The organism is Streptomyces sp. NBC_00354 (assembly GCF_036106915.1).
Taxonomy (GTDB): Bacteria; Actinomycetota; Actinomycetes; order Streptomycetales; family Streptomycetaceae; genus Streptomyces.
Genome location: NZ_CP107983.1, coordinates 6098533 through 6551484, shown reverse-complemented (window position 1 = coordinate 6551484; position 452952 = coordinate 6098533). Strand labels below are relative to the sequence as shown.

The window sequence follows — 452952 nt, the reverse complement described above, 5'->3', positions numbered from 1 at the left end:
AGGAGGTGGGCGACGCGAAGGCCCTTCTGGTTGTGCTCGAGGAAGGCCTTGATGGCCATCTTCTTCGCACGGTCCACGATGTTCTGGATCATGGCGCCGGAGTTGAAGTCCTTGAAGTAGAGGACTTCCTTGTCGCCGTTGGCGTACGTGACCTCGAGGAAGCGGTTTTCCTCGGTTTCGGCGTACATCTGCTCGACGACGGTCTGGATCATGCTGTGGACGGCGACCTCGGGCGAGCCGGAGTGCTCGGAGAGGTCGTCGCTGTGGAGCGGCAGCGAGGCCTTGAGGTACTTGGCGAAGATGTCCCGGGCCGCTTCGGCGTCGGGGCGCTCGATCTTGATCTTCACGTCGAGCCGGCCGGGGCGCAGGATGGCCGGGTCGATCATGTCCTCGCGGTTGGAGGCGCCGATGACGATGACGTTCTCCAGGCCTTCCACGCCGTCGATCTCGGCGAGCAGCTGGGGGACGATGGTGTTCTCCACGTCCGAGCTGACTCCGGATCCGCGGGTGCGGAAGAGGGATTCCATCTCGTCGAAGAAGACGATGACGGGGGTGCCCTCGCTGGCCTTTTCGCGGGCACGCTGGAAGACGAGGCGGATGTGCCGCTCGGTCTCGCCGACGTACTTGTTGAGGAGTTCGGGGCCCTTGATGTTCAGGAAGTAGGACTTCCCGGCGGGCTGGCCGGTCACCTCGGCGACCTTCTTGGCAAGGGAGTTGGCCACGGCCTTGGCGATGAGTGTCTTGCCGCAGCCGGGGGGGCCGTAGAGCAGGATGCCCTTGGGGGGCCGCAGTTCGTGCTCTTTGAACAGGTCGGGGTAGAGGTACGGGAGCTCGACCGCGTCGCGGATCAGCTCGATCTGGTCGCCCAGGCCGCCGATCTTGCTGTAGTCGATGTCGGGGACCTCTTCGAGGACGAGTTCTTCGACCTCGCTCTTGGGGACGACCTCGTAGACGTAGCCGGAGCGGGGTTCGAGCAGGAGGGCGTCGCCGGGGCGGATGGTGATGTCCAGGAGCGGCTCGGCGAGCCTCACCACCCTTTCCTCGTCGGTGTGCCCGACCACCAGGGCTCGCTCGCCGTCCTCGAGGATTTCCTTGAGGGTGACGATGTCCCCGGCCCGTTCGAACTCCATGGCCTCGACCACGTTGAGGGCCTCGTTGAGCATGACCTCCTGGCCGCGCCGGAGGTCTTCCGGTTCGACGCTGGGGCTGACGTTCACGCGGAGCTTTCGGCCGCCGGTGAAGATGTCGACGGTGCCGTCTTCGTTCGCCTGAAGGAAGACACCGAAGCCGGCCGGCGGCTGTGCGAGCCGGTCGACTTCCTCCTTGAGTGCGATGATCTGGTCGCGGGCCTCACGGAGCGTATTTGCCAGTCGCTCGTTTTGTGCGGAGACGCCGGCCAGGTTTGTCTGGAGCTCGACGATCCGCTCTTCGAGAATCCTCGTGTGTCGCGGAGAGTCGGCGAGCTTACGTCGCAGGACGGCGATTTCCTGCTCGAGATAGGCAACCTGGCCGGCGGGGTCCTCAGACCCTCGCCCCGGCCGGATGCCGCGGTTGTTGTCGTCGTCGTGGGCTGCCACGGTCCTCACCTCCTCCAAGGGGAGCTGGACGCTTCCTGACCCTACCTGGGCTGGTGGTGATTGAAACCCCTAGATCACAAAGACGGTAGGGGTGTGTCCGATCTTCACCCTTGCGTACTCCCTCACGCCAAGGAAATACCCACCCATCAACATCGGAAAGCGGCCGGTTGTAAGGTCGAACCGTTCAACACCCGTCAGGGCTCGCGCGACTTGCCGCGGGCTTGTGGCGGAAACGGATCACTGAGCGCAGGGAACGGCAGGAGATATGACCGTGCAGCAGGAGGCTTCCGCGGGCGGCGGCGGGCAGGCCGGCGAGCCGCTGGAGGTCTGGATCGACCAGGACCTCTGCACCGGTGACGGGATCTGCGTCCAGTACGCGCCGGAGGTGTTCGAGCTGGACATCGATGGTCTGGCGTACGTGAAGGGCCCGGAGGACGAGCTGCTGGTGGACGCGGGGGCGACCACTCCGGTTCCGTTGACGCTGTTGCAGGACGTGGTGGACTCGGCGAAGGAGTGCCCGGGTGACTGCATCCACGTGAGGCGGGTTTCGGACAGGGTCGAGGTGTACGGCCCCGACGCGGAGTGACGGTTCAAACACTCCTGGCGTCTGAGTTCGTCAGCTCCTGGCGGAATTTTCCGCCGCTCCAGCGCCACTTGGCGAGCTGTTTCACGTCGGGGCTGTAGCGCGGTACCTCGGGTGAGGAGTAGCCGAGGAGAGTGGCGGTGACGACTCCGTCGCGGATGGTGAGGTCGGTGGCGGTCTGTCGTTTTCCGGCCTCGAGGAGGGTGGCGACGACCCTGGGTGCGGCGCCGGGGGTCTTGTCCTGCGTGAGTACGTAGATCGCGTGGGGCGGGGTGCCGGAGCCGGCATCGCAGCGGACGGCGGCGACGGTTTCGGGGTGGCCGTCGCCGTCGAGGTCGCCCTGGGCGGTGGCCGTGACGGCCACGGGGAGGCCCTTGCAGTCCAGGGGGTAGCCGACCCCGGCCGGGTCGGGGGCGGCGGCCTGGGGGGCCTGGGGGCCGTTTGCGGGGGCCGTGGAGTGGCCGGTGGCGGCCGCGTCCGGCTGGACGAGTCCCGCGGCGGCGATGACGGCGGCCATGGCGGTGGCCGTGGCGAGCCAGTGGAGGGGCCCGGCGCTGCTGTGCGCGAGGGTTTCCAGTGTCGGCGTCAGCTCGGAGGGGCGGTGCGGCACGCGGGGTGTCTCCTGTGCGAACGGTGACGGGGAGCCAGCATCGTGCCACACCTCACACGGGGGTGGAACGGCCGGGTCCGCGTCGGCTGGGGCCGGTGTGGAGGACAACGAAAAGGCGCTGTGGCGCAGTTCCCGGTTCGTTCGGGGAACTGCGCCACAGCGCCTTGGTGTTGGGTGGGGCCGGGTGGCCTCGGTCGCCGGTGTCTAGTGCTGTGACCGGAAAGGTTCACCGGCCCGCGGCGCCCGGCACGGCACCTCGCCGCGTTGTCGGACCACGCAAGTACGTCCAGTACGAGTCGTGGCCCTCCGCCTTGCGATGCACCGCACCGGACGCCGCGGGCCACCGGCAAACCTTTCCGGTCACAGCACTAGGCGGACCGGTCGCTGCCGGGTCCGTCGTAGTCCTCGCCGTAGGCGCCCTTGGCGGGGCGGCGGCGGCGCATCGGGGGCTCGACGCCGTCCGCGAGGCGGCGGGCGGTGACGAGGAAGCCGGTGTGGCCGATCATCCGGTGGTCCGGGCGGACGGCGAGGCCTTCCACGTGCCAGTTGCGGATCATCGATTCCCAGGGCTGCGGTTCGGCGAAGCAGCCGATCTCGCGGATGGACTCGACGGTCTTGGACAGCTGGGTGGTGGTGGCCACGTAGCAGCAGAGGATGCCGCCGGGGACGAGGGCCTTGGAGACGGCCTCCAGGCATTCCCAGGGGGCGAGCATGTCGAGGATCACGCGGTCGACGTCGGTGTCGGACAGGTTGTCCTGGAGGTCGCCGACGGTCAGCTGCCACGCGGGGTGGGGGCCGCCGAAGTAGCGCTCGACGTTGGCGGTGGCGATCTCGGCGAAGTCCGCGCGGCGCTCGTAGCTGTGGAGCATGCCCTGGTCGCCGATGGCGCGCAGCAGGAAGCTGCTCAGGGAGCCGGAGCCGACGCCTGCTTCCACGACGCGGGCGCCGGGGAAGATGTCGGCGAAGGCCAGGATCTGGCCTGCGTCCTTGGGGTAGACCACGGCGGCACCGCGGGGCATGGACAGGACATAGTCGGGGAGCAGGGGGCGCAGCGCGAGGTACGCGACGTTCCCCGTGGTACGGACAACACTGCCCTCGGGAGCACCGATCAGCTCGTCGTGCGGGAAGGAACCCTTGTGGGTGTGGAAATTCTTCCCTGCTTCGAGCGTGAACGTGTAGTGGCGGCCCTTGGGGTCGGTGAGCTGAACCTGGTCCCCGACCTCGAAGGGCCCGCGTCGGCGGGCGGCACCGGTCGGTTCGGACATGTGACCAGTGTATTGGCTTCAGGACTGGGGCCGCGCCATGGCCTTCACGAAGGCCCTTTCGACGTCGAGGGTGGAGAGGACGCCGTAGATCGCGCCGCCGGGTTCGACGACGAGGTATTCGGTGGCGGGGGTGGCGCGGAGGTGGTCGAGGAGTTCTTCGCCGGAGAGTTCCGCGGAAACCTTCATTCCGTCGGTGAGTTCTTGCGCGAGGGTGCTGACGTCGACCCAGGGGCGGCGGTGTTCGGGGACGGAGGCGATGGCGGTCTCGCGGACGATGGAGAGGGGGTCTCCGTGGCCGTCGACGATGACGATGGCGCGGGCGCCTGCTTCGACGGCGCGGCGCAGGGCTTCGGAGAGGGGGGTGGTGTTCTCGACGGGGACGGCGCGGCGGGTGAGGGTGCGGGCGCGGAGTTCGGGGAGGTGTTCGCGCAGGCGGGCCATGCGCAGGCTGTTTCCGGCGCCGGTCCAGATGATGGCGGCGAGGATCGCGGCGAGCAGGGCGTCCATGACGGTGTTCATTCCGCCGATGTCGTCTGTGCCCGGGCCGAGGACGCCGGTGTGGGTGAGCATCGGCAGGCCGAGGAGGACGGCGACGGCGAGGACGCGGCCGACCCAGGCGGCGGCGATGGTGCCGGTCATGGGTTTGCCGGTGATGCCCCAGATGACGGCGCGGAGCATGCGGCCGCCGTCGAGGGGGAGGCCGGGGAGCAGGTTGAAGGCGGCGACGAGCAGGTTGGAGATCATCAGGCCGGCGAGGAGGACGCCGGGGACGCTGGCGGGGTCGACGAGTTCCATGCCGAGGTAGAAGGCGCCGGCGAGGAGGAGGGAGAGGAGGGGGCCGACGAAGGCGAGGACGAATTCGCGGCCGGGGGTCTCGGATTCCTTCTCGATCTCGGAGACTCCGCCGAAGAACTGGAGCTGGATGCGTCGCACGGGGAGTTTGTAGCGGAGGGCGGCGACGGTGTGGGCGAGTTCGTGGACGAGGACGGAGGCGTAGAAGGCGACGGCGAAGAAGAGGGAGACGAGGTAGCGGGCGGGGCCGAGGTCGGGCAGGACGCGGTCGAGCTGGTCGCCGAAGACCCAGGTGATGAGGGCGGCGACGAGGAACCAGCTGGGCGAGACGTAGACGGGGACGCCGAAGGGGCGGCCCATGAGGATGCCGCCGCCCGGTCCGGGGCGCTTGGCTGCGCGCTCGCCGGTTTCGTCGGTGTCTGCCACGGGTGTCCTTCGTTCGGTGCTGTCCGGCGGGGTGCGGCCGGCGGTGCTTTCAGTGTGGTTCAGGCGCACGGTCGGTGCGGGGCGGGGTGCGTGGTGGCGCGGTGTGATGCTCCGATCATGCAGTGCGAGGGGGCTCGGCGTCGATGGTATGCGCGCGCTGTCGGTGGCGGGTCGTAGGGTTTTGTCCATGACGACGAGCCCCGGTCCGGTTCCTGGCGCAGCCGATGCCGATGCAGCGCCGAGCGCTGTGGCGCCTACTTCGCTGTCCCCTTCGCGGGCGAGCGATTTCATGCAGTGCCCGCTGCTGTACCGGTTCCGGGTGATCGACAAGCTGCCGGAGAAGCCGAGTGCTGCGGCGACGCGGGGCACGCTGGTGCATGCGGTGCTGGAGCGGTTGTTCGATCATCCGGCGCAGGAGCGGACGGCGCCGCGGGCGAAGGCGCTGGTTCCGGGGCAATGGGACCGGTTGCTGGAGTCGAAGCCGGAGCTGGTGGAGCTGTTCCCGGAGGGGGACGAGGGGGCGGGGCTGGCGCGCTGGCTGACGGAGGCCGAGGCGCTGGTCGAGCGGTGGTTCACGCTGGAGGACCCGACGCGGCTGGAGCCGGTGGAGCGGGAGTTCTTCGTGGAGACGGAGCTGGAGTCGGGGCTGCGGCTGCGCGGGATCATCGACCGGGTGGATGTGGCTCCGTCGGGTGAGGTGCGGATCGTCGACTACAAGACGGGCAAGGCGCCGCGGCCGGAGTACGCGGAGGGTGCGCTGTTCCAGATGAAGTTCTATGCGCTGGTGGTGTGGCGGCTGAAGCAGGTGGTGCCGCGGCGGCTCCAGCTGGTGTATCTGGGCAGTGGGGACGTGCTGACGTACGACCCGGTGATCGCGGATCTGGAGCGGGTGGAGCGCAAGCTGCTGGCGCTGTGGGAGGCGATCAAGGAGGCGACGGAGACGGGCGAGTGGCGGCCGCGGCCGACGAAGCTGTGCGGCTGGTGCGATCACCGGGCGGTGTGTCCGGAGTTCGGGGGAACTCCCCCGGCCTATCCTCTGATGATCATCCCGAGGCCGGGGGCGGAGGCGGGGGCGGGCCGCCCCGAGGAATCCTGACGGGCCGGTCGGGGCAGAATGGGCGGCGTCCGTCGTTGCCGCCGTACGAATACGAGGTACCCCCTGTGGCGATCCGCGTCCTACTGGTCGACGACCAGCCGCTGCTGCGCACCGGCTTCCGGATGATCCTGGAGGCCGAACAGGACCTGGCGGTCGTCGGGGAGGCCGGGGACGGTCTGCAGGCGCTGGACCAGGTGCGGGCGCTGCAGCCCGATGTGGTGCTGATGGACATCCGGATGCCCCGGATGGACGGGGTGGAGGCGACGCGGCAGATCACCGGTCCGGGCCGGGACGGGCCGGCGAAGGTGCTCGTGCTGACCACGTTCGATCTGGACGAGTACGTGGTGGAGGCCCTGCGGGCGGGGGCGAGCGGGTTCCTGCTGAAGGATGCGCCGGCCGTCGAGCTGGTGCAGGCGATCCGGGTGGTTGCGGGCGGCGAGGCGATGCTGGCGCCGAGCATCACGCGGCGGCTGCTGGACAAGTACGCGGGCCACTTGCCGTCGGGCGACGACAGCGTGCCGGACACCTTGGGGACGCTGACCGAGCGGGAGGTCGAGGTGCTGAAGCTGGTGGCGCGGGGCCTGTCGAACGCGGAGATCGCGGCGGACCTGTTCGTGAGCGAGACGACGGTGAAGACGCATGTGGGGCACGTGCTGACGAAGCTGGGCCTGCGCGACCGGGTCCAGGCGGCGGTGTACGCGTACGAGAGCGGTCTGGTGCGGCCGGGCGCGGGGCAGTAGCGCGCCGGGCAGGACCGGGCCGGGAGCGGCCGAAGGGGCCGGCAGCCGCACGATGCGGCTGCCGGCCCCTTCGCCGTACCGGGTACGGGTCAGCCCTTGCTGATCTCCCAGAAGCGGAAGACGGTGGAGGCGTCGAGCGACCACTGCAGGCCCGTCACGTTCTGGCGGGTGACGGCGTACTGCTTGCCCTGCCAGAGCGGGAGGATCGGGACCTCGTCGGCGACGATGTCCTGGAGGCGGTTGTAGTCGACGGTGGCCGCGGTGCGGTCGGACTTCGTGGAGGTCGACGGGATGATGGTCCCGGTGATCTCCTTGTTGTCGTAGTTGTTGCGCAGGACGTTGTCCGGGCCGAAGAACGGCTGCGTGAAGTTGTCGGCGTCCGGGTAGTCGGGGACCCAGCCCTTCACGTACACGCCGTACTTGCCGTCCTGGATGTCCTTCTCGTACTGCCCGAACTCGACGGACTTGACGTCGGCCTCGAAGAGCCCGCTGTCGTTGAGCTGCTTGGCGATGAGCTGGAATTCCTGGTCCGTGGACGGGCCGTAGCGGGTGGGCGTCGAGTACAGGGTGATCTTCACCTTGTCCTTGATGCCGGCGGCGCGCAGGACGGCTTCGGCCTTCTTCGGCTGCGGGCTGCCGCCGTAGCGGTCGAAGAAGGCGGTGTTGTGGGAGCCGATGCCGGCCGGGACGATCGAGTACAGCGCGGTCGCGGTGCCGTCGTAGACGTCCTTGACGAGCGCTTCGCGGTCTACGAGGTAGGCGATGGCCTTGCGGATGGGGAGCTTTCCGGCGACCGGGTCGTTCATGTTGAAGACGAGGTGCTCGACTTCGGCGCCGGTGCCCTGGACGACCTCGACCTTGTGGTCCCCGGTCTTGGTGGAGGACAGGCTCGCGATGTCCTTGGCGGCGAGGCCGCGGAAGGCGAAGTCGACCTCGCCGCTTTCCAGGACCCTCTTGAGGGCGGCCTGGTCCTCGTTGAAGAACTTGAGGGTGACGCCGGTGTTCTTGGCCTTGGCCTTGCCGCTGTAGGAGTCGTTGACGGAGAAGCTTGCGCTCTTCTCGTTCATCGAGTCCAGCTTGTAGACGCCGGAGCCGACGGCCTTGCCGTCGGCGCGGAGCTTGTCGGCCGGGTACTCGCTGTGGTCGACGATGGAGCCCGCGCCCGATGCGATCTTGCTGGGGAAGGTCGCGTCGGACGTCTTGAGGCGGAAGACGACGGTCTTGTCGTCGGGGGTGTCGATGCCGGCGATCGACGACAGCATCACGGAGGGGCCGTTGGCGTCATTGATCTTCAGCGTGCGCTCGAAGGAGAACTTGACGTCCTTGGAGGTGAGGGCGTGGCCGTTGCTGAACTTCAGGCCGGTGCGCAGGGTGCACTTGTAGAGCTTGCTGTCGCCGCCTTCGAAGTTGCAGGCCTGGGCGGCGTCGGGCTCGGGGGTGGTGCCGCCCTTGGGGAAGCTCAGCAGGGACTGGAAGACGTTGTTGAAGAGCAGCCAGGACCCCGGGTCGTAACCCGATGCGGGGTCGGTGGACTTCACCTTGTCGGATATGCCCATGACCACACCCTTGCCGCCGCCGGCGGTGGGGCTGCCGGTCGAACCGCAACCGCTGAGCAGCGCGGCGGCGGTGGCTGCGCCGAGCGGGGCCGCCAACCACTGGTTACGTCGATTCACGCGAACGTCCTTCACAGTCTCACTGTTTCGTTCCGCCGGCCTGCGACACCCGCCGCCGGTTGCTGCCGGTTGCTGCCGGTCTCAGCCGCTGACACCGCGGCCGAGTTCCCACAGCTGGAGGTCGGAGATGGCGTTGACCGACCACTCCACTCCGGTGATCCCGTCGCGTGCGGCGACGTACTGCTTGCCCTGCCACAGCGGCAGGACGGGCACGTCCTCGGCGACGATGTCCTGCATCTCCGTGATCGCGGGGACGGCGACGTTGCGGTCGACGGCGCGCCGGGAGTCGGGGATGAGCTTGGTGCGCACCGCGGCGTTGGCGTACGGCGTGCCCAGGAAGTTGTCCTGCTCGAGGAAGGGAGCGAGGAAGTTGTCGGCGTCGGGGTAGTCGGGGAACCAGCCGAGCCCGTAGGCGGCGTAGTCGCCCTTCTTCTGCGCGGGCCGGAAGTCGGACCAGTCGGAGCCCTGGACGGTGACGTCGAACAGCTGGGTGGAGTTCAGCTGGTTCTTCAGGGTCTCGAACTCGGTGGCCGTGCCGTCGCCGTAGTGGTCCTTGGTGTAGTTCAGCGTCAGCTTGACCGGGGTCTTGATCCCGGCGCTCTTCAGCAGGTCGGCGGCCTTCGCGGTGTTGGCTTCGCCGTACTTGTTGAAGAAGGAGTTGACGTGGCCCGTCAGGGTGGTGGGGACCAGCGAGTACAGGGGCTGCGCGGACTTGCCGTAGACCTTGTCGATGATCGCGTTGCGGTCGACGGCGGCGGCGAGGGCCTGGCGTACGGCCTTGTCCTTGACGGCCGGGGCCTCGGTGTTGAAGCCGATGTAGCGGATCTCCAGGCCGGGCATCGGGACCAGCTTGACGCCCTTGGGCGGCTTGGCGGCGAACTCGGTGATCTGGGCGGGCGACAGGGTGCGGGAGACCATCTGGATGGATCCGGCGGTGAGTGCCTTGCCCATGGCCGCGGAGTCGTTGAAGGTGCGCAGTTCGACCTTGTCGTTCTGCAGCTTGAGGTCGCCCTTGTAGTGCGGGTTCTTGCTGAAGACGGCGCGGACGAGGTGGTCGTCCTTGACCTCGGCCTTCATCGTGTACGGGCCGGAGCCGTCGACGGAGAAGCCCTCGCGGAGCTTCTTGGCGTCGTAGTTCTTCTCGCTGACGATGCCGGCGGCGGGGGTGGAGAGCTTCTGCGGGAAGGTCGCGTCGGGGGTCTTCAGGTGGAAGACGACGGTGTCGGCGGCCTTCACCTCGACGGTGTCGACGGTGGAGAGCAGCGAGGAGGGGCCGTTCTCGTCCTTGATGGCGAGGACGCGCTCGATGGAGAACTTGACGTCCTTGGCGGTGAGCGGCTGGCCGTCGGCGAACGTGAGGTCGGGCCGCAGGGTGCAGCGGTAGCTCTCGTTGCCGGTGTCGGTGAAGCGGCAGTCGGAGGCTGCTTCGGGGACGGGCTGGCCGCCGCCGCGGGGGGTGTGCATCAGCGTCTGGACGGTCTGCCGCAGGACGTTCCAGGCGCCGGCGTCGTAGGCGTAGGCCGGGTCGAACGGTGCGGGAGCGTAGTCGGCTGCCTCGAACCGGTCGGTGGTGCCGACGACGATCGCTCCGGATCCTGCTCCGCCTCCGCTCGTGCTGCCGCATGCGGCGAGCGCGGGGGTGAGCAGTCCGGCCGCAGCCGTCAGCACCAGGGTCTTGCGGTTCATGCTGGAAGTACTCCCTTGACCGGCACTTGCTCAAAGCGGCGTAAAGGGCACTTCGCGGCGGTCGCCCGTTCAGGGCGGAACGATCGGGCCGGTGTTGTGACGATCGGTCCACGCGGTCCGGGCACATGGGTGTGCGTCCGGGTCAGCAGAGGTGCGGCGTAGTGCCCGCGTCGACATTAGTGGCCTGGGACGGGATGGCTTGAACTGGCAGGACTTGGGGCGTAATCGCACGGTGATGGGTGCGGACTGCCTGTCCATGTGGGAGTCACCGCAGATTCGGTCAGGAGCTGATCAATCCGGACACAAGGGAAGCTTTCCATGCCCCTGGACAGGTCCGTAGGGGGCTTGGCGCGTGACAAAGGTCACCCAGGACAACCGCCAGGGAAAGGATGGAATTTCAGCCTCCGGGCCATGGAACGGAAAATCCTTCCGCGGGACCTCGGTCGGGCGGGCGTTCCGTTCGGCACTGAGCGTGTGCGATCAGTTCATCGGAGTGATGAGGGAGCGCAGGAACGGAAGGTCGACGTCCTCCAGCGAGCGCACGACGGTGCGGCCCGGGGCGGGCGCGATGACGCCGACCGAGGGGACGGCCACGACCCGGCAGCCGGCCGCCTCGGCGGAGGCGACGCCGGTCGCGGTGTCCTCGATGACCGCGCAGCGCGAGGGGTGCGCGCCGAGGGTGCGGGCGGCCAGCAGGTACGGGTCGGGGTGCGGCTTGGTACGGGCCACCTCGTCGCCGGCCACGCTCAGCGCGAACCGCTCGGGGCCCAGCGAGCGCAGCACCCGGTCGATGACGCGGCGGTGCGAGGCGGAGACGAGGGCGGTGGGCACGTTGTGCCGGGCCAGCTCGGCCAGCAGCCGCTCGGCGCCCGGCATCAGCGGGACCTGGTCGGCGATCCGCGCCTCGAAGCGCTCGTTGAGCAGGACGCTCAGCTCCGAAAGGGTGATGGCGGCGCCGGTGGACTCGATGAGGAAGGCGGCGCTGCGGGTCATGGGCCCGCCGACGACGATGTCGCGCCAGGCCTCGTCGAGCCGGTGACCGAGCTCGCCGAAGACGTCCACCTCGATCTCCCACCAGAAACCCTCGGTGTCGACGAGGGTGCCGTCCATGTCGAGCAGCACCGCCTGCAGGGCATGCCCGTCGGCCGTACGGGCGACGGGCGCGGGAACGGTGCTGGTCATCCGGCACACCTCTTTCAGGGGACGAGAAGGCCGGTCACCTCTTCCCCATGGGGCATCCCCCGGGGGAACAGGCGACCGGCCTGTATGGGACCGACAAGTGTACGTCGGTCCGCGTCAGCGTGCGTTGAAATACTTCGCTTCGGGGTGGTGGATGACGATCGCGTCGGTGGACTGCTCCGGGTGGAGCTGGAACTCCTCGGAGAGGTGGACGCCGATCCGCTCCGGCTGGAGGAGGTCGGCGATCTTGGCGCGGTCCTCCAGGTCGGGGCAGGCGCCGTAGCCGAGCGAGAAACGGGCGCCGCGGTACTTCAGGTCGAACATGTCCTCGACCGCGGCCGGGTCCTCGCCGCCGAAGCCCAGCTCGGCGCGGACGCGGGCGTGCCAGTACTCGGCCATGGCCTCGGCGAGCTGCACCGACAGGCCGTGCAGCTCCAGGTACTCGCGGTAGGAGTCGGACTCGAACAGCTTGGCCGTGGCCTCACCGATCTTCGACCCGACGGTGACGACCTGGAGGCCGACGACGTCCGTCTCGCCGGACTCCTCCGGGCGGAAGAAGTCGGCGAGGCACAGGCGGCGGCCGCGGCGCTGGCGCGGGAAGGTGAAGCGGGTCCGCTCGTTGCCGTCGTCGTCGAGGATGATCAGGTCCTCGCCCTTGGACACGCAGGGGAAGTACCCGTAGACCACCGCGGCCTCGAGCAGGTTCTCGGTGTGCAGCTTGTCGAGGAGGCCGCGCAGCCGCGGCCGGCCCTCGCTCTCGACGAGCTCCTCGTACGTGGCCCCGCCTGCGCGGGCCTGCTTGAGGCCCCACTGGCCCTTGAAGAGGGCGCCCTCGTCCAGCCAGGAGGCGTAGTCCTTGAGCGGGATGCCCTTGACCACGCGGGTGCCCCAGAACGGCGGCGTCGGGACCGGGTTGTCGATCGCGACGTCGGAGCGGCCGCCGGGCTCCTCGGGCTCCTCCGCCTGGAGGACCGGAGTGTCCCGCTTGGCCACCCGGCGCTGCTTCAGCTCGGGCAGGGAGGCGCCAGGCACGCCGCGCTTGACGGCGATCAGGGCGTCCATCAGGCGCAGGCCCTCGAAGGCGTCGCGGGCGTAGCGGACCTCGCCCTCGTAGATCTCGTGGAGGTCCTGTTCGACGTAGGCGCGGGTCAGGGCGGCGCCGCCGAGGATGACCGGGTAGTCGGCCGCCAGCTTGCGCTGGTTGAGCTCCTCCAGGTTCTCCTTCATGATCACGGTCGACTTCACGAGCAGCCCGGACATGCCGATCACGTCGGCCCTGTGCTCCTGCGCGGCCTCCAGGATCGCGGAGACGGGCTGCTTGATGCCGATGTTGACGACGTTGTAGCCATTGTTGGTGAGGATGATGTCGACGAGGTTCTTGCCGATGTCGTGGACGTCTCCGCGGACGGTGGCGAGGACGATGGTGCCCTTGCCCTCGTCGTCGGTCTTCTCCATGTGCGGCTCGAGGTACGCGACGGCCGTCTTCATGACCTCGGCGGACTGCAGGACGAACGGCAGCTGCATCTGGCCGGAGCCGAACAGCTCACCGACGACCTTCATGCCCTCCAGCAGGGTGTCGTTGACGATGTCCAGGGCCGGACGGGTCTGCAGGGCCTCGTCGAGGTCGGCCTCCAGGCCGTTCTTCTCCCCGTCGATGATGCGGCGCTGGAGCCGCTCGTCCAGGGGCAGCGCCATGAGCTCCTCGGCGCGGCCGGCCTTCAGCGACTTGGTGTTGACGCCCTCGAAGAGGGCCATCAGCTTCTGCAGCGGGTCGTAGCCCTCGGCGCGGCGGTCGTAGATCAGGTCGAGGGCGGTGCCGACCTGCTCGTCGTCGAACCGGGCGATGGGCAGGATCTTCGACGCGTGGACGATCGCCGAGTCCAGGCCCGCCTTGACGCACTCGTCGAGGAAGACCGAGTTCAGCAGCACACGGGCGGCCGGGTTCAGGCCGAAGGAGATGTTCGACAGGCCGAGCGTGGTCTGGACGTCCGGGTGGCGGCGCTTGAGCTCGCGGATCGCCTCGATCGTGGCGATGCCGTCGCCCCGGGACTCCTCCTGACCGGTGCAGATCGTGAAGGTCAGGGTGTCGATGAGGATGTCCGACTCGTCGATGCCCCAATTGCCGGTCAGGTCGTCGATCAGCCGTTCGGCGATGGCGACCTTGTGCTCGGCGGTGCGGGCCTGGCCCTCCTCGTCGATGGTCAGCGCGATCAGCGCGGCGCCGTGCTCCTGCGCCAGCCGGGTGACCTTGGCGAAACGCGACTCCGGGCCGTCACCGTCCTCGTAGTTGACGGAGTTGATGACGGCGCGCCCGCCGAGCTTCTCCAGGCCGGCCCGGATGACGGGAACCTCGGTGGAGTCCAGGACGATCGGCAGCGTCGAGGCCGTCGCGAACCGGCCGGCGAGCTCCTTCATGTCGGCGACGCCGTCGCGGCCCACGTAGTCCACGCACAGGTCGAGCATGTGCGCGCCCTCGCGGATCTGGTCGCGGGCCATCTCGACGCAGTCGTCCCAGCGGGCCTCCAGCATCGCCTCGCGGAACTTCTTCGACCCGTTCGCGTTCGTCCGCTCGCCGATCGCCATGTACGAGGTGTCCTGGCGGAACGGGACAGTCTGGTAGAGCGAGGACGCGCCGGGCTCCGGCCGGGGCTCGCGGGCGGCCGGGCTCAGGGCGCGGACCCGCTCGACGACCTGGCGCAGGTGTTCCGGGGTCGTACCGCAGCAGCCGCCGACGAGGGAGAGCCCGTACTCGCGGACGAAGGTCTCCTGGGCGTCGGCGAGCTCGGGGGCGGACAGCGGGTAGTGCGCGCCGTTCTTGCCGAGGACGGGCAGGCCGGCGTTCGGCATGCAGGAGAGCGGGATGCGCGAATGCCGCGCCAGGTAGCGCAGGTGTTCGCTCATCTCGGCGGGGCCGGTGGCGCAGTTCAGGCCGATCATGTCGATGCCGAGCGGCTCCAGCGCGGTGAGCGCGGCGCCGATCTCGGAGCCCAGCAGCATGGTGCCGGTGGTCTCGACGGTCACGGAGCAGATCAGCGGGACGGAGACGCCGAGCGCCTCCATCGCGCGCCGGGCGCCGATGACGGAGGACTTGGTCTGGAGGAGGTCCTGGGTGGTCTCGACGAGCAGGGCGTCAGCCCCGCCGGAGATCAGGCCCTCGGCGTTGACCTGGTAGGCGTCGCGGATCGTCGCGTAGTCGATGTGGCCGAGGGTGGGCAGCTTGGTGCCGGGGCCCATGGATCCGAGGACCCAGCGCTGCTGTCCGCTCTTCGCGGTGTACTCGTCGGCGACCTCGCGGGCGATCCGGGCGCCGGACTCCGACAGCTCGAAGTTGCGTTCGGGGATGTCGTACTCGGCGAGTGCCGCGAAGTTCGCACCGAAGGTGTTGGTCTCGACGCAGTCCACGCCCACCGCGAAGTACGCGTCGTGCACCGTGCGCACGATGTCGGGGCGGGTGGCGTTCAGGACCTCGTTGCAGCCCTCCAGCTGCTGGAAGTCCTCCATCGAAGGGTCCTGCGCCTGGAGCATCGTTCCCATGGCTCCGTCGGCGACGACCACGCGGGTCGCGAGTGCCTCTCGGAGGGCGTCGGCCCTGGTCTGGGTGTCAGCGGGCGGGTTCGGCAACGAGGCCATGGTTGAGCTCCCTGGGATGCGACGGCTGTCGGCTTTGCACCCTTGCTGTGTCAAGGGTGCACGCGGTCAGGGTAACCGCGCGGCACCAACCCCGGTGGGGGTGTCCCACGTGGCGGACTGCATTCTGTGCGCGGGGGTCTGCCAGGGGTGTCCTGGTCGACGGGCGCCTGAACAGTTGCCCAATATGCACAAGGTCGACATCGACCGATACTGTTCAGCATTGTCGAACTACGTCAGCAGGAGGCTGCGCGATGGCACGGAACATCCAGTCGCTCGAACGAGCCGCTGCGATGCTGCGACTCCTGGCAGGCGGCGAGCGCCGGCTGGGCCTTTCGGACGTGGCCAGCTCCCTGGGCCTGGCCAAGGGCACGGCGCACGGGATCCTGCGCACGCTGCAGGCCGAGGGCTTCGTGGAGCAGGACCCCGCCTCGGGCCGGTACCAGCTGGGCGCGGAGCTGCTGCGCCTGGGCAACAGCTATCTGGACGTGCACGAGCTGCGGGCCCGTGCGCTGGTCTGGACGGATGATCTGGCCCGGGCGAGCGGCGAGAGCGTCTACGTGGGCGTGCTCCACAAGAGTGGGGTGCTGATCATGCACCACGTGTTCCGTCCGGACGACAGCCGTCAGGTGCTGGAGGTGGGCGCCATGCAGCCGCTGCACTCGACGGCCCTCGGCAAGGTCCTGTCGGCGTACGACCCGGTCGCCCATACGGAGGCACTGGAGGCGGAGCGCGAGGCGTTCACGCCCCGGACGGTCACGGACGGCGCGGGTTTCGAGGAGGTCCTCGACCTGACCCGGGCGCGCGGCTGGGCCGCAGACGTCGAGGAGACCTGGGACGGTATCGCCTCGGTGGCGGCGCCGATCCACGACCGGCGCCGGATGCCGGTGGGTGCGGTGGCGGTCGCGGGGGCCGTGGAGCGGGTGTGCGCTGAGTCGGGGGAGCCCCGGGCGAGCCTCGTGGCGTCCGTACGGGACTGTGCGCGCGCTGTTTCACGCGACCTCGGCGCGGGCCGGTTCTAGGCCCCTTCCAGCGACTTTCAGCCACAGCCTGGCCGCTTTCTGTCCTCTTTTCGTCATATCCCGGCCATCTGATGGCCGGGTTTGGCTGATCGCACCTAGTGGTAACGATCCGACACTTTGGCCTGGCCGACCCTTGACGCGTTCTTCACTTGAGCGGAAAACTGCCGTTCATCGGTCGGCATTGTCGAACACCTACCGGCAATACGCGTTAGGGTGTGGCAAGGCCAAGGACCGGTGAACCACTCACCGAGTGCGCGGACCACCGGACGGGACCCGGTGTCCGCCCACCCCTGCAAGGCAAAGGAGTCGCGGGTGTCCACCTCCGACATCTTCATCGGCGAGACCATCGGTACCGCCCTGCTCACACTGCTCGGCGGTGGCGTCTGCGCCGCCGTGACACTCAAGAGCTCCAAGGCCCGGAACGCAGGCTGGCTCTCCATCACGTTCGGCTGGGGTTTCGCCGTTCTGATCGCCGCCTACGTGTCCGCCCCGCTCTCCGGTGCACACCTCAACCCGGCGGTCACCGTCGGCCTGGCCATCAAGAACAGCGACTGGAGCGACGTTCCGGTCTACTTCGCCGGACAGCTCCTCGGCGCCATGCTCGGCGCGGTCCTGATGTGGGTCACGTACTACGGACAGTTCCGGGTGCACCTCTCGGACCCGGAGCACATCCGTGACGCCACGCTCGGCCCGGAGGACCCGCACCCGCACGACCAGGCCGGCCCGGTCCTCGGTGTCTTCTCCACCGGCCCCGAGATCCGCAACATCGTCCAGAACCTGACGACCGAGATCATCGGTACGTTCGTCCTGGTCATCGCGATCCTGACCCAGGGCCTGCAGGACGACGGCAAGGGCCTCGGCGTCATCGGCGTCCTGATCACCTCCTTCGTCGTCGTCGGCATCGGCCTCTCGCTCGGCGGCCCGACCGGCTACGCCATCAACCCGGTCCGCGACCTCGGTCCGCGCATCGTCCACGCCCTGCTGCCGCTTCCCAACAAGGGCGGCTCCGACTGGGGATACTCCTGGATCCCGGTGGTCGGCCCGCTCGTCGGTGCCGCCCTCGCCGGTGGTCTGTACAACATCGCGTTCGCCTGATCAGCATCGGCACGTATCGCAAGATCCGCACTGCCCACCTGATTCCGCCTACATAGACCTGCCAGGAGCAGCCACATGACCAGCAGCACCGGCCCCTTCATCGCCGCGATCGACCAGGGCACCACCTCTTCCCGCTGCATCGTCTTCGACCGCGACGGCCGCATCGTCGCCGTCGACCAGAAGGAGCACGAGCAGATCTTCCCGAAGCCGGGCTGGGTCGAGCACGACGCCACCGAGATCTGGACCAACGTCCAGGAGGTCGTCGCCGGGGCCATCTCCAAGGCCGCCCAGGACATTCCGGGCTTCACCGTCGCGGACGTCAAGGCCGTCGGCATCACCAACCAGCGTGAGACCACCGTCCTGTGGGACAAGAACACCGGCGAGCCGGTGCACAACGCGCTGGTCTGGCAGGACACCCGCACCGACGCCCTCTGCAAGGAGCTCGGCCGCAACGTCGGCCAGGACCGCTTCCGCCGTGAGACCGGCCTCCCGCTGGCGAGCTACTTCGCCGGTCCGAAGGCCCGCTGGCTGCTCGACAACGTCGCCGGCCTGCGCGAGCGCGCCCAGGCCGGCGACATCCTCTTCGGCACCATGGACTCGTGGGTCATCTGGAACCTCACCGGTGGCGCCCAGGGCGGTGTGCACGTCACGGACGTCACCAACGCCTCGCGCACCATGCTGATGAACCTGCACACCCTCGCCTGGGACGAGAAGATCGCGGAGTCGATGGAGGTGCCGCTCGACATCCTCCCCGAGATCAAGTCCTCCGCCGAGGTCTACGGCCACGTCAAGGACGGCGTCCTCGCCGGTGTCCCGGTCGCCTCGGCGCTCGGTGACCAGCAGGCCGCGCTCTTCGGCCAGACCTGTTTCTCCGAGGGCGAGGCCAAGTCCACGTACGGCACCGGCACGTTCATGCTGATGAACACCGGCGACAAGGTCATCAACTCCTACAGCGGCCTGCTGACCACGGTCGGCTACAAGATCGGCGACCAGAAGCCGGTCTACGCCCTGGAGGGCTCCATCGCCGTCACCGGCTCGCTCGTCCAGTGGATGCGCGACCAGATGGGCATGATCAAGACCGCGGCCGAGATCGAGACCCTCGCGCTCTCGGTCGACGACAACGGCGGTGCGTACTTCGTGCCGGCCTTCTCCGGCCTGTTCGCCCCGTACTGGCGCTCCGACGCCCGCGGTGTGATCGCCGGCCTCACCCGATACGTCACCAAGGCGCACATCGCCCGTGCCGTCCTGGAGGCCACCGCCTGGCAGACCCGCGAGATCACCGACGCCATGACCAAGGACTCGGGCGTCGAGCTCGCGGCCCTCAAGGTCGACGGCGGCATGACCTCCAACAACCTGCTGATGCAGACCCTCTCCGACTTCGTGGACGCCCCCGTGGTCCGTCCCATGGTCGCGGAGACCACCTGCCTCGGCGCCGCCTACGCCGCCGGCCTGGCCGTCGGCTTCTGGCCCGACACCGACGCCCTGCGCGCCAACTGGCGCCGCGCGGCGGAGTGGACCCCGCGGATGCCCGCCGAGCAGCGGGACCGCGAGTACAAGAGCTGGCTCAAGGCCGTGGAGCGGTCCATGGGCTGGGTCGACGACGAAGACGCCAGCTGACCGCACTCAGCTGAGTCAATCGACGAGGAGCTAAGAGAGATATGAGCATCCCGCAGAGCGTGACCGCACTGGGCACGCACCCGACCGCCGGCTCGAACCCGAGCCGCGCCGAAACCCGTGAGCAGCTGGCGAAGGCCACGTACGACCTGCTCGTCATCGGCGGTGGCATCCTGGGCACCTCCGTGGCCTGGCACGCCGCGCAGTCGGGTCTGCGGGTCGCCATGGTGGACGCCGGCGACTTCGCCGGCGCCACCTCCTCGGCCTCCTCCAAGCTCGTCCACGGCGGTCTGCGCTACCTGCAGACCGGCGCGGTCAAGCTGGTCGCCGAGAACCACCACGAGCGCCGGGTGCTGGCCAAGGACGTGGCCCCGCACCTGGTCAACCCGCTCACCTTCTACCTGCCGGTCTACAAGGGCGGACCGGTGGGTGCGGCCAAGCTGGGCGCGGGCGTCTTCGCCTACTCCGCCCTCTCGGCCTTCGGCGACGGCATGGGCAAGGTCATATCCCCCGCCCGTGCCGCCGCCGACAACCCCGGCCTGAAGACGGACAACCTCAAGGCCGTCGCGGTCTACTACGACCACCAGATGAACGACTCCCGCGTCGCCGTCATGACGGTCCGCGCGGCCGTCGAGTCGGGCGCCGTCGTCCTCAACCACGCCGAGGTCACCGGCCTGCGCATGACGCGCGGCCGGGTCACCGGTGCCGAGCTCAAGGACCGCCTCGACGGCACCGAGTTCGGCGTCGACGCACGCGTCGTGCTCAACGCCACCGGCCCGTGGGTGGACCACCTGCGGCGCATGGAAGACAAGCACTCGATGCCGTCGATCCGCCTCTCCAAGGGCGCGCACATCGTCATGAAGCGCAAGTCGCCGTGGAAGGCCGCCATGGCCACCCCGATCGACAAGTACCGCATCACCTTCGCCCTCCCGTGGGAGGACCAGCTGCTGCTCGGCACCACCGACGAGGTGTACGAGGGCGACCCGGCGGACGTGCGCGCCACCGAGTCCGACATCCAGCAGATCCTGGACGAGGCCGCATTCTCGGTGAAGGACGCGGACCTCGACCGCTCGCTGATGACGTACGCCTTCGCCGGCCTGCGGGTGCTGCCCGGCGGCCCCGGCGGCGTCGAGAAGGCCAAGCGCGAGACGGTCGTCTCCGAGGGCGCGGGCGGCATGCTGTCGGTGGCCGGCGGCAAGTGGACGACGTACCGGCACATCGGCCGCGTGGTCATGGACAAGCTGGCCAAGCTGCCCGGCAGCCCGCTCACCGACGACATGGAGCCGGTGAAGTCGCTCGTACGCCGGATCGCGCTGCCCGGTGTCGCCAACCCGAACGCCGTCGCGCACCGCCTGCTGGTGGACCGCGAGCCCGGCACGCGGATGGACCCGCTGACCGCCCGCCACCTGGCCTCCCACTACGGCTCGCTGGCCTTCGACATCGCGCGCATCGCGAACGAGGACCCGGCGCTGGCCGAGCGGATCCACCCGGACGGCCCGGAGATCTGGGCGCAGGTCGCCTACGCCCGGGACAACGAGTGGGCCGAGACGGTCGACGACGTGCTGCGCCGCCGCACCACGGTGACGGTCCGCGGCCTGGACGACGACTCCGTGCGCGCGCGGGTCGAGGAGATGCTGAGCCGCAAGGCATAGCTCGTACGCAGGTGGGGAAGAGGGGCGGTTCCGAGGGGAACCGCCCCTCTGTCGTGGGCTGTGGCTGGTGTCGTCCCAAGGCTTAGGCTGACCCACGTACGCAAGGGAACTTCGGAAGGAGACCTGGGTGATCGAGCTTGAGCGCGTGCCCGAGCTGATCGACCCGGTCATGGTGGCCGCGTTCGAGGGCTGGAACGACGCGGGTGACGCGGCCTCCGGTGCGGTCGCGCACCTGGACCGGGAGTGGAAGGGCGAGGTCTTCGCGGCGCTGGACGCCGAGGACTACTACGACTTCCAGGTCAACCGGCCGACGGTGTGGCTGGACAACGGGGTACGGAAGATCACGTGGCCGACGACGAGGCTGTCGGTGGTCCGGATCGGCGGCGCGAAGCCGCGTGACCTCGTGCTCGTACGGGGTATCGAACCGTCCATGCGGTGGCGGTCGTTCTGCAACGAGATCCTGGGCTTCGCCCACGAACTGGGCGTGGAGATGGTGGTGATCCTGGGGGCGCTCCTCGGGGACACCCCGCACACGCGGCCGGTGCCGGTCAGCGGGGTCACCTCTGACCCGGACCTGGCGCGCACGATGGACCTGGAGGAGACCAAGTACGAGGGCCCGACGGGGATCGTGGGCATCCTCCAGGAGGCCTGCACCCACGCCGGGGTGCCCACGGTGTCCCTGTGGGCGGCGGTCCCGCACTACGTCTCCCAGCCGCCGAACCCGAAGGCGACGCTGGCCCTGCTGAACCGGCTGGAGGATCTGATCGACATCCGGATCCCGCTGGGCGAACTCCCGGAGGACGCGCGGGCGTGGCAGCTCGGCGTGGACCAACTGGCGGCGGAGGACAGCGAGGTGGCGGAGTACGTCCAGACGCTGGAGGAGGCGCGGGACACGGCGGATCTGCCGGAGGCGTCGGGCGACGCCATCGCCCGGGAGTTCGAGCGGTACCTGCGGCGCCGCGACCCGGCGGCGCCCTCGGCCGAACCGGGCGACGGCTCGTACCTCCGCGACACGAGCAGCGGCCTGACCCGCCCCCCGAAGCGCAAGCCGGACCCCGAGCCGGGTACGGACCCGGAACCCCCGTCCCCCGACGAGGGCGACACCCCGGACGCGTAGCCGGTCCTCGAACGCCGGACGGGCTGTCCGTGGCCCCGCCGGCGTTCGGGGCGCGGGGTCCGGGGCGGAGCCCCCGGGGGCGCCTCCCAGCGGTGGCCGGGGCAGGAACGGCCCCGCGGGCCGGACATGGCGATGCCCCCGCCCGGGAGGGCAGGGGCATCGGCAGTGCGTTTGCGGGGCTAGAGGGCCACGCCCAGGAGGGCGTCGACCGTCCGGGAGACCAGACCCGGCGCCGACTCGTCATCCCCGTCGGAGGCGTTCTGCGCGTCGACCCAGCGGTCCACGGCCGCAAGCGCAGCCGGCGCGTCCAGGTCGTTCGCCAGCGCCTCGCGGACCTCCTCGACGAGCGCGTCCGCCGGCAGGCCGTCCGGCCGGGACACGGCCGCGCGCCAGCGCTCCAGGCGGGCCACCGCCTGCTCGAGGACCTCGTCCGTCCACTCCCAGTCGGCCCGGTAGTGGTGCGAGAGCAGGGCGAGGCGGATCGCCGCCGGGTCCACCCCGGCGCGCCGCAGCGCGGAGACGAAGACCAGGTTGCCCTTCGACTTCGACATCTTCTCGCCGTGCAGCGCGACCATGCCCGCGTGCACGTACGCCTTGGCCATCGGGAACTCGCCCGTCAGCACCTGTGCGTGCGAGGCGCCCATCTCGTGGTGCGGGAACGCCAGGTCGGAGCCGCCGCCCTGGATGTCGAAGCCCATGCCCAGGTGGTCCAGGGCGATGGCGACGCACTCGATGTGCCAGCCGGGCCGGCCGCGGCCCAGGGAGGCGCCTTCCCAGCTCGGCTCGCCCGGACGCGCCGCCATCCACAGCATCGGGTCCAGCGGGTTCTTCTTCCCCGGGCGCTCCGGGTCGCCGCCGCGCTCCGCGGACAGCAGCCGCATCGCCTCGGCGTCCAGGTTGGAGACCTTGCCGAAGTTCGCGTCGGACTCGACCGAGAAGTAGATGTCGCCGTCCAGCTCGTACGCCGCGCCGGCGTCCCGCAGCCGCTCCACCAGCGGCACGATGCCCGGTATGGCCTCGACGGCGCCGATGTACTGCTGCGGGGGCAGCATCCGCAGAGCGGTCATGTCCTCGCGGAAGAGGGCCGTCTCGCGCTCCGCGAGCTCGGTCCAGTCCAGGTTGTCGCGCAGCGCCCGCTCCAGCAGCGGATCGTCCACGTCCGTCACGTTCTGGACGTAGTGAACCTGCCGCTTGGTGTCGAGCCACACGCGTTGCACGAGGTCGAACGCGTTGTAGGTCGCCGCGTGACCGATGTGGGTCGCGTCGTACGGAGTGATGCCGCAGACGTAGATACGGGCGACGGGACCGGGGGCGGGGGTGATCGTCCCCTGGGTCGCGGTGTCGTGGATCTGGAGGTCGCGGCCCTTGCCAGGCAGGGCGGGGACCTCAGAAGCGGGCCAGGCATGCATGTCTCGAGCCTAACCGGACGCGTGTTCCGAAAACGAACCGGACCTGCACTGTTGGCTTGATCAGCACTCTTGCGATCTGGCCGATTCTGTGCGTGCCCGGGCCGGCCGGTTCAGACCGGCGGCCAGGGGATCGCGGGCCACTGCCCGGACGGCTGCGGATGCACCCCGGTACGCAGCAGATGGGCCACCCGGGCCCGTACGGCGGCCAGCTCGACCGGTGTGATCAGTTCGGCCAGCCGGGTGGCGAGCGGCTCCCCGTCGGCCAGCCGGGCGGCCAGGGAGGCCAGCGCCTCGCGCGCCTCGCCGGTCAGCGGTTCGCCCGCCCAGCCCCACAGCAGGGTCCGCAGCTTGTCCTCGCGGTGGAAGGTCACTCCGTGGTCGATGCCGTAGAGCCGCCCGTCGGGCGCGGGCAGCAGGTGGCCGCCCTTGCGGTCGCCGTTGTTGATCACGGCGTCGAGGACGGCGAGCCGGCGCAGCCGCGGGTCGTCGGCGTGCACGAGCAGCGCGGTGCGGCCCTCCCCGACATCGGCGAGGGCGACCGGCTTCCAGCCCTCCCCCGCCTCCTCGCCCTCGACGAGGGCCAGCAGGCCGCTCCCGTCCGACTCCGCGGCGTCTTCCGGCCCGTCCTCGGTGGGCGCGGACTCGATCCACTGCTGGACCATGCCCTCGCCGTACGGACCGTCGCGCAGCACGGTCGGCGGCACCAGGCCCCATCCCATGGCCTCGGAGACCAGGTAGGCGGCGACCTCCCGCTGCGCGAGGTTCCCGTCCGGGAAGTCCCACAGCGGGCGCTCCCCCTTGACCGGCTTGTACACGCAGTCGGCGCTGGCGTCCCCGTACGTCACCGTGCACACCAGCACGGCGTTGGACGCCTCGCGGATCCGCCCGACGACGGTGAGCTCGCCCTTGGCGAGCAGCTCCTCAAGTTCCCCCGTGGCGGTCACGCCTGGCGCCGGTAGCCGTTCTGGCGCGGGCACACGTGGCCCTCGGGATCCAGCGGCAGGCTGCACAGCGGGCACGGCGGCCGGCCGGCGTTGACCACGTCCAGGGCCCGCTTGGCGAAGGCCCGGGCCTGGGCGCCGGTGAGGCGGACCCGCAGCATCGGCGGGCCGTTCTCCTCGTCCTGGAGCAGCCGCTCCTCCGCCTCGGCGAGATCCTCCTCCGAGTCGGCGTCGAGTTCCACCAGAGCCTGCGCCTCGACGATCATCCGCTGTTCCTCGCCGTCCCAGGCCAGGGCCATGGTGCCGACGCGGAACTCCTCGTCGACCGGAACGTCCAGCGGCGCGGTGTCGGTGGCCTCGGCGGGGGCGACGGCCGGTACCGGGGCATTGCCGCCGGTGCGCCGTACGACCTCGTCCAGCAGCTCGTCCATCCGCTCGGCCAGCGCCGCGACCTGGGTCTTCTCCAGGGAGACGCTGGTGACGCGGGGGCCGGACGACGCCTGCAGGAAGAACGTACGGCGTCCCGGAAGGCCGACCGTGCCGGCCACGAAGCGGTCCGGCGGATCGTAGAGGAACACCTGACGGGGCACGTCCAGTCTCCAAGTCTCGGCGGCAGGGGCAGGGCTGCGTTTATTTGGGCCAGTCCACCCTACTGCGCCGTTCGATCACGCCGCGCCCGCGCCGCCCCCCACGACGGCGTTCCCGCCGTCTTCGGTCGCGCTTTCGAAGGTCTCCGTTTCCGCCGCGGCCGCGTCCGGTGCACGGGCCGGGCGCGGGGCGAGCGAGCCGAAGTCCCCGGTGTCGCCGAGCCGGAGCAGGAACGGGCGTGTCGGCGTGTAGCGGACGGCCGTGACCGAGCAGGGGTCCACGTGGACGCGCTGGAAGAGGTCCAGGTGCATGCCCAGGGCGTCCGCGACAAGGGACTTGATGATGTCGCCGTGCGAGCACATGAGGAAGACGGCGTCGCTCCCGTGCTCCTCCTCGATCCGTGCGTTCCACTCCTGTACGGCGTCCACGGCACGCGCCTGCATGGCGCGCAGGGACTCCCCGCCCGGGAAGGCGGCGGCCGAGGGGTGCTGTTGGACGATCTTCATCAGCGGTTCATCGTTGAGCTCCGAGAGTTTGCGGTTCGACCAGTCGCCGTAGTGGCATTCGCCGATCCGTTCGTCGGTGTGCAGCGCCAGCTCCGGGCGCGCGGCGAGCAGCGGGGCGAGGGTCTCCCGGCAGCGCTGCAGCGGGCTGCTGACGGCTGCGGCGAGCGGCACCGCGGCGAGCCGCCCGGGCAGCGCCGCCGCCTGCTCGGCGCCGCGCTCGTCGAGGGCCACTCCCGGGGTCCATCCGGCGAGCAGCCCTGCGGTGTTGGCGGTGGACCGCCCGTGTCGTACGAGGATCAGCGTGGCCATACCGCAAAGCCTAAGGGCTGCCGGAAACAGGGGGGCGCGGTGCCCGTCGGGTGCGGGCCGGGCGCGGGCAGGGGAGAATGCCCCTCGTGATTGTCGACTGCGCCATGTACCGGGACGGCCGCCGCTCCCCTGCGCCCGAGGACCTCTCGGACGCCCTCGACGAGGCGCGGGCGAGCGGCGACGCCTTCCTCTGGATCGGGATGTACGAGCCGACGGAGGAGGAATTCGAGCACGTCAGCCACGAGTTCCGGCTCCACAAGCTGGCGGTGGAGGACGCGCTGACCGCCCACCAGCGCCCCAAGCTCGAGGTGTACGACGACTCGCTGTTCGTCGTCCTCAAGCCGGTGACGTACGACGACGACGCCGACACGGTGACCGCGGGCGAGCTGATGCTCTTCATCGGCGACTCCTTCGTGGTCACGGTCCGGCACGGCGAGGGGGCCGCGCTGGCCGCCGTACGCCGGCGGCTGGAGCAGGAGCCTGAGGTCCTGCGGCACGGTCCGACGGCAGTGCTGTACGCGGTGTCCGACGCGGTGGTCGACCACTACATCGAGGTCGCGGCCGAGCTCCAGGCCGACCTGGAGGAGGTGGAGGCCGATGTCTTCTCGCCGCAGGCCACGGACACGAAGAACACCGCCGCCCGGATCTACGGCTTCAAGCGGCAGGTGCTGGAGTTCCGCCGGGCGACGAGCCCGCTGCTCCAGCCGATGGACCGCCTCGCCTTCGGGAACGTGCCCTTCGTGCACGAGCACGCGCAGCCGTTCTTCCGCGACGTCGCCGACCACCTGACCAAGGCGAGCGAGTACATCGAGGGCCTGGACCGGCTGCTGTCGGACGCGCTGGCCGCGCACCTGGCACAGATGGGCGTCCGGCAGAACGACGACATGCGCAAGATCTCGGCCTGGGCCGCGATGGCGGCCGTCCCGACGATGGTGGCGGGGATCTACGGGATGAACTTCGACCACATGTGGGAGCTGCGGCAGCCCTGGGGCTATCCGGTGGTCGTCCTGGTGATGGTGGGCGTCTGTCTGGGCCTGCACCGCATGTTCAAGACCCGCGGCTGGCTGTAGCGCAAGCGCCTCCTACGCGTATTCGGGCGCGGTCACCGGTACGCCGCCCAGCGCGTTGCGCCGCTCCGGCAGGGTCAGGCTGATCATCCGGTGCCAGCCGGCGAACCGCTCGTACGCGTACATGCCGCGGATCCCGGCGGCCAGCGCGGCGGCCTTGGGCGCGGGCCAGTGCAGCAGCCGGCCCATGTGGCCCATGACGGCGAGGCTCACGTCCCGGTAGACGGAGATCTCGACGAGGGCGCTCTCGCGCAGCACCTGCTGGATGGTCCGGCCGTGCCCCTCGCGGACGAGGCGGAGCAGCTCCTCGTGGCAGTAGGCGAGGTGGTTGTCCTCGTCGTGGCTGATCATGCGGATCGCCTTGCCGACCTCGGGGTGGTCCCCGAACTGACGCAGGAGCATGACCATCTGGTCGGCGGCGCGCTGTTCGGTGACGCGGCTGTGCGAGAGGTAGACGACGATGTCCCGCTCGGTCAGCGGTTCGGCCCGGCGCAGCTTCTCGTGCGCGAGGCCGATGCCGCGCCGCTCCAGCAGCATCGTGTAGTCGGTCTCGGGCGGCACGGGGACGGGCGGCAGGCCGCGCTTGCGGAGCAGGGCCTGGAAGATCCGGCCGTGCTTGTCCTCGTCGGCGCCGTGCCGGATGATCTTGGGCGCCAGCTCGCGCATGCCGTCGGGCACCAGGGCCGCGATCCGTGCGTTCTCCCAGCCGCCCTGGGACTCCCCGCTGGCGGCGATGGAGCAGAACAGCTGGAACGAGTCGTCGTTGTCGACGATCTCCTGGAACAGGCTGCGCGCAGAGAGCATGCATCGAGTCAACGGCCGATCCGGGGGCCGGGCAACCGAGGGGTCGCACGGATCGGCCGAATGAACGATGTGAAGGGGTGAATGCGCGGGCGTAACCCGGAGGGTGCCGCCCGCGTTGTTGACTGTGACGGCCGTGGCGGGGAAGACCCCCGAGCCCCCACCACGGCCGCAGGGCCTGTGCTCGATGCCTTATGCCAGGCCGGCGCGCTCCATGGCCTCCGTACCCGCCCGCAGGGCGGTGATCCGCTCGTCCAGGGTGAACCCGGCCGGGGCGAGTGTGAGGGTGCTGACCCCGGCCTCGGCGTAGGCCCGCATCCCGTCCGCGATCCGCTCGACGGAGCCGAGCAGGGTCGTGGAGTCGATCAGCGAGTGCGGGACGGCCGCCGCGGCGCCCGTCTTGTCGCCCGCCAGGTACTTGTCCTGGATCTCGGCGGCTTCCTTCTCGTAGCCCATGCGCTGGGCGAGCTGGTTGTAGAAGTTCTGCTTCCGGCTGCCCATGCCGCCGACGTACAGGGCCGTGTACGGGCGGAACATGTCGGCGAGGGCGGTCACGTCGTCACCGACGGCCAGCGGCACGGTCGGGCAGACGTCGAAGCCCTCCATGGTCAGCCCGGCCTTCTCGCGGCCCGCCCGGATGTGGGTGAGCGCGGTGGCCTCGAGGTGCTCGGCGGCGGGGAAGATGAGCAGGGCGCCGTCGGCGATCTCGCCGGTCTGCTCCAGGTTCTTCGGCCCGATGGCGGCGATGTAGAGCGGGATGTGCTCGCGCTCCGGGTGCACGGTGAGCTTGATCGGCTTGCCGGGGCCGCCGGGCAGCGGCAGCGTCCAGTGCTCGCCCTCGTAGCTGAGGCGCTCGCGGGTCATCGCCTTGCGGACGATCTCCACGTACTCCCGGGTGCGGGCGAGCGGCTTGTCGAACTTGACGCCGTACCAGCCCTCGGAGACCTGGGGGCCGGAGACGCCGAGGCCGAGCCGGAAGCGGCCCTTGGTGAGGGAGTCGAGGGTGGCGGCCGTCATGGCGGTCATCGCGGGCTGGCGGGCCGGGATCTGCATGATCGCGGAGCCGACGTCGATGCGCTCGGTCTGGGCGGCGACCCAGGCGAGCACGGTCGGGGCGTCGGAGCCGTAGGCCTCCGCGGCCCAGCAGACGTCGTAGCCGAGGCGGTCCGCCTCCTGGGCCACGGCGAGGTTGTCGGCGTCCATGCCAGCGCCCCAGTAGCCGAGATTGATGCCGAGCCGCATGTGTCGTCCCCTTACCGGTTTACCGATCAGTAACGTAGGTCTGCGGGGGACTGTAGCGCGCCAGGGCTCCCCGCGTCAGTGCCCCAGTAGTCTCAGCGCTCATGGAGCAGAGGCATCTCGGCCGCACGGGACTGCGCGTGTCCCGGATCGGCCTCGGCACCCTGACCTGGGGCCGTTCCGCGGAGGGACCGGACGAGTCGGGCGCTGCCGAGCAGTTGAAGACGTTCTGGGAGGCGGGCGGCACGCTCGTCGACACCGCCGACGTGTACGGGGGTGGTGAGGCGGAGTACCTCCTGGGGCAGCTGGTGGGCGGGCTGGTCCCCCGCCAGGACCTGGTGATCGCCACCAAGTCGGGCTCCGTACGGGACCCGGACCGCCGGTTCAACGGCTCGCGCGGCCATCTCCTGTCGGCGCTGGACGACTCGCTGGCCCGCCTGGGCACCGACTACGTGGACCTCTGGCAGGTCCACGCCTTCGACCCGGGGACCCCGCTGGAGGAGACCCTCCAGGCGCTGGACCTGGCGGTGAGCAGCGGCCGGGTCCGGTATGCGGGGGTGTCGGGCTTCAGCGGCTGGCAGCTGGCGAAGGCGGCGACCTGGCAGCTCGCCGCCCCGGGGGTGCGCACGCGACTGGCGTCGACGCAGATGGAGTACTCCCTCCTCCAGCGGGGCGTGGAGCGCGAGGTCCTCCCGGCGGCGCTGGACCTGGGCGTCGGGCTGCTCCCGTCCTCCCCGCTGGGCCGCGGCGTCCTGACGGGCAAGTACCGGGACGGCACGCCGGCGGACTCGCGGGGGGCCTCGCCGACCATGGCCGGCTTCGTGGACCCGTACCTGGACGACGCGGCGAGCGGCATCGTGGACGCGGTGGCGACGGCGGCCCAGGGCCTGGCCGTGACCCCGCTCCAGGTCGCCCTGGCATGGATCCGGGACCGGCCGGGGGTGGTCGCGCCGATCGTCGGCGCGCGGACGTCCGCGCAGCTCGGCGAGGCGTTGTCGGTGGAGCCCCTTACCCTTCCCGAGGAGATCTGCCGGGCGCTGGACGATGTGTCGGCGCCCGTGCACCGCTACCCCGACCACGACTGGAGCACGCTGTGAGTACGGACCGCCGACCCGCATCCGCGGAGGACCCGGCCACCCCCGGCCCCCGGGCCGAGGCGGCCACCCCCACCGAGCCGCCGCCCCAGCCCGCCGACGAGGCGACCGGCTCCGGCGAAGCAGGGAGCGAGGAAGCGGCCGACGGGGCAGCCGGCTCCGGCGAGGCCGGGAGCGAGGCCGGGGGTCCGGGGGCGGAGCCCACGGTTTCGGGAAGGCGCGGGGTGGGGGAAAGCCCCGCAGGGACCACCTCCGGCGAAGTCCACAGCGACCAGCCCCCCGCAGCCGAGCCCGAGCCCGATGCCGATCAGCCGGACCAGCCGGACCAGGACGACTCGGCGGAGCCGGGGGGCGGCGCCGCCGAGAAGGGCGAGGCCGCGCCCGCGCTCAGCGAGGCCGAGGCCGAGTTGGCCGCGCAGAAGATCGAGCGGGAGCGCATCGCCCGCCGCAAGGCGGAACGGCAGGGCCCGGTCGACGCCGGAGCCAAGCTCAGCGGGAAGGCCGCCGATCTGCTGGCCGCCGTACGGGCCGTGGAGAGCGGGGACAAGCCCTCCCCGGTGTACTTCGACGAGGCCCCGACCGCGCCCCGCAAGCCCGCGGCCCCCGCCGCGCAACCGGCCCCCCGCCCCACGCCCCCGGCCCCCACCGCCGCCGGCATCGAGGGCGTGCGCTCCGTACTGGCTCGCGGCGGCGCCCCCGAGGCGCTGGCCGGACCCGCCGCCACCGCCCTCGGCGAAGACGCCGCGGAGCAGCTCGCCCACGACCCCTGGCGGCTCCTCGCCGTGGCCGGCGTCCGTCCCACCCAGGCCGACGGCTTCGCCCGGGCCCTGCTCGGCCCCGAGGCCGGTCCCGGCGACGAGCGGCGTGCCGCCGCCCTCGTGGGCTGGCTGCTGGAGCAGGCCGCGCTGAAGGGGCACACCGCCCTGGAGGCCCCCACCCTGGAATCCGCCCTCGCCCAGTACGGCGTCCCGGATCCCGCCGCGTCCCTGGAGCAGGCCATCGGCGAGGGCACCGTCCTCGTCTTCCACGAACCGCTCGGCCCGCCCGTCGCCGAAGGCGAGGAGCAGCCCGTGCGCGTCCTCGTCGGCCTCGACGGGTACGCGCTCGCCGAGGAGAGCCTGGCCGACGGCCTGGCCCGGCTGGCCAACACGTTCAACGACCCGGCGGACTGGGAGAAGGCCGCCACCGGCCCCGGCGCCGACCTGATCCGCGCCGTCTCCGGCCACGGCCTGGTCACCCACACCGGCGGCGAGGCTGCCCGCGCCGAGCCGATGGCCCTGCTGGCGGCCGCCCGCGACCTGGGCCTGCGCGTCTGCCTGGCCGCGCACACCCCCGCGCAGGACGCCGTCACCGTGGCCGGGCTGCTCGCCGGCACGGAGGGGTCCGGGCGGGACGCGGACGGGCAGTTCGCGCTGGACCTGCTCGTGGTCCTCGACGCCCCGCAGCTGGACGTGGAGACCGCCGCCGCGCTCGTCGAGTCCGTCCCCGACGGGGCCCGGCTGGTCCTCTCCGGGGACCCCGGGGTGCTCGGATCCGCCGGGCCCGGGAGGGTGTTCGGCGATGTGCTGGCGGCCCGCGCCTGCCCGCAGCTGGTCTCCCGCACCCCCGACCCGGGCCCGATCGGCGAGCTGGTCTCCGGGGTCGGGATCGGCGAGCTGAACCAGGTCGACGCCCCCGGCCGGGAGGTCGTCATCGTCCCGGTGCGCGACGCCGGGGAGGCCGTGCACCGCGCCGTGCAGCTGGTGGCCGAGTCGGTACCGCGCGCCTTCGGGATCCCGGCGGACGCCGTCCAGGTGATCACCCCGGGCCACGGCGGCCCGGCGGGCACGCGGGCGCTGAACGCGGCCCTCAAGGAGCGGCTGAACCCGGGCCCCGGCCGGTTCGGCGGCTTCGACCCCGGCGACCGCATCGTGCACGTGCCCTCGCCCGGACGGGCCGTGCCGGCCAGGGTGGTGTCGGCCGATGCGCAGGGGCTGCACCTGGACGCCGCGGGCGCGCGGATCGTCGTACCGAAGGAACACGTGGAGTCGCAGGTGCGGCACGGCTGGGCGGTGACGGCGCACCAGGCCGTCGGCGCCCGCTGGCCGGCCGTGGTCGTCGTCCTGCCCGGTGACGCGGCCCAGGCCCTCTCCCGGGACTGGGTGTACACGGCGTTCGGGCGGGCGGAGCGGCATCTGTCCGTGGTGCACGGCGTGGACCAGGCGCTGCCGCGCGCGGTCGCGGAGGTACTGCCGAAGCCGCGTACGACCCGGCTGACCGGCCTCCTGCGTGCCCTCGCGGCCGCGGCTCAGGACCAGCCGGAGTAACCCGCATACGACACCGCGGCCCCCGCCCTGTTCGGGACGGGGGCCGCGGTGTCGTGTGCGCGGGGCCCGGATCAGGCGGGCGTCAGGCCGGGCTGCGCCGCCTGGCCGCCCGCTTCCTCCGCTTCGTCCGCGTCTTCCTCGTCCTCGTCCTCGTCGAAATCGTCGGCTTCCTCGTCGAAGACGGAGCTGACGTCGAACCGGTGCAGTACGTCCTGGGGATCGGTGTGCCCGAAGGGCGAGCCCAGCCACTCCCCCGGTTCCGCGACCTCCTCCGAAGCCGCGATCCAGAGCGTGGAGTCCCCCTCCTCCAGGCCGAACTCCTTGTAGCGGGAGGCGATCTCGTCGGGCTCGTACTCCCCGAAGAGCACACCCAGTGCACCTGCCGTGCCGCCGTCGAAGGCGAGCTCGGCTTCCCGGTCGTGCGCGGCGACCCGCTCGGCCTGGGCGATCAGCCTCGGCGGTTCGACGACGGCGTAGTCGCGGCGGATGAGCACGCTGAAGGCGGCGGGCTCGGCGGGCCCGGTGTACGGGACACCGTCCTCGGGCGTGGGGATCTCGAAGGGGGTGACCTCGTCGTACCGGTCGTAGAGGAGTTCGTCGTACTCCTCCGCAGCGGCGGCGAGTTCGTTGAAAGCGGCGTAGACGGCCGGGTCCTCGTCCCCGATCCTGCTCTCGACCGCGGCGAGGTGACGGTCGAGCGCGGCCTTGACCGCCTCGGCGGCGGCGCGTACCTCGGCAACACTGGGCAGAGCGGCATCAGACATAGTGCAGACGCTATCCGTAGCAGGGCTCTGCCCGCACAATAGATGCGATGCCGGAATACGAATTTGTCGACGTGTACGTGCCCCGCGGTGTGCCCCGCAAGGAGGCGACCCGCCTGCTCACCGACCATGCCGAGTACGGGAACTGGGAACTCGACCGGCTCACCCTGCATCGGGACGGCAGCCGTCGTGTGCGGCTGCGCCGCCGGATCATCCGTCAGGTCCGCGCGACCTGGTGACGCGGGCCCCGGGTCGGGGCCCGCGTCGTGAGGGCGCCTGTCAGGCCGCGCTGCGGGCGCGCCGGTAGAGCACGGCACCGGCCAGCAGCGTGCCGGCGGCGAGCGGCAGGCCCACGCCGAGGACGTCTCCTGCGCCGGTGGCTGCCAGACCCGCTTGCTGAGCGGGCGCGATCCCGGTCCCGGTCCCCTGGCCGGGGTGCGTCACGGGAGTGACACTGCCCGCACCGGGGCCGGTGGAGCCACCGGGCGTGCCAGGCGTACCCGGAGTGCCGGGCTGACCGTGGTTGCCGGGCGTGCCCGGGTTACCGGGCTGGCCAGGAGTTCCGGGGTTGCCGGGCTGGCCGGGATTGCCGGGCGTACCCGGGTTGCCGGGCTGGCCGGGATTGCCGGGCGTACCCGGGTGGTTACCGGGCTGGCCGGGGGTCCCGGGGTTGCCAGGGTGACCCGGCGTGCCGGGGTTACCCGGGTGGCCCGGGTGACCCGGCTCGTCCTCGTCGCACGGCTCGTCCGGCTCCTCGGGCTCGCCCGGGTGGCCGGGATTGCCCGGGTGTCCCGGATGACCGGGGTGGTGGTCCGGCGTGGCCGAGTGGTTCGAACAGCGGTTCCCGAAGGCCGGGTTCAGCAGCCCCACGACCGAGACGGTGTTGCCGCAGACGTTCACCGGAGCATCCACGGGTGCCTGGACGGTGTTCCCGGACAGCAAGCCCGGAGAGTTCGCGGCATGGCCGGACGCGCCGGAGTCCGCGTGTGCGTAACCCCCACCCAGCGCGAGCACACCCCCTGCGGCCGCCATGGTGATCAGGACTTTGCGTCGCATGTGTTGTCATCCCCCTGCTGTGTACGAACAGCCGGGCCCTGAAGCCCGGCGGCCCCGGAGCGCTGGAATGCGCTCCGGGGCCCAAGACTTCAGACGCGTCAGGCGTTGACGCAGGCGTTGCCGAAAGCCGGGTTCAGCAGGCCCACGATGTTGACCGTGTTACCGCAGACGTTCACGGGCACGTGGACCGGGACCTGGACGACGTTGCCGGACAGGACACCGGGGGACCCGATGGCCGCACCCTGGGCCTCCGCGTCGGCGTGGGCCAGGCCCGCACCCGCGAGAACCAGACCACCGGTGGCAGCCGCAGCGGCGACAACCTTCTTGAACATTGTTCCTCCTAGTTGGCAATGCGGTCCCAGCCGCGGACCGCACCACCTGTAACGAGGAGGCATCACCAGGGCTACGAGCGTATGAGCGCATTCACTCTTCTCAGTGGAAAACGCACACCTTCCCGATTCTCAGCAGTTGTCAATGAATCGGTCGAGCACGCGCACCCCGAACTTGAGCCCGTCCACCGGCACGCGCTCGTCGACCCCGTGGAACATCCCGGCGAAGTCCAGCTCCGGCGGCAGCTGCAGCGGGGCGAAGCCGAAGCAGCGGATGCCGAGGTCGTCGAAGGACTTGGCGTCCGTGCCGCCCGACAGCATGTACGGGACCGCCCGCGCGATCGGGTCCTCGGCCTTGAGGGCGCCCTGCATGGCGTCGACGAGCTTCCCGTCGAAGTCCGTCTCGAGGGCCTTGTCCCCGTGCACGTCCTCGCGCTTCACGCGCGGGCCGAGGATCCGGTCGAGGTCGGCGAAGAACTCGTCCTCGTAGCCGGGCAGGAAGCGGCCGTCGACGTGCGCGGTGGCCTGGCCGGGGATGACGTTCACCTTGTAGCCGGCGCCGAGCATGGTCGGGGCGGCCGAGTTCCGCAGCGTCGCACCGACCATCTTGGCGATGCCGCCGAGCTTGGCCAGGGTCGCGTCCATGTCGTCCGGGTCGAGCGGGGTTCCGAGCGCGTCCGAGAGCTCGTCCAGGAAGTGTCGAACGGTCTTGGTGACGCGCACCGGCCACTGGTGGCGGCCGAGCCGGCCCACCGCCTCGCAGAGCTCCGTGATGGCGTTGTCGTTGTTGGTCATGGAGCCGTGGCCCGCGGTGCCGTCCACCGTGAGCCGCATCCAGTGCATGCCCTTCTGGGCGGTCTCCACCAGGTACAGCCGCAGGTTCTCGTTGACGGTGAAGGAGAAGCCGCCGACCTCGCCGATGGCCTCCGTGACGCCCTCGAACAGCGCCGGGTGCTTGTCGACGAGGTGCCGGGCGCCGTAGGTACCGCCCGCCTCCTCGTCGGCGAGGAAGGCCAGCACGATGTCCCGCGGGGGCTTGCGGCCGCTGCGCAGCCGGTCGCGTACGACGGCCAGCGTCATCGCGTCCATGTCCTTCATGTCGACGGCGCCGCGGCCCCACACGCAGCCGTCGGCGATCTCGCCCGCGAAGGGGTCGTACGTCCAGTCGGCGGCGTTCGCCGGCACGACGTCGGTGTGCCCGTGGATCAGCAGCGCCGGCCTCGACGGGTCCTCCCCCTCGATGCGCGCGACGGTCGAGGCGCGCCCCTTGTGGGATTCGAAGATCTGCGGCTCCAGCCCGACCTCGGCGAGCTTCTCCGCGACCCACTCGGCCGCCTTGCGCTCGCCGGGGCCGGAGTGGTCTCCGTAGTTGCTGGTGTCGATCCGGATGAGGTCCCGGCAGAGGTCGACGACCTCGTCCTCGCCGGAAACGGTCCTGCTCGCGCTCGACTCGCTCACGCTGCTTCCTCCCACTGATCGGTGCCGACTGCCTCCCCATCCTCGCGCGTGGGACGGCTCTCCCCAAGGGCGATCCCCGGCCGTCGGGGGGTGTGATCGAGGGCCCCGGAATGTTTGGTAATGTTTTCCACGTCGGAACGGCCCGCGAGGGACGCGAGACAGACACCTTGTCCGGGTGGCGGAATGGCAGACGCGCTAGCTTGAGGTGCTAGTGCCCTTTATCGGGCGTGGGGGTTCAAGTCCCCCCTCGGACACACAGAGCGAGAACCCCACTTCGGTGGGGTTCTTCGCGTTTGCGGCGTTTCTCTGCGTTTGTTCGGCCCGTTCCGGGTCGGGCTACCCTGAAGGCGTGATCGAGAACCTTCCCCCTTGCCCGAAATGCTCCTGTGAGTACACCTATGAGATGAATGCCCTCGTGGTGTGCCCCGAGTGCGGCCACGAATGGGTTCCCGCCGAGGGCGGTGCGCAGGACGGGGCCGGTTCCGGGGAGCGGGTCGTCAAGGACGCCGTCGGAAATGTGCTGAGCGACGGCGACAGCGTGACCGTCGTGAAGGCGCTCAAGGTCAAGGGCAGCCCGTCCGGGATCAAGGCGGGCACGAAGGTGCGCAACATCCGGCTCATCGACGGCGTGGACGGCCACGACATCGACTGCCGGATCGAGGGCTTCGGTGCCATGCAGCTGAAGTCCAGTGTGGTCAAGAAGGCCTGATCGGCAGCCCTCGTCACGACGGGCCTCGCAACGACAAGAAGGACCCCGCCTCGGGCGGGGTCCTTCTTCGTTCACGGCTGGGCCGTCAGCGGTTCGCGGCGAGCTCCGCCACGCGGCGGCGGACCAGGAACCAGCCGCCGACGAGGGCGGCCCCGATGACGGGGACGCACAGGACCGTGGTGCGGCCGACGCCGCCGTCGCACCACATCAGGACCAGCACGGTGGCGAGGAACACCAGCGTGACGATCTGCGTGTACGGGGCCCAGGGCAGGCGGTAGGACGGGCGCTCGAGGGTGCCCTCCTGCGTGCGCCGCCAGAAGAACAGCGAGCAGAGCATGACCATGGCCCAGGTGCCGAGGATGCCCAGCGAGGCGAAGTTCAGGACCAGCTCGAAGGCGTCCTTCGGCATCAGGTAGTTCAGGCCGACGCCGGCGAGGCCGAAGGCGGCGGTGAAGAGCACGCCGCCGTAGGGGACCTTGCCCTTGTTCATGCGGGCGGTGAACTTCGGCGCGGAGCCGGACATGGCCATCGAGCGCAGGATGCGGCCGGTGGAGTAGAGGCCGGAGTTCAGGCTGGAGAGCGCCGCGGTCAGGACGACCAGGTTCATGATGCCGGCGGTGCCGGGGATGCCGAGCTTGTCGAAGACGGTGACGAAGGGGCTCTGGTCGCCGGAGTACGCGGTGTACGGCAGGAGCATCGCGAGCAGGACGACGGAGCCGACGTAGAAGAGGCCGACGCGCCACATGATCGAGTTGATCGCCTTCGGCATGATCTTCTCGGGGTTCTCGGTCTCGCCCGCGGCGACGCCGCACAGCTCGACGGAGGCGTACGCGAAGACGACGCCCTGGACCACCAGGAGCATCGGCAGGACGCCGGAGGGGAAGATGCCGCCGTTGTCGGTGATGGTGGACAGGCCCGGGGTGTAGCCGCCGATGTCGTGGCTGGTGGCGACGAGGTAGATCGCGACGACCAGGAAGATCGCCAGGGCGGCGACCTTGACGAGGGAGAACCAGAACTCCATCTCGCCGAAGTACTTCACCGAGATCAGGTTCGCGGTGAGGACCACGGCGAGGGCGATCAGGGCGAGGACCCACTGCGGGACGCTGGTGAACATGGACCAGAAGTGCGCGTAGGTCGCGGCGGCGGTGATGTCGGCCACGGTGGTCGTGGACCAGTTGAGGAAGTACAGCCAGCCGGCCGTGTAGGCGCCCTTCTCCCCCATGAACTCGCGCGCGTACGAGACGAACGCGCCGGAGGAGGGCCGGTAGAGCACGAGCTCGCCCAGGGCGCGGACGACGAAGAAGGCGAAGATGCCGCACACCGCGTAGGCGATCGCGAGGGAGGGGCCCGCGTTGGCGAGCCGGCCGCCGGCGCCGAGGAACAGGCCGGTGCCTATCGCCCCGCCGATCGCGATCATGTTGATGTGGCGGGACTTGAGGTCCTTGCTGTAGCCCTCGTCACCGGCGTCGACGTGGCGGGAGGACGCCGGGGCCGGGGCCTCGGTCAAGGTGCGGTCACTCATGTAGGACTTCGCCTTCGTGGGTAGGACAGGCAGGTCCGGGCCGCCGCGCAGGGGAGCTGGGTGGTGGTCACCTGTGCGAGGTCGGATGGTTTTGTCGACACAGGAGACCATGAGCCCGGGCCATGACCAAAACCCGCCCTCCTCGCGCAGAAGCCCCCGGCGACCATGGAAACGGGTGCCGGGGGCTTCGTACGAGCTCGAAAGCGAGGCGGTGGGGTCAGTCGCGGGGGTCGGCTTCCGCGGCCTGGTCGAGGCGGAAGGCCTCGTTCCCGAGGCCGATGCGGGCGTGCACCTCGGGGCGGCTGCGCCGCAGGACGACCCCGTACAGCAGTCCGCCCACGACGGCGGCGCCGATGATCCCGGGCAGGAGCCAGCTGAGCGCGGAGCCCTCCTCGGCGCCGACCAGGACGCCGAAGTCCTTCACCGTGTACCCGGCGATGCCGAGCAGGGCGACTCCGGCGGCGCCGGCCGCGACGAGCCGCCAGACCTGGGCGCCGGCGGTGCCGCGGCGGACGAAGAAGGCGATGACGGCGAAGGAGGCGGCGGCCATGAGAAGGGTCACGCCGAGGGCGCCGACGCTGCCCATCCAGGTGAACAGGTGCAGGACGGGCGCGGTGGGGTCGCCGGCGGGCTTGTCGTCGGTGAAGGCGAAGGCGAGGACCACGAGGGTGGAGATGACGGTCTGCAGGAGGGAGCCGGTGGCGGGGGCACCGGTGCCCGCGCTGGTCCGGCCGAAGGCGGCCGGGAGCAGTCCCTCGCGGCCCATGGCGAAGGCATAGCGGGCGACCACGTTGTGGAAGCTGAGCATGGCCGCGAACATGCCGGTCACGAAGAGGACGTGCAGGACGTCGGTGAAGGTGGTGCCGAGGCGGCCCTCGGTGAGCTGGAAGAGCAGGCCGGGGCCGGCTTCGGCGGAGGTCTTGACGACCTCGGAGGGGCCGGTGGCGACGGTGAGGGCCCAGGCGCTGAAGGCGAAGAAGAGGGCGACGAAGCCGACGGCGAGGAACATCACGCGGGAGACGACGATGTGGGGCTTGCTGGTCTCCTCGGCGTAGACCGGGGACTGCTCGAAGCCGACGAAGGCCGCGATGCAGAAGCAGAGGGCCGTGCCGAGTCCGGCGCCGCCGAGGGTCCCGGGGTCGAAAGCGTGCAGCGAGAGGCCTTCGGGGCCGGGGTCGCCGAGGGCGGCGATGTCGAAGACGACGACGAGGGCGCACTCGATGAGGAGGAGGACGCCGAGGACGCGGGCGTTGAGGTCGATCTTGAGCCAGCCGAGCGCGCCGGTGAGGGCGACGGCGGCCAGGGCCGGTATCCACCAGGCGACGTCGATGTGGAGGTAGGTGGCGAAGAGGCCGGAGATCTCGAAGCCGAGGATGCCGTAGACGCCGACCTGCATGGCGCTGTACGCGACGAGGGCGACGAGCGAGGCGCCGGCGCCCGCGGTGGGGCCGAGGCCGCGGGCGATGTACGCGTAGAAGGCGCCGGCGTTGTGGACGTGCCGGCTCATCTCGGCGTAGCCGATGCTGAAGAGCGCGAGGACGATGCCGAGGATCACGAACAGCAGCGGCTGGCCGACGACGCCCATGACGCCGAAGGTGGTGGGCATGACGCCCGCGACCACCATCAGGGGTGCACTGGCGGCCAGTACGGAGAGCAGCAGGCCGGCGGTGCCGAGGCGGTCGGCGCGCAGGGCTCGGTCCTGGCCCTTGTAGGTGCGGATCTCGGGCGCGGTGCTGAGCGTGGTGGATCTGCCCGTCGCCATGGCGGGGTGTCCTTTCGGGGGAGGGTAGAGCGGAGCGGGGTGCTGTGGAGCGGGGGTGCAGTGGAGCAGCGTTCGGTCGAGCGGGGGTGCGGTCGAGCGGCTGGCTGTGGAGCGGGGGGTGCGCGTCAGGCCGTGCCGAGTGCGGCGCTGCGGGCGGCGAGGAAGGCCTTGTGCGGGTCGAGGTCCGGATAGGACCAGGGGGCGGGCGTGGCGTGGCTGCCGATGCGGTGGAAGAGGGCCGCGGCCTCGGCCGGGCGGCCCTCGCAGAGCTTGGCGTGGGCCAGGAAGTTGAGGTCGACCCGGTTGCGGGGGTGGTCCTCGCGTTCCCATTCGAGCCACCAGTCGAAGGCGGAGCGCAGCACCTGGCGGGCGCGGCGGTTCGACCAGTGGGCGGCGGCCCCGTCGGGGGTGCGGCCCTCGGTGGCGGCGAGCACGCGGTAGCGCTCGGCGTGGGCGATGACCGGGAGGACGGCGAGCGGGGAGTCGGCCGGGGACTCCTCGGCGGCCCAGGCGGCGAAGTCGTAGACCTCGTGGAGCGGGTCGGGGCCGGCTCCGGGGGTGTGCTCGGCCAGCCTGGCGACCATCAGGTGGTGGGCGTGGTGGTGCTCGCGGTGGCGGGCCCGGACCTGGTCGAAGTGGCGGCTGAACTCCTCCTCGGTGCCGAAGGCACGGGAGAGCATGAGCAGCCCCAGCCAGGGGGTGGGGTCGGCGGGGAGCAGGGCGGCGGCCCGGCGGCAGGCCTGCTCGGCGGCCTCGGGCGTGCCCTTGCGGCGCAGGGCGGAGAAGACGGCGGCGCAGGCGAGCAGGGTGGCGGCGTCGGGGCTGTCGGGTTCGGCGAGCAGCCATTCGCGGGCCCAGGCGGTGGCCGCCGGGGTCTCGGCGAGTACGACGACGCGGTGGCCGCGGCGGTCCCAGTCGTCGCCGGTGCCGACGAGGAGCGAGCGGGCCTTGGCCCACCGGCCCTGGGTGAACTGGGTGCGTACGTCGACCAGTTCGGTGTCGCAGAGGGCCGGGTCGAAGAGCTGGGCGTCCCGCTTGCGGGCGCGGCCGAGGGGCGGCGGAGGCGGGGACATCCGCGGGATTCCCTCCAGGGCACGGGCGCGGGCGGACGGTTGGCTGGATGATCACGCACAGCAAAGCGGTAGGCACAGCTCCGCGTCAAGGTCCAGTCCACTGCGTGGCGCGTTTCAACTGGTATGTACATGACGCCAGTTGGGGCCTGTCAACCTGATCGCGGCCGCCGTGGGCCCGGCCGTAGGGTGGCCTCATGACGACGTACGACGATCTCCCGCCCGCCCTGTTCGCCTTCCCCGGGCCGCTGCGCGAGCGCCTGGTGGCAGCGGTGCTGAGCGGCGCGAAGACCACGACGACCGGGTTGCTGGCCGATTACGCGGCCACGGGCGACCCCTTGCCGGTGGTGGGCGGGCGGATGGCGGTCATGGACTCCGCGGAGCGTCCGGTGGCCGTCCTGGAAGTGACGGACGTACGCGTTCTACCGCTCGCGGAGGTGGACCTCCGGCATGCCTTGGACGAGGGCGAGGGGTACACGTCCGTGGCCGAATGGCGCGTTTCCCATGAGCGGTTCTGGCACGGGCCGGAGATCCGGGAGGTGCTCGGCGACCCGGAGTTCACGGTGGCCGACGACACGCTGGTCGTCACGGAACGCTTCCAGGTCGTCGAACGCCTGCGGACGACCTAGTGCCGCACTAGTGGGCCGCGCGGCAGGCCCCGCTCGCAACGTTCGCGGGGATGCCGGCCTCCTGCAGGCTCGCGGCGCAGCTGGTCTGATTGCCGATCGTGCCCTCGTAACAGGCCTGCCCGACGGCGTCCGTGACCTGCTTGCCGTGCTGCACGATGTAGTTCTCGCAGTCCTGGATGCTGGTGGGGGCGGCGGTGGCGGCCGGGGCGGCGATGAGGGCGCCGCCGGTGGCGAGGACCAGGCCGGCCAGGATGCCGGGGATACGGGCCGACGGACGCATACGGATGCACCTGCTCTCTCGGTCGGTCACGCGATCCGCGAGTGCGCCGGACCACGGGCGGGGGCGGCGCGGAGCGGGCACTCCGGGGGGCGACCGGCTCGCGCAACGGTCACCCTCGCCCTTCCGACGCTAGAGCACGCCACCGGCACCCGCACCTGCGCCCGCACCCCGACCGACGGGAGCCGCGGACCGGGCCGGGGCCCGGGCCGGTGTCCGCTTCAGCCCACCGCCCGGGCCGCGGCGCGACCCGCCGCGCGGCCCGAGAAGATGCAGCCGCCGAGGAAGGTGCCCTCCAGGGCGCGGTAGCCGTGGACCCCGCCGCCGCCGAACCCGGCCGCCTCGCCGGCCGCGTACAGGCCCGGCAGCGGGTCGCCGGATGCGGTGAGGACCCGGGAGGACAGGTCGGTCTCCAGGCCGCCCAGGGACTTGCGGGTCAGGATGGAGAGCCGTACGGCGATCAGCGGGCCCGCCTTGGGGTCCAGGATCCGGTGCGGGGCGGCGGTCCGGATCAGCTTGTCGCCGAGGTACCTGCGGGCGCCGTGGATGGCCGTCACCTGGAGGTCCTTGGTGAACGGGTTGGCGATCTCCCGGTCCCGGGCCACGACCTCCCGGCGGACGGTCTCCTCGTCGAGCAGGTCCTCCCTGGTGACCGCGTTCATGCCGCGCACCAGCGAGCCGAGGTCGCGTTCGACGACGAAGTCCGCGCCGTTGTCCATGAAGGCCTGCACCGGTCCCGGTACGGCCTGCCGTGCCCGGTCGATGACGTCGCGGACGGACTTGCCCGTCAGGTCCGGGTTCTGCTCGGAGCCCGAGAGGCCGAACTCCTTGCCGATGATGCGCTGGTTGAGCACGAACCAGGTGTGGTCGTGGCCGGTCTTCATGATGTGGTCGAGGGTGCCGAGGGTGTCGAACCCGGGGAAGAGCGGTACGGGCAGCCGCTTGCCGGTGCCGTCCAGCCAGAGCGAGGACGGGCCGGGCAGGATGCGGATGCCGTGCTTGGCCCAGATCGGGTTCCAGTTCTCGATGCCCTCGGTGTAGTGCCACATGCGGTCCTTGTTGATGTGGCTGGCGCCGGCCTCCTCGGCGATGCCCAGCATCAGGCCGTCCACGTGCGCCGGGACCCCGGAGAGCATCCGCTGCGGCGGGGTGCCGAGCCGGTCCGGCCACTGCTTGCGTACGAGGTCGTGGTTGCCGCCGATCCCGCCGCTGGTCACGATCACCGCCTGGGCCCGGAGGGAGAAGGCCCCGGTGCTCTCGCGGCCGCTCGCGGTGCCCCGTACGGCGCCGGAGGGCTCCAGGATCTCGCCCGTGACGGTGTCGAGGACGCCGGCCGTCCGGGCGAGCCCGGTGACGCGGTGGCGGAACCGGAGCCGGACCAGGCCGCGGGCCGCCCCGGCGCGGACCCGCCGCTCGAAGGGTTCGACCAGGCCGGGCCCGGTGCCCCAGGTGATGTGGAAGCGGGGGACGGAGTTGCCGTGCCCGTTCGCGTCGTAGCCGCCGCGTTCGGCCCAGCCGACCACCGGGAAGAAGCGGACGCCCTGGGCGTGCAGCCAGGGCCGCTTCTCTCCGGCCGCGAAGTCGACGTAGGCCTCGGCCCAGCGGCGCGGCCAGGCGTCCTCCTCGCGGTCGAAGCCCGCAGTGCCCTGCCAGTCCTGCAGGGCGAGCTCGCGGCTGTCCTTGATCCGCATCCGCCGCTGTTCGGGCGAGTCGACGAAGAACAGCCCGCCGAAGGACCAGTGCGCCTGGCCGCCGATCGACTGCTCGGGCTCCTGGTCGAGCAGGATGACCTTGCGGCCCGCGTCGACGAGCTCGGCGGTGGCCGCCAGGCCCGCGAGCCCGGCCCCGATCACGATCACGTCTGCGTCGTACGTCATTGCGAACCCGTCCTCCGGTCGGTGGTGGGCCAGATCCTTGGCTACGGAGCGGTAACCAGTCAACAGCGGTGGTTGGATGAGCCGTGTGAGTGCTGCTGATGAAGTACTGGACGTGGTGGACCGGGAAGACCGGGTGACGGGCCAGGCGCCGCGGGGCGAGGTGTACGCGGGCGGGCTGCTCCACCGGTGTGTGTTCGTGCAGGCCAGGGATGCGCAGGGGCGGATCTTCGTGCACCGGCGGACGGCCTCGAAGCTGGTCTTCCCGTCCGCCTACGACATGTTCGTGGGCGGGGTGCTGGGCGCCGGCGAGAGCTACGCGCAGGCCGCCCTGCGGGAGGCCGAGGAGGAGCTGGGCGTGCAGGGGCTGGCGCAGCCCGTGCCGCTGTTCAAGTTCCTGTACGAGGGGCCGGGCGGGGCCTGGTGGTCGTACGTGCACGAGGTGCGCTGCGATCTGCCGGTGCGGCCGCAGGAGTCGGAGGTGGCCTGGCACGCATGGCTGCCCGAGGAGGAGCTGGCCGAGCGGGTCGCGGACGGCGAGTGGGAGTGGGTGCCCGACGGGCTGGAGGCGTACCGGCGACTGCGCGCGCACCGGAAGTCCGCCCAGTAGATTGATCAGGTGATCGACTTCGTCAAGGACGTGCGCCTCTGGTTCGCGCCGCAGCGGCTGAGGGACGAGGGCGAGACCCCCGACTACCGCTTCTCGCTGGCCAACGAGCGGACCTTCCTGGCCTGGATCCGGACCGCCCTCGCCCTGGTGGGCGGCGGTTTCGCGGTGGACCAGTTCCTGCCCGACCTGCGCTGGGGGGTGCGGGTCGGGATGTCCCTCGCGCTGCTCGCAGTGGGTGCGGCCTGCGCGCTGCGGGCGGTGAACCACTGGGTGCGCTGCGAGCGGGCGATGCGGCTCGGCGAGGACCTGCCGCTGTCCCGGTTCCCGGTGGTGCTGAGCCTGGGGGTGGGGCTGGTCGCGGTGTCGATGGTGCTGGTGGTGCTGCTGGGCTGGACGAGCGGGCAGTGACGTCCTCCGGTACGGCGGGGCGCGACGCGGGGCTGCAGCCCGAGCGGACCCGTCTCGCGTGGCGGCGTACGACGCTGGCGTGCTCGGTGACGGCGGTGCTGGCGCTGCGGCAGGCGCTGCGCGGGTCGGGTTCGCCGGTGGAGGTGCTCGGGGCGGCGGTGATCGTACTGATCTGGCTGGCGTTCCTGGGGGTCGCGCACGTGCGGATGCGGCAGCTGGCGGCGACCCGGCCGCCGGGGCTCGCACCGCGGTCGGCGCTGGCGGCGGTGGCGTGCACGGTGGCGCTGTCGGTCTTCGCGGTGGCGGTCATCTTCTGAGCGGCTGGTCGGATGATCCGGCTTGTCCGCGCCACTTGGGACACAACAGGCGATAAGGGGCGTTCCGCATTAGCCTCGGCGCCATGACGACCATGCACCAGGAACACCCCACCCACGAGCACACCCACGGCCCCGGCTGCGGCCACACCGAGGTGTCCCACGGCGACCACGTCGACTACGCGCACGACGGCCATCTGCACCGCGAGCACTCCGGGCACTGGGACGAGTGCGAGGCCGCGGGGCACAACGCCCACGAGGCCCACGACCACGCCCACGGACCGGCCTGCGGGCACGAGGCCGTGCAGCACGGCGACCACGTGGACTACGTGCACGACGGGCACCGGCACGCCGAGCACGACGGCCACTACGACGACCACTGACGGGCTGCTGACGGGCCGCTGAAGCCGCTGAAAACCGGCCGGACCGGCAGGCCCCCGCTCTCCCCCGGCGCCGCCGCGACTGGCAGGATGCTGACCGCTTGTCAGAGCGACCCAGGGGAGAGCAGATGACCGCCGAAGAGCCGTACCTCGTCCAGCCCGCGAGCGGGGTCTACGCCTACGTCCAGCCGGACGGCGGCTGGTGCCTCAACAACGCCGGCTTCGTGAGCGACGGCGGCCGGACCCTGCTCATCGACACCGCGGCCACCGAGCGGCGGGCGCTGGCCCTGCGCGAGGCGGTCGTGGCGGCCGGGGTGCCGTTGCCGCGCACGGTGGTCAACACCCACCACCACGGCGACCACACGTACGGCAACGGCGTCTTCGCCCCCGAGGCCCTGATCCTCGGGCACGACAACGCGCGCACCGAGCAGCTCGCCGCCGGGCACCAGCTGGAGATGATCTGGCCGACGACCGACTTCGGCGCGATCGAGATCACCCCGCCCGACCTCACGTACAACGACCGGACGACCCTCCACCTCGGCGGGACGGAGGTCCAGGTCATCCACCCGGGCGTCGCGCACACCACCGGGGACTCGATCGTGTGGCTGCCCCGGCAGCGGACCGTGTTCACCGGCGACCTGGTCTTCGCCGAGGGCACGCCGTTCCTGGCGATGGGCTCGCTGGCCGGTTCGCTGCGGGCGCTGGAGCTGCTGCGCTCGCTGGGCGCGGAGACCGTCGTACCGGGCCACGGGCCGCTGACGGACCCGTCCGCCTACGAGGCCACCGAGCGCTACCTGCAGTACGTGGCCGAACTCGCCCGGGAGGGCAGGGCGAAGGAGCTGAGCCCGCTGGAGGTGGCGCGCGAGGCCGATCTCGGCGAGTTCGGGACGTGGCGGGAGAGCGAGCGGCTGGTGGCGAACCTGCACCGGGCGTACGCGGAGCTGGCCGGCGAGCCGGAAGGGGCGCCGCTGAACATACTGGCGGTGCTCCAGGACATGACCGTGATGAACGGCGGCACGCCGATCCTCTGCCACGCGTGACACGCGCGGCGCCGGCGTTCTGACCCGCTGTTCCGACCCGCTGTTCCGAGCCGTGGACGGGCCGGAGGATCCCCTCCGGCCCGTACTCGTGGGCCCTGCGCACTGGACGACATACCGACTGGTCGGCATGATGTCTCTCGTTCGCTCGTCCTCGTCCACTCCGCACGGAGGTGCGCACCATGACCTCAGCGTCTGCGTCCGCTTCAGCCGGCCCCCGGGGCCTCGATCTGGAGCGGCTGCGCGGTCATCTCGACCGGGCGCGGCCGGGGCTCGCGGCCGGGGCGCTGCGCGGCCGGCTGATCGAAGGCGGCCGCTCGAACCTCACGTACGAGATCACCGACGGGACCGCCCGCTGGGTGGTGCGCCGCCCGCCGCTCGGTCACGTCCTGGCCACGGCGCACGACATGCGGCGCGAGCACCGGGTGATCCGGGCGCTGCACGGTACGGCCGTGCCGGTGCCCGAGCCGCTGCTGCTGTGCGAGGACGAGTCGGTCCTCGGGGCGCCGTTCTACGTCATGGAGTACGTGGACGGGGTGCCGTACCGGACGGCCGGACAGCTGGCCGCGATCGGCCCCGAGCGCACCCGGCGGGCGGTCCTGGGCCTGGTCGACACGCTGGTCGACCTGCACGCGGTGGACCCGGAGGCGGTGGGCCTGGGCGACTTCGGCCGGCCCGAGGGCTTCCTCGACCGGCAGCTGCGCCGCTGGGGCAAGCAGCTCGCGGCCTCCCGGGGGCGCGAGCTCGCGGGCATCGACGAGCTGCACGGCGCGCTCGGCCGCGCCCTGCCCGACTCCCCCGCCCCGACCGTCGTGCACGGCGACTTCCGGCTGGACAACGTACTGATCGGCGGTCCGGACGACACGATCCGGGCGGTGCTGGACTGGGAGATGTCCACGCTCGGCGATCCGCTGACCGACCTCGGACTGCTGGTGATGTACAGCTCGGACCTGGGGCTGACCGACTCCCCGGTCAGTACGACGAGCGGCGCGCCCGGACATCCGGCGCCGGCCGAGCTGATCGAGCGGTACGCCGCCCGCTCCGGCCGGGACACCGGCGCGATCGCCTGGTACACGGCCTTCGCCTGGTTCAAGCTCGCGGTGATCCTCGAGGGCATCCACTACCGGTACACGCTCGGGCAGACGGTGGGCGCGGGCTTCGACCGGATCGGCGAGCTGGTCCCGGTCTTCATCGAGCACGGTCTGACCACCCTCCAAGGCCTCCATCCATTCGAAAACGGCCAGAAAGGCTGAGGCACACCCATGGACTTCGCATTCGACGCCCGGACCGAGGAACTCCGCGAGCGGCTGCTCGCGTTCATGGACGAGTACGTGTACCCGGCGGAGCCCGTCGCCGCCGAGCAGCGCGCGCGGCTGGCCTCGCCCTGGGACACCCCGGCCGTCTTCGGTGAGCTGAAGGCCGAAGCGCGCCGTCAGGGCCTGTGGAATCTCTTCCTTCCCGATGCCGAGCACGGCGCCGGGCTGACCAACCTCCAATACGCCCCGCTCGCCGAGATCACCGGCCGCAGCCCGCACCTGGCGCCGATGGCGACCAACTGCGCGGCCCCGGACACCGGGAACATGGAGCTGCTCGCGCAGTTCGGCAACGAGGAGCAGAAGAAGCAGTGGCTCGAGCCGCTGCTGGCCGGCGAGATCCGGTCCGCCTTCGCGATGACCGAGCCCGAGGTGGCCTCCTCGGACGCGACGAACATCGAGACGCGGATCGAGCGCTCGGCGAGCGGTGACGAGTATGTGGTCACGGGACGCAAGTGGTTCATCTCCGGGGCCATGAACCCGGACTGCAAGATCTTCATCGTCATGGGCAAGACGGACCCGGAAGGCGCCGATCCGCGCCGCCAGCAGTCGATGATCCTGGTCCCGCGCGACACCCCTGGGGTCGAGGTGCGCCGGGCGATGACCGTGTACGGGTACGAGGACCACGACCACGGCGGCCACGCCGAGGTGGTCTTCGACGGGGCCCGGGTCCCGGCCGCGAACCTGATCGGTGAGGAGGGCACCGGCTTTGCGATCGCCCAGGCCCGGCTCGGCCCGGGCCGGATCCACCACTGCATGCGCCTGATCGGCATGGCGGAGCGGGCCATCGAGCTGATGTGCCGGCGCGCGGTGGGCCGTACGGCCTTCGGCAAGGAGCTGGCCGCGCAGGGCGTCGTACAGAACTGGATCGCGGACGCCCGGGTCACGGTGGAGCAGCTGCGTCTGCTGGTCCTGAAGACGGCCTGGCTGATGGACACGGTCGGCAACCGGGGTGCGCACACCGAGATCCAGGCCATCAAGATCGCGACCCCGCGGGCGGTGGTGCGGATCCTGGACGACGCGGTGCAGCTGCACGGCGCGGGCGGGGTGAGCCAGGACTTCCCGCTGGCCGAACTGTGGGCGGCGGCACGGACGTTGCGGCTGGCGGACGGTCCGGACGAGGTGCACCAGCGTTCACTGGCGCACCGGGAGCTGAAGAAGTACGCGGGCCGTTCGTGAACGTGTGGGAATCGTGCGGGAGTTCGTGTGAACTCATGTGCGAAGTGAAGGCGATGCGGGAGGTCTTTTAAGAAACCTTGTTGAACAACCCCGCCACGCCGAGGCGTTCTTGATTTGCGCCTGTCAATCGGATCAGGGTTCTCCAGAAGGTTTGACGCCCCACACGTCAACATGAGGAGAACCCTCCAGATGGCAACTCACAAGCGTTCGCGCGGTTTCCGGTACGCAGCAGTCGGCGCGGGAGCCGCCACAGCGGCCGCCGTGACCCTGCTCGCCACCCCCTTCGCAGGGGCGGCGTCACCGGCCGAGGGCACGGTCTACGGACTGGGCGCGCCCGGCGCGATCAGCGGAAGCTACGTCGTCATACTTGACGCATCCGCGAACAAGGAACAGCTGGCCAAGAAGTACGGAGGCGAGCTCAAGCGTTCCTACAGCTCCGGGGTCAACGGCTTCTCGGCCGCGGGCCTGAGCGAGACCGAGGCCAAGCGGCTCGCCGCGGACCCGGCCGTCGGCAAGGTCGTGCAGAACAAGAAGTTCACCATCAACGCCACTCAGGACAACCCGCCTTCATGGGGTCTGGACCGGATCGACCAGACGGCCAAGGCGGGCGACAAGAAGTACAGCTACCCCGACAGCGCCGGTGAGGGCGTGACGGCGTACGTCATCGACACCGGCATACGCACGACGCACAAGGACTTCGGCGGCCGCGCGACGTCCGGCTTCGACGCGGTGGACAACGACGACAGCGCCGACGACGGCAACGGCCACGGCACGCACGTGGCGGGCACCATCGCGGGGACCGCGCACGGCGTCGCCAAGAAGGCGAAGCTGGTCGCGGTGCGGGTGCTGGACGACAACGGCTCCGGCACCACCGAGCAGGTCGTCGCCGGCATCGACTGGGTCACCCAGCACCACTCGGGGCCCTCGGTGGCCAACATGAGCCTGGGCGGCGGCGCGGACGAGGCGCTGGACGAGGCCGTGCGCCGGGCCATCGCCTCGGGTGTCACCTTCGCCGTGGCGGCGGGCAACGAATCGGCCGACGCCGCAAAGGGCTCCCCCGCGCGGGTTCCGGAGGCGATCACCGTGGCGTCGAGCACCATCGACGACGAACAGTCCTCGTTCTCGAACTTCGGTTCCGTGGTGGACCTGTACGCGCCGGGTTCGGACATCACCTCCGACTGGAAGGACAGCGACACCGGCACCAAGACCATCTCGGGCACCTCCATGGCCACCCCGCACGTTGCGGGCGCCGCGGCGGTCTACCTGGCCGGGCACCCGTCCGCGACCCCGGCGCAGACGGCCGCGGCACTGACGGCCGCGGCCACGGCGGGCGCGGTGAGCAACCCGTCGCCGGGCACGGCGAACAAGCTGCTGAAGGTGGCCCCGTAACGGGTGACCTGACGCCCTGACCGCTCTCCTACGGTCGCAGCGCGCGCAGCAGCAGGTCGGCGAGGTGATCGGCGACCTGCTGCGGCGTGAGCGGGCCGTCCGTGCGGTACCAGGTGGACAGGTGGTGGACGGAGCCGAAGTGGTAGTCCACCACCAGGTCCGCGGGCGTGGCGGTGGAGAACACTCCGGTCCGCTGGCCTTCCTCGACCAGCGCCCGGAAGCGCTCGTGGTAGCGCCGGCGCTCCGCCCGCACCTGCTTGAACTTCTCCGGGCTGAGCTGGTGCATCGACCGGAAGAAGATCGCCGCGTCGTCGAGGTTCTCGATGGTGGTGACCACCACGTCGGCGGCCGCGGCGCGCAGCCGCTCCTCGACCGGGGCATCGGAATCGGCCACCGCGTCCAGGCGCTGCTGCTGGAGGCGCAGCATCCGCGAGTACACCTCGTGCAGCAGGTCGTCCTTGGATCCGAAGTAGTGGTAGAGCGCACCCTTGGTGACCCCGGCCGCCTCGACGATCTCCTGTACGGAGGTGCGGTCGTAGCCGCGCTCGGCGAACAACCGGGTGGCGACGGCCAGCAGCCGCTGCGGCACCGGGGCTTCGTTCGTGCCTTCGGGCTCCGTGGTCCTGGCAGCCATGGCGCTGACCTTCCCTTCCCTGTTCTCTGGTCGTACGACCAGCCGTACGGACCGGCCGTACGCACCAGCCGTACGACCGGCTGTACGACCGTACGACTGTTTTCAGCCGCGGTCGCGCAGTTCCCGTCGCAGGATCTTGCCACTCGTCGTCTTCGGCAGGACAGGCAGGATCTCCACTTGCCGCGGGTATTTGTACGCGGCGATGCGCGCGGCGCAGTACGCGGACAGCTCCTCCGGCAGCGCCGAGGTGCCGGGACGCAGGCTCACGTACGCCTTCACGCTCTCCCCGCGGTACGGGTCCGGGACGCCGACCACGGCCGCCTCGCGCACGGCGGGGTGGGTGTAGAGCACGTCCTCGACCTCGCGCGGCCAGACCTTGAACCCGGAGGCGTTGATCATGTCCTTCTTGCGGTCGACGACGTAGAGCCAGCCGTCCGCGTCCATGAACCCGACGTCGCCGGTACGCAGTTCGCCGTTTGGGAAGGCCTTGGCGGTGTCCGCCGGCAGCCCCCAGTAGCCGGGGACGACCTGGGGCCCCCGGACGGCTATCTCGCCGGCCTCGCCGAAGGGCACCTCGCCGCCCTGCTCGTCCAGGATCCGTACGAGCGTGTCCGCGCCGGGCAGGCCCACGGAGAGGGTGCCGGAGGCGGGGTCCACCGGGGCTTCGAGGTGCACGGGCACGGAGGCGCAGGGCGCGGTGCACTCGGTGAGACCGTAGCCGTTGCGGAGGTAGAAGCCGAAGGCGGCGCGGAGGCGTTCGACGAGGGCGGGCGGGAGCGGGGCGCCGCCGGAGGAGATCACCTGGAACGAGGCGAAGTGGTCCGGGGCGGCCTCGGGGTGGGCGGCGAGGGCCATGAAGGCGGTGGCCGGACCGACGGTGTAGGCGGGGCGGTGCTCGAGGAAGGCGTCGAGGACGACGCCGGCGTCGAAGCGGTGGGCGAGGACGAGGGTGCCGGCGTTGGCGAAGCAGGCGCCGAGCTCGCAGACCATGCCGGTGATGTGGAACAGGGGCGCGAGGGCGAAGTACACGGCGCCCTCGGGGAGCGGGTGCCCGGTGACCTGCCGGACGGCGTTGTGGGTGAGCGCGCCGTGCGGGTTCATGGCGCCCTTGGGGGTGCCGCTGGTGCCGGAGGTGTAGCTGATGAGCGCGGTGTCGGCGGCGGTGAGGCCGGGGTCCGGCGGGGCGGGGTGGCCCTGGCGGGCCACGGCGGTGAGGTCGGCCGGGGCCACCCCGCGGGCCGGTGCCGGGATGCCGGGGCGTTCGGCGTCGGGGCGGGCGGGTCCGGGCTGCACGGGTCCTGCCTTGGAGGGTCCTGCCTTGGAGGGTCCGGCCTGCGGGTGTCGCTGCTGCGGGACCAGTCCGGCGGCGCCTGCCGACGGCGGGGCAGAGCCCGGCGCGGTCGGGTCCGGCGCGGCGGCGGAGCCCGGCTCGGCGGAGCCCGGCTCGGCGGAGCCCGGCTCGGCGGAGCCCGGTTCCGCCGGGGCGAAGACGCGCGGGTCGTTCCGGGTCTGGAAGTCCCGGTCCGAGGCGGTCAGGGCGACCCGTACGGCCGTGCCGCGGACGGCCTCGGCCACGTACGCCGACCACGCGCGGCCGTCGCACACCAGCGCGGAAGCCCCCGAGTCCCGCAGGATGTGCCCGATCTCGCCCGCTTTGTACATGGGGTTGAGCGGGACGACCACCGCCCCGGCCTTCCATGCGCCCAGGACGGCGAGCACGAAGTGCGGGGTGTTCTGCAGCATGACGGCGACCCGGTCCCCGCGGCGGATGCCGTGCACGGCGAGGTGGCCGGCGACGGAGTCGGAGAGCGCGTCGGTCTCCGCGTAGCCGATGCGGCCGTCGAAGTAGGCCAGCGCGGTGCGCTCCGGGGCCCGGGCGACGGCGTCACGGAAGGCGTGCAGCAGGCTGGGCGGCGGGGAGAGGGGGGCGCGCTGGGCCGGGCTGAGCAGCCCGAGCCACGGCTTGGCGGCATAGCCCGAGGGCCGGGTCACCTGGTCTCCCACTTCTGCTGGAGGTGGTTCATGCTGCCGAGCCAGCGGTCCGGTTCGGTGGCGCGGGCGGCGTAGTAGTCCGCGACCTCGGGGTGCGGGAGGATCAAGAACCGGCCCTTCTCCATGCCGTCGAACAGTGCGTCCGCAACCGCTTCCGGCTCGATCGCGGTCGGCGCGAGGACGAGTTCGCCCGCCGAGCCCGCGGCCGTCAGCATGTCGGTGCGCACCCCCTGCGGGCAGATGGCATGGACCTGCACGCCGCGGTGGCGGTAGGTCAGCGAGAGCCACTCCGCGAAGGCGAGCGCACCGTGCTTGGTGACACTGTACGGCGCCGCCCCGATCATGGTCAGCAGCCCTGCGGCCGAGACGGTGGACACGAAGCGCCCGCTTCCGCGCTCCAGCCAGTCGGGCAGCAGCAGCCGGGCAGCGCGGACGTGCGCCATGACGTTGGTGTCCCAGGCCGCCTCCCACACGGCCTCGTCGGCGAACGCGTCGCCGCCCGAGGCGAGTCCGGCGTTCGCGCAGTAGACGTCCACCCGTCCGCCGAGCGTCTCGCGGGCCTGCGCCACGACGGCCGACGCGTCGCCCGGGACCGCGATCGCCCGGGCACCGATCTCGCCCGCCACGGCGGCGGCCTTGGCGGCGTCGAGGTCGTTGACCACGACCGTGGCCCCCTCGGCGGCGAAGCGGTGGGCGAGGGCGGCGCCGATGCCGCCGCCCGCGCCGGTGACGACGACTCGCTGGTCCTGGTACGCGCTCACGGGGATCACCTTTCATGGCCGGATGCCGGGCAGACTAACCGGTCGGTATGTCGGGGTGGAAGAGGGCAGGCGCATAGCGTGGCCGGATGACGCTGTCACGACGGGGGCTGTTGGGGCTGGCGGGGACGACGGGGGCCTTGGGGACTCTCGGGGCGGTGGGCGCGGGGCCCGGCCGGGCCCCGGACCAGCCGGCGGAAGCCGCCGGCCGGGTGCGCACGGGCTTCGATCAGCTCGTCGCCGACGGCTACGCGGTGCTCGCCGGGCAGCGGGTCGGGGTGGTCACCAACCCCACCGGGATCACCGCCGACGCCCGCCACCTGGTCGACGTACTGCATGCGGACGCAAGGGTGAACCTGGTGGCGGTGTTCGGGCCGGAGCACGGGTTCCGCGGGACGGCGCAGGCGGGCGATTCGGAGGCGGCCGGGCGCGATCCGGCGACCGGGCTGCCGGTGTACGACACGTACGGCAAGAGCGGGCAGAAGCTCGCGGACGTGTTCACGGCGGCCGGGATCGACACCGTCGTCTTCGACATCCAGGACGTCGGGGCGCGCTTCTACACCTACATCTGGACCCTGTACGACTGCATGCGCGCGGCCGCACTGGCCGGCAAGGCGGTGGTCGTACTGGACCGGCCGAACCCGGTGGGCGGCCGGTCGGCCGCCGGGCCCGTACTGGAGCGCGCGTACGCGAGCGGCGTGGGCCGGGAGCCGATCGCGCTCGCGCACGGGATGACGGTGGCCGAGCTGGCCCTGCTGTTCAACGGGGAGTTCCTGGCCGCGCAGCCGGTCAGGCTGAGCACGGTACGGATGACCGGGTGGCGGCGGGACTCCTTCTTCGGGGCGACCGGACTGCCCTGGGTGCCGCCGAGCCCGAACGTGCCGACGCCGGACACGGCCCTCGCGTACGCCGGCACCTGCCTGTTCGAGGGCACCAACCTGTCGGAGGGGCGCGGTACGACCACGCCCTTCGAGGTGGTCGGCGCGGAGGGCCTGGACCGGCGGTGGGCGGAGGCGGCCCAGGCGCTGGAACTGCCCGGGGTGTGGTTCCGGGAGGCCTACTTCACGCCGACGTTCTCCAAGTTCGCCGGGAAGGTGTGCGGCGGGGTCCGGCTGATCGTGCACGACCGGGCGGCCTTCGATCCGGTACGGGCCGGGGTCGGGCTGCTGGTGACCGCGAAGCGGACGTGGTCCGGTTTCGCGTGGCGCACGGACCACTGGATCGACCAGCTGACCGGCTCGGACCGGGTCCGGAAGATGGTGGACGCGGGGGCAGGGGTCGAGGAGATCGCGGCCGACTGGGCGACGGGGCTGGAGCGGTTCGCGGCCGTGCGGGGGCGGTACCTGCTGTACCCGTGAACCCGCGTGAATCCGCGTGAATCCGTGGGTGGCAGGGGTCTGGCCGGGTAGGGGCGGCAGCAGGATGCTGGACGGCACCGGAGAGACGGCGCGGAGGGGGACCTCATGTCGGATGCAACGGCGTCGAGTGGCGGGATCGGGGTCGGTCCGTACGCGGAGCTGACCTTCGACTCCGACGGGGACGTGGACCGGAGCACGCAGGATGCGGTGGCTGCGCTGGAGGCCACCGATCTACTGGTCTTCGCGCACGGCTGGAACAGCGACCGGTCGACGTCGACCCGGCTCTTCGACCGCTTCTACGCCCCCTTCCCGGGACTGGTGGGGCCGGGCGTGCGGCTGGGGTACGTGGGCGTCGTCTGGCCCTCGATCCGGTTCTCGGACGAGCCGATTCCGGACTTCGACCCCCACGCCACGCTCGCCGAGCCGAGCCACGGGACGGCGCTGGACCCCGCCACGCTGCGGGCGCTCGCGGAGTTCTGGCCGGGGCGGGTGGCGGAGCTGGACCGGGTCGCCGAACTGCTGGAGGACCGGCCGGAGTCGGCGGCCGCGTTCACCGAATTCGGCGCGCTGGTACGGGAGCTGGCGGGGGTGGATGCGGTGGACGTGGCCGATCCGGCGGAGGCGTCCGACGCGACCGCCTCGGGTGTCGCGGGTGTCGCAGCCGTCACGGCCGTCGCGGTCCCCGCCGTGCGGGACGTGCCCGCCATCTTCACGCACGACGTGCTGGAGGTGTGCCGTGCCTTCACCGAAGGGCTGATCGCGTCGGGCGCCCTGCCCGGAGGCGCCGCCGAGCCCGGATTCTCCGTCGGCGGCGGCCTGCGCGCGCTGTGGAACGGCGCCAAGGAGCTGCTGCGACAGGCCACGTACTACCAGATGAAGAAGCGGGCCGGGGTCGTCGGCGAGCGCGGCCTCGGCCCGGTACTGGCCGAACTGGCGGGCCACCGCCCGGCCCTGCGGATCCATCTGATCGGCCACAGCTTCGGGGCCCGGGTGGTGTCCTTCGCGCTGCGCGCGGTGCCGGACGGGACCCGGTACGTGAAATCGGCGACCCTGCTCCAAGGGGCCTTCTCCCACTACGCCTTCGCCGACCGGCTCCCCCACGACAAGGGCAGCGGCGGGGCGCTGCGCGGGATGCAGCGCCGGGTCGACGGCCCGGTGCTCGCCTGCCACTCCTCGTACGATTCGGCCCTCAAGGTCTTCTATCCGCTGGCCTCCCGGATGGCAGGGGATTCGGCCGGTCTGCTCGGTTTCGACGAGCGGTGGGGCGCGATCGGTCACGACGGGGTGCAGGCGGTGCCGGGCGCGCCGCGGATCAGCCTCGACACGGCCTTGCGTGAGGGGGTCCCGGAGGCCGGTTGCGTCAGTGTGGACACCGGGTCCGTGGTGCGGCGCGGCGGTCCGCCCTCGGGGGCGCACAGCGACATCTGCCACGAGGAGCTGGCCCGGCTCGTGGTTGCTGCGGGGCGCATGGGGCGCTGAGTTCCGGCCATGTGCCACCCGCACGCCTCGACCGCCCCCGCATGCGCCCGCAGCTGACCGGGCATGTTGGGCACATCTCACGGTGCGTCGTCGTTCGACGTAATACGACGCCCCCCGGTGCGGGCGTGGGCGCGACGGAGGTGAAGGTGTCATGGCGGGATTCCGAAGTCTGGCGTACCAGGTGCGGGACGCACGCAATGACCGTGCCCTGCGGCGCCATTCGCTGCGCCGCTGCCTGGAGCGGTTCGCTCCGTACGGGCACCGGGCGACGTGGTGGCATCTGTGCGACCGGCACGGGATCGCCCCCGAGGACCGGGGGGCCGATCCGCTGCGGCTGGTCGCGGCCTTGGAGGAGCTGGAGGAGGCGCGGGCGGTCTGGCTGGAGTACGAGCGCCAGTTCGCGGAGCGGCGCCGGCGGGAGAAGTACCACGGGCTGCGCCGCCCGGAGTGGGCGTGGGGCGGCAGTGGGGACGCGGTGGTGCGGTGCGCCGATCCGGGGGTGCGGCCCGACGGGACGCTGGGCGAGGTGCTGCGGCGGCTGGTCACGGCGCTGGAGTCGGAGCCGGGGACGGGGTGCCCGGTCTGCGGGGAGCAGGAGCTGCGCTGGCCCGCGCACATGCCGGGGCAGAGACGGGGGCCCCGCGCGGGGCATGGCAACTGGGAGGGGGCGTGGGCCTGGGACGGACCGGTGTGCGCGGGCTGCGGGATCGTCGTGCCGCGGCCGGCGCTGGCGGACTCGGCCACGGATCCGGCTTCGGCGGGGGCGGCATGAGCCTGCGGGGGCTTCGGGTGTCGGCGCCGGTGGCGGTGTCGCTATCGGTGTCGGTGTCGCTGAACGGCGGGCGCGCTGCCGCCGACGGCGGGGCCGTGCCCCTGTCCCCGCCGGACGTGGTGGAGTCGGCCCTGGGGGCGGTCGCCGCCGGGGCCGGGGAGGTGCTGGTCCATCCGCGGACCCCGTGCGGCCGGGAGAGCCTGTCGCCCCGGGTCGTCGGGCCGCTGCTGGAGGCGGTGCGGGGCGCGGGGGTCTCCGTACCGCTTTCGGTGTCCGCGGGCATCGGGGCCGAGCCGGATCCGGCGGGGCGGCTGGAGCGGGTCCGGTCGTGGACGGTGCTGCCGGACCGGGCGGTGGTGCATTTCGCGGAGCCGGGGGCCGAGGAGCTGGCCGAGGCCCTGCTGGCGCGGGGCGTGGCGGTGGACGCGATGGTTCCGCTGGGCGGGGAGGGCGCCGGGCCGGGGGCTGAGGCAGGGGCGGTGGAGCCGGCGCCGGGTGCGCTCGCGCGGTTCCTGGCCTGGCCGGTGCGGGACCCTGGACGGATCCGGCTGGCGGTGGAGCTGGCGGTGGCCGATCCGGCGCTGGTGGCGGGGCTGCGGTGGCTGCCGCCGGTGCCGCTGCTGCTGTTCGGGCGGGAGGCCGCCGCCTGGCCGGTGCTGCGGCTGGCCGCGCGGTGCGGTGCGGGCGCACGGATCGGCGTGGGCGACGTACTGCACCTGCCGGACGGGCGGCCGGCGCGCTCGAATGCCGAGCTGGTGTCGGCGGCCCTCGAGGCGGCCGGTACGGAGACCGCCGCTACAACCTCGAGCCGGTGAGCTGGTCGCCGAACTTGTCGTCCGGGTTGGACAGGGCGCAGTTCTTCAGCGAGAGGCAGCCGCAGCCGATGCAGTCGGACAAGTGGTCGCGCAGGCGCATCAGCCGGGTGATCCGCTGGTCGAGCTCGGCGCTCCAGGCCTCCGAAAGCCGTGCCCAGTCCTCGCGGTTGGGGGTGCGCTCCTCGGGGAGCTGGGCGAGTGCGTCGCGGATGGCGGCGAGCGGGATGCCGACGCGCTGGGCGGCGCGTACGAAGGCCACCCGGCGCAGTGCGTCGCGGCTGTAGCGTCGCTGGTTGCCGGCGGTGCGACGGCTGCTGATCAGGCCCTTGGTCTCGTAGAAGTGCAGCGCGGAGACGGCCGCCCCGCTGCGGGCGGACAGCTGGCCGACGGTGAGCTCGTGGATTTTCTCGGGAATCTTCGGCACGACGCCGAGGGTAGTCGGCCGGGCCGACATTCGTTGACAGACGTGTCGTTGACAGATACATGCGGCCCCAGCATGCTGAGCAGCGCTGAGCAAGCGCTTGTTCGCCAGGGAGAGGGAGACGCATGGCCGAGCCGAGGATCTTCACGTCCGCCGAGGAGCTGCACGCAGGGATCGGGGAAACGCTCGGTCCGAGCGGGTGGCTGGAGGTGGACCAGAAGCGGATCGACCTGTTCGCCGATGCCACCGGTGACCACCAGTGGATCCACGTGGACCCGGAGCGGGCCGCGGGCGGACCCTTCGGCTCCACCATCGCCCACGGCTATCTCACCCTGTCGCTGCTGCCGAGCCTGGTGCCGCAGGTCATGCGGGTCGAGGGCATGAAGATGGGCATCAACTACGGCACGAACAAGGTGCGTTTCCCGGCGCCGGTGCCGGTCGGCTCGCGGCTGCGCGCCACCGTCGTGATCACGGAGGTCACGCAGGCGGGCGGCGGCGTCCAGGTCGCGGCGACGGTCACGGTCGAGCGCGAGGACGGCGACAAGCCGGTGTGCGTGGCGGAGTCGGTGTCCCGCTACTACTTCTGAGGCGCTGCGAAGGCGGGTGCGTCAGGGGTCGCGCCCACCATGCGCAGGACGAGGTCGGCGTAGAGCGCGCCGACCTCGTCGGGCGTACGGTGGCCGGCCGTGCTGAACCAGCGGGCCACGTCGATGCACAGGGACAGGACGGCGAGGGTGGTGCCGGGGACGTCCGGCACGTCGAACTCCCCGGCCGCGACCCCGTCGGCGAGGATGCGGCGCACGGCGGCATCGCTCTGCCGGCGCAGTGCCACGATCTCGGAGCGGTGCTCCGGAGCGAGGGCGTCGAGCTCGTACTGGACCACGCGCGCGGTGGTGTGGTGCGCGGCGTGCCACAGCACGAAGGACCGTACGGCGGCGTCGAGCCGTTCGGCGGCCGAGCCCGGGCCGCAAGCGGCGGTCTCCAGGATCTCGAGCGCCTTGTCGTGGCCGATCCGGCTGATCCGGTGGAGCAGCTCTTCCTTGGTCTTGTAGTGGATGTAGAGCGCGGCCGGGCTCATCCCGGCCCGCCCTGCGATGTCACGCGTGGTGGTGGCGTGGTACCCGCGCTCCGCGAACGCTTCGACGGCGGCGACGAGCAGCCGCCGCGCGGCGTCGGGGGTGACCTCCGACCACGGCCGGTAGCCGCCGGTCGTCTCCTCCGCGCTGTCCATCGCTCGCTCACCCTCTTCGTCCTGTGAAAGGAACACCCTACCGGAGGGTGAGCAAGCGCTTAGCGGACTTCGGCGACAGAGCGGCCCGCGATCAGACCTTCGGCTGGAAGGGGTCGTAGTCGGCCATGATCTTCTCCATCCGGGCCTGGTCGACCCGGCTGACGATCTGGGTGAGCTCCTGGCGGTCGCGGATCACCTTGGCGAGGGTGAAGGCCGAGGTGGTGAGGTAGAGGACGGCGATGCCGAGGAAGGCGCGGACCCAGCCGTCCACCTGGAGGTTGTAGATCCCCAGGGCCACGGCGCAGATCGCGACGCCGAAGGACGCGACGGCCTGGCCGTAGTACGCCGTCGAGTTGCGCTGCTTGACCGGTGTCTCGTTCATGGACCCAGCATCGGGCGGCGTGACCGGAGCCACATCCGCACACGTACTCAGATGCGTACTCAGAACGCATGACGCAGGAGTCAGAAGGCGGAGACGCCGGTGCGGGCGCGGCCGATGAGCAGCTTCTGGATCTGGCTCGTGCCCTCGTACAGGGTCATCACCCGGGCGTCGCGCAGCAGCTTGCCGGCCGGGTACTCGTCGATGTAGCCGTAACCGCCGTGCACCTGGAGGGCGTTGCTCGCGGCGCGCACGGCGGCCTCGGAGGCGAAGAGCTTGGCGGTGGAGGACTCGGTGGCGAAGGGCTGCCCGCGGTCGACGAGGTCGGCCACCCGCCAGGTCAGCAGCCGGGCCGCGTCCACGTCGACCGAGATGTCGGCGATCAGCTCCTGGACCAGCTGGTGGTGGGCGATCGGCTTGCCGAACTGCTCGCGCTGGGCGGCGTACGAGACGGCGGCGTCCAGCGCCGCCTGCGCGATGCCGACACACCCGGCGGCGACCGACATACGGCCCTTGGCGAGGGCCGACATGGCCACGGAGAAGCCCTTGCCCTCGGGGCCGACCATCGCGGAGGCGGGGACGCGGACGCCGTCGAGGGCGAGTTCCGCGGTGGCCTGGCCGCGCAGGCCGAGCTTGCCGTGTATCTCGCGCCGGGTCAGGCCGGGGGTGTCGGTGGGGACGAGGAACGCGGAGATCCCGCGGTGGCCGGGCTCGTCGCCGGTGCGGGCGAAGAGGAGGACCACGTCCGCCCAGGTGCCGTTGGTGATGAACATCTTGCTGCCGCTGATGACGTACGCGTCCCCCTCGCGCACGGCGCGGGTGGTGAGGCTGCCGGCGTCGGAGCCGGTGCCGGGCTCGGTCAGCCCGAAGCAGCCGAGCGCGTCGCCCGAGCAGAGGCGGGGCAGCCAGGAACGTTTCTGCTCCTCGGTCCCCCAGGCGGCGAGGGTCTTGGCGACCAGGCCGAGGGAGACGGAGACGATGCCGCGCACGGCCGAGTCGCCGCGGCCGAGCTCCTCGGTGACGAGGACGTAGGCGAGGTGGTCGCCGCCGGAGCCGCCGTACTCCTCGGGGACGGTCAGCCCGAGGAAGCCGAGGCCGCCGAGCTTCTTCACGATGGCCCGGTCCACGCTCTCGGCGCGGTCCCACTCGGCGGCGTACGGGACGATCTCGCGCTCGGTGAACTCGCGGGCGAGCCGGCGTACGGCCTCCTGCTCCTCGCTCAGCTCCAGGTTCACCGGGCACCTCCGGGTGTGGCGGCGTGGACCGGCACGCTTAACTAGCACCGGTAGTTTATGGCGGGCAGGCCCTACTATGTGGCGCATGGCCAGACCGCGCAAGCCCCTCCTCAGCCGAGACCGCATCGTGGAGGCGGCGGGCGCGCTGGTGGACGCGGAGGGGCTGGAGGCGGTGTCGACGCGGCGGCTGGCGGCCGCGCTGGGGGTCAGCGGACCCTCCCTCTACAACCACTTCCGCACGAAGGACGAGATCCTGGACGCGGTAGCGGACGCAGTGAGCGCGCGGGTCGACTTGTCGATGTTCGAGCCGGGGGCGGGCCGGGACTGGCAGACCGCCCTGCGCGACTGGGCGCACTCGTACCGGGACGCGCTGTCCGACCATCCGAACATCGTGCCGGTGCTGGCGCGCGGCCCGGGCCGGCGCCCGGCCGGACTGCGGCTGGCGGACGCCGTGTTCGGCGCGATGACGGCCGCAGGATGGCCCCCGGCGCAGGCGACCCGGATCGGCGCGCTGATGCGGTACTTCATCCTGGGCTCGGCGGTGGGCTCCTTCGCCCGGGGTTTCGTGGACGACGAGGCGGCGTACGACCCCTTGGACTACCCCCACCTGGGCCAGGCCCACCTGCTGGCCGAGCGTCAGCGCGAGGTGGACGAGGGCGCGTTCGAGACGGGCCTGGCCGCGCTGTTGGACGGGTTGGCCCTCCAGTACGAGGCGCTGCCCGAGACCTGAACGGCCCACCGCCGGGCGCACCGGCGGTGGGCCGGTGAGCCGGCGGTGAGCGTGCGGTGAGCCGCCACCGCGACTGTTGCCCCATCGCCGGATCCACCGAGGACCGGCCGCCGAGCGAGGGACAGGGCCATGGGGACGGACACGGGCATGGGCACGGGCGCACTGAACGGCAAGACGGCGCTGGTGACGGGCGGTTCGCGCGGGATCGGCCGGGCGGTCGCGCTGCGGCTCGCTGCCGAGGGCGCGCTGGTCGCCGTCCACTACGGCGGCAACGAGGCAGCGGCCGAGGAGACCGTGGCACAGATCGAGGCGGCGGGCGGCCGGGCGTTCGCCATCCGGGCCCGGTTCGGCGAGGACGGCGCCGTGGACCGGCTGTTCGAGGGCCTGACCGCGGGGCTGGCGGGGCGCGGGCTGGACATCCTGGTCAACAACGCGGGCATCATCTCCGGCAATCCGATCGCGCACGTCACCCCCGAGGAGCTCGACCGGCTGCTCGCCGTCAACGTCAGCACGCCGTTCTTCGTGGTCCAGCGGGCGCTGCCGCTGCTGAACGACGGCGGCCGCATCGTCAACATGGGTTCGACGGCCAGCCGGTTCGCCGTCTCCACACAGATCGGCTACACCATCAGCAAGGCGGCGCTGGAGTCGATGACGCCGTCGCTGGCCAACGAGCTCGGCAGCCGGGGCATCACGGTGAACACCGTCGCACCCGGCGCGGTGCGGACCGACATGACCGCCGGCTACACCGCCGTCCCCGAGGCGGTCGCCGCACTGGAATCCATCACCGCGCTCGGCCGGCTCGGCGAGCCCGAGGACGTCGCCGATGTCGTCGGTTTCCTGGCGGGCCCGCAGGGCCGGTGGGTGACCGGCCAGACGATCGACGTCTCGGGCGGGACCTATCTCGGCCCGATCGCCCACGTCTGATCGACCGATCAGCGGATCAACTGATCGACTCCGGTGGATAATCACCGGCATGCTGTTCGGAATCCTCGGTGAGACCCGGGCGTGGCACGACGACGGGGCCGAGGTTCCGCTGGGCGGACCGGCCCGCCGCGCCCTGCTGGCCCTGCTGCTGACCCACCCGGGAGAGGCCGTGTCGGCGGACCGGCTGGCCGATGGCGTCGACCCGGACGGGACGCTCTCTGCGCACGCCCTCCAGTCCCAGGTGTCCCGACTGCGCAAGGCCCTCGGCCCGGGGGCCGCGATCGAGCAGGCCGGGGCCGGGTACCGGATCGTGGTTCCTCAGGAGGACGTGGACGCCTGCCGGTTCGAGCGGCTGGCCCAGGAGGGACGGGCCGCGCTGCGCGCCGGCGACGCCGAGCGGGCCGTCACGCTGCTGCGCGAGGCGCTGGGGCTGTGGCGGGGCCCGGCGCTGGCCGGCCTCGCCGAGAGCGAGAGCGCCCGGCCTGCCGCCGTACGTCTGGAAGAGCGCCGGCTCGGGGCGCTCGAAGACCGGATCGAGGCCGAGTGCCTGCTCGGCGGGCAGGCCGGCGCCGTACCCGAGCTGCGCGAGCTGGTCGGCCGCCATCCGCTGCGGGAACGGCTCGCGGGGCTGCTGATCCGGGCACTGTTCGCCGAGGGAGGCCCGGCCGCCGCGCTGGTGGCGTACGAGGAGACCCGGCGGCATCTGGCCGATGAGCTGGGCACCGACCCCTCCCCCGAACTCACTGCGCTGTACCGGGAGTTGCTGAGCGCCGATGCGGGACCGGCACCCACGGCGCCGCCCGCGCAGCTGACGGCGTTCGTCGGGCGCGCCGGCGAGGTGGCCGAGGTCGCGGGTCTGCTGCGGGTGGCCCGGCTGGTCACGCTGACCGGGCCCGGCGGCGTCGGCAAGACGCGGCTGTCCGTGGAGGTCGCGGGGGCCGCCGGCACCGGGGCCGGGGCGGACGAGGTGTGCTTCGTGGAGCTGGCCCCACTGCGCGACGGCGCCGGTCTGCCGCAGGCGCTGCTGAGCGCGCTCGGCCTGCGCGCCACCGGGCTGAGCGTGGGCGACAGCGGGCAGACGCCGGTCGACCGCCTGATCGCAGCGCTCTCGGACCGGATGCTCCTGCTCGTCCTGGACAACTGCGAGCACGTCGTGGACGAGATCGCGGCGCTGGCGGCGCGGCTGCTGGCGGCCTGCCCGCGGCTGCGGGTCCTGGCGACGAGCCGGGAGCCGCTCGGCATCATCGGCGAGAGCCTCTGGCCCGTGCGGCCGCTCGACGGTGACGCGGCGGTACGGCTCTTCAGCGAGCGGGCGGGCGCCGTACGGCCCGGTTTCACCGCCGACCCCGAGGTCGTCCGGCGGATCTGCGCGGCCCTCGACGATCTGCCCCTGGCCATCGAGCTCGCGGCGGCGCGCATCCGGACGCTGGACGCCGACGAACTCGCGGGACGGCTGGACGACCGGCTCGGGGTCGCGGCCCGCGGCAGCCGAGGCTCCGACGAGCGCCACCGGACGCTGCGCTCGGTCGTCGCGTGGAGCTGGGAGCTGCTCTCCGCGCCGGAGCAGCGGGCCGCACGGCGGTTCACGGTCTTCGCGGGCGGCGCTACGGCCGAGTCCGCGATACGGGTGTGCGACACCGACGGCGAGACGCTCGAAGCTCTGGTCGACAAATCGCTTCTGGAGTTCGCGGGCGGCCGCTACCGGATGCTGGAGACGATCGGCGCCTACGGCGGAGAACGGCTCGACGCGGCGGGCGAACGCGATGCGGTACGGCGCGCCCACGCCCGGCGGTTCCTGGAGCTGGCGCGGACCGCCGACCCGCATCTGCGGCGGGCCGAGCAACTGGAGTGGCTGCCCCGCCTCACCGTCGAGCACGGGAACCTCCTGGCGGCGCTGCACTGGGCGGTCCGGTCGCCGGATGTGCGCACGGGCCTCGAACTGCTCGCCGCTGCCTCGCACTACCTGTGGATCCGGGGCATCTCGGCCTCGGTGGCACCGCAGGCGATCACGCTCCTCGACGCGATGGGCGCGACGGGCTCGGTGCCGGGCGAGGCGGAAGGCGAAGCGATCGGCGGCGGGACGGGTGAGGCGGCGCCGTGGGCCGGGCTCGGCGAGGAGTACGTCCTGTGCGTGCTGCTGGCGGCTTCGGGCGCGGCCGGGCGGCCGGTGTGGCAACGGCACCGGGCGGCGGCCGAGCAGGCGCTGGCCGCCGCGTGGTCGGGTGCCCGCACGGGCCGCTACCCCGTCGGCCTGTTTCTGTGGATGATGCGGAACGCGGGCGAGGCCGACGCGCGGAGCGCCTTCGCACTCGTCTCGGCCCAGCGCGACTGCCCCGAACCGTGGGCGCGGGCCACAGCCCGGTACGTGTCGGGCTTCGGGCCCCTCGGTGAGGGGGACACCGCCCTGGCCGAGGAGACCTTCGGCGCCGCCGCCCAAGGGTTCCGCGAGCTCGGTGACCGCTGGGGCACCGCCCTGGCCCTGGACACCCTCGCCGGCATGGCGGGCGGGCGCGGTGACCACGTACGGGCCGTCGCGCTCACCGACGAGGCCCTCGCGCTCACCGAGCAGCTCGGCGCCCTGGAGGACAGCGCCGACCTGCTCGTCAACCGGGCCGACCAGCGCGTCGGCGAGAACCCGGCGTCGGCCCGCGCCGACTATAAGGAGGCCGCCGCGCTCGCCCGCCGCGCCGGCAGCCCCACCGGGCTGGCGGCGGCGCTGCGCGGACTGGCCGACATGGCCCTGCTGGACGGGGACCCGGCCGACGCGGAGCGGCTGTACGAGGAGGCTCTGGAGCGTGCCGACCCGCACTGGGTCAAGAGCGTCGGCACCCGGGTCCGTACGCTCGTCGGCCTCGGCCGCATCGCCGAGGCGCGCGGCGACCGTGCAGCGGCCCGGACCCGCTACCGGGAGGCCGCCGAGGCAGCGCTGAGGACGGGGGCCGACACCCCGGAAGCGCTCCGCCTGCTGGGCCTGCCCGCGGACGTCGCGGAACGCGTCGTCGAGGCGGTGAGCACGCGGTGAGCCCGCGGTGAGCCCTGCCGTGGAAGCTCACCGGCATGGACACCACAGAGACGAAGAAGCTCGGCGTACTGATCTCCGGCGCCTCCGTCGCCGGCCCCGCGCTCGCCCACTGGCTCCACCGGTACGGCTTCACCACCACGATCGTGGAACGCGCGCCCGCCCTCCGCGACGGGGGCTACGCCGTCGACTTCCGCGGCGAGGCCCATCTGTCGGTCCTCCGTGGCATGGGCATCCTGGACGCCGTCGAACGGGCCCGGACCGGCATGGGCTCCATGGCGTACGTCAACAGCGCGGGCAGGCCGCAAGCGCAGCTGCCCGCCGACCTGTTCGCCGGAGACGTCGAGATCCTGCGCGGCGACCTGGCGCGGATCCTCTATGAAGCGACCGCGGCGCACACCGAGTACGTCTTCGGGGACTCCGTCACCTCGCTCACCGAGGACGCCGAGGGCGTGACCGTCACCTTCGGGCGCGGCGCGCCGCGCCGGTTCGACCTGGTGATCGGCGCGGACGGGCTGCACTCCACCACCCGCCGCCTGGCGTTCGGCCCGGAGGAGCAGTTCGTACGGCACCTCGGTGTCCACTGCGCGATCTTCACCACGGCCAACCGGCTCGGGCTCGACCACACCGGACACGCCTACCGCACGGCGGGCAGGCTCGTCGCGATGTACAGCGCCCGGCACAACACCGAGGCCAAGGCCGTCTTCTACTTCGCCTCCCCGCTCCTGGACCTCGACCGGCGCGAGGTCGCCCGGCAGCAGGCCGTCCTCGCCGAGCAGTTCGCGGGCAACGGGTGGGAGAGCGACCGGCTGCTGGAGGACATGCGGTACGCGCCCGACTTCTACTTCGACTCGGTCGGGCAGGTCCGCATGGACTCCTGGAGCCGCGGCCGGATCGCCCTGCTCGGCGACGCCGCCCACTGCCCCTCGTCCCTGTCCGGCATGGGTACGGGACTCGCCCTGGTCGGCGCGTACGTGCTGGCCGGCGAGCTGGCCGCGGCACGCGGAGACCACCGTGTCGCGTTCGCCCGCTACGAGGACGAACTGCGGAAGTACGCGGCGGGCTGCCAGAAGATGGGCGACGGCGTCGCCAGGCTCATGGTTCCCGGGAGCCGTCTGACGGCCACGCTCCTCAACCGTTACTACAAGGTCATGCCGTATCTGCCGGGGAAGGACATGGCGGCAAGGATCGCCCGCAGGACCGCAGAGGACATCACGCTGCGGGACTACAGCGAGTGGGACCGGCTCGGGCCGCGGAACCCCGCCCTCCCGAAGGCGGGCGGGTGAGAGTTCCGCGGCGACGCTGCGCGGTGTCCTACGGCTGGAAGCGGTGTCCTACGGCTGGAAGACGACCAGCGAGCGGCCGCCCTTGCCGGCGAGCATCGCGTCGAAGGCTGCCGGTATGCCGTCGAGGGTGATGCGGTCGGTGACCAGAGAGGCGAGGTCGAAGCGGCCCGCGCGGACGTGGTCCGCGATCACCGGGAGATCGCGGGCGGGGTCGCTGTTCCCGTAGACACAGCCGGTGAGGGTGCGGGCGAAGTGGAAGATCTCCAGGGCGTGGAAGGAGACCTGCTGCTCCTTGCCGCCGATGCCGACGACCGTGGTGCGGCCGCCGCGGCGGGTGGAGTCCCAGGCTCCGCGGATGGACTCCGCCCGGCCGACGCACTCGACGGCGACGTCGGCGCCCTGGCCGCCGGTGAGGGCCCGGATCTGCTTGGCGGTGGTGTCGGAGGCGAGGACGAAGTGGGTGGCCCCGGCCGCGCGGGCCAGCTCCTCCTTGGCCGGAGAGACGTCGACGGCCACGATCGGGCCCGCTTCGGCGATCCGCGCGGCCTGGAGGGCCGCCAGGCCGACGCCGCCGACGCCGAAGACGGCGACGGACTCACCGGGGCGGACCCGGGCGCTGTTGCGGACGGCGCCGTAGCCGGTGAGCACCGCGCAGCCGAGCAGGGCGGCCTCGGCGAGCGGGATCCCGGCGGGCGCGGGCAGCACGCAGTTGGCCGCGACGACCGTCTCCTCGGCGAACGCGGCCACGTTCAGCCCCGGGTGCAGCGGCGTGCCCGCGGCGTCGTGGGCGTAGACCGCGCCGACCCCGGTGAGCGCGTTGGCGCAGAGCCAGACCTCGCCGATCGAGCAGTGGTGGCACTCCCCGCAGGACGGGGACCAGTTGAGCACCACGCCGTCGCCGGGGGCGACGTGCGAGACGCCCTCACCGACGGCGAGGACCGTGCCCGAGCCCTCGTGGCCGAGGACGGCGGGGACGGGCACCCTCATGGTGCCGTCGGTGAGGGAGAGATCGGAGTGGCAGACACCGGCTGCGGCGAGCCGCACCCGGACCTGACCGGGGCCGGGATCGGGCAGGACTATCTCCCGTATCTCCAGCGGGGCTCCGACGGCGGGCAGGATGGCGGCACGGACCATGGTCGATTCCGTCTCTCGGGGCTCAGAACTGCAAGGACTTGGTCTGGAGGTACTCGGCCAGGCCGTGCGGGCCGAGCTCGCGGCCGACGCCCGACTGCTTGTAGCCGCCGAAGGGCGCGACCGGGTTGAAGCGGCCGCCGTTGATGTCCACCTGACCCGTGTCCATGCGCCGGGCGAAGGCGACGGCGGTCTCCTCGTCCGCCGCCCAGACCGCGCCGCCCAGCCCGTACACGGTGCCGTTGGCGATGCGCAGGGCCTCGTCCTGGTCCTCGTACGGGAGGATCGACAGCACCGGGCCGAAGATCTCCTCCTGCGCGATCGTCATCTCGGGCGTGACGTCGGCGAACACGGTCGGGGCGATGAAGTACCCGTGCTCGTGCGGCGCGTCGGGGCCGCCGGCGACGAGGCGCGCACCCTCCTCGACACCCTTGGCGATGTATCCGCGCACGCGGTCGCGCTGCTTGGCGTTGACGACCGGGCCGAGGCGGGTGCCCGGGTCGCGGGGGTCGCCGGAGGGGTACGAGGCGACGGCGGTGGCCGCGAGCGAGACGGCCTCCTCGTACTGGTCGCGGTGGACGAGCATCCGCGTGAGCGCGTTACAGCTCTGGCCGGAGTTGTTCATGACGTGGCCCACGCCCGTCGCGACGGCCTTGGCGAGGTCGGCCCCGGGCAGGATGACATTGGCCGATTTTCCGCCGAGCTCGAGGGCGACGCGCTTGACGGCGGCGCCGGCCGTGGCGCCGATCTGCTTGCCGACCGCGGTGGAGCCGGTGAAGGAGACGAGGTCGACCCCTTCGTGCGCGGCCAGCGCCTGGCCGGCGACCGGGCCGGTCCCGGTCACCAGGTTGAACACCCCGGCCGGGATGCCCGCCTCGTGCACGGCCTCGGCGAAGAGCTGTGCGGTCAGCGGGGTGTCCTCGGCCGGCTTGAGGACGATGGTGCAGCCGGCGGCGAGAGCGGGCGCCACCTTGGCAACGATCTGGTGCAGCGGGTAGTTCCAGGGCGTGATGGCGCCGACGACACCGACCGGCTCCAGCAGCACGGTGGAGTTGCCGATCCGCTCCTCGAAGGCGTACGAGGCCCCCAGCTCGGCGAACGACGAGGACACCGCGATCGGCGCCCCCACCTGGACCATCTCCGAGAAGCCCCGCGGAGAGCCGAGTTCGGCGGTGATGGTCTCGGCGAACTCGCTCTTGCGGGCGATCAGCACGTCACGCAGCGCCGCGATCAGTGCGGCCCGCTCGGCGGGAGCCGTGGCCGCCCAGCCGGGGAACGCGGCACGTGCCGCCTGTACGGCCGCGTCCACGTCTTCGGCGTTGCCGGCCGGAACCCGGCCGATGATCTGCTCATCGGCCGGGTTGACCACCTCGATCCGGTCGCGTCCGGCGGCGGGCCGCCACTCGCCGCCGATGTACATCCCGTCGTGGGTCTTCATGGCTTTCCTCCCGAGCACGCACGAGCGCGCAGAGACCTGACCTCGTTCGACCACCCTACAAACTAGCAGCGGTAGTTTTCGGCGCGCCGGGGGTGTCGGGGTCAGATGATGCCGAAAAGCATCCCTGCCCCGAGGACGACGAGGGAGGTGAGGACCGCCCACTTCACGGTGAACCGGGTGTGGTCGCCGAACTCGACCTTGGCCATGCCGACGAGGACGTAGACGGCGGGAACCAGCGGGCTGGACATGTGCAGGGCCTGGCCGACCAGCGAGGCGCGGGCGATCTCGAGCGGGGAGACCCCGTGCGCGGCGCCGGCCTCGGCCAGGACCGGCAGGACGCCGAAGTAGAAGCCGTCGTTGGACATGAAGTAGGTGAGCGGCAGGCTGAGCAGGCCGGTGACCAGGGCCATGTGCGGACCCATGCCCTCCGGGATGGCGCCGACGAGCCAGTCGGCCATGTGCTTGACCATGCCGGTGCCGCTGAGGACTCCGGTGAAGACGGCGGCGGCGAAGACCATGCCGGCGACGTTGAGGACGTTGTCGGCGTGGGCGGCGATCCGGGCCTTCTGGTCGGGCATGTGCGGGAAGTTGACGGTGAGGGCGAGGGCCGCGCCGAGGAGGAAGAGCACGGGGATGGGCAGCAGCTCCATGATCATCGCGGTGAGGAGGGCCACGGTGAGGCCTGCGTTGAACCAGTAGAGCCGTTGGCGGAGGGTCGCACGGCGGGGATCGAGGCCCTGGAAACCGTCCTCCGGCGCGGCGGAGCCGGAAGGCGAGGCGGGGACGGGATCCGATCCGGAGTCGGAATCGGACCCGGACCCGGTGCCCGTGCCAGCGGAGGCGGAGGCGGAGATGGAGGCGGCGGACGGCTTGGCCGGGGCCGTGGTCCCGCTCTCGGCGGACCCGGCGGCGGCGACGAGCAGCCGCTCCCCGGCGGGCTCGGCAGGCTGCCCGGACACCTGCCCGGACACCTGCTCCACGTCGCCGGGGAGGACCAGCGTGCCGATCCGGCGGCGTTCCTTGAGCCCGAGGACGTACGCGAGGATGAACACGAACACCAGGCCGACCGCGAGAGCGGGGATCATCGGGACGAAGATGTCGGAGGCGTCGAGCTTGAGGGCGGTGGCGGCACGGGCCGTGGGGCCGCCCCAGGGCAGCGTGTTCATGACGCCGTTGGCGGTCGCGGCGACGCCCGTCATGACCACCAGACTGAGGCCGAGCCGCTTGTAGAGCGGGTACATGGCCGAGACGGTGATCATGAAGGTGGTCGAGCCGTCGCCGTCGAGGGAGACGATCGCGGCGAGGACCGCGGTGCCGACCACGACCCGCACCGGGTCCGCCTTGCAGAAGCGCAGGATGCCACGCACGATCGGGTCGAACAGGCCGACGTCGATCATCACGCCGAAGTAGACGATGGCGAACATCAGCATCGCGGCGGTCGGCGCGAGTTTGCCGACTCCGTCGATGACGTAGTCGCCGAGGTGGGCGCCCTTTCCTGCGAACACGCAGAACAGCGCGGGGATGAGGACGAGCGCCGCGATGGGCGACATTTTCTTCATCATGATCAGGACCAGGAAGGTGGCGATCATGGCGAAGCCGAGGAAGGTCAGCATGCAGGGAACGTAGGTGCCTCCTCCTTATGCCAACAAGACGTCGACGCGTGAGCAATACGAGCAAAACCCCAGCTCAGGGCAGGGGTGTCAGTTCGACGGGGAAGCCGTTGAGCACCGCCGTGCCGGACAGCGGGTCGAGCCGGGAGCCGTCGAGGAGCTGGTTGACGTTGACGCCGGGCGCGGCGGAGGCGACGGAGAGCCGGGCCCCGTCGCGGTCGTGGCCCCAGCCGTGCGGGAGGCTCACCACGCCGGTGCGGACGGCGTCTGTGACCTCGACGGGGACCTCCAGGCTGCCGCCGTCGGCGGTGATCCGGGCCATGCCGCCCGTGGTGAGCCCGAGCCGGCCGGCGTCCTCCGGATGCACCTGGAGGGTGCAGCGGTTGGAACCTCCGGTGAGGGCCGGGACGTTGTGCAACCAGCTGTTGTTGGACCGCAGATGGCGGCGGCCCACGAGCACCAGGGCGGCAGGGCGGTCGGCGAGCGCCGCGTGCAGCCTGGGGAGCTCGGCCGTGATCGGGTCCGGGAGCAGCTCGATCCTGCCGCTGCGCGTCCTCAGCACGCCCGGGAGCCGGGGCCGCAGCGGGCCCAGGTCGATGCCGTGCGGGTGCGCGAGCAGCCGCTCGAGGCTGAGCCCCTCGCTCGCGCCTGCGCCCGCTCCCGCTCCCGCGTCGGGGGCGGAGTCGGCGCCGAACTGGTCTCCGTACGGCCCGAGTCGGAGCATCAGGTCGAGCCGCCGCTCGGGACCGCTCTCCCCGGTGAGCAGGCCGGCCAGGCGCGCCGGGTCCTGCCCGTGCAGCGGGGAGCGCGGGTCGGCGGTCTCCTTGGCGAGGGCGCCCTGGATGACCATGTCGTCTACGGCGCTCGGGGCGGCGGACCCGTGCATGCCGGAGACGGCCAGGACGAGGCGGGCATGGATCTCGCACTCGTCGAGCCGGCCTGCTTCGAGCGGGACGGCAGGCCGGGTGTAGCGCGCCTGGTTGCGGATGGCGAACCCGTTGAAGGCGAAGTCGTGGTGCGCGCTCTGCGAGGGCGGCGGCGGAGGCAGCACGACGTGGGCGTGGCGGGAGGTCTCGTTGAGGTAGGGATCGATGCTCACCATGAAGTCGAGCCCGGCCAGGGCCGCGTCGAGGCGCCGCCCGTCGGGGGCGGACAGCACCGGGTTGGCGGCGATGGCGACCAGGGCGCGGATCCGCCCCTCCCCCGGCGTCTCGATCTCCTCGGCCAGGGCGGCGATGGGCAGTTCGGCCTTGGCCTCGGGGTGGCCGCTGACCCGGCTGTGCCAGCGGCCGAGGGTGAAGCCCTTGCCGGGCCCGGCAGGGCGCGGCCGCGGGCCGGCGGCCGCGAGCGGGAAGAGGACTCCCCCGGGCCGGTCGAGGTTGCCGGTGAGGATGTTCAGTACGTCGACCAGCCAGCTGGCGAGCGTGCCGTACTCGACGGTGCAGCTGCCGATCCGCCCGTAGACGGCGGCGGTGGGCGCGGCCGCGAGGTCGCGGGCGAGGTCGCGGATCTCGGCGGCCGTGAGGTCGCAGGCGGGGGCCACGGCCTCAGGAGTGAAACTACCGAGCGCCTCGGCGAGTTCCCCGAGGCCGTCGGTCCATTCCTCCAGCGTGCCGGGGGCGGCGAGTTTCTCCGCGAGGAGGGTGTGCGCGAGGGCGGCCAGCAGCAGGGCGTCGCTGCCGGGGCGCGGCGCGAGGTGCCGGTCGGCGAGCTTGGCCGTGCGGGTGCGGCGCGGGTCGACGACGACCAGGGTGCCGCCGCGGGCGCGCAGCGCCTTGAGCCGGCCCGGGAAGTCGGGGGCGGTGCACAGGGAGCCGTTGGACTCGACGGGGTTGGCACCGAGGAGGAGCAGGAAGTCGGTGCGGTCGAGGTCGGGGACCGGGATGGCGAAGGGGTCGCCGAAGAGGAGCCCGCTGGAGACGTGCTTGGGCATCTGGTCGAGGGTGCTGGCGGTGAAGAGGTTGCGGGTGCCGAGGGCCTTGAGCAGCAGCGGCGGGTAGAGGGCGCCCGCCATGGTGTGCACGTTCGGGTTGCCGAGGACCACGCCTACGGACTGGGCTCCGTACCTCTGCACGAGGGCCGGGATCGCGGCGGCAATGACGTCGTACGCCTCCTCCCAGGTGGCCTCCTGGAGCCGTCCGTCGCGGCGGACGAGCGGGGTGTGCAGCCGGTCGGGGTCGGCGTCGAGCGCGCCGAAAGCCGCGCCCTTCGGGCAGATGAAGCCACGGCTGAAGACGTCTTCGCGGTCGCCGCGGGCTCCGGTGACGGTGGTGCCCTCGATGGTGAGGGTGAGGCCGCAGGTGGCTTCGCAGAGGGGGCAGATGCGCAGGGCGGTGCGGGGCATGGTCCCTCCAGGGACGGCAGGCTGCGGCACGAACACGCGGGCACCCCGAGCATACCGACCGGTAGGCATGGTGGGGAGGGGTGCGGCGGACGGAGCGGGGCTTCGCGGTCACGGACGTCGAACGGGTGAGGAAGGGGCGGCAGGGGTGCGGTCCCGCGAGGGCAGGGCCGCCGGGGACCGCTGCGCCGGCTCATGGGAGCGCGTCACGTCCGGTGCCCGGGCGGCGCACCGACGGGTGCAGGGCCGCGGGCGCCGATGGGGGCGGGGCGGGCGGCGGGGCGGGTCAGTCCAGGGCGTGGGCGAGGTAGGCGTGCATCATCGTCCGGGTCTCGGCCACGATGCCGGGGTCGCCGGCCGGGTCGGCACGGAAGGCCAGCTTCGTCAGCGCGTCCGTGGCCTCGACGGCGACCAGGACCGCGCGCTCCAGGGTGGCGTCCGGGGTCAGGCCGAGGTGCGCGCCGAGCAGTTCGGTCAGACGTACGGCGACCAGCCGGTTGGGGTCGGCGGCCGGACCTTCGGCGGGCGGGGCGGGCACGCCGAAGTCGACGAGCGCGAAACCGGGGACGGTGCGCTTCATGGCCAGGTACTCGTCGAGGACGGCGTCCACGACGGGCCGCCAGTCGCCGGCCGGGAGGGCGGCGAGGCGGTCCGCGATGCCTTCGGTGTACCGGTCCAGGTTCCGGTGCGCGAGGGCGATGGCCATGGCGCGCTTGTTGCCGAAGAAGCGGTAGACCGAACCGATGGGCACGCCGGCGCGCAGGGCGACGGCCCGGGTGCTGAGGTTCTCGTACCCGGTCTCGTCCAGGAGTTCGGCGCAGGCGTCGAGGATCCGGGCGAGCCGGTCGGCGCTGCGCTGCTGGATCGGCGTACGGCGCAAGGGGTGGGCGGGGGGCACGGGGTCCATCATGCCGCTCCTGGCTTCTCGGTACACCGGCGGTCTCAGTTCAGCAGGAGGCCGATCCCCCCGATCGTGTAAGTGATCATGAGCGCGAGCAGCGGCAGCTGGCCGGCGACGGCCCTGGCGGGCGGGAAGAGGCGCACGGAGCGGTCGTGGGCCGCGATCACACCGAGCACGTGGCCGGTGACGACCGCGAGGACCTGGAGGGCGGCGAGACCCCCGGGGCCCAGTGGTGGCAAGGGTTCCGGGGCGTTGTCAGTGCCGAGTGCCATGCTTACTGTGCGTGGTCCTTCGGTTACGAGGAGGGAGAAGTAGTGGGCGACGAGATAGCCGAGTGCGATCGGTACGAGTGAGTGCGCGAAGGCGGTCAGCGGGCCCGGGTGCGGGCCGCAGACGAGGCGGGTGGCCGCTGCGCAGAGGCAGTACAGGGTGGCGACGAGGGCGATGGAAGCGAGCAGTCCGAGCGTGGCCGTAGGGGTGCGGCCGAGGGGGGAGGTCTGGAGGGTGTTGATCCAGGACGGGTTGTCGGAGTAGCCGTCGTAGGCGGTGGAGCCGAGCAGGACGCAGACGGTGGCGACGAGTCCGGGCCGCTCGGGTGTCGCGTCGAGTCCGTGGAAGGGGTTGCGGAGCACCAGGCGGCCGTCGCTGCGGCGGCCGAGGGGAGAGAGCCGGGCCAGGAGGGCGGAGTACGCCTCGAAGGCGTCCGCGTCGGCGAACCAGCGTTCTCCGAAGCGGGCGGCGAGCGCGAGGTGGGCGGCGGTGTAGCCGGCGAGGGCGGTCAGGAGGGTGGTGGTGGATGCAGGATCCGGAGCGGCGAGTTCGAGCCAGGTGAAGGCGAACAGCCCGGCGGCGGCGGGCCATTGGCCGAGCCGGGCGGGGAGGGGGGCATGTGCCTGACGCCGGGCGCGGGGCAGCAGGCGGTACAGGGTGCGGAGCGGGTTGAGCAGGCGCCAGACGGGGCCGAGGAGGAGGGAGGCGGGGACGAGTCCGACCCAGAGGAGGACGTAGACGGCGCCGGGGGCGGGGTTGTGCGCGGGGTCGTCGGGACCGAGGAGGAGGGAGAGGAGGACGGCGAGCGCGGCGGCGAGGCCGAGTCCGCGCAGTGCGGTACGGGTGGCCGGCGCGTCGGCCACCCGCTCGAGGACGGCGGGCAGGGCGAGGCCCGAGCGGTCGCCACGGAAACGGGAGGAGGACCAGAGCAGACCGAGCGCGAGGAAGGAGACGAACAGCGCGGTGAAGGCACCGGCGAATGCGTAGAAGGGAGAGATCGGCAGATCGTGCTGGGACCCGATCCCGTGCGCGAGCACGGTGAGCGGATCGGCCGGGTGAAGGACCACGCCCTGGCCCCCGCCACCGCCGCCCGCGGCGGGTACGGCACCCGGCCCGACCGGGGTCACCGCGGGCCGCCCGCGCGGCCTTGTTCCCCGCCGCGGAAGGGGAACCTGGCCGGGTGTGTTCCGCTCGGGGTGGGCGCGGGCGAGGTGCGCGCCGGCCGGGTGCGCGCGGGCGGGGTGGGCGCGGGCCGGGTCACCGGACGAGGAGCTGGGTCAGGACGAGGCGGGACTCGTGGGTCTCGACCTCGAAGAGGCCCGTACGGTCGGCCGTCAGGACCAGGGTGGCCTCCTGGCCTGCCGGCAGGGCGAGTTCCTTGTCGTAGCCGTGGACGTGCAGGGTGTCCGCGCGGTCGCTGGTGACGCGCAGGGCGATGCGTTCGCCGCGCCGCAGTTCGGTGCGGCCGGGGGCGGGGGTGACCTTGCCGTCCCGGACGGTGAGGGTGACCGTGCGGTCGGCCTGCGCTTCCGGCGACGGCGACGACGGCGGCGATGGCGACGGCTGCGCAGACGGCGGGGTGTGGCTGTGGCCTGCCTGGCCGGGGGCCGCGGCGGTGAGCTGGGCGGTGCCCTCGATCGGCTTGCCGGTGACGGCCCAGGCGGTGTGGTCGTCCGCGTAGAGGCGGACGGTCAGGGTGTGCGCGCCCTCGGGGACCTGCGCGGCGGGCAGGTGGAACCAGGGGCCGTATAGCCGGGCCAGCTTCTGCCCGTCGAGCTCCAGGTGCGCGTGACCGGCGCCCGGGAGGGCGGCGCCGCCGGTGCTGTCGGGGGTGAAGCGGAAGTTCTTCACCGTCAGCTGGAGGTTCCAGCCGTCCTCGGAGTCGGGGCGGGCGGCGAGCTGCACCTCCGGCGCGCCCTCGGCCGGGACCTCGCGGAGCCGGTGGCCGGTGGGGTCCTGGGCGTCGAGCAGGGTGCCGACGCTGCCGGTGGCCTGCTCGTGGCTGGTGCCGGGCTTGTGGTGGGTGGTGGCCCGCCCGCCGCAGCCCGTCGCCGCGCCGCCGACGAGCAGGAGTACCAGCGTCAGCAGGGCTGCGGTTCGGGCACGCCGCCGGGTCCGCGCCCCGACGGGCGGCACCCCGCAGCCATCGCACCTGATGGCACCGCCGGTCCGGTCGTCGCTCACTGCACTCCTCCTTCGGTCATGCCATGCCCGCCGACCCGCCCGCACCGCCCACTCCGCCCCACCGCCCGGGCCTGCCGGGCCGCCCGGGCCGGCCGGGGCCCTGCTCCGGCGCGCCAGCCGGCCGGGCACGGCCCGCTGCGGCGCCCGGCTGCGCCTTGGCGCACGGGGCCAGGGGTTGAGCGGGTGGCGTCTGGGGTCACGCTGCGTCCGGGGTGGGTTCGGTGTGAAGGGCTGGGCCTGACGGGGCCGGGGGGCGGTCGGTTGTGGGGGTGGGGGCTGGGCGGGATGCGGCGATCGTGGCCCAGAGGGCCCAGGGGATCGTGAGGAGGGCGCGGAGCCAGGAGGGGCCGAGGGGGATCCAGGGGATCATCAGGACGGCCTTGTCGAAGGCGTCGAGCAGGGTGAGGGCCGCCAGCAGCAGGGTCAGCCGCGCCAGCCAGGGGCGGCCGGGGCGCAGCGCCATGCCCGCGCCCGTCCACCACAGGCCCAGCAGGAGCAGGGCCAGGGCCGGTACGAAGGTGCCCACGAGGGGCATCGTGGAGCCGGCCACGTCCAGGGCCAGCCCGGCCAGGCCGAGCAGCGAGGCCGCCGTGCCCAGGCGGGATCCGCGCAGGCGACGCCACCACAGCACCCCGCCCACGAGCAGCAGGACCGCGGCCACGGCCAGCGCGATCTGGGTCTCCACCCGCTCCAGGCCGCGCGCCCCGTACCAGTCGCAGCCGGCCGGCAGCTTGCGCGCCTGCACGCTGTAGTCGGCGCAGACGAGGAGTTGGGCGAGTTTTACCGGTTCGCCGACCAGGCGGGAGGACGCGCCCGACACCGCGCCGCGGCGGTCGCCGCAGTGCGGGAGCGTGCCCGGGGTGGAGCCGTCCGGTCCGGACTGCCAGCAGTTCCCGCTGCCCTGGCCGTCCCACCACACGTCCATGCCGTTGGGGCGGGACGTCCCCGCCTTGTCCTTGCCGAGGATGTTGGCGGCGTAGCGGTTGTGGTGGGAGGTGTCGGCCTGCTTCGACCATTCCTCCTCGCCGCGGATGAATGCGGGGACGGCCGAGAGGAAGAAGCCCGCGCGCCGGTGCCCGTACACCCAGTTGTTCTCGTAGACGTTCCAGTTGCCGCCCGCGGTGATGATGCCGGTGCCCGGCGGCATGGAGATCTGCGGGCAGACCACCCCCTGCTCGTAGCCGCGCTCGATCGGCGGCTTGGCGCAGGTGCCGTCGGCGACGTACCCGTAGTAGTCGGCGTTGTTGTCGTGGATCAGGTTCCGTTCGAACTTGGCGTGGTTCTGCGGGAGTCCGGGGTGCCCGGGGAAGGCGCTGTCCATCGAGGCGCCGCCCATGTTCTGGTCGAACTCGTTGTCATGGACCCAGACGGAATCGCCCGCCGTGCCGGAGTATCCGACCATGTTGTGATGGCTGTGGCAGCCGGTGATCTCGATGGAGTAGCGCGGGACGTCGTAGCCGCGCCCGTCGTTGATGTTCGAGGCGCTGCCCGGGTAGATGCCGGAGTCGCCGTTCCCGTACGACTCGCAGTTCTTGTAGAGCCCGTGGTCGCTGGCGAAGGTCAGGAAGCCGTACTCGTCGTTCCACCGGGTCAGCACGTCGTCGATGACGAACCCGTCGCCCGCGAGGACGTACAGCGAATTGAAGGTGGTGCGCTGCGCGGTGAAGTTGCGGAAGTAGATGCCGTTCGACTTGTCGGCGCGGATGGCGTTCAGCTTCTGGTACTTGGCGTCGATGACGACATCCAGGCGTGAAGCGCCCGTGCCTTCGATCTGCAGGTCCGTCTTGCCGAGGATCGCGACGAGGTTCTGGTTGTGGCGGCACTGCGCCTGCTGCTCGTACGTCAGGATCTGGTAGCCGAGCGAGGAATTCGGGGCCTTGAGCGCGGCGCACTCCTCCGTGGGTTTCGGCAGCGAGGGCTCCTCCTCGTACAGGCCGGGGAGGATCGCGATGTTCATGCCGGGCCGGTCCACGGCGTCGACGGCTTCCTGGAGGTGCCGGTAGCCGCTCTTCTCGCACCGCTCGTACAGGGCGAGGTTGCGCTGCTTCAGCTCCTCGGGGAAGGCGGATGTCCGGCGTTCGAAGGCGGCCCGGTCGGTCTTGCAGACCAGCAGGTCGGGCTCGGCCTTGCGGTACTCCGGCACGGACCCGGAGCCGTCCGGGAGGGCCACAGGGCGCTCCTCGTGCGCGCTGGCGGCGGGCGCGGCGGCGAGGAGGGACAGGAAGGCGAGGAGGGCGGCGAGGAGCGCCGCCGGCACGGCAGGGAACCTGCGGGTCCACGACATGCGCGTGAGAGTAGAGCAATGTTCATCTTTTTGGATCCCCCGCGGCATCGCGAATCGACACGCCGAGTCGACATCTCGTGTCAGACATCGCGAATCGGCGTCCCGCATCACCCGCCGCCGCCATCCCACCCGCCCGATCCGGCCATGCACCCGGGAAGCCATTGACGCGCGGGCCACGGAATCCTACTGTCGACCATAGGATTCCTTCGACAGTGACAGCGACAGAGCGGGAGCACCCATGAGCGAGCAGGCCGAGCAGGCCGAGCAGGCCAGGAAGACGGCGGAGGCACTGGAGTACCTCACCGGCTTCGGCAACGAGCACAGCTCGGAGGCCGTCCCCGGCGCCCTGCCGCCCGGCCGCAACTCGCCCCAGCGCGCCCCCCTCGGCCTGTACGCGGAGCAGCTCAGCGGCAGCGCCTTCACCGAGCCCCGCAACCACAACCGCCGCTCCTGGCTCTACCGGATCCGCCCCTCGGCGGCCCACCCGCCCTTCGCCCGGATCGACAACGGCGCCCTGCGCTCCGCACCGTTCACCGAGGCCCCGGCGGACCCCAACCGGCTCCGCTGGAACCCGCTCCCCGACCCGGCGCCCGGCACCGACTTCCTGGCGGGCCTGTGGACCCTCGGCGGCAACGGCGACGCCACCCAGCGCGCCGGTATGGCCATCCACCTCTACTCCGCCAACGCCTCCATGACCGACCGGGTCTTCAGCGACTCCGACGGCGAGCTGCTGATCGTCCCCGAGCGCGGCGGCCTGCTGCTGCGCACCGAGCTCGGCCTGCTCAGCGCCGGCCCCGGCGAGGTCGCCCTGATCCCGCGCGGCGTGCGCTTCCGCGTCGAGCTCCTGGACGACGATGCCCGCGGGTACGTCTGCGAGAACTACGGCCGCCCCTTCGAGCTGCCGGACCTGGGCCCGATCGGGGCCAACGGCCTCGCCGCCGCACGCGACTTCCGGGCCCCGGTGGCCGCGTACGAGGACAGCGAGCGCCCGACCGAGGTGGTCAACAAGTTCTGCGGCAACCTCTGGGCCGCCACCTACGACCACTCCCCGCTCGACGTGGTCGCCTGGTACGGGACGCACACCCCGTACGTGTACGACCTGCGCCGCTTCAACGTCCTGGGCTCCATCAGCTACGACCACCCCGACCCGTCGATCTTCACCGTGCTGACCTCGCCGTCCGACACCCCGGGGCTCGCGGGCGTGGACTTCGTCGTCTTCGCCCCGCGCTGGCTGGTCGGCGAGGACACCTTCCGCCCGCCGTACTTCCACCGGAACGTCATGAGCGAGTACATGGGCCTGATCGAGGGCGCCTACGACGCCAAGGCGGAAGGCTTCGTCCCCGGCGGCGGCTCGCTGCACAACATGATGTCCGCGCACGGACCGGACCGGGAGACCTTCGACAAGGCGAGCGCCGCCGAGCTGAAGCCGCAGAAGATCGACGACGGTCTGGCCTTCATGTTCGAGACCCGCTGGCCGATCACCGCCACCACCCAGGCGGCCGGCGCCGACCACCTCCAGCGCGGATACGACGACGTCTGGCAGGGGCTCCAGCGCCACTTCCGCGCCTAGTATCACCAGGGAGTGTCCGGCGGATCAGGGTCGGGGAGACCCGGGCCCGGCCATGATCCGCCGGACACCCCCCAAGCGCCCCACGCCCCGTCCTAACGGAGAACCACCCGTGACCGCCTTCGCCCCCGACTCGCTGGTACTCAACCGGAAGCTGCCGCTCTGGTACCAGGTGTCACAGTCGCTGCGCGCCTCGATACTGGGGCGCACCCCGGACGCCTCGCTGCGCCTGCCCACCGAGGAGCAGCTGGCCGAGCACTACGGGGTGAGCGTGCTGACCATGCGCCAGGCGCTCAAGGAGCTGGAGGGCGAGGGGCTGATCAGCCGGCACCGGCGGCGTGGCACGTTCATCGAGCCGGGTGCGCGGCGCGGGGCTCCGGTGCGGCTGCTGGGTTCGGTCGACGCGATCGTGGCGCAGCAGTCGGGCGACCGTACGACGATTCTCGGCCTCGAGCGGACGCCGGTGTCCGGGGAGCTGCTGGAGCACTTCCCGGACACGGCCGAGGTGGTCACGTACCGCCGGCTGCGCCACGACGGCGAGAGCGGCGAACCGACCAACTGGGTGGAGAACGCGGTCCGCCCCGAGGTCGCCGAGGCGGTGGACCTGGCCGATCTGGCGCGCTGGCCGATGACCAAGGTGCTGCGTGACGTGGTGGGCGTGCGGATCAGCCGGATCACGGACACGGTCGAGGCGCGGCTGGCCGACCCGGAGACGGCCGAGCTGCTCCAGGTGCCGCTGCTCAGCCCGATCCTGCACTACACGGGCGTGACGTACGACGAGGACGGCCGGGTCGTGGACGTGGCGCGGATCCGGTACCGGGGCGACCGGTTCTCGTTCACGGTGACCGTCGACGCCACCTGACCCGCGCCCGACCTCTGCCCGGCCCCTGCCTGACCGCTGCGCCCTACCCGCAGGGGGCTACTTCTCCTCGTCGTCCTTGTTGCGCTCGCCCTCCGCCTGCGACGGCGTGGTCCGCATCGTCTGCGGGTGGTGCCGCTGCATCTTCTCCTTCTCGTCCATGTCCTCGTCGAGCCGCTCACCCTCGGCCTGCGACGGAGTCGAGTATTCGTCGTACTGACTCATGACCGCCTCCTCGACATCGGAACATATCCGTACATAGGGAGCGTAGCTCTTCGGCCTGGACACAGCCCGGCCGCGCCCCTGCCCGCACCCCTGCCCACCCCTGCCCGCACCCCGGCCGCACCCCCGGCCGCCGCCTGCCGTCGCTACCATCTGCCGGGTGAGCGAAGACGTACCGCTGCTGGACGATCTGATGCCCTGGGCCGTGGGCGGCCTGCGCCTGGGCCGGGCCTGGGTGGCGGCCCCCGACCCTGCGGCCCTGCGCGCCCGCTGGGCGGCCCTGACCGGCGCCGAAGGGGCCGAGCGGGACCGGCTGTTCCGCCCGACCCGGACCCGTACGCCCACCACCGGCGCGGCTGCACTGCCCGGCCGACGCTCACCGTCGACCGCCCGCTTCGCCGATGCGCCGGGCCCCTGCCCCGATCCCGTACGCGTGCTGCGCGACCCCTTCGACGAGCAGTGGCTGCTGCCCGACCAGCGGCTCATCGACGTGGCCCGCCCGGAGCTCTGGCGGGTCCTGGACGAGCACCAGCTCTTCGCCGTCGAGACCCCGGAGCTGCTGGTCACCGCACACCTCCCGGCCGGCCGCCTGGGCCGGATCCGCCCGCTGCACCGGCGCCCCGGCGGCGCCGAGCCCAATCTCACGCCGGGCCTGCTCGCGCTGCTCGGCGAGCACTACGGCGGCCGGGTCACCCCGCAGGACGTGCTGTGCTGGATCCTCGCGGCGGGCCGCCCCGGGCCCCGGGGGTACGAGGTCCCGCTGACCGGCGACCCCGGACGCTGGCGGGCCGGGCTGGAGCTGGGGCGCCGGCTGCTCAGCGTCCAGCTGCGCGGCGGGCCCGGCGCCGAGCCGCCCCGGCTGCCCGGCGGGCGGCGCCCGTACGTCCGCTCGGCGGTCCAGGCCTGGCCGGACGGGCTCGCCTACGACCCGGAGACCGAGACGCTGAGCCTCGGGGCCGGGACGGTCTCCCCCGTGCCGCCGAGCGCCTGGGAGTACGAGCAGGGCGGTACGCGGGTGCTGGAGGCCTGGTTCGCCGCCCGGACCGCCCACCGGGATCCACAGGCCGACGGACTGGAGGCGCTCGGGCCGGCCGAGTGGCCGCAGGCCTGGACCTCGGAGCTGCTGGCGCTGGTGACCACCCTGGCACTGCTGGCCGATCTGGCCCCGGAGCGGGCGGCGTTCACCCCCGGGCCGCTGCTGCCGGCCGCCGGGCCGGCGGCTGCGGGCGTGCTGCCGCCGCCGCGCTGGGCCCGGCGCCCGGCCTCCGTACTGGACCACCACGAGGAGGGCCCGGGCGGGCAGTTCGCCCTGCTCTGACGGAGCCGACCGGCCGCGTCAGCCCTCGGCCGCCCCCCAGGCCCCCAGCAGCCGGGACACCGAGCGGTCGAAGACCGCGCCCAGGTCGGAGGCCGCCTCCGTCACCGGGTGCCCGCCGGACAGCGCGCCCGCCAGCAGCGGATACTGCCCGGTCGCCAGCCTCGAGCCCAGCCAGGCCGTCCGTACGCCCTCCTCGGCGGCCTCGCTCCACGGCAGCGACCGGGCCCGCTCGGCCAGGGCCAGCTCGCTCGCCACGAACGTGGCCACCGTGCCGTTGACCGCGGCGACGAGCTCCAGCTTCTCCGCGCCGGAGACCTCCAGCGGGACCAGGCAGTCCAGGCTGTGCTCCAGGTAGCGCAGGGCGTTCGGGCTGAAGCCGTAGACCGGGGACAGCAGCCGGGGCAGCCACGGGTGGCGGTGCATCAGCTCCCGCGCCTGGCGGGCGAGCCCGAGCAGGTCGGCCCGCCAGTCCCCGGTCGGCGGGGTCAGCGCGTACTCCCCGCTCACCGCGTCGACCATCAGCTCGTACAGGTCCTCCTTGCGCGGCACGTAGTTGTACAGGGACATCGTCCCGGCGCCGATCCCGGCGGCCACGCGCCGCATGGAGACGGCCTCGATCCCCTCCTCGTCCGCGATCCGCACGGCCTCGGCCGCGATCGACTCGCGGGTGTGCGCGGGCCGGGGTCCGCGGCCGGCGCGCCCCGGGCGGGCCCAGATCACTTCGGGTTGGGCGGGTCGCCCGCTGGCTGCCATTACTCATCACCTCGCCCTCATCCTAGTTACGTACAGCGTACGTAGTGAGGTAGGGTCCACCACATGACAACTACGTACGCTGTACTTAGTGAAGCTTTGGAGAAGCGATTCGGCGAGGTCCATGCCCTGCGCGGCCTCGACCTGGCCGTGCCGGAGGGCACGGTCTGCGGCCTCCTCGGCCCCAACGGCGCGGGCAAGACCACCGCCGTACGGATCCTCACCACGCTGACCCGGCCCACCGGCGGCCGCGCCCTCGTCGCCGGCCACGACGTCACCCGCGATCCGGCCGCCGTCCGCCGCGCCATCGGGGTCACCGGCCAGTACGCCTCGGTCGACGGGGATCTGACGGGCCGCGAGAACCTGCGGCTCTTCGCCCGCCTCGCCGGACTGCGCGGGGCGGCCGGTCGGGCCCGCGCCGACGAGCTGCTGGAGCGCTTCGGCCTGGGCGAGGCCTCGGACCGGGTGTCCGCCACCTGGTCCGGCGGGATGCGCAGGCGCCTCGACCTGGCCGCCGGGCTCATCACCCGCCCCCGGGTGCTCTTCCTCGACGAGCCCACCACGGGCCTCGATCCGGCGGCCCGCGAGCAGATCTGGACCTCGGTTCGAGAACTCGTCGACAAAAGCGCGGAGGGCACGACGGTCCTGCTCACCACCCAGTACCTCGAGGAGGCCGACCGCCTCGCCGACGACGTCGTGGTCGTCGACCGCGGCCGGGCGCTCGCCACGGGCACCCCGGCCGAACTCAAGTCCCGGATCGGCGCGTACGCCGAGGTGACCGTCACCGAGGCCGAGGCGCTCCCCGGCGCGGCCGTCGTACTCGACCAGCTGACCGGCGGCCGGCCCGTACTCGACCGCGAGCGCCTCACCGCCGGGGCGACCGTCCTGGACCGGGGGCTCACCCTGCCCCGGATCATCCGCGCGCTCGACCACGCCGGGGTCCCGGTCACCGACGCGAGCCTGCGCCCGCCCACCCTCGACGAGGTGTTCCTGCGCATCACCCGTGGCCCGCTGACAGAGCCGGCGGAGACGGCAGAGACGGAGCACGCGGCATGAACACCCTGCTGTCGGACGGCGGCGCCGTCCTCACCCGCCAGCTGCAGAAGGCCCGGCACGCGCCCGCGCTGCTGATCCTCACCCAGACCATGCCGATCACGATGCTGCTCTTCTTCGGCTACGTCTTCGGCAGCGCGCTCGCCATGCCGGGTGCGGAGTACCGCGAGTTCCTGGTGCCCGGGCTGCTCGCCGCCACCGCCGCGAACGGCCTGATGACCGGCATGTTCACGGCCGCGCAGGACGCCCACCGCGGCGTGACGGACCGTTTCCGCACCCTGCCGATGAGCCGCGCGGCCGTACCGCTCGGGCAGACCGCCGCCGACCTGCTGACCACGGCGGCGTCCATGGTGCCGGTGATGCTGGTGGGGCTCGCGATGGGCTGGCGGATCGAGAACGGGCTCCCGGGCGCGCTGGGGGCGCTCGGCGTGCTGCTGCTGTTCCGCTTCGCCACGGCGTGGGTGGGGACGTACCTCGGCCTGCTGAGCCGGAGCGAGGAGGCGGCGGGCCAGCTCGGCAGCGCCACCTTCGTGCTGCCGATGCTGTCCAGCGCGTACCTGCCGACCGCCGGACTGCCCGGGTGGCTGCGCGCGGTCGCCGAGTGGAACCCGATCAGCGCCGTCGCCACGGCGGTGCGCGCCCTCTGCGGCAACGCGGGTGGCGAGGCCGCGGCGGGCGCAGCCTGGCCGGCGGCGCACCCGGTCGCGGGGGCCGTCGCCTGGTCGCTGCTCCTGCTGGTCCTCTTCGCGCCGTCGGCCACCCGCAGGTTCGCGGGCGGCCGGGACTGAGACGGGCGCCACAGGCGGACGAACCGCACACAGCGTGCGATGTCGACCGCCTGTGTGGTGACAGGCCGGGGTCCCAACCGGTAGGCAGGCTGTCATGACAGCCGACTCGCCCGCGCCCGAGCGCCCTGCGGAACCCCGCCTCGTTAAACCCCGCCCCGCGGAACCCCTGCCCCTCGACGGCGTCACCGTCGTCGCCGTCGAACAGGCCGTCTCGGCCCCCTTCGCCACCCGCCAGCTCGCCGACCTCGGAGCGCGGGTGATCAAGGTCGAGCGGCCCGACGGCGGCGACTTCGCGCGCGCCTACGACACCGCCGCGCAAGGGCTGGCCTCGCATTTCGTCTGGGCCAACCGCGGCAAGGAGTCGATCGCGCTCGACCTGAAGGACCCGCGCGGCCGGGAGGTCCTGCACGGGCTGCTGGACGGGGCGGACGTCTTCGTCCAGAACCTCGCCCAGGGCGCCGCCGCCCGGCTCGGGCTCGACTCGGCCTCGCTGTGCGCGCGGTACCCGCGGCTGGTCGCCGTCGACATCTCCGGGTACGGGGCCGAGGGCCCGTACGCCCACAAGCGCGCCTACGACATGCTCGTGCAGTGCGAGGCGGGGCTGGTCTCGGTGACCGGCACCCCGGAGCAGCCCGTCAAGGCGGGCATCCCGGCCGCGGACATCGCGGCGGCCATGTACGCCTTCTCCGGGGTCCTCGCGGCCCTGCTGCGCCGCGGGACCACCGGGCGCGGGGGCCGGGTGGAGGTCTCGATGCTCGACGCGCTGGCCGAGTGGATGGGCCATCCGCTGCACCACACGATGCACGGCGGGGAGCAGCCCGTGCGCACGGGCCTCGCGCACGCCGTCATCGCCCCGTACGACGCCTACCCGACCGCGGACGGGGACCGGGTCCTGCTGTCGGTGCAGAACGACCGCGAATGGCGGCGGCTCGCCGAACAGGTGCTGGAGCGGCCCGAGTTGGCCGAGGATCCGGCGTACGCGACGAATGCGGCGCGCACCCAGGGCCGGGAGAAGACCGACGCCGTGGTCGCCGAGGCGCTGGGCCGGCTGGGCGCGGACGAGGCGGTCGGGCGGCTGGAGGCGGCGGGCATCGCCTGCGCGCGGCTGAACTCGGTGGCCCAGCTCGCGGGACACCCGCAGCTGGCGGCACGGGACCGCTGGCGAGAGGTGGAGTCACCGGCCGGTCCGCTGCGGGCACTGCTGCCGCCGATCGGACTGCCGGGAGGCGCGGCACCGCACATGGGTGCGGTGCCTGCGCTCGGCGAACACACCGAGGCCCTGCTGCGCGCCCTGGGGATGACGGGCGCACAGATCGCGACACTGCGCCGGGATGGTGTGGTTGCGTAGGGCCGGGGGCGAAACCAGAAGGGGTCGGGGACGGTTGTTACGAGCGGCGGCTGCCGAAGAGCGTGCGACGCAGACGACGCAGCGGCGCGAAGAGCGAGACGCGCGCGCTCCGGCTCCGCAGGCGGTGCGTGTGGTCGCGCGAAGTGAGTTCGCGCATCAGCAGGGTCGCCTCGGCCGCCTCGCGGTGCGGGACGGCGGGTCCGCCCAGCACGGCGAGGTGGCGGTCGAGGCGCGAGCTGGTCGCGCTGCTGCCGCAGGTGATGGCAGGCACGCGTGGCGGCCTGCTGCGCATTGCTATCTGTTCCATGTTCTCTCCCCACCCGTACGAGGGCACCCGGCCCGGGCAGGTTAACCCTATCGCCCCCGCGTCGTGCTCGGGTATCCCGGTGGTGTGAATTACCCCTATGGCGACGGGGAGTTGACGGTTACTCAGTGGAGTCGGCCGTCACTCTCCGCAGGGGAGGCGGCCGTTTCAAGGGTCCCTGCGCGAGTCCCGCGCGGACCGGGGCCACATCGCGCGCACTGCGCTAACTTGGAGTGATCGCCCGCCGACACACGGACACACCTGGGGGCTCGCGTGAGTGACAACATCGGTGGGGCGGGCGGGGAATCCGCCGCCGGCCGTGTCATCTCGGGCCGTTACCGGCTGCTCGACCTGCTGGGCCGGGGCGGCATGGGCATCGTGTGGCGGGCCCGCGACGAGGTCCTGGGCCGCGAGGTGGCCGTCAAGGAGGTACGCCCCCCGGCCGGGCTGGACGGCGCCGAGATCGGGCGGATGTACCGGCGACTCGAGCGCGAGGCCTGGGCGGCGGCCCGGGTCTCGCACCGCGGGGTCGTCACCGTCTACGACGTGGCCACCGAGGACGGCCGGCCGTGGATCGTGATGGAGCTGGTGCGCGGGCTCTCGCTGGCCGACGTACTCGAGGCCGAGGGGCCGCTCACCCCGCAGCGGGCCGCGCACCTCGGGGAGCAGGTGCTGGCAGCGCTGCGCGCCGCCCACGAGGCGGGGGTGCTGCACCGGGACGTCAAGCCCTCCAACGTGCTGATCGCCAACGACGGCCGGATGGTGCTGAGCGACTTCGGGATCGCCAGCCTGGAGGGCTCGTCGGCGATCACCATGACGGGCGAGGTGGTGGGCTCCCCCGAGTTCCTCGCGCCGGAGCGGGCGCTGGGGCGCGATCCGGGGCCCGCTTCGGACCTGTGGTCGCTCGGGGTGATGCTGTACTCCGCCGTCGAGGGGGTCTCGCCGTTCCGGCAGGACACCCCGCTGTCCACGCTGCGGGCGGTGGTGGACGAGGAGCTGCCGCCGCCGCGCCGGGCCGGTCCGCTGACGCCGGTGCTGGAGGGGCTGCTGCGCAAGGACCCGGCGGAGCGGCTGCCCTCGGCGGAGGCGACCCGGATGCTGCGGATCATCGGGGCGGGCGGGATCGTACGGGACTCCGGCGGGGCGGTGTCGGGCCCGGACTCGCCGACGGCCACGGCGCACCACCGGCACGGCCCCCCGGACACGCAGGGCCGCCCCGACGGGCCCACCCCGCCGATGCCGGTGCCGATGCCCGCGCCGGTGCCGGGTCCCGCCCCGGCGGGGGCTGCGGGCCACGGGGCGCCGCCGCACGAGGGACGGGCCGGGCTGGTGCTGACCGCCGGGATCGTGGTGCTGCTGCTGGCGGTGGTCGCTCTGGCGTGGCTGCTGATCAAGGAACGCGAGGAGCCGGGCGGAAACGGCACCGGGCCGACGGGCCCGGCGACCTCGGCCGCGGCGTCCGCGAGTTCGTCCGGGTCGGGGTCGCCTTCCGCGTCCCCTTCGGCGTCGCCGTCGCCGTCCGCTTCACCGTCGGCCACGCCCGCACCGCACTTCGCCGTGTCGGTGCGCGCCGTACGGACGGACTACCGCGGGGCCTGCCCGCCGCCTGCCGAGCAGGCGCCCGCCTTCACGGCGACGGTCGATGCGGACCGTACGCCCGCCGTACTGGAGTACCGCTGGGCGACGCGCAGCGGGGTCACCTCCGGCCCCGGCTGGCAGTCCGTCACGTACCCGGCGGACGGCCCCCGGAGCCGGCAGCTGGACCACACCGAGCTCACGTACTACCCGAGCGCGACCTTCGACGACGCGGTCCGGCTGGAGGTGCGGGGGCCGGACCCGACGGCCTCGGAGTGGGTGGAGATCTCCGTGACGTGCGAGGAGGGGGAGACCCCGACGGGCGGGACCTCCCCCTCCCCCGGTCCGAGCGGTACGCCGGCCCCGGTGACGGCGGGGCCCGTACCGGCGGGACCGGCGACGCCGGACGCCGTCGAGCCCGAAGCCACGGACCCGGAGCCTGCTCCGGAGCCCGAAGCCGCCGCTACGTAGCTGCCTTGGGGGCGTCAGGCGGCGTTGGTGAGGACGGGCAGGTAGCCGCCGGACTGTCCGGCGGCGGTGGGGTGGTACGACTCGCCGATGTTGAGCCAGTTGACGCTGTGGAGCCACGCGTCGCCGGAGCAGATCTCGTGGCCGGTGAAGGCGCTGGCGACCGAGGCGAAGGTGAACCCATGGTTGGCGGCGCGTTTGGCGATGGCGGCGTTCAGGTACTCGGCCGCTCCGTTGATGGCGGAGCGCTCGCCCTCCGTCAGCCCGGCGGCGCAGGTGCCGTTGAGCTTGTAGAAGCGGGGATAGCCGAGGACGACGACGTGGGCGGCGGGCGCCCGGCCGTGGATGGCGGTGTAGACCTGGTCGAGCTGGCCGGGAAGGGTGGAGTCGACGTACGCCTTGGCCTGGTTGACGCGGTTGATGCAGGTGGACTCGGACTGCAGCACACAGGTCGTCATGACGTCGGAGAATCCGGCGTCGTTGCCGCCGATGGTGATGCTGACCAGGTCGGTGCCGGAGTTCAGCGGGCCGAGCTGGCCGGAGAGCACATCACCCGTACGGGCGCCCGAGCAGGCGGTGAAGGAGAAGGTCTGCGGGGAATGGGCGGCGGCCCACAGGGCCGGGTAGGCGCGGGAGGTGCGCTTGCAGTTGCCGCTCCCGCTGTCGTAGTTGCCGGCGCCGACGCCGGAGGAGTACGAGTCGCCGAGGGCGACGTAGCCGAAATCGGCCGTGGCGGCGGCCGCCTGTCCCGCGCCGAACAGGGCGGCGCCTGCGGCGAGTAACAGGGAGGAGGTCAGGGCGGCGAAGCGCGACATCTTCATGCTCATGTGTGCGGCTCCTTGTGGGGGTTACTCCTGAGTCCGTGGTACTGGGAGCCGGGGCTGGCTGGAAGTGTCCATGCCAAGAATTTTTGGCGCGGAGTTGCGGCCCGAATCTTCACCACCGGTGCGTTTGAAGAGGGAACTTGGGCACCCGATCCGGCGAAACACGGGTGCACGGGGACACTTCGTGCCGGATCATGGGCGCCATGCCAGCCAACCCGCATGACGCGCTGCCGATCCGGCTCAACGTCGACGACAGCGATTCACCGTCGGATGTCGTGGACGCGCTGTTCCTCGGCCGGTTCGCGTCCGGCGAGCAGCCGTACTCGCACAGCGTGACCATCGAGCGGGTGAAGGCGGAGGCGACCCTGCTGCCGCCCGAGGCCACCGTGCTGCGCTCGGCCCGCGACTCCGACCGCAGCGCCACCCTCGCGGAGGGCGAGGGCTGGACGATGCTCGTCTCGCGCTGGAGCCGGGGCGCGGACGTGACGGTGACGGCAGTCAGCGACGAACTCGCCTCCAGCGTGCTCGGCGAGGCCACGGAGGGGGTGCAGGACGAGCCCGAACCGCAGCCGGAGAACGTCACGATGGGCTTCTGGTACGTCTCCCCGCGCCGCGGCCCGTACCGGACGACCCGCCAGATCGCGGCCGGGACCTGGGCGGAGGTGCGGCCCAACTACACGGCGCCGGTGGCCGGGGCGATGGACCGGCTGATGAAGGTGACCCCGGACGACATCGCAGGGCGGCTGCTCCTGCTGCACGGCCCGCCCGGTACGGGCAAGACCTCGGCGCTGCGGACGCTGGCCCGGTCGTGGCGGGACTGGTGCCAGGTGGACTGCGTCCTGGACCCGGAGCGGCTGTTCAACGACGTGGGTTACCTGATGGACATCGCGATCGGCGAGGACGAGGGCACGGCGAAGGGCCGGTGGCGGCTGCTGCTGCTGGAGGACTGCGACGAGCTGATCCGCGGCGAGGCCCGGCACACGGCGGGCCAGGCGCTGTCACGGCTGCTGAACCTGACGGACGGTCTGCTGGGGCAGGGCCGCAACGTGCTGGTCGGCGTGACCACGAACGAGGACCTGGAACGGCTCCACCCGGCGGTGGTCCGGCCGGGCCGCTGCCTGGCGCGGATCGAGGTGGACCGTCTGACGTACGGCGAGGCGGTGGACTGGCTGGGCACGGACGAGGGGGTTCCGCGCGAGGGCGCCACGCTGGCCGAACTGTTCGCGCTGCGCCGGGGCACGGGCCCCTCGGCGCTGCTGCCGCCGCAGGGCGGGCACGGTTCGGAAGCGGGCCTGTACCTGTAACCGGTCCCGCACGCCCACAACTGGACGACTCGTAAAGGTCTAGGCGCCGTACCGGGCGCGCAGGGCGTCGAGGGCGGCCGACGTCGCCTCGTCGAAGGTCAGGCCCAGCCGCTTCGCGCGCTCCGCATAGGCCTGCGCGGCGGTGGCCGCCTCCCGGGCGGCGCCGTCGCCGGCCGCCGCGATGAACGTCCCGTTCCGGCCGCGGGTCTCGATCACCCCGTCGCCCTCGAGCGCCCGGTAGGCCTTCGCGACCGTGTTCGCCGCCAGACCCAGCTCCTCCGCGAGCCCGCGCACCGTCGGCAGCTTGTACCCGACCGGCAGGTCTCCCGCCCGCGCCGCCTCCGCGATCTGGGCGCGCAGCTGCTCGTACGGGGCGGCCGAGCCGGCCGAGCCGTCGATCCGGATCTTCAGGTTCGTCGAGGTCACGCGGCGATTCTCCCCCATCCCCGGGGAAATTCGGAGGCATCCGCCCCCGCCCTGCGCCTACGGTCGACGGCATGACCGTTTCGATCCGCGACCTCCGCCCGGGTGATCCCTCGGACGCGGAGTCCGTCGTACAGGTGCGCCGCGCCGCGCTGCCCTTCCTGATCGCCACCGCCGACGGCGTTGCCTTCGAGCTGTCCTGCGCCGCTCCGGCCAAGCGCCATCGCCTCCTCGTCGCCGAGACCGCGGACGGCCTCGTCGTCGGCACCGCCGAGGCCGGCCTCGCGTACGACAGCCCGGAGCCCGGCCGGTCGTTCGTCAACGTGTACGTCGACCCCGCGCACCGCGGCGGCGGCGCGGGCACGGCCCTGCTGCGGACGGCCGAGGAGCACCTGGCCGCGGAGGGCGCCGCGAGCACGTACTCCTGGGTGCTGGACGAGCCCGCCCACCGCGCTTTCGCCGAGCGGCGCGGATACCGCCCGAGCCGTTCCGCGCACTTCCAGCGCCTCGACCTGGCCTCCGCCGCCCTGCCTCCGTACCCGGACGCGCTGCCCGCCGGCGTCGAGCTGCGCCCCGGCAGCGCTTTCGCCGCCGACCCGCGACCGCTGTACGAGGCCGACGCGGAGGCCTCCGGCGACGAACCGGGCGACGTACCGACGGAGCCGGCCGGCTACGAGGACTGGCTCGCCACGGTCTGGCACCACCCCGACCTCGACAAGGAGCTGACCACGGTCGTCCTGGTCGACGGGGTCGTGGCCGCGTTCTGCGCCGCCCGGACGGACGGCGCCACCCGCTACGGCTCGGCGATGACCGGCACCCTGCGCGCCTTCCGCGGCCGCGGCCTGGCCAAGCTCGCCAAGACGGACTCCCTGCACCGGGCCCGCGCCGCCGGCTGCACGGAGGCCTTCACCGGAAACGACACCGGGAACGAGCCGATGCTCGCCATCAACAAGTGGTTCGGATACGAGATCTGCGCGACCGAGACGCGCTACGCGAAGCAACTGAAGGGACCCCAGCAGTCATGAGCAGCACCGGGTTGACCGTCGCCCTCACCAAGGCGGGCCGCACCAAGATCCGCTACCCCGCCGCCCTGGTCGCGGACACGGGCGACCGGATCTCCGTACGCGCCCCCTGGGCGGCCGACGGCGTGCGGGACTTCGGCTTCGTGCGCTTCGAACCGGGCGACGTGTTCACCGAGTACTTCTGGCGGACGCGCTGGTACGCGGTCAAGGAGGTGCGGACGGGCGACGGCGTCCTCAAGGGCTGGTACTGCGACGTCACGCGCCCGGCGGTGGTGCAGGACGGTGAGATCCTCGTCGAGGACCTGGACCTGGACCTGTGGGTGTCGGCGGACGGCTCCGAGGTCCTGCGGCTGGACGAGGACGAGTTCGCCGCGAGCGGGCTCACGGAGACCGACCCGCAAGCGGCGGCCGAGGCCGTCCGCGCCCTCGACACCTTGGCCGCCCAGGCCCTCGAGCCGGCCGGTCTGACCGCCCTCCTCACCTGAGCGCGGCTGCTCCCGGCCCTCTGTCTGTAGGCCCGCTTAGCGGTTCCTTGAGCCTTGAGTACGTCACCCAGGTTCGAGCCGTCCGGAGGGGCGCTCTGCTCCGCATTGCCGCTGAGCCAGTGCGGCGAGGTCTCGGCCGCTGCGGTCTTCGATGGGTTACCGGGGGCGCCGGGGCCGATCGCGCAGTGGCAAGGGCTGCACACGAGATGGTCTAGGCCCGTCGGTACGAGTTCGCTACTGCATCAAAACGCCCGCCACGCACAGTGCGGCGCGCGGCCCGTCGCTCGGGCCTGCGCTCCTGTCTCCGGCCTGCTCCAGCCCGGCCGCCGGACAATGCGTGTTCGGTGAGGCAACGCCACCAGGCCAGCTGCCCCCCCAACTCCGCGGTTCACCGCGCTCCGCCTGGGGGTCCGAGCTGAGTAAATCCCAGCAACCCGCAGCCGCCTTCTTGCGACGTGGGGGCACTCTTTGGTGGTCAGTGAGCCGTGAATGCTGGGGAAAGCTTCTTTCCTGACCAGGAGCGATCAGTGGCGCACCCTGAAGTCCTGCGGAAAGGGTTGCTGTGGAGGCGGGGGGCATGAGCTGCGACCGTACTCGACCATCAATGGCCACCGATAACCGCACACCCAGCGCCCCTGACCGCGATGAACTTACGGCCGACAGTTGGCATTCAGAGGCCAAATTCCGGGCGTCCCCTGGCGGGCCCGGAACGCTACTGACCGGCAAGAGCCCTTAATCCGTTTCCCTCCGGTAGTAGCCTGGAGATTTACTGGAGGAGTGAAACTTGGGCAGATCGTCGCGAAAAAAGAAGATTTGCCGTTGCCCTGCACCGTGAATTTCATCGACGGCTTTCTTTGAAAGAACCAGGCAGAATTTCTTGATCAAAGGAATGCGATTCCCTGACCGGCTCAACTGAAGCGTTCCTTCGTACTGGCCAGGCTGGAAGGTCCAGTTGTCGACCCAGAAATTTAGCGTGGGCTGCTGGGGTTTGTCCTGGCTGACGATGAACGGGGCGGGATCGCTGCTCCAGTGATAGTTGACCTGGTCTGAAGTGAAATCGTATACGTAGGCTCCGGTTTCATGCCAGTAGAAAATCGGCAGCTTTGATGACGAGATCGAGCCGACGGGAGTAAGTTGCAGATGTGCATCACGAATAACCTCGACATCCTGGGCCTTGAACCTGGTGGAAACCGTGGGCTGAATCTGGAAAGCGGTTCCGTTGTCTACCGGTCCAGTGCGCAACAAGTGAGGAAGGGCCACATCGATTCTGGGCTTTTGTTGAATTTCAGCGAAGTTGTAAGTCGAGAAAGCAAGCGCAACAACAGCGGCTAGTGTGGCCGCCCACTTGTGCACACTGTCCAATCGTGCTCGTCGAGACTCTGTCGCCCTCTCATCTGTGCCGTTCACGCCTCCACTCTCTCTGAGATCAGAGTCGTCGGCCCGATGTGTTGCTCCATTTGGCGAGCACAAATAGCACCTGGACCCGGCGAACCGCTCAACTCTCGCACTCGCCGATTCCTGAAACGATCCGATTGTGCGGCGAACCTCGGAAGGTCCTAACACGATCACGCTCGGGTCCTTTTGTGGCGTCTCCGGCAGATGAGGCCGCAGGCGCCAACGGAGCCACGTGCCCGCCCTGGGCCGTCCCTGAGCCGTCCGAGGGTGGCCCAGGGGGCCGGCAATGACCAATGACAACCACCCCCCATGCTGGTCAGGGCGGTGCTGGATGGGTCGCCTCAGGTCGCGGGGCTGCGCTGTAAGTTCCAACGACGATGAGGGCCGTTGGACGCGTCGGGGCAGGGGTGGAGGGTGATCTGCCTGATGGGCTGAGGGGGGCATGACTTGCTGCGCAACACGGAGCAGGTGGCCGGCACGGGGAGCCAGATGGGGAGCCACCGGGGCGACACGGGGCGGATTCGTCTGGACTGACATGGACGGTGGGGAGCCAAGGCCCTTGGGGTGGAAGGGCCCCGCGGGCCCGCTTCCTGAGGTCCTTCTTACCTCGACCTTAAGCGGAGCCTAAGGATCTTCGGGAGGGCCTCCAAAGGGGTGGAACTGCTGGTGCGGAGGGCTAGCTTGGCGGGGCCAGGGAGGCCTGAGGCGGCGCCGGACCCGACGGGGGGCGGCGCCGCCCAGCCCGGTTCCCGGCGCTCCCGGCGCATCCACGACCGTGGTGCCCGCATCGCCGCTCCGAAGGAGATCCACCCATGCCCGCACGCCGCCGCACCGTGACCCGTATCGCCGCAGTCGGTCTCGCCCCGCTCGCGGTGGCCGCGTACGCCGTCGCGCCGGCTGCCGCCCACGGCTCGATGACGGACCCGGTCAGCCGGGTGGCGGCCTGCTACGCGGAGGGACCGGAGTCGCCGAAGTCGGCGGCCTGCAAGGCCGCGGTGGCGGCGAGCGGCGCGCAGGCCTTCTACGACTGGAACGCGGTCAACATCGCCAACGCGGCCGGCAACCACCGGGCGTTGATCCCGAACGGCCAGCTCTGCTCCGCCGGCAACGACAAGTACCGGGGCCTGGACCTGGCCCGCGCCGACTGGCCGGCCGGCCCGATGTCCGCGGGCGAGCACACCTTCCGGTACAAGGGGACCGCCCCGCACAAGGGCTCCTTCGAGCTGTACATCACGAAGGACGGCTACGACCCGACGAAGCCGCTGAAGTGGTCCGACCTGGAGCCGGCGCCGTTCGCGAAGGCCACCGACCCGGGGATGCAGAACGGGGACTACGTCTTCTCCGGCAGCGTGCCGAACAAGTCCGGGCGGCACCTGATCTACAGCATCTGGCAGCGCTCGGACAGCCCGGAGGCCTTCTACACCTGCTCGGACGTGGTGTTCGGCAAGGACAACGGAGGGAACGGCGGGAACGGCGGGGGGAGCGGCGCGAGCGGAGGCACCGGCGGCAGCACCGGCACCACCCCGAGCGCGAAGCCCAGTACGAAGCCGAGCGCCAAGCCTTCCGCCGACCGCCCCTCGGACGCGCCCAAGGCCCCGACGGACCAGCAGATCGCCGACGGCGAGAGCAAGTCCACGGTGGAGCACAACGGCCACGGCGACAACGACCCGAGGACGAACGGCAGCACCGACCTCGCCCCCGTCCCGTCGGAGTCCCCCGCGGGCACCACCAACCTGGCCGAGACGGGTGGCAGCGGCGCCACCCCGGCGATCGCGATCGCCGGGGCCGGCGTGCTGGCCGTCGGTGCGGCCGTGCTGTTCGGCGTGGCCCGACGCCGTGCGACGGCGCCGGGCCGGCACGGCCGCTAGGGGGCGTCGTCCGACCGGTTCACCGGGACTGCCTGTGCGTCGGTGTCTTCACTCGAAGACCGACGCGCAGGTGGTCCGGGAGGCGTGTGCCGGGTCGAGGGCGTTGACCGCCTCGTGCCAGGCGATCCGGTCGGTGAGCCCGATGGCGACGTGCTCGGAGAGGTCCAGGGGGCACAGGTCCTGGAGCACGACGTTCCGTACGTTGGAGCCCGTCCCCTGGAGGAAGGCGCTCCGGTAGGGCGTGACGACCTCGTCGTACTTGGTCGCGATGACCGTGTACTGGACCCCGGGGACGGTGTCCCCGCCCGCGTTCAGCTTGGTGACGAAGGGGGATCCGGCGATCTGGTCGGCCAGCCCCGGGGTCGCGGAACTGATCAGGTCCTCGGCGCCGGGGAAGTACGGGAGCAGCTGGGTGAGCCCGCTCAGGGTGGTTCCGTGGTTGTCGGGGGCGAGCCCGACCAGGGCGCCCACCTTGGGGGCGCCGCCGAGGAACTTGAGGTAGTAGTTCGGCATCATGCCGCCCTGCGAGTGGCCGACGATGTCGGTCTTCGCGGCTCCGGTGGAGGCCAGCACCTTGTCGACGAAGACGTCGAGCTGTCCGGCCGACTTGTCGATGGGGCCGAGCCCGTTGAAGAACGGCACGCCGGGCAGTTGCCCGTAGTCGAGCGAGTAGACGCAGTAGCCGCGGTGGACGAGGTAGGGGGCGAATCCGAGCCAGTTGTCGACGGAGTTCCCGAACGTGCCGTGGACGAGGACGACGGGGCGGGGATGGGCGGCGGAGGGTTTGCAGGACCAGTTGTTCCAGCCGCTGCTGGGTGCGGACGCGGCCTGCGCGGCGCCGGTGGGGGCGACGAGGGCGGCAGCGGCGAGGGTGAGGACGGCCAGCGGGCGGAGCAGGCGTCGCCAGGGCAGCATCGAGTGATCTCCTTGCTGGGTCAGGGAAAGACGTGGGGGTTCGTCCCGTGATCCGGATCACAAGGGGGTGCTGCTTCGGCCAAATTACGGGCGAGTAGCAAAACTTGGAAGTTACGCGTCAGTAAAAAATGCGTGTCGGCCCCCGCCTCCGCACGCCCTCGGGACAATGGAGTCCCCTACTCCGCGTGAGGTGAGTGATCGGATGCAGTGGGCTCCCGGTGCGGGCACGGCCTTGGCCACCCCGCCCGACCTGGCCGCCGACCCGCTCGTTTCCGCGGTCACCGAGGTCGCCGTGGGCACGCTGGGGCCCGTCGCGGAGGAGACCGCGCAGGAGGGCGTGCCGCGTTCGCACCTCGACGCCCTCGCCCGCTGCGGTGCGTACGGGGCCCTCGGCCACACGCCCCGCCCCGGGAGCGGGCTGACCACGCGCCAAGTGGTCCGCGAGGTGAACGAGTTGCTGTCGGCGGCGGATCCGTCCACCTGGTTCGTGCACACCCAGCACTTCGCCCTCGTGAAGGCGCTGCAGGCGGCCACCGGGTCGGAGGCGGCCGCGCTGCGCGAGCAGTGGGCGCCCGCCCTCGCCTCCGGAGCCAGGCGCGGCACGGCCGGTTTCGCCTTCTTGCGGCACGCCCGGCCGCCCGTCACCGCCGAACCGGTCGCCGACGGGTGGCGGCTGCGCGGCCGGGTGCCCTGGATGACCGGCTGGGGCCTCACCGACGTGGTGTACCTGGGCGCCCTTGCCCCGGACGACCGGGTGCTGTCCGCCGCGGTGGCCTGCGGGCCGGACGGCGACCCCGGGCTGGTCGCGGCCGGATCCGCGCCGCTGTGGGCGATGAACGGCACCCGCACGGTGGCGGTGGAGGTACGCGATGTCCTCGTCCCGCGGAGCGCGGTGATCTCCGTACAGCCCCGGGCGGAGTGGACCCGTGCATACGACCTCGAGAACGCGAACGCCCACCCCGCCGTGTTCGGCCATGTGCGCGCCGCGGCCGATTTCCTTCTGCGGTCGGCCCCCGCCGCCGGCAGCGCGTACGAGGAGCTCGGCCACCGGGTGGCGCAGGAGGCGGCCCGGCTGCGTGCGGAGGCCTACGCCCTGCGCGACGAACTCCCGCCGGAGGAGCGGGTCGAGGACCGGCTGGCGCTCCGGGCGGCCGTCCTGGAGCTCGGCGTACGGGCGGCCACCGCCTGTGTCGCCGCGACGGGCGGCCGGGCGATGTCGTACGGGAACACCGCCGGCCGTCTCGCCCGCGAGGCCCAGTTCCACCTGATCCAGGCCCAGACCTCCCGGCTCCGCACCGAAATGGCCCGGCGGCTGCTGGCCGGGCTACCGGGGGCGGACGCTTAAGGGCTGTCCCGTAGTCCCTGGTGGATCAGCGCGCGGCGTCGGATGCGGTGCATCGCAAGGCGGAGGAGCGTCCTCATACTGGGCGTATGCGGGCGTTCCGACAACGCGGCGAGGCGCCGTAGCCGACGTCGTGCGCCCGCCAGGGATTACGGGACAGCCCTTAGGCGGCCTTGTGGAAGGTCGCGGCCGGGCGGACCGTGCCCGGGCCGAAGCGGGCGTTCGCACGGTCGACGGCCGCCTCCACCGTCAGGCGGGCCTCGCGGACCGGGTCCAGCGAGATCTGCCGGGACACCCGCTCGGCGCCCGTGAGGTCCTCGGCGCGCAGCACCATGCCGGTCAGCCGGGCCCGTTGCAGCCCGGCCGCGTCCAGCAGGCGGTACGCCGCCGCCCGCAGGTCCTCGTCGTGCGCGGACGCCTCCGTGAGCCGCCGGGTCCGCTCCCAGCGGGTGCCGCCGGCGAACTGCAGGGTCAGCGACAGGGACCGGGCGGCCTGGCGGCGGCCCCGCAGCACCGCGCCCAGCCGGACCACCAGGCCGAGGAGCACGGCCCGGGTGTGCGGGCCGTCGAGCTCGTGCCGGGTGAAGCCGCTGCGGACGGCGGCCGATGCGGGCAGGTCCTTCGGGGTGACGGGGCGCGGGTCGATCCCGCGGGCGCGCTCCGCGGCCAGCCGGCCCGCCCGCTGCCCCAGGATCCGTTCGACGGTGCCCGGGGAGACGGCCGCGACCGCGCCGACCGTGTGCAGTCCGTACCCGCGCAGCGCCTCCGCCTGCTTGGGGCCGATGCCGTGCAGGGCCTCCACCGGCAGCGGCCCGAGGAAGCCGTCCACCGCGCCCTCGGGCACGGCCAGGACGCCGCCGGGCCCGGGCACCCGGGCGGAGGCCGTCGCCGCCACCGCCCAGGTCCCGGCGACCCCGATCCGTACGTCCGTGCCCAGCCGGGCGACCGCGCGCAGCCGTACCAGCTCGGCGATCCGGCAGGCGTCCGCGCCGAAGTACCGCCGGGCGCCGCGTACGTGCACCAGCGCCGCCCGGGGCGGCAGGGCCTGCACCGTCGGGGAGAACTCCCGCAGGAGTTCCAGGACTTCGCGGTACCCCTCCTCGGACACCGCCGGAGCGCACCGTACGTGCAGGACGCCGTTCGCCGGGGTCATCCCGCGCTCCCCGGGCTGGAGTGCCACAGCTTGCGGCCGGTCGCGGCGCGGTCGCCGGCCGGCTGGAGGTCGGCCCACGGGTTCATCTCGTACCCGGTGGGCAGGTGGATGCGGCGCCCGGAGTCGGCGGAGCCGGCCGGGTCCGCGGCACCGGGCAGCGGCTCGGCCAGGCGGGCCGCGACCGCGTCCAGGCCGCCCGTCGCCCGCAGTTCCACCAGTTCGGCCAGGTCCCAGGCCGCCGCGCCGACCACGCTCAGGCTCTGCGGTCCGCGCCGCTGTACGACACCCCGTACCAGCAGCAGGAACGAGTGGAAGACGGTGTGCGCGCACGCCTCGTGGCTGTCGTCGAAGAAGGCCAGGTCGACCAGGCCCGTCCCGTCGTCCAGCGTGGTGAAGACGACCCGCTTCCCGGACCGGATCGGCGGGGTCTGGGTGGCCGCCTTGGCCCCCGCGACCAGTACCGTGCGGCCGTGCTCGACCTCGCGGAGCCTGCCGGCCGGGACCGCCCCCAGCTCCGCCAGGAAGGCGTGGTGGTCCTCCATCAGGTGCCGGGAGGCGTCCATCCCGAGCACGCCCAGCTCCGCGCTGAGCCGCTCCGCCTCGTTCAGGTCGGGCAGGCCGGCCGGGGCCGTCGACCGCCCGCCGCCCAGCGGGAGCTGGACGCTGCCCGGCCGGGCCCCCGCCGAGCGCTGTGCGCCGTGCAGCTCGGCCACGTGCAGCAGCAGGTCGCGCCGGTTGGCGCCGAAGGCGTCCAACGCCCCGACCTGGGCGAGCCTTTGGGCGACCGGCCGGCCCGGGTGCGCCCGGTCCCAGAAGTCGCGCAGCGATCCGTACGGCTGCCCGTCCTCGATCCGGAGCGCCTCCGCCTCGCTGATGCCGTGGACGTCGGCCAGGGCCAGCCGGAGCCCCCACACCGGGGGCGCCCCGGCATCGGACACCAGTTCGATGTGATGGGCGACCGCCGACCGGTTCACGTCCAGCGGCAGCACCAGCACGCCCCGGCGCCGCGCATCCGCCAGCAGCAGCCGCTTCGGGTACATCCCCGGGTCGTGCGTGAGCAGTCCGGCGTAGAACGCGGCCGGGTGGTGCGCCTTCAGCCATGCCGACTGGTACGTCGGCACGGCGAAGGCCACCGCGTGCGCCTTGCAGAAGCCGTAACTGCCGAACGCCTCGACGATCTCCCAGGTCCGGCCGATCACCTCGGCCGAGTAGCCCCGTTCGCCCGCCTTCGCCGCGAACCACACCTTGATCCGCGCCTGCGACTCCGGGTCGGAGAGCCCGCGCCGCACCCGGTCCGCCTCGTCGCGCCCGCAGCCGGTCATGACGTGGACGATCTCGATGATCTGCTCGTGGAAGACCACCACCCCGTACGTCTCGCGCAGCGCCTCCGCCAGGTGCTCGTGCGGGAAGCGGACCGGGGCCCGCCCGTGCCGCGCCTCGATGAACGGCCGCACCATGTCGGCGGCGACCGGGCCGGGCCGGAACAGCGAGATGTCGACGACCAGGTCGTGGAAGGTGGACGGCTGGAGCCGCCCCACCAGGTCGCGCTGGCCCGGCGACTCGATCTGGAAGCAGCCCAGCGTCTCGGCCGAGCGGATGAGCTCGTACGTCGCCTCGTCGCCCGGCGGGACCTGCGCCGGGTCGTCCAGGTCGAGCTCCTCCCCCGTACCGCGCCGGATCTCCGCGACGGCGTGCGCCATCGCGGACTGCATCCGCACGCCCAGCACGTCGAGCTTGAGCAGCCCGAGGTCCTCCACGTCCTCCTTGTCGAACTGGGACATCGGGAACCCCTCGCCGCTGGTCGGCACCACGGGGGTGCGGGCGAGCAGCGAGGCGTCGGAGAGCAGCACCCCGCACGGGTGCATGGCGATCCCGCGCGGCAGCGCGTCCAGCGCCTCGACGAGCTCCCACAGCCGGCCGTGCTCCTCGCCGCGTACGTCGCGCAGTTCCGGCAGTTCGGCCAGGGCCGTGCGGGCGTCGCGGGCCCGGATGTGCGGGAAGGCCTTTGCGAGCCGGTCGACGGTGGCCGGGTCCATGGACAGGGCGGCGCCGACGTCGCGGATCGCATGCCGGACCCGGTAGGTCTCGGGCATGGAGACGGTGGCCACGCGCTCGGTGCCGAAGCGGTCGATGATCCGCCGGTAGACCTCCAGCCGGCGGGCGGACTCCACGTCGATGTCGATGTCGGGCAGGACGCGGCGGCGCTTGGACAGGAAGCGCTCCATCAGCAGGCCGTGGGCGACGGGGTCGGCGTGGGCGATGCCGAGGAGGTGGTTGACGAGGGAGCCGGCGCCGGAGCCGCGGGCGGCCACCCGGATGCCCATCGCGCGTACGTCGTCCACGACTTGAGCGACCGTCAGGAAGTACGAGGCGTACCCGTGGTAGGCGATGATGTCCAGCTCGTGGTGCATCCGCTCCCAGTACTCGCGGTCGTCGGCGTAGCCGCGCAGCACCATGCCGGCGGAGGCCCGGGAGGCCAGGACCCGCTGGGCGGTGCGGTGGGCCGCGCCGACGAGGTGGGCCTCGGGGAAGTGCACGGAGCCCATGCCGAGGTCGTCCTCGGGGTCCACCGAGCAGGCCTCGGCGGTACGCCGGGTCTCCGCGAGCAGCCGTCGCGCGTCGGCGGGGCGCAGGCCCGCGGCCCGGGCGATCCGGTCGGCGGCCTCGGCCATGGCGACGGGGTCCTTGAGCCAGCGTTCGCCGCTGTCGAGGGGGCCGCGGGGGTCGACGGGGACGAGACGGCGGGCCGAGTCGAGGATGTCGGCGACCGGGCCCTGGCCGGGGTCGGCGTACCGGACGGCGTTGGTGAGCACGGCCGGGACGCCCTGCTCGGCGGCGAAGCCGACCGTACGGGCGGCCAGGCGCAGCGAGCCGGGGCCGGTGCCGGTGCGGCCGTGGTGGACGGCCTCCAGGCGCAGGGAGTCCCCGTAGACCTCCCGCCAGGGTGCGAGGAGCCGGGCGGCCCGGTCCGGCCGCCCGGCGGCCAGCGCCCGCCCCACCTCGGACCCGGGCCCGAGCAGGACGTACACCCCGATGCCGCGCAGTTCCGCCCAGGGGACGACGGGCCGGTCGGCGCCGCCGGCGCCCGCATGGGCCGCCGTGACCATCCGGCACAGTTCGGCCCAGCCGGTGGCGCCGTCGCGGGCCAGGAAGGTGACCCGGGGTGCGGACTCGTCGACGAAGGCGCCGCCCGCGACGGGGGTCCGCCGCCGGGAGGACGCCTCTCCGGAGCCGCCGTGCCCGGATCCGCCCGGTCCGCCCGGTCCGCTCGAGCCAGCCGATCCGCTCGAGCCGGCCGGGCCCGCCGCAGGCGCAGGGGCGTGCGACACGGCCAGGTCGGCCCCGAACAGGGGCCGGATCCCGGCCTTCGCGCAGGCCTTCGCGAACCGCACCGCACCCGCGAGGGTGTCGCGGTCGGTCAGGGCGAGGGCGTCCATGCCCCGCTCGACGGCACGCTCCGCCAGCCGATCGGGGTGGGAGCCTCCGTAGCGCATGGAGAACCCCGAAACGGTGTGCAGATGCGTAAAACCAGGCACCCGCGGCCTCCTGCTTCGCTCGAACGTGAACACCACCCCCGTCTCCACCATAGAGCAATTCGAATATTCGTGCGAAACATTCGTTCGATAGTCCGGCCGCCGCCTGCCCGCGCTGGACACGACCTAGGGGGTGCCGAGCCGGCCCACCCGGTGGACGACCTCGCCCGCGACCACCACCGTCTCCGCCACCGTGCCGGGGATCCGTTCCGGGGCCACGGCGAGGATGTCCCGGGACAGCACCACGAAGTCCGCCGCCTTGCCCACCGTCAGCGAACCCCGGTCCGCCTCCAGGAAGTTGGCGTACGCCGAGCCCATCGTGTAGCCGTACACCGCCGTCGCCACGTCCACCGTCTCGGCCGGCTGCCACGGGGCGCCGCCGTCCAGCGGGCGGCGGGTGACCGCCGTGTAGATCCCGATCATCGGGTCCATCTCGGCCACGTTCCAGTCGCTGGAGAAGGCCAGCACCGCGTCCGCCTCGGCCAGACTCCGCATCGGCCACGCCTTGTGCCAGCGGTCCTCGCCCACGTTCTCCGCCCAGTCCTGGCCCGGCCCGGCGATCTCCGGCGCGCAGTGCCTCGGCTGCATGCATGCCACCACGCCGAGCGCGGCGAAACGCGGCACGTCCGCCGGGTCCAGGCATTCCACGTGCACCACCTGGTGGCGGGCGTCCCGCGGCCCGTTGACCGTACGGGCGTGCTCGACGGCGTCCAGGACCGTACGGATCCCCCGGTCGCCGGTGGCGTGCACGAAGCACTGGAAGCCGCGGGCGTCCAGCCGCGCCAGCAGCTCCGCGAACTCCTCGGCCGGGTAGAAGGTCTCACCCCGGTGCGCCCCGCACCCGGTGTACGGCTCCAGCAGCGCGGCCGTGCGCGGCTCCACCACGTCGTCGATGTACAGCTTGAGCGGCCCGACCCGCAGCCGGTCCCCCGCGTACGTCCGCGCCGCCGCCGCGAAGGCGTCGAGTTCCTCCTCGGTCGTACCGCGCGGGTGGAACAGCGCCGCCACGATCCGCGAGCGCAGCCGGCCCTCGGCGCGGGCCCGCTCGTACAGCTCCAGGTCGTCCAGGGAGTTCTGCGGTTCCACGACCGTGGTGATGCCGAAGCCGATCGCGTCGTCCAGGCTCTTGGCGAGGCGGCCGTACTGGCGGTCCGGCGAGGCCCACGGCACGCCGAGCTCGCGCAGTGCCCGGTGGCCGTCCCGGGAGAGCCCCTTGATCGCGAAGTCCTTGACGAAGCCGGTGGGCTCGCCGGTCTCCGGGTCGACGGCCGCGGTGCCGAACGGCAGGTCGGTACGGTCCTTCGCGACCCCGAGCCGGCGCATCGCCGCCGTGTTCAGCCAGGCCGTGTGCACGTCGTACGAGAGCACGATCGCGGGGGTGTCCCCGGTGACCGGGTCCAGGTCGGCGGCGGCGGGCATCCGGCCGCCCGGGATCGCGGAGTAGTCGAAGGCCTCGGCCTCGATCCACTCGGCGTCGGGGTGGGCCTCCCGCCAGGCCCCGATCCGGTCGAGGATCGCCTCCGGGGTGCGCACCCCGGCGAGCTGGACGCAGGCGTCGTCGGAGCCGAGCCGGACGTGGTTGTGGGCGTCGACGAAGCCGGGCAGCACCAGCCGGCCGCCCGCGTCGATCCGCTCGGTGTCCGGGCCCGCCCAGGCGGCGGCCTCCGCGTCCGGGCCGAGCCAGACGATCCGGCCGTCGGACACGGCCAGGGCCTCGGCCTCGGGCAGCTCCGGGTCGACGGTGTGGATCCGGGCTCCGGTGAGCAGCAGGTCGGCGGGGACGGGGTGCGGCATGGGTGGTGCTCCTGTGCAGAGGGGGCAGAGGTGGCGGATATGGCGGATATGGCGGTGCGGGAGGGGACCGGGGGGGTCAGGCGGCCGGGGCGTACGCGGGCACCCGGCGGGCGGCGAGGGCCCAGTACGTGAGCGCGGAGACGACCGAACCGAGCAGGGTCAGGTCGGCGCCTCCGAGAGGGGCCACGAGCGGGCCGGTCCACAGCTCGGAATCACAGGTCAGCGCGGCGAAGGCCATGCCGGCGAGGAGTGCGGCCATGCCGGCGGGGTGGTAGCCGGCCCGGTACCAGTAGGCGCCCGCGCTGCCGGCGTGCAGTGCGTCGGAGTCGTAGCGGCAGCGGCGCAGCAGCATGTCGGCGAGGAAGACCCCGCCCCAGGGCGCGAACACGATGATCAGCAGGGAGAGGAAGGAGAGCAGCGAGGTGGTGAAGTCGGTCAGGAAGAGCGCGGCGAGCGATCCGGCGGCGGTGACCGCGGCGCTGATCACGATGGCGCGGGCGCGGCTCCACGGGATGCCGAGGACCTGGAGGTTCAGGCTGGAGGAGTAGAGGGTGATGATCGAGTTGGTGACGGAGCCGCCGAGGACGAGGGCCAGGAACACCGGCTTGAACCAGCCCGGGAGCAGGCTCTCGGCCCCCGCGACGGCGTCGGTCATGTCGGTCCGGGTGGCGGCGGCGACCCCGGCGACGCCGAGGGCGACGGAGGAGACGAACCCGCCGAGCGCGCCCATCCAGGTGATCGACTTCAGCGAGGTGGTCCGGGGCAGGTAGCGGGTGTAGTCGGCGGGCATCGGCAGGTACGAGAAGGGCCCGGCCAGCATCACGACGAAGGCCAGGCTCCAGCCGGACAGGCCCGGGGCGGCGGCGCCGGCCGGGGCGGCGGTCTCGGCGCCGGGCAGGAGGAAGACGAGCAGCGCGCCGAAGCCGAGGGCGAGGACGTAGGCCATCCAGCGCTCGGCGAACTGCACGGTGGCGTGGCCCCACATCGCGACGGCGAAGGTGAGCGCGAGGGTGGTCCCGAGGGCGAGGGCCCGTACCGCCACGCCTTCGCCGAGGCCGACCTCGGCGAAGAACACCTCCAGGGCGAGCGTGCCGACCACGGTGTTGACGATGGTGTAGCCGATGCTCACCACCCAGTTCAGGACGCCGGCCGGGAAGTTCCCGCGGACCCCGAAGGCGGCCCGGGAGATGACGAGGGTGGCGGTGCCGGTGCGGATGCCGCTGAGCCCGGCGGCGCTGACCGCGAAGAAGGACAGTCCGCTGATCACGACGACGGCGGTGGCCTGCCAGAAGGAGAGGCCGAAGGCCACGGCGAGGGCGCCGTTGATCACGTAGGTGAAGGTGAGGTTGGAGCCGAACCAGAGCCAGAACAGGTCCCGGGCGCCGCCGTGCCGCTCGGCGTCGGGGATGGGGTCGATGCCGTGGGTCTCGACCCGGAACACCTCGTCGACGTCGGCCGTCGTCTCCTGCTGCGTCATGCGCCGTACCCCTGACTGTGGACCCGCTGAACCTTGAATGACGTTCTAAGTTCTTGAATGGCATTCAAGATGCGCCGCCGATCGGGACCTCGTCAAGACCTGTCCGGGATAAGGTCGGGCCACGAAGATCGGGAAGGCGGCACGGGTGGCGGGAGCGGCAGGAGCAGCGGGGTCGGCGCGGCGGCGCGACGGGCGGATCGCCCAGGAGCGGATGCTGGAAGAGGCCATGGCCGCGATCGCCGAGGGCGGGCTGGCGGAGCTCACCATGTCCGCGCTCGCCGAGCGGCTCGGCACCAGCGGCGGCCACATCCTCTACTACTTCGGCAGCAAGGACCGGCTGCTGCTGACCGCACTGCGCTGGAGCGAGGACCGACTCGCCGCCGAGCGGGCGCAGTTGCTGGCCCGCCGGGTCACCGCGCACCGCAAGCTCGCGCTGTTCCTCGAGCTCTACCTGCCGCGCGGCCCCCGCGATCCGCGCTGGACCCTGTGGATCGAGCTGTGGGCCCGCACCCCCGCCAACGAGGACCTGCGCGCCGCCCAGCAGGAGATCGACGACGGCTGGCAGCGGGACCTGGAGACCCTGCTCGCCAAGGGCGTGGACCAGGGCCGCTTCGCCGCCGCCCTGGACGTGCCCGCCCGCGCCTCGGAGCTGCTCGCACTACTGGACGGGCTGAGCACCCGTGTGGTGCTCGGGCAGCGCGGCGCCGACCGGGCCGCTTCCCTGGACCGGGCCCGCTCGGCGGCAGCCCTGCTGATCCCCCACCTCTAGCGGGCCCCACGCCCGCATTCCCTCGTTTCCAGCTCTCCTCCGAGCGGGCCGTGCTTCCATCGCAGGAGCCGGGCGGGGGCATCGGAGCGGGAGGGGAGCGGGATGCGCATCGAGGTGAGCCGGGGCGACGGGCGGAAGTTGATCGTGCAGGAGTGGGGGGCTCCCGACGGCTCACCGGTCCTGCTGCACCACGGCATGCCGGGCAGCCGCCTCGGCGTGGCACTCGACGACGCCCCAGAGCGCCATCCGCACGTCCGCTTCTTCGCCTACGACCGGCCCGGCTACGGGGAGTCCGACCGGGCACCGGGGCGGCGCGTGGCCGACGCGGCCGCCGACTCCGCAGCCGTCGCGGACGCCCTGGGCATCGGCCGCTTCGCGGTCGTCGGCCGCTCCGGGGGTGGTCCGCACGCACTCGCCTGCGCGGCCCTGCTCCCCGACCGGGTGACGGCGGCGGCCTGCCTGGTCGGCCTCGCGCCCCGCGACGGCGCCGGACTCGACTGGTACGCCGGGATGACCCCGTACAACGTGGAGCACTACACCCTCGCGGACCGCGACCCGGCGGCTCTGGAGCTGCGCCTCATCCCCCAGGCCGAGGTGATCCGCCGCGATCCGGGCCGGCTGATCGAGGACCTGCGCGCGGACCTCCCCGACGTGGACCTCGCGGTCCTGGCCGACGACCGGGTACGCCGGTCCGTCCTGGACAACTTCCGCGAGGCGCTGCGGACTTCCGCGTACGGCTGGCTGGACGACTCCCTCGCGTTCTGCGGGCCCTGGGGGTTCGAGCCGGGTGGGATCACCGGCCGGGTCATGCTCTGGCACGGCGCCGAGGACGTGTTCTCGCCGGTGGGCCATTTCCACTGGCTGGCGCAGCGCATCGGGCACAGCACGGCGGTGCTCGCGCCCGGAGCCGGCCATCTCGCGGCCCAGTACGCCCTCTCGGAGGCACTGGACTGGCTCCGCTGAGGTCAGGCCGGGGTCATTCGGCGGGCGTCCCGGTCCGCGGTACGGGCACGGGCGGGGTCACGCGGGGCCGCTCCACGGGCGCGGCCACCGACTCCCGGGCTCCCTTGAGGCAGTCGATGATCCGCTCGTGCATGTCCCCGACGCTGTCCACGACCTGGATGCGCAGGTGGAACGCCCGCACCTCGTCGATGAACCGCTTCGAGAACACCCCCACCCGTATGGTTTCGTACGTACCGGTCGCCACCAGCGGGAATCCCGCCCCGAGCGTGATGAGGCCGAAGTCCGCCGCAGGCCGCAGCCCCACCGCGCCCAGCCGCTCACCGGCCTCGCGCAGGCTCATCCACGCCTCCTCGGGAATCGGCCCGTCGTGCGGATCGCCGTCCATCACCAGGAAGTAGTCGGCGCGGTGCAGCCCCGCGTTGTGCTGGCCGCCGTTGAGGATGCCCGTGACCCATGCCTTCGACTCGCCCGGCAGCTCCCCCGCCACGTACTCGGAGCGCCACCCCAGCACCGGCCGTACCGTACGGGCGTACTGGGCGCGGGCGAGCACGGCGCCGGCTGCCACGGCCAGCAGGCTGGCCAGGGGTTCCTCGGGCATCAGCTGGAGCCGCCAGGGCCAGTGGGTGCGGGCCGCCTCGGACAGGTTGCCGCGGACGACCTCCCAGACGAGGACGGCGACGAGCAGGCACAGCAGCACCAGAGGCGCGGTGAACAGCCAGGGATTGCGCCGGATGCGTCGCTGCGCGTCGGAAACGGGACCGCCCCGGCCGGATGGTGCACTGCTCATGAGCGCCGCCTCACTCCCTCAATCACGGACCCCCGCCCGGCAGTTCGGGCGGGGGCTCATGATTGTGCCGGGTCCGGGCGGGCTGCACCCGCCCACCGTCAGTACACGCTCACGCCATAGGCGTTGAGGGCCTCGACGACGGGCTGGAAGAAGGTGGTTCCGCCCGAGGAGCAGTCGCCGCTGCCGCCCGAGGTGAGGCCGATCGCGCGGGTGCCGGAGTAGAGCGGGCCGCCGCTGTCGCCGGGTTCGGCGCAGACGTTGGTGCGGATCATGCCGTAGACGATGTCGCCGCCGCCGTAGTTGACGGTGGCGTTGAGGCCGGTCACCGAGCCGCCGTGGGTGCCGGTGGTGGAGCCGCGCCGGGTCACGGACATCCCGACGGTGGCGTTGGCGGCGCTGGTGATGTCCTGGCTGCCGACGGTGCCCGAGTGGGCCAGGGCGGTGTTGTCGTAGCGGACGAGGCCGTAGTCGTTGTTCGGGAAGCTCGAGCCCACGGTCGCGCCGATCGTGGTGGTGTGCGAGGAGTTGGTCCACCAGGTGCCGGCGCCGTCGGTGCAGTGCCCGGCGGTCAGCACGTAGTACGTGTTCCCGCTGCGCACGTTGAAGCCGAGCGAGCAGCGCCAACCGGAGGTGTAGATGGCGTCGCCGCCGGAGGTCAGCTTGCGCAGCTTGCCGGGGGTCCGCTCGATGCGCAGGGCCGCGGCGTCGGCTCCGGCCTCGGTACGGATCCTGGCGAGGTCCGCGGCGGTGACGGTGGAGTCGGCGGTGACCACGAGGGTCCCGCTGGCGGGGTCGGTGTACCAGGCGGTGCCGGCGACGTCGGCGCGCTGGACGGAGGCGCCGGCCGCAGCGAGCCGTGCTGCGCTGAAGCCGCTGTCCGCGCTCGCCGCGGTGGGGGCGGCGAGCCCGGCGACGGCTGCCAGGCCTGCGGCCACGGCGAGCAGCCGGGTACGGGTGATGCTCTTGATCCTCACTTCTCGTCCTCCCGGGAGGGATCGGGGGCCCGGCGGACAGTGGGGGGCGCCGGAGCCCGTGAGGCGCAGCCGGGGGTACGGCGGGCGCACAGGATTTCGTCGTGCCCCTGACAAGCCCCCGGAAGGCGCTGTCGGGAGTGTCTCGGCGTCAGATTCGGGCGGCAAGGGCATCTTTCAGCCTCCGCTCGCCGGCCGCGACCTCGAAGGGCAGGGTGTTCCCAGGTGGCGGGAACGGGCAGATGAAGTGGTCCGCGAAGGCGCAGGGCGGCAGCACGGTCCGGTTGAAGTCGACGGTGATCGAGCCGTCCACCGGGTCCGGAACTCCCGGCCTGAGGAAGCGGAAGCGGTAGCTGGAGCTCCCCCTGGTGGCATCGCCGATCACGGCCCAGAGGCTGCCGTCGTCCTCGTCGACGGCGACCTGGAGGGTGCGTTCGGCGCCCCGGTACGCGAAGCTCAGCTCACCGCCGAGGCCGAACCCGCGCGCCCGCCCGTCGGCGTTCGCCACCTGGACGATCCGGTCCTCGCCGTACGGCCGGAAGCGCCCCGGCAGCACGAAGTCCGGGTCGTACGCGGTGGCCTCGATACCGGCGAAGGCCCGGCGTGCCGCGGAGGCGGGGTCGAAGACCCGTACCGCCCACTCCCCCTCGCGCCGGATCACCGTGATCCGGACGTCCCGGGCAGCGGCGATCCGGGAGTGCGCGGGCGGGGCCTCGTCGGCGGCCAGGACCGCGTCACCGTTGAAGGGCTCGCCGTCGAGGCTGAGACCGTCCTCGGCGGAGGCGGTCAGCGCCACCCCGCCCTCGGTGGCGCGCCAGCGCCCCGGAACGGCCGGAATTCGACCTTCCGGGTGATCGGAGAGCCAGTGGGTGCCGATGAGGGAGAGGGGGCCGTAGGGGGCGGACACGGAAGCCACCCGATGCTCGTGCCATTTCCGCCAGGCTGTCTTCGGATCATCTGCGTCATCGCTCATGCCGCTCACCCCTTCCACACGGGCCCGGACGGGAACCTCCCTGTACGCCGTCCGGCCCCGTGCGCGGCTGACGGGGGCTCAGCAGTCGCAGCCGCAGTCACAGCTGCAGCAGTCGCAGCACCCGCTGCAGTCGGGGCAGCCGTCACAGCCGTCACAGCCGTCGCACCACGCGTCCCGCTTCTTGCGGGACCACGGACCCTCGTGGTCGGTGCAGCACAGCTGGCAGGTGCAGAACAGCCCGAGGGCCACCGCGCAGCCGGCGAGCAGCCCGCGGCGCGGCTTCTGCGGGGGCAGGCCGCCGCCGGGACCCATGGGCGGTCCGGGCATCCAGGGGCCGCCGGGGCCGCCCGCGCCGCCGCCGTACGGATTCCCGCCGTACGGATTCCCGCCCTGTCCGCCCTGGCCGCCCTGGCCGCCGTACGGGGTGCCGCCGTACGGGGCGCCCTGGCCCGGGCCGTGGCCCTGCGGCGGCGCCCCGTACCCGCCCTGCCCCGCGGCGTTCATCCCCACGTGTCCGCAGCCCGTGACCCCGAAGGCCCGGTCCACCGAGGTCTTCAGCTCGTGCACGAGCAGCCGGTGGGCCAGCCCGGCGTCCGCGAACTCGACCTCGCGCAGCGCCAGCCTGATGCCGTGCAGCGCGTCGTCGGCCAGCCGCCGGGCCTCTGTGAGGGAGGTCCCGGTGGCCGTCAGCGGGTTCCAGGCGCCCGCCGCGGCGTCCGCGGCCTGGTCCTCGACGGCGTCCAACAGGTGCGCGAGGCGCCCGAAGTAGCGGCCCGCCTCGGCGAGCGCGGGCGCGTTGCCCGGCCGTCCGGCGAGCTGCGCGGTATGGGCGAAGGCGGCGGCCGTCGCGGTCTCCGTGGGCTCGGTCACCACGAGCACCGGCGTGCCGGGGCCGGCCAGCGTCTCGATGCCGGCCTGCCGGTCCACGGCGTCGACGAGGACCGCAGTGTCGAAGCCGAGCGAGGCCCCGGTGCGGGCGCCGGCCCGGTCCCAGCCGCGGGCCACCCTGCGCGCCGCGGCGGCAATGGGCGCGCGGGCCAACAGCCCGTCCCGGTCCGCCACGTGGTCCCGTACCTTCGCCGAGGCGAGCACGAGCGAGACGGCGGCCGCGAGCCGCGCACCCTCACCGTTGGCCACCGCGGCGGTGCGCATCCCGCGCAGCGGACAGGGGCCGGCGGTGCGCCGCGAGCCGGGCGCCGGTCCGGACTGAGCCTCCGTCAGAACGGAGACGAGCAGCCCGTCGTAGTTGGTCACGATCCGGGCGAACTGTCCGTGGTCCCCGCGAAGTGCCAGGCACAGCCCGCAGAGATGGGCCATCCACTCGGTCTTGAAGCGCTCCCCCAGCCGGTGCGTGCAGGGTCTGACTATGCCGAACAAACCGGTCCCCCGTGTGTCATACGCGTGCGTGATGCGCATCGTATCGAGCCGGATCGTTCACTCGTACGCCCCCATCGATCACCCACACGGCGGCAGCAGTCGTATTTTCACTCAGTCAGCAGTGGTACCCGCCAGGAACCTTGACGGTGCAACGGATGTTCTGCACCAGTACCGTCACGAAACCCCTGCGCGGCGGCTATCCACTTGGCGCGTTGTCAGCATCATGGACGACCATAGGGGCAGCGGAGAGAAGACAACCGACTGCGGTGAAAGGAGGCGTCCATGGGTTCGGTACGCAAGGCGAGTGCCTGGTTGGGTCTCGTGGAGGACAGCGACGACGAGCGTTACTACGACGACGACTACGCGGAGGCCGCGCAGGGTTCCGTCTCGGGCCCCGGCGACCAGTGGGTCACCGACCCCCGGGTCAAGGTCGCGTCGGAGTCGGCCGTCGAGCACGGCCGGCGCATCGCGACGGTCACCCCGGACGGCTTCCGTGACGCGCGCGGCATCGGCGAACTGTTCCGCGAGGGCGTCCCGGTGATCGTGAACCTGTCGTCCATGGACCCGGCCGACGCCAAGCGCGTGGTCGACTTCGCGGCCGGCCTGACCTTCGGCCTGCGCGGTTCGATCGAGCGGGTGGCGACCAGGGTCTTCCTGCTGACCCCGGCCGACACCCAGGTCGTGAGCGGCGAGAGCGCCGGCCGCTCGCGCGACTTCTTCAACCAGAGCTGAGCAGGGCCCTCACCGGAAGGCGTCGAGCCCGGTGAGCGCCTTGCCCAGCACCAACTGGTGCATCTCGACGGTGCCCTCGTAGGTGAGCACCGACTCGAGGTTCGTGGCGTGCCGCATGACGGGGTATTCGAGCGAGATCCCGTTGGCACCGAGGATGGTCCGCGCGGTGCGGCAGATCTCGATGGCCTCGCGGACGTTGTTGAGCTTCCCGAAACTGATCTGCTCCGGCCGCAGGGTGCCCGCGTCCATACGCCGTCCCAGGTGGTGGGCGAGCAGGATGCCCTTGTGGAGTTCCAGCGCCATGTCGGCGAGCTTCGCCTGGGTGAGCTGGAAGCCGCCGATGGGCTTGCCGAACTGCTCCCGCGTCCGCGCGTAGTCGAGCGCGGCCTCGAAGCTGGCGCGCGCCGCGCCCATGGCCCCCCAGATGATCCCGTACCGCGCGTGGCTGAGGCAGCCCAGCGGCCCCTTGAGCCCGGTGACCCCCGGAAGCACCGCATCGGCAGGCAGCCGCACGTCGTCCATCACGAGTTCGCTCGTCACGGATGCCCGGAGCGACCACTTGTGCTTGATCTCGGGCGCGGAGAAGCCGGCCGAGTCGGTGGGGACGGCGAACCCGCGGATCCCCCCATCGGTCTGCGCCCACACGACGGCCACGGCCGCGACGCTGCCGTTGGTGATCCACATCTTGCGCCCGTTGAGCACCCAGTCGGTGCCGTCGCGCTTGGCGTACGTCCGCATGGCGGCCGGATCGGAGCCGACGTCGGGCTCGGTCAGCCCGAAGCAGCCGATCAGCTCGCCCGCGGCCATGCCGGGGAGCCAGCGCTGCTTCTGCTCCTCGGAGCCGTACTTCCAGATCGCATACATGGCGAGCGAACCCTGCACCGAGACGAGGGACCGGATCCCGGAGTCGGCGGCCTCCAGCTCGAGGCAGGCGAGCCCGTACTGCACGGCGGAGGCCCCGGCGCAGCCGTACCCCTCGAGCGACATCCCGAGCGCCCCGAGCGCGCCGAGCTCTTTCGCCAGCTCCCGGATCCCGGGCAGCTCGCCGCTCTCGTACCAGTCGGCGATGTGCGGGAGCACGCGGTCGGCGGCCCAGCCGCGGACGGTGTCGCGGATGGCGAGGTCCTCGGGCGCGAGGAGCTCGTCGAGCCCGAGCGGATCGGTGGGTACGAAGGGCACGGCGCCTCCTGGTGCGGACCTGCGGTTCGAAACCTAGCGGTGCAAGTTTGTCCGCACGGCCGCCCGCGGTCCACCCCCGACCGGTCCTGCAGGCCGCAGGGCTGCCGCTGCGCGGGAGTCAGGCGGGGCGGACGGCCGGGTCGCGGTCCGTCGCCGGGGCGGCGATGCGCTGGGCATCGGGGCCCGCCTGGGCGGGGAGGCGCACGGGCTCGGCGTCGCACTCGGCAGAGTCCGCGCACTCCATGGCCCGCGGCAGCTTCAGCGCCATCACGGCCCCGGCCAGCAGCAGCCCCGCGCTGACGACGAGCGTGACGTGCAACCCGTGCACGAACGAGTGCCGCGCCGCCGCGTACAGCGACTCACCCGCGACGCCCCCGAGGGCCCCCGCGATCTGATAGGCCTCGCCCAGAGAATTCGCCGCCCCCGCCGCATCCGAGGCCGACACCCCCGGCACGTGCAGCAGCCTCGGCGCATAGGCCGCGTTCATGACACTGCCGAGCAGCGCGATGCCCATCCCCGCGCCCAGCTGGTACGAGGTCTCGCCTATGGAGGCCGCCCCGCCGGCCGTGGCCGCGGGCGCCTCGCTCAGCATCGACTCGTACGCCGCGAACAGCGTGGTCTGCAGCCCGAAGCCGAGCAGGATGAACCCGATCGTGAGGAGCACCGGCCGGTCGTGCTGCCCCATGAACGTCAGCAGCAGCACGGCGAACGCCGTCAGCACGAAGCCGAGCGACACCATCGTGCGCGGCCCGATCCGGGCCAGCGTGTACGACCCGGTGGCGCCTGCGGCCATCGCGGCGAAGGTGAGCGGCAGCAGCCGCAGCCCCGTCTGCAGCGGGCTGAGCTCCAGCACCAGCTGGAGGTACTGGACCGCGATCAGCTCCAGCCCGACCAGCGCCAGCATGGCGAGCACGATGCACCCGACGGACGTCGAGAAGGCGGCGCGCGAGAACATCCGCATGTCGATGAGCGGGTGCGTACGCCGCTTCTGCCGCCGTACGAACAGGATCAGCAGGACCGCACCCAGCAGCAGCGGCACCATCGCCTCGGCGTCCAGGAGCCGGCGCTCCGCGCCGATCCGCTTGACCCCGAGGACCACGCCGAGCACACCGCCGGCGGCCATCAGCGCACCGAGCACGTCCCAGGGCCCGTCGCAGGACCCCTTGGACTCGGGCAGCAGCCAGCGGCCGAGCGGCAGGATGAGGGCCATCAGCGGGATGTTGATCAGGAAGACCGAGCCCCACCAGAAGTGCTGGACCAGGAAGCCGCCGAGCACCGGCCCGCTGGCCGCGCCGATGGCGGCGACGGCGGTCCAGATGCCGATGGCGAGGGCCCGCTCGCGCCGGTCGGGGAAGACCTGCCGCAGGATCGACAGGGTGGCGGGCATGATCATCGCGCCGCCGACGCCGAGCAGGGCGCGGGCGGCGATCAGGACCTGGGCGTTGTCGGCGAGGGCCGCCAGGGCGGAGGCCGCACCGAAGAGCCCGTAGCCGAGCAGGAGTATCCGGCGGCGGCCGACCCGGTCGCCGAGGGTGCCGAAGAGGATCAGCAGGGCGGCGCAGACCAGCGGGTAGGCATCGACGATCCACAGGAGCTCGACCGCGCCGGGGCGCAGGTCCTCGGTGACGGAGGGGACGGCGACGTGCAGGATCGTCGCGTCGAGCGCGACGAGGACCAGGCTGACGCAGAGGACCGCGAGAACGAGCCAGCGGTTGGTCCCGCCGGAGGCGGCGTGCAGCCGCAGCCGGAAGGCGGCCGCGTTCGTCCCCGACATGCATGTACCTCCCAGATGATCGCTCGCACTCGGCGGACCAGCGCTTTGCGGAGCCACGGTGGTGGTGGGCACTGTGCGGCGTCCTACGGGGTCCGGCATCGACACGCGAGTGAAGCGTCAGCGTACGCGAGTTCGCTTGCCCGACACGTGGTCAAGCTCTCATAGCGGAGGAGCCCGCGGTGTGGTGTGCGCCACTCGGATCACCCCGCCCTCCCCCTCCTCCCCCGGTCCATCGCCGGGAGGTGCCCTCACCGCGTACACGCGCGGTCACGACCTGTGGTTCTGCGCCGACGGCATGCACCGGCGCCACCGATAATCATGCCCGTGGAAGATCTTGGATTTCGCCGGGCCGCGCCCGCCCTGGCCGTCTTCGCGGCGGTCCGGCTCCTCGGGCTGGCCGTGCTCGCGGCCTGGGGCGCGGCCGTCGGCAGCAGTCCGCACACGCTGCTGTCGGCGCGCTGGGACTCGCTCTGGTACGCCCGTATCGCCGCCGAGGGGTACGGGTACGAGGTGATGCTCCCGAACGGGGACGTGCACTCGAACCTGGCCTTCTTCCCGCTGCTTCCCTGGCTGGAGCGGCTGGTCGCGGCGCCGACCGGGCTGTCGTACGGCTCCGCGGGCCTGGTGGTCTCGGTGGTGGCCGGGCTCGCGGCGGCCTGGGGGGTCTTCGCGGTCGCGGACCTCCTCCACGGCCGCCGGGCCGGGGTGTACGCCGCCGGGGTCTGGGCCGCGCTGCCCGTGGGCGTCGTCCAGTCGATGGCGTACAGCGAGTCGCTGTTCACGGCACTGGCCGCCTGGGCGCTGTACGGCGCCCTGCGCGGCCGGTGGCTGACCGCCGGCCTCCTCGCGGCCGGGGCGGGGCTGACCCGCCCGGTCGGCGCCGCGGTGGTGGCGGCGGTGTGGGTGGCGGCCGTACTGGCCCATCGGCGCGGGGAGCGGTCCTGGCGGATGGCGGCCGGGATGCTGCTGGCCCCGATGGGGGCGGCCGCGTACGTGCTGTGGGTCGGGGCGCGCACCGGCGACGGGCTGCTCGGCTACCTGGACGTGCAGGGCGGCTGGGGCAACGGCTTCGACGGCGGCTGGGCCTTCGCCCGGTTCGTCGGGGCGAAGCTGGCCTCGTCCGCGTTCCTCGCCGGGGTCGGGCTGATCGCGGGCGTCGTGCTGGTGCTGTGGCTGTATGCCCTGTGCGTGCGGCAGCGCCAGCCGGCCGCGCTCCTCGTCTACTGCGGGATCGTCGTCGCGCTGGCGCTGTGCGCGTCGGGGTACTTCGGCTCCAAGCCCCGGCTGCTGCTGCCCGCGTTCCCGCTGCTGTTGCCGGCGGCGGTGGCACTGGCCCGGTGGCGGACCGGGCGGGCGGTCGCGGTGCTCGGCGCGGTGGCGCTGGCCTCGGCCGTGTACGGGGCCTTCTGGCTGAACGGCTCGGGACCCCCGTAGGGGCTCGGGCCGTTCCGGCCCCGTAGGGCCCGCGCGGTGCTCGCGGAGGGCCCGCATCACGGAATGGATCATTCCGATCCATCTTTGAGCAAAGTAATTGAGCGGCACCGATAAACCCCGGCTAAGTGTGCGAAACAATGGCCAGGCCAATGGATCGACGCGGCTCCAACTAATGCCTAAATCCGAGGAATTAAGCCGCGCGTGAGACCAACTCCACATCACATGGTCATCACAAAGCCTGCGATTCGACCGGGCCGCCCATCGGCGCGCGGTAACGTCGATTGAGTGCGTACCGACCAAATCCTGACCCGTCTGGAGCGGGTGTTCGCCCGGCTGGACCGGGAACCAGAGCGACCGGCTCATCTGCAAACACCGCAGATGAGCCGGCACCGCGTCGTGCTCCTCGGATCGACCCTCGCGTTCTACCTCGCGATCGTGGTGGCCGTCCTGACCACGTCCTGGCTCGTCCGCCTGGACTGGCAGGTCATGTTCTTCCGGCCCTACGAGCAGTGGCCGCAGCTGCACGCCTTCCTCGACTACCTCGTGGTCCTGGGCCAGCGCGGACCCACCGCGGTCATGGTCGCCGCATGGCTCGGCTGGCGCTCCTGGCGGCAGCACACCCTGCGCCCGCTGATCACCCTCGGCGTGGCGCTGCTCCTGCTCAACATCACCGTCGGCGCCGTCAAGCTCGGCCTCGGCCGGCTCGGGCCGCACTACGCCACGCAGATCGGGTCCGCCGAGCTCTTCGCCGGCGGCGATATATTTCCTTCCGGCCACACCGCCAATGCCGTCGTGACCTGGGGAATCCTGGCCTACCTGGCCTCGACGACGGTCACCCGGCGGGTGCTGTCCGTGGTGTCCGCGGTCGTCTCGCTGAGCGTCGGCGCCACCACCGTGTACCTCGGCACCCACTGGGTCAGCGACGTGCTGCTCGGCTGGTCCGCAGGTCTGCTGATCATGCTGGCGCTGCCCTGGTTCGAGCCGCTGATCGCCGGGGCCGAGGCCCGCGTCTTCGCGCTGCGGGAACGGCTGCGCCGCCGGCTGGAGACCGGCAGCGTGCCCGTACCGGTCGCCACCGTGCTCACCCCGATGCTCTCCGCGGGCGGCAAGTGGCAGCTCCGGCTCGCCACCGATGCCGTCGGCCCGCAGGAGCCCGCCACCGCGTCCGCCCCCGCGACCGTGCAGGCGGCGGCCGGCCAGGCGCACGCCCCGGCGCCCCGGCCCGCCGCGCACGTCTCCGGCCGGCCGCACCTGATCCGGTCCGAGCGGACCCCGGTCACGCCGGCCGGCAGCCGCCGCCCGGCGCACACCGAGCGGCCCGCCGCGGGACGCGCCGCGGCCCGTCCGGCCACCGGCGGCTGAGCCACCCCCGTACGGGACTTCGCGGGACGGTACGCACCACCTCACCCCGCACCACTTCACCCCGCACCACCGAGGCGGGCCGGGTCATCACCCGGCCCGCCTCGGCCATTCCGGTGGTCCGCGCCGTACGGATGACCGGAACGTCAGCTCCGCGCCCGGACGTTCGTCCGTACCGGGTCACGCTTGTGTCACGGAATGTCGACAGTCCTTTGACGGGGGCGGCTTCATCCGGAGAGCGGCGGAAGAGAGCGCGCGCCATTCTTTTTCCGGTGCGCGAGATGCCCTCCGCACATCCTGTTTCGCATTCCGCCCGAGAGCCCCGGAATTCCCCCGGAGATTGCCGCGGTGCACCCTGCGCGGCCATGTGAACACCCCTCAGTTTCCTTACATCTTCTCCACGGCTCGCCCGAGAAGGTCCCGGGCCGCTCTGATGCGGTCCGTCAGCTCCGGCGGCTCGAGCACCTCGAACTCACAGCCGAGCAGCATGACGTGAATGACGAGTACGTCGAGGCTCACGGCCCCGGTGCGCAGCAGGCAGCTCTCGGCGTCGACCGGCTCCAGGACCCCGTCGCTCGGCCCGACGATCCGGGCCGCCGCCTCCGCCGGCATCTTCAGCCGCAGCACCGCCCTGGCCGCGTACGCAGCCTGCGCCACGCCGCGCGACACGTACGCGGCGAGATCCTCGGCGGGGGCCGGGCGCGGGGTGAAACGCGGTCCGTGCGGCGGTCTGGGCTCGATCCGGTCGGCGCGGAAGGTCCGCCAGGCCTCCCGGTCCACGTCCCAGGCGACCAGGTACCAGCGCCGCTCGGTGCACACCAGCCGGTGCGGCTCCACCACGCGGCGGCTGACGTTGCCCTCGTGGTCGCGGTACCCGAAGCGCAGCCGCTCGCTGTCCCGGCACGCGGCGGCGAGATCGGTCAGCACGGAGGGGTCGACGGTGGCCCGGGCCGGCCCGCGCAGCATCGGCACGGTGAACTCGTTGAGCGCCGACACCCGCCGCCGCAGCCGCCCCGGCAGCACCTGCTCGAGCTTGGCGAGCGCCCGTACGGAGGCCTCCCCGATCCCCTCGACGCCGTTCCCCGCGGCCGTCCGCAGGCCCACCGCGACGGCGACGGCCTCGTCGTCGTCGAGCAGCAGCGGCGGCAGCTCGGCCCCGGCGCCCAGCTGGTAGCCGCCGCCGGTGCCGGGGCTGGCGTTCACCGGATAGCCGAGCTCCCGGAGCCGGTCCACATCGCGCCGCACCGTCCTCGGGGTCACGCCGAGGCGCTGCGCGAGATCGGCGCCGGTCCATTCGCGGTGGGCCTGCAACAGGGACAGCAGGCGCAGCAGTCGTGCGGAGGTCTCCAGCATGCCGAGCAGTCTGCCGGTAGCCCGGCCGGCTTCCGAATCGCCCCCGCGGGCCGCCGGGCCGAAACCCCGTCAGGGAGCGGGTACGGCCGCCGGAGCCGGCGTACGCGTCGGGCCGGGGGTCGGTGTCGGCGCGGGGGCGGCCGGCTTGGCCACCGGAACAGCCGGTGGCTTCGGTACCACTGACGGCGCCGGGGTCGGGACCGGCACCGGGGTCGGGGTCGGGACCGGCGCCGGGACCGGGGCTGCCGGCGTCGTCGGGACCGGGACCGGGGCTGCCGGGGGCGAAGGCGGCAGCGCCAGCAGCGTGCCGGCCAACAGCGCCCGCGGCTTCGGCCCGATCACCGCCCGGTTCGCCTCGTACAGCGCCTTCCAGCCGCCCTTCACCCGGTACCGCCGGGCGATCCCGTCCAGCGTGTCCCCGGTCCGGACCGCGTGCATACGCCCCGCCAGCCCGTACCGCTTCGAGCACACCGGCCACGCGTCCCACCCCTGGGAGCCCAGCACGTCCTCCGCCACCCGGATCTGCTGCTCCCGGCTCGCCAGATCGGCCCGCGCCGCGAACGCGAGCCCCCCGTGGTCCTCCCACGTCGGCTGCCAGAACTGCAGGCCCCCGTAGAAGCCGTTGCCGGTGTTGACCGCCCAGCGCCCGCTGCTCTCGCAGTCGGCCACGCAGTCCCAGGGCCATTGCCCACCCGGCCCGCAGTCCCCCGGCCCGTTCCCGATGATCCCGGGCGAGCCGGGGTAGGCCGCCCCCGCGGGCCCGGGCGCAGGGGGCGGCGGGGCCGCGCCGGCCTCCGTCGGGAGTACAAGGACGAGAGCCAGCGCGGCGGCGGCAGCGGCCGATGCGGCCCGCCGGATCCGGAGGTCGGGCATCGCGTCACGCTACGCAGCGCCGCGCCGCCCGCCCGGGCCCGCCACGCGGCCCGTCCCGCGCCCCACCCGGTCGGCCGATCCGCCACCCCCTCCCGAAACGGCCAGGACCGGCCATCAACTGCGCACACCCAGACAACAGTTGGCAGGAAAACAAAGCCCCGGTCCGACCGTTCACCCCTCCGGGGGCCAGGTTCGATTCCGTTCCCTCCAACGGCGTGACCCCGGCAGCCGCTCGGCCGTTGAGCCCGGCGAGCCGGGAACCGCCCGGCCCCCGCTCGCCTAGTCCGAGGAGCCAGCCGTGCCCCGCATGCTCGACGTCAGTGATGAGGTACGTGCCGAGATCGGTGACGAAGAAGCCGAGAGGCTGCTCACCGGCGACGACGCACCGCGCAGCTACGACTGCACCTCCTGCCGCACTCCCGGGGACCCCGAGACCGACCGCACCAGCACGGTGCTGTTCGTCGGCGAGGAGACGGCCGTCCTCGCGTTCGCCCACGCGGGCTGCATCCCCTCGCAGGTGGTCACCGTCTCCGAGGAGCAGCTGCAGGGCGCGGTCCGCAGCATCACCGGCGACAGCCCCGCCTCCGGTGGATCCGCCGACGCAGGACCGCAGAACGTGCCCGGCGGCCAGGCCGTCCTCGGCATCACCAGCGGCCTGGTGCTGATCGGCGGCGAGCTGCACCCCGCCCTCGTGGTCGAGCCGACCGCCCCGATCGCCCGCCCCGGCACCACCGGCCCCGGCGACGACTTCCTGCCGCTCCTCATCGAGCAGGGGTTCATCCCGGTCACCGACACCGCCGAGGTGCCCTCCCCGCTCGCCGGCTGGTCGGTGCTGCTCGCCGCGGGCCTGCTGCACGCCGTGCTCCAGCCCGGCGCCGAGGGCGGCGGCCAGGTCGCCTGGTGGCAGGCGCACCAGCCGCTGTCGGTCACCGACGGCTGGCGGGCCGCCGTCAACAAGACCCAGCGCGTCCTCATCTACGCCGCCCCGGTCGGCTCCATCGGCCAGCAGCCCCGCGAGGACCTGCTCCGCGACGCGCTGGACAAGGCCGCCGCCGGCGGCAAGCTCGTGGCGGCCTCGATGCCGCTGGCAGGCACCCCCGGCGCCTGACGCCGGAAGGGATCCCGGAACGGCTGCGCCGCCCCTCCCACCAGGGGCGGCGCAGCCGCGTGCCGGTGGGGACACCCCCACCGGCCATCTGCGTTTTCTGCCCCCTCGCCCGCATCCGCAGGGCCCCGGGTTCGTTGGCTGATACGTGCATTCATACGACCCCTCCCGCGCCCCTGCCCACGCGAGCACCGTCTCCCCGATGCGCCACGCAAGGGACCGGGACAGCGCTCCGGCCGCCCTCTCGCACACCCCGATCTACGACACGCTGTACTCGGAGTACCTGCGTGCCTTCCGGGCCCTGCCGGGCGACCGCACGGGCGAGGAGGACCTCGGGTTCACGGCGTTCTCGTACGGCGGCTCGTACATGGGCGGTGGCAGCGCGTACAGCACCGCCGTCAGCGTCACCGCCGGCGGCAGTGGCTCCGCGTACGGGGGCGGCTCGTACGCAAGCGGCTGGAACGGTTCCGCATGGCAGACGGACCCGTGGCCGGCCGCGTACGCCCAGGCGCCGCAGCCCTCGTACGCGTACGCCGGGTCCTCCGCGGCCGACGGCAGCGACCACGGCGGCTCCTCCGGCACCGGCTCCGCATACAGCGGCGGGCGGCAGCACCAGACCGGAATGCACCACATCCCGGCGGCCCTGCCGCCCGCTCCGCGCCGGGGCTACTGACCCCGGACCGCCGCTGCTACTTCTTCTTGTACTGCGCGCCGCGCTTCTCGCGCACGCGCACGGAGATGTGGATCGGCGTCCCCTCGAAGCCGAACTCCTCGCGCAGGCGGCGCTCGATGAAGCGCCGGTAGCCGTGCTCCAGGAAGCCGGAGGCGAAGAGGACGAACCGCGGCGGCTTGCTCCCCGCCTGGGTGCCGAACAGGATGCGGGGCTGCTTGCCGCCGCGGATCGGGTGCGGGTGGGCCGCGACGACCTCGCCGAGGAAGGCGTTCAGCCGGCCGGTCGGGACGCGCGTCTCCCAGCCCGCGAGGGCCGTCTCGATCGCGGGGACCAGCTTCTCCATGTGGCGGCCGGTGAGCGCCGAGACGTTGACGCGGGGCGCCCAGGCGACCTGCTGCATCTCGGTCTCGATCTCGCGCTCGAGGTAGTAGCGGCGCTCCTCGTCGAGCTCGTCCCACTTGTTGTACGCGATCACGATGGCGCGCCCGGAGTCGACGGCCATGGTGATGATGCGCTGGTCCTGGACGCTGATCGTCTCGGTGGTGTCGATCAGGATGACCGCGACCTCCGCCTTCTCGACGGCGGCGGCCGTGCGCAGCGAGGCGTAGTAGTCGGCGCCCTGCTGGAGGTGCACCTTCTTGCGGATGCCCGCGGTGTCCACGAACTTCCAGGTGACGCCGCCGAGCTGGATCAGCTCGTCGACCGGGTCGCGGGTGGTGCCGGCCAGCTCGTTGACGACGACCCGGTCCTCCTTCGCGACCTTGTTGAGCAGCGAGGACTTGCCGACGTTCGGGCGCCCGATGAGCGCGATGCGCCGGGGCCCGCCCACCGGGGCGCCGCCGAAGGTCTGCTCGGGCGCCTCGGGCAGGGCCTCGAGGACGGCGTCGAGCATGTCGCCCGTACCGCGGCCGTGCAGCGAGGAGACGGGGTGCGGCTGGCCGAGGCCCAGGGACCACAGGGAGGCCGCGTCGGACTCGCCGCTCTGGCCGTCGACCTTGTTCGCGCACAGGACGACGGGCTTGCCGGCCCGGCGCAGCAGCTTGACGACGGCCTCGTCGCTGTCGGTGGCGCCGACCTTGGCGTCGACGACGAAGACGACCGCGTCGGCGGTCTCGATGGCGTACTCGGCCTGGGCGGCGACGGCGGCGTCGATGCCGAGGACGTCCTGCTCCCAGCCGCCGGTGTCGACGACCTTGAACCGGCGGCCGGCCCACTCGGCCTCGTACGTGACGCGGTCGCGGGTGACGCCCGGCTTGTCCTCGACGACCGCCTCGCGGCGGCCGATGATGCGGTTCACCAGGGTCGACTTGCCGACATTGGGGCGGCCGACGACGGCGAGCACGGGCAGCGGCCCGTGGCCGGCCTCCGCGATCGCGCCCTCGACGTCCTCTACGTCGAAGCCTTCCTCCGCGGCGAGCTCCATGAACTCCGCGTACTCGGCATCGCCGAGCGCTCCGTGGTCGTGCTGGTCGTTCATGAAGTCCGTTCCTCGTCGTTCGTGGTGGTCGGTGGTGCCCGCGCAGCGCGGTTCCACTACTAGGTCAAGTCTCGCTCAGCGCCCGGTGAGGCGCTTGGCATCGGCCAGGTGGGCGCTCAGCCTGCTCTGGATGCGTACGGTGGCCTCGTCCAGGGCCGTACGGGTACGGCGGCCGGTGCCGTCGCCCGCGTCGAAGGCGGAGCCGAAGACGACGTCGACCCGGCTCTTGAACGGCGGCAGTCCGCGGACCAGCCGCCCTTGGCGCTCGGTGCTCCCCAGCACGGCCACGGGCACGACGGGCGCGCCGCTGCGGACGGCGAAGTACGCGAGCCCGGCGCGCAGCGAGGCGAAGTCGCCCTCGCCGCGGGTGCCCTCGGGGAAGATCCCCAGGGCGCCGCCGTTCTCGAGCACCGCGAGCGCTTTGGTGATCGCGCCCCGGTCCGCGCCCGTACGGTCGACCTTGACCTGGCCGATCCCGTCCAGGAACGGGCCGAGCGGGCCGATGTACGCCTCCTTCTTGATGAGGAAGTGCAGCGGCCGCGGGGCGGTGCCCATGACCATGGGCCCGTCGAGGTTGTGCGCGTGATTCACGGCAAGGATGACAGGGCCCGAGGCGGGCACGCGCCAGGCGCCCAGTACGCGCGGCTTCCACAGCCCGTACATGAGGCCGATGCCGATCCGCCGACCGAGCGCCGCACCCTTGAGGGAGGGCGTTCCGCTCACGTGCGCGCCGCCCGCTTCTCCTCCACCAGCGTCACGACGCACTCGATCACCTGGTCGAGCGTGAGCTCGGTGGTGTCGACCTCGACGGCGTCGCCGGCCTTGGCCAGCGGGGAGGTCTTGCGACCCGAGTCGGCGGCGTCGCGCTTGATCAGTGCTTCCTTGGTGGCCGCGAGGTCCGAGGCCTCCTTGCCGCGCAGCTCACCGCTGCGGCGCGCGGCGCGGGCCTCGGGGGACGCGGTCAGGAAGATCTTGAGGTCGGCGTCGGGCAGGACGGTGGTGCCGATGTCCCGCCCCTCGACGACGATCCCGCCCTCGGCCGAGGCCGCGATGCTGCGCTGGAGCTCGGTGATCAGGGTGCGCACCTCGGGGACGGCGCTGACGGCGCTGACCTTGGAGGTGACTTCCTTCGTGCGGATCGGTCCGGAGGCGTCCAGGCCGTCGACCGTGATGGTCGGCGCGGCCGGGTCCGTACCGGAGACGATGCCGGGCTTGCCGGCGGCCACGGCGATGGCGTGCGGATCGTCGGTGTCGATCCCGTTGGTGATCATCCACCAGGTGATGGCCCGGTACTGGGCACCGGTGTCCAGGTAGCGCAGCCCGAGCTTGGCGGCCACGGCCTTGGAGGTGCTGGACTTGCCCGTGCCGGAGGGACCGTCGATGGCGACGATCACGGCGGACGGAGCTGCGGTTTCCACGGTGCGGGCACCTTCCTGGTTGCGCGTACGTGTCCGGGCGCGCCAAAGCGCCCCTCACCAAGGTTACCGGCCCCCGGCACCGGCGCCGCCCAGTACCGGGGAGGCGGCCCGCGGGACTACTGCTGGCGCAGGGCCCAGCCCCGTTCCCGCAGCTCCGCGGTGAGGGCGGCGGCGGCCCTCGGGTCGACCATCAGCTGTACGAGACCGGCCTGCTGGCCCGTGGCGTGCTCGATCCGCACGTCCTCGATGTTGACCCCGGCCCGCCCGGCGTCGGCGAAGATCCGCGCGAGCTCGCCCGGCTGGTCGCTGATCAGTACGGCGACCGTCTCGTACGCGATGGGCGCCGCGCCGTGCTTGCCCGGCACCCGCACCCGGCCCGCGTTGCCCCGCTTCAGGACGTCCTCGATGCCGGCGGCGCCGCCGCGGCGCTTCTCGACGTCCGCCGACTGGAGCCCGCGCAGCGCGTCGACCGTCGCCTCCAGGTCGGACGCGATCCCGGCGAGGACGTCGGCCACCGGGCCCGGGTTCGCCGAGAGGATCTCCACCCACATCCGCGGATCGGAGGCGGCGATCCGCGTCACGTCCCGGATCCCCTGCCCGCACAGCCGTACCGCCGTCTCGTCGGCCTCCTCGAGGCGCGCCGCGACCATGCTGGACACCAGCTGCGGGGTGTGCGAGACGAGCGCCACCGCCCGGTCGTGCGCGTCGGCGTCCATGACCACCGGTACGGCCTTGCACAGGGCCACCAGCTCGAGTGCCAGGTTGAGCACCTCGTGGTCGGTGTCCCGGGTCGGGGTCAGCACCCAGGGCCGGCCCTCGAAGAGGTCGGCCGTCGCGGCCAGCGGCCCCGACTGCTCCTTGCCCGCCATCGGGTGGGTCCCGATGTACGCGGTGACGTCCACGCCCAGGGCAGCCAGCTCCCGGCGCGGCCCGCCCTTGACGCTGGCCACGTCCACGTAGGCGCGGGCCACACCGCGGCCGATCGCCTCGGCCAGGGTCGCGGCCACGTGGGCCGGCGGTACGGCGACGATCGCGAGGTCGACCTGGCCGTCGGGGGCCTCGTCGGTGCCGGCGCCGAGCGCGGCGGCCGTACGGGCCTGGGCCGGATCGTGGTCGGCGAGGTGGACGGTGATGCCGCGGGCGGCCAGGGCGAGCGCCGCGGAGGTGCCGATCAGTCCGGTTCCGATGACGACGGCGGTTCTCACGGGGCGCTCCAGGGATGCGGGTGCGGGTGCGTAGCGGGTAACGGGTAACGGGTAACGGCAAGTCAGGGCCAGCGTAGCCAGCGCACACGGCACGAGGGCCCGGCAGCCCGTCATGTGGGACGGCGGCCGGGCCTCGGCGCTGATGTCACCCGATCCGTCCCAATACGCCACTCGGTGCAAGCAGCCGGCCAGCGCTGCGGTAGAACCGTCGGCATGATCTTCCACATCGTTCCGCTCGCCGACTGGACCGCCGCGCCCGAGCTTCCGTACGCCCCCTCCTCGCTCGACTCGGAGGGCTTCGTGCACTGCTCGGCGGACCGCCCCACGGTGCTCGAGATCGCGGACGCGCACTACCGCGAGGTACCGGGTCCACTGCTTGCCGTCGAGCTCGACGAGCGGGCCCTGACCTCGGAGGTCCGCCGCGAGGGTGAATCCGGTGGCCGCTACCCGCACGTCCACGGCCCGCTGGACCGGGCGGCCGTGGTCCGCGTCTGGGAGGTCGTCCGTACGCCGGGCGGCCCGGCGGAACTGACCCCGTGGGGGCAGGGCTCCTAGGCGGTCTCTTCCGGATCAGGCCCGACCCGGCGGCGCGGGGGCTTCTCCTGCGGCGCGGGACGCGCCAGGATGCTGCTCGCCATCCCCCCATCCCGGACCGGATCGAGGAGCAACCCCATGAGCGACCCCACGCCGACAGCCCGCCGCACGGTACTGGCGGCAGGAGCCGCCGCGCTGGCCGGCGGCACGCTCACCGCGTGCGGCGGCGAGGAGAAGAACCCGAAGAGCGAGCCGGGCAGCGCCTCCACCCCTCAGGCGGCGCAGTCCCCCTCGTCCGGGACGGGTGCGGGCAAGGCCCTGCTGAAGTCCTCTGCCGTGCCGGTGGGCGGCGGCACGATCCTCAAGGAGGAGAAGCTGGTCGTCACCCAGCCCACGGCCGGGTCCTTCCGCTGCTTCACGGCGGTGTGCACGCACCAGGGCTGCATCGTGAACAAGGTGGAGGCCGGAACCATCGACTGCCCCTGCCACGGCAGCAAGTTCGAGATCGCGGACGGCGCCGTGGCCCACGGCCCGGCCACCCGCCCCCTGGCGGAGAAGAAGATCACGGTGGCCCCGGACGGCAATATCTCGCTCGCGTAGCGCGGCCGCGCCCGCCTACGCTCCCCGGATGAACGAGCCGACGACGCCCGCGGAAGCCCTGAACCTCACCCTGGTACGCGACCACACGGTCTACGCGTGCGTCATGGGCTCCAGGGCGTTCGGCCTGGCGACGGAGGCGAGCGACACCGACCGGCGCGGCGTCTACCTGGCGCCGACCCCCCTCTTCTGGCGCTTCGAGAAGCCACCGACGCATGTGGAGGGCCCGCGGGAGGAGGAGTTCTCCTGGGAGCTGGAACGCTTCTGCGAACTCGCCCTGCGCGCCAACCCGAACATCCTGGAGTGCCTGCACTCCCCGCTGGTGGAACGGCTGACCCCGGTGGGCGAGGAACTCCTCTCCCTCCGGGAGGCGTTCCTCTCCCGCCGGGCCCACACCACGTTCACCCGGTACGCGGCGTCCCAGCACGCCAAACTCGTCGCGGACGTCCGCATCCATGGCGCCCCGCGCTGGAAGCACGCCATGCACCTGCTGCGCCTGCTCCTGTCCTGCCGCGACCTCCTGCGCACGGGCCGCCTGACGATCGACGCCACCGAGCACCGCGACCGCCTCCTGGCGGTCAAACGCGGCGAACTCACCTGGCCCGAGGTCGACACGTGGATGACCCGCCTGACGACGGAGTCGGAAACGGCCCTTCGCACGACCCCCCTCCCCGAAGCCCCGGACCTGGCCCGAGTGGAGGATTTCCTGGTCCGCACCCGCCGGATGTCAGCCGTCTAGCCTCCGGCGCCGGATGACGAGGTCGCCGAGCGCGTCGTACGCCGACACCTGCGTCGGCAGTGCGGACGCGCCCTGCGCCGCCTCCAGGACAGCGTGCAACGCCTCGAAGTCCTGCCGGACGCGGGATCCGTCCGTGCCGGCGGCCGGGCCGTGCTCGGCCGCGACCTTGGCCTCGATCAGGTCGGTCAGGTACGCCGGGGACTCTCGTACGTCGCCCAGCAGGGTCGGCAGATGAGCCTGGATCTCGCCGGCGCGCATCAGGTGGATGCCGGTCAGCAGCGCGCGGAAGGCATAGAGCAGCGGCTTGAGTTCACCGGTCTTCCCGAAGAGGCTCCACTGGGTGTTCGCGAAGCCCCGGTAGTGGTGGGCGTGGTGGGAGGTCAGCACGCCCGGGGCCAGTGCGATCAGTTCCTCGTGCGCCGGTGTCGTGTGGACCACCAGCGGGGACAGCAGCTGCTCCAGGACGTAGCCGTTGCGGTTCAGCATCAGCCGGACGAACTTGCGCAGGTCGTGTGTGACGAGGTCCATCTCCACGTCGTCCCGGTCCCACATCCGGGTCCGGGTCTCCTCCGGCTCGCGCAGGCCGAGCAGGGCCGGCGCCGGCAGGAGGTGGGCACCGCGCAGGTCGATGTCCGAGTCCCGGGAGGGGAAGCCGTACAGGTGGGCGCCCGAGACCGTGGCGAAGAGCAGCGGGTCGGGCTGCTCCGCCACCACGGGGGTCAGGTCGATACTCAGTGCATCCAGCATGGATCAAGCATCCCAGAGGGCGCCGAAGGCCAGGAGTTCGTCCCGGTATTCGATGCGGGACTCCCAGTCCGACGGCCAGACGTCCGGGCCCAGGTGGGCGCCGGCGAAGGCGCCGGCCAGGCAGGCGATCGAGTCCGAGTCGCCCCTCGTGCAGGCTGCGCGGCGCAGGGCCGTCAGGGGGGCCTCCGGGAAGAGGAGGAAGCACTGGAGGGCCGTGGCCAGGGCTTCTTCCGCGATCCAGCCGTCGCCCGTCGTCAGGCACGGGTCCGTTTCCGGGGACGGGGTGCGCAGGGCCGCCGTCAGGCGGTCCAGGACCGACATGCACTCGTCCCAGCCGCGGGCGATGAAGGATTCCGGCGTCGCGTCCGAGGCCGTGCGCATCCACAAGTCGCCCAGCCAGCGCTCGTGGTAGTGCGTGCGCTGGTCCAGGGCGTACGAGCGGAGTTGGCCGACCAGGCCCGTCACCTCGGCGCCCTGCGCGAGGAGGTACACCGCCCGGGCCGTGAGGTCCGAGGCAGCCAGGGCCGTGGGGTGGCCGTGGGTCAGGGCCGACTGGAGCTGGGCGGCGCCGGCCCGCTCCTCCTCCGTCCAGCCGGGGACCAGGCCCACCGGGACCACCCGCATGTTCGCCCCGCAGCCCTTCGAGCCGGTCTGGCTCGCGTCCCGCCAGTCCCGGGAAGGGTCGTTCAGCAGATTGCACGCCCGCAGGCAGGTGTTGCCGGGCGCCCTGTTGTTCTCCGGGGAGAGGTACCAGTCGACGAACTCCTCCCGGACCGGGCGGGCCAGGCGGAGCGGGCCCACCCGGCCGCGCTCCCCCGCCGTCCGTATGCCGCGCGCCAGGGCCAGCGTCATCTGGGTGTCGTCCGTGACGATCGCCGGGCTCGGCAGCCGCATCTCGCGCCACGGACCGGTCTTCGCCAGGATCGACGGGACGTCGTTGAACTCCGTCGGGAAGCCCAGCGCATCGCCGAGGGCGAGGCCGATCAGAGCCCCCGTCGCCGGCCGCTTCTTCGAAGTCGGAGTCGGAGTCAGACTCATTTCTGGTGTCCTTCCGTGGGGCGGAGCAGCGGCGGATGCAAGGCGGTCGCCCGGCCCGCCCGGTACAGCGCGGCCGGTTTGCCGCGGCCTCCGGTCAGCCGGGCGGCTCCCGGCACGGCCTCGACGAAGCCGGGCGTCGCCAGGACCTTGCGGCGGAAATTGGGGCGGTCCAGGGTGGTGCCCCAGACGGTTTCGTAGACGGACTGGAGCTCCCCGAGGGTGAATTCGGGCGGGCAGAACCCCGTGGCCAGGCAGGTGTACTCGAGCTTCGCGCCGACCCGGGACCGGGCGTCCGCCAGGATCAGCGCGTGGTCGAAGGCCAGGTGCTCCCCAGCCTCCCCAGCCTCCCCGGCCTCCCCCACCGGCACCCAGCGAGCCTGCGCCGCATCCCCGCCGCCCTCCGCCGCCGGCTCCGGCATGTCCGGGACCAGGGCGGTGAAGGCCACCGAGACCACCCGCATCCGGGGATCGCGGTCCGGATCGCTGTACGTGCGCAGCTGCTCCAGGTGCAGCGCGCCGACGACCGCCTCAGGCAGGCCGGTCTCCTCGGCCAGTTCCCGGCGGGCCGCCGTCTCCGCGGACTCCCTCGGCAGGACAAAGCCGCCGGGGAGCGCCCAGGCCCCCTCGTACGGCTCCTGCCCGCGCCGGATCAGCAGGACGTGCAGCGCCCCGCCCCGTACCGTGAACACCGCCAGGTCCACCGTCACCGCGAACGGCTCGAATGCGTGCGGGTCGTAGGCCGCCGTCGTCATCGGTGCTCCGGCAGGGGGTCCGCGAACTGCCATCCCCCGGCCAGCAGTGCGTCGACCGCCGCCACGGCCGTCGCCAGTCGCGCCTCGCGGTCCCCGCTCACGGTCAGGAAACGCCTGCCCGTGCGCGTGAGTTCCTCGCGGAAGCGGTCCGTCATCCACGGCCTCAGGTGCTCGCCGTCGCGCAGCCCGTCGTCCTCGAACGGCACGTCCGCGTGGTCCGTGAGGAGGTACAGGTCCCGGTGCGTCAGCGCGGCGATCTGCTCGACCTCCTCGTTCCGGCCGCCCATGTACCGCTCGTGCCAGATGCCGGTCGCGAAGGAGTCGGTGTCGCAGATCAGCACCGGCGAGCCCGTCCGGGCCGCCCGCTCCTCCTCCGCGTCCTGCCGCCGCGCGATCACCGGGAACTCCGCGGCGGTGAACGACACGTCCTCCCAGGTCGCCGCCGGGTCCGCCGTACGCGCCGCCGCCAGCTTCTCCTCGCTGTACGTGCGCCCGTACTCCGCGACCCAGCCCGTCCAGGCCCAGACCCCGCCGCGCGCCCGGTAGTGGGCCGCGAGCGCCCGCGACAGGGTCGTCGTACCGGTCGACTCGGCGCCGAGTACGACGATCCGCCGGGTCAGGGCGGCCCGTACGCCCGGCCCCAGGAACTCCCAGTTCCCGACCGGGTCCGCCCGTACCGCCGTGCCGGAGACGGGGAAGCGGGTGCGCCCCGGGTCCACGCAGACCTCCTCGGCGCCGAACCGCCGGGCGAGCTCGCTCCCGTACTCCTCCGAGGTGAAGACGGCGTCGACCGGCCGGGGCACCGCGCCACGGAAGACCGCCATGTGCGCCTCCCAGACCGCCGGGTCGTGCAGGTCGACCGGGATGTCGTCGACCGCGCCGACGACCTCCGCCCCCGGGTGCGCCTCGCGCATCCAGGCCACCCGGTCGGCGAGCGGGACCGACTCCACCGAGGCGGCGCACACCAGCACGGTCAGCCGCTCGCACTGCTCCTGGGCGGTGCGCACGAGGTGGTGGTGACCGGCGTGCGGCGGGTAGAACTTGCCCAGCACCAGCCCGTGCCCGAAGCGCTTCGTCCCGTTCGCGCCGCTCATGCCGCCGCCTCCGCCGCCGTACGGGCGCCCCGCGCCGGCAGCGTGCGGCGCCAGCCGAGCAGGCCGACCACGCAGAGCGCGAGGAAGCCGACGTACAGGGCCGAGGTCAGGTACAGCCCCTTGTAGGCGTAGAGCGGGATGTACACGAGGTCGGCGGCGATCCACAGCCACCACGACTCGACGAGCTTGCGGCACTGGCCGTACGTGGCCATGAGCGAGAGCCCGGTGGTCAGCGCGTCCCAGAACGGGACGGTGGAGTCGGTGACCCGGCTGAGCAGGAGCGTGAGCCCGAGCACCCCCACCGCCCCCGCCGCGGCCAGTACGGCCCATTCGGTGCGCGTGGTGCGGCGCACCGGCAGGGCCTCTGCGGATCCTGGTCCACCCCCGTGGGTCCAGGACCACCAGCCGTACGCGGCGAGGGCGATGAAGACGATCTGGAGCCCGGCGTCGGCGTACAGGCCGGACCGGGCGAAGAGCACGATGAAGAAGACGTTGTTGGCGATGCCGATGGGCCAGTTCGCGACGTGCTGCCGGGCGACGAGCCAGACGCACAGGGCCCCGGTGGCGAACCCCAGGATTTCGGTCCAGCTCATGACGGCCGACCCCCTCGTTCTTTAATAGTCATATTGACTATAAACACGGGGGGTGGTTCCTGACAAGCGAAAAGCCCGCAGTGCCACGGGGCACTGCGGGCTTTCGTGTCTCAGGCGCGGAGGGCTACAGACCGACCTCGCGCATGAGCATGCCGACCTCGGTGTTCGTCAGGCGGCGCAGCCAGCCGGACTTCTGGTCGCCCAGTTCGATCGGGCCGAAGGAGGTCCGTACGAGCTTCTCGACCGGGAAACCGGCTTCCGCCATCATGCGGCGGACGATGTGCTTGCGGCCCTCGTGGAGGGTCACCTCGACCAGGTAGTTCTTGCCGAGCTGGTCGACGACGCGGAAGTGGTCGGCGCGGGCGTACCCGTCCTCCAGCTCGATGCCGTCCTTGAGCCGTTTGCCGATCTCACGCGGCAGCGGCCCGGTGATGGCGGCGACGTAGGTCTTCTTCACGCCGTACTTCGGGTGCGTGAGGCGGTGGGCCAGCTCACCGTGGTTGGTGAGGAGGATGATGCCCTCGGTCTCGGTGTCGAGCCGGCCGACGTGGAAGAGCCGGGTCTCGCGGTTGGTGACGTAGTCGCCCAGGCACTGGCGGCCGTCCGGGTCCTCCATGGTGGAGACGACACCGGCGGGCTTGTTCAGCGCGAAGAACAGGTACGACTGGGTGGCGACGGTCAGGCCGTCCACCTTGATCTCGTCCGAGGGCTTCACGCGCTTGCCCTGCTCCAGCACGATCTCGCCGTTGACCTCGACGCGCGCCTGCTCGATGAGCTCCTCGCACGCACGGCGCGAACCCATGCCGGCGCGGGCGAGCACCTTCTGCAGACGCTCACCCTCCTCCTCGGCACCCGGGAAGGTCTTCGGGGTCTTGATCACGGGCTTGTCGGCGTACCGGTCGCGCACGCGCTCCTCGATCCGCGCCTCCAGCTCGCGCGGCTTGGACTGGCCGCTGCGGCTGCCGGGGCCGATGCGCGGGCCGCCCGCGCCGCCGATGCCGGGGGTCCTGGAGGTCTTGGGGCCGCCCTTGGCGCCGCCACGGGCCGCCGCGCCGCGCGCACCGCCACCGCGGTTGCCGTCGGCCGCGCCGCGGGCACCGCCGCCGCCGGCCTTGGCGCCGCCGCGGCCGTTGCGCTCGCCCTCGGGGCCTACGTCGTAGCGACGCTCCTCGGGGCGGGGGTTGCGGATGCGGGGGGCCTGCTCGCGGTCGCGGTCACGCGAGTCGGAGCCGCCGCCCTGGTAACCGCCACCGGAGCTGCCGCCGCTGCGGTAGCCGCCGCCGGAGCTGCCGCCGCGAGAGCCGCCGCCCTGGTAGCCACCACCGGAGCTGCCGCCACGCGAGCCGCCACCCTGGTAACCGCCACCGGAGCTGCCGCCACGCGAGCCGCCGCCCTGGTAACCGCCACCGGAGCTGCCGCCACGCGAGCCACCGCCCGAGCTGCCGCCGCGGGAGCCACCGCCCGAGCCGCTGCCGCCGCCGGAGCCGCTACCGCGGTAGCCACCACCGCCGCCGCTGGAGCTGCCGCCGCGGGAGCCACCGCGCGCGCCGCCACCACCGCCGCCGCTGTTCCTGTTGCCGCCACCGTTGCCGTTGCCGCTGCTTCGCATCAAAGTTCCGTCGTCTTGTCGTCTTCATCGGTATCCGGTGCATCCGGATCGAACGACGGAACACCCTCTTGCGTCTCAGCTTCGATCGCGTCCGCCTCGGGGAGGAAGGGCGCGAGCTCCGGGAGCTCGTCCAGGCCTCGCAGGCCCATCCGCTCCAGAAAGTAGTTCGTCGTCCTGTACAGGATCGCACCTGTTTCGGGTTCCGTGCCCGCCTCGGCCACCAGACCGCGCTGGAGCAGGGTCCGCATGACCCCGTCGCAGTTCACTCCGCGGACCGCCGAGACCCGCGAGCGGCTCACCGGCTGGCGGTACGCGACGACCGCCAGGGTCTCCAGTGCGGCCTGTGTCAGCCGGGCCTGCTGGCCGTCCAGCACGAAGCGCTCGACGGCGTCGGAGTACTCCGCCCGGGTGTAGAAACGCCAGCCGCCGGCGACGAGCCGCAGCTCGAAGCCGCGCCCCTGGACGGTGTACTCGTCCGCCAGCTCGCGCAGGGCGTCCGCGACCTCGCGCGGGGTGCGGTCCAGCACCTTGGCGAGGTGGGCCTCGGTCGCGGGCTCGTCCACGACCATGAGGACGGCCTCCAGGGCCGGCTTCAGCGCGAGCGCCTGCAGAGGTGTCTGCGGCGGAGTGGTTCCGGTCCCGGTCATTCCTTGGCCTCCACGATCCGGTCGAACTCGTCGGTGACGGTCGGCATGCCGTCGCCGTCCCCGCCGCTCCAGCGGACGGTGAGCGTCCGCAGGGCCTCTTCCTGGTCGAGGACCACCGCCTTCTCGCGGTAGAGCTCCAGGAGGGCCAGGAAGCGCGCGACGACGGTGAGTGTGTCGTCCGCGTCCTCGGTGAGCTCCTGGAAGGTGGCCTCGCCGCGCGCCTTGAGCAGCGCGACCACCACGGCGGCCTGCTCGCGCACGCTGACGAGCGGTGCGTGGATGTGGTCGACGTAGACCTGGGGCTTGGCCCTGGGCTGCATGGCCTTGACCGCGAGCCGGGCGAACCCCTCGGCGCCGATGCTGATGACGACCTCGGGGAGGAGCTCGGCGTGGTGGTCCTCGAGGCCGACGGTACGGGGGTAGCGGCGGCCCTCGGCCTCGGACCGCTGCTCGAAGATCTCGGCGATCCGTTTGTACGCGCGGTACTGGAGCAGGCGGGCGAAGAGCAGGTCGCGGGCCTCGAGCAGGGCGAGGTCGGCCTCGTCCTCGACCTCGGCGGCGGGCAGCAGGCGGGCGGCCTTCAGGTCGAGCAGGGTGGCGGCGACCACGAGGAACTCGGTGGTCTGGTCGAGGTCCCAGTCGGGGCCCATGGCGCGGATGTGCGCCATGAACTCGTCGGTGACCTTGGAGAGGGCGACCTCGGTGACGTCGAGCTTGTGCCGGGAGATCAGCTGGAGCAGCAGATCGAAGGGCCCCTCGAAGTTGGCGAGCCGCAAGGTGAACCGCCCGTCGATGCCTGCGGACGCTCCCGCTCCACCCTCCGCGGGCTCCTGCGGGGCCCCTGCGGGGGCGTCAGCGGTCGCGGGGGGCCGCACGGGATCCTCGCCCGGCCCGGACGCCACGGGCCCCTCAGGGGGCACGTGAGCGTCTCGCGGCTCGGACACGGCCGGGGCACCCGGCCCTCGACCCAGACTGCGGCGGGCGGGGCGGCCGGGATCGGCGGGAAGGGGCATCACGGTCCAAGGCGGTACGGAGGGGGTCTGCGGCCACCCCCAAGGCTGCCACGCTCCCCCCGCCCCCCTCCCCCGAACCCGCCCGGGGACCGGAAGCCGCGGCGGCGGGACGCGCAGCGCATCCGGAGGACGGGGCGGCAGCCGGGCGGCCGGGAGCGCGAAATCCCCACCGGGGGTGCAGTCAGGGCAGGCCCGGCGGCCCGCCCTCCCCGCCTTCCGAACGCCCGTCACGGGCCCTCCTGCCGACCGGGGCACCGGTCACCACGGATGGGGGGACCCACCGGCATCGCACCGTCACCAGACCGGCATCAGCCACGGTCACGACGAGCCGGACGACTCACCGGCCCCCGCACGGAGCGATCACCGCGGGTGGGAGGAGAGAAGAAGACCGCCAGGTCGACGTCGGCCACGGTCACGACCTGCGGACAGCACCCGGTGGTCGGATGGTGCGGGTACGTGGGGCGGGACAACGGTGGGGGCGTCTTGAGGTGCAGGAAAAGACGAGCCGCAGGCCGCAGACGGCAGCAGGCCCGGCGGGCAGGGGCGGCTGCGGGCCTGCCCGCGGGGCCGTGCCCCGCACTCCACCGACACCGCCCCGCCAAAACCACCGCCACCGCCACCACCGGGCAACATCGCGGGCCACCGGCCGGGCAACGCCCGCCGCCCAGCCACCCGCGCACCGTGTGCAGGCCCCGCCGGGGACAGCGCCCGCCGGTCAGGCGGTCAGCGGCCGCGGAGTCTGCGGACCAGGATGCTCGCGTCGCCGCGGGACTCCAGGTCCGCCAGGACGACCGCCACCGCCTCGCGGACGATGCGGCCGCGGTCGACCGCCAGGCCGTGCTCCCCGCGCAGCACCAGCCGCGCGTGCTCCAGGTCCATGAGCTCCTCGGCGGAGACGTAGACCGTGATCTTCTCGTCGTGCCGCTCACGCCCGCTGGGCCGGCGGTTCGCCCCGCGGCCCTGGCCCTTGCCCCGCCGGGGTTCCGGACTGACAGAACCTTCCTGCGGGCGCCGGGGTGCAGCCACCACCGGCTCCGTACCGGCCGCGGCCTCCCGGCTGCGGCCCTCCCCCGCCGTGCCCTCCGCCGAAGCCGCCGCGTGCTCCCCGGCGGATGTCTCCTCCGGGCCCCGCCTCGGAGAGGAGGACTGCAGCGCCATCCCCCCGGTCGTACGGAACAGTTCGTCGGCTCCGGGCAGACTCACTCGGCGTGACACCGGGCGAGCACCTCCCTGGCCAGCTGGCGATAGGCGGCGGCCCCGACGGAGTTGGAGGCGTACGTGGTGATCGGCTCGCCGGCGACCGTGGTCTCCGGGAAGCGCACCGTCCGGCCGATGACCGTGTGGTAGACGTGGTCGTCGAAGGCCTCGACGACGCGCGCCAGCACCTCGCGGCTGTGCACCGTACGGGAGTCGTACATCGTGGCGAGGATGCCGTCGAGCTCCAGGTCCGGGTTGAGCCGCTCCTGCACCTTCTCGATGGTCTCGGTCAGCAGCGCCACGCCGCGCAGCGCGAAGAACTCGCACTCCAGCGGGACGATGACCTTGTGAGCCGCCGTCAGGGCGTTCACGGTCAGCAGACCGAGCGAGGGCTGACAGTCGATCACGATGTAGTCGTAGTCGGCCAGCAGGGGCTTCAGCGCCCGCTGCAGCGTCGACTCTCTCGCGACCTCGCTGACCAACTGCACCTCTGCAGCGGACAGGTCGATGTTGCTCGGCAGCAGGTCCATGTTGGGGACCGCCGTCTTGAGCAGCACCTCGTCGGCCGACATGCCCCGCTCCATGAGCAGGTTGTAGACCGTCAGGTCGAGTTCCATCGGGTTCACGCCGAGACCCACGGACAGTGCGCCCTGCGGGTCGAAGTCGACGAGCAGCACGCGGCGCCCGTACTCGGCGAGCGCGGCACCCAGGTTGATGGTCGACGTGGTCTTGCCCACGCCGCCCTTCTGGTTGCACATCGCGATGATCGTCGCCGGACCGTGGTCGGTCAGCGGACCCGGGATCGGGAAGTACGGCAGCGGCCGTCCGGTCGGGCCGATCCGCTCACGGCGCTGGCGGGCAGCGTCGGGGGCGAGGGTGGCCGCGTACTCGGGGTCGGGCTCGTACTCCGCGTCCGGGTCGTAGAAGTGCCCCTCGGGCACATTTTCATAGTCGGCGAAACCCACGGGCTTTTCGCCGCTCAGGTCGCCGGCCCTGGAGTTCACGTCTAGGCCGTCCATGCTCTTTTGGGGCGTCGTCATGTGCTGGTGGGTTGCGAAGGTGCGGACCGCGACGGAGCCGACCGCTTCGAGTCCGGCAGGTCCTTGGCCCCGGTCCGGGGGTACCTCCGCGCCTGCAGGGCGCTGAGGGCGCGTCCCTGCTCGACCACCTCCGGGAGCAAATGTCGACTCATTCACAAGTCGTCTTACCTCCTCGGACGTGACCAGGACACTTATCGATAGGTCAGCGTGGCACCATGCCGACGGTTGGCGACTCTATGGCGTGTCACCACTCAGCGGCAACACAATCCGTCGGACCGGCAACGATGTGTCGGCAACCGAACACCACTCTGTCAAGGGCGTCCGGGCTGTCGCTGCGAAGTTTCGCGGGTGTGCGAAAGGGTTAAAGGGTTACGTTCGAGGCGAGTTGAACCGCACCCGTTCACCCCTCGCAAACGCGTCCGGCCGAACCTTGCGGGCAAGGTCCGGCCGGATACGTGAGATTGACGTCAGTCGTTGACGGGGTCTGACCGATCAGCCGAGCAGCGTGCTCAGCTCAAGGGTCTCGAGGCCGTGGGCCTCGGCGACCGGGCCGTAAACGACCTGGCCGTCATGGGTGTTGAGGCCCAGCGCGAGCGCGGGGTCACGACGCAGCGCCTCGACCCAGCCGAGGTTCGCGAGCTGCACGATGTAGGGCAGCGTGGCGTTGGTCAGCGCGTAGGTGGAGGTGTTCGGCACCGCGCCCGGCATGTTGGCGACGCAGTAGAAGACCGAGTTGTGGACCTGGAAGGTCGGCTCGGCGTGGGTGGTCGGACGGGAGTCCTCGAAGCAGCCGCCCTGGTCGATCGCAATGTCGACAAGGACACTTCCGGGCTTCATCTTGGCGACGAGCTCATTGGTGACCAGCTTGGGGGCCTTCGCACCCGGGATCAGGACGGCACCGATGACGAGGTCGGCCTCGACGACGGCCTTCTCCAGCTCGTAGGCGTTGGAGACGATCGTCTTGATCTTCGTGCCGAAGATCTTGTCGGCCTCGCGGAGCTTGTTGATGTCGCGGTCGAGCAGGGTCACGTGGAAGCCCATGCCGATGGCGATCTGCGCGGCGTTCCAGCCGGAGACGCCGCCGCCGATGACCACGCACTCGCCGGCGTGGGTGCCGGGGACACCGCCGGGGAGCACGCCGCGGCCGCCGGCCGAGCGCATCAGGTGGTAGGCGCCGACCTGCGGGGCCAGGCGGCCCGCGACCTCGGACATCGGGGCGAGCAGCGGGAGCGCGCGGTTGGCGAGCTCGACCGTCTCGTACGCGATGGCGGTGGTGCCGGACTCCAGGAGGGCGTCCGTGCACTCGCGGGAGGCCGCGAGGTGCAGGTAGGTGAAGAGGGTCTGGTCCTTGCGGAGGCGGTGGTACTCCTCGGCGATGGGCTCCTTGACCTTCAGCAGCAGGTCGGCGCTGGCCCAGACCTCGTCGGCGGTGCCGAGGATCTCGGCGCCGGCGGCGACGTACTCCGCGTCCGTGATCGAGGAGCCGACACCGGCGTTCTGCTCGATGACGACCTGGTGGCCGTTACGGACCAGCTCATGCACGCCGGCGGGCGTGATGGCGACCCGGAACTCGTTGTTCTTGACCTCGCGGGGGATGCCGACCTTCATCGTCGATCACGGTCCTTGGCTCAGGGGATTTTTCGGGGTACTTCCATACATACCCGCCCACAAGAACGCGCAACGGGATGCACCACGGGATGTCGTGGTGAAGCCAGTCTAATGAAGGACGACGCGCTGTCTAGCCTTGCAAACCAATAATCTCAGTCGGAACCACTACGGATTTCGCAGGCTGCGGGGTCGTCTCCCAGCAATCTGTCGGCCGCCGAGCGGTGCAGCCTTGCGGCGGCCGGGTCGCCCAGCCGGTCGAGGGTGTCGGCGAGGCGCACCTGGAGCGCGGCCTGAAGCCGCAGGTCTCCGGCCCGGCGCGCGAGCTCCACCGCCTCGCGGCAGGTGTGCAGCGATTCCTCGGGCCGTCCCGCGTACTCCTGGATTCGCGCCATCTCGCTCAACGCCTTTGCCTGGCCCGGCACATCGGCCAGTTTTCGGTACCCCGCGGCGGCGGTCCGCCAGCTGCGCAGCGCATCCCCGTAGCGGCCCGCGTACGTGTGTACGTTGCCGAGCCGTCCGTACAGCCGGGCCTCGTCCGCCCGCTCCCCGCGCGCGAGGGCCTGGGACAGGGCCCGGCCGAACCAGTCGGCGGCCCGGTGCCAGTCCGCGAGTTCCTGGTAGGCGCCGCCTACGGATTCCATCGCGCGGCCGGTCGCGTACGGGTCGCTCGCCGCCCGTCCTGCGTCCAGCGCGGCCCGGTATCGCTCCAGCGCCTCCTGGGTGCGGCCCGTCTCGGCGTCCAGGTCGGCCAGGTTCAGCAGGGCCGCGGCCTGCTCCCGGTGCAGGTTGCGGCGCTCGGCCACGTCCAGGACCAGGCGGTGCAGCCCGTACAGCTCGGGGGCGGCCGCGGCGGTGCCGCGGTGCTCCGCGAGGGCCCGTACGAGGGCTGCGACCAGCCGGCGGGCCAGGGTGTCCAGCCCGCCGTCGGCCACGGCCACGGCGGCGGCCGCGGACAGCGCGGGCAGCCGGGTGTCGAGCCAGGTGGCGGCGGCCCGCCGGTCGGGGAACCGCAGGGCGCGCGGCAGCCCGTCCAGCTTCTCCGGTCCATGGAAGTGGGGACCCTCGGCGGTCTCGGCCATGATCCGGCAGGAGTGCAGCAGGCGTACGGTGCGCTCCAGCATCCGGGCCCGGGCCAGCTCGACCTCGGCGGCGCGCTCCTTGGTCTTCAGCAGGGCCTGGAGCAGCGGTGCGAGGCAGCCGGGCAGCAGGAAGAGCCCGTTGGCGGAATGGCGGACGAGGCCCAGCCCGGCGAAGTCCTCCAGGGTGGACTGGGCGGCGGCCACGGAGCAGCCGGCGAGCGCGGAGGCGATGTGCGAGTCGACGATGCCGGCGGGGGCGAGCGGCAACAACCGGAGGGTCCGCTGGGCGGGCTGCGGCAGGGACTCGTAGACGAGCCGGAAGCCGCGGCCGAGCGGGCCGCTGGTGCCGGGGGGCATGTCGTGCAGCTGCTTGGCCACGTCGGAGACGGCGGCCTTGGGGTGCGCGGCGAGCCAGCCGCCGACCAGCGCCAGCGCGGCGGGCTGGCCCCCGCACTCCTCGGCGAGGGCCTCGGCGGCGCGGGGGTCGACGGCGATCCGGGTGTCCCCGATGCGCTGGGCGAGCATCTGGACCCCGGAGGGGGTGTCCAGCCCGCCGAGGGTGCAGGGGCGGACATCCGGAATGCCGGTGAGGGGCCCTTCGGCGGTGATGACGACGAGGCATTCGGGGGTGTCCGGCAGCAGGGCGTCGACCTGGTACGGGTCGGCGGCGTCGTCGACGAGGAGGATCATCCGCCGCCCGGCGAGTGCGGTGCGCAGGGTGGAGCTGAGCTCGTCCTCGGCGGCGCCGGGGGGTGTGGCCTCCCCCAGCCCCTCCAGCAGGGTCCGGATCGCCCGCTCGGTGGCCACGGTCTCCCCGCCGGGGGCGGTGAGGCGTACCTTGATCACCCCGTCGGGGTAGTCGTCGGCGACCTCGCGGACGAACGCCTCGGCAAGGGCGGTGCGGCCCGACCCCGGGCGGCCGGCGACGAGCAGCACGCGCGCCCGGGGCGACTTGGCCTTGCGGCCCGAGAGGGTGTCGAGCCCGGTCCGTGCGATGTCCTCGCGCAGCTCCTTGAGCTCACGCCGCCGCCCGACGAAATCCGTCACGGATCCGCTCCTCTCCCTGCCTTCGGGTTGCGAGCGTAGTTCACGCAGAGCGACGACCCGTGTGGAGCGCGGCGGACACATCGCCCAATCGGATCAACAGATGGTCACACCACGCCCGAGAGGCGGCGGCCCGTTACGGCTACGCCTCGTAGGGGCGGGACGGCCAGGGGGTCTGGGGCGGGCGGAGGGCGTCGAGGCCGCCCGGTGCGGCGAGCGCAGCGGACAGCGCCAGGGCACCGGTCACCAGGCCCGGGTTGCCCAGCCGGCCTTCCAGGATCCCGCGGACCAGGTCGGCGAGCGGGACGCGGGCGATCTCCATGTCCGCCTCCTCCTCCGAGACCTCGTACCGCTCCCCCTCCGCCTCGGAGAGCCCACGGGCCAGGAAGATCCGGATCGCCTCGTCCGACCCGCCGGGGGACGCGAAGAAGTCCGCGAGCACCCGCCAGTCCTCCGCCTTGACGTGCGCCTCCTCGTACAGCTCCCGCTGTGCCGCGTGGAGCGGGTTCTCACCGGGTACGTCGAGCAGCCCGGCGGGGAGCTCCCACAGCTTGTGCCGTACGGGGTGCCGGTACTGGCGCAGGACCAGTACGCCGCCCTCGTCGTCCAGTGCCAGGACGCACACCGATCCCGGATGCACCTGGTAGTCCCGGCGCACCACCGACCCGTCCGGCATGCTCACCTGCTCCGAGCGGACCGCCGTCTTCGCGCCTTCGAACGGGGTCCGCGAGGCGATGACCTCCCACGACTCCCCCGCGTCTGCGATGCCCATGGCCATGATCCGTACCCCGTACCCTTCCGAAAACGCGACAGCCGGGGCACGTTCCGTGCCCCGGCTGTCTACGTTATGCGGTCAGGCTGCTCTGAGCCGTCACTTGGCCTTTGCGGCCTGCTGGCGCTCCACCGCCGCCTTGACCAGGCCCGCGAACAGCGGGTGCGGCCGCGTCGGGCGCGAGCGCAGCTCCGGGTGGGCCTGGGTGGCCACCAGGTAGGGGTGCACCTCGCGCGGGTACTCGACGTACTCGACGAGCTTGTTGTCCGGGGAGGTGCCGGAGAAGACGATGCCCGCCTTCTTCTCCAGCTCACCGCGGTACGCGTTGTTGACCTCGTAGCGGTGGCGGTGGCGCTCGTCCACGTACGCCTGGTCGCCGTAGACCTCGCGCACGATCGAACCCTCGGCGAGCTTCGCCGGGTACATGCCCAGGCGCATCGTTCCGCCCAGGTCGCCCGCGCCCTCGACGAAGGCCAGCTGCTCCTCCATCGTGGAGATCACCGGGTGCGGCGTGGAGGCGTCGAACTCGGTGGAGTTGGCATCCGCGATGCCGGCCAGGTTCCGCGCGGCCTCGATGACCACGCACTGCAGACCCAGGCACAGGCCGAGCAGCGGGATCTTGTTCTCGCGGGCGTAGGTGATGGCGCCGACCTTGCCGTTGACACCGCGGTCGCCGAAGCCGCCGGGCACGCAGATCGCGTCCACGTCGCCGAGCACCTCGGCGGCGCCGGCCGGGGTCTTGCAGTCGTCGGAGGTGACCCACTTGATCTGGACGCGGGCCTTGTTGGCGAACCCGCCGGCGCGCAGCGCCTCGGTCACCGACAGGTAGGCGTCGGGCAGGTCGATGTACTTGCCGACGAGCGCGACCTTGACCTCGTGGTCGGGGTTGTGGACCCGGTCCAGCAGGTCCTCCCACACCGTCCAGTCGACGTCGCGGAAGGGCAGGTCGAGCTTGCGCACGACGTACGCGTCGAGGCCCTCGGTGTGCAGCACCTTCGGGATGTCGTAGATCGACTTGGCGTCGATGGCGGCGACCACGGCCGCCTCGTCGACGTCGCACATCAGCGAGATCTTGCGCTTGATCGAGGTCGGGACCTCACGGTCGGCGCGCAGCACGATCGCGTCGGGCTGGATGCCGATGTTGCGCAGGGCCGCGACGGAGTGCTGGGTCGGCTTGGTCTTCAGCTCACCGGAGGGGCCGATGTAGGGCAGCAGCGAGATGTGCACGACGAAGACGTTGTCGCGGCCGACCTCGTGGCGGACCTGACGGACGGTCTCCAGGAAGGGCAGCGACTCGATGTCGCCGACGGTGCCGCCGACTTCGGTGATGACGACGTCGACGTCCTCGGTCGCCATGCGCCGGATGCGGTGCTTGATCTCGTTGGTGATGTGCGGGATGACCTGCACGGTGTCACCGAGGTACTCGCCGCGCCGCTCCTTGGCGATGACCTGCGAGTAGACCTGGCCGGTGGTGACGTTGGCCGAGCCGTCGAGGTCGACGTCGAGGAAGCGCTCGTAGTGGCCGATGTCCAGGTCGGTCTCGGCGCCGTCGTTGGTGACGAACACCTCGCCGTGCTGGAACGGGTTCATCGTGCCCGGGTCGACGTTCAGGTACGGGTCGAGCTTCTGCATCGTGACCCGCAGGCCGCGCGCCTTGAGCAGCGCACCCAGGCTGGAGGCCGTCAGACCCTTGCCGAGGGACGAAGCGACACCCCCGGTGACGAAGATGTGCTTGGTCGTCATTGATTTGGGCGGCATCGCCAAGAGGGGGCTCCCGTGGTCGCGAAGTGAGGTGCGTCCGGCGCCGGCCACCATCGAACCGGAGGCTCTCAGGGGGCGCCGAAGCTGCGGTTTCGGGGCTCCTGATTCGCACAGGCAGACCACCGGTCCACGGGGTACCAGCCTATCAGCGCCCGGGGCCGTCCGCCTCCGGCCACGCGCCGCTACGGGTGCTCGACCGAGCGCCACCGCCCGGCCCCGGCCGGTCCCGCGGCCGGTCACGCCGCCGTTCGCGCTGGTCACCCGCCGGGTCACCCATTTGGTCGAGTCACATTGTCCCCCGGCTTCAGGAGATCACTAGGGTGCCGTCATATCCTGCTCGGATATCGCTTCACATCGCCGCCGAGCAGTCCGGCAAACGGCGTCACCCGGCCGCATCCGGAATCATGAGCTCAGTGCGGGGATCCACACCCACGGGATCGCGCAACCGCGCAATGCAAGCGCCCTTCGGGGCGGACGTGGCCGTTCGACTGGAGATCTACGTGTCCGGGCGCATCGAGGATTACGCACTGATCGGGGACATGCAGACCGCCGCGCTGGTCTGCCGGGACGGCTCGGTGGACTGGCTGTGTCTGCCACGTTTCGACTCCCATGCCGTCTTCGCGGGCCTTCTCGGCACCGAGGACCACGGCTTCTGGCGGATCGGCCCGGCGTTCCCGGGGGGCGCCGCGGCCCCTGCCGCGACGCGCCGCCGCTACCAGGGCGATTCGCTGATCCTGGAATCGGAGTGGGACACGCCGCGCGGCACGGTCCGCGTGACCGACTTCATGCCGCCCCGCGAGGACCACGCGCCGCAGCTGGTGCGCATCGTGGAGGGCGTCAGCGGGCGCGTCCCGATGCGCTCGGCGCTGCGCATGCGGTTCAGCTACGGGCGCGTCGTGCCCTGGGTGCACAAGGTCGACGGGCGCACCGTCGCCGTCGCCGGCCCCGACTCGGTCTGGCTGGACACCGACGCGCAGACGTACGGCAAGGACCTGACGACGTACTCCGACTTCACCGTCGGCCCCGGCGACCGGAAGGCCTTCTGCATCAGCTGGCAGCCCTCCCACAAGGGCGCCCCGGAGACCCCCGACGCGCAGGAGGCCCTGGCGACGACCGCCGCGTTCTGGCGCGAGTGGGTCGACCACTGCACGTACCACGGCCCCTACCGCGAGGCCGTGATCCGCTCCCTGATCACCCTCAAGGCGCTCACGTACGGCCCCACCGGCGGCATCGTCGCCGCGCCCACCACCTCCCTCCCGGAGGAGATCGGCGGCGTCCGCAACTGGGACTACCGCTACACGTGGCTGCGCGACGCCGCCATCACCCTCTCCTCGCTGCTGCGCACCGGCTACCGCGAGGAGGCCCAGGCCTGGCGCGAGTGGCTGCTCCGCGCAGTCGCCGGCGACCCGGAGAACCTGCAGATCATGTACGGGATCGCGGGCGAGCGGGAACTCGGCGAGACCGAGCTGGACTGGCTGCCCGGGTACGAGAACTCCCGCCCGGTCCGGGTCGGCAACGGCGCCGCGCACCAGCTCCAGCTGGACGTGTACGGCGAGGTCACCGAGGCCCTGCACCTGGGCCACATGACGGGCCTGGCGCGCAACGACTACGCCTCGGTGCTCCAGTTGAAGCTGATCCGCTACCTGGAGGCCCACTGGGACCAGCCGGACGAGGGCATCTGGGAGGTGCGCGGCCCGCGCCGCCACTTCGTGCACTCGAAGGTGATGGCCTGGGTGGCCGTGGACCGCACGATCAAGCTGATCGAGAGCGGGGACGCGGACGGCCCGCTGGACCGGTGGCGCGAACTGCGCGACGAGATCCACGAGGACGTGTGCGAGAAGGGCTACGACAAGGAGCGCAACACCTTCACCCAGTCGTACGGGTCGAAGGAGCTGGACGCCTCCCTGCTGCTGATCCCGCAGATGGGCTTCCTGCCGCCGGACGACAAGCGGGTCATCGGCACCATCGAAGCGATCCAGCGCGAACTGTCCACGCCCGACGGGTTCATCCTGCGCTACCCGACGACCGGCGAGGAGGCCGGCGTGGACGGGCTCGAGGGCGACGAGGGGGCCTTCCTGGCGTGCTCGTTCTGGATGGCGGACGACCTGGCGATGATCGGCCGCGTCGACGAGGCCCGCCACCTCTTCGAACGGCTGCTGGCGCTCCGCAACGACCTGGGGCTGCTGGCGGAGGAGTGGGACCCGCGTCTCCAGCGCCAAGTCGGCAACTTCCCGCAGGCGTTCAGCCACGTCCCCCTGATCGACACGGCCCTCCGCCTGACGGCGAGCGGGGCGTACGGGGGCTGACGCCCGATCCGGCGCCGCAGCAGCCAGCCGGCGTGGCGTCGGCCGATCCGGCGCCGCCCGGCAGAGTCCGGCCCCGCCGGCGTTCGAGGCGCTGGGGGCCCGGGGGCAGTGCCCCCGGGCACCGGCGCCACACGGCCGCGCCCGGCTCCGCCGCGCCCGGCAGCGGGCCCCCGCCTACGCTGGATGGGTCCTATGCCTCCTCCGGAAGGAGGGCCGCAGCCATGGCTCCCCAGTCAAAGGCCGGCCAGGCCCTGGCCGCGCTCCGCGAGGATCTGGCCGGTGAGGTCTTCGCCCCCGGCGATCCCGGGTACGACGAGGCCCGGACGATCTTCAACGCGATGATCGACCGCAGGCCGGCCGTGATCGCCCGCTGCGAGGGCGAGGCGGACGTGGTCACCACCGTCCGTTTCGCCCGCGAGCTGGACCTGCCCGTGGCAGTGCGCGGCGGCGGCCACAGCGTCGCCGGGATGTCCCTCAACGATGGCGGCGTGGTCGTCGACATGCGCCGGATGCAGGAGGTCACCGTCCATCCCGCGGCGAAGGCCGTACGCGTCGGGGGCGGTGCGGTGATGAGCGTGCTGGACCGTGCCTGCCAGCCGTACGGGCTCGCCACGACCGGCGGCCGGGTCTCCACCACCGGAGCCACCGGTTTCGTGCTCGGCGGCGGCTCGGGCTGGCTGGACCGGAAGTTCGGGCTGGCCGTCGACAACCTGCTCGGCGTGGACCTGGTCACCGCCGACGGCAGCACTCTGACGGCGACCGCCGAGGACAATCCCGAGCTGTTCTGGGCCCTGCACGGCGGCGGCGGGAACTTCGGGGTCGCCACCTCGATCACGCTGCGCCTGCACGAGCTGCCGGAGTTCGCGATCTGCATGCTGCTGTACCCGCCCGAGGCCGGGCCCGAGGTGCTGCGCACCTACCGCGATGTCGTCGAGAACGGCCCCGACGAGGTGGGCGGCGGCATGATCTACCTGACCGCCCCGCCGGAGCCCTTCGTACCGGACCACCTCGTCGGAACCGTGATGGCGGGCGCGCTGCTCACGTACGCGGGCGGCGAGGAGGCGCTGCGCAAGCTCGCCGGTCCGCTGCTCGCGCTGCCGCACGAGGTGGAGGTGCTCACCGCTCTCCCGTACGCGGACTTCCAGTGCATGCTGGACGACCCGCCGGGCCTGCGGAACTACTGGTCCGCGGAGTACCTGACCGGCCTGCCGGACGAGCTCGTCAGCGTCTTCTGCGCCCTCGGCGACGTGATGCCGATCGGCGGGACCCAGCACGCGGTGTTCCCGCTGGGCGGGGCCATCGCGGACGGACCTTCGGAGTTCCCCGTTCCGTACCGGGACTCGCCGTGGGCCGTGCACCCCTTCGGCATCTGGGAGGACCCGGCCGAGGACGAGCGCGCCGTCTCGTGGGTCAAGGACGTCCGGGCCCACGTGCAGCCGTGGAGCACCGGCGCGGTCTACCTCAACTTCACCGGCGACGAGGGTTCCGAGCGCGTGGTGGCGGGTCTCGGCGCGGAGAATCTGGCCAGGCTGGGCGCGGTGAAGCGGGCGTACGACCCGGACAACGTGTTCCGCTTCAACCACAACATCAAGCCGGCCTGACCCCCTGATAGCGTCCCGCGACATGGACAACCAGGGCGGGATCACCGTTCAGCGGGCACTGGAGCTGCCCGGGCTGCGCAGCGGGCTGCCGGAGGTGGTGGCCTGCGCCGACCGCCTCGGCCGGACCGTCCGCTGGGTGCACGCGGGCGAGGTGCCGAACATCGCGTCCCTGCTCAAGGGCGGGGAGCTGCTGCTGACCACGGGGCTGGGCCTCGGCACCCGGCCCGCCGAGCAGCGTGCCTTCGTACGCCGCCTCGCGGACCGGGGGATCGCCGCGCTGGTCGTCGAACTGGGCCCGCGCTTCACCCGGCTCCCGGCGACGCTGGTCGAGACGGCGCGGACGGCCGGGCTCCCGCTCGTGCAGCTCCACCGTGAGGTCCCCTTCGTGGCGGTGACCGAAGAGATCCACACCGAGATCGTCAACCACCACTACGCCCTGCTCCAGCGGGCCGAGGAGGTCCACCGGCGCTGCACGGAGGCCCTGCTCAGCGGTGGTGGTATCCCCCAAGTCCTGCACATCCTGGCCGACTTCACGGGTAACCCGGTGTTCCTGGAGACCACCGACGGCCAACTCCTGTACGCGGCGGGCCCGGTCTCCGGGGAGGCCGCGGCGGACCCGCTCCAGGTCTGGGAGGGCCTGCGGGGCCAGCGCGAGGCGGAGCCGTCGGCCAACGCGGTGCTGATCGACGTCCCCGGCGGCGGCCACGGCACGGGCTCGGTCCGCGCACGGGTGGTCCTGCTCGGCGTCTCGGCGCCGCTGCTGCCCGTCCACCGGATGGCGGCGGAACGGACGGCGGGCGTACTGGCCGTCGTCCTGATGCAGGCCCGCCAGGAGGACGAACTGGCCGCGCGCGGCCGCGGCGACTTCCTGACGGACCTGGCGGAGGGCCGCATCTCGGCGGAGGACGCCCCGGCGCAGGCCCGCGTACTGGGCTTCAAACCAGGGGCCGGTCCGCTCCTCCCCGTGGTGATGCGCCTGTCCTCGGACCTGGGCCCGTCGGGCAACTGGGCCGTCCTGGCCAGGGCGGTCCTGGAGGAACTGTCGTCAGTCGGTGTCCCGGTGCTCCTGGGCGTCCGCCCGGTGGAAGGCCGAGTGCCCCTGCTGGTCTCTCTCCGGTCCGAGTCGGAACGCACGACGGTGGCGGACCGGGTCGCGGCGGCGCTGCGGGCCGGCGTGGAACGGGCCGGCCTGGACCGCGCGGCGGCCCCGCCGGCGGTGGTCGTGGGCGTGGCGGGCGGCTGGGCGGCGGCCTCCTCGGGCCTGCGCCATGCGGCGGAAACGGCAACGGCGGCCCACGGCCTGCCCGCGCGCCCCTGGTACGACGCACGCCGCCTGGACATCGACCTGCTCCTCTGGCGGCTCCGTGAACACCCCGACCTGGCGGCGTTCGTGGACCGCGCGATCGGAGCACTCCGCACCCACGACACGGCGTCCCGCCCCCCGCTCCTCCCCACCCTGGAGACGTACCTGGCCCACGCGGGCCGCAAGGCGGAGACGGCGCGCGAGCTGCACCTCAACCGCCAGACGCTGTACAACCGCCTGGCCCGCATCTCGGAGCTCCTGGGCACCGACCTGGACGACCCGGAGACGGTCCTCTCCCTGAGCCTGGCCCTCCGCGCCCGCCGCCACGTTCCCACTCCTACGCCTTCCTGAGGCCCGGGCGGAGCCCGGGGGCGCTTGCGCGGCGGCGCCACAGCCGAACAGCCGGGCCCCGTGGGTCAGGCGCGGCGGCGGTCCATCAGTTCGTCGTAGACCGACAGGATCTGGGCCACCGTGTCATCCTCCGACGGCCATGTCGCCGCCTGGGCTCGGCCCGCCGCCGCCAGTGCCGCGCGTCGGGGCGGGTCCGACAGGAGGTCCGTCACCGTCGAGGCCAGTGCGGCCGCATCCCCGTACGGCACCAACACCCCCGCGTCCCCGACCAGCTCCGGCACGCCGCCGACCGCCGTCGCGACCAGCGGTACGCCCGCCCGCAGGGCCTCCTGCGCCAGCAGGGACCGCGCCTCCCACCGGCTCGGCAGCACCGCCAGGTCCGCCGCCGCCAGCAGCTGCGCCGCGTCCCGGCGCCGCCCCAGCAGCCGTACCGGCAGTCCCTCGGCCTCGATCCGCCGGGCCAGCTCGGCCCGCTGCGGGCCCTCCCCGGCGATCACCACCAGCGGCAGCGGCTCCAGCACCCGCCATGCCCGTGCCGCGTCCAGCAGTACGGAGTACCCCCGGCGCTCCACCAGGCTGCCGACGGCGATCAGCAACGGCCGCTCCACCGCCCCCAGTTCCGCCCGCACCTTGCCCGGGTCCGCCCCGGCGTCCGGGCCCGCCGGGCCCATCGGAACGGCCACCGGCGCCAGCCGCGCGTCCCGCGCGCCCCGCGCCCGGGCCAGGTCCACCTGGTCCGAGGAGGCGCCCAGCACCACCGCCGCGGCCCGCGCCACATGCCGCTCCAGCACCCGGCCCAGCCGCCCGAAGGGCCCCTCGGCCGCAGGCCCGCCGCTGTGCCAGGTCACCACCAGCGGAACCCGGTGCCCGCGCAGTGCCAGCGCGGCCCGCATCCCGGCCCGCACTCCGTGCGCGTGCACCACGTCCGCCCCGGCGCACACGGCCCGCAGCGCACTCACCGCGTCCGGGGTGAACTGCGCCCCGGCGCCGGTGAAGTCGTACTCCCCCTCCGCCTCCACGGGCGCGCACACCGTGACCCGGACCCCGCGCGCGGCGAGTCCGGTCGTGAGCGACCGTACGTGCGCGCTGCTGCCCGCGCCCGCGCCGCCGAGCACTTGGACGGTGCGGAGCGGTGGCCGCCCGTACGGCTGTGCGGGGACCGGGATCGAGACCGGGGAGCTGCTCACGGGCCGAAGCTCCAAGGTGAGGGAGGCAGAGACGTCGCCAAGGATGCCAGTCCGCACGCGCGTTCCGGGACCATACGGGTACGGATCCCGCAGGAGATACCGCGACACACCCCCGAGGCTCACCCACACGGCGTAGCGCCCGTCACCCCCGAGCACGTGCACAGGGCCCGGGACGCATCCGTCCCGGGCCCTCACGAGCAACAGCAACAGCAGAAGCGCCGCAACCGCTACGCGTCCGCGCGCGCCGCCGCCAGCAGTTCCTCGGCGTGCGCCCGCGCGGACACCGAGTCCTCGTGCCCCGCCAGCATGCGCGAGAGCTCGCGGACGCGGTCCTCGCCCTCCAGGACCTTGACCCCGCTCCGCGTCACCGACCCGTCGTTGGTCTTCTCGACCAGCAGCTGCCGGTCCGCAAAGGCCGCCACCTGCGGCAGGTGCGTGACGACCACGACCTGCGCCGACTTGGCCAGCTTCGCGAGCCGCCGCCCGACCTCGACGGCCGCCTTGCCGCCGACGCCCGCGTCGACCTCATCGAAGAGATACGTCGGCACCGGGTCGGAGCCCGCGAACACGACCTCCACCGCGAGCATCACGCGCGACAGCTCACCGCCCGAGGCACCCTTGGCGATCGGCCGCGGCTGGGCACCCGGGTGCGGGGCCAGCAGCAGCTCGACCTCGTCCGTGCCCGAGGGCCCGTACGCGACGGGGCGGCCGTCGACCTCCACCCCCTCGGGGTCCTCCACCTGCCGGATGTCGATCGTCACCCGCGCGTGCGGCATCGCCAGCGACGCCAGCTCCTCCGTGACGGCCGACGCGAACCGCATCGCCGCCTCCACCCGCGCATCCGTCAGCGCCTGCGCCAGCAGCGACAGTTCGGCCCGCAGCCCGTCCCGCTCGGCAGTCAGCTCCGTGATCCGCTCGTCGTCGCCGTCCAGCTCCAGGAGCCGCGCAGAACCCCGCTCGGCCCACTCCAGTACGGAGTCGATCGAGTCGCCGTACTTGCGCGTCAGCTGGGTCAGGGCCGCCCGCCGTTCCTCCACCGCGGCCAGCCGCAGCGGATCGGCGTCCAGGTCGTCGGCGTAGCCCGCCAGCTCCCCGGCCACGTCGGCCAGCAGGATCCCGAGCTCCCCGATCCGCTCCGCGAGCGCGCCGAGCGCCGCGTCGTGCGACCGTACGGCGTCCAGGGCCCGGTGGGCGCCCGCGACGAGCGTGTTCGCGTCGACGCCCTCCGGGTCCTCGACATTGCCGGCCAGCGCCGCGTGCGCGATCTGCGCCGCCGAGGCCAGCGATTCGGCGTGGCCGAGCCGTTCGGCCTCCGCCGCCAGCTCGACGTCCTCGCCGGCCAGCGGCTCCACGGCCGCGATCTCCTCCAGGCCGAAGCGCAGCAGGTCGGCCTCCTGGGCCCGTTCCCGGGCCCGGGTGGTGATCTCGTCGAGTTCGACGGCCACCGCGCGCAGCCGCCGGTAGGCGGCCCCGTACTTCTCGAGCGGGACGGCGACGGCGTCGCCCGCGTACCGGTCGAGGGCCTGGCGCTGCCGGGCCGGCCGCAGCAGGCCCTGCTGGTCGGTCTGCCCGTGTACGGCGACCAGGTCGTCCGCGAGCTCGCCGAGCAGGCCGACGGGCACGGAGCGGCCGCCGACGTGGGCGCGCGAACGCCCCTCGGCGGACACGGTCCGGCTGATCAGCAGGGTGCCGTCCTCGAGCTCGGCCCCGGCCTCCTCCGCGCGTACGGCGGCGGGCGCGCCGGGGCGCAGGACGATGCGGCCCTCCACGACCGCCGCCTTGGCCCCGATCCGTACCAGGGCCGGGTCGGCGCGGCCGCCGAGCAGCAGGCCGAGGCTGGTGACGACCATCGTCTTGCCCGCGCCGGTCTCACCGGTCACCGCGGTGAAACCGGGCGACAGCTCGACCACCGCGTCGTCGATGACCCCGAGCGACCGTATCCGCATCTCCTCAAGCACGGGACGACGATACCGAGGTTTCACCCGTGCCATGTGACGTCACCCGTCGAGAATTTCCCGAACGCATGTGCTATTGGGCAGCTCCTAGTGGGGCGCCCCACGCCAGCCCGACACCGGCAGCGCGAACTTCGCGACCAGCCGGTCCGTGAACGAAGCGTGGTGCAGCCGGGCGAGCCGCACCGGCACCGCCCCCCGCCGGACCTCCACCCGGGCCCCGGCCGGCAGCTCCAGCATCCGGCGGCCGTCGCACCACAGCACCCCGTGCGGAACCCCCTGCTGCACCTCCACCGCCAGCACCGAGTCCGGCGAGGTCACCAGCGGCTTCGCGAACAGCGCGTGGGCGCTGATCGGCACCATCAGCAGCGCCTCCACCTCCGGCCAGACCACCGGCCCGCCCGCGGAGAAGGCGTACGCCGTCGAACCCGTCGGCGTCGCGCAGACGATCCCGTCACAGCCGAAGCCGGACACCGGGCGCCCGTCGATCTCCAGGACCACCTCCAGCATCCGCTCGGGGGACACCTTCTGGACCGCAGCCTCGTTCAGCGCCCAGTCCCGGTGGACGACGTCGCCGTTCGTCCGTACGAGCACGTCGAGCGTCATCCGCTCCTCGACCTCGTACGCACGCGTCACGACCCGGTCCACGACCTTGTCCAGGTCGTCCCGCTCGGCCTCCGCGAGGAAGCCCACCCGGCCCAGGTTCACGCCCAGCATCGGCACCCCGGAGCCGCGCGCGAACTCCGCGCCGCGCAGCAGCGTCCCGTCGCCGCCCAGCACGATCAGCAGCTCACAGCCCTCGAGCACCGCGGGGGTGCATTCGGAGACCAGCTCCACTTCGGGCGGCAGCGGCAGGTCTCTCGCCTCGTACTCCACGACCCGTACGCCCAGCCCGCTCTTCAGCAGGCCCTGCACGACCAGCTCGGCGCTGCGGATGGCCGCCGGCCGCCCCGTGTGCGCGAGCAGGAAGACGGTCCGTCCCGCCGTCGAACCAACCGTCTCCGATGTACCCGGTGTATCCGCTGAATCAGTCACTGCGGCCCCTCCGCCACTGCACGGTCAACATCCGCCGGGTCGAGTGCCGGTGCCCCCGCCCGCAGCCACAGAAAGTACTCGACGTTCCCCGACGGACCCGGCAGCGGACTCGCGGTCACCCCGAGAACGCCGAGCCCCAGCTTCGCCGCCTGGGCCGCCACCTCGCGCACGGCCTCCGCCCGCAGCTCCGGGCTGCGCACGACGCCGCCGCTGCCGAGCCGGTCCTTGCCGACCTCGAACTGCGGTTTGACCATCAGCACCAGGTCCGCGTCCGGGGCGCAGCAGCGCACCAGCGCCGGAAGCACCAGGCCGATGGAGATGAAGGACAGGTCGCCGACGACGAGGTCGACGGGGAGCCCGTCGAGCTGCTCGACCGTCAGCTCGCGGACGTTCGTACGGTCCTTGACGGTGACGCGGTCGTCGCTCTGCAGCGACCAGGCGAGCTGCCCGTAGCCGACGTCGACGGCCATGACGTGGGCCACGCCCGAGCGCAGGAGCACGTCGGTGAAGCCACCGGTGGAGGCGCCGGCGTCCAGCGCCCGGCGGCCCTCGACGGCCAGCCCCTGCGGCTGGAAGGCCGCCAGGGCGCCGGCCAGCTTGTGGCCGCCCCGGGAGACGTAGTCGGGGTCGCTGTCGTCCTTGAGGACCACCAGGGCCGCGCTGGTCTCGACCTGGGTGGCCGCCTTGGTCGCGGTGGCGCCGCCGACGGTCACCCGGCCCGCGGCGATCAGCTGGGCGGCGTGCTCGCGCGAGCGGGCCATGCTGCGGCGTACCAGTTCGGCGTCCAGGCGGCGGCGTGCCACTCCTGCCACGTTCGGTTCAGCTCCTGTTTTCGTACGGTCCGGGGACGGGCGGTGCGTCCAGCGCGGTCAGCGCGTCGCGCAACGCCCTGTGCACATCCTCGTACACCGCGACGTGTCCGTCCGCCGTGAGGTGATCGGCGTCGGCCAGCCGCTCCAGGTGCGCGTCCACCCCGGCGTGGCCGGTGGGCGTGCGGACGAGGCCGAGGGGCTCGGGCCCGGCGGGCCCGAGCGCAGGCTCGGGAGCCGTTTCCCCGGATACGCCGGGCGCATCGGATGCACCCGTTCCATCCGGAACATCCGATACGTCCCGTACGCTCGCCACCGCGTCGGCCAAGTCGTCGGTCATGCCCCGACGCTACCCCGAAGCACCCGGGCGGCCGCGCACGGCTCTGCGGTACGGTCGAGATCACGATGGCTACGATCGATGAGTGCCGAGTCGCACTCGACCAACTCTCCGGCAACCTCGCACAGGCCGACGGCAACGTGCGCGGCGCTGCCGCGCTGGACCGCTCCCTGAGCTGCCACATCACCGACCTGGACCAGACCTTCACCGGCCGCCTCGACGGCGGCCGGATCCGGGTGGACGCGGTCTCCCCCGGCCCGCCCGCCGCCAAGGCCGAGATCCGGCTTGCGATGACCGGCGACGACCTGGTCGCGATGGTCGCGGGCGAACTGAAGTTCGCCAAGGCCTGGGCCTCCGGACGAGTCCGCCTGGAAGCCGGCTTCCGCGACCTGCTCCGCCTCAAGAACCTGCTGTAGTACCCGTCAACCGCGTGGCCAGTGGCTTCGGCTTGCGTGCAGCCGGGATCACCAGCGGCGTGCCCGTCTCCGGGTCGTCGATGATCTGGCAGCGCAGCCCGAAGACCTCCTCCACCAGCTCCGCCGTGACCACCTCGGCCGGCGGCCCCTCCGCGACGACCTTGCCGCCCCGCATCGCGATCAGGTGCGTGGCGTACCGGGCCGCATGGTTCAGATCGTGCAGCACCGCCACCAGCGTCCGCCCCTGCGTCTCGTGCAGCTCCGCGCACAGGTCCAGCACGTCGATCTGGTGCTGGATGTCCAGGTACGTGGTCGGCTCGTCGAGCAGCAGCAGCGGCGTCTGCTGCGCCAGCGCCATCGCGATCCACACGCGCTGCCGCTGCCCGCCCGACAGCTCGTCCACCGACCGGTCCGCGAGCTCGGCGACCCCGGTCGAGGCCATCGACTCCAGGACGATCCGCTCGTCCTGCGGCGACCACTGCCGCAGCAGCCCCTGGTGCGGGTACCGGCCCCGCGAGACCAGGTCGGCGACGGTGATCCCGTCCGGTGCGATCGAGGACTGCGGCAGCAGGCCCAGCGTCTTGGCGACCTTCTTGGCCGGCATCGACCCGATGGCCTGCCCGTCCAGCAGCACCTGCCCGGCGGACGGCTTGAGCATCCGCGACAGGGCCCGCAGCAGCGTGGACTTGCCGCAGGCGTTGGGGCCGACGATCACCGTGAAGGAGTGGTCGGGGATCTCCACCGACAGGTTCTCGGCGATGACCCGCTGCTCGTAGCCGAGGGTCACGTTCTGCGCGGTCAGCCGCTGCACTTGGTCACTCCTGAGGTTCATATACGTCCTGCCTTGCGCTCGGTGACGAGCAGCCAGAGCAGATAGACACCGCCGACCAGCCCGGTCACCACACCCACCGGCAGCTGGTCGGCGCCGAAGGCGCGCTGCGAGGCCCAGTCGGACACGAGCAGCAGGACGGAGCCCATCAGCGCGCCGGTGAGCAGGTTCGACCCGGGCGAGCGGGTCAGGCGCCGGGCCAGCTGAGGCGCGGCCAGGGCGACGAACGAGATGGGCCCGGCGGCCGCGGCGGCCGCGGTGGTCAGCAGGACCGCCGCCAGCATCAGCAGCATCCGCGTACGTTCCACCCGTACCCCGAGCGCGTACGCGGCGTCGTCGCCCATCTCCATCATCCGCAGGGCCCGGCCCTGCCCGAGGACCAGCGGGAACAGCACCGCGCAGGTCCCCAGCAGGGGCCAGACCTGGCTCCAGTCCCGGCCTGCGAGCGAGCCGGTCAGCCAGACCATCGCGCGGGTGGCCTCGACGAGCTGGGCCTTGGTCAGCAGGTAGTTGATGACGGCTACGAGCATCGCGGAGGTGCCGATGCCGACCAGCACCAGCCGGTAGCCGTGGATGCCGCGCTTGTACGACAGCAGGTAGACGAGGACGCCGGTGAGCAGCCCGCCCACCAGCGCGCCCGCCGCCACGGCAGTCGCGTCGCCCTTGAACAGGACGATCACGGTGAGCGCGCCGACCGCCGAGCCGTAGCTGAAGCCGAGCAGGTCCGGGGAGCCGAGCGGGTTGCGGGAGACGGACTGGAAGACCGAGCCGGCCATGCCGAGGGCGGCACCGACCAGCAGGGCGACCAGCACCCGCGGCAGCCGCAGGTCGTTGACGATGAAGTCGTGCGCCGGCGTGCCGTTGCCCAGCAGGGTCTGTACGACGTCCCACGGCGCGATCTCGAAGTCGCCGGTGCCGATGAGCACGACGCCCATCGCCAGCGCGGCCACGGTGAGCAGCAGCCCGACCGCCAGCGCACGCGGCTCCATCCGCAGGGACAGCCCTCCGGGGCCGCGCAGGGGACGGGATCCGGGCTTGTCCGCCCGAAGGTCGACGGTCACAGCTGGGCCATCCTCTTGCGCCGGACGAGGTAGATGAAGACGGGTCCGCCGATCAGCGCGGTGACGATGCCGACCTGGAGCTCGGCGGGCCGGGTGACGACCCGGCCGACGACGTCCGCGCCCAGCAGCAGTACCGGCGAGAGGACCGCCGAGTAGGCGAGCACCCACCGCATGTCGGGCCCGGTGATGATCCGCACCAGGTGCGGGACCATCAGCCCGATGAAGACGATCGGCCCGCAGGCGGCGGTCGCCGCCCCGCACAGCAGCGTGATGGCCACCATGGCGCCGATCCGGGTCCGCGTCAGGTGGGCACCGAGGGCCCGCGCGGTGTCGTCGCCCATGGCCATCGCGTTCAGCGGCCGCCCCAGCGACAGCGCGATCACCGCGCCCACCAGCAGGAAGGGGGCGACCTGGCGGACGGTGTCCATGTTCGCGGAGGCCAGCGAGCCCACGGTCCAGAAGCGCAGCTTGTCCAGCGCCTTGCTGTCCATCAGCTGCACGGCGTTGATGTAGCCGACCAGGGCCGCGCTGGCCGCCGTACCGGCGAGCGCGAGGCGCACCGGCGTCGCGCTGCGGCTGCCGCCGAGCACGTAGACCACGACGGAGACGACGGCGGCGCCGAGGAAGGCCCACCACACGAACTCGCTGAGCGATGAGGCCCCGAGGAAGGTGATCGCCGAGACCACGGCGGCCGCGGCGCCCGCGTTGACGCCGAGGATGCCCGGCTCGGCCAGCGGATTGCGGGTCAGCGCCTGCATCACCGCACCGGACAGGCCGAGCCCGAGCCCGACCATCAGCCCGAGGAGGGTCCGCGGGACCCGCAGATCGCGCACCACCACGTCGGAGGGCGTCCCCGCGTAGTGGAACAGGCCGTGCCAGACCTGGTCGAGGGGCATCTGCTTGGCGCCCACGGCGATGCTCGCCACCGCGATCAACGCCAGCACCGCAAGGGCGCCGAGCAGACCGGCGGCGCGAGCCGCATGCCGCGGGCGGATGGCGGCGACCGGCGCCGCGCTCTGTTCAGGGGGACTCTCGACCAACACGGAGGTTAGGTTAGCCTACCCTGCACCCGATCTCCGATCTGCCTACAGCCCGATCCGGGCCAGCGCCTTCCCCGCGTCCAGCGCGCACGAGCCGTCCCCCGCCTGCGTCCAGGCCGCCGCGCACAGCGCCCGCAACCCGTCGACGGAACCGTCCGGATCGCCCTCGCCCCGCAGCTCCAGTACGCCCGCCGCCGCCACCGCGGTCCAGCCCCCGCAGCGGAAGCCCGCCCCGGCCGCCACGACCTCCGGCTGGCCCGCCAGCAGCCCGCGCAGATCCCGGTCCACGTACGTCGGCCGGTGCCGCGGCTCGGCCCGCAGCAGCTGCGCCGCGTCCGTCACCCCGGTCAGCACCAGCAGCGAGTCCACCTCCCCGTTGAAGGCCCCCTCGATGTCCGTGTCCAGCCGGTCCCCGACCACCAGCGGCTGCTCCGCCCCGGTCCGCAGCACCGTCTCCCGGTGCATCGGGGGCAGCGGCTTCCCCGCCACCTGCGGCTCCGCGCCCGTGGCGATCCGCACGACCTCCACCGCGGCCCCGTTCCCGGGCCCGATCCCGCGCGCCCCCGGAATCGTCAGATCGGTGTTCGACGCGTACCACGGCACCCCGCGGTGGATCGCGTACGAGGCCTCCGCGAACCGCGACCACGGCAGATCCGGGCCCCCGTACCCCTGGACGACCGCCGCGAGGCCCTCCTCGTCGGCGGACTCCACCGGCACCAGCCCCCGCTCGCGCAGCGCAACCCGCAGCCCCTCGCCACCGATCACCAGCACCTTCGACCCCGGCTCCACCTGCTCCGAGATCAGCCGGGCCACGGCCTGCGCCGAGGTGATCACCTCGCCGGCCTCGGTCGGGATCCCCAGCTCGCCCAGGTGCTCGGCCACCGCATCGGGAGTGCGCAGCGCGTTGTTCGTGACGTACGCGAGGTGCATCCCGCCGGCCCGGGCCGCGGCGAGGGACTCCGCCGCGTACGCGATGGCCTCGCCGCCCGCGTACACGACGCCGTCCAGGTCCAGCAGGGCCGTGTCGTACGCCTGGTGCAGGCTGCGTTCGCTGCCCGCCGGACTCGTCCTGCTCTGCCGGGTCATCCTGTCGGCTCCCTGTGGGTTCGGTCCTCGATCGACCTCGTTGCATTTGCGCCGAGGTCTTCCTCACCCGATCATCCCGCATCGCGAGACGCGTCTTACCATGCACCAATGACCACATCTGGTACCGCGGACGACGGGCTGCGCCTGATCCCCTTCCATGGACTGCGCTACGTCCCGGAGCGTGTCGGCAGCCTGGCCGCCGTCACCTCACCGCCGTACGACGTGGTCGTACGCCCCGACGGCGTCGACCACCTCGAGTCCGCCGACCCGCACAACATCGTCCGCCTGATCCTTCCGCAGGCCGACACCCCTGCCGCGCGCAACGAACAGGCCGCGCGCACCCTGCACGACTGGCTCGCCAAGGGCATCCTCAGCACCGACCCCGAGCCGGCGCTCTACGTCTACGAGCAGCGCAAGGGCGGCCTGCTCCAGCGCGGCGTCATCGGCGCCCTCGCGCTCACGCAGCCCGACGCGGGCATCGTGCTCCCGCACGAGGACGTCATGCCGGACGTGGTCACCGACCGGGCCGGCCTGATGCGTGCTGCGTCGGCCAATCTCGAGCCCCTCCTCCTCACCTACCGCGGCGACGATCCCGCGGCCGGGGCGGCGGAGGTCGTCGAGCGGACCGCCGGGGGCCCGCCCCTGCTGGCCACCACCACCGAGGACGGCTTCCGCCACCGGCTCTGGGCCATCACCGACCCCGCCGACCTGGCCACCGTCACCGCCGACCTGGGCCACCGCCAGGCCCTCATCGCCGACGGACACCACCGCTGGGCGACGTACCTGCGCCTCCAGGAGGAGCACCAGTCCCCCACCGCATGGGACTTCGGCCTGGTCCTCCTCGTCGACACGGCCCGCTACCCCCTCCAGGTCCGCGCCATCCACCGGATGCTGCGCCGTCTCCCGCTCGCGGACGCCCTGGCCGCCGTCGAGGGCCGCTTCCGGGTCCGCCCGGTCGAGGGCCCGCTGCCGCTCGCGCTGGAGGCCCTCGCCGACGCCGCGGAGCGGGGCAACGCCTTCCTCCTGACCGGCGACGGGACCTTCCACCTGGTCACCGACCCGGACCTGGACCTCCTCGAGCGCACCGTACGCCGCGACCGCCCCGAGGCCTGGCGCCGGCTGGACGCGACCGTCCTGCACGCGACGCTGCTCGACGCCCTGTGGCAGATCCCCGACACCCCGGACCAGATCACGTACATCCACGACGCGGCGGCCACCGTCGCCATGGCCGAGCGCCACGGCGGCACCGCGGTCCTGCTGCACCCCGTACGGGAGGAAGTCGTCCGGGACCTGGCCCGCCAGGGCGTGACGATGCCCCGCAAGTCCACCTCCTTCGGCCCGAAGCCGGCCACCGGCCTGGTGCTGCGCAGCCTGGACTGACCGCGGACGCGAAAAAGGGCGGTACCCCCGGAGGGGTACCGCCCTTTCTCAATCGAGCCGATTCAGCGCTCAGCCCTTGTCGCGGGCCTGGTCCTGCTCGTCGTCCCGGTCCTCGTCCTCGACGACGACGATCTCGTCGGTGACGTCGACGTCGGCGTCGGCCTCGGGCCGCTCGAGGGGCTCGTACTCCTCGTCGTCCTCGTCGTAGTACTCGGCCTGGTCGGACGCGCGCTCGGCAGCAGCCACCTCGGCGTCGTCCTGCTCGTCGTCCTCGTCGTCCTCGTCGACGATCTCGTCCGGCTCATCGCCGACGAGCGCGTCGACGAACTCGACCCCGTCCAGCTCGGCGAGCCGGTCGGAGGCGTCCATCGAGCCGTCCTTGTCCGCCTCGACCGTCTTGGCGAACCACTCGCGCGCCTCGTCCTCACGGCCGGCCGCCAGCAGGGCGTCGGCGTAGGCGTAGCGCAGACGCGCGGTCCACGGCTGGATGGAGTGGGAGGCCAGCTCCGGGCTCTGCAGGGTCACGATGGCGGCTTCGAGCTGCCCCATGTCCCGCCGCGCACCGGCGGCGACCAGGCGCATCTCGACCTGGCCGGCCTTGTCCAGCTTCTGCACCTCGGGCTCGCCGGCCATGGCCAGCGCGCGCTCGGGGCGGCCGAGACCGCGCTCGCAGTCGGCCATGACGGGCCACAGCTCGACGGATCCGGTCATGCGCTTGGCGGCGCGGAACTCCGCGAGCGCCTCGCTGTACTTCTGCGTGGCGTACGCGGCGAAACCGGCGGCCTCGCGCACGGCGGCGACACGGGAGGCCAGGCGCAGGGCGATGCGCGAGTACGCGTACGCCTGCTCCGGGTCCTCGTCGATCAGCCGGGCGACCATGACGAGGTTCTTGGAAACCTCTTCGGCCAGGCCCTTGGGCAGGCTCAGGAGCTCCTGGCGGACATCGGCGTCGATCTCGAGACCGGTGACGTCCTCGTCGATCGGAAGCCGCTTGACCGGGTCCCGGTCGCGGTCCGCACGGTAGTCGCGGTCGCCGCCGCGGTCGTCACGGCCGCCACGGTAGCCACCGCGGTCGCCACCACGGTCATCGCGGCCGCGGAACCCGCCACGGTCGCCACCGCGGTCGTCACGGCGCGGGTACGACGGACGGTCGCCGCCACGGTCGTCACGACCACCGCGGAAACCACCGCGGTCGTCATCGCGACGCGGGTACGAGGGACGCCCACCGCGGTCGTCATCACGACGCGGGTAGGACGGACGATCGCCACCGCGGTCGTCACGGCGGAAGCCGCCGCCACCACCGGCGGGACGCTCGCCACGGTCGTCACGACGGGGGTACGACGGACGGTCGCCACCGCGGTCATCACGGCGCGGGTACGACGGACGGTCGCCGCCACGGTCGTCACGACCACCGCGGAAACCACCACGGTCGTCATCACGACGCGGGTACGAGGGACGCTCGCCGCGGTCGTCACGGCGGAAGCCGCCGCCACCACCGGCGGGACGCTCGCCACGGTCGTCACGGCGCGGGTACGACGGACGGTCGCCACCGCGGTCGTCACGGCGCGGGTAGGACGGACGGTCGCCGCCACGGTCGTCACGACCGCCACGGAACCCACCACGGTCGTCATCACGACGCGGGTAGGACGGGCGGTCGCCACCGCGGTCGTCGCGACGGAAGCCGCCGCCACCACCGGCGGGACGCTCGCCACGGTCGTCACGGCGCGGGTACGACGGGCGGTCGCCGCCACGGTCGTCGCGACGCGGGTAGGACGGACGGTCCTCGCGGGCGCGGAAACCGCCGCCGGTCGGACGGTCGCCCCGGTCGTCACGGCGGAAGCCGCCGCCACCACCGGCGGGACGCTCGCCACGGTCATCGCGGCGCGGGTACGACGGACGGTCGCCGCCACGGTCGTCACGGCGGAAACCGCCGCCACCACCGGCGCCACCGGTCGGCCGGCCGCCGCGGTCGTCATCGCGACGCGGGTACGAGGGACGCCCACCGCGGTCGTCATCACGACGCGGGAAGCTCGGACGATCGCCACCGCGGTCGTCACGGCGGAAGCCGCCGCCGCCACCGGCGGGACGCTCGCCACGGTCGTCACGGCGCGGGTACGACGGGCGGTCGCCGCCACGGTCGTCACGGCGGAAACCGCCGCCACCACCGGCGCCACCGGTCGGCCGGCCACCGCGGTCGTCATCGCGACGCGGGTACGAGGGACGCCCACCACGGTCGTCATCACGACGCGGGTAGGACGGGCGGTCGCCACCGCGGTCGTCGCGACGGAAACCGCCGCCACCACCGCCACCGGCGGGACGTCCACCGCGGTCGTCACGGCGGAAGCCGCCGCCACCGCCGCCACCGCTGGCGCCACCGGTCGGCCGGCCACCGCGGTCGTCGCGGCGGAAGCCACCACGGTCACCGCCACGGTCGTCACGGCCCCCGCGGTAGCCGCCCCTGTCACCGCCGTCGTTGCGACGAGGCTCGCGCTCCGGACGATCGTCGGGAGAGTTGGACATGGGTGTGACTCCTGTCTTCGGGGTACCGCTAGTCATTCTCGCGCAACCAACCCATGGCCGCGCTTCGGCGTAAAGAGGTGAAAAACAAAAAAGGACCCTTGGTCCAGCGTTGAACGCTGGACCAAGGGTCCTTTGAAAGATTGTTCGGCGGCGTCCTACTCTCCCACAGGGTCCCCCCTGCAGTACCATCGGCGCTGAAAGGCTTAGCTTCCGGGTTCGGAATGTAACCGGGCGTTTCCCTAACGCTATGACCACCGAAACCCTATCGGTTTCGAGCGAACAAGCACACTTTGTAGTTGTGTTCCAGCTCTAGAAACCAGCAACTGTTCGTTGCTTCAGAACTAACACAGTGGACGCGAGCAACTGAGGACAAGCCCTCGGCCTATTAGTACCAGTCAGCTCCACCCGTTACCGGGCTTCCACATCTGGCCTATCAACCCAGTCGTCTACTGGGAGCCTTACCCTCTCAAGGAGGTGGGAATACTCATCTTGAAGCAGGCTTCCCGCTTAGATGCTTTCAGCGGTTATCCCTCCCGAACGTAGCCAACCAGCCATGCCCTTGGCAGGACAACTGGCACACCAGAGGTTCGTCCGTCCCGGTCCTCTCGTACTAGGGACAGCCCTTCTCAATATTCCTACGCGCACAGCGGATAGGGACCGAACTGTCTCACGACGTTCTAAACCCAGCTCGCGTACCGCTTTAATGGGCGAACAGCCCAACCCTTGGGACCGACTCCAGCCCCAGGATGCGACGAGCCGACATCGAGGTGCCAAACCATCCCGTCGATATGGACTCTTGGGGAAGATCAGCCTGTTATCCCCGGGGTACCTTTTATCCGTTGAGCGACGGCGCTTCCACAAGCCACCGCCGGATCACTAGTCCCGACTTTCGTCCCTGCTCGACCCGTCGGTCTCACAGTCAAGCTCCCTTGTGCACTTACACTCAACACCTGATTGCCAACCAGGCTGAGGGAACCTTTGGGCGCCTCCGTTACTCTTTGGGAGGCAACCGCCCCAGTTAAACTACCCATCAGACACTGTCCCTGATCCGGATCACGGACCGAGGTTAGACATCCAGCACGACCAGAGTGGTATTTCAACGGCGACTCCACCCCAACTGGCGTTGGGGTTTCAAAGTCTCCCACCTATCCTACACAAGCCGAACCGAACACCAATATCAAACTATAGTAAAGGTCCCGGGGTCTTTCCGTCCTGCTGCGCGAAACGAGCATCTTTACTCGTAGTGCAATTTCACCGGGCCTATGGTTGAGACAGTCGAGAAGTCGTTACGCCATTCGTGCAGGTCGGAACTTACCCGACAAGGAATTTCGCTACCTTAGGATGGTTATAGTTACCACCGCCGTTTACTGGCGCTTAAGTTCTCAGCTTCGCACGCCCGAAAGCGCACTAACCGGTCCCCTTAACGTTCCAGCACCGGGCAGGCGTCAGTCCGTATACATCGCCTTACGGCTTCGCACGGACCTGTGTTTTTAGTAAACAGTCGCTTCTCGCTGGTCTCTGCGGCCACCCCCAGCTCACGGAGTAAATCCGATCACCAGTGATGGCCCCCCTTCTCCCGAAGTTACGGGGGCATTTTGCCGAGTTCCTTAACCATAGTTCACCCGAACGCCTCGGTATTCTCTACCTGACCACCTGAGTCGGTTTAGGGTACGGGCCGCCATGAAACTCGCTAGAGGCTTTTCTCGACAGCATAGGATCATCCACTTCACCACAATCGGCTCGGCATCAGGTCTCAGCCTTATATGAGGGACGGATTTGCCTACCCCTCGGCCTACACCCTTACCCCGGGACTACCACCGCCCGGGCTGGACTACCTTCCTGCGTCACCCCATCGCTTACCTACTACAAGTCTGGTTCGTCGGCTCCACCACTTTCCTTTCCCCGAAGGGTCCGGAACGGCTTCACGGACTTAGCATCGCCTGATTCGATATTGGGCGTTTCAAAGCGGGTACCGGAATATCAACCGGTTGTCCATCGACTACGCCTGTCGGCCTCGCCTTAGGTCCCGACTTACCCTGGGCAGATCAGCTTGACCCAGGAACCCTTAGTCAATCGGCGCACACGTTTCTCACGTGTGTATCGCTACTCATGCCTGCATTCTCACTCGTGAACCGTCCACAACTAGCTTCCGCTGCTGCTTCACCCGGCACACGACGCTCCCCTACCCATCACAGCGGGCGTTGGCCCTATTGCTGCAATGACACGACTTCGGCGGTACGCTTGAGCCCCGCTACATTGTCGGCGCGGAATCACTTGACCAGTGAGCTATTACGCACTCTTTCAAGGGTGGCTGCTTCTAAGCCAACCTCCTGGTTGTCTCTGCGACTCCACATCCTTTCCCACTTAGCGTACGCTTAGGGGCCTTAGTCGATGCTCTGGGCTGTTTCCCTCTCGACCATGGAGCTTATCCCCCACAGTCTCACTGCCGTGCTCTCACTTACCGGCATTCGGAGTTTGGCTAAGGTCAGTAACCCGGTAGGGCCCATCGCCTATCCAGTGCTCTACCTCCGGCAAGAAACACACGACGCTGCACCTAAATGCATTTCGGGGAGAACCAGCTATCACGGAGTTTGATTGGCCTTTCACCCCTAACCACAGGTCATCCCCCAGGTTTTCAACCCTGGTGGGTTCGGTCCTCCACGAAGTCTTACCTCCGCTTCAACCTGCCCATGGCTAGATCACTCCGCTTCGGGTCTAGAGCGTGCAACTCAATCGCCCTATTCGGACTCGCTTTCGCTACGGCTTCCCCACACGGGTTAACCTCGCTACACACCGCTAACTCGCAGGCTCATTCTTCAAAAGGCACGCAGTCACGACCGTCATTCCGAAGAATAACGGCGACGCTCCCACGGCTTGTAGGCACACGGTTTCAGGTACTATTTCACTCCGCTCCCGCGGTACTTTTCACCATTCCCTCACGGTACTATCCGCTATCGGTCACCAGGGAATATTTAGGCTTAGCGGGTGGTCCCGCCAGATTCACACGGGATTTCTCGGGCCCCGTGCTACTTGGGAGATGAGCAAGCAAGCCGCTGATGTTTCGTCTACGGGGGTCTTACCCTCTACGCCGGACCTTTCGCATGTCCTTCGACTACATCAACGGTTTCTGACTCGCCGACCGGCCGGCAGACCGATCAAGCTCATTCCCACAACCCCGCATGCGCAACCCCTGCCGGGTATCACACGCATACGGTTTGGCCTCATCCGGTTTCGCTCGCCACTACTCCCGGAATCACGGTTGTTTTCTCTTCCTGAGGGTACTGAGATGTTTCACTTCCCCTCGTTCCCTCCACACTGCCTATGTGTTCAGCAGTGGGTGACAGCCCATGACGACTGCCGGGTTTCCCCATTCGGACACCCCCGGATCAAAGCTCAGTTGGCAGCTCCCCGGGGCCTATCGCGGCCTCTCACGTCCTTCATCGGTTCCTGGTGCCAAGGCATCCACCGTGCGCCCTTAAAAACTTGGCCACAGATGCTCGCGTCCACTGTGTAGTTCTCAAACAACGACCAGCCACCCATCACCCTGCCCTCACAAGGAGAACAAGTTCACTGGGGCCGGCACTGAAGACATGACCTCACGGCCGTACCTTCAGGACCCAACAACGTGCCAGGCACGATCCCCTCCACTTCACTGTGTTCCACGCCGAAGCAGTACTTACAGAGAGTTTTGGAAACCGTGCCAACTAATCAACGTTCCACCCATGAGCTGACCGTGCAGAACGTTTGTCTGCAATCGGTACTGTGCTCCTTAGAAAGGAGGTGATCCAGCCGCACCTTCCGGTACGGCTACCTTGTTACGACTTCGTCCCAATCGCCAGTCCCACCTTCGACAGCTCCCTCCCTTACGGGTTGGGCCACCGGCTTCGGGTGTTACCGACTTTCGTGACGTGACGGGCGGTGTGTACAAGGCCCGGGAACGTATTCACCGCAGCAATGCTGATCTGCGATTACTAGCGACTCCGACTTCATGGGGTCGAGTTGCAGACCCCAATCCGAACTGAGACCGGCTTTTTGAGATTCGCTCCACCTCACGGTATCGCAGCTCATTGTACCGGCCATTGTAGCACGTGTGCAGCCCAAGACATAAGGGGCATGATGACTTGACGTCGTCCCCACCTTCCTCCGAGTTGACCCCGGCGGTCTCCTGTGAGTCCCCATCACCCCGAAGGGCATGCTGGCAACACAGGACAAGGGTTGCGCTCGTTGCGGGACTTAACCCAACATCTCACGACACGAGCTGACGACAGCCATGCACCACCTGTATACCGACCACAAGGGGGGCACTATCTCTAATGCTTTCCGGTATATGTCAAGCCTTGGTAAGGTTCTTCGCGTTGCGTCGAATTAAGCCACATGCTCCGCCGCTTGTGCGGGCCCCCGTCAATTCCTTTGAGTTTTAGCCTTGCGGCCGTACTCCCCAGGCGGGGAACTTAATGCGTTAGCTGCGGCACCGACGACGTGGAATGTCGCCAACACCTAGTTCCCAACGTTTACGGCGTGGACTACCAGGGTATCTAATCCTGTTCGCTCCCCACGCTTTCGCTCCTCAGCGTCAGTAATGGCCCAGAGATCCGCCTTCGCCACCGGTGTTCCTCCTGATATCTGCGCATTTCACCGCTACACCAGGAATTCCGATCTCCCCTACCACACTCTAGCTAGCCCGTATCGAATGCAGACCCGAGGTTAAGCCTCGGGCTTTCACATCCGACGTGACAAGCCGCCTACGAGCTCTTTACGCCCAATAATTCCGGACAACGCTTGCGCCCTACGTATTACCGCGGCTGCTGGCACGTAGTTAGCCGGCGCTTCTTCTGCAGGTACCGTCACTTTCGCTTCTTCCCTGCTGAAAGAGGTTTACAACCCGAAGGCCGTCATCCCTCACGCGGCGTCGCTGCATCAGGCTTTCGCCCATTGTGCAATATTCCCCACTGCTGCCTCCCGTAGGAGTCTGGGCCGTGTCTCAGTCCCAGTGTGGCCGGTCGCCCTCTCAGGCCGGCTACCCGTCGTCGCCTTGGTGGGCCATTACCCCACCAACAAGCTGATAGGCCGCGGGCTCATCCTTCACCGCCGGAGCTTTCAACCCCTGCCCATGCAGGCAGGAGTATTATCCGGTATTAGACCCCGTTTCCAGGGCTTGTCCCAGAGTGAAGGGCAGATTGCCCACGTGTTACTCACCCGTTCGCCACTAATCCACCCCGAAGGGCTTCATCGTTCGACTTGCATGTGTTAAGCACGCCGCCAGCGTTCGTCCTGAGCCAGGATCAAACTCTCCATGAATGTTTACCGGTAATCCGGTGCACACACACGTTGAGCGGGCCAGTCATGGTCGGAATATGACCGACTGACCACTGCGTCCTCGCTGTGTAATTGCCTGCAAGCATCACGGCGAACCGCGACCTCACAGGTCTTTTTCAAAGGAACCTCATCCACCGAAGTGGACGGGGTATCAACTTCTGGCGTTGATTTTTGGCACGCTGTTGAGTTCTCAAGGAACGGACGCTTCCTTTGTACTCACCCTCAGTAACACTTACTGGGGCTTTCCTCCGGGCTTCGTTCTTCGTTTCCAACTCTACCAGATCATTTCCGTTGTCGTTTCCGACTTGGATTTGAATTCCGGTGGCCGTTGGGGGCCTTTGCCTTTCGGCGTTCCACCACTTTAGCGCTTATCCCTTGCGACTCATAATCGAGCCACCGGATTCGAATTCGGGCATGCCGAAATCGACCCCGCCAGGGGTACGTCGTAGGTAGTGGGTTGGCCGCTCCGGGGGTCTGCTGACAGCAGTGCCCCGTTCAAGCGGCTCGGGCTACGTTAGGCGTCCGCCAAGGGCGAGTCAAGTTGAGCGGCGGCGTGGCGCGTGGGCGCGATACGGGCTCACCGTCGGGTCGTGGGTGATCCAGTAGCGGTACGGGTGGCCCGCGCCGGCGCCCCCGACCCCCGTGCGGGGACCGTTGCTCACCAGGTCGGGTGAGGTGGCGGTACCCGTCAGGAGTGCCAGGGGGGATTCCGGACCGGCACAGAGGTCGGCGCCGTCCAGGGACCGGTCCACCGCCAGGGCCGTGGCCAGGCGGGCCGGGCCTTTGGCCAGTTCCTTGTCGCTTCTGGCTGAAATGCGACGTTTGCGGGCCAGGTCCGCGCCCACGGTGATCTCGCCCGCGCGCAGCAGGACCCCGCTCGCGTGGTCGGGTGGGCCGCACACCAGGTTGAGGCTGAACCACATGCCGTAGATGAAGTAGACGTACGCGTGTCCGGGCGGACCGAACATCGATGCGTTCCGCCGGGTGCGGCCCCGGTAGGCGTGGGAGCCCGGGTCGGCCTCGCCCTCGTACGCCTCCACCTCCGTGATACGGAGCTCGAGGGGGCCTTCGGGTGTACGTCGGACCAGGATGCGGCCGAGGAGATCCGGGGCCACCGAGAGGACCGGCCGGTCGAAGAAGGACCGGGCCAGGGGCGTACGGTCGGGGCGCGCGCTCATCCGGTCGAGCGTAGTGGAACGCGCGCACCTGCAACCGGGGCCTAAGGTTCCGCGTTTGTCAGTGTGTACTCGTAAGCGGTAGTCGCACGAGCCTTCAAGGGGAGTCAGAGCATGGGGTTCAAGAAGCTGTTCGCGGCGCTGGGTGCCGGCGGTGCTTCGGTGGACACGATCATCACCGAGCCGAACGTGGTGCCGGGCGGGATCGTCCAGGGCGAGGTCCGCATCCAGGGCGGTTCCGTGGAGCAGCAGATCGAGGGCCTGTCCGTCGGTCTCCAGGCGCGGGTCGAGGTGGAGGGGAACGACCAGGAGTACAAGCAGGACATCGTCTTCACCAAGCAGCGCCTCGGCGGTGCCTTCCAGGTACAGGCGGGCGCCCTGCACGTGGTGCCGTTCGGGCTGGAGATCCCGTGGGAGACGCCGATCACCCACTTCGGGGGTCAGCACCTGCACGGGATGAACATCGGGGTCAGCACCGAGCTGGAGATCGCGCGTGCGGTGGACGCCGGCGACCTCGACCCGATCAACGTGCACCCGGTGCCGGCGCAGCAGGCGATCCTGGATGCCTTCCGTCAGCTCGGCTTCGGCTTCCGCAGTGCGGACATGGAGCGCGGGCACATCCGCGGGACGCGCCAGACGCTGCCGTTCTACCAGGAGATCGAGTTCCTGCCGCCGTCGCAGTACCGCGGGCTGAACCAGGTCGAGCTGACCTTCATCTCGGACGGCCGTGAGATGGACGTCGTCCTGGAGATGGACAAGAAGTCCGGGCTGTTCTCCGAGGGCAGTGACACGTACCGCTGCTTCCAGGTGGGTCTGCAGTCGTACCAGGAGACCGACTGGGCGGCTTACCTCAACCAGTGGATCGCGTCCGTGGGTTCGCAGCGCAACTGGTTCTAGGCTCGGGCCCGGTACTGGTTCGGTACTGGTTCGCGATCAGGAGGTTCAGCAGTGGCCGAGCAGAACAGGGCACCTCTTCCGCACGACTTCCACCCTCAGGTGCACGCGTTCTCCGTGGAGAGTGTGGATCTGGAGCCCGGTGCGGACCTGGGTGACGCCCAGGTCCTGCGGGGCGGGAACGTCTCGCCGCAGCTGCGGTGGGAGGGGTTCCCGGAGGGGACGAAGAGTTTCGCGGTGACGTGCTTCGACCCGGACGCCCCGACAGGCAGCGGGTTCTGGCACTGGGTGCTCTTCGATCTGCCTGCGTCGGTCACCGAGCTGCCGGCCGGGGCGGGGAGCGGGAAGTTCGAAGGGCTGCCCGCCGGGGCCGTGCACGTGCGGAACGACTACGGCACGAAGGACTTCGGCGGGGCTGCTCCGCCGGCCGGGGAGCGGCACCGGTACGTGTTCACCGTGTACGCGGTGGACCAGGAGAAGCTGGGCCCCGGTGCGGACGTCTCGCCGGCGGTCGTCGGATTCAACCTGCGGTTCCACTCGTTGGGTCGGGCGCAGCTGATCGGTGAGTACGAGGGCCCCAAGGGCTGATCGTTCGCCGTGCGTTTGCCCGGTCCTGGTCTAAAGGCGGCCAGGACCGGGCATTTTTATTGCGTTGTCCCGCGTGGCGCGCGCGGCCAGAGTGGTTGCGGGCTCTGCCGCCGGTGTGGTTGCGGGCCTGCACACGGGAGGTGGGCGAGATGCGGGACACGCTGGTGCTGAATGCGAGCTTCGAGCCGCTGTCGACGGTGACGCTGAACCGGGCTGTGGTCCTGGTGCTCCAGGACAAGGCCGTCGTCGAGCAGTCGCATCCGGAACTGCGTGTGCGCGGTGCCTCCATGGATCTTCCGCTGCCCCGGGTGATCAGGTTGTGCCGGTACGTTCGGGTGCCGTTCCGAAGACATGCCCCCTGGTCACGGAGGGGGGTGCTGGTCCGGGACCAGCACCGGTGCGCGTACTGCGGGAAGCGCGCGACGACCGTGGACCACGTACTGCCCCGGGCCCAGGGCGGTGGCGACACGTGGTTGAACACGGTGGCCTCCTGCGCCGAGGACAATCACCGCAAGGCGGCCCGGACTCCGGAGGAGGCGGGGATGCCGCTCCTCCGGAAGCCCTTCGTACCGTCTCCGGCGGACGCCATGCTGCTGGCCCTGGGGGTGGGGGGCCGCGATGTGCTGCCTGACTGGCTGGAGCGTTCCGCCTAGTCCGGCTGGTCCGGCTCGTCCGGCCGCATGATCGCCGGTGCGCTGGGCGACGTAGTTCCGCTACGTCGCTCAGTGCAGCAGCAGCTGCACGATCGCGATGACGCCGACCGTCACGATGACCGCGCGGAGCACGGTCGGCGACAGGCGGCGGCCGACCTTGGCGCCGATCTGGCCGCCGAGGGTGGAGCCGACGGCGATCAGGAGCACGGCCGTCCAGTCGAACTCTGCGACGAACAGGAAGAAGACGGCCGCGATGCCGTTCACGAGGGCGGCGATGACGTTCTTGACGGCGTTGATGCGCTGCAGCTCCTCGTGGAGGAGCAGGCCCATCAGGCCGAGGTAGAGCACGCCCTGGGCGGCGCCGAAGTAGCCCCCGTATGCGCTGGAGAGCAGCATTCCGGTGAGCAGGGCGGGACCGCCGTCGGGGTGTCCGGTGTCTCCTCCGGCGGCTTCCTGGCGTTTGCGCAGGGCCGCGGCGAGCCGGGGCTGGAGGATGACGAGCACGAGGGCGAGTCCGATGAGGACGGGCACGATCGTGTCGAAGGAGTCCGACGGCAGGGTGAGGAGCAGGACGGCGCCCGCGAGTCCCCCGACGAGGGAGACGGCGCCGAGCCGGATGATGCGTCGGCGCTGGCCCTGGAGCTCCTTGCGGTAGCCGATGGCCCCGCTGATGGAACCGGGCACCAGGCCGAGGGTGTTGGACACGTTGGCGGTGACCGGCGGGAGTCCGGTGGCGAGCAGCACCGGGAAGGTGATGAGCGTGCCGGAGCCGACGATGGTGTTGATGGTGCCGGCGCCGACGCCGGCGGCGAACACCGCTACTGATTCCCAGATGGACATGGACTGGGCCATCCCCTTTGCATGAGTGAGTCGCCTCCCCGCCATGAAGGTCGAGGGGCCTCACTGATCATGCAGGAGGGGATGCCGGTCCGGGGCGTGCGGGGGGTCAGTCGATCGGGGGCTGCTCGCGCCGGTCCGTGCCGTTCGCGCCGTTGCCGGCGCCGTTCCCGTCGGCTCCTGCGGACTTGCCGGAGTTCTGCGGGTTGAAGCCCGAACCGCCGCCCATGGGGCCGAAGTTGCCCATGGCTCCCGAGAGGCCCTTGAGCGCGTCCCCGATCTCGCTGGGCACGATCCAGAGCTTGTTGGCGTCGCCTTCGGCGATCTTCGGGAGCATCTGGAGGTACTGGTAGGCGAGGAGCTTCTGGTCGGCGTCGCCGGCGTGGATGGACTCGAAGACCGTACGGATGGCCTGCGCCTCGCCCTCGGCGCGCAGGGCCGCGGCCTTGGCCTCACCCTCGGCGCGCAGGATGGAGGACTGCTTCTCGCCCTCGGCGCGCAGGATCTCGGACTGCCGGACGCCTTCGGCCTGGAGGATCGCGGCGCGCTTGTCGCGGTCGGCGCGCATCTGCTTCTCCATCGAGTCCTGGATGGAGGTCGGCGGCTCGATCGCCTTGAGCTCGACGCGGTTGACGCGGATGCCCCACTTGCCGGTGGCCTCGTCGAGGACTCCGCGCAGGGCCGCGTTGATCTCCTCGCGGGAGGTCAGGGTCCGCTCGAGGTCCATGCCGCCGATGATGTTGCGCAGGGTGGTGACGGTGAGCTGCTCGATGGCCTGGATGTAGCTGGCGACCTCGTACGTCGCGGCCCGGGCGTCGGTCACCTGGTAGTAGATGACCGTGTCGATGTTGACGACCAGGTTGTCCTGGGTGATGACCGGCTGCGGGGGGAACGGCACGACCTGCTCGCGCAGGTCGATGCGGTTGCGGATCGAGTCGATGAACGGGACGACGATGTTGAGGCCTGCGTTGAGGGTGCGCGTGTAGCGGCCGAAGCGTTCGACGATGGCGGCGCTGGCCTGCGGGATCACCTGGATCGTCTTGACCAGTGCGATGAAGACCAGAACCACCAGAATGATCAGGACGATGATGATCGATGACATGTGGTTCCCCGTGCCCTTCCGGCTGTCTGTGCTGCCCCGTTGGGCGAGTCTCGCAGACCTCGCCGCCGCGGGTCGGCTCCTTGGCTCACAAGCTCACATCACGACCGCGGTGGCTCCGTCGATCTCCACGACGTCCACCTGCTGGCCCGGTTCGAAGCTGCTGTCCGCGTCGAGGGTGCGCGCGGACCAGATCTCGCCGGCGAGTTTGATCCGGCCTCCGCTGCCGTCGACGCGTTCGAGGACGAGCGCGCTTCTGCCCTTCAACGCGTCGATTCCGGTGCGGTGTTGGGGCCGCTGCTCGCGGTGGTGGTTGGCGATCGAGCGCACGACGGCGACGAGCGCCACCGACACGATGACGAAGACCAGGACCTGGGCGACGATTCCCCCGCCGAACGCCGCCGTGACGGCGGCCGCGACCGCGCCGACGGCGAACATGCCGAACTCCGGCATCGCCGTCAGGACGAGCGGGATGCCCAGTCCGACCGCGCCGATGAGCCACCACAGCCACGCGTCGATGTTCACATGGTCATGGTAGGTCCGGCGGGCGCGGTCGGGACAGGGTGCGACGGCGCCCGTACCGGCGGTGTCTGCCCGGTACCGGGCGCACTAGCGCAGCGGGAGGCCCTGGGCGGTCCAGCGGTCGTGGTCGTTGCGCTCGACGACGAGCGGGAGGCCGAAGCAGAGCGAGAGGTTGCGGGAGGTCAGCTCGAGCTCGATGGGGCCCGCGGTGACGACCTTGCCCTGGCGGATCATCAGGACGTGGGTGAAGCCGGGGGCGATCTCCTCGACGTGGTGCGTGACCATCGCCATGGACGGCGCGAGCGGGTCGCGGGCGAGACGGCCGAGGCGGCGTACGAGGTCCTCGCGGCCGCCGAGGTCGAGGCCGGCGGCGGGCTCGTCGAGGAGGAGCAGCTCGGGGTCGGTCATCAGGGCGCGGGCGATCAGGGTGCGCTTGCGCTCGCCCTCGGAGAGGGTGCCGAACTTCCGGTCGAGGTAGTCCGTCATGCCGAGGCGGTCGAGGAAGGCGCGGGCGCGCTGCTCGTCGATCTCCTCGTACTCCTCCTGCCAGGTCGCCGTCATGCCGTACGCGGCGGTGAGGACGGTCTGCAGGACGGTCTGGCGCTTGGGGAGCTTGTCGGCGAGCGCGATGCCGGCGACGCCGATGCGCGGGCGCAGCTCGAAGACGTCGCTGCCGGGCTTGCCGAGGGTGCTGCCGAGGATGGTGGCGGAGCCCTTGGTGGGGAAGAGGTAGCTGGAGGCGAGGTTCAGCAGCGTGGTCTTGCCGGCGCCGTTGGGGCCGAGGATCACCCAGCGCTCGCCCTCCTTCACCGACCAGGAGACCTGGTCCACCAGAGCCCGGCCCTCGCGGACCACGGATACGTCCACCAGCTCCAGAACATCGCTCATGAGCGTGTTGTCTCCCCTTGCAGTCTCGGTTTCGTCTGTGCACCGGTAGGCGCAGCCCCAGGGGAAAACCTACGCCACTCGGCGAGGGGTCCGGGCGCCAGGTGGGCCGGGGGACCGGATCCGGGGTGATCCGTAAAGTGGGGGAATGCTTTTCGAACCACGTTCAGGGCGGTTGGCCGCCTGGGGGAACGCACTGCTGGCCGGACTGGTCTCGCCCGACGAGGCCGTGTTGTCGATCGTGGGCGAGGACGCCGTGCACCGGGTGGAGGGGCTGCCGGGCGAGCCCGGTCCGGTGGGCCTCACGCTCGCGCTCGGGCGGATGCGGGCGCTGGGGGTGACCGGGCTGCGGGTGGCGCTGCCGGCGCCGGGGCATCCGCTGGGGCTGAGCGGGCCGGCGGAGTTCAATGCGCGGGCGCTGGATGCCGAGGAGGCGGTGGTCGCGGTGGGCGCGGCGATGGGTCTGGTGCCGGAGGTGGCCGAGGCCGGGCCGGAGGGGGACGTGCACGTCTCGGTGACCTGGCGCTGCCTGCCGGTACGGGAGGCCCCGCCGGCGGACGTGCCGTCGCTCGGTGAGGCGGAGCGGGAGCTGGCGGAGGCGCTGCGCGAGGCGACGGTGATGCTGACCCGGCTGGACGTGGCGGGGTCGGGGCCGGTGGCGGAGGCCGCGCTGTCGGCGTACCGGGCGCGGGCGGAGGCCGGGCGGGAGGTGCTGGCGCCGGGGTATCCGGCGCGGGCGGTGCGGGTGCTGTCGCTGGCGCAGCGGGTGGATCTGCTGGTGTCGCTGGCGTACGAGCACGGGCCGGGCGGTGCGGTGGCCGCCTCGGAGATGGCGGCGAGGGCGGAGGCGCTGCGGCCGGTGGAACGGGTGGCCCGTCGGGCGCTGGTAGCGGCGTACAACTCGGCGGTGGAGGAGCGCGAGCGGGGCCGCTAGCCTCCGGTTCGGTTGGCGGGTACGGTGCGGGGCCGCCGGGCTGAATCGGGGCGGAGTCCCAGCCCCTGGGGCTCCGCCCCGGACCCCGCCGCAGTCGCCGACGGGGCTGATCCGTGCCCGGGTGGCGCCGGAAGGCGGGCGCCGTTCGTGCCGGCGCGGGAATGACGGCGGCCCCGCTTCCAGGGGAGAGGGTGGAAGCGGGGCCGCGGGTCAGGCCGGGGTCAGGCGTTCACACCCGTGTTGCCGAAGGCCGGGTTGAGCAGGCCGATCACGGTGACCGAGTTGCCGACCACGTTCACGGGGACGTCCACCGGGACCTGGAGCAGGTTCCCGGAGGCCACGCCGGGCGAGTTCAGGGCCTCGCCCTCCGCCGACGCACCGCCGTGCGCCGAGGAGACACCGGCGCCGGCGGCGATGAGGCCGCCCGCGATCATGGTGACGGCTGCGGCCTTCTTGAAGTTCTTCACGTTCTCGTCCTCCAGTACGTCTGCCGCGACCAGCCGTCGCGACACGCCATGGAGAACGGTCACCCGGCGATCGGGATACGCCATGTGGGCTACATACACCCGACCGTATGAATCTCAGTCCGGAAGGGTACGGTCCGGTTCACGCCGTTCATTCGGCCAGTCCGTGCCTGACCGCCCACAACGCGGCCTGCGTCCGGTCGGACAGGTCCAGCTTCATGAGGATGTTCGAGACGTGCGTCTTGACCGTCTTCTCCGACAGCACCAGCGCGCGGGCGATCTCCCGGTTCGAGCGGCCGTCCGCGATGAGGGACAGGACCTCCCGCTCCCGCTCGGTCAGGGAGCCGCCCCGGCTCGACGAGGGCTGTTCTTCCTGGGAGAGCAGGGCCTCCGCCACCTCCGGCTGGAGCAGCACGTGCCCGGCGTGGACGGAGCGGATCGCTCCGGCCAGGGCGTCGGGGTCGATGTCCTTGTAGACGTATCCCGCGGCGCCGCCCCGCAGGGCCGGCACGACCGTCCGCTGCTCGGTGAAGCTGGTGACGATCAGCACCCGCGCCGGGTTCGCCAGCGCGCGCAGCCGGCGCAGCGCCTCGATGCCGTCGGTGCCCGGCATCTTGATGTCCATGAGGATCACGTCGGGCCGCAGCTCCTCGGCGCGGGCCACGCCCTCCTCGCCGTCGGCGGCCTCCCCGACCACCTCGATGTCGTCCTGGACCTCCAGGAACGTGCGCAGGCCGCGGCGGACCACCTGGTGGTCGTCCACGAGCAGAACGCGGATGGGCGTGTCAGCCACCGGGGACCTCCATCTCGATCGTGGTGCCCGTACCGGGCTCCGAGTGCACGGTGAGGCGGCCGCCGGCGCCGCTCGCCCGGTCCCGCATGGAGACCAGGCCGAGGTGGCGCCCGGCCGCGCGGATCGAGGAGGGGGAGAAGCCGCTTCCGTTGTCCGTGACGGTCAGGACGGCTCCCGCGTCCCGGCGGGCGAGGGTGACCTCGACGCGGTCGCCGCCCGAGTGCCGCAGGGCGTTGTGGAGGGCCTCCTGGGCCACCCGGAGCAGCGCCTCCTCCTGGGTCGCCGGGAGGGCCCGTACGCCGTCACAGGTGAAGGTGACGTGCGCGGTGTGGGCGCGGTCGAGTACGTGGACCTGGTCGCGGAGGGTGGCGACGAGGCCGTCCTCGTCGAGGGCGGCCGGGCGCAGCTCGGTCACGGCGGCGCGCAGCTCGTCGGCGGCCTCCGCGGCGAGGGCGGCGACCTGCTGGAGCTCGCCCTTGGCGCGGGCCGGGTCGCGGTCCACGAGGGCGGCGGCGGCCTGGGCGGTCAGGCGGAGCGAGAAGAGTTTCTGCGCCACGGCGTCGTGCAGCTCGTGGGCGAGGCGGGAGCGCTCCTCGGCGATGGTGAGCTCGCGGCTGCGCTCGTAGAGCCGGGCGTTGGTGAGGGCGATCGCCGCGTGCTGGGCGAGGAGGGCGAGGAGCTCCTCGTCCTCCTCGGTGAAGCCGCCGGGTCTGCGTTTGTTCGCGAGGAAGAGGGCGGCGAGGGTCTCCTCGCCGTCGCGGACGGGCTGTCCGAGGAAGTCGGACATCTCGGGGTGGGCGGCGGGCCAGCCTTCGAAGCGGGGGTCCTTGCGTACGTCGGCCAGCCGCTCGGGGCCGTCCTGGTGGAGCATCGCGGCGAGGATGCCGTGCTGGCGGGGCAGCGGGCCGATCCGGCGCCACTGCTCCTCGGTGATGCCGTCCACGACGAACTGGGCGAAGCCGCCGTGGTCGTCCGGGACGCCCAGGGCCGCGTACTCGGCGTCCAGCAGCTCGCGGGCCGAGACGACGATCGTGCGCAGGACGTCGCGGACCTCCAGCCGGCGGCTCATGGCGAGCAGCGCGGTACTCACGGCGGCGAGGCCGCCGCGGGGTCCTCCGAAGACGGGACTACCGGTCATGGGCTCACCGTACTAGCGGCTCTGACCTGCGGGATCGGGCTCGAGGCCTAGGGCTGGGGGCGGTGTCTCCTCCTCCTTGGGGAGGGGGCCGCGGGGGTCTTCTCTGCCTTGGGGATGACGGCCTGCGCGGGTTTGTGGTCCTCAGGGTGGAGAATTCCGTTACAGATTGCATTGCTCCAGCAACGGATGGTGAGACCGTTACGTGGCCGATGTGAGCCCGCACATAGGACCCACGTCACTTACGAAGGCGCCTAGTGGACGTGTAAAGACGGTGTCAGCACTGCTGCGCCTAGCGGCTGGCCCGGAATTCCGGGATCGTCGGCGCCCCCTGATCCACTAAGCGGCATCGTACGTCACACCTTTGCCACAAGATTTTGCCGCCGCTAAGAATTGCTCCCGTCGCACAGCACCGCGGATCCCGGATCCAACGGCGCTTTCCTGCGGCTCCCGCTATTCGAAGAGGTTGCTACGCATGTCCAAGACCAGCACCCCCGGCCAGATTCGTCGTCTGACGAAGGCGCACAAGATGTCCTTCGCCGCCGTTGCCACCATCGGCGCCGCCGCCCTGGCCGCCACCCTCGTCCCCGCCGGCACCGCCGACGCCGGTACGACCGTGGCCGCCGCCCCCGTGGCGTGGACCCAGGCTGTCGAGGGTGTCCAGGCCAAGACCGTGCAGCACCTCTCCGCGCAGACCAAGCTGGCCACGGACGCCGCGAAGCTCGAGGCCGCGGTGAAGGCCAAGGCCGCCGCCGCGAAGGCGAAGGCTGACGCCGCGAAGGCGAAGGCCGACGCCGCAGCCAAGGCGAAGAAGGACCGCGAGGCGAAGGCGGCCGCCAGCCGCTCCACCGTCCGCAAGCCGATCTACGCGAACAACCTTGACGGCTGGATCAAGGAGTCGCTGGCGATCATGAAGGCGCACAAGATCCCGGGCACGTACAACGGCCTGTACAAGAACATCATGCGCGAGTCGAGCGGCAACCCGCGGGCGATCAACAACTGGGACATCAACGCCCAGAACGGCATCCCCTCGAAGGGCCTGCTCCAGGTCATCAAGCCGACCTTCCTCGCGTACCACGTCCCCGGCACCCCGCTGGACCAGTACCACCCGGTCGCCAACATCGTCGCCGCGGCCAACTACGCCGCCGACCGTTACGGCTCGATCGACAACGTCAACAGCGCCTACTAAGGGCCACTGGCGTAGCAGCCCCCCATGCGCCTCAGGGCGGCACCCGGTATCCGGGTGCCGCCCTGAGGCGTTTGTGCGGGGGGGTGCTCGGCGGCGCCGGGCTAGTTGCGCATGACCTCGGGCTCGTGGCGGCGCAGCAGCTTCTGCACCGCGAAGCCGCAGGCCACACCGATGAGCAGCAGGATCGTGATGTTCACGCCCCACTGCGCGACGGAGTGCTCCCACAGCGGGTCGGTGTTGGTCGGGTTCTGCTGGTCCCACGGCGGCATGAGCTTGCCGAGGTCGAGCGTGGTGCCCGCGGCGGCGACCGCCCAGCGCGAGGGCATCAGCCAGGCGAACTGCTCCAGGCCGGGCGAGTCGTACACCTGGAAGAGGATGCCGGTGAACACGACCTGGACGATCGCGAACATGACCAGCAGCGGCATGGTCTTCTCGGCGGTCTTCACCAGCGCGGAGATCACGAGGCCGAACATCATCGACGTGAAGCCGAGCGCGGTGACCGACAGGCACAGCTCGACGGCCGGCGGCATGAGCAGGCCCTCGGTGGGCAGGTCGCGCGGGGCGAAGCCGATGGCGCAGATGACCGCGCCCTGGATGGCCGTGATGAAGCCGAGGACGATCACCTTCGACATGAGGTACGCCGACCGGGACAGGCCGGTGGCGCGCTCGCGCTCGTAGATGACCCGTTCCTTGATCAGCTCACGGACCGAGTTCGCTGCGCCCGAGAAGCACATGCCGACGCAGAGGATCAGCATGATCGTGCCGGCGTCGCCGTTGAAGCGGGACGGCGGCTTCGGCGGCGCGAGGCCGAAGGTCGCGGGGATGACCGTCGAGACCACACCCAGGACCGCGGGCAGGATCAGCATCAGGGCCATGAAGCCCTTGTCGGAGGCGATCACCGAGACGTAGCGGCGGATCAGGGTCCACAGCTGGTCGCCCCAGCCCTGCGCCTTCGGCGGCATCAGCTGCTGGATCGGCGCCATGGCGACCTGCTGCGGGGCGACCGAGTCGAGGTCGGCGGCGTACAGCTGGTAGTGCTGCGAGCCCTTCCAGCGGCCGGCCCAGTCGTAGTCGCGGTAGTTCTCGAAGGCCGAGAAGACGTCCGCCCACGTGGTGTAGCCGAAGAAGTTCAGCGCCTCGTCCGGCGGGCCGAAGTACGCGACCGAACCGCCCGGGGCCATGACCAGCAGCTTGTCGCACAGGGCCAGCTCGGCGACGGAGTGGGTGACGACGAGGACCGTGCGGCCGTCGTCGGCGAGGCCGCGCAGCAGCTGCATGACGTCGCGGTCCATGCCCGGGTCGAGGCCGGAGGTCGGCTCGTCCAGGAAGATCAGCGACGGCTTGGTGAGCAGCTCCAGGGCCACGGACACGCGCTTGCGCTGACCACCCGAGAGCGAGGTGATCTTCTTGTCCTTGTGGATGTCGAGCTTGAGCTCGCGCAGGACCTCGTCGATGCGGGCGGCGCGCTCGGACTCGGCGGTGTCGCCGGGGAAGCGGAGCTTGGCCGCGTACTTGAGGGCCGTGCTGACCTTCAGCTCCTTGTGCAGGATGTCGTCCTGCGGGACCAGGCCGATGCGCTGGCGGAGCTCCGCGAACTGCTTGTACAGGTTGCGGTTGTCGTAGAGGACGTCGCCCTCGTTGGCGGGCCGGTAGCCGGTCAGCGCCTTGAGCAGCGTCGACTTTCCGGAGCCGGAGGGGCCGATGACACCGATGAGCGACTTCTCCGGGACGCCGAAGGTGACGTCCTTGAGGATCTGCTTGCCGCCGTCGACCGTCACCGTGAGGTGGCGGGCCGAGAAGGAGACGTCACCGGTGTCGACGAACTCCTCGAGCCGGTCGCCGACGATCCGGAACGTCGAGTGGCCGACGCCGACGATGTCGTTCGGGCCGAGCAGCGCGGTGCCGGACTTGGGCAGCGGCTGACCGTTGACGTAGGTGCCGTTGTGGCTGCCGAGGTCGTGGATCTCGAAGCGGCCGTTCGCCGAGCGGAACTCGGCGTGGAGGCGCGAGACCTGGAGGTCCGAGACGACCAGCTCGTTCTCCAGTGCACGGCCGATCCGCATGACGCGGCCGACGGCGATCTGGTGGAACGTCGTCGGGCTGCGGTCACCGCCGTAGACGGGAGCGGCACCCTGTGCCGGCACGCCGGCGCCGCCGCCCTGCTGCTGCTGCTGCGGGAAGTGCGGCTGCTGCGGCTGCTGGTGGGCGGCGGCCTGCTGCGGCTGCTGCTGCCAGGCCTGCTGCTGCGGCTGCTGCGCCTGGGCAGGGGCCTGGTACGCAGGGGCGGCCTGCTGGGCCGGGGCCTGGTAGGCGGGCGCCGGGGCCTGATAGGCCGGCGCGGCCTGCTGCGGTACGGCCTGCTGCGGCGCGGCGGCGGCGCTCAGATTGAGCCGCGGGCCGTCGGTGGCGTTGCCCAGGTGGACCGGCGTGCCGGGCACGAGCTCGGTCTGCTGGACCCGCGCGCCGTGCACGTAGGTGCCGTTGGTGCTGCCGTGGTCCTCGATGCCCCAACCCCGGCCGTTCCAGGCGATGGTGGCGTGCCGCCACGACACCCGGGCGTCGTCGATCACTACGTCTCCCTGGGGGTCGCGCCCCAGCGAGTACGACCTGGACGGATCGAGCGTCCAGGTCCTTCCATTCAATTCCAGTACGAGTTCCGGCACTCCAGCCCCACTTAGGTCCCCCGAGAATCCCCCTGACGTCAGGGAGTCCGACGTCAGGGAGTCTAGGGATGGCGAACATCCGGGGGAACTATTTCAGGCCTGGGGCCACATGTGGAATCGGGGCCTTCCCAGGGCGTCTACGCCTGCCCGTTGACGGGGTCGAAAGTCACCCGGAGAGTGAGATACGGGACTTCTCGCCCTGGCCGGACCCGTCCCGCCCGGCACGCACACCCGTCACACCCACCGCACACGCTCGGCACGCATCGGGGGCACGCATGCGCCGCATTCGCTGGGGAGACGTGGTCCTGTCGGCCATCGCCGCCACCGGCTGGGCCCTCGTCGTGATGGCCGGGGTCGCCGCGCTGGGGCTCCACCTGCTGGGCGCCGACGCCGCGGGGGGCTCGCTCGGGGCGATGACGGCCGCCGTGGTGGTCCTCGCGATCGGCGGCACGGTCACCCCGTCGGGGGACGTGTCGGTCCTCGGGGTCACCGGGCCGGGTGCGCAGACCTCACTGGACGTCATGCCGCTCGGGGTGGGGCTGGCCGGGGCGCTGGTCCTGGCCCGGATCTTCCTGCGGTCGGTGCGGACCGGGGCCGGGCCGGGGGAACTTGCCGCCCGGGCGGTCTCGGTGGCGGTGCTGCTCGTCGCCGCGGCGGGCGGGCTGGCCCGGGCCGGGCACGACGTGGTCACCCTGGACGGGCCGCGGCTGCCGAGCACCCCGCCGAAGGTGGTGGTCCCCGGGATCGGGGACATCGGCGGGCTGCTCCCGGACCGCATCGGCGACCTGATCGACACCGAGGCCCGGGTGGGGTTCTCGGTGGAGTTCGGGCCGACGCTGCTGGGCGCGGCGCTGTGGGTGCTGGCCGTGCTGGCGGTGGCACTGCTGGCTTCGCGGCGCGGCCCGGCGGCGTTCGCGCGGCTGCGGCCCGCGGTGTCGGCGCTGGTGGTGGCGCTGCTGGTGGCGGTGGCGGCCGGGCTGGCGGCGGCGGTGTGGGCGGCGCTGGGGGACGACCATCCGCGGCGGGTGCTGGGCGCCGCGCTGCTGGGGGCGCCGAACGGGGCCTGGACGGGGATGCTGCTGGGGTTGTTCGTACCGTTCGACGGGCAGGCCACGGGCACACTGGGCCGGCTGCTGCCGGATCCGCTGGACGATCTGCTGGGGATGCCGGCCCGCGAGCCGGTGACGGTGGCCCGGCTCGCGGGGTACGACGGGCGGGTCTGGCTGCTGGTCGCGGGGGTGGGGATGCTGCTGCTCTGTGCCGGTGTGCTGGCCGCCGTACGGACCCCGGGGCGCGGGATCCTCGGGTGCGCGGTGCGCCTGTCGGCCGTGACCGGGATGGTGCTGGCGGGACTGGTGTGGCTGACGGGGGTGTCCGTCGACGGCTCGCTGTCGGTACTCGGCGTCGACGCGGTGGACGCCGGGGTGGAGCTGCGGGGCGACGCGCCGTACGCGCTGCTGCTCGGGGCGGCCTGGGGTGCGGCGGCGGGCGGTGCGGGGGCGCTGCTGGCCCGGCGCCGCCGCCCGCCGCGGCCGGTCCCGGCGCCGCCGGGGGCTGCGCCCGATGCGCCGACGGCCCCGTACCGGCCCCCGCCTGGACGGCCGTACCCGTACCCGAACCCCGGGCCGAACCCGTACCCCGACCCGTACCCCGACCCGTACGCCGAGCCCGACGGCTCCTGGGACGTCACGATCACGCGGCTGCCCCGGAGGCCCTCCGGGCGCCCGGCTCCGCCCCACCGCCCGCCGTTCACCCCGCCCCCGCCGCCTCCCCCGCCGCCGCCGCTCGGGCCCCCGGGCTGAGCCGTCAGGAAAGGGGCGGGGCGTATCAAATCGAACACGGTCGGCCGCCCGCCCGCCCCGAGGGCCCCTGACACCTTCCCGTCGGCCCCTGTTCACCCCGCCGCCGTCCCCCGGGTGCCTGCACCGGGCAGCGGTGGGGAGCACTCAGCCGGAGAATGGTTCCGGCAGGTGGGACGGGGGTCCAAGCACGGAGGGCGGGAAGATACGGTGAGGGCACCATGAGCGCTTCGCAGACCTCCGACGTCCCCACCCTCCTCGTCAAGATCTTCGGCAAGGACCGTCCCGGGATCACCGCCGGGCTGTTCGACACCCTCGCCGCCTACTCCGTCGACGTCGTCGACATCGAGCAGGTCGTCACCCGTGGCCGCATCGTCCTGTGCGCCCTCGTCACCAAGCCCGCCGGCGGCGCCGAGGGCGAGCTGCGGGCCACCGTCCACAGCTGGGCCGAGTCGCTCAGGATGCAGGCCGAGATCCTCTCCGGTACCGGCGACAACCGGCCGCGCGGCAGCGGCCGTTCCCACGTCACCGTGCTCGGGCACCCGCTGACCGCCGAGTCCACGGCCGCCATAGCCTCCCGGATCACCGCGACCGGCGGCAATATCGACCGTATCTTCCGGCTCGCCAAGTACCCCGTGACGGCTGTCGAGTTCGCCGTGTCCGGCTGCGAGACCGAGCCGCTGCGCACGGCTCTGGCCACCGCCGCCGCGCACATCGGCGTCGACGTGGCCGTGGTCTCGGCCGGCCTGCACCGCCGGGCCCAGCGCCTGGTCGTCATGGACGTGGACTCGACCCTCATCCAGGACGAGGTCATCGAGCTGTTCGCCGCGCACGCCGGCTGCGAGACCGAGGTCGCCGAGGTGACCGAGCGGGCCATGCGCGGTGAGCTGGACTTCGAGCAGTCGCTGCACGCCCGCGTGAAGCTGCTGGCCGGGCTGGACGCCTCCGTCGTGGACAAGGTCCGCTCCGAAGTGCGGCTCACGCCGGGCGCCCGGACCCTGATCCGCACCCTCAAGCAGCTCGGCTACCAGGTCGGCGTGGTCTCGGGCGGATTCACCCAGGTGACGGACGATCTGCAGGAGCGGCTGGGGCTGGACTTCGCCTCGGCCAACACCCTCGAGATCGTGGACGGGAAGCTGACCGGCCGGGTCACCGGCGAGATCGTGGACCGGGCGGGCAAGGCCCGGCTGCTGCGCCGCTTCGCCGCGGAGGCCGGCGTACCGCTGGCCCAGACGGTGGCCATCGGCGACGGCGCCAACGACCTGGACATGCTGAACGCGGCCGGGCTGGGCGTGGCCTTCAACGCCAAGCCGGTGGTCCGCGAGGCCGCGCACACGGCGGTGAACGTGCCGTTCCTGGACGCGGTGCTGTACCTGCTCGGGATCACCCGTGAAGAGGTCGAGGCCGCCGGCCTGACCTGACCCGCCCGCCTACGAGGACGGGCCCCGGCGCGGATCGATCCGCGCCGGGGCCCGTCCTCGTATCCGTGCTCAGTGGTCCTTGGGGGTCCAGTAGTCCAGCAGCGTGCCCACGCCGTGTTCCACGGACTTCCAGGAGCCGGTGAAGGAGACGACGGCGAACGCGGCGGTCGGGAACCCGGTACGGGTCATCCGGGCCAGGGTGTCGCCCTCCGCGCGCCCGGCGAGGGCGTCGGCGAGGGCGTGCATGCCCGGGTTGTGGCCGATGACGAGGAGGTCCTTGACCTCGTCGGACGTCTCGTTCAGCAGGGCGATGAGCTCGCCCGGCGAGGCGTCGTACAGCCGTTCCTCGTACGAGGTCCGCGGCCGGTGCGGCATCTCCTGGACGGCGAGCTTCCAGGTCTCACGGGTGCGGGCGGCGGTGGAGCAGAGGGCCAGGTCGAAGGCGATGCCGGTCTCGGCCAGCTTCAGCCCGGCGGCCGGTGCGTCCTTGCGGCCTCGCTCCGCCAGCGGGCGCTCGTGGTCGGACACCTCGGGCCAGTCGGCCTTGGCGTGCCGGAGGAGGACGATCCTGCGGGGTGTGTCGGCGCTCATGGCTCCCAGCTTCGCACGGATCGGGCCGTGGGGCGCAGGGTGTTGGGGGGCTGCGCCGCGGGTGGGGGCGGCTCCCGGCGCACGCCGACGCGGGCGGTCGGGGCGTACCCCGGTCAGCCGACGAAGCGCAGGAGCTGTTCGGTGAAGTGGAGGAGCGCGGAGGCCTCGCCGGAGGCGGCATGGGCCTCGGCGGAGCCGGCGAGGAGCAGCAGCAGGAGGCTGAAGGCGAGCGCCGGCAGGGCCAGCGCCCACCAGTGCAGCCGGGCGCTCGCGCCGTGGACTCGGGAACCGGGGCCGGGGATGTGCGGGGAAGTCGTGGGGGCCGACATGGGCCGCCTCCGTGGGTGCGCGGGGTGGGACTGGCTCGCTCTCCTCGAATCTATGGATCCGAAGGCGCGGGGCCCATCCGGGGCACACCCCACTCGACCCTGAACCTGTCCCCCTAAGGGTTGGTGGGGTTACCCCCACCAACGGCCCCTGTCAGGGGGAGACGACGGTCGCGAGGACGGAGATGATCACGGTCACGACGAGCATGGCGCCGAGCACCATGCCGAGTTTCTTGTGGCTGTTCTGCGGGTTCGGTTCGAGTACGGGCGACATGCCGCTCAGTCTCGCATGCCGCATTCGTCCTCGATCGTGCGGTCCCGGCCGGCCAGGACGCCCAGTGCGATCTGCGGGATCAGCAGGCCCGCCATGAGGGTGAGGGGCAGGTCCCAGCCACCGCTGTGCTGGTAGAGGGCGCCGATGAGGAGCGGTCCGGGGATGGAGATGAGGTAGCCGACGCTCTGGGCGAAGGCGGACAGCTTGACGACGCCGGCCGGGGACTTGGCGCGCAGCCCGATCAGCGTGATGACGAGGGGGAAGGCGCAGTTGGAGACGCCGAGCAGGAGCGCCCAGGCCCAGGCGCCGGCGGCCGGGGCGAAGTGGAGGCCGGTGTATCCGACGAGGCCGAAGACGCCGAGGGTGACGGCGATGGCCCCCTGGTTCTTCATCCGGCCGGCCAGGTTGGGGATGACGAAGGCGAGCGGGACGCCCATGACCATGGTGACGGCGAGCAGGACACCGGCGGTGGACGCGGAGACCCCGGCGTCGCGGAAGATCTGCGGGAGCCAGCCCATGGTGATGTACGCGCCGGTGGCCTGGAGGCCGAAGTAGCAGGCCAGGGCCCAGGCGGTGCGGCTGCGGACGATCTTCGGGCCCGTGTCCGCCCGTACGGTCGAGGCGGCCTTGGAGGCGGCGGCCCGCTTCTCCCGCCGGGCGGCCGCCGCGACGGGCAGCCAGGGCAGCACGGCGACCACCGCGAGCACGGCCCAGACCAGCAGGCCCGTACGCCAGCTGCCGCCGAGGGCGGAGGTCATGGGGACGGTCGCGGCGGCGGCGAGCGAGGTGCCGAGGGCCAGGGCCATGGAGTACAGGCCGGTCATGGTGCCGACGCGGTCCGGGAACCAGCGCTTGACGATGACGGGGAGCAGCACGTTGGTCAGGGCTATGCCCGCAAGGGACAGGGCGCTGGCGGCGAGGAAGCCGGCGGCGTTGTGGGTGAAGGGCCGGATCAGCAGGCCCGCCGCGACGGCGGCCATGCCGGCACAGACGACGGCGGCCGGGCCGAAACGGCGGGAGAGCCGGGGCGCGGTGACGCCGAAGACGGCGAAGCAGAGGGCGGGGACGGAGGTGATCAGTCCGGCGACGGTACCGCTCATGCCGAGGCCCGTGCGGACCTCCTCGAAGAGGGCGCCGAGGCTGGTGATGGCGGGCCGCAGGTTGAGGGCGGCCAGCACGATGCCGACGATGAGGACCGGGCCGAGCCAGGTTGGCCGGGGGCGCGCGGGAGCGGCGGGACGGGCCTGTGGGGGTACCGTGCGCGCGGCCTGGGGCCGGTCGATGGTCTGGATTTCTTCGTCGGGCATTACACCATCATAGAATCATGGGATGATTGGTTGTCCACCTCCAGACTGGACCTCCGAGAGGACCCCGCCCGCATGCCGCTGACCTCGCCCCGGCGATCCGCACTGGTCGACCAGGTGATCGCCCAGCTCAGGAACCAGATCACGTCCGGCGAATGGCCCGTCGGATCCCGCATCCCCACCGAGCCGGAGCTGGTGGAGCTGCTGGGCGTCGCCCGCAACACCGTGCGGGAGGCCGTCCGCGCCCTCGCGCACAACGGGCTCCTGGACATCCGGCAGGGCTCGGGTACGTACGTCATCGCCACCAGCGAGCTCGCCGGGGTGATGCACCGCCGCTTCGCGGGCGCCGACCCGCGGCACATCGCAGAGCTCCGCTCGACGCTCGAGTCCTCCGCGGCCCGGCTGGCGGCGGAGCGGCGGACCGAGCGGGATCTCGTACAGCTGGACGCGCTGCTGGCGCGGCGCGAGGAGGCCTGGGCGAGCGGGGAGGCGGAGCGGTTCGTGGCGGCGGACGTGGCGCTGCACATGGCGGTGGTGGCGGCCTCGCACAACGAGGTGCTCATCGAGCTGTACGCGGACCTCGGCGACCTGGTGGCGGACTGGCTGCGCACGGACGTCGGCACGGAGCTGGATCCCGCGTCGCACCTGGACCACGCCCGGCTGATCGAGGCGATCCGGCTCGGCGACGGGGACGCGGCGGCCTCGGAGGCGGCGGGCTATCCGTTCGTGTGCCTCGGCAGGAAGTAGCGCGGGGTTCGCGAGCGAGCCGGCCGGGTCACGGCCGCTGGTGGGTGACCCAGGCCGAGCGGACTTCCTTCCAGCAGCGGCCGGTGAGCTCGACCCGGCCGGCCGGTCCGACGGCCACGGCGGCGCTGTCCGCGTCCAGGTCCCACCAGCGGTCGCATTCCACGTGCAGGCGGACCAGATCGGTCTCCGGATAGCCGTTGTGGCAGGTCGCCGTCACGTGCGAGCCCTCGATCAGGGTGTCGCAGTCGGCGCCGAACAGCTCCCGGGCGGCGGGCGGCTCGGGCCGCAGGGGCGGCTCCGCGGGGATCTGGTCGAGGTCCACGACGGCGGGGGCCGCCGCCTCGGGCCCGAGGGCCGGGTCTCCCCCCTCGGGCTGCGCGACGGCGCCCGGGACCACGAGGCCCGTCAGGACCATTGAGGTGACCAGCAGCGATACCGCTCGGCTCCGCCTCCCGCGCACGGCCGCACCTCCTCCCCGCCGGAGCCGGGAAGATCCCGGCCCGGTCAGTTTGCAGGCATCTGTCCCGGTTTACGACTCGGGAAGATCCGGTCGCAGGGCGAAAATCTGATCGAGCGCCCGGCCGGAATCCCGCCCCCACCGGCACGTACGGCGGCGGCCGCGCCTCCCGGAAGGGAGACGCGGCCGCCGCCGTACGGACGTACAAGTGCCTCGCTCAGGCACCCATCGCGTGCAGGCCGCCGTCCACGTGGACGATCTCGCCGGTGGTCTTCGGGAACCAGTCCGACAGCAGGGCCACGACGCCCTTGCCCGCCGGCTCCGGGTCGCTCATGTCCCACTCCAGCATGGAGCGGGAGTTCCAGACGTCGGCCAGCTCCGAGAAGCCCGGGATGGACTTCGCGGCCATCGAGCCGATCGGACCGGCCGAGACCAGGTTGCAGCGGATCTTCTCCTTGCCCAGGTCCCGGGCGAGGTAGCGGCTGGTGGCCTCCAGCGCGGCCTTGGCCGGGCCCATCCAGTCGTACTGCGGCCACGCGTACTGCGCGTCGAAGGTGAGGCCGACGACGGCCGCGCCCTCCGCCGGGAACAGCGGCTTGCACGCCATGGTCAGCGACTTCAGCGAGAACGCCGAGACGTGCATGGCGGTCGCGACCGACTCGAACGGGGTGTTGAGGAAGTTGCCGCCCAGGGCGTCCTGCGGCGCGAAGCCGATGGAGTGCACGACCCCGTCGAGGCCGCCGAGCTCGTCGCGGACGAGGCCCTCCAGGCGGGCCAGGTGCTCGTCGTTGGTGACGTCGAGCTCGATCACCTTGACCGGCTTGGGCAGCTTCTTGGCGATGCGCTCGGTCAGCGTCGGGCGCGGCCACGCGGTGAGGATGACCTCGGCGCCCTGCTCCTGGGCCAGCCGGGCGGCGTGGAAGGCGATGGACGACTCCATCAGCACCCCGGTGATGAGGATGCGCTTGCCGTCGAGAATTCCGCTCATGGTGATCAGTGACCCATGCCCAATCCGCCGTCAACGGGAATGACGGCTCCTGTGATGTACGCGGCGTCGTCGGACGCCAGGAAGCTCACGGCTGCCGCGATCTCCTCGGGCTGCGCGTAGCGGCCCAGGGGCACCTGCCCCACGATGCCCGCGCGCTGCTCGTCGGTGAGCACCTTGGTCATGTCGGTGTCCACGAAACCGGGGGCCACGACGTTGAAGGTGATGTTGCGGGAGCCGAGCTCACGGGCGAGCGAGCGGGCGAAGCCGACCAGCGCGGCCTTGGAGGCTGCGTAGTTGGCCTGTCCGGCCGAGCCCAGCAGCCCGACGACCGAGGAGATCAGGACGACGCGGCCCTTCTTGGCACGCAGCATGCCACGGTTCGCGCGCTTGACCACCCGGAAGGTGCCGGTGAGGTTGGTGTCGACGACGGACGCGAAGTCCTCCTCGGACATGCGCATGAGCAGCGTGTCCTTGGTGATGCCGGCGTTGGCCACCAGCACCTCGACCGCGCCGTGCGCGTCCTCGATCTGCTTGTAGGCCTGCTCCACCTGCTCGGAGTCGGTGATGTCGCAGCGGACCGCCAGGACGCCGAGCGCGGTGAGCTCCTGCGGCGGCTCACCCGACCGGTACGTGATCGCGACCTTGTCGCCGGCCTGCGCGAAGGCTCGGGCGATGGCGAGGCCGATGCCCCGGTTTCCTCCGGTGACGAGAACCGAGCGGCTCAACGGATCACCCTTTCGACTAGCGGTCTGATTACCAAAAACCTATAGGCCGGGCCCCCCGAGCGGAGAATCGATCTCCCACAGGGCCTCGGTACGGGCTCTGTCGAGTCCCTACAGAAAGATGTAGGCACAAGCGCCCCGAGCGCGACATGATCGAGGCGACCGGCCCCGACCCCGGGAGGACTTCCGTGCCCCATTCCATCGACGCGGCCTTCACCGCGCTGCCCCTGCGGGCGCTCGCCGACGCGGCGCTCGCCCGGGCCCGCGCGCTGGGCTGCGACCATGCCGACTTCCGGCTCGAGCGGATCCGCAGCGCCTCCTGGCGGCTGCGGGACGCCAAGCCCGCCGGCGGCTCCGACACCACTGACCTCGGGTACGCGGTCCGCGTGGTGCACGGCGGCAGCTGGGGGTTCGCCTCCGGTGTGGACCTGACCATGGACGGCGCCGCCAAGGTGGCCTCGCAGGCCGTGGCCATGGCGAAGCTGTCCGCCCAGGTCATCAAGGCCGCCGGTTCCGAGGAGCGGGTCGAGCTCGCCGACGAGCCGGTGCACGCCGACAAGACGTGGATCTCCGCGTACGACGTGAACCCGTTCGAGGTGCCGGACGCCGAGAAGGCGGCCCTGCTCGCCGACTGGAGCGCCCGGCTGCTGGCCGCCGACGGGGTGGCGCACGTGGACGCCTCGCTGCTCGCCGTGCACGAGAACAAGTTCTACGCCGACACCGCCGGCACCATGACCACGCAGCAGCGCGTGCGCATCCACCCGCAGCTCACCGCGGTCGCCGTGGACTCCGGCACCGGAGAGTTCGACTCGATGCGCACCATCGCCCCGCCGGCCGGGCGCGGCTGGGAGTACCTGACCGGCACCGGCTGGGACTGGGACGCCGAACTCGAGCAGATCCCCGTACTGCTCGCCGAGAAGATGCGGGCGCCGAGCGTCGAGGCCGGGCGCTACGACCTGGTCGTGGACCCGTCCAACCTGTGGCTCACCATCCACGAGTCCATCGGCCACGCCACCGAGCTCGACCGGGCGCTGGGCTACGAGGCGGCGTACGCGGGGACGTCCTTCGCCACCTTCGACCAGCTCGGCAAGCTCAAGTACGGCTCCTCGATCATGAACGTGACCGGTGACCGCACCGCCGAGCACGGGCTCGCCACCGTCGGTTTCGACGACGAGGGCGTCCAGGCGCAGAGCTGGGACCTGGTCAAGGACGGCACGCTGGTCGGCTACCAGCTGGACCGGCGGATCGCGAAGCTCACCGACCTGGGCCGCTCCAACGGCTGCGCCTTCGCCGACTCCCCCGGGCACGTGCCCGTCCAGCGGATGGCGAACGTCTCGCTCCGGCCGGATCCGGGCGGGCTGTCCACCGAGGACCTGATCGGCGGGGTGGAGCGCGGCATCTACGTCGTCGGCGACCGCTCCTGGTCGATCGACATGCAGCGCTACAACTTCCAGTTCACCGGGCAGCGGTTCTTCCGGATCGAGAACGGCAAGCTGGCCGGGCAGCTGCGCGACGTCGCCTACCAGGCCACGACCACCGATTTCTGGGGCTCGATGGAGAAGGTCGGCGGGCCGCAGACCTACGTGCTGGGCGGCGCGTTCAACTGCGGCAAGGCCCAGCCGGGCCAGGTCGCGGCGGTCTCGCACGGCTGCCCGTCCGCGCTGTTCCGCGACGTGAACATCTTGAACACCACGCAGGAGGCGGGACGCTGATGTCGACGAATCGCACGAATCCACACGAGATCGTCGAGCGCGCGCTGGAGCTGTCCACCGCCGACGGCTGTGTCGTCATCGCCGACGAGGAGTCGACGGCCAATCTGCGCTGGGCGGGCAACACGCTCACCACCAACGGCGTCACCCGCGGCCGGACCCTGACGGTCATCGCCACGGTCGACGGCAAGGAGGGCACGGCCTCGGGGGTCGTGTCGCGCTCCGCCGTGACCACCGCGGACCTGGAGCCGCTGGTCCGGGCCGCCGAGGCCGCCGCACGCGGCGCAAGCCCGGCGGAGGACGCCCAGCCGCTGGTCACCGGCACCCCGTCCTCGCCGGACTTCACCGACGCCCCCGCCGAGACCTCATCGGCGGTCTTCGCGGACTTCGCGCCGGCCCTCGGCGAGGCCTTCGCCCGGGCCCGCGCCGGCGGCCGGGAGCTGTACGGCTTCGCCAACCACGAGCTGGTCTCCACGTACGTCGGCACCTCGACCGGGCTGCGGCTGCGCCACGACCAGCCGAACGGCACCCTGGAACTCAACGCGAAGTCCCCCGACCGGCAGCGCTCGGCCTGGGCCGGCCGCTCCACCCGGGACTTCAAGGACGTGGACCCGACCGTGCTGGACGCGGAGCTGGCCGTGCGGCTGGGCTGGGCCGAGCGGAAGATCGACCTGCCCGCCGGCCGGTACGAGACCCTGCTGCCGCCGACGGCCGTGGCCGACCTGCTCATCTACCAGATGTGGTCCGCGGCGGCCCGGGACGCGGTGGAGGGCCGGACGGTCTTCTCCAAGCCCGGCGGCGGCACCCGGCTCGGCGAGAAGCTGTCCGGGCTGCCGCTGACCCTGCGCAGCGACCCGAACGCGCCGGGCCTGGAGTCCGCGCCGTTCGTGATCGCGCACAGCTCGGGCGACGACGCCTCGGTCTTCGACAACGGCCTGCCGGTCCCGGCGACCGAGTGGATCCGGGACGGCCGGCTGGCCCGGCTGACCACGACCCGGCACAGCGCGGCGATGACCGGGATGCCGGTCTCGCCCGGCTTCGGGAACCTGCTCCTGGACGGCGGCGGCGACAAGTCGCTGGAGGAGATGGTGGCCGCCACCGAGCGGGGCCTGCTGCTGACCTGCCTCTGGTACATCCGCGAGGTCGACCCGGCGACGCTGCTGCTCACGGGCCTGACCCGGGACGGCGTGTACCTGGTGGAGAACGGCCAGGTCGTGGGCGAGGTGAACAACTTCCGGTTCAACGAATCGCCGGTGGACCTGCTGTCGCGGGCCTCGGAGGCGGGCCGGACCGAGAAGACCCTGCCGCGCGAGTGGAGCGACTGGTTCACCCGGGCCGCGATGCCCGCACTGCGGATCCCGGACTTCAACATGAGCTCGGTCAGCAAGGGCGTCTGATCCACCTAGACTGAATCCTTGGCGCGACGCACACCATCCGAAGGAGTCGAGAAACCGTGACGGACATCGTCGACGAGTTGAAGTGGCGCGGGCTCTTCGCCCAGTCCACCGACGAAGAAGCGCTCCGCAAGGCGTTCGCGGACGGTCCGGTCACCTTCTATTGCGGCTTCGACCCGACGGCCGCGTCGCTGCACGTGGGACACCTCGTACAGGTGCTGACCGTACGCCGGCTCCAGCAGGCCGGGCACCGGCCGCTGGCGCTGGTCGGCGGGGCCACCGGGCAGATCGGTGACCCGCGGCCGACCGCCGAGCGGACCCTGAACGACCCGGAGACCATCGCGAACTGGGTGACCCGGCTGCGCACCCAGATCGAACCGTTCCTGTCCTTCGAGGGCGAGAACGCGGCGCTCATGGTGAACAACCTGGACTGGACGGCGGGCATGTCGGCCATCGAGTTCCTGCGGGACATCGGCAAGCACTTCCGGGTCAACAAGATGCTGACGAAGGACTCGGTCGCCAAGCGGCTCGACTCCGACCAGGGCATCAGCTACACCGAGTTCAGCTACCAGCTGCTCCAGGGAATGGACTTCCTGGAGCTGTACCGGCGCTACGGCTGCGTGCTCCAGCAGGGCGGCTCCGACCAGTGGGGCAACCTGACGGCCGGGCTCGACCTGATCCACCGGGTCGAGCCGGGCGCGGTCGTGCACGCGCTGGCGACCCCGCTGATGGTCAAGGCGGACGGCACCAAGTTCGGCAAGTCCGAGAGCGGGGCCGTGTGGCTCGACCCGGAGATGACCACGCCGTACGCGTTCTACCAGTTCTGGCTGAACGTGGACGACCGGGACATCTCCACCTACATGCGGATCCTCTCCTTCAAGTCCCGCGAGGAGCTGGAGGAGCTGGAGGCGCAGACCGCCGAGCGGCCGCAGGCGCGCGCCGCCCAGCGGGCGCTGGCGGAGGAGCTGACCACGCTGGTGCACGGCGCCGATCAGTGCGCGGCCGTGATCGCCGCGTCGAAGGCGCTGTTCGGCCAGGGCGAGCTGGCGGACCTGGACGAGGCCACGCTGGCCGCCGCCCTGTCCGAGCTGCCGCACGCCCGGGTCGGCGAGCTCGGCCTGGTGGTGGACCTGCTCGCGGAGACCGGGCTGGTGGCGAGCAAGTCGGCCGGCCGCCGGACCGTGAAGGAGGGCGGCGCCTACGTGAACAACGCGAAGGTGACCGCCGAGGACGCGGTCCCCGCCAAGGAGGACCTGCTGCACGGGCGCTGGCTGGTGCTGCGCCGCGGCAAGAAGAACCTGGCGGCGGTCGAGGTCACGGGCTGACGCCCGGAGCCTGACACCTGAGCGCGGCGGAGGGGCCGGTCCGGACACCACGTCCGGCCGGCCCCTCCGTCGTGCCGCCCTCAGGTCATCTGCTTGCTGCCGCCCCTGAGCGACTTGTAGGCCATCTCACCGAGAGCCACGATCAGCACTGCTCCGGCAAGTTGCAGCAAGTGCCTGGTCCAGTCGATGCCCCTGGTTTCCCCGACGCCGATCCATACCGCGACGGCGTTGCCGAGGATGCCGCCGGCGATGCCGAACAGGGTGGTCAGCCAGAGGGGCTGATGCTGCTTGCCCGGCAGGACGGCCCGGGCTATGAGGCCCAGCACGAAACCGACGATGATCGCCCACAACCATGACATGTCGAGCCTCCTCGTGGCGCGTTGTGCGCATGTGGGCCCAGTTTCGACCCGTCCGGCGTACTGCGCATTTCGGACAGCCCCGTTCGGGGGACACCCCCTCTCCTCGCCACGGGTGCGGCGGCGTACGGTGGGAGGATCCGGACCGGGGAGTGTCCGGCAGGCGGATCGGGCGGTGGAGCGTGGAGCGGAAGAAGCGGAACGGGGCCGAGGTCTTCCGGATCACCGGAGCCCGGATGGGCCTCGACGAGGACGTGCGGGGAAGGCAGCGCCGGTACGTCATCTCGATGTCGATCAGGACGCTGTCGGTCCTGGCGACGGTGATCCTGTGGAACGTGGAACGTCATGTGGCGATCGTGACGCTCATCGCGGGCGCGCTGCTGCCGTACGTGGCCGTGGTCATCGCCAACGCGGGACGCGAGTCGACCCCCTCGCTGCCCTCTCACTTCATCCCGTCACCTGTGCGTCCGGCACTGAACACGGGAAACCTCAATAAAAGCTCAGATCAATCATGAAGTTCCGGTGCACTGCACCGGGTCCTGCGTGACATACTGCCTACGCGCTCCGCATCCCCCGTCGGAGCGACGGACCGACGCCGGGCAGCTCCCCCCGTGGCTGCTCGGCGTCGCCCTTCCGTGACAGGGGTTTGTAGGGTTGAGGCGTGAACTCCCCTGACTCCCCCGACTCCGCTCGCTCCACCGCTTCCGTGGACGCGCCCACCTGCTCGGCCAAGGGCTGCCGCGACGCGGCCGTCTGGGTCCTGGCGTGGAACAACCCGAAGCTGCACACCCCGGAGCGCCGCAAGACCTGGCTGGCGTGCGGGGAACACCGCGAACACCTCTCCCAGTTCCTGGGGGTCCGCGGTTTCCTCAAGGACGTCGTGAAGCTCGACGAATGGGTCCAGCCGGAGGGCTCGGAACGCCTCTAGGCCCTGTCGTCAAAGTGGCGCCTGGCCCGCGACGCTCCCCCAGCTACCGCTGGGAGGTACCCCCAGGCACCGCACCTCGCCGCGTTGTCGGAGCGCCCGAGTACGTCCAGTACGCGGGCGCCCCTCCGCCTTGCGATGCACGGCGCCGGACGCCACGGGCCTGACCGGCGCCACTTTGACGACAGGACCTAGCCGCCCCGGCCCGCGCCGGACGCCACGGGCCTGACCGGCGCCACTTTGACGACAGGACCTAGCCGCCCCGGCCGGTGCCCTCAGCCGCCGATCGCGGACATCGGGCGGTCGGGCTGCAGGAAGGACGGGTCGTCGAGACCGGACCCGGCCTTCTTGCCCCACATCGCCACCTTCCACAGGCGGGCGATCTCCTCGTCCGGGGCGCCGGAGCGCAGGGCTCCGCGCAGGTCCGACTCCTCCGTGGCGAACAGGCACGTACGGACCTGCCCGTCGGCGGTGAGCCGGGTGCGGTCGCAGGCGCTGCAGAAGGGCCTGGTCACCGAGGCGATCACGCCGACCGTGGCCGGGCCGTCGTCGACCGTCCAGCGCTCGGCCGGGGCGGATCCGCGCTCCGTGGCGCCTTCCTCGGTGAGCGTGAAGCGGGTGCGCAGCGACGCGAGGATGTCCCCGGCGGTGATCATGCCGTCGCGCTTCCAGCCGTGCTGGGCATCGAGGGGCATCTGCTCGATGAAGCGGAGCTCGTACTCGTTCTCCACGGCCCAGGCGAGCAGGTCGGGGGCCTCGTCGTCGTTCAGGCCCGGCATCAGGACGGCGTTGACCTTGACGGGGGTCAGGCCGGCCTCGCGGGCGGCGGCCATGCCGTCGATGACGTCGCGGTGCCGGTCACGCCGGGTGAGGGTCTTGAAGACCTCGGGCCGCAGGGTGTCCAGCGAAACGTTTACTCGGTCCAGTCCGGCGGCCTTGAGCGCCTGTGCGGTGCGCTTGAGGCCGATGCCGTTGGTGGTGAGGGACATCTTGGGGCGGGGCTCCAGCGCCGCGCACTGCTCGACGATCCCGACCAGGCCGGGGCGGAGCAGCGGCTCGCCGCCGGTGAAGCGGACCTCGGTGATCCCGAGCTGCGTGACGGCGATCCGGATCAGCCGGACGATCTCCTCGTCACTCAGCAGATCTGATTTCCCGAGCCACTGCAGACCCTCCTCGGGCATGCAGTACGTACAGCGCAGGTTGCACCGGTCGGTGAGCGAGACACGCAGGTCAGTGGCCACGCGGCCATAGGTGTCGAGAAGCATTTCAGGCCCCCTCCCCTGTCCGGTTCGTAGAGGTTCGCGCCACCTCGGAGAAACGCCTGGCGCCGTAATCGAGCCTACGCGACGCATATGAGGCGTAGGGATGCCGGAATGAACGAGACGCGACGTGGCCGCGTCGTAGGGAAGTACGACGCGGCCACGCTGTGTGTTCGGCCCATGTCACATGAGCACAGTCTCAGTGCGCGCCGGTTCCCGTAAGGGAGCGGACCTCGAGTTCCGCGAACTTCCGGGGGTCGGCCTTCTCCTTCGACAGGACGGTTCCCAGCCAGCCCAGCAGGAAGCCGAGCGGGATCGAGACGATGCCCGGGTTCTCCAGGGGGAACCAGTAGAAGTCGGCGTCCTTGAACATCGAGGTGGGCTTCCCGGAGACGACCGGCGAGAAGAGCACCAGGACGACCGCGGAGACGAGGCCGCCGTAGGTCGACCACAGCGCACCCTGGGTGCTGAACCGCTTCCAGAAGAGGCTGTAGAGGATGGTCGGCAGGTTGGCGGAGGCGGCGACGGCGAAGGCGAGGGCGACGAGGCCGGCGACGTTGAGGTCGCGGGCGAGGGCCCCGAGGCCGATGGCGACGGCGCCGATCACGACCGTGGACCAGCGGGCCGCCCGGACCTCCTCCTGCTCGGTGGCGTTGCCCTTGCGGATCACGTTCACGTACAGGTCGTGGGCGAACGACGAGGAGGAGGCGAGGGTGAGTCCGGCCACCACCGCGAGGATGGTGGCGAAGGCGACCGCGGAGATCACGGCGAGCAGGACGGCGCCGCCCGTAGAGCCCGCGCCGCCGCCGAGTTCCTGGGCGACCAGCGGGGCCGCGGTGTTGCCGGCCTTGTTGGAGGCGATGATGTCGGTGCGCTTGAGCAGGGCCGCGGCGCCGAATCCGAGGGCGATGGTCATCAGGTAGAAGGCGCCGATGATGCCGATGGCCCAGTTCACGGACTTGCGGGCGGCCTTGGCCGTGGGAACCGTGTAGAAGCGGATCAGGATGTGCGGCAGGCCGGCGGTGCCGAGGACCAGGGCGATGCCGAGCGAGATGAAGTCCAGCTTCGTCGTCGCGTCCTTGCCGTACTTGAGACCGGGCTCCAGGAACTTGGTGCCCTGGCCGCTGTTCTCGGCCGCCTTGCCCAGCAGGTCGGAGATGTTGAAGTTGAACTTCAGCAGCACCAGGAAGGTGATGAGCAGAGCGCCCGCGATGAGCAGGACGGCCTTGATCATCTGGACCCAGGTGGTGCCCTTCATACCGCCGATGGTGACGTAGAGGATCATCAGCAGGCCGACCAGCGCGACGACCGCGACCTTGCCGCCGTCGCTGGTGATGCCGAGGAGCAGCGAGACGAGCACGCCGGCGCCGGCCATCTGGGCGAGCAGGTAGAAGATCGAGACGACGATGGTCGAGGTGCCGGCGGCGGTACGGACGGGCCGCTGGCGCATCCGGAACGCGAGGACGTCGCCCATCGTGTAGCGGCCGGAGTTGCGCAGCGGCTCGGCGACGAGCAGCAGGGCGACCAGCCAGGCCACGAGGAAGCCGATGGAGTAGAGGAAGCCGTCGTAGCCGAAGAGCGCGATGGCGCCGGCGATGCCGAGGAACGACGCGGCGGACATGTAGTCGCCGGAGATGGCGAGGCCGTTCTGGAAGCCGGTGAACTGGCGGCCGCCCGCGTAGAAGTCGGCGGCGTCCTTGGTCTGGCGGCCGGCCCAGATCGTGATGATGAGGGTGGCGACGACGAACAGCCCGAACAGCGTGATGATCAGCGGCCGGTGCTCGGTGGCGCCCGCGGCCACGTTCGTCGCGAGGTGGAGGGTGCCGCTCATTCGCCGGCCTCCATCCGCGCCTTGATCGCCGCGCCCTTGGGGTCGAGCTTCGCGGCGGCGTGCCGGGAGTACAGCCAGGCGATGAGGAAGGTCGTCGCGAACTGGGCGAGGCCGAACACGAGGGCGACGTTGATGTTGCCGAAGAGCTTGGTCCCCATGAAGCCGCCGGCGTAATTGGACAGCAGGACGTAGAGCAGGTACCAGGCGATGAAGGCCACGGTGAGCGGGAAGGCGAAGGAGCGGTAGGAACTGCGCAGTTCGGCGAATTCGGCGCTCTGCTGAACGGCTGTGAACTCTTCGGCCGTGGGGCTCGCCGTGGATGTTCCCGCGCTGCCGTGCGGCGGCGCTGCTTCGGTGGTCACGGGGGGTTCTCCTTGTGACGCGGGTGCGGTGGGGACGACGGACAAAACAACCTCCGTGTGGGGGGACGGTGGCGCTGAGTCCCCCTGCCCAACGGCACGGCCGGCGCGGCGGGACGGTTCAACACCTGTGGATTCTTCGGAAACTGATTTCTCGAACTCATGGCGGAAAGGCGAACGGCGGCACTAGGTTCACCTGTCATGAACCCGTCGTCCTGCGCGACCACGCGCGGGCGGCTTCTTTCACGGATGATGTGGAGAACCCATGGCTCAGCTGGGGTCACGATCCCCTAAGAGGCACGGTCGTCTTGCCGTACCGGTCGGCCTGGCGCTCACCGCCTCGCTCGCCTTCCTGCCCTCGGTCGCGGCCTCCGCCGCCCCGCTGGGCAACACGGCGGGTACGGCGGCCGCGGCGAAGCCCGACACCACCGGCCCCAAGCTCTCGTACGTCGCGAACCTGAACACGTACGCCACGGTGAAGGCCGCGAAGAAGGCCATCGAGCGGGCCGGCGGAACGGTGGTGACGTCCTATGAGCAGATCGGGGTCGTCGTCGCACACTCCCAGAACCCGGACTTCGCCAAGCAGCTGCGCGCACAGCGCGGCCTGTTCGTGTCGGTCGGCGCCACCCGGACGGCCCCCCTCCAGCCGGTGCAGACCACCGAGGAGGGCACGACGCAGAAGCTGAGCGCGGCGGACGCCGCCAAGGCGGCATCGGCCGCCGCGGACGGCCAGGAGCCGCTGGAGCCGAACCAGTGGGACCTGCGGGCGATCAAGGCCGATCAGGCGCACAAGATCAACGATGGCAGCCGGGACGTCACGGTGGGCGTCATCGACACGGGTGTCGACGACACCCACCCGGATCTCGCGGCGAACTTCTCCAAGGGCCAGTCGGCCAACTGCGTCGGCGGCGTCGCGGACACCACCGAGGGCGCGTGGCGCCCGTACGCCGACGGCAGCGACCACGGCACGCACGTGGCCGGCACCATCGCGGCCGCGCGCAACGGCATCGGCATCTCGGGCGTCGCGCCCGGCGTGCAGGTCGCCGCGATCAAGGTGAGCGAGCCGGGCACCAGCCTGTTCTTCACCGAGGCGGTCGTCTGCGGCTTCATGTTCGCCGCCGAGAAGGGGATCGAGGTGACCAACAACAGCTACTACGTCGACCCCTGGCTCTACAACTGCAAGGCGGACGACGACCAGAAGGCGCTGGTGGAGGCTCTCGGCCGGGCGACCAAGTACGCCGAGCGCAAGGGTGTGCTCAGCGTGGCCTCGGCCGGCAACTCGAACCACGACCTGGCGTCGAACGCGATCGTCGACGACACGAGCCCGGACGACGGCACCCCGGTCCCGCGCACGATCGACCCGCACGTCTGCCTGGACCTGCCCACCCAGCTGCCGGGTGTGGTCACGGTGAGCGCGACCGGCGACCAGGGCTTCAAGTCGTACTACTCCAGCTTCGGCCTGGGCGTCGTCGACGTCGCCGCCCCCGGCGGCGACAAGTGGCAGGTCCCGGCCACGCCGGACGCCAACGGCCGCGTGCTGTCGACCCTGCCGGGCGGCGGCTACGGCTACAAGCAGGGCACCTCGATGGCCGGACCGCACGTCGCGGGCGTGGCGGCGCTCCTCAAGAGCGCGCACCCGTCGGCCACGCCGTCGCAGCTCCAGGCCATGCTGAAGGCCCAGGCCACCAAGGCGGCCTGCCCCGAGAAGGTCTACGACGGCACGGGCGCGCTGGTCGACGCCACCACCTGCCAGAGCAAGTGGGGCCAGACCGGCTACTACGGCTACGGCGTGGTGGACGCGCTGAAGGCCGTGAAGTAGGCGCTTCGCTTGAACACCTGAACGCTTGAACAGGCGGAGGGGCCGGGCTTCGGGGGAATTCCCCCGAAGCCCGGCCCCTCCTGTCGTCACTCAGGCCGTCAGGGCTTGATGAGCACCTTCAGCGCGCTGCGGTCGTCCATCGCGCGGTAGCCGTCCGGGACCTCGTCCAGGGACACGGCCCGGTCGAAGACGGGCGCCGGGTCGATCGCGCCGCTCAGCACGTCCTCCAGCAGCTCCGGTATGTACGCGCGCACCGGGGCGACGCCGCCGCGCAGGGTGATGTTGCGGTCGAACATCACGCCGAGGTCGAGGCCGGTGCCGCTGCCGTGCGGGACGCCGACGTAGCCGATGGCCCCGCCGTCGCGGGTGATGTTCACGGCGGTGCGCATGGACTGCTCGGTGCCGACCGCCTCGATGACCGCGTGCGCGCCCTGGCCGCGGGTGAGCTCGCGGACGGCCGCCTCGGCGGCCTCCCCGCGCTCGGCGACGACGTCGGTGGCCCCGAAGAGCTTGGCGATGTCCGTACGGACGGTGTGGCGGCCCAGAGCGATGATCCGCTCGGCGCCCAGGCGCTTGGCGGCGAGGACCCCGCACAGGCCGACCGCGCCGTCACCGACGACGGCCACGGTGGAGCCCTTGCGCACGCCCGCGCCCAGCGCGGCGTGGTGCCCGGTGCCCATGACGTCGGAGAGCGCGAGCAGCCCGGTCAGCAGGTGGTCGTCGGAGACGGCCTCGCCGGGCAGCTTCACGAGGGTGCCGTCGGCGTGCGGCACACGGACGGCCTCGCCCTGGCCTCCGTCGTGGCCGACCGAGCCCCAGAAGCCGCCGTACACGCAGGAGGTGTACAGGCTCTCGGAGCAGTAGTGGCAGGTGCCGTCGGACCACATGAAGGGGGAGACGACGAGGTCCCCGGCCTTCAGACCGGACACGGCGGAGCCGGTCTCCTCGACGACGCCGAGGAACTCGTGGCCGATGCGCTGGCCGGGCTGGCGCGCGGCCTCTCCGCGGTAGGCCCACAGGTCGCTGCCGCAGATACAGGCACGCAGGACGCGGACGACGGCGTCCTCGGGGCGCTGGATCGCAGCGTCGGGCACCTCCTCCACGCGGATGTCGTGCGGGGCGTGGATGACGGTGGCGCGCATGGTGGTGCAGTCCTCCGGTTCAGGATCGTTCAGTCTTGTACGACTGTGGAACCGTCCTACCGTACGCCTGCTTCCCGGGAGGTCGCGCCAGTGGCCAGCAGGTACTGGGCGGCGACGTAGGTGGCCATGATCCAGAAGTCGGGGCGCGGCAGCTGTGGCCAGTCGGCGACCCCGGTGGCGATCAGGGTGTCGGAGAGCAGGAACAGGGCGCCGCCGAGGCCGGCGCGCAGGCCGAGGGCGCTGGAGCGGTAGGCCATGGCGGTGAGCAGCAGGCTGTACCCGGCGACCGGGATGCGCAGGTCGGCCGGCAGGTCGCCCCAGAGCAGGCCGACGGTCCCGAGGAGGGCGACGGCGTACGCGCCCCCGAGCGCGGGATGCATCCTGCCCCGGCCGAAGAGCACGAGGTAGCAGACGTGCCCGGCGGCGAAGGAGCCCATGCCGACGAGGAACGCGGGGTCGGCGTCGAAGAGGAGGGCCAGGTCCCCGCCCCACCCGAAGAGCAGGGCGGCGATCAGCAGGCGGGGCGCCCGCCTGCTGATCACGTACGCGACGAGCAGCGGCATCAGCAGCGGCTTGGCGAGGACGTGCCCGAGGTGCCAGCCGGCCAGCAGCGAGCCGAGGTCGGCTGCGGTGGCGGCGGCGAAGGCGCCGAGCAGGATCCGGCCGCGCGCCCCGTCGGCGGCGGCCGCTGCGGGCCGGGCCCAGGAGGGCGTACGGGACTCGGTGTCGCTCACGCGGCGTGCTCCGAGGCCTTCGCGGGGGCGGCGGACTCGGTGGTGGGCTCGGCGGCGGACGCGGCGGCGGCGCTCTCGGCCGCCACCGGGGCGGCGGGCTGCCAGCCGGGGCCGCGGAAGACGCGTCCGGCGCGCTCGCGCCAGCTGCCGGCGGCGCGGACGTCGCGGGCGATGGCGGCGTACTCGTGGGTGGCGACCCGCAGCGGGTTGTAGGTGCTGATGTTCTTGGTGAGCCCGTAGACGGGCTTGTCGGTCTCGCCCACCCAGGAGCCGAACATCCGGTCCCAGACGATCAGGATCCCGCCGAAGTTGCGGTCCAGGTAGCCGCCCTGGGAGGCGTGGTGGACGCGGTGGTGGGAGGGGGTGTTGAAGACGTACTCGTAGGCCCGCGGCAGCTTGCCGATGCGCTCGGTGTGGACCCAGAACTGGTAGAGGAGGTTGATCCCGTAGCAGAACGGGATCGCGGCCGGGTGCACGCCGAGGGCGACCATCGGCAGGTAGAACCACCAGGTGGTCGCGCTGGTCCACGGCTGGCGCAGGGCCGTGGTGAGGTTGAAGTTCCGGCTGCTGTGGTGGACGACGTGGCAGGCCCACAGGATCCGGATGACGTGGTGCCCGCGGTGCTGCCAGTAGTAGAGGAAGTCCTGGGCGAGCAGCATCAGCAGGGCGGTCCACCACAGGAACGGCACGCGCAGCGGGGTCAGTTCGTAGACCGCGGTGAAGACGGCGACGACCGGGAGCTTCCACAGCAGGTCGAAGCCGATGCTGCCGAGCCCCATGGCGACGCTCGTGGCCGCGTCCTTGGTGTCGTAGCCGGCGGCATCCTCGTCGGGATGGAGCCGGTAGCTCACCACCTCGATGACGGTGAGCAGTACAAAGGCGGGTATGGACCACAGCACGACATCGGGCAGGTTCGGCATGCCCGCACCATAGAGCGGGTTCGGGGGCTTCGCTAGGGGTTGTTACCGATCGGTATCCATCGGGGTTACCGGCGGTTCACGCGATGATGTCCGAGCCAAGGGGAGGGCAGGGGATGACGGGCTTCGAGACGGTTCTCTTACGGGTGGCGGGTACGGCGGCGGGGGCACTGGTGAAGTCCCTGCTGAGCCGGTCCCCGGGGGCCGGGCTGGCGGTGGATCCGGCCGCCCCGGTCCCGCGGTGGCGCCGGCCGGCGGAGCTGGGGGCGGCGGAGGTGCGCCGCCTCGCCGAGACCCTGGCGGCCAGACTGGGCGAGGCCACGCGCGGCCTCCCGGAGCACGAGCGCCTGGCGGCCCTCGACGCGGTGGGCGACGCCTTCGCGGCGCTGGGCCCGCTGAATGCGGAGTCCCTCTTCGCCGCGGACCTGGACCCGCATGCACTGGCAGCGGCGCTGCCACCACCATCCGGTGCGGGCCTGAGCCGGCCGGCCGAGGCCGTCTACCGCGACCTGGTCCGGCTGTGCTGCGTCCACGCGGTGGAGTACCTGACGACCCTGCCGGGCTTCGGGGCCCGGGCGGATGTGGAACTGGTCCGCCGGACGGGCGAGCTGGCGCGCGCGGTGGACCGGCTGGGCGACCGCTCGAGCGGTACCGCCCACGCCTTCGAGGAGCAGTACGCGCGCTACGTCGCCGAAACCCACAGCCGCCTCCAGCTGTTCGGCCTGACCCTCAGCCACGCCCGCCAGGAGTGGCCGCTGGACCTGGCGTACATCAGCCTGGCGGTGACGGGCGAGCAGCTGCTGGAGGAGCCGGGCCGCCACTCGGCGATGAAGACCGAGCTGGCGCTGAGCACGTCCGAGCGTGTACTGCTGCGCGGCCCGGCGGGTTCGGGCAAGAGCACCCTGGTGCAGTGGCTGGCCCTGAATGCGGCGAGACGGAGCTTCAAGCTCGGCCTGCGCCACTGGAACACGCTCGTCCCCTTCGTCCTGCGGCTGCGCTCGTTCAACTCGCCCGAGGGCCTGCCGATGCCGGAGAACTGGCTGCGCGCCTCGGGCGTGCCGCTGCGGGCCCCGGAGGGATGGGTCGAGAACCTGCTGTCCGAAGGGCGGGCACTCGTCCTGGTCGACGGCGTCGACGAGGTGCCGTCCAAGCTCCGCAGCCGCACGGAGGAGTGGCTCAGATCCCTGCTCGCGGCCTATCCCCGGGCCCGCTACGTGGTGACCACCCGCCCGTCGGCGGTCCCGGAGGACTGGCTGACCGGGCAGGCCTTCTCCCTCCTCTCCCTGCTGCCGATGGAGCGCGCCGACGTGAGCGCGTTCATCACGCACTGGCACGACTCCGCCCGCGCCGAGTGCGGCTCCGAGGAGGAGCGGGACAGCCTGGACCGGTACGAGAAATCGCTGATCCAGTCCGTCGGTTCCCGCCGGGACCTGGGATGGCTGGCCTCGAACCCCCTCATGTGCGCCCTGCTGTGCGCCCTGAACCGGGACCGCCACATGCACCTGCCGAGGGCGCGCAAGGAGCTGTACGACGCCGCCCTGGACATGCTCCTCGTACGCCGGGACACCGAGCGGGACATCTCCGGTGTCGAGGGCGTGTACCTCAGCAGGGACGAGCAGACCCTGCTGCTCCAGCGGCTCGCGTACTGGCTCATCCGCAACGGCCAGGTGGAGGCCTCCTGCACGGAGGCCGAGGAGATGGTGGGCGAGTGGCTCGGCGCCATGCCCCAGGTACGGGCGCAGGCCGGCGCCGAGCAGGTGTTCCGGCACCTGCTGATCCGCAGCGGGCTGCTGCGGGAGCCGGTACCCGGATCGGTCCACTTCGTGCACCGCACCTTCCAGGACTACCTGGGGGCCAAGGCGGCCGTGGAGGCACGGGACTTCGGCGTGCTGGTGGGCAACGCCCACGAGGACGCGTGGGAGGACGTGGTCCGCATGGCGGTGGGGCACGCCCGCCCCGACGAGCGCGCACGCCTGCTCCGGCAGCTGCTGCGGCGGGCCGACAAGGTCAAGCGGGACCACAGCCGGCTGGTGCTGCTGGCTGCGGCCTGCCTGGAGCACGCCCCGGAACTGGACCCCGAGGTCTGGCACGAGGTGGAGGCGCGTACGGCGCACCTGCTGCCGCCGCACTCGGTGGGGCAGGCCGAGGAGCTGGCCAAGGCGGGCGAGCTGGTCCTGGAGCTCCTGCCGGGCCCGAAGGGCCTGGACGAGCAGCAGGCCGCCGCCGTCATCCGTACGGCCGCACTGGTCGGCGGGGAGCGGGCGCTCCAGGTCATCGCCGGCTTCCGGAGGGACGACCGCTACGACGTGGTCCATGAACTGTCCGACTCCTGGGGGCGGTTCCCCACCGATACGTACGCGGACGCGGTCCTGGCCGACGCCCCCGTGCGCGTCGGACACCTGCACGTCCGCACGCCGGAGCAGCTGGCCGTGCTCGGCCGGATGCCCCACATACGGCGGGTCCACCTCACCTGGAACGGCGCCGTCCCGACGGACATATCCGGGCGGCGGGACCTGGAGTGGCTGGTCATCCACCGCAATCCGAGCCTGACCGATCTCGCACCGCTGGCCGGGCATCCGACGCTGCGGCACCTCGGCGTGCTGGACTGCCCGGAGGTCACGGGCATCGAGGCGGTCGCCGAGCTGTCGGCGGACAGCCTCGCCTTCGGCTACCTCCGGGAGGGTCTCTCGCTGGCCCCGCTGGCGGCAGTCGACGGGCTCAAGTCCCTGGTCATCGGTTTCGAGCCGGCGCAGCGGTGGATCGGGGACGTCCCTGCGGCCGAGGGGCTGACCTCCCTGGCCCTGTGGCAGGGCGTCCGCAGGATGACCCTCGACGGGATCGAGCGGTGGCCGGGGGTGAAGGACCTGACGATCGCGGGCAGCCTGCAGTACCGGCAGCTGATCCGCTCGCTCCCGCTCCCGGGGCTCGGCTCCCTGCAGATCCGGCACGCCGCACCCGTGTCGGTCGCGGCTCTCCTGCCGTATCAGCGCCTGACCGAACTCGTGCTGATCAGGTGCGTGTTCGAGGGGACGCTGGAGCCGCTGACCGAGCTGCCCGGGCTGCGGCTGCTCGTCCTGCGCGAATGCCTCGGAACGGTGGACCTCTCGCCCTTCGCGGAGGTGGACGGGCTGGTCATCGAGGTGGACCGGCGCACCAGCGTGATCGGCACCGAGAGCATCCCGCCGGAGCGGCTCGTGTACAAGAACTGAGCCGCCCGGCGGGAGCCGGTCACCGGTTCACCAGACGCGGACCGAGCCTCCCCGGGCGAAGGCCGGGCTCGTGGCCTCGGGGGGGATCTCGGTCAGCGGCTCGGCGATCTCCGAGACCAAGGGGCCGTGCTTCGCGGCCACCGCGTCCAGCAGGGGCAGGTCGAAGCCGTACACGCGGGCCGCGTTGCCGCCGACCATCGCGGCGACCTCCTCCCTCGGGAGGCCTGCGTACGCGATGCGCAGGCCCTCGCGGGAGAACGGGGTGGTGCCCTCGTCGTGGGGGTAGTCGCTGCCCCACATGATCTTGTCGAGGCCGATCCGCTCCCGCAGCGGGACCTCGTGGGGGCGCATGAAGCTCGCCCCCACGAAGCAGTTGTCCCGCCAGACCTCGCTCGGGCCCTTGCCCATGGACTCCGCCAGGCCCGCCCCGAACTTGGCCTCCGCCGTGGCCGACGCCGCGACCAGGCGGCCGTGGTAGTAGTCCAGCATCTCCACGACCCCAGGGATCCAGCCGGAACCCTGCTCCGTCAGGACCAGCTTCAGGCCGGGGTGGCGGCGGAAGGCGCCGCCGAAGATGAGGTGCCACAGGGCGCGGTGCGAGAACCAGGTCGTCTCGACCATGAAGACGGCCCGGGCGGCCGGTTCGTCGCCGAGCGGCGGGGACGCCGAGCCGCCGTGGTGGTTGACCGGGACGTCCAGCTCGTCGCACACCGCCCAGATCGGGTCGTACGCGGCCGAGTACAGCTCGGGGACCGACGAGCCGGGCGGGACGCCGGGCAGCAGGATGCCACCCGTCAGGCCCGCCTCCCTCGTGCGGCGGATCTCCTTCACCGCCGCGTCCACGTCGTTGAGGAGGATCTGCACCACCCCGGCCCTCCGGCCCGGTGCGTCCGCGCAGAAGTCCGCCAGCCAGCGGTTGTGGGCCTGGAGCCCCGCCCAGCGCAGCGTGTACTCCCCGGCCGTCGGAGGCTGGGCCATCAGCGAGGCCTTGGGAAAGAACGGCGGGATGGTGTTGGGGAAGAGGACCTCGGCCACGATGCCGTCCGCCTCGAGCTCGGACAGCCGGCGCGCGGAGTTCCAGTTGCGGTCCGCGGTGTCCGCGAGGAGGTCCTCGTACGGATTCACGTACGTGGCGGCCCAGGCGTCGAACTCGTCGTGGTGCCGCTTCTCCAGGTACGGCTTGTAGTCCAGCAGGTCCGCGCCCGCGTGGCAGTCCGCCGAGACGACCGTGTAACGGTCCGCCATCAGGACACCCCCAGGACCGGGAAGTCGTGGCCCGTCAGCCAGTGGCGGCCCGTCTCCCGCGAGCGGGCCCACGAGGACTCCACGGAATCCTGGTCGGCCGGCTGGCCCAGCTCCGCCGGGGTCGGGCCGATCCGGCGGGCGACCGGGGCCAGCTTCTGCGTGTCGAAGCCGAAGACGTCCGCCGCGGCCAGGCCCAGCATCCGGCGGGTCTCGCCGACCGGGATGTCGTGGAAGGTGTTCTTCAGCCAGGTCCGGGTGTCCGGCCAGGTGCCTTCGGGGTGCGGGAAGTCCGAGCCCCACAGGATGTTGTCCACTCCGATCTCGTAGCGCTGCGCGAGTTCGCGCCGCTTGGTGTTCGTCGCGCAGATGAACACCTGGCGGTCCAGGTACTCGCTCGGCGGGCGCTTGAGCTCCTCGAACGGCGACAGCTTCTTGCCGCCGTGCGCACCCAGGTACAGCCGGTCCATGAACCACAGCTGGTTCGGCAGCCACCAGCAGCCCGATTCGGCGACGCCGAACTTCAGGCCCGGGTGCCGCTCGAAGACCCCGGACCAGAGCAGGAACCACAGTGGGCGGGCCGGCCACCAGGTGACCTCGGAGACGAAGATGCCCAGGTGGTCGCCGTACTCGTGGCGGGGCGAGGAGCCCGAGTGGGTGACGATCGGCATCTGCGTCTCGGCCGCGGCGGCCCAGACGGGGTCGTAGCGGCGGTCGTGGTACGGCGCCTTGTCCACCCACATCGCGGGGATCATCAACGCGCCGAGCCCCGACTCCTTGGCCCGGTGGACCTCGGCGACGACCTTCGAGGGCTCGCCCGTGATGGGCAGCAGGGCGACCCCGCAGTGCCGCTCGGGGGTCCCGGAGACGAACTCCGCCAGCCAGCGGTTGTGCGCCTGCGCGCCCGCCATGCCGAGCTCGGGGTCCTGGTCTCCGGAGAGCCCGAGGCCCACGCCGAAGGGGGCGGCGGTCTGGCTGTCCACGGCGTCGGCGTCCGGGAAGACGACCTCGGCGGCCACCCCGTCGCCGTCGAGTTCCTTCAGGCGCTGCGCCGTGTCCCAGCCGCCCTTGAGGCCTTCCTCGTGGTCGTGGAACCACTTCTCGGCGAAGGCCTCGTTGCGGACGCCGAGGCGGGTGGCCTCGGCGCGGCGGGCGCCCTGCTGGCCGAGGAACTCGTCGAACCGGCGGTGGAATCGGGAGTCGAGGTACGGGCGGTACTGCTCGGTGGGCAGGCCCGCGTGGCAGTCGGAGGAGATGATCAGGTACGGGTCTTCGTACGTGCTGTCGCTCACGGTCTCACTCACTGCAAACGCTCCTCAGTCGAGGATGAAGCTCTCCAGGTAGGCGGGGTCGGCGCGGTCGAGCATCGACTGCGACCGGGCGCGGATCTGCCGGTCGCTGTGCTCGCTCGCCGGGAGCATCCAGAAGCGGTCGGCGCGGATGCCGTCGACGACGTGCTCGGCGACCTCCTCGACCGGGGTGAAGTCCACCTCGTGGCCGGCCTTCTTCATCGCGGCCTCGTACTGGTCGAGGCTGCGGTAAGGGGACTTGCGCGGCCGCTCCTTCGCGTACCGCTCGGGCCGGTTGCGGTGCGACTCCCACAGTCCGGTGCGCAGCATGTGCGGGCCGGGGAAGAGGACGGAGGCGCCGACGGCCGCGCCCTCCGCCTTGAGGTGGGCGTACAGCGACTCGGTCATGGTGACCACGGCCGCCTTGGTGACGGCGTAGACGGAGGCGGTGGGCAGCGGGGCGATGCCGCCGTCGCCGGAGGAGGTGTTGACGACGTGGCCGGGGCCGCCGGCCGCGATCATGCGGGGGACGAAGGCCTGGATGCCGTGGAAGACGCCCCAGACGTTGACGGAGAAGGCCCACTTCCAGTCGTTGGGCTCGTGCTCCCACATCCGGCCCTCGGCGCCGGAGCCGACGCCCGCGTTGTTGCAGAGCACGTGCACGGCGCCGAAGGTGTCGTACGCGGCGTCGGCCAGCGCGATCACGGACTCGCGGTCGCTGACGTCGACGAGCCGGGCCAGTACCTGGGCTCCGTCGGCGGCCAGCTCGTCGGCGGCCTTGCGCAGGGCGCCCTCCTCCACGTCGGCGAGGACGACCTTCAGCCCCTCGGTGGCGAAGCGGCGGGCCATGGCCAGGCCGATACCGCCGGCGGCGCCGGTGACGACGGCCACCTGTCCCGGCTCGAGCCGCATCAGACGCTCCCCTCGGGCGGGCCGTCGAGGATCTGCATCGGGTCGTCGTAGCGCTGGTGGATGTACGGGAGGAGGGCCTGGGCGCTGACCCGCTCGACGACGCGGCCCTTCTGGTCGGTGGTCTTCTCGCCGATGGTGATCTCCACGATCCGGCGTACGGGGAGGTCGGCGACGGGGTCGAACATCGACTCGCGCAGCACCACGTCACCGGTGATGTGCTCCAGCTTGCGGACCTTCTCGTTGCGGGTGACGTGGACGAGCACCGGGTCGGCGTCGAAGCCCGAACCGTCCACCGCCGGAAGGAACTTGAAGTAGAAGTCGGTCTTGGCGGCGGGCTCGGGCAGCGGCAGCGCGCGGTCCACCGCCCCGCGCACCTCCACGAAGGCGATCCCGTGCCGGGCCAGGGAGGCCCGTACGACGAGGCCGTCGCGCTCGACGCCGACCTCGCCCAGCTTCTTCGGCTCGCCGAAGACCTCCCGGCCGCCGATCAGGGCCCGCTCGTGGGTCATCGGCATGACCAGCGGGTACCAGCCCTCGACCCCGGCGTGCTGGGCGGCGACGGCCACCGAGCCGGCGCCGAGGGGGTAGCCGGGCAGGTCGACCTTGCTGATGTTGGCCCGTACGAGGGGCCGCTCGGCGGGCTTGAGCGGCGGCGGCAGGACCGCCGCCACCACGTCCGGGTCGCTCTCCCAGACCGCCACCACACCGGTGGACCAGATGTCGGGGAGCTTGGCGCTCTTCTCGCGCGACGCCGTGATCTCGGCCTCGGTGCGCGCTCCGTACCGTACGCGTGCCATGTCTCGCACCATCCCTCGTCTTGAGCGGATCGGTTCTGTAACACAGTTACACCGCCACCGATGAAGGGTAAAGACCCCTGCACGGACCAGAACTGACGATCCGACAGATTGGCGGGACGGCCATGGCCAGAACCACGCTCACCCGCGACGAGGTACTGGAGGCGGCCGCCCGCCTGGTCAAGCAGCACGGCCCGGCCGCCCTCACCATGCGCAAACTCGCCGCCGAGCTGGGCACCGCGGTCACGTCCATCTACTGGCACGTCGGCAACCGCGAATCACTGCTCGACGCCCTCGTGGAGCGGACCGTCCAGGACATGGGCGCGATCCGGCCGGCCGGCCGCACCCCCACCGAGCGGATCCTCTCCGTGGCGCGGATCCTGCGCCGCGAACTGCGCGAGCGGCCGCACCTGATCGCGATGGTCCACGAACGCGGGCTCACCGAGCGGATGTTCCTGCCCGCCCAGCAGGCCCTGGTCCACGAGGTGCACGCGGCCGGGCTGCGCGGGGCCCGGGCCGCCGACGCGGTGCGCGCGGTCCAGTTCCAGATCGTCGGCTTCCTGCTCGTGGAGCGCAACCGCGAGCGCTCCCCCGCCCAGTCCCCCGCCGAGAGCGACCTCTGGGACCCCACCGCCGCCCCCGACGACCCGGAACTCGCCCGCGCCCTGGCCCGCCCGGCGGATCCGGAAAGGCTGTTCCTGCTGTCCGTACGGGCCCTTGTCCACACCCTCCTGGCCCGGGGCGCGGCTTGTTGACGCCTGCGGGCTCGAACAGCTCGCGGCGGGCGGCCTCGGCACGGCGCCGGGGGGAGGGGCGGACGGCGACCGCTGACAGCCCATCGGGCCACGGGTGTCAGTCCGTGCCGATATCCTCTGTGACCATGCTCGACGACCGTACGACCGCAGAGACGACGTGGCCGACCGCGTACCCCGAGGGGTACGCGGTCGTCGACGTGGAGACGACCGGGCTCGCTCGCGACGACCGGATAATCTCCGCCGCCGTCTACCGGCTCGACGCGCAGGGCAATGTGGAGGACCACTGGTACACCCTGGTCAACCCCCTGCGGGACCCGGGGCCGGTCTGGATCCACGGGCTCACCAGCGACATGCTCCAGGACGCGCCGCTCTTCAAGGACATCGCCGAGGAGTTCGCGGGCCGGCTCGCGGACCGGGTGCTGGTCGCGCACAACGCCATCTTCGACTGGCAGATGATCGCCCGCGAGTACGCGCGGGCCGCCGGGACCGCACCGGTCCGTCAGCGGCTGTGCACCATCGCCCTGTCGAAAGAGCTGAACCTCCCGCTGCCCAACCACAAGCTGGAGTCGCTCGCCGCGCACTTCGGCGTGGTCCAGCAGCGCGCCCACCACGCGCTCGACGACGCCCGCGTGCTCGCGGAGGCGTTCCGCCCGTCGCTGCACGCCGCCGCGCGGGACGGCGTACGGCTGCCCCTGCTGGAATGCCGGCCGCTGACGGAATGGTCGGACTCCCCCGTCACCCCGCGGATCGGGCAGCAGGCCTCGTACGGGAGCGGCAGCTGGCGGCCCTCGCGCAAGCGGCCGCCGTGCCCGCACCCGAACCCGGGGCGCTTCGAGGACGGCAAACCGCTGAAGCAGGGCATGCGGATCGCCTTCTCGGGTGACACCTCGGTGGACCGGGAGCTGCTGGAGGACCGGGCGATCGAGGCGGGTCTGCACGTCGCGACGAGTGTGTCGCGGCTCACGAGCCTGCTCGTGACGAACGACCCCGACTCGGCCACCTCCAAGACGGTCAAGGCGAAGTCCTTCGGTACGCCGGTGGTCGACGAGGCGGCCTTCACCCAACTGCTGCGGGACGTGGCTGCGGCAGACGGGTGAGCGTCGGGCGACTCGCCCGGCACCCGCTTCCGCGTTCGCCCGTCCGGTCCCACCCTGTGGCGCATGGCACGTTGTGAGGTCTGCGGAAACGATTACGGCATGTCCTTCGAAGTGCACGCGCAGGGCAGCGTGCACGTCTTCGACTGCTTCTCCTGCGCCATCCACCGCATGGCGCCCATCTGCGAACACTGCCGTGTGCAGATCATCGGGCAGGGCGTCGAGGTCGAGGGCCAGTGGTTCTGCGGGGCGCACTGCGCCCGCGCGGAAGGGAAGGTGGGCATCGTCGACCGCGTGTGACCCTCCGGCCGTCCGGTCATCCGACCCTCCGTGTGACGCTCCCCCGGTTTCCCTCCCCCGTTCCCCTTCCCGACCCCGGACGGCCACCCGGCCACCGGGGTCTTCCCGGCTGGGGGTACCGTCGTGGGCGTGTACCGCTTTGTGCTGACCCGGCAATGGGTGTGCCTCACCCTCGTCGCCCTCGCCCTCATCCCCGCGATGATCAAGCTGGGGTTCTGGCAGTACCACCGCCACGAGCACCGGGTCGCCCAGAACGAGCTGATCGCGTCGAACCTGTCCGCGAAGCCGGTTGCGATGACCGAGGTGACCTCCCCCGGCCACCGGGTCCCGCGGGCCGACTTCTGGCGTGCCGTCACCGCCACCGGGACGTACGACACCGCGCACGAGGTCGTCGTACGGATGCGCACCGACAACGACGACAAGGTCGGCTTCCACGTCCTGACCCCGCTGGTGCTGGCCGACGGCCGGGTGGTGCTGGTCAACCGCGGCTGGGTGGCCGGCGGCGACGACCCGCGCGCGTACCCGCCGGTGCCGGCCGCGCCCGCGGGCGAGGTCACGCTCACCGGGCGGCTGAAGGCCGACGAGACGAGCGGCGGCAGCGGCATCAAGGACCGCAAGGGCCTGCCGGACCGCCAGGTGATGCTGATCAACAGCGCCCAGCAGGCGGAGTACCTGGGCAAGCCCGTCCTCGGCGGCTACCTGGAGCTCACCGCCCCGGCCCCGGCGGGCGGCAGCCCGGAGATGGTCGCCGATCCCGACCACGACTCGATCGGCCCGCACATGGCGTACGCCGTGCAGTGGTGGCTGTTCGCCGCGTCGGTGCCGGTGGGCTGGCTGGTCCTCGTACGGCGCGAGAAGCGCGACCGCGCGGCGGCTGCGGCGGCCGGCGCCACCCCCGAGCGGGAGCCGGCGCCGACGGCGTAGCGTGTCGGGCATGGATCTTGGACTGAAAGACCGCGTCTACGTCGTCACCGGAGCCACCCGTGGCCTGGGCTTCGCCTCCGCGCGCGAACTGGCGGCGGACGGCGCGAAGGTGATCGTGACGGGCCGCGACGCGGCGCGCGCCGCCGAAGCGGCGGCCTCGCTGGGTCCGAACGCGGTGGGGGTCGCCGCGGACAACGCCGACCCGGAGGCGGCGGCCGCGCTCGTCGCCACCGCGAAGGAACGCTTCGGCCGCTTCGACGGCATCCTCATCAGCGTCGGCGGCCCCGCCCCCGGTTCGGCGGCGAGCAACACCGACGAGCAGTGGGCCGCGGCGTTCGAAGCGGTCTTCCTGGGCGCCGTGCGCCTGGCCCGCGCGGCGGCGGCCGAGCTGGGCGAGGGCGGGGTCATCGGCTTCGTCCTGTCGGGCTCGGTCCACGAGCCGATCCCGGGCCTGACCATCTCCAACGGCCTGCGGCCGGGGCTGGCGGGCTTCGCCAAGTCCCTGTCGGTGGAGCTCGGGCCGCGCGGCATCCGCGTGGTCGGGCTGCTGCCGGCCCGGATCGACACCGACCGCGTCCGCGAGCTCGACGCACTGTCGGGCGACGCCGAGGCGGCCCGCGCGGCCAATGAATCCGGCATTCCGCTGCGGCGCTACGGCACCCCGGAGGAGTTCGGCCGCTCGGCGGCGTTCCTGCTGTCGCCCGCGGCCTCGTACCTGACGGGCATCATGCTCCCGGTCGACGGCGGCTTCCGGCGCGGCTTCTGAGTCCCCCGGGCCCGCCGTCAGGTGACGCGGCGGGCCCGGTGCGAGGTGATCCGGAAGCGGGCCTCCGCGAGGAGTCCGGGGAGACCCGCCGACCCGCGGGCGTGGTTCAGCACCGGCCCGGCCAGCGCGGCCAGTGCATCGGCCGGGACGGCATGCGGCTCCAGCTCCAGTTCCACCTGCAGCCTGGGCGCACCGCGCCGGCCGCGTCTCCCCTGCCGCCCGCCCAGTGCGACGCTGCACCGGGCAACCCCGTCCAGCGCCCCCGCCTCGGCGGCCACCGCCTCCTCCAGCGCCCGCCCCCGCAGCACCGCGAACGCCCCGTCCCCGGTGTCCACCACCAGCGCGCCCAGCCGCGGACGCCGCAGCTGGGCCAGCAGCCACCACAGCGCGAGCACCACGCAGACCCCGAGCCCGGCGAGCACCGCCCACCACCACCAGCCCTCGGCATGCCAGTACTGCTGCCGGGTCTCCGATGTCAGCAGCGGCTCGTGGCGGCCGCCGAGCGGCCGGAACGCCGTCAGCAGCGCCGCCCCGGCCGCCAGCAGCACGAGGCCGATGATCCCGAGCAGGATCCGGTTCACCGTCCCGAGCATCCCCTCACCTCTTCCCGACGGCGGCCCGGGTGACCCGTACCCGCGGCTGCGGCGGGTGTGCGAGGCCCAGTTCCCGGATGCCGACCGCGAGCACCGCCTCCAGGTCGGCCCTTACCTCGTCCAGCTCGCGGAAGTGCGACGCGGCCCGGACCGCGACGTGGGACCGGCGCACAGCGACCCGCGCCGACTGCACCCCGGACACCTCCATGGCCCGGTCCCGCAGCACCTGCGCGGCGGCCTTCCGCCCGAGCCCGGCCCGTACCCCGGCGTCCGGGTCCGCCGGCCGCATCGGCAGGATCCCGCGGAGCCCGGGAGCCAGCGCGAGGAACAGGAGCACCGCCCCGGCCAGGGCGAGGGCCCCGGCGCACACGAGCACCCACGGGTCCGCGGGGGTGTGCCGCTCCAGCTGGCGGGCGAGTTCGCGGCGCCACTCCATCCCGGGACGGCCGGCCCGTACGGCGGCGAGGTCGTAGAGGAACAGGCCCGCCACCCCGAGCACGGCCAGTGCGGTCAGCGCGGCCGGAACCCGCCGGGCCGACCGGAACCGGGCGACGTGGGCCCGTCCGGAATCCGGGTCCGGGACCGGGGCCCGGCCGGGAGCGGGCGCCGTCACCGCAGCTTCCGGTCCCGTACGGCGGAGCCGGGGGTGTGCGCGGTGTGCAGGTGCTCGATGTCGATGTCCACCTCGGGTACGGACATGGCGGTGCACTCCTCGATACGGAGGACGACCTGGCGGCGCACGGCCGCGCACTGGGCGGCGAGGTCGGAGGGGTAGTCGAGCTCGAGGCTCACCCGCACCCGGGCGATGTCGTGGTGCACGGTGACGGTGGCGTGCGGGGCGGCCGGCCCGGCGGACCCGGCGGTGCGCGTCGCCGGGCCCGCGGCCGTCGGCGGCCCGCCCGGCGGCGCGGCGAGCGCCTCCCGGGCGGCCTGGGCCGCGATCTTGGCGACGACCCGGTCGGCGATCCGGGTGGCCCCCCGGTCGGCAGGCGGCACCCGCGGCGGGGTCGCCCGTGGCGTGCTCATCAGGACCTCCTCACCTGTCGCGATCGCGGGGGCGGAAGAAGTCGCCGGGGTCCAGGTCACCCTCCAGGAACCGGCCCACGACGAAGCCGATGGCACCGAGCGCCGCCACCAGCAGGAAGGCCCCGAAACCGCCGAAGTATCCGGCGAAGGCCAGCGCCATGCCGGCGAAGAGGCCGACGACTGCCATCCTCATGCGGGCTCCCTCACTGGAGTCGGGACTCCGGCTCTTCGTCGGGCTCGTCGGGGAGCTTGACGTCGCTGACCGCGATGTTGACCTCGACGACTTCCAGGCTCGTCATCCGCTCGACCGCCGAGATGACGTTCTCACGGACGGCCCGGGCCACGTCGCGGATCGACACGCCGTAGTCGACGACGATCTCCAGGTCGAGGGCCGTCTGCACCTCGCCGACCTCGGCCTTGACCCCGCGGGTGACGGACGACTTCGCCCCGCCGGGGACGCGGTCGCGGACGGCGCCGAAGGTGCGGGCGAGGCCGCTGCCGCTGCCCATGGCATGGACACCGACCACCTCGCGGGCGGCGAGTCCGGCGATCTTCTCGACCACCCCGTCGGAGATGGTGGTGCGGCCGCGGTCGGCCGGGTTGCGGGAGGCGCCCCCGGATGCGGATTCGGTCATCGCGTGTCCCTTCGCGCGGATTGGACTCACTCCTCACCACGGTAAGCGGGCGGCCGCGGCGGCGCGCCGGGACTACGCCGGTCGGCCGGGACCGGATTCCTGCCGCCGCTTGACCTCAACCACGGTCGAGGTCCGAGAGTGGGGTGAGTGATCAAGGCCGAAAGGCCATGGCGCGTTCCGAATGTCGAATGCCGAATGCGAATGTCGAACGAGGGGGATGTCATGCGGGCGATACGGGTGGACGGGTACGGCGGTCCGGAGGTCCTGGTGCCGGTCGAGCTGGCGGACCCGGTCCCGGGGGCGGGCGAGGTGGTGGTCAGGGCCGAGGCCGTGGACACGATCTACGTGGAGACCCAGATCCGCGGGGGCTGGGGCGAGTCCTTCGGCATCCACCCGCCGTACGTGCCGGGCGGCGCGGCTGCCGGGACGGTCGTCGCGGTGGGCGAGGGGGTGGACCCGGACTGGCAGGGCCGCCGGGTGGTGGCCGCACCGGGTACGAAGGGGACGTACGCGGAACTGGTCCGGGTCCCGGTGGAACTGCTGGTCCCGGTCCCGGAAGAGCTGGAATCGGCGGAGGCTGCGGCGCTGGCGCACGATGGGGTGACCGGCTCGGGCATCGTCCTGGGCGTCGGGATCAAGCCGGGCGACCGGGTGCTGATCCTGGGCGCGGCCGGCGGGATGGGGACGCTGCTGGTGCAGATGGCGGTGGCGGCGGGGGCGTACGTGGTGGGGGCGGCGCGGGGCGAACAGAAGCTGGCGCTGGTCCGGGAGCTGGGCGCCGACCGGGCGGTGGACTACACGGAACCGGGCTGGACCGAGGCGGTCGGCGGTCCGGTGGACGTCCTGCTCGACGGGGTCGGCGGTGAGCTGGGCCTGGCCGGCTTCGGGCTGGTCCGGGACGGCGGGAGGGTCTCGGCGCACGGCGCCCCCAGTGGCGGCTTCACGGAGCTGGACCCGGCGGAGGTGGAGCGGCGCGGGATCGCCCTGCGGGGGATCGCGGAGGTCCAGTTCCCGCCGGCGGAGATCACCCGCCTGGCGGGCCATGCCCTGGCCGAGGCGGCGGCGGGGCGGCTCCGCCCGGTGATCGCGCGGAGGTTCCCCCTGGCGGAGGCTGCGGAGGCGCACCGCGCCATCGAAGCCCGCCGGATCCCGGGCAAGGCTCTCCTGATCCCCTGACGCATCAGCCCCGCCTGCGTGTGCGGCGCGGCTCCGGGGGCGGAGCCCCGGCAACCGCGCCGCGCACGCAGGTCAGTCCGAGAGGCCGGCCAGGTCGCGGAGGCGGCGGGCCTGGGCGGCGCGTTCCGCCGAGCGCTGGTCGTCGTACGGGCGGGACACCGCCTCGCGGAGCAGCGCTTTCGTCTCGATCACGGCATCCCGCGGCGGAGCCAGCAGCGCCGTCGTGAGGTCCTGCACCGCCGCGTCGAGCTCATCGGCGGGCACGACCAGGTTGGCCAGCCCGACCCGCTCCGCCTCCTCGGCATGCACGAAGCGGCCCGTCGCGCAGATCTCCAGCGCGCGGGCGTAGCCCACCAGGGAGGTCAGCGGCTGCGTGCCCGCCAGGTCCGGCACGAGGCCGAGGCTGGTCTCGCGCATGGCGAACTGCACGTCGTCCGCGACCACCCGAAGGTCACAGGCCAGCGCGAGCTGGAAGCCGGCGCCGATCGCATGCCCTTGCACGGCGGCGATGGAGACGATGTCGTTGCGCCGCCACCAGGTGAAAGCCTCCTGGTACTCGGCGATGGTCGAGTCGAGCAGTTCGTCCGAACCGCGCGCCAGATCGAGGAAGGACGGCTCACCCTCGAAACCTTCGGGGGTGAACGCCTGCCGGTCGAGTCCGGCGGAGAAGGACGTGCCCTCACCGCGCAGCACCACGACCCGGACGGTGCCCGGCAGCGACCTTCCGGCCTCCGTCAACGCCCGCCAGAGCGCGGGGGACTGAGCGTTTCGCTTGGCCGGATTGGTCAGTGTCACCGTGGCGACCGAGTCGTCCACGGTGAGCCGTACGCCGTCCTTGTCGAGCAGAGCCATCTGGTGCCTCCGGTGTGCAGTCGGCCGCAATCCCGGCCTAAGTGACTGCACAGTAACCACCCGATCGACCACACGGCCGACCGGGGGTCACCGAAGGAACCGCGGTGTGGACAGGCAAGCGTCTTCCACCCCGGCCCCGGGCCTGACGGCCAGGGTTCCGGGTCAGGCCGAAGCCGCCTTCTTGCCACGCGTCGCGCCACCGCGTCCACGCAGCACGACTCCGGACTCGCTGAGCATCCGGTGGACGAATCCGTAGGACCGGCCGGTTTCCTCGGCCAGCGCCCGGATACTCGCACCGGAGTCGTACTTCTTCTTCAGGTCTGCCGCGAGCTTGTCGCGCGCGGCGCCGGTTACCCGGCTGCCCTTCTTCAGAGTCTCGGCCACCCGTGCCTCCTCATGGGAAGTGCGCTCTGGACTTCTCATGATCACCCCTCCCCGGCTTCCTGGCCACCCATTCAGCAAGGTCGGTACGACGGCATTTCCCGACCGGTGGACACATCAGCAGAACGGAATCTTCTCTTCCGCTGCATGACGTCCGTCACACTTCTCCACCCTCACCGGGAATCGCCAGGTCAGGGGCCGGACGCCGAAAAAAGACGACCCCGGCCGCGCGCCCGGACGGGCACGGCCGGGGCCGTCGTACAGAGCGCAGAGGTACGAGACCGTCTCACTCAGATGATGGATCACGCCTGAGCCGAATGATCCATAAGGAACTGGATCAACCCGCCGGGCAGCCGCCGGGCACCCCCGGTGAACCTCAGGCGAGGGAGACGAGGTCCCGGTAGTCCGGGCCCCACAGGTCCTCGACGCCGTCCGGGAGCAGGATGATCCGCTCCGGCTCCAGCGCCTCGACCGCCCCCTCGTCGTGCGTGACGAGGATGACCGCACCCTTGTACGTGCGCAGCGCGCCCAGGATCTCCTCGCGGCTGGCCGGGTCGAGGTTGTTGGTGGGCTCGTCGAGCAGCAGCACGTTCGCCGAGGAAACGACCAGCGTGGCCAGGGCGAGACGGGTCTTCTCGCCACCGGAGAGGACCCCGGCCGGCTTGTCCACGTCGTCCCCGGAGAAGAGGAAGGAGCCGAGCGTCTTGCGTACGGCGACCAGGTCCAGGTCGGGCGCGGCGGAGCGCATGTTCTCGAGGACCGTGCGCTCCGGGTCCAGGGTCTCGTGCTCCTGGGCGTAGTAGCCGAGCTTGAGGCCGTGGCCCGGGGTGACCTCGCCGGTGTCCGGCTTCTCGGTGCCCGAGAGCAGGCGCAGCAGGGTGGTCTTGCCGGCGCCGTTGAGGCCGAGGATGACGACGCGGGAGCCCTTGTCGATGGCCAGGTCGACGTCGGTGAAGATCTCCAGGGAGCCGTACGACTTCGACAGGCCCTCGGCGGTCAGCGGGGTCTTGCCGCAGGGCGCCGGGTCCGGGAAGCGGAGCTTGGCGACCTTGTCGGAGGCGCGGACGGCCTCCAGGCCTGCGAGCAGCCGGTCGGCGCGCTTGGCCATGTTCTGCGCGGCGACGGTCTTGGTGGCCTTGGCGCGCATCTTGTCGGCCTGCGAGTTCAGGGCCGCGGCCTTCTTCTCGGCGTTCTGGCGCTCGCGCTTGCGGCGCTTCTCGTCGGCCTCGCGCTGCTGCTGGTAGAGCTTCCAGCCCATGTTGTAGACGTCGATCTGGGAGCGGTTGGCATCCAGGTAGAAGACCTTGTTGACGACGGTCTCGACCAGGTCGACGTCGTGGGAGATCACGACGAAGCCGCCGCGGTAGTTCTTCAGGTAGTCGCGCAGCCAGACGATGGAGTCGGCGTCCAGGTGGTTCGTCGGCTCGTCGAGCAGCAGGGTGTCGGCGTCCGAGAAGAGGATCCGGGCGAGCTCGACGCGGCGGCGCTGGCCGCCGGAGAGGGTGTGCAGCGGCTGGCCGAGGACCCGGTCGGGGAGGCTGAGGGCGGCCGAGATGGTCGCGGCCTCGGACTCGGCGGCGTACCCGCCCTTGGTGAGGAACTCGGTCTCCTGGCGCTCGTACTGCTTGAGCGCCTTCTCACGGGTGGCGCCGGCGCCGGTTGCGATGCGCTCCTCGTTCATCCGCATCTTCTTGATGAGGACGTCGAGGCCGCGGGCGGACAGGATCCGGTCGCGGGCGAGCACGTCCAGGTCGCCGGTGCGCGGGTCCTGCGGGAGGTAGCCGACCTCGCCCGAGCGGGTGATGGACCCGGCGGCGGGCTGACCCTCGCCGGCGAGGCACTTGGTGAGGGTGGTCTTGCCCGCTCCGTTGCGGCCGACCAGGCCGATACGGTCGCCCTTGGCGATACGGAACGAGGCGGACTCGATGAGGACGCGGGCGCCGGCGCGCAGCTCGACGCCGGTGGCGGTGATCACGGAAATACTCCAGGGCGGGGGGACGGCGGAAGGGGGGCAGGACGCGATGCTTCGACGCCGCTAATCCGCGAGGAGATTTGCCATGGGATTCATTCTACCGGGGGTGTGCAACTGGTTATGGGGGCGTCCGGCCCTTGACGCACGCCCCGTCCCTCCCCCTTCCGCTCCCCCGCCCGCCCCTCTTCCGGTCCCCCGTTCGGTCCACGGATCGCCCCGGTGGGCCGGGGCGCGTATCAGGATGGACCGGGTGATATTCGCCGCAGTGCGGCCACGTGGAATCGAGGGCGGTGCGGGATGCAGTTCGACGACGACGCCGATCTGGACACTTCCGAGGTCAAGGACGTGCGTGGCAACCGCATCCCGGGCGGGCGGGCGACGATCGGCGGCGGTATCGCGGGCCTCATCGCGCTGGTACTCGGGCTGCTCTTCGGCGTGGGCCCGGACGAACTGGGGCTGTCCTCGGGGAACCGGGAGCCGGCGGTGACCTCGTCGTCCGTCAGTCAGGTGGAGCAGTCCTGCAAGAAGGGGCGGGACGCGAACGCGCGGGAGGACTGCCGGCTGGTCGCGGTCGTCAACAGCACCCAGGACTTCTGGAGGGAAGAGTTCACCCGGCGCGGCGGCCGGTACACCCCGGCGTCGACGGTCTTCTTCACCGGCCGGGTGAACACCGCCTGCGGGGCCGCCACCTCGGCGGTCGGCCCCTTCTACTGCCCGGCCGACCGGCGGGTCTACCTGGACCTCGGCTTCTTCGACGACCTGAGGACGAAGTTCGGCGCGAGCGGCGGCCCGTTCGGCCAGGCCTATGTCGTCGCCCACGAGTACGGGCACCACGTCCAGAACCTGACCGGAACGCTGCAGAAGGCCCAGGGCGGACAGCCGGGCGCGAACAGCAACGCGGTCAAGGTCGAACTGCAGGCCGACTGCTACGCCGGGGTGTGGGCGCACAACGCGACGAGGACCCCGGACGAGTCCACGGGCCGACCGCTGATCACGAGCCTCACCGACCAGGACATCAAGGACGGCCTGGACGCGGCGGCCGCGGTCGGCGACGACCGGATCCAGGAGAAGTTCCAGGGCCGCGTGACCCCGGAGTCCTGGACGCACGGCTCGGCCCAGCAGCGCCAGCAGTGGTTCTACCAGGGGTACCACACGGGCGACATGGCCCGGTGCAACACGTTCCGCTGACCGTCGGTGGCGCCTGCCATGCTGTGACGTAGGTCACCGTCACGAGAGGGAGTGGTCGTCATGTCAGGCGTTCCGTCCATCTGTCCCACGCTGCGTTTTCGCGACGCGAAGGCGGCCATCAAGCTGCTGACCGAGGCCTTCGGCTTCAGCCAGGTCGCGGTGTACGAGGGCGAGGACGGCTCGGTGATGCATGCGGAACTGGCCTACGGCAGCGGCCTGGTGATGCTGGGCAGCAAGGGCACCGGCAGCGTCTTCGACAAGGCCATGGAGGGCGGCGGTCCCGTGGGGGTCTATGTGGTGGTCGACGATGTGGACGCCCACCACCGGCGGGCCGCGGAGCACGGCGTGGAGATCCTGATGGAGCCCACCGACCAGGACTACGGGTCCCGCGACTACATGGCCAGGGACGCCGAGGGCAACATCTGGAGCTTCGGGACGTACGCGCCGCAGGTCTGAGACCCGCGGCGCGTTCCTGCGTACCTTCCCCTACGGGCGCTACGCGCCGCCGGTGTGGACCTGGAACGCGGCCCGGCGGACCGCTTTGGCCAGGGCCGGGTCCGGGTGGGCGGCGGCCAGGGCGACCAGGACCTGGACGGTGCGCGGATGGCCGACCGCGCGGACCTCGTCCAGCAGCCGCGGGACGGTGGTGCGGACGGCCGAGTCGAGGTGGCGTGCCAGCAGGTCGGCCTCGCCGTGGTCGGCGATGGCGGCCGCGGTGTCCACCCAGAGCCAGGTCGACTCCTCGGCGGTGAGCACGTCCTGGGCCTCGTCCGGATCCACCCCGTCGTGCTCGGCGAGCCAGAGCAGGGCGTAGGGCCGCAGGGCGGCGTCGCGGACGGCGGCGCGCACCTCGGGTTCGGCCGGGGCTCCGACCACGCGCAGGGCCTCGAAGGCCAGGCCGCGCAGCAGGGCATCCTCGCCGCGGGCGGCGTGCAGCAGCTCGCTGACGGCGTGGCCGACGGGCCGGGCGGCGAGCCAGGCCTGGTACTCGGCGCGGGCCGGTCCCGGGGTGAGCCGGGCGCAGCCGTGCAGCATCGCGGCGGCGGACTGCTCGATGTTCCCGGCGGGGCTCTGCGCAGCGACGCAGATCTGTTCGAGCTTGACCCAGACGGCCCAGCTGCCGAGCGGGGTGAGCGCGGCCTGCGCGGGACCGAGGGTGACGGCGTCGACGGCGGCGAGTCCGCCGAGCGCCCAGCGCAGCAGCCGGGCGAGCGGGACGGGCGCCGCGTGGGAGGTGGCGGCCTCCGCGACCGCGACGGCCGCCACGGGGCCGGCCGCCTCGGCGTCGGCGGTGGCTGCCGTCCCGTCAGACGGCGAAGTCTCGCGCGCCGGGGTGTCGTAGGGGACCTCGCACCGCTCGTCGCGCAGTTCGGTGACCCGCTGGCCGAGCAGGTCCAGCAGATCCGGCACGGTCACGGGACCGGCGGACAGCTGGAGCAGGGACAGCAGTTGGGGCATGGCCTCGACCACCTCGGCGACGACCGCGGGCGCGATGTCGGCGGGGGCCGGGTGAACCAGCGACCAGGCGTCGAACAGGGCGACCCAGCCGCGCAGTACGGCGGTGTCGTCGCGGTCCCAGGCGCGCAGCCGCCAGCCGGGCCGGGCATGGCCGCCGTGCACTTCCACGAGGCCGGCGAGCCGGGCGCGGTCCCAGCCGACCCGGATCTGCCCGTGTGTCAGGTTCAGTTCAGCGGCGGCCCGTTCCACATCGGAGGCGGGCAGCGCTCCCGCCGGGGCGGGTCGGCCTCCGCCGCCGGCCCCGAGGTTGAGCTCGGCCCAGCGGGCGAGCCGTACGGCATCGGCGAGCGAGGCCCGGGCCCGGTTCGCGAGTTCGGCCGTGGCCGGGGTACCCGCCGGGGGCCGGGAGGCGGTACGGGCGCGTCGGTCGGTCACCGCCTTGCGGGCCGCGGCGACGGAACGCGGGGAGACGAGTCGGAGTCTGGAGTCGCGAGCCAACTGCTCATCAGGCTTTCGGGACGTCACGGAAGCAGTCTCGCCCGTCACCGGCCGAAAGCCCAAACGGAACCAGCCATTATCGGCGGCGGCCAGGGGGACATACAGGGAGAATGCACCCTCCCTGTCCCGTCCGGCACACGGCCTTCACATAAGAGGGGTGAGAAAGCGCCTCAGGGCTTCCTCGTATCCGGCCGGGTCGGCGTTCCACATCGCCCCGTGCGGGGCTTCGCGGACGGTCTTCAGGGTGACCAGGTCGGGGCGGGCGGCGGCGAGCCTGCGGGAGGGCTCCCAGGGGGCGAGCGAATCGTCCGGGCCGTGGAAGATCAGGACGGGGACGCGCAGCGCCGCGGGGTCCGCACCGGGTCCCGGGCGGTCGGCGCGCAGCCCGGCGCTCCCCTCGGCGGCCCGCACCGCGAGCGGCACCAGCGGGGCCGGGGTGCGGCGGGCGGCGACGAGCGCGCGCAGGGTGGTGTGCCAGTCGAGCACCGGCGAGTCCAGCACGAGCCCGGAGATCCGGTCGGCGAGGGCCGAGCGCTCCGCGGCGTACAGGGCCATGGCGGCGCCGGTGGACCAGCCGTGCAGGACGACCCGGCGGGCGCCGTAGCGCAGGGCGTAGCGGATCGCGGCGTCCACGTCCCGCCATTCCGACTCGCCGAGGTGGCCGAGACCGTCCGGTGAGGCGGGGGCGCCGAGGTCGCCGCGGTAGGCGAGGTCGAGGACGGGCATCCGCTGGCGGTGCAGGAAGGGCATGATCACCATCGGGTGCTCGCGGCCGGCGCCGAGCCCGTGCACGGTGATCACCCAGGTGTCGCGGGCGGCGGGCACGAACCAGGCGGGCAGCCCGCCGAGCTCGCCGGGGATGTCCACGTCGGCATGGTCGAGCCCGAGGGCGGTGCCGGGGTTGCCCGCGTGGACCTGGGGGGTGAGGGTGACCCGGATGCCGGGCTCGAGGCTGCCGTGGGTGACGGCGAGGAGCCGGCGTACGACGGTGTCCGGGCCGGGCGCGGCTCCCTCGAGGACGGGCCCGACCACGGCGTGCACCCCGGGGGCGGTGAGTCCGTACGTACCGGGGCGCAGGGAGGCCAGCGAGCGGGTCAGAACGACCCGCCCGGAGCCGGCGGAGTGGACGCTGAGCCGCGCCTCGCCGGGCAGGGGGCGGCCGGGCTCGTGCCGCAGGGCGGCGTCGGCGGCGTACCGGCCGGCCGCGACCGCGGCTGCACCGGCACCGACGAGGGAGGTGGCGACGACCGCGGCCGTCGCTGTGGCGGTACGCACGGCTCCAGTGTCAAGGCGCGAGCCCGGGCGGGCCACCTGAGCGGAATGTTCCGCATACCGCCGGGCGGGGCCGGGAAGGGATCACGCAGCGGCGCAGCGGGTCGGCCGGAGGAGTGATCTAGATCTCTTCCAGGACCCCTCGAGGGCGGGTCCAGGGGCCTCTGATCGCCTGCGGATCCTTTCGTTCACCCGGCTTTGACGTGCATTAATCGCGGTATCAGCGGGAAAATCAGGACGAAGGTCCCGATGACACGACGGGCCAGTACACCGCTCCGCCCGCGCCAGTTCATCTTCCGTTCACTCAGGTTGCCTACGGTCGCCGAGCCACTGACGTCAAACAGAAGCCTGGGTAAATGGAGCACATAACGCTTCTCCTCGGGATCGTGATCATCACCGCTCTCGTGTTCGACTTCACGAACGGTTTCCACGACACAGCCAACGCGATGGCCACCACCATCTCGACCGGCGCCCTCAAACCCAAGACGGCGGTGGCCATGTCCGCCGTGCTCAACCTCGTCGGCGCGTTCATGTCCGTGGAGGTCGCCAAGACGATCTCCAAGGGCCTGGTCAACGAGGAGGGCATCCAGCCAGAAGTGATCTTCGCCGCCCTGGTCGGCGCGATCCTCTGGAATCTCGTCACCTGGCTGGTCGGACTCCCCTCCAGCTCCTCCCACGCCCTGATGGGCGGCCTGGTCGGCGCGGCCGTCGCCTCCGCCGGCCTCGGCGCCGTCAACGGCGGCACGCTCGTCAGCAAGGTGCTGCTCCCCGCGGTCGCCGCGCCGATCGTGGCCGGTGTGGCCTCGATGCTGGCCGCCAAGGTCACGTACAAGCTCGGCGGCAAGGTCGGCGGCAAGACCGCCACCAAGGGCTACCGCGCCGGGCAGATCGCCTCGGCCGGTCTCGTCTCCCTCGCGCACGGCACCAACGACGCGCAGAAGACGATGGGCATCATCACCCTGGCGCTCATCGCCGGCGGCGCCCTGGACTCCGGCGCCAACCCGCCGGTCTGGGTCATCGTCTCCGCCGGCATGGCCATCGCCCTGGGCACCTCCCTGGGCGGCTGGCGCATCATCCGCACCATGGGCAGCGGCCTGACCGACCTCCAGCCGCAGCAGGGCTTCGCCGCCCAGACCTCGGCCGCGAGCGTCATCCTGGCCTCCTCCACCCTCGGCTTCTCCCTCTCCACCACCCACGCGTGCTCCGGCGCCGTCATGGGTGCGGGCCTGGGCCGCAAGGGCGGTGTGGTCCGCTGGTCCACCGCCACCCGCATGTTCATCGCGTGGGGCCTGACCCTGCCGGCCGCGGCCGTCGTCGCCTCCGGTGCCGAGCTGGTCATGCGTACCGGTGACCTCGGCGTCGCCGCCGTCGCGCTCTTCCTGATCGCCTCCTGCGTCGCCATCTGGGTCATCTCCCGCCGCCAGGTCGTCGACCACAGCAACGTCAACGACGTGCAGCCGGCCGCGGCCGAGGAGCCGGGTGTCGTCACCACGGCCATGGCCGCCGTCACCGTCCCGCCGACCGTGGCCGCCGCCGGTACGACCGCCGCGGTCACCGACGAGGACCTGAAGGCCACCATCCCGGCGGCTGCCCCGACCCCTGCGGCCCCGGCCGCCGCGGTCTGACCCCGAGAACGACAGAGGAATCCGCAGTATGAAGATCGACTGGGCAGCACTCGGCTCCGTCTTCGGGGTCAGCCTCTCCGCCACCGTCGCGCTCGTGGCCCTGTTCACCCTGGGCCTGGTGGGCCTCTCCAAGCACGAGACCGCCACCGAGCAGGGCGGCACCGCCACCCTGGCCCGCAGCGGCGCGTACGCCTGCTTCGCGCTCGTCACGGCGGCCGTCGCGTACGGCATCTACCTGATCGTCAGCTGACCGATTCGGGCACGGTGCACGAAAGCTCCCTCCGGGCTTCCCGGGGGGAGCTTTCCCGTACCCGAGGCCCGGCGTGGTGACCTGCCCCGCCGCAGGTCAACGGCGAGTTGACGGGCCTTCGCGGTGCGTGGTGGACTGCCCGAGCCAATACGGCGGCATGGAGAGGAAGTCCGGTGCGAATCCGGCGCGGTCCCGCCACTGTCACCGGGGAGCACGCGACGCGTGCGCCCCGGGAGCCAGGAACTCCCACCGCCGGACACGTCGAACCAGGGCGCGGACCCTGAGTGAGGACATACCTGCCACCATGCGTGCCGATCGCGTCTTCGCGTACGGCGCCACGGCGGGCCTGATCGGCGACCGGATCCTCGGTGATCCGCGCCGAGGGCACCCCGTGGCCGCCTTCGGACGAGCAGCCGCCGCTGTCGAAGGCGCCCTGTGGCGCGACGACCGCGCCCGGGGCCTCCTCCACACCCTCGTGTGCGCCGGGGGCGCGGCCGCCGTCGGCGCGCTGGGCGCCCGCGCCGTGCGCTCCCGGCCCGCAGCCGCCCGTATCGCCCTGACCGCAGCGGCCACCTGGGCCGTAGTCGGCGGCACCTCCCTGGGCCGTGAGGCCCGCGCCATCGGCGGCGCGCTCGCCGCCGGGGACGCCGAGGTCGCCCGGGAGCGGCTGCCGCACCTGTGCGGGCGGGACCCGCAGGCCCTGGACGAGCAGCAGATGGCCCGCGCCGTCGTGGAGTCGGTCGCCGAGAACACCTCCGACGCGGTGGTCGGGGCCCTCGTGTGGGGCGCCGCCGCCGGTATCCCCGGGCTGCTGGCCTTCCGCGCCGTGAACACCCTGGACGCGATGGTGGGCCACAGGTCGCCGCGCTACCTGCGCTACGGCTGGGCCTCGGCCCGGCTCGACGACCTCGCGGGCTGGCCGGGCGCCCGGCTGACCGCGCTGGCCGCCGTACTGGCCGGACCCGACCGGCGGGGAGCCGTACGGGCCTGGCGTGCCGACGCCGCGAAGCACCCGAGCCCGAACGCCGGCCCGGTGGAGGCCTCGTTCGCCGGGGCGCTCGGCGTACGGCTGGGAGGAACCCTGGCGTACGCGGGGCGGGTCGAGCACCGGGCCGTGCTGAACGGCGGGGCGGGGCGGCCGGTGCAGGTCGCGGACATCGAACGGGCTGTGCGGCTGTCACGGCAGGTGACGTGGCTGGCGCTGGGGGCGTGTGTGGCACTGCGCTGTGCGGTGTCACGTGTGGCTGGGAGGGGACGCCCGTGAGCGGCGGAAAGCTGGGCGGGGGACTCCTCGTCGCCGGTACGACATCGGACGCGGGCAAGAGCGTGGTCACGGCGGGCATCTGCCGCTGGCTGGCCCGGCAGGGCGTGAAGGTGGCGCCGTTCAAGGCGCAGAACATGTCGCTGAACTCGTTCGTGACGCGCGAGGGCGCCGAGATCGGGCGGGCGCAGGCGATGCAGGCGCAGGCGGCGTGCGTGGAGCCGACGGCGCTGATGAACCCGGTGCTGCTCAAGCCCGGCAGCGACCGCAGCAGCCAGGTGGTGCTGCTGGGCAAGCCGGTGGGCGAGATGAGTGCCCGGGGCTACCACGGGGGCAGGCAGGAGCAGCTTCTCGGGGTCGTCACGGACTGCCTGGAGCAGCTGCGGGGCACGTATGACGCCGTGATCTGCGAGGGGGCGGGCAGTCCGGCCGAGATCAACCTGCGCCGGACCGACATCGTGAACATGGGCATCGCGCGGGCCGCGCGGTTCCCGGTGGTCGTGGTCGGGGACATCGACCGGGGCGGGGTCTTCGCCTCGTTCTTCGGGACGACGGCGCTGCTGTCGCCGCAGGACCAGTCGTTGATCGCCGGATACATGGTGAACAAGTTCCGCGGCGACGTGTCGCTGCTGGAACCGGGCATGGAGATGCTGCGTTCCCTGACCGGCCGGGCGACGTACGGCGTGCTGCCGTTCCAGCACGGGCTGGGCATCGACGAGGAGGACGGGCTCCGGGTCTCGCTGCGGGGCGCGGTACGCGAGTCGGTCGTGGCGCCGCCGGTCGGCGAGGACGTCCTGCGGGTCGCGGTGTGCGCGGTGCCGCTGATGTCGAACTTCACGGACGTCGACGCGCTCGCGGCGGAACCGGGGGTCGTGGTGCGGTTCGTGGACCGGGCCGAGGAGCTGGTCGACGCGGACCTGGTGGTGGTTCCGGGTACCCGCGGCACGGTGAAGGCCCTGGAGTGGCTGCGCGAGCGCGGCCTCGCCGATGCGCTGGCGCGGCGGGCCGCGGAGGGCCGGCCGGTACTGGGCATCTGCGGCGGCTTCCAGGTGCTCGGCGAGCACATCGAGGACGACGTCGAGTCCAGGGCCGGCTCGGTGGACGGGCTGGGGCTGCTGCCGGTGCGGATCCGCTTCGAGCGCGAGAAGACCCTGGAGCGGCCTTCCGGGACCGCGCTCGGCGAGCCGGTCGACGGGTACGAGATCCACCACGGGGTGGCCGAGGTCCTGGGCGGGGAGGCGTTCCTCGACGGCTGCCGCGTCGGTTCGGTGTGGGGCACCCACTGGCACGGCTCGCTGGAGTCGGACGGCTTCCGGCGGGCGTTCCTGCGGGAGGTGGCGCTGGCGTCGGGCCGCCGCTTCGTTCCGGCGCCCGACACCTCCTTCGGCGCCCTGCGGGAGGAGCAGCTGGACCTGCTGGGCGACCTGATCGCCGAGCACGCGGACACGGATGCCCTGCTCCGCCTGATCGAGACGGGGGCCCCGGCCGGCCTCCCGTTCCTCCCCCCGGGGGCCCCGTGATGGCGGCAGCCCCCGGCAGACCCGCACATCGCACCCGGCCCGCGGCCACCACCCCGCACGACCACACCGGCCCGCGCACGCGTACTCGTACCCGCACAAGGAGAGGCACCGCATGAGCACGCCCTACCCGTTCACCGCAGTGGTCGGCCAGACCGACCTGCGGCTGGCGCTCCTGCTCAACGCCGTGAGCCCAGCGGTCGGCGGTGTGCTGGTCCGCGGCGAGAAGGGGACCGCCAAGTCCACCGCCGTCCGCGCGCTGTCCGCGCTGCTGCCGCAGGTGGACGTCATTCCCGGCTGCCGGTTCTCCTGCGCTCCCGCCGCCCCCGACCCGGCCTGCCCCGACGGCCCGCACAAGCCCGGCCCGGGCCACGACCGGCCCGCGCGCATGGTCGAGCTGCCCGTCGGCGCCTCCGAGGACCGCCTCGTCGGCGCCCTCGACATCGAGCGGGCCCTCGCCGAAGGCGTGAAGGCCTTCGAGCCCGGCCTGCTGGCCGACGCGCACCGCGGCATCCTGTACGTCGACGAGGTCAACCTCCTTCACGACCACCTGATCGACCTGCTCCTCGACGCCGCCGCGATGGGCGCCTCGTACGTGGAGCGCGAGGGCGTCTCCGTACGCCACGCCGCCCGCTTCCTGCTCGTCGGCACCATGAACCCCGAGGAGGGCGAGCTCCGCCCGCAGCTCCTCGACCGGTTCGGGCTGACCGTCCAGGTGGCGGCCTCCCGCGAGCCCGCCCAGCGCGTCGAGGTGGTGCGCCGCCGGCTCGCGTACGAGGACGACCCCGCCGGGTTCGCCACCCGCTGGTCCGGCGACGAGCAGGACATCCGCGCCCGCGTCGTGGCCGCCCGGGCCCTGCTCCCGAAGGTCCGCCTCGGCGACGCCTCGCTGCTGCAGATCGCGGCGACCTGCGCCGGCTTCGAGGTCGACGGCATGCGCGCCGACATCGTGATGGCCCGTACGGCGACCGCGCTGGCCGCCTGGGCCGGGCGGACCGACGTACGCAAGGAGGACGTACGGCAGGCCGCGCTGCTGGCGCTCCCCCACCGGCGGCGCCGCAACCCCTTCGACGCGCCCGGCCTCGACGAGGACAAGCTCGACGAGATCCTGGACCGGTTCCCCGACGAGGAGCCGGAGAACGAGACCGACCCGGACCCGGAGCCCGAGCCCGAGCCCGAGGGCCCGGACGACGGCGGTCCGGAAGACGGCGGCCCCGACGGCGGAGGCGGCGGGGTCCCCCCGCAGAGCGGGCCGGACGCACCCGAGCCCGAAGCCCCCGAAGTCCCCGAGGCGCAGGACGACACGGCCCCGCCGCCCCCGGACGCCCCGGAGTCCCCCGAGCCGCAGCCCACCTCCCGGGACGGCGCCGCACCGGAGCAGGCCGCCGTACGGGCCGCCGAGCCGTTCCGGACCAAGATGCTCAGCGTGCCGGGCCTCGGCGAGGGCGCGTCCGGGCGGCGTTCGCGCGCCCGTACCGCGCACGGCCGGACCACCGGCGCCCAGCGCCCCCGGGGCCACCTGACGAAGCTGCACCTCGCGGCGACCATCCAGGCCGCCGCCCCGCACCAGAAGGCGCGCGGGCGCAGCGGGCGCGGGCTCGTCGTCCGCAAGGACGATCTGCGCCAGGCCACCCGGGAGGGCCGCGAGGGCAACCTGGTCCTCTTCGTCGTCGACGCCTCCGGCTCGATGGCCGCCCGGCAGCGCATGGGCGCGGTCAAGGGGGCGGTGCTCTCGCTGCTGCTGGACGCCTACCAGCGCCGGGACAAGGTCGGCCTGATCACCTTCCGCGGCGCCGCCGCCGAGCTGGCGCTGCCGCCCACCTCCTCGGTGGACGCGGCCGCGGCCCGGCTCGAGCAGCTGCCGACGGGCGGGCGGACCCCGCTCGCCGCGGGCCTGCTCAAGGCCCACGAGGTGCTGCGCATCGAGCGGTTGCGGGATCCGAGCCGCCGTCCGCTGCTCGTGGTCGTCACCGACGGGCGGGCCACCTCGGCCGGTTCCGTCGGCGGGGACCCGCGCGAGCTCTCGGGCCGCAGCGCCCGGCTGCTCCAGGCGGAGGGCGTCGCGTCGGTGGTCGTGGACTGCGAGTCGGGGCCGGTCCGGCTGGGGCTGGCCGGTGTACTGGCCGCCGACCTCGGCGGGCCCGCCGTCACGCTCGACGGGCTGCGGGCCGACTCGCTGGCCGGGCTCGTGAAGAACGTACGCACCGCAGTGACTTCACCGTCTCACCACACCACCAGGAGGGCCGCGTAATGCCGCAGGGACAGCCGACCGTCGTTCCGGACGACGGACTCACGACGCGCCAGCGCCGCAACCGCCCGCTCGTCTTCGTCCACACCGGCCCGGGCAAGGGCAAGTCGACGGCGGCCTTCGGGCTGGCGCTGCGCGCCTGGAACCAGGGCTGGTCGATCGGGGTGTTCCAGTTCGTCAAGTCGGCGAAGTGGAAGGTCGGCGAGGAGAACGCGCTCAAGGTGCTCGGTGCCTCCGGCGAGGGCGGCCCGGTCGTCTGGCACAAGATGGGCGAGGGCTGGTCCTGGGTCCAGCGCGACGCGCAGCTCGACAACGAGCAGGCGGCCAAGGAAGGCTGGGAGCAGGTCAAGCGCGACCTGGCCGCCGAGACGCACAAGCTGTACGTGCTGGACGAGTTCGCGTACCCGATGCACTGGGGCTGGATCGACGTCGACGAGGTCATCGAGGTGCTGCGCAACCGGCCCGGTACGCAGCACGTGGTGATCACGGGGCGCAACGCGCCGGAGAAGCTGCTGGAGTTCGCGGACCTGGTCACGGAGATGACCAAGGTCAAGCACCCGATGGACGCCGGCCAGAAGGGCCAGAAGGGCATCGAGTGGTGACATCTCTGCACGTTCCGCGCCTGGTCATTGCCGCGCCGTCGTCCGGCAGCGGCAAGACCACGGTCGCGACGGGCCTGATGGCGGCCTTCTCGGAGCGCGGCCTCGCCGTGTCCCCGCACAAGGCCGGGCCCGACTACATCGACCCCGGCTACCACGCGCTGGCCACGGGCCGGCCGGGGCGCAACCTGGACGCGTTCATGTGCGGGCCGGAGCTGGTCGCTCCGCTGTTCGCGCACGGGGCTGCGGGGTGCGATCTCGCCATCGTCGAGGGCGTGATGGGGCTGTACGACGGAGCCGCGGGGCGGGGTGAGCTGGCGTCGACGGCGCAGGTCGCGAAGCTGCTGCGGGCGCCGGTGGTGCTGGTGGTCGACGCGTCGTCGCAGTCGCGGTCGGTGGCGGCGCTGGTGCACGGCTTCGCGTCGTTCGACCCGCAGGTGCGGCTGGGGGGCGTGATCCTGAACAAGGTCGGGTCCGACCGGCACGAGGTGATGCTGCGGGAGGCGCTGGAGGAGGCCGGCATGCCGGTGCTCGGCGTGCTGCGGCGGGCTCCGCAGGTGGCGGCGCCGTCGCGGCACCTGGGTCTGGTGCCGGTCGCCGAGCGGCGGTCGGACGCGCTGTCCTCGGTCGCGGCCCTGGCCGGCCAGGTCCGGGCGGGCTGCGACCTGGAGGCCCTCATGGCCCTGGCCCGCACGGCCCCGCCGCTGGCCTGCGAGCCGTGGTCGCCTGCCGCTGCGCCGGAGGGTGTCCGGGGCGCTGCCCCCGACAACGGCGCCGCGCCGAACGGACGGCCCGTCATCGCCGTCGCAGGCGGCCCCGCGTTCACGTTCTCCTACGCCGAGCACGCCGAGCTGCTCACCGCCGCCGGGGCGGAGGTCGTCACCTTCGACCCGCTCCGGGACGAGGCCCTGCCCGGCGGAACCACCGGCCTGGTGATCGGCGGCGGGTTCCCCGAGGTGTACGCCCCCGAGCTCGCCGCCAACGAGCCGCTGCGCAAGGCCGTCGCGGCCTTCGCCGCGGACGGCGGGCCCGTCGCCGCCGAGTGCGCCGGGCTGCTGTACCTCGCCCGCTCCCTGGACGGCAAGTCCATGTGCGGGGTCCTGGACGCCGACGCGCGGATGTCGGAGCGGCTGACCCTCGGCTACCGCGAGGCCGTCGCGGTGTCGGACAGCGCCCTCGCAGCCACCGGAACCCGGCTGCGCGGTCACGAGTTCCACCGCACGGTGATCGAGCCCGGCGCCGGCGCCGCCCCCGCCTGGGGGTTCACGCACCCCGAACGCCGGGTCGAGGGCTTCGTACAGCAGGGTGTGCACGCCAGCTACCTGCACACGCACTGGGCGGCGGAGCCCTCCGTGGCCCTTCGGTTCGCGGAAGCCGCGGCGCGGGCCAGGTGAGTTCAGTCCGCGAGGCCCACCACCAGCCAGATCCCGGCCACCCCGCCCACCGTGCACATCAGCGTGGACAGGGCGGGGTGCTTGTGGTGCGCCTCGGGCAGGATCTCGGCGGCCGCCAGGTACAGCAGGGCTCCGCCGAAGAAGCCGAGGTACGCCCCGAGCGGTTCCTCCGGAAGGGTGAACAGCAAAGTGGACGCCGCGCCCAGTACCGGGGCCACCGCGTCCGCGAAGAGCATCATCACGGCCTTGCGGCGGGCGTTCCCGTACAGCCGGGTGAGCGTGTACGTGTTGAACCCGTCGGCGAAGTCGTGCGTGACGACGGCCAGCGACACGGCCACGCCCATCCCGCCGCCGACCTGGAAGGCCGCGCCCAGGGCCACTCCGTCGGCGAAGCTGTGGCCGACCATCGCCGCGGCCGCCGTCAGCCCGACCTCGGGGACGCGGCCCCCGTTCTCGGCCCCGTGCGCGGCCTGCCGTACCGCCAGCAGGCGTTCCACGACGTGCGCGATCAGGAACCCGGCCACGAAGAGCAGCAGCGCGAGCGGGACGCCGAACACCTCGCGGCCCGCCGCGCGCAGCGATTCCGGCAGCAGGTCGAGGCCCACGACGCCGAGCATCAGCCCGCCGGCGAGGCCCAGCACGAGGTGGCGGCGGTCGGTGACGCGCTGCGCCGTCCATCCGCCCGCCAGGGTCATCAGGAACGCGCCCAACGCCACGATCACGGCCATGTGCCCCTGAATACCGACTCCTCGCCCCGTGCGCACGTGTGCGCGCGGGCGGCGGGTCACGAACCATTGACGACTACGGAGGGGGCATGATCCCGGTGGGCGAGTACGCGACGCAGCTGGTGGTCGGGGTCGGCGGACGGGCGGGGGTGTCCGTGGCGGAGGTCTGCGCCCTGGTCGAGGAGACGCTGCGGGGGGCGGGGCTGGCCGCCGGGGCGGTGAAGGCGCTGGCCACAGTGGAGTCGAAGGCGGGCGAGGCGGGGATCACGGGCGCGGCGGAACGTTTCGGCGTGCCGCTGCTCAGCTATCCCGCCGAGAAGCTCGCGGGTATCTGCGTACCGCACCCCTCCGACGCGGTGCGCGACGCCGCCGGGACCTCCTCGGTGGCGGAGGCAGCAGCGCTCGCGGGCGGCGGCGAGCTGCTCGTGCCGAAGCGCCGCTCGGTCGCGGCGACCTGCGCCGTGGCCACCGCGCAGGCCCATGACCTGCGCCATCACGGGGACGCGGAGGTGCGCGGCGACGGCGGCGCGCTGGTGGACCTCGCAGTGAACGTACGGGCGCACACCCCGCCGGAGTGGCTCAAGCAGCGCATCGCGGCTTCGCTCGACGTTCTCTCCGCATACCCCGACGGGCGGTCGGCCCGCGCGGCGGTGGCGGCTCGGCACGGGCTGCCGGCCGATCGGGTGCTGTTGACGGCGGGGGCCGCGGAGGCGTTCGTGCTGATCGCGCGGGCCCTGGGCGCGCAGCGACCGGTCGTCGTGCACCCGCAGTTCACGGAGCCGGAGGCGGCCCTGCGCGACGCGGGGCACACGGTGGAGCGGGTGGTGCTGCGGGCGGCGGACGGGTTCCGGCTGGACCCGGCGGCGGTGCCCGAGGACGCGGACCTGGTGGTGGTGGGCAACCCGACGAACCCGACGTCCGTCCTGCACCCGGCGGCGGTGCTGATCGCGCTGGCCCGGCCGGGCCGGATCCTGGTCGTGGACGAGGCGTTCCTGGACGCGGTCCCGGGTGAGCGGGAGGCGCTGGCCGGGCGGACGGACGTGCCGGGTCTGGTGGTGCTGCGGAGCCTGACCAAGACGTGGGGGCTGGCGGGGCTGCGGATCGGCTACGTGCTGGCCGAGCCGCACGTGATCGCGAAGCTGGCGGCGGCGCAGCCGCTGTGGCCGGTGTCCTCGCCGGCGCTGGTGGCGGCGGAGGCCTGTATGGCTCCGGCGGCGCTGGCGGAGGCGGAGGCCGCGGCCCGGCAGATCGCGGTGGACCGGGCGCATCTGCTGGCGGGGCTCGCGGAGTTCGAGGAGATCACGGTCTCGGGGGTGGCGGAGGGGCCGTTCGTCCTGATCCAGGTGGCGGGCGCCATGGAGGTCCGCACCCGGCTGCGCGCCCTGGGCTTCGCGGTCCGCCGCGGGGACACCTTCCCGGGCCTGGACCACTCCTGGCTCCGGCTGGCGGTCCGGGACCGCGCCACGACGGGCCGCCTCCTCCAGGCCCTCGACCACGCCTTGGCCCTGACCGCCCGCTGACCTGCACCTCCGGGCGCAGGGCCGGTCACCCGAGCGGCCCGCGCCGCGTAGCCGATGCCTCTGACCTGCGGCGCCTCGGATATCCGGACGGTCCGGCTCCGTTGGCGGGGCGGGCGGAGGTAGGCGATGATCTCGGCATCAGCAGGGAACCCCGGGGGGCCGGAATGAAGACAAATGCAAAAACAGGCTTGGCACTGACCGCGGTGGCGGCCGTCGCCGGCGGGATCCTCGCCCTGCCGACCCTGCTCGACCGCCTCGACGCCGACGGGGGACGGGGCAACGCCGGCGAGCAGCGGCTCGGGGCCAAGCCCGGCCAGGGCAAGTCGAGCCCGGGCAAGGCGAGTCCCACGACGCCCGCCGGCGCCAAGCCCTTCACGCTCGTCGCGACGGGCGACATCATCCCGTACCCGTCGATCATCCAGCGGGCCGCGGACGATGCGCAGGGCAGCGGCCAGAGCCACGACTTCCGGAAGATACTCGCGGGGGTCAAGCCCCTGGTGGCCGCCGCCGACCTGGCGATATGCCACCACGAGATACCGTACGGCCGGCCCGGCGGCCCCTACACCGGATATCCCGCGTTCAAGGCCCCGCACCAGCTGGCCGACGCTCTGAAGGACGCCGGGTACGACAGCTGCTCGACCGGCTCGAACCACACCCTGGACGACGGCTACGACGGACTCGTCCGCACCCTGGAGCACCTGGACCGGGTCGGCATCAAGCACGTCGGCTCGGCCCGCAGCGCCGACGAGGCCAAGGCCCCGGCGGTCCTCTCCGCCGGCGGCGCCAAGGTCGCCCAGCTGGACTACACGTACGGGACGAACGGCATCCCCGTCCCGGCCGGCAAGCCCTGGTCCGTCAACCTGCTCGACCAGAACCGGGTCGTCGCCGACGCCCGCGCCGCCCGGGCGGCCGGCGCGAACGTCGTCGTCCTCAGCGTCCACTGGGGCACCGAGTGGCAGACGGCCCCCGACCAGCAGCAGCGCGATCTGGCGCAGGCGCTGACCGCCTCGCGCGGCCCGGACGGGCTCCCCGACATCGATCTGATCATCGGCACGCACAACCACGTGCCGCAGCCGTACGAGAAGATCAACGGCACCTGGGTCGTCTTCGGCATGGGCGACCAGGTCGCCAGCTTCTACGAGGCAGACAAGGCCCGCGGCAACATGTCCTCGATCCCGCGCTTCACCTTCGCCCCGGCGGCCGCCCACCCCGGCCGCTGGGAGGTGACCAAGGCCGAGTACCTCACGCAGTACTCGGACATGAACCCGCCGTTCCGCGTCGTCTGCACCTCCTGCGCCCCCGCCGACTCCGGGCTCGGCGCGGCCAGGCAGTCCGCGTACGCCGCCGTCGACAAGCAGGTCAGCGAGGCCGTGCTGTCGCGCGGAGCCGACAAGCAGGGCCTGGTGCACGCCACCCGCTGAACTGCGGACTCCGTTGCGAGGTCATGTGGTCACGAGATCACGTCGTCACGAGATCACGTCGTCACGAGCTGCGGCCGCGCCGGGTCACGACCAGCGCGGTCACGCCGATGCCGAGCAGGGCCAGTGCACCGCCCGCGACGTACGGGGTCACCGAACCGCCGCCGGTCTCGGCCAGGTTGGCGTCGGTGGTGAGGGCGGATCCGGTCCCGGAGGCAGCTGCCTGCGCCTTGACGTCGGGCTTCGCGGACGGCTCCGGGGCCGGCCCGGCCGGGGTTTCGCAGTGCGCCTCGGCGAGCACGACCTCGCCCTCGACCTGCGCCACGTTGAGGTCCAGCGGGTTCACGGACACCTTCAGCCGAAGGGCGGCCGCGGCGGCCGTGGTGGAGGTGGTCTCGGTACCGGAGAGCTCCATGCTGACCAGGCCCACCTTGGGGACCTCGACCTTGGTCGGGCCGCCCGCCGAGAGCGTGACCTTCTTGCCGAGCGCGGTCACCGTGCCCAGTACGTTCGAGCTGGCCACGGGCTTCTTGCCGGCCTCGCACACGGCCTTGGAGGTGACCTTCTCCACCTGGATGAGGGAGAGCACCGGCAGCCCCGGCACGTGCACCTTGGCGTTGGCCAGGTTGGCCTCCGCCTCGGCGCGGTTCTTGTCCGCGGTCGCCTTGGAGGTGGCCACGTCGGCACGCAGCACGCTCACCGGCTGCCCTCCCTCGACCCCGTCCAGGGTCACGGAGAGGGCGGTCTTCTGTGCCGTCGCGGGGGCGCTGACCTCGTTGAGGGTGGTCTTCAGCGGCACGTGGACGGCCTTGTTGAGCAGGCCCACGTCCAGTCCGGCGCGCAGGACGACCGCGCCGGCCTTGCCCTCGCCGCCGCCCGTGGAGCCGCCGCCTCCGGTGGCGAAGGCGGGCGGGGCGGTGAGCAGGGCGACGGCTCCCGTGGCGAGCAGGACGGCTGCGGGCATGCGGAAGGTGTTGCTGTTCAAGGTGGTGGAACCCCCGGGGAGATGGGAGCCGTCGCGCCGCCAATGGGGGACATCGCGCGCCGACGGCCTCTAACCCTCGGAATCTTTACGCACGGAGAGTGAACGGGCGGCAACCCGAGGTGAGTTCACCCCAAAGGGTGGTTTCCATGCATGTATTCGATTAACTACGCATCCCAAGGAACGGGAGTTCTTTTCCGCCACAGGGCGGAAGGGAATGCGCCGACGCCGGTGCCCCGGGCGGTCGTTCACAACGACCGCCGGGGCACCGGCGTCACGCACGCGTCAACTCTGCCCTCAGGCCCGGACCTTGCCGCTCGCAACCACGCGCCGCGGCTGCGCCAGCGCCCGCACGTCGGCCCGCGGGTCGGCGTCGTAGACCACGAGGTCCGCCGGCGCCCCCTCGGTCAGGCCTGGCCTGCCGAGCCACTCGCGTGCCGCCCAGGTCGTCGCCGAGAGGGCTTCCAGCGCCGGGATCCCGGCCCGCACCAGCTCCGAGACCTCCGCCGCGACCAGGCCGTGCGGCAGGGAACCCCCCGCGTCGGTGCCGACGTACACGCCGATGCCCGCGTCGTAAGCGGCTCGTACGGTGTCATACCGGCGCTCGTGCAACCGCCTCATGTGCGCCGACCAGCGCGGGAACTTGGCCTCGCCGCCCGCCGCCATCTTCGGGAACGTCGCGATGTTCACGAGCGTGGGGACGATCGCCACGCCGCGCTCCGCGAACAGCGGGATGGTGTCCTCGGTGAGCCCGGTGGCGTGCTCGATGCAGTCGATGCCCGCCTCGACCAGGTCGCGCAGCGAGTCCTCCGCGAAGCAGTGCGCGGTGACGCGGGCGCCCAGCCGGTGCGCCTCGGCGATGGCCGCCTCGACCTCGGCCCGCGGCCAGCAGGGCGCCAGGTCCCCGACCTCGCGGTCGATCCAGTCCCCCACCAGCTTCACCCAGCCGTCGCCGCGCTGCGCCTCGCGGCCCACGTACGCGACGAGATCGGCCGGCTCGATCTCGTGGGCGAAGTTGCGGATGTAGCGGCGCGGGCGGGCGATGTGCCGACCGGCGCGGATGATCTTCGGAAGGTCCTCGCGGTCGTCGATCCATCGGGTGTCGGAGGGGGATCCGGCGTCGCGAATGAGCAGGGTGCCGGCGTCGCGGTCGGTCAGGGCCTGCCGTTCGGCGGTCTCCGCGTCGACCGGGCCGTGGGCGTCCAGCCCCACGTGGCAGTGTGCGTCGACCAGGCCGGGCAGGGCCCAGCCGGACACCGTGGTGATCTCGCGGGCCCCGTGCGGGCGTTCGTACGAGATCCGGCCGCCGACCACCCAGAGCTCGTCGCGAGCATCGTCGGGCCCGACGAGCACACGCCCCTTCACATGCAGCACGTCATCGGTCATGTTCCGCACTGTACGTGCGTGCTGGGTACGCTCTTGCGGTAGCCCCGGACGAAGAGAGCAGCCGTGAACCACCCCCTCCTGGACCTCCCGCCGCTCACGGCGGAGCGCTTCGCGTCGATCGAGCAGGGAGTCGCGGACCTCCTCTCCACCGGGCAGGACGTGGTGATCACGCAGGGCGAGGCGCTGCTGCCGCTGGAGGGGTGCATCCGCTCGGGGGCGCGGCCCGGCTCGACGGCGCTGAACGTCGTGACCGGCCCGTACGGGACCACCTTCGGCAACTGGCTGCGCGGCTGCGGGGCGAACGTGGTGGACCTGGCGGTCCCCTTCGACACGGCGGTGACGGCCGACCAGGTGGCGCGCGCCCTGGCCGGCCACCCGGAGATCGACTTCGTGTCCCTGGTCCACGCGGAGGCGGCGACAGGCAACACGAACCCGGTCGCGGAGATCGGCGAGGCCGTACGGGCCCACGGCGCGCTGTTCATGCTGGACGCGGTGGCATCGGTGGGCGCGGAGGCGCTGCTTCCGGACGTGTGGGGCGTGGACCTGTGCGTGATCGGCGCCCAGAAGGCGATGGGCGGCCCGGCGGGTGTCTCGGCGGTGTCGGTCTCGGAGCGGGCCTGGGCTCGCTTCGCGGACAACCCGGCCGCTCCGAGGCGCTCGTACCTCTCCCTCCTGGACTGGAAGGAGCGCTGGATCGACGCGGGCCGAACGGCGCTCCCCCACGCCCCGGCGCAGCTGGAGATGCTGGCGCTGGAGGCCTGCCTGGACCGGATCGCGGCCGAGGGCCTGCCGGCGGTGACGGCCCGCCACGCGGCCGCCGCGACGGCGACCCGGGCGGGCGCGATGGCGCTGGGCCTCGCCCCGTACGTCGGCCGGGACTCGGAGGCGGCTCCGGTGGCCACCACGCTGCGGGTGCCGGACGCCTCGCTGGTGGTGGCCAAGGCCCTCGCCGCCGACCCGGCGGCCCCGCTCGCGGCGGGCGGCGGCGCGCTGGCCCGGGAGATGGTCCGGGTGAACCACTACGGCCGGGCCGCATCGCTGCCGACGGTCCTGGCCTCCCTGACGGCTCTGTCCACCGCCCTCTCGACGGACCCGTCCGAGGCGGTGGCGGCCGCCGAAGCAGCCTGGGCAGAAACCCTGCACTGACCCGTCCGGCCTCCCGGCGCCGGCCGGGGCTCGGGGGCCGCCGGTCAGGTCCGGCCCCGGTCACCTGGGCCAAGCCGGCCGGCGGCCGGCACGCGGGCACGACCGCGTCAGGCCGGGGCCGGGACGGCAGGGCCGGGGACCGGTCAGGTCTGCGGGACGGCGCAGGCGCCTTCCGGGTCGCAGGCGTCGGCCGTGGCGGCCGGCTCGGTGAGCTCGCGGCCCGCCCACGCCTGCTCCAGCGCCTGCGTGAACACCTCTGCGGGCTGCCCGCCGGAGATCCCGTAGCGGCGGTCGAGGACGAAGAACGGCACGGCGTTGGCGCCGAGTTCCGCTGCCTCGCGCTCGTCCGCCCGTACCTCCGCCGCATACGCGGAGCCGTCCGCGAGGACAGCGCGGGCCTCCGCCTCGTCCAGCCCCGCCTCGACCGCGAGAGCGACGAGCACCTCGGAGTCGAACACCGACCGCTCCTCCGCGAAGTTCGCCCGGTAGGCGAGGTCGAGCAGCTCTTCCTGGCGGCCGCGGGCGGCAGCCAGGTGCAGCAGGCGGTGGATGTCGAACGTGTTGCCGTGGTCGCGGCCGTCGGTGCGGTACGTCAGCCCCTCGGCGCGGGCGCTGGCGGCGACGTGCTCCTCCATGCCGCGCGCCTCGTCGAGGGTGCGGCCGTACTTCTTGGCGAGCATCTCCAGGACCGGCGCCGTGCTGCCCTTCGGGCTGTTCGGGTCGAGCTCGAAGGACCGGAAGACGACCTCCACCTCGTCGCGGTGCGCGAACTCGGCCAGCCCCTTGGTGAAACGGGCCTTGCCGATGTAGCACCAGGGGCAGGCGATGTCGCTCCAGATCTCGACGCGCATGATCCTTCTTCTCTCCGGGTTCATTGGGGCGCCACGGCTGCGAGCCGCGGCGGTTTCCTGTTCAACCAACTGGCGGAGCGTCTCATTCCCCGGACGCGGCCTGCGGGCCGACGCTGAGCCAGAGCGTGAGGTGGGAGCCGGACCGCGCGGCCCCGGCCGGATCCGGGCGCCAGCCGTGGCGGGCGTAGAAGGCCTGGGCCCGGAGGTTGTGCCCGTAGACCTCCAGCCGGGCCCGCTCGACACCGGCCCGCCGCCAGGCGTCGAGGCAGGCGGCGTGCAGGGCGGCGCCGGTGCCCCGGCGCCAGTGGACCGGGTCGACGTGCAGCTGGGTGAGGGTGGTCTCGCCGTCCGCGGTACGGAAGGCGGCGACCCCGGTGACCTCGCCGTCCTGCTCTGCGCAGAGCACCCCGCCGTCGGCGGCGGCCCGTGCGACGGCCCGGGACCAGCCCTCGCGGGTCCGCGCGAGTTCGGCTGCGCCTGCGTAGGCCTGCTCGGGGACGCGGCCGCGGTAATAGGTGGCCCGGGCCCGGCTGTGGAGGGCGGCTATGGCGTCGAGGTCTGCGGGTTGCGCGGTCCTGATCATGGGAAAGGAAACGCGCCGGGAACCGTGTCGGTTCCCGGCGCGCCCTGCGGCGACCGGCGCTGCTACTTCTTCAGCCACGCCGCCATCATCTTCTGGGCGATGGGGGCGGCGAGCTTGCCCCCGCCGATCTCGGAGCGGTCGGTGTCCGAGTTCTCGATCACCACGGCAACCGCGATCTGCTTGCCGCCCTGCTTGCCGTACGAGGTGAACCAGGCCAGCGGCGGCAGGCTGTTGTTCACGCCGCGCTGCGCGGTGCCGGTCTTGCCGCCCACCTCGGCTCCCGCCACCTGGGCGGGCTTGCCGCCGCCCTCGGTCGCGACCGTCCGCATGGCGTCCTGCAGCATCGACGCGGTCCTGGCGCTCATGACCTGCTCGGACTTCGGGTTCTTGAAGCTCTCGAGCACGTTGCCGTTCGCGTCGGTGACCTCGGAGACCGAGTGCGGGGCGACGAGCTTGCCGCCGTTCTCGATCGCGGCGGTCACCATCGCCATCTGGAGCGGGGTGGCCTGCACGTCGAACTGGCCGATACCCGTCTGCGCGACCTGGTCGACCGACATCTTCTTCGTCGGGTACTTGCTCCCCGGCCGGGCGGTGACGGGCGTCGCGGTCTCCGTGTTGAAACCGAGCTTCTCGGCCATCGCCCGCATCTTGTCCTGGCCTAGCTTGTGCGCCAGCTCCGCGAACACGTTGTTGCAGGACAGCCGCAGCGCGGTGCGCGCGGAGACGTTGTTGCAGGCCGCGGAGCCCGCCTCGCTGGGCAGCAGGGTCCGGGTCCCGGGGATCGTGTACGGGTCCGGGGTGCCGGTCGGCGTGTCGAGATTGGTGACCAGCCCGTTCTCGATGGCCGCCGCCAGGGTGACCAGCTTGAAGGTGGAGCCGGGCGCCTGCGGCTTGCGCAGGGCCACGTTCTCCATGGCCTTGCCCTTGTCCTCGATCAGCTTTTCCCAGGCCGCCTTGTCGTTGGCGCCCGTGATGCTGCCCGGATCGAAGGAGGGGTTGTTCACGATGGCGAGGATCTCGCCGGTCGCCGGGTCGATGGCGACGGCGGCGCCCTGCTTGCCCTGGAGCGCGTCGTACGCGGCCTTCTGCACGTCCTTGTCGACCGTGGTCAGCACGTTGCCCGGCGCGGCCCGCTTGTTGGTGAGCATGTCCATCACGGTCCTGAGCCGGTCGTCGGAACCGTTGAGGATCTTCTTGTAGACGCCTTCCAGCATGCTCGTGCCGAAGGCCTGGGAGCTGTAGCCGGTGAGCGGCGCGTAGAGCGGACCGTCGACGTACGTGCGCTTGTACCCGAAGTCCTTTCCGTCCGTCTTCACCGAGCCGGTGATCGCCTCCCCGCCCACGATGATGTTGCCCAGCGGGTTCTCGTACTGCCCGATGAGGTTCCGCCGGTTGTTCTCGTTGTCTGCGAGGGCCTGGCCTTGGTAGGCCTGCACCCAGGTGACCCGCACCAAAAGGGCCAGCACCAGGAGCAGACAGAAGACCGACGCACGCCTGATCGTCTTGTTCATCCCCCAGAAGGACGCACCAAGGCCCCCGGTCGTTCCGCTCTGCCCCGATTGTGTCCGGGTTCTCAGCTTTTCTTCATGAAGCCGCCCTCGTAGGCCGCGATGACCGCCTGGGTGCGGTCGCGGGAGCCGGTTTTGGAGAGGACCGCAGCGACGTGGGTCTTGACCGTCTGGGGGCCGACGCCGAGGCGTTCGCTCATCTCGTGGTTGGACAGTCCGGTGGCCATCAGGCGCAGTACGTCGGCCTCCCGCTCGGTGAGCCGGGCCACCCAGGGGGCGGCGGGGCCCGGGACCCCGGGGGCGTACGACGCGGCGAGCGAGCGGACAGCCGCGGGGAAGAGCAGGCAGTCGCCGCGGGCGACGAGGCGGACCGCGCCGATCAGCTCGTCGGGGTCGGCCCGCTTGAGGAGGAACCCGGAGGCGCCCGCGCGCAGCGCTTCGTAGACGTACGCATCGTTCTCGAAGGTGGTGACGACCACGATCCGGGGCGGTTCGGCCATGCCGGCGACGATCTGCTCGGTGGCCCGGATGCCGTCGATCTCGGGCATCCGGACATCCATCAGCACCACGTCGGGGGCCAGCGAGCGGACCAGCGGGACGGCTTCCGCACCCGAGGCCGCCTCGCCGACCACCTCCAGGTCCGGTTCGGCCTCGAGGATCACCCGCAGAGCGGTGCGGACCATGCGCTCGTCGTCGGCGAGCACGATGCGCAGCGGCGGCCGCCGTGCCGCGGGCACCGCGTTCATGAGCGTCCCCCGCCGAGAGGAAGGACGGCCCGCAGCCGCCACAGCCCCTGGTGCGGGCCCGCTTCGACGCGGCCGCCCAGCAGGGTGGCCCGCTCGGCGGCGCCGCGCAGCCCGCGGCCCCCGCCGGTGCGGGGCTGCTGCCCGTCGGAGGTACCCGGCGGATTGGTCATGGTGATCTCCAGTTCACGGTGGGTGCTGCCGGTGCCGTCTTCCCGGCCCTGCACGGCGATCCGCAGCTCGACGGAGCCCGCGCCGTGGCGCAGGGCGTTGCTCAGGCCCTCCTGGACGATCCGGTACGCCTCGCGGGAGGCGATCGCCGGGAGCTGTGCCCAGTCCCCCGCCGGTCCGGGGTCCTGCTGGGCGGTGACGGTGGTGCCGGCGCCCCGGGTGCGGGCCAGCAGCCCGTCGAGGTCGGCGGCGAGGGTCGGCGCGGGTGCGGCGTCGGGCCGGGCCGGGTCGCCGTCCCGCAGCAGGCCCAGCACGGCGTCCAGCTCGCCCACCGTCCGCCGGGTGGTGTCCTCGATCGCTGCCAGTGCCTCCCGTACGAACCCGGGGTCGCTGTCGAGCACCCGCCGGGCGGCGACCGCCTGGAGGGTGACGGCGCTCAGGGCGTGCCCGACCGCGTCGTGCAGCTCCCGGGCCAGCCGGTTGCGCACGGCCAGGTCGGCGGCCCGCTCCTCGGCCGCGGCCAGCCGGTCCGCCGCCGTCGGCCCGAGCAGTACGGGGGCCAGCCGGGCCAGCAGCGCCCCCGCCCCGGAGGCGCACAGGACGAGCCCGCACAGCAGCCCGATGCCGAGCAGCGGGGCGGTGTACGGCGCGGCGTCGTTGCTGAACCAGCCCAGGCCCGTCGGGGCCTCCCGCAGCGCCCTCACGAACGGCAGCGCGATCAGCACCACCGCCATGGGCGGCACCGCGAGGCTCATCCCGCTGATCGCCGCGCCGACCCCCACGTGCAGGGTCCACCAGGCCGAGGTCCGGCCCCGGGCCGCCCAGGACCGGGCCGGCCCCTCCGCCAGCCGCTCGCCCGGCACCCCGCACAGGGCCCGTACGGCGCCCACCGACATCGGCCTGACGAGCCCGAAGACGGCGGTCACCGCGGCCATGGGCAGGGAGAGCCCGTAGGAGGCGAAGGTCAGCGGGGTGGAGCCGAAGATGTTGCCCTCACCTGCCACGACACTGACCACCACCTGGGCGAGGAGGAAGTACGGCATCAGCAGGGCCCCGCCCAGGATCAGGTGCACCCAGCGCAGCCGGGCCCGGGCCCCCAGCACCCGCCCCACACCGGCCCGTGTCCCCGCCCACATCCCACTGCCCCCCGGCATTCCGCTGACCCAGCCCTGCCTGCCCACCTGCCTGCCCCAGCCCCCAGCCCCGGCCCGTCCTCTGCCGCTCGCGCCGCTGCGTGTCACGCAGTGCTGCGGCGTGAGGCGAGGAACCGCGCCAGGACGGCCGCGGCGAGCAGACCGGTGATCATCTGGCCAGCGTAGGTCAGCACCATCGCGGTGGTGACGTCCTTCGTGGCATCGGTGCTGCCCGTCGTGGCGATCAGCAGCCACAGGCCCCAACTCGCCGCGGCCGCCGACCCGGTCCAGGCGACGGCCAGTGCCCACCGGGCCCGTCGGGCTCCGCCCCGGGCCAGGTTCACTGCGCCCGCCCCCGCGACCAGCGCGCATATCCCGTGGGTGGCGAACACCACGCCCGTCTCCGGATTGAACTGCGCGATCTGTGCGGCGCTGAGCCCGGCCGTACCGCCGAAGGCCCAGGTGAGCTGCACCGCCGCCACGGCCACGGCCAACGCCGCCGCGGCTCCCGCCACCACCCCCGTGGGTGACGGGAGCCGCTTCCCCTGGACGCCCTGCCACCGGCTGCCCCAACGCTTGCGCGCATAGGGGACGAACAGCCCGGCCAGGGCCACGGCCTGCACGATGAAGCCGCTGTAGACGGCGTTGAACACCCATGGATCGAGGAAGGGCTCCCTGGCCGCCTCCGCGGCCGCGTCCGGCCCCAGCCCCACGGCCCTCATGAGGAGTTGCGCGGGGAAGGCCACGACGATCGGGACGAGCAGTCCGGTGGCGACGAAGACCGGGAGGGTCAGCAGCCAGGACGGCACCCGCCTGCCCCAGGGCCGGGTGAACACCAGCACCAGCACGATGACGGCCGCGTCCATGACCAGAGTGACGGCGTTCGCCACTTTGAAGAACATCCCGGGCTCCAGCAGCACGCTGCCGTCCGGTATCCCGATGTGGCTCCCCGCCAGCCAGGCGCCCTTGAGGCACAGGTACGGCGCGGTGGCGGCCAGGGCCACCGCCCGCAGGACCCTGCGCCCGGTCCCCGGGCCGGGGGCGGACGGCTGCGCCGCGTACGTCGTCTCGCTCGTGTGCACCGCTCGTGTGGTCATGACTCAACGGTCGCGTGCGCGCTGCCCCGCCACCTCCCCCATGAAGGTGAACCGCCTCCCCCACCCGGGGGAGGCGGTCCGCATGCGGCGGGCCCGCCTCCACGGCCTCTCATGCGGCGGGCCCAGCTCCACCGGCTCACATGCGGCGGGTAGCCACCGACAGCCGGTCCCGCGCCTCGAACAGCGCCGCCTTGATCTTCTGCTCGTGGCCCGCCGTCAGCCGGGCCACGGGCACCGAGCAGCTCACCGCGTCCCGGGCCGGCGTCCGGTACGGCACCGCCACCCCGAAACAGCGCAGTCCGAGCGTGTTCTCCTCGCGGTCCACCGCGTAGCCCTGCTCCCGTACCAGCGCCAACTCGTCGACGAGCCGCTCCCGGTCGGTGATCGTGTGCTCGGTGACCGCCTCCAGCCGCCGCGGCAGGAGCGCCCGTACCTCCGCGTCGGAGTGGGTCGCCAGCAGGGCCTTGCCCAGCGCCGTCGAGTGCACGGGCAGCCGCCGCCCGACGCGGGTGAACGGCCGCAGGTAGTGCTGGGACTGGCGGGTGGCCAGGTAGACGACGCTCGTGCCGTCCCTCCGAGCCAGGTGGATGGTCTCGGTGGTGTCGTCGGAGAGCCGGTCCAGGGTGGGCCGGGCCGCGGCGACGACCTCGTCCCCGTCGATGTACGAGCTGCCGACGAGCAGGGCCCGTACGCCGATGCCGTACCGGGTGCCCGTCGCGTCCGTCTCCACCCACCCCAGGTTCACCAGCGTGCGCAGCAGCATGTAGAGGCTCGACTTGGGCAGCGAGAGGTCGTGCTGGATGTCGGCCAGGCTGTGCAGTCCGGGCCGCGCCGCGAAGTGCTCCAGCAACAGGACCGTGCGGACGGCCGATTTGACGGCCGCCGGCGCCCCCGGCGCCCCCAGTGCCCCCGGGCCCCCCGGCCCCTCCGGTTCCGCGGCGGACCGGTCCGGCTCAGATGTGGTCATTCGCCTTCTTGCCCCTCTTGTCTCTTGTCAACGCGGAAGACCCGGAAATAGAGTCCGGAGCGGATGTGATCATTCATCCATCGGAACGGCGTTCAGGATACTGAACGCCACCGCGCGGGTCAGCGTAGATCCAGGAGGCAGTGCGCCATGGCAGCAACACCAGTCTGGAGTGTGGACCCCCGCACCGGGAAGCAGCGCGAACAGGTTGCGGTGGAAGCCACATCCGGCGAGGTGGACGAGGCCGTACGCGCCGCCCACGCGGCCCGCGGCGCGCTCGCCGACCGCACCACCCGCGCGGCCTTCCTGCGCGCCGCCGCCGAGCTGCTCGACGAGGCCGCGGACCACGTGATCGAGGCCGCCGACGCCGAGACCGCCCTCGGGCCGGGCCGGCTCACCGGCGAGCTCGCCCGCACGACCGGCCAGCTGCGGGCCTTCGCCGACGCCGTGGACGAGGGCTCCTACCTCGACATCCGCATCGACCGCGCCGACACCGGCACCGTCCCGCCGCGCCCCGAACTGCGGCGCTACAAGGTGCCGCTGGGCGTGGTCGCGGTCTATGCCGCCTCCAACTTCCCGCTCGCGTTCTCCGTCCCCGGCGGGGACACCGCGAGCGCGCTGGCCGCCGGCTGTCCGGTGGTCGTCAAGGCGCACCCCGACCACCCGGCCACCTCCGAGCTGTGCGCCTCGCTGCTGCGCCGGGCGGCCGTGGCGGCCGGGCTGCCGGCCGACGTGGTCGCCGTCGTCCACGGGTTCGGCGCGGGCCTGGAGCTGATCCGCCACCCCCTCGTCTCCGCCGCCGGATTCACCGGTTCCATCCGGGGTGGGCGGGCGCTGTTCGACGCTGCCGCCGCCCGTCCCGTCCCCATCCCGTTCCACGGCGAACTCGGCTCCCTCAACCCCGTCGTGGTCACCCCCGCGGCCGCCGCCGAGCGTGCCGAGGAGATCGCCGCCGGGCTCGCGGGCTCGGTCACCCTCGGGGTCGGCCAGTTCTGCGTCAAGCCGGGCCTGGTCCTGGTCCCCGAGGGCGCGGACGGCGACCGGTTCACCGGCGCGCTGACGAAGGCCCTCGGCGAGACCGAGCCGGGGGTCCTGCTCGACCACCGGATGCGGGAGAACTTCGTCTCCGGCGTGCGCGAGCGGGCCGCGCTGCCCGGCGTCACCGCGCCCGTCACCCCGGGTTCCGGCGGCGAGCACACCGTCGGCGCGGGCTATCTGACCGTGCCGGCCGGGACCCTCCTCGAGGGCGGCGCGTACGAGGTGCTGCTCGAGGAGTGCTTCGGACCGGTGACCGTGGTCGTCCGGTACGCCGACCAGCGCGAGGCGGGGTCGGTGCTCGGCCTGCTCCCCGGGAACCTGAGCGCCACGCTCCAGCTGTCCGCGGCCGAGGCCGGCGGCGGCCTCGGCCCGGCGGCGGAGCTGATCGCGCAGGTCACGGCGCTGGCCGGGCGGATCGTGGTCAACGGCTGGCCGACCGGTGTCGCGGTGGCCCCCGCCCAGCACCACGGCGGCCCGTACCCGGCGGCGACCTCGCACTCCACCTCGGTCGGCGGAACCGCCATCGAGCGCTGGCTGCGGCCGGTGGCCTTCCAGTCGGTGCCGGACCCGCTGCTTCCGGCGGAACTGCGCGAGGCGAACCCGCTGGGGCTGCCGCGCCGCGTCACCGGCGACTGAGGCGGGCCGCGGGTCAGGCCCTGCCCGGGCCCGGGCCCCGGCCTGCCCGGGCCCCGGCCTCTGCCCGGGCCCGGGCCCGCCCTGCCCCGCCGGGCCGTAAACCCGTTGCCTGCCCCGCCCGCGCGGGGGCAGGCTGCCGGTCATGCCGAGACCTCACGGATTCACGTACGAACAGCGCAGCGACAACAGCGTGGTCATCACGCACCAGGGCCGGGCCGCGAGCACCCTGCGGGGCGGGCGGGCCGAGAAGTTCCTGGCCGAGGTCGAGTCGGGCGACGCGCAGCTCGTGATGGCCCGCTGGACCGGCGCGTACAAGTTCGGCAACGAGCGGACGGCGAAGAACCACCCCCGCAACCGGCGCTGAAATCCGCGGCGAGGGTAAGGGAACGGCAAAGGGCCTCCGGTCGTTGTCCCGGCATGACCGCTATGACCCCAGGTTCCAACCTGCCGCTCAATACCGTCCGTGTGACGGTGGACGTGGCTGCCCCGGTGCGGCTCGACGTGTCGGGACTCCTTCTCGCGGCGGACGGCAAGGTGCGTTCCGATGCCGACTTCATCTTCTACAACCAGCCGTCCGGTCCCGGTGTCAGCCACCGGTCGGGCGGCGGGGCGGCGCCGGACTCGATCACGGTGGACACGGGCGCGCTGCCGCCGGGCATCGAGCGGATCGTGGTCACGGCCAGTCCCGACGCCGCAGGTCAGACCTTCCAGGGCATCGAGCCCACGGCCACCGTGCGGAATGCGGACAGCGGTGCGGTGATCGCCACCTTCACCCCTCCGCAGCTGGGCACCGAGACCGCGCTCGTGGTCGTCGAGGTCTACCAGCGCGGCGGCGTGTGGAAGGTGCGTGCGGTCGGCCAGGGGTACGCCAACGGCCTCGCCGGGATCGCGACCGACTTCGGGGTCTCCGTGGACGAGGAACCCACCCCGCCGCCCGCGGCCGCCCCGCAGGCTCCTGCCGCCCCGGTCACCCCTTCGGCCCCGGTCACCCCCTCGGCTCCGGTCTGGGGTCAGACCCCCTCGGCGCCGTCCGCCCCGTCCCCCTCCTCCTGGCCGAGCGCCCCCACGACGCCGGCGGCCCCTGCCGCTCCGCCCGCGCCGCCGACCGCCGCCCCTGCCGCCGCCGGCGCCGGGAAGATCAACCTCGACAAGGGCCGGGTCAACCTCCAGAAGAACCAGACGGTCTCCCTGGTCAAGAACGGCCGCCCACTGCTCTCCCAGGTGAAGATGGGCCTGGGCTGGGAGCCTGCGTTCGGCGGCCGGGACATCGACCTCGATGCCTCCGTCATCGCGTACGGCCCGCAGCGCAACCACATCGACAGCTGCTACTTCGGCAAGCTGTCGATCCTGGGCGGCGCCATCAAGCACTCGGGCGACAACCTCACCGGTGAGGGCGCCGGGGACGACGAGGTGATCGTGGTGGACCTCGGGCGGCTGCCCGCCGAGGCCACGGGCCTGGTCTTCACGGTCAACTCCTTCTCCGGCCAGAAGTTCACCGAGGTCGCCAAGGCCTACTGCCGCCTGATCGACGCCGCGAGCGGGGAGGAGCTGGTGCGCTTCGACCTCACCGGCACCCAGCCGCAGACCGGGGTCATGATGGCCAAGCTGGTTCGCCAGTTCTCGGGCGAATGGGAGATGACGGCGATCGGAGACTTTGTGAAGTCGCGCACAGTACGCGGCATGGTCCAGCCCGCCTCAAAGGCACTCTGAGCAGGTGGGCGGGCACACGGAGCTACCGTGACCGATCGGCCCGAGGGCCGAGGTGATGGATTCCACCCTTAATCCGGAGGTGACTGTCAGTGCCCGCCCGTAGCCTTGAAAGCATGTACAGCACACTCCGGCCCGCGGGTCCCGCCCGTCCGTCCGCCGCTGAGGCGAACGAGGCGATACGGCACCTCGTCGAGACGCGGGTGGACGAGGAGTGGCCCTCCGAGGCGTACGAGTTCCTGCTCGAGGAATGGGCCGCAGCCAGCCACGCCGAGACCGCCGCCGCTCAGTGAACGACCGAAGGCTCGCCGCCGCCCGGTGAACGGGCGGCGGCGCAGCCGCCGATCGTGAGTACCGGCCGCCGGAATGCCGGCCTCCGGTCCGCCGGCGGCCGGGGCGTCAGTGCGCGCGCCGCCACGGTCCGGTGATCGCGAGCATGATGCCGGGGTCCTGGATGTTGGCGTACAGCGTGCGCCCGTCAGGGGAGAAGCAGACCCCCGTGAACTCCGAGTACTCCGGCTCCTCCGCCGTCCCCACGTTCAGCTCGTTGCGCGCCAGCGGGTAGGTGCGTCCCGACTCGGTTGCGCCGAACAGGTGCTGCAGGCCGCTGCCGTCCTCCGCGATGACCAGGCCGCCGTACGGGGAGACCGTGATGTTGTCGGGGCCGTCGAAGGAGCCGTCCTCGGCCGGGTCGGCGTTCACCCCGAGCACCACCATCAGCCGGACCGTGCGCCGCTTCGGGTCGTAGAACCACACCTGGCCGTCGTGCGCCGCGCCCGGGCTCTCCTCACGGGCGTACGAGGAGACGAAGTAGGCGCCGCCGTCGGCCCACCACATGCCCTCCAGCTTGCGCGCGCGGGTCACCGCGCCGTCCGCGAACTGCTTGCGCACCGGCACCGTCCGCGCGTCGCGGTCCGCCACGTTCACCCAGTCGACCCCGTAGACGGTGCCGGTCTTCGTCGCGCGCGAGAGGTCGTCGACGAACCGGCCCGCACTGTCGAAGCACTTGGCGGCGGCCAGCACGCCGGCGTCGGCGGCGAGGGTACGGAGCTTGCCGCGCCCGTGGCGGAAGCCGCTCGGCGGGGTCCAGCGGTAGAGCAGCCCGTTGGGGCCGGAGGCGTCCTCGGTCAGGTAGGCGTGGCCCTGGCGCGGGTCGATGACCACGGCCTCGTGGGCGTACCGGCCGAAGGCCTTGATCGGCTGGGGGTCGCGGTTGGCGCGGCGGTCGTGCGGGTCGACCTCGAACGCGTAGCCGTGGTCCTTGGTCATCCCGTTCTTGCCGGCGAGGTCCTCGGTCTCCTCGCAGGTCAGCCAGGTGCCCCAGGGGGTGGCACCGCCCGCGCAGTTGGTCGACGTACCGGCGACGCCCACCCATTCGGCGACCTCGCCGCCGCGCCGGACCTCGACGACCGTGCAGCCGCCGGCCGCGGCCGGGTCGTAGACGAGGCCCTCGGTGAGGGGGACGGGGTGGGCCCAGTTCGCCCGCTTGCCCTTGAGCTCGTGGTTGTTGACGAGGAGGGTGACCCCGCGGTGGCCCTCGAAGGCGGCCGTTCCGTCGTGGTTGGACGGCGTGGACTCGCCGGACTCGAGTGTGGTGACACCGCTGTGGGTGATCACGCGGTAGGCGAATCCGGCGGGGAGGGCGAGCAGTCCTGCCGGGTCCGGCAGGAGCGGGCCGTAGCCGGGCTCGCAGGGCCGGCCGTGCTCGTCGCGCCGGGTGCTGTCGTCGGCCGCCAGCGCTCCCGGGGCGGTGGCGAGTGCGCCGACCGTTCCTGTGAGCGCGACTCCCGCGCCGGCGATGACGGTGCGGGCGGTGAAGTCTCTACGGCTGAGCGGCATCGGATCTCCAGGGGTGGGGAGGTGGTGCGCCTGTCGTGCGGTCGTCGGCGCACACGCTCCCGCCCGCACGTGAACGGCGGCTGAACTACCCACGAAGGGAAACCGACCCCTTCCCGGTGGCCGGAATGGCCAACTCCGGCCGAGGAACGGCGCGTTCCGGGGCCCCGGCTCCCGGCGTGTCAGGACGGCCGCGAGCGGGCCTTGAAGGCGGCCTTGCGGGCCTCCTTGGCGGCCTTCTTGTCCGGGTGCACCCGGCCCATCGCCTCCAGCACGTACGCCGTCGCCGGGTGCTCCACCCGCCAGACCTGGTCGAAGAACCCGGCGTGGTGCGCGGTCAGCGACTCCATCAGCAGGGGCAGTTCCGCGGTCTCCCCGTCCGCCGCGAGCTGCGCCGCGATCGTGTCGACGGTCAGCCAGAACACCATCGCCCCGTCCGGCGCCGGTACGTCGGCCACCCCGCGCTCGGACAGCCAGACCCGGGCGAGCCCGCCCAGCTCCGGGTCGTCGAGCACCGCCCGGATCGCAGGCTCGGCCTCCGGGCCGGCCGGGGCGAGGGCCTGCTGGCAGCGCAGCCGGCGCAGCGGGCCGCCCTCGTCGGCGCCGCGGGCGGCGGCCAGCAGTTCGGCGACCGCGGCGGGCAGTTCGCGGCCGGTGAGCCACTGCTCGATCTCGGCCTGGGCCGCGCCCTCGGAGTAGCCGGAGACGGCGTCGAGCAGGGCGTCCGCGCCCTTGTCGGCCAGCTCTCCGACGGCCGGGGCGACGACCCCGGCCTCCAGCATGCGGGCGCGGATCCCGTACAGGCCGAGCGGGGTCAGCCGCACCATCCCGTACCGGGAGACGTCCTCGTCGTCGGCAGCGCCGCCCGCCACCGAACCGGCGGCGGGCTCCTCGTCGTCCACCTCCGCCATCAGCGCCTCGTCGACGGGCCGGAACTCCACGAGCCCGATCGGCTCCAGCTGCCGGAACTGGTCGTCGAGGCGCATCATCGCGTCCGAGACCTGCTCCAGCACGGCGTCGGTCGGCTCGCTCATGTCCTGCGGGATGACCATCGAAGCGGCGAGCACGGGCAGCGGAACCGGGCCGTCCGAGGCGCCGCGCTCGGCGACGGTGAGCAGGTAGAGGTTGGCGAGGACCCCGTCGAGGAAGTCCGCCTCGCGGCGCGGGTTCCAGTCCAGCTGGTCGAAGTCGATCTCGTCGCCCGCGTCCAACGCGTCGACGAGGCCGTCCAGATCGGGCACGGACGCGTCCGCGAGCACGGTGTCCAGGGCGGCCAGCCACAGGTCGAGCACCTCGCCGGGCGCGCCGCCGGTCACCAGGGCGAGGTCCTCGCCGGGCACGGCGGTGCCGGACTCCTCGTCGCCGTCGCCGTCATCGGGTTCGGTCACGTCGACCAGGCCGGTGTCCACGGCCACGCGCCATGCCTGGCTCGCGAGGACCGGGCCTTCCTCGTCAGCGGCGTCGAAGCCGAGCGCGGCGGCGGCCCCGGGCAGCTGTGCGGCGACGAGTTCGCCGCCGATGTCGACGCGGGTGTCCGGTCCGGCCCAGCGGGCCAGCCGTACGGCGCGGACGAACAGCGGGGCGACGAGGGCGTCGCGGGCCAGTTCCGCATCGGAGGGCAGCCGTACGGGCGGCAGCGTGGCGTGCGGCTCTGCGGACATGGGGCGGTCTCCTCGCGGACGCGGTGGGGCGGTGGGCACGGCCGCCGTGGGGAGGCGGTCGGGCCGCCCCCGGGGCGGTGGTCCGGCCGCCGCGGGCGGTCGTACGGCGCACAAGCGTAGACGCATATCGGGCGCGCCCGGCGGGTCATCTCCTTTGGTTCATCCCACAGTCAGCTTCCGTATCCCCTGGAGGCCTTGACAACTTCCCTGGTCACACAGGAAATTGACGCGCGTAGACATATGGGGAACCACCGGGATTCCAGCGGATCTCCAGCGGCCCGGCCGCGGACCCACCGCTTGTATCCCGCCAAAACCACGCATCACCGCCTTCGCTTCTCTCTTCCACACACCGGAGTTCCTGACCATGCGCTCCTCGCATCCCCGTTCCGCCGCCGTCTCGGCACTCGTCGCCACCGCCCTGGCCACCGGCCTGCTGGCGGGCACCGCCGACGCCGCCGAAGGCGCCGCGTCCGCCGATCCGATACGCATCCACGACATCCAGGGCACCACCCGGATATCGCCGCTCAACGGCAAGCAGGTCGCCGATGTCGCGGGCATCGTGACCGGCGTGCGCACGTACGGCTCGCGCGGTTTCTGGATGCAGGACCCGGACGCCGACGACAACGACGCGACGAGTGAGGGCGTCTTCGTCTTCACCAGCTCCGTCCCGACCGTCGCCGTCGGCGACGCGGTCAAGGTCTCCGGCCTGGTCGGCGAGTACATCCCCGGCGGCGTCTCCTCCGGCAACCAGTCGGTCACCCAGATCTCCAAGCCGGCCGTGACCGTCGTCTCCTCGGGCAACGCGCTGCCCGAGGCCGCCGCGATCAACGAGTACAACGTGCCCGCCGAGTACGCCCCGGCGGGCGACCCCGCCGCCGCCGGCAGCATCAACGGCCTGACCCTGGACCCCTCGCGCTACGCCCTGGACTTCTACGAGTCCCTCGAGGGCATGAACGTGAAGATCGGCACCTCGCGCGTGGTCGGCGCCACCGACCCGCACGCGGAGCTGTGGGTCACGGTGAAGGGCTGGGAGAACACCGCCAAGCGCGGCGGCACGATCTACGGCTCGTACGAGTCCCAGAACACCGGCCGGCTCCAGATCCAGCAGCTCGCGCCGCTGGCGCAGCAGCCCTTCCCGGTGGCCAACGTCGGCGACAAGCTGACCGGCACCACCGAAGGCCCGCTGGACTTCAACCAGTTCGGCGGCTACACCCTGGTGGCCCGCACCCTCGGCACGGTCAAGGCGGGCACCCTCGCCCCCGAGAAGACCAAGGCGCAGGCCGCGAACGAGCTCGCGGTGGCCACGTACAACGTGGAGAACCTCGACCCGAGCGACCCGCAGGAGAAGTTCGACAACCTGGCGAAGGCCGTCGTCGCGAACCTCGCCTCGCCCGACATCCTGGCCCTGGAGGAGATCCAGGACGACAACGGCGCCAAGAACGACGGCACCGTGTCGGCGGAGCAGACGCTGACGAAGTTCACGGCGGCGATCGTGGCGGCCGGCGGCCCGGCGTACCAGTGGCGCACCATCAACCCGGAGGACAAGAAGGACGGCGGCGAGCCCGGCGGCAACATCCGCCAGGTGTTCCTGTTCAACCCGGCCCGCGTCTCCTTCACCGACCGCGCGGCGGGCGACGCGGTGACCGCGACCGGTGTCGTCAAGGAGCAGGGCAAGGCCGCCCTGACCCACTCCCCCGGCCGGATCGACCCGGCGAACCCGGCGTGGGCCGACAGCCGCAAGCCGCTCGCGGGCGAGTTCGTCTTCAAGGGCAAGACGGTCTTCGTGATCGCGAACCACTTCGGCTCCAAGGGCGGCGACGAGGGCCTGACCTCGTCCCACCAGCCGCCGGTACGCTCCTCGGAGGCCAAGCGGCTGCTGCAGGCGCAGGCCGTGAACGGCTTCGTCAAGGAGCTCCTGGCGGCGGACAAGAACGCGAACGTCCTCGCCGTCGGCGACATCAACGACTTCGAGTTCTCGGGGACCACGCAGGCGCTGGAGGACGGCGGGGCGCTGTACGCGGCGGTCAAGTCGCTGCCGAAGGCGGAGCGCTACTCGTACGTCTACCAGGGCAACGCCCAGGTGCTGGACCAGATCCTGACCAGCCCGGCGATCAAGTCGTTCACGTACGACAGCGTGCACATCAACGCGGAGTTCTCGGCGCAGAACAGCGACCACGACCCGCAGGTGCTCCGCTTCCGCCCGTAACCGCGGTGCGGACCTGAGCCGCAGGGGGCCCGGACGCCGTCCCGTCCGGGCCCCCTGCCACACTTCCGGTCATGATCTTCCGTACTGCCACCCGTGAGGACCTGCCCGCCGTACTGGCCCTGTTGGCGGACGCCGGCGAGGAGGAGCGGGCCGAGGTCACCGAGGCGCACGAGCAGGCTTTCGCCGCGATCGAGGCGGACGCCCGCAACGAGATGCTGGTCCTCTGCGAGGGCGGGACGGGGACGGTGCTCGGCTGCCTCCAGCTGACGTACGTCCCGGGCCTCGGCCAGGGCGGGCGGGAGCGGGCGCTGGTCGAGGCGGTACGGATCCGCGAGGACCGCCGGGGCGGCGGGCTGGGCGCGGAGCTGATGCGGCTGGCGGTGGCGCGGGCGCGCGAGCGCGGCTGCGGCCTGGTCCAGCTGACCAGCAACAAGCAGCGGGCGGACGCCCACCGCTTCTACGAGCGGCTGGGCTTTGCGCGCAGCCACGAGGGCTTCAAGCTGCGCCTGGCGGAGTGAGCGGGGAGGACTCCGAGCCGGTTCGGGGGACAAGTGGGGACTTTCGACCCTGGCGTGACGCTCGCCACATCACTCCCCATTCGACCCGGGTTGTGGTGTTGAGTGTCCCCACGCTCGACAGTGTCCCCACGCTCGGCCATGTCCGCCCGTATCCCCGGAGGACCGCGTGTTCCCCTCCATCTCCCTCGCCCAGGAAATCGGCCTTGCCGTCCTGCTCGTGGCCGCCCTCGTCTGGGTGCTCGGCCTCGGCCACATGCTGCGGGACGCCCGCTTCCACCACCCGGAGCCCGGCGCGTTCGAGGGCATCGCGGTGATCCCGGCGCAGCGCACTGCTGCCGCGCACCCGATGGAGTCGGTCGAACTGACCGAGGCGGAGGAAGAGGCCTTCGCCGGCCTCATCCGCACCCTCCCCCGCTCCTGACCGACTCGTCCTCCCGCGCTCGGGGCGGGGGGACGTTCCGCGGCCGGAAGAAACACGACGCCCTCACCACCCCCTGCCGGGGAGATGAGGGCGTCGCGGCTGTTCCAGGGGGGCCTTCAGGCCCGGGGATCAGTTGTGGCTGTGGAGGACCTCGTTCAGGCCGCCCCAGACCGCGTTGTTCGGGCGGGCCTCGACCGTGCCGGTGACCGAGTTGCGGCGGAAGAGGATGTTGCCGGCGCCCGAGAGCTCCAGCGCCTTGACGATCTGGCCGTCCGGGAGGGTGACGCGGGTGCCCGCGGTCACGTACAGGCCGGCCTCGACGATGCACTCGTCGCCCAGCGCGATGCCGACGCCCGCCTCGGCGCCGATCAGGCAGCGCTCGCCGATCGAGATGATCTGCTTGCCGCCGCCCGAGAGAGTGCCCATCGTGGACGCGCCGCCGCCGATGTCGGAGCCGTCGCCGACCACGACGCCCGCCGAGATGCGGCCCTCGATCATGGAGGTGCCGAGGGTGCCGGCGTTGAAGTTGACGAAGCCCTCGTGCATGACGGTGGTGCCCTCGGCGAGGTGCGCGCCGAGGCGGACCCGGTCCGCGTCGGCGATGCGCACGCCCTTGGGGGCGACGTAGTCCGTCATCCGCGGGAACTTGTCGATCGAGGTGACCTGGAGGTACAGGCCCTCGGCGCGCGCGTTCAGGCGTACGGCCTCCACCTGGTCCACGGCGACCGGGCCCAGCGAGGTCCAGGCGACGTTGGCCAGCAGTCCGAAGACGCCGTCCAGGCTCTGGCCGTGCGGCTTGACCAGGCGGTGGCTGAGCAGGTGCAGGCGCAGGTACGCGTCGTGCGCGTCCAGCGGCTTGTCCTCGAGGGAGGAGATCACGGTGCGGACGGCTACGACCTCGACGTCGCGGACCGCGTCCAGGCGGATCGCCTTCGCCGCGGCGGCGCCCAGCAGGTCCACGGCCTGGTCGGCGGTGAGGCGCTCGGTGCCGGCCGGGCCGGGCTCGGCGACCAGCTCGGGGGCGGGGAACCAGGTGTCGAGGACGGTGCCGTCGGAGGCGATGGTGGCAAGTCCGGCGGCGACGGCGCCGGTGGTACGCGTAGCAGTCATGTCCGAAACCTAACCGGCGACGGCCTGCGGTTGCGAACCGGTCTCATGTGCCGGTCGGCCCGCGTGTCGCCGCTGCCGCGCCGACACCCACAGCACCGCCCCGCCCGCGCCCGCCGCCAGCGCCGCGCACAGCGGCCACAGCAGCCCGGGCGCGGCCGCGTACAGCGCGCCGCCCAGGAGCGGCCCGAGGACGACACCGCTGACCGAGACCCCCGCGTACAGGCTCTGGAACCGCCCGATGGCGTGCTCGGGCGCCTGGTCGGCGACGTACGCGGTGGCGGTGGTCTTGTACAGGATCTCGCCGAGGCTCAGCAGCACCATCATCACCACGGCGCTCGTCACCCCCACCCCGGGCAGCAGCGCCGCGTACCCGGCCCCGACCAGCACCAGGCCGGTCCCGATGACCGGGAGCGGCGGCCGGGCGCGCAGCGCGACGGCGGCCGGGAGCTCGAGCAGCAGGATGACCGCGCCGTTGAGGGCGATCACGAGGCCGAAAGCCCGGGTGCCCTGTCCGTGGTCGGCCAGGAAGACGGGGAAGGTGCCGTACTGCTGGCGGTAGACGAGGTCGGTCACCAGGATCGCGCCGAGGAGGACGAGTACGGCGGGCCGGGCGCGCAGCTCCGCCCACAGGCCGCGGCCCCGACCCCCGTCCGGGGCCGCGGCGGCATTGCGGGAGGCGCCGCGGGCGGGGACGACCCGCGCGGTCCAGAGGGCGAAGAACAGGGTCCCGAGGCCGTCGCAGACGAAGAGCCAGTCGTACGAGAGCCCGGTCGCGATCAGGGCTCCGAGGGGCGGGCCGAGGGTGAAGCCGCCGTTGGAGACGCAGCGGACGACGGCGAAGGCCTGCCGGCGGGCCCCCTCGGGGACGGTGACGGCGACCAGCGCGGAGTTCGCGGCCCGGACCACGCCTGAGGCGTACTGGGCCAGCGGCAGGGCGGCGTAGAGCGCGGCGGTGGGCAGGAGCGGGAAGGACATCAGGGCGAGGCCGCCGGCGGTGGAGGCGGCGAGCAGCACCCGGCGGTGGCCAAAGCGGTCCCCGTACCAGCCGCCGGTGAAGTTCCCGGCGACGAGGCCGACGCCGCCGATGCCGGTGACCAGGCCCGCCTGGGCGGCGCCGAGGCCGCGCGGGCCGGTCAGGTACAGGAAGACGAAGACGAAGGTGAAGCTGACGACGGCGTTGACGAACACGCCCGCCGCCAGCAGCCACACCGCTCTCGGCACGTCCTTGAAGCCTTGCACCACGCCCCCCGCGCCACTGGTTAGTTCCTTTTGGGAACGGACTATGTCAGCATGACAGCCTTGGGTCAACGGACAAAGGAGTGCCCATGGCCCAGCGCACACACCTCGACGACGCGGACTGCGCCATCGCCCAGGCCCTCGACGTGGTGGGCGACTGGTGGACGCTGCTGATCGTGCGCGATGCCGCGCGCGGCGTGCACCGCTTCGACGCGTTCCAGCGCGAGCTGGGGATGTCCCGCAAGGTGCTGGCCGAGCGGCTGAAGCTGCTGGTCGAAGCCGGGGTGCTGACGCGCGAGCCGTACCAGGAACGTCCGGTGCGGCACGAGTACCGGCTGACCCCGCGCGGGCGGGGGCTGCTGCCGGTCCTGGTGGCCCTCCAGGACTGGGGAGACGCGTGGGTCCTGGGAGAGGGAGAGATGACGGCGACGACGGAGGAGCCCTCGCGGGAGGCGGAACGGGTGCACGCGCTGCGCGGCACGCGGCTGCCGGAGCTGGCGCTGCCGGACCGGTTCGGGGAGGTCCGGGATCCGGTGGCGGACACGCCGTTCACGGTCCTGTACTGCTTCCCCGGCGCGTACGCCCGGGCCGAGTCCTACCCGCCGGGGTGGGCGGGGATCCCGGGGGCGAAGGGCTGCACGTTCGAGTCGTGCACGTACCGGGACCAGCTGGCGGAGTTCACCGCGGCGGGGGCGACGGTGCACGGGGTGTCCACCCAGCGGCCCGATGAGCAGCGGGAGTTCGCGGAGGCGGAGGGGCTGCGGTTTCCGCTGCTCTCGGATGCGGAGCTTTCGCTGACGGTGGCGTTGCGGTTGCCGACGTTCCGGGCGGCGGGGGTGAGCCGGCTGAAGCGGTTGACGCTGGTGGTGGATCGGGGGCGGGTGGTGCGGGAGGTGATCTATCCGATCCGGGACATCGAGGGCAGTGTCGCTGCGGCGTTGGCCGCGGTGCGGGCTGCCGAATAGCGTCGCCGCCGGGTGCGGGTTCCGCTGCGCGGGACTTCCTCCCCGCCCCGCCCTTTCACCGTCTCCCCGGGGGCTCCACCCCCGGAACCCCCGGCCTCACACGCCGGCGGGGCCGGAGTTCAGGATTCGGCTGAGCATTTCGCGGGTGTACGGCTCGTCGTACTCCGTCGCCGTCAGCAGTACCTGGAGGCCGATGCCGTCCATCACCGCCACCAGGGCCCGGGCCGTCCGCGGGTCCACTCGGTGGGTCAGGGCCGCCGAGACCGTCTCCGCCCACTCCGCCGCCACCGGGCGAAGTGCCGGGCGGCGCAGTGCCTCCAGGTACAGCTCGTACTCCAGCTCCGCCCGCGCCCGGTCGGCCGTCAGGAACTCCCCCAGCAGCCGCGCCAGTGCCCCCGCCAGATCCGGGTCGTCGACGGCCGGCACCGGCACGAAGCCTGCGTTCGCCTGTCGCAGCGCCGCGACCAGCAGATCGTCCAGCGTCTTGAAGTGGTACGTGGTCGAACCCAGCGGAACGTCCGCCTCCGCCGCCACGCTGCGGTGGCTCAGCCCCGCGATGCCCTTGGCGCCCACCACCCGGATCGCCGCGTCGACGATCCGCTGCCGCCGGTCCGGGTCGTACCTGCGCCCGCCCGTGCCCGCGGGGGCCATCAGTGCGCCCCGCCCAGGTTCAGCAGCACCACGCCACCGATGATCAGTGCGATCCCGGCGATCTTCGCGGCGGTGGCCGCCTCCCCCATGAACACCATCCCGATCGCGGCGATGGCGGCCGTGCCGACCCCGGCCCAGATCGCGTACGCCGTGCCCACCGACATCGACTTCAGCGTCTGCGCGAGCAGCGTGAAGGCGACGGCATAGCCGACCAGTGTGCCCAGCGACGGCCACAGCTTCGTGAAGCCGTCGCTGAACTTCATGGCGGTGGTCCCGGCCACCTCGGCGGCGATGGCCGCGGCGAGCAGTACGTACGGCATGTGTACGAGAGTACACATGCCCTGCACACCTACCTCAGGCTCAGTTCAGCGTGAACCAGGCCGCACGGGCCTTCTTCCACTCCGGGTGCGTCAGGTCCTTCGCCTCGACCCCGCCCCCGTACAGGTCCGCGGAACCGCTGTCCGTGATCAGCTGCACGCGCGCCCCCGCCACCGACAGGTCCGGAACGTCCACGACGGCCTCCCAGCCGCCCGGGTCGGTCGTCGGCAGGTCGGCCCGCTTGACCGGGGCGTGGCCCGCCACGCCGTCCCACTGGTAGAGCGCGTACGGGTCCGCGTTGTCGTCCGCGGCCCAGGAGCCGGCCAGGATCAGATACTGGTTCGCCGCGTTCTTGCGGATGTCGCGGATCGCCAGCCCGCCGAGGTCGAGCTCGATGCCCGCCCCGAAGGTGGCCGTGGCCCCGCTGGAGAGCACCTTGTCGAAGTTGGTCACCGGCACGATCAGCGCCTTGCCGCCCGGCACCGCCGGGGCCAGCGGGGCGCGGAAGCCCAGGTAGGCGGTCGTGGTCGAGCCCGGCGCGAACTCCAGCCCCTCCACGTTGAAGCCGTCGATCTGCTTGGGCGCCTCGCCCGCCGCCGTGCCGGCCGCGAAGCCGTAGCGGTTGCCGTTCGCCGTGTCCCAGGCCACCAGGTCGTCGCGGAGCTTCTTGTACGAGCGCCCGTACGCGAGCTGCGTACCCGACCCGGAGCCGGTCACCGTGGTGGTGAACACCGTGTTCCGGGGCGCCTTGTACTCGCCGTCCTTGTTGTTGCCGAGCGAGCCCGTCCAGTAGATGGTGTTGCCGATCAGGGTCGCCCCCTCGATGTCCACCTCCTTGGTGACGCCGAGCTGCGAGCTGAAGTCCCAGGTCCGGACCGGAGCGGCCGAGCGGGAACGGTCGTACAGGCGCAGCACGTTGCTCTCGTCGTCGGCGACCACGGTGTAGCCGCCGCCCACGTCCACGGCGGCCGAGGAGTCCGAGGCCCCGGTGAAGTACCGGGCGTCGGCCGGGTTCTGCACGGCGGCCGAGGCGGCGTAGGACAGGGTCTTGGTGGCGCTCTTGCCGCCCAGCCCCGCCACCTTGACGGTGAGGTTGGTGTAGCCGCGGCCGCGCGCGGTGACGGCCAGCTGCCGCACCGCCCCCGCCCCGGTGACGGTCACGTCGCCCGTACCGGCGACCGAGGCCTTGCTCGACGCGGAGGCGCTGACCGTCAGCGCGGACACGTCGGCGCCGCTCTGCCCCACGGTCACGTTCACCACGGGGTCCCCGACCGCGCCGACGGCGCCGGACAGGTACGGCGCGGACAGGCTGATGGTCGGCGTCCCGTACGTCACCGCCTGCGCGGGCACGACCGTGACCGTCCCGGCGACGACCAGCGCCGCGATCCCTGCGATACCAAGCTGCTTCTTCATCGGTGTCCCCACGAGTCGAGCCGAGCGCGAACCACACGTCACGCCGTGACGGCCGTCGAGCAGGTTCGGCCACCGTGGCCAACTCCCGGTGCACTTCAATCGTCCGCCGGACGAACACGCAGGGCCTCCCGGGAGCTCCCGGAAAACGCGAAGGGTCCCCGGCACGGAGTGCCGGGGACCCTTCGCGGAGCGAGGTCGCTCAGACGTTGAAGCCGAGCGCGCGCAGCTGCTCGCGGCCGTCGTCCGTGATCTTGTCCGGGCCCCACGGGGGCATCCAGACCCAGTTGATGCGGAGCTCGTTGACGATGCCGTCCGTCGCCGATTTCGCCTGGTCCTCGATGACGTCCGTCAGCGGGCAGGCCGCCGAGGTCAGCGTCATGTCGAGGGTCGCGATGTTCGCGTCGTCGATGTGGATGCCGTAGATCAGGCCCAGGTTAACGACGTCGATCCCCAGCTCGGGGTCGACCACGTCGTAGAGGGCCTCGCGGACCTCCTCCTCGGTGGCCGGCTTGATCGACGCCTCGGCGGGCGTCGCGTTCTCGGTCATGCCGTCTTCCTCTCCGCGCCGTCGCCCAGTGCCTGGGCGGTCGCGTCCTTCCAGGCCATCCAGCTCAGCAGAGCACACTTCACGCGAGCCGGGTACTTGGAGACGCCGACGAACGCGACTGCGTCCTCCAGCACCTCCTCCATGGCCTCGTCGGGCTCGATCTTGCCCTTCGACTGCATCATCTCCAGGAACACGCCCTGGATCTTCTGCGCCTCGGCCAGCTCCTTGCCGACGAGCAGCTCGTTCAGCACGGACGCGCTGGCCTGGCTGATGGAGCAGCCCTGGCCCTCGTACGAGACGTCGGTGAGCGTCTCGCCGTCGTACTTCACGCGCAGCGTGATCTCGTCGCCGCACGTCGGGTTGACGTGGTGCACCTCGGCGTCGCCGTCGCGCAGGCCACGCCCGTGCGGGTGCTTGTAGTGGTCCAGGATCAGTTCCTGGTACATCGAATCCAGCTTCACTGCGTCGTCCTCGTCGCCCTCGTCAGCCGAAGAAGTTCCGTACGTGCTCCAGCCCGTCGATCAGTGCATCGACGTCGGCCGGAGAGGAGTACAGGTAGAAAGACGCTCGCGTGGTCGCAGGAATTCCGTAGCGCAGGCAGACGGGGCGCGCGCAGTGGTGTCCCACGCGGACCGCGATGCCCTGCTCGTCCAGGACCTGACCGACATCGTGGGGGTGGATGTCACCGAGCGTGAAGGAGATCGCGGCGCCGCGGTCCTCGGCCGTGGTGGGGCCGATGATCCGCAGGTCGGGGACCTCCAAGAGGCGCTTCACCGCGTACTCGGTGATCGCGTGCTCGTGCGCGGCGATCTTGTCCATGCCGATCGCGGTCAGGTAGTCCACGGCCGCGCCGAGGCCGACGGCCTGGGCGATCGGGGGCGTACCGGCCTCGAACTTGTGGGGCGCCGGGGCGTACGTCGAGGCGTGCATCGACACGGTCTCGATCATCTCGCCGCCGCCGAGGAACGGAGGCAGGTCCTCCAGGAGCTCCTGGCGGCCCCAGAGCACGCCGATGCCGGTCGGGCCGCACATCTTGTGGCCGGTGAAGGCCACGAAGTCGGCACCGAGCGCCTGCACGTCCAGCGGCATGTGCGGAGCAGCCTGCGAGGCGTCGATCAGCACCAGCGCGCCGACCTCCTGCGCGCGCCGGACGATCGCGTCGACCGGGTTGATCGTGCCCATGATGTTGGAGACCAGCGTGAAGGAGACGATCTTCGTCTTCTCCGTGATGACCTCTTCGATGTTGGACAGGTCGAGCCGGCCGTCGTCGGTCAGGCCGAACCACTTCAGCTTCGCGCCGGTGCGCTGCGAGAGCAGCTGCCACGGGACGATGTTGGAGTGGTGCTCCATCTCCGTGATGGCGATCTCGGTCTCGCGGTCGACCCGGTAGGGCTCGTCCGCCCAGCCGAGCATGTTCGCGACCAGGTTGAGCGACTCCGAGGCGTTCTTGGTGAAGATCACCTCGTCGCGGCTCGGCGCGTTGATGAAGGCGGCGACCTTGTCGCGGGCGCCCTCGTACAGCGCCGTGGCCTCCTCGGCGAGCACGTGCACGCCACGGTGGACGTTGGCGTTGTGCTGCTCGTAGTACTCGTTCAGCGCGTCGAGCACCTGGCGCGGCTTCTGCGAGGTCGCAGCGTTGTCCAGGTAAACGATCTTCTTCCCGTCGTGGACCACACGATCCAGCAGGGGGAAGTCCTTGCGGATCGCCTCGATGTCGAGGAGGCCAGGCAGCTGTGTCACGCGGTCGCGCCACCCTTCGTGCTGTACGACTCGTAGCCTTCCGCCTCCAGCTTGTCGGCGAGCTCGGCGCCGCCGGACTCGACGATGCGGCCTTCGGAGAAGACGTGGACGAAGTCGGGCTTGATGTAGCGCAGGATGCGCGTGTAGTGGGTGATCAGCAGGGTGCCGACCTCACCGGTCTCGCGGACGCGGTTGACGCCCTCGGAGACCTGGCGCAGCGCGTCGACGTCGAGGCCGGAGTCGGTCTCGTCGAGGATCGCGATCTTCGGCTTGAGGAGCTCCAGCTGGAGGATCTCGTGGCGCTTCTTCTCACCGCCGGAGAAGCCCTCGTTGACGTTGCGCTCGGCGAAGGCCGGGTCCATCTGGAGCTGCTCCATCGCGGACTTGACCTCCTTCACCCAGGTACGCAGCTTCGGGGCCTCGCCGCGGATGGCGGTGGCCGAGGTGCGCAGGAAGTTGGAGACCGAGACGCCGGGGACCTCGACCGGGTACTGCATGGCGAGGAAGACGCCGGCGCGGGCGCGCTCGTCGACCGTCATCTCCAGGACGTCCTCGCCGTCGAGGGTCACGGTGCCACCGGTGATGGTGTACTTCGGGTGACCGGCGAGCGAGTACGCCAGGGTGGACTTGCCGGAGCCGTTCGGACCCATGATGGCGTGCGTCTCACCCTGCTTGACGGTGAGGTCGACGCCCTTGAGGATCTCGCGGGCGCCGTTCTCGGCCTCGACGGAGACGTGCAGGTCGTGGATTTCAAGCGTTGCCATGGATACCTCAGGACTCCTGGGTGAGGGAGACGAGCACGTCGTCCCCTTCGATCTTTACGGGGTAAACGGATACGGGGCGGGTCGCCGGCAGACCGGAGGGCTTGCCGGTGCGCAGGTCGAAGGAGGACCCGTGCAGCCAGCACTCGATCATGCAGTCCTCGACCTCGCCCTCCGAGAGCGAGACGTTCGCGTGCGAGCAGATGTCGTTGATCGCGAACACCTCCCCCTCGGTGGAGACGATGGACACCGGCGTGCCGTCGAGTTCCACCCGCTTCGGGGTGTTCTCCTCCAGCTCGCTCAGCGCACATGCCTTGACGTAGGTCATCAGACGGACGCCCCGAGCTCGGTCTCGATCTTGGCGAGGAGGCGCTCCTCGATGTCCGGGACACCGATCTGCTGGACGAGCTCGGCGAAGAAGCCGCGCACGACCAGGCGGCGGGCATCGTCGGCCGGGATGCCGCGGGCCTGCAGGTAGAAGAGCTGCTCGTCGTCGAAGCGGCCGGTCGCGGAGGCGTGGCCGGCGCCGACGATCTCGCCGGTCTCGATCTCCAGGTTCGGCACCGAGTCGACCCGCGCGCCGTCCGTGAGGACGAGGTTGCGGTTCATCTCGTAGGTGTCGGTGCCCTCGGCGCTCTTCTCGATGAGGACGTCACCGATCCAGACGGCGTGGGCGCCTTCGCCCTGCAGCGCACCCTTGTAGACCACGTGGGACTTGCAGTGCGGGGCGTCGTGCGTGACCAGGAGGCGGTGCTCCTGGTGCTGGTCGGCGTCCGTGAAGTACAGGCCCAGGAGCTCGGCCTCGCCGCCGGGGCCCGCGTAGCTGACCCGCGGGTGCAGGCGTACGACGTCGCCGCCGAAGGTGACCACGATCGACTTGAAGGTCGCATCGCGGCCGATCAGCGCGTTGTGCTGGGAGCAGTGGACGGCGGTGTCGTCCCAGTCCTGCACGGAGACGACGGTGAGCTTGGCGCCGTCGCCGACGAGGAAGTCGACGTTGGCGGCGCGCACGCCGTCACCGGTGTGGTCGATGACGATGACGGCCTCGGCGAAGGCCTGTACGTCGAAGACGGTGTGCCCGAAGGTCGTGCCGCCCTCGCCGTGCAGCGAGACGCGCACCGGCTCGGTCAGGACGGCCTCCTTGGGCACGGTGACGACCGTGGCCTTGGCGAAGGACGAGAACGCCTGGGCGGCGATCCGGTCCACCGGGGTGCCGGCCTTGCCGATGCGCGCGTCGCCGCGCTCCACCGACTCGACGGTGACGCCCTCGGGCGCGTCGATCTGGGCCTTCATGGTGCCGTTGGCGACCGCGGTGCCGTCGTGCAGACCGCGCAGACGCGCCAGCGGGGTGAACCGCCACTCCTCCTCGCGGCCGTGGGGGACGGGGAAGTCCGCCACGTCGAAGGACGGGGGTGCGCTCATCCGGGTGGCGACGGTGGACTCGGCGGCCACCGCGATCGCGCCGGCGGTGGTCGAACCCGCCGGAATGTTCTGAGCCTCAGCCATGGCTGTCGTGTTGCTCTCTCTCGTAAAGACTGGTGCGGGACGTAGGGGGCGGTCGGTGTTAACCGACCGAGCCCTCCATCTGCAGCTCGATCAGCCGGTTCAGCTCCAGTGCGTACTCCATGGGCAGCTCGCGCGCGATGGGCTCGACGAAGCCGCGCACGATCATGGCCATGGCCTCGAACTCCGTCAGACCGCGGCTCATCAGGTAGAAGAGCTGGTCGTCGGAGACCTTGGAGACGGTGGCCTCGTGGCCCATGGAGACGTCGTCCTCGCGGACGTCCACGTACGGGTACGTGTCCGAGCGGGAGATGGTGTCGACCAGGAGCGCGTCGCAGAGCACGTTCGACTTGGAGCCGTGGGCGCCCTCGCCGATCTCGACCAGGCCGCGGTACGAGGTGCGGCCGCCGCCTCGCGCCACCGACTTGGAGACGATGTTGGAGGAGGTGTTCGGCGCCATGTGGACCATCTTGGAGCCGGCGTCCTGGTGCTGGCCCTCGCCCGCGAAGGCGATGGACAGGGTCTCGCCCTTGGCGTGCTCGCCCATCAGGTAGACGGCCGGGTACTTCATGGTGACCTTGGAACCGATGTTGCCGTCGATCCACTCCATGGTCGCGCCCTCGTACGCCACGGCGCGCTTGGTGACCAGGTTGTAGACGTTGTTCGACCAGTTCTGGATGGTCGTGTAGCGGCAGCGGCCGCCCTTCTTCACGATGATCTCGACCACGGCGCTGTGCAGCGAGTCCGAGGAGTAGATCGGGGCGGTGCAGCCCTCGACGTAGTGGACGTACGCGTCCTCGTCGACGATGATCAGCGTCCGCTCGAACTGGCCCATGTTCTCCGTGTTGATACGGAAGTAGGCCTGGAGCGGGATGTCGACCTTGACGCCCTTGGGCACGTAGATGAACGAGCCGCCCGACCACACGGCGGTGTTCAGCGACGCGAACTTGTTGTCGCCGACCGGGATGACCGTGCCGAAGTACTCCTGGAAGAGCTCCGGGTGCTCCTTGAGCGCGGTGTCCGTGTCGAGGAAAATGACGCCCTGCTCCTCCAGGTCCTCGCGGATCTGGTGGTAGACGACCTCGGACTCGTACTGGGCCGCGACACCGGCGACGAGGCGCTGCTTCTCCGCCTCCGGGATGCCGAGCTTGTCGTACGTGTTCTTGATGTCCTCCGGCAGGTCCTCCCACGAAGCGGCCTGCTTCTCGGTCGAACGCACGAAGTACTTGATGTTGTTGAAGTCGATGCCGGAGAGGTCGGAGCCCCAGGTCGGCATGGGCTTCTTGCCGAAGAGCTTGAGGCCCTTGAGGCGGAGCTTCAGCATCCACTCCGGCTCGTTCTTCTTGGCCGAGATGTCGCGCACGACGTCCTCGGACAGACCCCGCTTGGCAGCGGCGCCGGCCGCGTCGGAGTCGGCCCAGCCATATTCGTAGGTGCCCAGGCCATCGAGCTCAGGGTGAGCAGTCTCCGTGGTCATGCGGGGTTCCTCCCGGCCGTACTTGCAGATGCTGATGTGTCGGTCTGTGCGGTGCCCGCGCCTCGTGGGATGAACGTGGTGCACACCCCGTCGCCGTGGGCGATCGTGGCGAGGCGCTGCACATGCGTCCCGAGCAGGCGGGAGAAGACCTCGGTCTCCGCCTCGCAGAGCTGCGGGAACTGCTCGGCGACATGGGCGACCGGGCAGTGGTGCTGGCAGAGCTGTTCACCGCTGTGCGGACCGGGAGCGCTCTTCGCCGTAGCAGCGTACCCGTCGGCGGTCAACGCCTTGGCAAGGGCCTCGGTGCGCTCCGCGGGGGCCGCGGCGTCCAGGCTTTCCCGGTAGGTCTCGGCCTGTGCTTCCATCCGCGCCCTGGCGAAGGCGGCGACGGCCGCCTCGCCCTGCTCGCCTCCGCCGGCGGCCTGCGCGATCCAGCGCATTGCGTCCGCGGCGAGCGAGTCGTAGGACTGGTCGAACGCATCGCGGCCGCAGTCGGTCAGCGCGAAGACCTTGGCGGGCCGGCCCCGGGTACGCGTGCCGTAGACGCGCTGCTCACGGGGCTCGACCACGTCGTCGGCGACGAGCGTGTCGAGGTGGCGGCGGACGGCGGCCTGGGTGAGGCCGAGACGCGCGGCGAGGTCGGCGACGGTGGACGGACCGTGGTCCAGGATGGAGCGCGCGACCCGGTTGCGGGTTGACCGCTCCCCGGTAGCGAGTTCCCCCTGGGGGGTCTCGATCATCCGTTCGCCGTATTTCACAACGCCATTGTTGCGTAATTAGTCGAGCTCCGACAAGCCGTGACCGACGCCACTCCTGGTGGCCTCCATCACTAAGGGTTACCTAATCTATCCACGGAGAGTGAGGCTGCACCCCCTGCCACCTGCACGGAACCGGCCTGCGGCCGCCCCGCGGCAGGCGGCCTCCCCCGCCGCCCGGGCCCCCTTCTCCGGCTCCGTAGACTCACCCGCATGAGCAATGACCCCGCCGTGGAGATCCGCGGACTGGTGAAGCGGTACGGACCCAGAACCGCGGTGGACGGCCTGGACCTCACCGTCCGCAAGGCCTCGGTCACCGCCGTCCTCGGTCCCAACGGCGCGGGCAAGACGACCACCGTGGAGACCTGCGAGGGCTACCGCCGCCCCGACGCCGGCACCGTCCGCGTCCTCGGCCTCGACCCGGTCGCCCAGGCCGAGGCGCTGCGCCCGCGGATCGGCGTGATGCTCCAGTCCGGCGGGGTCTACTCCGGCGCCCGCGCCGTCGAGATGCTGCGCCACATGGCCAAGCTGTACGCCGACCCGCTCGACGTGGACGTCCTGGTGGAGCGGCTCGGGCTGGGCGGCTGCGGCCGCACCGCCTACCGCCGCCTCTCCGGCGGCCAGCAGCAACGCCTGGCCCTCGCCATGGCCGTGGTCGGCCGGCCCGAGCTGGTCTTCCTGGACGAGCCGACCGCGGGTCTGGACCCGCAGGCCCGCCGCGCGACCTGGGAGCTCGTACGGGAACTGCGCGCCGACGGGGTCTGCGTCGTCCTCACCACCCACCACATGGACGAGGCCGAGCAGCTCGCGGACGAGGTCGCCATCGTCGACGCTGGCCGGGTCATCGCCCACGGCAGCCCCGAGCAGCTGTGCCGCGGCGGCGCCGAGAACACCCTGCGCTTCACCGGCCGGCCCGCCCTCGACCTCGGCTCGCTGCTGAAGGCGCTGCCCGACGGCACCGAGGCCGCCGAGCTCAGCGCGGGCGTCTACCGGGTCACCGGCGACGTGGACCCGCAGCTGCTGGCCACCGTCGCCTCCTGGTGCGCGCAGCACGGGGTGATGCCGAACAGCCTCTCGGTGGAGCGGCACACCCTCGAGGACGTCTTCCTGGAACTGACCGGTAAGGAGCTGCGCGCATGAGCGCCGGTACGTTCGCCCCCAATCCGGGGGCCGCGCCCGTGTCCCGCATGATCCTGGCGCAGACGGCGCTGGAGACGCGGATGCTGCTGCGCAACGGGGAGCAGCTGCTGCTGACCGTGATCATCCCGGCGCTGCTGCTGGTGCTGTTCTCCGCTGTCGACATCGTGACCGTGCCCGTTCAAGAGGGGGGCGCAGAGAAGTCGGTGGACTTCCTCGCGCCCGGCATCCTGGCGCTGGCCGTGATGTCCACCGCCTTCACCGGCCAGGCCATCGCCACCGGCTTCGACCGCCGCTACGGGGTGCTCAAGCGGCTCGGCGCCTCGCCGCTGCCGCGGTGGGCTCTGATGGCCTCGAAGACCCTGTCCGTGCTGGTCACCGAGGTGCTGCAGATCGCGCTGCTGACGGTGATCGCCTTCGCGCTGGGCTGGTCCCCGCACGGCAACCCCCTCGCGGTCGCCGCACTGGTCCTGCTCGGCACGGCCGCCTTCTCCGGGCTCGGGCTGCTGATGGCGGGCACCCTGAAGGCCGAGGCCACGCTGGCCGCCGCCAACCTGGTGTTCCTGCTGCTGCTGGTCGGCGGCGGGGTGATCGTGCCGATGGAGAAGTTCCCCGGCGCCGTGCAGTCCGTACTCGGCCTGCTGCCGATCTCGGCGCTGTCCGACGGGCTGCGTGAGGTGCTCCAGCACGGGGCCGCGCTGCCCTGGGGGGACGCGGCCGTGCTCGCCGCCTGGGCCGTGCTCGGGCTCGGCGCCGCCGCGAAGCTGTTCCGCTGGGAGTGAATCCCTGCCCCCGTACGTTGGCCTGGCAGGAGGATGGGCGCCGCCCCGCGGGGGCGGTGCACACCAGGACGCCGGGGGGCGGGCATGGCGCAGCGGGAAGACGTTCTACGGCTGGACGCTCAATGGGCACGGATCCGGTCGGGGGCCGCACGGGCGGCGCCCGCGGAGGCCGAGGCCCTGCTGACGGAGCTGATCGGCGCACTGCGCGGACCGGCGCGGACCGATCCGGAGTGCGCGGCGCGGCTCGGCCTTCGCCTCGGTGACCTGGCGGCCCGCCGGTTCGCCGGCGGCGACCGGGCCGGGGCCCTGGCGGCCGTCGAGGAGGGGCTGCGGTCCGCGCAGCAGGCCGCCGGGCACGCCCCGGAGTACGCCCGCTGGTACGCCCGGGGCCTGATCAACCAGGGGGTCTGGCTGTCCTGGCCGCTGAGCGACGGGGAGCGGCTGCCCCGCTACCCGCTCGGCCCGGCGGCCGAGACCGGCCCGAGCGCCATGGAGCGGGCGGCGGGCGAGCGGGCCCGGGACCTGACCCGGGCGGCGATCGAGGTCTGGGCGGGCCTGGACCAGCACGATCCGGTCAACCGGCGCGGCCTCGCGCAGGCCAAGGTGTTCCTCGGGGACCGTCTCGCGGAGCTGGGCTCCGCCGAGGAGGCGGTGGCGTGGGCGGTGGACGCGGAGGGCGGTTTCCGCCAACTGCTGCTCGCGGACCCCGGTTCGGAGGAGGCCCAGGAGGCGGAGGAGGCCCTCGACCACATCGGCCGCCAGCTGGAACTGCGCCTGCGCTTCCTGTCCTTCGACTCCGTGGTGAACCTGCGCGCGCGGGGCCTGCTGCCCGAACCCCTGCTGCCGCGGGCCGTGGTGGCGGCCAGGATCCACGGGGTGGCCGAACCCGAGATCGCGGCCCGGCTGCACCTCGGCGCCGAACAGGTGCGCACGATGCTGGAGGTCACGCCCTGGCGCGCGGTGTGGCGCTTCGAGGTGCGCGGTCCTGACGGGCTGTGGAACGTACAGGGACATCCTTGGCGCAGCGGGGCAGAAGTAAGAAACAGGACAGCCGACGACGTAGGCACCGAATTGGTGCACGGGTTCACGGGTTCCGCGGACTACCCCGGCGACGGCGCCCATTGGCGCGTACACGTCTGGTGGCACGAGGAAGGCGACCCCGCCGGGGCCCGGTTCCGGCTGGTCGTCGGGCCCGATGCAGCCACGGGCAGGCCGGCCGGGACCCCCTCGTGAAAGTTTGCACAAGGCTCCGCGTACGATAAGGCCCGTGTTGACCCCTCTCGCTTACATCGCAGGCCGCTGGACTCCGTCACCCCGGATCGTCCGGCAGGCCGCGTTCGCCGCGCTCGTCATGAGCGTGCTCATCGTCGTCACCGGCGGTGCGGTGCGGCTGACCGGATCCGGTCTCGGCTGCGACACCTGGCCCAAGTGCACCGACGACAGCCTGATCGTGACCCAGGCGCAGGGCTTCCACGGGGCCATCGAGTTCGGCAACCGCATGCTGACGTATGTGCTCAGCGCGGCCGTCGGCTGGTTCATCATCGCGGCCCGCTCGGCCAAGCCGTGGCGCCGTTCGCTGACGAGGCTCGGCTGGCTCCAGTTCTACATCGTGATGGGCAACGCGGTCCTCGGCGGCATCACCGTCCTGACGGGGCTCAACCCGTACAGCGTGGCCGGGCACTTCCTGCTCGCCACCTCGCTGATCACCGTCACGACGGTCACCTGGCAGCGCACCCGGGAGGGCGACGGCGCTCCCCGGCCGCGCGTGCCCGGTCCCGTGCGCAAGCTCTCGTGGGCGCTGATCGCGACCACGCTGGTGCTGATCGCCGCGGGCACGGTGGTCACCGGTTCCGGTCCGCACGCGGGCGACCGCAGCGAGATCAAGCGGATGCCGTTCGACTGGGCGGCCACCGCCCACGTCCACGCGATCTCCGCCTGGGTGGTGTGCGCGCTCGCCGTGGCCATGTGGCTGGTGCTGCGCGTGGTCGACGCTCCGGCCGACACCCGGGCGCGCGCCCGTGACCTGCTGATCGTGCTGCTCGCCCAGGGCGGCATCGGCTACGTCCAGTACTTCACCCACGTGCCCGAGGCCCTGGTCGCCGCCCACATGCTCGGCTCCTGCCTGGTGTGGATCGCCGTGGTCCGCATGGCGCTGAGCCTGCGGGAGCGGCCCGCGGCGCAGGCGGAGATCCCGGCTCAGGCCGACACGCAGCTCTCCTCCGTCTGAGCCACGGGGGCCGCCCGGGCGCCGGCCCGGGCGGACTCCCGGGCTCCCGGACGGACTCCCGGGCTCCCCCTTCACCCGCGCTCGTCCAGCCGGTAGACGCGCCGGGCATTGCCCGCCGCGATCATGGCCGCCACCCGCTCGGCGTCCCGCCAGGACCAGGCGCCCTCCACGACCCAGCCGCCCAGCACCCGGCCCAGCGCCTCCCGGAACACCAGGGCGCCCACCGCGTGCAGTTCGGGCAGCCGGCGCCCGCCGCTGGAGAACAGCAGCTTGCCGAAGGGGGCGAGCTCGAGCACCTCGGCCAGCACCCCCGCCGCCCGCGGCCCGCTCTGCCCGAGCGCCGCGCCGAGATCGGCGTGGACGTGCGGGAAGGCCGCCGCCAGCTGGGCGGCGTGCCGGTGGTACGGGTATCCGCCGAGCAGCACCAGCCGGGTCCCCAGCCCCGCGGTGGCCCGTACGAACTCCGTCAGCAGCGCCGGATCGGCCTGCTCCGGCCGCTGCCCCGGCTCCCCCGCGCCCGCCCCGGTGTGCAACTGGAGCGGCAGCCCGGTCGCCACCGCGCTCCACAGCAGGTGCCGCAGCAGAACGGGGTCCCGGACGGCCCCGCCCTTGGAGCGCCGGGCCAGCCACCGTCCGGCCGCCCCGCGCACCTCGCCCGGACCGGGCGGCTCGGGGGCGCGGCCGAGGACGGCGGGATACCCCGCGTCCGCACCGCAGGTGAAGGCCACGGCCCCCGCGGCGGCGTGGTGGACGGCCTCGGCGAGGTTGGCGAGGAAGGCGGGGACCGTGCCGGAGGTGTCGGCGACCTGCTCGGCCAGCAGCTCCAGCCGTACGACCTCGAAGGCGTCGGCGTCCCCCGCGAGCGCCAGCTCCTTGGGGCCGGTGAGGTCCCCGGGCACTCCGGTGTCGACCAGATAGGCGGCGACGCCGGAGCCGCGCAGCAGCCTGCGCCCGGATTCGACCACGCCGAGCTCGCGCCGCCGGGCCAGGTACCGGGCGGGGGCGCAGTGCGGCTCCAGCCCGAGCAGCGGCGGGCACCAGCGGCGCACCGCGAAACCGGTCTGGGTGTCGAAGAAGGTGGTCCCGGCGGCGGGCGGGCCGGCCGAGCGGATCAGCTGGGCCTCGAAGGTACCGAGGCCCAGTTCCGTGCGGAGCACTCCGTGGCAGTACTGGTCCACCAGGGGCGGCGTTTCGATCATCCGGGCATCCCGTTGCGGACGTGAGGAAGGGGCTTCCACACGTCCTAACGGGTGAGCGGGGTGTGAGGTGTTGCTCGCGCTGTTGACCGAGCGGCCACCGAAGGGGCGAAACCCCCGCCGGAGCACGACACCGTCAGGGCGTCAGGGCGTCAGGCCGCCGGGTTCGCCGCCCCGCCGAGCTGGATGCCGGCCATCCGCGACCACTCGTACGGGCCGGTCTTCACACGCGCGGCGAACTCGCCGTCGAACTCCTCGTGGACGGTCAGGCCGGCCTTCTCGGCGGCCAGCTGCGCCACCGCGTAGGTCGGGGCCACCAGGTCGCCCCAGCCGCCGTCCGTGCCGACGAGGACGATCCGGGTACCGGCCTGGCCCATGTGCGCGATCTGGCCCTCGGCGCCGCCGTGCTCCTTGGCGAACGCGCCGATCTGCTTGGCCAGCTTCGCGGCCTTCCGGTCCTGCTTCTTGTCTGCGGTGTCCGCGGTGGTGTCTGCCATGGACAGCATGCTACCGGCGGGTAATGATCGGAGGAAGCGTCAGCGGAGGAAGGGATCCACGGCCACGGCGACGAAGAGCAGCGACACGTACGTGATGGACCAGTGGAACAGGCGCATCTCCTTGAGCTTCGCGCCCGTCATGCCGGCCTTGGCCCGTGCGTGCAGCGCGTGCGCCTCCCACAGCCACCAGCCGCCCGCCGCCAGTGCGACCGCGGTGTAGAACCAGCCGGTGTACCCCAGCGGGGTCAGCAGCAGCGAGACCGCCACCATCACCCAGCTGTAGAGGACGATCTGACGCGCCACGGCCTGGTTGCCCGCCACGACCGGCAGCATCGGCACGCCGACGCGCGCGTAGTCCTCCTTCACCTTCATGGACAGCGGCCAGTAGTGCGGCGGCGTCCAGAAGAAGATGACGAGGAAGAGGATGACGGCGGCCCAGGAGACCTCGTTCTTGACGGCGGACCAGCCGATGAGCACCGGCATGCAGCCCGCGATGCCGCCCCAGACGATGTTCTGCGCGGTGCGCCGCTTCAGCAGCATCGTGTAGACGACGACGTAGAAGAGGAGCGCGCCGAGCGCGAGCGCCGCCGACAGCCAGTTGACGAGCAGCCCGAAGAACAGCGTGGAGACCACGCCGAGGGTGATGCCGAAGGCCAGGCACTCGCGCGGGCTGACCATGCCGGTCACCAGCGGCCGCTGCGAGGTCCGGTCCATCAGCGCGTCGATGTCGCGGTCGATGTACATGTTCAGCGCGTTGGCGCCGCCCGCGGACAAGTAGCCGCCGAAGCAGGTCGCGAGGACCAGCCACAGCGACGGCACGCCCTGCTCGGCAAGGAACATCACCGGCACTGTGGTGATCAGCAGAAGTTCGATGATCCGCGGCTTGGTCAAAGCCACGAAAGCCATGACGCGGGCCCCGAACGGCCGGTGACCGGGGCTCGTCCCGAGCACCCCCGCTGGACGGGATTCGACGGCCGTCACGCACACCCCTGACAGAGAAAACCAGGCAAGCTCCGGACATAAAGGTCCGCTGAAGGCTCGCACGTACCACGCCACTCTAGACGTTGCACTTACGTCGCCCTGCGCGGGGGTCGACTCGTGTTGGTCCGATCGGCCCGCTGACGTTGTGACGGACTGCGGGCACTCGAATAGCTGCATGCCGTCACGGGGGTAGGCTCGGAATCGCGCCGGTGCACCGTTCGTCACCGGGTAACAGACATGTGGAGAGGAGCCCTGACCCACGGTGAGCACCAAGCCGACGACCACAGAGCTCGACTGGACCGATCTCGACCAGCGGGCCGTCGACACCGCCCGCATCCTGGCCGCCGACGCGGTCCAGAAGGTCGGTAACGGCCACCCCGGTACGGCGATGAGCCTGGCCCCCGCCGCATACACCCTCTTCCAGAAGGTGATGCGGCACGACCCGGCCGATCCCGAGTGGGTCGGCCGCGACCGTTTCGTGCTTTCCGCAGGGCACTCGTCCCTCACTCTGTACACCCAGCTCTACCTGGGCGGCTTCGGCCTGGAGCTGACCGACCTCGAGGCCTTCCGCACCTGGGGTTCCAAGACCCCCGGCCACCCGGAGTACGGCCACACGGCCGGCGTCGAGACCACCACCGGCCCGCTCGGCCAGGGCATTGCCAACGCGGTGGGCATGGCCATGGCCGCCCGCTACGAGCGCGGCCTGTTCGACCCGGAGGCCCCCCAGGGCACCTCCCCGTTCGACCACATGGTCTACGCGATCGCGGGCGACGGCTGCCTCCAGGAGGGCATCTCCCACGAGGCGTCCGCCCTGGCCGGCCACCAGAAGCTCGGCAACCTGGTGCTGCTGTGGGACGACAACCACATCTCCATCGAGGGTGACACCGAGACGGCCGTCTCCGAGGACACCCTGGCGCGCTACGAGGCGTACGGCTGGCACGTCCAGCGCGTCGCGCAGCAGCCGAACGGCGACCTCGACCCGAAGGCGTTGTTCGAGGCCCTGGCCGCGGCCAAGGCCGAGACCGGGCGCCCCTCCTTCATCGCGATGCGCTCGATCATCGCCTGGCCGGCCCCGCACGCCCAGGGCACCGAGGCCTCGCACGGCTCGGCCCTCGGCAACGACGAGGTGGCCGCCACCAAGCGCGTCCTCGGCTTCGACCCGGAGAAGTCCTTCGACGTCTCCGACGAGGTCCTCGCGCACACCCGCAAGGTGCTGGACCGCGGCCGCGAGGCCAAGGCCGCCTGGGAGAAGGACTTCTCCGCCTGGCGCACCGCCAACGCGGAGCGCGCCGCCGAGTTCGACCGCATCAACGCCAACGAGCTGCCCGCGGGCTGGGAGGACAAGCTCCCCGTCTTCGAGACCGGCAAGGGCATCGCCACCCGCGCGGCCTCCGGCAAGGTGCTCGAGGCGCTCGGCGCGGTCATCCCGGAGCTGTGGGGCGGCTCGGCCGACCTGGCCGGCTCCAACAACACCACGATCGACAAGCACTCGTCCTTCCTCCCGAAGGGCAACCCGCTGCCGGAGGCCGACCCGTACGGCCGCACCGTCCACTTCGGCATCCGCGAGCACGCCATGGCCGCGACCATGAACGGCATCGCGCTGCACGGCCACACCCGTATCTACGGCGGCACCTTCCTGGTGTTCTCCGACTACATGCGCAACGCCGTGCGCCTGTCCGCGCTGATGCACGTGCCGGTGACGTACGTGTGGACGCACGACTCCATCGGCCTGGGCGAGGACGGCCCGACCCACCAGCCGGTCGAGCACCTCGCCTCGCTGCGCGCCATCCCGGGCCTGAACGTGGTCCGCCCGGCCGACGCGAACGAGACCGTCATCGCCTGGCGCGAGATCCTGCGCCGCCACACCAAGGTGTTCGGCAAGGGCGCCCCGCACGGTCTGGCGCTGACCCGTCAGGGCGTGCCGACGTACGAGCGCAACGAGGACGCCGCCAAGGGCGGGTACGTGCTCTTCGAGGCCGAGGGCGGGCAGGCGCAGGTCGTCCTCATCGGCACCGGCTCCGAGGTCCAGCTCGCCGTCGCCGCGCGCGAGGCGCTGCAGGCCGAGGGCATCCCGGCCCGCGTGGTCTCGATGCCGTCCGTCGAGTGGTTCGAGGAGCAGGACCAGGCGTACAAGGACAGCGTCCTGCCGGCTTCCGTCAAGGCGCGCGTCGCGGTCGAGGCCGGGATCGGCCTGACCTGGCACCGCTACGTCGGCGACGCAGGCCGGATCGTCTCGCTGGAGCACTTCGGTGCCTCCGCCGACGCCAAGGTGCTCTTCCGCGAGTTCGGCTTCACCCCCGAGGCCGTGGCCGCCGCCGCCAAGGACTCCATCGCCGCCGCCGCGCGCTGACGCCCGTACAAGACCAGTAGGAGATGCAATTCCCATGACAGACGCACTCAAGCGCCTCTCCGACGAGGGCGTGGCGATCTGGCTGGACGACCTGTCCCGCAAGCGGATCACGTCCGGCAACCTGGCCGAGCTCATCGACCAGTCGCACGTGGTCGGTGTGACCACCAACCCGTCGATCTTCCAGAAGGCGATCAGCAGCGGCGACGGCTACGAGCAGCAGCTCGCCGACCTCGCCGCCCGCAAGGTCACCGTCGACGAGGCCATCCGCATGATCACGACGGCGGACGTCCGCGACGCCGCCGACATCCTGCGCCCGGTCTTCGACCGCACCGACGGCCAGGACGGCCGGGTCTCCATCGAGGTCGACCCCCGGCTGGCCCACAACACCACGGCGACGATCGCCGAGGCCAAGCAGCTCGCCTGGCTGGTGGACCGCCCGAACACGCTGATCAAGATCCCGGCGACCAAGGCCGGCCTGCCGGCGATCACCGAGGTCATCGGCAAGGGCATCAGCGTCAACGTCACGCTGATCTTCTCGCTGGAGCGCTACCGCGAGGTCATGGACGCGTACCTGGCGGGTCTGGAGAAGGCCAAGGCCTCGGGCCTGGACCTCTCCCTGATCCACTCGGTCGCCTCCTTCTTCGTGTCCCGCGTGGACAGCGAGATCGACAAGCGCCTGGACGCCGTCGGCTCCGACGAGGCGAAGGCCCTGAAGGGCAAGGCGGCCCTCGCCAATGCCCGTCTGGCCTACGAGGCCTACGAGGAAGTGTTCTCCTCCGACCGCTGGAACGCCCTGGAGCGTGTCGGCGCCAACAAGCAGCGTCCGCTGTGGGCCTCGACGGGCGTCAAGGACCCGGCGTACAAGGACACCCTGTACGTGGACGACCTGGTCGCCCCGAACACGGTCAACACCATGCCGGAGGCCACCCTGGAGGCCACCGCCGACCACGGTCAGATCACGGGTGACACCGTGCGCGCCACGTACGACCAGGCCCGCGCCGAGCTCGATGCGGTCGCGAAGCTGGGCATCTCGTACGACGATGTGGTGCAGCTGCTCGAGGACGAGGGCGTCGAGAAGTTCGAGGCGTCCTGGAACGACCTGCTGAAGTCCACCGAGGCGGAGCTCGAGCGCCTCGCCCCCACGGAGGCCTGAGCACTTTGACTGTGAACGGAGCGAACCCGCTTCGTGACGCACAGGACCGGCGGCTCCCGCGCATCGCGGGGCCGTCCGGCCTGGTCATTTTCGGCGTTACGGGTGACCTGTCGCGCAAGAAGCTGATGCCGGCCATCTACGACCTGGCGAACCGGGGGCTGCTGCCGCCGGGCTTCTCGCTGATCGGTTTCGCCCGGCGCGAATGGGAGCACGAGGACTTCGCCCAGGAGGTGTACGAGGCCGTCAAGGAGCACTCGCGCACGCCCTTCCGGGAGGAGGTCTGGCAGCAGCTGGTGCAGGGCTGCCGGTTCGTGCAGGGCGACTTCGACGACGACGCGGCGTTCGAGACGCTGAAGTCGACGATCGACGAGCTCGACAAGGCGCAGGGTACGGGCGGCAACTTCGCCTTCTACCTGTCCGTGCCGCCGAAGTTCTTCCCGAAGGTCGTCCAGCAGCTCAAGAACCACGGGCTGGCGCAGAAGGAGGGCTCCTGGCGGCGTGCCGTCATCGAGAAGCCCTTCGGGCACGACCTGAAGAGCGCCGAGGAGCTCAACAAGGTCGTCCACGAGGTCTTCCCGCGGGACGAGGTCTTCCGGATCGACCACTACCTCGGCAAGGAGACCGTCCAGAACATCCTGGCGCTCCGCTTCGCCAACACGATGTTCGAGCCGATCTGGAACCGGTCGTACGTCGACCACGTGCAGATCACCATGGCCGAGGACATCGGCATCGGCGGCCGGGCCGGTTACTACGACGGTATCGGCGCGGCCCGTGACGTCATCCAGAACCACCTGCTCCAGCTGCTCGCGCTGACCGCGATGGAGGAGCCCGGCTCCTTCCACCCCAAGGCGCTGGTGGCGGAGAAGCTCAAGGTCCTCACGGCCGTCGAGCTCCCCGAGGACCTGGGCAAGCACACCGTGCGCGGCCAGTACTCGGCGGCGTGGCAGGGTGGCGAGAAGGTCGTCGGGTACCTCGAAGAGGACGGCATCGACCCCAAGTCGAAGACCGACACCTACGCGGCCATCCGCCTGGAGATCAACAACCGCCGCTGGGCGGGCGTCCCGTTCTACCTGCGGACCGGCAAGCGCCTGGGCCGCCGGGTGACCGAGATCGCGGTGGTCTTCAAGCGAGCTCCGTACCTGCCGTTCGAGTCGGGCGCGACCGAGGAGCTGGGGCAGAACGCCCTGGTCATCCGGGTCCAGCCGGACGAGGGCGTGACGGTGCGCTTCGGCTCCAAGGTTCCGGGCACCTCCATGGAGGTCCGGGACGTCACGATGGACTTCGCGTACGGCGAGTCCTTCACGGAGTCGAGCCCCGAGGCGTACGAGCGGCTGATCCTCGACGTCCTGCTGGGTGACGCGAACCTCTTCCCGCGCCACCAGGAGGTCGAGCTGTCCTGGAACATCCTCGACCCGATCGAGGAGTACTGGGACAAGCACGGCAAGCCCGCGCAGTACCCGGCGGGGACCTGGGGGCCGGTCGAGGCGGACGAGATGCTCGCACGAGACGGACGGAGCTGGCGCCGGCCATGAAGATCGACCTCACGGAGACCACCTCCAGCAAGATCAACGCCGCGTTGGTGCAGGCGCGCCGGGACATCGGCACGCCGGCCATCGGCATGGTCCTCACGCTGGTGATCGTGACCGACGAAGAGAACGCGTACGACGCGCTCAAGTCGGCGAACGACGCGTCCCACGAACACCCTTCGCGGATCGTCGTCGTCATCAAGCGGGTCAGCCGCTCGCCGCGCAGCCGCCGCGACGCCCGTCTCGACGCGGAAGTCCGCGTCGGGGCGGACTCGGGCACCGGCGAGACCGTGGTGCTCCGCCTTCACGGTGAACTGGTCCACCACGCCCAGTCGGTGGTTCTCCCGCTCCTGCTGCCGGACGCGCCCGTCGTGGTCTGGTGGCCGGACGGTGCCCCGTCGGACCTGGCGGGCGACCCGCTGGGTGCGCTCGGGCAGCGCCGGATCACGGACACGTACGCCTGCGAGAACCCGCTGCAGGCGCTCGGGGAGCGGGCTGCGGCCTATGCCCCGGGTGACACGGACCTGTCCTGGACCCGGATCACGCCGTGGCGGTCGATGCTGGCCGCCGCGCTGGACCAGCAGGCTCTGAAGGTCACCTCGGCGGCCGTCGAGGGCGAGGACGAGAACCCGAGCTGCGAGCTGCTGGCCATGTGGCTGGCGGACCGCCTCCAGGTGCCCGTCAAGCGGACCCGCTCGCAGGGCCCCGGCCTGACCTCGGTCCGGCTGGAGACCAAGGACGGCGACATCGTCCTGGACCGGGCCGACGGCTCGCTGGCCACGCTGTGCATGCCGGGGCAGCCCGACCGCGCGGTGGCGCTCAAGCGCCGCGACACGGCCGAGCTGCTGGCGGAGGAGCTGCGCCGGCTCGACCCGGACAACACCTACGAGGCCTCGCTGAAGTTCGGCGTGGCCAAACTGGCCGCCGAGGCCCCGGCATCGGCCCCGGCTCCGGCCAAGGCCAAGGCCGCGGCCTCGGACTCCCCCGAGACCGTGACCGGCCCGAAGGCCGACGCCGCGAAGCCGGCGGCCAAGCCCGCGAAGAAGGCCTCGGCCAAGTAGCCGTACCCACTGCGCGGGGCTCTCTCCCCGCCTCGCCCCCCGGTTTCGGGAAGGGGCGGGGTGGGGGAAGGCCCCGCGCAGCGGCATCGGCACCCACCCGCACAACCGACAAGGCGGCAGCACATGGGTATGACGACTCCCCAGGTCGTCGTCCACCGGGACAAGGAGCTGATGGCCCAGGCCGCAGCGGCCCGGCTCATCACGAAGATCGTCGACGCCCAGGCGGCCCGCGGCAGCGCCTCCGTCGTCCTGACCGGCGGCCGCAACGGCAACGGCCTGCTCGCCGCACTGGCGGCCGCGCCGGCCCGCGACGCCGTCGACTGGGCCCGCCTCGACCTCTGGTGGGGCGACGAGCGGTACGTCCCCGCCGACGACCCCGAGCGCAACCACGTACAGGCCCGTGAGGCCCTCCTGGACGCCGTCCCGGTGGACCCGGCACGCGTGCACGTCATGCCGGCCTCGGACGGCCCTTACGGGGACGACGTCGATGCGGCGGCGGACGCGTACGCGGAGGAGCTGCGGCGGGCCGCGGGTCCGGAGGACCACGGTCCGGTGCCGCGTTTCGACGTGCTGATGCTGGGCGTGGGCCCGGACACGCACGTGGCCTCGCTGTTCCCGGAGCACCCGGCGGCGCGCGAGACCGAGCGCACGGTGGTCGGCGTCCACGGCGCGCCGAAGCCTCCGCCGACGCGGGTCTCGCTGACCCTCCCGGCGATCCGGGCGGCCCGGGAGGTCTGGCTGCTGGCGGCCGGCGAGGACAAGGCGGGCGCGGTGGCGATCGCACTCGGCGGCGCCGGGGGGATCCAGGCCCCGGCGGCGGCCGCGTACGGGCGTTCCCGCACGCTGTGGCTCCTGGACCGCGCGGCGGCCGCGAAGCTCCCGTCGTCGATGTACCCTCCGGCCTCGGCCTGACCCGTACGGCCACCGTACGTACGAAGGGCCCGCCCCCCTGCCGGGGAGCGGGCCCTTCGTACGTCGCGACGCCTACCGGATCAGCCGCGGCCTCGCAGCCCGCGGTACGCGGCCACCAGGGCCTTCGTCGAGGCGTCCAGCCCCGGCACGTCCGCGCCCTCGGTCAGCGCCGGCTCGACCCGCTTCGCCAGGACCTTGCCGAGCTCCACGCCCCACTGGTCGAAGGAGTCGATGTTCCACACCGCGCCCTGGACGAACACCTTGTGCTCGTACAGCGCGATCAGCTGGCCCAGGACCGCCGGGGTGAGGTCCTGCGCCAGGATCGTCGTGGTGGGGTGGTTCCCCTTGAAGGTCTTGTGCGGGACCAGGGGCTCCGGTACGCCCTCCGCGCGGACCTCGTCCGCGGTCTTGCCGAACGCCAGCGCCTGCGTCTGCGCGAAGAAGTTCGCCATCAGCAGGTCGTGCTGGGCCGCGAGCTTCGGCGGCAGTTCACCGATCGGCCGGACGAAGCCGATGAAGTCCGCCGGGATCACCTTCGTGCCCTGGTGGATCAACTGGTAGTACGCGTGCTGCCCGTTGGTGCCGGGCGTGCCCCAGACGACCGGACCGGTCTGCCAGTCCACCGGCTTGCCGTCCCGGTCCACGGACTTGCCGTTGGACTCCATGTCCAGCTGCTGCAGGTACGCCGTGAAGCGGGAGAGGTAGTGGCTGTACGGCAGGACCGCGTGCGACTGGGCGTCGAAGAACGCGCCGTACCAGATCCCCAACAGGCCCATCAGGAGCGGTGCGTTCTGCTCCGGGGGCGCCGTGCGGAAGTGCTCGTCCACCGTCCGGAAGCCGCCCAGCATCTCCCGGAAGGAGTCCGGCCCGATCGCGATCATCAGCGAGAGCCCGATCGCGGAGTCGAAGGAGTAACGCCCGCCGACCCAGTCCCAGAACCCGAACATGTTGGCCGGATCGATGCCGAACGCGGTGACCTTCTCGGCGTTCGTCGACAGCGCCACGAAGTGCCGTGCCACGGCCGCGGCGTCACCGCCGAGACCCGCCAGCAGCCACTCCCGCGCCGACTCGGCGTTGGTGATGGTCTCGATGGTCGTGAACGTCTTGGAGGCGATGATGAACAGCGTCTCGGCCGGGTCCAGGTCCCGTACGGCCTCGTGCAGGTCGGCGCCGTCCACGTTGGACACGAACCGTACGGTCAGGGCGCGGTCGGTGAACGCGCGCAGCGCCTCGTACGCCATCGCCGGGCCCAGGTCGGAGCCGCCGATGCCGATGTTGACCACGTTCTTGATGCGCTTGCCGGTGAAGCCGGTCCACGCCCCCGACCGGACCTGGTCGGCGAAGGCCGCCATGTTGTCGAGGACGGCGTGCACCGCGGGGACGACGTTCTCGCCGTCCACCTCGACCACCGCGTCCTTCGGCGCGCGCAGGGCGGTGTGCAGGACCGCCCGGTCCTCGGTCGTGTTGATCTTCTCGCCGCGGAACATCGCCTCGCGCAGCTCGGCCACGCCCGTCGCCGCCGCGAGCTCCCGCAGCAACTCCAGCGTCTCGTCGGTCACCAGGTGCTTCGAGTAGTCGATGTGCAGGTCCCCGACCCGCAGCGTGTAGCCCGTGCCCCGGTTCGGATCCGCCGCGAACAGCTCTCGCAGATGCGTCTGCCCCAGCTCTTCGCGGTGCTTGCCGAGTGCCAGCCACTCAGGCGTCCGGTTGAGCCTCGTCCTGTTCTCTGCGTTCATCTCGGACATCAACCCGTTTCTTCCGTCCTGTCGTGCCCCGCCGATCACCAACCTAAGGGATCGGAAGGGACGCAACGCACGCAAAGGGGCCCGGCCCGCTGGAGAACAACTCCTGCGGGCCGGGCCCGATGTCACACCGTCACTCTTGCGTTTCAGATCTCGCCGCGGAGCTTGGCGAGCGCCTCGGCGAGGATCGCCTCGCCGTCGGCGTCCGTGCGGCGTTCCCGTACGTACGCCAGGTGCGTCTTGTAGGGCTCGGTGCGCGGCGGCGCCGGCGGGCTGTCCCGGTCCTGGCCGGCCGGGAACCCGCAGCGCGGGCAGTCCCAGGTGTCCGGCACCTGCGCGTCGCTGGCGAAGCTCGGCTGCGTCTCGTGCCCGTTCGAGCACCAGAAGGAGATGCGCAGGCGGGGCGCGGACTCGCCGCGCTCGGCCTCACCCATCGGCCCCGCTCCGACCCGACTACCACGGATCGCGTTGCCACTTGCCACGGTCGTAACTCCCTGCGTGATGGTGCCGCGAAGCGTGAGTGGATTCCGCTGCGGGCGCCCCAGTCTACGTAAGGCCCAACGCACGTCCAGCAAATGGAGTTACTCACTCCAGGCCGCGGACGCCGTCCTCATGATAGGCGGGGCGGAGCCGACCGGACCGGCTGAATGGCCAGAACCGTCGGCTTGCCTACTTCAGCAGAATGCCGAGCGTCATGATGCAGGCGAACCAGAGCAGACCCACCACGACGGTGATGCGGTCCAGGTTGCGCTCCGCGACCGAGGAGCCGCCGACCGACGACTGCATGCCGCCGCCGAACATGTCGGAAAGGCCACCGCCCTTGCCCTTGTGCATCAGCACGAGGAGCATCAGCAGGCCGCTGAAGACGATCAGGGCGATCGAGAACCCCATAATCACGGCTGATTCCTACTTTCTGGCTTTTCTGGCTTTCCGGCTCTGCTGGATGTGCGCGGGGGCCAGTGGCTGGTGGTTCAGCCTCCTGGCCCCCGCAAGGGTACGACGGATCCGTCCTACCGCCTACTCGCTGCGACGATCACGCAGCTCACTGGTCGCGGAACCGGACGATCTTCACGAACTCGTCCGCGTCCAGCGCAGCGCCGCCGATCAGAGCGCCGTCGACGTCGGGCTGGGCCATGATCGCCGCGATGTTGCCGGACTTCACCGAGCCGCCGTACTGGATGCGGACCTTGTCGGCCAGCTCCTGGGAGTACAGCTCGGCGAGGCGGCCGCGGATCGCCCCGCAGACCTCCTGCGCGTCGTCGGGGGTGGCGACCTCGCCGGTCCCGATCGCCCAGACGGGCTCGTACGCGATCACGATGGACTCGACCTGCTCGGCCGGGACGTCCTTGAGTCCGCCGTCGACCTGGGCCAGCGTGTACGGGACCTGCTGTCCGGCCTTGCGGATGTCCAGGCCCTCGCCGACGCACAGGATCGGGGTGAGCCCGTGCCGGTAGGCGGCCTTGACCTTGGCGTTGCAGAGCTCGTCGCTCTCGCCGTGGTACTGGCGGCGCTCGCTGTGGCCGACGGCCACGTACGTGCACTTCAGCTTCGCGAGCATCGAGCCGGAGATCTCGCCGGTGTAGGCGCCGGAGTCGTGCGCCGAGATGTCCTGGGCGCCGTACTTGATCTTCAGCTTGTCGCCGTCGACCAGGGTCTGGACCGAGCGCAGGTCGACGAAGGGCGGCAGGACCGCGACCTCGACGGCGTCGTAGTCCTTGTCGGCGAGCGCGAAGGAGAGCTTCTGGACGTGTGCGATGGCCTCGAGGTGGTTGAGGTTCATCTTCCAGTTGCCCGCCATGAGCGGGGTACGCGTGGTCATACGGGTTCAGACCTCCAGTGCGGCGAGCCCGGGGAGCGTCTTGCCCTCGAGGTATTCGAGGGAGGCGCCGCCACCGGTAGAGATGTGGCCGAAAGCGTTCTCGTCGAAGCCGAGCGTGCGCACGGCCGCGGCGGAGTCGCCACCACCGACGACGGTGAAGGCGTCGCTGTTGACGAGGGCCTGCGCGATGGCGCTGGTGCCTCCGGCGTAGTCGGGGTGCTCGAAGACTCCCACGGGACCGTTCCAGAAGACGGTCTCCGCGTCGGTGATCTTCGATGCGTACAGCTCACGGGTCTTGGGACCGATGTCCAGACCCTCCTTGTCGGCGGGGATCTTGTCCGCGTCGACGGTCTCGAAGACGGCCGGGGCCTTGGTCTTCAGGTCCGGGAAGTCCGCCGAGGCCAGGATGTCGACCGGGAGGACCAGCTCGACGCCCAGCTTCTCGGCGCGCGCCATGTACTCCTTGACCTTCTCCACCTGGTCCTTCTGGAGCAGGGAGATACCGACCTCGTAGCCCTTGGCGTAGAGGAAGGTGTACGCCATGCCGCCGCCGATGAGGATGCGGTCGGCCTTGCCGAGCAGCTGGTCGATGACGGCCAGCTTGTCGGAGACCTTGGCGCCGCCGAGGACGACCACGTACGGGCGCTTGACGTCGGCGGTCAGCTTCTTCAGGACGCCGACCTCGGTGGCGATCAGGTACCCGGCCACGTGCGGGAGGCGCGCGGGCAGGTCGAAGACCGAGGCGTGCTTGCGGTGGACAGCGCCGAAGCCGTCGCCGACGTAGATGTCGGCGAGCTCGGCGAGCTGGTCCGCGAAGGCGCCGCGCTCGGCGTCGTCCTTCGAGGTCTCACCGGCGTTGAAGCGCAGGTTCTCGATGACGGCGACCTGGCCGTCGGCGAGGGCGGCGACGGTCGACCTGGCGGAGGCACCGACGGTGTCGGTGGCGAACGCGACGTCCGCACCGAGCAGTTCACCGAGCCGCTTGGCGGCCGGGGCCAGGGAGAAGGCCGGGTCCGGGGCGCCCTTGGGGCGGCCCAGGTGCGAGGCGACGACCACGCGGGCGCCGGCTTCGGCGAGCTTCGCGATGGTCGGCTGCACGGCACGGATGCGGCCGTCGTCGGTGATCGTGTCGCCCGAGAGCGGCACGTTCAGGTCGGCGCGGACGAAGACCCGCTTGCCGGCGACGCCTTCGGCGAGCAGTTCGTCGATCGTCTTCATGTGTTTCTACTCCTTATCCCCATACACGGGTTCTGCCGGTGCGGGGCCGATCGGTCGAGGCAGACAACAGGGCCCGTGCAGCGCTCCATCGCGCTGACCGGACCCTGTTCTCACATCTTGGTGCCTAGCCCTGCTACCTGAGACTTAGAGCTGGCCGCCGACGAAGACGGTCAGGTCGACGAGGCGGTTGGAGTAGCCCCACTCGTTGTCGTACCAGCCGACGACCTTGACCTGCGTACCGTCCTGAACCATGGTCAGGGAGGAGTCGAAGGTGCAGGAAGCCGGCCAGTTCACGATGTCGGAGGAGACGATCGCGTCCTCGGTGTAGTCGAGGATGCCCTTGAGCTGACCCTCGGCGGCCTTCTGGAAGGCTGCGTTGATCTCTTCCTTGGTGGTCTCGCGGGAGAGCTCCAGGACGAGGTCGGTGACCGAGCCGGTCGGGACCGGGACGCGCATCGCGATGCCGTCCAGCTTGCCCTTGAGCTGCGGGAGGACCAGCGCGGTGGCCTTGGCGGCACCCGTCGAGGTCGGAATGATGTTCTCGGCGGCGGCGCGGGCGCGGCGCAGGTCCGAGTGCGGGAAGTCCAGGATGCGCTGGTCGTTCGTGTACGCGTGGACCGTGGTCATCATGCCCTTGACGATGCCGAAGTTCTCGTCGAGAACCTTGGCCATCGGCGCCACGCAGTTGGTGGTGCAGGAGGCGTTGGAGATGACGTGGTGGTTGGCCGCGTCGTACTTGTCCTGGTTGACGCCCATCACGATGGTGATGTCCTCGTCCTTGGCCGGAGCCGAGATGAGGACCTTCTTCGCGCCCGCGGCAATGTGCTTGGCGGCGTCGGCCTTCTTGGTGAAGATGCCGGTCGACTCGATGACGATGTCGGCGCGGAGCTCGCCCCAGGGCAGGTTCGCGGGGTCGCGCTCGGCGAACGTCTTGAAGGTGTTGCCGCCGACGGTGATGGTGTCGTCGGTGTGGGAGACCTCGGCCTTGAGGCGGCCCAGGATGGTGTCGTACTTGAGCAGGTGCACCAGGGTCGCGTTGTCAGTCAGGTCGTTGACACCGACGATCTCGATGTCCGCTCCCTGCTCAAGGAGCGCCCGGAAGTAGTTGCGGCCAATTCGACCAAAACCATTGATGCCTACGCGGATCGTCACGAACCGATCTCCTCGTTGGTGCGCCGGTAAGTCCGCCGGCGAGCTGTATGGGATGTCCCCGACCGCTTACGACCCTACCTCTCCGTGAGCTCTTGAGTGACATCGGCCGGGACCTGACACTCCCTCTGCCACATGGGGGGACCGTGGCCGGAGCCCCGTACCGTGCACTCGGTACGGGACCCCGGACCTCGGGCCGTCGTCACGCAGCGTGAGCGACGGGGGCTCGTATGATCAGTGGTGTAGCGACCTGAGCGCCTTACCGACGAGTACGGCTCGGTCCGCCGCCGCCGGCAGGTGTTCGAGGCCGAAGCCGAGGAGCACCGTGTTACGCGTAGTGACCGACGCGTACGACTTGAACAGCTCCCCGGACCGGGACCAATCGCCCGCAACCGCGGGGCTTCCGGCAGGTGCACTCTGAGCGGTCCAGGCCCCCAGCGAGGTCTCGAATCCCTCCACGGCCTGGTCGGCCCCGCCGGCCGAGACGCGCGCCTCGTCCGCGAACACGCCCCGGCCGCCGGCGCCGCCGTCCGAGACGTACGAGAGGGAGACCTCGACGGTCTTGCCCGCGTACGCGCTCAGGTCGAAGGAGACCTGCTTCCAGCCGTCGGACGAGCCGGTGAAGCTGTTCCAGGAGCCGCTCGTGCCCTGGGCGGCGCAGCCGGCGCTGTCGAGGGTGAGGTAGTGGCGCAGGAACGGGTGGCCGTTGACGAAGAAGCCGGCCTCGCACTCCGTCGGGACGGCGGTGCCGCTCAGGCCGCCCGCCTCGGGCAGCGTGGTCCAGTCCTCCGCGCCGGCCGTGTGGGCCTCGAGCACCGCGTGGTCGTAGCCCTGTTCGGTGTTCCAGTTGAGGGCCATCTTGAGCTGCGGCTTGTCGGCGGCCGTGACCTTGGTCAGATCGACCGTGCGGGTCAGCCGCTTCCACTCGTCGTCCTCGTGGGTGGCCGCGGCCATCCCGGCGCCGGAGTAGGGGGCGTACGGGTTCACGACCCCGGCGTACTGGCCCGCCTGCGCGCTCTTGAACTGCGGGAACTGCGCCGCCGGCAGGGAGTCGGAGGTGACCGCGTAGGAGCCGGGGGCATTGAACGGGTTGCCCGCCGCGTCGCCCAGGCCGCCCTTGGCGCCGACGAGGGCACCCGTACCGGTGAAGCCGGTGGCTCCGCTCGCACTCGTACGGCTGTAGGCGCCGAGGTAGTACTGGCTGAAGTCGTCGGTCACGGCGCGGCCGACCTGGGCGTTGCCGCCCGCGAGCTCGCCGGCCTCGATCAGCTTGCCGCCCTCGTTGAGGAAGTCGCGCACGGCGAGCTGGGTGTCGCCGCCGGGCGTCTTGGCGCCCGTGTAGTGCACGGCCGTACGGAAGTGGGACAGCACGCCGAGGTGGTGCGGGACGCCCTGCACCGCCACGTCCCAGACCGCCGCGGACTTCCCGTTGGCGCGCAGGGCGTCGACGTACTCCTGCGCATGCTGGGCCTTGGCGCCCTCCTCCGCGATCACCAGCACGTCGGCCCGCGGCCGCGCGGCCACCGTGTACGTGAAGTGCTCGCTGGAGACCTGTTTGCCGGAGCGGTCGCGGCCGGTGAACCAGACCTCGACCTTGTCGCCGGGCCTGGCGCCGTCGACCTTGGCCCGGTACTCGTCGAACCAGTTGTTGTCCTCGCCGCCGTAGACGTCGCCGCCCTTCCAGGCCTTGAGCCCGTCGTCGTGCGTGCGGCCGCCGTTGATGCGGAACTTGAGCTGCTTGTCCTTCAGCGCCTTGCGGGCGGTGACGGCGACCGTCTGGTCCTCGCCCTTGGCCACGTAGGAGGTGGTGAAGGGGTCCGGGGTGAAGTCCGCGGCGCTCAGGCCCACGGGGGACTTCGGCTGGTCCGGGTGGGCGGCGCTCTCGCCGACGGCGAGCGCGAAGGAGATGTTCTTCGCGAACTCCGCCTGGATGAGCTTCTCGTCGTCCGGGAAATTGAAGCCGGACCGGCAGTCCTCGGGCTTCCACCGGTCGTTCGGGTCGCTCGCGGAGGCCGTCTGGCAGGTGGTCATCTCCGGCGTGAACATCATGACGCCGTTGACGTTGGCGGCGTGGCCGTCGGCCTCGCCGTTGGTGGTGTAGAGCTCCGAGGAGACCTGCGGGTAGTAGCCCGGGATCGCGGAGTTCTCCGGGGTGCCGGCGAGGGCCTTGTAGGCGACGTCGTCCGGGGTCGGGGTGGCCACCTGCCAGCCCACGCCGTAGAGCAGCAGCTCGGCGGCGGAGTGGTAGTTGATCGCGTACTTGAAGCCGATGCGCTTCTCGAACTTGTCGAGGGCGACGGTCTCCGGCTCGGAGGACGCCTTGGTGCCCCGGTAGGTCTCGCTCGACTGGTTCGGTGAGGAACCCTCGTTGTCGTAGCCCCACTTGTAGGCGAAGTTCCGGTTGAGGTCGACGCCGTCACCGGTGGTGATCTTGCCGTCGCCGTTGTTGTCGTGCAGGTTCTTGCGCCACAGCCGGTTGCCGTCGGGGGAGTGCGTGTAGTCGTACCCGTCCGGGTTGGCGGACAGCAGGAACCACAGCTCGGTGGAGTCCACCAGCTTGGTGATCCGCTGGTCCTTGCCGTAGTTGTCGAGGGTGTGGTGCATCAGCCGCCGGGTCATCTCCGGAGTGATCCACTCCCGGGCGTGCTGGTTGGACATGTAGAGCACGGACGGCTTGTCGCCATCCTTGGCCGTGCGGGCGTTCTTGGTGACCTTCAGGGCGAGGATGTCCTTGCCCTGGACGGTCTTGCCGATGGAGACCACCTTGGCGAGGCCCGGGTTGGCCTGGGCGGTCTTGAGGATCTCCTCCTGGAGGCCGCCCTTGCCGCTGTACGGGCGGAAGACCCCGTCGCCGGCGGCCTGGGATCGGGCCGCGCCCGCGGGGACCTTGTGCTCGGCCAGCTTGACGCCACGGCCGGCGAGCTCCTTGGCCTGGCCGCCGGTGAGGAACAGCTCGACCTTGGCGGTCCCGGTCTCCGGGGCGCGTTCGGTGAGCTCGTGGGCGTCCTGGCCCGCGGCGAGGAGGAGCGGGATCTGCTCCTTGGTGACGTCCGCGTCGTAGACCCGTACCTCGTCGGCGCCGGGTGCGGCGTCCGCTGCGGGCAGGGCGTGGGCCGCCGGGAGGACGGCCAGTGTGGTTCCGAAGACGAGTGCGCTTGCGGCGAGGATCGATCTCGCGCGGTGCCTCATGTGCCCCCCTGGGCGTCGTCTGCCACGAAAGCGTTCGGACGACAGGCTCACGATCAGGCGATGCTCATGTCAATGGGGCGTGTCTCAAAGGGGCCCGCACGTGTGACGTGCGGGCCCCCTTGCGGCGTACGGGACGAGGCGCGGCTAGCCGGCCATGTTGTCGGCCAGGTCCTCGCTGAGGTTGCACTCGGTGCCCGGGATGCCGAGGTCCTGGGCCCGCTTGTCGGCCATCGCCAGCAGGCGGCGGATCCGGCCCGCGACCGCGTCCTTGGTCAGCGGCGGGTCGGCGAGCGCGCCCAGCTCCTCGAGGGAGGCCTGCTTGTGCTCCATGCGCAGCCGGCCGGCCGCGGCGAGGTGCTCGGGCACCTCTTCCCCGAGGATCTCCAGGGCACGCTGGACCCGGGCTCCGGCGGCCACCGCGGCCCGCGCCGAGCGGCGCAGGTTGGCGTCGTCGAAGTTGGCGAGGCGGTTGGCGGTGGCGCGCACCTCGCGCCGCATCCGCCTCTCCTCCCAGGCCAGCACCGACTCGTGCGCACCGAGCCGGGTCAGCAGGGCGCCGATGGCGTCGCCGTCGCGGACCACGACCCGGTCCACCCCGCGCACCTCGCGCGCCTTGGCGGCGATGGAGAGCCGGCGGGCGGCACCCACCAGGGCCAGGGCGGCCTCCGGACCGGGGCAGGTCACCTCCAGGGAGGAGGACCGGCCCGGCTCGGTGAGCGAGCCGTGGGCCAGGAAGGCACCGCGCCAGGCCGCCTCGGCGTCGCAGGTGGCCCCGGAGACGACCTGCGGGGGGAGACCGCGGATGGGACGGCCGCGGCCGTCCACGAGGCCCGTCTGGCGCGCCAGCTGGTCGCCGCCGGCCACGACCCGGACGACGTACCGGCTGCCGCGGCGCAGGCCGCCGGGAGCCATGACCACCAGGTCCGACGAATGGCCGAAGATCTCCAGGATGTCCTTGCGCAGGCGTCTGGCCGCGATCCCCGTGTCCAGCTCCGCCTCGATGACGATGCGGCCGCTCACCAGGTGCAGCCCGCCCGCGAACCGAAGGATCGCCGAGACCTCCGCCTTCCTGCAGCAGGTCCGGGTGACGGGCAGGCGGGAGATCTCATCCTTCACCGCAGGCGTCATCGCCATGGGCCGATCCTTCCATGCATCCGAAAAATACGGTCGTACGCGGCGGCGAGCAGCTCCGGATCATGCTTCGGAGAGCCGTCTTCCCTGGCAACCGGCGCCAGCTCGACCGCGGCACCGAACCGTTTTGCGGCATCGGCGAGGGACTCGCGGTCGGGCACGGCGGCCTCGTCGGCCAGCACCACGTCCAGGGCGAGTTTAGGGGCGTGTCGGGCCAAAACCTCCAAATGACGCTGCGGAGAGAAGCCCTCTGTTTCACCGGGCTGCGGCGCGAGGTTCAGCGAGAGGACCCGCCGGGCCTTGGTCTCGATCAGCGCGTCGAGCAATTCCGGCACCAGCAGGTGCGGGATCACGGAGGAGAACCAGGATCCCGGACCGAGCACCACCCAGTCCGCGTCCAGGACCGCCGCGACGGCCTCCGGCACGGCCGGCGGATCGCCGGGCACGACCTGTACGGAGAGCACCTCGCCGGGGGTGGTGGCCACCGTGGCCTGCCCCCGGACGGTGTCGACCTCGCCCGGGCGGGTCTGATCGTGGCCGCGGACCAGCGCCTGGAGCTCCAGCGGCACCGCCGACATCGGCAGGACGCGGCCCTGGGCGCCGAGCAGTTTCCCGACCAGGTCGAGGGCCTGGACGGGGTCGCCGAGCTGTTCCCACAGGGCGACGATCAGCAGGTTGCCGACCGCGTGCCCGTGCAGATCGCCCTCGGACTGGAAGCGGTGCTGGATGACCCGGGCCCAGGTCTGGCCCCAGTCGTCGTCCCCGCACAGCGCGGCCAGCGCCTTGCGCAGGTCGCCGGGCGGCAGTACGCCGAGCTCCTCCCGGAGCCGGCCGCTGGAACCGCCGTCGTCGGCGACGGTGACCACCGCGGTGAGGTCACCGGTGATGCGGCGCAGGGCGGCGAGGGAGGCCGACAGGCCCTGGCCGCCGCCGAGCGCCACCACCTTCGGGGTGGCTCCGCGCCGGCGGCCGGAGCGGCCGGAGCGGCCCGCGCCGTCCTCGCCCCGTCCCGGGGTGAGGCGGCGCAGGCGGCTCAGCCGCGGGGTCCGTGCGGTCACTCGCGCCCCATGTCCCGGTGGACTACGACGGTCTCGACTCCCTCGGAGGCGAGGCGGGCGGCGAGCTTCTCGGACATGGCCACGCTGCGGTGCTTGCCGCCAGTGCAGCCGACCGCGATGGTCACGTACCTCTTGCCCTCGCGGCGGTAGCCGGTGGCGATGAGCTGGAGCAGCTCGGTGTAGCGGTCGAGGAACTCCTTGGCGCCGGGCTGGCTGAAGACGTAGCCCGACACCTCCGGGTTGAGGCCGGTGAAGGGGCGCAGCTCGGGGACCCAGTGCGGGTTCGGGATGAAGCGGCAGTCGACGACGAGGTCGGCGTCGACGGGGAGGCCGTACTTGTAGCCGAAGGACATGACGGTCGCCCGCAGCTCGGGCTCCTCGTCGCCCGCGAACTGGGCGTCCATCTTCGCGCGCAGCTCGTGCACGTTCAGGCTGGAGGTGTCGATGACCAGGTCGGCGTCGCCGCGCAGCTCGCGCAGCAGGTCGCGCTCGGCGGCGATGCCGTCGGTGATGCGGCCGTCGCCCTGGAGGGGGTGCGGGCGGCGGACCGACTCGAAGCGGCGGACCAGCGCGTCGTCGGAGGACTCCAGGAAGACGATGCGCCGGGTGACGCCCTTGCTGTCGAGGTCGGAGAGGGACTCGCGCAGGGCGTCGAAGAACTGGCGGCCGCGGACGTCGACGACGACGGCGATGCGCGCCACGTTGCCCTGCGAGCGGGCACCGAGCTCCACCATGGTGGGGATCAGCGCCGGCGGGAGGTTGTCGACGACGAACCAGCCGAGGTCCTCCAGACACTTGGCCGCCGTACTGCGGCCGGCCCCGGACATCCCGGAGATGATCACCAGCTCGGGGATGGCCGCCTCGGCGGTGTCTCCGGGCTCCGCTGTCGTGCCGGTACTCACCTGTGCTCCGTCTCGGTCGTGCTCGGTCGTGTGGTCGGTCATCTCGCCGGTCGTCTGCTCGGTCTCGCGCTCGGTCATTGCTCGGTCCCCCGTTCGGACGATGTCCCCCAGCTGCCGCTGGGAGGTGCCCCCACCCGCGGGGGCGGGGTCTCATCCTCAATGATCTCTCCTGTCGCCGTGTTGACGGCAGGACCGGCGGGAACCGACCGGGCGAGCGCCGCGGCCACGGTCTCGGCCGTCTTACGGCCTATGCCCGGGACCTCGCAGATCTGGTCGATTGTCGCCTGTCTCAGCTTTTTCACCGAACCGAAGTGCTTGACCAGGGCCTGCCTGCGGCTTTCCCCGAGACCGGGCACCTCGTCGAGCGGGCCCGCCTTGAGCCGTTTTCCGCGCTTGTTCCGCTGGTACTGGATGGCGAACCGGTGGGCTTCGTCACGTACCCGCTGGAGCAGGTAGAGGCCCTCGCTGGTGCGGGGCAGCACGACCGGGTCGTCCTCGCCGGGCAGCCAGACCTCCTCCAGCCGCTTGGCCAGCCCGCACACGGCCACGTCGTCGATGCCGAGCTCCTCCAGGGCCCGCTTCGCGGCGGCCACCTGCGGCTGCCCGCCGTCGACCACGACGAGCTGGGGCGGGTACGCGAAGCGCTTGGGCCGCCCGTCGTCCTCGGCGAGCGGGTCCTCCCCGTCCTCCGGGGACCACTCCCCCGTCTTCAGCTTCTCCTGGAGGTACCGGCGGAAGCGCCGGGACACCACCTCGTGCATGGACCGGACATCGTCCTGCCCCTCGAACGACTTGATCTGGAAGCGCCGGTACTCGCCCTTGCGCGCCAGCCCGTCCTCGAAGACGACCATCGAGGCCACCACGTCGTCGCCCTGGAGGTGCGAGATGTCGAAGCACTCGATGCGCAGCGGCGCGCTGTCCAGCTCGAGCGCCTCGGCGATCTCCTCCAGGGCCCGGGAGCGGGTGGTGAGGTCGCTCGCGCGCTTGGTCTTGTGCAGGGCCAGGGACTGCTGCGCGTTGCGGTGGACGGTCTCCATCAGCGCCTTCTTGTCCCCGCGCTGCGGAATGCGCAGGCTGACCAGGGAACCACGCCGCTCCGCGAGCCACTCGCCCAGCGCGGGCGCGTCCTCGGGCAGCGCCGGAACGAGCACCTCCTTGGGCACGCTCTCCCCGCTCTCCTCCCCGTAGAGCTGCTGGAGGGCGTGCTCGACCAGCCCGGCGGTGTCCACGGCCTCCACCTTGTCGGTGACCCAGCCGCGCTGCCCGCGCACGCGCCCGCCGCGGACGTGGAAGATCTGCACGGCCGCTTCGAGCTCGTCCTCGGCGACGGCGATGAGATCGGCATCCGTGGCATCGGCGAGGACGACGGCGTTCTTCTCCATGGCCCGGCGCAGCGCCCCTATGTCGTCGCGCAGCCGGGCGGCCTTCTCGTACTCCATCTCCTCGGCGGCCTCGTGCATCTGCCGCTCGAGCCGGGAGAGGTACGTCCCGGTCCGCCCTGCCATGAAGTCGCAGAAATCCTCGGCGAGTTCGCGGTGCTCCTCGGGGGTGACCCGGCCGACACAGGGCGCGGAGCACTTGCCGATGTAGCCGAGCAGGCAGGGCCGGCCGATCTGCGCGGAGCGCTTGAACACCCCGGCGGAGCAGGTCCGCACGGGGAACACCCGCAGCATGAGGTCGACGGTCTCGCGAATCGCCCAGGCATGCCCATAGGGCCCGAAGTACCGCACACCCTTCTTCTTGGGCCCCCGCATGACCTGAACCCTCGGGTACTCCTCGTTCATCGTCACGGCGAGGGAGGGGTAGCTCTTGTCGTCCCGGTACTTGACGTTGAACCGGGGGTCGTACTCCTTGATCCAGGAGTACTCGAGCTGCAGCGCCTCGACCTCGGTGGAGACGACGGTCCACTCGACGGAGGCGGCCGTGGTCACCATGGTGGCGGTACGGGGATGCAGCCCGGCGAGGTCCTGGAAGTAGTTGGCCAGCCGCTGCCGCAGGCTCTTGGCCTTCCCGACGTAGATCACCCGGCGGTGCTCGTCGCGGAATCGGTAGACACCCGGGGAGTCGGGAATCTGCCCCGGCGCGGGACGGTAGCTGGAAGGGTCGGCCATGCCAACCACCCTACTTCCGCCCACCGACAACCCCCGTACACCGTGCCCACCCCAGCCCACCCCACCCCGCCGGCGTTCGAGGCGCGGGGGCGTGGGGGCCGGCCCCCGCCAACGGCGCCGCACCCGCACGGGGGTCCGGGGCGCAGCCCCGGTTGGGGGCACCTCCCAGCGGTAGCCGGGGGAGGGAGAAGGGCGGGGCGGGGAGCACGCACCCGCAGGGCCCGGACGGCCGGCGGGCCGCCCGGGTCCTGCCGGCCGCGCCCCGGCGGGCGCGAACCCGACGGGTCAGGCCATCGCGCGGCCCCGCCGCGACCGCCGCACGGCGACCACCCCGAGCGCCCCGAGCGCAAGACCGCCCGCGACGGCCCCGGCCGCTACCGGCGTGCCCCCGTCGTCGGCGGACGCCGAGTAGCCACCCGCCTTACCCCCCTCCGCATACGCCGACCCCGGCAACTTGTCCCCGTACGCCCGCGTCACCCGCGACCGGTACGCGGCAAGGCTGGTACCCCCCGCCCCGACGGCACGCTCGGCATCCTCGTCCAGCGGCAGCACCCGGCTCCCCCCGGCCACGTACCAGGCGTCGATCTGCGGTTCCCGGAACACCGTCCCGCCCGGCAGCTTCGCGGAGCCCATCTGCGCGTAGCGGAATTCGTCGTCGCCGGTGGCGATGTTCACGACCTGCCACCCCGCATCGGTCCGGGCGGTCCACAGCGCGGCCTGCTGCCCGTCCGAGGAGACCGCCTTGGCGGCGAGGAACTCCAGCCGGGCCACGCTTGCCCCGGCCTTGCCCGCCACGAAGTCCGGGGACAGGTAGCTGACCGGTATCACCTCGCCCTCGACCCGCGGCCGGGCCGCATCCGGCGCGACCTTGCCCTCGCGGGCGAAGAAGCGGGAGAGCGTGGCCAGGGTGTCGGGGGCGGCGGCCGCCTGCGCGGCTGCGGCCCTGGTCTCGGCGGTGACGGACTGCGGCTGCGGTACGGGGGCCGCCGAGGCCGGCGGGGCCGCTACGCCGACGAGGGCGACGGCGGTCGCGGCGAGAACCGCGGCAGCGGCGCGCTTGGTCATGACGGTCACGGCGGTCATGGCGGTCACGCCCCGATCCGGTAGAGCGAGTGGGTCCAGGAGAAGGTGCTGTTGTCCACGTACCAGGCGTGCGAGGCCCAGTTGTAGCGGTCGCTGGACGGCCACGGATCGCCCCAGTAGACCCAGCTGTTGGCCGTGTCGTAGCCGTAGATGACGTGCATGTGGCCGCCGCCGTCGGACCACTGGATCCGGGTCTCGACCGGCCGGTTCGCGTCGATCTCGCTCTGCACGGTGGTGTAGCGGAGCCAGCCGTTCACATACGAGCCGGAGTTGATGCCGGCCCAGTTCAGGGCGGTCTGGACGTTGCCGAGGGTGGCTTGGCTGTTCGGGCAGTCGTAGCCCTGCTGACGGTTGAAGGCGGCGTTGCAGAACTGGTTCTGGGTGTAGTTGCGGCCGAACCAGGTGGCGATGGTGTTGCCGCTCGCGGCCCAGCACCAGTTGGTCTTCTGCTGGGCCTGCATGGTGATGTTCAGGCGCTTGTACGCCAGGGCGGAGTCGGTGCCGGCATCGCTCGTGGGGGCAGCGGTGGCGGCAGCGGTGGGCAGGGCGAAGAGCACGGCGGTGAGGACGGCGGCCAGGGAAAGCCGCCGCCGGTTTCGGTTGCGCATCGCGTTCCTCCCGTGTGGGGATCTCCCCGGGTGGGGCCGGGGAGGTTGGGGATGGAGGAGCGCGTCCGGACGCTGCGCCGAGCATCAGGGTGTTGTCGCGATCAGGTCAACAGGCTTCAATACGCGGTGACATTGCAGTGTGAACGGCGGGACCGCAGTGTGAACGACTGCCGTCCTTTCACCTGGACCCCGGCTGCCACCGCCGAGCTCTCCCGCCCCACCGCGCGTGAATGTTCACAGGAGGAGCCGTGACCGGGGAGAGCACGCGGGAAAGCGCACAAGGGGCCGCCCAGGAGCTGGGCCACCTGCTCCGCGCCGGCCCCTTCCATCTCGCGCTGCGCGCCGCCCTCACCGCCCGCGGCCTGCCCCTGCACCGCGTCCAGCACCACCTCGCGGCCCGCGGCATCAAGCTCGGTGTGACCAGCCTCAGTTACTGGCAGCAGGGCGCCCGCCGGCCGCGCCGCCCCGAGTCACTGAAGGCTGTACGGGCCCTGGAGCAGATCCTGGAACTGCCCGAGGGCACCCTGCTGCGGCTGCTCGCCGCCCCGGAGGGCGCCGGGCCCGAGACGGTCCGCCCGCCGGCCCGCTCGTACCGGGCCCTGGTCAGCGTCGGCGCGGCCGTGGAGGGGCTGCTGGCCGGCATGGAACTGCCCGCCGACGGCGGCCTGCACACCGTCGGCCACCACGAGCGGGTCCGGATCGGGGCGGGCGGCGAGCTGCTGGGCCGCGAGTCGCAGCACGTCGTACGGGCCCACCGCGACGGGGTCGACCGGTACCTCGCCGTCCACCACGGCGACCCCGGCTGCGACCCGGCCCGGGTCCGCGTCCGGGCGGACGAGAACTGCCGGACCGGACGCGTCCGCTGGCACCGTGAGGCCGAGGTGCTGGTCGCCGAGCTGCTCTTCGACGCCCGGCTGCGCGCCGGGGACACGTACGTCTTCGGGTACGGCTTCGAGGACGGGAGCGGCGGCCGCTGCACCGAGTACGTCCGCGGGTTCAGCTACAGCGGCGGGCAGTACGTGCTCCAGGTCCGCTTCGACGAGGCGGCGCTGCCGGTGCGCTGCCGGCGGTTCAGCCGGTCCGGACCCGGGGCGCCGCGCAGCGGGCTGGCGGACCTGACGCCGAGCGGACGCCACCGGGCCGTGCACCTGGTGGAGCCGGGGGTCCGGCGCGGACTGCTGGGGATCGCCTGGGACTGGGCCTAGGGAGTGTCGTCAAAGTAGCGTCGGCCGCCCGGAAGGGCGGGGCTGGCGGGGTCTGGCGCGTGCGCTCGCAAGGCGGAGGAGGGAAGCGACGCGGTGGGGGCACCTCCCAGCGGTAGCTGGGGGACGTCGTTGACCGACGACAACGCGGCGAGCGTGCGTGCCAGACCCCGCCAGCCAGACGGGACTTTGACGACACGACCTAAGGGCGGTCCCGGCCCTTGGCTCAGCCCGCGATGAGCTTGCCGCCCTCGGCCCTGACCGGGACGGCGGGCAGCGGGTGGGCGGCCGGGCCGCGCAGCACCTTGCCGGTCGTCACGTCGAAGCGGCTGCCGTGGCAGGGGCAGTTGCCCTCGCCGTCGTCGATCTTGTCCAGGACGCAGCCGGCGTGCGTGCACTGGGCGCTGAACGCCTTGTACTGGCCCTCCGCCGGGCAGCTGACGACCACCTTCTCCTCCCGGAACAGCTTCGACCCGCCGACCGGGACCTCGGACGCGGCGCCGAGCTCCACCGGGGCGGCCGGGACCGCAGGGGAGCCGGAGCCGCTGTTGCTCTCGGTGGAGCAGGCCGCGAGCGCCGCCCCGCCACCGACGGCTCCGACGATCGCGGCGGCGCCCTTGAGCACGGTACGGCGGGCGGCGGGCTGCGACGCGGACATGCGGTTCTCCTGGCACGAGAGGTTCTGCTGGGCCCCCCGACGATACCGCCGCCCGGTTCCGCCGCCCGATGGGATACCTTCCCCCGCGTGATCGTCGTCGGTGGAGAAGCCCTGATCGACCTCGTGCCCGTGGCGCAGCCGCCGGGCGCGCTCGTGCCGCGGCCGGGCGGGGGGCCGTACAACACCGCCCTCGCGCTGGGCCGGCTCGGTGCGGAGGTCGCCTTCTGCTCCCGGGTCTCGACGGACGGCTTCGGCGAGAGCCTCCTGTCCGGGCTGCACGCTGCCGGGGTGGACCTCTCGCTGGTCCAGCGCGGGCCGGAGCCCACCACCCTCGCCGTGCCCTCGCTGGCACCGGACGGCTCGGCGGCGTACGGCTTCTACGTGGAGGGCACGGCCGACCGGCTGTTCACCCTGCCCGAGGCGCTCCCCGCGGGCACCCGGGCTCTGGCGCTCGGGACCTGCTCCCTCGCCCTGGAGCCGGGAGCGAGCGCGTACGAGGCCCTGCTGCGCCGGGAGTCCGGGCGCGGGGTGCTGACGCTGCTGGACCCCAACATCCGCCCGGCGCTGATCGCGGATCCGGTGGCGTACCGGGCCCGGTTCCTGGGCTGGCTGCCGTACGTGTCCGTCCTCAAGCTGTCGGAGGAGGACGCCCGGTGGCTGGGCGGGCGGGTCTCGGACTGGCTGGCGGCGGGGCCCTCGGCGGTGGTGCTGACCCGGGGTGCGCAGGGGCTGACGGTCCGGACCCGGGAGGGCGCGGAGTACACGGCGGCGGCCCGCCGGGTCGCCGTGGCGGACACGATCGGCGCGGGCGACACGGTCAACGCGGCCCTGCTGCACCGCCTGTCGGGTCCGGCGAATCCGGCCGGCGGCCCGGTGGACTGGCCCGGCGTGCTGGCCTACGCGGCCCACACGGCGGCGCTGACGTGCACCCGGGCGGGCGCGGAGCCGCCGTACGCGGCGGAGCTCAGCGGATAGCCGCCCACAGGGTCCGGGCCACGGCGGGGGCGAACTCCTCGACGGGCCGGACCACCTCCGGGCCCGAGAAGTGCAGGAAGAAGGCCCGCTGGAAGCAGGCGCCGAGCAGCAGCTCGGCCGCCGCCTCCGGATCGGCGTCGGGGCGCAGCCGCCCCCGCTCGAGCTCGCGGCGCAGCCGGCCGGTCAGGGCGTCGCGGACGACGTGGGGGCCGGTGCCGATCTCCTGGACGCCCTCGCGGTGCCGGGTCAGCAGGGCGGGCTCGGCGAAGAGCGAGGCGGCCATGGGCATGGCGTCGGCGTAGAAGAGCGAGGCGTGGCGGGCGATCGCGGTGAGCGCCTCCTCGACGGAGCGCTCGTCGTGATCGCCGGCGAGCTCGGCCATGAGCGGCCCGGCGTTGGGGGTGCGCTCCATGAGGACGCGCACGAAGAGCTCCTCCTTGTTCGCGTAGTGCTTGTAGAGCGCGGCCTCCGAGCAGCCGGCCTCACGGGCGATGGCCTTGGTGGTGGTGTTGGCGAGGCCGATGGTGCGCATGAGCGTCTCGGCGGCGTCGAGGAGCCGCTCGGGCGTGGGCCGGCTTGACTTCGGGGTGAGCATTCACTCACCCTAGCGGAAGAAGGGGTGAGTGAATGCTCACCCACCTTTGGACGGGAGCCGGCGATGAAACTGACGGTGTTCGGAGCCACGGGCGGTGTCGGACGCGAGGTCGTCCGACAGGCACTCGACGCGGGCCACGAGGTGACGGCAGTGGTCCGCGACCCCGCCCGGCTGGGCGTGCCGGCGCACGACCGCCTCCAAGTGGCCGTGGTGCGCGATCTGACGGACGAGGACGCGCTGCTCCCGGTCCTTGCGGGCCGGTCGGCAGTGATCTCCGCGCTGGGCTCGGCGAGCAACAAGCAGGCCCGGCTCGCGCCGGTCACCGGGCCGGCGCTGCGGGCCGTCGTATCGGCGATGGACCGGGCGGGGGTGAGCCGCCTCGCGGCGGTGAGCGCGGCCCCGGTCGGGCCGGACGTGGAGACCGACGGGTTCATGGCCCGAAGGGTCTTCCTCCCCCTGCTCCGCCGGGCCCTGCGCGATCTGTACGCGGACCTGGCGGTCATGGAGGCGGCGATCCGCGCGAGCGGCACCGACTGGACGGTGATCCGCCCACCCCGCCTCCTGAACAAGCCGCGCACCGGCTACCGCCGGGTCATCGGCGCCAATGTCCCGAACGCCCGGACCATCTCCCGCGCGGATGTCGCGGACGCCCTGCTGGCGTCGCTGACGGACCCGGCGACCGCGGGCCGGGCGGTGGGCGTGGCGGCCTGACCCCGGCGGGCCCTTGCGCGGGCGGCCCCCACGGGGGTGGAGCCGCCCGGGCGAGGGCGCAAGGGCGGGCAGGGGCCGAACCCTGCACGGAGGAGGGGACCCGGCCGGCGGCCGGGTCCCCTCCGTCGAAGCACGGCGCGGCGGTCAGGCCTTGCGAGCCCGGGTCGTCGCCTTCTTGGCCGGGGCCGCGGCCTTCTTCGCCGGAGCTGCCGCCTTCTTGGCGGCAGTCCGCTTCGCGGCGGTCTTCTTCGGCGGGGCCACGAGCGACGCGGCGTCAGAGACCCGCTCCGCCCCCAGGATGTCCCGCAGGAACTTGCCCGTGTGGCTCGCGCCCACCGACGCAACCTGCTCCGGCGTGCCCTCGGCGACCACCAGACCGCCCCCGTAACCGCCCTCCGGGCCCATGTCGATGACCCAGTCCGCGGTCTTGATGACGTCCAGGTTGTGCTCGATGACGATCACCGAGTTGCCCTTGTCCACCAGCCCCGACAGCACCTTGATCAGCTTCGAGATGTCCTCGAAGTGCAGACCCGTCGTCGGCTCGTCCAGCACGTACACCGTCCGCCCCGTCGACCGCTTCTGCAGCTCGGACGCCAGCTTCACGCGCTGCGCCTCACCGCCCGACAGCGTCGGCGCCGACTGGCCGAGCCGGACGTACCCCAGCCCGACCTCGTTCAGCGTCCGCAGGTGCCGTGCGATCGTCGGCACCGCCTCGAAGAAGTCCAGCGCCTCCTCGATCGGCATGTTCAGGACCTCGGCGATGGACTTGCCCTTGTAGTGGACCTCCAGCGTCTCCCGGTTGTACCGGTCGCCGTGGCAGACCTCGCACGGGACGTACACGTCCGGCAGGAAGTTCATCTCGATCTTGATGGTGCCGTCGCCGGAGCAGTTCTCGCACCGGCCGCCCTTCACGTTGAAGGAGAAGCGGCCCGGCAGGTAGCCGCGCACCTTCGCCTCCATCGTCTCCGCGAAGAGCTTGCGCACGTGGTCGAAGACGCCCGTGTACGTCGCCGGGTTCGACCGCGGGGTCCGGCCGATCGGCGACTGGTCGACATGCACGACCTTGTCGACGAGGTCGTCCCCGTCCACCCGCGTGTGCCGTCCCGGCACCGAGCGGGCGCCGTTCAGCTCACGTGCCAGGTGCGTGTACAGGATGTCGTTGACCAGCGTCGACTTGCCCGACCCCGACACGCCCGTCACCGCCGTGAGCACGCCCAGCGGGAAGGACACGTCGATGTCCCGCAGGTTGTTCTCCTTGGCGCCGTGGACGGTCAGCCTCCGGTCCCCGTTGACGGGCCGGCGGATGTCCGGCACCGCGATGGACCGCTTCCCGGACAGGTACTGCCCGGTCATCGAGTCGCCGTTCTTCAGCAGCTCCTTCAGCGAGCCGCTGTGCACGACCTTGCCGCCGTGCTCGCCGGCGCCCGGGCCGATGTCCACGACCCAGTCGGCCACCTTGATCGTGTCCTCGTCGTGCTCGACGACGATCAGGGTGTTGCCCATGTCCCGCAGCCGCACCAGCGTCTCGATCAGCCGGTGGTTGTCCCGCTGGTGCAGGCCGATGGAGGGCTCGTCCAGTACGTACAGCACGCCGACCAGGCCGGAGCCGATCTGGGTGGCGAGGCGGATGCGCTGGGCCTCGCCGCCCGACAGGGTGCCGGCGGCGCGGTTCAGCGAGAGGTAGTCCAGGCCGACGTCGACGAGGAAGCGGAGCCGCTCGTTGACCTCCTTCAGGACCCGCTCGGCGATCTTCTTGTCGCGGGAGTCGAGCTTCATCCGCCCGAGGAAGTCCGCGCACTCGCTGATCGACATCGCGGCGACCTCGGCGATGGACTTCTCCATCACCGTCACCGCGAGCACGATCGGCTTGAGCCGGGTGCCCTCACAGGTCGGGCAGGGCACCTCGCGCATGTAGCCCTCGAAGCGCTCGCGGCTGGCGTCGCTCTCGGACTCGGAGTGCCGGCGCTTGACGAACGGCACGGCGCCCTCGAAGGCCGTCGTGTACGCCCGCTCCCTCCCGTACCGGTTGCGGTAGCGGACCTCGATCTGCGTCTTGTGCCCGTACAGCAGGGCCTTCTTCGCCCGCAGCGGCAGCCCGGCCCACGGGATGTCCGTACGGAAGCCCAGCTCGCCGGCGAGCGCGCCGATCAGCCGCTGGAAGTAGTCCTTGGTGTGGCCGAGGGACCACGGGGAGACCGCGCCCTCGTCCAGGGACTTGTCCTCGTCGGGGACGATCAGCTCCGGGTCCACCTCCATGCGCGTACCGATACCGGTGCACTCGGGGCAGGCGCCGAAGGGCGAGTTGAACGAGAAGGAGCGCGGCTCCAGCTCCTCGAAGGACAGGTCGTCGTACGGGCAGTAGAGGTGCTCGGAGTACATCCGCTCACGCTCGGGGTCGTCCTCGGCGAGGTCGACGAAGTCCAGGATCACCATGCCGCCGGAGAGGCCGAGGGCGGTCTCCACGGAGTCGGTGAGCCGACGCTTGGCGCTGTCCTTGACGGTGAGACGGTCGATGACCACCTCGATCGTGTGCTTCTCCTGCTTCTTCAGCGTGGGCGGCTCGGAGAGCTGGATGGTCTCCCCGTCCACCCGCGCCCGGCTGTAGCCCTTGGTCTGGAGGTCGGAGAAGAGGTCGACGAACTCGCCCTTGCGCTCGCGCACCAGTGGCGAGAGCACCTGGAAGCGGCTGCCCTCGGGGAGCGCGAGCACCTTGTCGACGATCGCCTGCGGCGACTGGCGCGAGATCGGGCGGCGGCACTCGGGGCAGTGGGGCTTGCCGATGCGCGCGAAGAGCAGGCGGAGGTAGTCGTAGACCTCGGTGATGGTGCCGACCGTCGAGCGCGGGTTGCGCGAGGTCGACTTCTGGTCGATCGAGACGGCCGGCGAGAGCCCCTCGATGAAGTCCACGTCGGGCTTGTCCATCTGCCCCAGGAACTGGCGGGCGTACGACGAGAGCGACTCGACGTAGCGGCGCTGGCCCTCGGCGAAGATCGTGTCGAAGGCCAGGGAGGACTTGCCCGAACCGGAGAGTCCGGTGAAGACGATGAGTGAGTCGCGGGGCAGGTCGAGCGAGACGTTCTTGAGGTTGTGCTCGCGAGCGCCACGAACGATGAGACGGTCGGTCACGCCGGTCCGCACCTTTCTTGAGAGAGCGGGGGCACGGGCCCCCGTCCCAGGGTATGGGGGGCGCCTCTGCAACGGGGAAGAGAGCTTGGACTTCGAGCGTATAGCACGCGCATTCGATTTACGGCACTCCCCGGACGGCTTCACCCGTTCGTGTGGTCGGGGCACCTCGGCACTAGGCTCGGATCCATGACTGATCATGTGCACGACCTGCAATCTGTACGTGAAGCCACGGACCGACTGCTGACCGCGGTCGCGAAACTGGACAACGCCGCCCTGGCCGAGGAGTCACACCTCCCGGGTTGGACCCGCGGCCACGTACTGGCCCACCTCGCGCGCAACGCGGACGCCCTCGTCAACGTCTTCGCGGGCCGCCCGATGTACGCGAGCGCCGAGGCCCGCGACTCCGACATCGAGCGCGACGCCCCGCGCCCGCTGGACGTCCAGCTCGCCGACGTGCGCGAGACCCACGCCGGCTTCCTGGCGCAGACCGGGCTGGACCAGGACTGGTCGCGCACCGTCGAGCTGCGGAACGGGGTCACCGACCTGGCCTCGAACGTGCCCTTCCGCCGCCTCGTCGAGGTCGAGCTGCACCACGTCGACCTGAACATCGGCTACGAGCTCTCCGACCTCCCGGAGGAGTTCACCGGGCGCGAGATCGCCTTCCTCGCCGACCGCTGGTCCGGGCGCCCCGAGGTGCCCCCGGTGACCCTGCAGGTCGAGGGTGACGGCAGCGGTTCCACGTGGCACACCGGCGGCGCCGAGGGCGGCCCGGTCACCCTGGTCGGCACCGGGGCCGAGCTCCTCGGCTGGCTGGCCGGGCGCGGGGACAAGGGCGCACACCTCACTGTCGTCGGCGGCCTCCTCCCGGCCCTCCCCCCGCTCTAGGATCAGGACATGACGTACAGCGGAGCGGTCAAGGTCGGCGGTCCGGCCGACGTGCACGAACTCCCGGACCTGATGATTTCCAAGGTCGCGGTGGGCCCCATGAACAACAACGCGTACCTGCTGCGCTGCCGGGCCACCGACGAGCAGCTGCTGATCGACGCGGCCGCGGAGCCGGCGACCCTGCTGCACCTGATCGGCGACGACGGCATCGCGTCCGTCGTCACGACGCACCGGCACGGCGACCACTGGGGCGCGCTCCAGGCCGTGGTCGAGGCGACCGGCGCCCGCACCTATGCGGGCGCCGACGACGTCGAGGGCATCCCGGTGGCCACCGCCGTGCCCGTGGCGGACGGGGACACGATCCAGGTGGGGCGGGTCACGCTGACCGCCCGCCACCTGGTCGGACACACCCCCGGCTCGATCGCCCTGATCTACGACGACCCGCACGGGCACGCGCACGTGTTCACCGGGGACTGCCTCTTCCCGGGCGGCGTCGGCAACACCAACAACGACCCGAAGGCCTTTGCCAGCCTCATCGACGACGTGGAGACGAAGCTCTTCGGGCAGCTGTCGGACGAGACCTGGGTCTACCCGGGGCACGGCAACGACACCACGCTCGGCGCGGAGCGGCCGCACCTGGCCGAATGGCGCGAGCGCGGCTGGTAACACCCGTCCGGTCCCGGTCAACACCGTGACAGGAAGCACTCCTTCCGGTCGAAGATGACCGAACGCACGTCCTGGGGGTGTGGGGCGGGGTAATTGCTGCATCATGCAACAAGACCCCTCCCCCGCCCTCCCTCTCCCCGTCGTTCCCCGCTCCCCCTCGATGCTGCGACTGGCCTCGGCCTCGCTCGCCGGAACGGCCATCGAGTTCTACGACTTCTTCGTCTACGGCACGGCCGCCGCCCTCGTGCTCGGCCCGCTCTTCTTCCCGTCCTTCTCCCCGCTCGCCGGGACCCTCGCCGCCTTCGGCACGTTCGGCGTCGGCTTCCTCGCCCGCCCGCTGGGCTCGGTGGTCTTCGGCCACATCGGCGACCGCTACGGGCGGCGCCCGGTCCTGCTCGCCTCCCTGCTGCTCACGGGCCTCGCCACGGTGGCGGTCGGCTGCGTGCCGACGTACGCGACGATCGGCATGGCAGCGCCCCTCCTGCTGCTGGTGCTGCGCTTCCTGCAGGGGCTCGGCCTCGGCGGTGAGTGGGGCGGCGCGGTCCTGCTGACCGCCGAGCACGCCCCCGAGCAGCGGCGCGGGCTGTGGGCGAGCTTCCCGCAGGCCGGCCCGGCGGTGGGCTTCCTGCTGGCCAACGGCATGACCCTCACCCTGTCCGCGACGCTGACCGACGGGCAGTTCGCCTCCTGGGGCTGGCGCGTCCCGTTCTGGGCGGCGGGCGTACTGGCCCTCGCCGGGCTGTGGCTGCGCCGCTCGGTGGAGGAGACCCCCCAGTTCCGCGCCCTCGCCGAGACCGGCCGGCGCTCCGACGCCCCGCTGTCCGAGGTGGTGCGCGGGCACTGGCGGCTGCTCCTGCTGACCGGCGGGGCCCTGTCCATCGGGTACGCGGTCTTCTACGCGGTCACCACCTGGTCCCTCGCGTACGCGACCGAGCACCTCCGCGTGGACCGGACGGTGATGCTGGCCTGCATCATGGCGGCCGTCGCACTCAAGGGCCTGATGACCCCGGTGATGGCCGTGCTCGGCGACCGCCACGGCCGGCGGCCGCTCTGCCTGGCCGGCTGCGCGCTCTGCCTGGTCTGGATGTTCCCGTTCATCGCGTTGCTGCGCACCGGGGACCCGCTGCTGATGACACTGGGCTGCCTCGGCGGGCTGCTGGGCATGGTGACGATGTTCGCGGTGGTGGGCGCGTACCTGCCGGAGCTGTACGCCCCGCGGATCCGCTGCACGGGCGCGGCCGTGGGCTACAACCTGGGCGGGGTGCTGGGCGGCGCGCTGACCCCGATCGTGGCGACGGCGCTGGCGGACGGTTCCGGTCCGCCGTGGGGCGTCGCCGTGTACCTGAGCGCGATCGCGCTGCTCAGCCTGGTCTGCTTCGCGCTGCTCCCGGAGACGAACCCGGCGGTCGTCGGGGCCCGGACCGGCCCCGGTACCGAGTCGGGCACGAGCGCGGGTACGGGAACGGGGGCGGCCGAAGCGGCCGCCCCCGCGTAGCCCCTCAGGGCTGCAACACCCTTCAGGCGTCGATGCTCTCGGAGCGGGCGGCGGCCTCGGCGGCCGCCTGCTTCTTCGAGGCCATCAGGCTGGTGATCGTGGTGATCACCAGGACGCCGCAGATGACGCCCAGGGAGACCGGGATGGAGATCTGCGGGACGTGCACGCCGGACTCGTGGAGGGCGTGCAGCACCAGCTTGATGCCGATGAAGCCGAGGATGACGGACAGGCCGTAGCTGAGGTGGACCAGCTTCTCGAGCAGGCCGCCGATGAGGAAGTACAGCTGGCGCAGACCCATCAAGGCGAAGGCGTTGGCGGTGAAGACGATGTACGGGTCCTGGGTGAGGCCGAAGATCGCGGGGATCGAGTCCAGGGCGAACAGCACGTCGGTGGTGCCGATGGCCAGCATCACGATCATCAGCGGGGTGAGGACCCGCTTGCCGTTGTTCCGGATGAACAGCTTGGTGCCGTGGTACCGGTCGGCGACGCCGAACTTCTTCTCGATCGACTTGAGGAGGCGGTTCTCCTCGAACTCCTCCTCGTCCTCGTCCTTGCGGGCCTCCTGGATCAGCTTCCACGCGGTGTAGATCAGGAACGCACCGAAGATGTAGAAGACCCACGAGAAGTTGGTGATGATCGCGGCGCCGGCCGCGATGAAGATCGCGCGGAGCACCAGGGCGATCAGTACGCCCACCAGCAGCACGCGCTGCTGGAGCTGGGAGGGCACCGCGAACTTCGCCATGATCAGGACGAAGACGAACAGGTTGTCCACGCTCAGGGACTTCTCGGTGATGAAGCCGGCGAAGAACTCCTGGGAGGCCTGGCTGCTGCCGAAGAACATCAGGCCGAGGCCGAAGAGCACGGCGAGGGCGATCCAGACGACCGTCCAGATGCCGGCTTCCTTCACCGACACGTCATGGGGCTTGCGGCCGATGAAGAAATCGGCGCCGATCAGGATGCTCAGACCAAGAATGGTCAGCACCCAGAGAGTCAACGAAACATCCACTGCTTATTCGCCTCCGGCAGATGGCTCAGCACACATGTCAGCGTCATCGCTGCCGGAGGTCTCTTCCACCCGGGCGGCCTGGAGGCCGTGGGCCGGCGCCCCGGGACCGACTGCGGTGCACATGACCCATGTGGTTCACATGCCGAAGTGGTCCGTATTGACGGGTACGCCGTAGCAGGAAAGCAGGAATACTCCCCTCCGCGCGCCCAGGTTACCCGTCAGAGGCCGGAAAGGTAAAGAGAACCCCAAGGATCGGTCATGGGCGGGCATTGCGCCGGGTCGCGGCGATCCGGTCGAGGGTCTGTTCCAGGACCCGGCTGCCCTGCGGCGGCAGGTCCGGCTCGAAGGTCCAGGCGTGGCCGACCCACGGGTCGGCGAGATGGTTGTCCGGCACCGGCGACAGCCGCATCAGCGAGCGCCACAGCGGGTCGAGCAGCGGCCCGTACGCCGAGGCCTCGTCGCGGTCCGCCACCATCAGCAGGTGCACGCCGACCGCCGGACCCTCGTCGGCCAGGTAGCGCAGCCGCGTGACGGCCCGGTCGTCGAAGCCGTGCGGGAAGTCGTGCACGATCAGCAGCTGGTCGGCGGTGTCCACATCGGGCGGCAGCTCCTCGGGCGCCCCGGCCCGCACGGCCATCTGCACGAGGTCCACCCGCCGGGTCAGCGCCTCCAGGGTCCGGGTGACCCCGTCGGCCCCGGCGGCGGGCGGGCCGGCCAGCGCCCCGGCCGCGACCAGCGGTGCCAGGGAGGCGGCCCCCGCCCCGGCCGCGTCGATGACGTGCACGGAGAACCGGTCCCCCGGGTGGACCGCGAGCAGCCGGACCGCGTGGGCGACGGCCATGTCCATGGCGGCCCGGCGCAGCCGGTCGGTGTCCATCGTCATGGCGGCCTCGGAGCCGGTGCGGCCGTTGTCGATCCACAGCCCGCGCTCGAGCGGGAGCCGCACGAGCATGGGGATCCGCAGGTCGGGCCGCTCGGGAAGGTGCAGGTCGCCGAGGCGCAGGGCCATCGGGGCCTCCTCGGGGACCCCGTGCCCGTGCCAGACGGGGTTGGCCCAGCGGGCGTACGGGGCCGGCAGCGCGGGCTCGACCACCTCGGACTCGGCGATCAGCTGGGCGAGGTCCCGGTCGAGTACGGCCTTGGCCTGGTCGACGAGCTCGTCGTGGCGGGCCCTGGCCTCGTCGCGGGCGGTGTTGCCGGACCCTCCCCCGGCCCCCGACATGGGGGACCCCAGGCGGTGGCGGGGGTCGGACAGCGCCTCGTCGAGCTCGCGGTCCATCCGGGTCTCGGCGAAGTCGCAGGCGCTGCGGTAGGCGGCCACCGAGCGGGCCAGGTCCTCGAACATGCCCCAGACCTGGTTGTAGAGCCGCTCGTCCATGGACCAGCCGCCGGCGTCGCCGGCGACGGGCACGGGCGGCCGGCCGGGCTGCGCGGGTGCGGCGGCCTGCGGCGCCGGTTCGGGCGGCTCGGTGGTGCTGCGGCGTCGGCGCGGGTGCACGTAGCTGAGCGTCGGCGCGCTCAGCGTCGGCGGGCCATCGCCGGAGCCGCCGGGCGGGGTGCCCGGCGTACCGGCGTACGGGACTCCGGAGACCGGCACCGGCTCCGGTTGCTCGGGGGCCACCGGGGCGGGCACGGCCGAAGCCGCGTCCTGCGGTTCCGGGCGGCCCGGCGGAGCCCCGGGGACGACCCCGGGGCGCAGGGGCGCGGTGGGCAGGGACACGGTGGGCGCGGGCGCCCGCGTGGCCTCGTCCCGCGCGGCCGCTCCCCCGACCGCGGCGGCCAGGGCGATGGCGGCCGGGGCGGCCAGTCCGGCGTCGGCGAGCAGCGCGCCGAGCCCGTCGGCGTACCCCTGGCCCACGGCGCGGACCTTCCAGGCGCCCTGGCGACGGTAGAGCTCGAGGGCCACGACGGCCGTCTCGGACTCCAGCCCGGTCACGGTGTACCCGGCGATCTCGGCGCCCTCCGGGTCGGCCACGGCCACGTACGAGGCGGGGGCCGCGCCGAAGCGCGCCGGACCGCCGGGCGGCAGGACGAGCACCACCCCGAGCCGGTGCACGGACGGTGCGACGGCGTCGAGGTCGACGGCGAAGCGGTGCTCGCCCGCCACGGCCCCCGGCACCTCCAGTCCTGGCAGGTTCCGGGCGCCGGGGTGGGCCACCGACTCGGGGCCGGCCAGCCGGCCCGCGTCATCGCAGGCCGAGGCCAGGGCCAGCACGGGCGTGCCCGCCGAGACCCTGATCTCCACCTGCGTCTGGGACAGGGGGTGGTTCTGCCCCCGGACCAGTTCGGCCGTCATCGTGCAGCCCTCCCCCGTGCCCTTGCTCTTCTGTTCTGGCGCTCTGCGTACTGCGGTGGTGCCGTACTGCTTACAGGTGCGGCAGGATCGCCGGCATCAGGTCCTGGAAGGTGCGGCCGTTGGCGGGGTTGCCGAGGGCCGTCATCTGCCAGCCGCTGCCGACGCGCGACACCTTCGCCATGATCTGCGCGGTGTACTGCCCGCCGCCGTCCAGGGTGTAGCGGGCCAGCTCCTGGCCGTTGGTCTCGTCGACGATGCGGCAGAACGCGTTCTGCACCTCCTGGAACGTCTGGCCGGTGAACGAGTTCACCGTGAAGACGATCTGGTCGATGTGCACCGGCACGCGCTGGAGGTCGACGAGGATCGACTCGTCGTCCCCGCCCTGACCGACGCCGCCGACGAGGTTGTCACCGGTGTGCCGGACCGAGCCGTCGTCGCTCTGCAGGTGCCGGAAGAACACCACGTCCACCGGCTGCTTGTCGGCGAAGAGCACCGCCGACGCGTCCAGGTCGATCTCCCGGGTCCGCGAGCCGAACAGCCCGCGGCGCTTGGCCGCCTGCCAGCCGAGGCCCATCCGGACCGCGGTCAGCGTGCCCCCGTCCTGCTTCTGCAGACTGATGGCCTGACCCTTGGTCATGTTGACCGTCACGCGCTGTCCCCTCTCCTAGCCCGCCCCCGATGTGGGTGCGCACATGTACCTGCGGCTGCTGCCAACCCTACTGACCGGCCCCGGGTCAGGCGAGGCCCGCTTCCTTCATCTGCCGCAGCTCCTTCTTCAGCTCGCCCACCTCGTCCCGGATCCGGGCCGCGACCTCGAACTGAAGCTCGGCCGCCGCGCCGCGCATCCGCTCCGTCATCTGCTCGATGAGCGCGGCCAGTTCCTCGGCCGGACGGTCCGTCAGTGCCGCGGCCTCCTTGGCCGCCTTGGCGGCCTTGGCTCCCTTGACCCCCTTGCCGCCCACGGTGACCTGGCCCGCCTTGACCACACCGAGAGAAGGCACGGGAGCCTTGGCGCCCTTGCCGTCCTTCCCCTGGCGGTACCCGGTGCCGAGGAGCTCCTCGGTGTCCAGTTCCTCGCGGGCGATGGTGGCGACGATGTCGTTGATCTTCTTGCGCAGCGGCTGCGGGTCGATCCCGTTGGCCGTGTTGTAGGCGACCTGCTTCTCACGGCGGCGGTTGGTCTCGTCGATCGCCTGTGCCATCGCCGGGGTGATGCTGTCCGCGTACATGTGGACCTGGCCCGACACGTTGCGCGCCGCGCGGCCGATGGTCTGGATCAGGGAGGTCCCCGAGCGCAGGAAGCCCTGCTTGTCGGCATCGAGGATCGCGACCAGGGACACCTCGGGCAGGTCGAGGCCCTCGCGCAGCAGGTTGATGCCGACCAGGACGTCGTACTCGCCGGCGCGCAGCTCGCGCAGCAGCTCGATCCGGCGCAGGGTGTCGACGTCGCTGTGCAGGTAGCGGACCTGGATGCCGAGCTCCAGGAAGTAGTCCGTGAGGTCCTCGGCCATCTTCTTGGTGAGGGTGGTGACCAGGACGCGCTCGTCCTTCTCCACCCGCTGCCGGATCTCGTGGACCAGGTCGTCGATCTGCCCCTCGGTGGGCTTGACCACGACCTCGGGGTCGATGAGGCCGGTGGGGCGGATGATCTGCTCGACGAAGCCGTCGCCGCGGGAGAGCTCGTACTTGCCGGGGGTGGCGGACAGGTAGACCGTCTGGCCGATCCGCTCCTGGAACTCCTCCCACTTCAGCGGCCGGTTGTCGAGGGCGGACGGCAGCCGGAAGCCGTGGTCGACCAGGGTCCGCTTGCGCGAGGCGTCACCCTCGTACATCGCGCCGATCTGCGGCACGGTGACGTGCGACTCGTCGATGACGAGGAGGAAGTCCTCGGGGAAGTAGTCGATGAGGGTGTTCGGCGCGGAGCCGCGCTCGCGGTCGTCCATGTGCAGCGAGTAGTTCTCGATGCCGGAGCAGGACCCGATCTGGCGCATCATCTCGAGGTCGTACGTGGTGCGCATGCGCAGCCGCTGGGCCTCCAGCATCTTGCCCTGCTTCTCCAGCTCGGCGAGCCGCTCGGTCAGCTCCGCCTCGATGCCGCGGACCGCCTTCTCCATGCGCTCGGGGCCGGCGACATAGTGGCTGGCGGGGAAGACGTACAGCTCGCGGTCCTCGCTGATGACCTCGCCGGTCAGCGGGTGCAGCGTGGAGAGGGCCTCGATCTCGTCGCCGAACATCTCGATGCGGACGGCCAGTTCCTCGTAGACCGGGAAGATCTCGATCGTGTCCCCGCGCACGCGGAAGGTGCCGCGGGTGAAGGCCACGTCGTTGCGCGTGTACTGGATGTCGACGAAGCGGCGCAGCAGCTGGTCCCGGTCCATCTCCTCGCCGACCTTGAGGGGGACCATCCGGTCGACGTACTCCTGCGGCGTGCCGAGGCCGTAGATGCAGGACACCGACGCCACGACGATCACGTCGCGCCGGGTGAGCAGCGAGTTGGTCGCGGAGTGGCGCAGCCGCTCCACCTCCTCGTTGATCGAGGAGTCCTTCTCGATGTAGGTGTCCGACTGCGGAACGTACGCCTCGGGCTGGTAGTAGTCGTAGTACGAGACGAAGTACTCGACCGCGTTGTTCGGCAGGAGCTCGCGGAACTCGTTCGCCAGCTGGGCGGCGAGGGTCTTGTTCGGCGCCATCACGAGGGTCGGGCGCTGGAGCTTCTCGATCATCCAGGCGGTGGTCGCCGACTTGCCGGTGCCGGTCGCACCCAGCAGGACGACATCCTTCTCACCTGCACGGATGCGCTTTTCCAGGTCGGCGATGGCCGCCGGCTGGTCGCCGCTGGGCTGGTAGGAGCTGACGACCTCGAAAGGCGCCACCGTGCGTTCGATCTTCGATACGGGCCGCATGAGTCCACCGTACGACCCCCTACTGACACTCACGCAGCCGCTCGCGGTCCGCGGCGCCGCGCCAGGTGCGGCGGGCGGGACGGAAGTCCTCCTTTCTGGTCCGTTTGTCGTAGTTCGGTGGCGGCCCCGTGATCATCAACCGCATGATCGCCGTAGAGGTCCCCCGTGTGGTGCATCGCCGCAACGTCTGCCATTCCGCACGCGTCTGACGCAGGAACAGGGCTCCGAACCGAGGAGAACGCACATGTACGTCCGACCCGCCGCCGCGGCCGCCGCCGCATTCCTGGGCTTCACCCTGACCGTCCTGGGCGGGACGACCTCGTCCGCCGCCACCGGCCCCTCCTCCCCCTCTTCCCCGGCCTCCCCCGCCGGCGCCACCGGCGCATCGGGACTGATGGGCCCCGTCGTGTACGCCCACCGGGGGGCTTCGGCGTACGCGCCGGAGAACACCCTCGACGCGATCGACCTCGCGATGCGGCTGGGCTTCGACTGGGTCGAGAACGACGTCCAGCGCACCAAGGACGGGGAGCTGGTCGTGGTCCACGACGACACCCTGGCCCGCACCACCGACGTCGAGCAGGTGTTCCCGGACCGGGCGCCCTGGCGGGTCAAGGACTTCACGGCGGCGGAGATCGCCACGCTCGACGCGGGCAGCTGGTTCGGCGAGGAGTTCGCGGGCGCCCGGGTGCCGACCCTGCGGGAGTACCTCGACCGGGTGCAGCGCAACCGGCAGCGGCTGCTGCTGGAGATCAAGAAGCCCGAGCTGTACCCCGGGATCGAGCAGGAGACCCTGCAGGTGCTGGACGAGGCCGGCTGGCTCGACGCGGACCACGTGCAGCGCCGCCTGGTCGTGCAGAGCTTCAGCGCGGACTCCGTACGCATCGTGCACGGCCTGCGCCCGGACCTCGTGACGGCCTTCCTGGGCACCCCGACCGTCGCCGACCTGCCGAAGTACGCCGAGTTCACGGACCGGATCAACCCGTGGCACACCACCATCTCGGCCGACTGGGTGGCGGCGGTGCACGGACTGCTGGGCGCCCACGGCAAGACGATGGAGGTGGACACCTGGATCGTGGACGACGCGGCCACGGCCCGGAAGGTGCAGGGGATGGGCGTGGACGGGATCATCACCAACGCCCCGGACGTCGTACAGGAGGCGGTGCTCGGGGCCTTCGCGTACGACAGGGCCTAGGAAGCACCGGAGGTGTCCCCGGGCTGTCGGACCCTCCCCGTACGGTGGAGGGGTGGACAGCACCGAGCGGCCCCGCGGGCCGCACCTCGAATGGACCGTCGTCCCCGGCGAAAGCGCCCTCGGCGGGCCTCTGCTCCTGGCCGCGACCCCGGAGGGTCTGGTCCGGGTCGAATTCCATGCCGGTCCGGACCGGGTCGAGAAGATGATCGGCTCCCTCGTCTCCCGGCTCGGCGCCGACGCCTGGCGACCGGCACCGGGCGAGGAGGTGCTGCTGGCCGAGCCGATACGCCAGCTGACCGCCTACTTCGCGGGCTCGCTCAAGCGCTTCGACCTGCCGCTGGACTGGCGGCTCAGCTCCGGCTTCAACCGGCAGGTGCTCCAGGAGCTGGACCGCTCGGTGCCGTACGGGGCGGTCGTGGGGTACGGGGAGCTCGCGGCCCGCGTCGGACAGCCGGGCGCGGCCCAGGCCGTGGGCAACGCCATGGGGTCGAACCCGCTGCCGCTGGTGGTGGCCTGCCACCGGGTCGTGGAGAACGACGGGGGCATCGGCGGTTTCGGCGGTGGGGTGGAGACCAAGCGGTCCCTGCTGGCACTGGAGGGCGTCCTGCCGCAGCCGCTGTTCTGACGGGGAGCGGCGGGCGCGCGGGCCGGGGTGCGGGCGCGGGCGGCAGGCGCGGGGGTGCATCCCCCGTTCCGTCCGGCCGTAAGGGGTGCGAAACTGCCGCGGTGACTACTGCCACCGTCTCCGGCCGTACTGCGCCCGCGCCCGTATACCGCCCTGCGCCGCCGCGACGGCGGTGGGCGGCATGACCGCCGTCCCCGGCACCGACCGGCCCGCTCCGCCGACCGATCTGACGGACCTGCCCAGGCTGCAGCGCCGCACCTCCGGGGTGCTGATCGCGAGCCAGATGCTGGGCGGCCTCGGCGTGCCCATCAGCATCGCCCTGGCCCCGGTCCTCGCGACGCAGGTCAGCGGCACCGAGTCGCTGTCCGGCTTCGCCTCCACCGCCGCGGTGATCGGCACCGCGGCCGTCTCCCTGCCGCTCGCCGCCCTGATGACCGCGCGCGGCCGCCGCCCGGGGCTGGTCCTCGGGTACGGGATCGGCGCCGCCGGTGCGGCCCTGGTGGTCCTCGCCACCGCGATCAAGAGCTTCCCGCTGCTGATGCTCGGCATGGCCGCCTTCGGAGCAGCCTCCTCCGCCAACCTCCAGGCCCGGTTCGCAGCTGCCGACCTCGCCGCCCCGGACCGGCGGGCCCGGGCCGTGGCCGTCGTCGTCTGGGCGTCGACCCTCGGCGCGGTGCTCGGCCCCAACCTCTCCGCCCCGGCCAGCCGCAGCTTCGCCGGGACCTCCATACCCGAGACGGCGGGCCCCTTCGTCTGGGCCGGCGCCGTCTTCGTCCTCACCGGCACCCTGATCGGCGTACTCCTGCGGCCGGACCCGCTGCTGACGGCCCGGGCGCTGGCCGGGCCCGAGGAGCAGACCCGCGCGGGCCGCTCGCTGCGCGCCGGGCTCGCGGCGGTCAAGGCCTCCCCACGGGCGCGGCTGGCCCTGGTCACCGTCGCGGTGTCCCACACCACCATGGTCTCGATCATGGTGATGACCCCGGTCGACCTGGGCCACCACGGCGCCGGACTGGAGCTCGTCGGCCTGGTGATCAGCGGCCACATCGCCGGCATGTTCGCCTTCTCGCCCGTCATGGGCTGGCTCGCGGACCGGGTCGGCCGGCTGTCGGTGATCGGTCTGGCGGCCGGGCTGCTGTCGCTGGCGGCCCTGCTCGCCGGCACCGCCGGACCCGACCACGCGCAGAGCGCCGCCGGCCTGTTCCTCCTCGGCCTCGGCTGGTCGGCAGGCATGGTCTCCGGCTCGGCGCTGCTCACCGACTCGGTGCCGCAGGCCGCGCGGGCCGCCGTACAGGGTCTGAGCGACCTCACGATGAACACCTGCGCGGGCGTGGGCGGCGCGGCCGCAGGCCTGGTCATGTCCCACGCGGGCTACGGCTGGCTGAACGTGATCGGCGCGGGCCTGCTGCTGCCGATGGCGGCGCTCGCCCTGTTCACCGGGCGCCGCCACCCCGCTGCCGCTAGTAGCTGATGTGGTAGGCCTTGCGCAGCGTCTCGTGGACGGTCCAGGTGGTCTTGTCGCCCTCCCGGAGCACGCAGGCGGAGCCGGGGCCCACTTCCAGGGTCCCGCCGCCCTCGACCTCGATGGTGGCCCGGCCGCTGACCACGACGAACAGCTCGTTCGCCTCGGTGTCGGTCACCACGCCCGGGGTGATCTGCCAGATACCGCGCAGCTGCTTTCCGTCGGGCGACTCCCACAGCACCTTGCCCGTCACGACGGGCTCGCCGGAGAGGATCTGGCCGGGATCGAGGTCCTCGACCTCCAGCTCGGCATCCGGTACGGATACGGCGAACGAAGCGGGGCCGTGCCCACTGGTCTCACTGGTGCTCATGCCGAGTCACCCTAATCCGGCCGTCCGGCGCGCCGCGGTGACCAGAGCGTCCAGGTTCCACCCGCCGGACAGGTCAACCTGTCCAGCCGGTCCTCGGCCCTGACCCGGCCGCCGGCTTGCGGGCGGCCAGCAGTGGCTGGTGGAATCCGGTGGCCTGCGCCGGGTGCCACACCGTCTCGGCGAAGCCGGCCCGCCGTGCGTAGCCCGCCGTCTCCTCCTCGGGCAGCGCCCAGTACGTGGCCCTGGTCGTCCGGGTGGTCCACGTCTCGCGGCCCCCGGGCGCGTCGGACGGCAGCAGCTGGAACATCTCCAGGTCGTACCGCTCCCCGTCCTCGTGCCACTCCCACAGCTGGAAGCTGATGGTCCGCCCGTCCGGGCCCGTCCGTACGTGCGGGGCGTCGCTCTGCGGCCGGGTGCGGCGCAGTTCGCCGTACGGGCGGGTCGAGAGCAGCAGCAGGCCGCCCGGGCGCAGTACCCGCAGGGTTTCGGCCAGGGCGGTGCACACGTCCTCGGCCGTCAGGAGGTGCGGCAGGGCGTTGTCCGCGCACACGACCGCGTCGAAGGAGCCGTCCCGGAAGGGCAGGGCCCGCATGTCCGCGGCCGCTGTCGGCAGGGCGAGCCCGCGCGCGGCCGCCTCACGGGAGGCCCGGGCCGCCGAGGGCGGGCTCAGGTCGGTCCCCGTGACACGGTGGCCCGAAGCGGCCAGTCCGAGCGCCTGGGTGCCGATCCCGCAGGCGTTGTCGAGGACGCGGTGCGGACCGGGGCCCAGGGACGCGGTGAGCAGGCCGTTCAGGGCCCGGCCCTGGCGGGCGATGCCCGCGTCCCAATCCGCGTACAGGAGGTGGTACCGGTCGGCGAGTTCGTCGTAGAAGACGCGCGTGTCCGGGGAGTTCACGGGGGAACGCTACTCGGACAGGTTCACCAACGGCGGGCGGAGTGGCGTTTGGGGGCCGGGATCCCGTGCCATGGATGGGACATGCACACATCACCCGAGGTCCCCGTCCTGTCCGAAGAGGTCCGCGAGGCGCTCGACCGGGGCCGTCCCGTCGTGGCTCTGGAGTCGACGATCATCGCGCACGGCCTGCCCCGCCCCCGCAATCTCGCCGTGGGCGCCGAACTGGAGGCGCTGGTGCGCGCCGAAGGGGCGGTTCCGGCCACGATCGCGGTCGTCGACGGGGTCGCGTACGCGGGCCTCGACAAGGCGCAGTTGGAGCGGATCGCCGGCGGTGAGGGCGTACGCAAGCTCGGCCACCGGGATCTGGCCCCCGCGCTCGCGGCCGGCGCGACGGGCGCGACGACGGTGTCCGCGACGGCGTTCCTGGCCGCGCGGGCCGGGCTGCGGGTCTTCGCCACGGGCGGGCTGGGCGGCGTACACCGGGAGTACGCGCAGACCCAGGACGAGTCGGCGGATCTGCAGTTGCTGGCGCGGACGCGGATCACGGTGGTGTGCGCGGGGGTGAAGTCGATCCTGGACGTGCCGGCCACGCTGCAGCGGTTGGAGACGCTCGGGGTGGGGGTACTGGGGTACGGGACGGAACGTTTCCCCGGCTTCTACCTGGCCAGTTCCGGCGAGCCGGTGGACTGGACCGTCCACCGGCCGGAGGAGGTGGCGGCGGTGATGGCCGCTCAGGACGCCCTCGGCGGACCGGAGTCGGCACTGCTGGTGGCGAATCCGGTGGGGGAGGCGGACCAGTTGGATCCGGATCTGCACGACCGGGTGCTGGCCGAGGCCCTCGAGGAGTGCCACGAGCGGGGGATCACGGGGCAGGCGGTGACCCCGTTCCTGCTGGGGTTCCTGGTACGGGCCACGGGCGGGGCCTCGCTGGAGGCCAACCTGGCGGCGGTACGGGGCAACGTGGCGCTCGGGGCCAGGATCGCGGGGGCCTGGGCGGCGCGCGCGTGACCGCGCCCGGGGCGCTGCTGGTCATCGGAGACGTGGTGACGGACGTCGTGGCCGTACATCCGGAGCCACTGACTCCGGCCACGGACACGGCCGCGCGGATCCGGACCCTGCCGGGCGGCGCCGGGGCCAATGCGGCCTGCTGGGCGGCCCGCGCGGGGGTGGCGGAGGTACGCCTGCTCGCGCGGGTCGGCACCGAATCCGCCCGGTGGCACGAGCAGTCTCTGCGGGACTGCGGGGTGCGGCCGCGGCTGGTGATCGATCCGGCCGAGCCGACCGGGACGGTGGTGGCGCTGGTCGGCAAGGACGCGGAGCGGACCTTCCTCACCGACAGCGGCGCGGCGCTTCGGCTGTCCCCCGAGGACTGGGCGCCGGCCCTGCTGGACGGGGCGGCCCATCTGCACCTGTCCGGCTACCTCTTCTTCGCCGACAGCAGCCGCGAACTGGCCCTCGTCGCGCTGCGGGCGGCCCGGGCCCGCGGCGTGCCGGTGAGCGTGGACCCGGCCTCGGCGGGATTCCTGGTCGCGCTGGGTCCGGAGCGCTTCCTCGATGCCGTGGCGGGGATCGGCGTACTGCTGCCCAACGAGGACGAGGCGCGGCTGCTGGCCGGGCTGCCCGGGGCGGCGGGGGCGGCAGGGGCCGCCCGAGCGGCGGCGGAGCTGAGCCGGCGGGTGCCACTGGTGGTGGTCACCCGGGGCGCAGCGGGGGCGCTGGTGGCGGAGGCGGGCCGGGTGACCGCGGAGGTGTCGGCGGAGTCGGCCGAGGCGGTGGACTCGACGGGGGCCGGGGACGCGTTCACCGGCGGGTTCCTGGCGGCCCGGCTCGCGGGCGCGGAGCCGGCGGACGCGGCCCGGGCCGGGTGCCGCGCGGCCGCGCAGGCGGTGACCCGGCTGGGCGGGCGTCCGTAACGGCGGGAGCCGCACGGCGCACGCCGGCCCCGGGCGGTCACGCCGGTCCGGGCGGCTAGGAGGTGTACTCCTCCTGGCCGAGGGTGTCGATCACGCCGGCCTTGTTCACGTTGTAGTGGAACACCAGGCCCTTGTTCGGGTGGGTCTCCAGCCACGAGGTGAGCTCGTGCGTGCTGATCGGCGTGCTCACGGTGGTGGGGAGGATCGGGGTGAAGGCGCTGATCTTCGCGTCCTCGGCGATCGGGATGAAGGTTTCCTCGCCGACCGTCACGAACGGGGTGGCACCGCCCGCGACGGCGCAGCCCCAGTTGCCGTGCTTGACGATCAGGCTGGTGGAGCCGCCCTCGGGGGTATAACGGTAGACGGCGATCTCGTCGGGCGAGATGGGCGCCTTGGGGACGCAGGTGGGCCCGGGAGCGGGCGGCTTCGGCTTGGCCGGAGTGGTGGCGGTCGGGGCCGGCTTCTTCGACGACGCCGCTGCGGACGGCGTCGCTCCGCCTGCCGGGGCGGCGGAGGTGGCCGGGATGGCCGACGGGCTCACCGGGCTCGCGCCGGGGGTCGTACCGGCGGCTCCCGCTCCCGCGTCACTGCCGTCGTCGCCGTTGCAGGCCGTGAGGGCCAGGGCTCCGCACAGCACCAGCGCGGCGCAGGCGGCCTGCCGCCGCAGCCGTCTCGGACCCCGAATCGCCGTACCACGTCCGCCCATTGCCGTCTCCCTCTGCCAAGGCGCCACCAGGTGGCCGCCGTCGAAGCGTGGCGTCAACGTAGCGCCGTGGTTCCGGCCGCGGCGATGGCCGGAACCCGTTCGTCGCAGGGCCGCGATGGCGCTGTTGCGGATCCCGGACGTCCGTGACGGTACGGGCGGGCGCGGAGGTCAGCCGGTGGGGCCCGTGAGGCCGGTCCAGGCGGGGTGGCGGGGGTCGTCGGCCCGGACCACGGCGTCGGCCTGCGCCGCGGGGTCGGTCTCCGCCTCGTAGCGGGCGAAGGCGGGCAGGGTCCAGCGCGCGGACTCCTCGGTCCGGCGGGCCAGCGCCCCCGGGGAGAGCCGGATGTGCACGCCGAGGTCGAAGGGGAACCAGTGGCCCAGCAGCAGGGGGCCGTGCACGATCACCACGCCGCCCGGCGGGAGCTCGGTGTACGGGCTGCGGGTCGCCCGGTCGGTCGCCGGGTCCCAGAGGTCGGGCAGCACTCGGCCGGTGCCGCCCGGGTCGGTCGGGCCGAACACCTCGCGCCAGAGGGCGGCGGTGTCGTACCAGCCGCCGAGGTAGGAGTCCACGTCCTCGCGGCCGAACTCGAAGCGGAGCGAGGCCGGCCGCAGGAAGCCCTCGGCCGGGACCACCAGGACCGGGCGGCTGCGCAGGCGCAGCGCGTCGGCGAGATGGCCGGCGAGCACGCCGGTACCGGCGGCGGGCGCACCGTCGATGCCCACCCGCTGCCAAGTCGCCTGCCCGGGGGACGCCTTGTGTTCGTCGAGATGACCGGCGAGCCGCTCGGCCATCCGCTGCCATGTGATCGCTTCCAGCTGCACGGGCCCATTGTCAGTGGTGGACCGTAGCGTTTTCACGAGGGAGGTTCACGCGAAGTCCCCCGAGCAGGAGCACGGTGTTGCGCCGCGCGGGGCGGCAGCAGGTATGGAGAAGGCCTCGCCCTCGGCCAGCGTGGACGTCACGTACAGCACGACGGGTGCGGTGCCGAGGTTGCGGCCGAGGTGGAGGTGCTCGACGCCGGGCGGCTCGACGAAGCTGGCCCCCGGCAGGTGTACGACGACCGAGTTGTCGTGCAGGATCCGGGTCAGCGTCCCGGACTTGACCAGCGCGATCAGCGGAACGCGGTGGAAGTGCCAGCCGGTGCAGCCGCCGGGCTCTATGACGACCTCCCGGCCCGCGAGGTCCTCCGCCCCGGCCGTGTCCCGCGTACGCCGCGCCGTTGCCTGCCAGCCAGCCATGTGTGTGCCCCTCCCCCATGGGCATCACGGCTCTACCGCAGCCCCAACGCCCCACGGTAGAGGGACATCCGGACATCCGGGAAAGTCGGCGAAAGCTCAGCCATCATTTTTGGCAAGGTGATAAGCGGACCGGACAGCGGTATCACTTCGTCATGAGCCTCGTGGTGTTCGAGTCGCTGAAGCAGATCAACTGTGCGCAGTGCCGCCAGGGGCCGCTCCGCCACCTCGTCCGCGAGGCCGGTGTGCCCCGCTGCCTGGACTGCGCCGACCTCGGACACCTCGTCTACCTGCCGCGCGGGGATGCCGCACTCACCCGGCGGGCCCGTGAGGCCAGTTCACTCTCCGCCGTCGTCGTCCGCTTCAACAAGCGGCGCCGCCGCTACGAGCGCCAGGGGCTCCTGGTCGAGGACCCCGCCCTGGCCCGCGCGGAGCCCGCCTGCCTCGCGGACGCCGAGGCGCGGGCCCGCCGCCGGGAGCGCGACCGGCTGCGCCGCGCGGTCGGGGACATCCGGTTCACGGCTGCCTTCGCCGCGGAGATCCGGCGGCTGTTCCCGGGCTGCCCCGCCGAGCGGGCGGCGGCGATCGCCGCCCATGCCTCGCTGCGCGGCAGCGGCCGGGTGGGCCGTACGGCGGCCGGCCGGGCCCTCGACGCACAGGCGGTGTCGGTGGCGGTCCGGGCGGCGGTGCGGCACACCGACACCGAGTACGACGCCCTGCTGATGGCGGGCGTCCCGCGGTTCGCGGCCCGGGCCCGGCTGGCGGCGCGGATCGACGCGATCCTGGACGGCTGGCGCACACCCGCGCCATCCCCTCCCCCGCTCCCGCCCCCGCCCCCGCCGCACGCTTCGGGCCCCGAGCCGTAAGCCCTGCGGCCTACTGGAGGCGGAAGCGGCGGTAGAGCAGGACCCCGCCCAGCAGCAGCGCCCCGCCGCCGGGCAGCAGGTAGCCGGCGCCGTCGGCCCCGGTGTGGGCGAGCGCCGGGCCGTGCTGCGGCGGCGCGGGCGGGGTGACGGGCCGCTCGACGACGGGCCGCTCGACGACGGGCGGCTGCTGCGGCGGCTTCCCGCCGCTGGGCTCCTCGCCGTTGACGGAGGTGTTGCCGGTGGAACTGTTGCCGACCCCGACGACGCTGACCGCGTTCCCGCTGATGTTGAGCGGGACGTCGACGGGAAGCTGGATCCCGTTGCCGGACAGCAGCCCCGGCGAATCCTTTCCGCTCCCTTCGGCGCTGGCTCCCCCGCCCTTTCCGGTCCCGCTCCCGTTCCCGGTCCCGGGTTTCGAGGGATGCGAGGACACGGACCCTGGGTGGCCGTCGCCACCGCCCCCGGCCTCGTTGGCACAGCGGTTGCCCGCGGCCGAGTTGAGCACGCCGACCACGCTCACGGTGTTCCCGCACACGTTCACCGGGGTGTGCACCGGCAGCTGCACAAGATTCCCGGACAGCAGCCCCGGCGAACGCTCGGCCTTCCCGGCCGCGTCCGCATCGGCGTAGGCGAACCCGCTGACACCCGCGACCGCCAGTCCACCTCCCGCAACCACCGCCGCGATCAAGCCATTCCGACGACTGTGACGCATGAGTTCCCTGCCTTCCGGAGGAGTTCACGGGCGCTGCACCCGCACCGGAAACAACGCGGTAAACCCGTTCGGGTTATAGAACCGATAGGCATTTCACCCCATCGTGTACTGGGTAATGCCTACTTCATGACTGAACCCCCGCTCCTGCTCCTCGACGTGGACGGCCCCCTCAACCCCTTCCGGTCCCGCCTCGCCGCACTGCGCGGATACACCAGTCACCGGATGCGTCCGACCGGCTGGATGTCCCACCGGGACCCGGAATCGCGCAGCGCCCGGCGCGGGCTGCGGGTCCGCCTGCACCCGTCGCACGGCGGCCGTCTGCTGGCCCTGCCCTACGAACTCACCTGGGCCACCGCCTGGATGCACGAGGCCAACACGATGATCGCCCCGCACATCGGACTACCCGGTGATCTTCCTGTCATCGAGTGGCCGGAACTCTTCGCCGACGACCCCGACGGTCTCTTCTGGAAGACCCGCCCGCTCCTCGACTGGGCCGCAGGCCGCCCCTTCGCCTGGGTCGACGACATGATCACCCCCCAGGACCGCGCCTGGATCGCCGCCCACCACCCGTCCCCGGCCCTCCTCCTCACCATCCACGCCCGACACGGCCTGCGCGACCGCGACTTCACCACGTTGACGCGCTGGGCGGCCGAGGTCAGCGGCGCAGGGCGGTGAGGGGGTCCGGGGAGGGGGTGCCCGTGGGCCACCAGTCCTCGGTGTGCGGGCGGGACTCGTAGGCGTACCAGAGGCCGTCGCGGCCCAGGCGGAGCTGGCAGGTGGGCGCGGTGAGGCGGTTGCGGTCGGGGCGGAAGGCGCCCTGGGAGGCGGCCAGGAGGGCCGGGCGGGCGCGGTCGAAGGGGCCCGCCGGGGGGTCCCAGGGCTCCTCGAGGGCGGCGAGCGCGGGCAGGCCGCCCTGGCGCCAGGCCGCGGCGGCACGGGCCAGGTCGGTAGTGGTGCGGCCGGTGGCGCGGGCCAGGTCCCGGTAGAGGGTGCGGGCGGCGCCGGTGAGGCCGGCCGTGTGGTGCGCGGAGGCCAGACGGACGGCGTCCTGCCAGAGGGTGAGGCCGGCGATCGGGTCCTCGGCGGTGGTGAGCAGCGCGAGGGCGCGGGTGGCGGCGTCCGTGGCGAGCTGGTCCAGGGCCAGCGGGTCGGGGGCCGCCGGGTCGGCCGGGTAGGCGGGCGGGAGGCCCACGGCGGCGGGCGCGGCCATCGGGGCCGGCAGCGGCGGCAGGCTGGTGCGGGCCAGCGCGGCGCGGGCCGGGACACCGGGGAAGTCCGGGGCGGCGTCGGGCTGTTCGCGGGCGGCGTGGGCGGCATTGCGGCGGGTCAGCTCGTCGAGGAGCTCCCGCTCGCCCCGGCCGCGCAGGAGCAGCAGGACGAACGGGTCCTCGTCGAGGAGGCGGGCCGCCCGGTAGCAGAGGGCCGCGGCGTGCTTGCACGGCGGGCGGGCGGTGTCCGGGCAGGAGCAGCGCGGGACGAGCTCGCCCGCGCCGGGCAGGACCGCGCCCGCCAGCGACTGCGGAACCTCCCGCTCCAGCAGGCTCGCCAGGGCCGTGGGGTCCGCGGCCACCGCCTCCAGGAGTTCGCTCCACTCGGCGTCCGGGAAGGGGCTCAGGGCCAGTTCCGTACGGTACGGGCGGGCCCGGCTGCCCCGTACGTACGCCACGATCCGGCCCGGGGTGACCGTGACCGCGTCGACGTGGCCCTCGGCGGCGTACGTGCGGCCCCGGGCCAGGCGGGCCGGGTCGCGGGACACCTCCTCGAGCGCCGACACCCAGGCCCGGCCCCACCAGCTGGCGGCCTCCACCCCGGCGGGCACGGTCTCGAAGGTGCGGCGGCGGTCGTCCCGCGCGGTGATCATGCGGGCCTCCGCAGGGAGACGAGGTCGGCCAGCTCGCGGTCGGTCAGCTCGGTCAGCGCCGACTCCCCCGAGCCGAGCACGGCATCGGCCAGGGCCCGCTTCGCCTCCAGCATCTCGGCGATCCGGTCCTCCACGGTGCCCTCGGCGATGATCCGGTGGACCTGGACGGGCTGCGTCTGGCCGATCCGGTAGGCGCGGTCGGTGGCCTGCTCCTCCACCGCCGGGTTCCACCAGCGGTCGAAGTGGATGACATGACCGGCCCGCGTGAGGTTGAGCCCCGTGCCCGCCGCCTTCAAGGAGAGCAGGAAGACCGGGACTTCACCGGACTGGAAGCGGTCCACGAGCTCCTCGCGGCGCGCCACCGGGGTCCCGCCGTGCAGGAGCTGGTGGGAGATCCCGCGGGCGGCCAGGTGCCGCTCGATGATCCGGGCCATCGTCACGTACTGGGTGAAGACCAGCACCGAGCCGTCCTCCGCGAGGATCGTGTCCAGCAGCTCGTCCAGCAGGGCCAGCTTGCCCGAGCGGTGCGGGATCCGGGGCTGCTCCTCCTTCAGGTACTGCGCGGGGTGGTTGCAGATCTGCTTGAGCGAGGCCAGCAGCTTCATGATCATGCCGCGCCGTTCCATGCCCTCGCTCGCCTCGATCACGGCCATCGCCTCGTCCACTGCGGCCTGGTAGAGCGAGGCCTGCTCACGGGTGAGGGAGACCGGATGGTCTGTTTCCGTCTTCGGCGGCAGCTCGGGGGCGATCCCCGGGTCGGACTTCTTGCGCCGCAGCAGGAACGGCCGTACGAGCGCGGCCAGCCGGGCCACCGCCGCCTCGTTGCCCCCGTCCTCCTCCTGCTGGTGCTCCACCGGGCGGGCATGCCGGGCCCGGAACGCCGTCAGCGGGCCCAGCAGCCCCGGCGTGGTCCAGTCGAGCAGCGCCCACAGCTCGGAGAGGTTGTTCTCCACCGGGGTGCCGGTCAGCGCCACCCGGGCCGGCGCCGGAATCGTGCGCAGCGCCTTCGCCGTCGCCGAATGCGGGTTCTTCACGTGCTGCGCCTCGTCGGCGACGACCATGCCCCAGGGCTGCCCGGCCAGCCGGGCCGCGCTCGCGCGCATCGTCCCGTACGTGGTCAGCACGAATCCCCCGGCCAGCCCGTCGAGGCTGCGGCTGCCGCCGTGGAAGCGGCGCACCGCGACACCGGGCGCGAACTTCTCGATCTCCCGCTGCCAGTTGCCCAGCAGCGACGCGGGGCAGATGACGAGCGTCGGCTCGGGGCGGTCCCGGTGCAGGTGCAGCGCGATCAGGGTGACGGTCTTGCCCAGGCCCATGTCGTCGGCGAGGCAGCCGCCGAGGCCGAGCGAGGTCATCAGGTCCAGCCAGGCCAGGCCGCGGGCCTGGTAGTCGCGCAGGGTGGCCTTCAGCCCGACGGGCTGCGGCAGCGGGGCGAGCTCGCCGGTCAGCCGCTCCCGCAGGGCGGCCAGCGCACCCACCGGAACCGCCGTCACCGGCTCCCCGTCCACCTCGGCCGTCCCGGTCAGTACGGTGGCCAGCGCATCCACCGGGTCCAGCAGCCCCAGCTCCCGCTTGCGCGCCTTGCGCACCAGCTCGGGATCGACCCGTACCCACTGGTCGCGCAGCCGGACCACGGGCCGGTGGGCCTGCGCCAGCGCGTCCATCTCCCCCGGGGTGAGCCGGTCGCCGCCCAGCGCGAGCTCCCAGGAGAAGGCGAACAGGTGCTGGGCGTCGAAGAACGCCGTGCCCTCGGTGGCGGAGCCGGGCGCGGTCGACCGTACGACCGCGGTCGCGGACAGCGTACGAGCCAGCTCCCGCGGCCAGTGGACCAGGACCCCGGCGGCCGCGAGCCGGTTCGCGGCCCGGCCCAGCAGGTCTTCGAGCTCCGGGTCGGAGAGGGCCAGGACATCGGGCACCGGCTGGTCCAGCAGCCGCAGCAGCGGCGGCCAGACCCGGGCGGCCCGGCGCAGCGCCAGTACGGCGTCGATCCGGGCGCGCGGCCCGAACCCGGCGGCGGCCGCACCGGCCCACAGCAGCCCGGCGTCGGTGACGAGGGTGGGGTCGGCGAGGCTGTGGACCTGGACGACGGCGGCGCCCGCGCGGCGGATGTCCGCCGCGTCCGCCCCGTCCGCCTCGTCCGCTCCGTCGAAGAGGCGGAAGGAGGACAGGTCCAGGCGCAGCGAGATCCCCACCCCGGCATCGGCGCCGGCCGCGACCTGCGCGGCCCACTCCTGTATCCCGGGCACCCGCTGCGGCTCCTGCGCGGCGAAGGGCCGCCCGGCGGCCACCGGCGCCGCCGGGGTACGGGGCAGGCCGTCGGCGACGGCATCCAGGAACGCCCGGACCAGGGCCTCCGGTTCGGGCAGCTGGAGCGGGCGGCGGCCGGGCAGGGGGGTGGCGTACCCCTCATACGGAAGGGCGGCGGCCACCGCTCGGAGGTGACTCACGTCCTCGGCATCGAGCGGGCCGGCCCGCCAGGCGTCGACCCCGTCGGGGGTGACCCCGGGGAGCAGCCGGCCGCGGGCGACGAGCGCGAGGGCGTGCAGCGCGGCGGTGCCCCAGGCGCGGGTGGCGGGGTGCGTGACGGCGCTGCGCGGGGCGCGGGCGAGCAGGGGCAGGGCGTCGGTGACGGAGAGGCTGAGGGAGGGGACGGTACGGGTACGGATCCCCTGGCCGTGGGGGCGTACGACCGTGAGCGGGGCCGGTGTCCCGGCGCTGTCCGGGAGCGCGTCCCCGTCGGGGGACCAGAAGGCGATGCGGGCCTCGCGGGGGACGGGGGCGGGGAGGAAGACGGCGGGGTGGCGGAGGAGGGGGGTGAGGGGGTGCGGCTGCTGCCGTTGCGGCTGCGGTGTCACGGTGTTGCCTCCCCTCACCCTCGATGCCATCAGGCCAGACGGATCCCGTCTGCCTCGAGTCTAGGCGCGGCCACTGACAATGCCGCTGAGCTGGGCAGATGCCGGCTCCGAGGCCGCTGCGCGGGCCTTCTCCCCGCCCCGCCCTCCTCCCTCCCCCAGACTCCGTCCGGGGGGACCCCCCAGTGGCCGGCGGGGCCGGGGTGGGCCGTGTGGGCTGATGGGGGTGATCCGGGGAAGAGATGGCACACGGCCTTGCACACGAAACTGGGGAGAACCGGCCATGCTCCAAGGCTTCGCCGCTGCCATCGCGCTCGTGCTCACCGCGCCCGGGTTCCTCGGCGCCGCCGATCTGCCGCCGGATGCCGGCTCGCCCTGGCATGCCGGCAAGGTCACCAAGGGGCTGCCCGAGGCGGCGCCCTTCTGCCTGGACGGGGTGCTTCCGGCCACCGGCACCTGGCATCGGCGCTTCGGGAACGACCTCGACGCCGGAGCCGTGCAGATCTCCGTACGGGCCTCCTCCGACTCCGCGGCCGCCCGGCTGACCCGCAGCCTGGAGCGGCAGGTCGCCGCCTGCGCCGCCGACTGGCTGCGGGAGCACCCGGACGGGAAGGCGGCCTCGAAGGACTACGGAACGCTCCCCGTCGAGGAGGGCGCCCACGTCTACGGGGTGCACACCTCGATCCCGGAGTCCGAGCCCGGCGTGCACCTCTTCGGGATCGGACGTGACGGCTCCACCGTGACCGTCGTCCAGTGGGGTCGGATGGGCGACCTGAGCGACGCCCCCGTCGCCGCCTTCAAGACGACGACCACGACAGCCGTGAACCGCCTCGACCCCTGACCGCCCCGCTGGTGGGACCATGGACCTGAGGCGATGGTCATGCGTTCCGGAAACGAGCCGATGACCGCCCGCAGTCCGCTGCGGCTGCGGTTCTGGCTCAGCCTGTGGGGGCTGATCTGGGCCGTCGCCGGGACGGCCGCGTTCTCGCTGGTCGGCCGTCCCGGGTGGGCGGCCGCCTGTGGTGTGCTCGCGGTGCTCGCCGCCGTGGACCTGGCCGTGGTCCTCCACCACATCCATCAGGGCCCGCACTACCAGCCCGGCCCGGAGATCCCCCCGTACGAGCCTCCCCGCAGCCGGTGATACCGGGCCAAGCGCTTCCCCGAGGCCGCTCAGTCCTCGAAGTGGGCCGCTGCCAGGTAGTCCGGCCGGGGGTCCAGGGCGGCCGCCAGGCGGAAGTGCTTGCGGGCCTGTTCGGGCCGCCCGGAGCGCTCGTGCGTGCGGGCCAGCGCGAAGTGCGCGAAGGCGTTGTCCGGCTCCCGTTCCAGCACCAGCTCGAACTCCAGCGTCGCCGGACGCAGTTGGGCGGCGGCGAAGAAGGCGCGGGCGCGCAGCAGCCGGGCCGCCGTGTTCTCCGGGTGGGCGGCGATGACCGAGTCGAGCAGCTTCACCGCGCCGCGCGGGTCCCGCGCGGCCAGCAGGTGCTCGGCGGCCCGGTAGTCGATGACATGCGTCTCGGGGGACGAGCCGGACGGCGGAGGCGGCTGCGACGGTATGGGCTGCGGCGTGGTGTCGGACACGATCTGTTCCTTCCCTCTGCAGGCGCGTTCAACGCGCCGCGCCCGCTATTCCATGTGCACGTCAGGCACCAGCCGTACCTGCCGCCGCCCGCTCCTTGAGTTCCGCCCACACCTTGCGCACCTGCGGCTCCAGTGCCTCCAGCGGCCCGTCGTTGTCGATCACGAGCGTGGCCACCGCCAGCCGCTGCTCCCGCGTGGCCTGCGCGGCCATCCGGGCCCGCGCCTCCTCCTCGGCCATCCCGCGCAGCGCGGTCAGCCGGGCCAGCTGCGTCCCGGCAGCGGCGTCCACCACGACCACCAGGTCGTACAGCGGCGCCAGGCCGTTCTCCGCGAGCAGCGGTACGTCGTGCACGACGATCGCGTCGGACCCTGCGGCGGCCTCCAGCTCGGCCGACCGGGCCCCGACCAGCGGGTGCACGATCGCGTTGAGGGTCTGCAGCTTCGCCGGGTCGGCGAACACGATCGACCCCAGCTTCGGCCGGTCCAGTGCCCCCCCGGGGGTCAGCACGGACTCCCCGAAGGCCGCCACGACCGCCGCCAGCCCGGGGGTACCGGGCTCCACGACCTCCCGCGCGATGCGGTCGGCGTCCACGACGACCGCCCCGTACCCCGCCAGCAGCCGCGAGACCTCGCTCTTGCCGGCACCGATTCCGCCTGTCAGGCCAACCTTCAACATGCCCAGCAGACTAGACCCCGCACCCCGGCCCCCGTACAGCCCCCCGGCCCGGCCGAAGCGCGCCGGCCGAAGCGCCCCGGCCGAAGCAGCCCCGGCCCAAGCCCGCCGGCCGAAGCGGACCCGGCCGGCGCGCCCCGCCGAACCGAACCCCTCAGCCCTCGCCCTCGCGCTCCGCCAGGAACCGCTCGAACTCGCGGCCGATCTCGTCCGCCGACGGGATCTCCTGCGGCTCGGCGATCATGTTGCCCCGCGTCTCGGCGCCGGCCGCCGCGTCGTACTGGTGCTCCAGCCCCTGGACCAGGGCGACCAGCTCCTCGTCGCCCTCGCGGATCTGCCGGTCGATCTCCGTCTGCGTGCGGTGCGCCTCGGTGCGCAGCGCGTGCGCCACGGCCGGCAGGACCAGCCCGGTCGCGGCCGTGATCGCCTCCAGCACCGTCAGCGCGGCGTCCGGGTACGGGGAGCGCGCGATGTAGTGCGGTACGTGCGCGGCGACGCCCAGCACGTCGTGCCCGGCCTGGCCGAGCCGGAACTCCACCAGGGACTCCGCACTGCCCGGCACCTGAGCCTCGTCGAACGGGCTGCGGTGTCCCGGCATGAGGTCGGTCCGGTTGCCGTGCGGGGTGATCCCGACGGGCCGGGTGTGCGGGACGCCCATCGGGATGCCGTGGAAGTTGACCGAGAGCCGGACCCCGAGGCGTTCGACGATCTGCCGGACGGCGACGGCGAAGCGCTCCCACTCCACGTCCGGCTCGGGGCCGGAGAGCAGCAGGAACGGCGCGCCGGTGGCGTCCTGGACGAGGCGCACCTCGAGCCGGGGCTCCTCGAACTCGGTCCAGTGGTCGCGCTGGAACGTCAGCAGCGGGCGCCGGGCGCGGTAGTCGACCAGGCGGTCCGCGTCGAACCGGGCCACCACCTGGTGGGGCAGGGTGTCGAGCAGCCGCTCGACGATCTGCTCCCCCGCCTCGCCCGCATCGATGTACCCCTCGAAGTGGTACAGCATGACCAGCCCGGCCGAGTCCTGGGCAAGCGCCAGGTCCGCCACTGCCAGGCCCTTGGCATCCCATTCGTACAAACCCTGTGGATCAAGCACCGCCACCACTCCTCCTCGCCGCCTTCTCAGCGAAGAACGTCCAAGGCGGCTGCTCCATTCCCCAGTTGGCCCCTTTCACAGGAACGCAACAAGGCCCGCCCCCCGGAGGGGACGGGCCTTGCTCTTCAGCTCTGCTCAGCTCGGCTCACACCGGAGTGTGATCCATTGCTGCGCTGCTGCGCTGCGATCAGCTCTGGCCGCCGGCCAGCTTCTCGCGGAGCGCGGCCAGGGCCTCGTCGGAGGCCAGGGCGCCCGAGGTCTCGTCCGACTCCGAGGAGTACGAACCACCCGAGATGCCCGCACCGGCGTTGCCACTGGCGGCCGGGGCGGCAGCACCCTCGGCGGCAGCGGCCTCGTCGGCCTCGCGGCTCTTGATGACCTGAGCCTGGTGCTGCTCGAAGCGGACCTGCGCCTCGGCGTACTGGCGCTCCCACGTCTCGCGCTGGGTGTCGAAGCCCTCGAGCCAGTCGTTGGTCTCGGGGTCGAAGCCCTCGGGGTAGATGTAGTTGCCCTGGTCGTCGTAGGACGCGGCCATGCCGTACAGGGTCGGGTCGAACTCGACCGACGCCGGGTCGGCACCGAAGGACTCGTTGGCCTGCTTCAGCGACAGCGAGATCCGGCGACGCTCGAGGTCGATGTCGATGACCTTGACGAAGATCTCGTCGTTGACCTGGACGACCTGCTCCGGGATCTCCACGTGGCGCTCGGCCAGCTCGGAGATGTGGACCAGACCCTCGATGCCCTCGTCCACGCGGACGAACGCACCGAACGGAACCAGCTTGGTGACCTTACCCGGGACGACCTGACCGATCTGGTGGGTCCGGGCGAACTGCTGCCACGGGTCCTCCTGCGTCGCCTTCAGCGACAGGGAGACACGCTCGCGGTCCATGTCGACGTCGAGGACCTCGACGGTGACTTCCTGGCCGACCTCGACAACCTCGGACGGGTGGTCGATGTGCTTCCAGGACAGCTCGGAGACGTGGACTAGACCGTCGACGCCACCCAGGTCCACGAAGGCACCGAAGTTGACGATCGAGGAAACGACGCCGGAGCGGACCTGACCCTTCTGCAGGGTGGTGAGGAACGTCTGGCGGACCTCGGACTGGGTCTGCTCCAGCCAGGCGCGGCGGGACAGGACCACGTTGTTGCGGTTCTTGTCCAGCTCGATGATCTTCGCCTCGAGCTCCTTGCCCACGTAGGGCTGGAGGTCGCGGACACGACGCATCTCGACGAGAGAGGCCGGCAGGAAGCCGCGGAGGCCGATGTCGAGGATGAGACCACCCTTGACGACCTCGATGACGGTACCGGTGACGATGCCGTCTTCTTCCTTGATCTTCTCGATCGTGCCCCAGGCGCGCTCGTACTGGGCGCGCTTCTTGGACAGGATCAGACGGCCTTCCTTGTCCTCCTTCTGGAGAACCAGGGCCTCGATCTCGTCGCCAACCTTGACGACCTCGTTCGGGTCGACATCGTGCTTGATCGAGAGCTCACGGCTCGGGATCACGCCTTCGGTCTTGTAACCGATGTCGAGCAGGACCTCGTCCCGGTCGACCTTCACGATGACGCCGTCGACGATGTCGCCGTCGTTGAAGTACTTGATCGTCTCGTCGATCGCGGCGAGGAATGCTTCCTCGTCACCGATGTCGTTGACCGCAACCTGCGGGGTGGTGGCGGTGGTCTCGGTGCTGCTCGTCATGTGGGTAAGGGCTCCGGTTACGGACAGAAAGTCGTAGGTACTGCTACGCCGGGAGCCCTTATCGGCATCTGCCGAAGAAGCCGGACAGCCAAGGAAGCCCATGCTCCGCCGTGAAGCGGACCGGGCCTCGAGAACCGAGGGGTCATCAACAGATACAAGCGCAGCCTGCTAGGTCTGAGGAGCACAGGCTCGCAGCGCAACTTGTAGCATACGGGGGCAGCCGGACAGGGTCAATGCGCGAAGGCGCACACTCCGGGCGGATCACCGCATAACCGGCACAATTCGTGGGCGGGCGAGCGCCGATGGCGCTTCCCCACCTCGTTTCGAACTCTTTCCGCAGACTACGACGACAGGCCCCATGAACCAAGAGGACTACGCCCCCGAAGAAGCGTACGAAGCCGATGGCGGCGCCGACGACGACGCCGAGGCCACGCGGCGTGACGCCGGCGATGCGGAGAGCAGCCGGGCGAGCCGCGGCTGGTGGGACCGCAACGCCGACGAGTACCAGAACGAGCACGGAGCGTTCCTCGGCGACGACCGCTTCGTCTGGGGGCCGGAGGGCCTGGACGAGGCGGAGGCCGCGCTGCTCGGCCCGGCGGAGTCCCTCAAGGACAAGGACGTCCTGGAGATCGGCGCCGGCGCCGCCCAGTGCTCGCGCTGGCTGGCTTCCCGGGGCGCCCGCCCGGTGGCCCTGGACCTCTCCCACCGCCAGCTCCAGCACGCCCTGCGCATCGGCGATGACGTACCCCTCGTGGAGGCGGACGCCGGCCGGCTGCCCTTCCGCGATGGCTCCTTCGACCTGGCCTGCTCCGCGTACGGAGCCGTCCCCTTCGTCGCCGACCCCGTCAACGTCATGCGCGAGGTGCACCGCGTCCTGCGCCCCGGCGGCCGCTGGGTCTTCTCCGTCACCCACCCGATCCGCTGGGCGTTCCCCGACGAGCCCGGCCCGGAGGGGCTCTCCGTCGCCGCCTCCTACTTCGACCGGACCCCGTACGTGGAGCAGGACGAGGAGGGCCGCGCCGTATATGTGGAGCACCACCGCACCCTCGGCGACCGGGTCCGCGACGTGGTGGCGGGCGGGTTCCGCCTGGTGGACCTGGTGGAGCCGGAGTGGCCCGCCTGGAACACGCAGGAGTGGGGCGGCTGGTCCCCGCTGCGCGGCAACCTGATCCCCGGCACCGCGATCTTCGTCTGCGAACGAAGCGAGATGGGCGCCCCGGGCCGAAGGCTCGGGGAGCGACTGACGTGATCCGTACCGCCGACCTCGACGCCCTTCCCGTACGGGAGGCCGTGCCCGCACTGGTCTCCGCGCTGGACGCCCACGGCACGGCGGTGCTCTGCGCCCCGCCCGGCACCGGCAAGACCACGCTGGTGCCGCTGGTCCTGGCCGGGCTGGTCGGCGGCGGGCCCCGGCGCCGGGTCGTCGTGGCCGAGCCCCGGCGGATCGCCGCCCGGGCGGCGGCGCGCCGGATGGCCTGGCTGCTGGGCGAGGCGGTCGGCGGCCCGGTGGGCTTCACGGTGCGCGGCGAGCGGGTCGCGGGGCCGGGGACGGTGGTCGAGGTCGTGACCACCGGGGTGCTGCTCCAGCGGCTGCAGCGCGACCAGGAGCTGTCCGGCGTGGACCTGGTGATGCTGGACGAGTGCCACGAGCGGCACCTCGACGCCGACACGGTCGCCGCGTTCCTCCTGGACGTACGGGAAAACCTGCGCCCGGAGCTGCGGCTCGTGGCGGCTTCGGCGACGACCGACGCGGCCGGCTGGGCCCGCGTACTCGGTCGTGGCCGTCCCGGCGGCGCGCCGGTGGTGGAGGCCGCGGGGGTCTCGTACCCGGTGGAGACGGTCTGGGCGCCGCCGCCGCGGCCGGTGCGGCCCCCGCACGGGATGCGGGTGGACCCGGCGCAGCTGACGCACGTGGCCTCGGTGGTGCGGCGGGCGCTCGCGGAGCGCAGCGGCGACGTGCTGTGCTTCCTGCCCGGCGTCGGCGAGATCGCCCGGGTCGCGGGGCAGCTGGGCGGGGTCGACGCGGAGGTCCTCCAGATACACGGCCGCGCCCCGGCGGCGGTCCAGGACGCGGCGCTCTGCGTCGCACAGCACCGCAGGGTGATCCTTTCCACCGCCGTCGCGGAGTCGAGCCTGACCGTGCCGGGCGTACGGGTGGTCGTGGACTCGGGGCTGGCCCGCGAGCCCCGGGTGGACCATGCCCGGGGTCTGGGCGCGCTGGCGACCGTACGGGCGTCCCGCGCGGCCGGACGCCAGCGGGCGGGCCGGGCGGGGCGCGAGGCGCCGGGGGCGGTGTACCGCTGCTGGACGGAGGCGGAGGACGGCCGCCTGCCGGGGTTCCCCTCTCCCGAGATCCGGATGGCGGACCTGGCGCAGTTCGCGCTGCAGGCCGCGTGCTGGGGCGACGCGGACGCGACGGGCCTGGCGCTGCTGGACCCGCCGCCGACCGGGGCGATGGCCGCGGCGCGGGAGGTGCTGGTGGCGGTGGGCGCGGTGTCCCCGGCGGGCCTGGTCACCCCGCGCGGGCAGCGGATGGCCCGCCTCGGCCTGCACCCGCGCCTGGCCCGGGCCCTGCTGGACGGCTCCGCCGCGCTGGGGGCCCGCCGGGCGGCGGAGCTGGTCGCCCTGCTGAGCGAGGAGCCGCCGCGGGAGTACGGGGACGACCTGGCCGCCGCCTGGCGCCGGGCCCGCGCGGGCGGCGACGCGTACGCCGCGCGCTGGCGGGCGGAGGCCCGCCGCCTGGAGCGCGCCGCCGCCTCCGGGAACCCTGCGGGGCCCTCCCCCACCGACGACGCCGCCGCCGGGCTCGTCGCGGCCCTGGCATTCCCCGAACGCGTCGCGAAGGCCAAGGGCCGGGCGGCCTTCCTCATGGCCAACGGCACCGGAGCCGAACTCCCCGACGGATCACCGCTGCGCAGCGCGCCCTGGCTGGCCGTCGCAGTCGCCGACAGGCCCCCGCACTCCGCCTCCGCCCGCATCCGCCTCGCCGCGGCCCTCGACGAGGACACCGCCCGGGCCGCGGCCGACCACCTGCTGCAAGCGGGCGAGGAGGTGCACTGGGAGGACGGCGACCTCGTCGCCCGCTCCGTGGAACGGCTCGGCGCCATCGAGCTGGCCGCACGGCCGCTGCGGAACCCCGACCCGGACCTCGTGCGCGAGGCCCTCCTCGACGGCCTGCGCAGCGAAGGGCTCGGCCTGCTGCGCTGGTCCGCGGACGCGCACGCCCTCCGGGCCCGGCTCGGCTTCCTGCACCGCACCCTCGGCGGCGGCTGGCCCGACGTCCAGGACGACGGCGCCCTGCTGGACCGCGCCGACGACTGGCTCGAGCCCGAGCTGTCCCGGGCCCGGCGCCGCGCCGACCTCGGGCGGATCGACGCCGGGCAGGCCCTGAACCGGCTGCTGCCCTGGGCCACCGGCGAGGCCGCCCGCCTCGACGAGCTGGCCCCGGAGCGGATCGAGGTGCCCAGCGGCTCCCGGATCCGGGTGGACTACTCCGCCGACCAGGAACAGGGGCACGGCCGGCCCGTCCTCGCCGTGAAGCTGCAGGAGCTGTTCGGGCTGGCCGAGACCCCGAAGGTGGCCGGGGTGCCCGTGCTGGTCCACCTGCTGTCCCCGGCCGGGCGGCCCGCCGCCGTGACCGCCGACCTGGCCTCGTTCTGGCAGGGCGGCTACCGCGCCGTACGCGCCGAGCTCCGCGGCCGCTACCCCAAGCACCCCTGGCCGGAGGACCCGGCCACCGCCCAGCCGACCCGGCACACCAACGCCCGGCTCAAGCGACAGCAGTGAGCCTCGTGGTGAGCCCCTCCCCGTCCCCGTCCTCCGGCTCGGCGCGGCGGCCGCGGGCCTCCAGCCACAGCGCCAGCCCGAGCAGTACGAGGGCGCCGGCCGCCAGGCCGATCGGAGCGTACGTGTGCAGCGCGAGGACCTTCGTACGGTTGGACTTGACCAGGTCGACGGTGTAGTCGGCGTAGTCCTCGCGCATCTTGACGTCTCCGGCGAAGACGGTGAGCCTGCCGTCGGGCGCGCCGGCCGCGATGCCGCCGCGCATCTCCTGCTCGATGATCTGCTCGGCGTTGACGGGAGCCCCGGTGACCGGGTCGACCCAGAACATGGCCTTGACCTTGTACCAGAGGCTGGTGCCGGTGCTCTGCTCGAACGTCGCCGGGTCGATGCCCTCGATCGGCATCTTCTTCGGGAGCGAGACCTTCGTCCACGGGACGGTCTGCTCGTAGTAGTAGACGTCCATCCCGCGGTACGTGCGCGGGCCGACGTAGTGGATGGGCGAGGCGGTACGGGTCTGCGCGTCGAAGTAGAGGTAGTCGCGCGGCTCGGTGAAGAACGGCCACTTGAACTCGATGCCCTCGCGCTTGACCGGGTCCCCGTCCACCGCCTCGCCGGTGGCGTGCACCGGGTCCTGGGTGTGGGCGTCGAAGATGTAGCGCTCGGGGATCTGGGAGACCATCTTCCCGTCCGGGCCCATGATGTACGACAGCGTGTCCCAGACGACGACGTCCTTGCCGGCGCTCGCCTCGATCTCCTTCGACGCCTCGACGTTGCCCTTGAGGGTCTGGACGATGGTGACCTTGTCGACCTTCTTCGGCTGCATGCCGGCGGTGTAGTCGAGGAGGGTCGCGTCCTTCGCCTCCAGGACCATCTCCTGGTACTGGTTCGGCGGGATCTTTGCGAGCCGGGGGTACGCGTACCAGCGCAGCAGCGGTGCGAGGGCTGCGCAGAACACCGCCAGGGCAAGCAGGACGAGGCTCGCTCTGCGTCGCATGGCCGGGCCTCCTCTTACTTTCCGGGCGCGGCGGGCGCGGTGGTGAGCAGCGGCTTGGGCGAGGTCTTGCCTTCCGGCACCCCGAACGCCGTGATGGCGAACACGAGGGCCAGCGCGGCGGCCAGCCCGATGGCGGCGGCGACGAATGCGCGCATGCCGGGCCTCCGGAATCTGATAGGGCGTCAGGAATGAGGCACCGTAGCAATGCGGAGGCGAGATGAGAACCGTCAGAGCCGGGGATCACCGGGAGCACCCTGTGACCTGCGCTCGGCCCCGCGCCGGGCCTTCCGGCCGGCAGCCCCCGCCGGTCACCCGGCCTGGCTGGTGTTGAGGAGGGCGAGGCCGGTGTGGGTGGGCGTGTGGAGGACGGCCTTGCGGTCGCGGATGAGGGTGGTGAGTCCGGCTCGGCGCAGGATGCCGGCGTGTTCGCTGGCGCTGGCGCTGCCCGCCTTCGTTTCGGACCAGCCCGAAACGAGCCGTCCCCCCGGCCGGCCACAGTCCGAGAACGCGGGCTACGCCTACTGCGACGCGCTCGGCGGGGGCCGGTACGCGCTCTGGGTCGAGAGCTGACCCTGAGCACCCGGTAGGGAACCGGACGCCGAGGTCGGCTTCGTGCTCGGAGCCGGCGTCGGCGTGCGCGTGGCCGTCGGGGCCGGCGTGCGCGTGGCGGTCGGACTCGGCGTCGGCGTGGGGGTCGGACTCGGCGTCGATGTCGGGCTCGGCGTCGGAGTCGGCTTCGGGGTGGGCGTCGGAGTCGGCTTCGGAGTGGGCGTGGGGGAGGGTGTCGGCGTCGGGCTCGGGGTGGGGGTCGGGCTCGGGGTCGGCGTGGGGGTCGGGCTCGGCGTCGGCGTGGGGGGCGGCGTCGGGCTCGGGGTGGGGGTCGGGCTCGGCGTCGGCGTGGGGGGCGGCGTCGGGCTCGGCGTCGGGGTCGGCTTCGGCGTCGGGGTGGGGGGCTGGGGGCTGGTGCCGTCCGGGATTTCGTGCGTTCCCTTGAGGTAGTACGTGAACCACGACTTCACCGTGCGGAGGTACTCCGCGGACTGGTTGTACGAGAGCACCGCGCGGTCCAGGTCGGCGGGGAGCCGGAGGTCCCGGGTGCCTGCACAGAGGTAGCGGGCGGCCGCGAGGGACGCGTCGTAGACGTTGTTCGGGTTGCGGCGGCCGTCGCTGTCCGCGTCCTGGCCCCACGCCGCCCACGTGGACGGGATGAACTGCATCGGGCCGACGGCCCGGTCGTACGTGGCGTCCCCGTCGTAGGCCCCGCCGTCCGTGTCGCGGATGTTCGCGAAGCCGTTGCCGTCGAGTACCGGGCCCAGGATCGGCCGCAGTGTGGTGCCGGCGGCGTCCACGCGGCCCCCGCCCGCCTGCCCGGACTCGACCTTGCCGATCGCCGCGAGCAGCTGCCAGCGCAGCCCGCATCCGGGGTCGGTCTCTCCCACCTTCTTCTCCGCCAGCCGGTACGCCGCCAGGACGGTTGCCGGTATCCCCTGCGCGCCCTCCCCGCCGCCCATCGCCACCGGCTCGTTGTGCGCCGGCCCCTCGGCCGCCGCGCCCGGCTCCGCGGCCGGGGCGTCCTGCGGCAGCGGGGCCGCCGACGGCTCGGAGCCGGCCAGGGGCGGGAGTTCGGTGAAGTAGGCGGAGTCCCCGCCAGATCCGGCCGACTGCGACGGCTGCGCGGTCTGCGCACCGTCCTCGCCGGCCGCGGATATCCGCTCGCCGGGCGGGGCTTGGGAGGCCGTCACCGCGGCGACCACGGCCGCACAGGCCAGGGCGGCGGCCCCGCCCCTGCGCAGCCCGCGTCCGAACCCGGCCGTGAACCATTGCGTCAACCGAGTCGTCTTCCGAACCGACATGATCCGGGTCCCCTCCCCCTCGAAGTCGGCGTGACCATACGTCAACTCCCTTCACACTGCACGGATCGCTGCCCGGATTTCACGACTTCCCCACGTCCCGTGCAGCTCACGCATACTGTCCCGACCGTTCGGGACGCATTGGCCCGAAGTAAGGAAGAGATGCAATGCCGTTCACCCTCAGCCACGCGGCCGCCGTGCTGCCGGCCGTCCGCCGGGCCGGGCGCGCCCGTGGGCCGCTGGTCGCTTCAGCGCTCGTCCTGGGATCGTTCGCGCCGGACACGTTCTACTTCGCGGACGCGGTCGTCGGGGGCGTCATGCAGTACGGCGGATTCACCCACTCGCTGCCCGGTGTGTTCACCGCGGACGCGGTGCTGACCGCCGCACTCGCCGCGTTCTGGGTGCTGCTGCGCGAGCCGCTGGTGTCACTCCTGCCGCGGGCCCGGCAGGGCCGGATGCACGCCCTGCTGCGGGGCGAGCCGTGGCGGGGCGGTCGCCGGCCGGGGCGGCTGGCGCTGTGGTTCTACCTGTCGGCGGTCGCCGGATCCCTGACCCACGTGGTGTGGGACAGCTTCACGCACCTGGACCGGTGGGGGACGAACCTTGTGCCCCGGCTCGGTGAGCCGCTCGCGTTCGGGTACCCCCTGTACACGTTCCTCCAGTACGGGACCTCGGCGCTCGCCGCCGTCGCCCTGCTCTGGTTCACGGTGACGGCCGTGCGCCGGCTGCCCGACCGGCCCGCACCCGCGTGCGTCCCGGCCCTCGGCAGGGCCGCGCTGGCCGGCTCGTACGCCCTGATCGCGGCGTGCGTCGCGGCCGGGGTGACGCTGCGGGTGATCCGCTTCTTCACCTTCTACGACCGGATCAAGAGCCCGCTCGACATCATCCCGACCGTCTGCTTCGGCGCGGGTGGCGGCCTCGCCCTGGGCCTGCTGCTGTTCGCGGCGCTGGTCCGGCTGCGCCACCGCGGCCCCGGCCGCCCGCAGCCGCGGTTCGAGCCCGGGCCGGCCGACGCAGAAACGCGGACGCCCGTCCCCGCTGGGTAGCGGGGACGGGCGTCACGGGGCGCTGCCGCCGTGGCCGGAGCCGGACCGGGCCGGCTCCGGCATCAGTGCGCCGCGGACTCCCAGTCGGCGCCGACGCCGACGGACACGTCCAGCGGGGCGCGGAGCTCGACGGCGGCGGCCATTTCGCGGCGCACCAGCTCCTCGACTGATCTCCGCTCGCCGGGGGCGATCTCCAGCACGATTTCGTCGTGGACCTGGAGCAGCATCCGCGACTTCAGGCCCGCCTCGGTGATCGCCCGGTCCACACGCAGCATGGCGACCTTGACGATGTCGGCGGCGGTGCCCTGGATCGGGGCGTTCAGCGCCATCCGCTCGGCGGCCTCACGGCGCATCCGGTTGTCGCTGTTGAGGTCGGGCAGATACCGGCGGCGTCCGAAGACCGTCGCCGTGTACCCGGTGGCCCGGGCCTCCTCGACCACGCGGCCCAGGTAGTCCCGGACCCCGCCGAACCGCTCGAAGAAGGTCTCCATCAGGCCGCGCGCCTCGGCGGGCTCGATGTTCAGCTGCTGCGAGAGCCCGAAGGCGGACAGCCCGTACGCGAGCCCGTACGACATGGCCTTGATCTTGCGGCGCATCTCGGCGTCGACCTCGGAGCGCTCCACGCCGAACACCTGGGAGGCGACGGTGGTGTGCAGGTCCTCACCGGACAGGAACGCCTCGATCAGGCCCTCGTCCTCGGAGAGGTGGGCCATGACGCGCAGCTCGATCTGGCTGTAGTCGGCCGTCATGAGGGATTCGAAGCCCTCGCCGACCACGAAGCCGCGGCGGATGGCGCGGCCCTCGTCGGTGCGCACCGGCACGTTCTGCAGGTTGGGGTCGGTCGAGGACAGGCGTCCGGTCGCGGCGACGGTCTGGCTGAAGCTGGTGTGCACCCGGCCGTCGGCGGCGATCGTCTTGACGAGGCCCTCGACGGTGACGCGCAGCTTGGCCTGCTCCCGGTGGCGGAGCATGATCACCGGCAGTTCGTGGTCGGTCTGCGTGGCCAGCCAGGCCAGCGCGTCCGCGTCCGTGGTGTAGCCGGTCTTGGTCTTCTTCGTCTTGGGCAGGTCCAGCTCGCCGAAGAAGACCTCCTGGAGCTGCTTGGGCGAGCCGAGGTTGAACTCGTGCCCGACCGCCGCGTGCGCCTCCTTCACCGCCTGCTGCACGGCTCCGGCGAACTGCAGCTCCATGGCCTCCAGGTGGTCGCGGTCGGCGGCGATGCCGGACCGTTCCATCCGGGCCAGCAGCTCGGAGGTGGGCAGCTCCATGTCGTGGAGCAGCTCGGCCGCGCCGACCTCGGCGAGCTTGCCGGTGAACGCGTCGCCGAGGTCGAGGACGGCGCGGGCCTGCGCCATCAGGGCCTCCGCCTCGGCGGTTTCGTCGGCGCCGAAGGCCAGCTGGCCGTCGGCCGCGGCGGGCTGGAGCTCGCGGTGCAGGTATTCGTTGGACAGCACGTCCAGGGCGAAGGAGCGGCGGCCCGGCTTGACCAGGTACGCGGCGAGCGCGGTGTCCATGGTGACGCCGGCCAGGCTCCAGCCGTGCTCGGGGAAGACCCGCATCAGGCCCTTCGCGTTGTGCACCACCTTGGGGCGCGCCGGGTCGGCGGCCCAGGCCGCGAAGGCCCGGTCGTCGGCCTCGTCCAGCGAGGACGGCTCGAACCAGGCGGCGGCCCCGCCGGCCGCGGCCAGCGCGATCTCGCTCACATTGCCCTGGCCCAGCGCCCAGCTGTCCACGGTGGAGACACCGAGCGGCCCGCCCGCGTGGCTCGCCAGCCACGGCGCCAGCTCGCCCGCGCCCAGCACGCTCGCATCCAGCTCCACGCCGGCGGCCGGAGCCGGGGCCTCCTCCTCGGCCGCGCCCGGGTCCACCGCGAGCAGCCGCTCGCGCAGCGAGGCATTGCGGATCTCCAGCACGTCCAGCACGCCGGTGACGGCGGAGCGGTCGTACGGGAGGCGCGCCAGGTCGCCCGCGGCCTTGGGCAGCTCGACGTCCTTGACCATCTCGGTCAGGACCCGGTTCAGCTTCACGGCCTCCAGGTGGTCCCGGAAGTTCTGCCCGGCCTTGCCCTTGACCTCCTCGGCGCGCTCCACGAGCTCCGCGAACGACCCGAACTGGGTGATCCACTTCGCGGCGGTCTTCTCGCCGACGCCCGGGATGCCGGGCAGGTTGTCGGACGGGTCGCCGCGCAGCGCCGCGAAGTCCGGGTACTGCTGCGGGGTGAGCCCGTACTTCTCCTCGACCTTCTCCGGGGTGAACCGGGTCAGCTCGGAGACGCCCTTGGTCGGGTACAGCACGGTGGTGTGCTCGGAGACGAGCTGGAAGGAGTCCCGGTCGCCGGTGACGATCAGCACCTCGAAGCCCAGGGCCTCCGCCTGCGTCGCCAGCGTGGCGATCACGTCGTCGGCCTCGAAGCCGTCGACCGCGAAGCGCGGCACCTTCATCGCGTCCAGGAGCTCGCCGATCAGCTCGACCTGCCCCTTGAACTCGTCGGGGGTCTTGGAGCGGTTCGCCTTGTACTCGGGGAACTCCGTCGAGCGCCACGTCTTGCGCGAGACGTCGAACGCCACCGCGAAGTGCGTGGGAGCCTCGTCGCGCAGCGTGTTGGCCAGCATCGACGCGAAGCCGTAGATGGCGTTCGTCGGCTGGCCGGTCGCGGTCGTGAAGTTCTCCGCGGGCAGCGCGAAGAACGCCCGGTACGCCAGGGAGTGCCCGTCCATGAGCATCAGGCGGGGGCGGTCCGCTGCGGTCGTCTGGTCGGTCTTCTTCGATGCGTTCTCTGCCACACCCCCGATCCTAGGCGGCCCCGCTGACAATTCCGGCGTCGGCGATGTCCGCAGGGCGTGACAGGATCGGACGCCTACGCGAATACGAACAGCGGCCCACGCCGCGATGCTCGACTGCTCAAAGGGGAGCGACATGGCCACCAAGCCGCCCGCAGGTGATCCCGCACAGGACGCGCCGCAGGTCGCGCCCCCCAAGCAGGCCGCCGCCGGTCTGCCCGCGATCGGGCACACCTTGCGGATCGCCCAGCGGCAGATGGGCGTCGCCCGCACCGCGCGCACCCTGCTCAAGGTCAACCAGAAGAACGGCTTCGACTGCCCGGGCTGCGCCTGGCCCGAGGGAGACAAGCGGCACACCGCCGAGTTCTGCGAGAACGGCGCCAAGGCCGTCGCCGAGGAGGCCACGCTGCGCCGGGTCACCCCGGACTTCTTCGCCGAGCACCCCCTGGCCGACCTCGCCGGCCGCTCCGGCTACTGGCTGGGCCAGCAGGGCCGGATCACCGAGCCCATGCTCCTGGAAAGAGGGGCCCTCCCCGAGGGCGGCGACCGGTACGAGGCGGTCTCCTGGGAGCGGGCCTTCGAGATCATCGCCGAGGAGCTGACGGCCCTCGACTCCCCGGACGAGGCCCTCTTCTACACCTCGGGCCGCACCAGCAACGAGGCCGCGTTCCTCTTCCAGCTGTTCGCCCGCGAGTTCGGTACCAACAACCTGCCCGACTGCTCCAACATGTGCCACGAGTCCTCGGGCTCCGCGCTGACCGAGACCATCGGCATCGGCAAGGGCAGCGTCTCCCTCGAGGACCTCCACCAGGCCGACCTGATCATCGTCGCCGGGCAGAACCCGGGCACCAACCACCCGCGCATGCTCTCCGCCCTGGAGAAGGCCAAGTCCGCAGGCGCGAAGATCATCTCGGTCAACCCGCTGCCCGAGGCCGGGATGGAGCGGTTCAAGAACCCGCAGACCCCGATCGGCATGCTCAAGGGAACCGCCCTGAACGATCTGTTCCTGCAGATCCGCATCGGCGGCGACCAGGCCCTCTTCCGCCTCCTCAACAAGCTCGTCATCGAGACGGAGGGCGCCACCGACGAGGCCTTCATCCGCGAGCACACCCACGGCTACGAGGAGCTCGCGGCCGCCGCCGAGAAGGCCGACTGGGCCGAGACCCTCACCGCCACCGGCCTGACCCGGCCCGAGATCGAGCAGGCGCTGGCCATGGTCCTGGCCTCGAAGCGCACCATCGTCTGCTGGGCCATGGGCCTCACCCAGCACAAGCACGCCGTCGCCACCATCCGCGAGGTCGTCAACCTCCTCCTGCTGCGCGGCAACATCGGCCGCCCCGGCGCCGGCGTCTGCCCCGTGCGCGGCCACTCCAACGTCCAGGGCGACCGCACCATGGGGATCTTCGAGCGCCCCGCGCCCGCCTTCCTCGACGCCCTCGACAAGGAATTCAAGATCACCTCGCCGCGCGGGCACGGCTTCGACGTGGTCCGCTCCATCCAGGCCCTGCGCGACGGCGAGGCCAAGGTCCTCTTCGCCATGGGCGGCAACTTCGTCGGCGCCACCCCCGACACCGAGGTCACCGAGGCCGCGATCCGCCGCGCCTCCCTGACCGTCCACGTCTCCACCAAGCTCAACCGCTCCCACGCGGTCACCGGCCGGCGCGCCCTGATCCTGCCCACCCTCGGCCGCACCGACAAGGACATCCAGGCCTCCGGCAAGCAGTTCGTCACCGTCGAGGACTCCATGGGCATGGTCCACTCCTCGCGCGGCAACCTCGCCCCGGCCTCGCCGCACCTGCTCTCCGAGCCCGCGATCGTGGCCCGCATGGCCCGCGCCGTCCTCGGCCAGGCCTCAAAGACCCCGTGGGAGGAGTTCGAGCGGGACTACGCGACGATCCGCGACCGGATCGCCCGCGTGATCCCCGGCTTCGAGGACTTCAACGCCCGCGTGGCCCGCCCCGGAGGCTTCCAGCTCCCGCACGCCCCGCGCGACGAGCGCCGCTTCCCTACGAAGACCGGCAAGGCCAACTTCACCGCCGCGCCCGTCGAGTACCCGAAGATCCCCGAGGGCCGGCTGCTCCTGCAGACCCTGCGCAGCCACGACCAGTACAACACCACCATCTACGGCCTCGACGACCGCTACCGCGGGATCACCGGCGGCCGCCGCGTCGTCCTGGTCCACCCCGAGGACGCCGCGGAGCTCGGGCTCGCGGACGGCTCGTACACCGACCTGGTGAGCGAGTGGAACGACGCCGTGGAGCGGCGCGCCCCCGGCTTCCGCGTGGTGCACTACCCGACGGCCCGGGGCTGCGCGGCCGCGTACTACCCCGAGACCAACGTGCTGGTCCCGCTCGACTCCACCGCCGACACCAGCAACACCCCCGCGAGCAAGTCCGTCGTCGTGCGCTTCGAACCAGCCTGATAGAACGACCTCAGGACAAGATGGTTAACGATCGTTGACGAACGGAGCCCGCCCATGGGTGAGCAGCACGCTGTGAAGTTCCCGCAGGAGGTCCTCGACGAGTACTCGGCCCTGGGCATCGACCTGCCCGCGCTGTTCTCGGCGGGCGACCTCGGCGAGCGGATGGACATCCGCATCCTCGAGGCCTCGGCCGAGCGCGTCGTCGGCACCATGCCGGTCAAGGGCAACACCCAGCCGTACGGGCTGCTGCACGGCGGGGCCTCCGCCGTCCTCGCCGAGACCCTCGGCTCGGTCGGCGCGATGATGCACGGTGGCATCACCAAGGTCGCCGTCGGTGTCGACCTGAACTGCACCCACCACCGCGGCGTACGGTCGGGCGTGGTCACCGGCGTCGCCACCCCCGTCCACCGCGGCCGCTCCACCGCCACGTACGAGGTCGTGATCAGCGACGAGCAGGACCGGCGCGTGTGCACCGCCCGCCTGACCTGCCTGCTGCGCGACGCGGACCCCGCCGCCGAGGCCTGAGCCGTACGCCACGAGCCCCGCAGGCCCGGATCCCGCCCCTCCCGGGGGCCGGATCCGGGCCTGCGGCGTATACGCCCGGCCCCGAAACCGCCCGGAATCCGCCAGTCCGCACCCGGCGCCGCGACGACTGTTGTGTCACCGAAGGTGACGTCCTACCTTCCCTTCATGGGGACCCAGCCACGCATCGCGGCCCGGTACGGCATCACCGCACTGCTCACGGCGCTCACCATGTCCGGATGCTCCACTTCCGCACCAACCGCCCCGCAGGCCCCGTCAACGCCCGTATCCAGCCCCTCCTCGCCCGCCCAGATCTGCACAAGTCTGGTGTCCTACTGGGTGAAGGAGACCCTCAAGGGCAGCAAATGGTCCGGCCTGGACTGGGAACAGAAGGGCCTCTCCAACGATCAGTACAAGATCCACGAGGAAGCCGTCGCCGCAGGCCGCGCCGAGGAGCGAACTGCCGGTCTGGACAAGGCACTTGAACTGGTCGACCGATTCGTGGCGCAGCGCTGCGCCGAGCAGAACGGGGCCACGTGGAGTTCTGAGAACTGGCGGCCCCCGAGCCCGGCCGGGTGACCGGAATCCCGCGTGCGCTGTCCGGCTTCCGGGCACCCTGCGGTGGACGGTCGATCCGCAGGTCGGAAGCCCGCAGGACCCCGGAACAAGATCGATTCACCCGAAGTGGATCAAGAAGAAAAATTACCCACAGTAATGCCGACGCCCCACAGAATCCCCTTTTTCCCCGGCGGAATGCCACCCACCGGATTCCTTCGGGCACAGTCAGCGACAATTGGCCACTTTTGATCAATGACAGGAGCATGAACCCCTCAAGCCCCTTAGGGGAACGGTGAATTCTCACCATGCGGACATTCCCCGAAGTCACAATACGTCCGTTTTGTCCGCACTCCCGCCGCACATTCTTGGCCTCGGCATAACAAGACAGTCACATCATCCTTTCCCTGCTCCCCGCACTCGCCACCTCGGCCTAGAGTCACGGCCAGTCACCGCGCCACTTGAGCGCAACCCAGCACGGCCGTGGACCTCCCAGTGCGGCCCGGCGACCAAACGGCACCTCAAATGAGGGGGCCGCGCCAGGGAAAGGAAGAATCGTGCGACACCGTTCTTTGCTCGTCCTCACCACCGTGATCACCACGGGAGCACTGACCCTCACCGCCTGCGGATCGCGCGATGAGGCCAAGACCGGCGGGGACAAGTCCGGCGGCTCCAAGACCGTCGTCGTCATCGGCGTGGACGCCCCCCTCACCGGCTCGCTCTCTGCCCTCGGCCAGGGCATCAAGAACTCCGTCGACCTCGCGGCCAAGACGGCCAACAAGAACAACGAGGTCCCGGGCATCGAGTTCAAGGTCGAGGCCCTCGACGACCAGGCCGTCCCGGCCTCCGGCCAGGCCAACGCCACCAAGCTCGTCGGCAACAAGGACGTCGTCGGCGTCGTCGGCCCGCTGAACTCCGGCGTCGCACAGCAGATGCAGGGAGTCTTCGCCTCCGCCAACCTGGCGCAGGTCTCCCCCGCCAACACCAACCCCGCGCTCAGCCAGGGCGACAACTGGGGCAAGGGCGAGTTCAAGCGCCCCTTCAAGACCTACTTCCGCACCGCCGCCACCGACGTGGTCCAGGGCAAGTTCGCCGCCCAGTACCTCTTCAAGGACGCCGGCAAGAAGAAGGTCTTCGTCGTCGACGACAAGCAGACCTACGGCGCCGGCCTCGCCGCGATCTTCGCCGACGAGTTCAAGAAGCTCGGCGGCGAGGTCGTCGGCACCGACCACGTCACCGTGAAGGAGACCGACTTCTCCTCCACCGCCGACAAGGTCAAGTCCTCCGGCGCCGACTCCGTCTACTTCGGCGGCCAGTACCCCGAGGGCGGCCTCCTCGCCGACCAGATCAAGAAGGCCGGAGCCAACATCCCGCTCATGGGCGGCGACGGCATCCAGGACCCCGCCTTCATCACCGCCTCCGGCGAGGCCAACGAGGGCGACCTCTCCACCTCCATCGGCTACCCGGTCGAGAAGCTGCCCACCGCCAAGACCTTCATCGCCGACTACCAGGCCGGCGGCTACAAGGACCCCTACGCGGCTTACGGCGGCTACTCCTACGACGCCGGCTGGTCCGTCGTCCAGGCCGTCAAGGCCGTCGTCGCCGCCAACGGCGGCAAGCTCCCCACCGACGCCCGCGCCAAGGTCGTCGAGGCCCTCGGCAAGGTGTCCTTCGAGGGCGTGACCGGCAAGGTCGCCTTCGACGAGTACGGCGACACCACCAACAAGCAGCTCACGGTCTACAAGGTCGAGGGCGGCAAGTGGATCGACGTCAAGAGCGACACGTTCAACCAGTAATCCCGTAGCACCCCGCACCACCAGCACCACCTGAACCAAACCACCGCGCGAGGGCGCAACAGCGCCCTCGCGCGGAGTCTTATCCGACACGCTCATCGGAGGCCCTGCGGTGCACGAACTGCCGCAACAGCTGGCCAACGGCCTTGCCCTCGGTGCCCTTTATGGCCTCATCGCCATCGGGTACACCATGGTCTACGGCATCGTCCAGCTCATCAACTTCGCCCACGGCGAGATCTTCATGATCGGCGGCTTCGGCGCACTCACCGCCTACGCCATCCTCCCGACCGGCACCTCCCTGCTGATCGCGATACCCGTCATGATCATCGGAGGCTCCCTCGTCTCCGTCCTCGTCGCCATGGGAGCCGAACGCTTCGCGTACCGTCCCCTGCGCAGCGCTCCCCGGCTCGCACCCCTCATCACCGCAATCGGCCTCTCGATCGCGCTCCAGCAGCTCGTCTGGCAGTTCTACCCGGACGCCAAGAAGGCCGTCAGCTTCCCCGAGTTCAAGGGCGAAGCCTTCAAGATCACCGACAGCCTGGCCATCCAGCGCGCGGACGCCTTCGTCCTCATCCTCGCCCCGCTCTGCATGCTCGCCCTCGGCGTCTTCGTCCAGAAGAGCCGCAGCGGCCGCGCCATGCAGGCCACCGCGCAGGACCCCGACACCGCGAAGCTGATGGGCATCAACACCGACCGCATCATCGTCATGGCCTTCGCCATCGGTGCCGCGTTCGCCGCCGTCGCCGCCGTCGCCTACGGCCTCGACAAGGGCCAGATCAACTTCGAGATGGGCTTCATACTCGGCCTCAAGGCCTTCACCGCAGCCGTCCTCGGCGGCATCGGCAACATCTACGGAGCCATGGTCGGCGGCGTCGTCCTCGGCCTCGCCGAAGCCCTGTCGATCGCCTACATCGAAGACATCCCCGGCATGTCGCAGCTCGGCGGTGGAGCCTGGTCCAACGTCTGGGCGTTCGTACTCCTCATCGTCGTCCTCCTCGTGCGGCCACAAGGCCTGCTCGGTGAGCGCGTCGCGGATCGGGCGTGAGAACCATGACCAACGAAGCAACCCTCCCGCTCGAAGCCGAGGCCGAGGCCACCGGCGACGTCTCCCGCACCGCACTGCTCTACGCAGTCATCGGCGGAAGCCTGCTGACCATCATCAGCACCTTCCTCGCCTGGACCTGGACCTCCGAGTTCCCCGGTGACCTCACCTACTACGGCAGCCCGGCCCCCATCCAGTTCCTGAGCCTCGTCGGCGCCCTCCTCACCGCCGCCCACGCGCTCTCCGCGCTCGGCGTCAAGGGCCTGCGCTGGCTCACCCCCACCGGCGCCCGCAAGCCCGTGTGGATCCTCTCGCTCGGCACCCTCGCCGGCACCTGGTTCACCGTCATCGCCATCGCATGGGTCCTCGGCGGCTTCGTCCACCTGGAGCCCGGCGCCTACCTCGCCCTCATCGGCTCGCTCGTCCCGGCCCTCGCCGCGTACAAGCTCCCCGACGACAGCCACAAGGCGGCCGCCGCCAAGAAGCTGCCCTCCTGGGGCGAGATCCTCATCATCATCGGCGCCTTCGCCGTCGGCCTCTACGTCGTCACCTTCGGCATCGACACCGACGACAAGGAGCCGCAGCTCTTCGTCACGTACCTGATCATCGTCGGCTTCGCGGCCTTCGCCCTGCTCAAGTCCGGTCTCTTCGACCGACTCGGCCTCCTCACCGCGAAGAACCGCCAGGTCACCCTCATCGGTACCGCGGCCGCCGCGATCACCTTCCCGTTCATCCAGCAGAGCGGCGACACCTACACGCTCATCGCGGTCAACATCCTGATCTTCGCCACCGTCGCCCTCGGCCTCAACGTCGTCGTCGGCCTCGCAGGACTCCTCGACCTCGGATACGTCGCCTTCCTCGGCGTCGGCGCCTACGCCGCCGCCCTGGTCTCCGGCAGCACCGCCTCCGCCTTCGGCTTCCAACTGCCCTTCTGGGCAGCGGTCATCGTCGGCGCCCTCGCCTCGCTCATCTTCGGCGTGATCATCGGAGCCCCGACCCTCCGCCTGCGCGGCGACTACCTCGCCATCGTCACCCTCGGCTTCGGAGAAATCTTCCGCATCGCCATGGGCAACCTCGACGGCACCTCCGGCCCCGACATCACCAACGGCCCCAACGGCATCCCCAACATCCCCCACCTCGAACTCTTCGGGTGGAACTTCGGGGAGTCGCACACGGTCGGCGGCATCGTCCTCGGCGCCTACGCCAACTACTACTTCCTGATGCTGCTCGTGATGGCACTCGTCATCCTGGTCTTCGCCCGTGCCGGCAACAGCCGCATCGGCCGCGCCTGGGTCGCCATCCGCGAAGACGAGACCGCCGCCGAAGCCATGGGCATCAACGGCTTCAAGGTCAAGCTCATCGCCTTCGCCCTCGGCGCCACCCTCGCCGGCCTCGCCGGCACCGTCCAGGCACACGTCAACAGCACGGTCGTCCCCGAGAACTACGTCTTCGCCGGGCCCGTCCCGCCGAACTCCGCGTTCCTCCTCGCCGCCGTCATCCTCGGCGGCATGGGCACCATCCGCGGCCCCATCCTCGGCGCCGCACTGCTCTTCCTGATCCCGGCGAAGCTGGCCTTCCTCCAGGACTACCAGCTCCTCGCCTTCGGCATCGCCCTCATCCTGCTCATGCGCTTCCGCCCCGAAGGCCTCATCGCCAACAAGCGCGCGCAGCTCGAGTTCCACGACGACACCGCTGACCAGGCCCCCACGGACCTGGCCACCGCCAAGGCGGGGGCGTGAACACCATGACCACCACAGACACCACCACGACGACCACCGTCCTCGATGCCAGCGGCGTCACCATGCGCTTCGGCGGCCTCACCGCCGTCAAGGGCGTCGACCTCAAGGTCAACGCGGGCGAGATCGTCGGACTCATCGGCCCCAACGGCGCCGGCAAGACCACCTTCTTCAACTGCCTCACCGGGCTGTACGTCCCCACCGAGGGAACCGTCAGCTACAAGGGCACGGTCCTGCCGCCCAAGCCCCACCTGGTCACCAGCGCCGGCATCGCCCGCACCTTCCAGAACATCCGGCTCTTCCACAACATGACGGTGCTGGAGAACGTCCTCGTCGGACGCCACACCCGCACCAAGGAAGGCCTCTGGTCCGCCCTCCTGCGCGGCCCCGGCTTCAAGAAGGCCGAAGCCGCCAGCGAGGCACGGGCCATGGAACTCCTCGAGTTCATCGGCCTGGAGAAGAAGGCACAGCACCTCGCCAAGAACCTCCCCTACGGCGAACAGCGCAAGCTCGAAATCGCCCGCGCGCTCGCCAGCGACCCCGGTCTCATCCTCCTGGACGAGCCGACCGCCGGCATGAACCCGCAGGAAACCCGCGCCGCCGAAGAACTCATCTTCGCGATCCGGGACATGGGCATCGCCGTACTCGTCATCGAGCACGACATGCGCTTCATCTTCAACCTCTGCGACCGCGTCGCCTGCCTCGTCCAGGGCGAAAAGCTCATCGAAGGCACCGCAGCCGAGGTCCAGGGCGACGAGCGCGTCATCGCCGCCTACCTCGGCGAGCCCTTCGAAGGCGACCCGGGCGCGGCGGAGGTCGCCGTGATCGAAGCCGCCGAAGCCGACGCGTCGGCCGAGGCGGAGGCAGAGGCCGAGGCACCGGCAGAGGCAGAGGCCGAGGCAGAGGCCGAGGCAGAGGCCGAGGCAGAGGCCGAGGCCGAAGCTGAGCCGGACGCCGACGCGGAGCCGGAAGCGGAAGCGGACGCCGACGCCGACGCCGACAGCACCACCAGCACCACCAGCACGGACGGAGACGCCAAGTGACCGCACTGCTCGAGGTCAAAGACCTCAAGGTCGCCTACGGCAAGATCGAAGCCGTCAAGGGAATCTCCTTCGAGGTCAACGAAGGCGAAATCGTCTGCCTCGTCGGCACCAACGGCGCCGGCAAGACGACCACCCTCCGCACCCTCTCCGGACTCCTCAAGCCCGCCAGCGGCACCGTCACCTTCGACGGCAAGCCGCTCACGCAGGTCCCCGCCCACAAGATCGTCTCCCTGGGCCTCGCCCACTCCCCCGAGGGACGCCACATCTTCCCCCGGCTGACGATCGCCGAAAACCTCCAACTCGGCGCCTTCCTGCGCACCGACAAGGACGGCATCGAGAAGGACATCCAGCGCGCCTACGAGATGTTCCCCATCCTGGGCGAACGCCGCAAGCAGGCCGCCGGCACCCTCTCGGGCGGCGAACAGCAGATGCTCGCCATGGGCCGCGCCCTCATGTCCCAGCCCAAGCTGCTCATGCTGGACGAGCCCTCCATGGGCCTCTCCCCGCTCATGATGCAGAAGATCATGGCGACCATCGCCGAACTCAAGGCCGCGGGCACCACCATCCTGCTCGTCGAGCAGAACGCCCAGGCCGCCCTCTCGCTGGCCGACCAGGCCCACGTGATGGAGATCGGCAAGATCGTGCTCTCCGGCTCCGGCCAGGAGCTCCTCCACAACGAGGACGTCCGCAAGGCGTACCTCGGCGAGGACTAAAGATCCGCTCAAGCCTGAGGCCCGCCACCGTCCCCCGGTGGCGGGCCTCACGCGTACCCGCTACTGCGCGGCGTTCTTCTTCTCCTCGGCGTCCTCGATGACCGCCTCGGCAACCTGCTGCATGGACATACGACGATCCATGGAGGTCTTCTGGATCCACCGGAACGCAGCGGGCTCGGAAAGCCCGTACTGCGTCTGCAGAATGCTCTTCGCACGGTCCACCAGCTTGCGGGTCTCCAGCCGCAGCGAGAGGTCCGCAACCTCCTTCTCGAGCGCCTTCAGCTCCGCGAAACGCGACACGGCCATCTCGATGGCCGGCACCACGTCACTCTTGCTGAACGGCTTCACCAGGTACGCCATGGCCCCGGCGTCCCGCGCCCGCTCGACCAGGTCACGCTGCGAGAACGCGGTCAGCATGAGTACCGGGGCGATGGACTCCTCCGCGATCTTCTCCGCCGCGGAGATCCCGTCCAGGACCGGCATCTTCACGTCGAGGATCACCAGGTCGGGGCGGTGCTCCCGGGCCAGCTCGACGGCGGTCTGCCCGTCCCCGGCCTCGCCGACCACGGCGTAGCCCTCCTCCTCGAGCATCTCTTTCAGATCGAGACGGATGAGCGCCTCGTCCTCGGCGATGACGACGCGGGTCGTCAGCGGCGGAACGTGCGACTGGTCGGCGTCGGGCGTGGGCGTCGACTCGTGCTCGGCGGTCACTGGAGGCTCCTCTTTGCGGGGCATAGCAAACTGCCACGAGCCTACCTAGCTACGGTATGGTGGACTCGCAGCGGGTCGGAGGGAACCTTCGATTCGCTGGGCCCCGGTAGCCCAATTGGCAGCAGGCGATGGATTCAAAACCCATTCAGTGTCGGTTCGAGTCCGACCCGGGGCACTTTTCCTCACTTTCCAAGGTCACGCGATAATCGCGTGACCTTCACTCGTATCAGCGAACCGCACCGAAATGCGTAGCCTGAGCGAATTCTGCACGGCAGCGTCGACAGCATGTACGACATGGCTACCCGCCGACGGGCCTTGGGCTTGCTCGCCGACGGGCGCAGCATGAACTCCGTCAGCAGGGAAACCGGGATATCCCGGTCCGCCATCCGTGCGTGGCAGGTACGCATCGAACCGCTACCCCGCATCAACGCGGCACCTTGTTCCGGCCCAGACCACGCGGCGTCCTACGCCTATCTCCTCGGCCTCTATCTCGGCGACGGCTGCATCAGCCCGCACCCGCGCGGCGGGCACCACCTGAGGATCGCCTGTGCCGACGCGTGGCCGGGGCTCATCGAGCTGTGCCGCGCAGCGATCACAGCCGTGCGACCCGACCACAAGGTCTACGTGTTGCAGCGCCAAGGCTGCGTCGCCGTCACCAGCTACGGTCGGCACTGGACGTGCATGTTCCCCCAGCACGGGCCCGGCAAGAAGCACGAGCGGCGGATCGTCCTCGAAGGATGGCAGCAGGAGATCGTCGATGCCCATCCGTGGGAGTTCGTCCGGGGGCTCATCCACTCCGACGGGTGTCGGATCACGAACTGGACCGTCCGGAACGGCAAGCGCTACGAGTACCCGCGGTATTTCTTCACCAACAAGTCGGCCGACATCACCGGGCTCCTGACCAGCACGCTGGACCGCCTCGGCGTCGAGTGGAAGCAGGCGAATGCCTGCAACGTCTCCATCGCCCGCAAGGCGTCCGTGGCTCTCATGGACGCCCACATCGGGCCGAAGTACTAGCTAGGACGGCAGGTCGCCGTCGCCGCCCAGGTTGGCGACCATGCGGCGCAGGGTGTCGATCGTGGCCGCGTAGGTGGCGTCGTCTATGCCCTGGCGGTAGCGGGTGTGGACCTCGGCGTTGCGGGTGTGGGCGCGGAGGCGGCCTTCTTCGCCTGCCCGGGTCAGGGTGAGGGTGCCGTCCTCTGATTCGGTCAGCCAGCCGCGTGCGGTGAGGTCGTCGTAGACGGCACGGAAGTCGGTGTTCTGGTCGTCGTAGGGGGTCAGTTTCTCGGTGAGGGCGGGGCGGGTCCAGGTTCCGGGGGCGCCGGCGATGTGGTTCAGGGTCCACCAGTGGGGCTGGGTGAGGTGTTCCTCGGCGAGGGAGGTGCGGAGGGCGCTGATGACCAGGGTGGCGGCTTCGCGGCTCCAGTAGCCGATGGGCTGGGCGGCGAGGCGGTCCTGGGGGTAGGTCTTGATCGTCGTCATGCGCGTCACCGTAGGACCTCGAGTTTGGTTGAGGTCAAGGTGTCGTGGAGGGGCCTGGCGTAGTCGATTTCGCTTGGACCTTCGGCGAGTTGGGGTGCGGCGTGGCCGGCGTGGCCGCGTCGGGCAGATGAGGCGCCCGACGCGGTGGGTGGTGCGGGCGGGGTCAGCGTACGGGGTCGCCGATGTGGTGGACGCGGACCAGGTTGGTGGATCCGGTGACTCCGGGGGGCGAGCCGGCGGTGATGACGACTACGTCGCCGGGTACGCAGCGGCCGATGCGCAGGAGTTCTTCTTCGACTTGGGCGACCATGGCGTCGGTGGAGTCGACGTGGGGGCCGAGGAAGGTTTCGACGCCCCAGGTGAGGTTGAGCTGGGAGCGGGTGGCGGGGTCGGGGGTGAAGGCGAGGAGGGGGATGGGTGAGCGGTAGCGGGAGAGTCGGCGGACGGTGTCGCCGCTCTGGGTGAAGGCGATGAGGAATTTGGCGCCGAGGAAGTCGCCCATTTCGGCGGCTGCGCGGGCGACGGCTCCGCCTTGGGTGCGGGGCTTGCTGCGTTCGGTGAGTGGGGGGAGGCCCTTGGCGAGGATGTCTTCTTCGGCGGCTTCGACGATGCGGGACATCGTCTTGACCGTTTCGACGGGGTATTTGCCGACGCTGGTTTCGCCGCTGAGCATGACGGCGTCGGTGCCGTCGATGACGGCGTTGGCGACGTCGGAGGCTTCGGCGCGGGTGGGTCGGGAGTTGTCGATCATCGAGTCGAGCATCTGGGTGGCGACGATGACGGGTTTGGCGTTGCGCTTGGCCAGTTTGACGGCGCGCTTTTGGACGATGGGGACTTGTTCGAGGGGCATTTCGACGCCGAGGTCGCCGCGGGCGACCATGATGCCGTCGAATGCGGCGACGATGTCGTCGATGTTCTCGACTGCTTGGGGCTTTTCGATTTTGGCGATGACGGGGAGGCGGCGGCCTTCTTCGTCCATGATGCGGTGGACGTCTTGGATGTCGTGGCCGCTGCGGACGAAGGAGAGGGCGATGACGTCGGCGCCGGTGCGCAGGGCCCAGCGGAGGTCGTCGATGTCCTTGTCGGAGAGGGCGGGGACGGAGACGGCGACTCCGGGGAGGTTGAGTCCTTTATGGTCGGAGACCATGCCGCCTTCGATGACGAGGGTGTGGACGCGGGGGCCGTCGATGCCGGTGACTTCGAGGGTGACACGGCCGTCGTCGACGAGGATGCGTTCGCCGGTGGTGACGTCGGCGGCGAGGCCTTTGTAGGTGGTGCCGCAGGTGTGGCGGTCGCCTTCGAGGTCTTCGACGGTGATGGTGAATTCGTCGCCGCGTTCAAGGAGTACGGGGCCTTCGGTGAATCGGCCGAGGCGGATCTTCGGGCCTTGAAGGTCTGCGAGGATGCCGACGCTGCGGCCGGTTTCGTCGGAGGCTTTGCGTACGCGCTGGTAGCGGTCCTCGTGTTCGGCGTAGGTGCCGTGGCTGAGGTTGAGGCGGGCGATGTCCATTCCGGCTTCGACCAGGGCTTTGATCTGGTCGTATGAGTCGGTGGCGGGGCCCAGGGTACATACGATTTTTGCTCGGCGCATGGGGCGAGCGTATGCCCCTACCAGGCGGTAGGAAATTGGTTCCGGGTGTCCACTCAACAACCGTTGGGCAAAAGGTTGTTGACAATTGTTGAATGTGCGTGGGGGTGCTCTGATGAGCACCCCCGGGGGCATCGTGCGTGCACGTTTTTGATCAGTTCTCGGGGGTGAGCGTGCGCTCGTGGCGGATGCCTGGGCGGCCGTCGACGGTGGTGGTGCCGACCTGGGTGAATCCGTTGCGCCGGAGGACGGTCAGGGACGCCGGGTTGTCGAGGGTGGTGACGGCGGTGAGGCGGGAGAGCCGGTACGTGCTGCGCGCGAGGCGGCAGATTTCGGCGACGGCGGCGGTGGCCGTGCCGCGGCCGGCGGCGTGTTCGGCGAGCAGGGCGCGGTGGCGGTCGGCGAATTCGGTGAAGTAGGCGTCGCCGCGGTCGGGGACGGTCCGTGCGAAGTAGGCGCGGTTGTCCCGTTCGAATGCGAGGAGGGTGGGGGCGTGGTCGGCGCGGAGGGGTTCCAGTGTCCATGCGCCGGCCGGGGTGGTGGTGTTCACAGTTGGGGTGGGGTCATGGTGAAGCGGGCGTTGACCTGGGCGTAGACGGTCTGGCGCTGGGGTTCGAGGTCGAGGGGCGGGGCGGTTTCTTCGGTGGTGCTGAAGGCCATGGTGCGCATGCCGGCGCCGGGGGCGGCTGCTTGGAAGGGGAGGGCGTTTTCGGCGCCGAGGTCGGCGAGTTCGACGAGGGCGGCGAGGTCGGCGCCGAGGGCGGCGGCGTATTCGCGGGCGCGTTGGACGGCTTCGAGTACGGCTTGGCGGCGGGCTTCGCCGTGGGCGGGTGAGGTGGGGCGCAGGGCCCACCAGGGGCCGTCGACGCTGGTGAGTTCGAGGTCGGCGAGGCGGGTGGTGAGTTCGCCGAGGGCGGTGAAGTCGGCGAGTTCGGTGGTGATGTGGACGCGGCCGTGGTAGGCGCGGATGCGTTCGGCGCGGCCGTGTCGGGTGAGTTCGGGGTTGATGGAGAAGGCGCCGGTTTCGAGTTTTTCGACGGCGTCGCCGTAGCTTTTGACGAGTTCGAGGACGGTGTTGTTGCGGCGGGTGAGGTCTTCGAGTGCGGTGCGTCGGTCGGTGCCGCGGGCGGTGACGGTGATGCCGAGGCGGGCGATTTCGGGGTCGACTTCGAGGCGGGCTTCGCCGCGGACGGCGACGCGGGGGACTTCGGGGGTTCCGTAGGGCTGGGGTGCGGAGTCCTGGGTCATGGTTTCAGGGTCGCATTGTCGTGCGGGGTGTGGCGTGTGGCGTGTGGGTTCTGGCAGCGCGTCGTGGAGGGCGGCCCGGGGGCGGGCGCCGGGGCGTTGGGGGGTGTCGGGTGTGTCGGTGAGGTGGGTGCGGGCTTCGGTGGCGGCTCGTGCGCGGCGGAGGTGTTCTCCGTGCCTCCGCTGCCAGGCCCACGCTGATCTGCGTGGGTCCGGCAACAGGGGCTCGGGCGGTGCCCGCTAGTTGGGGAGGTTCCATTTCTGGTGGGGGGCGCCGCCGCAGGTCCAGATCTGGAGGCGGGTTGCGTTGGCGGTGTTGTTGCCGGTGACGTCGAGGCATTTGTCGGCTTGTGGGTTGACGATGTCGCGGGCCGCGGGCAGGGCCCAGCGTTGTGCGGGGGTGCCGTTGCAGTCGTAGAGCTGGACGGGGGTGCCGTCGGTGGTGGCGCCGCCGGTCACGTCGAGGCATTTGCCGAGGGCGCGCAGGGTGCCGTCGGCGGCGATGGTCCACTGCTGGGCGGGGGTGTTGTTGCAGTCGTAGAGCTGGACGGGGGTGCCGTTGGCGGGGTTGGCGCCGGCGACGTCGACGCATTTGCCCGCGAGGCCGGTGATCGGGCCGGTGCGGGCGGTGCCGGTGTCGGAGGTGGTGACCCGTACGTGGTCGACGACGAGTTGCTGGGGGAAGGCGGTGCCGGCGTCGGGGTCGCCGGGCCAGTAGCCGCCGACGGCGAGGTTGAGGATCAGGAAGAACGGCTTGTTGAAGGCCCAGGTGCGGCCGCCGAGGTCGGCGGGGGTGCGGTGCTGGTAGAGGGTGCCGTCGACGGACCAGCTGATGGAGTCGGGGGCCCAGTCGACGGCGAAGGTGTGGAATGCGTCGGCGAAGGCCTGGCCGCCGGGGAGGGTGTGGGCGGCGCCGATGCCGCCGGAGCCGGAGTATCCGGGTCCGTGGATCGTTCCGTGGATGGTGGAGGGTTCGAATCCGACGTTCTCCATGACGTCGATCTCGCCGGAGTTCGGCCAGCCGACCTGGCCGATGTCGTTGCCGAGCATCCAGAACGCGGGCCACATCCCCTGGCCGCGCGGGACTTTGAGTCTGGCTTCGACGTGTCCGTAGGCCTGGGTGAAGCGGCCGGCGGTGTTGAGCCGTGCGGAGGTGTATTCGCAGCGTCCGTACCAGCAGTTGTAGTTGCCGGGGTTCTCGCGGCGGGCGGTGATCACGAGGTGGCCCTGGCCGTCGAGGGCGGCGTTCTGATGGGCCGCCGTGTAGTACTGCCGTTCGTGGTTGTTGACGTTGTCGCCGGTCTCGGTCTGCCATTTTCCGGGGTCGGCGGCGGCTCCGGCCGGCCCGTCGAATTCATCGGAGAACGTGGCTGTGGTGGCTGCGGCGGCTGTGGCTGTGGGGGTTTCCGTGGCGCCGGTGGGCGGGGCGGCGAGGCCGCTCCAGCAGAGCAGGGCGAGGGCGCCGAGTGCGGTGCGGCGGCGCCAGGTGGTGCGGATGGTCATGACATCACATCACTTCAGGTGGGGGGACTCACCTCAACTGCCTTAGTTCAAGACTTGATTGAAGGCTCATGACCGTGCCACGTCAAGACGTCACACCCGGCAGGGGTGTTGCTCCTGTTACCCATCGGTCAGAATCTACGCGCGTTGTTCACGCCTACTAGGGAGATGGCATGGCGTTCGACCGCAGGACGTTTCTGGGTACTTCGGCCGCCACGGGTGCGGCCGTCGCGCTGACGGGGGCCGCGGGCTCTCCGGCCGCCGCAGCGGCGGGCTCTCCGGCCGCCGCAGCCGAAGCGACCGCGCGGCAGCGGACGTACTCGTTCACGGTGATGGGTACGACCGACCTGCACGGAAACGTTTTCAACTGGGACTACTTCACCGACAAGGAGTTCGACGACAAGGCGCACAACGACGTCGGCCTGGCGAAGATCTCGACGCTCGTGAACCAGGTGCGGGCGGAGAAGGGGCGCCGCAACACGCTGCTGATCGATGCGGGTGACACGATCCAGGGCACGCAGCTGTCGTACTACTACGCGAAGGTGGATCCGATCACCGCGCGGCGTGGTCCGGTGCACCCGATGGCGCAGGCGATGAATGCGATCGGCTACGACGCGGCGGCACTGGGGAACCACGAGTTCAACTACGGCATACCGGTGCTGCGCAAGTTCGAGGAGCAGTGCGATTTCCCGCTGCTGGGGGCGAACGCGCTGGATGCGAAGACGCTGCGGCCGGCGTTCGCGCCGTACAGCATGCACTGCCTGCGGACTCCGTACGGGCGGGATGTGAAGGTGGCGGTGCTGGGGCTGACGAACCCGGGGATCGCGATCTGGGACAAGGCGAACGTGCAGGGGAAGATGACGTTCCCGGGTCTGGAGGAGCAGGCGGCGAAGTACGTGCCGAAGCTCCGCTCGATGGGCGCGGACGTGGTGATCGTGTCCGCGCACTCCGGTTCGAGCGGTACGTCCTCGTACGGTGACCAGCTGCCGTACATCGAGAACGCGGCGGGCCTGGTGGCGGAGCAGGTGCCGGGGATCGACGCGATCCTGGTGGGGCACGCGCACACGGAGATCCCGGAGTACCGGGTGAAGAACAAGGCGACCGGCAAGGACGTGGTGCTGTCGGAGCCGCTGAAGTGGGGGCAGCGCCTGACGCTGTTCGACTTCGAGCTGACGTGGTCGAAGGGCTGCTGGTCGGTGGCGAAGGTGTCGGCGAAGGTGCTGAACTCGAACACGGCGGTCGAGGACCCGAAGATCGTGGGGCTGCTGTCGGACGAGCACCGCAAGGTCGTGGCGTACGTGAACCAGGTGATCGGTACGTCCACGCAGGCGATGTCTTCGGCGGAGGGGCCCGTCAAGGACGTCGCGATCATCGACCTGATCAACCATGTGCAGGCGGACACGGTGAAGGGGGCGCTGGCGGGTACGCAGTGGGCGGCGCTGCCGGTGCTGTCGCAGGCGTCGTGCTTCTCGCGTACGGCGTCGATTCCGGCCGGGCAGGTGACGATCAAGGATGCGGCGGGTCTGTACCCGTTCGAGAACACGATGGAGGCGCGGCTGCTGACGGGCGCGCAGCTGAAGGACTATCTGGAGTACTCGGCGCGGTACTACGTGCAGACGGCGCCGGGTGCTCCGGTGGACCCGGCGAAGCTGACGAACTCCGAGAGCATCCCGGACTACAACTACGACGCGGTGTACGGGCTGGCGTACGACATCGACGTCGCGCAGCCGGTGGGTTCGCGGATCTCGGGGCTGTCGTTCCAGGGGAAGGCGGTGGATCCGGCTGCGGAGTTCGTGCTGGCGGTGAACAACTACCGGGCGTCGGGTGGCGGGAACTTCCCGCACGTGCCGCAGGCCAAGCAGCTGTGGGCGAACTCGGAGGAGATCCGTAACACGATCATCCAGTGGGTGAAGGCGAAGGGGACGATCGACCCGGCGCAGTTCGCGTCGGTGGACTGGCGGCTGACCCGGGCCGGGGTTCCGGTGTTCTAGCCGGGTCTCGGTACGCCTGCGCCTGCGCCTGCGCAGGCGTCTGCACCTGCGCCTACGCCCGTGCCTAGGGGTGTTCGACCAGCGGGAGCAGCTCGACCGTCGGGGCGGGTCGGGTGTGCTCCCGCTGTTCGAGGCCGAAGGTGGTGAAGGCGGTGCGGGTGGGCTGGGGGTAGGGCTCCTTGCCCGTGAGGGTGTTCAGGATGGCGGCGCTGCGCCAGGCGGCGAGGCCGAGGTCGGGGGTTCCGACGCCGTGGGTGTGGCGTTCGCCGTTCTGGACGAAGATGCTGCCGGTGACGGAGGGGTCGAGGGTCATGCGGTGGCGTTCGTCGATGCGGGGGCGGCCGGAGGAGTCCTTGCGCAGGTAGGGGTCGAGGCCTGCGAGGAGGCCGGTGAGGGGGCGCTCCTTGTAGCCGGTGGCGAGGACGACGGCGTCCGTGGTGAGGCGGGAGCGGGTGCCTTGCTGGGCGTGTTCGAGGTGGAGTTCGACCTTGGTGTTGGCGACGCGGCCGGCGGTGCGGACGCTGACTCCGGGGGTGAGGACGGCGTCGGGCCAGCCGCCGTGGAGGGTGCGGCGGTAGAGCTCGTCGTGGATGGCGGTGATGGTGGTGGCGTCGATGCCTTTGTGGAGTTGCCATTGGGCGGGGACGAGCTGGTCGCGTACGGGCTCGGGCAGGGCGTGGAAGTAGCGGGTGTAGTCGGGCGTGAAGTGTTCGAGGCCGAGCTTCGAGTACTCCATGGGGGCGAAGGACGGCGTACGGGCGAGCCAGGTGAGGCGTTCGCGGCCGGCGGGGCGGGAGCGGAGCAGGTCGAGGAAGACCTCGGCTCCGGACTGGCCTGATCCGATGACGGTGACGTGGTCGGCGCCGAGGATGCGCAGGCGGTTGTCGAGGTAGTCGGCGGAGTGGATGACGGGGACGGTGGGGGCTGCGGCGAGGGGGCGCAGGGGTTCGGGGATGTAGGGGGCGGTGCCGATGCCGAGGGCGAGGTTGCGGGTGTAGGTGCGGCCGAGGGCTTCGGCTTCGCCGTCGGTGTCGAGTTGGGTGTAGTCGACTTCGAAGAGGTCGCGTTCGGGGTTCCAGCGGACGGCGTCGACCTGGTGGCCGAAGTGGAGTCCGGGGAGGCGGCCGGCGACCCAGCGGCAGTAGGCGTCGTATTCGGCGCGCTGGATGTGGAACTGCTCGGCGAAGTAGAAGGGGAAGAGCCGTTCCCTGTGCTTGAGGTAGTTGAGGAACGTCCAGGGGCTGGTGGGGTCGGCGAGGGTGACGAGGTCGGCGAGGAAGGGGACCTGGAGGGTCGTGCCGTCGATGAGGAGTCCCGGGTGCCAGCGGAAGTCGTGGCACTGGTCGTAGAAGGCGGTGGCGAGTTCGCCTGCGCCTTGGTGGGGGAGGCCGTGGGCGAGGGCGGCGAGGGACAGGTTGAAGGGGCCGATGCCGATTCCGACGAGGTCGTGGGGTGCATCGAGCTGGGCGGTCATCGGTGGGTGCTGCCTTCCAGGAGGGTGACGAGGGTGTCCAGGTCCCGCGCGGTGGTGTGGGGGTTGAGCAGGGTGGCTTTGAGCCAGAGGCGGTCGTCGGCGGTGGCGCGGCCGAGTACGGCGTGACCGCCGAGGAGGAGGGTGCGGCGCAGGGCGGCGAGGTGGGTGTCGTCGGTGTCGGTGGGGCGGAAGAGGACGGTGCTGATGGTGGGGGGTGCGTGGAGTTCGAAGCGGGGGTGTGCGTCGAGGAGGCGGGCGAGGTGGTGGGCGAGTTCGCAGGTGCGGTCGATGAGGTGGGCGAGGCCGTCGCGGCCGAGTGAGCGCAGGGTGGCGGCGATCTTGAGGGCGTCGGGGCGGCGGGTGGTGCGCAGGGACCGGCCGAGCAGGTCGGGGAGGCCGGCTTCGGTGTCGTCGGTGGCGTTGAGGTAGTCGGCCTGGTGGGCGAGGGGGGCCAGCAGGGTGGTGTCGGGGACGGCGAGGAGGCCTGCGGCGACGGGTTGCCAGCCGAGTTTGTGCAGGTCGATGGTGAGGGAGTGGGCGCGGCCGAGGCCTGCGACGCGGGTGCGGTGGCGGGGACTGAGGGCGAGGAGGCCCCCGTACGCGGCGTCGATGTGGAGGTCGGCGCCGTACTGCTGGCACAGGTCGGCGATGGGTCGGAGCGGGTCGATGAGGCCGGCGTCGGTGGTGCCGGCGGTGGCGGTGACGAGGACGGGCCCGGGGGTGGCGGCGAGGGCTTCGGCGAGGCGGGCGGGGTCGAGGGTGCCGGCGGGGGTGGGGAGGGTGGTGGCGGGGGGCAGGCCGAGGAGCCAGGCGGCGCGGGGGATCGAGTGGTGGGCGTTGGCTCCGTGGAGGACGGTCAGGGCGGGTCCGTGGCGTTCGCGGGCGAGGAGCAGGGCGAGTTGGTTGGCTTCGGTGCCGCCGGTGGTGACGAGGGCGTCGGGGGCCGGGGTGTCGTAGAACTCGGCGGCGAGGGTGCGGGTGAGGAGGGCTTCGATCGCGGAGGCGGCGGGGGCCTGGTCCCAGGAGTCGAGGGAGGGGTTGAGGGCGGAGGCGGCGAGGTCGGCGGCGGCTGCGACGGCGAGGGGCGGGCCGTGGAGGTGGGCCGCGCAGAGCGGGTCGGCGGGGTCGGCGGCGCCGGCGGCGAGGGTGTGGACGAGGGTCCGGAGCGCCTCGTGATCGCCGTGGCCCGTTTCGGGCAGTACGTCGCCCAGCGCGGCTTGGACGCGGGCCGCGAGGGCGTCGGGGCCGCCTGCCGGAATCGGCCCGCCGCGCTCCTGGGCTCCGGTGTGGAGGGCTTCGAGGACGGTGTCGAGGAGGGGCCGCAGGGCTTCGGCGCCGAGGCGGCCGCCGGCGAGCGGGTGCGAGGCGGATGCGGGCTGCGGAGGCGGGGTGCCGGGCGGCGCGGTCATGCGGTGTCCTCACGGGAACGGGTCTGCGGCAGGGGGCCGGCCCTGTCGTGGGGTGCCGAGGCCGCTTGGCGGCGGGCGCTGCTGCGGTGACAGCCCGGTGGCCCGACGTGTACAACGACCGGACCCGAATGGGGTAACCGCCGGGGTTTTCCGGATGTTGTTTTCCGCTCGGTGGTGGGGACCCGGACCGGGAACGGGACCGGCCGCCGCCCCCGGCCGGTTTCGGCGGGGGCGGCGGCCGGGGTGGCGGCTCGGGCGTGGTGTCAGGAGGCGCGGACGCGGAGGGCTCGGGCCAGGTCGTCGAGCTGGTCGACGAGCTTGCGGCGCAGGGCGGGGACGATGGACGGGTCGGCGAGGGCGGTGTGGCCGGCCTCGAGGTTGTCCTCGTCCACGGCGTGGCCGGGGAAGGCGTGGCGGCCCGCGGCTTCGGCGATGGCGGGGCCGCGGCGGGCGCCGAGGGAGATGGCGTCGGTGTAGAAGCGCGGTACGTAGTCCCGTACGAGGTCGGCCTGTTCGGGCTGCCAGAAGCCTTGGGCGGTGGCGCTGAAGAGGTAGTTGGAGAGGGAGTCGTCGTGGAAGAGGCGCTCCCAGGCGGCGGCCTTGGCCTCGGCGGTCGGGAGTGCGGCGCGGCAGCGGGCGGCGCCTTCCTCGCCGGTGGCGCTGGGGTCGGCGGTGAGGGCGGCATCGATCTGGCGCTCCCCCACCGCGCCGAGGACGGACAGCCGGGCGAGGATGCGCCAGCGCAGTTCGGGGTCGAGTTCGGGGCCGCCGGGCACGGTGTCGTCCTCGAGCCAGGCGGCGAGGGTGTCGGGCTGGGTGGCGGCGTCGATGTGGGCGCGTACGGCGGCGAGCCGCAGCCCGGGGTCGGAGCCGTCCTCGGTGCGCCGCAGCAGGCCGCGGGCGATGAGGGTGAGGGTGGCGAGGGCCTCGGTGCGGTCTTCGGGGGCGAGGTAGCGGTCGGCGATGTGGTGGCGGGCGAAGGCGAGGACGCCCTGGACGATGGCCAGGTCGGCTTCCTCGGGCAGGTGTGCGCCGGCGGTGGCGAGGTAGGCGGCGGGTTCGAGTTCGCCGTCGCGGACCATGTCGCGCAGGGCGTTCCAGACGACGGCCCGGGTGAGGGGGCCGGGGATGGCGGACAGCTTGCGCAGGGCGGTCTCGAGGGAGGTGTCGTCGAGGCGGACCTTGGCGTAGCCGAGGTCGCCGTCGTTGAGGAGGAGGAGGGCGGGGCGGGGGCCGCTGACGGAGACGATCTCGTCGGAGGGGACGTCGACGGTGAGGAGTTCGCGCGGCTCGAGGGTGTTGTCGGGGTCGCGGTCGTAGAGGCCGACGGCGATGTGGTGGGGGCGGGTGCCGCGGTGGTCGACGGTGAGGGTCCAGCCGCCGTGGTTCTCCTCGATGCGGGGGCTGAGGGTGTCGATGCCGGTGGTGCGCAGCCAGATGTCGGCCCAGGCGTGGACGTCGCGGTCGGTGTGGGCGGCGAGGGATTCGACGAAGTCGGCGAGTGAGGCGTTGGCGAACTTGTGGCGGGTGAAGTGGGTGTTGATGCCGGCGAGGAAGTCCTTCTCGCCGAGCCAGGCGACGAGTTGGCGCAGGGCGGAGGCGCCCTTGGCGTAGGAGATGCCGTCGAAGTTGAGGAGGGCGCTGGCGGTGTCGGGTACGGCGTCGGGGTCGGGGGCGACGGGGTGGGTGGTGGGCCGCTGGTCGGCGTCGTAGCCCCAGGACTTGCGGTTGACGCCGAATTCGGTCCAGGTGCCGGTGAAGCGGGTGGCTTCGGTGAGGGTCTGGTAGCCCATGTACTCGGCGAAGGACTCGTTCAGCCAGATGTCGTCCCACCAGCGCAGGGTGACGAGGTCGCCGAACCACATGTGGGCCATCTCGTGGGCGATGACCATGGCGCGGGTCTGGCGTTCGGTGTCGGTGACGGCGGAGCGGAAGACGAATTCGTCGCGGAAGGTGACGAGGCCCGGGTTCTCCATGGCGCCTGCGTTGAACTCGGGGACGAAGGCCTGGTCGTAGGAGTCGAAGGGGTAGGGCTCGGAGAACTTCTCGTGGTAGCGGTCGTAGCAGTCGGTGGTGACGGAGAGGATTTCCTCGGCGTCGGCGTCGAGGTGGGGGGCGAGGGACTGGCGGCAGTGGATGCCGAAGGGGAGTCCGGCGTGTTCGGTGCGGATGCTGTGCCAGGGGCCGGCGGCGACGGCGGCGAGGTAGGTGGAGATGACGGGGGTGGGGGCGGACTTCCAGATGCCGGCGCCGTCAGTGTCGCGGTTGCCGACGCGCTCGGTGATGCCGTTGGCGAGGACGGTCCAGTGGGCGGGGGCGGTGACGGTGAACTCGAAGACGGCCTTGAGGTCGGGCTGGTCGAAGGCCGGGAAGACGCGCTGGATGTCGTCCATGAACATCTGGGTGTAGACGTACGCCTCGCCGTCCGCGGGGTCGGTGAAGCGGTGGAGGCCTTCGCCGGTGCGGGAGTAGCGCATGCGGGTGGCGATGCGCAGCTCGTGGGGGCCTTCGCCGAGGCCGGTGAGGGGGAGGCGGTTGTCGGCGAGGGCGTCCGGGTCGAGGGGGCTGCCGTCGAGTTCGGCGGAGTGCAGTTCGTCCGGTTTCAGCTCCACGAAGGTGTCCGCGGCGGTGCGGGCGGTGAACCGGATGACGGTCGTGGATTCGAAGGTGTCTTCGCCGCCGGTGAGGTCGAGGGTGACGGCGTAGTGGTGGACGTCGAGGTGCTGTGCTCGGAGCTGCGCTTCGTTGCGCGTCAGTGCGGACATGGGCCCATGCTGCCCGAAGGGTGGGCCCCGGTCGTCTGCCCTCGCCTACTCTTCGCCCGCAGCGATCGTCTCGTGGTGGCGGATGACCTCGGCGATGATGAAGTTGAGGAGCTTCTCGGCGAATGCCGGGTCGAGTTTGGCGTTCTCGGCGAGCTCGCGGAGCCGGGCGATCTGGCTGGCTTCGCGGGTCGGGTCGGCCGGGGGCAGCTGGTGCTTGGCCTTGAGGTGGCCGACCTGCTGGGTGCACTTGAAACGCTCGGCAAGCATGTGGACGACGGCCGCGTCGATGTTGTCGATGCTGTCGCGCAGGCGGGCCAGCTCGGCGGTGACGTTCTCGTCGATGGCGCCGGTCGCGGCGGCTTCGTCGGGGGCGCTGTTGTTCATGGTTCCCGAGAATACGTGGCGTTCGTGTGTGGTTCGCGGGCGAGCCGGTCCGTGAGACGGATGGGTGTCCGGAGTTGGCCGTTCAGAGCGGGAGGACGGCTGTGACCGGCCGGCCTCCTTGGGGGGCGGGGCCGGCGGTGGGGGAGCCGCCCAGGGTTTCGGCGCGTTCGGCCATGCCGGCGAGGCCGTAGCCGCCACCGCGGGCGTTGCCGGGGAGGCGCGGGCGGGGCGGCCTCCGTCGTCGGCGATACGGATCTCCGGTCCTGCGGGGACGGTGCGCACGAGGGAGTCTGCGACGGCCGCCGCGCGGACCGCCTCAACCAGCATCGCGGGGCTGGCGTCTTTCAGGAGGAAGCCGGATGCTCCTGCGTGGAGCGCGGCGTGGACGTACTCGTCGAGGTCGAAGGTGGTGACGATCACGATGCGCGGACCGTCCCGGACGGCGGGTCGCCGGGTGACCTCGAGGCCGTCGGGCTTCGGCATGCGGATGTCGGGGAGGAGGGCGTGCGGCCGGTGTGCGGCGACGGCCGCGAGCGCGGCTTCGCCGTCGACGACGTGGGCGACGACCTCGATGTCCGGCCGGCTTTCGGGGATCATCCGGAATCCGGTCCTCACCGTCTCCTGGCCGTCGGCGATGACCACCCTGATCGCCATGCGCTGCGTGCCCCGCCGTCGCCCGCTGCCTGTGCTTTCCCATGGGAGCGGCGGGTGCGCGGGCCTGCAACCGGGCGCGCCTCGTCCTTCCGGCCCGGGTGTGCCCGGCCGGAAGGACGAGGCATGGGGCTCAGAGGGTCGCGGCCGCGTTCTTGATGGCCGTGGCGAAGGTGGAGACCTCGGTGTAGACGCCGGGGAAGTTGGGCCGGGCGCAGCCCTCGCCCCAGCTGACTATGCCGACCTGGATCCAGGCGTTGTTGCTGTCGCGGCGGAACATCGGGCCGCCGGAGTCGCCCTGGCAGGTGTCGACGCCGCCCTGGGGCAGCCCGGCGCAGATCTCCTCGCCGGGGACGAGGTCGCTGCCGTACGAGCTCTGGCAGCTGGCGTCGGAGACGAACGGCACGGTGGCCTTCATCAGGTACCGCTGCTGGCCGCCGCCCTCGCGGGTGGCGCCCCATCCGGCGACGGTGAAGGTGCCGTTGTCGAAGGCCTTGGTGTCGGCGATCTTGAGGGTGGGCAGGTTGATGGGCTTGGCGAGTTTGATGAGGGCCCAGTCCTTGCCCTTGCCGTTGTAGCCGGGGGCCTGGAGGACCTTGGTGGATTTGACCTTGATGGCGCCGGAGCTGTTGAGGTCGACGACTCCGGCGGTGGCGGTGATGGAGGTGTTGTTGCCGGAGCCGCTGACGCAGTGGGCTGCGGTGAGGACGATCTGCTGGGTGTAGAGGGCGCCGCCGCAGCCCATGGAGAGGCGGACCATGAAGGGGAACTCGCCCTGGGCGGCGCGGGTGCCGCCGACCACGGGGGCCTGGGAGGCGCTGGCGGCGCCGGGCTGGAGGCTGACGGCGGCGAGGGCCACTGCGCCGACGGCGAGGGTGCGCTTGATGAGTGCGGCAAGGGTGGACACGGTCAACACACTGCCTTTCGTGGGGGGTTGGGCCGTGCGCGTCATCGGGTGAATGACACGTACATGTCACACCCACCTCTCACCGGACAACAAGAACGCGTTTTCGGACAATGTGCGGGACGATGCGCGGCGCGGGGGGCGGCATGACGCAGAACGGCAGGCGCGGCAGCCCGATCGAGCACGGATTTCCCCATCTCGACACCGTCCGCGCCGCGATCACCGCGCTGTTCCGGCGGCTCTCGTACGAGGGGATCCGGGCGTACGACACGAGCTTCGCGCCCGCCGACGCCGCCTTCGCCGCCGACGACGACCTCCACCTCGGCGCGCACCGCGTGGCCTCCGCGATCGTGCGCGCGCTGCGGCTGCCCGATGCCCGGATGGTGGTCTGCTTCCGGGCGATGGAGCAGGCGGCCACCGTGGAACTGGCCGCGGGGCCCGAGTACTTCATCGAGGTCAACGACCGCTTCCGCACCCACCGCCGCGATCTGGCCGCCGCCCTGGCCCACGAGGTCACGCACGTCCTGCTGCACCGGCTGGACCTGCGCTTCCCCGCCACCGCCGACAACGAGATCCTCACCGACACCGCCGCCGCCTACCTCGGGGCCGGCTGGCTGCTCCTCGACGCCTACCGCGAGGACGAGCTCACCCACCAGAAGCTCGGCTACCTCACCCCCGAGGAGTTCGGCTACGTCCTCGCCCGGCGCGCCCTCCTGCCCGGCGGGGGCGAGGACCTCTCCACCTGGTTCACCAGCCCCCAGGCGTACGAGGCGTACGTGCGCGGCCGTGCGCTCGCCGGGCGGGAGCTGCGCCGGGCCCCCCTGGCCGCGGCGGACCGGGCGCAGCGGCGCCGCTACGCCCGGGACCGGCGGGCCGGCGCCGCCGCGCCGGGGGCCTCGTACGGCTTCGAGGAGCACCCGGCGGGGACCCGGGTGAGCTTCCCGTGCCCGGTGTGCGGGCAGCGGCTGCGGCTGCCGGTCCGCGGGCCGGTGCGCGCCCGCTGCGGGCTGTGCCGCACGGTGCTGGACTGCGACACCTGACCGGAGCCGGGGCCCGGCGAACGCGGTGCGGACGAGGGACAAGATGTCGGCTGAGAGCGGTTCAAGGCGTGGCCTGCGTGGGTAGTGATATCCCATCGCACGAGTGAAGGATCCGGCCCCGACCCCCCCGCCAGGGGGCCGGGGCCGTTTCCTGTGCCGGGCCCGTCGGGGCGTCGGGCCGCCGCTCCCCCGGCAGGGGTTACGCCGGCAGCGGCTCGGCGTCCGAGGGTGCCGGTTCGGGGGACACCGCCGTGCGCGGCAGGGCCAGGCAGAGCACTGCGCAGAGCAGGAATCCGGCGGTCACCCAGGGCATGGCGGCGGTCAGTGCGTGCGTGGGGCCGCCGTCGGCGAGGGCGCCGAAGAAGACGCTGCCGATGACGGCCGCGCCCAGGGCGCCGCCGAACTGCTGGGCGGTGGAGAAGATTCCGGAGGCCCCGCCCGCGATGTCGGCGGGGACGGCGGACAGGACGACGTTGACCAGCGGCACGACCAGGAAGCCGAGTCCGGCGCCCGCGACGAGCAGGCCGGGGACGAGCGGCCAGGCGCCGGTGTGCGCGGCGGTGGAGGCGGAGACGGCGTACCAGACCCCGGCGAAGCCGCCCGCCATCAGCAGCGCGCCGGCGGCGAGCACGAGGCGGCCGAAGCGGACGGCGAGGGTGTCGGCGACGGGGGCGGTCAGGAAGCCGCCGACGGAGAAGGCGACGGTGACCACGCCGGCCTGCATCGGGGTGTAGCCCTCGCCGCCCTGCAGCCAGATCGCGAAGACCAGGAAGAAGCCCTGCATGCCGACGGCGAAGAGCAGTTGGACGGCGAGGCCGACGGAGAAGGCGGGGAGCCGGAAGGCGCGGGCGGGCAGCAGCGGTACGGTCGCCCCGTGCCTGCGGGCTTCGAGGACGCCGAGGCCGATGACGGCGAGGACCCCGGTGGCCAGGCACAGCCAGCCCCACAGCGGCCAGCCCCCCGCCTCGCCCTGGACCAGCGGCAGCACGACGGCGATCAGGGCGCCGGCGAGGACGAGGCTGCCGGCCAGGTCGGGGCGGCCGGCGCCGCGCTCGCGGGTGGCGGGGACCAGGACGGCTCCGGCCACGCAGGCGGCCAGGGCGACCGGCACGTTGACGAGGAAGATGGAACGCCAGCCCCAGCCGAACAGGTCGGCGCCGGTGAGCAGGCCGCCGAGCAGCAGTCCGACGGCGGAGGCGAAGCCGGCGACGGCCCCGTACATCCCGAAGACGGCGCCGCGCTCCTTGCCCTGGAACAGGGTGCGGAACGAGCCGAGCACCTGGGGCATCAACAGCGCGGCCATGACGCCCTGCACGGCGCGGGCGGCGATCAGCTGGCCGGGGCTCTGGGCGAGGCCGCAGCCGAGGCTGGCGAGGCCGAAGCCGGCGGTCCCGGCGAGGAAGAGGGCCTTGCGCCCGTACCGGTCGCCGAGGTGCCCGGAGACGATCAGGGTGGCGGCGAAGCCGAGGAGGTAGGCGGAGACGAGCCACTGCAGGGCGCTCTGGGATGCGTGCAGGTCGCGGCCGATGGAGGGGATGGCGACGTTGACGATGGTCACGTCGAGCAGGTCCATGAGCGCGGCGACCATCATGACGACGGCGGCGGCCCAGCGGCGTGGGTGGGGGGCCGGGGGCACGGAGACGGGCACAAGTGCGGGCGCGGGCGTGGGCGCGGGCGTGGGCATGGCGGGCTCCAAAGTTTTTCGTTCGGACGAACGAAAGACTGGCACGAAGGCGCGCGTGATCGCAACTCTTTCGTTCGTCCGAACTAAATACTTGGTACGGTGGATGCCATGAGCGACGAGACGGACCCCCGCCGGGAAGCGGTACTGGCCGAGCTGAACCGCACGGGCCGCGAGACGAGCGCGGCGACCGTGATGTTCCACGAGGCGGCCGCCGCCAAGCAGGGGCTCAGCGCCACCGAGACGAAGACCCTGGACCTGCTCATGCGGCGCGGCCCGCTGACGGCGAAGGAGGTCTCCCAGCACTCGGGGCTGGCCCCGGCCTCGGTGACGGGCCTGGTCGACCGGCTGGAGCGCAAGGGCTGTGTCCGCCGGGTCAAGCACCCGACGGACAAGCGGCGGGTCCTGGTGGAGGCACTGCCGGAGCGGCTGTCGGAGATCCGGCCGGTGTTCGACGACTGGGCCCGTGAGGTCGCGGAGCTGTGCGACGAGTTCACGACGGCGGAACTGGAAACCGTGATCCGTTTCCTCCAGGGCTCCAACGCCCGCCAACTGCGTGCGGCGGCCCGCCTGTCGGAGTCCTGACCCAGCGCCGGGACCACTGCGCCCCGGACTACTCGGCTCCGTAGACCGGGTGCGGGGGTTCGGATTCCGCGAGGAGTTTCGTCGCCGTCTCGCCCGCCTCGGCCGGGGTCCAGCGGGCTCCGCGGTCCGCCGTCGGGCCGGGGCGCCAGCCCTCCATGACCGTGATCCGGCCGCCCTCCGCCTCGAAGACCCGGCCCGTGACCCCCGCCGAGGCGTCCGAGCCCAGCCACACCACCAGCGGCGACACGTTCTCCGGGGCCATCGCGTCGAAGGCGCCCTCCCCCGGGTCCGCCATGGTCCCGGCGAACGTCTGCTCCGTCATCCGCGTCCGCGCCGCCGGGGCGATCGCGTTGACCTGGACCCCGTACCGGCCCATCTCCGCCGCCGCGACCAGCGTCATGCCGAGGATGCCGGCCTTGGCCGCGCTGTAGTTGCCCTGCCCGACCGAGCCCAGCAGGCCCGCCCCCGAGGAGGTGTTGACCACCCGCGCCGCCACCGCCCGGCCCGCCTTCGCCTCGGCCCGCCAGTGCGCCGCCGCGTACTTCAGGGGCAGGAAGTGCCCCTTCAGGTGCACCCGCATCACAGCGTCCCAGTCCGCCTCCTCCAGGTTGACCAGCATCCGGTCCCGCAGGAACCCGGCGTTGTTGACCAGCGTGTCCAGCCGGCCGAACGCCGACAGGGCCGCCCCGACCAGCGAGGACGCGCCCTCGGGCGATGCGATGTCCTTGCCGTGCGCCACCGCCTCGCCGCCCAGCGCCCGGATCTCCGCGACCACCTGCCCGGCCGGACTGTCCTCCCCCGGCTGCCCGTCCAGGCCCACGCCCAGGTCGTTGACGACGACCTTGGCCCCCTCCGCCGCGAAGGCCAGCGCATGGGCCCGGCCCAGCCCCCGCCCCGCGCCCGTCACGATGACCACACGACCCTCGGCAAGTCCCATCTCAGTTCTCCTTGTTGACCGTTGCCGCATCCAGAAATGCCGGGCGCTCCCCGCCCCCGTGCACGAGCAGGCTCGCCCCGCTGACATACCCCGCCCGGCCGGAGGCCAGAAACACCGCCGCCGCCCCGACGTCCCCGGGCTCCGCCAGCCTCCCCAGCGGAACCGTCGCGCCCACGGCCGCGATCCCCGCCTCGTCCCCGTAGTGCAGGTGCGCGAGCTCGGTCCGCACCATGCCCAGCACGAGCGAGTTCACCCGTATCTCGGGCGCCCATTCCACGGCCATGGACCGGGCCAGGTTCTCCAGCCCCGCCTTCGCCGCCCCGTACGCGGCCGTCCCGGGCGAGGGCCGGGTCCCGCTGACGCTGCCGATCATCACCACCGAGCCGTGCGCCTCGCGCAGCAGCGGGTACGCGGCCAGCGAAGCCGTCATCGGCGCCACCAGGTTCAGCTCGACGACCCGCGCGTGCCGCTGCGCCTCGCCCTCCCCCAGCAGCCGGTACGGAGTCCCGCCCGCGTTGTTCACCAGGCAGTCGAGCCGCCCGTACCGGCGCCCGGCCGCGTCGAAGAACTCCTGCACGGCGGCCGGATCGCGCAGGTCCAGCGCGGCGAACGCGGCCGTGCGCCCGTCCGCGCACACCGGTTCGCGCGGTGGGCGGCGGGCGCAGACGACGACTTCGGCGCCCGCCTCGAGGAACGACCGGGCGATTCCGGCGCCGACGCCGCGGGTTCCGCCGGTGACGACGACAACCCTCCCGTCGAGCTCCATAGGCTGCTACCTTCCTCACCTAACAAATGTTTGGTGGAAAGGTAGCTGATCCTGTCATGGGTGTCTCCACCTCAAGCCCCGGCAAGGGCATCGCACTTGTCACGGTCGACTTCCCGCCCGTCAACGCACTTCCCGTGCAGGGCTGGTACGACCTCGCCGACGCCCTGCGCGCAGCCGGCCGCGATCCCGGGACCCGGTGTGTCGTGCTGGCCGCCGAGGGGCGCGGCTTCAACGCCGGCGTCGACATCAAGGAGATGCAGCGCGACACCGGCCACGCCGCCCTCATCGGCGCCAACCGCGGCTGCTACGAGGCCTTCGCCGCCGTGTACGAGTGCGAGGTGCCCGTCGTCGCGGCCGTGCACGGGTTCTGCCTGGGCGGCGGCATCGGCCTCGTCGGCAATGCCGACGCGATCGTGGCGAGCGAGGACGCGACCTTCGGGCTGCCGGAGCTCGACCGGGGCGCGCTCGGCGCCGCCACCCACCTGGCCCGCCTGGTCCCGCAGCACCTGATGCGCGCCCTCTACTACACCTCGCGCACCGCCACCGCCGCCGAACTGCACGCGCACGGCTCGGTGTGGCGGGTGGTCCCGCGTACGGAGCTGCGCGCGGCGGCCCTCGAACTGGCCGCCGAGATCGCGCAGAAGGACGGCTACCTGATCCGGCTGGCCAAGGCGGCCATCAACGGCATCGACCCCGTCGACGTGCGGCGCAGCTACCGCTTCGAGCAGGGGTTCACCTTCGAGGCCAACCTCAGCGGGGTGGCCGACCGGGTCCGCGACACCTTCGCAGAGCCCGCAGAGGGAGAGCTTGCAGGGAAGGAGCGCTCATGACCGACAAGACGATGACCCCCGAAGAGGTGGTCGGGCAGCTGCGCAGCGGGATGACCCTGGGCATCGGCGGCTGGGGGTCGCGGCGCAAGCCCATGGCCCTGGTGCGGGCACTGCTCCGTTCCGAGATCACCGATCTCACCGTGATCTCGTACGGCGGCCCCGACGTCGGCCTGCTCGCGGCCGCCGGCCGGATCCGCAAGCTCGTCGCACCCTTCGCCACGCTCGACTCCATCCCGCTGGAGCCGCATTTCCGGGCGGCCCGCGAGAGCGGCGCCTTCACCCTCACCGAGCTGGACGAGGCCATGTTCATGTGGGGCCTGCACGCCGCCGCGAACCGGCTCCCCTTCCTTCCCGTCCGCGCCGGCCTCGGCTCCGACGTCATGCGGGTCAACCCGGAGCTGCGGACCGTCACCTCCCCCTACGCCGACGGCGAGGAGCTCGTCGCCGTCCCCGCCCTGCGCATGGACGCCGCGCTGGTCCACCTCAACCGTGCCGACCGCCTCGGCAACGGCCAGTACCTGGGCCCGGACCCGTACTTCGACGACCTGTTCTGCGAGGCCGCCGACGCCGCGTACCTCTCCTGCGAGCAGCTCGTGGAGACCGCCGAGCTCTCCAAGGCCGGCCCCCCGCAGTCCCTGCTGGTCAGCCGGCATTCCGTGACCGGTGTCGTCGAGACCCCGAACGGGGCGCACTTCACCTCCTGCGTCCCCGACCACGGGCGCGACGAGGCCTTCCAGAAGCTGTACGCGACCACCCCCTGGCCGGAGTTCTGCGCGCGGTTCCTCTCCGGCGGCAGCGAGCACGCCTACCAGTCGGCCGTCCAGGCCTGGCACGAGGAGCAGAATTGAGCACAGCGACGGCCGCCTCCCGTGCGGAGTACTGCGTGATCGCCTGCGCCGAGGCCTGGCGCGGCAACGGCGAGGTGCTCGCCAGCCCGATGGGCCTGATCCCGTCGTTCGGAGCCCGGCTGGCGAAGCGGACCTTCTCGCCCGACCTCCTCCTGACCGACGGTGAGGCCCTGCTGGTCGGCCTCGGGGGCGAGGCCGAGGGCTGGCTCCCGTACCGCCGCCACCTCACGATGGTCACCGGCGGGCGGCGGCACGTGATGATGGGCGCCAGTCAGATCGACCGGTTCGGCAACCAGAACATCTCCTGCATCGGCGACTGGGCCCGGCCGGCCCGCCAGCTTCTCGGGGTGCGTGGTGCGCCTGTCAACACCCTGAACAATCCGGTGAGTTACTGGGTGCCGAAGCATTCCCGGCGGGTGTTCGTCGAGCGCGTCGACATGGTGAGCGGGGTGGGCTACGACCGGGCGGAGGCGGCCGGGGTGACCCGCTTCCACCGGCTCCCGCGGGTGGTCAGCGATCTCGGCGTCTTCGACTTCACCGGCCCGGACCACTCGATGCGTCTGGCCTCCCTCCATCCGGGCGTCACCGTCGAACAGGTCCGGGCGGCCACCGGGTTCGACCTCGGGGTCGCCGGCGACGAGGTCCCGTACACGCGGGAGCCGACAGCCGGGGAACTGCGGCTGATCCGCGAGGTGATCGACCCGAAGGGGCTGCGCGACCGGGAAGTGCGGGTCTGAGGCGATGTCGATGTCGATACAGACGCCGTTCACAAAACTGGTCGGTGTCGAGCACCCGATCGTGCAGACCGGCATGGGCTGGGTGGCCGGGCCGCGGCTGGTCTCCGGCGCCGCCAACGCGGGCGCCCTGGGCATCCTGGCCTCGGCGACGATGACCGTGGACGAGCTCCGTGCGGCGGTCCGCGAGGTCAGGTCCCGTACGGACGCCCCGTTCGGGGTCAATCTCCGCGCGGACGCGGGGGACGCCGCCGAACGCGTCCGGCTGATCATCGACGAGGGTGTACGGGTCGCCTCGTTCGCGCTCGCCCCGTCGAAGGAGCTGATCGGCCGGCTCAAAGACGCGGGTGTGGTGGTGATCCCGTCGATCGGGGCCCGGCGGCACGCCGAGAAGGTCGCGGCGTGGGGGGCCGACGCGGTGATCGTGCAGGGCGGCGAGGGCGGCGGGCACACCGGGGACGTGGCGACGACGGTGCTGCTGCCCCAGGTGGTCGACGCGGTGGACATCCCGGTGGTCGCGGCGGGCGGCTTCCACGACGGCCGCGGGCTGGTCGCCGCGCTGTCGTACGGGGCTGCGGGCATCGCCATGGGCACGCGCTTCCTGCTGACCTCGGACTCCACCGTCCCGGACGCGGTCAAGGCGCGGTACCTGGCGGCCGGCGTCAAGGACGTCACCGTGACGACCGCCGTGGACGGGCTGCCGCACCGGATGCTGCGCACCGAGCTGGTCGCGTCCCTCGAGCGGGCGGGCCGTACCCGCGCCCTGGCCCGGGCGGTCCGGCACGCGGCCGCCTTCCGCAAGCTCTCCGGGCTGTCCTGGCCGCAGATGGTGCGCGACGGCCTCGCGATGAAGCACGGCAAGGACCTGTCCTGGAGCCAGGTCCTGCTCGCCGCGAACACCCCCATGCTCCTCAGGGCGTCCATGGTCGAGGGCCGTACGGACCTCGGCGTCATGGCATCAGGCCAGGTCGCGGGGGTGATCGAGGATCTGCCGTCCTGTGCGGAGCTCGTCGCCCGCGTCATGGCCGAGGCACACACCGTGCTGGCACGGCTGGAACGCCTGCACGGGGAACATCCGCACCCGGAACACCCGCACCCGCTCGACGCCCTGCCACCACCAGGGTGATCCCCCTTCTCCTCCTCAGGAGTCGCCACCGATGAGCCGTGCCCGAATCCGCCTGGTGACCGCGGTGCTCACTTCCGCTCTCGCCATCGGCACCCTGCCCGCCGCCTCCGCCGCGTACGCCGCGCCGGCGGCGGGCGCCACCACCGCCGGCCGGTACCACCAGCAGGCGGAAACGATTCGCCAGATCCCCCTCCAGGGCGCGGTCAACGTCCGCGACCTCGGCGGCTACCGCACCTGGACCGGCGGCCGGGTCCGCCAGGGTCTGGTCTACCGCTCCGACGCGCTCAGCAAGCTGACGCAAGGAGACATCACCACCGTCTCCGGTCTCGGCCTGGGGAAGGTCGTCGATTTCCGCATCCCCATGGAGCTCCAGTACGACGGCGCCGACCGGCTGCCCGCGGGGCTCACCGCCACCTCCCGCCCCGTCAGCGACCTCGGCCTGTACGGGACGCTCGTCGGCGCGATCTCCAGCGGCGATCCCGCCACGCAGGAGCAGATGCTCGGAGGCGGCCGCGCCGAGGCCTACATGCGCGACATCTACCGCACCTTCGTGACCAGCCCCGAGAACCGGGCGCAGTTCGCGGCGACGCTGCGGGAGATCGCGGACGGCAGCCAGGGCCCGCTCCTGTACCACTGCACCTCGGGCAAGGACCGGACGGGCTGGATGAGTTACGTGCTGCTGCGCGCCCTGGCCGTCCCCGAGGAGACGGCCGAGCGCGACTACCTCGCGTCGAACACGTTCCGCGCCGCGTACGACGCGCAGGTGCGGGCGGGCCTGAAGCAGTCCGGGCGGATGCAGAACCCGGACCTGCTGATCCCGCTCCAGGAGGTCCGCCAGGACTATCTGGACGCGGCGACCGCACAACTGGCCGCGGACTACGGCGGTTTCTACGGCTACCTCACGGACGGCCTCGGCCTGGACCTGCGGACGCTCTCGAAGCTCCGGACCAGGCTGGTGCGGTAGTACGGCAGCCCGGACAGCGGAACGCCGGGCAGCGCACCTCGCGCTGCCCGGCGTACCGGAATGCCTGTCAGAACCTCAGGGTGTCGCAACCCCAGGGCGTCAGCTCGTACGCCCCGCCGCGGGACGCCCGCCGCCCGAGCGGCGACGCGCACCGGCCGGAGCACCGCCGGAGCGGGAACCGCCCTGGCCGCCGCCACCCTGACCGCGGGTGCCGCCCTGGCCGCCACCCTGGCCGCGGGCGCCGGTCTGGCCGCCGACCTGGCCTGCGCCGGAGCGAGCCCGGCGCGGACGGCCCTCGCCGCCGCCGGCCGGCGCAGCGCCGCCCTGTGCGGCGGAGGAGCCGCCGGAGCGACGGCGCGGGCCCGCGGAACGGCCGCTGCCGCCGCCCTGGCCGCCGGAGCGCCGGCCCGCCGGGGCCTGCTGCTGCGGCACCTCGAGCACCACGGGGACGCCCGAGGGCTCCTTGGCGCCGGTGAGCCGGGAGAGCTCCTCGTCGGAGGACTTGATCTGCGCGGTGCGCGGGGAGATCCCGGCGTCCGACATCAGGCGGGTCATGTCCCGCTTCTGGTCGGGCAGCACCAGGGTGACCACGCTGCCGGACTCGCCGGCGCGGGCGGTACGGCCGCCGCGGTGCAGGTAGTCCTTGTGGTCGGTCGGCGGGTCGATGTTGACGACCAGGTCGAGGTCGTCGATGTGGATGCCGCGCGCGGCCACGTTGGTGGCGATCAGCGCGGTGACCTCGCCCGTCTTGAACCAGTCCAGGGTCCGGTTGCGCTGCGGCTGCGAGCGGCCGCCGTGCAGGCCGGAGGCGCGGACGCCGTCCGCCAGGAGCTTCTTGACCATGCGGTCGACACCGCGCTTGGTGTCCACGAACATGATCACCCGGCCGTCGCGTGCAGCTATGCGCGTCGCCACGGCCTTCTTGTCGGTCTCGTCCATGACGTACAGGACGTGGTGCTCCATCGTGCTGACCGCACCGGCCGACGGGTCGACGGAGAAGGCGACCGGGTCGTGCAGGAACATCTTGACGAGTTTGTCGATGTTCTTGTCGAGGGTCGCCGAGAACAGCATGGTCTGGCCCTCGGGCTGGACCTGCTTGAGCAGCGCGGTGACCTGCGGCATGAAGCCCATGTCGGTCATCTGGTCGGCCTCGTCGAGGACGGTGATCGCGACCTGCGAAAGGTCGGCGTCACCGCGGTCGATGAGGTCCTTCAGGCGGCCGGGGGTGGCGACGAGCACCTCGGCGCCGCGGCGCAGGGCCCCGGACTGCCGGTTGATCGACATGCCGCCGACGACGGTCGTGATCCGCAGGTTGACGGCCGTGGCGTACGGGGCCATCGCGTCGGTCACCTGCTGCGCGAGCTCACGGGTCGGTACGAGGACCAGCGCGAGCGGCTGCTTCGGCTGGGCGCGGCGGCCGGCGGTGCGGGCCAGCAGCGCCAGGCCGAAGGCCAGCGTCTTGCCGGAGCCGGTACGGCCGCGGCCGAGCAGGTCACGGCCGGCGAGCGAGTTCGGCAGCGTCGCGGCCTGGATCGGGAACGGCTCGGTGACGCCCTGGGCGGCGAGGGTCTTCAGCAGCGCCTCGGGCATGCCCATGTCCTCGAACGCGGCCACCGGCGGCAGCGCCGGGGTCAGCGGTTCGGGCATGGTGAATTCCTGGGGCCGGGCGACGGGGGCGGACTTCTGCCGTCCCGCGCCAGCCTTCGGACGTCCCTGAGCCGCACCTCGACCCCGGGTGGGGCGGCGGCTGGGTCGTGCGGAGCTGGAGCTGGTCATGCGAGAAAGCCCTCCTGAAACCGGCAGGTAAAACAAAGGTGCGAGACAGCAGACAAGCCGGGGCCCGCACCTCGCGGTGCGGACCCCGGCATGCTGAAGTACTTAGTTGGCGGGGAGGATGTTCTCCGCCTGGGGGCCCTTCTGGCCCTGGGTCACGTCGAAGGACACGCGCTGGCCCTCCTGGAGCTCACGGAAGCCCTGGGTGGCGATGTTCGAGTAGTGGGCGAACACGTCCGGACCGCCACCGTCCTGCTCGATGAAGCCGAAGCCCTTTTCCGAGTTGAACCACTTCACGGTGCCAAGTGCCATTTTAAATCTCCTGAATAGGCGGCAAAGGGCCCCATCCGGAGATTCCGGCAAAACAATAAAAGCGCCTGAGGAACATTCCCGTCAGGCGCACATAAAGTTCATGGGTACCACAACTGCAACGCTCTAAAGCTAGCACACCTCGGCGCGGGCATCCCAGCCCCTTCGCCATACGACCTGCGCTGCGACCGGGGGCGGAGCCCCCGGTCACGGCGCCGGGGCCGGGCGGCTACAGCCGCTCGATGATGGTGACGTTGGCCTGGCCGCCGCCCTCGCACATGGTCTGCAGCCCGTAGCGGCCCCCCGTCCGCTCCAGCTCGTGGAGCAGCGTGGTCATCAGCTTCACTCCCGTGGCACCCAACGGATGGCCCAATGCGATGGCCCCGCCGTTGACGTTCACCCGTTCGGGATCGGCGCCGGTCTCCTTCAGCCAGGCCAGGACGACCGGGGCGAACGCCTCGTTGATCTCCACCAGGTCGATGTCGGCCAACGACATGCCGGTCTTCTTCAGCGCGTACGCCGTCGCCGGGATCGGCGCCGACAGCATGCGGATGGGGTCCTCGCCGCGTACGGACAGGTGATGGATGCGGGCGCGCGGCCGCAGGCCGTGTTCGGCGACCGCCCGCTCGGAGGCGATCAGCATCGCCGCCGCACCGTCCGAGACCTGCGAGGAGACGGCCGCCGTGATCGTGCCGCCCTCGGCCACCGGCCGCAGGCCCGCCATCTTCTCCAGGGTGGTGTCCCGGCGGGGGCCCTCGTCGACCCGCACGTCCCCGTACGCGACGGTCTCGCGCTCGAAACGGCCCTCGTCGATCGCGCGCAGGGCCCGCCGGTGGGACCGCAGCGCGAACTCCTCCATGTCGCGGCGCGTGATGCCCCACTTCTGCGCGATCAGCTCCGCGCCGTGGAACTGGTTCACCGGAGCGTCCCCGTACCGGGCCCGCCAGCCCTCGCTGCCCGCGTACGGGCCCTCCGTGAGGCCGAGGGGTTCCGCCGCCTGCCGGGACGCGAAGGCGATCGGGATCATCGACATGTTCTGGGTCCCGCCGGCGACGACCAGGTCCTGGGTCCCGGAGAGCACGCCCTGGGCCGCGAAGTGGACGGCCTGCTGCGAGGAGCCGCACTGGCGGTCCACCGTGACGCCCGGCACCTCCTCCGGCAGCCCCGCCGCCAGCCATGCCGTGCGCGCGATGTCCCCGGCCTGCGGGCCCACCGTGTCCAGGCAGCCGAAGACCACGTCCTCGACGGCGGCCGGGTCCACCCCGGACCGCTCGACCAGCGCCTTCAGGATGTGCGCGCCCAGGTCGGCCGGGTGGACCGCGGACAGGCCGCCCTTGCGCCGCCCCACCGGGGTGCGTACCGCTTCGACTATGTAGGCCTCGGGCATCGGGACTCCTCGGATCGGGTTACGTACGCACGGCGATCCCGTCCAGCACCATCGAGAGGTACTGGCGGGCGATCTCCTCGGGACTGTGCTGTCCTCCCGGCCGGTACCAGGACGCCGCCACCCACACCGTGTCGCGGACGAAGCGGTAGGTGAGGCGGATGTCGAGGTCGGCCCGGAAGACCTTGGCGGCGACCCCGCGCTCCAGCGTCCCCAGCCAGGCCTTCTCGAACTTCTGCTGCGAGTCGGACAGGTAGTGGAAGCGGGGCTGCGTGGACAGGGCGCGGGATTCCTTCTGGTAGATCGCGACGGCGGCGCGGTGCCGGTCGATCTCCCGGAAGGACTCGGTGACGAGGGCCTCGATGGTCTCCCTGGGGCCGAGGCCGGCGGCAAGGACGGTGTCGTAGCCCTGCCAGAGCTCGTTCAGGAAGGCCGAGAGGATCTCGTCGAGCATCGATTCCTTGGAATCGAAGTGGTAGTAGAGGCTGCCGGCGAGCATGCCGGCGGCGTCGGCGATCTTGCGGACGGTGGTGGCGTTGTAGCCCTGCGCGGCGAAGACCTCGGCGGCGGTGTCGAGGAGCTCGCGTCGGCGCTCGGGCGTGGCTGTCACCTGGGGCTTCTTCTTGGCTGTCGGCCGGGTCGGCTGGTTCGCCGAATGGTTCGTCGGCCGGTTCGTCGGCTGGTTCGTTGGCACGCGCCCATTCTCGGCCTACGCGCGCTGGCTGCTGACCGAGACGGTCTCGCCGGTCATGTACGACGAGTAGCCGCTGGCCAGGAACACGATGACGTTGGCGACCTCCCACGGCTCGGCGTAGCGGCCGAAGGCCTCGCGGGCCGTCAGCTCGCGCAGCAGTTCCTCGCTGGTGACCTTCGCCAGGTGCGGGTGCATGGCCAGGCTCGGGGCGACCGCGTTGATCCGTACGCCGAACTCGGCCGCCTCCAGTGCCGCGCAGCGGGTCAGCGCCATCACACCGGCCTTGGCGGCGGCGTAGTGGGCCTGGCCGGTCTGGGCGCGCCAGCCGACGACGGAGGCGTTGTTGACGATGACCCCGCCCCGCCGGGAGGTCTTCAGCAAGCGCAGGGCGGCGCGGGTGCAGCGGAAGGTGCCGTTCAGGGTGACGTCGAGGACCTTGCCCCACTGTTCGTCGGTCATGTCGACGAGGGCGGCGGTGCCGCCGAGGCCGGCGTTGTTGACGACGACGTCCAGGCGGCCGTGGGTCTGCTCGGCGAGCGCGAACAGGGCCCGGACCTGGTCCTCGTCGGTCACGTCGCACGGGAGCGAGGCGACGCGGTCGGCGCCGAACTCGGCCGCGAGGGCGTCCTCGGTCTCCTTCAGGCGGCGGGCGTGCGCGTCGCCGATGACGATGCGGGCGCCCTCCTCCAGGAAGCGGCGGGCGGTGGCCCCGCCGATCCCGGCCCCGGCGGCGGCGGTGATGACGGCGGTGCGGCCCTGGAGCAGCCCGTGACCCGGCACGTAGTCGGGGGTGTTGGGGGTGTTCAGGCTCATGGCCGTACGTTAACCTACCAAACACTTGTTAGGGAAGTATGTGCGAAGGCCCCTGCGACGGAGGCGAACAGCTGATGGACCTGACCCACGCACCGCAGGTGGAGGCCTTCCGGGCCGAGGCGCGCGCCTGGCTCGCCGGCCACGTCCCGGACTCCCCCCTCGCCTCCCTGGAGACGGCGGAGGGCTTCGCGGCGCACCGGGAGTGGGAGGCGCAGCTGCACGCGGACCGCTGGTCGGCGGTGTCCTGGCCCGAGGAGTACGGGGGCCGGGGCGTGGACATCGAGCGGTGGCTGGTCTTCGAGGAGGAGTACTGGGCGGCGGGCGCGCCCGGCCGGGTCTCCCAGAACGGCATCAGCCTCCTCGCGCCGACCCTGTTCGACCACGGGACGCCCGAGCAGCGGGCTCGGGTGCTGCCGCCGATGGCGCGCGGCGAGGTGATCTGGGCGCAGGCGTGGTCGGAGCCGGAGTCGGGCTCCGACCTGGCCTCGCTGACCTCGCGGGCCGTGCGCACCGGCGGCGGCTGGCTGCTGTCCGGGCAGAAGACCTGGTCCTCGCGGGCGGCGTTCGCGGACCGGGCGTTCGGGATCTTCCGTACGGACCCGGGGGCCGCGAAACCGCACCAGGGGCTGACGTACCTGATGTTCGACCTGCGGGCGCCGGGGGTGACGGTGCGGCCCATCGGACGGCTGGACGGCAAGCCCGCCTTCGCGGAGCTCTTCCTCGACGAGGTCTTCGTACCGGACGCGGACGTGATCGGGGAGCCGGGGCAGGGCTGGCGGATCGCGATGTCGACGACGGGCAACGAGCGCGGGCTGACGCTGCGTTCGCCGGGGCGCTTCCTCGCGGCGGCGGACCGGCTGGTCGGGCTGTGGCGGGCGGCCGGGGATCCGGGCGACACCGCGCTGCGGGACCGGGTGGCGGACGCGGTGGTCGGGGCGAGGGCGTACGAGCTGTTCACCTGGGCCGGGGCCTCGCGGTTCGCGGCGGGGATGCGGATCGGCGCCGAGTCCAGCCTGAACAAGGTGTTCTGGTCCGAGTACGACATCGCCCTGCACGAGACGGCGCTGGACCTGCTGGGCGCGGACGCGGAGCTGGCGGAGGGCGCGTGGGCGGAGCCCTGGATCTTCTCGCTGGCCGGGCCGATCTACGCGGGCACGAACGAGATCCAGCGCGACATCATCGCCGAGCGCCTGCTCGGCCTCCCGAAGGGCCGCCGCTGATGCGCTTCCTGCCGACCGCGGAACAGTCGGACTTCGCCCGTACGCTGCACGGCCTGCTCGGCGCCTCGGACGTGCCGGCGGCCGTACGGGCCTGGGGCGCCGGGGACCACGGGCCGGGGCGGGCGCTGTGGTCCCGGCTCGCGGGGACGGGCCTGTTCGCGCCGGCGGCGGACGAGGCGTACGACGGAGCAGGGCTGCTGCCGGTGGAGCTGGCCCTCGGCTTCGTGGAGCTGGGCCGGGCGGGGATGCCGGGCCCGGTGGTGGAGACGGCTGCGGCGGCCGTGCTGCTGTCGGAGCTCGCACGGCTCGGGAAGGTTGGGGAGGAGGGGCCGGCGAAACGCTTCCTGCCGGGGCTGGTGGCGGGCGAGGCCCTGGCCACGCTGACGCTGCCGGGCGGGGGTCCGTACGTACTGGACGCGGACGCGGCGGCGTACTGCTTCACGGTGTCGGCGGCGGGCGAGCTCCGGCTGGCCCATGGCGCGGGCGGGCTGCTCAGGTCCACGGACCCGGCGCGACGGCTGTCCCGGCCGGCGGCGGGGGGCGAGCTGCTGGCCGCCGGCCCCCGGGTGCTGGCGGCGGCGGGGACGGCCCTGGGCTGGGCGCGGCTGCTGACGGCGGCGCAGTGCCTGGGGGTGGGCGAGGCCCTGCTGGCGAGCACGGTGCAGTACGTGAAGCAGCGCACGCAGTTCGCCGCGCCGATCGGCGGCTTCCAGGCGGTGAAGCACCGGCTGGCGGACACGCTGCTGGACCTCGAGTTCGCGCGGCCGCTGGTGTGGGCGGCGGCGCTGGGCCTGGCGCCGTGGGAGGTCGCGGCGGCGAAGCTGGCCGCGGGCGAGGCGGCGTACGCGGCGGCCATGACGGCGCTCCAGCTGCACGGGGCCGTCGGCTACACGGAGGAGCTCGATCTCTCCCTGTGGCTGCGCAAGGCGCGGCCGCTGCGCGATGCGTGGGGCTCACCGCCGGCGTGCCGGGCGGCGGTGCTTCAGGAACGCGAACGGCAGCGAGAGCGGTAGTACGTCGCGAGAACGGTGCTCACGCGGACGACCGCGTCTCATACGAGGGCCACACTGAGGGTGACGACGTAGCGCTCCTCGACCGTCCCGTCGGGGAACAGGGGGGTCAGCCGGGCCCGCTCCGCGTCGAGGAACTCCCGGGTGCCGTCGGGGCCGAGCATCAGGAACGCGGAGTGGCTGGCGTGGTTGGCGAGGTGGACCTCGAGCGGGATCCGGCGCGACCAGCGCACTGCGCGGGTGGTGAACGCCAGCTCTGCCGGGAGGCCGCGGAAGGTGACCCCGTCGGCGTCGAACAGGGCCCGGATCCGCTCGTCCTGCGCGGCGATCCAGGGGACGGCGGTGTCCATGTCGTTCCACCAGAGCGCGAGCGCGCCGCCGGGGCGCAGCACGCGGCGGGCCTCGGGGACGGAGCGGGCGGGGTCGGTCCAGTGCCAGGCCTGGGCGTACGTGAGGAGGTCGAACCCGGCGGTGACGAGCGGCAGCCGGTCGCCGTCCCCGCGCACGAGCGGGATCCCGGGGTTCGCGCGCCGGAACTCGGCGGCCATGCCGTCACCCGGCTCGACGGCGACGACGTCCGCCCCGCGGGCGTGCAGCAGCCCGGTGGCGATCCCGGTCCCGGCCCCCACGTCGGCCACCCTGGCCCCCCGCAGCCCCCGTCCGGCCAGCTCCTCGACGGCGTCGAGCAGCGCCTCGGGATACCCGGGCCGGTTCGCCGAGTACAGCGGGGCGGCGGTATCGAAGGACCGGGCGCGGGTGCGGGGCGGCGTGGATGTCATACCGCCATTGTTTTCGATCTCCGACCGCCGGGCCAGGCGTTTCTCCCGGCTCGGCAGCCGCGGGGCCGCCGCCTCAGCGGAACTCGCGGACGACCTCGATCCGGCCCACGATGTGCGCGTTGAACTCGTCCAGCTCCTCCGCCGGCACCCACAGCTCCAGGATCGTCTCCCCGCCCGCCTGCCGGACCGGATACCGGGCCAGGAACTCGGTGTCGACCTCGAAGCGCGTCACGAAGCCCGCGCCGTCGTGCTTGACGTTCCAGTCGCGGGCGATGCGGATCGCGTAGTCCTCGTTCAGGACGGGGTAGAAGATCGGCTGCTCGGGCAGTCGCGGCGGCCAGGCCTGCCAGCCGAGTGCGCGGACGAGATCCAGCTCCACCGGGCCCGTCGGGCGCCAGAGCGTGGTCGTGTTCGGGTTCGCGTTCGGGTTCGCGTTCGCGTTCGTGGTCGCGTTCGCGTTCGTGGTCGTCGGGGACATGGGGGTTGACCCTAGACGCAGCGGAGCCCGTCCGACCAGCAGGTTTCGGTTCAGGCGCGACGGCGGCGGAGGGAGTAGCGGATCAGGATCAGCGTCTGGACGGCCAGGAGGATCGCGGCCCCCGTTCCGGCCGTGGGGAGGGCGTCCGGCGAGGCCCAGGCCCGGCTGCCCAGCTCGGCGATGCCGACCGCGGCCAGCGCGACCAGGAAGCGGGGCACAAACTCGGCCTCGGTGCCGTGCAGTACGCCCGAGCCGACGACGAACACGGCCAGCAGCACCGGGATCCAGGGTGCGTCCGGCTCGCGCAGCAGCAGCGCGGCGCCGAACTCCACGGCCAGGACGAGCACGTTGCGGAGCAACATCGACATGAGCACATCATGCCGTGGGATATCCCCGTGCACCCCCGCCGGGTCCTGGCCTAAGATCCACCGCAAGGGCGGGGTCGTAGCACAGAGGTAGTGCGCCTACACAGCATGGAGGAGGACGCCGGTTCGAATCCGGCCGCCCCGCCCCCCTGACTCATTGCCCCAACCAGGCCGCGGCGGACGCCAGTGCCGCGCCGCCGGCCGGCAGCGGCAGGCCCAGGAATCCGTGGAAGACCCCCGGGTACAGGTGGACCGCACAGTCCACCCCCGCCGCGCCCAGCCGGCGCGCGTACGCCAGGCCCTCGTCCCGCAGCAGGTCGCAGTCGGCCAGTACCAGCAGCGTGCGCGGGAGTCCCGACAGGTCGCGGGCCCGCAGCGGCGAGACGTGCGGATGCGCGGGGTCGCCGCCGTACTGCTCCCAGTACCAGGCCATGTGGGCCGCGGTGTGGAAGTGCCCTTCCCCGTACGGCGACACCGACGCCGATGCCATCTCCGCATCCAGCGGCGGATAGACCAGCAGCTGGCCCGCCACCAGCTCGGGCGCCCGCAGTGCGGTCACCGCCGCCAGGTTGCCCCCGCTGGAGTCCCCCGCCACCACCACCCGGCCCGGATCGCAGCCCAGCGCGACCGCCTGCGCCCTCGCCCACAGCAGAACCGTCAGCGCATCGTCCGGCGCCGCCGGCCAGGGGTGTTCCGGGGCGAGGCGGTAGTCGGCCGAGACCACCACCGCGCCCGAGCCCGCGGCCAGCGACCGGCACACCGCGTCGTGCGTGTCGAGCCCGCACATCACCCAGCCGCCGCCGTGGAACCAGACCACCAGAGGGCGGCCCGCCGAGCCCGGCGCGGGGTCGTAGATCCGGACAGGGACACCCGAGGCGTCGCCGTCCCGGACCGAGGCCACCTCCGGGCCCGCCGACCGGCCGCCCACGGCCGCCGCCCGCAGGGCCGTAACGTCCCCCGGCCCCGGGAACGCCCCCGCCATCGCCCCGCACAGCGCCCTGGCCGCGGGGGAAAGGGAGTCGCCCGCCGTACCGCCGCCCGTCGCGCCGCTGCCCACCACGCCTGCGCTCATCGTGCCGTCATCCCCCCGTCCACCGCGAACTCCGTGCCCGTCACGTACGAGGACGCGTCCGAGCAGAGGAACAGCACCAGCTCCCCCACCTCCTCCGGCCGCCCCATCCGCCCCAGCGGCACGTGCGACCAGTCCTGCCCGGAGACCGCGGAGATCATCGGCGTGTCGATCGCCCCCGGATGCACCGAGTTGACCCGGATCCGGTCCCCCGCCAGGTCCAGCGCCGCCGACCGGGTCAGCCCGCGCAGCCCGAACTTGCTCGCCCCGTAAGCCGCGTGGCCCGGGATCCCGACCAGCCCGGCCGTCGAGGAGATGTTCACGATCGAGCCGCCCCCGGCCGCCCGCAGCACCGGCGCCACCGCCTGGATCCCCAGGAACGGCCCCAGCAGGTTCACCCGCAGCAGCGCCTCGAACTCCTCGGGCCGCTGCCGCTCCACGTGGGCCGTGCGCCACACCGCCGCGTTGTTGACCAGCGCCGAGAGCGTGCCGAAGGCGCGCACGGCCTCCCGCACGACCTCTGCCCAGCTGTCCGCCTCGGCCACGTCGTGCCGTACGTACAGCCCCTGGTCCCCCAGCGACGACGCGACCGCCCGGCCCTCCTGCTCCCGTACGTCCGTGACGACCACCCGCGCGCCGGCCTCCGCGCACAGCCGGGCCTCCGCCGCACCCTGCCCGCGTCCGGCGCCCGTGACGACGACGACCTTCCCGTCCAGCGAGATCACCCGTCAGCCCTCCCGTATCCCTAAGAGGAATACTTCTAGCAGTCATACCCGAAGGGAGGAAGGGGTGCCGCGGAGACCGGTCGTACACTGCGGTGCGTGGCAGACGAGACGAACAAGCACCCGCTCCCGGCGACCAGTTGGGCGGTGCTCGGGCTGCTCTCCTTCGGACGGGAGCTCTCCGGCTACGACCTGAAGAAGTGGTCGGACCGCTCGCTGCGCTTCTTCTACTGGAGCCCCTCCTTCAGCCAGATCTACGGCGAGCTCAAGCGCCTGGAGAAGACCGGCTACGCCTCCTCCCGACTGGTCGCCCAGGAGACCGGAACCCGCGACAAGCGGGTGTACCGGATCACCGCCGAGGGCATGGCGGCCGTGCGGGCATGGGCCCGCGAGACTCCGGTCGACCCGCCCGTCCTCAAGCACGGGCCGATGCTGCGGCTGTGGCTGGGCCACCTGCTGGAGCCCGGACAGATGCGCGAGGTCCTGCTCCATCACCAGGAGTTCGCGGAGCAGATGCGGCTGCGCGCGGTGGCCGACGGGGAGAGCGCGAAGGACGAGCCCGCCTGGGCCTACCCGGCGCTCACCCTCAAGTGGGCCGAGCGCTACCACGCCTCCGAGCGGGACCTCGCGACCGCCATGCTCGACGACCTCACGGCGCTGTCCGCCGGGCGGCCCGAACGGGGCACCGACGGCAAGCGCTGCCCGAGTCAGTCGATCGGCTTGCCGTTGTAACTGCCGTCGACGCAGATCCACGAACCTTGGGTGGATTCGTACTCAACAGTTCCGCCGCCGTCCATACACGTCTGCCCGTCGATTGCGGGCAGGGCAGCTTGCGCAACAGGGGCCACAGCGCCAAGAGCGGCCAATATCACGGCGGCGATGAGCCCGAGAAGTCGTGTACGCATCAGGGCCTCCAACAAGGAAGAGCGACACGGTCGTCACCAGCCTCACCCCGCACCGTGTCGAGGCGCGCACCCTGTTGCTCCATTCGGGTGACGACTACACCCCCGCCCTTGCACGGGAGGCGCTCCTGGGACACGCGCTCCAGGGGCGTTCACCAAAGTGCGGGCGCAGGCTGGCGCTATGGAGATCAAGCCCTCTGTAGTCGTAGAGCCACCGGATGACGACGGCCTGCGGAAAGTCGTGATCGACGGCAAGAGCAAAGGCAAGTTGTGGAGCCACCACGAACTGCAGAAAGTCCTGCATCGCGCCGGCATGGCACCCGAGTACGAAATCGAATGGCGCGGCGGAGACGGCACCGTCTGGCCGGCTCACACCTGGGGACGGCGCATTACCGGCGCCGTCATGGCAGTCGGATTCCTGGCGACTACAGGCATGTGCACCTGGATAGGAATGAAGGACTCCTTTGATGCCCTCACCTTTGCCGGTCGGGTAACAGGATTCCTTTTCCTGTTCATGGCCGTCGTGGAAGTGATCGCCTTCGCGGCCAGTTTCGACTATTGGCGAAAGCGGAAACTGACGTACTCGGGACCGGCCCTTCTGCTCGGAGCGCTGGTCGAATTTTTCGTCGGTTCTGTGCTGCTCTTGATGTTTATCACCAACGGGGACAGGCCGTCATACGGGTTGTGCCTACTGCTCTGGATAGGCCTCGTAGTCTGCGCTTCATGGTCTCTGTGGGTACTCTGCCGCCGCCGGGTTTGGAAGGTGCTCCGCTATCCTGGCCGAATTGCGATCGGGGCGATCGTTTCCACCGTCCTCGTCATCACCAACCTGGCGTACACGCAGATCTACCTTCCCTCCATGTCCCGTCCGCTGGTGCAGGGTACAGCTGAAATTGGAATGCCAAGCCTGAACAAGGAAGGGACGAAGATGTACCTGCGGGTCCGTCTGCACCTCAAGAACTCCGGCCAGGTCTCGGTCCACATCCTCGGTAGCATCTACTGGATCCACGTCAGGCTCGCGAGCGATCCGAAAGACAAGTACAAACTGCTCAAACCTGGCGAGCTGGTCAAGCCGCCGGGGCGGGAGTTGAGCCCGGGGGAGGAAATTTCGGAGGATGTGGTCGCCGAGATCAAAGACCCCGGAAACCTTAACTATGAAGCGGTCACGGCCCAGGTGGAGGCTTACGCGTTCAGGCAGGACAGGATGACAATGGCTGCCGATTACGAGAGGTCCGGCGAGTGGCGGGGGAAGCTCAAGAAGGAAGGAAAGGATGACGACCCTCCGAGTCCCGTGAAGGACGGCAAGGAATACTTCAGATATCAGTCCGACGTCTCCCAGAGCAGTGAGCTCCTGAATTTGACTCGCGGTCGGGAGCGTGTGACGGTCTGGTGGCTGTACCGTCGCCGGCCGGTCGTCTATGTCGATGTCGCGAGTCCGGGTGACAAGAAGGTCTTCAACCTCAACGATCCCAAGGAGCAGAGGCAGGCTGTTGATCGATACGGTATGGCGTTCGTACGTGGCTCAATGGTCCAGACGCCGTATACGGAACTCCTGCAGAAGGCCCAGGCTCAGCGCCCGCGTTGACCCTGATCACGGCCCACGCCCCCGGCGTCTTCAACGTACCCTCGCCCCATGACGGGCAGCGCGATCGACCTCCGCAAGATGGAAGCGACCGCTCCGGCGCTCGTGAGCCTCTACAAGAGCGCGGGGGTCTCGCTCCGCAAGCACGGACTGGAGGGCGGGCGCGCCTCGGTCTACCTGGTCCTGGACCACTCGGGGTCGATGCGCCCGTACTACCAGGACGGCACCGTGCAGGCGCTCGCCGACCGCGTGCTGGGCCTGTCCGCGCACCTCGACGACGACGGCCGCGTGCCGGTGGTGTTCTTCTCCACGGAGGTCGACGCGGTGGAGGAGATCCCGCTCGCAGGGCACCAGGGCCGGATCGCGGAGATCGCCTCCCGCCTGGGCCACATGGGCAGGACGGCGTACCACGCGGCGATGGACGCGGTGATCGACCACTATCTGGATTCGGGGTCGGCGAAACCCGCCCTGGTCGTCTTCCAGACGGACGGCGGCCCGATCGACAAGCCGGCGGCGGAGAGGTACCTGTGCAAGGCGGCCCGGCTCCCGCTGTTCTGGCAGTTCGTCGGCTTCGGCAACACGCGCAGCACGCAGTTCGACTTCCTGCGCCGGCTGGACGAACTGCCCGTGCCGGAGCGGCGGGTGGTGGACAACGCGGGCTATTTCCACGCGGGGCCGGACCCGCGCGAGGTGCCGGACTCCGTGCTGTTCGACCGGCTGGTCATGGAGTTCCCGTCCTGGCTGGCGTCGGCCCGCGCGGCGGGCATCGTGCGCGCCTGAGCGGCGACTGTCGGTGCCAGGCGCTTTGATGGACGTATGACGACGAACAACTGGGCAGCGTTCGAGAAACAGGAACCGGAATTCGCGGCGGCCGTCCAGGCACGCTTCGCGCAGTACCCGCACCACGTTCTCGGCACGCTCCGCAGGGACGGCTCCCCGCGGCTGGCCGGGCTGAATGTCGACATCCGCGGCGGCGAGCTGTGGCTCGGCATGATGCCGGGCTCGATGAAGGCCAAGGACCTGCAGCGCGACCCGCGCTTCGCGCTGCACACCAATCCCGGCGAGGGCGAGACGATGCCGGACGGGGACGTACGGATCTCCGGGCGCGCGATCGAGCTCGTGGACCCGCCCGAGCTGCACCGGTACGCGGAGGAGACGGACACCCCGCACCCGTTCCACCTCTTCCACGCGGACCTGAGCGAGGTGGTGCACATCGGCGTCGAGGGCGACGACCTGGTGGTGCGCTCGTGGACCCCGGGGCACGGTCTGCGCACCATCCGCCGGGGCAACGACGACGAGCCGCCGCGCGAGGAGCCGGCTAGCTGAGCAGCAGCGGTTTGGCCTGCGCAGGGCTGCTGAGCACGCCGGGGTCGATGTCGATCCAGCTGCGGTCGATGTTGATCGTCACCCCGTCGTACGTGTCGTCGTGGTCGCCGCGGTACTGGTGGGCGCGGCGGCGGCCGGCCCACTGGTGCGTACCGGCGGGCAGGCCCACGTCGGCGTCGGAGACCGAGGCCCTGGCGTTCCAGGAGGCGATCCACAGCACGTCGGGCATGGCCCACGGGGCCTGGTCGTGGCGGGCGCTGAGCGCCTTGCCCCCGGAGCTCGCCGCGACGTAGGCGCCCGCGCGGTAGCCGAGCTCGTGCAGCCGGACCGTCCAGGCGGTGAGGTAGGCGACGACCGGGGGGTCCCAGGTGGTGCGGTCCGTGTAGTTCTCGAGGTCGTTGTAGAGCACCGTGCCGTCGGCCAGACCCAGCGCCCGGGCCGCCTGGGTGGCGCCCTCGGCGGCCTCGATGCCCTCCTGGTTCGCCTCGGAGGGGTCGGTGGACAGGCCGGTGCCGGAGCTGTGCCAGGGCTGCGGGCCGACCCAGAGCGGCATCAGGTGCCAGCCCGCCTCGGCCTGCTTGCGCACCCACCCGGCGGTGAGCTGCGGCTGCGCGCAGGCCCGGGCCCGGCCGCCGATGTAGATGCCGATCGCCCCGAAGGGGGATGCGGACCGCCAGCCGTCCATGGCGCGCTGGGTCGGGGCGGTGCAGGCGTCGAAGCCGGCTCCGGTGAAGGGCGCCTGGGCGGTGACGGCCTTCGGGCCGACGACGGCCGACGCCGGTTCGGCCGGGGCGCCTTGGGCCCCGGGGGCGGCGCCGTCCTCGGTACGGGCCCGCGCGAGCAGCTCTCGTACGGCGTCGGGTGCTTCCCCGTACGAGAGGGTGGCCATCACCCCGGACCCGCGCAGGGCGTACCGCACCTCGTGGCTGTCCCCCGCCGCCTCGGGGATCCCGCCGGACCCCGCGACCCGCAGGGTCGGGATGTCGGCCCGCGCCGGGGCCCCGTCGAGCGGCTCCAGATGCAGGGTGTCGGCCCGCCGCCGCACGGCCCGCCCGCTGCATTCGGCCTGGGTACCGGCGTGCCCGAGGTACAAGGTCGGCAGATCCAGCCGCAGACAGGCACCGGGATTCCGCTCGAGGTCGACGACGCGCCATTCCTCGGGGACCGTGAGCCGCATCCCCCGGTACTCAACGGTCCGGCCGTCCTCGGCGGCGGAGGGATGGACGGGAATCAGCAGGGCGGCGCCGAGCACACCGCTCAGCAGGGTTCGGATGGGGACCATGATCCAGATGGGTACCAGACTCCGCGCCCGTGAACTGCACGTGCCCCGAGCAGAGTTGGCCCGTCCGGCCCAGTCCGTCCCCGCCCGGCCGGTCGAAGCGGGTCACCTGCACGAGTGAAGCGGGCTCGGGCCCGTCAGGCCGTCCGACGGCGCAGCCACCAGGAGCAGAACCCGGCCGGCAGCCCGGAGAGCGCGAGGAAGATCCCGGTCTCGATCTGCTGCCGGATCCGGTCCGCGGCCGTGCGTCAGGCGCGCGGTCGACCCGTACGGCCAGAGCCCGAGGGAGACCGTGCGGGTGAGTACGCGTACTCAGGCGGATGTCAGTAGCACTGGGTAGCGTCGCGGCTGTCCGGCGGACGGACGACACGACAACCTGGGGGACGACATGAAGAAGCGCACGACCGCCCTGGCGGCCCTGGCCCCGGCACTCGCCCTGACCCTGGCGGCGACCCCGGCCCAAGCCGCGCCGACGAACGAGATCATCGGCTACCCGGGCCCCGACGGCCTGATCTGGATCGCCGACCAGGCCGGCTCCAGCGGCTTCGTCTCGGGTGGCCTCTCCCCGCACCTGGACACGTTCATCACGTTCGGCTGCGCCGACGGCGGGAGCATCGAGGTGTCGTTCCGGCTCCAGGAGCACCCGGACCGCGACCCGGCCCCCTTCACCGTCGACTGCCCCGGCACGGACCCGACGGTCGTCACGCTCCCCCTCGGCACCGGCCTCCACGGCGGATTCACCGCGTGGGTGACCGCCTCGACCCCGACCACCCACTGGGGCGCCACGGTCACCCAGCCCGAGTAGCCCCGAAAACACCGCGGCGCCCGCCACCCCTCGTCGGGGACGTGGCGGGCGCCGTGACACTGCCGGCCGGACTCCAGTGGTTGCGGCATGAGGTCAGGCTTGAGCCTTCACGCCCAGGATGAACGAGGACCACACGACGGCCGGGAACACCAGGACCGGGCCGGTGCCCGCGAGCTTGGTGTCGCGGACGGGGACGGCGCCGGGCAGGCCGTCGGACACCTCGACGCACTCGCCACCCTCCCCATTGCTGTACGAGGACTTACGCCAGGACAGGCCGTTCACGTCTGCGCGCATTTCGCATGCTCCTCCGCCACCGACTCGATCAAGGCCAGGGATGCCTCCGGCGACAGCGCGGCAGCCCTGGTCAGATCGTATGACCTCCAGTGACGCCCGACCAGGGCCGGATAGTCGAGCAACTGGCCTGCGTGGGGCCCCTCCGTGTAGGCCACGTCGGGTGCATCAGCGAACTGCATGATGCGCACGTACGCTCCCAGAGCACCATGGGCACCCGCCGAGAACGGCACCACCTGGACGGTGATCCGATGCGCGCGGATATACGAGGAGATATGCCGCAGCTGAGCGACCATCACCGCGCCCCCGCCGACTGCCGTCCGCAGTACAGCCTCGTGTAGAACGACCCACAATTCGGGGGTAACCGGGTCATCAAGGAGTCGTGCACGCTCTATGCGAGCCGCAACCAGGGAATCGACACGTTCCGCCGGGCCGGTGGGGCTGGTGGCCCGAATACGGCGCGGGCATAGTCCGCTGTCTGGAGCAGTCCGGGGACCAGCGTCGGGGCGTAGTCGTAGACGGCCGTCGCAAGCGCTTCCAACTCGGCCGCGACCGCGAAGTACTCGACGTGCTTGGACTTGAACGCCCGGGCCAGGCGGGTGAAGCAGTCCCCGGTCTTCAGCTCCCTGTCGATCAGCTCCGCGATCTCCGGACGCAGTCGTCGCGTGCCGCACTCCATCTGCCCGACGTACGCGCCACTCGTGAAGATCCGCTCGCCCAGCCCCTCCTGGGTCAGCCCGGCCGCCTCGCGGTGCCGCCGCAGCTCCTCACAGGCGAACTCATCCGGCGTCTGCGCGCCATCCTGGCTCTTCGGCTTGGCCATGAGTCAACCCCCCGCTTCCGCAGTGCCCTTGCTCCGCAAAAAAGGCGTAGTCCCCGCCGCGCCGACGGTTCAGCGGAACGCATTGATACGACTACAGAACGCCACAGCGCCCGCCATCCCTGGTCGGGGACATGGCGGGCGCAGTGTCAGAGTTCCGCACTCCGTTGTACGGACCGTATGAGGGGTCTCCCCGAGGGGAGGGGTGACGGGGTTACACCATCAGCGAGCGGTCCGTCGGCTTGACCGGGTACGGGAGGGCGCTGGTGCCGGTCAGGAAGCGGTCCACGCCTCGGGCCGCAGAGCGGCCCTCCGCGATCGCCCAGACGATCAGGGACTGGCCGCGGCCGGCGTCGCCGGCCACGAAGACGCCGTCGACGTTGGTCGCGTACGACGCGTCGCGCGCGACGTTGCCGCGCTCGTCCAGCTCCAGGCCGAACTGGGCCACCAGGCCGTTGGCCTGGTCCGTGCCCGTGAAGCCCATCGCCAGGGTGACCAGTTGGGCCGGGAGGACCCGCTCGGTGCCCGGCTTCTGCTCCAGACGGCCGTCCTTGAACTCCACCTCGACCAGGTGCAGGGCCTGGACGTTGCCGTCCTCGTCGCCCTCGAAGTGGGTGGTGGAGACGGAGTAGATCCGCTCGCCGCCCTCCTCGTGCGCCGAGGTGACCTTGTACAGCATCGGGAACGTCGGCCAGGGCTGCCCCGTGGGCCGGTCCTCCGACGGGCGGGGCATGATCTCCAGCTGCGTGACCGAGGCCGCGCCCTGGCGGTGGGCGGTGCCCACGCAGTCCGCGCCCGTGTCGCCGCCGCCGATGACGACCACGTGCTTGCCCTCGGCCGTGATGGGGGGCGCCATGAAGTCGCCCTCCTGGACCTTGTTGGCCAGGGGCAGGTACTCCATCGCGAAGTGGATCCCGCGCAGGTCGCGCCCGGGAACCGGCAGGTCGCGGGAGACCGTGGCGCCGGCCGCGATGACGACCGCGTCGAACCGCTTGCGCAGGTCGGTCGCGGACAGGTCGCGGCCGATCTCGATGCCGGTGCGGAACTTGGTGCCCTCCGCACGCATCTGCTCGATGCGGCGGTTGATGTGCACCTTCTCCATCTTGAACTCGGGGATGCCGTAGCGCAGCAGACCGCCGATGCGGTCCGCGCGCTCGTACACCACCACGGTGTGGCCGGCCCGGGTGAGCTGCTGGGCCGCGGCCAGGCCCGCGGGGCCCGAGCCGATGACGGCCGCCGTCTTGCCGGACAGCCGCTCCGGCGGCTGCGGGGTCACGTTGCCGTTGTCCCACGCCTTGTCGATGATCGAGACTTCGACGTTCTTGATCGTGACGGCCGGCTGGTTGATGCCGAGCACGCACGCCGACTCGCACGGAGCGGGGCACAGGCGGCCCGTGAACTCCGGGAAGTTGTTCGTGGCGTGCAGGCGCTCGGAGGCCGCCGACCAGTCCTCGCGGTACGCGAAGTCGTTCCACTCCGGGATCAGGTTCCCGAGCGGGCACCCGTTGTGGCAGAACGGGATGCCGCAGTCCATGCAGCGGCCGGCCTGCTTGCTGATGATCGGGAGCAGCGAGCCCGGGACGTAGACCTCGTTCCAGTCCTTCAGCCGGTCGGCGACCGGACGGGAACAGGCGGTCTCGCGCCCGGTGGTGAGGAAGCCCTTCGGGTCAGCCATTGGTCGCCGCCTCCATCATCTTCTCCGTGGTCTCGGACTCCGAGAGTCCGGCCAGCTCAGCGGCGTCCTTGGCGGCGAGCACTGCCTTGTACGTGGTCGGGATGATCTTGCTGAAGCGGTCCGCGGAGACGGACCAGTCAGCCAGGAGCTTCGCGGCCACGGTCGAGCCGGTCTCCTCCTCGTGGCGGCGCACCACATCGTGCAGCCACTGCTTGTCGGCGTCGGAGAGGGCTTCCACAGCGCCCGTGTTGCCGACGTTGACGTTGTTGATGTCGAGGTCGACGACGTACGCGACGCCGCCCGACATGCCGGCCGCGAAGTTGCGGCCCGTCTCGCCGAGGACGACGGCGCTGCCGCCGGTCATGTACTCGCAGCCGTGGTCGCCCACGCCCTCCGAGACGACCAGGGCACCGGAGTTGCGGACGCAGAAGCGCTCGCCGGTGCGGCCGCGCAGGAACATCTCGCCGCCGGTGGCGCCGTAGCCGATGGTGTTGCCGGCGATGGTCGAGTACTCGGCGAGGTGGTCGGCGCCGCGGTCCGGGCGGACCACGACCCGGCCGCCCGAGAGGCCCTTGCCGACGTAGTCGTTGGCGTCGCCCTCCAGGCGGAGGGTGACGCCCTTCGGCAGGAAGGCGCCGAAGGACTGGCCGGCCGAGCCGGTGAAGGTCAGGTCGATGGTGTTGTCGGGCAGGCCCGCACCGCCGAACTTCTTGGTGACCTGGTGGCCGAGCATGGTGCCGACGGTCCGGTTGATGTTCCGTATGGCGATCTGGGCGCGGACCGGCTGGGCCGTCTCGGCGGAGTCGGCGTTCAGCGCGTCGGCCGCGAGCTCGATCAGCTCGTTGTCGAGGGCCTTCTCCAGGCCGTGGTCCTGCTCGATCAGGGCGTGGCGGACCGCGCCCTCGGGCAGCGCCGGCACGTGGAAGAGGGGCTCGAGGTCCAGGCCCTGCGCCTTCCAGTGCGTGACGGCATTGCTGGTGTCGAGGAGCTCGGCGTGGCCGACGGCCTCCTCGATCGTACGGAAGCCCAGCTCGGCGAGGATCTCGCGGACCTCCTCCGCAATGAACTCGAAGAAGTTCACGACGAATTCGGGCTTGCCGGAGAAGCGGTCGCGCAGGACCGGGTTCTGCGTGGCGATGCCGACCGGGCAGGTGTCCAGGTGGCAGACGCGCATCATGACGCAGCCGGAGACGACGAGCGGCGCGGTCGCGAAACCGAACTCCTCGGCGCCGAGCAGCGCGGCGATGACGACGTCACGGCCGGTCTTGAGCTGGCCGTCCGTCTGGACCACGATGCGGTCGCGCAGGCCGTTGAGCAGCAGGGTCTGCTGGGTCTCGGCGAGGCCGAGCTCCCAGGGGCCGCCCGCGTGCTTGAGCGAGGTCAGCGGGGAGGCGCCCGTACCGCCGTCGTGGCCGGAGATGAGGACGACGTCCGCGTGGGCCTTGGAGACACCCGCGGCGACGGTGCCGACACCGACCTCCGACACCAGCTTCACGTGGATGCGTGCTGCCGGGTTGGCGTTCTTGAGGTCGTGGATCAGCTGAGCCAGGTCCTCGATGGAGTAGATGTCGTGGTGCGGCGGCGGGGAGATCAGGCCGACACCCGGGGTCGAGTGCCGGGTCTTGGCGACCCACGGGTAGACCTTGTGGCCGGGCAGCTGGCCGCCCTCGCCGGGCTTGGCGCCCTGCGCCATCTTGATCTGGATGTCGTCCGCGTTGACCAGGTACTCGGAGGTCACACCGAAGCGGCCGGAGGCGACCTGCTTGATGGAGGAGCGGCGCGCCGGGTCGTACAGGCGGTCCGGGTCCTCGCCGCCCTCACCGGTGTTGGACTTGCCGCCGATCTGGTTCATGGCGATGGCGAGGGTCTCGTGCGCCTCGCGCGAGATGGAGCCGTACGACATGGCGCCGGTGGAGAAGCGCTTGACGATGTCGGCGACCGACTCGACCTCGTCGATGGAGATCGACGGGCGGTCCTCCGTCTTGAAGCCGAAGAGGCCGCGGAGCGTCATGAGGCGCTCGGACTGCTCGTTCACCCGGTCCGTGTACTTCTTGAAGATGTCGTACCGGCGGTTGCGGGTGGCGTGCTGGAGGCGGAAGACCGTCTCCGGGTCGAACAGGTGCGGCTCGCCCTCGCGGCGCCACTGGTACTCGCCGCCGATCTCCAGCGCGCGGTGCGTGGCCGCGATGCCGGAGGCCGGGTACGCCTTGGCGTGGCGGGCGGCCACCTCCTTGGCGATGACGTCCAGGCCGGCGCCGCCGATCTTGGTGGCGGTGCCCTGGAAGTACGCGGCGACGAACTCGTCGTTCAGGCCGACGGCCTCGAAGACCTGGGCGCCGCGGTAGGAGGCGACGGTGGAGATGCCCATCTTGGACATGACCTTCAGGACGCCCTTGCCGAGCGCGTAGATCAGGTTCTTGATGGCCTGCTCCGGCTCCAGGCCGGACAGGAACGTACCGGCGCGCAGCAGGTCCTCGACGGATTCCATGGCGAGGTACGGGTTCACGGCGGCGGCGCCGTAGCCGATGAGCAGCGCGACGTGGTGGACCTCGCGGACGTCACCGGCCTCGACCAGCAGGCCCACCTGGGTGCGCTGCTTGGTGGCGATGAGGTGGTGGTGCACGGCGGAGGTGAGCAGCAGCGACGGGATCGGTGCGTGCTCGGCGTCCGAGTGGCGGTCCGAGAGGACGATCAGGTGGGCGCCGTTCGCGATGGCCGCGTCGACCTCGCCGCGGATCTCCTCGAGGCGGGCGGCCAGTGCCTCGCCGCCGCCGGAGACCCGGTAGAGGCCGGAGAGGGTGGCGGCCTTCATGCCCGGCATGTCGCCGTCGGCGTTGACGTGGATGAGCTTGGCCAGCTCGTCGTTGTCGATCACCGGGAAGGGCAGGGTGACGCTGCGGCAGGACGCGGCGTTCGGCTCCAGCAGGTTGCCCTGCGGGCCCAGCGAGGACAGCAACGAGGTGACGAGCTCCTCGCGGATGGCGTCCAGCGGCGGGTTGGTGACCTGCGCGAAGAGCTGCGTGAAGTAGTCGAAGAGCAGCCGGGGGCGCTCGGACAGGGCCGCGATCGGGGAGTCCGTGCCCATGGAGCCGAGCGGCTCGCCGCCACTGCGGGCCATCGGCGCGAGGATGACGCGCAGCTCTTCCTCGGTGTAGCCGAAGGTCTGCTGGCGGCGGGTGACCGAGGCGTGGGTGTGCACGATGTGCTCACGCTCGGGCAGGTCCGTCAGCTCGATCTCGCCGGTCTCGAGCCATTCGGCGTACGGGGCGGCGCCGGCCAGCTCGGCCTTGATCTCGTCGTCCTCGATGATCCGCTTCTGGGCGGTGTCGACGAGGAACATCTTGCCGGGCTGCAGGCGGCCCTTGCGGACGACCTTGGCCGGGTCGATGTCGAGCACGCCGACCTCGGAGCCGAGGACGACGAGGCCGTCGTCGGTGACCCAGTAGCGGCCGGGGCGCAGACCGTTGCGGTCGAGGACCGCGCCGACCTGGGTGCCGTCGGTGAAGGTGACGCAGGCGGGGCCGTCCCAGGGCTCCATCAGCGTGGAGTGGTACTGGTAGAAGGCGCGGCGGGCCGGGTCCATGGAGGTGTGGTTCTCCCACGCCTCCGGGATCATCATCAGCACGCTGTGCGGCAGCGAGCGGCCGCCGAGGTGCAGGAGCTCCAGGACCTCGTCGAAGGAGGCCGAGTCGGAGGCGTCCGGGGTGCAGATCGGGAAGATCCGCTCCAGCGCGCCGTCTCCGAAGACGTCCGAGGCCAGCTGGGACTCGCGGGCCTTCATCCAGTTCCGGTTGCCCTTGACCGTGTTGATCTCGCCGTTGTGCGCGACGAAGCGGTACGGGTGGGCCAGCGGCCAGGACGGGAAGGTGTTGGTCGAGAACCGCGAGTGGACCAGGGCCAGCGTGGAGGCGAAGCGGCGGTCGGAGAGGTCCGGGAAGAAGGGCTCCAGCTGGCCGGTGGTCAGCATGCCCTTGTAGACGATGGTGCGGGCGGAGAGCGACGGGAAGTAGACCCCGGCCTCGCGCTCGGCGCGCTTGCGCAGCACGAAGGCCTTGCGGTCCAGCTCGATGCCGCTGGTCCCGTTGGACACGAAGAGCTGGGAGAAGGCCGGCATGGTGGCGCGGGCGCCGTTGCCGAGCAGGTCCGGGGTGACCGGGACCTCGCGCCAGCCGAGAACCGTCAGGTTCTCCTCGGCGGCGATGGCCTCGATCTGCTCCACGGCGACGGCCTGTGCGGTGCCGTCGGCGGGGAGGAAGGCGATGCCGACGGCGTACGCGCCGGCCTCGGGGAGCTCGAATCCGGCCACCTCGCGCAGGAACGCGTCCGGGACCTGGGACAGGATTCCGGCGCCGTCGCCCGAGTCCGGCTCGGATCCGGTGGCACCACGGTGCTCGAGGTTCCGCAATACGGTCAGGGCCTGCTCAACGAGCGTGTGGCTGGCCTCGCCGGTGAGGTTGGCCACGAAGCCGACGCCGCAGGCGTCGTGCTCGTTGCGCGGGTCGTACATGCCCTGCTGGGCGGGGCGACCGTCCATGGGCGACCAGGCGGTGGTGCTGAGGCCGGTCGCGGAGTGCGTGGATGCGGAACGCATCGGCTCTCCCGTCGTCGTCGTGGCATATGTGCGTGCCGAGGGACGACGTTGGCCCTCTGCGAAATTTCGTGCAGGTTACATGATGACGGCAATCCCGAGAAGCGGATACGGCGTTTCACCATGCGGACACCGAACGCAGCAGAAAGTGCAGATCTGGAGACGTTCAGACACTCAGACGCTCGCAGCGGGCGGGCATCATTGCCCTGCGCGCGGCGCCCTGGTCTGATGCCCGGCGGACACGGAACCGAAACCGCCGGGTAATGGAGTACTTATGTCACGGGCTGCATAGTGTCTCACTACTTGCGCGGTCAGCCTACGGCTCCGCCGATCCAGGTTCCCAGGACGTACGTCACACCCGCGGCCGCGCCGCCCAGCAGCAGCTGCCGCAGACCGCTGTACCACCAGGTCCGCGCGGTGACCCGGGAGACCACCGCGCCGCAGGCGAAGAGCCCGGCCAGCGCGAGCAGCACCGCGGGCCAGAGCGAGGTGGCACCGAGCAGGTACGGCAGTACGGGCAGCAGCGCGCCCAGCGCGAAGGAGCCGAAGGACGAGACCGCGGCGACCGTCGGCGACGGCAGGTCGTCCGGGTCGATACCGAGCTCCTCGCGGGCGTGGATCTCCAGCGCCTGGTCGGGGTCGCGGGACAGCTGCATCGCGACCTCGCGGGCGAGCGCCGGCTCGACGCCGCGCGATACGTACAACTCGGCCAGCTCCTCCATCTCGTCGATGGGGTGCCCCAGCAACTGCTGACGCTCTATGTCGAGTTCGGCGAGGACCAGCTCGCGCTGCGAGGCGACGGAGGTGTACTCGCCCGCCGCCATCGAGAAGGCTCCGGCCGCAAGGCCCGCCAGCCCGGTGATCACGACGGTCTGCGGGGCGACGGCGCCGCCGGCCACGCCGGTCATCAGCGCGAGGTTGGAGACGAGCCCGTCCATGGCACCGAACACGGCCGGCCGCAACCATCCGCCGTTGACGTCACGGTGGGTGTGGTTGTCGCGGTGCGCGGTGTGCAGCGGTGCTTCGATGTCGATGATGGACATGCCCGGCGTCTCCCCTTTTGTACGAGCGGGTACGCGGAACCACGCCCTGCGCGACGCGCAGGCGCCCACTCCCCTGAACACCTCGAAACTACGCACGATTTCTGCCGCCCGCCAGCAAGGAAGGCCGTACTTACCTGGGGTTTCGCGGGTCGGCGACCGGGTGACGGGGGCCTGGGCGGGGTGTTTCGCGGCGAGCGACAAACCATATGTCATGGCACAAATCCCCCAAGGGCTCATGATGAGCCCCATCCAAGTGGGAGAGGCGCCGCCATGGAGCTGATGAAGCAGATTGCATGCAATCCGCAGGTCCTCCTCGAACGGGCCAGGGGCGCTCTTCTGGGCCTCGCGGCGGGTGACGCGCTCGGCGCCCCCGCCGAGAACATGAAGCCCTCCGAGATCCGGGCGAAATGGGGCCGCATCGAGGGCTTCGTGTCGGAGGACCCGGCGGGCACGGACGACACCGAGTACGCGATCTTCTCGGGGCTGCTGCTGGCCCGCCACGGGTCGGCGCTGACCGTCTCCCACGTCGAGCGGGCCTGGCACCACTGGATCGCCGACCTCGACGAGGGGCCGTTCCGCGGGGCGGGCTTCAGCGAGCGCGGCACTCTGGAGAACCTCCGCAGGGGGCTCGCGGCCCCCATCTCCGCACAGCACCGCCACGCCTGGTCGGACGGCCTGGCGATGCGGGCGGCGCCCTTCGGGGTGTTCGCGGCGGGCCGCCCGGCGGAGGCCGCCCGGCTGGTCGCGATCGACGGCTCGGTCAGCCACGACGGCGAGGGCATCTACGGCGGCCAGGCGGTGGCGGCCGGCGTCGCCGCGGCGATGGCGGGCGGCTCGCCCGCCTCCGTCATCTCGGCGGCCCTCTCGGTCATCCCCTCCGACTCCTGGACGGCCCGCTCGCTGCGCCGGGCCGTCACGGCGGCCCCGCGCGGGGAACGGGCGGTGCGCTCCGCGGTGGTGATCGGCGGCTACCCGTGGACGGACCTGGCCCCGGAGGCGGTGGGCCTGGCGTTCGGCGCCTTCGCGGCATGCGGCGGTGACTTCCCGTCGTCGGTCCTGACGGCGGTGAACATGGGCCGCGACGCGGACACCACGGCCGCGGTGGCGGGCGCCCTCGCCGGCGCCCTGTCGGGCGTCGCCGCCATCCCGGCCGCCTGGGCGGCCGCGATCGGCCCGGTCCGGGGCAGCTGCCTCCCCTCGATGCGGGGCTACCACGTCCTGGACATCGCGGACCTCCTCACCCCGGAATCCGAGACCCCCCGATGACGCCGGAGTCGCCCCGACCGGAACGGGGCTCACCGACACCGGACACGGCCCCGGCGGCCGAGGGCCCCGCGTACTCCGCCCCGGCCCCCCGGCCCGGCCCGGACGCAGCCTCGGCGCCGGGCCGGGGGGCGGGGGCCTGCCCCCGCTTCCGGGAACGGGCGGGGTGGGGGAGCTCACCGACCCCGCGCCGCCCCCGCCCGGCCCGGGCTGCGGCCCGCGCGCCGAAGTCCGTACCGCCCCGGCCGCGGTGGCAGGGGCCGTAGCCGCCCCGGCGGCGGGACCGACCGCGAGCGCGGGCGGGCGCGCCGCAGCGGGCGGACCCGCGGGCGGATCCGCCCGGAGCGGCGGCAGGCCGCACACGCAGGTGCGTACCGGCCCCGCAGGAGCCGCGCAGGTCCGCACCCCCCAGCCCCCCGCCGGGGCCCGCCGGATCGAGGGGTTGCTGCTCGGGCTCGCCGCAGGCGATGCCGCCGGGTGGCCCGCCGCCCGGCACCGGGCCAGCCGCATGCCCGAGTGGACCCGCCGCCTCACCCGCGAGCTCGACACCTTCGCCGAGCAGAACCAGACCACGACCCTCCCCGTGCCCATCGCCCTGAACCAGCCCCCGGAACCCCTGCGCCTCGGCCCCTCCGACGACGCCGAATGGGCTGCCTTCGCCGCCGAATCCGTGCTCACCGCGGCCGGCGTGCTGCTCAGCGACCTCAGCCGGTCCCGCCGGATGCGGGCCGCCATCGACCTCGCCTGGAACGCCCTGGCCAGCGAGATCGCCGCTGCGGCCGAGCGCGCCCCCGAGGTGGAGTCGGCCGTGCTCCCGCTGCGCGCCCGCATCTCCGTGCGCGCCGGCCTCGGCAACCTCGCCGCCGGCCTGCGCCCGCCCGCCACCGGCCACGACAACCCGCACTACTTCGACGACGCCGCCTGCATCCGCGCCTGCGTCCTCGCCGTCGTCCACCCCGGGGACCCTGCCGCGGCCGCGGACCTCGCCGAGTTCGACGCCCGCTACACCCAGGACGGCGACGGGGTCCACGGCGCCCGCGCCATGGCCGCCGCCATCGCGGCCGCCCTCGCCGGCGCCGGCACCGACACCGCCGTCGACGCCGCCCTCGGCCAGCTCCCCGAGGCCACCGAGATCGGCCGCAACGCCCGGCACGCCGTCAAGCTCGCCCGTACCCACAGCGACGGGGGCGGCGCCTTCGCCATCGTCCCCACCCTCGAGCACGAGATCGTGGACCACGTCTACAGCTACGGCATCGCCGCCGCCGAGACCGTCCCCGTGGCCCTCGCCCTCGCCACCGCCGCCCGCGGCCGCGCCTCCGAGGCCGTCCCGGCCGCGGCCTGCCTGTCCCGCGTCGCGGACTCCGCCCCCGCCCTCGCCGGCGCGCTCACCGGCGCCCTCGGCGGCGGCGACTCGATCCCCACCGCCTGGCGCGAGGCCTGCCGCACCCTCTCCGGCTGCGCCCTCCCCCGCCTCGCCGGCACCGATCTGGTCGAACTCGCCGCGCTGCTCGCTCGTACGGAACTCACCTCACCCAAGGGATGATTCGGACATGACGCTCACTCTCGAAGACCGGGCGGCGGGCTGCCTCGTCGGAGCCGCCGTCGGTGATGCGCTCGGCGGTCCGGTGGAGGGCTGGTCCCCGGACCGGATCGTGGAACGGCACGGCGGCCGCGTGCACGGCATCGTCGGCCCGTGGCACGAGGACTGGCGCACGGCCCGCCCCATCGCGCCGTACCACAAGGGCGACGGCCACGTCACCGACGACACCCTCATGACGCATGCGCTGGTACGGGTCTACGAAGCCGTACGGGACCACCTCGACGCGTACGCGATCGCCGACCACCTGGTCCCGGACCTGATGACCAACCCGCGCTGGATCCCCGAACTCGAGGCCGAGGCCCTGCCGCTCCAGCGGATCTTCCTGGCCGAGAAGTGGATCGTGACCCGGCTGCACTACGCCCACGCGGACCCGCGCGAGGCGGGCAACGGCAACATCGTCAACTGCGGTGCGGCGATGTACATGGCGCCGGTCGGCATCGTCAACGCCGGGAACCCGGCGGGCGCGTACGCGGAGGCGCTGGACGCCGCCGGCGCGCACCAGTCCTCGTACGGGCGCGAGGCGGCGGGCGTCTTCGCGGCGGCGGTCGCGGCGGCGTGCGTGCCGGGGGCGACGGCGTCCTCGGTGGTGGACACGGCCCTGGCGCTGGCCAAGGACGGCACGCGGGCCGCCATCTCGGCGGTGTGCGAAGTCGCTTCGCACCACCGGGACTTCGAGTCGGCCCTGGCCCCCCTCCGGGCGGCCGTCGCCCCGTACGACTCGGTCGGCCCGGACTACCGCTCCCCCTCGCTCGGCGCCCGGCGCCCGTCCCGCCTCCACTCGATCGAGGAGCTCCCGATCGCGCTCGGCATGCTGATCGTCGCCGACGGTTCGTACGAGGGCTCGGTGCTCGGAGCCGTCAACTACGGCCGGGACTGCGACTCCATCGCCACGATGGCGGGAGCGATCGCCGGAGCCCTGTCCGGCGCCTCGGCGGTCCCGGCGGCCTGGGCCAAACAGGTCGCCGAGGCCAGCCGCCTCGACCTGCACGCCCCGGCGTCGGCACTGGCCGCGGTGACCCGCGAGGTCTTCGCCCTGGACCACGCCCGCCGCCGCGCCCACGAGTCGGCCTTCACCTCGATCGCCGCCCCGCAGTGACCGGCACCCCGCCCTGCGATTCCGTCACGGACGCGGCCGCGACCCCCGGCGGCGGTTCGGCCGCGGCGCTGCGGCTCAGCTGGGTGCAGCCCGAGGACCTGGTCGGGCACGAGCTGCGGCAGGCCGCCGAGGACGGGCGGGACGCGGAGCCCCTGCTCCGTGCCTGGCTCGCGGCCGGCGGCCACCCGGCCCCCGGCCGGGCCGGCGCCTCCACCGCCCCGGCCCCGCCGGAGCTCCGCGCCCTGGCGTCCCGGCTCCTGACCGAACTCGAAGGCCTCCCCTCCCCGTCGGCCCGGGACGAGCCGACCTCCTGGCCGGCCATCACCGCCACGTGGACCGCGACGCCGGTCCCCGCCGGCCACCGGGTCGGCCCCGGGCTGCGGGAGCGGCTCGAGCGGGCCTGGGTGGGGCGGGCCGTGGGGTGCGTGCTCGGGAAGCCCGTGGAGAAGCTCCCGCTCGAGGGGATCCGGGCCCTGGCCCGGGCCGCCGGGAACTGGCCCCTGGACGACTGGTTCACCGAACACGGCGTCCCCGCGGAGCTGCTGGCCGCCCACCCCTGGAACCGGCGCTCCGCCGCCACCTCCCTCGCCGAGAACATCGACGGCGCCCCCGAGGACGACGACCTCAACTACCCGCTCCTGAACCTGATCCTGCTGCGCCGCCACGGCAAGGGCTTCACCACCGCCGACGTCGCCCGGCTCTGGCTCGACGAGCTCCCCGCCGGCCGGACCTTCACCGCCGAGCGCCTCGCGTACCGGAACCTGCTGCTCGGGCTCGGGCCCCCGGCCACCGCCACCCACCACAACCCCTTCCGCGAATGGATCGGCGCCCTCATCCGGGCCGACGTCCACGGCTGGACCAACCCCGGCGACCCGGCCGCCGCCGCGGCCCAGGCGTACCGGGACGCCGCCCTCACCCACACCGGCAACGGCATCTACGCCGCCCTCTTCACCGCCGCCGCCATCGCCGAGGCCGCCGGCGGCCGGGCCGACGTCCACACCGCGCTCCGGGCCGGACTGGCCGTCGTACCGCCCCGCTCACGCCTCGCCGAGGCCGTCCGGCACGCCGTCGACACGGCCGCCCGGCACGCCGACGCCGGCTTCGACCGCGTCGTGGACCACCTGCACGCCCGGTACGGGCACTACCACTGGGTCCACGCCATCCCCAACACCGCCCTGATCGCCGCCGCCCTCACCCACGCCGACGGGGACTTCACCCGCTCCGTCTGCCGTGCCGTGTCCGGCGGCTGGGACACCGACTCCAACGGGGCGACCGCCGGCTCCCTCGCCGCACTCGTCGACCCGAACGGCGTCCCGCACCGCTGGTCCGCCCCCCTCAAGAACCGCCTCGCCACCACCGTCCCCGGCTTCGACGGCATCGGCTTCGACGCCCTCGCCCACCTCACCGCACAGGAGGCAGCCCGCCCATGACGGCCATCGCCGTGCTCGGCAGTACCAACATGGACCTCGTCGCCTACGTCCCCAAGGCCCCCCGCCTCGGGGAGACCGTCACCGGCCGCGAGTTCCGCACCCTTCCCGGCGGCAAGGGCGCCAACCAGGCCGTCGCCGCCGCCCGCTGCGGCGGGGAGGCGGTGATGATCGGCGCGGTCGGGGCCGACGAGTTCGGTGTACGGCTGCGCTCCGCGCTCACCGCGGCCGGGGTCGAGACGGCGGCCCTGCGCACCGTCGAGGGCGCCAGCGGCACCGCCCACATCACCGTGGACGACGAGGGCGGGAACAGCATCATCGTCATCCCCGGCGCCAACGCCCACGTCACCGGCCTGGAGGCGGGCGACGACTCCCGTATCGGCGCCGCCGACTCGCTCCTCCTCCAGCTCGAACTCCCGCTGTCCGCCGTCCTCGCCGGCGCGCTCGCCGCCCGCGCCCACGGCGTCCGTACGGTCCTCACCCCGGCCCCCGCCCAGCCGCTGCCCGCGGAACTGCTCGCCGCCACCGACCTGCTGGTCCCCAACGAGCACGAGGCCGCCGCCCTGACCGGCCTCACCGACCCGTACCAGGCCGCCGAGGCCCTGCTCCACGAGGTCCCGGAGGTCGTCATCACCCTCGGCGCGGCCGGGTCCCTGTACGCCGCCCGCGGGCGCGAGCCGCTGACCGTGCCCGCGCCCCGGGTCCGGGCGGTGGACACCACCGCCGCCGGGGACACCTTCGTCGGCGCGCTCGCCGTGGCCCTCGGGGAGCACCGGCCCATGCCGGAGGCGCTGCGCTGGGCGTCGGCGGCGGCCGCGCTCTCGGTCCAGCGCCCGGGAGCCCAGGACTCGATGCCGACCCGCGCCGAGACGGACGCCTTCGCCGCGACGGCGGCCCGTCCCGAGGCCGGGACCGGCCGCTCCTCGGGAGCCGCCTCATGACCCCCGACGGGCCGCCCGGGGCCGGGGCCGACGGCGGATCCACGGCCGGGCCGCTGGCCGGGATGCGGGTGCTGGACCTCGCCACGCTCTTCGCCGGGCCGCTCGCCGCCACCCTGCTCGGGGACTTCGGCGCCGACGTCGTCAAGGTCGAGCACCCGCAGCGCCCGGACCCCTCGCGCGGCCACGGCCCCGCCAAGGACGGCGTCGGCCTGTGGTGGAAGCTGCTCGGCCGGAACAAGCGGACGATGACCCTCGACCTGTCCACCCCCGGCGGGCGCGACACCCTGCTGCGGATGGCCGCCACCGCCGACGTGGTCATCGAGAACTTCCGTCCCGGAACCCTCGAGAAATGGGGCCTTGGCTGGCCCGAGCTGTCCGCCGCCAACCCGCGGCTGATCCTGACCCGCGTCACGGCCTTCGGCCAGCAGGGCCCGTACGCCCACCGCCCCGGCTTCGGCACCCTCGCCGAGGCGATGAGCGGCTTCGCCGCGATCACCGGGGAGCCGGACGGCCCGCCGACCCTGCCGCCCTTCGGCCTCGCCGATTCGATCGCCGCGCTGACCACCGCGTACGCGGTGATGACCGCGCTCGCCGGCCGCGACCTCAGTGGCCACGGGCAGGTGGTGGACCTGGCCATCATCGAGCCGATCCTCACCGTGCTCGGCCCGCACCCGCTCTGGTACGACCAGCTCGGCTACGTCCAGCCGCGCACCGGCAACCGCTCCACCAACAACGCCCCCCGGAACACCTACCGCAGTGCGGACGGGCGCTGGCTGGCGGTCTCCACCTCCGCCCAGTCCATCGCGGAGCGCGTCATGCGGCTCGTCGGCCGGCCCGAACTGATCGCCGAGCCCTGGTTCGCGACCGGCTCCGGCCGGGCCGCCCACGCTCCCGTCCTCGACGAGGCCGTCGGCGGCTGGATCGGGCGCCACAAGGCCGACGACGTGCTCGCCGCGTTCGAGGAGGCCGAGGCCGCCGTTGCCCGGGTCTACGACGTACGGGACGTCATGGCCGATCCGCAGTTCGCGGCCCTGGACACCGTCACCGAGGTCGAGGACCCCGAACTCGGCCCGCTCCGGATGCAGAACGTCCTGTTCCGGCTGTCCGAGACTCCCGGCGGGATCCGCTGGGCGGGCCGCCCGCACGGCGCGGACACCGACGCCGTACTCACCGAACTCGGCCTGTCCGAGGCCGAGATCAGCGCACTCCGGATGGAGGGGGCCCTGTGATCCTGACCTGGCTCTACGTACCCGGCGACCGCCCGGAGGTGGTCGCCAAGGCCCTGCACTCCGGGGCCGACGCCGTCATCGTCGACCTCGAGGACGCGGTGTCGGCCTCCCGCAAGGAGTACGCCCGCGCCGCCACCGCGGAACGGCTGGCCGAGCGGCCCCCGGTCCCGGTCTTCGTCCGCGTCAACGCCCTGGACTCCCCCTGGGCCGGCGCCGACCTCACCGCCCTGACCGGCCTGCACGGCCTCGCGGGGCTGCGGCTGCCGAAGGTCTCGGCCCCGCAGCAGATCTCCGCGGTCGCCGACCGCACCGGCGGGGTGGCCCTGCACGCCATGCTGGAGTCGGCGCTGGCCGTGGAGCGCGCGTACGAGATCGCCCGCGCGCACCCCGCCCTGCGCGGGCTCTCCCTCGGCGAGGCCGACCTCCGCGCCGATCTGGGCATCAGCGCGGAGGCGGGCCTGGACTGGCCCCGCTCGCGGGTGGTGGTCGCAGCCCGGGCGGCGGGGCTGGCCCCGCCCGCCCAGTCGGTCTTCCCCGACATCCGGGACCTCGAGGCGCTGGCCGTCTCCTGTGCCCGCGGCCGGGCTCTGGGCTTCCTGGGCCGGGCGGCGATCCACCCGCGCCAGCTGCCGGTGATCGAGCGGGCGTACCTGCCCGCCCCGGAGGAGGTCACCGCCGCCCAGGAGATCGTCGCGGCGGCCCGCCGCACCCCGGGCGCGGTGGCCCTGCCGGACGGCCGCTTCGTCGACCCTGCGGTCCTGGCGGGCGCGGAACGGGTCGTCGCGCTCGCCCGACGGGAATGACGGCCGCGCCCCCGGCCGGCTGGACGGCCGGGGCGTCGTCGGTGGAACCGAAGACGGGAGGGGCGCCGCGCGGTGGCGCGGCGCCCCTCCCGTGTGATCCGGACGACCCGGTCAGAGCTTCTTGGCGGCCTTCGGAGCCTCGGCGTCGGGTTTCGGCTCGGAGTCCTCGGCCTCGGCGGTGGCCGGGGTGTCCGCGCCGGCGTCCGCCGTCTTGTCCGCGTCCTCGACGGCCTTGCCTTCGCCTGCCTTGCCCTCGTCGGTCTTGGTCGCCGGGTCGGATGCCGCGGGTCCGCGGTCCGGCTCCACGACCTCCTCGCGGCCCGGCCGCAGCTTCGCCGACAGCACGAGATAGACCACGGCCAGGACGAAGACCACGATCGAGGTCCACACGTTCAGCCGGAGGCCCAGGATGTGGTGGGCCTCGTCGACCCGCATGTACTCGATCCAGCCGCGGCCCACGCAGTACGCGGCGACGTACAGGGCGAACGCCCGGCCGTGGCCCAGCTTGAAGCGGCGGTCGGCCCAGATCACGAGCGCGGCGACGCCGAGGCACCACAGCGACTCGTACAGGAAGGTCGGGTGGTAGGTACCGGCGACCCGGTTGGGGCCGTCGCTGATCTCGACCGCCCAGGGCAGGTCGGTGGCCCGCCCGTACAGCTCCTGGTTGAACCAGTTGCCCCAGCGGCCGCAGGCCTGGGCCAGCGCGATACCAGGGGCCAACGCGTCGGCCCAGGCCGGCAGCGGGATGCCGCGCAGGCGGCAGCCGATCCAGGCGCCCACCGCGCCCAGCGCGATGGCGCCCCAGATGCCGAGGCCGCCCTCCCAGATCTTGAAGGCGTCGACCCAGTTGCGGCCCTCGCCGAAGTACAGCTGGTAGTCGGTGATCACGTGGTACAGGCGACCGCCGATCAGGCCGAACGGCACGGCCCACACCGCGATGTCCGCGACCGTGCCCGGCTTTCCGCCGCGCGCGATCCACCGCTTGTTGCCGAGCCAGACGGCGACGAAGACGCCGATGATGATGCAGAACGCGTAGCCGCGCAGCGGGATCGGTCCGAGATGGATCACGCCGGTCGACGGGCTGGGGATATAGGCAAGGTTCATGGCAGTGCCGACGCTACCCTGCCGGGCGGTACGGACCGCAACCCGCCCGGCAACCTGGCGCCAAATCGAGACGGGACTCAGGGGGTGTCCGCGGCCCCCTTCGCGACCCCGGCCGATCCGGCCCGCGACCCCGTCGAGGACGACCCGGACATGCCCGAGGAAGTGGACGAGGACTTCACCGAGCCCGACGAAGAGCCCGACGAAGAGGCCGACGGCGACGCGGACGCCGCACCCTTCGCGCCCTTCCCGGAGGGGCTGGGCGAGGCGGACGGCGAGGAGCTCGCGCCCCCGGTGCCCTTCGCGGTGCCCTCCACCTGCTCCTTGAGCTTCTGCGGGGTGATGGGGTTGGCCTGGTCGGCGAAGAGGTCCTTGCCGTTCAGCAGCACGGTCGGGGTGCCCTTGAACTTCCCGGCGCGGAAGGCCTCGAACGACTTGTCGACCCAGCTGTTGTGCGTCCCGTCCTCGACGCACTTGCGGAACTCCGGGGTGTCCAGCCCGTCCACCTTGGCGGCCAGCTCCAGCAGCTTGGCGTTCTTCCCGTAGGCGTCGTCGACCTCCTGCGGCTGGTTCTCGAACAGGACGTCGTGGTACGCCGCGAACTTTCCGGCGTCCTGCGCGCAGGCGGCGGCGTTCGCGCCCTTCAGCGAGCCGCTGCCGCCCATGTTCCCGTCGATCAGGGTGACGATGTGGTAGTCGACCTTGAGCAGCCCCTTGGCCTCCAGGTCGTGGATCGTGTCCCGGTAGTTGGTCTCGAAGGACTTGCACGCCGGGCAGCGGAAGTCCTCCCACACCGTCAGCGTGGACTTGGCCTCGGGCTTGCCCGTCTGGATGGCGAGCGCGTCCTTGCCGGTGGCCCCGGAGGGAGCGGTCACCGGGCCTCCGCCGGCGGACTTGTCGCTGCCGGTGTTGGCCGCGATCAGGCCGACGACGGCCGCCAGGCCGAGGACGCCCACCACGGCCGACGCCACGATGAGGGTACGCCGCCGCTTTTCCCTCTTCTTCTCGCGCTCACGCTCCACCTGGAGCCGCTCGCGGGCCGATCGTTTCGCTTCGCGGTTCGCACCGTCGTTCATCTCGCTCACGTTCGGCCAAACGAAGCGGGGAGGCACTCGCGTGCCTCCCCGCCCCCACTTCCACCCGATCGGACTACAGAACCCGGTCAAGGGTTCGCGCCGTCAATCGAACGCGTGGGTCAGCTCCTGCGTACGTCAGCTCCTGCGTACGCCTTCCGCGAGCTCGCCCGCCAGCGCCCGTACGGCGGCCAGCCCGGCCGGCAGGTCCGGCGCGTCCAGCAGCAGCTTCACGAACGCCGAGCCGACGATCACCCCGTCGGCGAAGCCGGCGACCTCCTTGGCCTGTACGGCGTTGGAGACGCCGAGGCCTACGCAGACCGGGATGTCGGTGGTGGCGCGGGTACGGCGGACCAGCTCCTGGGCCTCGTGGCCGACCGACTCGCGGGTGCCGGTGACGCCCATCAGCGAGGCGGCGTAGACGAAGCCGGAACCGGCGGCCGTGATGGTCGCCAGGCGCTCGTCCTTGCTGCTCGGAGCGACGACGAAGACGGTCGCCAGACCGTGCTTGTCGGCGTGCTCACGCCACAGCGCGGACTCCTGGACCGGCAGGTCGGGCAGGATGCAGCCCGCACCGCCCGCCGCGGCCAGCTCGGTGGCGAACCGCTCGACGCCGTAGCGGTCGATCGGGTTCCAGTACGTCATCACCAGCACCGGGGCCCCGGTCGCCGCGTGGGCCTCGCGCACGGTGCGCAGCACGTCGGCGATCTTGACGCCGCCGCGCAGGGCGATGTCGTCGGCGGTCTGGATGATCGCGCCGTCCAGGACCGGGTCGCTGTGCGGGAGGCCGACCTCGACCACGTCCGCGCCGCCCGCGATGACGGCCTTGACGGCCTCGATGCCGCCGTCGACGGTCGGGAAGCCGGCCGGGAGGTAGGCGACGAGGGCCGCGCGGTCCTCGGACTTCGCCTTCGCGAGGGTGGCCGAGAGGAGTTCGATGTTGCCGCTCACTTGGTCTCCCCCTCGGAGGCGTCGGTGTCGTAGAGGTTGAAGTAGCGGGCCGCCGTGTCCATGTCCTTGTCGCCGCGGCCGGACAGGTTGACCACGATCAGCCCCTCCTTGCCCAGCTCCTTGCCCAGGTCGAGGGCGCCCGCGAGGGCATGTGCCGATTCGATCGCCGGGATGATGCCCTCGGTGCGGGAGAGCAGGCGCAGGGCCTGCATCGCGGCGTCGTCGGTGACCGCGCGGTACTCGCCGCGGCCCGAGTCCTTGAGGAAGGAGTGCTCCGGGCCGATGCCCGGGTAGTCCAGACCGGCCGAGATCGAGTACGGCTCGGTGATCTGGCCCTCCTCGTCCTGGAGGACGTACGAGCGGGAGCCGTGCAGGATGCCCGGCTCGCCGGCGGTCAGCGTGGCCGCGTGCTCGCCGGTCTCGACGCCGTGCCCGGCGGGCTCGAAGCCGACCAGGCGGACGCCGGCGTCCGGGATGAAGGCGTGGAAGAGGCCGATGGCGTTGGAGCCGCCGCCGACGCAGGCCGCGACGGCGTCGGGCAGCCGGCCGGCGCGCTCCAGGATCTGGCGGCGGGCCTCGACGCCGATGACCCGGTGGAAGTCGCGGACCATGGCCGGGAAGGGGTGGGGGCCTGCGACCGTGCCGAAGAGGTAGTGGGTGCGGTCCACATTGGCGACCCAGTCGCGGAACGCCTCGTTGATGGCGTCCTTGAGGGTCCGGGAGCCGGACTTCACCGCGATGACCTCGGCGCCCAGCATCCGCATCCGGGCCACGTTCAGGGCCTGGCGCTGGGTGTCGATCTCGCCCATGTAGACGGTGCACTCGAGGCCGAAGAGCGCGCAGGCGGTGGCGGTGGCCACGCCGTGCTGACCGGCTCCGGTCTCGGCGATGACGCGGGTCTTGCCCATGCGCTTGGTGAGCAGCGCCTGGCCCAGCACGTTGTTGATCTTGTGCGAGCCGGTGTGGTTGAGGTCCTCGCGCTTGAGGAAGATCCGGGCGCCGCCGGCGTGCTCGGCGAACCGCGGCACCTCGGTGAGGGCACTGGGCCGGCCGGTGTAGTTGACCATCAGGTCGTTGAGCTCGGCCGCGAAGGCCGGGTCGACCTTGGCCTTCTCGTACTCGACGGCGACCTCGTCCACGGCGGCGACGAGCGCTTCCGGGATGAACTTGCCGCCGAAGTCGCCGAAGTAGCCCTCGGCGTTGGGGACGTGACCCTCCGGGTCCGGAATGAAGAACGAGCTGCTGGACATGCCCAGTACTCCTACGGGTGCGATGGGATGGATGCACCGTATTGCGCTGCAGGCCCGCCGCACGCGCACCCCGCTGCGGGGGTGGGGATGCGTACGGAGGCTGCGGCCCGCGCCCGGAGCCGGCGGCTCGGGGCGACAGGCCGTGAGCGAGCACCGCGCGGGGCGGTACGCCGGGCGGCGTCGGGTGACGACGTCAGGCGTACCGGACCGGGACGGCCCTCGTTACAGCGCGCCTGCGGTGCGCCATCGCATGCCGTTGACCTGTCCGGGCTCGGAGCCGATCACGTACCTGACCCGCCGCCCGTGCACCCGCCGGGCCGGGGCGCGGCAGCCGCGGGGGCGGCAGCCGCGCGCCAGGGGCGCGTGCGCCGTCGGCACGCCGGCCGGGCCACGGCCCGGTCGGGTGCGGACGGAGGGGCGGTTGGGGGCCATGGGACGGGTCAGCTCCGTCCGTGGCGCAGGGCGGGGTGGGCGCCGGCGGCGACGAGGTCGGCCACGGCCGACTTCGGGTCGCGTCCGGTGACCAGGGACTCCCCGACGAGGACGGCGTCGGCGCCCTCGTTGGCGTAGGCGATCAGGTCGTGCGGCCCGCGGATGCCGGACTCGGCAACCTTGACGATGTGGGCCGGGATCTCGCCGACGACGCGCTCGAAGGTGGAGCGGTCGACCTTGAGGTCCTTGAGGTTGCGGGCATTGACGCCGATGATCTTGGCGCCGGCTGCAACCGCGCGCTCGACCTCGTCCTCGTCGTGGACCTCGACGAGCGGGGTGAGCCCGATGGACTCGGCCCGCTCGATGAGGGAGACGAGGGCCTCCTGTTCCAGGGCCGCGACGATCAGCAGCACGAGGTCGGCGCCGTAGGCGCGGGCCTCCCACAGCTGGTACGCCGTGACGATGAAGTCCTTGCGCAGGATCGGGATGTCCACGCGCGCGCGGACGGCCTCCAGGTCGGCCAGCGAGCCGCCGAAACGGCGCTGCTCGGTGAGGACGGAGATGACCGCCGCACCGCCCGCCTCGTAGTCGGCGGCGAGTCCGGCGGGATCCGCGATCGCGGCCAGCGCGCCCTTGGAGGGGCTGGAGCGCTTGACCTCGCAGATCACCTTGACGCCGTCGCCCCGCAGGGCCGCGACGCCGTCCTTGGCCTGGGGCGCCTTGGCGGCACGCTCCTTGAGCTCGTCGAGGCTCACGCGGGCCTGCCGTTCGGCAAGGTCTTCGCGGACCCCTTCGATGATCTCGTCGAGCACACTCACGCGAGCGGCCCCCTTCCGGGTCGATGACGGTCGGCCGCCTTGCAGACACGTACAACTGCAAGGTCAGCAATCAAATGGTATCCGCAGGAGGCCTTGCGCTCCGCACGCGGTTGACGGCGTCCCAATCACTGGACATTCGGAATCCGGGATTCATATGGCCCCGGGCAGGCCGAATGCGTGCCTCAGGGGGCCAGGGCGGATCCGAACGGCACGTTTCGGACCACCACGAAAACCAGCGTCAGCACCCCGATGGCCCACCAGTACGGCCGCCGCAGGGCGAAGCGCGGGGCCGGGCCGCCGCGGTAGGCGCGAACCAGCCACAGGACCATGAAGCCGGCGAAGACGAAGTAGCCGACGACGGCCAGGGCATTTGCCCCGAAAGCGGTGATGAGATCGCCGTGGGCGAACGCATGCGCACTGCGCAGCCCGCCGCATCCGGGGCACAGAATTCCGGTCAGTCGAAAGAGCGGGCAGACCGGATAGTGGCCGGGTTCATTGGGATCCACGGCCCCCACGTACGCAAAGGCCAGGGCCGCCGAGGCCAGCGTGAGCGCCGGCACGGCCAGCCGCCGGGCGCGGCTCTGCGGCGGCGCGGGCGGCACGGGCGCGGGCCCAGGCACCGCGAAGGGGCTGCGTGAGGCGTCGTCCACCCGCTGATTCTCTCCGCTCATGACGAAAGGCGCAGCCCCACGGGGCCGCGCCTTTCGAAGGTGTACACCGGGACTCGCACCGTGGCGGTACTCAGACCTTGGCGGCGGCCTTGTTGGCGGCGATGACCACGGCCAGGTCCTCGTGGGCGGCCTTCGGCGCGCCCATGCCCGCGGCCTTCATCGCCAGGCCCACCACACCGCCGAGCGCGACGACGACGAGACCGGCCCAGAACCCGAGCGGGTTCGCGATCACCATGAACGCGCCGGAAATGCAGAAACCGATGAAGGCGATGGTGACACCGGTCCAGGCGGCCGGGGTGTGTCCGTGGTCAGTGCCCGCCATGAGTTGCTCCTCGTTTGCTCTGTCGCAGGGTGTTCAAAAACGCGGTCTGTGTCGAATGCTCGGTGCCCATTGTCCCGCACCGCGCGCGGTGCCTGGTCAGCGGGTCGGGTCCTCGCCGCGGTCGAGGGCCTTCCACAGGTCCTCGGGCCGGTCGGGGTCCACCGGTGCCGCCTTGCGGGCCCGGGGACTGCCGTCCCGCTCGTAGCGGCCGCCCATCGCCGGCCAGCTGCGGCCGAAGCGCAGGGCCAGCAGTCCGGCGACCAGGATCAGGGCCGCGCCGGCGGCCGTGATGTACGGCCAGGCGGTGTGCGTCAGCGCCCCCACCTGCGCCGCGGTGTCCGCGGTCGTACGGGCGGCCTGCGCGTCCAGCGCCTGCCGGTCGTCGGCGGCCAGCACCGCGGAGACGGCCGCGCCCAGACCGCTCAGCGCGAGCAGCCCGGAGACCAGCAGCCGGCTCCTGCCGCGTACGGCGAACACGGCCACCAGGGCCGCGAGGCCCACGATGGCCAGGGCCGCCGGGAGCCCGGTCACGGCCCGCCCGTCCGCGGTCAGCGGCAGCGAGCCGCCCCCCACGGCGGCGGTGCCGCGGGCCCAGACACGGCCGGAGGCGAGCAGGACGACGGTGGCACCGAGCGCGCCGAGCAGCAGGGCGACGGCCACGCTGCGACGGCCGCCGCGGCCGGCGCCACCGTCCGCAGTGTCCGGGGCTCCGGCGGAGGGGGCGTCGGTGTCGTTTCGGGGTGGGGGTACGGCACTCACGTACCCCACTATCCCTTACGCCGTCACGAGCCGTTCAGCCGGTTCGCCGCTCCCACCGCGCGCAGGACGGCGGCCGCCTTGTTGCGGCACTCGTTGTCCTCCAGCTCGGGCACCGAGTCCGCGACGACTCCCGCGCCGGCCTGGACGTACGCCGTGCCGTCGCGCAGCAGCGCGGTGCGGATGGCGATGGCCGTGTCGGAGTCCCCGGCGAAGTCGAGGTAGCCGACGCAGCCGCCGTACAGGCCGCGGCGGGAGGGTTCGAGCTCCTCGATGATCTGCATGGCGCGCGGCTTGGGCGCGCCGGAGAGGGTGCCGGCCGGGAAGCAGGCGGTGAGCACGTCGAAGGCGGTCCTGCCCTCGGCGACCCGGCCGGTGACGGTGGAGACGATGTGCATGACGTGCGAGTACCGCTCGATCGACATGAAGTCGACGACCTCGACCGATCCCGGCTCGCAGACCCGGCCCAGGTCGTTGCGGCCCAGGTCGACGAGCATCAGGTGCTCGGCGCGCTCCTTGGGGTCGGCCAGCAGCTCCTCGGCGAGCTCGTGGTCCTCCTGCGGGGTGGCCCCGCGGTGGCGGGTGCCGGCGATCGGGTGGACCATGGCCCGCCCGTCCTCGACCTTGACCAGGGCCTCGGGGCTGGACCCGACGACGTCGAAGCCGTTCTCGAAGCGGAACAGGTACATGTACGGGGACGGGTTGGTGGCCCGCAGCACCCGGTAGACGTCCAGCGCGGAGGCCTCGCACGGGGTCTCGAACCGCTGCGAGGGCACCACCTGGAAGGCCTCGCCGGCCCGGATCCGCTCCTTGATGTCCTCGACGGCGTCCCGGTACTTCTCGCCGCCCCACAGCGCCGAGACCGTGCCGTCCTCGAAACTGGGCATCTCGGAGGCGGGCAGCGGCGTGGGGGTGTACGGGGCGGGCCGCGCGAGGTCGGCCTCCATCACGTCGAGCCGGGCCACCGCGTCCGCGTACGCCTCGTCCACGCCGGTGTCGAGGTCGTTGTGGTTGATGGCGTTGGCGATGAGCTGGACGGTGCCGTCCCAGTGGTCCATGACCGCCAGGTCGGAGGTGAGCAGCATGGTCAGCTCGGGCAGCTGCAGGTCGTCGGCGGTGTGCTCGCCGATGCGCTCCAGGCGGCGCACGATGTCGTAGCCGAGGTAGCCGACCATGCCGCCGGTGAAGGGCGGCATCCCGCCCGCGAGGTCGCGGGGCGTGTGCAGGGTCTGGACGGTGGCGCGCAGGGCCTCGAGCGGGTCGCCGTCGGTGGGGACGCCGACGGGCGGGGTGCCGATCCAGTGCGCCTGGCCGTCGCGGACGGTCAGCGTGGAGTCGCTGCGTACGCCGACGAAGGAGTAGCGGGACCAGGAGCGGCCGTTCTCGGCGGACTCCAGGAGGAAGGTGCCCGGGCGTTCGGCGGCCAGCTTGCGGTAGAGCCCGACGGGGGTGTCGCCGTCGGCCAGCAGCTTGCGGCTCACGGGGATGACGCGGCGGTCCGCCGCGAGCTTGCGGAACGTCTCAAGATCCATGGCTTGGGACCCTACCTACCTATTCGGCCAGCGGAAGGACATCGGCGTCGAAGCACGTACGGGCGCCCGTGTGGCAGGCGGCGCCGACCTGGTCGACCTTGACGAGGAGGGTGTCGGCGTCGCAGTCGAGGGCGACGGACTTCACGTGCTGGAAGTGGCCGGAAGTGTCCCCCTTCACCCAGTACTCCTGGCGGCTGCGGGACCAGTACGTGCAGCGGCCGGTGGTCAGGGTGCGGTGCAAGGCCTCGTCGTCCATCCAGCCGAGCATGAGCACCTCACCGGTGTCGTACTGCTGGGCGATGGCGGGAACCAGGCCGTCGGCGGAGCGCTTGAGCCGGGCGGCGATGGCGGGATCGAGGGAGGACGTACTCATGGGGGCCATTGTGCCGCGCCCGGGCGGCGGTGACGGATCACCGTCCGCCTGATGAGCGGGCACGGGCCGGGTTCCGGCCGTAGGGTGGCCCCCATGTCTACCCATGCGAAGCGTGAACGCCTGCTGCTGGCGGACCTGTTGGAGGCGGCCGGGCCGGAGGCGCCGACGCTGTGCGAAGGCTGGCGGGCCCGGGAGCTGGCGGCGCACGTGGTGGTCCGGGAGCGTCGCCCGGACGCGGCGGGCGGCCTGCTGCTGAACGTCCTGAAGGACCGGCTGGACAAGGCGATGGCCGAGTACGCGGCCAAGCCGTACGAGGAACTGATCCAGCTGATCCGGACCGGCCCGCCGAAGATGTCCCTCTACGCGCTGAAGCAGATCGACGAGGCGGCGAACGCGGTGGAGTTCTTCGTCCACGCGGAGGACGTACGCCGCGCCCAGCCGGACTGGTCGCCGCGCCAGCTGGACCCCGTGTTCTCGGACGCCCTCTGGTCCCGCCTGGAGAAGCTGGCCCGGCTGACGGGCCGCCGCTCCCCGGTGGGCCTGGTGCTGCGCCGCCCGAACGGCCAGACGACGGTCGCCCACAAGGGCACCCCGGTGGTGACGGTCACCGGCGAACCGGGCGAACTGACCCTCTTCTGCTTCGGCCGCCAGGACGCTGCCGCTGTGGAACTGGACGGCCCGAAGGAAGCCGTCGCAAAGCTGACGGTGGCGAAGCTGGGCATTTAGCGCCTGCCCCGCCCCTTCCCGGAACCGGGGGCAGAGCCCCCGGTTCCGGGAAGGGGCGGGGCAGGGAAACGGCTCCGCGCAGCGGTCAGCGGACCGGGTGGCCGGCCTCGCGGAGGGTCTGCTTGACCTCACTGATCCGCAGGTCACCGAAGTGGAACACCGAGGCCGCGAGCACCGCATCGGCGCCCGCATCGATCGCCGGGGCGAAGTGCTCCAGCCTGCCGGCACCGCCCGAGGCGATCACCGGCACCGTGACGTGCTTGCGCACGGCCGCGATCATCTCGGTGTCGTACCCGTCCTTCGTACCGTCCGCGTCCATCGAGTTCAGCAGGATCTCCCCGGCGCCCAGTTCGGCCGCCCGGTGCGCCCACTCGACGGCGTCGATGCCGGTGCCCTGGCGGCCGCCGTGCGTGGTGACCTCGAAGGAACCGGTCGGCGTGCGACGGGCGTCGACGGACAGGACCAGGACCTGCCGCCCGAAGCGCTCCGCGATCTCCTGGATCAGCTCCGGCCGCGCGATGGCAGCGGTGTTCACGCCCACCTTGTCCGCACCGGCCCGCAGCAGCTTGTCCACGTCCTCCGCGGTGCGGACGCCGCCGCCCACGGTCAGCGGGATGAAGACCTGCTCGGCGGTCCGCCGCACCACGTCGTACGTGGTCTCGCGGTTGCCGGACGACGCGGTGATGTCGAGGAAGGTCAGCTCGTCGGCGCCCTCGGCGTCGTACAGCTTGGCCATCTCCACCGGGTCACCCGCATCGCGCAGATTCCGGAAGTTGACACCCTTGACGACGCGGCCGTTGTCCACGTCCAGGCAGGGGATCACGCGTACGGCGAGCGACATCAGGACTCCCCTCGGAAGGCTTCGACCTCGACCTCGACGACGAGGCTGGGGTCGATGAAGCCGGAGACGATGATCATGGAGGCGGCGGGGCGGACTGAGTCGAAGAGCTCCTTGTGGGCGCGGCCCACCTCGTCCACATCCCTCGCATGGGTGATGTACATCCGGGTCCGGACCACGTGCTCCGCACCCAGGCCGACCTGCTTCAGCGCGTCGATCGCGACGCGGAAGGAGTTGACGGTCTGCTCGTACGGGCCGCCGGCCACGATCTTGCCGTCGACGACGGAGGTGCAGCCGGAGACGAGCACGAGCCCGTTCGGCAGCTCCACGGCGCGGGAGTACCCCACGGCCTCCTCCCACGGGCCGCCCGACGAGATGCGGCGGACCTCACCAGCGCTGCTCATGAGCCGGACACCACCCGGAGGGCCTCTTCCAGGGTGAAGGCCTTGGCGTACAGGGCCTTGCCCACGATCGCGCCCTCGACGCCCACCGGCACCAGCTCGGACAGCGCCCGCAGATCGTCCAGCGAGGAGATCCCGCCGGAGGCCACGACCGGCCGGTCGGTGGCGGCGCAGACGTTCTTCAGCAGCTCCAGGTTGGGGCCGGTCAGCGTGCCGTCCTTGCCGATGTCGGTGACGACGTACCGGGCGCAGCCCTCGGAGTCCAGGCGCGCGAGGGTCTCGTAGAGGTCCCCGCCCTCGCTGGTCCAGCCGCGGCCCTTGAGGGTGGTGCCGCGTACGTCGAGGCCGATGGCGATCTTGTCGCCGTGCTCGGCGATGGCCTTGGCGGCCCACTCGGGGGTCTCCAGGGCGGCGGTGCCGAGGTTGACGCGGGTGCAGCCGGTGGCGAGGGCCGCGGCGAGCGAGGCGTCGTCGCGGATGCCGCCGGACAGCTCGACCTTGATGTCCATGGCGCCGGTGATCTCGGCGACCAGGGCGCGGTTGTCGCCGGTGCCGAAGGCGGCGTCCAGGTCGACGAGGTGCAGCCATTCGGCGCCGGAGGCCTGCCAGGCAAGGGCCGCGTCCAGCGGGGAGCCGTAGGAGGTCTCGCTGCCGGACACGCCGTGCACGAGGCGGACGGCCTGGCCGTCACGGACATCGACGGCAGGCAGCAGTTCGAGCTTGCTGGCGGTCATCAGAGGGTCTCGATCCAGTTGGTGAGGAGCTGGGCGCCGGCGTCGCCGGACTTCTCGGGGTGGAACTGGGTGGCCCACAGGGCCCCGTTCTCCACCGCCGCGACGAACGGCTCGCCGTGGGTGGCCCAGGTGACCTTGGGGGCGCGGATCACCGGGTTGGTGACCTCCAGGCTCCAGTCGCGCACCGCGTACGAGTGCACGAAGTAGAAGCGGGCGTCGTCGTCCAGGCCCTTGAAGGCCTGGCTGTCGGCCGGGGCGTCCACGGTGTTCCAGCCCATGTGGGGCACGATCGGGGCGCGCAGCGGCTCGACGGTGCCGGGCCACTCGTCGAGGCCCTCCGTCTCCACGCCGTGCTCGATGCCGCGTTCGAAGAGGATCTGCATGCCGACGCAGATGCCCATGACGGGGCGCCCGCCGGAGAGCCTGCGGCCGATGATCCAGTCGCCGCGGGCGTCCTTGAGGCCCTGCATGCAGGCGGAGAAGGCACCGACGCCGGGGACGAGGAGTCCGTCGGCGTCCATCGCCTTGTCGTAGTCGCGGGTGATCTCGACGTCCACGCCCACGCGGGCGAGGGCCCGCTCGGCGGAACGGACGTTGCCGAAGCCGTAGTCGAAGACGACGACGTTCTTGGTGGGGCGGGCAGCGCTCATTCCCAGATTCCTTGGATTCGCAGGACTCCGGCGGCGAGGCACATCGCGGAGCCGATGGCGAGCAGGATGATGACCGACTTGGGCATCTGCTGCTTCTGGAAGGAGTAGACGCCTCCGGCCAGGAAGAGACCGACGACGATCAGGATGGTGTTGAGGCCGTTCACGGCTAGAGGGCGCCCTTCGTGGAGGGCAGGATTCCGGCGGCGCGCGGGTCGAACTCGGCCGCGTAGCGCAGGGCGCGCGCGAGGGCCTTGAACTGGCATTCCACGATGTGGTGGGCGTTGCGGCCGTACGGGACGTGGATGTGCAGGGCGATCTGGGCCTGCGCGACGAACGACTCGAAGATGTGCCGGGTCATCGTCGTGTCGTACTCGCCGATCATCGGCGCCATGTTCTCGGGCTCGGTGTGCACGAGGTACGGGCGGCCGGACAGGTCGACGGTCACCTGGGCGAGGGACTCGTCGAGCGGCACGGTGCAGTTGCCGAAGCGGTAGATGCCGACCTTGTCGCCGAGGGCCTGCTTGAAGGCGGCGCCGAGCGCGAGGGCGGTGTCCTCGATGGTGTGGTGGCTGTCGATGTGCAGGTCGCCGTCCGTCTTGACCGTGAGGTCGAAGAGGCCGTGGCGGCCGAGCTGGTCGAGCATGTGGTCGTAGAAGCCCACGCCCGTCGAGACGTCGACCTTGCCGGTGCCGTCGAGGTTTATCTCGACGAGGACCGAGGTCTCCTTCGTGGTCCGTTCGACCCGTCCGATGCGGCTCATGCGTGCTGCTCCTTCTTCAGTGCGCGAACCGCTTCCAGGAACGCGTCGTTCTCGGCCGGGGTGCCGGCGGTGACCCGCAGCCAGCCCGGTACGCCGTTGTCCCTGACCAGGACACCCTGGTCGAGGATCTTCTGCCAGGCGGTGTGCGAGTCCTCGAACTTCCCGAACTGGATGAAGTTCGCGTCGGACTCGGTGACCTCGCAGCCGATCGCCCGCAGCTCGGTGACGAGGCGGTCCCGTTCGGCCTTGAGCTGCTCGACGTAGCCGAGCAGGGTGTCGGTGTGCTCCAGGGCGGCCAGCGCGGTCGCCTGGGTGACGGCCGACAGGTGGTACGGCAGGCGTACGAGCTGGACGGCGTCGACCACGGCCGGGTGCGCGGCCAGGTAGCCCAGGCGCAGCCCGGCGGCGCCGAAGGCCTTGGACATGGTCCGGGAGACCACCATGTTCGGGCGGCCCTCGATCAGCGGCAGGAGCGAGTCCCGGTGGCTGAACTCGACGTACGCCTCGTCCACGATGACCAGGGAGGCCGAACTCTGATCGACACGCGCCGCCTGCGCGGCCTCGTAGAGGGCGAGGACCGTCTCCGCCTCGACCGCGGTACCCGTGGGGTTGTTGGGCGAGGTGATGAAGACGACGTGCGGCTTGTTCTCGGCGATGGCCTGCTCGGCCGCCTCCACGTCGATCGTGAAGTCCTCGCGGCGCGGGCCGGAGATCCAGCCCGTCCCGGTGCCCCGGGCGATCAGCGCGTGCATCGAGTACGAGGGCTCGAAGCCGATCGCGGTGCGGCCGGGCCCGCCGAAGGTCTGCAGCAGCTGCTGGATGACCTCGTTGGAGCCGTTGGCGGCCCACACGTTCTCCCGCGCGACCGGGTGCTTGCCCGTACGGGTGAGGTAGGCGGCCAGCGCGGTCCGCAGCTCGATCGCGTCCCGGTCGGGGTATCGGTTGAGGGTGCGGGCGGCCTCGGATACGCGCTCGGCGATGCGCCGGACCAGCTCCTCGGGGAGCGGGTACGGGTTCTCGTTGGTGTTCAGCTGGACGGGCACGTCGAGCTGCGGGGCGCCGTACGGGGTCTTGCCGCGCAGCTCGTCCCGGATGGGGAGGTCGTCGATGCCGGTCACTTGCCAGGAACCTTCCACCCGAAGCGGGCCTTGAGGGCCGCGCCGTGCGCGGGCAGGTCCTCGGCCTCGGCCAGCGTCACCACGTGGTGGGTGACCTCGGCGAGGGCGTCCCGCGTGTAGTCGACGATGTGGATGCCGCGCAGGAAGGACTGCACGGACAGGCCGGAGGAGTGGCAGGCGCAGCCGCCGGTGGGCAGCACGTGGTTCGACCCGGCGCAGTAGTCGCCGAGCGAGACCGGGGCCCACGGGCCGACGAAGATCGCACCGGCGTTGCGGACGCGGGCGGCCCAGGCCGCGGCGTCGGCGGTCTGGATCTCCAGGTGCTCGGCGCCGTACGCGTCGACGACCTTGAGGCCGTCCTCCAGGGAGTCGACCAGCACGATCGCGGACTGCTTGCCCGCGAGCGCCGGCTTGATCCGGTCCTCGACGTGCTTGGTGGCCGCGACCTGCGGCTCCAGCTCCCGCTCGACGGCGGCCGCGAGCTCCTCGGAGTCCGTGACGAGCACGGCGGCGGCCAGCGGGTCGTGCTCGGCCTGGCTGATCAGGTCGGCGGCGACGTGCACCGGGTCGGCCGTGGAGTCCGCGAGAACCGCGATCTCGGTCGGGCCGGCCTCGGTGTCGATGCCGATCCGGCCGGTGAAGTAGCGCTTGGCGGCGGCGACCCAGATGTTGCCGGGGCCGGTCACCATGTTCGTGGCGGCGCACTCCTCGGTGCCGTACGCGAACATCGCGACGGCCTGCGCTCCGCCGGCCGCGTACACCTCGTCGACGCCGAGCAGCGCGCACGCGGCGAGGATCGTCGGGTGCGGGAGGCCCCCGAACTCTTTCTGCGGCGGGGACGCGAGCGCGATCGACTCGACGCCCGCCTCCTGCGCCGGTACGACGTTCATGACGACGGACGACGGGTACACGGAGCGGCCGCCCGGGGCGTACAGGCCCACGCGCTCGACCGGAACCCACTTCTCGGTCACGGTGCCGCCGGGGACCACCTGGGTGGTGTGCTCGCTGCGGCGCTGCTCGCGGTGCACGATCCGGGCGCGCCGGATGGACTCCTCGAGGGCGGCACGGACGGCCGGGTCGAGCTCTTCGAGCGCGGTCTTGAGCGCCTCGGAAGCCACCCTGACCTGCGAGAGCTCCACACCGTCGAACTTCTGCGCGTACTCGATCAGCGCCGCCGTGCCGCGATGATGGACGTCCTCGCAGATGGGCCGCACCTTCTCCAGGGCAGCTTCTACGTCGAACTCGGCACGGGGCAGCAGATCGCGCAGGGCGCCGCCCTCGGGGAGGGCGTCACCGCGCAGGTCGATACGAGAGATCACCTCCCAATTCTCTCAGACCGTCTCCCGCCACCGTCCGCCTGTATCACTGGCTGATACACGCCCCGGATGTCACTGCCGCCCACTAGCGTTCCCCGTACACGTATGCACAGCGGAGGGGGGCCGCCATGGCGGAGGCACGGCCGGGCGAGGAGCCCGCGGATCTCACCGATCCCGAACGCCGGATGTGGCAGGCGTACCGGACCGGCAGCGTGTGCGATCTCAGTGCCCGGGCAGCCGACGAGGACAACCCGCACAGCGACCGGGCCTGGGGCAGCGGGCGCAGCGTCCGTGCCCAGGTGGTGGCGCTGCTGCTGCTCCACGGGCCGCCGCCGGTGCCGGGCCGGGTGGCCTCGCTGAAACTGCGCGGCGTACGGATCACCGGGCGCCTCGATCTGTCCGGCGGCATCGTGCAGCCCTACGTCGAACTCCAGTCCTGCCGCTTCGACAGCGAGATCCAGCTGTCCGAGACCCGGTTCGTCACCCTGCGCCTGGTCAACTGCGCGATACCCCGGCTGGACGCCTCCCGGCTGCACACGGAGGGCGATCTGCACCTGCCGCGCTGCCGGGTGGCCCGCGGGATCCGGCTGACCGACGCGCAGATCGGCACCGACCTGCTGATCAGCCAGGCCGTGGTGCAGCGGGACAACAAGGGCCGGGCCATCGCCGCGGACGGGATGTCGGTCGCGCAGGACTTCCAGGGCGAGCTGCTGGAGACGTACGGGGAGGTGAGCCTGCGCGGCGCGAAGGTCGGCGTGTCGATGAACCTGCGCGGGGCGCGGCTGCGCAACCCGTACGGGCGGCGCGCTCTGAACGCCCCGCAGCTGACCGTCGAGCGGACCCTGTACCTGACGTCGATCGCCCTGGACTACGTCCTCGGCGACTCCGGCTCCTCCACTCCCCCGTACGGGCTCGGCCAGACCCCCACGCGCGGGCAGCGGGCCCAGCGGTTCGAGTGCCGGGGCGGGCTGCGCCTGGACGACGGCCGCTTCGGCGACGCGGTCGACTTCTACGGCGCCCGGTTCACGCTGACCGAGGAGCAGGAGGTCTCCTTGCGCCGGATCCAGACGCCGGAGCTGCGGTTCGTCGGCGAGCGGCCGGAGCGGGGGCGGGTGGTGCTGTCGGGGGCGAAGGTGGTCAAGCTGGTCGACACCTCCACCAGCTGGCCCGGCCAGGGCGGCGTGTCGATGGAGGGGTTCGCGTACGAGAACCTCGCGCCCCGCGGCCATTTCCCGCTGGCGCGCCGGCTGGCGTGGGTGGAGGCGGCCACTGCGGAGTACTCGCCGGAGCCGTACGAGCGGCTGGCTGCCGTACTGCGCGCCAGCGGCGAGGACGCGGACGCCCGCGAGGTGCTGCTCGCCAAGCAGCGGCGGCGCCGGGCCACCCTGCCGCCGGCGCTCAAGGCGTGGGGGTACCTGCAGGACTGGACGGTGGCGTACGGGTACCGCCCGGGCCGGGCCGCGCTGTGGATGGCGGTGCTGTGGGCGGCGGGCGCGCTGCTCTTCTCCCGGCACGAGCCGCCGCCGATCAAGGCGGACGAACACCCGAACTGGGAGGCGGCGCTGTACGCGCTGGACCTGCTGCTCCCGGTCATCGATCTCGGCCAGGAGGGCCAGTGGAAGGTGGAGGGCGGCTGGCAGTGGGGCTCGGCGGCCCTCGTCCTGCTGGGCTGGATCCTTGCGACGACGGTGGCGGCGGGAGCCTCGCGTCTGCTGAGACGGGGATGACGGGAAGGCGGGGAACAACTGAGGTGACAGGCCCTGGCCCGCGGCCACTACCCTGTGCCTCGTGACCACCGTTCGCCTGCCCCTCTTCCCCTTGAACTCGGTGCTGTTCCCGGGACTCGTCCTCCCGCTGAACGTCTTCGAGGAGCGTTATCGCGCCATGATGCGGGAGCTGCTGAAGACGGGCGACGACGAACCGCGCCGCTTCGCGGTCGTCGCGATCCGCGACGGCCGGGAGGTCGCACCGACCGCGCCCGGCCTGCCGGACCAGACGGCCCTGCCCGAGCGCGGCCCGACGGCCGGCTTCGGCCCGGACCCGGTCCAGGCCTTCCACCGGGTGGGCTGCATCGCGGACGCGGCGACGATCCGGGAGCGGGAGGACGGCAGCTTCGAGGTCCTCGCGACCGGCACGGCGCGGGTCCGCCTGCTGTCGGTGGACACCTCGGGCCCGTACCTGGTCGCGGAGCTGGAGGAGCTCCCGGAGGACGGGGGCGAGGGCGCGGGCGCGCTGGCGGAGGGGGTCCTGCGGGCCTTCCGGAACTACCAGAAGCGGCTGGCCGGAGCCCGGGAGCGGTCCCTGTCCTCACCCGCGGACCTGCCGGACGAGCCGTCGGTGGTCTCGTACCTGGTGGCGGCGGCGGCCGTGCTGGACATCCCGGCGAAGCAGCGGCTGCTGCAGGCGCCGGACACGGCGACGCGGCTCGCGGAGGAACTGAAGCTGCTGCGCGCGGAGACGGCGGTCATCCGCCACCTCCCGTCGCTCCCGGCGGTGGACCTCACGCGCGCGCCGACGAGCCCGAACTGACGGCAGCGAACTGACGGCGAAGGACTGATGGCGAAGAAGAAAGCCCCGGCTCCGGCCGGCACACCGGCGATCGTGGCGCTCACGTCGGCGCAGGCCGAGTTCACGGTGCACGCGTACGAGCACGACCCGGCGCACCCCTCGTACGGCGAGGAGGCGGCGCAGGCGATGGGGGTGTCCCCGGACCGGGTCTTCAAGACGCTGGTCGCGGACGTGGACGGCGTTCTGACGGTGGCCGTGGTCCCGGTGTCGGGCAGCCTGGACCTGAAGGCGCTGGCGACCGCGGTCGCCGGGAAGCGGGCGTCGATGGCCGACCCGGCGCTGGCGGAACGCACGACGGGGTACGTGCTGGGCGGCATCTCCCCGCTGGGGCAGCGCAAGCGGCTGCGCACGGTGGTGGACGAGTCGGCGCAGGCCCATGCCACGATCTGCATCTCGGCGGGCCGCCGCGGCCTGGAGGTCGAGCTCCCGCCCGCCACCCTGACCACCCTGACGGGCGCCACCCTGGCCCCCATCGCCCGCCACTAGCCCCCGCTGCGGCCCGGCCCCCGCCCGGCCCGGCGGTCAGGCTCGCGGAGGCTCAGGCGCGGACGGGTCCGACCGGGCCGGGTCGTCCGACGGGGCCGGGGCGGTCGCCCCGTGGACGTGGGGCGGGGGGTAGACGGCCCACGCCGGGTCGTCGGTGTCGGACGGGTCCGGGTCGTACGGGGACCACAGGGCCGTCAGGCCGAGGTGGACGGCCACGGCGGCCATCGGCCAGACCAGCAGCACCCCATGCGCCAGCAGCTGCAGCGGCGCATCGAACGGCACCCCCTTGCCCGCCTTCAGCGCAGCCACGGCCACGTCCGCCGACGGCCCCAGCCACAGCCCCAGCTGCCACCCCACCAACGCGGCGAAGCCGGACCCGATCACCAGGCCCACGACCAGCGGGACACCGCCCCGGCGCCGCCACAGGAACACGAGCACCGCGCTCAGCACGCCGAACCCCAGCGACAGCAGGAAGAACGTCCCGTCGGCCCCTATCCGGGCCTCGCTCTCGCTGCTCCGCAGGAAGACGGCCTCGCCGTTCGACACGTACTGCGCCCTCGGCGCCAGCCACGCCCACAACAGTCCGAGCAGCACGCCGGCCACCCCGGTCACCAGGGCCACGGCGGCCCCGTCGCGGATGTCCCCCGCGGTGATGCCCGCGGCGGAGCCGCCCGGCTTCCCGGGCGTCAGCGGCGGTTCGAACGGGGAGGGCGTGGTCACGGCTTCGGTCACCCCCACATCGTGCCAGGTGCCCGGCGCGTCGGCGTCAGCGGCTTCGGATCGGAGCCGGCGGCGGCGTCGTCGCGGTCAGCGGACCGACGCCCGCCGGTACGCCCACGTCGCCGCGGCCAGCGAGAGGACCCCCACCGCCCCGCACACCCCGAGGTCCAGCGCGACCGCCGCCCAGTCGGGATGCGGCGCGAAGGTCCGCGCGAACGCCTCCACCCCGTACGTCGACGGCAGCAGGTCCCGCGCCCACACGATCACGTCCGGCATCCGCTCCGGCGGCAGCACCCCCAGCAGCAGCGCCGCCGACATGCCGAGCTGCCCGGCCAGCGTGGCCAGCTCCTGCCGCGGCGCCAGCAGCCCCAGCGCCGCACCCAGCCCGGCCAGCGCGGCCCCGGCCAGCGGCACCACCGCGGCCAGGATCCACAGCCCGCCCATCGGCAGCCCGAACAGCAGGCATCCGAACACCGCCGTCACCAGCGTGCCCGGCAGCGTGAAGGAGGCGTACGCGGCGGCCGCGCCCAGCACCACCGAGGCGGGCGGCACGGGCAGCGTGGCGTAGTGGTCCAGCCCGCCGCTGGCCCGCAGCTGCCCGAAGTACTGCGCGAGCAGGTTCAGCGCGACGAAGGCGACGACCAGCACGGACGAGCCCGCGACCACGGCCCGGGCCTCCGAGCCACCGTCCACCACGCCCCGCATCAGGATCATGATCCCGACGGACTGGAAGGTGGCGACGAACAGCAGCGGGATCCGGGACACGCGGGCCCGGGACAGCTGCGCCCGGTACACGGCGGCCAGCGACGGGAAGAGCCGCGCCCGCGGTGCGAGCACCCCGACGGCAGTCCCGACAGCAGTGGTGCTCACGGAAGCAGTGGTGCTCACGACTTCACCAGGCCCTTCGTCGTACGCCCGCCCAGCGCGAGGTAGACGTCCTCCAGGCTCGGGGTCGCCAGCGTGAAGTCGTCGAGGGCGGCGAAGGCCGGCCCGCCGGTCACCGCGGCCACCGCGGCGCGCGCCTCGTCGGGCTCCAGCCGCAGCACCCACCGGCGCCCGGCTTCGGCGGCTGCCGGCGCGAGCGCCGCGACCTCGGGCACGTCCAGCGGCGGCGCGGTGCGCCACACCAGCTCCAGGCGGACCTCGCCGGAGACGCGGGCCTTCAGCCCGGCCGGGGTGTCGCAGGCGATGACCCGGCCCTGGTCGATGACGGCGACCCGGTCCAGGACGGTCTCGGCCTCGATGACGTTGTGGGTGACGAGCAGGACGGTGGCCCCGTGCTGTGCGCGCCGCCGGTCCACGGCCGCCCACACGGCCCGCCGGGCCACGGGGTCCATGCCGGTGGTGGGCTCGTCGAGGACCAGTACGGGCCGCTCCCCCACCAGTGCGGCGGCGAAGCAGGCGAGGCGCCGCTGCCCGCCTGAGAGCTTCTTCAGGGGCCGCCCGGCGATCGGGGTCAGTCCGAGTTCCTCGAGTACGGCGTCCCGCTCGGCCCGCGCCGTCCGTGCGTCGAGCCCGCGCAGCCGTCCCGTGGTCTCGGCGGCCAGCGCCACCGTGAGCTCGTCGAGGGCGGTGGACTCCTGCCCCAGGTACGCGAGCAGCCGGGCCGCCCGCTCGGGATGGCGTACGAGGTCGTGGCCGAGCAGGGTCACGGCGCCCGAGTCGGGCCGCAGGAGCCCGGTGAGCTGCCGGACCAGGGTGGACTTGCCGGCGCCGTTGGGGCCGAGCAGGCCGAAGATCTCGCCGCGCCGGACGTCCAGGCAGACGCCGTCGGTGGCCCGGGTCTCGGGCAGGGCGGGGACCCCGCGCCGGCCCCGTACCGCGGGATACGTCTTGACCAGGTCACGCACCACGCAGACCACATCGGAGGCCGCGTCCGCGGCCACTGCCGTGCTCGGTCGTGCTGATGCTGTGCCCGTACTCACGAGGGAGCAGCCTACGCGGCTTCGGCCCCTACTCCGCTGCCGGGGTCGGCGGCCCCGCGGGCGCGGCGGAGGGTGTGACGGCCACGTGCTCGGCGGCCGCGCGGACGTCGATCTCCCGCCAGAACCCGGCGCGGATGGCGTAGCGGTCGTGCTCGTCGATCTGGTCGTCCTTGTGGGCGAGCAGCCCGAACCGGGCGGCGTAGCGCAGCAGCTCCCCGTCGATGCGGTGCGGGATCCGCGGGTACATCGTGGCGAGTTTCTGCAGGTGGACGGTCTCCGGGAGGCGTTCCATCCAGCGCCGGGCGAAGACCTGGCCGACCTCGAAGGGGTCGCCGCCGACGGTGGTGATGTCCTCCTCGCGGTCGGCCCAGCGCTGCTCGGCGCTGGTGAGCTGGGCGAGGGTGGGCAGCGAGGCGGTCTCGGCGGGTTCGCCCAGCGGTCCGGCCCGGTCGATCCAGCCCTTGTCGGAGGACCAGCGCAGGGCGCTGCCGGCGGGGGCCTGCTGGGCGGCGGCGCCGTGGGTTCCGGAGGGGCCGGGCTGCTGGCCGGGGGCGCGCAGCGAGCCGGCGAGGTCCTTGGGCGTGGGGACGGTCTTGCCCCCGGCGGTGGGTGCGGGCACGGGGGCGCCGTTGCCCTCGGGCGCGGCGGGGGCGGGGGCTCCGGTGCCGTTGCCGCCGGCGCTGCGGGCGGCCTCGGCGAGCGCCGCCTCGGGCAGCGGCGCGGAGAGGATCGCGGCGATCTCGGGGCGCGGCGCGGGCGGCGGGGCGCACAGTCCGGCGAGGTCCTTGGCGCGGACGGCCCGGGTGATCCAGGCCCGGTCCAGGACGCGGCGCTCGTCGGCCTCGGCGACGAGGTCCTCGGACTGGTTGTAGTCGCCGTCCGCGGCCTGGACGGCCCACAGGTGGACGGCGACCCCGTGCTCCTTCGCGGACATCAGGCCGGGCAGCAGGTCCCCGTCGCCGGTGACGAGTACGACGTCGGAGCAGGCGCGGTTGCGGGCCAGCTCGGTGAGCTCGGCGTGCATGGCGGCGTCCACGCCCTTCTGCGCCCAGCGGCCGTCGCTGCGGGTCAGGGCGCCGAGGCGGACGGTGACGCGCGGCATGACGCGCAGCCGCCGGTGCTCGGGCTGGGGCACCCGGTCGGGTGCTCCGTCGAACCAGTAGATGCGCAGCAGGGGCTGCTCGGTGTCGGCCTCGGCCCGTTCGCGCAGGCCCTGGATGAGGGCGGCATGGTCCACGGTGATGCGGGAGCGGGAGGGCTCTCCGGCGAGAAGACTGGCGGCGGCGCCCAGCAGATAGCCGGCGTCCACCAGGACGACGCAGCGGTCCACGCGTACCACCCTCTTCCCTGGGGATCCTCTGTGTTTGTCGCGGGTTCCCCGAGTCTGCCCGACCGCAAGGGGGTTGACGGCCGGAACTCGATCATCGGCGTGGCGGATCCTCCGGGCGGTTCCGAATCCGGGGTTCCCGGCTACGCGCAGTAAAGATCCAAAATGCGCGGTTTGTGGTGGCATGTGAGGGTGAAGGCGGTCCTGGCCCCTAGACCCTCACGGAGGCTCCACCATGGCCAAGAACAAGAACCGCCAGCACGAACAGAAGCAGCAGCCCCGCTCGTCGTCGCAGGATCCGTCGAAGAGCTCGACGGAATCCGTGTCCGAGCCGTCCGGCAGCAGCCCGAGTCCGATGGACATGGCCCGCAAGGGCAAGCAGAAGAAGTTCGGCCACAACTGACGCCTCCGCGAGCACCGCGCACGAGGGCGCGCCCAGAGCTCTGGGCGCGCCCTTCTTCACGTTCGGCTACGTGCGCAGGCCTCCTGCGAGCGGCATCATCCGGCCAGGCAGGACGGCCCGAGGAGCACCTTGAGGTCGCCGAAGAGCGCCGGGTCGGGCTGGACCCGGTGCTTGTCGAGGCGCAGCACGGTGGTGGACCGCGGCCCCTGGAGCTTGATCCGGACCTCGGTGTTGCCCTTGTGGTGGCGAAGGATCTCGCCCAACCGGGTGACCATCGGAGGAGTGACCTTGACGGTCGGGATGGTGAGGACGACGGGTGCGTTCGTCCCGGCCGAGGAGAGGTCGGGGACCATCATCTCCATGGCGACCAGCCGGGGGACGTCCTCGCGCTTGTCGAGGCGGCCCTTGACGAAGACGACGGTGTCCTCGACCAGCTGGGTGGAGACGAGCTGGTAGGTCGCGGGGAAGAACATGCACTCGATGGATCCGGCGAGGTCCTCGACGGTGGCGATGGCCCAGGCGTTGCCCTGCTTGGTCATCTTGCGCTGGAGACCCGAGATGATGCCGCCGATGGTGACGACGGCGCCGTCCGAGTGCTCGCCGCCGGTCAGCTGGGAGATTCCGGCGTCCGTCTTGTCGGAGAGCACGTGCTCCAGGCCGAAGAGCGGGTGGTCGGAGACGTACAGGCCGAGCATCTCGCGCTCCTGGGCGAGCAGGTAGGACTTCTCCCACTCCACGTCCGAGAACTCGACGTCGAGCCCGAAGCCGGGCTCGTCGCTCGCGCTCTCGTCACCCATTCCGCCGAAGAGGTCGAACTGTCCCTCGGCCTCCTTGCGCTTGACCGCGACCACGTTGTCGATCATCGGCTCGTGGTGGGCGACCAGGCCCTTGCGGGTGTGGCCCATCTCGTCGAAGGCGCCGGCCTTGATCAGGGACTCGACGGTGCGCTTGTTGCAGACGACGGCCTCGACCTTGTCCAGGAAGTCGGGGAAGGTGGAGTACTTCCCCTTGGCCTTCCTGGTCTTGATGATCGACTCGACGACGTTCTGGCCGACGTTGCGCACCGCGGTGAGGCCGAAGAGGATCACGTCGTCGCCCTGGGCGGCGAAGTTCGGCTCGGACTCGTTCACGTTCGGCGGGAGCACCTTGATGCCCATGCGCCGGCACTCGTTCAGGTAGATCGCGGACTTGTCCTTGTCGTCCTTGACCGAGGTGAGCAGGCCGGCCATGTACTCGGCCGGGAAGTTCGCCTTGAGATAGGCGGTCCAGTAGGACACCAGGCCGTACGCGGCCGAGTGGGCCTTGTTGAAGGCGTAGCCGGCGAAGGGGACCAGGACGTCCCAGAGGGCCTTGATCGCCTGGTCGCTGAAGCCCTTCTTCTTGGCGCCCTCCTCGAAGATGACGAAGTTCTTCGCCAGCTCCTCGGGCTTCTTCTTGCCCATCACGCGGCGCAGGATGTCGGCCTCGCCGAGCGAGTACCCGGCGATGATCTGGGCGGCCTTCTGGACCTGCTCCTGGTAGACGATCAGGCCGTAGGTGACCGCGAGCACCTCTTCGAGCGGCCCCTCCAGCTCCGGGTGGATCGGGGTGATCTCCTGCTGCTTGTTCTTGCGCAGGGCGTAGTTCGTGTGCGAGTTCATGCCCATCGGGCCCGGCCGGTACAGGGCCGAGACGGCGGAGATGTCCTCGAAGTTGTCGGGCTTCATCAGGCGCAGCAGGGAGCGCATGGGCCCGCCGTCGAACTGGAAGACGCCGAGGGTGTCGCCGCGGCCGAGCAGTTCGAAGGTCTTGGGGTCGTCGAGGGGGAGGGCCAGGAGATCGATGTCGATCCCCTTGTTGGCCTTCACCATCTTGACGGCGTCGTCCATGATCGTGAGGTTGCGCAGGCCGAGGAAGTCCATCTTCAGCAGGCCGAGCGACTCGCAGCTCGGGTAGTCCCACTGGGTGATGGTGACGCCGTCGGTGTGCCGCACCCAGACGGGCACGTGGTCGGTGATCGTCTCGCTGGACATGATCACGCCGGCCGCGTGCACGCCCATCTGGCGGACCAGGCCCTCCACACCGCGGGCGGTGTCGATGACCTTCTTCACGTCCGGCTCGTTCTCGTACATCCCGCGGATCTCGCCGGCCTCGCTGTAGCGGGGGTGGCTGGAGTCGAGGATGCCGGAGAGCGGGATGCCCTTGCCGAGGACGTCGGCGGGCATGGCCTTGGTGAGCCGGTCGCCCATGGCGTACGGGTAGCCCAGGACGCGCGCGGAGTCCTTGATCGCGTTCTTGGCCTTGATGGTGCCGTACGTGCCGATCATGGCGACCTTGTCGGCGCCGTACTTCTCGGTCACGTACCGGATCACCTCGACGCGCCGACGCTCGTCGAAGTCGATGTCGACATCGGGCATGGAGACGCGCTCGGGGTTCAGGAACCGCTCGAAGATCAGACCGTGCGTGAGCGGGTCGAGGTCGGTGATGCCCATGGCGTACGCGACGATCGAACCGGCCGCGGAGCCTCGGCCCGGGCCGACCGCGATGCCCTGGTTCTTGGCCCACATGATGAAGTCGGCGACCACGAGGAAGTAGCCCGGGAAGCCCATCGAGATGATCGTGTCCATCTCGTACTCGGCCTGCTTCATCCGGTCGTCCGGGATGCCCCCGGGGTAGCGGCGGTGCATGCCGCGCATGGTCTCCTCGCGGAACCAGCTGACCTCGGTGTGGCCGTCCGGGATGTCGAACTTCGGCATCAGGTTCCGGAACTTGAACATGCCCTCGGTGTCGACCTGGTCCGCGACCAGCTTCGTGTTGGCGCAGCCCTCCTGCCAGGCGTCCGAGGAGTCGATCGCGTACATCTCGTCGGTCGACTTCAGGTAGTAGCCGGTGCCGTCGAAGCGGAAGCGGTCCGGGTCCGAGAGGTTCTTGCCGGTCTGGATGCAGAGCAGGGCGTCGTGCGCGCCGGCCTCGCTCGCGTACGTGTAGTGCGAGTCGTTCGTCACCAGCGGCGGGATGCCGAGCTTCTTGCCGATCTCCAGCAGCCCGTCGCGGACCCGGCGCTCGATCTCGATGCCGTGGTCCATCAGCTCCAGGAAGTACCGCTCCTTGCCGAAGATGTCCTGGTACTCGGCGGCCGACTTCAGGGCCTCGTCGAACTGGCCGAGGCGAAGGCGCGTCTGCAGCTCGCCGGAGGGGCAGCCGGTGGACGCGATGAGCCCCTCGGACCACTTGGAGATGGTCTCCTTGTCCATGCGCGGCCACTTCGTGAGCCAGCCCTCGGCGTAGGCGTCGGAGGACAGCCGGAAGAGGTTGTTCAGCCCGGTGGCGTTCGCCGCCCAGATCGTCTTGTGGGTGTAGCCGCCGGAACCGGACACGTCGTCGCGCTTCTGGTGGGGCTGGCCCCACTGGATGCGCCGCTTGTTGCGCCGCGACTCGGGGGCCACGTACGCCTCGATGCCGATGATCGGCGTGACCCCGGCCTTCTGGGCGGTGTGGAAGAAGTCGTACGCCCCGTGCAGGTTGCCGTGGTCGGACATGGCGATGTGCGTCATGCCCATCTCGTTGCACGCGTTGAACATGTCCTTCAGCCGCGCGGCACCGTCCAGCAGCGAGTACTGGGTGTGGACGTGCAGGTGCGTGAACGGCTGCTTGGTCACGGCGGGAGGCTCCTGACGGTGGGGGCGGCGGCAGCTATGAATCCTACGTCCCGGGAGTGACAGATCACGGGCACTGGAGGGTACGGTCGGGCGTTGCAGAACCAGGACGACCAACCCGACGTCCAGTCGGTCAGAACCTGTACCAGCCCGTGCACCAGGAGGCACCCGCCATGGCGGTCCCCGAGACGACGAACGAGCAGCGCGCCGAGCAGATACTCGATGTGTTCGACACCGCATTCGGTGAGCTGCTCGCCGCCGACCCCGCGGCCTTCCAGGTCAAATTCCGCAAGATGGCGGCCTCGGCCTTCGCCTTCTACCGCGGTACGGCCTGCCTCTTCTACGCCGACCTGGAGCGCGACCGCCACGGCGGCCCGTTCCTGGACGAGCGGACCGGCCGGGTCTGGATCCACGGCGATCTGCACGCCGAGAACTTCGGCACGTACATGGACTCCAACGGCCGCCTGGTCTTCAACGTCAACGACTTCGACGAGGCGTACGTCGGCCCCTTCACCTGGGACCTCAAGCGGTTCGCGGCCTCCGTCGCCCTGATCGGCTACACCAAGGCCCTCAGCGACGAGCAGATCGGCGAGCTGGTGCGGACGTACGCGGGCGCCTACCGGGAGCGGATCCACCGCCTCGCGACGGGCGCCAAGTACGAGGAGGTGCCCTCCTTCACCCTGGACACCGCCGACGGCCCGCTGCTGACGGCCCTGCGCTCGGCCCGCTCCCGCACCCGCTTCTCCCTGCTGGACTCGATGACCGAGATCCGCGACTACGAGCGCCGCTTCACCTCCGGCGGGGGCTCGATCGAGCTGGACGCGGCCACCCGGTACAAGGTGCTCGCCGCCTTCGACGGGTACCTGGAGACCCTGCCCGACGAGTCCCTGGTCCGGCCGGACTCCTACCGGGTCAAGGACGTGGTGGGCCGCCGCGGCGTCGGGATCGGCTCGGCCGGCCTGCCCTCGTACAACATCCTGCTCGAAGGGCACAGCGACGCCCTGGAGAACGACGTCGTGATCTACCTCAAGCAGGCGCAGACCCCCGCGGTGTCCCGGCACATCACCGACCGGGCGGTACGGGACTACTTCCAGCACGAGGGGCACCGCACGGTGATCTCCCAGCGCGCCCTCCAGGCGCACGCCGATCCGTGGCTGGGCTGGACCGAGCTGGACGGCTCCGGGCAGCTGGTGGCCGAGGTCTCCCCGTACGCGGTGGACCTGGACTGGTCGGACCTGGACGACCCGGAGGAGATCGCGGCCGTGGTCGCGGACCTGGGCCGGGCGACGGCGACCATGCACGCGGCGGCCGACGAGGCCGAGAGCGGGCACTCGCTGGTCCCGTTCTCCACCGAGCGGGCCATCGACGCGGCGATCGCCGCGGACGAGAAGGGCTTCGCGGAGCTGCTGGTCGACTTCGCGCACGCGTACGGCGCCCGGGCGCGCGCCGACCACCAGATCTTCGTGGACCTGTTCCGCAACGGCCGCATCATGCATTGAGCACTGTCGTGCATTGAGCACTTTCGGCCGCGGGCCCCGGTCCGCACGGGACCGGGGACCCGTTTTCACGGGGACTCGTGGCAGACTCGCGGCGATGGACATATCGAGGGCAGGACTCCGGGGGCTGCGGGCCGCGCTGTTCAGCGCACTCGTCGTGCTGCTCTCGGCCGGCTCGCACGTCCTGATGTCCCGGGTCCCGCTGCCGCCCGCACTGGTGGCCGGGGCCTTCACGGGCGTGTTCCTGCTCACGTACGCGCTGGCGGGCCGCGAGCGGGGCTTCGGCCCCATCGCCGGACTGCTGGTTCCGCTGGAGCTGGCCGCCGACACGGTCTTCACCGCCGGGCAGCACGTCTGCTACGGCCCGGCCGGCGGGCCCGTCGCCGGGCCTCTGCGGGCGCTGGGCCTGGACGAGCTGTGCGGCGGCCCGCCGCTGGGCGGACCGCTGGCCGAGGTGCCCGGAGCCGTTCCCGACGCGGTGGCCCTGCTGGCCTCGCCCGGACCCTGGACCCCGTGGCTGCTGCTCGGCGCGCACGTCTCGGTCGGGCTGGTTGCCGCGGCCTGGCTGCGGTACGGGGAACGCGCACTGGGCCAGCTGCTGCGTGCCGTGGCCGCCGTCGCGTTCCGGCCGCTGCTGCTGGCGGCGGCCTCGGCGGCAGCCGCCGTCGGCCCGGTGCGGCGGGCGCTGCGCCCGGCCCTTCCGGGCGCGGGGGCCCGTACCCGCTTCCCCGCCCACTCCGTGGGACGCCGGGGACCTCCCGTACGCGGCGCGCTCGTCTGCGCCTGACCACCCCACGTACGGCAGTTCCCCCCTTTCCTTGCGTCACATCCCACGGAGATCACCATGAGTTCACGCAACAGCCAGGCGAACAAGGCGGCGGCCCGCGAGCGGCTGCGTGCCGAGCGCGAGAAGCAGGCCAAGAAGGACAAGGTGCGCCGCCAGGTGCTGGTGGCCGGCGCCGTCGTCGCCGTCCTCGCGCTGGCCGGCGGCATCGGCTACGCGGTCGTGCAGGCCAACCAGCCGGGCGAGTGGGACAAGGCCGCCGACGCCACGCTGGTCGCCCCGAAGAACACCACGGGCGACAACGGCACCACCGTCGTCATAGGCAAGGCCGACGCCAAGAAGACCCTCGAGCTCTACGAGGACGCGCGCTGCCCGATCTGCTCCCAGTTCGAGCAGAGCGTGGGCCCGCAGATCAAGAAGGACCTGGACGCCGGCAAGTACAAGATCCAGTACGTCGGCGCCACCTTCCTCGACAAGGGCTTCGGCGGCAGCGGTTCGAAGAACGCTCTGAGTGCGCTGGGCGCGGCGCTGAACGTCAGCCCCGAGGCGTTCCTGGAGTACAAGGGCGCCCTGTACTCCAAGGAGAACCACCCGGAGGAGCGCGACGACAAGTTCGGCAAGGACGACTACCTGCTGAAGATCGCGGACCAGGTGCCGGCGCTCAAGGGCAACGCCGAGTTCAAGAAGGCCGTCGAGGACGGTACGTACAACCGCTGGGCGCTCGAGATGTCGAAGCTCTTCGAGAAGAGCGGCCTCGAGGGCACCCCGTCGCTGAAGATGGACGGCAAGAAGATCGAGATCAAGATGGCGCCGGAGGAGTTCACGGCCGCGGTCGACAAGGCCATCGCGGGCTGACCGGACATACCGGGCCGGACAGGCAGGCGAACTCCCAGAGTTCGCCTGCCTGTTGCTTTGTAAGGGGTGTACCGGCGGTTATACCCATCAGTAATATGATCGCCCGTGACCAGTCATCTCCCCTCCCCCACCGCGGCAACTCCGCGCCGCCGTACGGTCGTCAAGGCCGCTGCGGCCACCGCCGCCCTCGCGCCCTTCGCGACGGCCGCACTGGGCATCTCCCCCGCGTCGGCGGCCTCGAACGGGCCCGCCTTCCTGCACGGCGTCGCCTCCGGCGACCCGCTGCCCGACGGGATCCTGCTGTGGACCCGCGTGACCCCCACCCCCGAGGCCGTGCCCGGCTCCGGCGCCGGTCCGGCCACCGAGGTGACCTGGGAGGTCGCCGAGGACAAGGCCTTCTCCCGGATCGTCGCGAGCGGCTCGGTCACGGCGACCGCCGCCTGCGACCACACCGTCAAGGCGGACGTACGCGGACTGCGGCCGCAGACCCCGTACTTCTACCGGTTCACCGCCGGCGGCGCCGTCTCCCCTGTCGGGCGCACCCTGACCGCCCCGGGCCACGACGCGACGACGCCCGGGGTCCGCTTCGGCGTGGTCTCCTGCGCCAACTGGGAGTCCGGCTACTTCTCGGCGTACCGCCACCTGGCCGCCCGCACCGACCTGCACGCGATCCTGCACCTCGGCGACTACATCTACGAGTACGCGAACGGGGCCTACCCCGAGGCGAAGTACGTCGTACGCCCGCACGAGCCGCGGCACGAGATCCTCACCCTCGCCGACTACCGGACCCGGCACGGCAAGTACAAGACCGACGCCGACCTCCAGGCCCTGCACGCCGCGCACGCGATCGTCGCGATCTGGGACGACCACGAGTTCGCCAACGACGCCTGGTCGGGCGGCGCGGAGAACCACACGCCGGGCGCCGAAGGCGACTGGGCGGCCCGTGCGGCCGCCGCCAAGCAGGCGTACTTCGAATGGATGCCGGTGCGCACCTCCACGGCCGGCACCGTCTACCGGCGGCTGCGCTTCGGCACCCTCGCCGACCTGCACCTGCTGGACCTGCGCACCTTCCGCTCCCAGCAGGCCAAGACAGGCAGCGGCTCGGTGGACGACCCGGAACGCACCATCACCGGGCGCGCCCAGCTGGACTGGCTCAAGTCCGGCCTCGCGAGCTCGAACGCGACCTGGAAGCTGGTCGGAACCTCGGTGATGATCTCGCCGGTGGCCTTCGCCTCGCTGCCCGCGCACCTGCTGGCCCCGCTGGCGAAGCTGCTGGGCCTGCCCGAGGGCGGCCTCGCGATCAACGTGGACCAGTGGGACGGCTACACGGACGACCGCAAGGAGCTGCTGGCCCACCTCAAGGACCGGAAGATCAAGAACACGGTGTTCCTGACCGGCGACATCCACATGGCGTGGGCGAACGAGGTCCCCATGAACATGGCGACGTACCCGGGGTCCGGTACGGCCGCCACCGAGTTCGTGGTGACGTCGGTGACCTCCGACAACATCGACGACCTCCTGCACGTGCCGGCGGACACCGCGTCGCTGGTAGCGGAGGCGGCGATCAAGGCGGCCAACTGGCACGTGAAGTGGCTGGACATGGACTCCCACGGCTACGGGGTTCTGGACGTGACGGCCGAGCGTTCGCAGATGGACTACTTCGTCGTCTCCGACAAGCGGAATCCGGCCGCGACGGCCGCGTGGTCCCGTTCGTACCGCACGCCGAACGGCACGCAGAAGGTGGAGCGGGTGTACCAGCCGGTCGGCTGACGATCTTCTGACAGTCTGTCAAATCTGCTGTTCAGAGGGGCTCCTGGTGCAGACCAGGAGCCCCTTCGGCCTCAGAAGCAACAAATCTTTTACTTAAAGGGCTTGCTCAGTGCATGACATGGACACATAAGCTTCGCGCCAGCGTGAGGAAATCCCTCACCCCCCACCACGCTTCGCGAGGAGTCCACGTGCGCGCTTCCGCCCGCATATCCCCCATGCTCCGACGCCGCCTCATGGGCACGGCCGTTCTGGCCGGAACCCTGGCGTTCGCCCCGCTCACGGCCCCCACGACCGTGGCCGCGGCCCCCAAGACCGGCTCCGAGGCCTGTGCCGACGCCGACGCCTCCGCGGGCGCCCGGGTCGCCCGCCCGAAGGACGACCACGCGGCCGAGCCCAACGAGGTGACGGACGCCCAGGCCAAGGCCATGGACGCCGACCTGGCCAAGAAGAGCGCCGAGCTCGGCCCGCAGCGCCAGATGCGCGCCGCCGAGGTGACCGCCGCGACGACCATCCCGGTCTACGTCCACGTCATCACCTCCGGCACCGCCGGCAAGCTGACCGCCACGGACATCAACAACCAGATCGCGGTCCTCAACTCCGCCTACAGCGGCCAGGGCACCGGCAACGTCGACTCGGGCTACCAGTTCTCGCTGGTCTCCACCGACTACACCGACAACGCCGCCTGGTACAACGTCTCGGACGGCACCCAGGCCGAGAAGGACATGAAGAACGCCCTGCGCAAGGGCGGCGCGAACGCGCTGAACCTGTACACCGCCAACCTCGGCGGCGGCCTGCTCGGCTGGGCGACCTTCCCGAGCTCCTACGCCTCGCAGCCGAAGATGGACGGCGTGGTCGTCCTCAACACCTCGCTGCCGGGCGGCTCCGCCGCCAACTACAACGAGGGCGACACCGGCACCCACGAGGTCGGCCACTGGATGGGCCTGTACCACACCTTCCAGGGCGGCTGCTCGGGCAGCGGCGACTCCGTCTCCGACACCCCGGCCGAGAAGAGCGCGGCGTTCGAGTGCCCGACCGGCCGTGACAGCTGCACCAACAAGACGGGCGTCGACCCGATCCACAACTTCATGGACTACACGTACGACTCCTGCATGTACCAGTTCACTGCGGGTCAGGTGTCCCGCATGAAGAGCATGTGGAGCGCGTACCGCGGCTAGTCACGACCTGAAGCGAAAGAGGGGCAGGGCACGCATCGGTGCCCTGCCCCTCATTCATTTCCCCTGCTCCTACAGACTGTCGAGGAAGGCGAGCGCGACCCGCCAGGTCTGCTCCGCGGCCTCCGCGTCGTAGTCGTCGAGCCCCGGGTCCGTGAACAGGTGCCCGGCACCCGGGTAGCGGTGCACCTCCACGTCCGCACCCGCGCGCTGCATCCGCAGGTACCAGGCAGTCAGCCAGTCGTGCGTCTCGAACGGGTCCGGATCCGCGATGTGCAGCTGCACCGGCAGCTCGTCGACCGCGGTGTCCTCCTCCAGGTCCGCCGTCCCGTGCAGGAGCAGCAGCCCGCGCGCCTTCTCGTCGGCCAGCGCCAAGTGCTGGGCGACGGAACCTCCGAAGGAGAAGCCGGCGTAGACCAGGCCCTGGTCGGAGTAGGGGGCGGAGGCCAGGACCGCGCGCTTGAGCAGCTCGTCACGGCCGATCTCGTCCCGGTGTGCCATGCCCTCTTCGACGGTCTCGAAGGTGCGCCCCTCGAAGAGATCCGGCACCTGGACCTGGTGACCGGCCGCGCGCAGCCGGTCGGCCGCCTCGTGCACCGCGGGCCGCAGCCCGTACGTCGAATGGAAAAGCATGATGTTCATGCCCCCATCGTGCCAGTTT

Annotated in this window: 409 protein-coding genes, 3 tRNA genes, 3 rRNA genes, 3 pseudogenes and 1 riboswitch (1 of these 419 only partly in view); of the genes and pseudogenes, 170 read left to right on the top strand and 248 right to left on the bottom strand. The window is 71.9% G+C overall.

The features are described from left to right. On the bottom strand, window positions 1-1577 hold the 5' portion of the coding sequence (arc, locus tag OHT74_RS30030; RefSeq protein WP_266630809.1) for a proteasome ATPase. It extends 190 nt beyond the left edge of the window; 1577 of the gene's 1767 nt are visible here — the first part of the coding sequence; it begins with the start codon at window positions 1575-1577; its stop codon lies off the left edge, out of view. A gap of 265 nt (window positions 1578-1842) precedes the next feature. On the opposite strand from arc, the gene OHT74_RS30025 reads away from it, so the two are divergent. Beyond that, complete coding sequence (locus OHT74_RS30025) at window positions 1843-2163, top strand: ferredoxin (RefSeq protein WP_266668616.1); 321 nt, start codon at window positions 1843-1845, stop codon at window positions 2161-2163. A gap of 4 nt (window positions 2164-2167) precedes the next feature. On the opposite strand, the gene OHT74_RS30020 is transcribed toward OHT74_RS30025, so the two are convergent. The 3 genes from OHT74_RS30020 to OHT74_RS30010 form a co-directional block, all read right to left on the bottom strand. Next, a complete protein-coding gene (locus tag OHT74_RS30020; RefSeq protein WP_443047594.1) occupies window positions 2168-2770 on the bottom strand; it encodes a hypothetical protein in 603 nt (200 codons plus the stop codon). A gap of 368 nt (window positions 2771-3138) precedes the next feature. Continuing rightward, window positions 3139-4035, bottom strand: coding sequence for a tRNA (adenine-N1)-methyltransferase (locus OHT74_RS30015; RefSeq protein ID WP_030016358.1), 897 nt, complete (start codon window positions 4033-4035; stop codon window positions 3139-3141). An 18-nt stretch (window positions 4036-4053) separates the two neighbouring features. Further along, a complete protein-coding gene (locus tag OHT74_RS30010) occupies window positions 4054-5544 on the bottom strand; it encodes a site-2 protease family protein (protein ID WP_328621910.1) in 1491 nt (496 codons plus the stop codon). Here OHT74_RS30010 and OHT74_RS30005 point away from each other — a divergent pair. Together OHT74_RS30005 and OHT74_RS30000 are read left to right on the top strand one after the other, a co-directional pair. After that, complete coding sequence (locus OHT74_RS30005; protein WP_266668615.1) at window positions 5441-6349, top strand: RecB family exonuclease; 909 nt, start codon at window positions 5441-5443, stop codon at window positions 6347-6349. The genes OHT74_RS30010 and OHT74_RS30005 overlap by 104 nt on opposite strands. Before the next feature lie 65 nt (window positions 6350-6414). After that, a complete protein-coding gene (locus OHT74_RS30000) occupies window positions 6415-7089 on the top strand; it encodes a response regulator (protein WP_266668613.1) in 675 nt (224 codons plus the stop codon). A gap of 89 nt (window positions 7090-7178) precedes the next feature. Here OHT74_RS30000 and OHT74_RS29995 read toward each other — a convergent pair whose 3' ends face one another. The 4 genes from OHT74_RS29995 to metH all read right to left on the bottom strand — a co-directional run bounded on the left by OHT74_RS29995 (window position 7179) and on the right by metH (window position 15257). Further along, a complete protein-coding gene (locus OHT74_RS29995) occupies window positions 7179-8762 on the bottom strand; it encodes an ABC transporter substrate-binding protein (RefSeq protein WP_266668611.1) in 1584 nt (527 codons plus the stop codon). An 81-nt stretch (window positions 8763-8843) separates the two neighbouring features. Beyond that, window positions 8844-10448: an ABC transporter substrate-binding protein gene (locus OHT74_RS29990; protein ID WP_328621909.1), complete on the bottom strand. Its 1605-nt coding sequence runs from the start codon at window positions 10446-10448 to the stop codon at window positions 8844-8846. A 480-nt stretch (window positions 10449-10928) separates the two neighbouring features. Next, entirely contained in the window at window positions 10929-11630 is a 702-nt protein-coding gene (locus OHT74_RS29985; protein WP_266668607.1) for an HAD family hydrolase, read from the bottom strand. Window positions 11631-11744: 114 nt separating this feature from the next. Beyond that, entirely contained in the window at window positions 11745-15257 is a 3513-nt protein-coding gene (metH, locus tag OHT74_RS29980) for a methionine synthase (protein ID WP_328621908.1), read from the bottom strand. 251 nt (window positions 15258-15508) lie between these two features. On the opposite strand from metH, the gene OHT74_RS29975 reads away from it, so the two are divergent. The 5 genes from OHT74_RS29975 to OHT74_RS29955 all read left to right on the top strand — a co-directional run bounded on the left by OHT74_RS29975 (window position 15509) and on the right by OHT74_RS29955 (window position 21754). Next, window positions 15509-16276, top strand: coding sequence for an IclR family transcriptional regulator (locus OHT74_RS29975; RefSeq protein WP_328621907.1), 768 nt, complete (start codon window positions 15509-15511; stop codon window positions 16274-16276). Between the two features lie 312 nt (window positions 16277-16588). After that, a complete protein-coding gene (locus tag OHT74_RS29970) occupies window positions 16589-17371 on the top strand; it encodes an MIP/aquaporin family protein (RefSeq protein WP_328621906.1) in 783 nt (260 codons plus the stop codon). Between the two features lie 75 nt (window positions 17372-17446). Continuing rightward, the gene (glpK, locus tag OHT74_RS29965) at window positions 17447-18988 is read left to right on the top strand and encodes a glycerol kinase GlpK (protein ID WP_328621905.1); all 1542 of its coding nucleotides are present in this window, start codon (window positions 17447-17449) and stop codon (window positions 18986-18988) included. 41 nt (window positions 18989-19029) lie between these two features. Next, entirely contained in the window at window positions 19030-20637 is a 1608-nt protein-coding gene (locus OHT74_RS29960) for a glycerol-3-phosphate dehydrogenase/oxidase (protein WP_266668599.1), read from the top strand. A gap of 127 nt (window positions 20638-20764) precedes the next feature. Then, complete coding sequence (locus OHT74_RS29955) at window positions 20765-21754, top strand: PAC2 family protein (RefSeq protein WP_328621904.1); 990 nt, start codon at window positions 20765-20767, stop codon at window positions 21752-21754. Between the two features lie 179 nt (window positions 21755-21933). On the opposite strand, the gene mshC is transcribed toward OHT74_RS29955, so the two are convergent. From mshC to OHT74_RS29935, 4 genes are all read right to left on the bottom strand, one after another. Then, window positions 21934-23163 (bottom strand): cysteine--1-D-myo-inosityl 2-amino-2-deoxy-alpha-D-glucopyranoside ligase, encoded by a 1230-nt coding sequence (gene mshC / locus OHT74_RS29950; RefSeq protein WP_328621903.1) that lies wholly within the window; start codon window positions 23161-23163, stop codon window positions 21934-21936. A gap of 110 nt (window positions 23164-23273) precedes the next feature. Next, window positions 23274-24140, bottom strand: coding sequence for an SCO1664 family protein (locus OHT74_RS29945; RefSeq protein WP_328621902.1), 867 nt, complete (start codon window positions 24138-24140; stop codon window positions 23274-23276). Continuing rightward, window positions 24104-24694 (bottom strand): DUF3090 domain-containing protein, encoded by a 591-nt coding sequence (locus OHT74_RS29940; protein WP_266668591.1) that lies wholly within the window; start codon window positions 24692-24694, stop codon window positions 24104-24106. Before OHT74_RS29940 ends, OHT74_RS29945 begins: the two co-directional genes overlap by 37 nt. A 75-nt stretch (window positions 24695-24769) precedes the next feature. Next, a complete protein-coding gene (locus OHT74_RS29935; protein WP_266668589.1) occupies window positions 24770-25507 on the bottom strand; it encodes a histidine phosphatase family protein in 738 nt (245 codons plus the stop codon). Window positions 25508-25584: 77 nt separating this feature from the next. Between OHT74_RS29935 and OHT74_RS29930 the strand changes: the two genes are divergently transcribed. Beyond that, on the top strand, window positions 25585-26577 hold the full coding sequence (locus tag OHT74_RS29930) for a magnesium and cobalt transport protein CorA (protein WP_266668587.1): 993 nt from the start codon (window positions 25585-25587) through the stop codon (window positions 26575-26577). A gap of 12 nt (window positions 26578-26589) precedes the next feature. Here the strand turns inward: OHT74_RS29930 and OHT74_RS29925 are convergent, their stop codons facing one another. Both OHT74_RS29925 and OHT74_RS29920 read right to left on the bottom strand, forming a co-directional pair. Then, window positions 26590-27378 carry a ferritin-like domain-containing protein gene (locus OHT74_RS29925; RefSeq protein WP_328621901.1) on the bottom strand — a complete coding sequence of 263 codons (789 nt, stop codon included), beginning with the start codon at window positions 27376-27378 and terminating at the stop codon, window positions 26590-26592. A 189-nt stretch (window positions 27379-27567) separates the two neighbouring features. After that, window positions 27568-28617 (bottom strand): LLM class F420-dependent oxidoreductase, encoded by a 1050-nt coding sequence (locus OHT74_RS29920; protein WP_328621900.1) that lies wholly within the window; start codon window positions 28615-28617, stop codon window positions 27568-27570. A gap of 101 nt (window positions 28618-28718) precedes the next feature. Here OHT74_RS29920 and OHT74_RS29915 point away from each other — a divergent pair, with 101 nt between their 5' ends. Further along, on the top strand, window positions 28719-29711 hold the full coding sequence (locus OHT74_RS29915) for an aldo/keto reductase (RefSeq protein ID WP_328621899.1): 993 nt from the start codon (window positions 28719-28721) through the stop codon (window positions 29709-29711). Further along, window positions 29708-32014 carry a helix-hairpin-helix domain-containing protein gene (locus tag OHT74_RS29910; protein ID WP_328621898.1) on the top strand — a complete coding sequence of 769 codons (2307 nt, stop codon included), beginning with the start codon at window positions 29708-29710 and terminating at the stop codon, window positions 32012-32014. The genes OHT74_RS29915 and OHT74_RS29910 overlap by 4 nt, the downstream gene beginning before the upstream one ends. Before the next feature lie 71 nt (window positions 32015-32085). On the opposite strand, the gene OHT74_RS29905 is transcribed toward OHT74_RS29910, so the two are convergent. Beyond that, window positions 32086-32778 (bottom strand): hypothetical protein, encoded by a 693-nt coding sequence (locus OHT74_RS29905; protein WP_267000279.1) that lies wholly within the window; start codon window positions 32776-32778, stop codon window positions 32086-32088. 47 nt (window positions 32779-32825) lie between these two features. On the opposite strand from OHT74_RS29905, the gene OHT74_RS29900 reads away from it, so the two are divergent. Then, window positions 32826-33014 carry a DUF5703 family protein gene (locus OHT74_RS29900; protein WP_031146791.1) on the top strand — a complete coding sequence of 63 codons (189 nt, stop codon included), beginning with the start codon at window positions 32826-32828 and terminating at the stop codon, window positions 33012-33014. Between the two features lie 40 nt (window positions 33015-33054). On the opposite strand, the gene OHT74_RS29895 is transcribed toward OHT74_RS29900, so the two are convergent. The 3 genes from OHT74_RS29895 to OHT74_RS29885 all read right to left on the bottom strand — a co-directional run bounded on the left by OHT74_RS29895 (window position 33055) and on the right by OHT74_RS29885 (window position 35618). Continuing rightward, window positions 33055-33831 (bottom strand): chaplin family protein, encoded by a 777-nt coding sequence (locus OHT74_RS29895; RefSeq protein WP_328621897.1) that lies wholly within the window; start codon window positions 33829-33831, stop codon window positions 33055-33057. 98 nt (window positions 33832-33929) lie between these two features. Further along, window positions 33930-34163, bottom strand: coding sequence for a chaplin (locus OHT74_RS29890; RefSeq protein ID WP_266668575.1), 234 nt, complete (start codon window positions 34161-34163; stop codon window positions 33930-33932). Window positions 34164-34292: 129 nt separating this feature from the next. Next, complete coding sequence (locus OHT74_RS29885) at window positions 34293-35618, bottom strand: M20/M25/M40 family metallo-hydrolase (RefSeq protein ID WP_328621896.1); 1326 nt, start codon at window positions 35616-35618, stop codon at window positions 34293-34295. Window positions 35619-35787: 169 nt separating this feature from the next. Here OHT74_RS29885 and OHT74_RS29880 point away from each other — a divergent pair. Together OHT74_RS29880 and OHT74_RS29875 are read left to right on the top strand one after the other, a co-directional pair. Continuing rightward, window positions 35788-35872, top strand: a tRNA-Leu gene (locus OHT74_RS29880). A gap of 95 nt (window positions 35873-35967) precedes the next feature. Further along, window positions 35968-36327, top strand: coding sequence for a zinc ribbon domain-containing protein YjdM (locus OHT74_RS29875; protein WP_328621895.1), 360 nt, complete (start codon window positions 35968-35970; stop codon window positions 36325-36327). A gap of 85 nt (window positions 36328-36412) precedes the next feature. Here OHT74_RS29875 and OHT74_RS29870 read toward each other — a convergent pair whose 3' ends face one another. From OHT74_RS29870 to OHT74_RS29860, 3 genes are all read right to left on the bottom strand, one after another. Next, window positions 36413-37849 carry an amino acid permease gene (locus tag OHT74_RS29870; RefSeq protein WP_266668571.1) on the bottom strand — a complete coding sequence of 479 codons (1437 nt, stop codon included), beginning with the start codon at window positions 37847-37849 and terminating at the stop codon, window positions 36413-36415. 217 nt (window positions 37850-38066) lie between these two features. Further along, entirely contained in the window at window positions 38067-39611 is a 1545-nt protein-coding gene (locus OHT74_RS29865; RefSeq protein ID WP_266668569.1) for an APC family permease, read from the bottom strand. A gap of 125 nt (window positions 39612-39736) precedes the next feature. Continuing rightward, the gene (locus OHT74_RS29860; protein WP_266668567.1) at window positions 39737-40684 is read right to left on the bottom strand and encodes a hypothetical protein; all 948 of its coding nucleotides are present in this window, start codon (window positions 40682-40684) and stop codon (window positions 39737-39739) included. 194 nt (window positions 40685-40878) lie between these two features. Here OHT74_RS29860 and OHT74_RS29855 point away from each other — a divergent pair, with 194 nt between their 5' ends. Beyond that, window positions 40879-41310, top strand: coding sequence for an ASCH domain-containing protein (locus OHT74_RS29855; protein ID WP_328621894.1), 432 nt, complete (start codon window positions 40879-40881; stop codon window positions 41308-41310). Between the two features lie 7 nt (window positions 41311-41317). Here the strand turns inward: OHT74_RS29855 and OHT74_RS29850 are convergent, their stop codons facing one another. After that, on the bottom strand, window positions 41318-41590 hold the full coding sequence (locus OHT74_RS29850; protein WP_266668561.1) for a hypothetical protein: 273 nt from the start codon (window positions 41588-41590) through the stop codon (window positions 41318-41320). Window positions 41591-41808: 218 nt separating this feature from the next. Further along, window positions 41809-43464, bottom strand: coding sequence for an FAD-binding dehydrogenase (locus OHT74_RS29845; protein ID WP_328621893.1), 1656 nt, complete (start codon window positions 43462-43464; stop codon window positions 41809-41811). 85 nt (window positions 43465-43549) lie between these two features. Between OHT74_RS29845 and OHT74_RS29840 the strand changes: the two genes are divergently transcribed. From OHT74_RS29840 to OHT74_RS29805, 8 genes are all read left to right on the top strand, one after another. After that, the gene (locus OHT74_RS29840; protein WP_328621892.1) at window positions 43550-44071 is read left to right on the top strand and encodes an NUDIX hydrolase; all 522 of its coding nucleotides are present in this window, start codon (window positions 43550-43552) and stop codon (window positions 44069-44071) included. A gap of 9 nt (window positions 44072-44080) precedes the next feature. Next, window positions 44081-44479, top strand: coding sequence for a YidH family protein (locus OHT74_RS29835; protein ID WP_328621891.1), 399 nt, complete (start codon window positions 44081-44083; stop codon window positions 44477-44479). Beyond that, window positions 44476-44796, top strand: a complete 321-nt coding sequence (locus tag OHT74_RS29830; protein ID WP_266668553.1) for a DUF202 domain-containing protein — start codon at window positions 44476-44478, stop codon at window positions 44794-44796. Before OHT74_RS29835 ends, OHT74_RS29830 begins: the two co-directional genes overlap by 4 nt. Window positions 44797-44879: 83 nt before the next feature. Beyond that, window positions 44880-45176 (top strand): hypothetical protein, encoded by a 297-nt coding sequence (locus OHT74_RS29825; RefSeq protein WP_328621890.1) that lies wholly within the window; start codon window positions 44880-44882, stop codon window positions 45174-45176. Between the two features lie 125 nt (window positions 45177-45301). Next, entirely contained in the window at window positions 45302-46213 is a 912-nt protein-coding gene (locus tag OHT74_RS29820; RefSeq protein ID WP_266668549.1) for an MBL fold metallo-hydrolase, read from the top strand. Window positions 46214-46392: 179 nt separating this feature from the next. After that, complete coding sequence (locus OHT74_RS29815) at window positions 46393-47463, top strand: phosphotransferase family protein (protein ID WP_266668547.1); 1071 nt, start codon at window positions 46393-46395, stop codon at window positions 47461-47463. Between the two features lie 9 nt (window positions 47464-47472). Beyond that, window positions 47473-48702, top strand: coding sequence for an acyl-CoA dehydrogenase family protein (locus OHT74_RS29810; RefSeq protein WP_266668545.1), 1230 nt, complete (start codon window positions 47473-47475; stop codon window positions 48700-48702). Between the two features lie 189 nt (window positions 48703-48891). Then, window positions 48892-50091, top strand: a complete 1200-nt coding sequence (locus OHT74_RS29805) for a S8 family peptidase (RefSeq protein ID WP_266668543.1) — start codon at window positions 48892-48894, stop codon at window positions 50089-50091. A gap of 28 nt (window positions 50092-50119) precedes the next feature. On the opposite strand, the gene OHT74_RS29800 is transcribed toward OHT74_RS29805, so the two are convergent. From OHT74_RS29800 to OHT74_RS29790, 3 genes are all read right to left on the bottom strand, one after another. After that, window positions 50120-50725 (bottom strand): TetR/AcrR family transcriptional regulator, encoded by a 606-nt coding sequence (locus OHT74_RS29800; protein ID WP_266630735.1) that lies wholly within the window; start codon window positions 50723-50725, stop codon window positions 50120-50122. Between the two features lie 102 nt (window positions 50726-50827). Continuing rightward, complete coding sequence (locus tag OHT74_RS29795; protein ID WP_328621889.1) at window positions 50828-52717, bottom strand: AMP-binding protein; 1890 nt, start codon at window positions 52715-52717, stop codon at window positions 50828-50830. Continuing rightward, window positions 52714-53487 (bottom strand): SDR family oxidoreductase, encoded by a 774-nt coding sequence (locus OHT74_RS29790; RefSeq protein WP_266668539.1) that lies wholly within the window; start codon window positions 53485-53487, stop codon window positions 52714-52716. Before OHT74_RS29790 ends, OHT74_RS29795 begins: the two co-directional genes overlap by 4 nt. Window positions 53488-53564: 77 nt before the next feature. Between OHT74_RS29790 and OHT74_RS29785 the strand changes: the two genes are divergently transcribed. From OHT74_RS29785 to OHT74_RS29770, 4 genes are all read left to right on the top strand, one after another. Next, the gene (locus OHT74_RS29785) at window positions 53565-54833 is read left to right on the top strand and encodes an exo-beta-N-acetylmuramidase NamZ family protein (protein ID WP_328621888.1); all 1269 of its coding nucleotides are present in this window, start codon (window positions 53565-53567) and stop codon (window positions 54831-54833) included. Window positions 54834-54938: 105 nt separating this feature from the next. After that, window positions 54939-56312, top strand: coding sequence for a serine-threonine protein kinase (locus OHT74_RS29780; RefSeq protein ID WP_266668536.1), 1374 nt, complete (start codon window positions 54939-54941; stop codon window positions 56310-56312). A 151-nt stretch (window positions 56313-56463) separates the two neighbouring features. Next, a complete protein-coding gene (locus OHT74_RS29775; RefSeq protein WP_266668534.1) occupies window positions 56464-57084 on the top strand; it encodes a hypothetical protein in 621 nt (206 codons plus the stop codon). Between the two features lie 29 nt (window positions 57085-57113). Continuing rightward, complete coding sequence (locus OHT74_RS29770) at window positions 57114-57899, top strand: 3-keto-5-aminohexanoate cleavage protein (protein ID WP_328621887.1); 786 nt, start codon at window positions 57114-57116, stop codon at window positions 57897-57899. Here OHT74_RS29770 and soxR read toward each other — a convergent pair. Continuing rightward, window positions 57880-58323, bottom strand: a complete 444-nt coding sequence (gene soxR, locus OHT74_RS29765) for a redox-sensitive transcriptional activator SoxR (protein WP_323139602.1) — start codon at window positions 58321-58323, stop codon at window positions 57880-57882. The two genes, OHT74_RS29770 and soxR, sit on opposite strands and share 20 nt — an antisense overlap. 122 nt (window positions 58324-58445) lie before the next feature. Between soxR and OHT74_RS29760 the strand changes: the two genes are divergently transcribed. Then, on the top strand, window positions 58446-58907 hold the full coding sequence (locus OHT74_RS29760; protein ID WP_266668528.1) for a MaoC family dehydratase: 462 nt from the start codon (window positions 58446-58448) through the stop codon (window positions 58905-58907). Here OHT74_RS29760 and OHT74_RS29755 read toward each other — a convergent pair. From OHT74_RS29755 to OHT74_RS29745, 3 genes are all read right to left on the bottom strand, one after another. Beyond that, the gene (locus OHT74_RS29755) at window positions 58898-59551 is read right to left on the bottom strand and encodes a TetR/AcrR family transcriptional regulator (protein ID WP_266668526.1); all 654 of its coding nucleotides are present in this window, start codon (window positions 59549-59551) and stop codon (window positions 58898-58900) included. The genes OHT74_RS29760 and OHT74_RS29755 overlap by 10 nt on opposite strands. A gap of 91 nt (window positions 59552-59642) precedes the next feature. Beyond that, the gene (locus OHT74_RS29750; RefSeq protein ID WP_266668524.1) at window positions 59643-59933 is read right to left on the bottom strand and encodes a YiaA/YiaB family inner membrane protein; all 291 of its coding nucleotides are present in this window, start codon (window positions 59931-59933) and stop codon (window positions 59643-59645) included. Between the two features lie 80 nt (window positions 59934-60013). Beyond that, window positions 60014-61165 carry an acyl-CoA dehydrogenase family protein gene (locus OHT74_RS29745; protein ID WP_266668522.1) on the bottom strand — a complete coding sequence of 384 codons (1152 nt, stop codon included), beginning with the start codon at window positions 61163-61165 and terminating at the stop codon, window positions 60014-60016. A gap of 85 nt (window positions 61166-61250) precedes the next feature. On the opposite strand from OHT74_RS29745, the gene OHT74_RS29740 reads away from it, so the two are divergent. The 4 genes from OHT74_RS29740 (at window position 61251) to OHT74_RS29725 (ending at window position 67124) form a co-directional block, all read left to right on the top strand. Next, the gene (locus OHT74_RS29740; protein ID WP_328621886.1) at window positions 61251-61895 is read left to right on the top strand and encodes a TetR/AcrR family transcriptional regulator; all 645 of its coding nucleotides are present in this window, start codon (window positions 61251-61253) and stop codon (window positions 61893-61895) included. A 129-nt stretch (window positions 61896-62024) separates the two neighbouring features. Next, window positions 62025-62819, top strand: a complete 795-nt coding sequence (locus OHT74_RS29735) for an SDR family oxidoreductase (RefSeq protein ID WP_328621885.1) — start codon at window positions 62025-62027, stop codon at window positions 62817-62819. A gap of 49 nt (window positions 62820-62868) precedes the next feature. After that, entirely contained in the window at window positions 62869-65841 is a 2973-nt protein-coding gene (locus OHT74_RS29730; RefSeq protein WP_328621884.1) for a BTAD domain-containing putative transcriptional regulator, read from the top strand. 35 nt (window positions 65842-65876) lie between these two features. After that, window positions 65877-67124 carry an FAD-dependent monooxygenase gene (locus tag OHT74_RS29725; protein WP_328621883.1) on the top strand — a complete coding sequence of 416 codons (1248 nt, stop codon included), beginning with the start codon at window positions 65877-65879 and terminating at the stop codon, window positions 67122-67124. Window positions 67125-67172: 48 nt separating this feature from the next. Here OHT74_RS29725 and OHT74_RS29720 read toward each other — a convergent pair whose 3' ends face one another. The 8 genes from OHT74_RS29720 to OHT74_RS29685 form a co-directional block, all read right to left on the bottom strand. Continuing rightward, complete coding sequence (locus OHT74_RS29720) at window positions 67173-68258, bottom strand: Zn-dependent alcohol dehydrogenase (protein WP_328621882.1); 1086 nt, start codon at window positions 68256-68258, stop codon at window positions 67173-67175. A 22-nt stretch (window positions 68259-68280) separates the two neighbouring features. Next, the gene (locus tag OHT74_RS29715; protein WP_266668510.1) at window positions 68281-69693 is read right to left on the bottom strand and encodes an aldehyde dehydrogenase family protein; all 1413 of its coding nucleotides are present in this window, start codon (window positions 69691-69693) and stop codon (window positions 68281-68283) included. A gap of 101 nt (window positions 69694-69794) precedes the next feature. After that, window positions 69795-71306, bottom strand: coding sequence for a CitMHS family transporter (locus OHT74_RS29710; protein WP_328621881.1), 1512 nt, complete (start codon window positions 71304-71306; stop codon window positions 69795-69797). Window positions 71307-71379: 73 nt separating this feature from the next. Next, a complete protein-coding gene (locus tag OHT74_RS29705; protein WP_328621880.1) occupies window positions 71380-73647 on the bottom strand; it encodes a molybdopterin-dependent oxidoreductase in 2268 nt (755 codons plus the stop codon). 283 nt (window positions 73648-73930) lie between these two features. Further along, entirely contained in the window at window positions 73931-74551 is a 621-nt protein-coding gene (locus OHT74_RS29700) for a TetR/AcrR family transcriptional regulator (RefSeq protein ID WP_328623425.1), read from the bottom strand. A 35-nt stretch (window positions 74552-74586) separates the two neighbouring features. Further along, window positions 74587-75882, bottom strand: coding sequence for a hypothetical protein (locus OHT74_RS29695; protein WP_328623424.1), 1296 nt, complete (start codon window positions 75880-75882; stop codon window positions 74587-74589). Window positions 75883-76072: 190 nt separating this feature from the next. Further along, window positions 76073-76951: a hypothetical protein gene (locus tag OHT74_RS29690; RefSeq protein ID WP_443047736.1), complete on the bottom strand. Its 879-nt coding sequence runs from the start codon at window positions 76949-76951 to the stop codon at window positions 76073-76075. 244 nt (window positions 76952-77195) lie between these two features. Then, complete coding sequence (locus OHT74_RS29685; RefSeq protein WP_328621879.1) at window positions 77196-79283, bottom strand: right-handed parallel beta-helix repeat-containing protein; 2088 nt, start codon at window positions 79281-79283, stop codon at window positions 77196-77198. 238 nt (window positions 79284-79521) lie between these two features. Here OHT74_RS29685 and hmgA point away from each other — a divergent pair, with 238 nt between their 5' ends. After that, window positions 79522-80853: a homogentisate 1,2-dioxygenase gene (gene hmgA / locus OHT74_RS29680; protein WP_266668502.1), complete on the top strand. Its 1332-nt coding sequence runs from the start codon at window positions 79522-79524 to the stop codon at window positions 80851-80853. Window positions 80854-80962: 109 nt separating this feature from the next. Beyond that, window positions 80963-81712 (top strand): GntR family transcriptional regulator, encoded by a 750-nt coding sequence (locus tag OHT74_RS29675; RefSeq protein WP_266668500.1) that lies wholly within the window; start codon window positions 80963-80965, stop codon window positions 81710-81712. 57 nt (window positions 81713-81769) lie between these two features. Here OHT74_RS29675 and OHT74_RS29670 read toward each other — a convergent pair whose 3' ends face one another. Beyond that, window positions 81770-81934 carry a hypothetical protein gene (locus tag OHT74_RS29670; RefSeq protein ID WP_266668498.1) on the bottom strand — a complete coding sequence of 55 codons (165 nt, stop codon included), beginning with the start codon at window positions 81932-81934 and terminating at the stop codon, window positions 81770-81772. Between the two features lie 190 nt (window positions 81935-82124). Here OHT74_RS29670 and OHT74_RS29665 point away from each other — a divergent pair, with 190 nt between their 5' ends. Then, entirely contained in the window at window positions 82125-83249 is a 1125-nt protein-coding gene (locus OHT74_RS29665; protein WP_328623422.1) for a type ISP restriction/modification enzyme, read from the top strand. 18 nt (window positions 83250-83267) lie between these two features. On the opposite strand, the gene OHT74_RS29660 is transcribed toward OHT74_RS29665, so the two are convergent. Then, complete coding sequence (locus OHT74_RS29660) at window positions 83268-84002, bottom strand: TetR/AcrR family transcriptional regulator (protein ID WP_328621878.1); 735 nt, start codon at window positions 84000-84002, stop codon at window positions 83268-83270. Window positions 84003-84065: 63 nt separating this feature from the next. Here OHT74_RS29660 and OHT74_RS29655 point away from each other — a divergent pair, with 63 nt between their 5' ends. From OHT74_RS29655 to OHT74_RS29645, 3 genes are all read left to right on the top strand, one after another. Beyond that, complete coding sequence (locus OHT74_RS29655; protein WP_328621877.1) at window positions 84066-85055, top strand: ATP-binding cassette domain-containing protein; 990 nt, start codon at window positions 84066-84068, stop codon at window positions 85053-85055. Next, the gene (locus OHT74_RS29650; protein WP_328621876.1) at window positions 85052-85840 is read left to right on the top strand and encodes an ABC transporter permease; all 789 of its coding nucleotides are present in this window, start codon (window positions 85052-85054) and stop codon (window positions 85838-85840) included. The genes OHT74_RS29655 and OHT74_RS29650 overlap by 4 nt, the downstream gene beginning before the upstream one ends. Before the next feature lie 94 nt (window positions 85841-85934). After that, window positions 85935-87188 (top strand): CaiB/BaiF CoA transferase family protein, encoded by a 1254-nt coding sequence (locus OHT74_RS29645; RefSeq protein WP_328621875.1) that lies wholly within the window; start codon window positions 85935-85937, stop codon window positions 87186-87188. A 37-nt stretch (window positions 87189-87225) separates the two neighbouring features. Here the strand turns inward: OHT74_RS29645 and OHT74_RS29640 are convergent, their stop codons facing one another. Then, complete coding sequence (locus tag OHT74_RS29640) at window positions 87226-87495, bottom strand: hypothetical protein (RefSeq protein WP_172671376.1); 270 nt, start codon at window positions 87493-87495, stop codon at window positions 87226-87228. A gap of 366 nt (window positions 87496-87861) precedes the next feature. Between OHT74_RS29640 and OHT74_RS29635 the strand changes: the two genes are divergently transcribed. Next, window positions 87862-89538 (top strand): serine/threonine-protein kinase, encoded by a 1677-nt coding sequence (locus OHT74_RS29635; protein WP_328623421.1) that lies wholly within the window; start codon window positions 87862-87864, stop codon window positions 89536-89538. A 14-nt stretch (window positions 89539-89552) separates the two neighbouring features. Here OHT74_RS29635 and OHT74_RS29630 read toward each other — a convergent pair whose 3' ends face one another. Further along, window positions 89553-90356, bottom strand: a complete 804-nt coding sequence (locus OHT74_RS29630) for an SGNH/GDSL hydrolase family protein (RefSeq protein WP_328623420.1) — start codon at window positions 90354-90356, stop codon at window positions 89553-89555. A 206-nt stretch (window positions 90357-90562) separates the two neighbouring features. Between OHT74_RS29630 and OHT74_RS29625 the strand changes: the two genes are divergently transcribed. After that, the gene (locus OHT74_RS29625; protein WP_443047593.1) at window positions 90563-91663 is read left to right on the top strand and encodes a DUF5925 domain-containing protein; all 1101 of its coding nucleotides are present in this window, start codon (window positions 90563-90565) and stop codon (window positions 91661-91663) included. A 39-nt stretch (window positions 91664-91702) separates the two neighbouring features. Here the strand turns inward: OHT74_RS29625 and OHT74_RS29620 are convergent, their stop codons facing one another. Then, window positions 91703-92089, bottom strand: a complete 387-nt coding sequence (locus OHT74_RS29620) for a GntR family transcriptional regulator (protein WP_266668463.1) — start codon at window positions 92087-92089, stop codon at window positions 91703-91705. A 71-nt stretch (window positions 92090-92160) separates the two neighbouring features. Here OHT74_RS29620 and OHT74_RS29615 point away from each other — a divergent pair, with 71 nt between their 5' ends. After that, window positions 92161-93111, top strand: coding sequence for a GNAT family N-acetyltransferase (locus tag OHT74_RS29615; protein WP_266668461.1), 951 nt, complete (start codon window positions 92161-92163; stop codon window positions 93109-93111). Further along, window positions 93108-93593 carry a DUF402 domain-containing protein gene (locus tag OHT74_RS29610; RefSeq protein WP_328621874.1) on the top strand — a complete coding sequence of 162 codons (486 nt, stop codon included), beginning with the start codon at window positions 93108-93110 and terminating at the stop codon, window positions 93591-93593. The genes OHT74_RS29615 and OHT74_RS29610 overlap by 4 nt, the downstream gene beginning before the upstream one ends. A 732-nt stretch (window positions 93594-94325) precedes the next feature. Here the strand turns inward: OHT74_RS29610 and OHT74_RS29605 are convergent. After that, window positions 94326-95000, bottom strand: a complete 675-nt coding sequence (locus OHT74_RS29605; protein ID WP_328621873.1) for a hypothetical protein — start codon at window positions 94998-95000, stop codon at window positions 94326-94328. 800 nt (window positions 95001-95800) lie between these two features. On the opposite strand from OHT74_RS29605, the gene OHT74_RS29600 reads away from it, so the two are divergent. After that, a complete protein-coding gene (locus OHT74_RS29600; protein ID WP_328621872.1) occupies window positions 95801-96856 on the top strand; it encodes a lytic polysaccharide monooxygenase in 1056 nt (351 codons plus the stop codon). A 48-nt stretch (window positions 96857-96904) separates the two neighbouring features. Here OHT74_RS29600 and OHT74_RS29595 read toward each other — a convergent pair whose 3' ends face one another. Then, window positions 96905-97771: an esterase/lipase family protein gene (locus tag OHT74_RS29595; protein WP_266668455.1), complete on the bottom strand. Its 867-nt coding sequence runs from the start codon at window positions 97769-97771 to the stop codon at window positions 96905-96907. 202 nt (window positions 97772-97973) lie between these two features. Here OHT74_RS29595 and OHT74_RS29590 point away from each other — a divergent pair, with 202 nt between their 5' ends. Next, a complete protein-coding gene (locus OHT74_RS29590; RefSeq protein WP_328621871.1) occupies window positions 97974-99116 on the top strand; it encodes an acyl-CoA dehydrogenase family protein in 1143 nt (380 codons plus the stop codon). Window positions 99117-99276: 160 nt separating this feature from the next. Here the strand turns inward: OHT74_RS29590 and OHT74_RS29585 are convergent, their stop codons facing one another. The 4 genes from OHT74_RS29585 to OHT74_RS29570 form a co-directional block, all read right to left on the bottom strand. Then, window positions 99277-100266: a DNA polymerase Y family protein gene (locus OHT74_RS29585; protein ID WP_328621870.1), complete on the bottom strand. Its 990-nt coding sequence runs from the start codon at window positions 100264-100266 to the stop codon at window positions 99277-99279. Next, window positions 100263-103802 carry a DNA polymerase III subunit alpha gene (locus tag OHT74_RS29580; RefSeq protein WP_328621869.1) on the bottom strand — a complete coding sequence of 1180 codons (3540 nt, stop codon included), beginning with the start codon at window positions 103800-103802 and terminating at the stop codon, window positions 100263-100265. Before OHT74_RS29580 ends, OHT74_RS29585 begins: the two co-directional genes overlap by 4 nt. A 123-nt stretch (window positions 103803-103925) precedes the next feature. Further along, complete coding sequence (locus tag OHT74_RS29575; protein WP_328621868.1) at window positions 103926-105593, bottom strand: amidohydrolase; 1668 nt, start codon at window positions 105591-105593, stop codon at window positions 103926-103928. Between the two features lie 76 nt (window positions 105594-105669). After that, window positions 105670-107070 carry a purine-cytosine permease family protein gene (locus OHT74_RS29570; protein ID WP_266668446.1) on the bottom strand — a complete coding sequence of 467 codons (1401 nt, stop codon included), beginning with the start codon at window positions 107068-107070 and terminating at the stop codon, window positions 105670-105672. Window positions 107071-107281: 211 nt separating this feature from the next. On the opposite strand from OHT74_RS29570, the gene OHT74_RS29565 reads away from it, so the two are divergent. Next, on the top strand, window positions 107282-107839 hold the full coding sequence (locus tag OHT74_RS29565) for a TetR/AcrR family transcriptional regulator (protein ID WP_328623419.1): 558 nt from the start codon (window positions 107282-107284) through the stop codon (window positions 107837-107839). 102 nt (window positions 107840-107941) lie between these two features. Beyond that, complete coding sequence (locus tag OHT74_RS29560) at window positions 107942-108802, top strand: alpha/beta fold hydrolase (RefSeq protein ID WP_328621867.1); 861 nt, start codon at window positions 107942-107944, stop codon at window positions 108800-108802. 13 nt (window positions 108803-108815) lie between these two features. Here OHT74_RS29560 and OHT74_RS29555 read toward each other — a convergent pair whose 3' ends face one another. The 4 genes from OHT74_RS29555 to OHT74_RS29540 all read right to left on the bottom strand — a co-directional run bounded on the left by OHT74_RS29555 (window position 108816) and on the right by OHT74_RS29540 (window position 112910). Beyond that, on the bottom strand, window positions 108816-109589 hold the full coding sequence (locus tag OHT74_RS29555; RefSeq protein WP_328621866.1) for a hypothetical protein: 774 nt from the start codon (window positions 109587-109589) through the stop codon (window positions 108816-108818). Between the two features lie 98 nt (window positions 109590-109687). Beyond that, on the bottom strand, window positions 109688-110563 hold the full coding sequence (locus OHT74_RS29550; protein WP_267000186.1) for a S1 family peptidase: 876 nt from the start codon (window positions 110561-110563) through the stop codon (window positions 109688-109690). 148 nt (window positions 110564-110711) lie between these two features. Continuing rightward, window positions 110712-111533: a DUF1684 domain-containing protein gene (locus OHT74_RS29545; RefSeq protein ID WP_328621865.1), complete on the bottom strand. Its 822-nt coding sequence runs from the start codon at window positions 111531-111533 to the stop codon at window positions 110712-110714. Window positions 111534-111611: 78 nt separating this feature from the next. Continuing rightward, on the bottom strand, window positions 111612-112910 hold the full coding sequence (locus tag OHT74_RS29540; protein ID WP_328621864.1) for a DUF5685 family protein: 1299 nt from the start codon (window positions 112908-112910) through the stop codon (window positions 111612-111614). Between the two features lie 282 nt (window positions 112911-113192). Here OHT74_RS29540 and OHT74_RS29535 point away from each other — a divergent pair, with 282 nt between their 5' ends. Continuing rightward, a complete protein-coding gene (locus OHT74_RS29535; protein ID WP_266668435.1) occupies window positions 113193-113642 on the top strand; it encodes a cell division protein SepF in 450 nt (149 codons plus the stop codon). A gap of 9 nt (window positions 113643-113651) precedes the next feature. Here the strand turns inward: OHT74_RS29535 and OHT74_RS29530 are convergent, their stop codons facing one another. Beyond that, on the bottom strand, window positions 113652-114821 hold the full coding sequence (locus OHT74_RS29530) for an acyl-CoA dehydrogenase family protein (protein WP_328621863.1): 1170 nt from the start codon (window positions 114819-114821) through the stop codon (window positions 113652-113654). Window positions 114822-114939: 118 nt separating this feature from the next. Beyond that, window positions 114940-116595 carry an MFS transporter gene (locus tag OHT74_RS29525; protein ID WP_328621862.1) on the bottom strand — a complete coding sequence of 552 codons (1656 nt, stop codon included), beginning with the start codon at window positions 116593-116595 and terminating at the stop codon, window positions 114940-114942. Window positions 116596-116913: 318 nt separating this feature from the next. Here OHT74_RS29525 and OHT74_RS29520 point away from each other — a divergent pair, with 318 nt between their 5' ends. Beyond that, complete coding sequence (locus tag OHT74_RS29520) at window positions 116914-118029, top strand: hypothetical protein (protein WP_443047592.1); 1116 nt, start codon at window positions 116914-116916, stop codon at window positions 118027-118029. 285 nt (window positions 118030-118314) lie between these two features. Then, on the top strand, window positions 118315-119391 hold the full coding sequence (locus tag OHT74_RS29515; RefSeq protein ID WP_328621860.1) for a phosphatase PAP2 family protein: 1077 nt from the start codon (window positions 118315-118317) through the stop codon (window positions 119389-119391). A gap of 384 nt (window positions 119392-119775) precedes the next feature. On the opposite strand, the gene OHT74_RS29510 is transcribed toward OHT74_RS29515, so the two are convergent. Next, on the bottom strand, window positions 119776-120741 hold the full coding sequence (locus OHT74_RS29510) for a helix-turn-helix transcriptional regulator (protein WP_328621859.1): 966 nt from the start codon (window positions 120739-120741) through the stop codon (window positions 119776-119778). Between the two features lie 69 nt (window positions 120742-120810). Further along, the gene (locus OHT74_RS29505; RefSeq protein WP_443047591.1) at window positions 120811-121614 is read right to left on the bottom strand and encodes a LysM peptidoglycan-binding domain-containing protein; all 804 of its coding nucleotides are present in this window, start codon (window positions 121612-121614) and stop codon (window positions 120811-120813) included. A gap of 298 nt (window positions 121615-121912) precedes the next feature. On the opposite strand from OHT74_RS29505, the gene OHT74_RS29500 reads away from it, so the two are divergent. Then, window positions 121913-122722: a hypothetical protein gene (locus OHT74_RS29500; protein WP_266668424.1), complete on the top strand. Its 810-nt coding sequence runs from the start codon at window positions 121913-121915 to the stop codon at window positions 122720-122722. Window positions 122723-122921: 199 nt separating this feature from the next. Next, on the top strand, window positions 122922-123392 hold the full coding sequence (locus tag OHT74_RS29495; RefSeq protein WP_328621858.1) for a hypothetical protein: 471 nt from the start codon (window positions 122922-122924) through the stop codon (window positions 123390-123392). A gap of 16 nt (window positions 123393-123408) precedes the next feature. Here OHT74_RS29495 and der read toward each other — a convergent pair whose 3' ends face one another. The 4 genes from der to OHT74_RS29475 all read right to left on the bottom strand — a co-directional run bounded on the left by der (window position 123409) and on the right by OHT74_RS29475 (window position 127492). Next, window positions 123409-124869, bottom strand: a complete 1461-nt coding sequence (der, locus tag OHT74_RS29490) for a ribosome biogenesis GTPase Der (RefSeq protein WP_266668421.1) — start codon at window positions 124867-124869, stop codon at window positions 123409-123411. Window positions 124870-124944: 75 nt separating this feature from the next. Next, the gene (locus OHT74_RS29485; RefSeq protein ID WP_266673171.1) at window positions 124945-125532 is read right to left on the bottom strand and encodes a lysophospholipid acyltransferase family protein; all 588 of its coding nucleotides are present in this window, start codon (window positions 125530-125532) and stop codon (window positions 124945-124947) included. 56 nt (window positions 125533-125588) lie between these two features. Next, complete coding sequence (gene cmk / locus OHT74_RS29480; protein ID WP_328621857.1) at window positions 125589-126287, bottom strand: (d)CMP kinase; 699 nt, start codon at window positions 126285-126287, stop codon at window positions 125589-125591. 116 nt (window positions 126288-126403) lie between these two features. Further along, window positions 126404-127492, bottom strand: a complete 1089-nt coding sequence (locus tag OHT74_RS29475) for a prephenate dehydrogenase (RefSeq protein WP_133898438.1) — start codon at window positions 127490-127492, stop codon at window positions 126404-126406. 213 nt (window positions 127493-127705) lie between these two features. On the opposite strand from OHT74_RS29475, the gene OHT74_RS29470 reads away from it, so the two are divergent. The 3 genes from OHT74_RS29470 to OHT74_RS29460 all read left to right on the top strand — a co-directional run bounded on the left by OHT74_RS29470 (window position 127706) and on the right by OHT74_RS29460 (window position 129362). After that, a complete protein-coding gene (locus OHT74_RS29470) occupies window positions 127706-128047 on the top strand; it encodes a DUF952 domain-containing protein (protein ID WP_266668415.1) in 342 nt (113 codons plus the stop codon). Between the two features lie 117 nt (window positions 128048-128164). Then, a complete protein-coding gene (locus tag OHT74_RS29465) occupies window positions 128165-128626 on the top strand; it encodes a Rieske (2Fe-2S) protein (RefSeq protein WP_266668414.1) in 462 nt (153 codons plus the stop codon). Window positions 128627-128654: 28 nt separating this feature from the next. Further along, entirely contained in the window at window positions 128655-129362 is a 708-nt protein-coding gene (locus tag OHT74_RS29460; protein ID WP_328621856.1) for a nucleotidyltransferase domain-containing protein, read from the top strand. Here the strand turns inward: OHT74_RS29460 and OHT74_RS29455 are convergent. The 14 genes from OHT74_RS29455 to OHT74_RS29390 all read right to left on the bottom strand — a co-directional run bounded on the left by OHT74_RS29455 (window position 129351) and on the right by OHT74_RS29390 (window position 145353). Then, window positions 129351-130109 (bottom strand): nucleotidyltransferase domain-containing protein, encoded by a 759-nt coding sequence (locus tag OHT74_RS29455; protein ID WP_328621855.1) that lies wholly within the window; start codon window positions 130107-130109, stop codon window positions 129351-129353. The two genes, OHT74_RS29460 and OHT74_RS29455, sit on opposite strands and share 12 nt — an antisense overlap. Window positions 130110-130112: 3 nt before the next feature. Beyond that, complete coding sequence (locus tag OHT74_RS29450; RefSeq protein ID WP_328621854.1) at window positions 130113-131147, bottom strand: ADP-ribosylglycohydrolase family protein; 1035 nt, start codon at window positions 131145-131147, stop codon at window positions 130113-130115. Continuing rightward, window positions 131144-131932, bottom strand: a complete 789-nt coding sequence (locus OHT74_RS29445) for an NUDIX hydrolase (RefSeq protein WP_443047590.1) — start codon at window positions 131930-131932, stop codon at window positions 131144-131146. Before OHT74_RS29445 ends, OHT74_RS29450 begins: the two co-directional genes overlap by 4 nt. Further along, window positions 131896-132993, bottom strand: coding sequence for an AAA family ATPase (locus OHT74_RS29440; protein ID WP_328621852.1), 1098 nt, complete (start codon window positions 132991-132993; stop codon window positions 131896-131898). Before OHT74_RS29440 ends, OHT74_RS29445 begins: the two co-directional genes overlap by 37 nt. Beyond that, entirely contained in the window at window positions 132990-133586 is a 597-nt protein-coding gene (pnuC, locus tag OHT74_RS29435) for a nicotinamide riboside transporter PnuC (protein ID WP_328621851.1), read from the bottom strand. Before pnuC ends, OHT74_RS29440 begins: the two co-directional genes overlap by 4 nt. Before the next feature lie 124 nt (window positions 133587-133710). Beyond that, window positions 133711-135195, bottom strand: a complete 1485-nt coding sequence (locus tag OHT74_RS29430; protein ID WP_328621850.1) for a pseudouridine synthase — start codon at window positions 135193-135195, stop codon at window positions 133711-133713. Beyond that, the gene (gene scpB / locus OHT74_RS29425) at window positions 135195-135842 is read right to left on the bottom strand and encodes an SMC-Scp complex subunit ScpB (RefSeq protein WP_266668393.1); all 648 of its coding nucleotides are present in this window, start codon (window positions 135840-135842) and stop codon (window positions 135195-135197) included. Before scpB ends, OHT74_RS29430 begins: the two co-directional genes overlap by 1 nt. Beyond that, window positions 135839-136855, bottom strand: a complete 1017-nt coding sequence (locus OHT74_RS29420) for a segregation and condensation protein A (protein ID WP_328623418.1) — start codon at window positions 136853-136855, stop codon at window positions 135839-135841. The genes scpB and OHT74_RS29420 overlap by 4 nt, the downstream gene beginning before the upstream one ends. Before the next feature lie 723 nt (window positions 136856-137578). Then, a complete protein-coding gene (locus OHT74_RS29415; RefSeq protein WP_266668391.1) occupies window positions 137579-138070 on the bottom strand; it encodes a hypothetical protein in 492 nt (163 codons plus the stop codon). Continuing rightward, a complete protein-coding gene (locus OHT74_RS29410; RefSeq protein WP_267000143.1) occupies window positions 138055-139092 on the bottom strand; it encodes a ParA family protein in 1038 nt (345 codons plus the stop codon). The genes OHT74_RS29415 and OHT74_RS29410 overlap by 16 nt, the downstream gene beginning before the upstream one ends. Before the next feature lie 492 nt (window positions 139093-139584). Next, on the bottom strand, window positions 139585-140700 hold the full coding sequence (gene ald / locus OHT74_RS29405) for an alanine dehydrogenase (protein WP_266668388.1): 1116 nt from the start codon (window positions 140698-140700) through the stop codon (window positions 139585-139587). 152 nt (window positions 140701-140852) lie between these two features. Beyond that, the gene (locus OHT74_RS29400; protein ID WP_328621849.1) at window positions 140853-142907 is read right to left on the bottom strand and encodes a tetratricopeptide repeat protein; all 2055 of its coding nucleotides are present in this window, start codon (window positions 142905-142907) and stop codon (window positions 140853-140855) included. 58 nt (window positions 142908-142965) lie between these two features. After that, window positions 142966-143595 (bottom strand): NUDIX domain-containing protein, encoded by a 630-nt coding sequence (locus OHT74_RS29395; RefSeq protein WP_266668384.1) that lies wholly within the window; start codon window positions 143593-143595, stop codon window positions 142966-142968. 99 nt (window positions 143596-143694) lie between these two features. After that, window positions 143695-145353, bottom strand: coding sequence for a CTP synthase (locus tag OHT74_RS29390; protein WP_266668382.1), 1659 nt, complete (start codon window positions 145351-145353; stop codon window positions 143695-143697). 455 nt (window positions 145354-145808) lie between these two features. On the opposite strand from OHT74_RS29390, the gene OHT74_RS29385 reads away from it, so the two are divergent. The 3 genes from OHT74_RS29385 (at window position 145809) to OHT74_RS29375 (ending at window position 150917) form a co-directional block, all read left to right on the top strand. Further along, window positions 145809-147662 carry a glycoside hydrolase family 15 protein gene (locus tag OHT74_RS29385; protein WP_266668380.1) on the top strand — a complete coding sequence of 618 codons (1854 nt, stop codon included), beginning with the start codon at window positions 145809-145811 and terminating at the stop codon, window positions 147660-147662. Between the two features lie 221 nt (window positions 147663-147883). After that, window positions 147884-149263, top strand: a complete 1380-nt coding sequence (locus tag OHT74_RS29380) for an FAD-binding oxidoreductase (RefSeq protein ID WP_328621848.1) — start codon at window positions 147884-147886, stop codon at window positions 149261-149263. A gap of 22 nt (window positions 149264-149285) precedes the next feature. Beyond that, window positions 149286-150917 carry a PucR family transcriptional regulator gene (locus tag OHT74_RS29375; RefSeq protein ID WP_266668376.1) on the top strand — a complete coding sequence of 544 codons (1632 nt, stop codon included), beginning with the start codon at window positions 149286-149288 and terminating at the stop codon, window positions 150915-150917. A 65-nt stretch (window positions 150918-150982) separates the two neighbouring features. On the opposite strand, the gene OHT74_RS29370 is transcribed toward OHT74_RS29375, so the two are convergent. From OHT74_RS29370 to OHT74_RS29350, 5 genes are all read right to left on the bottom strand, one after another. Then, window positions 150983-152104: a glycosyltransferase family 4 protein gene (locus tag OHT74_RS29370; RefSeq protein WP_328621847.1), complete on the bottom strand. Its 1122-nt coding sequence runs from the start codon at window positions 152102-152104 to the stop codon at window positions 150983-150985. A gap of 227 nt (window positions 152105-152331) precedes the next feature. Continuing rightward, window positions 152332-154095 carry a DNA repair protein RecN gene (gene recN / locus OHT74_RS29365; RefSeq protein ID WP_328621846.1) on the bottom strand — a complete coding sequence of 588 codons (1764 nt, stop codon included), beginning with the start codon at window positions 154093-154095 and terminating at the stop codon, window positions 152332-152334. Window positions 154096-154146: 51 nt separating this feature from the next. Continuing rightward, the gene (locus tag OHT74_RS29360; protein ID WP_266668372.1) at window positions 154147-155091 is read right to left on the bottom strand and encodes an NAD kinase; all 945 of its coding nucleotides are present in this window, start codon (window positions 155089-155091) and stop codon (window positions 154147-154149) included. Continuing rightward, window positions 155088-155903: a TlyA family RNA methyltransferase gene (locus OHT74_RS29355; protein WP_328621845.1), complete on the bottom strand. Its 816-nt coding sequence runs from the start codon at window positions 155901-155903 to the stop codon at window positions 155088-155090. Before OHT74_RS29355 ends, OHT74_RS29360 begins: the two co-directional genes overlap by 4 nt. A 7-nt stretch (window positions 155904-155910) precedes the next feature. Continuing rightward, a complete protein-coding gene (locus tag OHT74_RS29350) occupies window positions 155911-156240 on the bottom strand; it encodes a hypothetical protein (RefSeq protein ID WP_328621844.1) in 330 nt (109 codons plus the stop codon). 65 nt (window positions 156241-156305) lie between these two features. Here OHT74_RS29350 and OHT74_RS29345 point away from each other — a divergent pair, with 65 nt between their 5' ends. Further along, window positions 156306-156653 (top strand): SCP2 sterol-binding domain-containing protein, encoded by a 348-nt coding sequence (locus OHT74_RS29345; protein WP_267000124.1) that lies wholly within the window; start codon window positions 156306-156308, stop codon window positions 156651-156653. Here the strand turns inward: OHT74_RS29345 and OHT74_RS29340 are convergent. The 4 genes from OHT74_RS29340 to OHT74_RS29325 form a co-directional block, all read right to left on the bottom strand. Beyond that, window positions 156637-157464 (bottom strand): ABC transporter ATP-binding protein, encoded by an 828-nt coding sequence (locus OHT74_RS29340; RefSeq protein ID WP_266668365.1) that lies wholly within the window; start codon window positions 157462-157464, stop codon window positions 156637-156639. The genes OHT74_RS29345 and OHT74_RS29340 overlap by 17 nt on opposite strands. A 17-nt stretch (window positions 157465-157481) precedes the next feature. Further along, entirely contained in the window at window positions 157482-158471 is a 990-nt protein-coding gene (locus OHT74_RS29335; RefSeq protein WP_266673163.1) for a FecCD family ABC transporter permease, read from the bottom strand. Window positions 158472-158539: 68 nt separating this feature from the next. Further along, complete coding sequence (locus OHT74_RS29330) at window positions 158540-159586, bottom strand: FecCD family ABC transporter permease (RefSeq protein WP_328621843.1); 1047 nt, start codon at window positions 159584-159586, stop codon at window positions 158540-158542. 42 nt (window positions 159587-159628) lie between these two features. Further along, window positions 159629-160669 carry an HAD hydrolase-like protein gene (locus OHT74_RS29325; protein ID WP_328621842.1) on the bottom strand — a complete coding sequence of 347 codons (1041 nt, stop codon included), beginning with the start codon at window positions 160667-160669 and terminating at the stop codon, window positions 159629-159631. Window positions 160670-160777: 108 nt separating this feature from the next. Here OHT74_RS29325 and OHT74_RS29320 point away from each other — a divergent pair, with 108 nt between their 5' ends. Further along, entirely contained in the window at window positions 160778-162049 is a 1272-nt protein-coding gene (locus tag OHT74_RS29320) for a DUF1015 domain-containing protein (RefSeq protein WP_266668361.1), read from the top strand. 69 nt (window positions 162050-162118) lie between these two features. Here the strand turns inward: OHT74_RS29320 and OHT74_RS29315 are convergent, their stop codons facing one another. The 6 genes and pseudogenes from OHT74_RS29315 to OHT74_RS29290 form a co-directional block, all read right to left on the bottom strand. Continuing rightward, on the bottom strand, window positions 162119-162976 hold the full coding sequence (locus OHT74_RS29315; RefSeq protein WP_328623417.1) for a tetratricopeptide repeat protein: 858 nt from the start codon (window positions 162974-162976) through the stop codon (window positions 162119-162121). A gap of 792 nt (window positions 162977-163768) precedes the next feature. After that, window positions 163769-164569: pseudogene (locus OHT74_RS42175) on the bottom strand (tetratricopeptide repeat protein); the annotation flags it as partial. A gap of 142 nt (window positions 164570-164711) precedes the next feature. Beyond that, window positions 164712-164828 (bottom strand): 5S ribosomal RNA (gene rrf / locus OHT74_RS29305). Window positions 164829-164934: 106 nt separating this feature from the next. Further along, window positions 164935-168058: ribosomal RNA gene (locus OHT74_RS29300) — 23S ribosomal RNA — on the bottom strand. A gap of 284 nt (window positions 168059-168342) precedes the next feature. Then, window positions 168343-169867 (bottom strand): 16S ribosomal RNA (locus tag OHT74_RS29295). The 16S, 23S and 5S rRNA genes sit together here, the layout of an rRNA operon. A gap of 554 nt (window positions 169868-170421) precedes the next feature. Further along, the gene (locus OHT74_RS29290; protein ID WP_328621841.1) at window positions 170422-171063 is read right to left on the bottom strand and encodes a DNA-3-methyladenine glycosylase; all 642 of its coding nucleotides are present in this window, start codon (window positions 171061-171063) and stop codon (window positions 170422-170424) included. Between the two features lie 111 nt (window positions 171064-171174). Here OHT74_RS29290 and OHT74_RS29285 point away from each other — a divergent pair, with 111 nt between their 5' ends. The 3 genes from OHT74_RS29285 (at window position 171175) to OHT74_RS29275 (ending at window position 173195) form a co-directional block, all read left to right on the top strand. Then, window positions 171175-171957, top strand: a complete 783-nt coding sequence (locus OHT74_RS29285; RefSeq protein WP_266630575.1) for a sporulation protein — start codon at window positions 171175-171177, stop codon at window positions 171955-171957. Between the two features lie 51 nt (window positions 171958-172008). Next, window positions 172009-172542, top strand: coding sequence for a YbhB/YbcL family Raf kinase inhibitor-like protein (locus OHT74_RS29280; RefSeq protein ID WP_266668357.1), 534 nt, complete (start codon window positions 172009-172011; stop codon window positions 172540-172542). Window positions 172543-172691: 149 nt separating this feature from the next. Continuing rightward, window positions 172692-173195, top strand: coding sequence for an HNH endonuclease (locus OHT74_RS29275; protein WP_328621840.1), 504 nt, complete (start codon window positions 172692-172694; stop codon window positions 173193-173195). Window positions 173196-173264: 69 nt separating this feature from the next. Here the strand turns inward: OHT74_RS29275 and OHT74_RS29270 are convergent, their stop codons facing one another. The 4 genes from OHT74_RS29270 to OHT74_RS29255 form a co-directional block, all read right to left on the bottom strand. After that, window positions 173265-174035, bottom strand: a complete 771-nt coding sequence (locus OHT74_RS29270; RefSeq protein WP_328621839.1) for a sulfite exporter TauE/SafE family protein — start codon at window positions 174033-174035, stop codon at window positions 173265-173267. 106 nt (window positions 174036-174141) lie between these two features. Beyond that, window positions 174142-175134 (bottom strand): SPFH domain-containing protein, encoded by a 993-nt coding sequence (locus OHT74_RS29265; RefSeq protein ID WP_266668354.1) that lies wholly within the window; start codon window positions 175132-175134, stop codon window positions 174142-174144. A 93-nt stretch (window positions 175135-175227) separates the two neighbouring features. Further along, window positions 175228-175656: an NfeD family protein gene (locus tag OHT74_RS29260; RefSeq protein ID WP_266668348.1), complete on the bottom strand. Its 429-nt coding sequence runs from the start codon at window positions 175654-175656 to the stop codon at window positions 175228-175230. Window positions 175657-175740: 84 nt separating this feature from the next. After that, on the bottom strand, window positions 175741-176541 hold the full coding sequence (locus OHT74_RS29255) for an ABC transporter ATP-binding protein (RefSeq protein ID WP_030300602.1): 801 nt from the start codon (window positions 176539-176541) through the stop codon (window positions 175741-175743). 145 nt (window positions 176542-176686) lie between these two features. Here OHT74_RS29255 and OHT74_RS29250 point away from each other — a divergent pair, with 145 nt between their 5' ends. After that, window positions 176687-177472: a hypothetical protein gene (locus tag OHT74_RS29250; protein ID WP_266668346.1), complete on the top strand. Its 786-nt coding sequence runs from the start codon at window positions 176687-176689 to the stop codon at window positions 177470-177472. Window positions 177473-177693: 221 nt separating this feature from the next. Here OHT74_RS29250 and OHT74_RS29245 read toward each other — a convergent pair whose 3' ends face one another. The 3 genes from OHT74_RS29245 to OHT74_RS29235 all read right to left on the bottom strand — a co-directional run bounded on the left by OHT74_RS29245 (window position 177694) and on the right by OHT74_RS29235 (window position 179867). Beyond that, entirely contained in the window at window positions 177694-177939 is a 246-nt protein-coding gene (locus tag OHT74_RS29245) for a chaplin (protein ID WP_266673158.1), read from the bottom strand. A 148-nt stretch (window positions 177940-178087) separates the two neighbouring features. Continuing rightward, entirely contained in the window at window positions 178088-178729 is a 642-nt protein-coding gene (locus tag OHT74_RS29240; protein WP_267000110.1) for a response regulator, read from the bottom strand. Continuing rightward, window positions 178722-179867: a GAF domain-containing sensor histidine kinase gene (locus OHT74_RS29235; protein ID WP_266668342.1), complete on the bottom strand. Its 1146-nt coding sequence runs from the start codon at window positions 179865-179867 to the stop codon at window positions 178722-178724. Before OHT74_RS29235 ends, OHT74_RS29240 begins: the two co-directional genes overlap by 8 nt. A gap of 472 nt (window positions 179868-180339) precedes the next feature. Between OHT74_RS29235 and OHT74_RS29230 the strand changes: the two genes are divergently transcribed. Then, window positions 180340-181053: a transglycosylase SLT domain-containing protein gene (locus OHT74_RS29230; protein WP_266668340.1), complete on the top strand. Its 714-nt coding sequence runs from the start codon at window positions 180340-180342 to the stop codon at window positions 181051-181053. A 101-nt stretch (window positions 181054-181154) separates the two neighbouring features. Here OHT74_RS29230 and OHT74_RS29225 read toward each other — a convergent pair whose 3' ends face one another. Further along, the gene (locus OHT74_RS29225; RefSeq protein WP_328621838.1) at window positions 181155-183716 is read right to left on the bottom strand and encodes an ABC transporter ATP-binding protein/permease; all 2562 of its coding nucleotides are present in this window, start codon (window positions 183714-183716) and stop codon (window positions 181155-181157) included. A 275-nt stretch (window positions 183717-183991) separates the two neighbouring features. Between OHT74_RS29225 and OHT74_RS29220 the strand changes: the two genes are divergently transcribed. Both OHT74_RS29220 and serB read left to right on the top strand, forming a co-directional pair. Next, a complete protein-coding gene (locus OHT74_RS29220) occupies window positions 183992-185518 on the top strand; it encodes a streptophobe family protein (protein ID WP_328621837.1) in 1527 nt (508 codons plus the stop codon). Between the two features lie 218 nt (window positions 185519-185736). Next, window positions 185737-186936: a phosphoserine phosphatase SerB gene (gene serB, locus OHT74_RS29215; RefSeq protein ID WP_266668334.1), complete on the top strand. Its 1200-nt coding sequence runs from the start codon at window positions 185737-185739 to the stop codon at window positions 186934-186936. A 69-nt stretch (window positions 186937-187005) separates the two neighbouring features. On the opposite strand, the gene OHT74_RS29210 is transcribed toward serB, so the two are convergent. The 4 genes from OHT74_RS29210 to OHT74_RS29195 form a co-directional block, all read right to left on the bottom strand. Beyond that, a complete protein-coding gene (locus OHT74_RS29210; protein ID WP_328621836.1) occupies window positions 187006-187527 on the bottom strand; it encodes a SixA phosphatase family protein in 522 nt (173 codons plus the stop codon). A gap of 113 nt (window positions 187528-187640) precedes the next feature. Beyond that, entirely contained in the window at window positions 187641-187856 is a 216-nt protein-coding gene (locus tag OHT74_RS29205; protein WP_266668331.1) for a hypothetical protein, read from the bottom strand. A gap of 151 nt (window positions 187857-188007) precedes the next feature. Further along, window positions 188008-188127: an SGM_5486 family transporter-associated protein gene (locus OHT74_RS29200; protein WP_266630545.1), complete on the bottom strand. Its 120-nt coding sequence runs from the start codon at window positions 188125-188127 to the stop codon at window positions 188008-188010. Window positions 188128-188132: 5 nt separating this feature from the next. Further along, window positions 188133-189434 carry a CynX/NimT family MFS transporter gene (locus OHT74_RS29195; RefSeq protein ID WP_266668329.1) on the bottom strand — a complete coding sequence of 434 codons (1302 nt, stop codon included), beginning with the start codon at window positions 189432-189434 and terminating at the stop codon, window positions 188133-188135. A gap of 72 nt (window positions 189435-189506) precedes the next feature. Here OHT74_RS29195 and OHT74_RS29190 point away from each other — a divergent pair, with 72 nt between their 5' ends. Then, entirely contained in the window at window positions 189507-190178 is a 672-nt protein-coding gene (locus OHT74_RS29190) for a FadR/GntR family transcriptional regulator (protein WP_266673156.1), read from the top strand. A 28-nt stretch (window positions 190179-190206) separates the two neighbouring features. On the opposite strand, the gene OHT74_RS29185 is transcribed toward OHT74_RS29190, so the two are convergent. The 3 genes from OHT74_RS29185 to fabG all read right to left on the bottom strand — a co-directional run bounded on the left by OHT74_RS29185 (window position 190207) and on the right by fabG (window position 192348). Further along, complete coding sequence (locus OHT74_RS29185) at window positions 190207-190638, bottom strand: hypothetical protein (RefSeq protein WP_443047589.1); 432 nt, start codon at window positions 190636-190638, stop codon at window positions 190207-190209. 214 nt (window positions 190639-190852) lie between these two features. After that, a complete protein-coding gene (gene fabI / locus OHT74_RS29180; RefSeq protein ID WP_266630537.1) occupies window positions 190853-191623 on the bottom strand; it encodes an enoyl-ACP reductase FabI in 771 nt (256 codons plus the stop codon). A gap of 5 nt (window positions 191624-191628) precedes the next feature. Then, window positions 191629-192348, bottom strand: coding sequence for a 3-oxoacyl-[acyl-carrier-protein] reductase (gene fabG, locus OHT74_RS29175; RefSeq protein WP_030162292.1), 720 nt, complete (start codon window positions 192346-192348; stop codon window positions 191629-191631). Between the two features lie 185 nt (window positions 192349-192533). On the opposite strand from fabG, the gene OHT74_RS29170 reads away from it, so the two are divergent. From OHT74_RS29170 to tyrS, 3 genes are read left to right on the top strand one after another with little or no spacing between them, the layout of a single operon-like run. Continuing rightward, complete coding sequence (locus tag OHT74_RS29170) at window positions 192534-194057, top strand: TldD/PmbA family protein (protein WP_328621835.1); 1524 nt, start codon at window positions 192534-192536, stop codon at window positions 194055-194057. Next, a complete protein-coding gene (locus tag OHT74_RS29165; protein WP_266668324.1) occupies window positions 194057-195451 on the top strand; it encodes a metallopeptidase TldD-related protein in 1395 nt (464 codons plus the stop codon). The genes OHT74_RS29170 and OHT74_RS29165 overlap by 1 nt, the downstream gene beginning before the upstream one ends. Window positions 195452-195507: 56 nt before the next feature. Next, the gene (gene tyrS, locus OHT74_RS29160; protein ID WP_266668322.1) at window positions 195508-196773 is read left to right on the top strand and encodes a tyrosine--tRNA ligase; all 1266 of its coding nucleotides are present in this window, start codon (window positions 195508-195510) and stop codon (window positions 196771-196773) included. Window positions 196774-196853: 80 nt separating this feature from the next. Here the strand turns inward: tyrS and OHT74_RS29155 are convergent, their stop codons facing one another. Continuing rightward, window positions 196854-197132 carry a GlsB/YeaQ/YmgE family stress response membrane protein gene (locus OHT74_RS29155; RefSeq protein WP_266668321.1) on the bottom strand — a complete coding sequence of 93 codons (279 nt, stop codon included), beginning with the start codon at window positions 197130-197132 and terminating at the stop codon, window positions 196854-196856. A 233-nt stretch (window positions 197133-197365) separates the two neighbouring features. Here OHT74_RS29155 and OHT74_RS29150 point away from each other — a divergent pair, with 233 nt between their 5' ends. Further along, a complete protein-coding gene (locus OHT74_RS29150; protein ID WP_051833067.1) occupies window positions 197366-197644 on the top strand; it encodes a DUF3099 domain-containing protein in 279 nt (92 codons plus the stop codon). A gap of 146 nt (window positions 197645-197790) precedes the next feature. Next, window positions 197791-198057: a hypothetical protein gene (locus OHT74_RS29145; RefSeq protein ID WP_266668319.1), complete on the top strand. Its 267-nt coding sequence runs from the start codon at window positions 197791-197793 to the stop codon at window positions 198055-198057. 272 nt (window positions 198058-198329) lie between these two features. Here the strand turns inward: OHT74_RS29145 and moaA are convergent, their stop codons facing one another. From moaA to OHT74_RS29130, 3 genes are all read right to left on the bottom strand, one after another. Further along, window positions 198330-199319 (bottom strand): GTP 3',8-cyclase MoaA, encoded by a 990-nt coding sequence (gene moaA / locus OHT74_RS29140; RefSeq protein WP_328621834.1) that lies wholly within the window; start codon window positions 199317-199319, stop codon window positions 198330-198332. A gap of 193 nt (window positions 199320-199512) precedes the next feature. Beyond that, on the bottom strand, window positions 199513-201144 hold the full coding sequence (locus OHT74_RS29135; RefSeq protein ID WP_328621833.1) for a solute symporter family protein: 1632 nt from the start codon (window positions 201142-201144) through the stop codon (window positions 199513-199515). Then, entirely contained in the window at window positions 201141-201506 is a 366-nt protein-coding gene (locus tag OHT74_RS29130; RefSeq protein WP_266668313.1) for a DUF485 domain-containing protein, read from the bottom strand. Before OHT74_RS29130 ends, OHT74_RS29135 begins: the two co-directional genes overlap by 4 nt. 262 nt (window positions 201507-201768) lie before the next feature. Here OHT74_RS29130 and OHT74_RS29125 point away from each other — a divergent pair, with 262 nt between their 5' ends. Beyond that, on the top strand, window positions 201769-203322 hold the full coding sequence (locus OHT74_RS29125) for a S8 family peptidase (RefSeq protein WP_328621832.1): 1554 nt from the start codon (window positions 201769-201771) through the stop codon (window positions 203320-203322). Between the two features lie 98 nt (window positions 203323-203420). Here OHT74_RS29125 and OHT74_RS29120 read toward each other — a convergent pair whose 3' ends face one another. Genes OHT74_RS29120 through OHT74_RS29110 form a run of 3 tightly spaced genes read right to left on the bottom strand, consistent with a single transcriptional unit; the run spans window position 203421 to window position 206118 of the window. Beyond that, window positions 203421-204464 carry a zinc-dependent alcohol dehydrogenase family protein gene (locus tag OHT74_RS29120; RefSeq protein WP_266668309.1) on the bottom strand — a complete coding sequence of 348 codons (1044 nt, stop codon included), beginning with the start codon at window positions 204462-204464 and terminating at the stop codon, window positions 203421-203423. 56 nt (window positions 204465-204520) lie between these two features. Further along, window positions 204521-205198 (bottom strand): lysoplasmalogenase, encoded by a 678-nt coding sequence (locus tag OHT74_RS29115; protein ID WP_328621831.1) that lies wholly within the window; start codon window positions 205196-205198, stop codon window positions 204521-204523. Then, window positions 205195-206118, bottom strand: a complete 924-nt coding sequence (locus OHT74_RS29110) for a sterol desaturase family protein (protein ID WP_266668306.1) — start codon at window positions 206116-206118, stop codon at window positions 205195-205197. The genes OHT74_RS29115 and OHT74_RS29110 overlap by 4 nt, the downstream gene beginning before the upstream one ends. Window positions 206119-206231: 113 nt before the next feature. Between OHT74_RS29110 and OHT74_RS29105 the strand changes: the two genes are divergently transcribed. Beyond that, complete coding sequence (locus OHT74_RS29105) at window positions 206232-209324, top strand: NACHT domain-containing protein (RefSeq protein WP_328621830.1); 3093 nt, start codon at window positions 206232-206234, stop codon at window positions 209322-209324. A gap of 27 nt (window positions 209325-209351) precedes the next feature. On the opposite strand, the gene OHT74_RS29100 is transcribed toward OHT74_RS29105, so the two are convergent. Genes OHT74_RS29100 through OHT74_RS29085 form a run of 4 tightly spaced genes read right to left on the bottom strand, consistent with a single transcriptional unit; the run spans window position 209352 to window position 213564 of the window. Further along, window positions 209352-210569, bottom strand: a complete 1218-nt coding sequence (locus tag OHT74_RS29100; RefSeq protein ID WP_328621829.1) for an amidohydrolase family protein — start codon at window positions 210567-210569, stop codon at window positions 209352-209354. Further along, complete coding sequence (locus tag OHT74_RS29095) at window positions 210569-211858, bottom strand: amidohydrolase family protein (protein ID WP_266673148.1); 1290 nt, start codon at window positions 211856-211858, stop codon at window positions 210569-210571. The genes OHT74_RS29100 and OHT74_RS29095 overlap by 1 nt, the downstream gene beginning before the upstream one ends. 24 nt (window positions 211859-211882) lie before the next feature. After that, entirely contained in the window at window positions 211883-212767 is an 885-nt protein-coding gene (locus tag OHT74_RS29090) for an SDR family NAD(P)-dependent oxidoreductase (protein ID WP_328621828.1), read from the bottom strand. Next, window positions 212767-213564: an acetoacetate decarboxylase family protein gene (locus OHT74_RS29085; protein WP_266668298.1), complete on the bottom strand. Its 798-nt coding sequence runs from the start codon at window positions 213562-213564 to the stop codon at window positions 212767-212769. The genes OHT74_RS29090 and OHT74_RS29085 overlap by 1 nt, the downstream gene beginning before the upstream one ends. Window positions 213565-213686: 122 nt before the next feature. Between OHT74_RS29085 and OHT74_RS29080 the strand changes: the two genes are divergently transcribed. From OHT74_RS29080 to OHT74_RS29060, 5 genes are all read left to right on the top strand, one after another. Beyond that, window positions 213687-214316, top strand: coding sequence for a TetR/AcrR family transcriptional regulator (locus OHT74_RS29080; RefSeq protein ID WP_266668296.1), 630 nt, complete (start codon window positions 213687-213689; stop codon window positions 214314-214316). Between the two features lie 119 nt (window positions 214317-214435). After that, the gene (locus OHT74_RS29075; protein WP_266673146.1) at window positions 214436-215413 is read left to right on the top strand and encodes a DEDDh family exonuclease; all 978 of its coding nucleotides are present in this window, start codon (window positions 214436-214438) and stop codon (window positions 215411-215413) included. A 63-nt stretch (window positions 215414-215476) separates the two neighbouring features. After that, on the top strand, window positions 215477-215710 hold the full coding sequence (locus tag OHT74_RS29070; RefSeq protein ID WP_078613516.1) for a hypothetical protein: 234 nt from the start codon (window positions 215477-215479) through the stop codon (window positions 215708-215710). A 129-nt stretch (window positions 215711-215839) separates the two neighbouring features. Beyond that, on the top strand, window positions 215840-216634 hold the full coding sequence (locus OHT74_RS29065) for an SURF1 family cytochrome oxidase biogenesis protein (RefSeq protein WP_266668294.1): 795 nt from the start codon (window positions 215840-215842) through the stop codon (window positions 216632-216634). A gap of 10 nt (window positions 216635-216644) precedes the next feature. After that, entirely contained in the window at window positions 216645-217400 is a 756-nt protein-coding gene (locus tag OHT74_RS29060; protein WP_266668292.1) for an SDR family oxidoreductase, read from the top strand. A gap of 17 nt (window positions 217401-217417) precedes the next feature. Here OHT74_RS29060 and amaP read toward each other — a convergent pair whose 3' ends face one another. The 5 genes from amaP to OHT74_RS29035 are packed head-to-tail and all read right to left on the bottom strand — an operon-like array spanning window position 217418 to window position 219654. Continuing rightward, window positions 217418-217993, bottom strand: coding sequence for an alkaline shock response membrane anchor protein AmaP (gene amaP, locus OHT74_RS29055; protein ID WP_328621827.1), 576 nt, complete (start codon window positions 217991-217993; stop codon window positions 217418-217420). Between the two features lie 4 nt (window positions 217994-217997). Further along, window positions 217998-218606, bottom strand: coding sequence for a DUF6286 domain-containing protein (locus OHT74_RS29050; protein ID WP_328621826.1), 609 nt, complete (start codon window positions 218604-218606; stop codon window positions 217998-218000). Further along, window positions 218603-219019: a hypothetical protein gene (locus OHT74_RS29045; RefSeq protein WP_328621825.1), complete on the bottom strand. Its 417-nt coding sequence runs from the start codon at window positions 219017-219019 to the stop codon at window positions 218603-218605. Before OHT74_RS29045 ends, OHT74_RS29050 begins: the two co-directional genes overlap by 4 nt. 10 nt (window positions 219020-219029) lie before the next feature. After that, on the bottom strand, window positions 219030-219212 hold the full coding sequence (locus tag OHT74_RS29040) for a hypothetical protein (RefSeq protein ID WP_328621824.1): 183 nt from the start codon (window positions 219210-219212) through the stop codon (window positions 219030-219032). A gap of 10 nt (window positions 219213-219222) precedes the next feature. After that, the gene (locus tag OHT74_RS29035) at window positions 219223-219654 is read right to left on the bottom strand and encodes an Asp23/Gls24 family envelope stress response protein (RefSeq protein WP_266668284.1); all 432 of its coding nucleotides are present in this window, start codon (window positions 219652-219654) and stop codon (window positions 219223-219225) included. A 222-nt stretch (window positions 219655-219876) separates the two neighbouring features. Here OHT74_RS29035 and OHT74_RS29030 point away from each other — a divergent pair, with 222 nt between their 5' ends. Next, entirely contained in the window at window positions 219877-220830 is a 954-nt protein-coding gene (locus OHT74_RS29030) for a zinc-binding dehydrogenase (RefSeq protein ID WP_328621823.1), read from the top strand. 72 nt (window positions 220831-220902) lie between these two features. Here OHT74_RS29030 and OHT74_RS29025 read toward each other — a convergent pair whose 3' ends face one another. The 3 genes from OHT74_RS29025 to OHT74_RS29015 all read right to left on the bottom strand — a co-directional run bounded on the left by OHT74_RS29025 (window position 220903) and on the right by OHT74_RS29015 (window position 224038). After that, window positions 220903-221682, bottom strand: a complete 780-nt coding sequence (locus OHT74_RS29025; RefSeq protein WP_266668280.1) for an enoyl-CoA hydratase/isomerase family protein — start codon at window positions 221680-221682, stop codon at window positions 220903-220905. A gap of 162 nt (window positions 221683-221844) precedes the next feature. After that, window positions 221845-222066: a helix-turn-helix domain-containing protein gene (locus OHT74_RS29020; RefSeq protein WP_005319113.1), complete on the bottom strand. Its 222-nt coding sequence runs from the start codon at window positions 222064-222066 to the stop codon at window positions 221845-221847. A 373-nt stretch (window positions 222067-222439) separates the two neighbouring features. Further along, window positions 222440-224038, bottom strand: a complete 1599-nt coding sequence (locus OHT74_RS29015) for an ABC-F family ATP-binding cassette domain-containing protein (protein WP_266668278.1) — start codon at window positions 224036-224038, stop codon at window positions 222440-222442. A 294-nt stretch (window positions 224039-224332) separates the two neighbouring features. Here OHT74_RS29015 and ypfJ point away from each other — a divergent pair, with 294 nt between their 5' ends. Together ypfJ and OHT74_RS29005 are read left to right on the top strand one after the other, a co-directional pair. Further along, window positions 224333-225223: a KPN_02809 family neutral zinc metallopeptidase gene (gene ypfJ / locus OHT74_RS29010; RefSeq protein WP_328621822.1), complete on the top strand. Its 891-nt coding sequence runs from the start codon at window positions 224333-224335 to the stop codon at window positions 225221-225223. A gap of 60 nt (window positions 225224-225283) precedes the next feature. Continuing rightward, a complete protein-coding gene (locus tag OHT74_RS29005; protein ID WP_328621821.1) occupies window positions 225284-225679 on the top strand; it encodes a VOC family protein in 396 nt (131 codons plus the stop codon). Between the two features lie 39 nt (window positions 225680-225718). On the opposite strand, the gene OHT74_RS29000 is transcribed toward OHT74_RS29005, so the two are convergent. Together OHT74_RS29000 and OHT74_RS28995 are read right to left on the bottom strand one after the other, a co-directional pair. Then, a complete protein-coding gene (locus tag OHT74_RS29000; RefSeq protein WP_443047588.1) occupies window positions 225719-227206 on the bottom strand; it encodes a hypothetical protein in 1488 nt (495 codons plus the stop codon). 117 nt (window positions 227207-227323) lie between these two features. After that, a complete protein-coding gene (locus OHT74_RS28995; RefSeq protein WP_328621820.1) occupies window positions 227324-228454 on the bottom strand; it encodes an alpha/beta hydrolase family protein in 1131 nt (376 codons plus the stop codon). A gap of 353 nt (window positions 228455-228807) precedes the next feature. Here OHT74_RS28995 and OHT74_RS28990 point away from each other — a divergent pair, with 353 nt between their 5' ends. From OHT74_RS28990 to OHT74_RS28960, 7 genes are all read left to right on the top strand, one after another. Beyond that, window positions 228808-230076 (top strand): inorganic phosphate transporter, encoded by a 1269-nt coding sequence (locus tag OHT74_RS28990; protein ID WP_266668270.1) that lies wholly within the window; start codon window positions 228808-228810, stop codon window positions 230074-230076. A gap of 28 nt (window positions 230077-230104) precedes the next feature. Then, window positions 230105-230326 (top strand): hypothetical protein, encoded by a 222-nt coding sequence (locus tag OHT74_RS28985; RefSeq protein WP_266668268.1) that lies wholly within the window; start codon window positions 230105-230107, stop codon window positions 230324-230326. A 114-nt stretch (window positions 230327-230440) separates the two neighbouring features. Continuing rightward, window positions 230441-230591, top strand: a riboswitch (cobalamin riboswitch). A gap of 39 nt (window positions 230592-230630) precedes the next feature. Further along, entirely contained in the window at window positions 230631-231590 is a 960-nt protein-coding gene (locus tag OHT74_RS28980; RefSeq protein WP_328621819.1) for a cobalamin biosynthesis protein, read from the top strand. A gap of 11 nt (window positions 231591-231601) precedes the next feature. Next, on the top strand, window positions 231602-233107 hold the full coding sequence (locus OHT74_RS28975) for a cobyric acid synthase (RefSeq protein ID WP_328623416.1): 1506 nt from the start codon (window positions 231602-231604) through the stop codon (window positions 233105-233107). A 112-nt stretch (window positions 233108-233219) separates the two neighbouring features. Continuing rightward, entirely contained in the window at window positions 233220-235355 is a 2136-nt protein-coding gene (locus tag OHT74_RS28970) for a putative cobaltochelatase (RefSeq protein ID WP_328621818.1), read from the top strand. After that, complete coding sequence (cobO, locus tag OHT74_RS28965; protein WP_266668262.1) at window positions 235355-235954, top strand: cob(I)yrinic acid a,c-diamide adenosyltransferase; 600 nt, start codon at window positions 235355-235357, stop codon at window positions 235952-235954. The genes OHT74_RS28970 and cobO overlap by 1 nt, the downstream gene beginning before the upstream one ends. A gap of 5 nt (window positions 235955-235959) precedes the next feature. Beyond that, window positions 235960-237345: a cobyrinate a,c-diamide synthase gene (locus tag OHT74_RS28960; RefSeq protein ID WP_328623415.1), complete on the top strand. Its 1386-nt coding sequence runs from the start codon at window positions 235960-235962 to the stop codon at window positions 237343-237345. 2 nt (window positions 237346-237347) lie between these two features. On the opposite strand, the gene OHT74_RS28955 is transcribed toward OHT74_RS28960, so the two are convergent. Next, a complete protein-coding gene (locus OHT74_RS28955) occupies window positions 237348-238073 on the bottom strand; it encodes a ZIP family metal transporter (RefSeq protein WP_328621817.1) in 726 nt (241 codons plus the stop codon). 86 nt (window positions 238074-238159) lie between these two features. Here OHT74_RS28955 and cobC point away from each other — a divergent pair, with 86 nt between their 5' ends. Then, the gene (gene cobC, locus OHT74_RS28950; RefSeq protein WP_266668253.1) at window positions 238160-239590 is read left to right on the top strand and encodes an Rv2231c family pyridoxal phosphate-dependent protein CobC; all 1431 of its coding nucleotides are present in this window, start codon (window positions 238160-238162) and stop codon (window positions 239588-239590) included. Window positions 239591-239754: 164 nt separating this feature from the next. Then, window positions 239755-241011 (top strand): CapA family protein, encoded by a 1257-nt coding sequence (locus OHT74_RS28945; protein WP_443047587.1) that lies wholly within the window; start codon window positions 239755-239757, stop codon window positions 241009-241011. Between the two features lie 61 nt (window positions 241012-241072). Here OHT74_RS28945 and OHT74_RS28940 read toward each other — a convergent pair whose 3' ends face one another. Beyond that, window positions 241073-241993, bottom strand: coding sequence for an SCO1860 family LAETG-anchored protein (locus OHT74_RS28940; RefSeq protein ID WP_267000054.1), 921 nt, complete (start codon window positions 241991-241993; stop codon window positions 241073-241075). A gap of 294 nt (window positions 241994-242287) precedes the next feature. Further along, on the bottom strand, window positions 242288-243376 hold the full coding sequence (locus tag OHT74_RS28935; protein ID WP_266668247.1) for an amidohydrolase family protein: 1089 nt from the start codon (window positions 243374-243376) through the stop codon (window positions 242288-242290). A 63-nt stretch (window positions 243377-243439) separates the two neighbouring features. Between OHT74_RS28935 and OHT74_RS28930 the strand changes: the two genes are divergently transcribed. Beyond that, window positions 243440-244522, top strand: coding sequence for a pyridoxal-phosphate-dependent aminotransferase family protein (locus OHT74_RS28930; RefSeq protein ID WP_328621816.1), 1083 nt, complete (start codon window positions 243440-243442; stop codon window positions 244520-244522). A 143-nt stretch (window positions 244523-244665) separates the two neighbouring features. Here the strand turns inward: OHT74_RS28930 and OHT74_RS28925 are convergent, their stop codons facing one another. The 7 genes from OHT74_RS28925 to OHT74_RS28895 all read right to left on the bottom strand — a co-directional run bounded on the left by OHT74_RS28925 (window position 244666) and on the right by OHT74_RS28895 (window position 251575). Next, the gene (locus OHT74_RS28925; protein WP_328621815.1) at window positions 244666-245373 is read right to left on the bottom strand and encodes a DsbA family oxidoreductase; all 708 of its coding nucleotides are present in this window, start codon (window positions 245371-245373) and stop codon (window positions 244666-244668) included. 82 nt (window positions 245374-245455) lie between these two features. Beyond that, window positions 245456-245956, bottom strand: coding sequence for a GNAT family N-acetyltransferase (locus OHT74_RS28920; protein ID WP_328621814.1), 501 nt, complete (start codon window positions 245954-245956; stop codon window positions 245456-245458). A gap of 62 nt (window positions 245957-246018) precedes the next feature. Continuing rightward, on the bottom strand, window positions 246019-247467 hold the full coding sequence (locus OHT74_RS28915; protein WP_266668239.1) for a peptidoglycan D,D-transpeptidase FtsI family protein: 1449 nt from the start codon (window positions 247465-247467) through the stop codon (window positions 246019-246021). Between the two features lie 62 nt (window positions 247468-247529). After that, window positions 247530-248210 carry a response regulator transcription factor gene (locus OHT74_RS28910; protein WP_328621813.1) on the bottom strand — a complete coding sequence of 227 codons (681 nt, stop codon included), beginning with the start codon at window positions 248208-248210 and terminating at the stop codon, window positions 247530-247532. Beyond that, window positions 248207-249514 carry a sensor histidine kinase gene (locus OHT74_RS28905; RefSeq protein WP_328621812.1) on the bottom strand — a complete coding sequence of 436 codons (1308 nt, stop codon included), beginning with the start codon at window positions 249512-249514 and terminating at the stop codon, window positions 248207-248209. Before OHT74_RS28905 ends, OHT74_RS28910 begins: the two co-directional genes overlap by 4 nt. A 101-nt stretch (window positions 249515-249615) precedes the next feature. Continuing rightward, complete coding sequence (locus OHT74_RS28900; RefSeq protein ID WP_328621811.1) at window positions 249616-250608, bottom strand: hypothetical protein; 993 nt, start codon at window positions 250606-250608, stop codon at window positions 249616-249618. 136 nt (window positions 250609-250744) lie between these two features. After that, window positions 250745-251575 carry an IclR family transcriptional regulator gene (locus OHT74_RS28895; protein ID WP_266668233.1) on the bottom strand — a complete coding sequence of 277 codons (831 nt, stop codon included), beginning with the start codon at window positions 251573-251575 and terminating at the stop codon, window positions 250745-250747. A 147-nt stretch (window positions 251576-251722) separates the two neighbouring features. Between OHT74_RS28895 and OHT74_RS28890 the strand changes: the two genes are divergently transcribed. The 4 genes from OHT74_RS28890 to OHT74_RS28875 all read left to right on the top strand — a co-directional run bounded on the left by OHT74_RS28890 (window position 251723) and on the right by OHT74_RS28875 (window position 255246). After that, a complete protein-coding gene (locus tag OHT74_RS28890; protein ID WP_328621810.1) occupies window positions 251723-253246 on the top strand; it encodes an aldehyde dehydrogenase (NADP(+)) in 1524 nt (507 codons plus the stop codon). A 142-nt stretch (window positions 253247-253388) separates the two neighbouring features. After that, window positions 253389-253610 (top strand): hypothetical protein, encoded by a 222-nt coding sequence (locus tag OHT74_RS28885; RefSeq protein ID WP_266630431.1) that lies wholly within the window; start codon window positions 253389-253391, stop codon window positions 253608-253610. Between the two features lie 62 nt (window positions 253611-253672). Further along, window positions 253673-254956 (top strand): TerD family protein, encoded by a 1284-nt coding sequence (locus tag OHT74_RS28880; protein WP_328621809.1) that lies wholly within the window; start codon window positions 253673-253675, stop codon window positions 254954-254956. Window positions 254957-255069: 113 nt separating this feature from the next. After that, window positions 255070-255246: a hypothetical protein gene (locus OHT74_RS28875; RefSeq protein ID WP_266668225.1), complete on the top strand. Its 177-nt coding sequence runs from the start codon at window positions 255070-255072 to the stop codon at window positions 255244-255246. A gap of 106 nt (window positions 255247-255352) precedes the next feature. Here OHT74_RS28875 and OHT74_RS28870 read toward each other — a convergent pair whose 3' ends face one another. Together OHT74_RS28870 and OHT74_RS28865 are read right to left on the bottom strand one after the other, a co-directional pair. After that, window positions 255353-256792: an alkaline phosphatase PhoX gene (locus tag OHT74_RS28870; protein ID WP_266668219.1), complete on the bottom strand. Its 1440-nt coding sequence runs from the start codon at window positions 256790-256792 to the stop codon at window positions 255353-255355. Between the two features lie 179 nt (window positions 256793-256971). After that, the gene (locus OHT74_RS28865; protein ID WP_328621808.1) at window positions 256972-258450 is read right to left on the bottom strand and encodes a hypothetical protein; all 1479 of its coding nucleotides are present in this window, start codon (window positions 258448-258450) and stop codon (window positions 256972-256974) included. Window positions 258451-258814: 364 nt separating this feature from the next. Between OHT74_RS28865 and OHT74_RS28860 the strand changes: the two genes are divergently transcribed. The 3 genes from OHT74_RS28860 (at window position 258815) to OHT74_RS28850 (ending at window position 261595) form a co-directional block, all read left to right on the top strand. After that, entirely contained in the window at window positions 258815-260656 is a 1842-nt protein-coding gene (locus tag OHT74_RS28860; protein ID WP_328621807.1) for an endonuclease/exonuclease/phosphatase family protein, read from the top strand. Between the two features lie 71 nt (window positions 260657-260727). After that, the gene (locus tag OHT74_RS28855) at window positions 260728-261174 is read left to right on the top strand and encodes a GNAT family N-acetyltransferase (RefSeq protein WP_327363094.1); all 447 of its coding nucleotides are present in this window, start codon (window positions 260728-260730) and stop codon (window positions 261172-261174) included. Between the two features lie 166 nt (window positions 261175-261340). Continuing rightward, window positions 261341-261595 (top strand): hypothetical protein, encoded by a 255-nt coding sequence (locus tag OHT74_RS28850; RefSeq protein WP_266668213.1) that lies wholly within the window; start codon window positions 261341-261343, stop codon window positions 261593-261595. Between the two features lie 129 nt (window positions 261596-261724). On the opposite strand, the gene dapD is transcribed toward OHT74_RS28850, so the two are convergent. Both dapD and OHT74_RS28840 read right to left on the bottom strand, forming a co-directional pair. Continuing rightward, window positions 261725-262705 (bottom strand): 2,3,4,5-tetrahydropyridine-2,6-dicarboxylate N-succinyltransferase, encoded by a 981-nt coding sequence (gene dapD / locus OHT74_RS28845; RefSeq protein ID WP_266668212.1) that lies wholly within the window; start codon window positions 262703-262705, stop codon window positions 261725-261727. 9 nt (window positions 262706-262714) lie between these two features. Continuing rightward, window positions 262715-263944 (bottom strand): MFS transporter, encoded by a 1230-nt coding sequence (locus OHT74_RS28840; protein ID WP_328623414.1) that lies wholly within the window; start codon window positions 263942-263944, stop codon window positions 262715-262717. A gap of 86 nt (window positions 263945-264030) precedes the next feature. On the opposite strand from OHT74_RS28840, the gene OHT74_RS28835 reads away from it, so the two are divergent. Continuing rightward, on the top strand, window positions 264031-264906 hold the full coding sequence (locus tag OHT74_RS28835; RefSeq protein ID WP_328621806.1) for a winged helix-turn-helix transcriptional regulator: 876 nt from the start codon (window positions 264031-264033) through the stop codon (window positions 264904-264906). Between the two features lie 96 nt (window positions 264907-265002). Here OHT74_RS28835 and OHT74_RS28830 read toward each other — a convergent pair whose 3' ends face one another. From OHT74_RS28830 to OHT74_RS28780, 11 genes are all read right to left on the bottom strand, one after another. Further along, window positions 265003-265557 (bottom strand): TetR/AcrR family transcriptional regulator, encoded by a 555-nt coding sequence (locus OHT74_RS28830; protein ID WP_328621805.1) that lies wholly within the window; start codon window positions 265555-265557, stop codon window positions 265003-265005. After that, window positions 265557-265877, bottom strand: coding sequence for a DMT family transporter (locus OHT74_RS28825; protein WP_328621804.1), 321 nt, complete (start codon window positions 265875-265877; stop codon window positions 265557-265559). Before OHT74_RS28825 ends, OHT74_RS28830 begins: the two co-directional genes overlap by 1 nt. Window positions 265878-265917: 40 nt before the next feature. Continuing rightward, window positions 265918-267288 carry a DUF3616 domain-containing protein gene (locus tag OHT74_RS28820; protein WP_328621803.1) on the bottom strand — a complete coding sequence of 457 codons (1371 nt, stop codon included), beginning with the start codon at window positions 267286-267288 and terminating at the stop codon, window positions 265918-265920. 199 nt (window positions 267289-267487) lie between these two features. Next, window positions 267488-267835, bottom strand: a complete 348-nt coding sequence (locus OHT74_RS28815) for a metal-sulfur cluster assembly factor (RefSeq protein WP_030292256.1) — start codon at window positions 267833-267835, stop codon at window positions 267488-267490. Further along, the gene (sufU, locus tag OHT74_RS28810) at window positions 267832-268296 is read right to left on the bottom strand and encodes a Fe-S cluster assembly sulfur transfer protein SufU (RefSeq protein ID WP_030858995.1); all 465 of its coding nucleotides are present in this window, start codon (window positions 268294-268296) and stop codon (window positions 267832-267834) included. Before sufU ends, OHT74_RS28815 begins: the two co-directional genes overlap by 4 nt. 22 nt (window positions 268297-268318) lie before the next feature. Next, window positions 268319-269575, bottom strand: a complete 1257-nt coding sequence (locus OHT74_RS28805; RefSeq protein ID WP_266630408.1) for a cysteine desulfurase — start codon at window positions 269573-269575, stop codon at window positions 268319-268321. Further along, a complete protein-coding gene (gene sufC, locus OHT74_RS28800) occupies window positions 269572-270339 on the bottom strand; it encodes a Fe-S cluster assembly ATPase SufC (RefSeq protein ID WP_266668204.1) in 768 nt (255 codons plus the stop codon). Before sufC ends, OHT74_RS28805 begins: the two co-directional genes overlap by 4 nt. Before the next feature lie 7 nt (window positions 270340-270346). Continuing rightward, a complete protein-coding gene (locus tag OHT74_RS28795) occupies window positions 270347-270664 on the bottom strand; it encodes a bifunctional 3-phenylpropionate/cinnamic acid dioxygenase ferredoxin subunit (RefSeq protein WP_328621802.1) in 318 nt (105 codons plus the stop codon). Next, the gene (gene sufD / locus OHT74_RS28790; RefSeq protein WP_328621801.1) at window positions 270664-271842 is read right to left on the bottom strand and encodes a Fe-S cluster assembly protein SufD; all 1179 of its coding nucleotides are present in this window, start codon (window positions 271840-271842) and stop codon (window positions 270664-270666) included. Before sufD ends, OHT74_RS28795 begins: the two co-directional genes overlap by 1 nt. Window positions 271843-271900: 58 nt before the next feature. After that, window positions 271901-273316 (bottom strand): Fe-S cluster assembly protein SufB, encoded by a 1416-nt coding sequence (gene sufB, locus OHT74_RS28785; protein ID WP_266630401.1) that lies wholly within the window; start codon window positions 273314-273316, stop codon window positions 271901-271903. After that, entirely contained in the window at window positions 273313-274056 is a 744-nt protein-coding gene (locus OHT74_RS28780) for a helix-turn-helix transcriptional regulator (RefSeq protein ID WP_266668200.1), read from the bottom strand. The genes sufB and OHT74_RS28780 overlap by 4 nt, the downstream gene beginning before the upstream one ends. Window positions 274057-274284: 228 nt before the next feature. Here OHT74_RS28780 and OHT74_RS28775 point away from each other — a divergent pair, with 228 nt between their 5' ends. From OHT74_RS28775 to OHT74_RS28760, 4 genes are all read left to right on the top strand, one after another. Then, the gene (locus tag OHT74_RS28775; RefSeq protein ID WP_266668198.1) at window positions 274285-275211 is read left to right on the top strand and encodes an ABC transporter ATP-binding protein; all 927 of its coding nucleotides are present in this window, start codon (window positions 274285-274287) and stop codon (window positions 275209-275211) included. Then, window positions 275208-275990 (top strand): ABC transporter permease, encoded by a 783-nt coding sequence (locus OHT74_RS28770; protein ID WP_266668196.1) that lies wholly within the window; start codon window positions 275208-275210, stop codon window positions 275988-275990. Before OHT74_RS28775 ends, OHT74_RS28770 begins: the two co-directional genes overlap by 4 nt. An 84-nt stretch (window positions 275991-276074) precedes the next feature. Further along, complete coding sequence (locus tag OHT74_RS28765; RefSeq protein ID WP_266668194.1) at window positions 276075-277223, top strand: hypothetical protein; 1149 nt, start codon at window positions 276075-276077, stop codon at window positions 277221-277223. Between the two features lie 4 nt (window positions 277224-277227). Continuing rightward, complete coding sequence (locus tag OHT74_RS28760) at window positions 277228-278217, top strand: COX15/CtaA family protein (protein WP_328621800.1); 990 nt, start codon at window positions 277228-277230, stop codon at window positions 278215-278217. A 71-nt stretch (window positions 278218-278288) separates the two neighbouring features. Here OHT74_RS28760 and OHT74_RS28755 read toward each other — a convergent pair whose 3' ends face one another. The 3 genes from OHT74_RS28755 to OHT74_RS28745 form a co-directional block, all read right to left on the bottom strand. Next, on the bottom strand, window positions 278289-279416 hold the full coding sequence (locus tag OHT74_RS28755) for an amidohydrolase family protein (RefSeq protein ID WP_266668190.1): 1128 nt from the start codon (window positions 279414-279416) through the stop codon (window positions 278289-278291). Window positions 279417-279565: 149 nt separating this feature from the next. Continuing rightward, window positions 279566-279910 (bottom strand): hypothetical protein, encoded by a 345-nt coding sequence (locus OHT74_RS28750; RefSeq protein WP_266668188.1) that lies wholly within the window; start codon window positions 279908-279910, stop codon window positions 279566-279568. Window positions 279911-279949: 39 nt separating this feature from the next. Further along, complete coding sequence (locus OHT74_RS28745; protein ID WP_266668187.1) at window positions 279950-280897, bottom strand: heme o synthase; 948 nt, start codon at window positions 280895-280897, stop codon at window positions 279950-279952. A 256-nt stretch (window positions 280898-281153) separates the two neighbouring features. Between OHT74_RS28745 and tkt the strand changes: the two genes are divergently transcribed. From tkt to pgl, 5 genes are all read left to right on the top strand, one after another. Beyond that, window positions 281154-283241 (top strand): transketolase, encoded by a 2088-nt coding sequence (gene tkt, locus OHT74_RS28740; protein ID WP_328621799.1) that lies wholly within the window; start codon window positions 281154-281156, stop codon window positions 283239-283241. A 34-nt stretch (window positions 283242-283275) separates the two neighbouring features. After that, a complete protein-coding gene (gene tal / locus OHT74_RS28735; protein ID WP_266668183.1) occupies window positions 283276-284394 on the top strand; it encodes a transaldolase in 1119 nt (372 codons plus the stop codon). A gap of 5 nt (window positions 284395-284399) precedes the next feature. After that, a complete protein-coding gene (gene zwf / locus OHT74_RS28730) occupies window positions 284400-285926 on the top strand; it encodes a glucose-6-phosphate dehydrogenase (protein WP_399244429.1) in 1527 nt (508 codons plus the stop codon). Next, window positions 285923-286981, top strand: a complete 1059-nt coding sequence (gene opcA, locus OHT74_RS28725) for a glucose-6-phosphate dehydrogenase assembly protein OpcA (RefSeq protein WP_328621798.1) — start codon at window positions 285923-285925, stop codon at window positions 286979-286981. Before zwf ends, opcA begins: the two co-directional genes overlap by 4 nt. 129 nt (window positions 286982-287110) lie before the next feature. Beyond that, complete coding sequence (gene pgl / locus OHT74_RS28720; RefSeq protein WP_266999994.1) at window positions 287111-287893, top strand: 6-phosphogluconolactonase; 783 nt, start codon at window positions 287111-287113, stop codon at window positions 287891-287893. Window positions 287894-287973: 80 nt separating this feature from the next. Here the strand turns inward: pgl and pgi are convergent, their stop codons facing one another. The 13 genes from pgi to OHT74_RS28655 all read right to left on the bottom strand — a co-directional run bounded on the left by pgi (window position 287974) and on the right by OHT74_RS28655 (window position 303903). Continuing rightward, window positions 287974-289629 carry a glucose-6-phosphate isomerase gene (pgi, locus tag OHT74_RS28715; protein WP_328623413.1) on the bottom strand — a complete coding sequence of 552 codons (1656 nt, stop codon included), beginning with the start codon at window positions 289627-289629 and terminating at the stop codon, window positions 287974-287976. Window positions 289630-289781: 152 nt separating this feature from the next. After that, window positions 289782-290117: an RNA polymerase-binding protein RbpA gene (locus OHT74_RS28710; RefSeq protein ID WP_008741068.1), complete on the bottom strand. Its 336-nt coding sequence runs from the start codon at window positions 290115-290117 to the stop codon at window positions 289782-289784. Window positions 290118-290304: 187 nt separating this feature from the next. Then, window positions 290305-290526 carry a preprotein translocase subunit SecG gene (gene secG / locus OHT74_RS28705; RefSeq protein WP_266668175.1) on the bottom strand — a complete coding sequence of 74 codons (222 nt, stop codon included), beginning with the start codon at window positions 290524-290526 and terminating at the stop codon, window positions 290305-290307. Between the two features lie 151 nt (window positions 290527-290677). Continuing rightward, window positions 290678-291454 (bottom strand): triose-phosphate isomerase, encoded by a 777-nt coding sequence (gene tpiA / locus OHT74_RS28700; RefSeq protein ID WP_328621797.1) that lies wholly within the window; start codon window positions 291452-291454, stop codon window positions 290678-290680. A gap of 6 nt (window positions 291455-291460) precedes the next feature. After that, window positions 291461-292672 (bottom strand): phosphoglycerate kinase, encoded by a 1212-nt coding sequence (locus OHT74_RS28695; protein WP_328621796.1) that lies wholly within the window; start codon window positions 292670-292672, stop codon window positions 291461-291463. A gap of 144 nt (window positions 292673-292816) precedes the next feature. Continuing rightward, window positions 292817-293824 carry a type I glyceraldehyde-3-phosphate dehydrogenase gene (gene gap / locus OHT74_RS28690; protein WP_266668169.1) on the bottom strand — a complete coding sequence of 336 codons (1008 nt, stop codon included), beginning with the start codon at window positions 293822-293824 and terminating at the stop codon, window positions 292817-292819. 231 nt (window positions 293825-294055) lie between these two features. Then, window positions 294056-297010 carry a M14 family metallopeptidase gene (locus tag OHT74_RS28685; RefSeq protein ID WP_328621795.1) on the bottom strand — a complete coding sequence of 985 codons (2955 nt, stop codon included), beginning with the start codon at window positions 297008-297010 and terminating at the stop codon, window positions 294056-294058. 144 nt (window positions 297011-297154) lie between these two features. Next, window positions 297155-298144 (bottom strand): DNA-binding protein WhiA, encoded by a 990-nt coding sequence (whiA, locus tag OHT74_RS28680; RefSeq protein WP_266668165.1) that lies wholly within the window; start codon window positions 298142-298144, stop codon window positions 297155-297157. Next, window positions 298135-299199, bottom strand: coding sequence for a gluconeogenesis factor YvcK family protein (locus OHT74_RS28675; RefSeq protein WP_266668163.1), 1065 nt, complete (start codon window positions 299197-299199; stop codon window positions 298135-298137). The genes whiA and OHT74_RS28675 overlap by 10 nt, the downstream gene beginning before the upstream one ends. Then, a complete protein-coding gene (rapZ, locus tag OHT74_RS28670) occupies window positions 299196-300143 on the bottom strand; it encodes an RNase adapter RapZ (RefSeq protein WP_266633636.1) in 948 nt (315 codons plus the stop codon). The genes OHT74_RS28675 and rapZ overlap by 4 nt, the downstream gene beginning before the upstream one ends. Before the next feature lie 32 nt (window positions 300144-300175). After that, window positions 300176-302212: an excinuclease ABC subunit UvrC gene (gene uvrC / locus OHT74_RS28665; protein WP_328621794.1), complete on the bottom strand. Its 2037-nt coding sequence runs from the start codon at window positions 302210-302212 to the stop codon at window positions 300176-300178. A gap of 285 nt (window positions 302213-302497) precedes the next feature. Next, on the bottom strand, window positions 302498-303295 hold the full coding sequence (locus tag OHT74_RS28660) for a hypothetical protein (protein ID WP_328623412.1): 798 nt from the start codon (window positions 303293-303295) through the stop codon (window positions 302498-302500). Window positions 303296-303300: 5 nt separating this feature from the next. Continuing rightward, window positions 303301-303903, bottom strand: a complete 603-nt coding sequence (locus OHT74_RS28655; RefSeq protein WP_266668159.1) for a papain-like cysteine protease family protein — start codon at window positions 303901-303903, stop codon at window positions 303301-303303. Between the two features lie 248 nt (window positions 303904-304151). On the opposite strand from OHT74_RS28655, the gene OHT74_RS28650 reads away from it, so the two are divergent. Further along, window positions 304152-305108 carry a hypothetical protein gene (locus OHT74_RS28650; RefSeq protein WP_443047586.1) on the top strand — a complete coding sequence of 319 codons (957 nt, stop codon included), beginning with the start codon at window positions 304152-304154 and terminating at the stop codon, window positions 305106-305108. 223 nt (window positions 305109-305331) lie between these two features. Here the strand turns inward: OHT74_RS28650 and OHT74_RS28645 are convergent, their stop codons facing one another. Then, window positions 305332-305763, bottom strand: a complete 432-nt coding sequence (locus OHT74_RS28645) for a Rieske (2Fe-2S) protein (RefSeq protein WP_266668157.1) — start codon at window positions 305761-305763, stop codon at window positions 305332-305334. A gap of 87 nt (window positions 305764-305850) precedes the next feature. Here OHT74_RS28645 and OHT74_RS28640 point away from each other — a divergent pair, with 87 nt between their 5' ends. Beyond that, complete coding sequence (locus OHT74_RS28640; RefSeq protein ID WP_328621793.1) at window positions 305851-306738, top strand: carbohydrate kinase family protein; 888 nt, start codon at window positions 305851-305853, stop codon at window positions 306736-306738. Here OHT74_RS28640 and OHT74_RS28635 read toward each other — a convergent pair. Next, the gene (locus tag OHT74_RS28635) at window positions 306728-307333 is read right to left on the bottom strand and encodes a TetR/AcrR family transcriptional regulator (protein ID WP_266668153.1); all 606 of its coding nucleotides are present in this window, start codon (window positions 307331-307333) and stop codon (window positions 306728-306730) included. The genes OHT74_RS28640 and OHT74_RS28635 overlap by 11 nt on opposite strands. Before the next feature lie 63 nt (window positions 307334-307396). Here OHT74_RS28635 and OHT74_RS28630 point away from each other — a divergent pair, with 63 nt between their 5' ends. Further along, window positions 307397-308044, top strand: a complete 648-nt coding sequence (locus OHT74_RS28630; RefSeq protein WP_266668151.1) for an NAD(P)-dependent oxidoreductase — start codon at window positions 307397-307399, stop codon at window positions 308042-308044. A gap of 144 nt (window positions 308045-308188) precedes the next feature. Here OHT74_RS28630 and uvrA read toward each other — a convergent pair whose 3' ends face one another. Beyond that, window positions 308189-311170 carry an excinuclease ABC subunit UvrA gene (uvrA, locus tag OHT74_RS28625; protein WP_328621792.1) on the bottom strand — a complete coding sequence of 994 codons (2982 nt, stop codon included), beginning with the start codon at window positions 311168-311170 and terminating at the stop codon, window positions 308189-308191. A gap of 186 nt (window positions 311171-311356) precedes the next feature. Here uvrA and OHT74_RS28620 point away from each other — a divergent pair, with 186 nt between their 5' ends. From OHT74_RS28620 to OHT74_RS28610, 3 genes are all read left to right on the top strand, one after another. Continuing rightward, entirely contained in the window at window positions 311357-312055 is a 699-nt protein-coding gene (locus tag OHT74_RS28620; RefSeq protein WP_328621791.1) for a maleylpyruvate isomerase family mycothiol-dependent enzyme, read from the top strand. Between the two features lie 9 nt (window positions 312056-312064). Continuing rightward, window positions 312065-312721, top strand: a complete 657-nt coding sequence (locus tag OHT74_RS28615; protein ID WP_266668144.1) for an MBL fold metallo-hydrolase — start codon at window positions 312065-312067, stop codon at window positions 312719-312721. Window positions 312722-312881: 160 nt separating this feature from the next. Next, window positions 312882-314216 (top strand): MFS transporter, encoded by a 1335-nt coding sequence (locus OHT74_RS28610; protein ID WP_266673127.1) that lies wholly within the window; start codon window positions 312882-312884, stop codon window positions 314214-314216. A gap of 22 nt (window positions 314217-314238) precedes the next feature. Here OHT74_RS28610 and OHT74_RS28605 read toward each other — a convergent pair whose 3' ends face one another. The 4 genes from OHT74_RS28605 to uvrB form a co-directional block, all read right to left on the bottom strand. Further along, window positions 314239-315222 (bottom strand): TerC/Alx family metal homeostasis membrane protein, encoded by a 984-nt coding sequence (locus tag OHT74_RS28605; protein ID WP_266999975.1) that lies wholly within the window; start codon window positions 315220-315222, stop codon window positions 314239-314241. 256 nt (window positions 315223-315478) lie between these two features. Continuing rightward, on the bottom strand, window positions 315479-317518 hold the full coding sequence (locus OHT74_RS28600) for a TerD family protein (RefSeq protein WP_328621790.1): 2040 nt from the start codon (window positions 317516-317518) through the stop codon (window positions 315479-315481). Window positions 317519-317588: 70 nt separating this feature from the next. After that, window positions 317589-318167, bottom strand: coding sequence for a TerD family protein (locus tag OHT74_RS28595; protein ID WP_266668138.1), 579 nt, complete (start codon window positions 318165-318167; stop codon window positions 317589-317591). An 85-nt stretch (window positions 318168-318252) separates the two neighbouring features. After that, the gene (gene uvrB / locus OHT74_RS28590) at window positions 318253-320421 is read right to left on the bottom strand and encodes an excinuclease ABC subunit UvrB (RefSeq protein WP_266668136.1); all 2169 of its coding nucleotides are present in this window, start codon (window positions 320419-320421) and stop codon (window positions 318253-318255) included. A gap of 244 nt (window positions 320422-320665) precedes the next feature. On the opposite strand from uvrB, the gene OHT74_RS28585 reads away from it, so the two are divergent. The 3 genes from OHT74_RS28585 to OHT74_RS28575 all read left to right on the top strand — a co-directional run bounded on the left by OHT74_RS28585 (window position 320666) and on the right by OHT74_RS28575 (window position 323706). After that, the gene (locus OHT74_RS28585) at window positions 320666-321613 is read left to right on the top strand and encodes a glycerophosphodiester phosphodiesterase (RefSeq protein WP_328621789.1); all 948 of its coding nucleotides are present in this window, start codon (window positions 320666-320668) and stop codon (window positions 321611-321613) included. Window positions 321614-321665: 52 nt separating this feature from the next. Next, a complete protein-coding gene (locus OHT74_RS28580; protein ID WP_266668132.1) occupies window positions 321666-322238 on the top strand; it encodes a methylated-DNA--[protein]-cysteine S-methyltransferase in 573 nt (190 codons plus the stop codon). Between the two features lie 181 nt (window positions 322239-322419). After that, complete coding sequence (locus OHT74_RS28575) at window positions 322420-323706, top strand: MFS transporter (protein ID WP_266668130.1); 1287 nt, start codon at window positions 322420-322422, stop codon at window positions 323704-323706. On the opposite strand, the gene OHT74_RS28570 is transcribed toward OHT74_RS28575, so the two are convergent. Beyond that, window positions 323696-324067, bottom strand: a complete 372-nt coding sequence (locus OHT74_RS28570; RefSeq protein WP_266668128.1) for a cupin domain-containing protein — start codon at window positions 324065-324067, stop codon at window positions 323696-323698. The two genes, OHT74_RS28575 and OHT74_RS28570, sit on opposite strands and share 11 nt — an antisense overlap. A gap of 73 nt (window positions 324068-324140) precedes the next feature. Further along, entirely contained in the window at window positions 324141-324962 is an 822-nt protein-coding gene (locus tag OHT74_RS28565; RefSeq protein ID WP_328621788.1) for a class I SAM-dependent methyltransferase, read from the bottom strand. 81 nt (window positions 324963-325043) lie between these two features. Here OHT74_RS28565 and OHT74_RS28560 point away from each other — a divergent pair, with 81 nt between their 5' ends. Then, a complete protein-coding gene (locus OHT74_RS28560) occupies window positions 325044-325970 on the top strand; it encodes a pseudouridine-5'-phosphate glycosidase (RefSeq protein WP_328621787.1) in 927 nt (308 codons plus the stop codon). Then, complete coding sequence (locus OHT74_RS28555; RefSeq protein WP_266668122.1) at window positions 325967-326875, top strand: carbohydrate kinase family protein; 909 nt, start codon at window positions 325967-325969, stop codon at window positions 326873-326875. The genes OHT74_RS28560 and OHT74_RS28555 overlap by 4 nt, the downstream gene beginning before the upstream one ends. A gap of 55 nt (window positions 326876-326930) precedes the next feature. Here the strand turns inward: OHT74_RS28555 and OHT74_RS28550 are convergent, their stop codons facing one another. From OHT74_RS28550 to OHT74_RS28540, 3 genes are all read right to left on the bottom strand, one after another. After that, window positions 326931-327581, bottom strand: a complete 651-nt coding sequence (locus tag OHT74_RS28550) for a hypothetical protein (RefSeq protein WP_266668120.1) — start codon at window positions 327579-327581, stop codon at window positions 326931-326933. 168 nt (window positions 327582-327749) lie between these two features. Continuing rightward, a complete protein-coding gene (locus OHT74_RS28545; RefSeq protein ID WP_266993893.1) occupies window positions 327750-328403 on the bottom strand; it encodes a uridine kinase in 654 nt (217 codons plus the stop codon). Between the two features lie 45 nt (window positions 328404-328448). Then, window positions 328449-328820, bottom strand: a complete 372-nt coding sequence (locus OHT74_RS28540; RefSeq protein WP_328621786.1) for a cupin domain-containing protein — start codon at window positions 328818-328820, stop codon at window positions 328449-328451. A 152-nt stretch (window positions 328821-328972) separates the two neighbouring features. Here OHT74_RS28540 and OHT74_RS28535 point away from each other — a divergent pair, with 152 nt between their 5' ends. Continuing rightward, on the top strand, window positions 328973-329683 hold the full coding sequence (locus OHT74_RS28535; protein WP_328621785.1) for a DUF2293 domain-containing protein: 711 nt from the start codon (window positions 328973-328975) through the stop codon (window positions 329681-329683). A gap of 10 nt (window positions 329684-329693) precedes the next feature. On the opposite strand, the gene OHT74_RS28530 is transcribed toward OHT74_RS28535, so the two are convergent. Then, the gene (locus OHT74_RS28530; protein ID WP_328621784.1) at window positions 329694-330359 is read right to left on the bottom strand and encodes a chaplin; all 666 of its coding nucleotides are present in this window, start codon (window positions 330357-330359) and stop codon (window positions 329694-329696) included. Between the two features lie 162 nt (window positions 330360-330521). Between OHT74_RS28530 and OHT74_RS28525 the strand changes: the two genes are divergently transcribed. After that, the gene (locus OHT74_RS28525) at window positions 330522-331070 is read left to right on the top strand and encodes a hypothetical protein (RefSeq protein WP_328621783.1); all 549 of its coding nucleotides are present in this window, start codon (window positions 330522-330524) and stop codon (window positions 331068-331070) included. On the opposite strand, the gene OHT74_RS28520 is transcribed toward OHT74_RS28525, so the two are convergent. Together OHT74_RS28520 and OHT74_RS28515 are read right to left on the bottom strand one after the other, a co-directional pair. Next, window positions 331051-332256: an SWIM zinc finger family protein gene (locus OHT74_RS28520; RefSeq protein ID WP_328621782.1), complete on the bottom strand. Its 1206-nt coding sequence runs from the start codon at window positions 332254-332256 to the stop codon at window positions 331051-331053. The two genes, OHT74_RS28525 and OHT74_RS28520, sit on opposite strands and share 20 nt — an antisense overlap. Next, a complete protein-coding gene (locus OHT74_RS28515) occupies window positions 332253-335141 on the bottom strand; it encodes an SNF2-related protein (protein WP_443047585.1) in 2889 nt (962 codons plus the stop codon). The genes OHT74_RS28520 and OHT74_RS28515 overlap by 4 nt, the downstream gene beginning before the upstream one ends. A gap of 250 nt (window positions 335142-335391) precedes the next feature. Between OHT74_RS28515 and OHT74_RS28510 the strand changes: the two genes are divergently transcribed. Together OHT74_RS28510 and OHT74_RS28505 are read left to right on the top strand one after the other, a co-directional pair. Continuing rightward, entirely contained in the window at window positions 335392-335949 is a 558-nt protein-coding gene (locus OHT74_RS28510; protein ID WP_328621780.1) for a hypothetical protein, read from the top strand. A 39-nt stretch (window positions 335950-335988) separates the two neighbouring features. Beyond that, entirely contained in the window at window positions 335989-336249 is a 261-nt protein-coding gene (locus tag OHT74_RS28505) for a DUF6343 family protein (RefSeq protein ID WP_266668104.1), read from the top strand. A 29-nt stretch (window positions 336250-336278) separates the two neighbouring features. Here the strand turns inward: OHT74_RS28505 and OHT74_RS28500 are convergent, their stop codons facing one another. The 4 genes from OHT74_RS28500 to rpsA form a co-directional block, all read right to left on the bottom strand. Further along, window positions 336279-336686 carry a tetratricopeptide repeat protein gene (locus tag OHT74_RS28500; protein ID WP_328621779.1) on the bottom strand — a complete coding sequence of 136 codons (408 nt, stop codon included), beginning with the start codon at window positions 336684-336686 and terminating at the stop codon, window positions 336279-336281. 61 nt (window positions 336687-336747) lie between these two features. Continuing rightward, window positions 336748-337362: a dephospho-CoA kinase gene (gene coaE / locus OHT74_RS28495; RefSeq protein ID WP_328621778.1), complete on the bottom strand. Its 615-nt coding sequence runs from the start codon at window positions 337360-337362 to the stop codon at window positions 336748-336750. A 151-nt stretch (window positions 337363-337513) separates the two neighbouring features. Further along, window positions 337514-338452, bottom strand: a complete 939-nt coding sequence (locus OHT74_RS28490; RefSeq protein ID WP_030292149.1) for a PAC2 family protein — start codon at window positions 338450-338452, stop codon at window positions 337514-337516. 187 nt (window positions 338453-338639) lie between these two features. Next, complete coding sequence (gene rpsA, locus OHT74_RS28485; RefSeq protein ID WP_266668098.1) at window positions 338640-340148, bottom strand: 30S ribosomal protein S1; 1509 nt, start codon at window positions 340146-340148, stop codon at window positions 338640-338642. A 358-nt stretch (window positions 340149-340506) separates the two neighbouring features. On the opposite strand from rpsA, the gene OHT74_RS28480 reads away from it, so the two are divergent. Together OHT74_RS28480 and hrpB are read left to right on the top strand one after the other, a co-directional pair. Continuing rightward, complete coding sequence (locus OHT74_RS28480) at window positions 340507-341397, top strand: class I SAM-dependent methyltransferase (protein WP_328621777.1); 891 nt, start codon at window positions 340507-340509, stop codon at window positions 341395-341397. Next, complete coding sequence (gene hrpB / locus OHT74_RS28475; protein WP_328621776.1) at window positions 341394-343934, top strand: ATP-dependent helicase HrpB; 2541 nt, start codon at window positions 341394-341396, stop codon at window positions 343932-343934. The genes OHT74_RS28480 and hrpB overlap by 4 nt, the downstream gene beginning before the upstream one ends. Here the strand turns inward: hrpB and OHT74_RS28470 are convergent. From OHT74_RS28470 to OHT74_RS28460, 3 genes are all read right to left on the bottom strand, one after another. After that, window positions 343918-344925 carry a DUF3068 domain-containing protein gene (locus OHT74_RS28470; protein WP_266668092.1) on the bottom strand — a complete coding sequence of 336 codons (1008 nt, stop codon included), beginning with the start codon at window positions 344923-344925 and terminating at the stop codon, window positions 343918-343920. The genes hrpB and OHT74_RS28470 overlap by 17 nt on opposite strands. Before the next feature lie 14 nt (window positions 344926-344939). After that, window positions 344940-345080 (bottom strand): SPW_0924 family protein, encoded by a 141-nt coding sequence (locus tag OHT74_RS28465; protein WP_107093454.1) that lies wholly within the window; start codon window positions 345078-345080, stop codon window positions 344940-344942. A 363-nt stretch (window positions 345081-345443) separates the two neighbouring features. After that, window positions 345444-346754, bottom strand: a complete 1311-nt coding sequence (locus OHT74_RS28460; RefSeq protein WP_328621775.1) for a lytic transglycosylase domain-containing protein — start codon at window positions 346752-346754, stop codon at window positions 345444-345446. 188 nt (window positions 346755-346942) lie between these two features. On the opposite strand from OHT74_RS28460, the gene OHT74_RS28455 reads away from it, so the two are divergent. Further along, on the top strand, window positions 346943-347821 hold the full coding sequence (locus OHT74_RS28455; protein WP_328621774.1) for a DUF4184 family protein: 879 nt from the start codon (window positions 346943-346945) through the stop codon (window positions 347819-347821). 62 nt (window positions 347822-347883) lie between these two features. Here OHT74_RS28455 and polA read toward each other — a convergent pair whose 3' ends face one another. Continuing rightward, window positions 347884-350604: a DNA polymerase I gene (gene polA / locus OHT74_RS28450; RefSeq protein WP_266668088.1), complete on the bottom strand. Its 2721-nt coding sequence runs from the start codon at window positions 350602-350604 to the stop codon at window positions 347884-347886. 133 nt (window positions 350605-350737) lie between these two features. On the opposite strand from polA, the gene OHT74_RS28445 reads away from it, so the two are divergent. The 8 genes from OHT74_RS28445 (at window position 350738) to OHT74_RS28410 (ending at window position 360427) form a co-directional block, all read left to right on the top strand. Continuing rightward, complete coding sequence (locus OHT74_RS28445; RefSeq protein ID WP_328621773.1) at window positions 350738-353023, top strand: FdhF/YdeP family oxidoreductase; 2286 nt, start codon at window positions 350738-350740, stop codon at window positions 353021-353023. A 54-nt stretch (window positions 353024-353077) separates the two neighbouring features. Beyond that, window positions 353078-353548 (top strand): PaaI family thioesterase, encoded by a 471-nt coding sequence (locus OHT74_RS28440; RefSeq protein WP_328621772.1) that lies wholly within the window; start codon window positions 353078-353080, stop codon window positions 353546-353548. Window positions 353549-353713: 165 nt separating this feature from the next. Continuing rightward, window positions 353714-354124 carry a hypothetical protein gene (locus OHT74_RS28435; RefSeq protein ID WP_328621771.1) on the top strand — a complete coding sequence of 137 codons (411 nt, stop codon included), beginning with the start codon at window positions 353714-353716 and terminating at the stop codon, window positions 354122-354124. Window positions 354125-354657: 533 nt separating this feature from the next. Further along, window positions 354658-355896, top strand: a complete 1239-nt coding sequence (locus tag OHT74_RS28430) for a branched-chain amino acid ABC transporter substrate-binding protein (RefSeq protein ID WP_266668080.1) — start codon at window positions 354658-354660, stop codon at window positions 355894-355896. A gap of 109 nt (window positions 355897-356005) precedes the next feature. Next, window positions 356006-356938 carry a branched-chain amino acid ABC transporter permease gene (locus tag OHT74_RS28425; RefSeq protein WP_030292127.1) on the top strand — a complete coding sequence of 311 codons (933 nt, stop codon included), beginning with the start codon at window positions 356006-356008 and terminating at the stop codon, window positions 356936-356938. 5 nt (window positions 356939-356943) lie between these two features. Continuing rightward, on the top strand, window positions 356944-358674 hold the full coding sequence (locus OHT74_RS28420) for a branched-chain amino acid ABC transporter permease (RefSeq protein WP_266668078.1): 1731 nt from the start codon (window positions 356944-356946) through the stop codon (window positions 358672-358674). 5 nt (window positions 358675-358679) lie between these two features. After that, on the top strand, window positions 358680-359714 hold the full coding sequence (locus OHT74_RS28415; protein WP_328621770.1) for an ABC transporter ATP-binding protein: 1035 nt from the start codon (window positions 358680-358682) through the stop codon (window positions 359712-359714). Continuing rightward, a complete protein-coding gene (locus OHT74_RS28410; RefSeq protein WP_328621769.1) occupies window positions 359711-360427 on the top strand; it encodes an ABC transporter ATP-binding protein in 717 nt (238 codons plus the stop codon). The genes OHT74_RS28415 and OHT74_RS28410 overlap by 4 nt, the downstream gene beginning before the upstream one ends. Before the next feature lie 60 nt (window positions 360428-360487). Here OHT74_RS28410 and OHT74_RS28405 read toward each other — a convergent pair whose 3' ends face one another. Further along, a complete protein-coding gene (locus OHT74_RS28405; protein ID WP_266668072.1) occupies window positions 360488-361138 on the bottom strand; it encodes an ANTAR domain-containing response regulator in 651 nt (216 codons plus the stop codon). Window positions 361139-361238: 100 nt separating this feature from the next. Here OHT74_RS28405 and OHT74_RS28400 point away from each other — a divergent pair. Together OHT74_RS28400 and OHT74_RS28395 are read left to right on the top strand one after the other, a co-directional pair. After that, window positions 361239-361313: transfer RNA gene (locus OHT74_RS28400), tRNA-Leu, on the top strand. A gap of 110 nt (window positions 361314-361423) precedes the next feature. Then, a complete protein-coding gene (locus OHT74_RS28395; protein WP_328621767.1) occupies window positions 361424-362155 on the top strand; it encodes a helix-turn-helix domain-containing protein in 732 nt (243 codons plus the stop codon). Here OHT74_RS28395 and OHT74_RS28390 read toward each other — a convergent pair whose 3' ends face one another. From OHT74_RS28390 to OHT74_RS28370, 5 genes are all read right to left on the bottom strand, one after another. Beyond that, a complete protein-coding gene (locus OHT74_RS28390) occupies window positions 362156-362620 on the bottom strand; it encodes a MarR family transcriptional regulator (protein ID WP_328621766.1) in 465 nt (154 codons plus the stop codon). A gap of 163 nt (window positions 362621-362783) precedes the next feature. Then, the gene (gene pyk / locus OHT74_RS28385) at window positions 362784-364211 is read right to left on the bottom strand and encodes a pyruvate kinase (RefSeq protein ID WP_266993915.1); all 1428 of its coding nucleotides are present in this window, start codon (window positions 364209-364211) and stop codon (window positions 362784-362786) included. 151 nt (window positions 364212-364362) lie between these two features. Further along, entirely contained in the window at window positions 364363-364758 is a 396-nt protein-coding gene (locus OHT74_RS28380; RefSeq protein ID WP_328621765.1) for a GNAT family N-acetyltransferase, read from the bottom strand. Further along, entirely contained in the window at window positions 364755-365456 is a 702-nt protein-coding gene (locus OHT74_RS28375; RefSeq protein WP_266668062.1) for an SIMPL domain-containing protein, read from the bottom strand. Before OHT74_RS28375 ends, OHT74_RS28380 begins: the two co-directional genes overlap by 4 nt. A gap of 237 nt (window positions 365457-365693) precedes the next feature. Next, window positions 365694-366956, bottom strand: coding sequence for a ricin-type beta-trefoil lectin domain protein (locus OHT74_RS28370; RefSeq protein ID WP_328621764.1), 1263 nt, complete (start codon window positions 366954-366956; stop codon window positions 365694-365696). 170 nt (window positions 366957-367126) lie between these two features. Between OHT74_RS28370 and OHT74_RS28365 the strand changes: the two genes are divergently transcribed. After that, a complete protein-coding gene (locus OHT74_RS28365) occupies window positions 367127-368944 on the top strand; it encodes a bifunctional metallophosphatase/5'-nucleotidase (RefSeq protein ID WP_266668058.1) in 1818 nt (605 codons plus the stop codon). Between the two features lie 64 nt (window positions 368945-369008). Here OHT74_RS28365 and OHT74_RS28360 read toward each other — a convergent pair whose 3' ends face one another. The 6 genes and pseudogenes from OHT74_RS28360 to OHT74_RS28330 all read right to left on the bottom strand — a co-directional run bounded on the left by OHT74_RS28360 (window position 369009) and on the right by OHT74_RS28330 (window position 376543). Further along, a complete protein-coding gene (locus OHT74_RS28360) occupies window positions 369009-370418 on the bottom strand; it encodes a lysine N(6)-hydroxylase/L-ornithine N(5)-oxygenase family protein (protein WP_328621763.1) in 1410 nt (469 codons plus the stop codon). Continuing rightward, a complete protein-coding gene (locus tag OHT74_RS28355; protein WP_328621762.1) occupies window positions 370415-371827 on the bottom strand; it encodes a pyridoxal phosphate-dependent decarboxylase family protein in 1413 nt (470 codons plus the stop codon). Before OHT74_RS28355 ends, OHT74_RS28360 begins: the two co-directional genes overlap by 4 nt. A gap of 263 nt (window positions 371828-372090) precedes the next feature. Further along, on the bottom strand, window positions 372091-374592 hold the full coding sequence (gene pepN, locus OHT74_RS28350) for an aminopeptidase N (protein ID WP_328621761.1): 2502 nt from the start codon (window positions 374590-374592) through the stop codon (window positions 372091-372093). 45 nt (window positions 374593-374637) lie between these two features. Further along, window positions 374638-374976, bottom strand: coding sequence for a chorismate mutase (locus OHT74_RS28345; protein ID WP_030292092.1), 339 nt, complete (start codon window positions 374974-374976; stop codon window positions 374638-374640). A 366-nt stretch (window positions 374977-375342) separates the two neighbouring features. Then, window positions 375343-375573 (bottom strand): annotated as a pseudogene (locus OHT74_RS28335) (response regulator); the annotation flags it as partial. A 187-nt stretch (window positions 375574-375760) separates the two neighbouring features. Then, a complete protein-coding gene (locus OHT74_RS28330) occupies window positions 375761-376543 on the bottom strand; it encodes a serine protease (RefSeq protein ID WP_266668050.1) in 783 nt (260 codons plus the stop codon). Between the two features lie 134 nt (window positions 376544-376677). Between OHT74_RS28330 and OHT74_RS28325 the strand changes: the two genes are divergently transcribed. Beyond that, complete coding sequence (locus tag OHT74_RS28325; RefSeq protein ID WP_328621760.1) at window positions 376678-377571, top strand: hypothetical protein; 894 nt, start codon at window positions 376678-376680, stop codon at window positions 377569-377571. Window positions 377572-377770: 199 nt separating this feature from the next. Here OHT74_RS28325 and OHT74_RS28320 read toward each other — a convergent pair whose 3' ends face one another. After that, complete coding sequence (locus OHT74_RS28320) at window positions 377771-379255, bottom strand: MFS transporter (protein WP_328621759.1); 1485 nt, start codon at window positions 379253-379255, stop codon at window positions 377771-377773. Between the two features lie 108 nt (window positions 379256-379363). On the opposite strand from OHT74_RS28320, the gene OHT74_RS28315 reads away from it, so the two are divergent. Next, window positions 379364-379837: a MarR family winged helix-turn-helix transcriptional regulator gene (locus OHT74_RS28315; RefSeq protein ID WP_266668044.1), complete on the top strand. Its 474-nt coding sequence runs from the start codon at window positions 379364-379366 to the stop codon at window positions 379835-379837. A 28-nt stretch (window positions 379838-379865) separates the two neighbouring features. Here OHT74_RS28315 and OHT74_RS28310 read toward each other — a convergent pair whose 3' ends face one another. After that, on the bottom strand, window positions 379866-380774 hold the full coding sequence (locus OHT74_RS28310) for an SDR family oxidoreductase (RefSeq protein ID WP_266668042.1): 909 nt from the start codon (window positions 380772-380774) through the stop codon (window positions 379866-379868). Window position 380775: 1 nt separating this feature from the next. Then, on the bottom strand, window positions 380776-381540 hold the full coding sequence (locus OHT74_RS28305; protein WP_328621758.1) for an SDR family oxidoreductase: 765 nt from the start codon (window positions 381538-381540) through the stop codon (window positions 380776-380778). 56 nt (window positions 381541-381596) lie between these two features. Here OHT74_RS28305 and OHT74_RS28300 point away from each other — a divergent pair, with 56 nt between their 5' ends. The 5 genes from OHT74_RS28300 to OHT74_RS28280 are packed head-to-tail and all read left to right on the top strand — an operon-like array spanning window position 381597 to window position 386042. Next, entirely contained in the window at window positions 381597-382370 is a 774-nt protein-coding gene (locus OHT74_RS28300) for an enoyl-CoA hydratase family protein (protein ID WP_328621757.1), read from the top strand. After that, window positions 382367-383218 (top strand): CoA transferase subunit A, encoded by an 852-nt coding sequence (locus OHT74_RS28295; RefSeq protein WP_266668036.1) that lies wholly within the window; start codon window positions 382367-382369, stop codon window positions 383216-383218. Before OHT74_RS28300 ends, OHT74_RS28295 begins: the two co-directional genes overlap by 4 nt. Next, window positions 383215-383955: a CoA-transferase subunit beta gene (locus OHT74_RS28290; protein WP_266668034.1), complete on the top strand. Its 741-nt coding sequence runs from the start codon at window positions 383215-383217 to the stop codon at window positions 383953-383955. The genes OHT74_RS28295 and OHT74_RS28290 overlap by 4 nt, the downstream gene beginning before the upstream one ends. A 10-nt stretch (window positions 383956-383965) precedes the next feature. After that, on the top strand, window positions 383966-385078 hold the full coding sequence (locus tag OHT74_RS28285) for an NAD(P)H-dependent flavin oxidoreductase (RefSeq protein WP_328621756.1): 1113 nt from the start codon (window positions 383966-383968) through the stop codon (window positions 385076-385078). Window positions 385079-385109: 31 nt separating this feature from the next. Beyond that, window positions 385110-386042, top strand: a complete 933-nt coding sequence (locus OHT74_RS28280; RefSeq protein WP_328621755.1) for a tyrosine-protein phosphatase — start codon at window positions 385110-385112, stop codon at window positions 386040-386042. A gap of 99 nt (window positions 386043-386141) precedes the next feature. Here the strand turns inward: OHT74_RS28280 and OHT74_RS28275 are convergent, their stop codons facing one another. From OHT74_RS28275 to OHT74_RS28255, 5 genes are all read right to left on the bottom strand, one after another. Next, window positions 386142-387818, bottom strand: coding sequence for a DEAD/DEAH box helicase (locus OHT74_RS28275; protein WP_266668030.1), 1677 nt, complete (start codon window positions 387816-387818; stop codon window positions 386142-386144). Between the two features lie 102 nt (window positions 387819-387920). Continuing rightward, window positions 387921-388127, bottom strand: coding sequence for a cold-shock protein (locus tag OHT74_RS28270; RefSeq protein ID WP_030707191.1), 207 nt, complete (start codon window positions 388125-388127; stop codon window positions 387921-387923). 226 nt (window positions 388128-388353) lie between these two features. Then, window positions 388354-389511, bottom strand: a complete 1158-nt coding sequence (locus OHT74_RS28265) for an acetyl-CoA C-acetyltransferase (RefSeq protein ID WP_328621754.1) — start codon at window positions 389509-389511, stop codon at window positions 388354-388356. Window positions 389512-389530: 19 nt separating this feature from the next. Continuing rightward, window positions 389531-390118: a TetR/AcrR family transcriptional regulator gene (locus tag OHT74_RS28260; RefSeq protein ID WP_266673119.1), complete on the bottom strand. Its 588-nt coding sequence runs from the start codon at window positions 390116-390118 to the stop codon at window positions 389531-389533. Window positions 390119-390217: 99 nt separating this feature from the next. Beyond that, entirely contained in the window at window positions 390218-391015 is a 798-nt protein-coding gene (locus OHT74_RS28255) for an SDR family oxidoreductase (protein ID WP_266668026.1), read from the bottom strand. Window positions 391016-391089: 74 nt separating this feature from the next. Here OHT74_RS28255 and OHT74_RS28250 point away from each other — a divergent pair, with 74 nt between their 5' ends. Both OHT74_RS28250 and OHT74_RS28245 read left to right on the top strand, forming a co-directional pair. After that, on the top strand, window positions 391090-392235 hold the full coding sequence (locus OHT74_RS28250) for an acyl-CoA dehydrogenase family protein (protein WP_266668024.1): 1146 nt from the start codon (window positions 391090-391092) through the stop codon (window positions 392233-392235). After that, window positions 392235-393248 (top strand): acyl-CoA dehydrogenase family protein, encoded by a 1014-nt coding sequence (locus tag OHT74_RS28245; RefSeq protein WP_328621753.1) that lies wholly within the window; start codon window positions 392235-392237, stop codon window positions 393246-393248. The genes OHT74_RS28250 and OHT74_RS28245 overlap by 1 nt, the downstream gene beginning before the upstream one ends. Before the next feature lie 38 nt (window positions 393249-393286). On the opposite strand, the gene OHT74_RS28240 is transcribed toward OHT74_RS28245, so the two are convergent. From OHT74_RS28240 to OHT74_RS28230, 3 genes are all read right to left on the bottom strand, one after another. Then, entirely contained in the window at window positions 393287-394024 is a 738-nt protein-coding gene (locus tag OHT74_RS28240) for a class I SAM-dependent methyltransferase (protein WP_328621752.1), read from the bottom strand. A gap of 73 nt (window positions 394025-394097) precedes the next feature. Beyond that, window positions 394098-394502 carry a hypothetical protein gene (locus OHT74_RS28235; RefSeq protein ID WP_328621751.1) on the bottom strand — a complete coding sequence of 135 codons (405 nt, stop codon included), beginning with the start codon at window positions 394500-394502 and terminating at the stop codon, window positions 394098-394100. Between the two features lie 50 nt (window positions 394503-394552). Continuing rightward, entirely contained in the window at window positions 394553-394870 is a 318-nt protein-coding gene (locus OHT74_RS28230) for a hypothetical protein (protein WP_266993938.1), read from the bottom strand. A 68-nt stretch (window positions 394871-394938) separates the two neighbouring features. On the opposite strand from OHT74_RS28230, the gene OHT74_RS28225 reads away from it, so the two are divergent. Next, a tRNA-Ala gene (locus OHT74_RS28225) sits at window positions 394939-395013 on the top strand. A gap of 8 nt (window positions 395014-395021) precedes the next feature. Here OHT74_RS28225 and OHT74_RS28220 read toward each other — a convergent pair. Together OHT74_RS28220 and OHT74_RS28215 are read right to left on the bottom strand one after the other, a co-directional pair. Then, window positions 395022-395939 carry an alpha/beta hydrolase gene (locus OHT74_RS28220; RefSeq protein ID WP_328621750.1) on the bottom strand — a complete coding sequence of 306 codons (918 nt, stop codon included), beginning with the start codon at window positions 395937-395939 and terminating at the stop codon, window positions 395022-395024. After that, entirely contained in the window at window positions 395936-396661 is a 726-nt protein-coding gene (locus OHT74_RS28215) for an SDR family NAD(P)-dependent oxidoreductase (protein WP_266668012.1), read from the bottom strand. The genes OHT74_RS28220 and OHT74_RS28215 overlap by 4 nt, the downstream gene beginning before the upstream one ends. Before the next feature lie 96 nt (window positions 396662-396757). Here OHT74_RS28215 and OHT74_RS28210 point away from each other — a divergent pair, with 96 nt between their 5' ends. Next, on the top strand, window positions 396758-397390 hold the full coding sequence (locus OHT74_RS28210; protein ID WP_266668010.1) for a PadR family transcriptional regulator: 633 nt from the start codon (window positions 396758-396760) through the stop codon (window positions 397388-397390). Here OHT74_RS28210 and OHT74_RS28205 read toward each other — a convergent pair. Beyond that, window positions 397366-397563 (bottom strand): hypothetical protein, encoded by a 198-nt coding sequence (locus OHT74_RS28205; RefSeq protein WP_266668008.1) that lies wholly within the window; start codon window positions 397561-397563, stop codon window positions 397366-397368. The two genes, OHT74_RS28210 and OHT74_RS28205, sit on opposite strands and share 25 nt — an antisense overlap. 178 nt (window positions 397564-397741) lie before the next feature. Here OHT74_RS28205 and OHT74_RS28200 point away from each other — a divergent pair, with 178 nt between their 5' ends. From OHT74_RS28200 to OHT74_RS28190, 3 genes are read left to right on the top strand one after another with little or no spacing between them, the layout of a single operon-like run. Next, window positions 397742-399145 (top strand): hypothetical protein, encoded by a 1404-nt coding sequence (locus tag OHT74_RS28200; RefSeq protein ID WP_266668006.1) that lies wholly within the window; start codon window positions 397742-397744, stop codon window positions 399143-399145. Between the two features lie 48 nt (window positions 399146-399193). Next, window positions 399194-399922 carry a VWA domain-containing protein gene (locus OHT74_RS28195; protein ID WP_266668004.1) on the top strand — a complete coding sequence of 243 codons (729 nt, stop codon included), beginning with the start codon at window positions 399194-399196 and terminating at the stop codon, window positions 399920-399922. A gap of 36 nt (window positions 399923-399958) precedes the next feature. Then, a complete protein-coding gene (locus OHT74_RS28190; RefSeq protein WP_266668002.1) occupies window positions 399959-400468 on the top strand; it encodes a pyridoxamine 5'-phosphate oxidase family protein in 510 nt (169 codons plus the stop codon). On the opposite strand, the gene OHT74_RS28185 is transcribed toward OHT74_RS28190, so the two are convergent. Beyond that, a complete protein-coding gene (locus tag OHT74_RS28185; RefSeq protein ID WP_328621749.1) occupies window positions 400461-401750 on the bottom strand; it encodes a DUF1906 domain-containing protein in 1290 nt (429 codons plus the stop codon). The genes OHT74_RS28190 and OHT74_RS28185 overlap by 8 nt on opposite strands. Before the next feature lie 385 nt (window positions 401751-402135). Between OHT74_RS28185 and OHT74_RS28180 the strand changes: the two genes are divergently transcribed. Further along, on the top strand, window positions 402136-402552 hold the full coding sequence (locus OHT74_RS28180; protein ID WP_266667998.1) for a hypothetical protein: 417 nt from the start codon (window positions 402136-402138) through the stop codon (window positions 402550-402552). Between the two features lie 93 nt (window positions 402553-402645). On the opposite strand, the gene OHT74_RS28175 is transcribed toward OHT74_RS28180, so the two are convergent. The 6 genes from OHT74_RS28175 to OHT74_RS28155 all read right to left on the bottom strand — a co-directional run bounded on the left by OHT74_RS28175 (window position 402646) and on the right by OHT74_RS28155 (window position 410969). After that, window positions 402646-402846, bottom strand: a complete 201-nt coding sequence (locus OHT74_RS28175; protein WP_266667996.1) for a DUF397 domain-containing protein — start codon at window positions 402844-402846, stop codon at window positions 402646-402648. After that, window positions 402831-403238: a DUF5753 domain-containing protein gene (locus OHT74_RS42170; RefSeq protein WP_443047735.1), complete on the bottom strand. Its 408-nt coding sequence runs from the start codon at window positions 403236-403238 to the stop codon at window positions 402831-402833. The genes OHT74_RS28175 and OHT74_RS42170 overlap by 16 nt, the downstream gene beginning before the upstream one ends. Then, entirely contained in the window at window positions 403235-403666 is a 432-nt protein-coding gene (locus OHT74_RS42165) for a Scr1 family TA system antitoxin-like transcriptional regulator (protein ID WP_443047584.1), read from the bottom strand. The genes OHT74_RS42170 and OHT74_RS42165 overlap by 4 nt, the downstream gene beginning before the upstream one ends. Window positions 403667-403877: 211 nt before the next feature. After that, the gene (locus OHT74_RS28165; protein ID WP_266667992.1) at window positions 403878-405338 is read right to left on the bottom strand and encodes a glutamate synthase subunit beta; all 1461 of its coding nucleotides are present in this window, start codon (window positions 405336-405338) and stop codon (window positions 403878-403880) included. After that, window positions 405331-409872 (bottom strand): glutamate synthase large subunit, encoded by a 4542-nt coding sequence (gene gltB, locus OHT74_RS28160; protein ID WP_328623411.1) that lies wholly within the window; start codon window positions 409870-409872, stop codon window positions 405331-405333. Before gltB ends, OHT74_RS28165 begins: the two co-directional genes overlap by 8 nt. Before the next feature lie 365 nt (window positions 409873-410237). Next, window positions 410238-410969: a VIT1/CCC1 transporter family protein gene (locus OHT74_RS28155; RefSeq protein WP_328621748.1), complete on the bottom strand. Its 732-nt coding sequence runs from the start codon at window positions 410967-410969 to the stop codon at window positions 410238-410240. A gap of 270 nt (window positions 410970-411239) precedes the next feature. Here OHT74_RS28155 and OHT74_RS28150 point away from each other — a divergent pair, with 270 nt between their 5' ends. The 7 genes from OHT74_RS28150 (at window position 411240) to OHT74_RS28120 (ending at window position 419328) form a co-directional block, all read left to right on the top strand. Further along, entirely contained in the window at window positions 411240-412235 is a 996-nt protein-coding gene (locus OHT74_RS28150) for an ADP-ribosylglycohydrolase family protein (RefSeq protein ID WP_266993952.1), read from the top strand. 163 nt (window positions 412236-412398) lie between these two features. Next, window positions 412399-413775 carry an ADP-ribosylglycohydrolase family protein gene (locus OHT74_RS28145; protein WP_443047583.1) on the top strand — a complete coding sequence of 459 codons (1377 nt, stop codon included), beginning with the start codon at window positions 412399-412401 and terminating at the stop codon, window positions 413773-413775. A 7-nt stretch (window positions 413776-413782) separates the two neighbouring features. Beyond that, the gene (locus tag OHT74_RS28140) at window positions 413783-414928 is read left to right on the top strand and encodes an ADP-ribosylglycohydrolase family protein (RefSeq protein WP_328621747.1); all 1146 of its coding nucleotides are present in this window, start codon (window positions 413783-413785) and stop codon (window positions 414926-414928) included. A gap of 68 nt (window positions 414929-414996) precedes the next feature. Next, window positions 414997-416358, top strand: a complete 1362-nt coding sequence (locus OHT74_RS28135; RefSeq protein WP_443047734.1) for an ADP-ribosylglycohydrolase family protein — start codon at window positions 414997-414999, stop codon at window positions 416356-416358. Further along, window positions 416355-417296, top strand: coding sequence for a ribokinase (gene rbsK / locus OHT74_RS28130; protein ID WP_266667980.1), 942 nt, complete (start codon window positions 416355-416357; stop codon window positions 417294-417296). Before OHT74_RS28135 ends, rbsK begins: the two co-directional genes overlap by 4 nt. After that, the gene (locus OHT74_RS28125; protein WP_266667978.1) at window positions 417293-418525 is read left to right on the top strand and encodes a CaiB/BaiF CoA transferase family protein; all 1233 of its coding nucleotides are present in this window, start codon (window positions 417293-417295) and stop codon (window positions 418523-418525) included. Before rbsK ends, OHT74_RS28125 begins: the two co-directional genes overlap by 4 nt. Further along, window positions 418522-419328, top strand: coding sequence for an HpcH/HpaI aldolase/citrate lyase family protein (locus OHT74_RS28120; protein ID WP_266667976.1), 807 nt, complete (start codon window positions 418522-418524; stop codon window positions 419326-419328). The genes OHT74_RS28125 and OHT74_RS28120 overlap by 4 nt, the downstream gene beginning before the upstream one ends. A 111-nt stretch (window positions 419329-419439) precedes the next feature. On the opposite strand, the gene lgt is transcribed toward OHT74_RS28120, so the two are convergent. The 11 genes and pseudogenes from lgt to hisI form a co-directional block, all read right to left on the bottom strand. Then, window positions 419440-420432 (bottom strand): prolipoprotein diacylglyceryl transferase, encoded by a 993-nt coding sequence (gene lgt / locus OHT74_RS28115; RefSeq protein ID WP_328621746.1) that lies wholly within the window; start codon window positions 420430-420432, stop codon window positions 419440-419442. A 293-nt stretch (window positions 420433-420725) separates the two neighbouring features. Continuing rightward, window positions 420726-421505, bottom strand: a pseudogene (locus tag OHT74_RS28110) (DsbA family protein); the annotation flags it as partial. 135 nt (window positions 421506-421640) lie between these two features. Then, complete coding sequence (gene trpA, locus OHT74_RS28105; RefSeq protein ID WP_266667972.1) at window positions 421641-422453, bottom strand: tryptophan synthase subunit alpha; 813 nt, start codon at window positions 422451-422453, stop codon at window positions 421641-421643. After that, entirely contained in the window at window positions 422450-423703 is a 1254-nt protein-coding gene (gene trpB / locus OHT74_RS28100) for a tryptophan synthase subunit beta (protein WP_266667970.1), read from the bottom strand. Before trpB ends, trpA begins: the two co-directional genes overlap by 4 nt. Window positions 423704-423925: 222 nt before the next feature. After that, window positions 423926-424135 carry a tryptophan biosynthesis modulator TrpM gene (trpM, locus tag OHT74_RS28095; RefSeq protein ID WP_328621745.1) on the bottom strand — a complete coding sequence of 70 codons (210 nt, stop codon included), beginning with the start codon at window positions 424133-424135 and terminating at the stop codon, window positions 423926-423928. Window positions 424136-424143: 8 nt separating this feature from the next. Next, window positions 424144-424953: an indole-3-glycerol phosphate synthase TrpC gene (gene trpC, locus OHT74_RS28090; RefSeq protein WP_266667966.1), complete on the bottom strand. Its 810-nt coding sequence runs from the start codon at window positions 424951-424953 to the stop codon at window positions 424144-424146. 182 nt (window positions 424954-425135) lie between these two features. Further along, window positions 425136-425624 carry a DUF2752 domain-containing protein gene (locus tag OHT74_RS28085; RefSeq protein WP_328621744.1) on the bottom strand — a complete coding sequence of 163 codons (489 nt, stop codon included), beginning with the start codon at window positions 425622-425624 and terminating at the stop codon, window positions 425136-425138. A 70-nt stretch (window positions 425625-425694) separates the two neighbouring features. Next, window positions 425695-425946 (bottom strand): HGxxPAAW family protein, encoded by a 252-nt coding sequence (locus tag OHT74_RS28080; RefSeq protein WP_266667962.1) that lies wholly within the window; start codon window positions 425944-425946, stop codon window positions 425695-425697. A gap of 96 nt (window positions 425947-426042) precedes the next feature. Then, the gene (locus OHT74_RS28075) at window positions 426043-426714 is read right to left on the bottom strand and encodes a TIGR02234 family membrane protein (RefSeq protein WP_328621743.1); all 672 of its coding nucleotides are present in this window, start codon (window positions 426712-426714) and stop codon (window positions 426043-426045) included. 14 nt (window positions 426715-426728) lie between these two features. After that, window positions 426729-428234: an anthranilate synthase component I gene (locus OHT74_RS28070; RefSeq protein ID WP_266667958.1), complete on the bottom strand. Its 1506-nt coding sequence runs from the start codon at window positions 428232-428234 to the stop codon at window positions 426729-426731. 19 nt (window positions 428235-428253) lie between these two features. Then, on the bottom strand, window positions 428254-428616 hold the full coding sequence (gene hisI, locus OHT74_RS28065; RefSeq protein WP_053786912.1) for a phosphoribosyl-AMP cyclohydrolase: 363 nt from the start codon (window positions 428614-428616) through the stop codon (window positions 428254-428256). 84 nt (window positions 428617-428700) lie between these two features. Between hisI and OHT74_RS28060 the strand changes: the two genes are divergently transcribed. After that, entirely contained in the window at window positions 428701-429333 is a 633-nt protein-coding gene (locus OHT74_RS28060; RefSeq protein WP_328621742.1) for a TIGR03085 family metal-binding protein, read from the top strand. 85 nt (window positions 429334-429418) lie between these two features. On the opposite strand, the gene hisF is transcribed toward OHT74_RS28060, so the two are convergent. The 8 genes from hisF to hisD are packed head-to-tail and all read right to left on the bottom strand — an operon-like array spanning window position 429419 to window position 435153. Next, window positions 429419-430174: an imidazole glycerol phosphate synthase subunit HisF gene (gene hisF, locus OHT74_RS28055; RefSeq protein ID WP_266667953.1), complete on the bottom strand. Its 756-nt coding sequence runs from the start codon at window positions 430172-430174 to the stop codon at window positions 429419-429421. Next, entirely contained in the window at window positions 430174-430575 is a 402-nt protein-coding gene (locus tag OHT74_RS28050) for a RidA family protein (protein WP_266667939.1), read from the bottom strand. The genes hisF and OHT74_RS28050 overlap by 1 nt, the downstream gene beginning before the upstream one ends. Further along, window positions 430572-431306, bottom strand: coding sequence for a bifunctional 1-(5-phosphoribosyl)-5-((5-phosphoribosylamino)methylideneamino)imidazole-4-carboxamide isomerase/phosphoribosylanthranilate isomerase PriA (priA, locus tag OHT74_RS28045; protein ID WP_266667934.1), 735 nt, complete (start codon window positions 431304-431306; stop codon window positions 430572-430574). Before priA ends, OHT74_RS28050 begins: the two co-directional genes overlap by 4 nt. Further along, on the bottom strand, window positions 431306-431956 hold the full coding sequence (hisH, locus tag OHT74_RS28040; protein ID WP_266993964.1) for an imidazole glycerol phosphate synthase subunit HisH: 651 nt from the start codon (window positions 431954-431956) through the stop codon (window positions 431306-431308). Before hisH ends, priA begins: the two co-directional genes overlap by 1 nt. Then, the gene (locus OHT74_RS28035; RefSeq protein WP_266993965.1) at window positions 431953-432120 is read right to left on the bottom strand and encodes a hypothetical protein; all 168 of its coding nucleotides are present in this window, start codon (window positions 432118-432120) and stop codon (window positions 431953-431955) included. The genes hisH and OHT74_RS28035 overlap by 4 nt, the downstream gene beginning before the upstream one ends. Before the next feature lie 2 nt (window positions 432121-432122). After that, window positions 432123-432716, bottom strand: coding sequence for an imidazoleglycerol-phosphate dehydratase HisB (gene hisB / locus OHT74_RS28030; RefSeq protein WP_030155936.1), 594 nt, complete (start codon window positions 432714-432716; stop codon window positions 432123-432125). After that, window positions 432713-433834 carry a histidinol-phosphate transaminase gene (locus OHT74_RS28025; protein ID WP_266667928.1) on the bottom strand — a complete coding sequence of 374 codons (1122 nt, stop codon included), beginning with the start codon at window positions 433832-433834 and terminating at the stop codon, window positions 432713-432715. Before OHT74_RS28025 ends, hisB begins: the two co-directional genes overlap by 4 nt. Continuing rightward, window positions 433831-435153 carry a histidinol dehydrogenase gene (gene hisD, locus OHT74_RS28020; protein WP_266667926.1) on the bottom strand — a complete coding sequence of 441 codons (1323 nt, stop codon included), beginning with the start codon at window positions 435151-435153 and terminating at the stop codon, window positions 433831-433833. Before hisD ends, OHT74_RS28025 begins: the two co-directional genes overlap by 4 nt. Before the next feature lie 125 nt (window positions 435154-435278). On the opposite strand from hisD, the gene OHT74_RS28015 reads away from it, so the two are divergent. The 3 genes from OHT74_RS28015 to ybaK all read left to right on the top strand — a co-directional run bounded on the left by OHT74_RS28015 (window position 435279) and on the right by ybaK (window position 438204). Beyond that, window positions 435279-436877, top strand: a complete 1599-nt coding sequence (locus OHT74_RS28015; protein WP_266667924.1) for an oxidoreductase — start codon at window positions 435279-435281, stop codon at window positions 436875-436877. A gap of 61 nt (window positions 436878-436938) precedes the next feature. Beyond that, entirely contained in the window at window positions 436939-437679 is a 741-nt protein-coding gene (locus OHT74_RS28010; RefSeq protein WP_328621741.1) for an LON peptidase substrate-binding domain-containing protein, read from the top strand. A 27-nt stretch (window positions 437680-437706) separates the two neighbouring features. Next, entirely contained in the window at window positions 437707-438204 is a 498-nt protein-coding gene (gene ybaK / locus OHT74_RS28005) for a Cys-tRNA(Pro) deacylase (RefSeq protein ID WP_266993969.1), read from the top strand. Window positions 438205-438240: 36 nt separating this feature from the next. On the opposite strand, the gene OHT74_RS28000 is transcribed toward ybaK, so the two are convergent. From OHT74_RS28000 to OHT74_RS27985, 4 genes are all read right to left on the bottom strand, one after another. Next, entirely contained in the window at window positions 438241-438936 is a 696-nt protein-coding gene (locus OHT74_RS28000) for a hypothetical protein (protein ID WP_328621740.1), read from the bottom strand. A gap of 75 nt (window positions 438937-439011) precedes the next feature. Continuing rightward, window positions 439012-439794 (bottom strand): ABC transporter permease, encoded by a 783-nt coding sequence (locus OHT74_RS27995; protein ID WP_266667917.1) that lies wholly within the window; start codon window positions 439792-439794, stop codon window positions 439012-439014. 14 nt (window positions 439795-439808) lie between these two features. Further along, entirely contained in the window at window positions 439809-440810 is a 1002-nt protein-coding gene (locus OHT74_RS27990; protein WP_328623408.1) for an ABC transporter ATP-binding protein, read from the bottom strand. Between the two features lie 67 nt (window positions 440811-440877). Beyond that, window positions 440878-442188, bottom strand: coding sequence for an NYN domain-containing protein (locus OHT74_RS27985; protein WP_328621739.1), 1311 nt, complete (start codon window positions 442186-442188; stop codon window positions 440878-440880). A gap of 223 nt (window positions 442189-442411) precedes the next feature. On the opposite strand from OHT74_RS27985, the gene OHT74_RS27980 reads away from it, so the two are divergent. Further along, complete coding sequence (locus tag OHT74_RS27980; protein WP_266630132.1) at window positions 442412-442579, top strand: hypothetical protein; 168 nt, start codon at window positions 442412-442414, stop codon at window positions 442577-442579. 95 nt (window positions 442580-442674) lie between these two features. Here OHT74_RS27980 and dnaE read toward each other — a convergent pair whose 3' ends face one another. After that, window positions 442675-446217, bottom strand: coding sequence for a DNA polymerase III subunit alpha (gene dnaE, locus OHT74_RS27975; RefSeq protein ID WP_266667915.1), 3543 nt, complete (start codon window positions 446215-446217; stop codon window positions 442675-442677). Between the two features lie 170 nt (window positions 446218-446387). On the opposite strand from dnaE, the gene OHT74_RS27970 reads away from it, so the two are divergent. From OHT74_RS27970 to OHT74_RS27950, 5 genes are all read left to right on the top strand, one after another. Next, window positions 446388-447713, top strand: a complete 1326-nt coding sequence (locus OHT74_RS27970; protein WP_266667913.1) for a DUF2252 domain-containing protein — start codon at window positions 446388-446390, stop codon at window positions 447711-447713. A gap of 94 nt (window positions 447714-447807) precedes the next feature. Beyond that, a complete protein-coding gene (locus OHT74_RS27965; protein WP_328621738.1) occupies window positions 447808-448497 on the top strand; it encodes a hypothetical protein in 690 nt (229 codons plus the stop codon). Window positions 448498-448554: 57 nt separating this feature from the next. Further along, on the top strand, window positions 448555-449349 hold the full coding sequence (locus tag OHT74_RS27960) for a thioredoxin domain-containing protein (protein WP_266667909.1): 795 nt from the start codon (window positions 448555-448557) through the stop codon (window positions 449347-449349). A gap of 105 nt (window positions 449350-449454) precedes the next feature. After that, on the top strand, window positions 449455-451119 hold the full coding sequence (locus tag OHT74_RS27955) for an alkaline phosphatase D family protein (protein WP_328621737.1): 1665 nt from the start codon (window positions 449455-449457) through the stop codon (window positions 451117-451119). 233 nt (window positions 451120-451352) lie between these two features. Beyond that, window positions 451353-452294: a zinc metalloprotease gene (locus OHT74_RS27950; RefSeq protein WP_328623407.1), complete on the top strand. Its 942-nt coding sequence runs from the start codon at window positions 451353-451355 to the stop codon at window positions 452292-452294. 69 nt (window positions 452295-452363) lie between these two features. On the opposite strand, the gene OHT74_RS27945 is transcribed toward OHT74_RS27950, so the two are convergent. After that, window positions 452364-452933 carry a dienelactone hydrolase family protein gene (locus tag OHT74_RS27945; RefSeq protein WP_266667905.1) on the bottom strand — a complete coding sequence of 190 codons (570 nt, stop codon included), beginning with the start codon at window positions 452931-452933 and terminating at the stop codon, window positions 452364-452366. Window positions 452934-452952 lie beyond the last annotated feature (19 nt).

Excerpts from the sequence above, each read along its gene's own strand:
- der (WP_266668421.1), bottom strand. The coding sequence starts at position 124,869 with ATGAACGACCAGCACGACCACGGAGCGCTCGGCGATGCCGAGTACGCG.
- ald (WP_266668388.1), bottom strand. The coding sequence starts at position 140,700 with ATGAAGGTCGGCATCCCCCGCGAGGTCAAGAACAACGAGTTCCGGGTC.
- OHT74_RS28445 (WP_328621773.1), top strand. The coding sequence starts at position 350,738 with ATGGCCACCAAGCCGCCCGCAGGTGATCCCGCACAGGACGCGCCGCAG.
- OHT74_RS29040 (WP_328621824.1), bottom strand. The coding sequence starts at position 219,212 with ATGAGGATGGCAGTCGTCGGCCTCTTCGCCGGCATGGCGCTGGCCTTC.
- OHT74_RS28920 (WP_328621814.1), bottom strand. The coding sequence starts at position 245,956 with ATGATCAGGACCGCGCAACCCGCAGACCTCGACGCCATAGCCGCCCTC.
- OHT74_RS29390 (WP_266668382.1), bottom strand. The coding sequence starts at position 145,353 with ATGCCGCCCAAATCAATGACGACCAAGCACATCTTCGTCACCGGGGGT.
- OHT74_RS29420 (WP_328623418.1), bottom strand. The coding sequence starts at position 136,855 with ATGCCCCTTCCCGCCGATCCCGGCCGCCCCGCCCGCCGCAGTCTGGGT.
- OHT74_RS30015 (WP_030016358.1), bottom strand. The coding sequence starts at position 4,035 with ATGTCCGAACCGACCGGTGCCGCCCGCCGACGCGGGCCCTTCGAGGTC.
- OHT74_RS29410 (WP_267000143.1), bottom strand. The coding sequence starts at position 139,092 with ATGACGACGCCCCAAAAGAGCATGGACGGCCTAGACGTGAACTCCAGG.
- OHT74_RS29555 (WP_328621866.1), bottom strand. The coding sequence starts at position 109,589 with ATGAGCAGTGCACCATCCGGCCGGGGCGGTCCCGTTTCCGACGCGCAG.
- OHT74_RS29590 (WP_328621871.1), top strand. The coding sequence starts at position 97,974 with ATGCAGTGGGCTCCCGGTGCGGGCACGGCCTTGGCCACCCCGCCCGAC.
- OHT74_RS29125 (WP_328621832.1), top strand. The coding sequence starts at position 201,769 with ATGGCTCAGCTGGGGTCACGATCCCCTAAGAGGCACGGTCGTCTTGCC.
- coaE (WP_328621778.1), bottom strand. The coding sequence starts at position 337,362 with ATGTTGAAGGTTGGCCTGACAGGCGGAATCGGTGCCGGCAAGAGCGAG.
- OHT74_RS29030 (WP_328621823.1), top strand. The coding sequence starts at position 219,877 with ATGCGGGCGATACGGGTGGACGGGTACGGCGGTCCGGAGGTCCTGGTG.
- OHT74_RS29235 (WP_266668342.1), bottom strand. The coding sequence starts at position 179,867 with ATGACCGGTAGTCCCGTCTTCGGAGGACCCCGCGGCGGCCTCGCCGCC.
- fabI (WP_266630537.1), bottom strand. The coding sequence starts at position 191,623 with ATGAGCGGAATTCTCGACGGCAAGCGCATCCTCATCACCGGGGTGCTG.
- OHT74_RS28795 (WP_328621802.1), bottom strand. The coding sequence starts at position 270,664 with ATGACCTACGTCAAGGCATGTGCGCTGAGCGAGCTGGAGGAGAACACC.
- OHT74_RS28060 (WP_328621742.1), top strand. The coding sequence starts at position 428,701 with ATGTCTACCCATGCGAAGCGTGAACGCCTGCTGCTGGCGGACCTGTTG.
- OHT74_RS28345 (WP_030292092.1), bottom strand. The coding sequence starts at position 374,976 with ATGAACAACAGCGCCCCCGACGAAGCCGCCGCGACCGGCGCCATCGAC.
- OHT74_RS29730 (WP_328621884.1), top strand. The coding sequence starts at position 62,869 with ATGCTGTTCGGAATCCTCGGTGAGACCCGGGCGTGGCACGACGACGGG.
- OHT74_RS29870 (WP_266668571.1), bottom strand. The coding sequence starts at position 37,849 with ATGAGTGACCGCACCTTGACCGAGGCCCCGGCCCCGGCGTCCTCCCGC.
- OHT74_RS28355 (WP_328621762.1), bottom strand. The coding sequence starts at position 371,827 with ATGACCGCGCCGCCCGGCACCCCGCCTCCGCAGCCCGCATCCGCCTCG.
- OHT74_RS28280 (WP_328621755.1), top strand. The coding sequence starts at position 385,110 with ATGAGCCGTGCCCGAATCCGCCTGGTGACCGCGGTGCTCACTTCCGCT.
- OHT74_RS28620 (WP_328621791.1), top strand. The coding sequence starts at position 311,357 with ATGACTGATCATGTGCACGACCTGCAATCTGTACGTGAAGCCACGGAC.
- OHT74_RS29250 (WP_266668346.1), top strand. The coding sequence starts at position 176,687 with ATGCTTTTCGAACCACGTTCAGGGCGGTTGGCCGCCTGGGGGAACGCA.
- OHT74_RS28505 (WP_266668104.1), top strand. The coding sequence starts at position 335,989 with ATGCGTTCCGGAAACGAGCCGATGACCGCCCGCAGTCCGCTGCGGCTG.
- OHT74_RS27970 (WP_266667913.1), top strand. The coding sequence starts at position 446,388 with ATGGCGGTCCCCGAGACGACGAACGAGCAGCGCGCCGAGCAGATACTC.
- OHT74_RS28885 (WP_266630431.1), top strand. The coding sequence starts at position 253,389 with ATGCCGAGACCTCACGGATTCACGTACGAACAGCGCAGCGACAACAGC.
- OHT74_RS28185 (WP_328621749.1), bottom strand. The coding sequence starts at position 401,750 with ATGGTCCCCATCCGAACCCTGCTGAGCGGTGTGCTCGGCGCCGCCCTG.
- OHT74_RS28270 (WP_030707191.1), bottom strand. The coding sequence starts at position 388,127 with ATGGCACTTGGCACCGTGAAGTGGTTCAACTCGGAAAAGGGCTTCGGC.
- OHT74_RS29670 (WP_266668498.1), bottom strand. The coding sequence starts at position 81,934 with ATGAGTCAGTACGACGAATACTCGACTCCGTCGCAGGCCGAGGGTGAG.
- rbsK (WP_266667980.1), top strand. The coding sequence starts at position 416,355 with ATGACGGCCATCGCCGTGCTCGGCAGTACCAACATGGACCTCGTCGCC.
- pyk (WP_266993915.1), bottom strand. The coding sequence starts at position 364,211 with ATGCGCCGAGCAAAAATCGTATGTACCCTGGGCCCCGCCACCGACTCA.
- OHT74_RS28755 (WP_266668190.1), bottom strand. The coding sequence starts at position 279,416 with ATGATCGAAACGCCGCCCCTGGTGGACCAGTACTGCCACGGAGTGCTC.
- OHT74_RS28535 (WP_328621785.1), top strand. The coding sequence starts at position 328,973 with ATGAGCCTCGTGGTGTTCGAGTCGCTGAAGCAGATCAACTGTGCGCAG.
- OHT74_RS29135 (WP_328621833.1), bottom strand. The coding sequence starts at position 201,144 with ATGAGCGGCACCCTCCACCTCGCGACGAACGTGGCCGCGGGCGCCACC.
- OHT74_RS28820 (WP_328621803.1), bottom strand. The coding sequence starts at position 267,288 with ATGAAGAAGCAGCTTGGTATCGCAGGGATCGCGGCGCTGGTCGTCGCC.
- OHT74_RS42165 (WP_443047584.1), bottom strand. The coding sequence starts at position 403,666 with ATGGCCAAGCCGAAGAGCCAGGATGGCGCGCAGACGCCGGATGAGTTC.
- gltB (WP_328623411.1), bottom strand. The coding sequence starts at position 409,872 with ATGGACGGTCGCCCCGCCCAGCAGGGCATGTACGACCCGCGCAACGAG.
- OHT74_RS28915 (WP_266668239.1), bottom strand. The coding sequence starts at position 247,467 with ATGAACAAGACGATCAGGCGTGCGTCGGTCTTCTGTCTGCTCCTGGTG.
- OHT74_RS28985 (WP_266668268.1), top strand. The coding sequence starts at position 230,105 with ATGAAGATCGACTGGGCAGCACTCGGCTCCGTCTTCGGGGTCAGCCTC.
- OHT74_RS29470 (WP_266668415.1), top strand. The coding sequence starts at position 127,706 with ATGATCTTCCACATCGTTCCGCTCGCCGACTGGACCGCCGCGCCCGAG.
- OHT74_RS28305 (WP_328621758.1), bottom strand. The coding sequence starts at position 381,540 with ATGGAGCTCGACGGGAGGGTTGTCGTCGTCACCGGCGGAACCCGCGGC.
- OHT74_RS29430 (WP_328621850.1), bottom strand. The coding sequence starts at position 135,195 with ATGCGAAGCAGCGGCAACGGCAACGGTGGCGGCAACAGGAACAGCGGC.
- tal (WP_266668183.1), top strand. The coding sequence starts at position 283,276 with ATGACAGACGCACTCAAGCGCCTCTCCGACGAGGGCGTGGCGATCTGG.
- dapD (WP_266668212.1), bottom strand. The coding sequence starts at position 262,705 with ATGACTGCTACGCGTACCACCGGCGCCGTCGCCGCCGGACTTGCCACC.
- OHT74_RS29630 (WP_328623420.1), bottom strand. The coding sequence starts at position 90,356 with ATGAAGATGTCGCGCTTCGCCGCCCTGACCTCCTCCCTGTTACTCGCC.
- OHT74_RS29960 (WP_266668599.1), top strand. The coding sequence starts at position 19,030 with ATGAGCATCCCGCAGAGCGTGACCGCACTGGGCACGCACCCGACCGCC.
- OHT74_RS29200 (WP_266630545.1), bottom strand. The coding sequence starts at position 188,127 with ATGTCGCCCGTACTCGAACCGAACCCGCAGAACAGCCACAAGAAACTC.
- OHT74_RS29985 (WP_266668607.1), bottom strand. The coding sequence starts at position 11,630 with ATGACCAGCACCGTTCCCGCGCCCGTCGCCCGTACGGCCGACGGGCAT.
- OHT74_RS29725 (WP_328621883.1), top strand. The coding sequence starts at position 65,877 with ATGGACACCACAGAGACGAAGAAGCTCGGCGTACTGATCTCCGGCGCC.
- OHT74_RS28645 (WP_266668157.1), bottom strand. The coding sequence starts at position 305,763 with ATGTCCGCGTCGCAGCCCGCCGCCCGCCGTACCGTGCTCAAGGGCGCC.
- OHT74_RS28970 (WP_328621818.1), top strand. The coding sequence starts at position 233,220 with ATGAGCACGCCCTACCCGTTCACCGCAGTGGTCGGCCAGACCGACCTG.
- OHT74_RS28825 (WP_328621804.1), bottom strand. The coding sequence starts at position 265,877 with ATGCCGTACGTACTGCTCGCCGCGGCCATCGCCGCCGAGGTGGCCGGG.
- OHT74_RS28250 (WP_266668024.1), top strand. The coding sequence starts at position 391,090 with ATGGACCTGACCCACGCACCGCAGGTGGAGGCCTTCCGGGCCGAGGCG.
- OHT74_RS29395 (WP_266668384.1), bottom strand. The coding sequence starts at position 143,595 with ATGGGCATCGCAGACGCGGGGGAGTCGTGGGAGGTCATCGCCTCGCGG.
- OHT74_RS29575 (WP_328621868.1), bottom strand. The coding sequence starts at position 105,593 with ATGCCGCACCCCGTCCCCGCCGACCTGCTGCTCACCGGAGCCCGGATC.
- OHT74_RS29855 (WP_328621894.1), top strand. The coding sequence starts at position 40,879 with ATGACGACGTACGACGATCTCCCGCCCGCCCTGTTCGCCTTCCCCGGG.
- OHT74_RS29685 (WP_328621879.1), bottom strand. The coding sequence starts at position 79,283 with ATGTCGTGGACCCGCAGGTTCCCTGCCGTGCCGGCGGCGCTCCTCGCC.
- OHT74_RS28525 (WP_328621783.1), top strand. The coding sequence starts at position 330,522 with ATGACTGAACCCCCGCTCCTGCTCCTCGACGTGGACGGCCCCCTCAAC.
- OHT74_RS29220 (WP_328621837.1), top strand. The coding sequence starts at position 183,992 with ATGCGCCGCATTCGCTGGGGAGACGTGGTCCTGTCGGCCATCGCCGCC.
- OHT74_RS28205 (WP_266668008.1), bottom strand. The coding sequence starts at position 397,563 with ATGCGTACACGACTTCTCGGGCTCATCGCCGCCGTGATATTGGCCGCT.
- OHT74_RS28315 (WP_266668044.1), top strand. The coding sequence starts at position 379,364 with ATGAGCGACGAGACGGACCCCCGCCGGGAAGCGGTACTGGCCGAGCTG.
- OHT74_RS29025 (WP_266668280.1), bottom strand. The coding sequence starts at position 221,682 with ATGGCTCTGCTCGACAAGGACGGCGTACGGCTCACCGTGGACGACTCG.
- OHT74_RS28770 (WP_266668196.1), top strand. The coding sequence starts at position 275,208 with ATGAGCGCCGGTACGTTCGCCCCCAATCCGGGGGCCGCGCCCGTGTCC.
- OHT74_RS27945 (WP_266667905.1), bottom strand. The coding sequence starts at position 452,933 with ATGAACATCATGCTTTTCCATTCGACGTACGGGCTGCGGCCCGCGGTG.
- OHT74_RS28750 (WP_266668188.1), bottom strand. The coding sequence starts at position 279,910 with ATGGCAGACACCACCGCGGACACCGCAGACAAGAAGCAGGACCGGAAG.
- OHT74_RS28660 (WP_328623412.1), bottom strand. The coding sequence starts at position 303,295 with ATGACCGCCGTGACCGTCATGACCAAGCGCGCCGCTGCCGCGGTTCTC.
- OHT74_RS28575 (WP_266668130.1), top strand. The coding sequence starts at position 322,420 with ATGACCGCCGTCCCCGGCACCGACCGGCCCGCTCCGCCGACCGATCTG.
- OHT74_RS29060 (WP_266668292.1), top strand. The coding sequence starts at position 216,645 with ATGGATCTTGGACTGAAAGACCGCGTCTACGTCGTCACCGGAGCCACC.
- OHT74_RS28310 (WP_266668042.1), bottom strand. The coding sequence starts at position 380,774 with ATGGGACTTGCCGAGGGTCGTGTGGTCATCGTGACGGGCGCGGGGCGG.
- OHT74_RS28415 (WP_328621770.1), top strand. The coding sequence starts at position 358,680 with ATGACCACCACAGACACCACCACGACGACCACCGTCCTCGATGCCAGC.
- hisI (WP_053786912.1), bottom strand. The coding sequence starts at position 428,616 with ATGGCCCCCATGAGTACGTCCTCCCTCGATCCCGCCATCGCCGCCCGG.
- priA (WP_266667934.1), bottom strand. The coding sequence starts at position 431,306 with ATGACCGCCAGCAAGCTCGAACTGCTGCCTGCCGTCGATGTCCGTGAC.
- OHT74_RS28635 (WP_266668153.1), bottom strand. The coding sequence starts at position 307,333 with ATGCTCACCCCGAAGTCAAGCCGGCCCACGCCCGAGCGGCTCCTCGAC.
- OHT74_RS28465 (WP_107093454.1), bottom strand. The coding sequence starts at position 345,080 with ATGCGCGCATTCGTCGCCGCCGCCATCGGGCTGGCCGCCGCGCTGGCC.
- OHT74_RS28365 (WP_266668058.1), top strand. The coding sequence starts at position 367,127 with ATGGCGTTCGACCGCAGGACGTTTCTGGGTACTTCGGCCGCCACGGGT.
- OHT74_RS29895 (WP_328621897.1), bottom strand. The coding sequence starts at position 33,831 with ATGCGACGCAAAGTCCTGATCACCATGGCGGCCGCAGGGGGTGTGCTC.
- OHT74_RS29755 (WP_266668526.1), bottom strand. The coding sequence starts at position 59,551 with ATGGACAGCGCGGAGGAGACGACCGGCGGCTACCGGCCGTGGTCGGAG.
- OHT74_RS29105 (WP_328621830.1), top strand. The coding sequence starts at position 206,232 with ATGACGGGCTTCGAGACGGTTCTCTTACGGGTGGCGGGTACGGCGGCG.
- pgi (WP_328623413.1), bottom strand. The coding sequence starts at position 289,629 with ATGAACGCAGAGAACAGGACGAGGCTCAACCGGACGCCTGAGTGGCTG.
- OHT74_RS29735 (WP_328621885.1), top strand. The coding sequence starts at position 62,025 with ATGGGGACGGACACGGGCATGGGCACGGGCGCACTGAACGGCAAGACG.
- OHT74_RS29850 (WP_266668561.1), bottom strand. The coding sequence starts at position 41,590 with ATGCGTCCGTCGGCCCGTATCCCCGGCATCCTGGCCGGCCTGGTCCTC.
- OHT74_RS28935 (WP_266668247.1), bottom strand. The coding sequence starts at position 243,376 with ATGACCGATGACGTGCTGCATGTGAAGGGGCGTGTGCTCGTCGGGCCC.
- OHT74_RS28655 (WP_266668159.1), bottom strand. The coding sequence starts at position 303,903 with ATGCGCAACCGAAACCGGCGGCGGCTTTCCCTGGCCGCCGTCCTCACC.
- OHT74_RS29465 (WP_266668414.1), top strand. The coding sequence starts at position 128,165 with ATGAGCGACCCCACGCCGACAGCCCGCCGCACGGTACTGGCGGCAGGA.
- OHT74_RS28140 (WP_328621747.1), top strand. The coding sequence starts at position 413,783 with ATGACGCTCACTCTCGAAGACCGGGCGGCGGGCTGCCTCGTCGGAGCC.
- OHT74_RS28325 (WP_328621760.1), top strand. The coding sequence starts at position 376,678 with ATGACGCAGAACGGCAGGCGCGGCAGCCCGATCGAGCACGGATTTCCC.
- OHT74_RS29400 (WP_328621849.1), bottom strand. The coding sequence starts at position 142,907 with ATGTGTCCGCCGCGCTCCACACGGGTCGTCGCTCTGCGTGAACTACGC.
- OHT74_RS30005 (WP_266668615.1), top strand. The coding sequence starts at position 5,441 with ATGACGACGAGCCCCGGTCCGGTTCCTGGCGCAGCCGATGCCGATGCA.
- OHT74_RS29505 (WP_443047591.1), bottom strand. The coding sequence starts at position 121,614 with ATGCCCGACCTCCGGATCCGGCGGGCCGCATCGGCCGCTGCCGCCGCC.
- OHT74_RS28925 (WP_328621815.1), bottom strand. The coding sequence starts at position 245,373 with ATGCGCGTCGAGATCTGGAGCGACATCGCCTGCCCCTGGTGCTACATC.
- pgl (WP_266999994.1), top strand. The coding sequence starts at position 287,111 with ATGACGACTCCCCAGGTCGTCGTCCACCGGGACAAGGAGCTGATGGCC.
- OHT74_RS28320 (WP_328621759.1), bottom strand. The coding sequence starts at position 379,255 with ATGCCCACGCCCGCGCCCACGCCCGCGCCCGCACTTGTGCCCGTCTCC.
- OHT74_RS29560 (WP_328621867.1), top strand. The coding sequence starts at position 107,942 with ATGCGCATCGAGGTGAGCCGGGGCGACGGGCGGAAGTTGATCGTGCAG.
- OHT74_RS29905 (WP_267000279.1), bottom strand. The coding sequence starts at position 32,778 with ATGTCTGATGCCGCTCTGCCCAGTGTTGCCGAGGTACGCGCCGCCGCC.
- sufD (WP_328621801.1), bottom strand. The coding sequence starts at position 271,842 with ATGGCTGAGGCTCAGAACATTCCGGCGGGTTCGACCACCGCCGGCGCG.
- OHT74_RS28630 (WP_266668151.1), top strand. The coding sequence starts at position 307,397 with ATGAAACTGACGGTGTTCGGAGCCACGGGCGGTGTCGGACGCGAGGTC.
- OHT74_RS29320 (WP_266668361.1), top strand. The coding sequence starts at position 160,778 with ATGACCACATCTGGTACCGCGGACGACGGGCTGCGCCTGATCCCCTTC.
- scpB (WP_266668393.1), bottom strand. The coding sequence starts at position 135,842 with ATGACCGGGACCGGAACCACTCCGCCGCAGACACCTCTGCAGGCGCTC.
- cobC (WP_266668253.1), top strand. The coding sequence starts at position 238,160 with ATGATCCCGGTGGGCGAGTACGCGACGCAGCTGGTGGTCGGGGTCGGC.
- OHT74_RS28955 (WP_328621817.1), bottom strand. The coding sequence starts at position 238,073 with ATGGCCGTGATCGTGGCGTTGGGCGCGTTCCTGATGACCCTGGCGGGC.
- OHT74_RS29860 (WP_266668567.1), bottom strand. The coding sequence starts at position 40,684 with ATGTCCCCGCCTCCGCCGCCCCTCGGCCGCGCCCGCAAGCGGGACGCC.
- OHT74_RS29545 (WP_328621865.1), bottom strand. The coding sequence starts at position 111,533 with ATGAGCGATGACGCAGATGATCCGAAGACAGCCTGGCGGAAATGGCAC.
- OHT74_RS28895 (WP_266668233.1), bottom strand. The coding sequence starts at position 251,575 with ATGACCACATCTGAGCCGGACCGGTCCGCCGCGGAACCGGAGGGGCCG.
- OHT74_RS29485 (WP_266673171.1), bottom strand. The coding sequence starts at position 125,532 with ATGTACGGGCTGTGGAAGCCGCGCGTACTGGGCGCCTGGCGCGTGCCC.
- OHT74_RS29610 (WP_328621874.1), top strand. The coding sequence starts at position 93,108 with ATGAGCAGCACCGGGTTGACCGTCGCCCTCACCAAGGCGGGCCGCACC.
- OHT74_RS29150 (WP_051833067.1), top strand. The coding sequence starts at position 197,366 with ATGGGCCTCGACGAGGACGTGCGGGGAAGGCAGCGCCGGTACGTCATC.
- OHT74_RS29190 (WP_266673156.1), top strand. The coding sequence starts at position 189,507 with ATGCCGCTGACCTCGCCCCGGCGATCCGCACTGGTCGACCAGGTGATC.
- OHT74_RS29265 (WP_266668354.1), bottom strand. The coding sequence starts at position 175,134 with ATGTCATCGATCATCATCGTCCTGATCATTCTGGTGGTTCTGGTCTTC.
- OHT74_RS28220 (WP_328621750.1), bottom strand. The coding sequence starts at position 395,939 with ATGAGCGCAGGCGTGGTGGGCAGCGGCGCGACGGGCGGCGGTACGGCG.
- OHT74_RS29325 (WP_328621842.1), bottom strand. The coding sequence starts at position 160,669 with ATGACCCGGCAGAGCAGGACGAGTCCGGCGGGCAGCGAACGCAGCCTG.
- OHT74_RS28875 (WP_266668225.1), top strand. The coding sequence starts at position 255,070 with ATGTACAGCACACTCCGGCCCGCGGGTCCCGCCCGTCCGTCCGCCGCT.
- OHT74_RS29450 (WP_328621854.1), bottom strand. The coding sequence starts at position 131,147 with ATGAGTCTGACTCCGACTCCGACTTCGAAGAAGCGGCCGGCGACGGGG.
- mshC (WP_328621903.1), bottom strand. The coding sequence starts at position 23,163 with ATGCATGCCTGGCCCGCTTCTGAGGTCCCCGCCCTGCCTGGCAAGGGC.
- OHT74_RS29230 (WP_266668340.1), top strand. The coding sequence starts at position 180,340 with ATGTCCAAGACCAGCACCCCCGGCCAGATTCGTCGTCTGACGAAGGCG.
- OHT74_RS28570 (WP_266668128.1), bottom strand. The coding sequence starts at position 324,067 with ATGAGCACCAGTGAGACCAGTGGGCACGGCCCCGCTTCGTTCGCCGTA.
- sufB (WP_266630401.1), bottom strand. The coding sequence starts at position 273,316 with ATGACCACGGAGACTGCTCACCCTGAGCTCGATGGCCTGGGCACCTAC.
- OHT74_RS29710 (WP_328621881.1), bottom strand. The coding sequence starts at position 71,306 with ATGCTGACCTTCCTCGGCTTCGCCATGATCGCCACCTTCCTGGTCCTG.
- rapZ (WP_266633636.1), bottom strand. The coding sequence starts at position 300,143 with ATGACCGACCACACGACCGAGCACGACCGAGACGGAGCACAGGTGAGT.
- OHT74_RS29120 (WP_266668309.1), bottom strand. The coding sequence starts at position 204,464 with ATGCGCGCCACCGTCATCCACGCCCCGCACGACATCCGCGTGGAGGAG.
- OHT74_RS28255 (WP_266668026.1), bottom strand. The coding sequence starts at position 391,015 with ATGAGCCTGAACACCCCCAACACCCCCGACTACGTGCCGGGTCACGGG.
- OHT74_RS27980 (WP_266630132.1), top strand. The coding sequence starts at position 442,412 with ATGGCCAAGAACAAGAACCGCCAGCACGAACAGAAGCAGCAGCCCCGC.
- OHT74_RS28775 (WP_266668198.1), top strand. The coding sequence starts at position 274,285 with ATGAGCAATGACCCCGCCGTGGAGATCCGCGGACTGGTGAAGCGGTAC.
- serB (WP_266668334.1), top strand. The coding sequence starts at position 185,737 with ATGAGCGCTTCGCAGACCTCCGACGTCCCCACCCTCCTCGTCAAGATC.
- OHT74_RS29595 (WP_266668455.1), bottom strand. The coding sequence starts at position 97,771 with ATGCTGCCCTGGCGACGCCTGCTCCGCCCGCTGGCCGTCCTCACCCTC.
- OHT74_RS29070 (WP_078613516.1), top strand. The coding sequence starts at position 215,477 with ATGGCACGTTGTGAGGTCTGCGGAAACGATTACGGCATGTCCTTCGAA.
- OHT74_RS29085 (WP_266668298.1), bottom strand. The coding sequence starts at position 213,564 with ATGGCACGCGTACGGTACGGAGCGCGCACCGAGGCCGAGATCACGGCG.
- OHT74_RS28235 (WP_328621751.1), bottom strand. The coding sequence starts at position 394,502 with ATGTCCCCGACGACCACGAACGCGAACGCGACCACGAACGCGAACGCG.
- OHT74_RS28125 (WP_266667978.1), top strand. The coding sequence starts at position 417,293 with ATGACCCCCGACGGGCCGCCCGGGGCCGGGGCCGACGGCGGATCCACG.
- OHT74_RS28440 (WP_328621772.1), top strand. The coding sequence starts at position 353,078 with ATGGGTGAGCAGCACGCTGTGAAGTTCCCGCAGGAGGTCCTCGACGAG.
- OHT74_RS29815 (WP_266668547.1), top strand. The coding sequence starts at position 46,393 with ATGACCTCAGCGTCTGCGTCCGCTTCAGCCGGCCCCCGGGGCCTCGAT.
- OHT74_RS28285 (WP_328621756.1), top strand. The coding sequence starts at position 383,966 with ATGTCGATACAGACGCCGTTCACAAAACTGGTCGGTGTCGAGCACCCG.
- OHT74_RS29800 (WP_266630735.1), bottom strand. The coding sequence starts at position 50,725 with ATGGCTGCCAGGACCACGGAGCCCGAAGGCACGAACGAAGCCCCGGTG.
- OHT74_RS28900 (WP_328621811.1), bottom strand. The coding sequence starts at position 250,608 with ATGACCACACGAGCGGTGCACACGAGCGAGACGACGTACGCGGCGCAG.
- OHT74_RS28155 (WP_328621748.1), bottom strand. The coding sequence starts at position 410,969 with ATGTCCATCATCGACATCGAAGCACCGCTGCACACCGCGCACCGCGAC.
- OHT74_RS29645 (WP_328621875.1), top strand. The coding sequence starts at position 85,935 with ATGACAGCCGACTCGCCCGCGCCCGAGCGCCCTGCGGAACCCCGCCTC.
- OHT74_RS28830 (WP_328621805.1), bottom strand. The coding sequence starts at position 265,557 with ATGGCCCCCGCGGGCACGGGCGGGCGCAGGTACGACCCGGACCGGCGG.
- OHT74_RS28420 (WP_266668078.1), top strand. The coding sequence starts at position 356,944 with ATGACCAACGAAGCAACCCTCCCGCTCGAAGCCGAGGCCGAGGCCACC.
- OHT74_RS29210 (WP_328621836.1), bottom strand. The coding sequence starts at position 187,527 with ATGAGCGCCGACACACCCCGCAGGATCGTCCTCCTCCGGCACGCCAAG.
- OHT74_RS29825 (WP_328621890.1), top strand. The coding sequence starts at position 44,880 with ATGACGACCATGCACCAGGAACACCCCACCCACGAGCACACCCACGGC.
- OHT74_RS30025 (WP_266668616.1), top strand. The coding sequence starts at position 1,843 with ATGACCGTGCAGCAGGAGGCTTCCGCGGGCGGCGGCGGGCAGGCCGGC.
- OHT74_RS29275 (WP_328621840.1), top strand. The coding sequence starts at position 172,692 with ATGCGGGACACGCTGGTGCTGAATGCGAGCTTCGAGCCGCTGTCGACG.
- ypfJ (WP_328621822.1), top strand. The coding sequence starts at position 224,333 with ATGCAGTTCGACGACGACGCCGATCTGGACACTTCCGAGGTCAAGGAC.
- OHT74_RS28300 (WP_328621757.1), top strand. The coding sequence starts at position 381,597 with ATGGGTGTCTCCACCTCAAGCCCCGGCAAGGGCATCGCACTTGTCACG.
- OHT74_RS28540 (WP_328621786.1), bottom strand. The coding sequence starts at position 328,820 with ATGGCTGGCTGGCAGGCAACGGCGCGGCGTACGCGGGACACGGCCGGG.
- OHT74_RS27965 (WP_328621738.1), top strand. The coding sequence starts at position 447,808 with ATGGACATATCGAGGGCAGGACTCCGGGGGCTGCGGGCCGCGCTGTTC.
- OHT74_RS28050 (WP_266667939.1), bottom strand. The coding sequence starts at position 430,575 with ATGAGCAGCGCTGGTGAGGTCCGCCGCATCTCGTCGGGCGGCCCGTGG.
- OHT74_RS28150 (WP_266993952.1), top strand. The coding sequence starts at position 411,240 with ATGGAGCTGATGAAGCAGATTGCATGCAATCCGCAGGTCCTCCTCGAA.
- OHT74_RS29385 (WP_266668380.1), top strand. The coding sequence starts at position 145,809 with ATGCAAGCGCCCTTCGGGGCGGACGTGGCCGTTCGACTGGAGATCTAC.
- OHT74_RS29935 (WP_266668589.1), bottom strand. The coding sequence starts at position 25,507 with ATGGCCACGCTGATCCTCGTACGACACGGGCGGTCCACCGCCAACACC.
- pepN (WP_328621761.1), bottom strand. The coding sequence starts at position 374,592 with ATGTCCGCACTGACGCGCAACGAAGCGCAGCTCCGAGCACAGCACCTC.
- OHT74_RS27960 (WP_266667909.1), top strand. The coding sequence starts at position 448,555 with ATGAGTTCACGCAACAGCCAGGCGAACAAGGCGGCGGCCCGCGAGCGG.
- trpM (WP_328621745.1), bottom strand. The coding sequence starts at position 424,135 with ATGGCCCCCAACCGCCCCTCCGTCCGCACCCGACCGGGCCGTGGCCCG.
- OHT74_RS28860 (WP_328621807.1), top strand. The coding sequence starts at position 258,815 with ATGCGCTCCTCGCATCCCCGTTCCGCCGCCGTCTCGGCACTCGTCGCC.
- OHT74_RS29165 (WP_266668324.1), top strand. The coding sequence starts at position 194,057 with ATGTCGACGAATCGCACGAATCCACACGAGATCGTCGAGCGCGCGCTG.
- OHT74_RS29285 (WP_266630575.1), top strand. The coding sequence starts at position 171,175 with ATGGGGTTCAAGAAGCTGTTCGCGGCGCTGGGTGCCGGCGGTGCTTCG.
- OHT74_RS29100 (WP_328621829.1), bottom strand. The coding sequence starts at position 210,569 with ATGGCGGACCGTTACACGGTCGTCTCGGCGGACTGCCACGCGGGCGCG.
- OHT74_RS29035 (WP_266668284.1), bottom strand. The coding sequence starts at position 219,654 with ATGACCGAATCCGCATCCGGGGGCGCCTCCCGCAACCCGGCCGACCGC.
- OHT74_RS29525 (WP_328621862.1), bottom strand. The coding sequence starts at position 116,595 with ATGTCGGGGACGAACGCGGCCGCCTTCCGGCTGCGGCTGCACGCCGCC.
- OHT74_RS29195 (WP_266668329.1), bottom strand. The coding sequence starts at position 189,434 with ATGCCCGACGAAGAAATCCAGACCATCGACCGGCCCCAGGCCGCGCGC.
- OHT74_RS29700 (WP_328623425.1), bottom strand. The coding sequence starts at position 74,551 with ATGGACCCCGTGCCCCCCGCCCACCCCTTGCGCCGTACGCCGATCCAG.
- OHT74_RS28470 (WP_266668092.1), bottom strand. The coding sequence starts at position 344,925 with ATGCGACGCAGAGCGAGCCTCGTCCTGCTTGCCCTGGCGGTGTTCTGC.
- OHT74_RS29570 (WP_266668446.1), bottom strand. The coding sequence starts at position 107,070 with ATGACGCAGCAGGAGACGACGGCCGACGTCGACGAGGTGTTCCGGGTC.
- hisB (WP_030155936.1), bottom strand. The coding sequence starts at position 432,716 with ATGAGCCGCATCGGACGGGTCGAACGGACCACGAAGGAGACCTCGGTC.
- OHT74_RS28550 (WP_266668120.1), bottom strand. The coding sequence starts at position 327,581 with ATGGGCGGACGTGGTACGGCGATTCGGGGTCCGAGACGGCTGCGGCGG.
- OHT74_RS28240 (WP_328621752.1), bottom strand. The coding sequence starts at position 394,024 with ATGACATCCACGCCGCCCCGCACCCGCGCCCGGTCCTTCGATACCGCC.
- glpK (WP_328621905.1), top strand. The coding sequence starts at position 17,447 with ATGACCAGCAGCACCGGCCCCTTCATCGCCGCGATCGACCAGGGCACC.
- recN (WP_328621846.1), bottom strand. The coding sequence starts at position 154,095 with ATGGCACGGGTGAAACCTCGGTATCGTCGTCCCGTGCTTGAGGAGATG.
- OHT74_RS28175 (WP_266667996.1), bottom strand. The coding sequence starts at position 402,846 with ATGCGCGCAGACGTGAACGGCCTGTCCTGGCGTAAGTCCTCGTACAGC.
- OHT74_RS28890 (WP_328621810.1), top strand. The coding sequence starts at position 251,723 with ATGGCAGCAACACCAGTCTGGAGTGTGGACCCCCGCACCGGGAAGCAG.
- trpB (WP_266667970.1), bottom strand. The coding sequence starts at position 423,703 with ATGTCCAGCAGCTCGTTCTTCATTCCGGACCCGGAGGGTCACGTCCCC.
- OHT74_RS29740 (WP_328621886.1), top strand. The coding sequence starts at position 61,251 with ATGGCCAGACCGCGCAAGCCCCTCCTCAGCCGAGACCGCATCGTGGAG.
- OHT74_RS29155 (WP_266668321.1), bottom strand. The coding sequence starts at position 197,132 with ATGTCATGGTTGTGGGCGATCATCGTCGGTTTCGTGCTGGGCCTCATA.
- sufC (WP_266668204.1), bottom strand. The coding sequence starts at position 270,339 with ATGGCAACGCTTGAAATCCACGACCTGCACGTCTCCGTCGAGGCCGAG.
- OHT74_RS29810 (WP_266668545.1), top strand. The coding sequence starts at position 47,473 with ATGGACTTCGCATTCGACGCCCGGACCGAGGAACTCCGCGAGCGGCTG.
- OHT74_RS29375 (WP_266668376.1), top strand. The coding sequence starts at position 149,286 with ATGGACAACCAGGGCGGGATCACCGTTCAGCGGGCACTGGAGCTGCCC.
- metH (WP_328621908.1), bottom strand. The coding sequence starts at position 15,257 with ATGGCCTCGTTGCCGAACCCGCCCGCTGACACCCAGACCAGGGCCGAC.
- OHT74_RS28080 (WP_266667962.1), bottom strand. The coding sequence starts at position 425,946 with ATGGCGGGCACTGACCACGGACACACCCCGGCCGCCTGGACCGGTGTC.
- OHT74_RS29865 (WP_266668569.1), bottom strand. The coding sequence starts at position 39,611 with ATGGCGACGGGCAGATCCACCACGCTCAGCACCGCGCCCGAGATCCGC.
- lgt (WP_328621746.1), bottom strand. The coding sequence starts at position 420,432 with ATGAACCTTGCCTATATCCCCAGCCCGTCGACCGGCGTGATCCATCTC.
- OHT74_RS29345 (WP_267000124.1), top strand. The coding sequence starts at position 156,306 with ATGGCTACGATCGATGAGTGCCGAGTCGCACTCGACCAACTCTCCGGC.
- OHT74_RS28375 (WP_266668062.1), bottom strand. The coding sequence starts at position 365,456 with ATGACCCAGGACTCCGCACCCCAGCCCTACGGAACCCCCGAAGTCCCC.
- OHT74_RS28610 (WP_266673127.1), top strand. The coding sequence starts at position 312,882 with ATGCTGCGACTGGCCTCGGCCTCGCTCGCCGGAACGGCCATCGAGTTC.
- OHT74_RS29045 (WP_328621825.1), bottom strand. The coding sequence starts at position 219,019 with ATGAGCACGCCACGGGCGACCCCGCCGCGGGTGCCGCCTGCCGACCGG.
- OHT74_RS29205 (WP_266668331.1), bottom strand. The coding sequence starts at position 187,856 with ATGTCGGCCCCCACGACTTCCCCGCACATCCCCGGCCCCGGTTCCCGA.
- OHT74_RS28905 (WP_328621812.1), bottom strand. The coding sequence starts at position 249,514 with ATGTGGGCGGGGACACGGGCCGGTGTGGGGCGGGTGCTGGGGGCCCGG.
- OHT74_RS28510 (WP_328621780.1), top strand. The coding sequence starts at position 335,392 with ATGCTCCAAGGCTTCGCCGCTGCCATCGCGCTCGTGCTCACCGCGCCC.
- OHT74_RS29455 (WP_328621855.1), bottom strand. The coding sequence starts at position 130,109 with ATGCTGGATGCACTGAGTATCGACCTGACCCCCGTGGTGGCGGAGCAG.
- OHT74_RS29805 (WP_266668543.1), top strand. The coding sequence starts at position 48,892 with ATGGCAACTCACAAGCGTTCGCGCGGTTTCCGGTACGCAGCAGTCGGC.
- OHT74_RS29640 (WP_172671376.1), bottom strand. The coding sequence starts at position 87,495 with ATGGAACAGATAGCAATGCGCAGCAGGCCGCCACGCGTGCCTGCCATC.
- OHT74_RS28835 (WP_328621806.1), top strand. The coding sequence starts at position 264,031 with ATGGCCCAGCGCACACACCTCGACGACGCGGACTGCGCCATCGCCCAG.
- OHT74_RS30010 (WP_328621910.1), bottom strand. The coding sequence starts at position 5,544 with ATGAAATCGCTCGCCCGCGAAGGGGACAGCGAAGTAGGCGCCACAGCG.
- OHT74_RS28165 (WP_266667992.1), bottom strand. The coding sequence starts at position 405,338 with ATGGCTGACCCGAAGGGCTTCCTCACCACCGGGCGCGAGACCGCCTGT.
- uvrB (WP_266668136.1), bottom strand. The coding sequence starts at position 320,421 with ATGCGGCCCGTATCGAAGATCGAACGCACGGTGGCGCCTTTCGAGGTC.
- OHT74_RS28980 (WP_328621819.1), top strand. The coding sequence starts at position 230,631 with ATGCGTGCCGATCGCGTCTTCGCGTACGGCGCCACGGCGGGCCTGATC.
- secG (WP_266668175.1), bottom strand. The coding sequence starts at position 290,526 with ATGGGGTTCTCGATCGCCCTGATCGTCTTCAGCGGCCTGCTGATGCTC.
- OHT74_RS28180 (WP_266667998.1), top strand. The coding sequence starts at position 402,136 with ATGAAGAAGCGCACGACCGCCCTGGCGGCCCTGGCCCCGGCACTCGCC.
- OHT74_RS28435 (WP_328621771.1), top strand. The coding sequence starts at position 353,714 with ATGGGGACCCAGCCACGCATCGCGGCCCGGTACGGCATCACCGCACTG.
- OHT74_RS28515 (WP_443047585.1), bottom strand. The coding sequence starts at position 335,141 with ATGGCATCGAGGGTGAGGGGAGGCAACACCGTGACACCGCAGCCGCAA.
- OHT74_RS28245 (WP_328621753.1), top strand. The coding sequence starts at position 392,235 with ATGCGCTTCCTGCCGACCGCGGAACAGTCGGACTTCGCCCGTACGCTG.
- rpsA (WP_266668098.1), bottom strand. The coding sequence starts at position 340,148 with ATGACGAGCAGCACCGAGACCACCGCCACCACCCCGCAGGTTGCGGTC.
- OHT74_RS28395 (WP_328621767.1), top strand. The coding sequence starts at position 361,424 with ATGTACGACATGGCTACCCGCCGACGGGCCTTGGGCTTGCTCGCCGAC.
- OHT74_RS29760 (WP_266668528.1), top strand. The coding sequence starts at position 58,446 with ATGGCCGAGCCGAGGATCTTCACGTCCGCCGAGGAGCTGCACGCAGGG.
- OHT74_RS27950 (WP_328623407.1), top strand. The coding sequence starts at position 451,353 with ATGGGCACGGCCGTTCTGGCCGGAACCCTGGCGTTCGCCCCGCTCACG.
- OHT74_RS28360 (WP_328621763.1), bottom strand. The coding sequence starts at position 370,418 with ATGACCGCCCAGCTCGATGCACCCCACGACCTCGTCGGAATCGGCATC.
- OHT74_RS29845 (WP_328621893.1), bottom strand. The coding sequence starts at position 43,464 with ATGACGTACGACGCAGACGTGATCGTGATCGGGGCCGGGCTCGCGGGC.
- OHT74_RS28265 (WP_328621754.1), bottom strand. The coding sequence starts at position 389,511 with ATGCCCGAGGCCTACATAGTCGAAGCGGTACGCACCCCGGTGGGGCGG.
- cobO (WP_266668262.1), top strand. The coding sequence starts at position 235,355 with ATGCCGCAGGGACAGCCGACCGTCGTTCCGGACGACGGACTCACGACG.
- OHT74_RS29990 (WP_328621909.1), bottom strand. The coding sequence starts at position 10,448 with ATGAACCGCAAGACCCTGGTGCTGACGGCTGCGGCCGGACTGCTCACC.
- OHT74_RS28865 (WP_328621808.1), bottom strand. The coding sequence starts at position 258,450 with ATGTCCGCAGAGCCGCACGCCACGCTGCCGCCCGTACGGCTGCCCTCC.
- OHT74_RS29460 (WP_328621856.1), top strand. The coding sequence starts at position 128,655 with ATGAACGAGCCGACGACGCCCGCGGAAGCCCTGAACCTCACCCTGGTA.
- OHT74_RS29665 (WP_328623422.1), top strand. The coding sequence starts at position 82,125 with ATGCCCTGGGCCGTGGGCGGCCTGCGCCTGGGCCGGGCCTGGGTGGCG.
- OHT74_RS28695 (WP_328621796.1), bottom strand. The coding sequence starts at position 292,672 with ATGAAGACGATCGACGAACTGCTCGCCGAAGGCGTCGCCGGCAAGCGG.
- OHT74_RS29650 (WP_328621876.1), top strand. The coding sequence starts at position 85,052 with ATGAACACCCTGCTGTCGGACGGCGGCGCCGTCCTCACCCGCCAGCTG.
- hisF (WP_266667953.1), bottom strand. The coding sequence starts at position 430,174 with ATGTCGCTCGCCGTACGCGTGATCCCCTGCCTGGACGTGGACAACGGC.
- OHT74_RS29080 (WP_266668296.1), top strand. The coding sequence starts at position 213,687 with ATGGCCAGAACCACGCTCACCCGCGACGAGGTACTGGAGGCGGCCGCC.
- OHT74_RS29655 (WP_328621877.1), top strand. The coding sequence starts at position 84,066 with ATGACAACTACGTACGCTGTACTTAGTGAAGCTTTGGAGAAGCGATTC.
- OHT74_RS29615 (WP_266668461.1), top strand. The coding sequence starts at position 92,161 with ATGACCGTTTCGATCCGCGACCTCCGCCCGGGTGATCCCTCGGACGCG.
- OHT74_RS28910 (WP_328621813.1), bottom strand. The coding sequence starts at position 248,210 with ATGAACGCGGTGCCCGCGGCACGGCGGCCGCCGCTGCGCATCGTGCTC.
- OHT74_RS29890 (WP_266668575.1), bottom strand. The coding sequence starts at position 34,163 with ATGTTCAAGAAGGTTGTCGCCGCTGCGGCTGCCACCGGTGGTCTGGTT.
- OHT74_RS28520 (WP_328621782.1), bottom strand. The coding sequence starts at position 332,256 with ATGATCACCGCGCGGGACGACCGCCGCCGCACCTTCGAGACCGTGCCC.
- OHT74_RS28945 (WP_443047587.1), top strand. The coding sequence starts at position 239,755 with ATGAAGACAAATGCAAAAACAGGCTTGGCACTGACCGCGGTGGCGGCC.
- OHT74_RS29820 (WP_266668549.1), top strand. The coding sequence starts at position 45,302 with ATGACCGCCGAAGAGCCGTACCTCGTCCAGCCCGCGAGCGGGGTCTAC.
- OHT74_RS28295 (WP_266668036.1), top strand. The coding sequence starts at position 382,367 with ATGACCGACAAGACGATGACCCCCGAAGAGGTGGTCGGGCAGCTGCGC.
- OHT74_RS29445 (WP_443047590.1), bottom strand. The coding sequence starts at position 131,932 with ATGGCAGTTCGCGGACCCCCTGCCGGAGCACCGATGACGACGGCGGCC.
- OHT74_RS29600 (WP_328621872.1), top strand. The coding sequence starts at position 95,801 with ATGCCCGCACGCCGCCGCACCGTGACCCGTATCGCCGCAGTCGGTCTC.
- OHT74_RS28085 (WP_328621744.1), bottom strand. The coding sequence starts at position 425,624 with ATGAGCGGAGAGAATCAGCGGGTGGACGACGCCTCACGCAGCCCCTTC.
- OHT74_RS29705 (WP_328621880.1), bottom strand. The coding sequence starts at position 73,647 with ATGCCCCGCACCGCCCTGCGCATCTGCCCCCTCTGCGAAGCCACCTGC.
- OHT74_RS29750 (WP_266668524.1), bottom strand. The coding sequence starts at position 59,933 with ATGAACGAGACACCGGTCAAGCAGCGCAACTCGACGGCGTACTACGGC.
- OHT74_RS29510 (WP_328621859.1), bottom strand. The coding sequence starts at position 120,741 with ATGCTGGAGACCTCCGCACGACTGCTGCGCCTGCTGTCCCTGTTGCAG.
- whiA (WP_266668165.1), bottom strand. The coding sequence starts at position 298,144 with ATGGCGATGACGCCTGCGGTGAAGGATGAGATCTCCCGCCTGCCCGTC.
- OHT74_RS29440 (WP_328621852.1), bottom strand. The coding sequence starts at position 132,993 with ATGAGCGGCGCGAACGGGACGAAGCGCTTCGGGCACGGGCTGGTGCTG.
- OHT74_RS28880 (WP_328621809.1), top strand. The coding sequence starts at position 253,673 with ATGACCCCAGGTTCCAACCTGCCGCTCAATACCGTCCGTGTGACGGTG.
- pnuC (WP_328621851.1), bottom strand. The coding sequence starts at position 133,586 with ATGAGCTGGACCGAAATCCTGGGGTTCGCCACCGGGGCCCTGTGCGTC.
- OHT74_RS28015 (WP_266667924.1), top strand. The coding sequence starts at position 435,279 with ATGGCGGAGGCACGGCCGGGCGAGGAGCCCGCGGATCTCACCGATCCC.
- OHT74_RS29780 (WP_266668536.1), top strand. The coding sequence starts at position 54,939 with ATGTCGGATGCAACGGCGTCGAGTGGCGGGATCGGGGTCGGTCCGTAC.
- hmgA (WP_266668502.1), top strand. The coding sequence starts at position 79,522 with ATGAGCGAGCAGGCCGAGCAGGCCGAGCAGGCCAGGAAGACGGCGGAG.
- ybaK (WP_266993969.1), top strand. The coding sequence starts at position 437,707 with ATGGCGAAGAAGAAAGCCCCGGCTCCGGCCGGCACACCGGCGATCGTG.
- OHT74_RS28480 (WP_328621777.1), top strand. The coding sequence starts at position 340,507 with ATGAACCAAGAGGACTACGCCCCCGAAGAAGCGTACGAAGCCGATGGC.
- OHT74_RS28370 (WP_328621764.1), bottom strand. The coding sequence starts at position 366,956 with ATGACCATCCGCACCACCTGGCGCCGCCGCACCGCACTCGGCGCCCTC.
- OHT74_RS29565 (WP_328623419.1), top strand. The coding sequence starts at position 107,282 with ATGCTGGAAGAGGCCATGGCCGCGATCGCCGAGGGCGGGCTGGCGGAG.
- OHT74_RS28195 (WP_266668004.1), top strand. The coding sequence starts at position 399,194 with ATGACGGGCAGCGCGATCGACCTCCGCAAGATGGAAGCGACCGCTCCG.
- OHT74_RS29290 (WP_328621841.1), bottom strand. The coding sequence starts at position 171,063 with ATGAGCGCGCGCCCCGACCGTACGCCCCTGGCCCGGTCCTTCTTCGAC.
- OHT74_RS29920 (WP_328621900.1), bottom strand. The coding sequence starts at position 28,617 with ATGCGGCTCGGCATCAATCTCGGCTACTGGGGCGCTGGCATGGACGCC.
- OHT74_RS29350 (WP_328621844.1), bottom strand. The coding sequence starts at position 156,240 with ATGACCGACGACTTGGCCGACGCGGTGGCGAGCGTACGGGACGTATCG.
- OHT74_RS28870 (WP_266668219.1), bottom strand. The coding sequence starts at position 256,792 with ATGCCGCTCAGCCGTAGAGACTTCACCGCCCGCACCGTCATCGCCGGC.
- OHT74_RS28275 (WP_266668030.1), bottom strand. The coding sequence starts at position 387,818 with ATGACCAGCTCCAGCTCCGCACGACCCAGCCGCCGCCCCACCCGGGGT.
- OHT74_RS28230 (WP_266993938.1), bottom strand. The coding sequence starts at position 394,870 with ATGTCGATGTTGCTCCGCAACGTGCTCGTCCTGGCCGTGGAGTTCGGC.
- OHT74_RS28600 (WP_328621790.1), bottom strand. The coding sequence starts at position 317,518 with ATGACGGCCGAACTGGTCCGGGGGCAGAACCACCCCCTGTCCCAGACG.
- OHT74_RS29335 (WP_266673163.1), bottom strand. The coding sequence starts at position 158,471 with ATGGAGCCGCGTGCGCTGGCGGTCGGGCTGCTGCTCACCGTGGCCGCG.
- OHT74_RS29785 (WP_328621888.1), top strand. The coding sequence starts at position 53,565 with ATGACGCTGTCACGACGGGGGCTGTTGGGGCTGGCGGGGACGACGGGG.
- OHT74_RS29660 (WP_328621878.1), bottom strand. The coding sequence starts at position 84,002 with ATGGCAGCCAGCGGGCGACCCGCCCAACCCGAAGTGATCTGGGCCCGC.
- OHT74_RS29380 (WP_328621848.1), top strand. The coding sequence starts at position 147,884 with ATGGCTCCCCAGTCAAAGGCCGGCCAGGCCCTGGCCGCGCTCCGCGAG.
- OHT74_RS28070 (WP_266667958.1), bottom strand. The coding sequence starts at position 428,234 with ATGGATCTTGAGACGTTCCGCAAGCTCGCGGCGGACCGCCGCGTCATC.
- OHT74_RS29900 (WP_031146791.1), top strand. The coding sequence starts at position 32,826 with ATGCCGGAATACGAATTTGTCGACGTGTACGTGCCCCGCGGTGTGCCC.
- OHT74_RS29495 (WP_328621858.1), top strand. The coding sequence starts at position 122,922 with ATGCGCCACGCAAGGGACCGGGACAGCGCTCCGGCCGCCCTCTCGCAC.
- OHT74_RS29915 (WP_328621899.1), top strand. The coding sequence starts at position 28,719 with ATGGAGCAGAGGCATCTCGGCCGCACGGGACTGCGCGTGTCCCGGATC.
- tpiA (WP_328621797.1), bottom strand. The coding sequence starts at position 291,454 with ATGACCACGCGTACCCCGCTCATGGCGGGCAACTGGAAGATGAACCTC.
- hisH (WP_266993964.1), bottom strand. The coding sequence starts at position 431,956 with ATGAGCGCTGCCCGCCCCACCAAGAACGTCGTCGTCTTCGACTACGGC.
- OHT74_RS28990 (WP_266668270.1), top strand. The coding sequence starts at position 228,808 with ATGGAGCACATAACGCTTCTCCTCGGGATCGTGATCATCACCGCTCTC.
- moaA (WP_328621834.1), bottom strand. The coding sequence starts at position 199,319 with ATGCTTCTCGACACCTATGGCCGCGTGGCCACTGACCTGCGTGTCTCG.
- OHT74_RS28585 (WP_328621789.1), top strand. The coding sequence starts at position 320,666 with ATGTACGTCCGACCCGCCGCCGCGGCCGCCGCCGCATTCCTGGGCTTC.
- OHT74_RS28780 (WP_266668200.1), bottom strand. The coding sequence starts at position 274,056 with ATGATCGAGACCCCCCAGGGGGAACTCGCTACCGGGGAGCGGTCAACC.
- OHT74_RS28455 (WP_328621774.1), top strand. The coding sequence starts at position 346,943 with ATGCCGTTCACCCTCAGCCACGCGGCCGCCGTGCTGCCGGCCGTCCGC.
- OHT74_RS29925 (WP_328621901.1), bottom strand. The coding sequence starts at position 27,378 with ATGCTCTCTGCGCGCAGCCTGTTCCAGGAGATCGTCGACAACGACGAC.
- OHT74_RS29110 (WP_266668306.1), bottom strand. The coding sequence starts at position 206,118 with ATGCCGAACCTGCCCGATGTCGTGCTGTGGTCCATACCCGCCTTTGTA.
- OHT74_RS29520 (WP_443047592.1), top strand. The coding sequence starts at position 116,914 with ATGCCCGTGGAAGATCTTGGATTTCGCCGGGCCGCGCCCGCCCTGGCC.
- OHT74_RS28560 (WP_328621787.1), top strand. The coding sequence starts at position 325,044 with ATGCACACATCACCCGAGGTCCCCGTCCTGTCCGAAGAGGTCCGCGAG.
- OHT74_RS29930 (WP_266668587.1), top strand. The coding sequence starts at position 25,585 with ATGCCCCTCGTGATTGTCGACTGCGCCATGTACCGGGACGGCCGCCGC.
- OHT74_RS29635 (WP_328623421.1), top strand. The coding sequence starts at position 87,862 with ATGGGCATCGTGTGGCGGGCCCGCGACGAGGTCCTGGGCCGCGAGGTG.
- OHT74_RS28815 (WP_030292256.1), bottom strand. The coding sequence starts at position 267,835 with ATGACCGAGAACGCGACGCCCGCCGAGGCGTCGATCAAGCCGGCCACC.
- amaP (WP_328621827.1), bottom strand. The coding sequence starts at position 217,993 with ATGCTCGGGACGGTGAACCGGATCCTGCTCGGGATCATCGGCCTCGTG.
- OHT74_RS29715 (WP_266668510.1), bottom strand. The coding sequence starts at position 69,693 with ATGAAGACCCACGACGGGATGTACATCGGCGGCGAGTGGCGGCCCGCC.
- OHT74_RS29535 (WP_266668435.1), top strand. The coding sequence starts at position 113,193 with ATGGGTTCGGTACGCAAGGCGAGTGCCTGGTTGGGTCTCGTGGAGGAC.
- OHT74_RS28200 (WP_266668006.1), top strand. The coding sequence starts at position 397,742 with ATGGAGATCAAGCCCTCTGTAGTCGTAGAGCCACCGGATGACGACGGC.
- opcA (WP_328621798.1), top strand. The coding sequence starts at position 285,923 with ATGAAGATCGACCTCACGGAGACCACCTCCAGCAAGATCAACGCCGCG.
- OHT74_RS29090 (WP_328621828.1), bottom strand. The coding sequence starts at position 212,767 with ATGCGGCTCGAGCCGGGACAGGTGGCCGTCGTCACCGGCGCCGCCGGC.
- OHT74_RS28765 (WP_266668194.1), top strand. The coding sequence starts at position 276,075 with ATGGCGCAGCGGGAAGACGTTCTACGGCTGGACGCTCAATGGGCACGG.
- OHT74_RS29625 (WP_443047593.1), top strand. The coding sequence starts at position 90,563 with ATGCCAGCCAACCCGCATGACGCGCTGCCGATCCGGCTCAACGTCGAC.
- OHT74_RS29255 (WP_030300602.1), bottom strand. The coding sequence starts at position 176,541 with ATGAGCGATGTTCTGGAGCTGGTGGACGTATCCGTGGTCCGCGAGGGC.
- OHT74_RS28685 (WP_328621795.1), bottom strand. The coding sequence starts at position 297,010 with ATGAGGCACCGCGCGAGATCGATCCTCGCCGCAAGCGCACTCGTCTTC.
- OHT74_RS29005 (WP_328621821.1), top strand. The coding sequence starts at position 225,284 with ATGTCAGGCGTTCCGTCCATCTGTCCCACGCTGCGTTTTCGCGACGCG.
- OHT74_RS29720 (WP_328621882.1), bottom strand. The coding sequence starts at position 68,258 with ATGGTCCGTGCCGCCATCCTGCCCGCCGTCGGAGCCCCGCTGGAGATA.
- OHT74_RS28190 (WP_266668002.1), top strand. The coding sequence starts at position 399,959 with ATGACGACGAACAACTGGGCAGCGTTCGAGAAACAGGAACCGGAATTC.
- OHT74_RS29775 (WP_266668534.1), top strand. The coding sequence starts at position 56,464 with ATGGCGGGATTCCGAAGTCTGGCGTACCAGGTGCGGGACGCACGCAAT.
- OHT74_RS29585 (WP_328621870.1), bottom strand. The coding sequence starts at position 100,266 with ATGACCCCGGCGAACGGCGTCCTGCACGTACGGTGCGCTCCGGCGGTG.
- OHT74_RS29270 (WP_328621839.1), bottom strand. The coding sequence starts at position 174,035 with ATGTCCATCTGGGAATCAGTAGCGGTGTTCGCCGCCGGCGTCGGCGCC.
- OHT74_RS28390 (WP_328621766.1), bottom strand. The coding sequence starts at position 362,620 with ATGACGACGATCAAGACCTACCCCCAGGACCGCCTCGCCGCCCAGCCC.
- OHT74_RS29975 (WP_328621907.1), top strand. The coding sequence starts at position 15,509 with ATGGCACGGAACATCCAGTCGCTCGAACGAGCCGCTGCGATGCTGCGA.
- OHT74_RS28615 (WP_266668144.1), top strand. The coding sequence starts at position 312,065 with ATGACGTACAGCGGAGCGGTCAAGGTCGGCGGTCCGGCCGACGTGCAC.
- OHT74_RS28855 (WP_327363094.1), top strand. The coding sequence starts at position 260,728 with ATGATCTTCCGTACTGCCACCCGTGAGGACCTGCCCGCCGTACTGGCC.
- uvrC (WP_328621794.1), bottom strand. The coding sequence starts at position 302,212 with ATGGCCGACCCTTCCAGCTACCGTCCCGCGCCGGGGCAGATTCCCGAC.